The 459968-nt window shown below is 68.3% G+C and carries 417 protein-coding genes, 7 tRNA genes, 4 pseudogenes and 1 riboswitch (2 of these 429 only partly in view); of the genes and pseudogenes, 251 read left to right on the forward strand and 177 right to left on the reverse strand.

The window, feature by feature from the left end; all coding sequences use genetic code 11:
* The 3 genes in view from F5X71_RS02125 to F5X71_RS02135 are tightly spaced (each overlapping or abutting the next) and all read left to right on the forward strand, a layout consistent with a single transcriptional unit that may run on beyond the window.
* On the forward strand, positions 1-765 hold the 3' portion of the coding sequence (locus F5X71_RS02125; protein WP_167460416.1) for an ABC transporter permease. 162 nt of this gene lie to the left of the window's left edge; the window shows 765 of its 927 coding nt (coding positions 163-927); its start codon lies beyond the left edge, outside the window; it ends in the stop codon at positions 763-765.
* On the forward strand, positions 758-1735 hold the full coding sequence (locus tag F5X71_RS02130) for an ABC transporter permease (RefSeq protein WP_167460417.1): 978 nt from the start codon (positions 758-760) through the stop codon (positions 1733-1735). Before F5X71_RS02125 ends, F5X71_RS02130 begins: the two co-directional genes overlap by 8 nt.
* Positions 1732-3423, forward strand: coding sequence for a dipeptide ABC transporter ATP-binding protein (locus tag F5X71_RS02135; RefSeq protein WP_167460418.1), 1692 nt, complete (start codon positions 1732-1734; stop codon positions 3421-3423). Before F5X71_RS02130 ends, F5X71_RS02135 begins: the two co-directional genes overlap by 4 nt.
* A gap of 101 nt (positions 3424-3524) precedes the next feature.
* On the opposite strand, the gene F5X71_RS02140 is transcribed toward F5X71_RS02135, so the two are convergent.
* Positions 3525-4397, reverse strand: a complete 873-nt coding sequence (locus F5X71_RS02140) for an alpha/beta fold hydrolase (protein WP_167460419.1) — start codon at positions 4395-4397, stop codon at positions 3525-3527.
* Positions 4398-4478: 81 nt separating this feature from the next.
* On the opposite strand from F5X71_RS02140, the gene F5X71_RS02145 reads away from it, so the two are divergent.
* Both F5X71_RS02145 and F5X71_RS02150 read left to right on the forward strand, forming a co-directional pair.
* Positions 4479-4985: a MarR family transcriptional regulator gene (locus F5X71_RS02145; protein WP_167460420.1), complete on the forward strand. Its 507-nt coding sequence runs from the start codon at positions 4479-4481 to the stop codon at positions 4983-4985.
* Positions 4986-4996: 11 nt separating this feature from the next.
* A complete protein-coding gene (locus tag F5X71_RS02150; RefSeq protein WP_167460421.1) occupies positions 4997-5740 on the forward strand; it encodes an oxidoreductase in 744 nt (247 codons plus the stop codon).
* A gap of 547 nt (positions 5741-6287) precedes the next feature.
* Here the strand turns inward: F5X71_RS02150 and F5X71_RS02155 are convergent.
* Positions 6288-7094, reverse strand: a complete 807-nt coding sequence (locus tag F5X71_RS02155) for an HAD family hydrolase (RefSeq protein WP_167460422.1) — start codon at positions 7092-7094, stop codon at positions 6288-6290.
* Positions 7095-7474: 380 nt separating this feature from the next.
* Between F5X71_RS02155 and ssd the strand changes: the two genes are divergently transcribed.
* From ssd to F5X71_RS02185, 7 genes are all read left to right on the forward strand, one after another.
* On the forward strand, positions 7475-8581 hold the full coding sequence (gene ssd, locus F5X71_RS02160; RefSeq protein ID WP_167460423.1) for a septum site-determining protein Ssd: 1107 nt from the start codon (positions 7475-7477) through the stop codon (positions 8579-8581).
* Positions 8578-9759, forward strand: coding sequence for a TadA family conjugal transfer-associated ATPase (locus tag F5X71_RS02165; protein ID WP_167460424.1), 1182 nt, complete (start codon positions 8578-8580; stop codon positions 9757-9759). Before ssd ends, F5X71_RS02165 begins: the two co-directional genes overlap by 4 nt.
* A gap of 196 nt (positions 9760-9955) precedes the next feature.
* Positions 9956-10747 carry a type II secretion system F family protein gene (locus F5X71_RS02170; RefSeq protein ID WP_167460425.1) on the forward strand — a complete coding sequence of 264 codons (792 nt, stop codon included), beginning with the start codon at positions 9956-9958 and terminating at the stop codon, positions 10745-10747.
* A gap of 544 nt (positions 10748-11291) precedes the next feature.
* Positions 11292-11882, forward strand: coding sequence for a type II secretion system F family protein (locus F5X71_RS02175; protein WP_167466138.1), 591 nt, complete (start codon positions 11292-11294; stop codon positions 11880-11882).
* 868 nt (positions 11883-12750) lie between these two features.
* A complete protein-coding gene (locus tag F5X71_RS37370) occupies positions 12751-12882 on the forward strand; it encodes a hypothetical protein (RefSeq protein WP_275106767.1) in 132 nt (43 codons plus the stop codon).
* Positions 12883-12892: 10 nt separating this feature from the next.
* Complete coding sequence (locus F5X71_RS02180; protein ID WP_167460426.1) at positions 12893-14698, forward strand: recombinase family protein; 1806 nt, start codon at positions 12893-12895, stop codon at positions 14696-14698.
* 104 nt (positions 14699-14802) lie between these two features.
* A complete protein-coding gene (locus F5X71_RS02185) occupies positions 14803-15822 on the forward strand; it encodes an AAA family ATPase (RefSeq protein ID WP_167460427.1) in 1020 nt (339 codons plus the stop codon).
* Positions 15823-16367: 545 nt separating this feature from the next.
* On the opposite strand, the gene F5X71_RS02190 is transcribed toward F5X71_RS02185, so the two are convergent.
* From F5X71_RS02190 to F5X71_RS02215, 6 genes are all read right to left on the reverse strand, one after another.
* Positions 16368-16922, reverse strand: coding sequence for a recombinase family protein (locus F5X71_RS02190; protein WP_167460428.1), 555 nt, complete (start codon positions 16920-16922; stop codon positions 16368-16370).
* A gap of 1220 nt (positions 16923-18142) precedes the next feature.
* Entirely contained in the window at positions 18143-19093 is a 951-nt protein-coding gene (locus F5X71_RS02195; RefSeq protein ID WP_167460429.1) for a hypothetical protein, read from the reverse strand.
* A gap of 192 nt (positions 19094-19285) precedes the next feature.
* Positions 19286-19816 carry a hypothetical protein gene (locus tag F5X71_RS02200; protein ID WP_167460430.1) on the reverse strand — a complete coding sequence of 177 codons (531 nt, stop codon included), beginning with the start codon at positions 19814-19816 and terminating at the stop codon, positions 19286-19288.
* A gap of 224 nt (positions 19817-20040) precedes the next feature.
* Positions 20041-20283 carry a hypothetical protein gene (locus F5X71_RS02205; protein WP_167460431.1) on the reverse strand — a complete coding sequence of 81 codons (243 nt, stop codon included), beginning with the start codon at positions 20281-20283 and terminating at the stop codon, positions 20041-20043.
* Positions 20284-20346: 63 nt separating this feature from the next.
* A complete protein-coding gene (locus tag F5X71_RS02210) occupies positions 20347-20685 on the reverse strand; it encodes a hypothetical protein (RefSeq protein WP_238815684.1) in 339 nt (112 codons plus the stop codon).
* An 11-nt stretch (positions 20686-20696) separates the two neighbouring features.
* Complete coding sequence (locus F5X71_RS02215) at positions 20697-20903, reverse strand: hypothetical protein (protein WP_167460433.1); 207 nt, start codon at positions 20901-20903, stop codon at positions 20697-20699.
* 787 nt (positions 20904-21690) lie between these two features.
* Between F5X71_RS02215 and F5X71_RS02220 the strand changes: the two genes are divergently transcribed.
* From F5X71_RS02220 to F5X71_RS02235, 4 genes and pseudogenes are all read left to right on the forward strand, one after another.
* Positions 21691-22896, forward strand: coding sequence for a helix-turn-helix domain-containing protein (locus F5X71_RS02220; RefSeq protein WP_167460434.1), 1206 nt, complete (start codon positions 21691-21693; stop codon positions 22894-22896).
* 47 nt (positions 22897-22943) lie between these two features.
* Positions 22944-23075 (forward strand): annotated as a pseudogene (locus F5X71_RS02225) (DUF4244 domain-containing protein); the annotation flags it as partial.
* 17 nt (positions 23076-23092) lie between these two features.
* Positions 23093-23452 (forward strand): TadE family type IV pilus minor pilin, encoded by a 360-nt coding sequence (locus tag F5X71_RS02230; RefSeq protein WP_167460435.1) that lies wholly within the window; start codon positions 23093-23095, stop codon positions 23450-23452.
* A 435-nt stretch (positions 23453-23887) separates the two neighbouring features.
* Positions 23888-24277 carry an Rv3654c family TadE-like protein gene (locus F5X71_RS02235; protein WP_167460436.1) on the forward strand — a complete coding sequence of 130 codons (390 nt, stop codon included), beginning with the start codon at positions 23888-23890 and terminating at the stop codon, positions 24275-24277.
* Positions 24278-24587: 310 nt separating this feature from the next.
* Here F5X71_RS02235 and F5X71_RS02240 read toward each other — a convergent pair whose 3' ends face one another.
* Positions 24588-26960, reverse strand: a complete 2373-nt coding sequence (locus F5X71_RS02240) for a DEAD/DEAH box helicase (protein WP_167460437.1) — start codon at positions 26958-26960, stop codon at positions 24588-24590.
* 436 nt (positions 26961-27396) lie between these two features.
* Between F5X71_RS02240 and F5X71_RS02245 the strand changes: the two genes are divergently transcribed.
* The 3 genes from F5X71_RS02245 to F5X71_RS02255 all read left to right on the forward strand — a co-directional run bounded on the left by F5X71_RS02245 (position 27397) and on the right by F5X71_RS02255 (position 31385).
* Positions 27397-27603 (forward strand): cold-shock protein, encoded by a 207-nt coding sequence (locus tag F5X71_RS02245; RefSeq protein ID WP_011206895.1) that lies wholly within the window; start codon positions 27397-27399, stop codon positions 27601-27603.
* 321 nt (positions 27604-27924) lie between these two features.
* The gene (gene topA, locus F5X71_RS02250) at positions 27925-30822 is read left to right on the forward strand and encodes a type I DNA topoisomerase (RefSeq protein ID WP_167460438.1); all 2898 of its coding nucleotides are present in this window, start codon (positions 27925-27927) and stop codon (positions 30820-30822) included.
* Positions 30823-30920: 98 nt separating this feature from the next.
* Entirely contained in the window at positions 30921-31385 is a 465-nt protein-coding gene (locus F5X71_RS02255; RefSeq protein WP_167466140.1) for a DUF664 domain-containing protein, read from the forward strand.
* A gap of 4 nt (positions 31386-31389) precedes the next feature.
* Here the strand turns inward: F5X71_RS02255 and F5X71_RS02260 are convergent, their stop codons facing one another.
* Positions 31390-31935: a DJ-1/PfpI family protein gene (locus F5X71_RS02260; RefSeq protein WP_203218257.1), complete on the reverse strand. Its 546-nt coding sequence runs from the start codon at positions 31933-31935 to the stop codon at positions 31390-31392.
* 96 nt (positions 31936-32031) lie between these two features.
* Here F5X71_RS02260 and F5X71_RS02265 point away from each other — a divergent pair, with 96 nt between their 5' ends.
* The 3 genes from F5X71_RS02265 (at position 32032) to F5X71_RS02275 (ending at position 33742) form a co-directional block, all read left to right on the forward strand.
* Positions 32032-33237, forward strand: coding sequence for a DNA polymerase III subunit delta' (locus tag F5X71_RS02265; RefSeq protein ID WP_167460439.1), 1206 nt, complete (start codon positions 32032-32034; stop codon positions 33235-33237).
* An 80-nt stretch (positions 33238-33317) separates the two neighbouring features.
* Positions 33318-33393: transfer RNA gene (locus F5X71_RS02270), tRNA-Thr, on the forward strand.
* 22 nt (positions 33394-33415) lie between these two features.
* On the forward strand, positions 33416-33742 hold the full coding sequence (locus F5X71_RS02275) for a hypothetical protein (protein WP_174817001.1): 327 nt from the start codon (positions 33416-33418) through the stop codon (positions 33740-33742).
* Between the two features lie 225 nt (positions 33743-33967).
* On the opposite strand, the gene F5X71_RS02280 is transcribed toward F5X71_RS02275, so the two are convergent.
* The 5 genes from F5X71_RS02280 to F5X71_RS02300 all read right to left on the reverse strand — a co-directional run bounded on the left by F5X71_RS02280 (position 33968) and on the right by F5X71_RS02300 (position 38923).
* Complete coding sequence (locus F5X71_RS02280) at positions 33968-34921, reverse strand: ATP-binding protein (protein ID WP_167460440.1); 954 nt, start codon at positions 34919-34921, stop codon at positions 33968-33970.
* 490 nt (positions 34922-35411) lie between these two features.
* Positions 35412-36806 (reverse strand): hypothetical protein, encoded by a 1395-nt coding sequence (locus F5X71_RS02285; protein WP_167460441.1) that lies wholly within the window; start codon positions 36804-36806, stop codon positions 35412-35414.
* A 116-nt stretch (positions 36807-36922) separates the two neighbouring features.
* Positions 36923-37213, reverse strand: coding sequence for a putative quinol monooxygenase (locus F5X71_RS02290; RefSeq protein WP_167460442.1), 291 nt, complete (start codon positions 37211-37213; stop codon positions 36923-36925).
* Positions 37214-37348: 135 nt separating this feature from the next.
* A complete protein-coding gene (locus tag F5X71_RS02295) occupies positions 37349-38401 on the reverse strand; it encodes an alpha/beta fold hydrolase (protein ID WP_167460443.1) in 1053 nt (350 codons plus the stop codon).
* A 225-nt stretch (positions 38402-38626) separates the two neighbouring features.
* On the reverse strand, positions 38627-38923 hold the full coding sequence (locus F5X71_RS02300) for a hypothetical protein (protein WP_167460444.1): 297 nt from the start codon (positions 38921-38923) through the stop codon (positions 38627-38629).
* A gap of 166 nt (positions 38924-39089) precedes the next feature.
* On the opposite strand from F5X71_RS02300, the gene F5X71_RS02305 reads away from it, so the two are divergent.
* Together F5X71_RS02305 and F5X71_RS02310 are read left to right on the forward strand one after the other, a co-directional pair.
* Complete coding sequence (locus F5X71_RS02305; RefSeq protein ID WP_167460445.1) at positions 39090-39554, forward strand: DUF2752 domain-containing protein; 465 nt, start codon at positions 39090-39092, stop codon at positions 39552-39554.
* 54 nt (positions 39555-39608) lie between these two features.
* Positions 39609-39797 carry a hypothetical protein gene (locus F5X71_RS02310; protein WP_167460446.1) on the forward strand — a complete coding sequence of 63 codons (189 nt, stop codon included), beginning with the start codon at positions 39609-39611 and terminating at the stop codon, positions 39795-39797.
* Here F5X71_RS02310 and F5X71_RS02315 read toward each other — a convergent pair.
* From F5X71_RS02315 to F5X71_RS02325, 3 genes are all read right to left on the reverse strand, one after another.
* Positions 39794-41128, reverse strand: a complete 1335-nt coding sequence (locus F5X71_RS02315) for a M1 family metallopeptidase (protein ID WP_167460447.1) — start codon at positions 41126-41128, stop codon at positions 39794-39796. The genes F5X71_RS02310 and F5X71_RS02315 overlap by 4 nt on opposite strands.
* On the reverse strand, positions 41128-45045 hold the full coding sequence (locus F5X71_RS02320) for a Pls/PosA family non-ribosomal peptide synthetase (RefSeq protein WP_167460448.1): 3918 nt from the start codon (positions 45043-45045) through the stop codon (positions 41128-41130). Before F5X71_RS02320 ends, F5X71_RS02315 begins: the two co-directional genes overlap by 1 nt.
* A gap of 156 nt (positions 45046-45201) precedes the next feature.
* Positions 45202-45840, reverse strand: coding sequence for a LysE family translocator (locus F5X71_RS02325; protein ID WP_167460449.1), 639 nt, complete (start codon positions 45838-45840; stop codon positions 45202-45204).
* A 110-nt stretch (positions 45841-45950) separates the two neighbouring features.
* A riboswitch (SAM riboswitch) is annotated at positions 45951-46064 on the forward strand.
* A 47-nt stretch (positions 46065-46111) separates the two neighbouring features.
* Between F5X71_RS02325 and F5X71_RS02330 the strand changes: the two genes are divergently transcribed.
* Positions 46112-47431, forward strand: a complete 1320-nt coding sequence (locus F5X71_RS02330) for an aminotransferase class V-fold PLP-dependent enzyme (RefSeq protein ID WP_167460450.1) — start codon at positions 46112-46114, stop codon at positions 47429-47431.
* A gap of 164 nt (positions 47432-47595) precedes the next feature.
* On the opposite strand, the gene F5X71_RS02335 is transcribed toward F5X71_RS02330, so the two are convergent.
* The 3 genes from F5X71_RS02335 to F5X71_RS02345 form a co-directional block, all read right to left on the reverse strand.
* On the reverse strand, positions 47596-48144 hold the full coding sequence (locus tag F5X71_RS02335) for a flavin reductase family protein (RefSeq protein ID WP_167460451.1): 549 nt from the start codon (positions 48142-48144) through the stop codon (positions 47596-47598).
* A gap of 145 nt (positions 48145-48289) precedes the next feature.
* Positions 48290-48766 carry a YbaK/EbsC family protein gene (locus F5X71_RS02340; RefSeq protein WP_167460452.1) on the reverse strand — a complete coding sequence of 159 codons (477 nt, stop codon included), beginning with the start codon at positions 48764-48766 and terminating at the stop codon, positions 48290-48292.
* Between the two features lie 54 nt (positions 48767-48820).
* Positions 48821-49141 carry a 2-oxo-4-hydroxy-4-carboxy-5-ureidoimidazoline decarboxylase gene (locus tag F5X71_RS02345; RefSeq protein WP_167460453.1) on the reverse strand — a complete coding sequence of 107 codons (321 nt, stop codon included), beginning with the start codon at positions 49139-49141 and terminating at the stop codon, positions 48821-48823.
* A gap of 167 nt (positions 49142-49308) precedes the next feature.
* Here F5X71_RS02345 and F5X71_RS02350 point away from each other — a divergent pair, with 167 nt between their 5' ends.
* The 5 genes from F5X71_RS02350 (at position 49309) to F5X71_RS02370 (ending at position 54369) form a co-directional block, all read left to right on the forward strand.
* Entirely contained in the window at positions 49309-50130 is an 822-nt protein-coding gene (locus F5X71_RS02350) for a crotonase/enoyl-CoA hydratase family protein (RefSeq protein WP_167460454.1), read from the forward strand.
* Positions 50131-50217: 87 nt separating this feature from the next.
* Entirely contained in the window at positions 50218-50724 is a 507-nt protein-coding gene (locus tag F5X71_RS02355) for a MarR family winged helix-turn-helix transcriptional regulator (protein WP_174817002.1), read from the forward strand.
* Positions 50721-52430 (forward strand): MDR family MFS transporter, encoded by a 1710-nt coding sequence (locus F5X71_RS02360; RefSeq protein ID WP_167460455.1) that lies wholly within the window; start codon positions 50721-50723, stop codon positions 52428-52430. The genes F5X71_RS02355 and F5X71_RS02360 overlap by 4 nt, the downstream gene beginning before the upstream one ends.
* 62 nt (positions 52431-52492) lie before the next feature.
* On the forward strand, positions 52493-53737 hold the full coding sequence (locus F5X71_RS02365; protein ID WP_238815685.1) for a sensor histidine kinase: 1245 nt from the start codon (positions 52493-52495) through the stop codon (positions 53735-53737).
* On the forward strand, positions 53725-54369 hold the full coding sequence (locus tag F5X71_RS02370) for a response regulator (RefSeq protein ID WP_167460456.1): 645 nt from the start codon (positions 53725-53727) through the stop codon (positions 54367-54369). The genes F5X71_RS02365 and F5X71_RS02370 overlap by 13 nt, the downstream gene beginning before the upstream one ends.
* Before the next feature lie 85 nt (positions 54370-54454).
* Here F5X71_RS02370 and F5X71_RS02375 read toward each other — a convergent pair whose 3' ends face one another.
* Positions 54455-55969, reverse strand: a complete 1515-nt coding sequence (locus F5X71_RS02375) for an alpha/beta fold hydrolase (RefSeq protein WP_238815686.1) — start codon at positions 55967-55969, stop codon at positions 54455-54457.
* A 56-nt stretch (positions 55970-56025) separates the two neighbouring features.
* Positions 56026-57213, reverse strand: coding sequence for a serine hydrolase domain-containing protein (locus F5X71_RS02380; RefSeq protein ID WP_203218258.1), 1188 nt, complete (start codon positions 57211-57213; stop codon positions 56026-56028).
* A gap of 350 nt (positions 57214-57563) precedes the next feature.
* Between F5X71_RS02380 and F5X71_RS02385 the strand changes: the two genes are divergently transcribed.
* Positions 57564-60614 (forward strand): AfsR/SARP family transcriptional regulator, encoded by a 3051-nt coding sequence (locus F5X71_RS02385; protein ID WP_167460458.1) that lies wholly within the window; start codon positions 57564-57566, stop codon positions 60612-60614.
* A gap of 75 nt (positions 60615-60689) precedes the next feature.
* Here F5X71_RS02385 and F5X71_RS02390 read toward each other — a convergent pair whose 3' ends face one another.
* Entirely contained in the window at positions 60690-61181 is a 492-nt protein-coding gene (locus tag F5X71_RS02390) for an inorganic diphosphatase (protein ID WP_167460459.1), read from the reverse strand.
* Positions 61182-61339: 158 nt separating this feature from the next.
* Between F5X71_RS02390 and dacB the strand changes: the two genes are divergently transcribed.
* The 4 genes from dacB to hpt all read left to right on the forward strand — a co-directional run bounded on the left by dacB (position 61340) and on the right by hpt (position 65622).
* Positions 61340-62794, forward strand: coding sequence for a D-alanyl-D-alanine carboxypeptidase/D-alanyl-D-alanine endopeptidase (gene dacB, locus F5X71_RS02395; protein WP_428981441.1), 1455 nt, complete (start codon positions 61340-61342; stop codon positions 62792-62794).
* A gap of 12 nt (positions 62795-62806) precedes the next feature.
* On the forward strand, positions 62807-63937 hold the full coding sequence (locus F5X71_RS02400; RefSeq protein WP_238815687.1) for a zinc-dependent metalloprotease: 1131 nt from the start codon (positions 62807-62809) through the stop codon (positions 63935-63937).
* An 80-nt stretch (positions 63938-64017) separates the two neighbouring features.
* Positions 64018-65019 (forward strand): tRNA lysidine(34) synthetase TilS, encoded by a 1002-nt coding sequence (gene tilS / locus F5X71_RS02405; RefSeq protein WP_167460460.1) that lies wholly within the window; start codon positions 64018-64020, stop codon positions 65017-65019.
* Between the two features lie 51 nt (positions 65020-65070).
* The gene (hpt, locus tag F5X71_RS02410; RefSeq protein ID WP_167460461.1) at positions 65071-65622 is read left to right on the forward strand and encodes a hypoxanthine phosphoribosyltransferase; all 552 of its coding nucleotides are present in this window, start codon (positions 65071-65073) and stop codon (positions 65620-65622) included.
* Between the two features lie 10 nt (positions 65623-65632).
* Here the strand turns inward: hpt and F5X71_RS02415 are convergent, their stop codons facing one another.
* Genes F5X71_RS02415 through F5X71_RS02425 form a run of 3 tightly spaced genes read right to left on the reverse strand, consistent with a single transcriptional unit; the run spans position 65633 to position 71291 of the window.
* The gene (locus F5X71_RS02415) at positions 65633-66352 is read right to left on the reverse strand and encodes a cyclase family protein (RefSeq protein WP_167460462.1); all 720 of its coding nucleotides are present in this window, start codon (positions 66350-66352) and stop codon (positions 65633-65635) included.
* Complete coding sequence (locus tag F5X71_RS02420; RefSeq protein ID WP_167460463.1) at positions 66349-68712, reverse strand: protein kinase domain-containing protein; 2364 nt, start codon at positions 68710-68712, stop codon at positions 66349-66351. Before F5X71_RS02420 ends, F5X71_RS02415 begins: the two co-directional genes overlap by 4 nt.
* Positions 68709-71291 (reverse strand): serine/threonine-protein kinase, encoded by a 2583-nt coding sequence (locus tag F5X71_RS02425; protein ID WP_238815688.1) that lies wholly within the window; start codon positions 71289-71291, stop codon positions 68709-68711. The genes F5X71_RS02420 and F5X71_RS02425 overlap by 4 nt, the downstream gene beginning before the upstream one ends.
* Before the next feature lie 124 nt (positions 71292-71415).
* On the opposite strand from F5X71_RS02425, the gene F5X71_RS02430 reads away from it, so the two are divergent.
* Complete coding sequence (locus F5X71_RS02430) at positions 71416-72888, forward strand: amidase (RefSeq protein WP_167460464.1); 1473 nt, start codon at positions 71416-71418, stop codon at positions 72886-72888.
* Here F5X71_RS02430 and F5X71_RS02435 read toward each other — a convergent pair whose 3' ends face one another.
* The 3 genes from F5X71_RS02435 to F5X71_RS02445 form a co-directional block, all read right to left on the reverse strand.
* Positions 72889-73785 (reverse strand): LysR family transcriptional regulator, encoded by an 897-nt coding sequence (locus F5X71_RS02435; RefSeq protein WP_167460465.1) that lies wholly within the window; start codon positions 73783-73785, stop codon positions 72889-72891. It abuts the gene before it with no gap.
* A 425-nt stretch (positions 73786-74210) separates the two neighbouring features.
* On the reverse strand, positions 74211-75044 hold the full coding sequence (locus F5X71_RS02440; RefSeq protein WP_167460466.1) for an SDR family oxidoreductase: 834 nt from the start codon (positions 75042-75044) through the stop codon (positions 74211-74213).
* Positions 75041-76648, reverse strand: a complete 1608-nt coding sequence (locus F5X71_RS02445; RefSeq protein WP_167460467.1) for an aldehyde dehydrogenase family protein — start codon at positions 76646-76648, stop codon at positions 75041-75043. Before F5X71_RS02445 ends, F5X71_RS02440 begins: the two co-directional genes overlap by 4 nt.
* Positions 76649-76890: 242 nt before the next feature.
* Here F5X71_RS02445 and F5X71_RS02450 point away from each other — a divergent pair, with 242 nt between their 5' ends.
* Positions 76891-78213 carry a PucR family transcriptional regulator gene (locus F5X71_RS02450; RefSeq protein ID WP_238815689.1) on the forward strand — a complete coding sequence of 441 codons (1323 nt, stop codon included), beginning with the start codon at positions 76891-76893 and terminating at the stop codon, positions 78211-78213.
* Here F5X71_RS02450 and F5X71_RS02455 read toward each other — a convergent pair whose 3' ends face one another.
* Positions 78214-78474: a DUF2277 domain-containing protein gene (locus F5X71_RS02455; protein WP_167460468.1), complete on the reverse strand. Its 261-nt coding sequence runs from the start codon at positions 78472-78474 to the stop codon at positions 78214-78216.
* Positions 78475-78602: 128 nt separating this feature from the next.
* On the opposite strand from F5X71_RS02455, the gene F5X71_RS02460 reads away from it, so the two are divergent.
* Positions 78603-79439: a DUF1266 domain-containing protein gene (locus F5X71_RS02460; RefSeq protein ID WP_167460469.1), complete on the forward strand. Its 837-nt coding sequence runs from the start codon at positions 78603-78605 to the stop codon at positions 79437-79439.
* Between the two features lie 18 nt (positions 79440-79457).
* Here the strand turns inward: F5X71_RS02460 and F5X71_RS02465 are convergent, their stop codons facing one another.
* Positions 79458-80348 carry a hypothetical protein gene (locus F5X71_RS02465; RefSeq protein WP_238815690.1) on the reverse strand — a complete coding sequence of 297 codons (891 nt, stop codon included), beginning with the start codon at positions 80346-80348 and terminating at the stop codon, positions 79458-79460.
* Positions 80349-80687: 339 nt separating this feature from the next.
* On the opposite strand from F5X71_RS02465, the gene ftsH reads away from it, so the two are divergent.
* The 22 genes from ftsH (at position 80688) to F5X71_RS02570 (ending at position 102304) form a co-directional block, all read left to right on the forward strand.
* Complete coding sequence (gene ftsH, locus F5X71_RS02470) at positions 80688-83090, forward strand: ATP-dependent zinc metalloprotease FtsH (protein WP_167460471.1); 2403 nt, start codon at positions 80688-80690, stop codon at positions 83088-83090.
* A gap of 222 nt (positions 83091-83312) precedes the next feature.
* Positions 83313-83918 (forward strand): GTP cyclohydrolase I FolE, encoded by a 606-nt coding sequence (gene folE, locus F5X71_RS02475; RefSeq protein WP_174817213.1) that lies wholly within the window; start codon positions 83313-83315, stop codon positions 83916-83918.
* 85 nt (positions 83919-84003) lie between these two features.
* Complete coding sequence (folP, locus tag F5X71_RS02480; protein WP_167460473.1) at positions 84004-84882, forward strand: dihydropteroate synthase; 879 nt, start codon at positions 84004-84006, stop codon at positions 84880-84882.
* The gene (gene folB, locus F5X71_RS02485) at positions 84879-85316 is read left to right on the forward strand and encodes a dihydroneopterin aldolase (RefSeq protein ID WP_167460474.1); all 438 of its coding nucleotides are present in this window, start codon (positions 84879-84881) and stop codon (positions 85314-85316) included. The genes folP and folB overlap by 4 nt, the downstream gene beginning before the upstream one ends.
* Entirely contained in the window at positions 85313-85855 is a 543-nt protein-coding gene (gene folK, locus F5X71_RS02490; protein ID WP_167460475.1) for a 2-amino-4-hydroxy-6-hydroxymethyldihydropteridine diphosphokinase, read from the forward strand. Before folB ends, folK begins: the two co-directional genes overlap by 4 nt.
* Positions 85852-86328, forward strand: a complete 477-nt coding sequence (locus F5X71_RS02495) for a DUF3180 domain-containing protein (protein ID WP_167460476.1) — start codon at positions 85852-85854, stop codon at positions 86326-86328. Before folK ends, F5X71_RS02495 begins: the two co-directional genes overlap by 4 nt.
* 70 nt (positions 86329-86398) lie before the next feature.
* Positions 86399-87445 (forward strand): DUF6779 domain-containing protein, encoded by a 1047-nt coding sequence (locus F5X71_RS02500; protein WP_194250751.1) that lies wholly within the window; start codon positions 86399-86401, stop codon positions 87443-87445.
* 545 nt (positions 87446-87990) lie between these two features.
* Complete coding sequence (locus F5X71_RS02505; protein ID WP_167460477.1) at positions 87991-88935, forward strand: Rossmann-like and DUF2520 domain-containing protein; 945 nt, start codon at positions 87991-87993, stop codon at positions 88933-88935.
* Positions 88935-89864, forward strand: coding sequence for a pantoate--beta-alanine ligase (gene panC, locus F5X71_RS02510; RefSeq protein WP_167460478.1), 930 nt, complete (start codon positions 88935-88937; stop codon positions 89862-89864). The genes F5X71_RS02505 and panC overlap by 1 nt, the downstream gene beginning before the upstream one ends.
* Positions 89865-89889: 25 nt before the next feature.
* On the forward strand, positions 89890-90312 hold the full coding sequence (gene panD, locus F5X71_RS02515; RefSeq protein ID WP_167460479.1) for an aspartate 1-decarboxylase: 423 nt from the start codon (positions 89890-89892) through the stop codon (positions 90310-90312).
* Between the two features lie 18 nt (positions 90313-90330).
* The gene (locus tag F5X71_RS02520; RefSeq protein ID WP_167460480.1) at positions 90331-91128 is read left to right on the forward strand and encodes a type III pantothenate kinase; all 798 of its coding nucleotides are present in this window, start codon (positions 90331-90333) and stop codon (positions 91126-91128) included.
* A 182-nt stretch (positions 91129-91310) separates the two neighbouring features.
* Positions 91311-91934: a cysteine dioxygenase gene (locus F5X71_RS02525; RefSeq protein WP_167460481.1), complete on the forward strand. Its 624-nt coding sequence runs from the start codon at positions 91311-91313 to the stop codon at positions 91932-91934.
* 8 nt (positions 91935-91942) lie between these two features.
* Positions 91943-92365 carry a rhodanese-like domain-containing protein gene (locus F5X71_RS02530; protein WP_167466153.1) on the forward strand — a complete coding sequence of 141 codons (423 nt, stop codon included), beginning with the start codon at positions 91943-91945 and terminating at the stop codon, positions 92363-92365.
* 340 nt (positions 92366-92705) lie between these two features.
* The gene (gene lysS / locus F5X71_RS02535; protein WP_167466155.1) at positions 92706-94172 is read left to right on the forward strand and encodes a lysine--tRNA ligase; all 1467 of its coding nucleotides are present in this window, start codon (positions 92706-92708) and stop codon (positions 94170-94172) included.
* Between the two features lie 115 nt (positions 94173-94287).
* Positions 94288-94647: a histone-like nucleoid-structuring protein Lsr2 gene (locus F5X71_RS02540; RefSeq protein ID WP_167460482.1), complete on the forward strand. Its 360-nt coding sequence runs from the start codon at positions 94288-94290 to the stop codon at positions 94645-94647.
* A gap of 295 nt (positions 94648-94942) precedes the next feature.
* The gene (locus F5X71_RS02545; RefSeq protein WP_238815962.1) at positions 94943-95503 is read left to right on the forward strand and encodes an FHA domain-containing protein; all 561 of its coding nucleotides are present in this window, start codon (positions 94943-94945) and stop codon (positions 95501-95503) included.
* A gap of 129 nt (positions 95504-95632) precedes the next feature.
* Entirely contained in the window at positions 95633-96223 is a 591-nt protein-coding gene (locus F5X71_RS02550; RefSeq protein WP_167460484.1) for a DUF1772 domain-containing protein, read from the forward strand.
* A 77-nt stretch (positions 96224-96300) separates the two neighbouring features.
* Positions 96301-96726: a hypothetical protein gene (locus F5X71_RS36795; protein WP_238815691.1), complete on the forward strand. Its 426-nt coding sequence runs from the start codon at positions 96301-96303 to the stop codon at positions 96724-96726.
* Between the two features lie 14 nt (positions 96727-96740).
* On the forward strand, positions 96741-97679 hold the full coding sequence (locus tag F5X71_RS02555) for an esterase/lipase family protein (protein WP_167460485.1): 939 nt from the start codon (positions 96741-96743) through the stop codon (positions 97677-97679).
* A gap of 147 nt (positions 97680-97826) precedes the next feature.
* Positions 97827-98327, forward strand: a complete 501-nt coding sequence (locus tag F5X71_RS02560) for a hypothetical protein (RefSeq protein ID WP_167460486.1) — start codon at positions 97827-97829, stop codon at positions 98325-98327.
* On the forward strand, positions 98324-99505 hold the full coding sequence (locus tag F5X71_RS02565; RefSeq protein ID WP_167460487.1) for a DUF6545 domain-containing protein: 1182 nt from the start codon (positions 98324-98326) through the stop codon (positions 99503-99505). The genes F5X71_RS02560 and F5X71_RS02565 overlap by 4 nt, the downstream gene beginning before the upstream one ends.
* Positions 99506-99748: 243 nt before the next feature.
* Positions 99749-102304, forward strand: coding sequence for an ATP-dependent Clp protease ATP-binding subunit (locus F5X71_RS02570; RefSeq protein ID WP_167460488.1), 2556 nt, complete (start codon positions 99749-99751; stop codon positions 102302-102304).
* 73 nt (positions 102305-102377) lie between these two features.
* Here F5X71_RS02570 and F5X71_RS02575 read toward each other — a convergent pair whose 3' ends face one another.
* Entirely contained in the window at positions 102378-103169 is a 792-nt protein-coding gene (locus tag F5X71_RS02575; protein ID WP_167460489.1) for an LLM class flavin-dependent oxidoreductase, read from the reverse strand.
* A 241-nt stretch (positions 103170-103410) separates the two neighbouring features.
* On the opposite strand from F5X71_RS02575, the gene F5X71_RS02580 reads away from it, so the two are divergent.
* Positions 103411-104052: a vWA domain-containing protein gene (locus tag F5X71_RS02580; RefSeq protein WP_174817004.1), complete on the forward strand. Its 642-nt coding sequence runs from the start codon at positions 103411-103413 to the stop codon at positions 104050-104052.
* Between the two features lie 5 nt (positions 104053-104057).
* Here F5X71_RS02580 and F5X71_RS02585 read toward each other — a convergent pair whose 3' ends face one another.
* Together F5X71_RS02585 and F5X71_RS02590 are read right to left on the reverse strand one after the other, a co-directional pair.
* Positions 104058-104720 carry a response regulator transcription factor gene (locus F5X71_RS02585; protein ID WP_014981297.1) on the reverse strand — a complete coding sequence of 221 codons (663 nt, stop codon included), beginning with the start codon at positions 104718-104720 and terminating at the stop codon, positions 104058-104060.
* Positions 104717-106171, reverse strand: coding sequence for a sensor histidine kinase (locus F5X71_RS02590; RefSeq protein ID WP_238815692.1), 1455 nt, complete (start codon positions 106169-106171; stop codon positions 104717-104719). The genes F5X71_RS02585 and F5X71_RS02590 overlap by 4 nt, the downstream gene beginning before the upstream one ends.
* A 162-nt stretch (positions 106172-106333) precedes the next feature.
* Here F5X71_RS02590 and F5X71_RS02595 point away from each other — a divergent pair, with 162 nt between their 5' ends.
* Both F5X71_RS02595 and F5X71_RS02600 read left to right on the forward strand, forming a co-directional pair.
* Positions 106334-107227 (forward strand): ABC transporter ATP-binding protein, encoded by an 894-nt coding sequence (locus tag F5X71_RS02595; protein ID WP_167460490.1) that lies wholly within the window; start codon positions 106334-106336, stop codon positions 107225-107227.
* 2 nt (positions 107228-107229) lie between these two features.
* The gene (locus F5X71_RS02600) at positions 107230-108075 is read left to right on the forward strand and encodes an ABC transporter permease (RefSeq protein WP_167460491.1); all 846 of its coding nucleotides are present in this window, start codon (positions 107230-107232) and stop codon (positions 108073-108075) included.
* Between the two features lie 57 nt (positions 108076-108132).
* Here F5X71_RS02600 and F5X71_RS02605 read toward each other — a convergent pair whose 3' ends face one another.
* Positions 108133-108729, reverse strand: a complete 597-nt coding sequence (locus F5X71_RS02605; protein ID WP_167460492.1) for a TetR/AcrR family transcriptional regulator — start codon at positions 108727-108729, stop codon at positions 108133-108135.
* 141 nt (positions 108730-108870) lie between these two features.
* On the opposite strand from F5X71_RS02605, the gene F5X71_RS02610 reads away from it, so the two are divergent.
* From F5X71_RS02610 to F5X71_RS02620, 3 genes are all read left to right on the forward strand, one after another.
* A complete protein-coding gene (locus F5X71_RS02610) occupies positions 108871-109569 on the forward strand; it encodes an FMN-dependent NADH-azoreductase (protein ID WP_167460493.1) in 699 nt (232 codons plus the stop codon).
* Between the two features lies 1 nt (position 109570).
* Positions 109571-109891, forward strand: a complete 321-nt coding sequence (locus F5X71_RS02615; RefSeq protein ID WP_167460494.1) for a DMT family transporter — start codon at positions 109571-109573, stop codon at positions 109889-109891.
* Positions 109892-110066: 175 nt separating this feature from the next.
* Complete coding sequence (locus F5X71_RS02620) at positions 110067-110507, forward strand: OsmC family peroxiredoxin (protein ID WP_167460495.1); 441 nt, start codon at positions 110067-110069, stop codon at positions 110505-110507.
* A 63-nt stretch (positions 110508-110570) separates the two neighbouring features.
* Here F5X71_RS02620 and F5X71_RS02625 read toward each other — a convergent pair whose 3' ends face one another.
* The 4 genes from F5X71_RS02625 to mhuD form a co-directional block, all read right to left on the reverse strand.
* A complete protein-coding gene (locus F5X71_RS02625; RefSeq protein ID WP_167460496.1) occupies positions 110571-111032 on the reverse strand; it encodes a hypothetical protein in 462 nt (153 codons plus the stop codon).
* Positions 111033-111067: 35 nt separating this feature from the next.
* Positions 111068-111886 carry a CbtA family protein gene (locus F5X71_RS02630; RefSeq protein WP_167460497.1) on the reverse strand — a complete coding sequence of 273 codons (819 nt, stop codon included), beginning with the start codon at positions 111884-111886 and terminating at the stop codon, positions 111068-111070.
* Entirely contained in the window at positions 111877-112071 is a 195-nt protein-coding gene (locus tag F5X71_RS02635; RefSeq protein ID WP_167460498.1) for a CbtB domain-containing protein, read from the reverse strand. The genes F5X71_RS02630 and F5X71_RS02635 overlap by 10 nt, the downstream gene beginning before the upstream one ends.
* A gap of 286 nt (positions 112072-112357) precedes the next feature.
* Positions 112358-112672: a mycobilin-forming heme oxygenase MhuD gene (mhuD, locus tag F5X71_RS02640; RefSeq protein ID WP_167460499.1), complete on the reverse strand. Its 315-nt coding sequence runs from the start codon at positions 112670-112672 to the stop codon at positions 112358-112360.
* 73 nt (positions 112673-112745) lie between these two features.
* Between mhuD and F5X71_RS02645 the strand changes: the two genes are divergently transcribed.
* Complete coding sequence (locus F5X71_RS02645) at positions 112746-113501, forward strand: alpha/beta fold hydrolase (RefSeq protein ID WP_167460500.1); 756 nt, start codon at positions 112746-112748, stop codon at positions 113499-113501.
* A gap of 34 nt (positions 113502-113535) precedes the next feature.
* On the opposite strand, the gene F5X71_RS02650 is transcribed toward F5X71_RS02645, so the two are convergent.
* A complete protein-coding gene (locus F5X71_RS02650) occupies positions 113536-114426 on the reverse strand; it encodes an A/G-specific adenine glycosylase (RefSeq protein ID WP_167460501.1) in 891 nt (296 codons plus the stop codon).
* Between the two features lie 90 nt (positions 114427-114516).
* Between F5X71_RS02650 and F5X71_RS02655 the strand changes: the two genes are divergently transcribed.
* A complete protein-coding gene (locus tag F5X71_RS02655; protein WP_167460502.1) occupies positions 114517-115140 on the forward strand; it encodes a carbonic anhydrase in 624 nt (207 codons plus the stop codon).
* Between the two features lie 130 nt (positions 115141-115270).
* A complete protein-coding gene (locus F5X71_RS02660; RefSeq protein WP_167460503.1) occupies positions 115271-115951 on the forward strand; it encodes a BsuPI-related putative proteinase inhibitor in 681 nt (226 codons plus the stop codon).
* 37 nt (positions 115952-115988) lie between these two features.
* Here F5X71_RS02660 and radA read toward each other — a convergent pair whose 3' ends face one another.
* Together radA and F5X71_RS02670 are read right to left on the reverse strand one after the other, a co-directional pair.
* Positions 115989-117401 carry a DNA repair protein RadA gene (gene radA / locus F5X71_RS02665; protein ID WP_167460504.1) on the reverse strand — a complete coding sequence of 471 codons (1413 nt, stop codon included), beginning with the start codon at positions 117399-117401 and terminating at the stop codon, positions 115989-115991.
* 139 nt (positions 117402-117540) lie between these two features.
* Positions 117541-118254 (reverse strand): hypothetical protein, encoded by a 714-nt coding sequence (locus F5X71_RS02670; RefSeq protein WP_167460505.1) that lies wholly within the window; start codon positions 118252-118254, stop codon positions 117541-117543.
* 360 nt (positions 118255-118614) lie between these two features.
* Between F5X71_RS02670 and carD the strand changes: the two genes are divergently transcribed.
* The 6 genes from carD to F5X71_RS02700 all read left to right on the forward strand — a co-directional run bounded on the left by carD (position 118615) and on the right by F5X71_RS02700 (position 123190).
* Positions 118615-119103, forward strand: a complete 489-nt coding sequence (carD, locus tag F5X71_RS02675; protein ID WP_011206964.1) for an RNA polymerase-binding transcription factor CarD — start codon at positions 118615-118617, stop codon at positions 119101-119103.
* A gap of 2 nt (positions 119104-119105) precedes the next feature.
* Entirely contained in the window at positions 119106-119831 is a 726-nt protein-coding gene (gene ispD, locus F5X71_RS02680; protein WP_167460506.1) for a 2-C-methyl-D-erythritol 4-phosphate cytidylyltransferase, read from the forward strand.
* Positions 119832-119839: 8 nt separating this feature from the next.
* A complete protein-coding gene (gene ispF / locus F5X71_RS02685) occupies positions 119840-120307 on the forward strand; it encodes a 2-C-methyl-D-erythritol 2,4-cyclodiphosphate synthase (RefSeq protein WP_167466159.1) in 468 nt (155 codons plus the stop codon).
* A gap of 64 nt (positions 120308-120371) precedes the next feature.
* Positions 120372-121802 (forward strand): cysteine--tRNA ligase, encoded by a 1431-nt coding sequence (cysS, locus tag F5X71_RS02690; RefSeq protein ID WP_167460507.1) that lies wholly within the window; start codon positions 120372-120374, stop codon positions 121800-121802.
* The gene (gene rlmB, locus F5X71_RS02695) at positions 121802-122782 is read left to right on the forward strand and encodes a 23S rRNA (guanosine(2251)-2'-O)-methyltransferase RlmB (RefSeq protein WP_167460508.1); all 981 of its coding nucleotides are present in this window, start codon (positions 121802-121804) and stop codon (positions 122780-122782) included. Before cysS ends, rlmB begins: the two co-directional genes overlap by 1 nt.
* Positions 122783-122911: 129 nt before the next feature.
* Positions 122912-123190 (forward strand): DUF4190 domain-containing protein, encoded by a 279-nt coding sequence (locus tag F5X71_RS02700; protein ID WP_167460509.1) that lies wholly within the window; start codon positions 122912-122914, stop codon positions 123188-123190.
* A gap of 11 nt (positions 123191-123201) precedes the next feature.
* On the opposite strand, the gene F5X71_RS02705 is transcribed toward F5X71_RS02700, so the two are convergent.
* From F5X71_RS02705 to kstR, 7 genes are all read right to left on the reverse strand, one after another.
* Positions 123202-124011, reverse strand: a complete 810-nt coding sequence (locus F5X71_RS02705; RefSeq protein ID WP_167460510.1) for an enoyl-CoA hydratase/isomerase family protein — start codon at positions 124009-124011, stop codon at positions 123202-123204.
* A gap of 107 nt (positions 124012-124118) precedes the next feature.
* Positions 124119-125288, reverse strand: a complete 1170-nt coding sequence (locus F5X71_RS02710; RefSeq protein WP_167460511.1) for an acyl-CoA dehydrogenase family protein — start codon at positions 125286-125288, stop codon at positions 124119-124121.
* Between the two features lie 190 nt (positions 125289-125478).
* Positions 125479-126315 (reverse strand): metal ABC transporter permease, encoded by an 837-nt coding sequence (locus F5X71_RS02715; protein WP_428981475.1) that lies wholly within the window; start codon positions 126313-126315, stop codon positions 125479-125481.
* Between the two features lie 29 nt (positions 126316-126344).
* Complete coding sequence (locus F5X71_RS02720; protein ID WP_428981476.1) at positions 126345-127256, reverse strand: metal ABC transporter ATP-binding protein; 912 nt, start codon at positions 127254-127256, stop codon at positions 126345-126347.
* Between the two features lie 26 nt (positions 127257-127282).
* Positions 127283-128164, reverse strand: coding sequence for a metal ABC transporter solute-binding protein, Zn/Mn family (locus F5X71_RS02725; protein ID WP_167460513.1), 882 nt, complete (start codon positions 128162-128164; stop codon positions 127283-127285).
* A 178-nt stretch (positions 128165-128342) separates the two neighbouring features.
* Positions 128343-130913, reverse strand: coding sequence for a trehalose-phosphatase (gene otsB, locus F5X71_RS02730; protein WP_167460514.1), 2571 nt, complete (start codon positions 130911-130913; stop codon positions 128343-128345).
* 372 nt (positions 130914-131285) lie between these two features.
* On the reverse strand, positions 131286-131921 hold the full coding sequence (gene kstR / locus F5X71_RS02735) for a cholesterol catabolism transcriptional regulator KstR (protein ID WP_167460515.1): 636 nt from the start codon (positions 131919-131921) through the stop codon (positions 131286-131288).
* Positions 131922-132066: 145 nt separating this feature from the next.
* On the opposite strand from kstR, the gene F5X71_RS02740 reads away from it, so the two are divergent.
* From F5X71_RS02740 to F5X71_RS02765, 6 genes are all read left to right on the forward strand, one after another.
* Complete coding sequence (locus tag F5X71_RS02740; RefSeq protein WP_167460516.1) at positions 132067-134220, forward strand: acyl-CoA dehydrogenase; 2154 nt, start codon at positions 132067-132069, stop codon at positions 134218-134220.
* 78 nt (positions 134221-134298) lie between these two features.
* Positions 134299-135363: an acyl-CoA dehydrogenase family protein gene (locus tag F5X71_RS02745; protein WP_167460517.1), complete on the forward strand. Its 1065-nt coding sequence runs from the start codon at positions 134299-134301 to the stop codon at positions 135361-135363.
* Entirely contained in the window at positions 135348-136517 is a 1170-nt protein-coding gene (locus F5X71_RS02750) for an acyl-CoA dehydrogenase family protein (RefSeq protein ID WP_167460518.1), read from the forward strand. The genes F5X71_RS02745 and F5X71_RS02750 overlap by 16 nt, the downstream gene beginning before the upstream one ends.
* A gap of 32 nt (positions 136518-136549) precedes the next feature.
* Positions 136550-137488, forward strand: a complete 939-nt coding sequence (locus F5X71_RS02755) for a bifunctional MaoC family dehydratase N-terminal/OB-fold nucleic acid binding domain-containing protein (protein ID WP_167460519.1) — start codon at positions 136550-136552, stop codon at positions 137486-137488.
* The gene (locus F5X71_RS02760) at positions 137485-137901 is read left to right on the forward strand and encodes a MaoC family dehydratase (protein WP_167460520.1); all 417 of its coding nucleotides are present in this window, start codon (positions 137485-137487) and stop codon (positions 137899-137901) included. Before F5X71_RS02755 ends, F5X71_RS02760 begins: the two co-directional genes overlap by 4 nt.
* 56 nt (positions 137902-137957) lie before the next feature.
* Positions 137958-139130, forward strand: coding sequence for a lipid-transfer protein (locus F5X71_RS02765; RefSeq protein WP_167466161.1), 1173 nt, complete (start codon positions 137958-137960; stop codon positions 139128-139130).
* A gap of 44 nt (positions 139131-139174) precedes the next feature.
* Here F5X71_RS02765 and F5X71_RS02770 read toward each other — a convergent pair whose 3' ends face one another.
* Entirely contained in the window at positions 139175-140308 is a 1134-nt protein-coding gene (locus tag F5X71_RS02770; RefSeq protein WP_203218259.1) for an agmatine deiminase family protein, read from the reverse strand.
* Positions 140309-140428: 120 nt separating this feature from the next.
* On the opposite strand from F5X71_RS02770, the gene F5X71_RS02775 reads away from it, so the two are divergent.
* Positions 140429-141010, forward strand: a complete 582-nt coding sequence (locus tag F5X71_RS02775) for a TetR/AcrR family transcriptional regulator (protein ID WP_167460522.1) — start codon at positions 140429-140431, stop codon at positions 141008-141010.
* Positions 141007-141444: an NUDIX hydrolase gene (locus F5X71_RS02780; protein WP_167460523.1), complete on the forward strand. Its 438-nt coding sequence runs from the start codon at positions 141007-141009 to the stop codon at positions 141442-141444. Before F5X71_RS02775 ends, F5X71_RS02780 begins: the two co-directional genes overlap by 4 nt.
* On the opposite strand, the gene F5X71_RS02785 is transcribed toward F5X71_RS02780, so the two are convergent.
* Positions 141441-142034, reverse strand: a complete 594-nt coding sequence (locus tag F5X71_RS02785; protein ID WP_167460524.1) for a TetR/AcrR family transcriptional regulator — start codon at positions 142032-142034, stop codon at positions 141441-141443. The genes F5X71_RS02780 and F5X71_RS02785 overlap by 4 nt on opposite strands.
* An 80-nt stretch (positions 142035-142114) precedes the next feature.
* Here F5X71_RS02785 and zapE point away from each other — a divergent pair, with 80 nt between their 5' ends.
* The 6 genes from zapE (at position 142115) to F5X71_RS02815 (ending at position 147441) form a co-directional block, all read left to right on the forward strand.
* The gene (zapE, locus tag F5X71_RS02790) at positions 142115-143125 is read left to right on the forward strand and encodes a cell division protein ZapE (protein WP_167460525.1); all 1011 of its coding nucleotides are present in this window, start codon (positions 142115-142117) and stop codon (positions 143123-143125) included.
* A gap of 119 nt (positions 143126-143244) precedes the next feature.
* Positions 143245-144180, forward strand: coding sequence for a DUF4129 domain-containing protein (locus F5X71_RS02795; RefSeq protein WP_194250753.1), 936 nt, complete (start codon positions 143245-143247; stop codon positions 144178-144180).
* Between the two features lie 25 nt (positions 144181-144205).
* A complete protein-coding gene (locus F5X71_RS02800; protein WP_167460526.1) occupies positions 144206-144694 on the forward strand; it encodes a hypothetical protein in 489 nt (162 codons plus the stop codon).
* A gap of 29 nt (positions 144695-144723) precedes the next feature.
* The gene (locus F5X71_RS02805; RefSeq protein WP_167460527.1) at positions 144724-145686 is read left to right on the forward strand and encodes an AAA family ATPase; all 963 of its coding nucleotides are present in this window, start codon (positions 144724-144726) and stop codon (positions 145684-145686) included.
* A 37-nt stretch (positions 145687-145723) separates the two neighbouring features.
* On the forward strand, positions 145724-146998 hold the full coding sequence (locus tag F5X71_RS02810) for a DUF58 domain-containing protein (protein ID WP_167460528.1): 1275 nt from the start codon (positions 145724-145726) through the stop codon (positions 146996-146998).
* Positions 146995-147441: a hypothetical protein gene (locus F5X71_RS02815; protein WP_167460529.1), complete on the forward strand. Its 447-nt coding sequence runs from the start codon at positions 146995-146997 to the stop codon at positions 147439-147441. The genes F5X71_RS02810 and F5X71_RS02815 overlap by 4 nt, the downstream gene beginning before the upstream one ends.
* Before the next feature lie 42 nt (positions 147442-147483).
* Here F5X71_RS02815 and F5X71_RS02820 read toward each other — a convergent pair whose 3' ends face one another.
* The gene (locus tag F5X71_RS02820) at positions 147484-148347 is read right to left on the reverse strand and encodes a MaoC family dehydratase (protein ID WP_167460530.1); all 864 of its coding nucleotides are present in this window, start codon (positions 148345-148347) and stop codon (positions 147484-147486) included.
* 29 nt (positions 148348-148376) lie between these two features.
* A complete protein-coding gene (kstD, locus tag F5X71_RS02825; protein ID WP_167460531.1) occupies positions 148377-150086 on the reverse strand; it encodes a 3-oxosteroid 1-dehydrogenase in 1710 nt (569 codons plus the stop codon).
* A gap of 106 nt (positions 150087-150192) precedes the next feature.
* On the opposite strand from kstD, the gene F5X71_RS02830 reads away from it, so the two are divergent.
* Genes F5X71_RS02830 through dmpG form a run of 4 tightly spaced genes read left to right on the forward strand, consistent with a single transcriptional unit; the run spans position 150193 to position 154576 of the window.
* Positions 150193-151818 (forward strand): FAD-binding protein, encoded by a 1626-nt coding sequence (locus F5X71_RS02830; protein WP_167460532.1) that lies wholly within the window; start codon positions 150193-150195, stop codon positions 151816-151818.
* Between the two features lies 1 nt (position 151819).
* The gene (locus F5X71_RS02835; RefSeq protein ID WP_167460533.1) at positions 151820-152605 is read left to right on the forward strand and encodes a 2-keto-4-pentenoate hydratase; all 786 of its coding nucleotides are present in this window, start codon (positions 151820-151822) and stop codon (positions 152603-152605) included.
* A 10-nt stretch (positions 152606-152615) separates the two neighbouring features.
* On the forward strand, positions 152616-153527 hold the full coding sequence (locus F5X71_RS02840; RefSeq protein ID WP_167460534.1) for an acetaldehyde dehydrogenase (acetylating): 912 nt from the start codon (positions 152616-152618) through the stop codon (positions 153525-153527).
* A gap of 11 nt (positions 153528-153538) precedes the next feature.
* Positions 153539-154576: a 4-hydroxy-2-oxovalerate aldolase gene (gene dmpG / locus F5X71_RS02845; protein ID WP_167460535.1), complete on the forward strand. Its 1038-nt coding sequence runs from the start codon at positions 153539-153541 to the stop codon at positions 154574-154576.
* Positions 154577-154606: 30 nt separating this feature from the next.
* On the opposite strand, the gene F5X71_RS37375 is transcribed toward dmpG, so the two are convergent.
* The 5 genes from F5X71_RS37375 to hsaA all read right to left on the reverse strand — a co-directional run bounded on the left by F5X71_RS37375 (position 154607) and on the right by hsaA (position 158468).
* Positions 154607-154729 (reverse strand): hypothetical protein, encoded by a 123-nt coding sequence (locus tag F5X71_RS37375; protein ID WP_275106768.1) that lies wholly within the window; start codon positions 154727-154729, stop codon positions 154607-154609.
* A gap of 160 nt (positions 154730-154889) precedes the next feature.
* Positions 154890-155456 (reverse strand): 3-hydroxy-9,10-secoandrosta-1,3,5(10)-triene-9,17-dione monooxygenase reductase subunit, encoded by a 567-nt coding sequence (gene hsaB / locus F5X71_RS02855; RefSeq protein ID WP_167466163.1) that lies wholly within the window; start codon positions 155454-155456, stop codon positions 154890-154892.
* Positions 155457-155509: 53 nt separating this feature from the next.
* Positions 155510-156415: an iron-dependent extradiol dioxygenase HsaC gene (hsaC, locus tag F5X71_RS02860; RefSeq protein WP_167460536.1), complete on the reverse strand. Its 906-nt coding sequence runs from the start codon at positions 156413-156415 to the stop codon at positions 155510-155512.
* Positions 156415-157293: a 4,5:9,10-diseco-3-hydroxy-5,9,17-trioxoandrosta-1(10),2-diene-4-oate hydrolase gene (gene hsaD / locus F5X71_RS02865; protein WP_167460537.1), complete on the reverse strand. Its 879-nt coding sequence runs from the start codon at positions 157291-157293 to the stop codon at positions 156415-156417. The genes hsaC and hsaD overlap by 1 nt, the downstream gene beginning before the upstream one ends.
* Positions 157294-157304: 11 nt before the next feature.
* Positions 157305-158468, reverse strand: coding sequence for a 3-hydroxy-9,10-secoandrosta-1,3,5(10)-triene-9,17-dione monooxygenase oxygenase subunit (gene hsaA, locus F5X71_RS02870; protein ID WP_167460538.1), 1164 nt, complete (start codon positions 158466-158468; stop codon positions 157305-157307).
* Positions 158469-158665: 197 nt separating this feature from the next.
* Here hsaA and F5X71_RS02875 point away from each other — a divergent pair, with 197 nt between their 5' ends.
* On the forward strand, positions 158666-159880 hold the full coding sequence (locus F5X71_RS02875) for a Rieske 2Fe-2S domain-containing protein (RefSeq protein ID WP_167460539.1): 1215 nt from the start codon (positions 158666-158668) through the stop codon (positions 159878-159880).
* Positions 159880-160209, forward strand: coding sequence for a hypothetical protein (locus tag F5X71_RS02880; protein WP_167460540.1), 330 nt, complete (start codon positions 159880-159882; stop codon positions 160207-160209). Before F5X71_RS02875 ends, F5X71_RS02880 begins: the two co-directional genes overlap by 1 nt.
* Positions 160210-160277: 68 nt before the next feature.
* On the opposite strand, the gene F5X71_RS02885 is transcribed toward F5X71_RS02880, so the two are convergent.
* The 4 genes from F5X71_RS02885 to F5X71_RS02900 all read right to left on the reverse strand — a co-directional run bounded on the left by F5X71_RS02885 (position 160278) and on the right by F5X71_RS02900 (position 163323).
* Complete coding sequence (locus tag F5X71_RS02885; protein ID WP_167460541.1) at positions 160278-160688, reverse strand: cupin domain-containing protein; 411 nt, start codon at positions 160686-160688, stop codon at positions 160278-160280.
* A 67-nt stretch (positions 160689-160755) separates the two neighbouring features.
* Positions 160756-161508, reverse strand: coding sequence for a DUF427 domain-containing protein (locus F5X71_RS02890; protein ID WP_167460542.1), 753 nt, complete (start codon positions 161506-161508; stop codon positions 160756-160758).
* 97 nt (positions 161509-161605) lie between these two features.
* Positions 161606-162853, reverse strand: coding sequence for an MFS transporter (locus tag F5X71_RS02895; RefSeq protein ID WP_167460543.1), 1248 nt, complete (start codon positions 162851-162853; stop codon positions 161606-161608).
* Positions 162850-163323, reverse strand: coding sequence for a MarR family winged helix-turn-helix transcriptional regulator (locus F5X71_RS02900; protein ID WP_167460544.1), 474 nt, complete (start codon positions 163321-163323; stop codon positions 162850-162852). Before F5X71_RS02900 ends, F5X71_RS02895 begins: the two co-directional genes overlap by 4 nt.
* Positions 163324-163649: 326 nt before the next feature.
* On the opposite strand from F5X71_RS02900, the gene F5X71_RS02905 reads away from it, so the two are divergent.
* The gene (locus F5X71_RS02905; protein ID WP_167460545.1) at positions 163650-163895 is read left to right on the forward strand and encodes a hypothetical protein; all 246 of its coding nucleotides are present in this window, start codon (positions 163650-163652) and stop codon (positions 163893-163895) included.
* A gap of 3 nt (positions 163896-163898) precedes the next feature.
* On the opposite strand, the gene F5X71_RS02910 is transcribed toward F5X71_RS02905, so the two are convergent.
* The 5 genes from F5X71_RS02910 to F5X71_RS02930 are packed head-to-tail and all read right to left on the reverse strand — an operon-like array spanning position 163899 to position 169544.
* Positions 163899-164954 carry an acyl-CoA dehydrogenase family protein gene (locus F5X71_RS02910; RefSeq protein ID WP_167460546.1) on the reverse strand — a complete coding sequence of 352 codons (1056 nt, stop codon included), beginning with the start codon at positions 164952-164954 and terminating at the stop codon, positions 163899-163901.
* A complete protein-coding gene (locus F5X71_RS02915; RefSeq protein ID WP_167460547.1) occupies positions 164951-165973 on the reverse strand; it encodes an acyl-CoA dehydrogenase family protein in 1023 nt (340 codons plus the stop codon). The genes F5X71_RS02910 and F5X71_RS02915 overlap by 4 nt, the downstream gene beginning before the upstream one ends.
* Positions 165970-167112, reverse strand: a complete 1143-nt coding sequence (locus F5X71_RS02920; protein WP_167460548.1) for an acyl-CoA dehydrogenase family protein — start codon at positions 167110-167112, stop codon at positions 165970-165972. The genes F5X71_RS02915 and F5X71_RS02920 overlap by 4 nt, the downstream gene beginning before the upstream one ends.
* Entirely contained in the window at positions 167113-167991 is an 879-nt protein-coding gene (locus tag F5X71_RS02925) for an enoyl-CoA hydratase (RefSeq protein WP_167460549.1), read from the reverse strand. It abuts the gene before it with no gap.
* Positions 167991-169544 carry a FadD3 family acyl-CoA ligase gene (locus tag F5X71_RS02930; RefSeq protein WP_167460550.1) on the reverse strand — a complete coding sequence of 518 codons (1554 nt, stop codon included), beginning with the start codon at positions 169542-169544 and terminating at the stop codon, positions 167991-167993. The genes F5X71_RS02925 and F5X71_RS02930 overlap by 1 nt, the downstream gene beginning before the upstream one ends.
* A gap of 86 nt (positions 169545-169630) precedes the next feature.
* Between F5X71_RS02930 and F5X71_RS02935 the strand changes: the two genes are divergently transcribed.
* From F5X71_RS02935 to F5X71_RS02975, 9 genes are all read left to right on the forward strand, one after another.
* Positions 169631-170836 carry an acyl-CoA dehydrogenase family protein gene (locus F5X71_RS02935; RefSeq protein WP_275106791.1) on the forward strand — a complete coding sequence of 402 codons (1206 nt, stop codon included), beginning with the start codon at positions 169631-169633 and terminating at the stop codon, positions 170834-170836.
* A complete protein-coding gene (locus tag F5X71_RS02940; protein ID WP_167460552.1) occupies positions 170833-171627 on the forward strand; it encodes an SDR family oxidoreductase in 795 nt (264 codons plus the stop codon). Before F5X71_RS02935 ends, F5X71_RS02940 begins: the two co-directional genes overlap by 4 nt.
* A gap of 249 nt (positions 171628-171876) precedes the next feature.
* Positions 171877-172614, forward strand: a complete 738-nt coding sequence (locus F5X71_RS02945; protein ID WP_167460553.1) for a hypothetical protein — start codon at positions 171877-171879, stop codon at positions 172612-172614.
* Between the two features lie 82 nt (positions 172615-172696).
* A complete protein-coding gene (locus F5X71_RS02950; protein ID WP_167460554.1) occupies positions 172697-173311 on the forward strand; it encodes a TetR/AcrR family transcriptional regulator in 615 nt (204 codons plus the stop codon).
* 30 nt (positions 173312-173341) lie between these two features.
* Entirely contained in the window at positions 173342-174535 is a 1194-nt protein-coding gene (locus F5X71_RS02955) for an acetyl-CoA C-acetyltransferase (RefSeq protein ID WP_428981442.1), read from the forward strand.
* Positions 174536-174687: 152 nt separating this feature from the next.
* Positions 174688-175002 carry a WXG100 family type VII secretion target gene (locus F5X71_RS02960; RefSeq protein ID WP_167460555.1) on the forward strand — a complete coding sequence of 105 codons (315 nt, stop codon included), beginning with the start codon at positions 174688-174690 and terminating at the stop codon, positions 175000-175002.
* 12 nt (positions 175003-175014) lie between these two features.
* The gene (locus F5X71_RS02965; protein WP_167460556.1) at positions 175015-175317 is read left to right on the forward strand and encodes a WXG100 family type VII secretion target; all 303 of its coding nucleotides are present in this window, start codon (positions 175015-175017) and stop codon (positions 175315-175317) included.
* A gap of 177 nt (positions 175318-175494) precedes the next feature.
* Positions 175495-175797 carry a hypothetical protein gene (locus F5X71_RS02970; protein ID WP_238815694.1) on the forward strand — a complete coding sequence of 101 codons (303 nt, stop codon included), beginning with the start codon at positions 175495-175497 and terminating at the stop codon, positions 175795-175797.
* A 2-nt stretch (positions 175798-175799) separates the two neighbouring features.
* Positions 175800-176186, forward strand: a complete 387-nt coding sequence (locus F5X71_RS02975) for a DUF6188 family protein (RefSeq protein WP_238815965.1) — start codon at positions 175800-175802, stop codon at positions 176184-176186.
* Positions 176187-176225: 39 nt separating this feature from the next.
* On the opposite strand, the gene F5X71_RS02980 is transcribed toward F5X71_RS02975, so the two are convergent.
* The 5 genes from F5X71_RS02980 to F5X71_RS03000 all read right to left on the reverse strand — a co-directional run bounded on the left by F5X71_RS02980 (position 176226) and on the right by F5X71_RS03000 (position 180393).
* Complete coding sequence (locus tag F5X71_RS02980) at positions 176226-176555, reverse strand: YbjQ family protein (protein WP_203218320.1); 330 nt, start codon at positions 176553-176555, stop codon at positions 176226-176228.
* Between the two features lie 257 nt (positions 176556-176812).
* The gene (locus tag F5X71_RS02985; protein ID WP_167460560.1) at positions 176813-177883 is read right to left on the reverse strand and encodes an NAD(P)H-dependent flavin oxidoreductase; all 1071 of its coding nucleotides are present in this window, start codon (positions 177881-177883) and stop codon (positions 176813-176815) included.
* Positions 177884-177956: 73 nt separating this feature from the next.
* Positions 177957-178745 carry a CoA-transferase subunit beta gene (locus F5X71_RS02990; protein ID WP_167460561.1) on the reverse strand — a complete coding sequence of 263 codons (789 nt, stop codon included), beginning with the start codon at positions 178743-178745 and terminating at the stop codon, positions 177957-177959.
* Positions 178742-179614, reverse strand: a complete 873-nt coding sequence (locus tag F5X71_RS02995; protein WP_194250754.1) for a CoA transferase subunit A — start codon at positions 179612-179614, stop codon at positions 178742-178744. The genes F5X71_RS02990 and F5X71_RS02995 overlap by 4 nt, the downstream gene beginning before the upstream one ends.
* A 14-nt stretch (positions 179615-179628) precedes the next feature.
* The gene (locus F5X71_RS03000; RefSeq protein ID WP_167460562.1) at positions 179629-180393 is read right to left on the reverse strand and encodes an enoyl-CoA hydratase family protein; all 765 of its coding nucleotides are present in this window, start codon (positions 180391-180393) and stop codon (positions 179629-179631) included.
* Between the two features lie 82 nt (positions 180394-180475).
* Between F5X71_RS03000 and F5X71_RS03005 the strand changes: the two genes are divergently transcribed.
* The 5 genes from F5X71_RS03005 (at position 180476) to F5X71_RS03025 (ending at position 185033) form a co-directional block, all read left to right on the forward strand.
* Positions 180476-181267 carry an SDR family oxidoreductase gene (locus F5X71_RS03005; protein WP_167460563.1) on the forward strand — a complete coding sequence of 264 codons (792 nt, stop codon included), beginning with the start codon at positions 180476-180478 and terminating at the stop codon, positions 181265-181267.
* A gap of 32 nt (positions 181268-181299) precedes the next feature.
* Positions 181300-182211 carry an SDR family oxidoreductase gene (locus F5X71_RS03010; RefSeq protein WP_167460564.1) on the forward strand — a complete coding sequence of 304 codons (912 nt, stop codon included), beginning with the start codon at positions 181300-181302 and terminating at the stop codon, positions 182209-182211.
* A gap of 303 nt (positions 182212-182514) precedes the next feature.
* Positions 182515-183423, forward strand: a complete 909-nt coding sequence (locus F5X71_RS03015) for a hypothetical protein (protein ID WP_167460565.1) — start codon at positions 182515-182517, stop codon at positions 183421-183423.
* An 87-nt stretch (positions 183424-183510) separates the two neighbouring features.
* Positions 183511-184026 (forward strand): ImmA/IrrE family metallo-endopeptidase, encoded by a 516-nt coding sequence (locus tag F5X71_RS03020; protein ID WP_167460566.1) that lies wholly within the window; start codon positions 183511-183513, stop codon positions 184024-184026.
* A complete protein-coding gene (locus F5X71_RS03025; RefSeq protein ID WP_167460567.1) occupies positions 184023-185033 on the forward strand; it encodes a hypothetical protein in 1011 nt (336 codons plus the stop codon). Before F5X71_RS03020 ends, F5X71_RS03025 begins: the two co-directional genes overlap by 4 nt.
* Positions 185034-185356: 323 nt before the next feature.
* On the opposite strand, the gene F5X71_RS03030 is transcribed toward F5X71_RS03025, so the two are convergent.
* Both F5X71_RS03030 and F5X71_RS03035 read right to left on the reverse strand, forming a co-directional pair.
* A complete protein-coding gene (locus F5X71_RS03030; RefSeq protein WP_011207048.1) occupies positions 185357-185773 on the reverse strand; it encodes a helix-turn-helix domain-containing protein in 417 nt (138 codons plus the stop codon).
* A gap of 362 nt (positions 185774-186135) precedes the next feature.
* Positions 186136-187299: a steroid 3-ketoacyl-CoA thiolase gene (locus tag F5X71_RS03035; protein ID WP_167460568.1), complete on the reverse strand. Its 1164-nt coding sequence runs from the start codon at positions 187297-187299 to the stop codon at positions 186136-186138.
* Positions 187300-187396: 97 nt separating this feature from the next.
* Here F5X71_RS03035 and F5X71_RS03040 point away from each other — a divergent pair, with 97 nt between their 5' ends.
* Positions 187397-188698 (forward strand): cytochrome P450, encoded by a 1302-nt coding sequence (locus F5X71_RS03040; protein WP_428981443.1) that lies wholly within the window; start codon positions 187397-187399, stop codon positions 188696-188698.
* Between the two features lie 74 nt (positions 188699-188772).
* Here F5X71_RS03040 and F5X71_RS03045 read toward each other — a convergent pair whose 3' ends face one another.
* The 5 genes from F5X71_RS03045 to F5X71_RS03065 are packed head-to-tail and all read right to left on the reverse strand — an operon-like array spanning position 188773 to position 193267.
* Positions 188773-189192, reverse strand: a complete 420-nt coding sequence (locus tag F5X71_RS03045) for a nuclear transport factor 2 family protein (RefSeq protein ID WP_167460570.1) — start codon at positions 189190-189192, stop codon at positions 188773-188775.
* Positions 189189-190079, reverse strand: a complete 891-nt coding sequence (locus tag F5X71_RS03050; protein ID WP_167466167.1) for a TIGR03619 family F420-dependent LLM class oxidoreductase — start codon at positions 190077-190079, stop codon at positions 189189-189191. Before F5X71_RS03050 ends, F5X71_RS03045 begins: the two co-directional genes overlap by 4 nt.
* Before the next feature lie 5 nt (positions 190080-190084).
* A complete protein-coding gene (locus F5X71_RS03055) occupies positions 190085-191251 on the reverse strand; it encodes a thiolase domain-containing protein (protein ID WP_167460571.1) in 1167 nt (388 codons plus the stop codon).
* Positions 191248-192288 (reverse strand): thiolase domain-containing protein, encoded by a 1041-nt coding sequence (locus tag F5X71_RS03060; protein WP_428981444.1) that lies wholly within the window; start codon positions 192286-192288, stop codon positions 191248-191250. Before F5X71_RS03060 ends, F5X71_RS03055 begins: the two co-directional genes overlap by 4 nt.
* A 10-nt stretch (positions 192289-192298) precedes the next feature.
* On the reverse strand, positions 192299-193267 hold the full coding sequence (locus F5X71_RS03065) for a Zn-ribbon domain-containing OB-fold protein (protein WP_167460573.1): 969 nt from the start codon (positions 193265-193267) through the stop codon (positions 192299-192301).
* Positions 193268-193461: 194 nt separating this feature from the next.
* Between F5X71_RS03065 and F5X71_RS03070 the strand changes: the two genes are divergently transcribed.
* Both F5X71_RS03070 and F5X71_RS03075 read left to right on the forward strand, forming a co-directional pair.
* Entirely contained in the window at positions 193462-194499 is a 1038-nt protein-coding gene (locus F5X71_RS03070) for an LLM class F420-dependent oxidoreductase (protein WP_167460574.1), read from the forward strand.
* A gap of 21 nt (positions 194500-194520) precedes the next feature.
* On the forward strand, positions 194521-196119 hold the full coding sequence (locus F5X71_RS03075) for an acyl-CoA synthetase (RefSeq protein ID WP_203218260.1): 1599 nt from the start codon (positions 194521-194523) through the stop codon (positions 196117-196119).
* 99 nt (positions 196120-196218) lie between these two features.
* Here F5X71_RS03075 and F5X71_RS03080 read toward each other — a convergent pair whose 3' ends face one another.
* Positions 196219-197217: a sigma-70 family RNA polymerase sigma factor gene (locus F5X71_RS03080; RefSeq protein ID WP_167460576.1), complete on the reverse strand. Its 999-nt coding sequence runs from the start codon at positions 197215-197217 to the stop codon at positions 196219-196221.
* Positions 197218-197400: 183 nt separating this feature from the next.
* Here F5X71_RS03080 and F5X71_RS03085 point away from each other — a divergent pair, with 183 nt between their 5' ends.
* A complete protein-coding gene (locus F5X71_RS03085) occupies positions 197401-197817 on the forward strand; it encodes a VOC family protein (protein ID WP_167460577.1) in 417 nt (138 codons plus the stop codon).
* A 55-nt stretch (positions 197818-197872) separates the two neighbouring features.
* On the opposite strand, the gene F5X71_RS03090 is transcribed toward F5X71_RS03085, so the two are convergent.
* On the reverse strand, positions 197873-198655 hold the full coding sequence (locus F5X71_RS03090; RefSeq protein WP_167460578.1) for a crotonase/enoyl-CoA hydratase family protein: 783 nt from the start codon (positions 198653-198655) through the stop codon (positions 197873-197875).
* A gap of 60 nt (positions 198656-198715) precedes the next feature.
* On the opposite strand from F5X71_RS03090, the gene F5X71_RS03095 reads away from it, so the two are divergent.
* Entirely contained in the window at positions 198716-200365 is a 1650-nt protein-coding gene (locus F5X71_RS03095) for an acyl-CoA synthetase (protein ID WP_167460579.1), read from the forward strand.
* Between the two features lie 56 nt (positions 200366-200421).
* Here F5X71_RS03095 and F5X71_RS03100 read toward each other — a convergent pair whose 3' ends face one another.
* Positions 200422-201609, reverse strand: a complete 1188-nt coding sequence (locus F5X71_RS03100) for an FAD-dependent monooxygenase (RefSeq protein ID WP_167460580.1) — start codon at positions 201607-201609, stop codon at positions 200422-200424.
* A gap of 101 nt (positions 201610-201710) precedes the next feature.
* Between F5X71_RS03100 and F5X71_RS03105 the strand changes: the two genes are divergently transcribed.
* Positions 201711-202295 (forward strand): TetR/AcrR family transcriptional regulator, encoded by a 585-nt coding sequence (locus tag F5X71_RS03105; protein WP_167460581.1) that lies wholly within the window; start codon positions 201711-201713, stop codon positions 202293-202295.
* An 80-nt stretch (positions 202296-202375) separates the two neighbouring features.
* Here F5X71_RS03105 and F5X71_RS03110 read toward each other — a convergent pair whose 3' ends face one another.
* Both F5X71_RS03110 and F5X71_RS03115 read right to left on the reverse strand, forming a co-directional pair.
* Positions 202376-203476 (reverse strand): acyl-CoA dehydrogenase family protein, encoded by a 1101-nt coding sequence (locus tag F5X71_RS03110; RefSeq protein ID WP_167460582.1) that lies wholly within the window; start codon positions 203474-203476, stop codon positions 202376-202378.
* Positions 203477-203497: 21 nt separating this feature from the next.
* On the reverse strand, positions 203498-204691 hold the full coding sequence (locus F5X71_RS03115) for an acyl-CoA dehydrogenase family protein (RefSeq protein WP_167460583.1): 1194 nt from the start codon (positions 204689-204691) through the stop codon (positions 203498-203500).
* A 155-nt stretch (positions 204692-204846) separates the two neighbouring features.
* Here F5X71_RS03115 and F5X71_RS03120 point away from each other — a divergent pair, with 155 nt between their 5' ends.
* From F5X71_RS03120 to F5X71_RS03175, 12 genes are all read left to right on the forward strand, one after another.
* On the forward strand, positions 204847-205035 hold the full coding sequence (locus F5X71_RS03120) for a ferredoxin (RefSeq protein WP_167460584.1): 189 nt from the start codon (positions 204847-204849) through the stop codon (positions 205033-205035).
* Positions 205036-205080: 45 nt separating this feature from the next.
* The gene (locus F5X71_RS03125; RefSeq protein WP_167460585.1) at positions 205081-205986 is read left to right on the forward strand and encodes a 3-oxoacyl-ACP reductase; all 906 of its coding nucleotides are present in this window, start codon (positions 205081-205083) and stop codon (positions 205984-205986) included.
* A gap of 346 nt (positions 205987-206332) precedes the next feature.
* Complete coding sequence (locus tag F5X71_RS03130) at positions 206333-207097, forward strand: MlaE family ABC transporter permease (protein WP_167460586.1); 765 nt, start codon at positions 206333-206335, stop codon at positions 207095-207097.
* A gap of 4 nt (positions 207098-207101) precedes the next feature.
* Positions 207102-207953: an MlaE family ABC transporter permease gene (locus tag F5X71_RS03135; protein ID WP_014981415.1), complete on the forward strand. Its 852-nt coding sequence runs from the start codon at positions 207102-207104 to the stop codon at positions 207951-207953.
* A 4-nt stretch (positions 207954-207957) separates the two neighbouring features.
* Entirely contained in the window at positions 207958-209154 is a 1197-nt protein-coding gene (locus F5X71_RS03140; RefSeq protein ID WP_167460587.1) for an MCE family protein, read from the forward strand.
* A complete protein-coding gene (locus tag F5X71_RS03145; protein WP_167460588.1) occupies positions 209151-210176 on the forward strand; it encodes an MCE family protein in 1026 nt (341 codons plus the stop codon). The genes F5X71_RS03140 and F5X71_RS03145 overlap by 4 nt, the downstream gene beginning before the upstream one ends.
* Complete coding sequence (locus tag F5X71_RS03150; RefSeq protein ID WP_167460589.1) at positions 210173-211240, forward strand: MCE family protein; 1068 nt, start codon at positions 210173-210175, stop codon at positions 211238-211240. The genes F5X71_RS03145 and F5X71_RS03150 overlap by 4 nt, the downstream gene beginning before the upstream one ends.
* A complete protein-coding gene (locus F5X71_RS03155; protein WP_167460590.1) occupies positions 211237-212493 on the forward strand; it encodes an MCE family protein in 1257 nt (418 codons plus the stop codon). The genes F5X71_RS03150 and F5X71_RS03155 overlap by 4 nt, the downstream gene beginning before the upstream one ends.
* Positions 212490-213731 (forward strand): MCE family protein, encoded by a 1242-nt coding sequence (locus F5X71_RS03160; RefSeq protein ID WP_167460591.1) that lies wholly within the window; start codon positions 212490-212492, stop codon positions 213729-213731. Before F5X71_RS03155 ends, F5X71_RS03160 begins: the two co-directional genes overlap by 4 nt.
* Positions 213728-215155 (forward strand): MCE family protein, encoded by a 1428-nt coding sequence (locus tag F5X71_RS03165; RefSeq protein ID WP_167460592.1) that lies wholly within the window; start codon positions 213728-213730, stop codon positions 215153-215155. The genes F5X71_RS03160 and F5X71_RS03165 overlap by 4 nt, the downstream gene beginning before the upstream one ends.
* Positions 215156-215228: 73 nt before the next feature.
* Positions 215229-215999 carry a hypothetical protein gene (locus F5X71_RS03170; protein ID WP_167460593.1) on the forward strand — a complete coding sequence of 257 codons (771 nt, stop codon included), beginning with the start codon at positions 215229-215231 and terminating at the stop codon, positions 215997-215999.
* Positions 215996-216481 carry a h domain protein gene (locus tag F5X71_RS03175; protein ID WP_342803756.1) on the forward strand — a complete coding sequence of 162 codons (486 nt, stop codon included), beginning with the start codon at positions 215996-215998 and terminating at the stop codon, positions 216479-216481. Before F5X71_RS03170 ends, F5X71_RS03175 begins: the two co-directional genes overlap by 4 nt.
* Here F5X71_RS03175 and F5X71_RS03180 read toward each other — a convergent pair.
* The 4 genes from F5X71_RS03180 to F5X71_RS03195 form a co-directional block, all read right to left on the reverse strand.
* Positions 216468-217934 (reverse strand): sensor histidine kinase, encoded by a 1467-nt coding sequence (locus tag F5X71_RS03180; RefSeq protein ID WP_167460594.1) that lies wholly within the window; start codon positions 217932-217934, stop codon positions 216468-216470. The genes F5X71_RS03175 and F5X71_RS03180 overlap by 14 nt on opposite strands.
* Positions 217931-218668 carry a response regulator transcription factor gene (locus F5X71_RS03185; protein WP_167466168.1) on the reverse strand — a complete coding sequence of 246 codons (738 nt, stop codon included), beginning with the start codon at positions 218666-218668 and terminating at the stop codon, positions 217931-217933. The genes F5X71_RS03180 and F5X71_RS03185 overlap by 4 nt, the downstream gene beginning before the upstream one ends.
* 68 nt (positions 218669-218736) lie before the next feature.
* The gene (locus tag F5X71_RS03190; protein ID WP_167466170.1) at positions 218737-220290 is read right to left on the reverse strand and encodes an alpha,alpha-trehalose-phosphate synthase (UDP-forming); all 1554 of its coding nucleotides are present in this window, start codon (positions 220288-220290) and stop codon (positions 218737-218739) included.
* A gap of 89 nt (positions 220291-220379) precedes the next feature.
* Positions 220380-220550: a hypothetical protein gene (locus tag F5X71_RS03195; RefSeq protein ID WP_014981427.1), complete on the reverse strand. Its 171-nt coding sequence runs from the start codon at positions 220548-220550 to the stop codon at positions 220380-220382.
* A gap of 166 nt (positions 220551-220716) precedes the next feature.
* On the opposite strand from F5X71_RS03195, the gene F5X71_RS03200 reads away from it, so the two are divergent.
* From F5X71_RS03200 to F5X71_RS03215, 4 genes are all read left to right on the forward strand, one after another.
* Positions 220717-221550: an alpha/beta fold hydrolase gene (locus F5X71_RS03200; RefSeq protein ID WP_167460595.1), complete on the forward strand. Its 834-nt coding sequence runs from the start codon at positions 220717-220719 to the stop codon at positions 221548-221550.
* A 172-nt stretch (positions 221551-221722) separates the two neighbouring features.
* Positions 221723-221965: an MbtH family protein gene (locus F5X71_RS03205; protein WP_011207082.1), complete on the forward strand. Its 243-nt coding sequence runs from the start codon at positions 221723-221725 to the stop codon at positions 221963-221965.
* 120 nt (positions 221966-222085) lie between these two features.
* Positions 222086-222160, forward strand: a tRNA-Thr gene (locus F5X71_RS03210).
* Between the two features lie 249 nt (positions 222161-222409).
* Positions 222410-222751: a GNAT family N-acetyltransferase gene (locus tag F5X71_RS03215; protein ID WP_167460596.1), complete on the forward strand. Its 342-nt coding sequence runs from the start codon at positions 222410-222412 to the stop codon at positions 222749-222751.
* Positions 222752-223058: 307 nt separating this feature from the next.
* Here the strand turns inward: F5X71_RS03215 and F5X71_RS03220 are convergent, their stop codons facing one another.
* Positions 223059-223484, reverse strand: a complete 426-nt coding sequence (locus tag F5X71_RS03220; protein WP_167460597.1) for an HIT family protein — start codon at positions 223482-223484, stop codon at positions 223059-223061.
* Positions 223485-223596: 112 nt separating this feature from the next.
* Positions 223597-223974 carry a PH domain-containing protein gene (locus tag F5X71_RS03225; protein ID WP_167460598.1) on the reverse strand — a complete coding sequence of 126 codons (378 nt, stop codon included), beginning with the start codon at positions 223972-223974 and terminating at the stop codon, positions 223597-223599.
* A gap of 158 nt (positions 223975-224132) precedes the next feature.
* On the opposite strand from F5X71_RS03225, the gene purD reads away from it, so the two are divergent.
* Positions 224133-225425, forward strand: coding sequence for a phosphoribosylamine--glycine ligase (gene purD / locus F5X71_RS03230; RefSeq protein ID WP_167460599.1), 1293 nt, complete (start codon positions 224133-224135; stop codon positions 225423-225425).
* A gap of 43 nt (positions 225426-225468) precedes the next feature.
* Here the strand turns inward: purD and F5X71_RS03235 are convergent, their stop codons facing one another.
* Positions 225469-226458 (reverse strand): M23 family metallopeptidase, encoded by a 990-nt coding sequence (locus tag F5X71_RS03235; RefSeq protein ID WP_167460600.1) that lies wholly within the window; start codon positions 226456-226458, stop codon positions 225469-225471.
* A 138-nt stretch (positions 226459-226596) separates the two neighbouring features.
* On the opposite strand from F5X71_RS03235, the gene F5X71_RS03240 reads away from it, so the two are divergent.
* The 5 genes from F5X71_RS03240 to F5X71_RS03260 all read left to right on the forward strand — a co-directional run bounded on the left by F5X71_RS03240 (position 226597) and on the right by F5X71_RS03260 (position 231629).
* A complete protein-coding gene (locus F5X71_RS03240; RefSeq protein WP_167460601.1) occupies positions 226597-227760 on the forward strand; it encodes a pyridoxal phosphate-dependent aminotransferase in 1164 nt (387 codons plus the stop codon).
* 128 nt (positions 227761-227888) lie between these two features.
* Entirely contained in the window at positions 227889-228527 is a 639-nt protein-coding gene (locus F5X71_RS03245; protein ID WP_167460602.1) for a TetR/AcrR family transcriptional regulator, read from the forward strand.
* Positions 228528-228610: 83 nt separating this feature from the next.
* Complete coding sequence (gene purB, locus F5X71_RS03250) at positions 228611-230032, forward strand: adenylosuccinate lyase (RefSeq protein ID WP_167460603.1); 1422 nt, start codon at positions 228611-228613, stop codon at positions 230030-230032.
* Positions 230033-230126: 94 nt separating this feature from the next.
* Entirely contained in the window at positions 230127-230549 is a 423-nt protein-coding gene (locus F5X71_RS03255; RefSeq protein ID WP_167460604.1) for an HIT family protein, read from the forward strand.
* A gap of 120 nt (positions 230550-230669) precedes the next feature.
* Positions 230670-231629: an alpha/beta hydrolase gene (locus F5X71_RS03260; RefSeq protein ID WP_167460605.1), complete on the forward strand. Its 960-nt coding sequence runs from the start codon at positions 230670-230672 to the stop codon at positions 231627-231629.
* Positions 231630-231727: 98 nt separating this feature from the next.
* Here F5X71_RS03260 and F5X71_RS03265 read toward each other — a convergent pair whose 3' ends face one another.
* Positions 231728-232936 (reverse strand): sensor histidine kinase, encoded by a 1209-nt coding sequence (locus F5X71_RS03265; protein ID WP_167460606.1) that lies wholly within the window; start codon positions 232934-232936, stop codon positions 231728-231730.
* A gap of 178 nt (positions 232937-233114) precedes the next feature.
* Here F5X71_RS03265 and F5X71_RS03270 point away from each other — a divergent pair, with 178 nt between their 5' ends.
* A complete protein-coding gene (locus F5X71_RS03270) occupies positions 233115-233348 on the forward strand; it encodes a hypothetical protein (RefSeq protein WP_167460607.1) in 234 nt (77 codons plus the stop codon).
* 4 nt (positions 233349-233352) lie between these two features.
* Here F5X71_RS03270 and F5X71_RS03275 read toward each other — a convergent pair whose 3' ends face one another.
* Positions 233353-234402, reverse strand: coding sequence for a DUF2330 domain-containing protein (locus F5X71_RS03275; protein WP_167460608.1), 1050 nt, complete (start codon positions 234400-234402; stop codon positions 233353-233355).
* Between the two features lie 111 nt (positions 234403-234513).
* Positions 234514-235602 (reverse strand): alkene reductase, encoded by a 1089-nt coding sequence (locus F5X71_RS03280; RefSeq protein WP_167460609.1) that lies wholly within the window; start codon positions 235600-235602, stop codon positions 234514-234516.
* A gap of 46 nt (positions 235603-235648) precedes the next feature.
* On the opposite strand from F5X71_RS03280, the gene F5X71_RS03285 reads away from it, so the two are divergent.
* From F5X71_RS03285 to F5X71_RS03300, 4 genes are all read left to right on the forward strand, one after another.
* A complete protein-coding gene (locus tag F5X71_RS03285; protein WP_167460610.1) occupies positions 235649-236047 on the forward strand; it encodes a MerR family transcriptional regulator in 399 nt (132 codons plus the stop codon).
* Between the two features lie 86 nt (positions 236048-236133).
* Positions 236134-238308 (forward strand): S9 family peptidase, encoded by a 2175-nt coding sequence (locus F5X71_RS03290; RefSeq protein WP_167460611.1) that lies wholly within the window; start codon positions 236134-236136, stop codon positions 238306-238308.
* 170 nt (positions 238309-238478) lie between these two features.
* Positions 238479-239180: a DUF2334 domain-containing protein gene (locus tag F5X71_RS03295; protein ID WP_167460612.1), complete on the forward strand. Its 702-nt coding sequence runs from the start codon at positions 238479-238481 to the stop codon at positions 239178-239180.
* Between the two features lie 109 nt (positions 239181-239289).
* Positions 239290-240654 carry a dipeptidase gene (locus F5X71_RS03300; RefSeq protein ID WP_167460613.1) on the forward strand — a complete coding sequence of 455 codons (1365 nt, stop codon included), beginning with the start codon at positions 239290-239292 and terminating at the stop codon, positions 240652-240654.
* Here F5X71_RS03300 and F5X71_RS03305 read toward each other — a convergent pair.
* The gene (locus tag F5X71_RS03305; protein WP_167460614.1) at positions 240651-241295 is read right to left on the reverse strand and encodes an MBL fold metallo-hydrolase; all 645 of its coding nucleotides are present in this window, start codon (positions 241293-241295) and stop codon (positions 240651-240653) included. The genes F5X71_RS03300 and F5X71_RS03305 overlap by 4 nt on opposite strands.
* Positions 241296-241422: 127 nt before the next feature.
* Here F5X71_RS03305 and purS point away from each other — a divergent pair, with 127 nt between their 5' ends.
* Both purS and purQ read left to right on the forward strand, forming a co-directional pair.
* Positions 241423-241659, forward strand: coding sequence for a phosphoribosylformylglycinamidine synthase subunit PurS (gene purS / locus F5X71_RS03310; RefSeq protein WP_167460615.1), 237 nt, complete (start codon positions 241423-241425; stop codon positions 241657-241659).
* Positions 241656-242333: a phosphoribosylformylglycinamidine synthase subunit PurQ gene (gene purQ, locus F5X71_RS03315; RefSeq protein WP_167460616.1), complete on the forward strand. Its 678-nt coding sequence runs from the start codon at positions 241656-241658 to the stop codon at positions 242331-242333. Before purS ends, purQ begins: the two co-directional genes overlap by 4 nt.
* A 13-nt stretch (positions 242334-242346) precedes the next feature.
* On the opposite strand, the gene F5X71_RS03320 is transcribed toward purQ, so the two are convergent.
* On the reverse strand, positions 242347-243423 hold the full coding sequence (locus F5X71_RS03320; RefSeq protein ID WP_167460617.1) for a substrate-binding domain-containing protein: 1077 nt from the start codon (positions 243421-243423) through the stop codon (positions 242347-242349).
* Positions 243424-243475: 52 nt separating this feature from the next.
* Here F5X71_RS03320 and F5X71_RS03325 point away from each other — a divergent pair, with 52 nt between their 5' ends.
* Both F5X71_RS03325 and F5X71_RS37380 read left to right on the forward strand, forming a co-directional pair.
* Positions 243476-243907 (forward strand): MarR family winged helix-turn-helix transcriptional regulator, encoded by a 432-nt coding sequence (locus F5X71_RS03325; protein ID WP_167460618.1) that lies wholly within the window; start codon positions 243476-243478, stop codon positions 243905-243907.
* 1184 nt (positions 243908-245091) lie between these two features.
* Positions 245092-245220 (forward strand): hypothetical protein, encoded by a 129-nt coding sequence (locus F5X71_RS37380; protein ID WP_256656707.1) that lies wholly within the window; start codon positions 245092-245094, stop codon positions 245218-245220.
* Positions 245221-246035: 815 nt separating this feature from the next.
* Here the strand turns inward: F5X71_RS37380 and F5X71_RS03330 are convergent.
* Positions 246036-247031 (reverse strand): alpha/beta hydrolase, encoded by a 996-nt coding sequence (locus F5X71_RS03330; RefSeq protein ID WP_167466171.1) that lies wholly within the window; start codon positions 247029-247031, stop codon positions 246036-246038.
* A 417-nt stretch (positions 247032-247448) separates the two neighbouring features.
* Here F5X71_RS03330 and F5X71_RS03335 point away from each other — a divergent pair, with 417 nt between their 5' ends.
* Together F5X71_RS03335 and F5X71_RS03340 are read left to right on the forward strand one after the other, a co-directional pair.
* Positions 247449-247841, forward strand: coding sequence for a hemophore-related protein (locus F5X71_RS03335; protein ID WP_167460619.1), 393 nt, complete (start codon positions 247449-247451; stop codon positions 247839-247841).
* Positions 247842-248001: 160 nt separating this feature from the next.
* Positions 248002-249300 carry a M18 family aminopeptidase gene (locus F5X71_RS03340; protein WP_167460620.1) on the forward strand — a complete coding sequence of 433 codons (1299 nt, stop codon included), beginning with the start codon at positions 248002-248004 and terminating at the stop codon, positions 249298-249300.
* Here the strand turns inward: F5X71_RS03340 and F5X71_RS03345 are convergent.
* Positions 249249-250547: a glycosyltransferase 87 family protein gene (locus tag F5X71_RS03345; protein ID WP_167460621.1), complete on the reverse strand. Its 1299-nt coding sequence runs from the start codon at positions 250545-250547 to the stop codon at positions 249249-249251. The two genes, F5X71_RS03340 and F5X71_RS03345, sit on opposite strands and share 52 nt — an antisense overlap.
* A gap of 198 nt (positions 250548-250745) precedes the next feature.
* On the opposite strand from F5X71_RS03345, the gene purL reads away from it, so the two are divergent.
* A complete protein-coding gene (gene purL, locus F5X71_RS03350; protein ID WP_167460622.1) occupies positions 250746-253052 on the forward strand; it encodes a phosphoribosylformylglycinamidine synthase subunit PurL in 2307 nt (768 codons plus the stop codon).
* A gap of 83 nt (positions 253053-253135) precedes the next feature.
* Positions 253136-254830 (forward strand): alpha/beta hydrolase, encoded by a 1695-nt coding sequence (locus F5X71_RS03355; RefSeq protein ID WP_238815695.1) that lies wholly within the window; start codon positions 253136-253138, stop codon positions 254828-254830.
* Between the two features lie 65 nt (positions 254831-254895).
* On the opposite strand, the gene F5X71_RS03360 is transcribed toward F5X71_RS03355, so the two are convergent.
* Entirely contained in the window at positions 254896-255186 is a 291-nt protein-coding gene (locus F5X71_RS03360; RefSeq protein WP_014981461.1) for a YiaA/YiaB family inner membrane protein, read from the reverse strand.
* Between the two features lie 235 nt (positions 255187-255421).
* Here F5X71_RS03360 and F5X71_RS03365 point away from each other — a divergent pair, with 235 nt between their 5' ends.
* From F5X71_RS03365 to F5X71_RS03375, 3 genes are all read left to right on the forward strand, one after another.
* Complete coding sequence (locus tag F5X71_RS03365) at positions 255422-257161, forward strand: alpha/beta hydrolase (protein WP_167460623.1); 1740 nt, start codon at positions 255422-255424, stop codon at positions 257159-257161.
* Entirely contained in the window at positions 257158-257802 is a 645-nt protein-coding gene (locus tag F5X71_RS03370; RefSeq protein ID WP_167460624.1) for a CPBP family intramembrane glutamic endopeptidase, read from the forward strand. The genes F5X71_RS03365 and F5X71_RS03370 overlap by 4 nt, the downstream gene beginning before the upstream one ends.
* Positions 257803-257916: 114 nt before the next feature.
* On the forward strand, positions 257917-258309 hold the full coding sequence (locus F5X71_RS03375) for a sterol carrier family protein (RefSeq protein ID WP_167460625.1): 393 nt from the start codon (positions 257917-257919) through the stop codon (positions 258307-258309).
* A 179-nt stretch (positions 258310-258488) separates the two neighbouring features.
* Here the strand turns inward: F5X71_RS03375 and F5X71_RS03380 are convergent, their stop codons facing one another.
* Entirely contained in the window at positions 258489-259757 is a 1269-nt protein-coding gene (locus tag F5X71_RS03380; RefSeq protein ID WP_167466172.1) for a YhgE/Pip domain-containing protein, read from the reverse strand.
* A 234-nt stretch (positions 259758-259991) separates the two neighbouring features.
* Between F5X71_RS03380 and purF the strand changes: the two genes are divergently transcribed.
* The 6 genes from purF to purM all read left to right on the forward strand — a co-directional run bounded on the left by purF (position 259992) and on the right by purM (position 268903).
* The gene (purF, locus tag F5X71_RS03385) at positions 259992-261572 is read left to right on the forward strand and encodes an amidophosphoribosyltransferase (protein WP_167460626.1); all 1581 of its coding nucleotides are present in this window, start codon (positions 259992-259994) and stop codon (positions 261570-261572) included.
* 500 nt (positions 261573-262072) lie between these two features.
* Positions 262073-263689, forward strand: coding sequence for an ABC transporter substrate-binding protein (locus F5X71_RS03390; protein WP_238815696.1), 1617 nt, complete (start codon positions 262073-262075; stop codon positions 263687-263689).
* Between the two features lie 122 nt (positions 263690-263811).
* The gene (locus F5X71_RS03395; RefSeq protein WP_238815967.1) at positions 263812-264822 is read left to right on the forward strand and encodes an ABC transporter permease; all 1011 of its coding nucleotides are present in this window, start codon (positions 263812-263814) and stop codon (positions 264820-264822) included.
* A gap of 92 nt (positions 264823-264914) precedes the next feature.
* Positions 264915-265892 (forward strand): ABC transporter permease, encoded by a 978-nt coding sequence (locus F5X71_RS03400; RefSeq protein WP_238815968.1) that lies wholly within the window; start codon positions 264915-264917, stop codon positions 265890-265892.
* Complete coding sequence (locus tag F5X71_RS03405) at positions 265889-267601, forward strand: ABC transporter ATP-binding protein (RefSeq protein ID WP_167460630.1); 1713 nt, start codon at positions 265889-265891, stop codon at positions 267599-267601. Before F5X71_RS03400 ends, F5X71_RS03405 begins: the two co-directional genes overlap by 4 nt.
* A gap of 225 nt (positions 267602-267826) precedes the next feature.
* Entirely contained in the window at positions 267827-268903 is a 1077-nt protein-coding gene (purM, locus tag F5X71_RS03410) for a phosphoribosylformylglycinamidine cyclo-ligase (protein ID WP_167460631.1), read from the forward strand.
* A gap of 271 nt (positions 268904-269174) precedes the next feature.
* Here the strand turns inward: purM and F5X71_RS03415 are convergent, their stop codons facing one another.
* From F5X71_RS03415 to F5X71_RS03430, 4 genes are all read right to left on the reverse strand, one after another.
* Complete coding sequence (locus F5X71_RS03415; protein WP_014981474.1) at positions 269175-269381, reverse strand: DUF3073 domain-containing protein; 207 nt, start codon at positions 269379-269381, stop codon at positions 269175-269177.
* 176 nt (positions 269382-269557) lie between these two features.
* Entirely contained in the window at positions 269558-270511 is a 954-nt protein-coding gene (locus tag F5X71_RS03420; protein ID WP_167460632.1) for an asparaginase, read from the reverse strand.
* A complete protein-coding gene (locus F5X71_RS03425; RefSeq protein ID WP_167460633.1) occupies positions 270508-271239 on the reverse strand; it encodes an MOSC domain-containing protein in 732 nt (243 codons plus the stop codon). The genes F5X71_RS03420 and F5X71_RS03425 overlap by 4 nt, the downstream gene beginning before the upstream one ends.
* Positions 271240-271353: 114 nt before the next feature.
* Positions 271354-272466 (reverse strand): YgfZ/GcvT domain-containing protein, encoded by a 1113-nt coding sequence (locus F5X71_RS03430; protein ID WP_167460634.1) that lies wholly within the window; start codon positions 272464-272466, stop codon positions 271354-271356.
* Positions 272467-272648: 182 nt separating this feature from the next.
* Between F5X71_RS03430 and F5X71_RS03435 the strand changes: the two genes are divergently transcribed.
* The 6 genes from F5X71_RS03435 (at position 272649) to cydC (ending at position 279991) form a co-directional block, all read left to right on the forward strand.
* The gene (locus F5X71_RS03435; protein WP_167460635.1) at positions 272649-273569 is read left to right on the forward strand and encodes an aminodeoxychorismate lyase; all 921 of its coding nucleotides are present in this window, start codon (positions 272649-272651) and stop codon (positions 273567-273569) included.
* A gap of 210 nt (positions 273570-273779) precedes the next feature.
* Positions 273780-275279, forward strand: coding sequence for a cytochrome ubiquinol oxidase subunit I (locus tag F5X71_RS03440; protein ID WP_167460636.1), 1500 nt, complete (start codon positions 273780-273782; stop codon positions 275277-275279).
* Positions 275280-275288: 9 nt separating this feature from the next.
* Entirely contained in the window at positions 275289-276311 is a 1023-nt protein-coding gene (gene cydB / locus F5X71_RS03445) for a cytochrome d ubiquinol oxidase subunit II (protein ID WP_167460637.1), read from the forward strand.
* Positions 276312-276315: 4 nt separating this feature from the next.
* Entirely contained in the window at positions 276316-278124 is a 1809-nt protein-coding gene (locus tag F5X71_RS03450) for an ABC transporter ATP-binding protein/permease (RefSeq protein WP_167460638.1), read from the forward strand.
* The gene (locus tag F5X71_RS03455; protein ID WP_167460639.1) at positions 278121-278258 is read left to right on the forward strand and encodes a hypothetical protein; all 138 of its coding nucleotides are present in this window, start codon (positions 278121-278123) and stop codon (positions 278256-278258) included. Before F5X71_RS03450 ends, F5X71_RS03455 begins: the two co-directional genes overlap by 4 nt.
* Positions 278255-279991 (forward strand): thiol reductant ABC exporter subunit CydC, encoded by a 1737-nt coding sequence (gene cydC, locus F5X71_RS03460; protein ID WP_238815697.1) that lies wholly within the window; start codon positions 278255-278257, stop codon positions 279989-279991. Before F5X71_RS03455 ends, cydC begins: the two co-directional genes overlap by 4 nt.
* A gap of 359 nt (positions 279992-280350) precedes the next feature.
* Here the strand turns inward: cydC and F5X71_RS03465 are convergent, their stop codons facing one another.
* The 6 genes from F5X71_RS03465 to F5X71_RS03490 all read right to left on the reverse strand — a co-directional run bounded on the left by F5X71_RS03465 (position 280351) and on the right by F5X71_RS03490 (position 284478).
* Entirely contained in the window at positions 280351-281058 is a 708-nt protein-coding gene (locus F5X71_RS03465) for an FABP family protein (protein ID WP_167460640.1), read from the reverse strand.
* Positions 281059-281251: 193 nt separating this feature from the next.
* Entirely contained in the window at positions 281252-281557 is a 306-nt protein-coding gene (locus tag F5X71_RS03470) for a DUF1416 domain-containing protein (protein ID WP_014981486.1), read from the reverse strand.
* Positions 281558-281559: 2 nt separating this feature from the next.
* Positions 281560-282393: a sulfurtransferase gene (locus F5X71_RS03475; RefSeq protein WP_167460641.1), complete on the reverse strand. Its 834-nt coding sequence runs from the start codon at positions 282391-282393 to the stop codon at positions 281560-281562.
* Between the two features lie 29 nt (positions 282394-282422).
* Positions 282423-282941, reverse strand: a complete 519-nt coding sequence (locus F5X71_RS03480; protein ID WP_167460642.1) for a DUF4395 domain-containing protein — start codon at positions 282939-282941, stop codon at positions 282423-282425.
* 299 nt (positions 282942-283240) lie between these two features.
* On the reverse strand, positions 283241-283681 hold the full coding sequence (locus F5X71_RS03485) for a thioredoxin family protein (RefSeq protein ID WP_167460643.1): 441 nt from the start codon (positions 283679-283681) through the stop codon (positions 283241-283243).
* Entirely contained in the window at positions 283678-284478 is an 801-nt protein-coding gene (locus F5X71_RS03490; RefSeq protein WP_167460644.1) for an LmeA family phospholipid-binding protein, read from the reverse strand. The genes F5X71_RS03485 and F5X71_RS03490 overlap by 4 nt, the downstream gene beginning before the upstream one ends.
* A 194-nt stretch (positions 284479-284672) precedes the next feature.
* Between F5X71_RS03490 and F5X71_RS03495 the strand changes: the two genes are divergently transcribed.
* The 6 genes from F5X71_RS03495 (at position 284673) to pstB (ending at position 290703) form a co-directional block, all read left to right on the forward strand.
* Entirely contained in the window at positions 284673-285437 is a 765-nt protein-coding gene (locus F5X71_RS03495; RefSeq protein ID WP_167460645.1) for a winged helix-turn-helix transcriptional regulator, read from the forward strand.
* Positions 285438-285599: 162 nt separating this feature from the next.
* Positions 285600-286550, forward strand: a complete 951-nt coding sequence (gene mshD / locus F5X71_RS03500) for a mycothiol synthase (protein ID WP_167460646.1) — start codon at positions 285600-285602, stop codon at positions 286548-286550.
* A gap of 244 nt (positions 286551-286794) precedes the next feature.
* Positions 286795-287907: a phosphate ABC transporter substrate-binding protein PstS gene (gene pstS / locus F5X71_RS03505; protein WP_167460647.1), complete on the forward strand. Its 1113-nt coding sequence runs from the start codon at positions 286795-286797 to the stop codon at positions 287905-287907.
* Positions 287908-288036: 129 nt separating this feature from the next.
* Positions 288037-289008 carry a phosphate ABC transporter permease subunit PstC gene (gene pstC, locus F5X71_RS03510; protein WP_174817005.1) on the forward strand — a complete coding sequence of 324 codons (972 nt, stop codon included), beginning with the start codon at positions 288037-288039 and terminating at the stop codon, positions 289006-289008.
* Positions 289008-289907, forward strand: a complete 900-nt coding sequence (gene pstA / locus F5X71_RS03515; RefSeq protein WP_167460649.1) for a phosphate ABC transporter permease PstA — start codon at positions 289008-289010, stop codon at positions 289905-289907. Before pstC ends, pstA begins: the two co-directional genes overlap by 1 nt.
* 19 nt (positions 289908-289926) lie before the next feature.
* Positions 289927-290703, forward strand: coding sequence for a phosphate ABC transporter ATP-binding protein PstB (gene pstB, locus F5X71_RS03520; RefSeq protein ID WP_167460650.1), 777 nt, complete (start codon positions 289927-289929; stop codon positions 290701-290703).
* Between the two features lie 68 nt (positions 290704-290771).
* On the opposite strand, the gene phoU is transcribed toward pstB, so the two are convergent.
* From phoU to dusB, 3 genes are all read right to left on the reverse strand, one after another.
* Positions 290772-291434, reverse strand: coding sequence for a phosphate signaling complex protein PhoU (gene phoU, locus F5X71_RS03525; RefSeq protein WP_029901066.1), 663 nt, complete (start codon positions 291432-291434; stop codon positions 290772-290774).
* 102 nt (positions 291435-291536) lie between these two features.
* Entirely contained in the window at positions 291537-293756 is a 2220-nt protein-coding gene (locus F5X71_RS03530) for an LCP family protein (protein ID WP_167460651.1), read from the reverse strand.
* A gap of 231 nt (positions 293757-293987) precedes the next feature.
* The gene (gene dusB / locus F5X71_RS03535; RefSeq protein ID WP_167466175.1) at positions 293988-295130 is read right to left on the reverse strand and encodes a tRNA dihydrouridine synthase DusB; all 1143 of its coding nucleotides are present in this window, start codon (positions 295128-295130) and stop codon (positions 293988-293990) included.
* 466 nt (positions 295131-295596) lie between these two features.
* Here dusB and F5X71_RS03540 point away from each other — a divergent pair, with 466 nt between their 5' ends.
* Positions 295597-296628 (forward strand): AraC family transcriptional regulator, encoded by a 1032-nt coding sequence (locus tag F5X71_RS03540; protein ID WP_167460652.1) that lies wholly within the window; start codon positions 295597-295599, stop codon positions 296626-296628.
* 26 nt (positions 296629-296654) lie between these two features.
* Here the strand turns inward: F5X71_RS03540 and F5X71_RS03545 are convergent, their stop codons facing one another.
* The 4 genes from F5X71_RS03545 to F5X71_RS03560 all read right to left on the reverse strand — a co-directional run bounded on the left by F5X71_RS03545 (position 296655) and on the right by F5X71_RS03560 (position 300114).
* Positions 296655-297521, reverse strand: coding sequence for an SDR family oxidoreductase (locus tag F5X71_RS03545; RefSeq protein WP_167460653.1), 867 nt, complete (start codon positions 297519-297521; stop codon positions 296655-296657).
* Between the two features lie 512 nt (positions 297522-298033).
* Positions 298034-299002, reverse strand: coding sequence for an acyl-ACP desaturase (locus F5X71_RS03550; RefSeq protein WP_167460654.1), 969 nt, complete (start codon positions 299000-299002; stop codon positions 298034-298036).
* A gap of 282 nt (positions 299003-299284) precedes the next feature.
* Positions 299285-299869 carry a DUF937 domain-containing protein gene (locus tag F5X71_RS03555; protein ID WP_167460655.1) on the reverse strand — a complete coding sequence of 195 codons (585 nt, stop codon included), beginning with the start codon at positions 299867-299869 and terminating at the stop codon, positions 299285-299287.
* 172 nt (positions 299870-300041) lie between these two features.
* Positions 300042-300114 (reverse strand) — tRNA-Lys (locus tag F5X71_RS03560).
* 863 nt (positions 300115-300977) lie between these two features.
* Here F5X71_RS03560 and F5X71_RS03565 point away from each other — a divergent pair.
* From F5X71_RS03565 to F5X71_RS03585, 5 genes are all read left to right on the forward strand, one after another.
* On the forward strand, positions 300978-301643 hold the full coding sequence (locus F5X71_RS03565; protein ID WP_167466177.1) for a TetR/AcrR family transcriptional regulator: 666 nt from the start codon (positions 300978-300980) through the stop codon (positions 301641-301643).
* 95 nt (positions 301644-301738) lie between these two features.
* Positions 301739-301811: transfer RNA gene (locus F5X71_RS03570), tRNA-Glu, on the forward strand.
* A gap of 29 nt (positions 301812-301840) precedes the next feature.
* Positions 301841-301914: transfer RNA gene (locus F5X71_RS03575), tRNA-Asp, on the forward strand.
* A gap of 58 nt (positions 301915-301972) precedes the next feature.
* Positions 301973-302049, forward strand: a tRNA-Phe gene (locus tag F5X71_RS03580).
* 186 nt (positions 302050-302235) lie between these two features.
* Positions 302236-302511: a hypothetical protein gene (locus F5X71_RS03585; RefSeq protein WP_167460656.1), complete on the forward strand. Its 276-nt coding sequence runs from the start codon at positions 302236-302238 to the stop codon at positions 302509-302511.
* 581 nt (positions 302512-303092) lie between these two features.
* Here F5X71_RS03585 and F5X71_RS03590 read toward each other — a convergent pair.
* Together F5X71_RS03590 and F5X71_RS03595 are read right to left on the reverse strand one after the other, a co-directional pair.
* Entirely contained in the window at positions 303093-303749 is a 657-nt protein-coding gene (locus F5X71_RS03590) for an HAD family hydrolase (protein ID WP_167460657.1), read from the reverse strand.
* Positions 303750-303751: 2 nt separating this feature from the next.
* Positions 303752-304600 carry a GntR family transcriptional regulator gene (locus tag F5X71_RS03595; protein ID WP_167460658.1) on the reverse strand — a complete coding sequence of 283 codons (849 nt, stop codon included), beginning with the start codon at positions 304598-304600 and terminating at the stop codon, positions 303752-303754.
* A 119-nt stretch (positions 304601-304719) separates the two neighbouring features.
* Between F5X71_RS03595 and F5X71_RS03600 the strand changes: the two genes are divergently transcribed.
* From F5X71_RS03600 to F5X71_RS03660, 13 genes are read left to right on the forward strand one after another with little or no spacing between them, the layout of a single operon-like run.
* Positions 304720-305193, forward strand: a complete 474-nt coding sequence (locus F5X71_RS03600) for a hypothetical protein (RefSeq protein ID WP_167460659.1) — start codon at positions 304720-304722, stop codon at positions 305191-305193.
* Positions 305193-305987, forward strand: coding sequence for a DUF2637 domain-containing protein (locus tag F5X71_RS03605; protein ID WP_238815699.1), 795 nt, complete (start codon positions 305193-305195; stop codon positions 305985-305987). Before F5X71_RS03600 ends, F5X71_RS03605 begins: the two co-directional genes overlap by 1 nt.
* Positions 305988-306004: 17 nt before the next feature.
* The gene (locus F5X71_RS03610; protein WP_167460660.1) at positions 306005-306310 is read left to right on the forward strand and encodes a hypothetical protein; all 306 of its coding nucleotides are present in this window, start codon (positions 306005-306007) and stop codon (positions 306308-306310) included.
* Positions 306310-306732, forward strand: coding sequence for a hypothetical protein (locus F5X71_RS03615; protein ID WP_167460661.1), 423 nt, complete (start codon positions 306310-306312; stop codon positions 306730-306732). Before F5X71_RS03610 ends, F5X71_RS03615 begins: the two co-directional genes overlap by 1 nt.
* A 14-nt stretch (positions 306733-306746) precedes the next feature.
* The gene (locus F5X71_RS03620) at positions 306747-308063 is read left to right on the forward strand and encodes an FtsK/SpoIIIE domain-containing protein (RefSeq protein ID WP_238815700.1); all 1317 of its coding nucleotides are present in this window, start codon (positions 306747-306749) and stop codon (positions 308061-308063) included.
* An 11-nt stretch (positions 308064-308074) separates the two neighbouring features.
* On the forward strand, positions 308075-308386 hold the full coding sequence (locus F5X71_RS03625; RefSeq protein ID WP_167460663.1) for a hypothetical protein: 312 nt from the start codon (positions 308075-308077) through the stop codon (positions 308384-308386).
* A complete protein-coding gene (locus tag F5X71_RS03630) occupies positions 308383-308523 on the forward strand; it encodes a hypothetical protein (RefSeq protein ID WP_167460664.1) in 141 nt (46 codons plus the stop codon). The genes F5X71_RS03625 and F5X71_RS03630 overlap by 4 nt, the downstream gene beginning before the upstream one ends.
* The gene (locus F5X71_RS03635) at positions 308520-308660 is read left to right on the forward strand and encodes a hypothetical protein (RefSeq protein WP_167460665.1); all 141 of its coding nucleotides are present in this window, start codon (positions 308520-308522) and stop codon (positions 308658-308660) included. Before F5X71_RS03630 ends, F5X71_RS03635 begins: the two co-directional genes overlap by 4 nt.
* Positions 308660-308902 (forward strand): hypothetical protein, encoded by a 243-nt coding sequence (locus tag F5X71_RS03640; protein ID WP_167460666.1) that lies wholly within the window; start codon positions 308660-308662, stop codon positions 308900-308902. The genes F5X71_RS03635 and F5X71_RS03640 overlap by 1 nt, the downstream gene beginning before the upstream one ends.
* On the forward strand, positions 308899-309528 hold the full coding sequence (locus tag F5X71_RS03645) for a hypothetical protein (RefSeq protein WP_167460667.1): 630 nt from the start codon (positions 308899-308901) through the stop codon (positions 309526-309528). Before F5X71_RS03640 ends, F5X71_RS03645 begins: the two co-directional genes overlap by 4 nt.
* Entirely contained in the window at positions 309528-311210 is a 1683-nt protein-coding gene (locus F5X71_RS03650; protein ID WP_203218261.1) for a replication initiator, read from the forward strand. Before F5X71_RS03645 ends, F5X71_RS03650 begins: the two co-directional genes overlap by 1 nt.
* Before the next feature lie 13 nt (positions 311211-311223).
* Positions 311224-311442, forward strand: a complete 219-nt coding sequence (locus F5X71_RS03655) for an excisionase family DNA-binding protein (protein WP_174817006.1) — start codon at positions 311224-311226, stop codon at positions 311440-311442.
* Positions 311443-312564 carry a tyrosine-type recombinase/integrase gene (locus F5X71_RS03660; RefSeq protein WP_167460668.1) on the forward strand — a complete coding sequence of 374 codons (1122 nt, stop codon included), beginning with the start codon at positions 311443-311445 and terminating at the stop codon, positions 312562-312564. It begins immediately after the preceding gene.
* Between the two features lie 339 nt (positions 312565-312903).
* Here the strand turns inward: F5X71_RS03660 and F5X71_RS37660 are convergent, their stop codons facing one another.
* Positions 312904-313299, reverse strand: coding sequence for an HAD family hydrolase (locus tag F5X71_RS37660; RefSeq protein WP_428981445.1), 396 nt, complete (start codon positions 313297-313299; stop codon positions 312904-312906).
* A 164-nt stretch (positions 313300-313463) separates the two neighbouring features.
* On the opposite strand from F5X71_RS37660, the gene F5X71_RS03665 reads away from it, so the two are divergent.
* From F5X71_RS03665 to F5X71_RS03700, 8 genes are all read left to right on the forward strand, one after another.
* Entirely contained in the window at positions 313464-313865 is a 402-nt protein-coding gene (locus tag F5X71_RS03665) for a hypothetical protein (RefSeq protein WP_167460669.1), read from the forward strand.
* A gap of 241 nt (positions 313866-314106) precedes the next feature.
* Complete coding sequence (locus F5X71_RS03670) at positions 314107-314271, forward strand: hypothetical protein (protein ID WP_167460670.1); 165 nt, start codon at positions 314107-314109, stop codon at positions 314269-314271.
* 91 nt (positions 314272-314362) lie between these two features.
* Positions 314363-314680: an ArsR/SmtB family transcription factor gene (locus F5X71_RS03675; protein ID WP_167460671.1), complete on the forward strand. Its 318-nt coding sequence runs from the start codon at positions 314363-314365 to the stop codon at positions 314678-314680.
* Positions 314677-315168, forward strand: coding sequence for an SRPBCC family protein (locus F5X71_RS03680; protein ID WP_167460672.1), 492 nt, complete (start codon positions 314677-314679; stop codon positions 315166-315168). Before F5X71_RS03675 ends, F5X71_RS03680 begins: the two co-directional genes overlap by 4 nt.
* Before the next feature lie 147 nt (positions 315169-315315).
* Positions 315316-315528 carry a hypothetical protein gene (locus F5X71_RS03685; RefSeq protein ID WP_167460673.1) on the forward strand — a complete coding sequence of 71 codons (213 nt, stop codon included), beginning with the start codon at positions 315316-315318 and terminating at the stop codon, positions 315526-315528.
* Positions 315529-315631: 103 nt separating this feature from the next.
* Positions 315632-316297, forward strand: coding sequence for a GAP family protein (locus tag F5X71_RS03690; protein WP_167460674.1), 666 nt, complete (start codon positions 315632-315634; stop codon positions 316295-316297).
* A 70-nt stretch (positions 316298-316367) separates the two neighbouring features.
* Positions 316368-316535: a hypothetical protein gene (locus F5X71_RS03695; RefSeq protein ID WP_014981515.1), complete on the forward strand. Its 168-nt coding sequence runs from the start codon at positions 316368-316370 to the stop codon at positions 316533-316535.
* Between the two features lie 829 nt (positions 316536-317364).
* Positions 317365-318066: a polyprenol monophosphomannose synthase gene (locus F5X71_RS03700; RefSeq protein ID WP_167466182.1), complete on the forward strand. Its 702-nt coding sequence runs from the start codon at positions 317365-317367 to the stop codon at positions 318064-318066.
* Between the two features lie 63 nt (positions 318067-318129).
* On the opposite strand, the gene F5X71_RS03705 is transcribed toward F5X71_RS03700, so the two are convergent.
* The 3 genes from F5X71_RS03705 to F5X71_RS03715 all read right to left on the reverse strand — a co-directional run bounded on the left by F5X71_RS03705 (position 318130) and on the right by F5X71_RS03715 (position 322627).
* On the reverse strand, positions 318130-318570 hold the full coding sequence (locus F5X71_RS03705) for a DUF6069 family protein (RefSeq protein WP_167460675.1): 441 nt from the start codon (positions 318568-318570) through the stop codon (positions 318130-318132).
* A 152-nt stretch (positions 318571-318722) separates the two neighbouring features.
* A complete protein-coding gene (locus F5X71_RS03710) occupies positions 318723-320168 on the reverse strand; it encodes an HAD-IB family hydrolase (RefSeq protein ID WP_167460676.1) in 1446 nt (481 codons plus the stop codon).
* A complete protein-coding gene (locus tag F5X71_RS03715) occupies positions 320165-322627 on the reverse strand; it encodes a glycerol-3-phosphate 1-O-acyltransferase (RefSeq protein ID WP_167460677.1) in 2463 nt (820 codons plus the stop codon). The genes F5X71_RS03710 and F5X71_RS03715 overlap by 4 nt, the downstream gene beginning before the upstream one ends.
* 280 nt (positions 322628-322907) lie before the next feature.
* Between F5X71_RS03715 and F5X71_RS03720 the strand changes: the two genes are divergently transcribed.
* The gene (locus F5X71_RS03720; protein WP_167460678.1) at positions 322908-323672 is read left to right on the forward strand and encodes a DUF2127 domain-containing protein; all 765 of its coding nucleotides are present in this window, start codon (positions 322908-322910) and stop codon (positions 323670-323672) included.
* Positions 323673-323775: 103 nt separating this feature from the next.
* Positions 323776-325089 carry a nocobactin biosynthesis salicylate synthase NbtS gene (nbtS, locus tag F5X71_RS03725; protein WP_167460679.1) on the forward strand — a complete coding sequence of 438 codons (1314 nt, stop codon included), beginning with the start codon at positions 323776-323778 and terminating at the stop codon, positions 325087-325089.
* A gap of 50 nt (positions 325090-325139) precedes the next feature.
* On the opposite strand, the gene F5X71_RS03730 is transcribed toward nbtS, so the two are convergent.
* Positions 325140-326753 carry a (2,3-dihydroxybenzoyl)adenylate synthase gene (locus F5X71_RS03730; RefSeq protein ID WP_167460680.1) on the reverse strand — a complete coding sequence of 538 codons (1614 nt, stop codon included), beginning with the start codon at positions 326751-326753 and terminating at the stop codon, positions 325140-325142.
* Positions 326754-326914: 161 nt separating this feature from the next.
* Between F5X71_RS03730 and F5X71_RS03735 the strand changes: the two genes are divergently transcribed.
* From F5X71_RS03735 to F5X71_RS03755, 5 genes are all read left to right on the forward strand, one after another.
* A complete protein-coding gene (locus F5X71_RS03735; RefSeq protein WP_167460681.1) occupies positions 326915-327793 on the forward strand; it encodes an oxidoreductase in 879 nt (292 codons plus the stop codon).
* 164 nt (positions 327794-327957) lie between these two features.
* Positions 327958-328428, forward strand: coding sequence for a carboxymuconolactone decarboxylase family protein (locus F5X71_RS03740; RefSeq protein ID WP_167460682.1), 471 nt, complete (start codon positions 327958-327960; stop codon positions 328426-328428).
* Positions 328429-328688: 260 nt separating this feature from the next.
* Positions 328689-329753, forward strand: coding sequence for a 3-deoxy-7-phosphoheptulonate synthase (locus tag F5X71_RS03745; RefSeq protein WP_167466183.1), 1065 nt, complete (start codon positions 328689-328691; stop codon positions 329751-329753).
* A 117-nt stretch (positions 329754-329870) separates the two neighbouring features.
* Entirely contained in the window at positions 329871-330515 is a 645-nt protein-coding gene (locus F5X71_RS03750; RefSeq protein ID WP_167460683.1) for a LysE family translocator, read from the forward strand.
* A 63-nt stretch (positions 330516-330578) separates the two neighbouring features.
* Positions 330579-331271 (forward strand): trimeric intracellular cation channel family protein, encoded by a 693-nt coding sequence (locus tag F5X71_RS03755; protein ID WP_238815701.1) that lies wholly within the window; start codon positions 330579-330581, stop codon positions 331269-331271.
* Here F5X71_RS03755 and F5X71_RS03760 read toward each other — a convergent pair.
* The 3 genes from F5X71_RS03760 to sigJ all read right to left on the reverse strand — a co-directional run bounded on the left by F5X71_RS03760 (position 331264) and on the right by sigJ (position 334012).
* Complete coding sequence (locus F5X71_RS03760; protein WP_167460684.1) at positions 331264-331809, reverse strand: dihydrofolate reductase family protein; 546 nt, start codon at positions 331807-331809, stop codon at positions 331264-331266. The two genes, F5X71_RS03755 and F5X71_RS03760, sit on opposite strands and share 8 nt — an antisense overlap.
* A gap of 53 nt (positions 331810-331862) precedes the next feature.
* Positions 331863-333035 (reverse strand): pyridoxal phosphate-dependent aminotransferase, encoded by a 1173-nt coding sequence (locus F5X71_RS03765; protein ID WP_167460685.1) that lies wholly within the window; start codon positions 333033-333035, stop codon positions 331863-331865.
* 68 nt (positions 333036-333103) lie between these two features.
* Positions 333104-334012, reverse strand: coding sequence for an RNA polymerase sigma factor SigJ (gene sigJ / locus F5X71_RS03770; RefSeq protein WP_167460686.1), 909 nt, complete (start codon positions 334010-334012; stop codon positions 333104-333106).
* 107 nt (positions 334013-334119) lie between these two features.
* On the opposite strand from sigJ, the gene F5X71_RS03775 reads away from it, so the two are divergent.
* The 5 genes from F5X71_RS03775 (at position 334120) to F5X71_RS03795 (ending at position 339376) form a co-directional block, all read left to right on the forward strand.
* Positions 334120-334722 carry a GNAT family N-acetyltransferase gene (locus F5X71_RS03775; protein ID WP_167460687.1) on the forward strand — a complete coding sequence of 201 codons (603 nt, stop codon included), beginning with the start codon at positions 334120-334122 and terminating at the stop codon, positions 334720-334722.
* 98 nt (positions 334723-334820) lie between these two features.
* The gene (locus tag F5X71_RS03780; protein WP_167460688.1) at positions 334821-336479 is read left to right on the forward strand and encodes a DNA repair helicase XPB; all 1659 of its coding nucleotides are present in this window, start codon (positions 334821-334823) and stop codon (positions 336477-336479) included.
* A 41-nt stretch (positions 336480-336520) separates the two neighbouring features.
* Complete coding sequence (locus F5X71_RS03785; protein ID WP_167460689.1) at positions 336521-337189, forward strand: DUF3239 domain-containing protein; 669 nt, start codon at positions 336521-336523, stop codon at positions 337187-337189.
* Between the two features lie 67 nt (positions 337190-337256).
* Positions 337257-337895: a LysE family translocator gene (locus tag F5X71_RS03790; protein ID WP_167460690.1), complete on the forward strand. Its 639-nt coding sequence runs from the start codon at positions 337257-337259 to the stop codon at positions 337893-337895.
* 77 nt (positions 337896-337972) lie between these two features.
* Complete coding sequence (locus F5X71_RS03795) at positions 337973-339376, forward strand: M1 family metallopeptidase (protein ID WP_167460691.1); 1404 nt, start codon at positions 337973-337975, stop codon at positions 339374-339376.
* Between the two features lie 11 nt (positions 339377-339387).
* On the opposite strand, the gene F5X71_RS03800 is transcribed toward F5X71_RS03795, so the two are convergent.
* Positions 339388-340206, reverse strand: a complete 819-nt coding sequence (locus F5X71_RS03800; RefSeq protein ID WP_167460692.1) for a hypothetical protein — start codon at positions 340204-340206, stop codon at positions 339388-339390.
* A gap of 322 nt (positions 340207-340528) precedes the next feature.
* On the opposite strand from F5X71_RS03800, the gene F5X71_RS03805 reads away from it, so the two are divergent.
* Positions 340529-341038, forward strand: coding sequence for an LppU/SCO3897 family protein (locus F5X71_RS03805; RefSeq protein WP_238815702.1), 510 nt, complete (start codon positions 340529-340531; stop codon positions 341036-341038).
* A 9-nt stretch (positions 341039-341047) separates the two neighbouring features.
* Here F5X71_RS03805 and F5X71_RS03810 read toward each other — a convergent pair whose 3' ends face one another.
* Positions 341048-343342 (reverse strand): helicase-associated domain-containing protein, encoded by a 2295-nt coding sequence (locus tag F5X71_RS03810; RefSeq protein WP_167460693.1) that lies wholly within the window; start codon positions 343340-343342, stop codon positions 341048-341050.
* Between the two features lie 220 nt (positions 343343-343562).
* On the opposite strand from F5X71_RS03810, the gene F5X71_RS03815 reads away from it, so the two are divergent.
* A complete protein-coding gene (locus F5X71_RS03815) occupies positions 343563-343751 on the forward strand; it encodes a hypothetical protein (RefSeq protein ID WP_040731009.1) in 189 nt (62 codons plus the stop codon).
* A 74-nt stretch (positions 343752-343825) separates the two neighbouring features.
* On the opposite strand, the gene F5X71_RS03820 is transcribed toward F5X71_RS03815, so the two are convergent.
* Together F5X71_RS03820 and F5X71_RS03825 are read right to left on the reverse strand one after the other, a co-directional pair.
* On the reverse strand, positions 343826-344458 hold the full coding sequence (locus tag F5X71_RS03820; RefSeq protein WP_167460694.1) for a resuscitation-promoting factor Rpf1 domain-containing protein: 633 nt from the start codon (positions 344456-344458) through the stop codon (positions 343826-343828).
* 405 nt (positions 344459-344863) lie between these two features.
* Positions 344864-345094 (reverse strand): hypothetical protein, encoded by a 231-nt coding sequence (locus F5X71_RS03825; RefSeq protein WP_167460695.1) that lies wholly within the window; start codon positions 345092-345094, stop codon positions 344864-344866.
* Between the two features lie 203 nt (positions 345095-345297).
* Between F5X71_RS03825 and F5X71_RS03830 the strand changes: the two genes are divergently transcribed.
* Positions 345298-345720: a cold-shock protein gene (locus F5X71_RS03830; protein WP_174817219.1), complete on the forward strand. Its 423-nt coding sequence runs from the start codon at positions 345298-345300 to the stop codon at positions 345718-345720.
* A 225-nt stretch (positions 345721-345945) separates the two neighbouring features.
* Here F5X71_RS03830 and F5X71_RS03835 read toward each other — a convergent pair whose 3' ends face one another.
* The 3 genes from F5X71_RS03835 to F5X71_RS03845 form a co-directional block, all read right to left on the reverse strand.
* Positions 345946-346458 (reverse strand): DUF2771 domain-containing protein, encoded by a 513-nt coding sequence (locus F5X71_RS03835; RefSeq protein WP_167460697.1) that lies wholly within the window; start codon positions 346456-346458, stop codon positions 345946-345948.
* A 64-nt stretch (positions 346459-346522) separates the two neighbouring features.
* Complete coding sequence (locus F5X71_RS03840; protein WP_167460698.1) at positions 346523-348394, reverse strand: MFS transporter; 1872 nt, start codon at positions 348392-348394, stop codon at positions 346523-346525.
* A 157-nt stretch (positions 348395-348551) separates the two neighbouring features.
* Entirely contained in the window at positions 348552-349331 is a 780-nt protein-coding gene (locus tag F5X71_RS03845) for a glutaminyl-peptide cyclotransferase (protein WP_167460699.1), read from the reverse strand.
* A gap of 17 nt (positions 349332-349348) precedes the next feature.
* On the opposite strand from F5X71_RS03845, the gene F5X71_RS37665 reads away from it, so the two are divergent.
* Positions 349349-350911: a DUF3027 domain-containing protein gene (locus tag F5X71_RS37665; protein WP_167460700.1), complete on the forward strand. Its 1563-nt coding sequence runs from the start codon at positions 349349-349351 to the stop codon at positions 350909-350911.
* A 32-nt stretch (positions 350912-350943) separates the two neighbouring features.
* On the forward strand, positions 350944-353883 hold the full coding sequence (locus F5X71_RS03855; RefSeq protein WP_238815703.1) for a sacsin N-terminal ATP-binding-like domain-containing protein: 2940 nt from the start codon (positions 350944-350946) through the stop codon (positions 353881-353883).
* An 88-nt stretch (positions 353884-353971) separates the two neighbouring features.
* Here F5X71_RS03855 and F5X71_RS03860 read toward each other — a convergent pair whose 3' ends face one another.
* Positions 353972-354586 (reverse strand): TetR/AcrR family transcriptional regulator, encoded by a 615-nt coding sequence (locus tag F5X71_RS03860; RefSeq protein WP_238815704.1) that lies wholly within the window; start codon positions 354584-354586, stop codon positions 353972-353974.
* Positions 354587-354710: 124 nt separating this feature from the next.
* On the opposite strand from F5X71_RS03860, the gene F5X71_RS03865 reads away from it, so the two are divergent.
* The gene (locus F5X71_RS03865; protein WP_167460701.1) at positions 354711-356768 is read left to right on the forward strand and encodes a neutral/alkaline ceramidase; all 2058 of its coding nucleotides are present in this window, start codon (positions 354711-354713) and stop codon (positions 356766-356768) included.
* 4 nt (positions 356769-356772) lie between these two features.
* On the opposite strand, the gene F5X71_RS03870 is transcribed toward F5X71_RS03865, so the two are convergent.
* Positions 356773-357024: a DUF2530 domain-containing protein gene (locus F5X71_RS03870; RefSeq protein ID WP_167460702.1), complete on the reverse strand. Its 252-nt coding sequence runs from the start codon at positions 357022-357024 to the stop codon at positions 356773-356775.
* A 106-nt stretch (positions 357025-357130) separates the two neighbouring features.
* Between F5X71_RS03870 and F5X71_RS03875 the strand changes: the two genes are divergently transcribed.
* Positions 357131-357568, forward strand: a complete 438-nt coding sequence (locus tag F5X71_RS03875) for a MarR family winged helix-turn-helix transcriptional regulator (RefSeq protein WP_167460703.1) — start codon at positions 357131-357133, stop codon at positions 357566-357568.
* Between the two features lies 1 nt (position 357569).
* On the opposite strand, the gene F5X71_RS03880 is transcribed toward F5X71_RS03875, so the two are convergent.
* Entirely contained in the window at positions 357570-357983 is a 414-nt protein-coding gene (locus F5X71_RS03880; protein ID WP_203218262.1) for a YccF domain-containing protein, read from the reverse strand.
* Between the two features lie 77 nt (positions 357984-358060).
* Positions 358061-359266: a GNAT family N-acetyltransferase gene (locus F5X71_RS03885; protein ID WP_167460705.1), complete on the reverse strand. Its 1206-nt coding sequence runs from the start codon at positions 359264-359266 to the stop codon at positions 358061-358063.
* 160 nt (positions 359267-359426) lie between these two features.
* On the opposite strand from F5X71_RS03885, the gene F5X71_RS03890 reads away from it, so the two are divergent.
* Together F5X71_RS03890 and F5X71_RS03895 are read left to right on the forward strand one after the other, a co-directional pair.
* Positions 359427-360227 (forward strand): TrmH family RNA methyltransferase, encoded by an 801-nt coding sequence (locus tag F5X71_RS03890; protein WP_167460706.1) that lies wholly within the window; start codon positions 359427-359429, stop codon positions 360225-360227.
* Positions 360224-360508 carry a DUF2537 domain-containing protein gene (locus tag F5X71_RS03895; RefSeq protein WP_167460707.1) on the forward strand — a complete coding sequence of 95 codons (285 nt, stop codon included), beginning with the start codon at positions 360224-360226 and terminating at the stop codon, positions 360506-360508. The genes F5X71_RS03890 and F5X71_RS03895 overlap by 4 nt, the downstream gene beginning before the upstream one ends.
* On the opposite strand, the gene F5X71_RS03900 is transcribed toward F5X71_RS03895, so the two are convergent.
* From F5X71_RS03900 to serC, 3 genes are all read right to left on the reverse strand, one after another.
* Positions 360509-361252 carry a DUF6928 family protein gene (locus F5X71_RS03900; protein ID WP_167460708.1) on the reverse strand — a complete coding sequence of 248 codons (744 nt, stop codon included), beginning with the start codon at positions 361250-361252 and terminating at the stop codon, positions 360509-360511.
* A 344-nt stretch (positions 361253-361596) separates the two neighbouring features.
* A complete protein-coding gene (gene sepH, locus F5X71_RS03905; protein WP_167460709.1) occupies positions 361597-362673 on the reverse strand; it encodes a septation protein SepH in 1077 nt (358 codons plus the stop codon).
* A 211-nt stretch (positions 362674-362884) separates the two neighbouring features.
* Positions 362885-364009: a phosphoserine transaminase gene (gene serC, locus F5X71_RS03910; protein ID WP_167460710.1), complete on the reverse strand. Its 1125-nt coding sequence runs from the start codon at positions 364007-364009 to the stop codon at positions 362885-362887.
* A 180-nt stretch (positions 364010-364189) separates the two neighbouring features.
* Between serC and F5X71_RS03915 the strand changes: the two genes are divergently transcribed.
* Positions 364190-364870: a hypothetical protein gene (locus tag F5X71_RS03915; protein WP_167460711.1), complete on the forward strand. Its 681-nt coding sequence runs from the start codon at positions 364190-364192 to the stop codon at positions 364868-364870.
* Between the two features lie 4 nt (positions 364871-364874).
* On the opposite strand, the gene F5X71_RS03920 is transcribed toward F5X71_RS03915, so the two are convergent.
* Both F5X71_RS03920 and F5X71_RS03925 read right to left on the reverse strand, forming a co-directional pair.
* Positions 364875-365762, reverse strand: coding sequence for a polysaccharide deacetylase family protein (locus F5X71_RS03920; RefSeq protein ID WP_238815705.1), 888 nt, complete (start codon positions 365760-365762; stop codon positions 364875-364877).
* Positions 365763-365882: 120 nt separating this feature from the next.
* Positions 365883-367031 carry a citrate synthase 2 gene (locus tag F5X71_RS03925; RefSeq protein WP_167460712.1) on the reverse strand — a complete coding sequence of 383 codons (1149 nt, stop codon included), beginning with the start codon at positions 367029-367031 and terminating at the stop codon, positions 365883-365885.
* A 124-nt stretch (positions 367032-367155) separates the two neighbouring features.
* Between F5X71_RS03925 and pdxH the strand changes: the two genes are divergently transcribed.
* From pdxH to F5X71_RS03945, 4 genes are all read left to right on the forward strand, one after another.
* Positions 367156-367884: a pyridoxamine 5'-phosphate oxidase gene (gene pdxH, locus F5X71_RS03930; protein ID WP_167460713.1), complete on the forward strand. Its 729-nt coding sequence runs from the start codon at positions 367156-367158 to the stop codon at positions 367882-367884.
* 70 nt (positions 367885-367954) lie between these two features.
* Positions 367955-369235, forward strand: a complete 1281-nt coding sequence (locus F5X71_RS03935) for an MFS transporter (protein ID WP_167460714.1) — start codon at positions 367955-367957, stop codon at positions 369233-369235.
* Between the two features lie 249 nt (positions 369236-369484).
* A complete protein-coding gene (locus F5X71_RS03940) occupies positions 369485-370801 on the forward strand; it encodes a citrate synthase (RefSeq protein WP_167460715.1) in 1317 nt (438 codons plus the stop codon).
* A gap of 40 nt (positions 370802-370841) precedes the next feature.
* Positions 370842-371201, forward strand: a complete 360-nt coding sequence (locus tag F5X71_RS03945; RefSeq protein ID WP_167460716.1) for an FKBP-type peptidyl-prolyl cis-trans isomerase — start codon at positions 370842-370844, stop codon at positions 371199-371201.
* Between the two features lie 197 nt (positions 371202-371398).
* Here the strand turns inward: F5X71_RS03945 and F5X71_RS03950 are convergent, their stop codons facing one another.
* From F5X71_RS03950 to F5X71_RS03970, 5 genes are all read right to left on the reverse strand, one after another.
* A complete protein-coding gene (locus F5X71_RS03950) occupies positions 371399-372571 on the reverse strand; it encodes a hypothetical protein (RefSeq protein WP_167460717.1) in 1173 nt (390 codons plus the stop codon).
* A gap of 64 nt (positions 372572-372635) precedes the next feature.
* Positions 372636-374009 carry a sensor histidine kinase gene (locus F5X71_RS03955; RefSeq protein WP_174817008.1) on the reverse strand — a complete coding sequence of 458 codons (1374 nt, stop codon included), beginning with the start codon at positions 374007-374009 and terminating at the stop codon, positions 372636-372638.
* The gene (locus F5X71_RS03960; RefSeq protein ID WP_428981446.1) at positions 374006-374701 is read right to left on the reverse strand and encodes a response regulator transcription factor; all 696 of its coding nucleotides are present in this window, start codon (positions 374699-374701) and stop codon (positions 374006-374008) included. The genes F5X71_RS03955 and F5X71_RS03960 overlap by 4 nt, the downstream gene beginning before the upstream one ends.
* 55 nt (positions 374702-374756) lie before the next feature.
* A complete protein-coding gene (locus F5X71_RS03965; protein WP_167460719.1) occupies positions 374757-375143 on the reverse strand; it encodes a hemophore-related protein in 387 nt (128 codons plus the stop codon).
* Positions 375144-375286: 143 nt separating this feature from the next.
* Positions 375287-377323, reverse strand: coding sequence for an AMP-binding protein (locus tag F5X71_RS03970; protein ID WP_167460720.1), 2037 nt, complete (start codon positions 377321-377323; stop codon positions 375287-375289).
* Between the two features lie 316 nt (positions 377324-377639).
* On the opposite strand from F5X71_RS03970, the gene F5X71_RS03975 reads away from it, so the two are divergent.
* The 6 genes from F5X71_RS03975 (at position 377640) to F5X71_RS04000 (ending at position 385225) form a co-directional block, all read left to right on the forward strand.
* Positions 377640-381272, forward strand: a complete 3633-nt coding sequence (locus F5X71_RS03975; RefSeq protein ID WP_194250755.1) for a sensor histidine kinase — start codon at positions 377640-377642, stop codon at positions 381270-381272.
* Positions 381269-381682, forward strand: a complete 414-nt coding sequence (locus tag F5X71_RS03980; protein WP_011207200.1) for a roadblock/LC7 domain-containing protein — start codon at positions 381269-381271, stop codon at positions 381680-381682. Before F5X71_RS03975 ends, F5X71_RS03980 begins: the two co-directional genes overlap by 4 nt.
* 7 nt (positions 381683-381689) lie before the next feature.
* Complete coding sequence (locus F5X71_RS03985; protein WP_014981573.1) at positions 381690-382064, forward strand: DUF742 domain-containing protein; 375 nt, start codon at positions 381690-381692, stop codon at positions 382062-382064.
* Complete coding sequence (locus tag F5X71_RS03990; protein ID WP_014981574.1) at positions 382045-382647, forward strand: GTP-binding protein; 603 nt, start codon at positions 382045-382047, stop codon at positions 382645-382647. The genes F5X71_RS03985 and F5X71_RS03990 overlap by 20 nt, the downstream gene beginning before the upstream one ends.
* Positions 382648-382706: 59 nt before the next feature.
* A complete protein-coding gene (locus F5X71_RS03995) occupies positions 382707-384254 on the forward strand; it encodes a carboxyl transferase domain-containing protein (RefSeq protein ID WP_167460721.1) in 1548 nt (515 codons plus the stop codon).
* Between the two features lie 113 nt (positions 384255-384367).
* Positions 384368-385225: an aldo/keto reductase gene (locus tag F5X71_RS04000; protein WP_167460722.1), complete on the forward strand. Its 858-nt coding sequence runs from the start codon at positions 384368-384370 to the stop codon at positions 385223-385225.
* Positions 385226-385305: 80 nt separating this feature from the next.
* Here the strand turns inward: F5X71_RS04000 and F5X71_RS04005 are convergent, their stop codons facing one another.
* Positions 385306-386421: an NAD(P)-binding domain-containing protein gene (locus F5X71_RS04005; RefSeq protein WP_167460723.1), complete on the reverse strand. Its 1116-nt coding sequence runs from the start codon at positions 386419-386421 to the stop codon at positions 385306-385308.
* A 90-nt stretch (positions 386422-386511) separates the two neighbouring features.
* Here F5X71_RS04005 and F5X71_RS04010 point away from each other — a divergent pair, with 90 nt between their 5' ends.
* From F5X71_RS04010 to F5X71_RS04035, 6 genes are all read left to right on the forward strand, one after another.
* Positions 386512-387240, forward strand: coding sequence for an enoyl-CoA hydratase (locus tag F5X71_RS04010; RefSeq protein ID WP_167460724.1), 729 nt, complete (start codon positions 386512-386514; stop codon positions 387238-387240).
* Complete coding sequence (locus tag F5X71_RS04015) at positions 387240-388382, forward strand: MBL fold metallo-hydrolase (RefSeq protein WP_167460725.1); 1143 nt, start codon at positions 387240-387242, stop codon at positions 388380-388382. Before F5X71_RS04010 ends, F5X71_RS04015 begins: the two co-directional genes overlap by 1 nt.
* A gap of 38 nt (positions 388383-388420) precedes the next feature.
* A complete protein-coding gene (locus F5X71_RS04020) occupies positions 388421-388645 on the forward strand; it encodes an antitoxin (protein WP_167460726.1) in 225 nt (74 codons plus the stop codon).
* A 51-nt stretch (positions 388646-388696) separates the two neighbouring features.
* A complete protein-coding gene (locus tag F5X71_RS04025) occupies positions 388697-391006 on the forward strand; it encodes an ATP-dependent DNA ligase (RefSeq protein WP_167460727.1) in 2310 nt (769 codons plus the stop codon).
* A gap of 100 nt (positions 391007-391106) precedes the next feature.
* Complete coding sequence (locus F5X71_RS04030) at positions 391107-391286, forward strand: antitoxin (protein ID WP_167460728.1); 180 nt, start codon at positions 391107-391109, stop codon at positions 391284-391286.
* A gap of 99 nt (positions 391287-391385) precedes the next feature.
* Positions 391386-392684 (forward strand): lipase family protein, encoded by a 1299-nt coding sequence (locus F5X71_RS04035; RefSeq protein ID WP_167460729.1) that lies wholly within the window; start codon positions 391386-391388, stop codon positions 392682-392684.
* Positions 392685-392752: 68 nt separating this feature from the next.
* Here the strand turns inward: F5X71_RS04035 and F5X71_RS04040 are convergent, their stop codons facing one another.
* The 5 genes from F5X71_RS04040 to F5X71_RS04060 form a co-directional block, all read right to left on the reverse strand.
* Positions 392753-393373 (reverse strand): ammonium transporter, encoded by a 621-nt coding sequence (locus F5X71_RS04040; protein ID WP_342803757.1) that lies wholly within the window; start codon positions 393371-393373, stop codon positions 392753-392755.
* Positions 393374-393624: 251 nt separating this feature from the next.
* Positions 393625-394302 (reverse strand): DUF1345 domain-containing protein, encoded by a 678-nt coding sequence (locus F5X71_RS04045; RefSeq protein WP_167460731.1) that lies wholly within the window; start codon positions 394300-394302, stop codon positions 393625-393627.
* 55 nt (positions 394303-394357) lie between these two features.
* On the reverse strand, positions 394358-395098 hold the full coding sequence (locus F5X71_RS04050) for an energy-coupling factor transporter transmembrane component T family protein (RefSeq protein WP_167460732.1): 741 nt from the start codon (positions 395096-395098) through the stop codon (positions 394358-394360).
* 34 nt (positions 395099-395132) lie between these two features.
* Positions 395133-397262 carry an ABC transporter ATP-binding protein gene (locus F5X71_RS04055; protein WP_167460733.1) on the reverse strand — a complete coding sequence of 710 codons (2130 nt, stop codon included), beginning with the start codon at positions 397260-397262 and terminating at the stop codon, positions 395133-395135.
* 32 nt (positions 397263-397294) lie between these two features.
* On the reverse strand, positions 397295-398752 hold the full coding sequence (locus F5X71_RS04060; RefSeq protein ID WP_428981447.1) for a flavin-containing monooxygenase: 1458 nt from the start codon (positions 398750-398752) through the stop codon (positions 397295-397297).
* Between the two features lie 173 nt (positions 398753-398925).
* Between F5X71_RS04060 and F5X71_RS04065 the strand changes: the two genes are divergently transcribed.
* Positions 398926-399984, forward strand: a complete 1059-nt coding sequence (locus F5X71_RS04065) for an AraC family transcriptional regulator (protein WP_238815706.1) — start codon at positions 398926-398928, stop codon at positions 399982-399984.
* Positions 399985-400144: 160 nt separating this feature from the next.
* Here the strand turns inward: F5X71_RS04065 and F5X71_RS04070 are convergent, their stop codons facing one another.
* From F5X71_RS04070 to F5X71_RS04080, 3 genes are all read right to left on the reverse strand, one after another.
* On the reverse strand, positions 400145-400870 hold the full coding sequence (locus F5X71_RS04070) for a phosphodiesterase (RefSeq protein WP_238815707.1): 726 nt from the start codon (positions 400868-400870) through the stop codon (positions 400145-400147).
* Positions 400871-400944: 74 nt separating this feature from the next.
* Positions 400945-401724, reverse strand: a complete 780-nt coding sequence (locus F5X71_RS04075; protein ID WP_167460734.1) for a metallophosphoesterase — start codon at positions 401722-401724, stop codon at positions 400945-400947.
* A gap of 152 nt (positions 401725-401876) precedes the next feature.
* The gene (locus tag F5X71_RS04080; RefSeq protein WP_167460735.1) at positions 401877-402314 is read right to left on the reverse strand and encodes a MarR family winged helix-turn-helix transcriptional regulator; all 438 of its coding nucleotides are present in this window, start codon (positions 402312-402314) and stop codon (positions 401877-401879) included.
* Between the two features lie 86 nt (positions 402315-402400).
* Here F5X71_RS04080 and F5X71_RS04085 point away from each other — a divergent pair, with 86 nt between their 5' ends.
* Positions 402401-403048: a TIGR03086 family metal-binding protein gene (locus tag F5X71_RS04085; protein WP_167460736.1), complete on the forward strand. Its 648-nt coding sequence runs from the start codon at positions 402401-402403 to the stop codon at positions 403046-403048.
* Positions 403049-403076: 28 nt separating this feature from the next.
* Here F5X71_RS04085 and F5X71_RS04090 read toward each other — a convergent pair whose 3' ends face one another.
* From F5X71_RS04090 to F5X71_RS04105, 4 genes are all read right to left on the reverse strand, one after another.
* Positions 403077-403814 carry an RluA family pseudouridine synthase gene (locus tag F5X71_RS04090; RefSeq protein WP_167466199.1) on the reverse strand — a complete coding sequence of 246 codons (738 nt, stop codon included), beginning with the start codon at positions 403812-403814 and terminating at the stop codon, positions 403077-403079.
* Positions 403815-403868: 54 nt separating this feature from the next.
* The gene (locus tag F5X71_RS04095; RefSeq protein ID WP_167460737.1) at positions 403869-404876 is read right to left on the reverse strand and encodes an adenylate/guanylate cyclase domain-containing protein; all 1008 of its coding nucleotides are present in this window, start codon (positions 404874-404876) and stop codon (positions 403869-403871) included.
* Between the two features lie 141 nt (positions 404877-405017).
* On the reverse strand, positions 405018-406178 hold the full coding sequence (locus F5X71_RS04100) for an alpha/beta fold hydrolase (protein WP_167460738.1): 1161 nt from the start codon (positions 406176-406178) through the stop codon (positions 405018-405020).
* A 167-nt stretch (positions 406179-406345) separates the two neighbouring features.
* Entirely contained in the window at positions 406346-407119 is a 774-nt protein-coding gene (locus F5X71_RS04105) for a hypothetical protein (RefSeq protein ID WP_167460739.1), read from the reverse strand.
* Between the two features lie 44 nt (positions 407120-407163).
* Here F5X71_RS04105 and F5X71_RS04110 point away from each other — a divergent pair, with 44 nt between their 5' ends.
* Positions 407164-407328, forward strand: a complete 165-nt coding sequence (locus F5X71_RS04110; protein ID WP_428981448.1) for a hypothetical protein — start codon at positions 407164-407166, stop codon at positions 407326-407328.
* A 43-nt stretch (positions 407329-407371) separates the two neighbouring features.
* On the opposite strand, the gene F5X71_RS04115 is transcribed toward F5X71_RS04110, so the two are convergent.
* From F5X71_RS04115 to F5X71_RS04125, 3 genes are all read right to left on the reverse strand, one after another.
* The gene (locus F5X71_RS04115; RefSeq protein WP_167460740.1) at positions 407372-408733 is read right to left on the reverse strand and encodes a hypothetical protein; all 1362 of its coding nucleotides are present in this window, start codon (positions 408731-408733) and stop codon (positions 407372-407374) included.
* Between the two features lie 2 nt (positions 408734-408735).
* Positions 408736-409098: a PadR family transcriptional regulator gene (locus tag F5X71_RS04120; RefSeq protein WP_167460741.1), complete on the reverse strand. Its 363-nt coding sequence runs from the start codon at positions 409096-409098 to the stop codon at positions 408736-408738.
* Positions 409099-409208: 110 nt separating this feature from the next.
* Complete coding sequence (locus F5X71_RS04125; RefSeq protein WP_167460742.1) at positions 409209-409796, reverse strand: TetR/AcrR family transcriptional regulator; 588 nt, start codon at positions 409794-409796, stop codon at positions 409209-409211.
* Between the two features lie 203 nt (positions 409797-409999).
* Between F5X71_RS04125 and F5X71_RS04130 the strand changes: the two genes are divergently transcribed.
* Entirely contained in the window at positions 410000-411160 is a 1161-nt protein-coding gene (locus F5X71_RS04130; protein ID WP_167460743.1) for an acyl-CoA dehydrogenase family protein, read from the forward strand.
* 13 nt (positions 411161-411173) lie between these two features.
* Here F5X71_RS04130 and F5X71_RS04135 read toward each other — a convergent pair whose 3' ends face one another.
* Both F5X71_RS04135 and F5X71_RS04140 read right to left on the reverse strand, forming a co-directional pair.
* Entirely contained in the window at positions 411174-413087 is a 1914-nt protein-coding gene (locus F5X71_RS04135) for a M61 family metallopeptidase (RefSeq protein ID WP_167460744.1), read from the reverse strand.
* Between the two features lie 472 nt (positions 413088-413559).
* Positions 413560-414168 (reverse strand): DJ-1/PfpI family protein, encoded by a 609-nt coding sequence (locus tag F5X71_RS04140; RefSeq protein WP_167460745.1) that lies wholly within the window; start codon positions 414166-414168, stop codon positions 413560-413562.
* A 607-nt stretch (positions 414169-414775) separates the two neighbouring features.
* On the opposite strand from F5X71_RS04140, the gene F5X71_RS04145 reads away from it, so the two are divergent.
* Positions 414776-415575, forward strand: a protein-coding gene (locus tag F5X71_RS04145; RefSeq protein ID WP_167460746.1) for an IS5 family transposase whose coding sequence is annotated in 2 segments (ribosomal slippage) — positions 414776-415106 and positions 415106-415575 — 801 coding nt in all. Because the reading frame shifts where the segments join, the coding sequence is not laid out codon by codon here.
* A 947-nt stretch (positions 415576-416522) separates the two neighbouring features.
* Here F5X71_RS04145 and F5X71_RS37670 read toward each other — a convergent pair.
* The gene (locus F5X71_RS37670; RefSeq protein WP_428981477.1) at positions 416523-416729 is read right to left on the reverse strand and encodes a TrmO family methyltransferase domain-containing protein; all 207 of its coding nucleotides are present in this window, start codon (positions 416727-416729) and stop codon (positions 416523-416525) included.
* A 224-nt stretch (positions 416730-416953) separates the two neighbouring features.
* Between F5X71_RS37670 and F5X71_RS37575 the strand changes: the two are divergent.
* Positions 416954-419625, forward strand: a pseudogene (locus tag F5X71_RS37575) (Tn3 family transposase).
* 603 nt (positions 419626-420228) lie between these two features.
* Here the strand turns inward: F5X71_RS37575 and F5X71_RS36510 are convergent.
* The 7 genes and pseudogenes from F5X71_RS36510 to F5X71_RS04190 form a co-directional block, all read right to left on the reverse strand.
* Positions 420229-420705: pseudogene (locus tag F5X71_RS36510) on the reverse strand (IS21 family transposase); the annotation flags it as partial.
* Positions 420706-420844: 139 nt separating this feature from the next.
* Positions 420845-420917: transfer RNA gene (locus tag F5X71_RS04165), tRNA-Arg, on the reverse strand.
* Between the two features lie 134 nt (positions 420918-421051).
* Complete coding sequence (locus F5X71_RS37675; protein ID WP_167466200.1) at positions 421052-421921, reverse strand: SAM-dependent methyltransferase; 870 nt, start codon at positions 421919-421921, stop codon at positions 421052-421054.
* A gap of 180 nt (positions 421922-422101) precedes the next feature.
* A pseudogene (locus F5X71_RS37680) lies at positions 422102-422479 on the reverse strand (S41 family peptidase); the annotation flags it as partial.
* A 101-nt stretch (positions 422480-422580) separates the two neighbouring features.
* Positions 422581-423411: a DUF1542 domain-containing protein gene (locus F5X71_RS04180; RefSeq protein ID WP_167460747.1), complete on the reverse strand. Its 831-nt coding sequence runs from the start codon at positions 423409-423411 to the stop codon at positions 422581-422583.
* A 75-nt stretch (positions 423412-423486) separates the two neighbouring features.
* Positions 423487-424956, reverse strand: coding sequence for a flavin-containing monooxygenase (locus tag F5X71_RS04185; protein WP_167460748.1), 1470 nt, complete (start codon positions 424954-424956; stop codon positions 423487-423489).
* An 81-nt stretch (positions 424957-425037) separates the two neighbouring features.
* A complete protein-coding gene (locus F5X71_RS04190; RefSeq protein WP_167460749.1) occupies positions 425038-426180 on the reverse strand; it encodes an acyl-CoA dehydrogenase family protein in 1143 nt (380 codons plus the stop codon).
* A 40-nt stretch (positions 426181-426220) separates the two neighbouring features.
* On the opposite strand from F5X71_RS04190, the gene F5X71_RS04195 reads away from it, so the two are divergent.
* From F5X71_RS04195 to F5X71_RS04205, 3 genes are all read left to right on the forward strand, one after another.
* The gene (locus F5X71_RS04195) at positions 426221-427183 is read left to right on the forward strand and encodes an extracellular catalytic domain type 1 short-chain-length polyhydroxyalkanoate depolymerase (protein WP_167460750.1); all 963 of its coding nucleotides are present in this window, start codon (positions 426221-426223) and stop codon (positions 427181-427183) included.
* A 500-nt stretch (positions 427184-427683) separates the two neighbouring features.
* Positions 427684-428640, forward strand: a complete 957-nt coding sequence (locus F5X71_RS04200; protein ID WP_238815710.1) for a serine hydrolase domain-containing protein — start codon at positions 427684-427686, stop codon at positions 428638-428640.
* Positions 428634-430271 carry a long-chain fatty acid--CoA ligase gene (locus F5X71_RS04205; RefSeq protein WP_167460751.1) on the forward strand — a complete coding sequence of 546 codons (1638 nt, stop codon included), beginning with the start codon at positions 428634-428636 and terminating at the stop codon, positions 430269-430271. Before F5X71_RS04200 ends, F5X71_RS04205 begins: the two co-directional genes overlap by 7 nt.
* Before the next feature lie 69 nt (positions 430272-430340).
* Here F5X71_RS04205 and F5X71_RS04210 read toward each other — a convergent pair whose 3' ends face one another.
* Positions 430341-430733 (reverse strand): SCO5389 family protein, encoded by a 393-nt coding sequence (locus tag F5X71_RS04210; RefSeq protein ID WP_167460752.1) that lies wholly within the window; start codon positions 430731-430733, stop codon positions 430341-430343.
* Positions 430734-430796: 63 nt separating this feature from the next.
* A complete protein-coding gene (locus tag F5X71_RS04215; RefSeq protein WP_174817010.1) occupies positions 430797-431843 on the reverse strand; it encodes a nitronate monooxygenase in 1047 nt (348 codons plus the stop codon).
* A 251-nt stretch (positions 431844-432094) separates the two neighbouring features.
* Between F5X71_RS04215 and F5X71_RS04220 the strand changes: the two genes are divergently transcribed.
* From F5X71_RS04220 to F5X71_RS04240, 5 genes are all read left to right on the forward strand, one after another.
* A complete protein-coding gene (locus tag F5X71_RS04220) occupies positions 432095-432922 on the forward strand; it encodes a M23 family metallopeptidase (RefSeq protein ID WP_167460753.1) in 828 nt (275 codons plus the stop codon).
* A gap of 219 nt (positions 432923-433141) precedes the next feature.
* Positions 433142-434128, forward strand: a complete 987-nt coding sequence (locus F5X71_RS04225) for a LuxR C-terminal-related transcriptional regulator (RefSeq protein ID WP_167460754.1) — start codon at positions 433142-433144, stop codon at positions 434126-434128.
* A gap of 255 nt (positions 434129-434383) precedes the next feature.
* On the forward strand, positions 434384-441763 hold the full coding sequence (locus F5X71_RS04230) for a non-ribosomal peptide synthetase (protein WP_167460755.1): 7380 nt from the start codon (positions 434384-434386) through the stop codon (positions 441761-441763).
* Between the two features lie 183 nt (positions 441764-441946).
* Positions 441947-454177, forward strand: coding sequence for a non-ribosomal peptide synthetase (locus F5X71_RS04235; RefSeq protein WP_238815711.1), 12231 nt, complete (start codon positions 441947-441949; stop codon positions 454175-454177).
* Positions 454178-454453: 276 nt separating this feature from the next.
* A protein-coding gene (locus tag F5X71_RS04240; protein WP_428981449.1) for an amino acid adenylation domain-containing protein crosses the window boundary here: on the forward strand, positions 454454-459968 show its 5' portion. 11303 nt of this gene lie beyond the right edge of the window; 5515 of the gene's 16818 nt are visible here — the first part of the coding sequence; the start codon lies at positions 454454-454456; the stop codon falls past the right edge of the window.

A 459968-nucleotide genomic window follows, 5' to 3' on the forward strand; every position in this document is an offset into this window, starting at 1 on the left:
AGGTACCACCTCGACCAACCCTTCTTCATGCAGTACCTGCTGTACCTGAAGGGCATTCTCACCTTCGACTTCGGCACTGCCTTCTCCGGCAGGCCGGTCAGCGACGAACTGGCGCGTGCCTTTCCGATCACGATCAAACTCGCCTTCATGGCCGTGTTCATCGAGGCCGTCTTCGGCGTCGTGTTCGGCCTGATCGCCGGGCTGCGCAAGGGCAAGCTGTTCGACTCGACCATGCTCGTCGTCAGCCTGATGGTCATCGCCGTGCCGATCTTCGTGGTCGGCTTCCTCGCGCAGTTCCTGCTCGGCGTGAAGTGGGGCATAGCCCCGGTGACTGTCACCGGTAAGGCGAGCTTCAGCGAACTGCTCGTCCCAGCGTTCGTGCTCGGCTCGCTGTCGTTCGCCTATGTCCTGCGGCTGACCCGGAACTCGGTGGCGGAGAACATGACCGCCGACTTCGTGCGCACCGCGACCGCCAAGGGCCTGAGCCGGCGCCGCGTCGTCACCGTGCACATCCTGCGCAACTCGATGATCCCGGTGGTCACCTTCCTCGGCGCCGATCTCGGCGCGCTGATGGGCGGCGCCATCGTCACCGAGGGCATCTTCAACATCCCCGGCGTCGGCGGCACCATGTACCAGGCGATCACCCGCGGCGAGCCGCCGACGGTCGTCTCGTTCGTGACCGTGCTGATCATCATCTTCCTGGTCTCGAACCTGGTGGTAGACCTGCTGTACGCCGCACTCGACCCGAGGATCCGCTATGCCTGACCTCGAAAAAGGACAAGGAATCGACCTCGCCGAGAGCGCCGAGCGGGGCAGGCAGGTCTACTTCGTCGCACCGCCGGACGAGGTCGAGGTGCTGGCCACCGACATGGTCGTCGACGGTGGCTCGCCGACCAGCATCTGGTACGACGCGTGGCGGCAGCTGCGCCGCAACCCGATCTTCATCGTCGCGGCCCTGATGATCCTGTTCATCCTGGTCGTGGTGATCTGGCCGGGCTTGTTCACCAGCCAGGACCCGCGCTACTGCAACGGTGACTTCAGCATGGACCCGCGCGGTCCAGGCCATCCGTTCGGCTTCGACAAGCAGGGCTGTGACATCTACGCCCGAACCGTCTACGGCGCACGGGCTTCGGTGATGGCCGGGGTCGGCTCCACGATCATGTTCGTGCTGATCGGTGGCGTCCTCGGCGCGCTGTCCGGGTTCTACGGCGGGTTCTTCGACTCGATCGTCTCGCGCGTCTCGGAGATCTTCTACGCGATCCCGCTGATGCTCGCCGCGATCGTGATCATGCAGCTGCTCGACGACCGGACCATCTGGACCGTGATCCTCATCCTCGCCTCGTTCACCTGGCCGCAGGCGGCCCGCATCGCCCGCAGCGCGGTGATCCAGGCGAAGAACAGCGACTACGTCACGGCGGCAAAGGCATTGGGCGTCTCGCGAATACGCACGCTGATCCGCCATGTGCTGCCGAATGCGGCGGGCCCGCTGATCGTGGTGACGACGATCTGGCTCGGCGTCTTCATCGTCACCGAGGCGACGCTGTCCTACCTCGGTGTCGGCTTGCCGCGCACCATCGTGTCCTGGGGCTCCGATATCTCCTCCGGCCAGAAGGAGATTCGCACCTCGGCGATCCTGTTCTATCCCGCAACGGCTTTGGCGCTCACGGTGCTGAGCTTCATCATGCTGGGCGACGCGGTACGCGATGCCCTCGATCCGAAGGCGAGGAAGCGATGACCACCGGACCGCTACTCGATATCAAGGATCTGAACGTCTGCTTCACCTCCGAGGGCAAGAAGGTCCCCGCGGTGCGGGACGTCAACCTGCAGGTGTATCCCGGTCAGACCGTCGCGATCGTCGGCGAGTCCGGCTCGGGCAAGTCGACCACGGCGCACGCGATCATCGATCTGCTACCCGGCACCGGCAAGGTCACCTCCGGCTCGATCCTGTTCGACGGCAAGGATCTCGCGAAGGCCTCCAAGAAGGACGTCATCGCGGTCCGCGGCAACGGCATCGGCCTGGTGCCGCAGGATCCGATGTCCAATCTGAACCCCGTCTGGAAGATCGGCTTCCAGATCCGGGAAACGTTGGAGGCCAACGGCATCGCCAAGGGCAAGGCGGCTAAGCAGCGGGCGATCGAACTGCTCGAAGAGGCGGGCATGTCCGATGCCGGTCGCCGGGTGAACCAGTACCCGCACGAGTTCTCCGGCGGTATGCGCCAGCGCGCGCTCATCGCCATCGGCCTGGCCTGCCGGCCCAAGCTGCTCATCGCCGACGAGCCCACCTCGGCGCTGGATGTCACCGTGCAACGGCAGATCCTGGACCACCTCGACGGTCTCACCGCGGAGCTGGGCACCGCCGTGCTGCTGATCACCCACGACCTCGGCCTGGCCGCCGAGCGCGCGGAACATCTGGTCGTGATGTATCGCGGCCGGGTGGTGGAATCCGGTCCGGCACTGCAGATTCTGCGGGAGCCGCAGCATCTGTACACCAAGCGGCTGGTGAACTCCGCGCCCTCGCTCGCCTCGCAGCGACTGTCGTCGGTGAAGCAGCGCATCGAGATCCGGGAGCAGGCCGAGAAGGTCGCCGAGCAGATCGCGGCGGCCGACACCGAGATCGCCGTCGCCTCCGACGACGTGGTGGTGGTCGAGAACCTCACCAAGGTCTTCCAGATTCGCGGCAGCACGCCATGGAAGTCGACGGATTTCACCGCGGTGCAGGATGTCTCGTTCCGGCTGCGGCGCGGCACCACCACCGCCATCGTCGGTGAGTCCGGCTCCGGCAAATCCACTGTCGCGCAGATGATCCTCGGCCTGCTGGAGCCGACCTCGGGCAAGGTGGTGTTCGACGGCCAGGAGGTCGCGAAGCTGGACCGCAAGGGCGCCTTCGCCTTCCGGCGTCGCGTGCAGCCGATCTTCCAGGACCCGTACGGCTCGCTCGACCCGATGTACTCGATCTACCGCACCATCGAGGAGCCGTTGCGCACGCACGACATCGGCACCTCGAAGGAGCGCGAGGCAACGGTGCGCGACCTGCTCGACAAGGTTTCGCTGCCGGCCACGGTGATGCGGCGGTACCCGAACGAGCTGTCCGGCGGTCAGCGCCAACGCGTCGCGGTCGCCCGCGCGCTTGCGCTCTCGCCCGAGGTCGTGGTCTGCGACGAGGCGGTCTCGGCACTCGACGTGCTGGTGCAGGCCCAGATCCTGCGCCTGCTGAACGACCTGCAGGCCGAGCTGGGGCTGTCCTACGTGTTCATCACCCACGATCTGGCGGTGGTCCGCCAGATCGCCGATGACGTGCTCGTCATGCAGAGCGGCAAGGTGGTCGAGGCGGCCTCCACCCAGGAGGTCTTCGACTCGCCGCGCGAGGAATACACCCGTCGGTTGCTCGACGCGATTCCCGGCCGCGATCTGCTCGCCGGCTGAGAAACGTTGGCGGGCTGAGGAATCAGTCAGCGGCTCACCCTCGTGCAGGGTGAGCCGTTTCTCTTGCCGCAGGTGCCGAGTCGTGCGTGTGCGCCGGGCCTTCAGCCGCGCTCTGTGTGCGCGAGCACCGCGGGCACGACCGCATCCCACTGCCACGGAGGTGGCACCTGATGGCCGGTTTCCGGCATCGGCAGCAGGGCCGCACCGGGAATGGCGGCAGCCAAAGCCCTTCCGTGCTCCAGCGGGAACAGGGGGTCCTCGGTGCCGTGCAATACCAGTGTCGGCGCGGTGATGTCACCGAGCCGGTCCCGCCACGGTGCGCCCGCGTCAAGCAGGAACGGATTCGTCAGCTGCGCAGCGATATCGGCGGCTCGGTCGACCACGTGGGTCGCCAGCTCGGTGCGGTGCGCGGTGTCGAAGTCACGGCTCGCGGCCGCGAACGGGCGTTCGGACTCGACCAGGTACTCGATCACCGCCGCGCGATCCGACCAGTCGGGCACGGGACTCTCGGTCGAAAAGTACGCCAGCAGTTCGGGAGTCATCCCGGGCAGATCCGGGTTCTCGTGGCCGGGCCCGCCCGGGGTGGCAGCGGCGAGTATCAGCGTGCGCACCCGATCCGGGTGGTCCAGCGCGATGAGCTGGGCCGTAGCGGCGCCCTGGGACATGCCGAGGATGTGCGCGCGTTCGATGCCGAGCGCGTCTAGCAGGCCGACCGCGTCCGCGACCAGGGTGCGCAGGTCGTAATCGGGAGCGCCGGCCGCGACGGTGGTCGATTGTCCGGAATCCCTGGTGTCGTAACGGATTACCCGTAGCCCGCCCTCGACCAATCCGGCGATGAAGCCCGGTTCCCACGCGAGCATGGATTCGGCCGCGCCGTGGATCAGCAGCAACGGCGGCAACGCCGAATCGCCGAAACTCGCTGTGCACAGGCGGATTCCATTGACCTCGATGATCCGCTCGTTGCCCTGCGTCACTCGACCTCCGGTGTGTTACATGTAACGAGAACCGTAGCCCAAGGTTCGTTACATGTAAACAAGTCGCGGTATGCTCGGCGCATGACCGACTCTGTTCGTCGCTCGTCCGAGTCGGCACGTCGCCCGACGGAATCCGACCAGCGTCGTGCCGCCGACGCCGGGTGGGCCGCGTATCAGCGGATGCGGCTGCGGGTGGACACCGAGATCGCCCGGGATCTGGAGCGCGCCACCGGTCTTTCGCTGCCCGACTACGACGTGCTCGCCGCAGTAGCCGAGGTCGCCGCGACCGCGGCGTGCGTCCGGGTGCGCGGACTCGCTGCGCACCTGCGCTGGCCGCACAGCAGGCTGTCCCGGCAACTCGGCCGGATGCGGCGGCGCGAGCTGATCGCCCGCGAACCCTGCGAGCGCGACGGCCGCGGCGACGACGTGCTGCTCACTGCGGCTGGGCGGCGTGCCCTCGCCGCGGCCGCACCCGCACACCGTGCGTCGGTGCGGCGCCGCTTCGCCGACCTGCTGACCACCGCGCAGTTGCGGGCGCTGGTCGAGATCGAGGAGTCCATCGCCAGGGGCCCGGCCGACCGCAAGTAGCCTCGTATGCCGTGACCGATCCGCTTCAGCCCCTCGTCGATCTGCCCGGTGTGCGTGCCGCCGCCGACCGCGCGCGAGACGCGCTCGCCGCAGTGCACCGGCACAAGGCGAATCGACGCGGCTGGCCGACCACCGCCGCCGAGGCCGCGGTCCGGGCGGCCCGATCCTCTGCCGCCATCGACGGCGGCAGCACCGAACTCCCCGCGGACGGCAACGTCGCCGATCCCATCCTCGCGGGCTCGCTGCGCGTCGGTCAGGCGTTGGACGGCGACGCGTTGCGCAACCTCGTCGGCACCTGGCAACGCGCGCCACTGCAGGCCCTGGCCCGACTGCACCTGCTCGCCGCTGCCGACCTGGTCACCGAGGAAGAACTGCTCGGCAGGCCGCGCGCCGACGCGGGCGTCGCCGAGCGCCTCGACCTGCTCGCCCAGACCGTCATCGGTTCCCGCGCCCCCGCGCCGGTGCTCGCCGCCGTGGTGCACGGCGAACTTCTCGCCCTGCGACCGTTCGGCACCGCCGACGGCGTGGTCGCGCGCGCCGCCTCCCGGCTCGTCGCCGTGTCCAGTGGCCTGGACCCGCACAGTCTCGGCGTGCCGGAGGTTTTCTGGCTGCGCCGCCGCTCCGCCTACCTCGACGCGGCCGCCGGTTTCGGTACCGGCACCGCCGAAGCCGTCGGTAGCTGGGTCATTCTCTGCTGCGGGGCACTGGAAGACGGTGCTCGCGAAGCGACGTCGATCGCCGACTCCGCCGGCTAGTCGCGGGCGCCAACTGCACTGCGCGGATGGTCGCGGGTGTTGCCCCGCACATCAAAGCGGGCGGCGTGTCGTTTCCGACCTCACCGCCCGCGTAGCACGGACTACCCGGTTACCAAGCGTGCTGAGTGGGTTGTGTTCCTTACGGCCTCGGCGATAATCCGAACTCCGGCGGTTCATCCCCGCAACCTGTGCGAGGCCCTCGCCGACGAAGACCCGAATCTCGCAGGCCCACAACGCTTCTGCCCTTGTCGCGGCGCGCTCCGCGTGGGTGCCTGGTGTCCGTGCTGGGAAGGATGGCTGGGAGACTGGAACCTTCTCTTCCGGTCCTGCCTTGGCCTTCCGACCCTTCCGTAGTTACATTTCTACACCTGTGAGCACCCTCACATCAAGACCCTGACGGACATTCGATTAGCGGCGTGTCGGTCGGCGTTTCGTGGTTAAATGCCTGGTCGCGTCGAGTGGCGGGTGCGGACCGCACACTGCTCGGCAAGTGTCCCGCTTCTCCTCGAGCAGCACGACTCGCGCCGTCGCACCCGATGGCTAAAACTCAGCGCCGCTTGCGCAGTAGGCGGTAACTGATCGCGCCGGCGACGAGGGCGCTCAAGCCGACCGCCGCGGTGGCCGCAAGGGTGGTCGACGACGGCGCCTGAAAGCGTGCCCACAGCGAGACCGGGTTGGAGAACGTCAGGATGGGCCACCCCTTGGCGACCGCCTCGCGGCGCAGGTTGCGGTCCGGATTGACGGCGGTGGGATGGCCGACGGCGTCGAGCAGCGGCAGATCCGTGATCGAATCCGAATACGCGTAGCACCGGGCGAGGTCGTAACCCTCACTGGCGGCGAGCTTTTCGATCGCGGCGACCTTGCCCTCGCCGTAGCAGTAGAACTCCACCTCGCCGGTGTACTTGCCGTCCGCGACCACCATGCGTGTCGCCGCGGTGTGCGACGCGCCGAGCACCTCGGCGATCGGTCCGACGATCTCCTCGCCGGACGCCGAGACGATCACCACGTCGTGGCCCCGGATCTTGTGGTCGGCAATGAGATCGGCGGCCTCGGCGTAGATCAGCGGGTCGACCAGCTCGTGAAGTGTCTCGGCCACAATGGTTTTCACCTGTTCGACATCCCAGCCCGCGCACATGTTGGTCAGATGGGCGCGCATGCGCTCCATTTGGTCGTGGTCGGCGCCGGAGAGCATGAACAGGAAGTGGGCGTAGCTGCTTTCGAGCACGTCGCGGCGATTCAACAGACCCTGTGCGTAGAAAGGCTTGCTGAAGACGAACGTGCTCGACTTCGCGATGACAGTCTTGTCGAGATCGAAGAAGGCGGCGACGCGTCCGTTCGCGTGGGGTAAGTCCACCCGATCAGAATAGGCGGCCCGCCGCGCCCCGTCGCCGACGGAGGTCCTCGGGTCCGATCGATCGCCGCGAGCGGGGAGTTTGCTCAGCGAACGTGGAGCATGCGAGGCTCGCAAAGTTCTCCGACAACAGACTTGCGTTGTGGGCGGTGCTTGGGTGTAGTATTGCTGGCACCTGGACATGGTCCAGGCGCGTTCAGCCCGACCCCCCGGGGCTGAACCCGACGGCCCCAGCCTCCTCCCCCCCCGGCTGGGGCCGTCCTCTATTCAGGGGTAGGTCGAAGCCCCCGCTCGAGGCCGGAAAGTTCTCCACACCCCCGAGTTATCCACATTCGGCATAGTGCCTCTTCTCTCGGCTCTTCGATTCGGCCACGCTCAGCGGCATGAATCGTGAAGCGGCGCCGGACAACAGCCCGCCACCGGCACTCGTGCTTCTGCACGATCCCCGGCTGCGCGACGAGGTGCGCCGGGTCGCCGCGGCGGCCGAACGCACGCTCGACGAACGAGCGCTTCCGGTGGGCAGGCACGCCTGGGCGAGCGCGCCGCTGGTGATCCTGGACACAATCGCGGCCCGCGAGTCGGCCGAGGCGACCCACCTGCGTCGCGTCGGCGTCGTCCTGGTCACCGACGGCGAGCCGGAACTGTCCGACTGGCAGGCCGCGGCCGCCGTCGGCGCCGAGCGCGTCATCGCGCTGCCGGGTGCCGCGGTCGGACTTATCGAGAAGTTTGCTGAGTACGGCGAGCACCGTGCGGGAGACGGTGTCGTCGTCGCCGTGGCAGGGGCGGGCGGCGGTGCGGGCGCGTCCACACTCGCCGCGGCGACCGCACTGCGCGCGGCCGCCGAAGGGTTCCGTCGCGAGACGATCCTGGTCGACGGTGCACCCCTCGGCGGCGGGCTCGACCTGCTGCTCGGCATCGAGACGAGCACCGGTCTGCGCTGGCCGGATCTGGTCGTCGAGGACGGCAGGGTGGCCGCGGCCGCGCTGCATTCCGCGCTTCCGGCCGCCGCCCCCGGATTGGCGGTGCTGTCCTGCGGGCGCTGCGGTGCGGGCCGGTTGCCGCGCGAGATCGGCCCTGCTGCCGTCCGCGCGGTGCTCGAAGCGGGCCGCGCCGCAGGCGATTTGGTAGTTTGCGACATTTCCGGCGAACGGGGCCCGCACGCCGATCAGATGCTCGACTCCGCCGATCTCGTCGTCCTGTTGGTCCCCGCCAGATTGCGGGCGGTGGCCGCCGCCGAAGCCGTTTCCGCGCATATCGCACGTCGAAACCCGAACCAGGGCTTGGTGGTCCGCGGCCCGGCGCCGGGCGGGTTGCGCGGATCGGACGTCGCGGAGGCGCTCGATCTTCCCCTGCTTGCCGCCGTGCGCGCCCAATCCGGACTCGCCGGGCACGTGGAACGGCGCGGGCTCACGGTCGGGCGTGGTCCGCTGCGGGAAGCCGCCGACGCCGTGCTAGGCGTATTGAGCGCACCGGCTGGGCAGCGCCGATGAGTGCGCTGGTGACCTCGGAGTTGCTGGACCGGGTGCGGGAGCGGTTGTCCGGTGCGGCGGGCGAGCCGGACCCGGCGCAGATGGCCGCCGCGATTCGCGCCGAGGCCGGTGGCGTGCTCGGCGACACCGACCTGCTGCGCGCGCTGCGGATGTTGCAGACCGAGATGACCGGGGCCGGGCTGCTCGAACCGCTGCTGCACGATCCGCAGGTCGCCGACGTGCTGGTCACTGGGCCGGACGCGGTGTGGATAGACCGTGGCCACGGACTGGAGAAGACCTCGATCACCTTCCCTGACGAGGCGGCGGTGCGTCGGCTCGCGCAGCGGCTCGCGTTGTCGGCCGGTCGGCGCCTCGACGACGCACAACCCTGGGTGGACGGCAAAATGTCCGGAACCGGGGCAGCACTGGGGGATTCGTTCGGTGTCCGGCTGCACGCCGTGCTCGCGCCGGTGGCGCACGGCGGCACCTGCCTGTCCTTGCGCGTGCTGCGTCCCGCCACCCAGGGCCTGGACGCCTTGGCCGCCACCGGTGCCGTGCCCGCGGAGGCGAAGCGTCTCCTGGAACGCATCCTGCGTGCCCGCCTGGCCTTCCTGGTGGTCGGCGGCACCGGCGCGGGCAAGACCACGCTGCTGTCCGGCCTGCTCGCCAAAGTCAGTCCGAGCGAACGGATCATCTGCGTCGAGGACGCGGCCGAGCTCGCGCCGCCGCACCCGCACGTGGTGCGCCTGGTCGCCCGCACCGCCAACGTCGAGGGCGCGGGTGCGGTCACCGTCCGCGACCTGGTCCGGCAGGCATTGCGCATGCGCCCGGACCGCATTGTGGTCGGCGAGGTGCGCGGCGCCGAGGTGGTCGATCTATTGACCGCCCTGAACACCGGCCATGACGGCGGCGCGGGCACCGTGCACGCGAACTCACCCCAAGAGGTCCCCGCTCGCCTGGAAGCCCTTGCCGCCCTTGGCGGAATGGATCGCGCCGCCCTGCACAGCCAGCTCGCCGCAGCGGTCCAGATCGTGCTGCATGTCCACCGCAGACCCGACGGTTCCCGTGGACTCCGCGAAATAGGCCTGGTCCAGCGACACAAGAACGGCCGAGTCCGCATCACTCCCGCCTGGCACGCCACCGACACCGCCGTCGCTGCCGACGAACTCACGCAACTTCTCGAGGAAAGGCTGCGCTGATGGGTGGTGGGTTGAGTGCGACGCGACCGTCGCGGGTCCGTCACGCCGCTTCGTCCGGAATCGGTGTTGCCGGGGTTTCATGCCGACGTTCGTTGTGGGTCGGGGTGGGTGGTGCTCGTTTGAGCGCGGTTGTGGACTCACGCCAGTGTCCGTCGGTGTTCGGGGCGAGCGGTGCTTGTGGCCGGGCGGTCGTCCGATGATCGCGGGTTTGGTTTGCTTTGCTGCCGCGCTGCTCGTGGCGCCGGTGTCGGTGTCGCGCCGTCGATTCGCGCTGGTGTTCCTGGGGCAGGTGGACCGGGGCAGCTGGCAGCGCGGTCACATGGTGCGCGGCGCCGTGGTCGTCGGCGTGCTCGCCGCTCTGCTTCTCGGTCCTGGTCCGTTCCTTGCGGCGGCCATCGTGGCAGGCACCGTCGGCTTCCGGTGGCGGCGAGCGCGTCACGATCAGCGCAGGCACCTCGAGTGCACGCGTCTGTTGGACACTTTGGAGGCGGTCGTCGGGGAGCTGCGGGTCGGCGCGCATCCGAGCGCGGCCGCCGCACTCGCTGCCGCCGAAGCGCGCGGCGAATCCGCGAAAGCCTTCGCGGTCAGCGCGGGTCGCAGCAAGCTGGGCGGCTCCGCTGCTGAAGGTCTTCGACACGCTGATTCCATTGTCTCGGACGAACTCTCGCGTATCGCGGACGCCTGGCAGGTAGCCGAGTGGCATGGGCTCGCCCTCGCTGAACTCCTCTGCGCTGCCCGAACCGACCTGGCAGGCCGCATCCGGTTCCGTAGCCGAACCACCGCCGCGCTCGCTGGCGCCCGCGCCACCGCCACCGTCCTCGCCGGTCTGCCCCTGCTCGGCCTTGCTCTGGGCCAACTGATGGGCGCCGCACCCCTCCACATCCTCCTATCCACCTCAACCGGCACCCTCCTGCTCCCGCTAGGCGCGACCCTCGCCTGCACCGGCCTCCTGTGGACCGATGCCATCACCCGAAAGGCATTAGCATGAACCGTGTTTCGACGGTGCTTCCTCGCGTTGCCCGCGTGCAGGTCACGTGTTTGCGCGCGATGGTGTTGCCCAATGTCGCCCGTGAGCGGGCATCTGGCTCGTCCACGACGGGGCAGTCGTGTGCTGTCCGCGTACGAGTGTTGGGCTCGGGCGCAAGGGTGTTGCCGTGTTCTTCCTCTGCGCAGGCGTCGGGTCTGTACTCAACGCTGTTGTGCTGTAACGCTTTCACGCATTCAGTGAGCTTGCATTCGGGAATGTCTTCGCGTGTGGGACGTGCGCAAGTCGCTGGATTCTGGTCGAGATGTTTGGATGGAAACCCTTTTGCTGCAACAAATTCCCGGCGACGCCCGTTAGCTAGTAGTAGCTGTGTAACGAAATCGACTGGCGTGCGGACGGTCTCGGCCAGCTATGGTCGTTCGCGGAGAACGGCAACCGACTGTGAGGTGGGTCGGTGAGTCGATTCAATTGCGGTCCTGAGCTGTTCGCGTACTCGATCAGCAGTGGGGGAGGCGTGGCGAGCGGGGCGGGGTACCTCGTTACGCCGGTGCTGTTGCTGGCCATCGCGCTGGTTCTCTTGCCCGGACGGGTCGCGGTCAGTCGGCGGTGGCGGGCGCTTTGGCAGGGGGACGGGGCTAAGGATGCCTTACCTCCGTCACGGCAGAAGCTCGACCCTTTGGCGGCGGCGTCCGTGTTCGACCTGTTGGCGGCGTGCCTGCGCGCAGGTTTGCCGATGGCAGCGGCGGCTCGGGCGGTGGCGCCGGGCGCGCCGGAGCCGCTCGGTGCCGCCCTGCTCCGTGCCGCCGACCTGCTCGCCCTCGGCGCGGATGCCACCACCGCGTGGGAACGAGCCGCCGCGGACGGTGCCGGGCGTGCGGGTGGTGCGGAGATCGAGTCGTTGGCTCGAATGGCCAGGCGGTCGGCCCGCTCCGGCTCCTCGCTCGCCGTCGCGGTCGGCGAACTGGCCGAACAGCGCAGGGCCGCAGTGGAAGACGCGGCCGCCGCGCGCGCCGAGCGGGCCGGCGTGCTCATCGGCGGCCCGCTGGGCCTGTGCTTCCTCCCGGCCTTCGTCTGTCTCGGCATCGTCCCGGTCGTCATCGGACTGGCAGGTGCTGTGCTCGAAGGCGGCCTGCTGTGAACGCGCCACATGCGATGCCGAGTACATCCCCGCGGTCCAACTTGCGACGCGCTGGCTGCCACCGCGCCCAGCAGCGGCACCGAGCAGGCGGCGCCGCTGGGCTTGTGCTTCCTCCCGGCGTTCGTCCGTCTTGCCACCGTCCCGGTCGTCATCGGTTCGGCCGCGCGCGTGCTCGATGGCCCGCTGCGCACCTGCCGCATGCGGTACCGAGCGCGTGTGCGTGGTCCGACTTGCGACGCGAGGCTCGTCACCGTGCCCAGCAGCGGCACCGCGCAGGCAGACCCGTTGGGCCGGTGCTCCTTCCAGCGTGCGTCTGCCTGGTGCCGATCGTTGTCGGCTTGGTTGGTCGTGCACTCGACGGCGGCCTGCTGTGAACGCGCCGCCTGTAGTGCCGAGCGTGCTCGTGGTCCGACTTGCTATGCGAGGCCTGTCGCCGCGCCGAGCAGCAGCACCGCGCGGGCAGTCCCGCTGTGCCGGTGCTCCTTCCGGTGCTCGCTTGCCTGGGCCCTGTGTCGGTCGTCATCGGTTCGGCCGGGTGTGTGCTCGAGGGCGTCCTCCTGTGAACGCGCTGCCTGTGGTGCTGAGCGCGTTCGCGTGGTCCAACCGGCGGTGCGATCACGGCCGACGTGACCGTCAGCGGCAACGCGCGGGAATGGCTGTTCGTCCGCTCTGGGGGCCAGTTGTGGGAGCGGACTGGATCGGGGGAGGAGTGGTGTGGGCAGTCGAGCAATCGCGAGGGGAGTCGTGTGTATGAAGGCGTCGGTCTCGGGAGCTTGTCTGGGTAGTGGCGACGAGGGACAGGTTGACCGGCGGAAGGGAACGTGCCTGTGCGGATCGGCCGCACGGGTCGGAGTGAGAGGGGAGTCAGGTGCGAATCGGGCACGTATTGCACAGCACTGTCGACGGATCGAGCGCCGCTTATCGGGAGTTGCGGGCGCGGACGTTGCGTGCGGTGGTCGCCGAAGACGGCATGAGCACGGCCGAATACTCCGCTGTGTAGCTTTACATCCATGAGTTCGCAGGTAGTGGCCCTTAGGGCACTGATAGTAGTACGACTGTCCCGGTTGACTGACGAGTCCACCAGTCCGGAGCGCCAGCGCGCCGAGTGCGAAGCGCTTTGCGCTCAGCGTGGCTATGAAGTCGTCGGCGTGGCCGAAGATCTGGACGTGTCGGCGGGATCTACATCTCCGTTCGATCGTCCGCAGCTTAGCCAGTGGCTGAATGAGCCCCAGCGGTACGACGTGATCGTTTTCTATCGGGTCGACAGGTTGGTTCGGCGGATCATGCACCTTGCACGCATGATCGACTGGTCTCAGACCCACGGCGTCAACCTTGTCTCGGCGACCGAAAGCCACTTCGATCTGTCGAATCCGGTTGGTCGGGTGTTGGCGGTCATGGTGGCGTCGTTCGCGGAGATGGAGTTGGAAGCGATCAGCGAACGCAACTCGAACGCGTTCCGGCACAACGTCCGCGCGGGCAAGTGGCGCGGCGGCGTACCGCCTTGGGGCTATCTGCCGGAGCAGCAGGCCGACGGTACTTGGAAGCTGGTTCAAGACCCTGTTCAGGTGAAGGTGATTCGGGAGGTTGTCGATCGGGTGCTCTCGGGTGAGCCGATGCGGGCGATTGCACACAGCTTGACCTCTGACGGAGTCCTGACGACCAAGGATCGGTTCGCTGAGGTCCAAGGTCGGCCGGTCAGCGGCTACGAGTGGTCGCCTTCTCCGCTTAAGCGGTCTCTGTCTTCTCCAACACTGTTGGGGCAGCTCGTTACCCGCGAGATCGTGCTTGACGCGAACGGACAGCCGGTGCGAAAGAATAACGGTAAGAAGGAGTTTGGTCCCGAGACCGTTCTTCGATCTGAGGATGGCAGTCCGGTAGTTCGCGCTGAGCCGATCCTCACCAAACCCGAGTTCGATCGGCTACAGCAGGAATTGGCGAGCCGGGGGAACCGTAAGGAGCCGACGCAGCGGTCGAGTGGTCTTCTGCTGCGGGTGATCTATTGCGGGGCCTGCGGCAAGCCCGCGTACAAGTTGAAAGGCGGCAAAGGCAGGGCCGACCGATACCGTTGCGCCTCAGCGCAATACAAGGACCCCTGCGGCAATCTGACGATCACCATGGCAGAAGCCGATGAGGCAGCAACAAAGGCTCTTCTGATGATCGCGGGCGACTCGGAACGCATGGTTCGCACGTGGGAGCCGGGCGAGGATCACGCGGCCGAGCTTGCCGACGTGGACGAGCTTCTGACGGACTTGACTGGTCAGGTGGGTACCGGCCCCTACAAGCGAGGAACACCCCAGCGTGCGGCGCTGGATGCACGGATATCGGAGCTTGCGGAGCGACGTGAGGTGTTAGCGGCTATACCGTCGCGCCCATCGGGATGGACGTATCGAGGGACAGGTGAGATGTTGTCGGATTGGTGGGAGCGTCAGACGGTGATGGAACGCAACGTATTTCTACGGTCGAACAACGTCCGGGTCTGGTTCAAACGTGGCAAGGAGAACAACTCGTACGTCGACCTGGGAGATTTACGCGAGTTGACCAAGGATATGGTTCCCGGTCCGACCGTGAGCCGGACGATTTCCCGACTCGATTGGATGCGTGACCACGGAGTCGCCGGACACGTAACCAGCACCGATCCAGCGTGGCGACCCTCCGAGCCAGAGGCAGGCTACGTCTGGAAGGGCCTTGGCAACGGCGAGTGGTTCCTATGGCGTGAGGACGCGTGGGCAGCAGCGCTAGAGGAGTACGAGGCTGAAGAGAAGGCGGCCGAGCGCCGGGCCGACATTGCTTCGGACTTCCCCTATGGTGACGACTGAGACTCTCACAGAGCGAATCCCGGCCAGAGGTGGTCGCCTTGGCCGGGACGTCGGTACGGTGGCTGTGGTTGGTCGGTGTTGGGGTGAAGGGGTGGACAAGGGTTGTGACTGAGTACGTACTGTCCGCCGACGAACAAGAGCGGCTAGAGGTGCACCGCGCGGGCCACGCGAGGCAACGGTTTCCGACGTTCACACTCGCAGAGGCAGCAGCGGCGGTAGTCGAGCAAGGCGACTGGCTGGTACCGGACCTGATCGCATCTACCTCAACGCTGGTATTCGGTGAAGCCAAGATCGGTAAGTCCTGGCTGATCGCTCACCTTGTCGCGGCTCTGCTGAGCCGTGGTGAATTCCTAGGCGTCCAGGTTCCTGACGAAGAGTTCTCGGTAGGTATCTGCTACACCGACGATGCCGGACACCGCGAGTACGCGCAGCGGATCGGTACCGCTGTTGAAGGTGTCGACCATGCGGTGAAGCTGTACGGGCTACGGATCATGCAGCGTGACGACTGGGAGGCATTACACCGGGTCGTGACCGACGCCGGTCACAACGTGTTAATTATCGACAATCTGACTCAGATCCTTGATGGTTCGATCAACGACGATGACGTTATCCGGCGATGCTTCAACGGTATTCGCCGTTTCACGCAAGCCGGAATACCAGTTGTGATCGTCGGGCATTCGACCGACAAGCCAGGGCAGAACGGGAGGAAGTCCGATACGCCGTTGGGGTCGGCTGCCATCTCGCAGTCGGTTCGATGGTTGATGCAGATACGCCCAGCCAGGGGCAGGAACCTGAACGTGAAGACGTACGGCAATATCGACCACGGCCGGACGATGACGGTCCAACCGGATGATGGCGCACTGTTCACGGTCCTATCCAGCGATGAGAAAGCCGAGACCGTCAAGAAGGCACGGCAACGATCGGTAGAGACGATGGACAAAAACGCCGAGTATGCCCGATTCGTGATCGAGCAGTGTCAAGGCAAGGGTCGCAACGAAGCGGGCGATGCGTTGGCCGAGAAGTTCGGCGGAAGCGCTGGGACGTTTAAGAACTCGCTCACACGCGGACCGCTGTCGAAGCTGGTCACGCGAACCGGAACCCAGTGGCAAAGAGTGGAACGCTGACAGGTGGTCAGTGTTCCAGTCGGAGGATATTCATGCAGGTAGGAACGTTTTCGAGGTGGAACACCTTTCTATTCCGCCTCGCGAAGTAATCGCAGGTCAGACGGGGTGGAACGGTGGAACTGGAATCCCCTTATAGGTGGTTCGGTACCTCTCCACCCTTAACCCCACTCGGTTCGTTGTGTTCCTGCGACGGGAGAAATAGCAGCAGCTTTAAAATGCTGCTGCCTCACCTAGACGGTTGGAAAGAAAACCGGCCGAAGGTCGGGCTTACCTTCGGAGCCCTCCTAGGTCGAACAGTTGAAGACGGCCCTTTGTGGGGCCGTCCATCGGTAGATCAATCGGTGAACAGGTCGGGGCTTATAATTGGCCCCGACAGACCGTATTTCGACATCGGTTGAGGTCTAGGGAACTTCGTCCCGTCGACCTATCAATGTTGTAAGACGTCCGAGCGCCCGAAAGGCACCCCGAGTATGGGTTGATTGGTTCTGGTCGCCTAGGGACGAAAATAGCCCCCGTTTCGGCGGGGGCTTAACCGTGTCTACGGATTAGTTCTCGGACAGGTACCGGTACACGCTGGCGCGTGAGCAGCCGATCAGTTTCGCGATATCCGGGGCGGACATGCCCTTGGCCTTCAAGTCTCGGGCCTTCTTGGCGTCGGTGTCGGTGATGGTCCGGCGTCGACCACCTTTACGACCGTTGGCCGCCGCTGCTGCCAGTCCGGCGCGGGTTCGTTCGATCATCGTGTCTCGTTCGAGTTGAGCGAACGCAGCCATCACGGTAAGCATCGCTTTGCCCATCGGTCCGTCTGTGGTGAGTCCTTCGGTGAGGGAACGGAATCCGATACCACGGTCGGCGAGTTCCTGAATCAGCTGGAGTACGTGAACCGTGTTGCGGCCTAGCCGGTCGAGCTTCCACACCGTGAGCACGTCACCTTCGCGGAGATGATCCAGGCAAGCATCCAACTCGGGGCGTTGAGTCTTCGAGCCGGAGACGCCGTGGTCGGTGAAGATCCGTTGTGCACCTTCGGCGTTCAACGCATCGAGTTGCAGTTGCGGGTCTTGGTCGGTGGTGCTGACTCGTGCGTACCCGATGATCGCCATGATTCCCCGTTTGTCTCGTAATCCCGTCGTTCCGCCGGTTGTAAGACTAGGTAGTTATGAGACGGTTTGCAAGACAGTCGGCGGGAGTGTTTCTCGAGGACGGCCGACGAACGGCCGGACGTGAGTCTCAGTCTCATATAACGATCGTTTGTGAGACAGACCAGCCGCGTCGCTGATGCTGACGATCTGGTGTAGCGACCGCAGCGGGTCAATACCAACGTTGTCGGCCCCGCCAAAGTTAGGGGCGCACGGGAGGACGGCTCGGAGTACTGGAGCACTTCACCGTCCCGATCGAGCGGGCAATGAAGACGGCGGAGAACCAGAAACATACTGTGATCAGCAACTTCCTGCGATCCCAGAAAAACCCCTCCGTGGTGGGTGGGCTAGTGCCCCCTCGTGGTACCCGATGTCAGCTCTCAGGCAAACTGTCCAATCTCCCCCCGACCGAGGGACTTCGGAAGGATCTCGCCGGAGTAAACCCCAAGCTCGTAACCGTGGGCGTATGCCCCTCCCTGCCCCTTGGCGGCCTATCTCCAGTCATACCGGCCGATTTCACGCACAGGAGGGGGAGGGGGGTCCGTTGGTGGGCATCGGCCGCAGAGATGCGGGAGCGCGCCGTCTGGATGGCGTTGTGACCGCCCCTGAGTCGGGTCACTGCGTGTCGGCCGGATGGGCATCGTCTACGTCAGCGAGCCGTTAGTGCGTCTCTGCGGCAACGATTCATCGCACCCTGACCCGATGTCGGCAACCGTGCTGTTCGTCCGCTAGAGAGCCATCTAGGCCACCCCACCCGTATAACCCCATCCCCGGTCTCTACACCGGCTCGTTATGCGGCTCCCCGGTCCTGTACGGGTTTTGAGCTTTCGTTACCTGGGCCACAGACTTCTTGACGGCACCGGCGAAAGCCTGGTTGGTAACAGATCGATAGCCATACCGACGCCGGCTCGGGCATCACCGCAGCTCAGATCGATGCACCCGAAGTAGCTGAACCAGGCCGATCGCCTCCATCGGTTCGCGGTGCCGGGAACCACTCCGAAAATCCCCGGCACCGCTCGTACCCGAACAGTCACCCCGAAAGGGCAGAGGCGACCATCAAGGGATTCGCAGCCGGGCGCACCCCGGATGGCCTCCACCCTGGCAGGACAGCCGCTACTTCTGAGCTGTTGGCCACTGGTAGAACTGGACTGAGGTTGAATCTGCTTGAGATGGCCCGTGAGCCGTCACCGGCTGCGTTCTTGCCCTGGCGAGTCTCGTCCGTCCCTGCTGCGTCCCTGCGCCCTTGCCGCTTCCTCACGGGCAGTCTCGACCGCTCGTTCCGGCCCGTGTGCCTGCCCCAGGTTCATCAGCTTCGCGACGTGCGGCGGTATCTGAGCCAACTGGGCTTCGCGCGTCTCCCGTTGAATCCGAAGCTCGGTCAATCGCTTCTGCTCGGCCGCCTCGCGTTCCGGCGTGCTTTTCTCGGGTGTCTTCTCAGGTGATACTGGTTCGATCCTGAATTGTTTTTGAACGTCCCGTACCGCCGTCTCTGCGGCTTCACGGGCTACCCGGTCGCGTTCTGTCTCCGGCGCTTTAGGTTCCTTGGCGGTTGGTTTGACTGGTTCCCGCTGCATCAGTTGGCCGAGGGTTGGAAATTCTTTCGCCGCTTGCCTCGCGGCGGCTAATTCGGCGGCTTGCACCTGCTCGCGGTGTTGCTTCTCCTTGGCGATCCTGCGGATGTTCTCCAGCCGATGTTGAGCGCGTTCCTTACGTTCACGTAGACGCTGCTGCTCGGCACGCTCCCGCGCCCGTTCCGCTTTCTCCTTGGCCCGTTTCTGTTTCTCAAGACGTTTACCGATCGTGAGCGCTAGTCGTCGCTGTTCGCGGGTGACCTCTTGGACTTTGAATTGGTTTCCCCAACGGTCCTTCTTTTCTTGGAATTTTTCCAAAACCTCACGGTCGACCCGAGCACCTTGAACTATGGTCCAATTGATTTGATAACCCTGTTCAAGTAGGTGCTCTTCTTTTTCGAGCTGAGGCAGCGCCTTGTCTTTATCAACTCTGCCTGCCTTGTACTCGTTCCCCACGCGAAATGTTTTGCTCCCGACATCGTGAACCCGTGGGCCATCGGGCGTGACGTGCCGGACCTCCTTGTCGTAGCCTCGATCAGGGGTCTGACCTTGTAGCATGGCCATACCGTCACGGAACCGATTGCCTACGTCTCGAGAGCGTTTCCAGTATTCCCGCGCTTTGAGGTAGCCCTCACGGTCTCTAGCGTTGAGTCCTTGAAACCATTTACCGCCTACGTAGCGAGTATATTGGGCTTCTAGCCTGTCGTTCCATTCATATGCCATGGCTCCCCCTGAGCCCCCGTACCGCTTAGACGGTTATCTTTTGAGCCATTCGGCCATCGGAGGGCGACCGGCTTCTACCCACTTCTGATAGGTTTCGACGCTGTTGGAGAAAATCCCGGACAGATAGTTACCCCAACCGCGATGCACAGTCGCTGTACTCAGGTTGGCAACATCGAGGTAAGCGCCACCCCATTCATATCGGATGACGGGGCCGAAGTCCCGGTAGCGAGCGCCGCCCATGTCCTCGGCATTAAACCAACGGCCCTCGAAGTTTCTGCGGAACACTTCACCGATAAATCGGGTCAACTGATCCGCCACTTGACGGTTCTCCGCCTTGTCGACATCCTTGAAGTCCTGGAAATTATCCAGGATGAATCGCTCTACGCGGTCGAGTCCCTGAGCCGACCAAGGGTCGTCCGGCATATCCGGAACGGTTTCGTTCAGGAACGCATCCAATTGTGCGTTCATCTTCTCCGGTGCTACCCATTCGAGCCATTTCGGGTCGTGCTGGTCGCGTTCGATCTGTTCGAGTTCGGCTTTCGTGTACGGCCGGAAATCGCCCATGCTCTTACCCCTTCTGGTCATGGTCGGAACTGTTCAGTGTCTCGCTGCGCTGGTCACGGTACAAGCCGGTCACGACACAGACCTGCGGTCGCTGACCGGTACGGGCCGGTGCCCGCCCGGATACAACTTTCCGTCCTCGCGGTAGCGGCGATGCAGGAAGATCAGCAGGAACGCGGCGACAATGTACCCGGCATCCGCACGTCGCAGGGTCGACCGTGAACGCCTCACAGCACTACCGCCTGTTGGTCGGTGGCGCGGCGTTTGGCCGCCCGCAACCGTATCCACCTGATCACAGTCCATATCAGGCACATCAGCAGAGCGACCGAGAGGATTCGGGTATCGCCGTCGCTGTGACCGGTCGCGGCCATGAGCCACCACGCGAAAATGACACCGGTCAGCACCAGAACGAGGACTACCCCGAGTACACGGAGCTTCAACCGCGCTGGGGTCTCGCAGGCTTTCGTCATGAGCAATCTCCTTGTGCGCGTTGGTGGTTGGTTCGATCGGGCGTGCCCGGGTCGCGGTGCCGCTCACGCCGGGTCTTGACTGGTGGCGCTCCATCGCTGCGGGTTCAACGTCCATCGGTGATAGGTGCGCTCGGTGACGACACAGACCACGTCCATGACGCGGGTGAGTTCGTCCGGGATCACCGCGCCGTCGAAATGCGCTGCGCTGGGCACGATCACGGCGTGAGCCCTCACCCTTCGACCCGTCTCGATGAGTTCGGCTATCGGGTTCTCGGTCTTCGCGCTGAGCACTACGGTCTTGGCGAGGCTGTAACCGGAACGCTTTGCCGTAACACGTATTTGAGTTTCGTGCCATCCCTGCGCTACGCCTGACACGTCTTTGCGGAGGTAGCCGATCGCCACCGGCAGAAGGCTCACCGCTGCGCCCGATCAGTACCAGACTTGGCCCCGCCGTTGGCTGTCTTCGGGTCTGGGGCGAAGTATGCCGAGTCGTCCACTACGCGGATGCCGATGAACGGGCACAGCCCCGGCACTTTGCCGTCGTGATAGCCGATCCGCCCGGCGACCAACAGCACCAATTTCTGGCAGAACACCGAAGGGCAACGGACCTTGATCAGCACCCCGGAGCGATCCCGTTCACCGATCGTGCAATGCGAAAGCTTGATCCACGGACCTTGCCCGCAACTACAGCCACTGTCAGCCACGATGCACCGCCAACGATCGCGAATCGCGAACGCTCCCAGCACACGCACGGATCGCTTTGACCACTAGCAGTCCCGAGGGCCGGAATGTGCTGCGCGGTGGTTCGACCCAATCCCGTATCGCTTGGGCCGGTGAGGGCAACGCGACCGCCGCCCCGCACCGTGAGACGTGAACGTTGATACGCCACATCTCCGAGAACAGCCGGGTGTCGTCCTCCGGGATATCCGGCCGGACCAAGAACGTCCACCTGTTCGACCGTGGATGAGCAATGATCGGACCTACCTCACTACCCCACTGCTGGATGCGCCTGCGTACCTGCTGCCCCAGCGGCGCGGGCATCGTGACAGCACCGGTGCTACCCACCCTGAACGAGATCCAGCCGAGCGCGGGCGGGTCGATATGAGCGGGCAACCCGCACACCAGCCGGTAGTACTCACACCTGGTGAGTGCTGTGTCTCCAAAAGGTATGTGGTCCATCGTGATTCGGCCCCCTGTTGGCATCGAACGACGGTTAGGTATGCCCGGCCCCCGGTCAGTTAGGTGAGGCGGCTCGTCCGAGGGGTGAAGCCGCTTACCGGGCACCAATTCAGGTGACCACGGAACGTGTTCGTGTCAGACGACTACGCTGTTTCCAAACGCGCAGTTCCCAACTGAAAACACATGGGTGGATGTGCAGTGGACTCGGCATCGACACGATTGCTTGGGATGGAACCCGAACGGACAGGACGTGTACTCAGGCAGCTACGCCACGCGCGTGGGCTCAGCCTGCGAGACCTCGCGAGTCTGACCTTCTGCGACTACTCGCACCTGTCGAACATCGAGGCAGGCCGACGCTGGCCGAAAGATCGCGGATGGGCCGAACGCGTAGACCTCGCGCTCGACGCTGACGGAGTGCTCGTCGCAGCTTGGGATCAAGACCAACGTGACCACGCCCGCCGCAACGACACGATAAAGATGCTTGAACAAGCTCGACGCGACTCAGAGGCACTACTCGTTACTCCGGACGGCGCAGATCTCGACCAGGTACACGACGGCATCATTCACATCGCAAAGAACGCGCGCTTCGAGCCCTATGACAAGACGCTAGCTCGCGCCCTCGATATTCGCGCTGAGCTGATGCGACGTATCAGAGTGGGTGCATACAGTCCCGACGAGATACGAGACCTCTACGTCGCCCTGGGGAGGGTCTGCGGCGTCCTGTCGTACCTGACTCTCGATCTGGGGCAGGCCGATACGGCGCGGGTCCACGCTCAGGCGGCATTCCAACTCGGAGACCGTGCGAATCATGACCAGCTTCGAGCATGGGCGAGAGGGACGCAGGCCCTTGCGTTCAGGTTCACCAAGGATTTCGAACTGGCCGCATCCGCAGCTACAGATGGGTTGAAATACGTCGGCAGTTCCACCGGCACCACCGAACCGCGCCTACTCTGTGGCCTGGCCGCCTCAGTTGCCAACCTCGGGGACTCAGCGAGGGCGCTGGAACTTCTCGACACTGCCGAGCGTGCACGCGATTCGGCCGGGCCGGACGAGGTCCCGGGCCTGTTCACGTTCTCCCCCGCGAAACAGATCTACTACCGGGGCTTCTCACTGATGTGGGCCGACGACAAGCAAACGTTGGTGAAGTCTGCAAAGGCATCCGAGGACGCAATAGACGCGTGGCAGGTACAGCGCTCCCCCGGAGACGAGATGCTCAGCCAGATCTACCTTGCAACGGCGAACGCGCGTCTAGGCGATCTAGATGCCAGCATTGCGGCAGTGACGCCTGTCCTAGCCAACCCGATCAGCGCTCACTTCTCATGGGTTCGCAAGCGGCTCAACCAGCTAGACGAACTGCTCGGCAAGCACTTTTCAGACTCCGTGGTTGCGTCCGACATGCGGGAAACGTTGAGGGCGTACATCCACGCCGCGTAGCTCTGCTCGCGCGGGGAACCTGCACTCCCCTGGGGATGTAAAACTGGACGGCCGAGTACGCGATCGGCACCATCGCCGCCGCGGCGTTCGGAGCGGTCTTGTATGGCGTCGTGACCGGGGACAGCATCGTGAACGCGTTGACGCGGATCATCGATCGCGCACTCAACACGGCGGTGTAGCGAACCGAACCGGTCGGTTGAACTGTTGGGGCGCAAGTGATCTCGGCGACGACCGTGGCTCGGTCACGGTCGAGGCGGCGATCGCGCTCGCCACTGTGATCGTGGCGATCGTGCTGTGCATAGGCGCATTGCTCGCGGCGTCGGCGCAGGTGCGCTGTGTCGACGCCGCGCGCGAGGCGGCCCGGCTGGCGGCGCGCGGTGACGAGGCGAACGCCCACGCCGCCGCTCGCCGCGTCGCCCCGCCCGCCGCCGACATCTCCCTCCGCACCGAAGGGACGTACGTGATAGCCCGAGTCACCGCGCCCGCCCCTCTCCTGCCCCTACTCACCCTCCACGCCGACGCCGTCGCCACCCGCGAACCAGGTGCGGCCCAATGAGCGGGCACGGCAACTTGGTTCGTGGTCGCCGTTGCTACCCGCGAACCAGGTGCGGTCCGATGATCCGGTGTGGCCACCTTGTTCGTGGTTGCCGTGGGACCCGCGAACCAGGTGTGACCCAATGAGCGGATACGGCAACTTGGTTCGTGGTTGCTGCCGCCATCCGCGAAGCAGGTACGACCCGACGAACGGGGCACGCCAGTCGGTTCGTGGTTGCCGTCGCTACCTGCGAACCAGGTGCGGCCCAATGAACGGGCACGGCCGCCTGGTTCGGGTTGCCATGGGTATCCGCGAGCTGGAGGAGGGCCGACGGATGCGCAAGCGGACACGTGCGGTGCCGTCGCTCGTGAGCCACGCGCAGCCGGGCGAGCGAGCGAGCAAGTCTCGTGCGACGCCGCTGGTGACCTCGATACCCGCCGAACCGGGTTCGAGTCGATGAGCCGGGGCGGTCGGATCGCAGGGATATGCGCCTGCCTCGGGCGAGAGGAGAAAGGCGTGGCGACCGTGTTCGCCTGTCTGGTGTTGGCGGGTTTGGTCGCGGTGACGGTGTTGATCGCGCAGGTGGGTGTGGCAGTGGTCACCCGGCATCGGGCGCAGGCGGCCGCGGATCTCGCGGCGCTCGCGGCGGCGGCGCGTTTGGTTGAGGGGGTGGAGGTGGGGTGCGCCGAGGCGGCGGAGGTGGCCCGGCGGATGGGTGCTCGCGTGCGCGGATGCGACGTCGCCGCGTGGGATGCGACGGTGATTGTTGAACGGAATGTACCAATAGGTCTGTTAGGTGTGCGGACGGTGCGCGCGGTCGCACGAGCAGGGCCGGTTGTGAAGTGAGACAGAACTACGTGTGTGTTAGCTGTGAGAACGTTGTTGCGAGTAGCGGAAATCGGTAATTCCCCAGGCCAATTAATTTCATCAGGCACAATTCTCCGCAGGGGCGCGGATAAAGAATCAGACGAATGCGCGTGTACGCAGACGGCGATGTGGCAATAGTGTAGTTAACCTGAATTTATTCCTCTTTATTCGGCACTGGGTGGGCCCTGGTCGACGGCCCTCGCCCGGCTCTCGGGGGCGACCGTGCAGGTCAGATGGCTATCTGATCACGCATCGGGCTCGGCATCGTCACGAGGAAGGCTCGACCGCGTCACCGGACCGTGAGTTCGGCCAACACCGCGCTCAGCAGTCGCGCCGCACCGGCCTTGTCGAGGGGGTGGTTTCCGTTACCGCACTTGGGCGACTGGACGCACGACGGACACCCGGCGGCGCAGGCGCAGGCGTCGATGACGTCGAGGGTCGCGCGCAGCCAACGGTGCAGCTGCGCGAAACCTCGCTCGGCGAAGCCCGCACCACCCGGCTGGCCGTCGTAGACGAACACGGTCGGCAGGCCGGTATCGGGATGCTCGGCGATGGAGACGCCGCCGATGTCCCAGCGATCACACGTCGCGACCAGCGGCAACAGCCCGATCGCCGCGTGCTCGGCGGCATGCAGCGCACCGGGCGCCGCCGCGGGCTCGATGCCGGCGATGGTCAACAACTCCGGGCTCACCGTGTAGAGCACCGCCCTGGTCGGCAGCGTGTGCTCCGGCAGGTCGAGTTCGACCATGTCCAGGACCTCGCCCGTGACCAGGGTGCGTAGGTAGCCGATCACCTGACTGGTCACCCTGACCTTGGCCAACGCGGCCGTCACGTGACCGTGCCGGTGCTGGTCGGTGATCGCATCGATGGCGATGGAGGTGACCGAGCGGGCGCTGGTGGTCCAACCGGGTTCGGCGGCGTGGACGAACGCGACGCCGTCGTCGAGGTCGAGCTCGTCGACGACGTAGGACTCGCCTTGATGCAGATGAACGGCGCCCTGATGCAGGGTCGCCGGCGCCCGCCCCGCGTCGGCGGTGCCGAGCAGCCTGCCGGTTTCCCCGTCGACGATGGCCACCGGGCTGCCGATGCCGCCGCGCACGTCGACGGCGTCGTGCGGTTGCGTCTCCGCGGTGACGTACCAGCGCCCCCGGTCCGCGGAACCGTTCGCGACGCGGCGGCGGATCAATCCTTGCTCGGCGAGCTCGGTCAGTATTTCCCTGGCGCCGAACTCGTCCACCTCCGCGTCGGTCAGCGGTAGTTCGAGCGCGGCGCACAGCAACTGGGGACCGAGGACATACGGGTTGTGCGGGTCGGTGATGGTGGCCTCGACGGGCTTGTCCAGCAGCGCTTCCGGATGGTGCACGAGATAGGTGTCCAACGGGTCGTCCCTGGCGACGAGCACCACCAACGAACCTTGGGTGCGGCGCCCGGCTCGCCCGGCCTGCTGCCAGAACGACGCGACGGTGCCGGGAAAACCGCAGATCACCGCCGCGTCCAAGCCCGCGATGTCCACGCCGAGCTCGAGCGCGTTGGTGGTCGCCGCGCCGAGCAGCGCACCGTCGGACAGCGCCTGTTCCAGATCGCGCCGGTCCTCGGCCAGGTAGCCCGCGCGATAGGCGGCAACCCGTTCGGCCAGGCTCGGATCGACATCGAGCAGCAGCCTCCGGGCGTCCATCGCGGTGAGCTCCGCGGCGCGCCGAGAGCGGACGAAAGTGAGCGTCCGTGCGCCTTCTACCACCAGGTCGGCCATGATGCGGGCCGCCTCGGTGGTCGCGGCCCGCCGTACCGGGGCGCCGTTTTCCCCGGTCACCGCGGTGAGCAACGGTGGCTCCCACAGCGCGACGGTGCGCGGACCCTGCGGTGATCCGTCCTCGGTGACCGCGGCACAGGGCGCCCCGATCAGCCGGGCGGCGGCCGCCGCGGGCTCGGCCGTGGTCGCCGAGCACAGCACGAAGACGGGATCGGCGCCGTAGTGCGCCGCGATCCGGCGCAGCCTGCGCAGCACCAGCGCCACGTGCGAGCCGAAAACGCCCCGGTAGGCATGGCATTCGTCGACGACGACGTAGCGCAGCCTGCGCAGCACCCTGGCCCAGCGCTGATGCGAGCGCAGGATGCCGACGTGCAGCATGTCGGGATTGGTGAACACCCAGCGGGCGTTCGCCCGGACCCACTGCCTGATCTCGGCCGGCGTATCGCCGTCATAGGTCGCGGGATGGATATCGCGGAGCGGCCCGTCGTGGGTCAGCGTGCCGACGGCGCGCAGCTGGTCCGCGCCGAGTGCCTTGGTCGGGGCGAGGTAAAGGGCGGTGGCCCGTGGATCTTGCCGCAGTGTGGTCAGAACCGGCAGCTGGTAGCCCAGCGATTTGCCGGATGCTGTCCCGGTGCTGACGACCACGTGCGCGCCGCCGAAGGCGAGATCCGCGGTGCGGGTCTGATGACTCCACGGCGTGTCGATGCCCGTGTCGCGTAATGCGGCGACGACCTCGGGCGATGCCCAATCGGGCCAGGTGGTGACGGCCGCGGCACGCGCCGGGAGCTCGACCGCGTGGGTCAATCGGGAGTCCGAATCGCCCCCCGCGATCAGGACACGATTCAGCAACGATGTCCCGTAGCTGAGGCTCTCGTACCGGCTCGTTCGGGCGATAGGGGGTGTCGGATTCATGCGGCGTGCGCCACGAGACGCGAGGAAAGTGTGAAACGTGTGCGGGTAGGAACCCTCACCTGCCATTTCGATACCCAATAGCGACCTGGGTCACAGGCTGTTTGCCATACGTCGACTCGGTTATCGGGAGGCAAACGAACCTGAAGTCTGGATTCTGGCATTGTGTCCCTCACCTGCGCATTCGCAAGATCAACTTTTTTGCAAATTGTCGGTAACTCGACTGTTGAATTGCTCGAAGACATGGTTCACTGGTTCCTGGTCGCAAGCTTCTGTGTTCGAGGGACGGATCCAAAGTCCAAACCGTCAGCAGGATCGATGTTGCGAACGGTGTGCTTGGTGCTTTCCTGCAGGGGGAACCAACAGTACAGCGGTCGGAACGGACCCGGTGGACGAACCCAGTTGTCCGCCGTTCCGGTAAGAAAAGAGAAGGAACAGAATGGCACAGGGAACTGTGAAGTGGTTCAACGCGGAGAAGGGGTTCGGCTTCATCGCGCCCGAGGACGGCTCCGCTGACGTCTTCGTCCACTACTCCGAAATTCAGGGGTCGGGCTTCCGTACCCTCGAAGAGAACCAGAAGGTCGAGTTCGAGGTCGGCCAGGGCACCAAGGGCCCGCAGGCCACCGGAGTTCGCGCGCTCAGCTGAGCGACGCAATCCAACACTCGTCCCTCACCGCCGGTAACGGAGGTGGGGGACGAGCTATATCCGGGGTAGGGCACCACCCGCCGAGCTGGGGCGAAGTACCTTGTCAACACGCCGTGGCGTAGCCGCAGCGAAAAGACAGGCATACTGATTCGCAGTGACGCGCGTACGCTCTGTGGTTCAAGTTGCAAGTACTCGGCCGCACGTGGCGTCAAGGTATAAACGTGTCTGGTGGCGACGCCCAGCCGTCGTCGTCGCTTGCCCCAAACCCGTGTAAGCGCTGCAAGCGCCCCACGCGGGTCGACAGGAAAGGTGTATTCGCCGGTGGCAACACGAGACCGCGGTGCAGCCGACCAGGGCCGTCCCCTGCGTCGTCTCGTGATCGTCGAGTCCCCTACCAAAGCCCGAAAGATCGCGCCCTATCTCGGCCGGAACTACACGGTCGAGGCGTCGGTGGGCCATATTCGAGACCTACCGCGCGGTGCCGCGGACGTGCCCGCCAAGTACAAGGGCGAGTCCTGGGCGCGGCTCGGGGTGGACGTCGACCATGACTTCGAGGCCATCTATGTGGTGAGCCCCGATAAGAAGGCCAAGGTCGCGGAGCTGAAGAGCCTGCTCAAGGACGCCGACGAGCTCTATCTCGCCACCGACCCCGACCGCGAGGGCGAGGCCATCGCCTGGCACCTGCTGGAAACGCTGAAGCCCAAGGTCCCGGTCCGGCGCATGGTGTTCCACGAGATCACCGAACCCGCCATCCAGGCCGCCGCCGCGGACACCCGAGACCTCGACAACGACCTGGTCGACGCGCAGGAGACCCGCCGCATCCTGGACCGGCTCTACGGCTACGAAGTGAGCCCGGTGCTGTGGAAGAAGGTCATGCCGAAGCTGTCGGCGGGCCGGGTGCAGTCCGTCGCCACCAGGGTGATCGTGCAGCGCGAACGCGAGCGGATGGCGTTCCGCTCGGCCGAGTACTGGGACATCGCGGCGAAGCTCGACGCGGGCCCCGGTGAGGACGGCGACACCAGCAACCCGCGGACCTTCGGTGCGCGCCTGGTGAGCGTCGCCGGTGCGCGCGTCGCGACCGGTCGTGACTTCAACTCCGACGGCCAGCTGAAGTCCGCCTCCGGTGTCGTCGTGCTCGACGAGGCGCACGCGCGCCGCCTGGCCCAGGCGCTCGACGGCGTCGACATGGTCGTCTCCTCCGCCGAGGCCAAGCCGTACACCCGCAAGCCGTATCCGCCGTTCATGACCTCGACGCTGCAGCAGGAGGCGGGGCGCAAGCTGCGCTTCAACTCCGAGCGCACGATGCGGGTCGCGCAGCGGCTCTACGAAAACGGCTACATCACCTATATGCGTACCGACTCGACCACGCTGTCGGAGTCGGCGATCGCCGCGGCGCGCTCGCAGGCGACGCAGCTGTACGGCTCCGAATACGTGCATCCGACCCCGCGGCAGTACACCCGCAAGGTGAAGAACGCGCAGGAGGCACACGAGGCGATCCGCCCGGCGGGCGACACCTTCGCCACCCCGGGACAGCTGCACGCGCGCCTGGACAACGACGAGTTCCGGCTCTACGAGATGATCTGGCAGCGCACGGTCGCCTCGCAGATGGCCGATGCCAGGGGCACCACCCTGACGCTGCGCATCACCGGCGTCGCGGGCACCGGCGAGGAGTGTGTGTTCTCCGCGTCCGGTCGCACCATCACCTTCGCGGGCTTCCTGAAGGCCTACGTGGAGAGCGTGGACGAGGAGGCCGGCGGTCAGTCCGACGACGCCGAATCCCGGCTGCCCGCGCTCAGCGAGGGCCAGGGTGTGACGGCGGTCGAACTGAATCCCGATGGGCACAGCACGAATCCGCCCGCTCGATACACCGAGGCGTCGCTGATCAAGACGCTCGAAGAGCTGGGCATCGGCCGTCCGTCGACGTACTCCTCGATCATCAAGACCATCCTGGACCGCGGCTATGTGTACAAGCGCGGTAGCGCGCTGGTGCCGTCGTGGGTGGCCTTCGCCGTAATCGGTTTGCTGGAAGAGCATTTCGGCCGATTGGTCGACTTCGACTTCACCGCGGGCATGGAGGACGACCTCGATGCCATCGCGGGCGGTCGGGAACAGCGCGGCAGCTGGTTGTCCAACTTCTACTTCGGTGGTGACACCGGTGTGGAGGGTTCGGTTGCGCGCTCCGGCGGTCTGAAGAAGATGGTCGGCGAGCGCCTCGACGACATCGACGCGCGAGAAGTCAACTCTATCAAGCTGTTTGCCGATGAGGCGGGGCGTGACGTCGTGGTCCGGGTCGGCCGTTACGGGCCGTATCTGGAGCGGATGATCCCGAATCCCGATGACCCCGAAGGTGATTCGGTGTCACAACGGGCCAACCTGCCCGACGATCTGCCGCCGGACGAGCTGACTCCCGAGGTCGCCGAGAAGCTGTTCGCGACGCCGCAGGAAGGTCGCTCGCTTGGCATCGATCCGGTGACCGGGCACGAAATCGTCGCCAAGGAAGGACGTTTCGGTCCGTATGTGACCGAGGTGCTGCCCGAGCCCGCTGCGGACGAAACCGCGGCGCCCGCGAAGAAGACCGCGAAGAAGGCGGCCGCGCCCAAGCCGCGCACCGGATCGCTGTTCAAGTCCATGGACCTGGCCACCGTCACGCTCGACGACGCGCTCAAGCTGTTGTCGTTGCCGCGCGTGGTCGGCACCGACCCCGCCACCGGTGACGAGATCACCGCGCAGAACGGTCGATACGGCCCATACCTGAAGAAGGGCACCGACTCTCGCTCGCTCACCAGTGAGGACCAGATCTTCGATGTGACCCTCGAGGAGGCACTCAAGATCTATGCCGAGCCCAAACGCCGTGGGCGGCAAGCCTCGGCGGCGGCACCGCTGCGTGAGCTCGGCACCGACTCGGCCTCCGGTAAGCCGATGGTGATCAAGGACGGGCGCTTCGGCCCGTACGTCACCGACGGCGAGACCAACGCCACCCTGCGCAAGGGCGACGAGATCGAGTCGATCACCGCCGAGCGTGCGATGGAGTTGCTCGCCGACCGACGCGCGCGCGGACCTGTGAAGAAGGCGGCCAAGAAGTCGGCCGCGAAGAAGGCGCCTGCGAAGAAGACCGCGGCCAAGAAGACGGCGGTCAAGTCGACGACCACCAAGACGGTCGCCAAGAAGTCCGCCGCGAAGAAGGCGGCGACCAAGAAGACCGGCGTCGGGAATTCCTGAGTTCGCGGGTCGGATACTGGGCTGTAGTACGGTCTCGAGTGCACGACCCGCGAAAGGACGTACCCGTGGCCGATCAAGAACGCGAAGACCTGATCAGCATGCTCGCCGACCAGCGAGACCTGTTCCGGATCACCCTGCGCGGCATCGACGACGAGCAGGCGCGCAAGCGCACCACCGTCAGCGAACTGACCCTCGGCGGCCTGCTGCACCACCTGATCAGCTGTGAGCGGCACTGGGTCACGGTGCTGGTCGAACGGGACGAGAACGCCGCGATCGACCCCGCGCGGTTCGAGGGCGAGTACGTGATGGCCGAGGGCGAGACCGTCGCGGGCCTGCTCGCCGAGTGGGACGAGGTCGCGGCCGCCACGGCGGAGCTGATCCGCACGGTGGACAGCCTGGACACCTCGGTGCCGACGCCGACCGCGCCGTGGACACCCGAACGGGTCTGGTGGACCGTCCGCTACACGCTGCTGCACATCCTGCGGGAGATCGCGCACCACAGCGGGCACGCCGACATCATCCGCGAGGAACTCGACGGCGCGAACAGCACCTATTCCCGCTGAACCGCTATCCGCCCAGCACCCTGAGGAATTCGCGCATCCACGCCGGGTGATCCGGCCAGGCGCGACCGGTCACGATGTTCTCGTCGACGTAGGCCTCGCTATCGACGAACTTCGCGCCCGCCGCCTCGATATCCGGTGCCAGCGCCGGATACGCGCTGCACGAGCGTCCGGTCAAAACGCCTGCGGCGGCGAGGATCAGGGGCCCGTGACAGAGCGCGGCGATGGGTTTGCCCGCCTCCGCGAAGTGCCGGACCACTCGCTGACACTCCGGGTTGTTGCGCAGATACTCCGGCGCCCGGCCACCCGGCAGCACCAGCGCGTGGTAGCCGGCGGGGTCGACATCGGCGAACGCGACATCGGCCGGCCAACTGTGCCCTGGCTTCTCGGTGTATGTGTCGAATCCGTCGACGAAGTCGTGCACCACGAACTGGAGCTGCTTCACGGCCGGGGCCGCGATGTCCACCTCGTGGCCTGCTTCGAGCAGACGCTGATACGGGTACATGACCTCGAGGTCTTCGGCCGCATCGCCGGTGATCAAGAGAATTCGCACGGTGATCGCACCTCCCCCTCGAGGATCCGCCCCGGGTGGTCCGGGGGTCAATAGGGGAGGCGAACAGTGTCGGTGGGGGCGGCTAGGGTGTACGGCGTGGCAGGTGTCTTCGATCGGTTGGTCGGCCAGGATGCGGTCGAGTCCGAGCTGACGGCTGCCGCGATCGCGGCCCGCGCCGACGTGGTCGAGGGCGCGATGACGCACTCATGGCTGTTCACCGGCCCACCCGGATCGGGCAGATCCGTTGCGGCACTGTGCTTTGCGGCCGCGTTGCAGTGCACCGATCCCGGTTCGCCCGGCTGCGGCCGCTGCCACGCCTGCACGACGACGATGGCGGGCACCCACGGTGACGTGCGCCGCGTCATCCCCGAGGGGCTCAGCATCAGCACCAAAGAGATGCGCGAGATCGTGCAGGTCGCCTCGCGCAGGCCGAGCACCGGCCGCTGGCAGGTCGTCGTCATCGAAGACGCGGATCGGTTGACCGAGGCCGCGGGCAACGTCCTGCTGAAGGTGGTCGAAGAGCCGCCGGACCGCACGGTATTCCTGCTGTGCGCGCCGACCGTCGACCCCGAAGACATCTCGATCACCCTGCGCTCGCGCTGCAGGCACGTGCACCTGGTGACACCGTCGGTGCCCGCCATCGCGCAGGTGCTGCGTGAACGCGACAACCTCGACGAGAAGACCGCCAACTGGGCGGCCTCGATCAGCGGCGGCCACGTCGGCCGCGCCCGTCGCCTCGCCACCGACGGCGAGGCGCGCGCCCGTCGCCAACGCGCCCTGGCCCTGGTCGCCGCCGCCGCGAAACCCGGCGCCGCCTACGCCGCCGCCGACGAACTGGTCAAGGCCGCCGACGACGAAGCCAAACAGATGAGCGCCACCCGCGACGACCGGGAACGCGAAGAACTCGCGACCGCCCTCGGCGCGGGCGGCACCGGCAAGGGCGCGGCCGGCGCCACCCGCGGTTCCGCGGGCGTGCTGAAAGATCTGGAACGCCGCCAGAAGTCCCGCGCCACCCGCACCGGCCGCGACGCCCTCGACCGCGCCCTCATCGACGTGGCAGGCGTCTACCGCGACGCCCTTGCCGTCCGCTTCGGCGCCGCCCGCAACGGCTCCGGCGTGGCCCTCACCCACCCCGACATGTCCGACCAGATCCACGACCTGGCCCGGCGAGTCCGTCCCGAGGGTTTGCTGCGCTCCATCGACGCCGTCCTGGCCTGCCGCGAAGCCCTCGACCTCAACGTCAAACCCCGCTTCGCCCTGGCCGCCCTAGCCGCCGCCCTCATGGCCGCCCAAACCTCCTGACCCCTCGTCATCCGTCCCGATGACCACCCGTTTTCGCGATCCACCCCCGAAGACGATAGACTCGCCACGCCGAAAGGCACGCCGCCTTAGCTCAGTCGGTAGAGCGCTTCACTCGTAATGAAAAGGTCGGGGGTTCGATTCCCCCAGGCGGCTCCATAAACTTTCTCGTCGACCGGGCTTGGTCGCCTACGATTGCGGCGCGTCTCTCCTGAGCATCGAGCGGCCGGATCTCCCCGAGTACATGACGTGGGGTGAGCTGCAGTGTCTTCCTGAAGAGATCGCCGAGCAGGTCGAGCTGGGGGACGGTCGCGTGGGGTGGGTGCGGCGGGGGCCCGGCGAGCACCAGACCTTTGCGCGGCGGTTGACGAACTCTCTCGGACATTGCTCGCGGAAGGCCATGGCGGACAGTTCGGAGCGTTGCCGGGTGGTCAACTTCGAGACCGATGTCTTCCGGGGGTCCAGCGGCAAGTCGGACTTCCTGACGCCGGACTTCCTCGTTGCTTGAAATCGGCGTATCAGGATGTTCGTGGTGCCGACACCTTGCTTGTCGGCGAAGTGCTGTCGCCCTCCAATACGCAGACGGACATGGAGGCGAAGAAGGGACGGTCCCCTCCGTCATACGTGCGAACGGCTCGTACGCCTGCGGGTGGACCCGTAGCGGCCCACCCCGGCGATACGCGGCAACTCGCGGGATACGGGCCAGTTCTCATGCCCCGCAAGCGAAGCGACCTCAGGGCTGGGTGGCCAGTTGGGTGGGGTGGAGGATAAAGGTGGGGTCGATCTGGGTGAGGAGGTCGGGGCCGGCCCAGGCGTTGGCGTTGCGGATGTGGAAGTCGACGGCTTGCTGCTGGTAGGTGGCCCAGTCGCGGGTGCGGGCGTCGAGGGCGGAGCGGAGGGTGGCCAGGGCCGTGCGGTTGTCGGGCTCGAGGTCGGTGATGGGGCGGATGTCGCCGCGTTCGGCGGCGCGGACGTGTGCGGAACGGCCGGTCCAGCAGAGCAGGTTCTCGCCGACGTGTTCGCGGAGGAAGGCGAGGTCGTCGGCGTCGCAGATCTTGTTGCCGACGACGGCGATGTGGATGCCGAAATCCTTGGCGTAGTTGAGGTATTGGCGGTAGACGCCGACGCTGCGCAGGGTCGGTTCGCACACCAGCGCGGTCAGATCGAAGCGGGTGAACAGGCCGGAGGCGAACGAGTCGGCGCCCGCGGTCATGTCGACGACGACGTACTCGCCGGCTCCGTCGACCATGTGGTTGAGCAGCAGCTCGGCCGCGCCGACCTTAGAGTGGTAGCAGGCGACGCCGAGGTCTTCGTCGCTGAACGGCCCGGTCACCATCAGTCGGGCGCCGCCGACATCGCGCATGCACGCGGCGTAGATCGGGTTCTCCTCGACGACGCGCAGCAGCCGCGAGCCCGATCCCGGCGGGGTGGTCTTGATCATCGCGTCGGCGGACGGGATTCGCGGGTTGTCTCCGCGCAGGTAGTCCTTGATCAGCGGCAGGTGCGCGCCGAGGGTCGGCAGGGTCAGTGATTCTTCTTCACCGGCGCCGAGCGCGGCCGCCAGATGCTGGTTGATGTCGGCGTCGATCGCCAGGGTGGGCAACCCGAGCTCGACCAGATGCCGGATGAACAGCGAAGACAGGGTCGTCTTGCCGCTGCCACCCTTGCCGACGAAGGCGATCTTCACCGCCACACTCCTCTCGTGTTGGTAACGACATTCATATTCGTGCTGGCGGCGACAATGTACTCGACCGGCGGGTGTGCGCGGCGCGATGGTGTGCTCGAGGAGTCGAAAGTTGGTGCCCCGCACCGGTTTCGCTGACGACACGCAGGCGCGGTGAATACTCGGGCCCGAAGGAGCTGGAAAGCGCTCCGGCTCACATCTACTGCCAAGTGTCCGCGAACTCCTGACCCGCCCGGCGCGCACCGAGTTGGCGCGTGCGATGGAGTTGTGCGGTGGTGGCTGCGAACGTGCGGTGCGGGCGGGGCGCGTGGCGGCAGCGCGCACCGAGTTGGCGCGTGCGATGGAGTTGTGCGGCAGCGACCGCGAACGTGCGCGGGCGCGCAAGCGCGCCGCCCTGCGCGACTAGAACTTGGTCGGCTGATCACCAGGTAATGGTGGCGGCATCGGCCGAGAGGCCGCCGCCACCATAACCTGGTGATCGCTTGTCCAGGTTTCATCGGGCCTGTGTCGCGTCCAGCACGGCCAGGTAGGAGCCGGGGTTGGGGATGAGGTGGCGGCCGTTGTGCCGGACGTGCGGCCGGATGCGGCCGGAGGGGGTGGTGTGCGGAGCTTCGACGGTGATCGAGCTGGTGACCGGAAGGGCGAGGAATTGCGTGGCGAAGGGCATGAAATCGGTTATGTCCCAGAGTGTCCGGGATGACCAGGGGCCGTGGTCATGCTCCTGCGCGCAGGTGACCCGCCAGCCGGAGGAGTGCGGATCCTCGGTCTCCTCGCGGGTGAGCACGACGGCGGGCAATCGGTCGTGCACGCAGGACCCGACGGCCGCGACCTGCTGTTCGGTGGGGAAATCCAGGTGTTCGGTCAGGCCGAGGCTCGCCGCGACTTCCCGCTGATACCAGGTCTCGCGCAGCGTCAGTTCGACGTGCTCCTCCCAGACGTTCGTGTACACCTGCTCGTGCAGCCCGAGCAGGCCGTCGGCGCGTTCGACCACCCGCAGCGTGCGCCAGCCTGCGCGGATCGTCTGGCCGGGCACGAAACGTGTTCCCGTACTGAGGCAATGCTGGAGGTCGTCCAGAATCCAGTCCACCAGCACGTCATCGATATCCGGTATCGCCGGCTCGCTGAGCCGGGCGACGATCTCCGGATGCTGGTGCTGGTAACCGATGGTGGTGCGGTAGAGGCCGGGACCGGATTGGCCGATCGCGGAGCGCACGCGCAGATCCAGGTCCAGCGGTGTCGGTACCGGACCGAAGTGCGCGCCGCCGTGCGGGGTGCACAACTCGTCCTGATAGGTCACCTCGGCGAACAACCCGCCCGACTCCTCGACCATGTCGCGTTCGATGCGCAGTACGGTTCCCTGTGGTAGCCCGAGGAATTGGGTGACGAATGGAAATGCCACCGAGAGCTGATGCAGATCGAGATGCATCCAGTCCGCGTGCTCATGCTCCAGGCCGCAACGCACCGCCCAGCCGCCGGTTTGCGGCAGCCGGTCGAGGATGAGCAGCCCGGCGGAGTAGGCGCACGACTGTACGGTCGCGGCCTGCTCCTCATCGATGGACGTGAGATCAACGGGCAGACCGAGTTTCGAGCCCGCCGCATTCTGGTACCACAGATCGGTCATGGCCTGGTCGAGGTGTTCTTCCCAGAACTGCGCGACGACACGTTCTTCGCAGCCGAGCGTCCCGTCCTGTCGGTCGATGATCCGGATCAACCGCCATCCGATCGGGAAAAGCATTCCGGGGGAGAAGCTTTGGCCGTTCGCGACGGCATGCTCGAGCAGGTCGAGGATCCAGCCGATGACGTACGGGGTGGGCGGCCTCTCGGCGAATACCACGGTGAACTCGGGATGTCCGGCGGCGGCACACCCGGTGGTACGGAAGATCTGCACCTGCGCCGTTGTAGCACTCGGCGGGTGGTGCCCCCAGTTCCGGGGCGGCGCTCGCGGCAGCACGGCAGGCCGCCGAACGTGACCGGGCGGCGGTACGGAGTCGCAAGACCTGCGGGTCACCCGAACGGTGGCCGTGCCGACTCGACGGTGTATTCCATGACGTGGTCGGCGTCGAAGGGGATATCGGTCCGCGGTGGGTCGGCGATCGCGCGCCACGCGTCGAGATTCTCGCGGGTATCCCAGCGTTCGAAGATGTTCACCCGCGACGGATCGACCGGATCGGCGGTGATCGCGATATCGAGACAGCCACGGGCCGCGCGGCAGCGCCGGACCATGTCGTGGAATGCGGCGACATAGGTGTCGCGGTGGTCGGCAGCGACTTTCGCATGACCGGCGATGATCAACACTCGCGGACCTCTTCTCCCAGGGGTGACTACGCGTTCAGCGGTAAAGACGCCGTGGGGGCGAGGGATTCATCGACGTGGCGAGAATTGTTGCTCCTGGGCCGGGCGCCGTTGACCGGCCCAGGAGAACACTCGGGGTCAGCCCGCGGCGGCAGCCGGAACGTGGGCCTGCTGGGCGACGGCGGCGAGCACGGCGTTGAACCTGTCCGCCGCTTCGATATTGCCGAGATGTCCGGTGGGCCACGCGTGGTATCCGGCGAGGTGGCCGGCGCGGGACAGGTCGTCGGCGATGCGGCGCGACATCCGCTCCGGGAGCAGATGATCGTGCGTGCCCGCGATGACCGTGGTGGGTACGGCCAGGTGTGCCGCGCCGTCGCTGACGTCGATATCGGCCAGGGCGGCCGCGTGCCTGCCGCGGGTGAGCGGGCGACAGGAGCGCACGATGCCCAGCGAGAAGTTCACCTCGTCGGCGGTGGCGTGCTTGCACATCACGCGCGCCTTCAAGATGGCACTCGCCAGCGGGCCGCCGGGCAGCGGCACCGGGGAGGTCAGCACCGCCTCGGACAGGATGGTCGGCATCCGCACCGGGGCGCCGAGCAGGGTGACCGGCTTGTTCTGCACGACGAGCTGCTTGTTCAGCAGCGGCAGCAGATCGGTGTCGTAGCGGATGTTGCCGGAGGTGGTGTTCAACAGGATGGCCGCGGCGGCGCGGCGGCGGACCTGCTCGGGGTAGTGCGCGGCCCAGGCCTGAATCGTGATGCCGCCCATGCTGTGTCCGGCGAGTACGGCGCGCTGACCGGGACGCAGGACGGAGTCGAGGACCGCCGCCAGATCGTCGGCCAGGGTCTCCCGGCTCGGCATGCGCTTGCCGAGCTGGCTCTCGCCGTGCCCGCGCTGGTCGTAGCAGACCACCCGGTAGCGGTCGGCGAACGCGTTGATCTGCGGGTTCCAGTACTCGATGCTGCAGCTCCAGCCGTGGATCAGCACGATGACCTCGCCCTCGGCCGGGCCGTAGGCGTGCACCCGCAGCCGTGCGCCGTCGACGGTGGTCACGGGGATGACCTCGTGCGGGGCGGTGGGGGTGTTGAGGGACGCGGTGCGGAACGTGCGTGATCGCAATCCGGCACGATAAGCGGCGGTCAGCGCGCCATTTCGGGCGTCCGCCAGCGTCTTCATCGACTTCACCAGCATCGGGCACTCCTTTGTGTCTGCCGCCACAGTACAGTGCAAGCTCAGTGCTTGCTAGTGCAAGCGCGCTGCGGCGAAAATTCTGGCTCTACGGAGTAATACCCGTAAACCAGCGCAGTGACACTGTCTCTCTTCACAAATAAAGTTGCGTAAAAGAGGGTGTCCAGTGGCTCATCGCCGGACCGGCCCCGTGCCGTTAGCGCGTGAAAGTGGCGATCCCGTAACGGCTTACGCGAGCCGCGGATCGACCGGCGGGTACATCGCGGAGATGTCTTCCGGCAGCACGAGACAGACCTGATCGTCGGGCTGGAAGGCACTCGGCAGCCCGCCGTCGTCGGCGGGGACGAAAACCACCAGGGAGGAGCCGTCGCCGGGATCGATCTCCACCGCGACCGTCTCGGTGCGGTTGTCGTCGTCGAGATCGCGATGCCTGGCTGCCGACCATCGCCCCACATGCCCGAATTCGAGCCTGCGAGCGGCGCTCATCGCGCGGGTGTCGAGCCGGGCAGAACCAACGGCATGCACAGTGCGAAGTTTACTCTACCTGCGGAAACGGCAACGATATTCGATCTTGAAGCGGCCGGATCGTGATCGTCGCCCGCGGCGCGGACCGGTCGTTGTGCGGCTTGCGCCGGATCGGCGGCGCTCATCCGGTGGCGGCGGCCGTCGCGGGCCGGTTACGGTTGGTGCTGTGGAAAGTACGCACGTCGCACCGGAACCGGCGGCGCATGAGCCTGCCACACAGTCGTCCCGGTCCGGCTGGCGCGGCATCGGCGTCCCGGTGCTGGTGGCGGGGGTCGGCGTCGGCCTCGGCGTGCTGCTGCACCTGCGGGATCCGCATGTCGAGGGCTCGTACGGCGTCTGTCCGGTGTACGCGCTGACCGGCTACTGGTGCCCCGGCTGCGGCGGCATGCGGGCGATCCACAATCTCACCGACGGCAGCCTGGTCGACTCGTTGCACAGCAATCTGCTCGCGATCCCGCTGGTGCTGGCCTTCGTGCTGTGGGTTGGCGACTGGACGCGGCAGGCCTGGCGCGGGGAGAAGATGCGGCTGCCCGCGATCAATCGCGCCACGATGTGGACGTTCTTCGCGCTGCTCACCGCGTACACGGTGGTGCGAAATACCCCGTGGGGCACCTGGTTCACCCCGGTCTAGCGCTCCGGCGCGCCGTGCGTGGTTCGATCGCCCGGCGGCGGGCAAGCTGACACCATGAGTGATTCGCTGAAAGACCGGGTCCGCGCGAAACTGCTGCGCCAGCTGGCCGAAGACGGCGGCCCGGACCCCGAGCACGATGACCCACGCCAGGTCTCGGTCGAATCCGATCTCGAAGCGCTGAACAGCGTTCCCGACGACGACCCGCTCATCGAGGAGCTCGCGTCGCGCTACCTGGTGTTCTAGGCCGCGGACGGGGGCAGCTGCGGCAGCGGCTTACCGGCCAGCCAGCTGTCCCACAGCGGTCGCAGCGGCACCGGACTGTAATGCCCGGCCAGATCGGTGAATTCCTCGGTGGTGACCGAGCCGTGCCGATAACGAATGGTCCACTCGCGCAACAGATCGAAGAAGGCGGTGCTGCCCAGCTCCAAGCGCAGGGCGTGCAGGGCGAGGGCGCCGCGCTTGTAGACCCGATCGTCGAACATCCGCTGCGGACCCGGGTCGCCGACCACGATGTCCTGCGGTTGCCTGGCCAGGTTGTGCCGGGCCGCGCGGGCGAGCTGGTCGGCGGTGGGTCCGCCCGCCGCCTCCGACCAGATCCATTCGGCGTAACAGGCGAAGCCCTCGTGTAGCCAGATGTCGCGCCACTGCCGGATGGTCAGGCTGTTGCCGAACCACTGGTGCGCCAGCTCGTGCGCGACCAGTCGCTCGGCGCCGCGCCTGCCGTCGCAGTGGTTGGCGCCGAAGATCGAGATGCCCTGCGCCTCGATCGGAATCTCGAGCTCGTCGTCGGTGACGACCACGGTGTAGCCCTCGAACGGATACGGTCCGAACCGCTCGATGAACAGCTCCATCATCTGCGGCTGACGGGCGAAGTCGTGCTCGAAGGCGGCGCGCAGCCGCGGCGGCACCACGGCCTGCATCGGTACCGGGCTCCGCGCCGCGCCGACGCGGTGCTTCTGATACGGCCCGATCTGAATGGTGGCCAGGTAGCTCGACATCGGCTCCACCTGTTCGTACACCCAGGTGGTCTGGCTGGCCTTGGTCTGCTTGCGCAGCAGGGTGCCGTTGGCCAGCGCGTAGTACGGGGTGTCGGTGGTGATCGAAATCCGGTAGCTGGCTTTGGAACTCGGGTGGTCGTCGCACGGGAACCAGGACGCCGCGCCGTTGGGCTGGCTGGCGACCAGCGCGCCCTCGGTGAGCTCTTCCCAACCCACCTCGCCCCACGGTCCGCGCACCGGACGCGGCGTGCCCCCGTATTGGATGACCAGCGAGAGCACCCCGCCGGACGGAATCCGTTGCTGCGGTGTGACGGTCAGCTTGCCGCGCTGGTGCACGTATTTCGCGGCCTTGGCGCCGTTGACGAAGACCTTCGACACGGTGAGCGCCTGCGCGAGATCGAACGCGAAGCGCGGCTGCACGGCGGTGGTCACCGCGGTGATCGCGGCCCGGCCGGTCAGCCGGTTGCTCGCCACCTTGTAGGTCAGCTCCAGCTCGTACCGCGATACCCGATAGCCCCGATTTCCGTTCTGCGGCAAGTAGTCATCGATGGGCGCTGCGTAGAACTTGTCGGGCATCAGGTCGCGGCCCCCGGGTCGCCGCGAAACCAGGGCGCGATCGGATTGCCCCACCATCGCGTCGATGGCGGCACGGTGTCGCCGCGCATGACCAGCGAGGCGGGGCCGATGGTCGCGCCCTCGCCGATGGTGGAGGCGGGCAGGGCGACGCAGTGCGGTCCGAGGGTGGCACCGGCGCCGAGGGTGACGGTATCCATGGACATGATCCGGTCGTGGAAGAGATGGGTCTGCACGACGCACCCGCGCTCCACGGTCGCGCCGTCACCGAGTGTCACCAGGTCTGCCTCCGGTAGCCAATAGGACTCGCACCATACCCCGCGGCCGATGTCGGCCCCGAGGCCGCGCAGCCACAGATTCAGCACCGGGGTACCCGTGGCGGCGCGCGCGAACCATGGCGCCGCAACGGTTTCCACGAAGGTGTCGGAGACCTCGTTGCGCCACACGAACGAGCTCCACAGCGGATGTTCCTCGGTCCCGATTCGGCCGACCAGCGCCCACTTCGCGACCACCGAGCTCGCGCCCGCCACCGCGCCCGCGGCAAGCAGCACCACGCCGCTGAGCAGTGCGGCGGGCAGATGGCCGACGTCGCGCGCCAGCCAGGCGAGGGTGAACAGCACGCCGAGCCCGATCGCGAAGGTCACCAGCACCGGCAGGAGCCGACAGGTCTCGATGACCGCGCGGGCCACCCGTAGTCGCGGCGGCGGATCGAAAGTGCGTGCGGTGTCGCTGCTTTCCGGCGCGCGGCGCAGTCGCACCGGCGGGCTGCCAAGCCACGACGAGCCCGCCTTGGACTTGGACGGCGCCGCCGAAAGCACCGCGACCAGACCATTTTTCGGCACGCGCCGACCGGGGGCGGTCATGCCGGAATTGCCGAGGAAGGCGCGCTTGCCGACCTTGGCCTCGCCGATGCGCAGCCAGCCGCCGCCCAATTCGTAACTGGCGATCATGGTGTCGTCGGCCAGGAACGCGCCGTCGGCGACAACGGTGAACCTCGGCAGCAGCAGCACCGTCGAGGCCTCGACGTTCTTGCCGATCTTCGCGCCGAGCAGGCGCAGCCAGATCGGCGTGAGCAGGCTCGCGTACAGCGGGAACAGGAAGGTGCGTGCCGCGTCCAGCAGGCGTTCGGTGGACCACACCTGCCAGCCGGTCCTGCTGCGTACCGGGTGATAGCCCTCGCGCAGCCGGAAGCTGAGCAGCCGCACCAGGATGATGGTGATCGCGGCGTACACCGCGAGACTGAGCACCGTCGCCACCGGCAGGATCGCGAACGCCCGGCCCAAACCGCCCGCCAGCGTGCGAGTATCGCGAATGAACCAGGCGATGAACAACCCGCCCGCGCCGAGCCCGAGGATCGGCACCGCGGCCAGGGCCATCGAGGTGATACCGAAGATCGCCACCCAGTGTGCCGCCCGGTCCGGAGTGTGTGCGGGCCAGCGGTGCTGTGCCTTACCGAGTTTCACCGCGGGCGAGCCCGCCCACTCCTGCTCGGCCTTGACCTTGCCGGATACCGCGGAGCCCGGCGCGACCTCCGCGTTCTTGCCGATCCTGGTGCCGGGTAACAGGATCGATCGGGAGCCGACCACCGCGCCGGGGCCGACGACCACCGGCCCGATATGCACCACGTCGCCGTCGATCCAGTAGCCGGACAGGTCGACCTCGGGTTCCACGCTGCATCCGTCGCCCAGTTCGAGCATGCCGGTGACCGGCGGGATCGTGTGCAGGTCGACGCCCTTGCCGACCTTCGCGCCGAGCGCCCTGGCGAACGGCACCATCCATGGTGCGCCGGAGAGGTTTTCGGCCCCGCTGGCCTCGGCGAGGCGTACCGCGGCCCACAGCCGCAGGTGCACCGAGCCGCCGCGCGGATACTGTCCCGGCCGCACGCCGTGCAGCAGCATCCGCGCGCCCGCCACGCAGATCGCCATCCGGCCGAGCGGGGAGATGAACAGCAGGAACGCGACCAGTGTCCACCACCAGGACAGTTGCGGCAGCCAGGGCAGCGAACCGGACCAGGCGGCGATATTGCCGACGATCGCGAGCCAGGTGAGCCATTGCAGACCGGTCAACGTGGTGAGCGGGACGGTCGCGACCACCTGGATCGCCTGCGCGCGCAACGGCGTCGGGCGCACCACGCGCTCCTCGACCGCGACGGCGGGTGTGCTCTGCTCCAGCAGGTCGACGAGTGCGCCAAGGCGCGGGTGGTCGTACAGATCGGCGACGGTGATCTGCGGATACCGTTCCCGCAGCGCGGTCACCAACTGCGCGGCGGCCAGCGAGCCGCCGCCGAGGTCGAAGAAGTCGGCGTCGAGATCGACCACCTCGCCGCCGAGGATCGAATCCCACAGTCCGGCAACCCACTGCGCGGTGCCGGTGAGATCGTTGTGCTCGTCGTCGTCGGTGCTGTTCGGCAGCGGCCATGGCAGCGCGTTGCGATCGACCTTGCCCGAGGTGCGGGTCGGCAGTTCGGCGACCACCGCGAGCCGGGGCACCAGCGGAGCCGGAAGCTGTTCGGTGAGTTGGGCTCTGGCGGCTTTGAGGTCGAACTCGGGACCGGGGCCGGTGAGGTAGCCGACCAGGATCTTGTTGCCCGCCTTGGTGCTCCGGATCGCGGCGGCCGCGCCGGTGACACCGGGCAGATGCTGGAGCGCGTTGTCGATCTCGCCGAGCTCGATGCGGCGGCCGCCGAGTTTGATCTGATCGTCGGCGCGGCCGAGGAATACCAGGCCCGCACTGTCGTTGCGGACCAGGTCGCCGCTGCGGTAGGCGCGATCCCAGCCGACCGAGGGCAGCGGGGCGTACTTCTCGGCGTCCTTCGCGGGGTCGAGGTAGCGGGCCAGGCCGACGCCGCCGATCACCAGCTCGCCGGATTCGCCCTCGCCGACCGGGTTTCCGTTGGCATCGATCACCACCAGATCCCAGCCGTCCAGCGGCAGGCCGATCCGGATCGGCCACCCGCCGTCGAGCAACGCGGCACACGCGACCACCGTCGCCTCGGTGGGGCCGTAGGTGTTCCATACCTCGCGCTCCGAATGGCCTTTGCCAGCAAGGCGTTCCGCGAGTTCCGGCGGCACCGCCTCGCCGCCGAAGATCAACAGCCGGACCGCGTCGAGCGCCTCGGCCGGCCAGGTCGCGGCCAGGGTCGGCACGGTGGACACCACGCTGATCTCCCGCCGCACCAGCCACGGGCCGAGGTCGGCGCCGGTGCGCACCAGCTCGCGCGGTGCGGGCACCAGGCAGGCGCCGTTGCGCCAGGCCAGCCACATCTCCTCGCAGGACGCGTCGAAGGCGACGGACAGACCGGCCAGCACCCGGTCGCCGGGGCCGATCGGTGCGTCCCGTAGGAACAGGTTGGCCTCGGCGTCGACGAACGCGGCGGCGTTACGGTGGGTCACCGCAACGCCTTTCGGTGTTCCGGTGGATCCGGAGGTGAAGATGATCCACGCGTCGTCGCCCGGCGTCGGTAGCGTGCTTTGCTGCGGTGTGCGCGAATTGCCTTCGGCGGCACGGATTCCGGCGGCCGTCGTCGCGATGCCCGCCGCTGTGACGATCGCGGTGACCTGCGCCTCGCCGAAGACCAGCTGCGCGCGTTCGTCCGGGTCGTCGGCGTCCACCGGCACGTAGGCCGCGCCCGCGTACAGCACGGCGAGGATGGTGAGGTAGAGCTGCCGGGAGCCCGATGGCATCCGCACGCCGACCCGGTCGCCCGGTCGCACGCCCGCGGTGGCCAGCCTGGCCATGGTCTGCTCGATCTCGACGACCAGTTCGAGGTAGCTGAGCACCACCTCGCCGTCGTCGATGGCGGGCGCGTCCGGGTGCGCCAGCGCCGTCGCGGTCAGAATGTCGACGAGGGTCCGGGCCTGCGGCGTGTGCGTGCCGCGGAGCAAGGGGTCCACCGTCGCATCAACCTGTGGCTGGAGCATGACGCCCTGCCCACCTCCCATTCGACCTGCCTCGCGCTTCCTGGTCTTGTTGTGTCATAGCTGGGTTACCAGTGGGCAAACACCACGGTGACCAGCTGTCCACGGTACTCGGGGTTGTCCAGGTCTGCGGGGCGGCGGCGCTGTGACCGGGCGCGATCAGGCGGCGGAGGCGGCCGTCCCGATCCCGAGGGTCGCCAGGATCGCGGCGCTGACCTGTTCGAGCCGTTCCCGCACGCGCGGTCGGCGCAGCAGCGCGACCGCACGCGAGGCGGCCAGGGCCAGCAGCACCATCTCTACCGCGGCGATCGAGGACTCGACGGCGCCGAGCGCCAAGGTGTTGACGAAGCTGACCTCGGTGAGGAACTGGGGGAGCACGGCGAGATAGAACAGCCCGACCTTCGGGTTGAACAGGCATGAGACGAGGCCCGCGGTGAACGCCGAGCGAACTGACGCCCGGGCGCCCGTCACGGTCGGTGCGGCGTCGTCGCCGTGCGGGCAGGCCCGCCGCGCCCGTCGCTGCTCGACGAACGCGCGAATGCCCAAGTACACCAAGTAGATTCCGCCGATCACCTTGAGCGCGCGATAGGCGGTCGCGGACTGTTCCAGCAGGGCGGCGACCCCCGCCGCGACCACCACCGCCCACACGATGCCGCCCACCGCCGAGCCGATCGCGGCCGCGATCCCCGGTCGTGCGTCCACGATCGAGAAGCGCAGCACCAGGAACGAATCGGGGCCGGGGGTGATCGAGAGCAGGACGCACACGCCGATGAAGCTCAGCAGCAGAGAAGGCGACATTTCCTGAATCTGGTCCCCGCTCGCCGTCCGCGCAAGGCGTTTTCGGCGGCGCCCGCGCGTGTCCGATCGCGGGTTGACAGGGCGGGGCGGCATCTGCCAATCTCGGGATAGGTCATGAGTACCAGCGTTCAGCCCCGGCTTGCTGGTCGGCAACCCTCCTCCGCGGTGGGGTGCTCCGGGTGACGACCGGGCCGACGCCCAACCGGGCGCGGCAAGCGCGGACTCGATGAATCTTCCAGATCATGGGTCCCTGAGCCGATGGGATTTTGTGATGACCGCTGTTGTGGACCAGACCTGTTCCGCCCTCGCCCGGGTGTCCGGTGACGACCTGCGGGTGCCGCTCGTCCAGGGCGGAACCACCACCTACGCCAACTTCGACTACGCCGCGAGCGCGCCCGCGCTGGCCCAGGTCACCGACCGCGTGCAGCAGTTGCTGCCGTTCTACGCGAGCGTGCACCGCGGCGCGGGCTACGCCTCGCGCATCTCCACCGAGTGCTACGAGGCCGCCCGCGCCTCGGTGACCCGCTACCTCGACGCGGCCGACGACCAGGTCGTGGTGTTCACCCGCAACACCACCGACTCGCTGAACCTGCTCGCCTCCTGCGTGCCCGGTGACACCGTGGTGCTCGACATCGAGCATCACGCCAACTTCCTGCCGTGGACCCGGCACGGCCGCCGGGTGGTGCAGGCCGCGGCGACCGTCGAGGAGACCATCGGCAGGCTGGTCGCGGAGCTGTGCAGCAAGCCTGCCGCGCTGCTCGCGGTGACCGGCGCGTCCAATGTGACCGGCGAGGTGCTGCCGCTCGAGCGGCTCGCCACCGTCGCGCACCAGTGCGGCGCGCGCATCCTGGTCGACGCAGCCCAGCTGGCACCGCATCGTCGAATCAGCCTGCGCGACACCGGCATCGACTACATCGCCTGCTCCGGCCACAAGCTGTACGCCCCGTTCGGGGCTGGGGTGCTGGTCGGGCGCCGGGACTGGCTCGATCAGGCCGAGCCGTATCTGGCCGGTGGCGGCGCGGTCCGCGAGGTCAGCACCACCGGGGTCGAGTGGGCCGCCGCGCCGCAGCGGCACGAGGGCGGCTCGCCCAACGTGCTCGGCGCCGCCGCGCTCGCCGCCGCCTGTGACGCGCTCTGTGAGATCGACGCCGAAACCCTTGCCGCACACGAACACCGCCTCGCCGATCGGCTGCGGGACGGGCTCGCCGCGATTCCCGGCGTGCGCCTGCTGCGTATCTGGAACGACAGCCCCGACACCGTCGGCATCGTCGCCTTCACCCTGGACGGATTCGTCCCCGGTCACGTCGCCGCCTACCTGTCCGCCGAACACGGCATCGGTGTGCGCGACGGCCGCTTCTGCGCGCACCCCCTGCTCGCCCGGCTCGACCTCGACGGCGCCCTGCGCGCCAGCATCGGCCTCGGCACCACCCCGGCCCACGTCGACCGCCTGATCGACGCCGTCGCCACCCTCGTCCGCACCGGCCCGACCTGGGACTACGCCAGCACAAACGGCCTCTGGAACCCCACCCCCGAAACCCGCCCCTTGACCTCCCAGGCGCCCACCGGCGCCGCCCCCTGCCTCGTCGACTGACCGAACGACAAAGTTGGCAGCCGGGTTGTCCCTCCGGGTCTATAGCATCTACGGCATGGCTGACCGGAGCGAGTGGGCGGACCTGCGAGATCGTCGAGCGGTGCGCTTGACCGACCCGTTTCCGATGCAGATTTCGTTCGCCGAACTGGACGGAAGCTAGCGGTTCAGTCGGTGAGTTCGGTGGGGCGGTGGTAGTGGCCGTTGTAGTAGAGGAGGGGGGCGGCGGCGGGGGAGTCGTTGGTGTTGTCGTGGACTCGGGTGACCAGGCCCACTACGAGGGTGTGGTCACCTAGGGGAATCAGTTGGTGGATGGTGGCGCGGAGCCAGATGGGCGTGCCGTGCAGGACGGGCTCACCGGTGTCGAGGGTGGTCCACAGGGAACGGTCGGTGAAACGTTCGTCGGCGGTGCGGGCGAAGCGCTGGGCGATATGGCGCTGATGTTCGCCGAGGAAGTGGATGACCACGGAGCCCGCGTCCAACAGGGCGGTGAGGCTGGACGAGGTGTGCGCGATATTGAACGAGACGAGCGGCGGGGCCAGCGACAGCGAGGCGAAAGACGTCGCGGTGAAACCGATCGGCCCGCTCGGTGAATTGAGGGTGACCACGGTGACCCCCGCCGGATAGTGGCGCATCGAGGCGCGGAACTGCTCGGCGGTGATCCCGCTCAGATCATCGGGGATCTGGAAATCGACGGGTCGTTCTGCTTCGGTCACTCGAGCCAACCTACGCTTGCCCGTCTCTCCGCGTATCAAGGCCAGTCCTAGGTGCGGAAATAGGTGGAGTCGGCGACCGGCGGTCGTGCTCGTGCGAGTAAGCCCGTGCCCGGCGAGTTACCCATGTCCTCGCGTGATCGGTCATTCAGACGACCTCGATGGGCAGGCCCGCGGTGATCCGGACCAACTCGTGAAAAGAGGTGCGGAACACAGTGTTCGGGTGCCCGCCCGCGGCCCACACCTCCCGGTGCCGGGACAACGCGGAATCCACCCAGGTGGGCAGGTTGGTGGGATGGCCGACGGGGGCGACCCCGCCGATCGGCTGGCCGGTCACCTGCCGGACCAGCTCGGCGGGTGCCGCGGTGAGTGTGCCCTCCAGCCGTTTGCCGGTGGATTCCAGATCCACTTCGTGCGCGCCGGAAACCAGCAGCAGCACCGGATCCTCGTCCAGCAGGAATACCTTGGCGGTCGTGATGGCCCCCACATCCACCCCGAGTGCGCGCGCCGCGTCCGCGACAGTTGGCGTCGGTGCCGGCTGGGTCACGATGACACCGTGATGGCCTCGGGCGATGAGGGTGTCCGCGACTCGGCAGGCGATCGGTGGCAATGTCGACCTGCGCATGAAAACCAGAGTAGAGCGATTGCGAGTGGTGCGCCGGTCTACGCGGCGAATGCGTCAGTATTCCGGATATCCCTCGTTCGGCCCGAGCAGTTCCGCGATGCGTTCGTGCGTGCATCGGGCCAGTTCAGCGACGCTGTGCTCCGAGACCTGTTCGTGCGCAACCGCTTCGAATGCCCGATCCAGATCCTCCGGGGAGAGCGCGAGCAGGCCGAGATCCGCGGCGGCCAGCAACGCGTCCCGATCCGGGAAGGGTCTGGCGTCGGCGAGTTCGGTCGCCCAGGTGACATTGCCGCAACAGCCGAAAAGCGCGTGTATCGCACGGGCGCGGGGAAATTGGTTGAACCGGTCGAGACCGATTCCCTGATGCATCAGCATGATGGCCTCCGAGCCGTATGACGAGGTTCGTTGACTTACCTCCATGATCCGCGCCCGCTGACCTCGGACCTACTGCATACCAACAATTTTGCGCAGCCTTAACAAGATTTACCGCTTTGCGCGACGGCGGTGTATCCGGCGCGCGAACTCTGTAATACGCTGTACAAATGACTGACTGGCAGGCTTTTACCGTCGAGATCAAAGACTACGTCGCGCAGGTGACGCTGACCGGGCCCGGCAAGGGCAACGCGATGGGCCCCGATTTCTGGCGTGAGCTGCCGGAGATCTTCCAGGAGCTGGACGCGGATCCGCAGGTGCGCGCGATCGTGCTGACGGGTTCGGGCCCGCACTTCTCCTACGGCCTCGACCTGCCCGCGATGAGCGGCATGTTCGGTCCGCTGCTCGGCGATCGGGCGCTGGCGGCGCCGCGCACCGAGTTCCTGGTCGAGCTGCGCAAGATGCAGGGCGCGGTGACCGCGGTGGCGGACTGCCGCAAGCCGGTGATCGCGGCGATCTCCGGATGGTGCATCGGTGGCGGCCTCGACCTGATCGCCGCGGTGGACATCCGTTACGCGAGCGCCGAGGCGAAGTTCAGCCTGCGGGAGGCGAAGGTCGCGATCGTGGCCGACATCGGCTCGCTGCACCGGCTGCCCGGCATCATCTCCGAGGGCCACCTGCGCGAACTCGCGTACACCGGCAAGGATATCGACGCCGCGCGTGCGGAGAAGATCGGCCTGGTCAACGACGTGTTCGCGGATCAGGCAGCGGCGCTGGACGCGGCGCACGCCACCGCGCGCGAGATCGCCGCGAACCCGCCGCTGGTGGTGCAGGGCGTGAAGGACGTGCTGGACCAGCGCACCAAGAACGAGGTCGCCACCGGCCTGCGCTACGTGTCCGCGTGGAATTCCGCGTTTCTGCCGTCGGAGGACCTCACCGAGGCGATCAAGGCCGTATTCGAGAAGCGGGCGCCGCAGTTCAAGGGCGAGTAAAGAGCCGTCCATCGGTTGCCCTGTCCCGGAGTCGTCTGCATACTTGCATTGCGCAACTAGTTGATTGATGCAAGCAAAGGTGAGGGTGTGGACGATCAGACGATCGACACGATCGCGATGCAACTCACCCGCCTGCAGCGGATCCGGGACCGCACTGCGGCCCAGCTCGGCGCGTGGACCAAGGACGGGCTGGATCCGGCCGCGTTCGGCACGCTGATCCGGCTGTGTTGCGACGGGCCGATGCGCTCCGGCGAACTCGCGGCCGCCCTGCACTCCGACGCGTCGACGGTCAGCCGTCAGGTGGCTCAGCTCGTCGGCAGGCACCTGGTCGAGCGGCAGGCCGACCCGGCCGACGGCAGGGCGACCGTGCTGGTGGTCACCGAGCGCGGACGTGCCATCGCGGAGCAGATCCGCAGGCGCCGCAACGAGAACCTGACCAAGGTGATGGCGGACTGGGAACCGCGGAACCGGGCCGAGTTCGCCGAGCTGCTGCGGCAGTTCGTCGACGACTACGAGCGAACGCGCCCGGAGATGATCGCCGCAATGCGCCGCAACTGGGACGAGGCACTGACCGAGACGGAGAACGACAGATGACCACAGCAGCGCCGACCGAGGCAGCGCCCCCGGCCTTCACCCACCGCCAGATCCTGGTGATCCTGAGCGGGCTGATGCTCGGGATGCTGCTGGCCGCGCTCGATCAGACCATCGTCTCCACCGCCATCCGCACCATCGCCGACGATCTCAACGGTTACTCGATGCAGGCGTGGGCGACCACTGCCTATCTGATCACCGCGACGCTGGCGACCCCGCTGTACGGCAAGTTGTCGGACATGTTCGGGCGCAAGCAGTTCTTCATGCTCGCCATCGCGATCTTCATCGTCGGCTCCCTGCTGTGCACGATGTCCCAGTCGATGTATCAGCTCGCCGCCTTCCGCGCGGTGCAGGGCATCGGCGCGGGCGGGCTGATGTCGCTGGCGCTGACCATCCTCGGCGATATCGTCGGCCCGCGTGAACGCGCCAAGTACCAGGGGTACTTCCTGGCGGTGTTCGGCACCTCCAGCGTGATCGGCCCGGTGCTCGGCGGTGTGCTCGCCGGGCAGCAGACCATTCTCGGTGTCAGCGGCTGGCGCTGGGTGTTCCTGGTGAACGTGCCGATCGGCCTGGTCGCGCTGGCCGTGGTGTCGCGGGTGTTGAAACTGCCCAAGCGGCCCAAGTCGACCGACCGGGTGGACTGGTGGGGCGTGCTCGTGCTCGCGATCGGCCTGGCCCCGCTGCTGGTGGTCGCCGAGCAGGGCCGTGAATGGGGTTGGGGCAGCGGCCGTTCCATCGCCTGCTACGCGATCGGCGGGCTCGGCATCATCGGCTTCGTGCTGGTGGAGAAGAACCTGCGCGACGCGGCGCTGATCCCGCTGCGTATCTTCAAGAACGGCACTTTCGCTCTGGGGGTGGTGATCTCGTTCGTGGTCGGCGCGGGCATGTTCGGCGGTATCTCGCTGCTGCCGCAGTACCTGCAGGTGGTGCGCGGGGCCAGCCCGACGCTGGCCGGTCTGCAGATGCTGCCCATGGTGCTCGGCCTGATGACCGGTTCGGTCGTGTCCGGTCAGTTGATTTCGCGGACCGGTCGCTACCGCGCCTTCACCATCATCGGCGCCACCATGCTGACGCTCGGCTTGTTCCTGCTGCACTTCCTGACCGCCGTCAGCCCGCTGTGGCTCGCGATGATCTTCATGGCGTGCACCGGTTTCGGGCTTGGCAACCTGATGCAGCCGCTCACGCTGGCCTTGCAGAACGCGTTGCCGCCCAAGGACATGGGTGTGTCCACCGCGGCGGCCACCTTCTTCCGGCAGATCGGCGGCACCCTCGGTGTCGCGGTGTTCCTCTCTATCCTGTTCGCGCAGCTGACTCCGAGCATCTCGGACGAAATGCGCAGCGCCGCCGCCGATCCACAATTCCAGCACGCCGTGGTCGAGGGGGCCCGCAGCGGCAACCCGGCCGACGCGGCGCTGGCGAAAGGCTTGCTCGCGCAAGATACTTCCGCCGCCGGGCAGGTGCTGAAGGACAGCTCGATCATCCAGCAGCTGAGCCCCGAGCTGGCCCGGCCGTTCAAGGTCGGCTTCGCCGATTCGATGTCGACGGTGTTCCTCTCGGCGACCGGTGTCGCGTTGCTCGCGCTGATCCTGGTGCTGTTCTGGCGCGAGGTGCCGCTGCGGATGATGGGCGGCATCCAGGCCGCCAACGCCGAGGCGGCCGACGCCGAGGGCGGTGCGCGGCGACCGGGGAACGGTTCCGGCTCGGCGTGATCGGACGCGACCCGCTTCAGGGCGCTGTCACCAGCGCGATGCCGTTCTGACACCATGGCCAGGTGAAGGTGCTGCGCTCGGTGCGGGCGAGGATGCGGCTGCTCCCGGGTGCGATCGGGTACCTGGCGCTCGGCAGCGTGACCTCGCTCGCCGCGATGTTCGCGGTGATCGGCCTGCTCCTGGTGCTCGCGTTCTGCCTGATCGGCGTCGGCATTCCGGCCGTACCGGAGGCGATCCGGGTGGTCCGGCCGCTGGTCTCGTTCGAACGGCGCCGGGCCGGGAAACGACTTGGGGCGCCGATCGAGGAGGTCTATCAGCCCCTGGTAGGCGGGCTGCGGCAGCGGGTGCGCACCGCGTTCACCGATCCGGCGAACCGGCGCGATGCCGGCTGGCTGGTCACGCACGGGCTGACCGGCATCTACCTGGGGATATTCGCCGTCGCGCTGCCGATCTCGGTGCTCATGCAGCTGGTCACCCCGGCCCTGTGGCGGCACCTGCCGCCGGGGGAGTTGATGACCTTCGGTTTCGCGGTGGACTCGTGGCGCACGGCCTGGTTGAGCGGCCTGATCGCGCTGCCCATCTTCGGCGTGACGCTGCTGATCCCGATGGTGGCGCGGTGGCAGGCGCTGCTGGCCCGCGCGCTGCTCGGCCCGCAGGCCGGGGTGGTGCTCGCCGGTCGGGTCGCGGCGTTGACCGCGACCAGGGCGGCCGCGCTGGACGCGCACGGCGCGGAACTGCGCCGGATCGAACGCGACCTGCACGATGGTGCGCAGGCCCGGATCGCGGCGGTGATCATGCAGCTCGGGCTGGCCGACCAACTGCGCGAACAGGATTCGCGGGCGGCGGACGAACTGGTGCGCAAGGCGCAGGACACGGCCACCGCGGCGCTGGCGGAACTGCGCGAGGTGGTCCGCAACGTCTATCCGCCGGTGCTGGCCGATCGCGGGCTGGTCAGCGCGGTTTCGGCGCTCGCGGCGCGCAGCCCGATCCCGTGCGTGCTCGAGCTCGACGAGGTGGGCAGGAGGCCCGCGGCGGTGGAAGCGGCGGCCTATTTCGTCATCGCCGAGGCGCTCACCAACGCCACCAAACATTCTTGCGCCGAGGCCATTACGCTCGAGCTGGGCGGCACCGCGGAGCTGCTGCGGATCGAGGTCCGCGACGACGGCGTCGGTGCCGCCGTCGAGACCTACGGCGGTGGGCTGGCCGGTATCCGGCGCCGGGCCGAGGCGCTCGACGGGCGGATGGTGCTGACCAGCCCGGCGGGTGGCCCTACTGTATTGCGGGTGGAGTTGCCGTGCGGGTCATGATCGCCGAGGACGATGCCCTGCTGCGGGAGGGCCTCGTGCTCCTGCTGAGCACCGCGGGCATCGAAGTGGTCGCCGCGGTCGACAACGCCGAGGACTTCCTCACCGCGGTGGCAGCCGACCGGCCGGACGCGGTGGTGCTCGACATCCGGATGCCGCCGACCTTCACCGACGACGGGTTGCGCGCCGCGGTGCGCGCCCGCGAACTGCATCCCGGCCTGCCGGTGCTGGTCCTTTCGTCCTGGGTGGAGGACAGCTACGCCGCCGAACTGCTCGGCGACGGCCAGGGCGGCGTCGGCTATCTGCTGAAGGAGCGGGTCGGAAAGGTGGACCGGTTCCTGGACTCGCTGCGCCGGGTGGCCGCGGGCGGCACCGCGATGGATCCCGAGGTGATCTCCCAGCTGCTGGTGCGGCGCACAGCCGACGACCCGCTCGCCGCGCTCACCGCGCGGGAGCGGGAGGTGCTCGCGCTGATGGCCGAGGGGCACAACAACGCGACCATCGCCGAGCGGTTGGTGGTCAGCGAAGGCGCTGTGCACAAACACATTCGGAACATCTTCGCGAAGCTGGGACTGTCCACCGAGGACGTAGGGCACCGCCGTGTACTCGCGGTGCTGGCCTACCTGAACGCGTGACGGCTCGAGCCCGTGCGGGATTCACCGCACGCGTTCAACCGGTCCAGTGCCGAAGCCCGATCCGGGACGGACGTCGGCGCGGCGCCTAGTCCGCCTCGCAGGTGAGATCGGCAGCGGGCAGCGTGCCGTCGCGCAGGTAGGCGTTCACCGCGCCGTATACGCAGGTGTTGGGGAAGCGGCCGAAGATGTAGTGGATCGGCACGTCGCGCAGCGTGACGAAGACCGAGCCGGTCATCTTCTGGTGCAGCACCTGCGCGCCCTCGTAGGGGGTCCTGGTGTCGCCGGTGGAGTTCAGGATCAGGCTGGGCACCGAATTGTCCACCACCGTAGGCGCTTCCGCGGGCGGTGCCCAGAACGCGCACGAGGTGATGTTGTTGGCGAAGGCGCCGAACACCGGCTGCTCAGCTCGTGCCTGCTCGATGTTGCGCAGGTAGAACGCCGGGTCGCGGGGCGCGGGGACGTCGCCGCACAGCACCGCCATCTGCGGCGAACCGTCCTGCTTGCCCGGTACGAACATCATCTCGAGGCTTTCCCGCAGTGTGTCGTCGGGTTGCACGACCTGCCCGTCGGCCGCGTCGCGGAGCTGACGCACCTGGCCGGCCAGCAGCTCGTAGTTGCGCACGTCGTCCAGCGCGACGAACAGCAGGATAGGCAGGGTGTGGTCGTCGACGGTGAACTCGCCCAACCGAATCGGCTCCTGCGCCGAGCGCTGGATCAGCTCCACGATGGTGGCGCGCACCGCGGCCCTGTCGGAGCCGAAGTGGTACTCGCTGTCGTGCGCGGCGGCCCAGTCCGCCCACAGGTCGAGTGCCGCCTCGTTCACCGGGCCCATCGCCCGCATCATGCCGACCGAGCCATAGGTCTCCGGATTCGCCGCGCTGTCCAGCACGATCCGGTCGCTGCGCTGCGGGAACATCTGGGTGAACACCGCGCCGAGGTAGGTGCCGTACGAGGTGCCGAAGTAGCTGACCTTCTCGACGCCGAGCGCGCCACGGATCACGTCCATGTCGCGCGCGGTGTTGCGGGTGCTGATGTGCGGCAGCCTGGCGCCCTCGGTCGCCGCGCAGCGTGCCGCGAGATCCGCGTGTGTCGCAACGGATTCGGCATAGCCCGCGGCGTCGACGCCGGCCGACTCCAGGCCGAAGCCGCGTGGCCAGTGGCAGTCGATCGCCGCGGAACGCCCGATGCCGCGCGGGTCCATGCCGATGAGGTCGTACTGTGCGCGCACGTCGGGTGTCATGGCCGCGCCGACGCCGAGCATGAAGTCGAGGCCGGAACCGCCGGGCCCGCCCGGGTTGGACAGCATGACACCGCGCCGCCGCGCGGGCTCAGGAGAGGTGAGCCGGGAAATAGCCACCGTGGTCGTCGGCCCCTGCGGGTCGGCGTAGTTCAGCGGCACCGTGACGTCGGTGCACTGCGCGCCCGCCGGGTCGAGCTTCGGGTCGTCGCATGCTTTCCAGTCGAGCTGCTGGCTGTAGAAGCGCTCCAGCGCGGGGGGTTCGGCATTGGCGTCGGTGCTGGTGCAGCCGGTCGTCGCGGTGCAGAGCGCCAACCCCGCCGCGAGGCTCGCGACGGCGGCGCGGCTTCGGGTCCGGTTCACGGTCGATCCTCCGATATTGTTGGCCCGCAACCGAATCAGGTGCGGAAAGGTTCCGGTCATGGGGTGCAGAGCGCGGTATCGAGCACCGCCTCGATCAACTCGGACGACTCCTCGGAGGTGGGCAGCTGGTTCACCGCCACCGCGACGGCTCGGCCGTCGGCCGTTGCGCTGTTGCGCGTGCCGAAGCCGGGAATGCTGCCGCCGTGCCCCCAGACCTGCTCGCCGCACGATGTCGACTGATGGATCAGGCCGAGGCCGTAGCCGGCGCCGGGCATCCGGTCGAACGGCACCGTCTGCCGCATCTGCGCCAATTGCGCTGGTGGCAGCAGCTTGCCGGACAACAGTGCGAGGATGAAGGTGTTGAGGTCGGCGTTGGTCGCGACCATCGCGCCCGCCGCGCCGCCCCAGGACGGGTCCAGCTCCGTGAAGTCGATCTGCTTGCCGTCGCGGACGTGATAGCCACGCGGATGCGGATCGCGCAGCGTGCGCTCGCCCGTGGCCGGGAAGTAGGTGGACTTCAGGCCGAGCGGCGCGATGATCCGATCGTTGATCGCCGCGGCGAAGGTTCGTCCGGTGACCCGGTCGATCAGCATGCCGAGCAGCAGGTAATTGGTGTTGGTGTACACCGATTTCGCGCCGGGTTCGAAGTCCGGCGGCATGGTCAGCGCGTTGCGGACCAGCTCGGCGGCCTCGAAATGCTGTGTGCGAATGGCGTCTTCGTCCGGGTCGAGCTGGGCCGGGCCGTTCGAGTCGACGCTGGTGCCGTTGCCTCGGCCGAGATAGTCGGGCAGACCGCTGGTGTGCTGCATGAGCTGGCGCACCGTGACGCGATTGCCGTCGTTGCCGTTGCCCGCGACCACGCCGGGCAGATAGCGCTCGATCGGTGCGTCCAGCTCGACCTTGCCCTCGGCGACCAGCTGGAGCACCACGGTCGCGACGAAAGTCTTTGTATTGCTGCCGATCCGGACGAGTGCGTCGTCCTGGAACGGGGCGCCGGTGCCGAGGTCGCCGACGCCCGCGGTGTAGACCCGGTGCCCGCGTGGGTCGTCGATGACGACCTGGACGCCGGGAATCCCGCTGCGCACCACGCGATCCAGTGCGGCGGTCAGTGCGGGTGGCGCGGCGTCGGCGGGGGTCGGCGTGCGCACCGCGGATTGCCCGCCGCACGCGGCCGTCGCGAGCACCGCGCCCGCGACGAGTGCCGGCCAGAGCGCCCGGCCGCCATGGCGGCGAAATGGGTTCATGCGCAACGCTGTCCTCCTGTTCGGGCCGGGAGACATCGGTGCTCCGCGACGGTTCCGAGCCTAGGAATTCCGCGAGGTCGTGCCCATGGCGCGAACACCCGGATATCGGGTATCGCCCACGGGTGTCCGAGGGTGGTGCCAGCACTACCGACCCCCGCGATTCGGCCGGACATCAGCATCCGATCAGCTGTTCGTCACGAAAACCTCACGGAATTCTCGGTTTGATGCGGTATCCGTGGCGATGGATCATTGGTGGCTCATCGTCCGGTGCACGGATGAGGGTGCCGCAAACGTCGGACGATTGGTTACCTTCGAAGGCGGACGCCCGACGGTCGGAGAGAGAGGGCCGCATGCTGAAGTTCGCTGTGCTGGGTGAGGTGCGTGCGTGGCGCGATGACCTGGAGCTCGATCTCGGGTCCAAGCAACGCAGAGCCTTGCTCGCGGCGTTGCTGCTGCGCAGTGGACGGTCGGCTACGGTGCCCGAACTCATCGACGGCGTCTGGGGGGAACATCCGACGCCGAGCGCGATCGGCGCGCTGCGCAACCACATCCTGCATCTGCGCCGGGCGCTGGAGCCCGACCGCCCGTCCGGCGCGCCCGCGACGGTGCTCGTCGGGTTCGGCGGCGGCTACGCGTTGCGGCTCGACCCCGGCGCGGTCGACGTGGAGATGGTCGAGGATCTGCTGCTCGAGGTGCAGCAGGAGCGGATCGGCGCCGAGCAGCCGCACCCGGTGGAGGTGGTGCGCGAACGGCTCGATGCCGCACTGCGGCTGTGGTCGGGCACGCCGCTGGCCGGACTGCCCGGCCCCTACGCCGATCGGCAGCGCACGCAGCTGATCGAACGCCGAGTCGCGTTGCTGGAGCAGCGGATCGAGCTCGATCTGCGCCTCGGCCGCTACACCGAGGTGATCGCCGAACTCACCCCGCTGTGTGCCGAACACCCGATGCGCGAGCAGACCAGGGGACTGCTGATGACCGCGCTGTATCACGCGGGCCGCCAGGCCGAGGCGCTCGCGGTGTACGCCGAAACCCGCAAGGCGCTCATCGACCGGCTCGGCATCGAACCCGGACAGCAGCTGACCGACCTGCATCAGCGCATCCTGCGCGCGGACCTGACCCCGCCGCATCTGGCCCCGGCGCGCAACGCGGCGGCGGCGCGGCCGCAGCGCCGCGCGGTCACGCGCGTCGCGCAGCTGCCCGCCGATGTCGTCGACTTCACCGGACGGGCGGAGACCGTCCGGTCGATCAGTGAATGGCTGTCGCGCGCAAACAGTTCCGCGGTGCCGGTGTGTGTGATCGGCGGTATGGGCGGCATCGGCAAGAGCGCGCTCGCGGTGCACGTCGGGCATCTGGTGCGCGACCGGTTCCCGGACGGGCAGCTGCACGTCGACCTGCACGGTTTCGCCCAGGCGCGCGGTGGCCACCCCGCGGGGCGGGCCACCGCGGCCGCCGACGCACTCGGTGACTTCCTACGCGCGCTCGGGGTGCCCGAGGGCGAGATCGCGCCGACGCTGGCCGAGCGCTCCGGCCAGTTCCGCAGCTTCCTCGACGGCAAGCGGGTGCTCGTCGTGCTGGACAACGCGCACGACGTCGCTCAGGTCACGCCGTTGATTCCGGGTACACCCGGTTCGGCCGTGCTGATCACCAGTCGCTCGGCGATGCCCGAATTACCCTGTGTGGTCGGCACTCTCGGCGTGCGACTGGACGTGCTGGCGCGGGCGGAGGCCCGCACGCTGCTGGCGGGCATCGCGGGCCTGCGTCGGGTCGCCGCGGAGCCGGCCGCGGTGGACAGCGTGCTCGACGCGTGCGGCGGTCTGCCGCTCGCGGTCCGGATCGTCGGCGCGCGGCTCGCGGCCCGGCCGCAGTGGACCATCGGCACCCTCGCCGAACGGCTGGCCGACGAGCAGCAGCGGCTCGGCACGCTGCGCAGCGGTGACCTCGCGGTCGAGGCCGCCTTCCGGCTCAGCTACGACCAGCTCGATCGCGCGCAGGCCAGGGCGTTTCGCATGCTGGCCGCCCCGGAGGTGGCGCAGATCTCGCTGGACGGCGCGGCCGCGGTGCTCGGCGCGGATCGGATGCTCGTCGAGGAACTGTGCGAGTCGCTGGTCGATCTGAACCTGATGGAGACCAGCGCGCCGGGCCGCTACACCTATCACGACCTGCCGCGCCTGTTCGCCCGCGAATTGCACCAGGCCGCGACCGAACCGGCGGCCGACCCGTTGCTCCGCCTCCTGGACTTCTACCTGGCGAGCATGAAAAACCTGATGGTGGTGTGCAATCCGGGGACCACGCTGTCCGAGCACCTCGGTGCCACGGTCGCGCGGGGCATCTCGTTCGTGGACACGGTCGCCGCGCAGTACTGGCTCGATACCGAACGCCCGAATCTGATCTCGCTGTACGAGCAGGCCGCGCGGGTGGGCGGCGCGGCGTTACCCGCCGCCGCCGATATCGCCTGGGCCACCGCGGAATTGATCGACGGCGGCCCGCACGGCCAGGAGCTGTCGCGGGCGTTGGGCAAGCTGCTCGACGCGGCGCTGCGCGCGGGAGACCGGCGCGTCGAATGCCGGATCAGGGTGACCCTCGGTTCGATCTTCACCTACTCGCTCGGCACCCTGCGGCAGGGCCGCGACCATCAGCGCATCGCCCTGTCGCTAGGCGGCAGCGCGCCCAGCGACGTGCGGCTGGCCGCCTTCGCGGCACAGTTGCTGGCCTCCTCGACCAGGATGGGCACCGAGACGGCGGCCTCGATCGCGCACGGCGAGCGCGCGATCCGGCTGGCCCAGCGGGTCGGCGATCCGGCGGTCGAGTGCACCAGTCTGGTGCATATCGCCAAAACCCTCTCCGACGCAGGCGAATTCGTCGCGGCGCAGGAGCGGGCGACACAGGCCAAGACGCTGGCCGCGAAAATCGGCAACGCCGCGCTGGAGGCGATGGCGACCCACGAGCTGGGCGTGGCCCGCAGCTTTCAAGGCGAGCACCCGCAGGCGATCGAGCTGTGCGGCGAGGCGGTGCGTCTGGCCCAGCTCAGCGGCGTCGAGCTGCGGGAGGGCTGGGCGCTGGCGCGGCTGGCGCACGTGCACATGATGGCGGGCGAGCTGACCAAGGCGGAGCCGATCGCCGAGGCGGCGGTGCGCACGCTCAATCGCGCCATTGGGCCGCTGAGCCGGGCGCGGGTGCTGGTGATGCACGGGCTTATCCTGCAGGCGCTCGGCCGGACCCATCAGGCCTACTGCGTATATCGTTCGGCGGCAGAGACTTTCGCCTCGATCGAGGACGCGCACTTCACCCACGAACGGCTCGACGGTGCGGTGGAGGCGCCGATCCTGTCGCTGCTGCGCGAACATCTCGACGAGGTGATGGCCGAACGGGCACAGCGGCGTACTCGCGCCACCGGGGCCTGAGCCCGGCCGAACAATCCTGGGCCACAACGAGAAAGCGGGAAGCCGGGCGACCCGGCTTCCCGCTTCCTGTTCGGCTCAGTGGCCGCCCTGGTCCTTCAGCCGCCGCAGCGACGCCTCGACCTCGGCCTCGGCCTCGGCGCGGCCGACCCACTCCGAGCCCTTGACGTACTTGCCCGGCTCCAAGTCCTTGTACCGCTCGAAGAAGTGCTTGATCGCGGCCAGCTCGAACTCGGGCACATCCTTCAGATCCTGGATGTGCTCCCAGCGCGGGTCGCCCGCGGGCACGCACAGCACCTTGTCGTCGCCGCCCGCCTCGTCGACCATCTTGTACATCGCGACCGGGCGCACCTCGATGAGGCAGCCGGGGAACACCGACTCGGGCAGCAGGACCAGCGCGTCCAGCGGGTCACCGTCCTCGCCGAGGGTGTTCTCGATGTAGCCGTAGTCGGCGGGGTAGACCATGGACGTGTAGAGGTGCCGGTCGAGCCGGACCCGTCCGGTCTCGTGATCGACCTCGTACTTGTTCCGAGAGCCCTTGGGGATCTCGATGGTGACGTCGAACTCCACGCCATCTCCTTCGGTGCATCTATGAGCATGAGCAGCCGCGACTGCCGACTCGCCAGGTTGTTCAAGGGAACGGTTGCGCAACGAGGATAGTGTGGTCGGCGGGGACATGGGTGCGGCAGGCGGCTGCTGCGGAGATCAGTCGAGGAGAGCTGCGGTCAGTGGTTGGTAAGAACAGAGGCGGCCTGGCCAACCGGCGGCGCCGCAATCTCTGGATCGGTTTCGGGGTCACGCTTGCCGTATTGCTCGCCGCGGGAACGGGAGTTCTGCTCACGGTCAAGCCGTGGACCGACGAGTTCCGCCACGGTGGGCGCACCATCGCGGCCCCGCCCACGCCGGTCCGGCCCTTTCCTCGCGTCGCGCCCGCGCCGTCCAACGCGCCCGCGCCGAGCCCGGCCGGTATCGCGGCCGCGCTCGCGCCGGTCATCGGTAACCCGGATCTCGGCGTCTTCGCCGGACAGGTGACCGACGCCGACAGCGCGACGGTGCTCTGGAGCGGTGATCCCGGTAAGCCGATGATCCCGTCGTCCACCGCGAAGATCCTGACCACGGCCGCGGCGCTGCTCACCCTGCCCGCGGACCATCGGCTGACCACCAAGGTGGTGGCCGGCGCCGCGCCGAACGAGCTGGTGCTCGTCGGGGGCGGCGACCCGACGCTGACGGCCGAGCCGGAAGGCAAGGGCTACTACCCGAACAGCGCCAAGGTCGCCGACCTGGTGGCCCAGATCAAGAGCTCCGGCCGCGCGGTCGACACCATCGTGGTGGACACCTCGGCCTACACCGGGCCGTCCATGGCCAAGGGCTGGGATCCGATCGATATCGGGGACGGCTCGATCGCGCCGATGGAGTCGGTGATGATCGACGGCGGCCGGCTGCAGCCGCTGGTCGAGTACTCTCCGCGCACCCCGACGCCCGCGCTGGACGCCGGGCGCAGGCTGGCAGTCGAGCTCGGCCTCGATCCCGGCCGGGTCCGGATCGGCGCCGCCGCGCCGGGTGCCGCCGAGGTCGCGAGCGTGCGCTCGGCGCCGCTGCGGGACCGGCTGCGCGACATGATGGTCTACTCCGACAACATCCTCGCCGAGGCGGTCGGGCGCGAGATCTCGGTCGCCACCGGCGGCGAGGCCTCGTTCGCCGGCGCGGTCACCGCGGTGAACAACGCACTGGCCAAGGCGGGCTTCGACCTGACCGGCCTGGACATGCACGACAACAGCGGCCTCTCGGTCGACGACCGGATTCCGGCGCGGCTGCTGGACCGGATCGTCGCGACCGCCGCCAAGCCGAACGCGGGCAGCACGGTGCAGCCCGCTGGCACGATGGCCAGGCCCGAGAACGACCGGCTCGCCGCGACTTTGGCGCCGCTGCTCGACGACCTGCCGATCGCGGGCGCGACCGGCTCGCTGACCAGCCGCTATGTCGAGCAGAACCGCCAGGCCGCCGGGTTCGTCCGGGCCAAGACCGGAACTCTGTCGGTGTCCAGTGCGTTGGTCGGGTATGTGCTCGACGCCGACGGCCGGGTACTGACATTCGCGCTGATGTCGAACGACCGGCCGCCGGAGGTGAGCAGGCCTGCGCTCGACGCGATCGCGGGCACGCTACGCAACTGTGGATGCTCGTGACGGGTGGTTGACATGCACGCAGATGGTTCCGACCCGGCCGGTCCCGGCACGGCAGACGCGGTAGTGCCGACCGGCGCCGCCGTCGAGCAGCCGAAGGGGCGTTCGGGCTTCTCCGGCGCGGTCGACTGGCGCCTGGCCGCGAAGACCGGCGCCACCCTGGTGCCCGCCGGGCCGCGGACCTCCCGCTTCTCCGCCGAGCAGGTCGTGGCCGAGTTGGCCACCGCCTCCGAACGGGCCGAGGGGCCGGTCCGCGAGGTGAGCGGATTGCTCGACGACCAGCCGGTGCCCGCCGCCCGGATCGTGGACCGGCCCGGCTGGATCGCGGCCGCCGCCGCGTCCATGGGCCAGCTGACCGGCAGCGACGGCGGCGCCGCCGAACGCGGCATGTGGCAGGGCAAACCGGCGGGCGTGCAGGCGGGCGCGATGCTCGCGTTCCTGTCCACCGCGATCCTTGGCCAGTACGACCCGTTCACCGGCCCCGACGGCACCCTGCTGCTCGTCGCGCCGAACATCGTGGCGGTCGAGCGGGCGCTCGGTGTCTCACCGAGCGACTTCCGGCTCTGGGTCTGCCTGCACGAGGTGACCCACCGGGTGCAGTTCTCCTCGGCGCCCTGGCTGGCCGAGTACATGCGCAGCAATGTCGAGGTGCTCGGCGAGGTCGGCGACGAGCCGCTCAACGAGATGCTGTCGCGGCTGCTCGACGAGGTTCGCGACCGGCGCAAGGGCGGCACGCCCGCCGACCCCGCCACCCGAGGCGTGGTCGGGCTGCTGCGTGCCACCCAGGCCCCGCCGCAGCGCGAGGCGCTCGACCGGCTGCTCATGCTGGGCACCCTGTTGGAGGGGCACGCCGATCACGTGATGGACGCCGTCGGCCCCGCCGTGGTGCCGTCCGTCGGACAGATCCGCTCGGCCTTCGATCAGCGCCGCAAGCGCCCGAGCAACCCGATCCAGCGCATCATGCGCGCGCTGCTCGGCGTGGACGCCAAGGTCGCCCAGTACGTGCGCGGTAAGGCGTTCGTGGACGATGTCGTCGGGCGGGTCGGCATGGCGCAGTTCAACACCATCTGGACCGACGCCGAAACCCTGCCGCGCACAGACGAAATCGAGACACCCGAACACTGGGTGACGCGCGTGCTCGGCTAGTCCAGCCGCATCCGGTCCTGGACCGTCGAAACGCGGGTGCGGGCGATCGGGGCAGCCGCGTGAACCCGTAGGGTGCGCGTATGGGTCGCGCGGACGCCGGAACGGCGCAGCCGCGCCGCCTGCCCGAGACGGCGGCGGTGCTGGCGGTGCGACATGCCGTGCGCGCGTGGGCCGCGGCACGCGCGGTGTCCGAGGTGGCCGTGGCACTGTCCGGTGGCGCGGACTCGCTGGCGTTGACCGCCGCGGCCGTGGTCGAGCTGGACGCGGTCGACGCCCTCGTGGTCGATCATGGTTTGCAGCCCGGATCCGACGTGGTGGCCGCCGACGCGGCGGCGTGCGCGCTGGCCATCGGGTGCCGCTCCGCGCGGGTGCTCGCGGTCGAGGTCGGCGGCGCGGGCGGGCTGGAGGCGGCGGCGCGCGCGGCCAGGTACGCGGCCCTGACGCAGGCACGAGCCGGCTTGCCGGTGCTGCTCGGGCACACGCTCGACGATCAGGCCGAAACCGTGCTGCTCGGGTTGGCGCGCGGATCGGGCGGACGGTCCATTCAGGGAATGGCGGACTGGGCCGAGCCGTGGGGCAGGCCGCTGCTCGGTGTGCGCCGGACGACGACCAGGCAGCTGTGCGCCGACGCCGGGCTGATCCCGCACGAGGACCCGCACAACCAGGCGCCGGAGTTCACCCGGGTGCGGTTGCGCACCGAGGTGCTGCCGCTGCTGGAAGCGGTGCTCGGCGGCGGTGCGGCCGAGGCGCTCGCCCGCACCGCCGCCCAACTGCGCGAGGACGGCGCCGTGCTGGACGCGTTGGCAGGCGAGTTGCTGGACACCGCGAGTGATGGTGATGGCCTCGTCATCGAGACGCTCGCCACTGCGCCGCCCGCGCTGCGCCGCAGGGCGGTGCGGGCATGGTTGCTCGAAGGTGGTGCGAAAGCGCTGACCGGCAAGCATTTACACGCCGTCGACCAGCTGATCACGGACTGGCGCGGGCAGGGTGGGGTGGCCGTCGGCGGCGGAACCGGGGGTAGCAGGTTGGTCGCAGCGCGCGAACATGGCAGGCTGACACTGCGTCTGCGCAGCGGCCGATGACACATAATGGATCGGCCGTCCGGGAGCGAACACCAGAAGGGAACAGCTGACGTGTACGGGGACGACATCGCGTCGGTGCTGATCACCGAGGAACAGATCGCCACCAAGACCAAGGAGCTGGCCGAGCTCATCGCCAAGCGCTATCCGCCGGGCGCGCCCGAGGGCGACCTGCTGCTGGTCGGTGTGCTCAAGGGCGCGATCTTCTTCATGACCGACCTGGCCAAGGAGCTGTCGATCCCGACCCAGATGGAGTTCATGGCCGTATCGTCGTACGGCTCGTCCACCTCGTCCTCCGGTGTCGTGCGCATCATGAAGGACCTGGACAAGGACATCGCGGGCCGCAATGTGCTGATCGTCGAGGACATCATCGACTCGGGCCTGACGCTGTCGTGGCTCAAGCGCAACCTGTCCACCCGCAACCCGGCCTCGCTCGAGGTGGTCACGCTGCTACGCAAGCCGGATGCGTTACGCACCCACGTGGACGTCGCGCATGTCGGCTTCGACATCCCGAACGAATTCGTCGTCGGTTATGGCCTCGACTACGCCGAGCGCTACCGCGACCTGCCCTACATCGGCACCCTCGACCCCAAGGTCTACTCCTGACCCGGGCGATTCAGCCGTCCGGGAGTACCCCGAAAATCGTTGCGGGCGAGCCGGAGCCGCCGCGGTAGCGCGGCCCGCCCACCAGGATCCACGCACCGGTCGCCGGGAGCGCGGCGAGGTCGGCCAGGCACTCCAGGCTGATCCGATGCTCGCGGTACAGCAGCTTCGAGACCGCGTAGGTGTGATCCGTGCCCAGATCAGGGCCGAAGGTATCGATGCCGAGCGCGCCGCGCCGACCCAGCCTGCCGGTCCGGAGCAGCCATTCGACGGTCTCCGGCGCGAAACCCGGCTGGTGGCCCGCGCTTTCGCCGGTGCCGAGAAACTCGGGGGTGCCCCACTTGGCGTCCCATCCGGTCCACGCGATGATGGCCGCGCCGTCCGGAATGCGGCCGTGCCGGGCCTCCCACTGCTTCAGATCCGCGACCGAGATCGCGTAGTCCCGATCGCGGGCGCAGCGTTCGCGCATGTCGAGCCGCACCGCGGGCAGGAACAGGTCGTCCAGGTCCAGCTGGTCGGCGCTCAGTCCGTCGGGATCGAAGTGGATCGGCGCGCCCCAATGGGTTCCGGTGTGCTCGCCCTGCTGGATGTAGCGCAGGTAGTAGCCGTCGTTGGCGATCGTCGCCACGATGTCGGTGCGGAACTCCGGGTCGTCCGGGTACAGCGGCGTCGTGGCCGGGTCGTGCACATGCGACAGGCTTACCAGCCGCCCGAACGGCCGCGGCCTGGTCATCGCTTCCGCTGCGGGATGGCCCGCGCCAGGGCGAGCAGATCGGCCTCCAGCCAGCGGAACAACCGGTAGGTAACCACGAATGCCAGAATGCCACCCACGCTGAGCAGGCGCACCGGAACGATGACCAAGCCCAGATCCGCGGCGTCGACGAAGGTGGCCCCGGCCACCCCGAGCAGCGGGACCGAGGCCGCGACGCCGAGGTAGAAGTTCCCGCGCCGGGCGAGCTTTCGCAGCTGACGCTCGTCACCCGGCCCGACGCCGCCGCGCACCAGCAGCTGCGGATACACCACCCGCACCGCGAAGAGCATGGCCGGAAAGAACGGGTAAGCCAGCGCGATGGCGGCGCAAACCACCTGTGCGGCAAAGAAATGCAAGAAGGTGCCGGGCGGCAGCGATACGCCGCTCGCGGCGAGCGCCAGCGGCCAGGCGACGCCTGCGACGATCCACATCGCGAACGGCACCAGCACCGCCCAGTCGCCGAGCAGCAGCGTGTCGCGCCTGGCCTTGGCCAGCGTGCGCGCGGAATACTCACGGCCACGGGCCAATCGGAACGAGACGGTGAGCGGGCGGCGGCCGAGCGCGATGAGCAGGACGGCCGCGAGCGGGAACGAGATGAGGTTGTTGATCAGGCCGACGGTGAAGAACTTCTCCTGGTCGGCGGCCGCGAGCCGGTCGATGATCAGCGACTGGTTGAGCTGGATGTTGTACCAGCTGGCCAGCACGTTGGGCACGCCGACACACAGCGCCGCCACCGGGATGAGCCAGCCGCGGGTCCGGAAGCGCAGGCTGCTCGGCGGTGGGTCGACCAGGTCGCGGGCGCGGGCGTCGAGGCACAGATCCAGCTGCCCGGCCAGCTCGGCGCCGGTGCGCCAGCGGCGTTTCGGCTCGGGCCGCAGGCAGTCGAGCAGAACGCGGCGCAGCGACGGGGGCGTATCGGCGGGCAACTGGGCCAGCGCCGTTTCCGGGATGCCTGCTCTGCGGGCTTCGAGCATGCGCGCGATGGCTTCGGTGCGCGGCCGTGGCTGGTCGTCGAACGGGTGTGTGCCGGTGAGCAATTCCCACAGCAGCAGGCCGAGCGAGTAGAGGTCGCTGCGCGTGCCGGGCGCGGGGGCGGCCGGATCGAGCAGGCGGGCCAGCTGTTCGGGAGACTGGTAGCGCAGCGAATCATCCTCGAACTCGGTGTGATTCGGCACGGCGGCGGACGGGGCGGCGGCGCGCAGCGCGAAATCGGCGAGCTTCGGCACGCCCTCGGCGGTGAACAGCACATTCGCCGGTTTGATGTCGTGATGCAGCACGCCGAGATGCGCGGCGTGATCGAGCGCGTCGGCCAGCCGCCTGCCCACCCAGGCCACCGTTTCCGGCCAACTCAGCGTCGCGATCTCGGTGCGCACGCTCGAATCCGACGGCCGGATCTCGCCTTTCGCCGCCATCGCGGCGTCGACGGCGCGCAGCAGCAGTGCCCCGCCGTCGGACTCCGGACCGCGGCGGCGCTGCTCGAGCACCCCGAGCGCGGTCCCGCCGGGCAGATACTGCATGTAGACGAGCCGTGGCGCGGCCGCATCGGTAGCCGGAACCTCTGACCGGGGTTGTACGACCCAGGTCGCGGCGGCGGCCACGGTGTGGCTCGGATCCGGGCCGGGGCGGGTCGCGTCCAGCGCCGAGCCGAAATCCGTTGTCGTCCAGGCGTCGAACTCCGTCTCGGGCGCGTCGTCGGTGCGTAGCACCCGCTGGTCGAAGACGCGGACGATGTGCGCGTGATCGAGCTGAGCCATTGTCTGCGGCGCGCCCGCCCGGCCCGCCGAAAGCCGCACCGCGACAAGCCGTTGCATGGAGATCTGGCGGGCCAGGAAGACCCGGCCGAGCACGCCGGTGCCGAGATCGGTCAGCAGGTCGAAGTCGTCGATGCGCCGCCCGGGGGCGAGCTCGGCCAATGCGGCCAGCGCGGCGGCCGACTCCGGGGCGAGGAGATCCGCGGTGTCGTCGTCGATGTCGAACGCGCGCAGCCGCGCATGGATCTCCGCCGCGAACTCCGGGTACTCCGCGGCGAACGCCGCGACCGAGAGCGGCGCGTGCCTGCGCCGGGCCATGAACTCCGCGCACACCAGGCCCGCCAGCTCGGGGCTTTGCTCGACCTCAGGAAACTCCTTGCGGTACTCCGCGATTCGCTTGCCGAGTGTGGCGGCGCGGGTCCAGCGTTCGCGCAGATCGATCCGCAACAACTCGGTCAGGATCGCCAGCCGGGTCTGGGTGCCGTCGGGCACGTAGTCCGCGATCCGCGGCGGCGCGCGCCGATCGTCGCGCAGGCTGCGCTGCCACTCGGCGGCGAACCGTGCGACCGCGTCGACCTGCGAAGCCGTCACGTGCGCCGCTCCGTAGCGGCCGCGTCCGGCACCGCATCCGCGCAGGTCGGCACCGCACCCGAAGAGGTCGGCAGCGCGTCCGCCGAGTTCGGCGCCGCCGCACCGGAATCCGGTCCAGCGGACGCGGGCGCGACCACCCGCTCCAGCGCCCGCAGATCCGCCTCCAACGCGCGAAACAGCAGATAGGCCACCACGAACGCGATGATGCCGCCCACGCACAGCACCCGGACCGCGACGATCACCATCGGGATGTCGGCGGGTGGCAGGAACGTCACCCCGGCGACCGCGAGCAACGGCACCGACGCCGCGACCGCCAGGTATCCGTTGCAGCGGCGATCGAGCCCGCGCAGCCAGACCGCGTCTTCGGGGCTGATGTCACCGTGGCGAAGGAACAGCGGGTAGATGCAGCGCACCATGTAGAAGGTCAGCAGGAAGAACGGATACGCCACCGCGATCGCGCCGCACACCACCAGGGACGCGAGGAAGTGCACGATGGCCCGCGCGGGCAGGTCACCGGTCACCAGCTGCAACGAGATCGGAAAGCTCACCCCGGCCACCACCCAGAGCGAGAACACCACGGCCACCGCGCGATCCCCGAGCAACAGGGCGTCGCGTCTGGTCCGTCGCAACGTCTCGGGGTCGTACCGGCGTCCCTTCGCGAGGCCGTGCGGCACGGTGAGCAGGTAGCGCGAGAGGTAGAGCAGGATGGCGATGCCGACGGGGAAGACCACCGCGTTGACCACGCCGGTGATGATGCCGAAGCTGTGCTGGGCGTTCTCGTTGAGCCGGTTGATGATCAGGTGCTGGTTGTGCTGGATGTTGTACAGCGAGGCAAGCACATTCGGCAGTCCGACGGCCAGGGCAGCGACGAGCAACCGCCATGGCCGCAGGCGCAGCCGCCAACTTGCCGGCGCCGGATCGACCAACTCGCGCGCCCGCGCGTCCAGGCACAGCTCGAGCTGCCGGGCCAGCACCGCGCCGTTGGCCCAGCGCATGGTCCGTTCGGGGGCCAGGCAGGTCAGCAGCACCCTACGCAGCGCCGCCGGGCAATCGGCGGGAATCCCGGCCAGCGCCGCGGCTGACACGCCCGCGCTGCGCCGCTCCAGCATGGCCTCGAGCGTGGTGTCGTCGCCGTGCTCGCCCGCGGTGCTGTCGTCGAACGGCTTGGCGCCGGTGAGCAGTTCCCACAGCACCACGCCGAGGGAGTAGATGTCGGCGCGGGTGTCCAGATCCGCCGCGCCGCGGCCGAAGCCGGGATGGCAGGCCTCCAACTGCTCGGGCGACATATACGACAGCGAGCCGCCGAAATAGGCGACCGGACTGGTGCCTTCGACATTGCGGCTGAAGCTGATGTTGAAGTCGGCGAGCTTCGGTACCGCCTCCGCGGTCAGCAGCACGTTGGCCGGCTTCACGTCCCGGTGCAGCACGCCGTGCGCGGACGCGTAGTCCAGGGCCTCGGCCAGCCTGCGGCCCAGCCAGGCCACCGTCTCCGGCCAGCTGAGCGCGGCGATCTCGGCCCGCACGCTCGAATCCGTCGGCCGGATCTCGCCCTTCTCCTCCATCGCGGCGTCGACCGCGTCGAGCAGCAGTTGGCCGCTGCGTTCGGCGGGCGGGGTCGCGCGCACCCAGCGCAGCACGCCGAGCAACGTGCCGCCGGGGAGGAACTGCATGTAGAGCAGTCGCAGCCGGTGCGCGGCGCCGCCGCCGGAACCGAGCACCCGCTGATCGAAGACCCGCACGATGTAGTCGTGATCGAGCTGGGCCAGCGTCTGCGGTTCGGTGCCGTGGTCGGTGGAGATCTTCACCGCGACCAGCCGTTGCAGCGAGCGCTGCCTGGCCAGGAAGACCCGCGCGAACGCGCCGCTGCCCAGCCCGGTCAGCAGGTCGAAATCGTCGATCCGCTGGCCGATTTCGATCCGGTCGAGCGCGTTGTGGCGGCCGGGACCGGTGCCGATCGTGGTCGGCACCGCGGTCGCCGTTCCGGTCGGGTCCAAGGTCGCTCGGGTCACCTCTGAACTACGGGCGGGCCCGACGGTTCGGTTCAATCCGGCGTCGGCGATCGCGGTTCTGGTGCGGTCGAGCGCGGCGAGCGCGGAATCGTCCAGTATCGCGCGCCGCGTACTCTGCTCGACGTCGTCGGCGTTGAGCAGCGCGCGCAGTTCCGCTGCCTGCTCCGGATATTCGCGCAGACAATCTCGGGGATCCACTCGTTCCCCGCTGTGCCTGCGGATGACGAACTCCTCGTAGACAAGTCCGGCCGGGATACTTTTCGGTTGCAGTTCGGGAAATTCGCGGCAATATTCGGCGAGCCGTTTGCGCGGGCGCGGTTCGGCGGGTTCGGTCGTGTTCGGGTCGAGCGCGGCGCGGCGCAGCCAGCGATGCCGCAGGTCGACCCGGATGAGTTCGAGCAGCGCCGCGGTGCGCAGGGCGCTGGCGTCGGGCAGATACTCGCTGATCTCGGGCGGGTGTTTGCCCGCGGCGGCCTCCCATGCCGCGCAGAACGCTTCCACCGCGCCGAATTCGGCACGCAACGCGGGATCGCCATAACCGGAAGTACTTCTATCGGACTCGGCACTCATTCTGGACCTTAATTTTCCGCCACACCCGATGTCATCGTCCCCCGTGCAGTATTCGGAATGATAACTTGCGGCTGAACAGCGATCACCCGAATTCGACAACGATGCGACGGGGGACGACCAGCACATGTTCGAGAAGGCCACAGCGGTGGCGGACGGTTCGGTACAGAAATCAACACAGCGCCCCGCGGTGGAACGGCCGCGGGTCGGCCACGCCCCGGCGCCGCCCGCCGCGGCGGTCCCTGCCGAGGAGAGCACGGACCCGCGCCGCGGCCCGGCCGCGGCGATCGCGGCGGGCGTGCGGGACGGTTCGCTGACCGCGCGCGCGGTGGTCGAGGCCACCCTCACCAGGATCGTTGCCGAGCACCGGAACACCAATGCGTTCAGCGTCATTCGCACCGAGAAGGCCAGGACCGAGGCGAGCGCGCTGGAGCAGCGCGCCGACCTGGACGTGCTACCGCTGGCCGGGGTGCCGATCGCGATCAAACACAATGTCGCGGTGGCGGGGGAGACGATGCGGTGCGGTTCGGCCGCCACCGACGCCAGGCCGGTCGCCGACGACCACGCGGTGGTGCGCAGGTTGCGGGCCGCGGGCGCGGTGATCGTCGGGCTGACCACCGTGCCGGAGCTCGGCCTGTGGGCCACCACCGACACCACGGACCGGATCACCGGCAACCCGTGGAATGTCGCGCGCAGCGCGGGCGGGTCCTCCGGTGGCGCGGCCGCCGCCGTTGCCGCCGGGCTGGTGCCGATCGCGCACGGCAACGACGGATTCGGCTCGGTGCGCATTCCGGCCGCCTGCTGCGGTGTCTACGGATTCAAGCCGGGACATCACACGGTGCCCGCGCAGATCGGCGTCGACGACTGGTCGGGCATGGTCGAAAACGGTGTGCTCGCAACGACAGTCGGTGATGCCGCGCTGGCCTTGTCGGTCATGGCCGCGCGCCCGGACCTAGCCGAGGTGGAGCCGCCGGGCCGACTACGCATCGGCCTAGCCGTGGCTTCACCGCTTCGCCTGTTCCCGGTCGATCGGCAGTGGACCAACGCCGCCCGCACCGCCGCCTCGGTGGCCGCGGCGGCGGGCCATCTGGTCGAGCCGACCGCGTTGCCCTACGGCGACGCGTTGCTCTGGATCTTCTTGCGCTGGTTGGCCGTCGGCGCCCGGGACGCCGCCGCGCTACCCCATCCCGATCGACTACAGCCGCGCACCCGCCGCCATCTCGCACTCGGCCGCACCGTCACCCGACTACGCCTGGTCCGGCAGAGCCAGGTCGATCGGGTCGAGGCGCGCCTGCTCGAATTCTTCGAACGCTACGACGTGGTGATCACGCCCACGCTCGCCGGTCCGCCGCCCAAGGCGCGGGCCTGGCACCGCCGCGGCTGGCTGGCCAATGTCCTTGCCGCCGCGCGGTATTCGCCCTTCACCCCGCTGTGGAACCTGGTCGGCTGGCCCGCCGCCTCGCTTCCGATGGGGATGCACCCCGATGTCGGAACGCCGCTGGCGGCTCAGCTGGCCGGTCCGCCGGGCAGTGAATCCACCCTGTTGCGATTGTCCGCACAGCTGGAGGCCCAGCATCCGTGGCGGCGCACGATCAACTGATCAGGAGGCGCTGACGGCGGGTTGCTGCTGCTGCGCCGAGAACCCGCCGTCGACCGCGCGGCCCGCGAATTCGAGGATGGTCGGCCTGGTGTCGTCGGCCCGCCACGCGACGGCGAGTTCGCACGGCGCGAGGCCGGCCACCGGGCGGGCGGTCAGGCCGGGCCAGCGGTACATCGGCACGTTGTTCTCGGCGAGCAGGCAGACGCCGAGGCCCAGGCTCACGGCCTCGAGCTTGTCCTCCGGTGTCGCGGCCTCGGCGCCGATCTTGGGCTGCCGTCCGCTGCGCGCGTCGTTGCCGAGCCAGAAGTCCCGGACCGCGCCTGCCTCGGTGGGCAGCGCGACGAACGGCTCGTCGAGCAGATCGGTGAACTCGATCGTTTCCTGATCGGCCAGCGGGTGGTTCTCCGGCAGCAGCACCCAGCGCGGCTCGGTGCGCAGCACCTGCCAGCGGTAGCGGTTCGGGTCGGGCAGCGGCAGCCACACCAGCGCCAGGTCCGCCTGTCGTCCGGACAGGCCGCTGGACGGGTCGGTCCAGGACGCGGCGTGCAGTGCCAGCCGGTGGCCGCTCGCGCTCTCCAGATCGCTCAGCAGTCCGCGCCCCAGCGCGGATTGGATGCCGACGCGCAGCACCTCGCCCGCCTCCTGCAGCGAGACGTTGGTGACCTCCCACAGCTCCAGGATCTTGCGCGCGCCCTCGAGCAATTCTTTGCCCGCTACGGTCAGGGCGACACTGCGCTGGTTGCGGTCGAACAGGACTACGTCGAGCTGGCGTTCCAGCTGCCGGATCTGACGCGACAGGGTGGGTTGAGCGATGTGCAGCCGCTGAGCGGCGTTGGTGAAGTGCAGTTCCTCAGCGACGGCGACGAAATACCGCAGGTCGCGCAAATGCGGGTCCATAGCCCCTTGCTATCAGAATCAGTCCTGAATTTCTAGCCTTATCAAGCCAGAAAGTTCGGATACGGGTACCAAAACATTCGACAAGTTTGTTAGAGACAGCATATTGCCTGTGATGGTGTGGCGCACCATCGCCTCCGCGAATGATCGGCATACCGCCGCTCAGGTGGCGGCAATGCTCAATCGGTCACTAGACCAGCACGAATGACGGATTCCGCGCAACATCAAGCTCAGCTAAAGACCGACCGACCGGTTGCTGGCAATCCGCTGACGGCCTGCTTCTGGCCGTCATGGAGTCATTTGCAGCCTCTATGGTGATTTTAGTCACATTCTGGTTTGACCGACCGCTCAGGTGGGTTTGCCGGCATCGAAAAAACGCCGCGGCCCGGAGCGAGTCCGGGCCGCGGCGCTTCGGTCGCGGGTGGAGGTCAGACGCTGCGCGCCCGGTCCTCGTACGCCTTGCGCTGATCGGTGTCGACGTCGTCGAGGAACGCGCGACCCGAGCCCAGCGCCCTGGCCACGGCGTCGCCGACCGGGTCGGGCAGCACGCCGAACAGCTGAGCCAGGAAGCCTGCGACGGCGGTCACCCTGACCTTCGACTTGGGCGCCGCGATCAGTCCGACGATGGCGGCCGCGATCTCGTCCGGCTCGGCCGGGCGCAGCAGCTTCGGCGGGGTGACGCCCGAGCCGAGCTCGGTGTTGGTCAGCGTCGGCAGCACCGAGGAGAAACGCACCCCGGAGTCGCGGTACTCCTCGCGCAGCGTGTCGGTGAACCCGAGCACCGCGTGCTTGCTGGCGTTGTAGGTGGCCAGGCCGGGGATGTGGCTCTCGCCCGCGAGCGAGGCGATGTTGATGATGTGCCCGCTCTTGCGTGCGAGCATCCGGGTCAGGCCCAGCTTGGAGCCGAGGATGACACCGTAGACATTGATGTCGAGGATGCGGCGGGTGATCTGATCCGGCTCGTGCACCAGCCTGCCGGTCGGCATGATGCCCGCGTTGTTGATCAGCACGTCGATCGGTCCGACGGTGCGCTCGACCTCGTCGAGGAAGCTCTCGAACGAGGCCGGATCGGTCACGTCGAGCTTGCCGTAGAGCTCGAAATCGTGTGTGGTGCCCGACTCTTTCACCGTGCTCTCGTCGATGTCGCCGATCGCGATCTTGGCGCCGAGCGCCCGCAGCGCGGTGGCGGTAGCCAGGCCGATGCCACGGGCGCCGCCGGTGATCACGACGACTTTGCCGCGGATCTTCGAAGAGTCGCTCACTTGTTGCCTCCCTTGAGTTTCAGAACAGCCGGAATGTCTATGCGGCGCAGGCCGCGGGCACCGGCGGCGCGCATGGCGCCGACCGCGAACAGCAGCTTGGGCATCTGGTACGGGAACCAGAACAGCTCCTTCTGCTGCGTGGGCAGGATCGGCGTCGTAATCGCTTGCTGGCGACAGTATTTGCGGACACCGTCGGCGCCGCCCCAGCGCGCGCCGACACCGGACTGACCCCAGCCGCCCATCGGCAGCGCGAAGCTGAACAGATTGCTGAAGACGTCGTTGATGTTGACCGCGCCCGCGTTGAGCTGGCGGGCCACCCGCTCGCCCCGCTCCTTGTCCCCGGTCCACACCGAGGCGGACAGGCCGTAGATCGAATCATTCGCCAGCCGAATGGCTTCCGCCTCGTCGGCCACCTTCATCACCGGCAGCGTCGGGCCGAAGGTCTCCTCGGTGACACACGACATCGTGTGGTCGACGTCGACCAGCACGGTCGGCTCGAAGGCGGTGCCGAACCCGGCCCGCTTGCCGCCGGTGAGTACCTTCGCGCCTGCCGCGACGGCCTCCTCGACATGGCGTTGCACGATCGCCGCCTGGTTCTCGTTGGCCAGCGCGCCGACGTCGTGTCTGGACTCGCGATCGTCGATACCTTGGCGCAGCGCTTTGACATTCGCGGTCAGCTTGGCCACGAACTCGTCGTAGACCGGCGCCTCGACGTACACCCGCTCCACCGAGATGCACACCTGGCCCGAGTTGAACATGCCGCCGAAGGTGATGCCGTGCGCGGCGCGATCGAGATCGGCGTCGGCGAGCACGATGGCCGGGTCTTTGCCGCCGAGCTCGAGGCTGTACGGAACCATGCGCTCGGCACAGGCCACCGCGATCCGGCGGCCGGTCGCGGTGGAGCCGGTGAACTGGATGTAGTCGGCGTTGTCGACAACCGCGGCGCCGGTCGCGCCCGCGCCGGTGACCACGGCGAGCACCGGGGGCGCACCGATTTCGGCCCAGCCCCTTGCCAATTCGAGCGCGGACAGCGGCGTAACCTCGGACGGTTTCAAGATCACCGCGGCACCGGCGGCCAGCGCGGGGAACACATCGAGCGCGGGCATCGCGAGCGGGAAGTTCCACGGGGTGATCACCCCGACGACCGGGTACGGCTTGTACACGGTGGTCAGCTTCTTGACCCGGGCCAGCGGACTGTGCGGCGAGGGGTGGTCGTCGCCGAGGAACTTCGCCGCACGGCGCGCGTAATAGCCGACCAGGTCGGTCGCGAATGCCGGGTCGATCAGCGAATCCACCCGGGGCTTACCGGTTTCCGACTGCACCACATCGGCGATCCGCTCGGTGTTGTCGATCAGCCAGTCCTGCAGTTTCAGCAGCCATTGCTTGCGCCCGTCGGCGCCGATCGCCTCCCACTCCGGTTGATACAGGCGCAGCTCGCGGACCTTGGCCGCGACGTCGTCGGCGCTCACCACGGGGACCGTGCCGACCAGCGCACCGTTGCCGGGGTTGCGCACCTCGATGGTGGTGGGTGCGGGCTGTTTCGTGGTCGCCTTGCGCGCCTGCGCCTTTTTCGCCGTGCCGGCTGCGGGCGTGGTATCGGTCATCGTTTTTCTCCTCGTGGTCGTGCTGATCCGGGTGCACGCTGGGGGCCGTCGCCACCGCGCCCTGAGTGGGAACCACGGAGACGCCGCGCCCTGACGGAAACACGGAGCCGCCGCGCCCTGGGCGGGCACGTGTGAAAGACGCCACTGATATATGAGCGTGGCACAATCGACCTGGAGTTTCTTGGCTCTGTTTGTCAACTGGAACGAGCAATTTTGTGTCTGAAGTACAAAATGGCGGGCATGTGACCAGCGCATCATCGGGGCGGGCCGCGGCGGACCTCGAGGTGGTCCGCGACTGGCTCGCCGAATACGTCTACGAGACGATGCGTGCCGAGACGCTCGAACAGATCGTGACGCGCCTCGACAGCGCGATCGTCGCGCGGGTGCCCGAGCTCGCCGACCGGGACATGCGCCGTGACCTGGCCGCGAGCACGCGCGCGCACGCCAGGCTCATGCTCAGCGGAATCACCAGTGACACCTACGAATTCACGGTGCCGGAGGAGGCGCACGCGTTCGCCAGGACGATCGCGCGGCGCGGCTTCGAACTGCGCGTGCTGTTGCGGACCTACCACGTCGGGATGGAGGGCGTGCTCGACTACATGGCCGACGCGATCGATCAGCGGGAGACGCCGCAGGAGATCGAGCGCGCGGTGCTGTTGCGGATCTTCGAGCGCTCGACGAAATGGGTCAGCACCTCGGTCGAACTGCTCACCGAGACCTACATGGAGGAGCGGGAGCGGGTCATGCGGGCCGCGCTCAACCGGCGCACCGAGACGATCCGCGCGCTGCTCGCCGGCGCCGAGCTGGACGCCGAGCAGGCCTCGGTCCGGCTCGGTTACCGGCTCGGGCAGTGGCACGTGGCCTTCGTGCTGTGGACCGACGAGGGCGAATCAGGCAGCGGGGACGGCGAAGCCATCGGGGTGCTGGAGCGGGTCGCCGCCCGGATCGCGGCGGGTATCGGCAGCAGTCGGGTGCTCACGGTGGCCTCCGGCGCCAGCGGCATGTGGGCCTGGGCCGGGCTCGACGAGGCGCCGAATTCCGAGGGGGGACAGGCTAATCGAGGTGCGACGGGGGAGCCCGGTGGGTTCGAGCGGAGTGCGGCCGCACTGGTCGAGGCGCCCGTGCGGGTGGCGTTCGGCGTCCCGGCGGGACAGCTCGCCGGATTCCGGCAGAGTCATCGTGAGGCGGTGGCCGCCCGGCAGGTCGCCGAGCGCGGCCCGGCCCGCGGCGAACGCGTCATCGGCTATCGCGACGTGGAGATCGCGTATCTGGCCGGTGTCGACGAGACGGCCATGCGCGGACTGATCGCCAGGGAATTGCGGTCGCTGTCCGGCACGGACGCGAACGCGGCACGGCTGCGCGAGACGCTGCACGCCTACCTGAAGAGTCATCGCAGCCCGGAGGCCACGGCGAAACTGCTCGGAGTACACAAGAACACGGTGCGCTACCGGATCCAGCGGATCGAGGAACTGCTCGGTCATCCGATCGAACAGCGCAGTTCGGCGCTGGAACTGGCCTTGGACTGCGTGGCCGCCTACGGCACGGCCGCCCTGCCTACCGGATGATCACTCGGCCGCGTCGCCCGCGGCCACCCGCCGCAGCGGCGGCTCGGTCGGCGCGAGCGCGGGGCGATCGGGTAGGTCGGCAAGCAGCTGCGTGGTTGCCGCGGCGATGGCAGTGACGGCCTTGTCGACAGCTGCCTTGGTGGTGGTGCTCAGGCCGGACACACCACCGACCGTGCGCACGTACTGCAGTGCGGCAGCATAGATTTCCTGCTCGGTAGCGGCAGGCTCCAAGCCACGGAGGAGGGTGATGTTGCTACTCATGCGAGCACAGTAGCTCTCTGGCCCGGTATGCGGCAGGGCAAGAAAGTCCTCGGCCGAAATTCGAACGCGGGCAATTGGGCCGCGGCGAACCACACCACGCCGCAGGCACGGCCAATAGACTCGGGCTCATGCCTGCCCGCGGTGTACCCACGTTGACGACCTTCCCGTACGACGAACTGGATCAGCGCGAAGAGGACCATTGGTCCGGCGCGGCGGTCGCCGACGACGAATTACGAGCGCTCGCGCTCGGCGCGTTCTACTCGGCCCGCTGGGACGCCTTCCACGACGCGCTGCTGCTCGGCCCGGAGCGCGAGCATCCGCTCGGCGACCGCAGAGAGCTGGCCATCGACACGCTCACCGGCGCCTGGGGCATCACCGACGGCACCGAGGCGCAGGCCTCCATGGAGCAGCTGCTCGACGGGATGCACGCGCCGCTGTACGCGCTGGTCCACCCGCTGGTGATGGCCTCGATCAACGCCAGCGAGCGCGACCGCTTCGGCGAGCGGGCCGATCGGCACCGCGCCTTCCTGCGGCAGGTCGGGTCCTTCCGCGGCATGGACAACCCCGAGGCGCTGGTGCGCGACTACGACATCTGGTCGCAGGCGATCAAGATCGGGTTCACCGATCATCTCGCGCGCCCGCTGCCCAGCGATATCCACGCCTGGGATCTGGCCAGGGTGGTCGCGGTCGCGCGGATGGCCTTCACCGCAGGCTACCTCGACGCGGATCTGGCCTGGGACTATCTCGCGCGGGCGCTGCCCATCGCCCAGGCCAAATACCGCAACTGGCGCCAATTCGGCGACGCCTACCTGACCGGCTGGACCTACTGGCAGGCCTGCGAGGACCTGGCGGAACTGAAGAACGGCGGGGTCGACCGGCGGATGGAACTGCTGCGGCTGTGGATGCGTCCGACCAGCCCGTGGCGGCGCATCAGCCTGACCCCGACACCCGTCGCGCAACCCTGACCGGCGGACCCCCGGTCGCTACCCGCCGTCGGGTAGCGACCGGAGGATGCCGCGGCCGTAACGCTGGAACTGCGCGTCGTCCACCATGCCGAGCGAGTGCCGCTCGACCAGCAGTTCCCACTCCGAATACAGCTGTGCCACACCGGGATCGGCCGGGCCGGCGGCGCCGTCGGCGGAATCGCGGCGCACCGCGAAATTCACCGCGAGCGTGACGCGCTCGGTGTCGGCCCGGTCCGCGCCGGTGAAACGTAGCGTGACGTTGCCGTCGTGCACTTCCATGCCCGCCTCGCCGCGCGGCGCGCCGATCTCGCCCGCCGCGGCCGGCGTGCCATCGGTGTTACGTGCCCACAGCACCGCGGGAATCGGCAACTCGTGCGCGTAGCGGTTGCTCGCGCCGATCGAGATGAACAGCAGCCGTCCGGTCGTGGCGGCGAGCAGGCCGGGGCCGTTGCCCGCGGGCGGGTGCGCCACCGCGATGGCGGTCTCGAGTACGTATTCGTCCGGCGTGACGTAGCGGTGCAGCGCGGCGATGGCCGCCTTCGCCTCGCGATGCGGCGCCATCCTGCGCACCGCGCGCTCCACATCCGCCCGGGTCGGCCCGGACTTGCCCCAGGTGGGCGCGGGCGGATTGAGGTCGGGCGCGGCGACATCGATGCGCTGCGTGGCCAGGATCTGGCCGTTGATCCGGTCCACGATCTCGCTCGCCGCGGGCACGTCGTGCTCGGCGATGAGCACCGGTAGCGGCGTACGGTCCGCGGGCACCCCGGTCAGCACCGGTGTCGGATATCTCAGGTAGATCTCGATGACCACCGCGTCGTCGGCGCGCCGATTCAACCGGACCTTGAGCAGGTCCGAAACCGGTACGTCGAGTACCCGCTCACCATCGGATCCCGGACGCAGGACGATCAATCTTCCGCGTCCGTGACGGAGAATCGCCGTGGGTGTCCGTAGTTCGACTATGTCCATACCCCCTGCGCTCTTGTTGTGTCGTCGCTCACGATAGGCCGAACATGCCATGATTGTGACCACTTGGAGTAACACAGCCGGGGGACTTCGGGAACCACCGACGTCCCTTCGCCGTTTACCTCTTTAACTGCACCTGCAGCCGAACTGCGCGATGTATCGACTAGACCGTACGCGGTAACGTGGCATGTCCGCATCCGAACCCTCCCGGAGCCGGACGCGCCCGACGCATCGCTTGCACGAACCGGAGACACCGGAAAGGACTGGCCGGCCGGCCGACGCTCTATGAACCGCAAGACAGTGTTTCGCACCCTGGCCATAGTCTCGGGCATTCTGCTCGTGATCTATGCGTTCAGCTACTTCGGCAATGACACGCGCGGCTGGAAGAACGTCGACACATCCGTCGCTTTGAGCCAGCTGACCGACAAGAACAACGTCGAGAACGTCCAGATCGATGACCGCGAGCAGCAGCTGCGGATCGAGCTGAAGAACGGCAACGACGCGACCGGTGGGCAGAACAAGATCATTGCGAAGTACCCCGGCGGCAGCCAGACCGCCAGCCAGGTCTTCGACGCCGTGAAGGCCTCCGGCGCGCCCTACAACACCGTGGTCAAGCAGGAGAGCTGGCTCACCCAGATCCTGCTGTTCGTGCTGCCGATGATCATCCTGCTCGGTCTGTTCATCTTCGTGATGGCGCGCATGCAGGGCGGCGGTCGCGGCGGCATGATGGGCTTCGGCAAGTCGAAGGCTAAACAGCTGTCCAAGGACATGCCCAAGACCACGTTCGCGGACGTGGCCGGTGCCGACGAGGCGGTCGAAGAGCTCTACGAGATCAAGGACTTCCTGCAGAATCCGGTGCGCTACCAGGCGCTCGGCGCGAAGATCCCCAAGGGCGTGCTGCTGTACGGCCCGCCCGGCACCGGTAAGACGCTGCTCGCGCGTGCCGTCGCCGGTGAGGCGGGCGTGCCGTTCTTCACCATCTCCGGTTCGGACTTCGTCGAGATGTTCGTCGGTGTCGGCGCCTCCCGCGTGCGCGACCTGTTCGAGCAGGCCAAGCAGAACAGCCCCTGCATCATCTTCGTCGACGAGATCGACGCGGTCGGCCGCCAGCGCGGCGCCGGCCTCGGCGGCGGTCACGATGAACGTGAGCAGACCCTGAACCAGCTGCTCGTCGAGATGGACGGCTTCGGCGACCGCACCGGCGTCATCCTGATCGCCGCGACCAACCGGCCCGACATCCTGGACCCGGCGCTGCTGCGTCCCGGCCGTTTCGACCGGCAGATCCCGGTCGGCAACCCCGACCTGGCCGGTCGGCGCGCGATTCTGCGGGTGCACTCGCAGGGCAAGCCGATCTCGCCCGACGCCGACCTCGACGGCCTGGCCAAGCGCACGGTCGGCATGTCCGGCGCCGACCTGGCCAACGTCATCAACGAGGCCGCGCTGCTCACCGCGCGCGAGAACGGTGCCGTCATCACGGGCGAATCGCTCGAGGAGTCGGTGGACCGGGTGGTCGGCGGTCCGCGCCGCAAGAGCCGGATCATCAGCGAGCACGAGAAGAAGATCACCGCGTACCACGAGGGCGGGCACACCCTGGCCGCCTGGGCGATGCCCGACATCGAGCCCGTCTACAAGGTGACCATCCTGGCTCGCGGCCGCACCGGCGGACACGCCATGACGGTGCCCGAGGACGACAAGGGTCTGATGACCCGTTCGGAGATGATCGCCCGCCTGGTGATGGCGATGGGCGGCCGCGCGGCCGAGGAACTGGTGTTCCACGAGCCGACCACCGGCGCCTCCTCCGACATCGACCAGGCCACCAAGATCGCCCGCGCGATGGTCACCGAGTACGGCATGAGCGCGCGCCTCGGCGCGGTGCGCTACGGCCAGGAGGCGGGCGATCCGTTCCTCGGCCGTTCGATGGGCCAGAGCTCGGACTACTCGCACGAGGTCGCCGGCGCCATCGACGAAGAGGTGCGCAACCTGATCGAGGCCGCGCACACCGAGGCGTGGGCCATCCTCAACGAGTACCGCGACGTGCTCGACGTGCTGGCGACGGCGCTGCTCGAGCGGGAGACCCTGCACCGCAAGGAACTCGAGACGCTGCTGGCCACCGTGGAGAAGCGGCCGAGGATCACCGCGTTCAACGACTTCGGTGACCGCGTTCCGTCCAACAAGCCGCCGGTGAAGACCCCGGGCGAGCTGGCCATCGAGCGTGGCGAGCCGTGGCCGCCGCCGGAGCAGGTGCCCGCGCCGCTGCCCGCGGGCGCGGCCAGGGAAGGCCAGCCCGCCAACGGTTATCCGGAGGAGGGCGGCTACAACGCCCAGCCGCAGTACGGTGGCTACCCGGCACCGCCCGCGACCGGATACCCGCTGCCGCAGGCGCCCGCCCCGGGCTACCCGCAGCGCGGTGGCACGCACGGCTCACGTCCGGACTACGGCGCCCCGGCCGGTTGGTCGGCGCCCGGTTGGCCGCCGCGCGACGAGCAGCAGCCCGGCCAGCCGAGCGGCTGGACCGAACAGCCGCAGCGCGGTGGTCACCAGCAGTGGGCGCCCCAGGGCGGCCCGCAGGACGGCTACGACCGGCGCGGTAACTACGGCGAACGCCCCGGCTACGACGAGCAGGGCCGCCCGAACCAGAACGGTGAGGGCGAGAGCAACGAGTGGGATGGACCGAACGGTCGGCACTGACCCACGGGCGGCATCGCCCGGCCACCCGGCCGGGCGAGCTGTCGTCTCCGGGCCTGTCGCGCTCGTCGAGAGCGGTGCCGATTAGGCTCGATCACCGGGGTGCCGAATGATTGCCGGCATCCGAGATTTTGGAGGTGTCCTCGATTGTCGGCCAACAATCACCTCGGCGGTCCCGCGCTCGCCGGTGCGGACGGCACGGCCGGAAACGGGTCGGCCAACGGTGTGACCGGGGCCGAGCTGGTCGCGCTCGAGACAGGTAAACCGTTCGATCAGGCCAGAGCCGAGGCCGCGGTCCGGGAGTTGCTGATCGCCGTCGGCGAGGACCCCGATCGGCCGGGACTGCTCGACACTCCCGCCCGGGTCGCGCGCGCCTATCGCGAGATGTTCGCCGGACTCTACGTCGAGCCGGACGCGGTACTGAACACCACGTTCGACGAGGGGCATCAGGAGCTGGTGCTGGTTCGTGACATCCCCATGTACTCCACCTGTGAACATCACCTGGTCTCGTTCCACGGCGTCGCGCACGTCGGCTACATCCCCGGCAAGCACGGCCGGGTGACCGGCCTGTCCAAGCTCGCCAGGGTGGTCGACCTGTATGCCAAGCGGCCGCAGGTCCAGGAGCGACTGACCAGCCAGATCGCCGACGCCGTCATGCGCAAGCTGGACCCGCGCGGCGCGATCGTGGTGGTCGAGGCCGAGCATCTATGCATGGCGATGCGCGGGATCCGCAAGCCCGGCGCGAGCACCACCACCTCCGCGGTGCGCGGTCTGCTCCAGTCGAGTCCGTCGTCGCGTGCCGAGGCACTCGACCTCATCCTGCGGAAGTGAGCGACACCCGGATGATCGCGCGCGAGGGTCGGCGCCGCGGGGCGGTGCGCATCGCGACGTCGTGTCCGCGCCGCGGGGCGGCGTCATGAATTTCGCGCGCGACGGTCGCCGCTGCGTGGTGATGGGCGTCGTCAACGTCACCAGCGACTCGTTCTCCGACGGCGGGCGCTATCTGGATCCCGAGCTCGCGATCGCGCACGGCGTCGAGCTGTACGCGGCGGGCGCGGACATCATCGACGTCGGCGGCGAATCGACCCGGCCCGGCGCGATCCGGGTCGACCCGGAAACCGAAGCGGCGCGGGTGGTTCCGGTGATCCGCGGCCTGGTCGCCGCGGGCGTGCCGACCAGCGTCGACACCATGCGTGCCGGGGTGGCCGAGGCCGCGCTGGCCGCCGGTGTCTCGGTGGTGAACGACGTGTCCGGCGGTCGCGCCGACCCCGGCATGGTGAAAGTCGTTGCCGCGGCTGAGGTTCCGTGGATTCTCATGCACTGGCGCGCGGGCGCCGACTACCGGCACACCGGCCCGGCCGATCACTACGACGACGTGGTCGCCGAGGTGCGCGCCGAACTGCACGGCCAGGTCGAGCTCGCGGTCGCGGCGGGGGTCGACCCGGCCCGGCTGATCCTCGACCCCGGCCTCGGCTTCGCCAAGAACGCCGAGCACAACTGGGCCCTGCTCGCCGCGCTCCCGGAGCTGGTCGACGCCGGTCTGCCGGTGCTGATCGGCGCCTCGCGCAAGCGCTTCCTCGGCGCGCTGCTCGCCGATGCCTCGGGCCCGCGCCCGCCGGACGGCCGCGAGAGCGCCACGGCGACCATCTCGGCGCTGGCCGCCCTGCACGGGGCCTGGGGGGTGCGCGTGCACGACGTGCGCGCCTCGCTGGACGCCATCACCGTCACCGACGCCTGGCAGCGCGCGGCCGCGGCACGCGCGCACGGACCGAGCTCGCTAGGAGCGCAGCGATGAGTGGAACCCGGACCGGTGCCGAGCGTTCGGCGGCCCAGCAGGACATCTCGATCGGGCGCGGTGCGCACCGGATCGAACTGCGCGGCCTGCGCGCGTTCGGCTACCACGGCGTGTTCGAGCACGAGCGGCGCGACGGCCAGGAGTTCGTCGTCGACCTGACCGTGTGGCTGGATTTCGCGCGTGCCGTCGCCACCGACGACATCGCCGACACCGTGCACTACGGCGAACTGGCCGACAATGCCGTGCGCATCATCGAGGGTCCGCCCCGCAACCTCATCGAGACCGTGGTGTCCGAGATCGCCGATGACGTGATGACCGACCCGCGGGTCACCGCGGTCGAGGCGGTGGTGCACAAGCCGTCCGCGCCCATTGCGCACACCTTCGCCGACGTCCGGGTCGTCGCCACCCGGTACCGCGAGGAGCGGCGGGAATGAGCCGCGCCGTGCTGTCCATCGGTTCGAATCTGGGCGACCGGCTCGCCCACCTGCGCAGCGTGGTGCACGGCTTCGGGGATCGGGTCGTCGCGGTGTCGCCGGTCTACTCCACCGCGCCGTGGGGCGGCGTCGAGCAGGACGACTATCTCAATGCCGTTGTCGTGGTCGAGGATCCGGAGCTGGACTGTTCGGACTGGCTGCACCGTGGACAGGCGCTCGAGCAGGCGGCCGAGCGGGTCCGTGAGGTGCGGTGGGGGCCGCGGACCCTCGATGTCGATGTGGTCTGGTGCGCCGAGCGCCGCGGTGCCGAGCTGGTGCCGTGTTCGAGTGCCGACCCGGTGCTCACGCTGCCGCACCCGCAGGCGCACCGGCGCGCCTTTGTTCTGATGCCCTGGCTGGCGCTGGAACCGGCCGCCGCGCTCGAGGTGGACGGCACCACCAGAGCGGTCGCCGATCTACTCGCCGCGCTGCCCGCCGCCGACCGTGCGGGCGTGCACCGGACCGAGTTCGACCTGACCGCCGAGGGACCGGTCAGATGAAGCTGAAGCCGACGCGCGTCCTGGACCTGGTGGCGAACGTGGTGATCGCCGCGATCGTCGCGTGGATCGCGACGCGGATGGCCTACAACAGTTTTCCGCCGATCTCGATCTTCGCGGGCGCCTCGCTGTACCCGGTCGCCGCGATCGAGGCGGTGCTGGCGTTCGTGATCCGATCCAGGGTCAGCGCCAACGATCTCGGCAACGGCAGGAATCAGCTGCATCCGATCACCGCCGCCCGCGCGGTCGCGCTGGCCAAGGCCTCGTTGCAGGTGGGGTCGATCGCGGCTGGCGTGTGGCTCGGCTTCCTCTGCTGGGTCTTCCCGCAGCGCGGCACCCTCGGCGCGGCCGCCGCGGACAGCCCGGGCGCGATCGTCGGGATGCTGGCGGGGGTGGCTTTGGTTGCTGCGGCCCTGTGGCTTGAGTATTGCTGCCGGGCTCCCGAGGACCCGACCGACGATCCCGCAACTACTTAGCAAATATTATTGGCGGAATCACCGCGGCAGACTGTGGGCGCGGCGAGACGATCAAGCTACCCTGGCGTGCATGGTTTCACCCTCCCGTACCAGCACTTCCCGTCGCCGGCGGGAAGACGCGGGAAAATTGTTCATCGGCGTGTTGATCCTTCTCGGGCTGGTTGCCAGCGTTTTCCTGATCTTCAGTAACAGCCTGCAATATGTAAGGATCGGTCTGGTCGCGGCCCTGTGGGCGGCCGTCATCGGCGCGTTGGCCGCGACGAAGTACCGCAAGGAAGCCACGATCGACAAGGCCAAGGTGCGCGATCTGCAGACGGTCTACGAATTGCAGCTCGAGCGCGAGGTCACCGCGCGCCGCGAATTCGAACTCGGCCTCGAGGCCCGAGTGCGCGAGGAAGTCGGGGCGGACGCCGCCGAATTGGCCGCGCTGCGCGCCGAACTCACCGTGCTCCGGCAGAGCCTGCAGCGGCTTTTCGACGGTGATCTGCTGGTAGATCGTCCGGCGTTGCGGGCCGACGCCACCAGGATCCAGGAGCTGACCAGCGCGGTCGGCGACCCGGCGAACAATAGCTCCACGAATGCCGGCGTCTGGTCCTACGGTCCCGACCAGCAACCGCGCAGCAGCGTGACACCGGTGTTCACCCCCGATCATCCCGAGGCGCCCGCCTTCGCCAGTCCCTTCGACGATCCGGTCACCGCGGAGACCTCCGTGGTCTCCTACGACGACGAGAGCGACGCCGAGATCACCGACATCGACCACGGCGACCAGGATTCGGCACCCGCATCGTCCGGCTGGGGCCAGGATTCGGCGGCCGCATCGTCCGGCTGGGCCGACGCCTTCACCGAGGGCCCCGTCATCCAGCCCACCCCCGAACCCGACCCCGAGCCGGCCCCCGAGTCCAAGCCAACCCCGACCCCATGGCCGATCGCGTCTACACCGTCGACTCGCCCCTCCGCCTGGCCCACCACGTCCCCCTCCCCGGCAGGCACCGCCAGCTCCCGCCGACGCCGCCGCGCCGACCCCGACACCGACTCCGGCACCCCCGAACGCCGCCTCTCCGTCGCGGAAATCATGGCCAACCTCCAATCGGAGGAACAAAGCCGCGAAACCCACTAGCACCAGCCAGCCCCGCCCGCGAGCAAGTCGACTCCCCGCCGCGCCACAACGAAGTGAGCCGCCCCCACCCTGCCTAGCATCCGTACGGCAGAAATACGCCTGCGATCAATCCCCGCCCACGCGCGCAATGCTCACCAGGCGTCCGCCCCACAACGGCACACCCGTTCGCGGCCGCTTGTGTCTCACCGGTTGAAGCGCATGCGTCGAAGGTGCCATGACTCGGCCCCATGCCACCGGCGTCCATGAACTTTGCCGCCGACTTTCCCGCATAACGCCCCCGAGACGGAGCGAGTCTTACGAGCGACTCGGTTCGCGGCCGTCTCGTGGCTCAGCTGTCGAAGCGCATGCGCCGCAGGCGCGAGTCTCGACAGCTGAGCCACGAGACAAAAGGGGCCGCGAACCACGCCGCGCCCGCGCGGCCAACAACACTGCGTCGAACATCACTGGCTGGGGGCGTGGCGTCGGGAAACCCGGGGCCGATATTCTCGATGGCGAAACGTCCGGTACCCGCTCGGCGGGACTGGAACGACATCGAGAGGACAACGTTGACCTCGAGAAGCGTTAATTCTGACGGCGCGCCTTCGAGTTATGACCCTGCTCCCGCGCGTCTCACGGTAGGCATTGTTTCGGCGGGCCGGGTCGGCTCGGCGTTGGGTGTCGCGTTGGAGCGGGCCGGGCATGTGGTGTTCGGTGCCTGCGCTATTTCCGATGCTTCGGTGCATCGGGCGCGTACCCGGCTGCCGGATTCGGAGATTCTGCCGGTCGAGGATGTAGCCAAACGCAGCGAGTTGTTGCTGCTCGCGGTGCCCGATACCGAGTTGGCGGGTTTGGTGCGCGGTTTGGCCTCGGCGCGCGCGGTGCGGCCGGGCACGATTGTGGCGCATACCTCGGGTGCGAACGGGATCGCCGTGCTCGCTCCGCTGACGGACTCGGGTGCGCTGCCGCTGGCGATTCATCCCGCGATGACCTTCACCGGCCACGACGAGGACATTTCCCGGCTCGGCAATGCCTGTTTCGGTATCACGGCCGCTGATGAGATCGGCTATGCGATCGCGCAGGCGCTGGTGATCGAGATGGGCGGGGAGCCGGTGCGGGTGCCCGAGGAGCACCGCGCGCTGTATCACGCCGCGCTCGCGCACGGCAGTAATCACCTGGTCACGGTGATCGTGGACGCGGTGGCCGCGTTGCGGGTCGCGCTGTCCGGGCCGGGTCTGCTCGGGCAGCAGGTGGTCGACGATCAGCCGAACGGGCTGGCCGAGCGGTTGCTGGCCCCGTTGGCGTCGGCCGCGTTGGACAACGCGTTGCGCCGCGGCCAGTCCGCGTTGACCGGTCCGGTCGCGCGGGGCGACGCCGCGGCGGTGGCCGCGCATTTGCGCGCGCTGGAAGCCGTCGATCCGCGCTTGGCCGAGGGCTATCGCGCGTTGTCGCTGCGCACCGCCGAACGCGCAGGTACGAATCCCGCTGTCATCGAGCTGCTGAAGGGGCGCTGATGTTCGATCCGAAATTACGTGGCGCCTTCAAGCCGGGCGAGCTGACCGTGCACCACGATCCCGCCGTGATCACCCAGGTGTGCAACGCGCTGCGCGGGGTCGGCCGCACCGTCGCGCTGGTGCCGACGATGGGCGCGCTGCACGAGGGCCATCTGGAGATCGTGCGCCAGGCCAAGAAGACCAATCAGGTCGTGATCGTCTCGATCTTCGTCAATCCGCTGCAGTTCGGCGCGAACGAGGACCTGGACAAATACCCGCGCACCTTGGACGCCGATGTGGCGCTGTTGCGCGCCGAGGGTGTCGAGTTGGTGTTCGCGCCGAGCGTGTCCGACATGTATCCGGACGGCCCGCGCACCACCGTGCAGCCGGGGCCGATCGGCGCGGAGCTCGAAGGCGCCAGCAGGCCAACGCATTTCGCGGGCATGCTGACCGTGGTCGCGAAGTTGCTGCAGATCGCCAGGCCGACCGAGGTGTATTTCGGCGAGAAGGACTATCAGCAGTTGACGCTGATCCGCCAGCTGGTCCGGGACTTGAATTTCGACGTCCGGATCAAGCCGGTGGTGACCGTGCGCGAGCCGGACGGCCTGGCCATGTCCTCGCGGAACCGCTTTCTCGATGCGGCACAACGGGAATCGGCGCTGGCGCTGTCGGCCGCGCTGGCGGCGGGCAAGCATGCGGGCGGTCTCGGCGCCGATGCGGTGCTCGCCGCGGCCCGTCAGGTGCTCGACGCCGCGTCCGGCATCGAGGTCGACTATCTCGAATTGCGTTCGGCCAACCTGGAATCCGCCCCAGCGACCGGCAACGCCCGGCTGCTCGTCGCCGCCAGGGTCGGCCGGACCCGGCTGATCGACAATGTCGCCGTCACCCTCGGTGCCCCGATCGACGGCCACCCCAACGTTTCCGATACCCGCACCTCCCAGCCCGCCTGAGCCGCACCAACGAAAGGGCGACGCCATGCTGCGCACCATGATGAAGTCGAAGATCCACCGCGCCACGGTGACCCACGCCGACCTGCACTACGTCGGTTCGGTCACGGTCGACCAGGACCTGCTCGATGCCGCCGATCTGCTCGAGGGCGAGCAGGTCTGCATCGTCGACATCAATAACGGCGCCCGCCTGGAGACCTATGTCATCGCGGGTGAACGCGGTTCCGGCGTGATCGGAATCAACGGCGCCGCCGCCCATCTGGTGCACCCGGGCGATCTGGTCATTCTGATCGCCTATGGCCAGATGAATGAACAGGAAATCGCGGAATACGATCCGAAGGTCGTTTTCGTGGACGAGCGTAATCGTCAGGTCGAACTCGGTTCGGATCCCGCGCACGCGCCCGCGGGTTCGGGGCTGACCTCGCCGCGCTCGCTGTCCTTCGCCGGCTGAGCAACCGGCGGGCATCCGATGCTGCTGACGATCGACGTCCGCAATACCCATATTGTGCTCGGGCTTTTCTCGGGCAGCGGTGCGCATTCGAAACTGGTGCGGCACTGGCGGATCCACACCAATCCGTTACTGAGCGCCGATGAATTCGCCATGCAGGTGCGTGGCCTGGTCGGCGCGCAGCTGGACGAGGTGGTCGGAGTTTCCGCGCTGTCCACGGTGCCGCCGGTGCTGCGGGAACTACGCACGATGCTGACCCAGTATTGGGCGCACGTGCCGCACGTGCTGGTGGAACCCGGTGTGCGCACGGGTATTCCGCTGCTGGTGGACAACCCGAAAGAGGTGGGCGCGGACCGGATCGTGAACTGCCTGGCCGCCTATCAGCATTATTCGTCGCCGACGATCGTCGTCGATTTCGGCGCGGCCATCTGTGTCGATCTGGTCTCCGGTAAAGGTGAGTTCCTGGGCGGCATCATCGCGCCCGGCGTGGAGATTTCGATGGAGGCCGTTGTCGAGCGCACCGCTATGCGCCGGGTCGAGCTGGCCAGGCCGCGTTCGGTGGTCGGTAAGAACAGCATGGAATGCATGCAGTCCGCGGCGGTGTTCGGATTCGCCGGGATGGTCGACGGACTGGTGGACCGGATTCGCGACGAGTTCGAGGCCTTCGCAGGCGATGATGTGGCGGTGGTGGCGACCGGCCCGACCGCGCCGTTGATCGTTCCGGAATCGGAGACCATCGAAGATCACGACCCCTATCTCACGCTGACCGGCTTGCGCCTCGTATACGAGCGCAACCAACGCCGCAAGGGTGTGGGCTGAGTTTCGTGGTGTCGGGTTCGTCGCACCGACGCGGGCTTGGCGCGCCCGCGTCCGGTGCTGATACACTCACCGCTGTGTATTTCCGCGTGCGCACTCAGGAGTGTTGTCGAGGCTGACCTGGCCTCGACCGATCGAGGCTGACCACCCGCCCTCGACCGTTCACAACTCCTGGAGATTCGCTCATGCGTTCTTCTGTTCTTTCCCTTTCCTCCGCACGTGACGACTTTTCGGCTACCCCGCCGCTTGATCGTGCCGTGGCTTCCGCATTACCCACGCGCCTTCGTCCCGCCGACCTGTTGCGGTTGACCGACGAAGGCGCCGAAGACGTGCTGGCCGGTCGATACGACCACCTGTTGCCCGCCAATGGCGTCTGGCCTGCCGAGGAACGCTGGGCGGCCCGGCTGCTCGCCGATGACGAGGTCGATGTCTGGCTGATCAGCTGGACGCCGGGGAAATCCACCGAACTGCACGATCACGCCGGCTCGCTCGGCGCGTTGACCGTGCTCAGTGGCGCGCTTTCGGAATATCGCTGGAACGGCACCGAACTGCGCCGCCGCATTCTCACCGCGGGCGATCAGGCGTCGTTTCCGATCGGCTGGGTGCACGACGTGATGCGTGCCCCCGCCCAATCCGTGACCAGTGCCGCGGGAACCGCTGCGGCGGATCCCGCACTGCTCGAACCGACGCTCAGCGTGCACGCGTATTCACCGCCGCTCACCGCCATGTCCTATTACGAGGTCACCGGCCACGGCACCCTGCGGCGCTCCAGAACCGTTCTCACCGACCAGCCCGAAGGTGACATGTAATGGAACATTTGACTATCGATCAGATGCTCGAGCACGCCCGGGCGCAACTGACCCGGATCTATGCCTTCGAATTGCCGAAGGCGCTCGCCCGTGGCGCGATTCTGGTCGACATCAGGCCGCAGGCGCAGCGGGTGCGCGAGGGCGCCTTGCCCGGTGCGCTGGTGATCGAGCGGAATGTGCTGGAATGGCGGCTCGATCCGTCCAGTTCCGCGCGACTGGCATTGGCCACGGAGCACGAGATCGAATGGATCATCGTCTGCTCGGAGGGCTATACCTCGAGTCTTGCCGCGGCATCGCTACAGCAACTCGGGCTGCGCAGGGCCACCGACCTGGTCGGCGGTTTCCACGCGCTGAAGGCGGCGGGGCTGTTGCACATCGGAATGCGCGCGCCGCACTTCGCCCGCGAGGTCGCCGCGCTGGCCTCGCTGTAATTGCCAGTTATCCCTTCCAGCTCGAAAGATCCGGGCGGCCAAGGACTTTGGCTGCTCGCTGCAAACCGACGGCTATTTCGGGCGACGCGGTACCAGGCAAATCCGGCGGGCGAATCGGGCGGATCCGATAGCGTGGCGCGCGGTCGCGGCGCGGGTAGGCGGCCGGGGACTCGCGCGCCGCTCGTATCGTATCCGGCGGCGGGCGGGCGGCGCGCGAAAGGATTTCCGATGCACGCTAGGGTTGTTGGATGTGAGCACTGCCAACACTTCCCCCTCCAGCGATCCCGCATCGGATTCGCGGCCCGCCGCGGCGCCCGACGCCGACGACGCCCCCGAGCAGATCCGGATTCGTAAGGAGAAGCGGGAGCGGTTGCTCGCCGCGGGTGGTGACGCGTATCCCGTGGTGGTACCGCGCACGCATACCCTCGCCGAAATTCGCGCGGCATATCCCGATCTCGCCCCCGACACCCAGACCGGGCTGCAGGCCGGTGTCGCCGGACGCGTCATATTCATGCGAAATACCGGCAAACTGTGTTTTGCGACGCTGCAGGAGGGCGACGGCACCAAGCTGCAGGCGATGATCAGCCTCAACGGTGTCGGCGCCGACGCGCTCGCGGCCTGGAAGGCCGACGTCGACCTCGGTGACTTCGTTTTCGTGCACGGCGAGGTGATCTCCTCGCGAACCGGTGAATTGAGCGTCATGGCCGATTCCTGGTTCATGGCGGCCAAGGCGCTGCGGCCGTTGCCGGTGGCGCACAAGGAGATGAACGAGGAGTCGCGGGTCCGGCAGCGCTATGTCGACCTGATCGTGCGTCCCGAGGCCAGGGAAATGGCGCGTACCAGGATCGCGGTGGTGCGGGCGCTGCGTAACGCGCTGGAGCGCCGCGGTTTCCTCGAGGTGGAGACGCCGATGCTGCAGACGCTGCACGGCGGCGCGGCCGCGCGCCCGTTCGTCACCCATTCCAATGCGCTCGATATCGATCTCTACCTGCGTATCGCGCCGGAACTGTTCCTGAAGCGCTGCGTGGTCGGCGGGCTCGAGCAGGTCTTCGAGATCAACCGGAACTTCCGTAACGAGGGTTCGGACTCCACGCATTCCCCCGAGTTCGCGATGCTGGAAACGTACCAGGCGTACGGAACCTACGACGACTCCGCGCGGATGACCCGGGAATTGGTGCAGGAAGTCGCCCAGGAGGTGTTCGGCACCCAGGTGGTGACACTGGCCGACGGCACGGAATACGACCTGCGCGGTGAGTGGGCGACGGTCGAGATGTACCCGTCTCTCTCAGACGCCCTCGGCGTCTCCGTGACACCGGAAACGTCGATAGCCGAATTGCGCGCGCTTGCCGATCGGGTCGGTCTGGAAATTCCCGAGGACAAGGGCTATGGGCACGGCAAACTTGTCGAGGAACTGTGGGAACACCAGTACGGCGACAAGCTGTACGCGCCGACTTTCGTGCGTGACTTCCCGGTGGAGACATCACCGCTCACCAGGCAGCATCGATCCACCGCCGGTGTCACGGAGAAGTGGGATCTGTATGTCCGTGGCTTCGAGTTGGCTACTGGCTATTCGGAGTTGGTCGATCCGGTGATCCAGCGCGAGCGCTTCGTGGATCAAGCCAGGTTGGCCGCGCAAGGCGACGATGAGGCCATGGCGTTGGACGAGGACTTCCTTGCCGCGATGGAGCACGGGATGCCGCCGACGACCGGTACCGGTATGGGAATCGATCGACTCTTGATGGCGTTGACGGGTCTCGGAATCCGGGAAACAATACTGTTCCCAATTGTGCGACCGGTCACTCGCTGACGGGCTGATTGCAAAATCTCGGCCTCGTCTTGGAAATTTGGGAATTCGAGGTATTCTTGCCTCGGGTAATCGGCCTAGTATGCGGGTCGCACGATTTCGAGAGGACGTTCATCTCATGGCAAAGAAGGTCACCGTTAGCCTGATCGACGATGTCGATGGTGAGTCCATCGCGGACGAGACCATCGAGTTCGCGATCGACGGTGTGTCGTACGAGATCGACCTGTCCGCGGCAAATGCCGCGAAGCTGCGCGACGGGCTGGAGGAGTGGGTTTCGAGCGCTCGCCGGGTGAGTGGCAGGCGCCGGGTCAAGGCCGCCACCACCGCGACGGGCGCCCCGAAGAGCCGGGTCTCGATCGACCGGGAACAAAGCGCGGCAATTCGTGAATGGGCACGTCGGAATGGGCACAAGGTGTCCGCGCGGGGCCGTATCTCCGCCGACATCACCGACGCGTACAACAAGGCCGCCAAGGGTTAGTTTCGTATTTTTCACACCGCCGCCCCCGCGAATCGTGCGACGTCGGGGCGGCGGTCTTGTATTTAGCGGTTGCGGCCCGTCGCTCGTTCATAGGCAGTGGATATTGCCGCACCGCGGGGGACACGCTGTCCCACGCGGCGCGCGGCGCGATCTTGCTCGTAGTTCCAGGACGCGGCACCATGGATATCGTGCAACGGTCACTGGCGGTAGGGAGAGGCGAGGTATCGGCGCAGTGACTGGATTCGTCGGATCATTTTTGCGTTTCCAAGACGACACGGGCCGCCAGCAGGAGTTCATGCTGACCCCCGAGCGCGAACGCGTCACGATCGGCCGCTCCCCGCAGGCCGACCTGGCCCTGTCCTGGGACGCGGAGGTGTCCCGGTTGCACGCCGCGATCGAATATCTCGGCGCCCAGTGGACCATCGTGGACGACGGCCTTTCGCGCAACGGCACTTTCGTCAACGGCGACCGACTGGTCGGCAGGCGCAGGCTGATGGCGGGCGACGTGATCCGGGTCGGCACCTCCCGGGTGTCGTTCCACGATTTCGGCGGTGTCGCCGACGACATCACCCGGACCTCGACCGGTTCCACCCCGACCACCAGTCAGCTCACCGATACCCAGCGCTCGGTGCTGATCGCACTGTGCCGGCCCTACAAGAACGGCGCCGCCTTCGCCACGCCCGCCTCGAATCAGCAGATCGCCGAGGAGCTGTTCCTCAGCGTCGACGCGATCAAGACCCATCTGCGGGTGCTGTTCGGCAAATTCGGGGTGGAAGACCTGCCGCAGAACGCGAAGCGGGTCCGCCTGGCGTTTCTGGCGATTCAGAGCGGTCTGATCTCCGACCGCGACCTGTGAGCCTCCCGTAGACGATTGATTGGTCAGCCGAGCGTCTCGACCATGGAAAGCCCTTGACGAACCGGCTTGACTGAAAACCATGAACCGAGGCGATGAGGGCGTCGGTCAGGGTTTCGCACTGGAGGAAAAATGACCGCCACACGTCTGTTCGCCTTGGTGGTGGCCACGCTGGCCACCGGCCTGATCGCCGGCCTGTTCTACGGCTACGCGAACTCGGTGATGCCCGCGCTGAACCGCGCCGACGACCGCACGATGATCGATGTGATGCAGAAGATCAACGTGGTCATCATCAACCCGGTCTTCATGATCGGTTTCCTCGGCACCGTCGGCTTCTCGATCCTGGCGGCGCTGCTGCACCTGGGCAGAGAGCAGCGCGCCGTGCTGGTCTGGGTCGGTATCGGCTTGGTGCTCAACGTGATCGCGTTCGCGGTCACCTCCGGTCTGAACGTGCCATTGAACGACCAGCTCGCCGCAGCGGGTGACGTCGGCCAGATCGCCGACCTGGCCGCGGTCCGTGCCGATTTCGAAGCCGTCTGGGTCCGTTGCAACATCGTCCGCGCGGTGCTGCACACACTGGCCTTCCTGGCGCTCTGCGGCGCGCTGTTCGTCGCGGGCATCCAGCACGGCAAGGCGACCGCCGCGGTGGGCGCGGTGGCGACCGCCGCGCAGCCCGCGCCCGCGCAGTTCCCCGGCCACCCGGGCCTCGCGGCCCACCGCTAGTCCGCGGCCAACCGCCGCAACGAATTCGACGACCCCGTCATCCGCGCGACCTCGGGTCGGCCCGGGTGACGGGGTCGTTGCCGTACCGCGAATGGTTCGGCGGCAACGGCTTTGCGCGCCGGATCCATCGTTTCGCCAGAAGGGTGGAGCGGGCGATCTCGCCCGCGACGTCCTCGGCGGACGCGGCGGCACCGACCGGTCGCGTCCCACGCCAATTCGCCGCACGAGCTCGGGGCGAGCTGAACGGCGTACTGCGCCAGCGGGTCTCGGCTCGTCGCCGGCTCCGGCTGTCTGAATCGCACCATCCCTGCCTGCGCGAACGCCGTGCCGCAATCGAACGTCGGCGCCGAGCGATCGCCGTCGCCACGGAACTTTACCGGCGTTGCGGCGGCCTGACCGCAAGGATTCCGGTGGCGGCGGTGCTGGGTGGCCCGGCCGCCCGAAACTTTCCCGAGTCGGCCCGACTCAGACACTTCTGCGGTAATTTCTGGAACGCGTTCTAGTATTGGAGGCCATCGTGCGGCATGTTCCCGGCTTTTCGTTACTCATCGTCCTGCTCGCCGCGCTGTGCGCGGTCACCGCGAGCCCCGCCCGCGCCGACTATCCGGTCGATTACAACTTTTTCGCGGGGATTCCGAACGAGCTGCTGAATCCCGGCGGTTCGCTACCGGGTAGCAATGACTGGTCCTGTCGCCCGAGCGCCGCCCATCCCAACCCCGTCGTGCTGGCGCACGGCACCGGCGGTGGCGCGCAGACGAATTGGGGCGTGTACGCCCCGCTGCTGGCCAATCAGGGCTACTGCGTGTACGCGCTGACCTACGGGGCCTACGACCTGCCGTGGCCGATCTCCGCCGTCGGCGGGATGCGGCCGATCGAACAGAGCGGAGCGCAGTTGGCCGCCTTCGTCGATCGGGTGCTCGCCGCGACCGGCGCGCAGCGGGTCGACCTCATCGGGCACTCGCAGGGCAACCTCGTCGGCAACTACTACATCAAACGTCTCGGCGGTGCGGCCACGGTAGACAAGATGGTCGCCATCGCGCCGCCGTGGCTCGGCACGAACCTGCTCGCCGCCGGGGACATCGCGGCCTTCAGCAAGCGCCTTGGCGCGGGTCCGGCATTCGACGCCGTTGCCGGATCCCTGTGCCAGGCTTGCCGGCAGGTGCTGCACGGCTCGGACTTCCTGCTCGCGTTGAACGCCGACGGCGTCTACGACCCGAATGTCACCTACGTCAACATCGCGTCCAGCCTCGACGAGCTCGTCGTGCCGTACACCGTCGGACTGGTACCCGCGCCGAACGCCACGAATATCGTGGTGCAGGAAGGTTGTTCGCAGGACCTCTCCGAGCACGCGGGCATCGCGGGCAGCCCGCGCGCCGCGGCGTACGTGCTGAACGCGCTCGACCCGGCGCACCCCGTGCCGGTGCCGTGCGAGTTCATCCCGCCGTTCACCGGCTAGCCGCGGACTCGGCGGTCGGGTCGAGGCGGTGGGTGCCCATCGCGTCCGTTGGTTGCCCCGCACGGGTGCGGTAGCCTGACCGGACATGTCCATGCCTGGCCGCCGAGTTCGGGAGTTTCCTTGCGGCGCATAGGGTTCGCAGGTGGGATGAGGTTTCGGCCGCGTCGTGACCCGCACGCCGACGCGGTGCGCGAGCTGTTCGCGACGCTCACCGTGCCGCAGCCGTGGCGGCTGGCGGATTTCGTCGGGCAGATCGCGGCGCGGACCGGAACGCGCATACAGCTGGTGCCGCTGCGCGGCGTCGCCGCCGAAGACCTGCCGTGCGGGCTGCTGCTGGAGCGCGCCGAGGACGTGGTGATCGCCTACGACGCAACCATTTCCGACTATCACGGCGACCACATCGTGCTGCACGAGATCGGTCACCTGCTGCTCGGGCACCGCGACGGCAGGCCGAGCGGCGCACAGCACGCGAACATCCGGACGCTGTTTCCGAGCGTCGACCCGGCAACGGTGGTGCGGGTGCTCGCGCGCAGCGACTACGACGACGGCGCCGAACGTCAGGCGGAATTGTTCGCGTCGTTGATCATGTCCGAGGCCAGGTCGGCGCCCGCGGGCTCGCGGTTTCGCCGCGAACTGTTCGGCGAATGACCGACATGACATCGTCGTGGCCCACGGTGATCTCCGCGCCGCTGGTGTGCGGTATCTGGGTGCTGTGGGGTATCCGGATGGTCGGTTTCCACGCGACCGTCTACGCCCGTCGGGCGAATCTGTTGCTCGCGGGTCTCGCGGTCGCCGCGACCCTGCGCGAGCCGACGTGGCAGGGCTGGGTATACACGCTCTCCGGTGGATGCCTGTCGGTGGCCACGCAGTTCCAGCTCGCGATGGCCGTCATGATCGCGGTGGCGGGTGTGAACGTGCTCACGCTGCGCGCCGTGCTCGGCCGCGCGACCTCGCCCTACCTGGTGGTCGGCCTCGGGCTGAGCTGTGCGGTGACGACCATGATCAGCGGTGCGCACGCGCGGGCGGCCGGGGTGATGATCGAACAGGACGTCGGCTGGGGCGCGGTCGGTTACTGGGCGTCGTTGCTCCCGCTGACCTGGTGGATGGCGGTGCTGCTCGTCGAGGTGTGCCTGGTCGAGCTGCGCGGCCGTACCGACCCCCGTGACCTGGCATTGCTCGGGGCGGGACTGGTCTTTCTGGTGATCCTGTTCGCCGGGTTCACCTGTGCGCCCATCGCCGCCGTGTATCAGATCGCGGGCAGGCATACGGTTTTCGCGCGGATTCAGCAGGTCATCGACCGGGATGTGCTGCTGTGGCAGGCGGTGCTGTTCGCGGTGCTCGTCGCGATACCGGTGCTGCTGCGCGCGGCCGAATGGCTCGAACTCGACAATCACTCGCGCTCGCGCAAGCGGCTGCTCCCGCTGTGGGCCGACCTCACCGCGACCTGCCCGGAGGTGGTCTACACCGGTCCGGTGATCGGCAGCCGCCGTAGCCGGTTCCTGCTGCATCGAACCGTCATCGAGATCCGCGATTCGGTCAGGATTCTCGCCGGGTACGACGTGCCGCAGGAGCAGGCACACCGTGCGGTCGTCGCGGGTCTCGACCCTACGATGGTCTCGGCGGTGCGCCTCGCGCGCGCGTGCCGGGCGCGCCGTACTGGTGTAACGCGGTGCGGCCGGGGTATGTCGATGATCGCGTCGACAGGAGGCGTCGACGCTGAGATCGCCGAGTTGACCGCGCTCGCCGAGTGCTGGGCCCGCGCCCAGATCATCGCGGCCCGCTCGGAAGCCGTTGGGCAGTCCGGGATGTCCGAGTGCGGGACGTGATCTGTTCGCTGAGGGCAAAACCTTGAGGGAAACGAATCATGCAACGCTCACGTTATGAGTGAATGACCGTGCTGACGCTGGTCGCCAATAGGGTGGACTGGCGGCGGCAGTATCCCCCGGCAACTAGAGTGGAGTCGGGGGCCACGACCCCCGGGCTTCATGGCAGGCTGACGCCCACGGTTGTTACACAGCACACTGCGGCGTCTGTTGCCAGAATGTCGGAAGCAGGAGAGTGAGGGAGCGATGTTCGAGAGGTTCACCGACCGCGCGAGGCGTGTCGTTGTCCTGGCCCAGGAAGAGGCCCGGATGCTCAACCACAACTACATCGGCACCGAGCACATCCTGCTGGGGCTGATTCACGAGGGTGAGGGTGTCGCGGCCAAGTCGCTGGAATCGCTCGGCATTTCGCTGGAGGGCGTGCGCAGCCAGGTGGAGGAGATCATCGGTCAGGGCCAGCAGGCTCCGTCCGGCCACATCCCGTTCACCCCGCGGGCCAAGAAAGTCTTGGAGCTGAGCCTGCGCGAGGCGTTGCAGCTCGGCCACAACTACATCGGCACCGAGCACATCCTGCTCGGTCTCATCCGCGAGGGTGAGGGCGTCGCCGCGCAGGTGCTCGTGAAACTGGGCGCCGATCTCAACCGGGTGCGTCAGCAGGTCATCCAGCTGCTGTCCGGGTACCAGGGCAAGGAGCCGGTCGAGTCCGGTTCCCGCGGTGAGGCGGGCACGCCGTCCACCTCGCTGGTGCTCGACCAGTTCGGCCGCAACCTGACCCAGGCCGCGCTCGAGGGCAAGCTCGATCCCGTCATCGGCCGCTCGAAGGAAATCGAGCGCGTGATGCAGGTGCTGAGCCGCCGTACCAAGAACAACCCCGTCCTCATCGGCGAGCCCGGTGTCGGTAAGACCGCGGTCGTCGAGGGCCTGGCGCAGGCCATCGTCAACGGCGAGGTGCCGGAGACGCTGAAGGACAAGCAGCTCTACACCCTGGACCTGGGCTCGCTGGTCGCGGGCAGCCGCTACCGCGGTGACTTCGAAGAGCGCCTGAAGAAGGTGCTCAAGGAGATCAACACCCGCGGCGACATCATCCTGTTCATCGACGAGCTGCACACGCTCGTGGGTGCGGGTGCCGCCGAGGGCGCGATCGACGCGGCCTCGATCCTGAAGCCGAAGCTGGCCCGTGGCGAGCTGCAGACCATCGGCGCGACCACGCTCGACGAGTACCGCAAGTACATCGAGAAGGACGCCGCGCTGGAGCGCCGGTTCCAGCCGGTCCAGGTCGGCGAGCCGACGGTCGAGCACACCATCAACATCCTCAAGGGTCTGCGCGACCGCTACGAGGCGCACCACCGGGTGTCCATCACCGACGGCGCGCTGGTGGCCGCGGCGACGCTGGCCGACCGCTACATCAACGACCGGTTCCTGCCGGACAAGGCGATCGACCTGATCGACGAGGCCGGTGCGCGCATGCGCATCCGTCGTATGACCGCCCCGCCGGACCTGCGCGAATTCGACGACAAGATCGCCGACGCGCGCCGGGAGAAGGAGAGCGCGATCGACGCGCAGGACTTCGAGAAGGCGGCGCGGCTGCGCGACAAGGAAAAGCAGCTGGTGGCCAAGCGCGCCGAGCGGGAAAAGCAGTGGCGCTCCGGCGATCTCGACGTGGTCGCCGAGGTCGACGACGAGCAGATCGCGGAGGTGCTGGCCAACTGGACCGGCATCCCCGTCTTCAAGCTCACCGAGGAGGAGACCACCCGGCTGCTCCGCATGGAGGACGAGCTGCACAAGCGGATCATCGGCCAGGAAGACGCCGTCAAGGCCGTCTCCAAGGCGATCCGCCGCACGCGCGCCGGCCTGAAGGATCCGAAGCGTCCGTCCGGCTCGTTCATCTTCGCCGGTCCGTCCGGTGTCGGTAAGACCGAGCTGTCCAAGGCGCTGGCGAACTTCCTGTTCGGCGACGACGACGCGCTCATCCAGATCGATATGGGCGAGTTCCACGACCGCTTCACCGCGTCGCGGCTCTTCGGTGCCCCTCCCGGGTACGTCGGTTACGAAGAGGGCGGCCAGCTCACCGAGAAGGTGCGCCGCAAGCCGTTCTCCGTCGTGCTGTTCGACGAGATCGAGAAGGCACACCAGGAGATCTACAACACCCTGTTGCAGGTCCTCGAGGACGGTCGTCTCACCGACGGCCAGGGTCGCACGGTCGACTTCAAGAACACCGTGCTGATCTTCACCTCGAACCTGGGCACCTCCGACATCTCCAAGGCGGTCGGCCTGGGCTTCACCCAGTCCAACGCCGAGGGCTCGAACTACGAGCGGATGAAGCTCAAGGTCAACGACGAGCTGAAGAAGCACTTCCGCCCCGAGTTCCTCAACCGCATCGACGACGTCATCGTCTTCCACCAGCTCACGACCGATCAGATCGTGCAGATGGTGGACCTGATGATCGGCCGCGTCGCCAAGCAGTTGAAGAACAAGGATATGGAGATCGAGCTGACCGAGCAGGGCAAGGCGCTGCTGGCCAAGCGCGGTTTCGATCCCGTGCTCGGTGCCCGCCCGCTGCGTCGCACCATTCAGCGCGAGATCGAGGACCAGCTGTCGGAGAAGATCCTCTTCGGCGAGATCGGCGCGGGCCAGACCATCGTGGTCGACGTCGAGGGCTGGGACGGCGAAGGCTCCGGCGAGGACGCCAGGTTCACCTTCACCGGCAAGGCGAAGCTGACCAAGGGCGACAAGTCCGAGGAGAAGCCCGAAGTCGTGCTGACCGGCGCGACCGAAGGCCCCGCCGAAGCCGTCGGCGAGTAAGAACAACCGAAAGGCCCGCCTTCCGCAGGGAGGCGGGCCTTTTCGCGTCTCGGGCAAGCAGATCGGCGCGGCGCTAGGCCGACCAGTGCGCGAGCACCGGTGCGAAGGCGTCCGCGAGCTCACCGGGCACGATCACCTCATCGATGCCGTACTTTTCCCTGCGGCGCTCCAGCGTGTCGATGGCGGCGGCCGGGTCGGCGTCGAGCACACCCGCCGCACCCGCCGCGCGCAACGCGTCGGCGGTGTGGCCGAGACGGGTGCTGGTCCAGTAGGGGAGTCGGTCGCCGATGCCGATCAGTTGGTGGCTGAAGGCAATCGGGCGGTCGGTGTGGTCGCCGACGATGCGGACCATGTCGGCGAGCTCGGGCTCGGTGACCTGAGGTCCCGCCGCGAGCAGAATGCGGTCGGCGAATTCCGCTGCGGCGGCTAGCATTCGGGGCCCGCTGGCGGCGACGGTGACCGCAGGCGCCGGATCGACCGCGGCACGGACCGCGGCCACGGTGTCGGCCAGCTGCGCCCGCCGGGCGGCCGCCGAACCCCAAGGCATGCCGAGCCGTTCGGCCTCGGCCTGCGCGCCGGGGCGGCCGGAGCCGATGCCGAGCTCGAAGCGTCCGTCCGAAAGCAGTTGCAGCGTCGCGGTTTCCCGGATGGTAGCGGCGGCGTTGCGCAGCGGCCCGGCGAGCACGTTCGGGCGCAGCCGGACGGTATCGGTGACGGCGGCCGCGGCGGCCAGTGCCGGGAACGGCGACGGTGTGTCGAGGGTGTCCGGCAGCAGGATCGTCGCGTAGCCCTGCCGCTCGGCGGCCTGGACGGAGCGGACCCACTCGGCGCCGGAGCGGGGGACGAGGACGATGGCGAATGTCATGGGCACCAGCCTGCGCCGGGAGACCATACCGTGACATCGGCCGCGCGTAGCCGGTCGATATACGCCTGCGCGCGTACGTCGACACGGCCGATCCGGGCGCTGCCGCGGGTTTGCCACGGCGCTCGGACCCGGCTAGTACCGGCGATGCTCGAACGTTGCCGTGCGCCGCCGCGGCCGCACTCCGCCGCGCCAGATCGGCGTACGTTGGAGAGGGTTCGATACACCGACCGCGGGGGTGCCTATGACAAATCCAGATCTGACCCTGATCGCCGTACTGCTGGACCGTTCCGGTTCGATGCAGTCGATCAAAACCGATACCGAGGGCGGGTTCGCGGCGTTCCTCGAGCAGCAGCGCACGGTCCCGAAGACGATCGAGGTGACCCTGGCGCAGTTCGACACCGAGTACGAGTGCGTCTACGCGAACAAGCCGCTCGCCGAGGTCCCGCCGCTGCACCTGCAACCGCGCGGCATGACCGCCCTCTACGACGCGGTCGGCAAGCTGGTCACCGATATCGGCACCGAGCTGGCCCGGCGCCCGGAGGACGCACGGCCGGGCACGGTGATCGTGGTCGTGCTCACCGACGGCCACGAGAACTCCAGCCGGGAATGGTCGCACGCGGCGGTGAAGTCGCTGATTGTGCAGCAGCGCGAGGTATACAGCTGGGAGTTCCTGTTCCTCGGCGCCAATATGGACGCCGTCGAGATCGGCACCGGCATGGGCTTCGACCCCGGCTCTTCCATCACCTATGCGGCTGCGCCCCAGGGTGTTTCGGCCGTCTTCCGGTCCGCGTCGCGCTACTCCGCGCGGCTGCAGAGCGCGCCGGGCGCGGCCAGGAGCGGGTTCACCGACGCGGAGCGCCAGGAGGCGAACCCGGGCAACTGAGCGGCCTACTGCCAGCCCGGCCGCACCAGCCCGGATTCGTAGGCCATGACCACCAATTGGGTGCGGTCGCGGGCACCGAGCTTCATCAGGATCCGGCTGACGTGCGTGCGCGCGGTGGCGGGGCTCATGAACAGCCGCGCACCGATCTCGGCGTTGGTGAGCCCCTCCGCGACCAGCACCATCACCTCGCGCTCGCGCTCGGTGAGTTCGGAAAGCGTCGCGGGCGGTGGGGTTTTCGCGTGCGCGGAGAACTCGGCGATCAGCCGCCGGGTGACCCCGGGCGAGAGCAGCGCGTCCCCGGCCGCGACCACCCGCACCGCGCGGACCAGGTCGGCCGGTTCGGTGTGCTTCACCAGGAACCCGGTCGCGCCCGCGCGCATCGCCTCGAAGACATACTCGTCGAGCTCGAAGGTGGTCAGCACCACCACCCGCACCGCGGCGAGCTGCGGGTCCTCGGCGATCATGCGGGTCGCGGCGAGGCCGTCCAGGATCGGCATCCTGATGTCCATCAGCACCACGTCGGGGGTGAGGCTGCGGGTCATCCGCACGGCCTGTTCGCCGTTGTCCGCCTCGCCGACCACCTCGATCCCGTCCTGGGCGGCGAGCAGCGCGACGAAACCGCCGCGCACCAGCGCTTGATCGTCGGCGACCAGGACCCGGATGCTCATGATCGCGCCTCGCCCGCGCTGGGCTGTCCCGAACTCGGCTCGCCCGGCCGGATCGGCCGGACATTGTCGGGTCGCGCGGTGTCGTCGCGGTGCCGCGACGGTGCCGCTCGCTCGCTCGGTTCCATCGGCTGCAACGGCAACCGGGCCGCGACCCGGAACCCGCCGCTCGGGCGCGGGCCCGCGGTGAGCGCGCCGCCGAGCGCGTGGGTGCGCTCGCGCATGCCGAGGATGCCGTTGCCGCCGCCGGTGCCCGATTTCGGGGTGGCCGCGGCGGGGCGGGAATTGTCGACGGTGATGTCGACCGAGTGCGCCGCGTAGCGCACGGTCACCGAGGCCTGCGCGCCCGGCGCGTGCCGCACCACGTTCGTCAGCGACTCCTGGATGATCCGCGCGCCTGCCACGTCGATGACGCTCGGCAGCTGCTGCGGCGTTCCGATGATCTTGGTATCCACCGCCAACCCCGCGGCGCGCGCCCGCTGCAGCAGTGCGTCCAGGTCGCCGATGCTCGGCGCCGGGGCGCGCGGTGCCGCCGGGCGCGGTGGCGGAGTCTCCGATTCCCGGCTCGCACCGTCGGATTCGTGCTCCTCGGCCGGAACCCGCCCGCCACCACCGGTAGTACGGGTGTTCCAGCCGCGGCCCGGCCGCCGCCGATTCGGCGCCGGCTGCTCGGGTTCGGCGAATTCGACTGTCTCGGCCTCGGATTCGCCGGTGACCTCGCCGGTGCGAATCGAGTGCAGCAGCGTGTGCACCTCGGCGAGCGCGTCGCGGCTCGCCGTCTTGATCGCGTCGAGCGCGGACGCGGCCTGCTCGGGCTTCTTGTCGAACAGCTCGAGCGCCACTGACGATTGCACGTTGATCAGCGAAAGGCTGTGTGCCAGTACGTCGTGCAGTTCGCGAGCGATCGCAAGGCGCTGCTCGCTCGCGCGGCGCTCCCGCTGCGCCTGCTCGTCGCGGCGGGCGGCCTCGGCGCGCTGCCTGCGCGCGAGCAGGATGGCGTTGCGCTGCCGAATCCCCTCGACGGCGCACAGCAGCACGACCAGCCAGGCCATCAGCGCGAAGATCTGCCAGATGTTGGCGCCGTGCCCGAACAGTTCGGGCACCGGCCAGACCAGCACCAGATAGCCGAGCGGCACCAAGGGGTAGGTCCACCGGCGCGCTCCGGTGCTGCCTGCCGTGAGGAACGCGACGACCAGCGACAGGAAGATCGGCCCGTAGCCGTAGCCGAGCGCCAGGTAGGCCAGGCACGCGCCGAGCGCGACGAACAGCACCGGTAGCGGGTGGGCGCGGCGCTGGGTCAGCGCGACGGGTCCGGCGAGTAGTAGGGCGTAACCGATTGCGTCGAGCGAATTCTCGCCGATTCTCAGGTTCGCGAACGTGCCGCCGACGATCTGGAGCGCGGCGACGACGACCGCCACACCCCAATCCCAGCCCAGTGAGCTTCGACTCGTCATGCTTGTCCTCACCCGCAGCAGCCTATTCGGCTCGGGGGCGCAACGGCGTCCGCCTCGCTACGTATTGCTCGGCTACGGCAGCAGCGTAGTGCGGCTTACGTACCCGGGTCGTCGCCGCGCGACGGATGTGACCGGCCCCGACCACGGCGAATGCTCGACGGCATGAACGATTCGATCGTGGTCACCGACGGGCTGACCAAACGCTACGGCGAACACACCGCCGTCGACCGGGTGCGCATGCGGGTGGCCGCCGGCGAGATCTACGGGTTCCTCGGGCCGAACGGCGCGGGCAAGACGACCACGTTGCGCATGCTCGTCGGGCTGGTCCGGCCCAGTGCGGGCACCGCGACCGTGGCCGGGCACGCACCGGGCGACCCCGCGGTGGTGCGCCGGATCGGCGTGCTCATCGAGGGGCCGGGGTTCTATCCCTACCTCTCCGGCCGGGACAACCTGCGGGTGCTGGCGAAATACCGCGGCCTCGGCCGCGCCGAGATCGCCGACGCACTGGACCGTGTCGGTCTCGCCGAGCGGGCCGACGACAAATTCCGCACCTACTCCCTCGGCATGAAGCAGCGACTCGGCGTCGGCGCCGCCCTGCTCGGCAGGCCGGATCTGCTGATCCTGGACGAGCCGACGAACGGCCTCGATCCGCAGGGCATGGCCGAGATGCGGGAGCTGATCACGGCATTGGCCGGTGACGGGCACACCGTGCTGCTGTCGAGTCACATGCTCAGCGAGGTGCAGGAGATCTGTGATCGGGTCGGCGTCATCTCGCACGGCACGCTGCTCGCCGAGGCGACGGTGGCCGAATTGCGCGGCGCCTCTTCGCTGTTGCTGCGGGCCGAGCCGGTCGAGGTGGCGTTCGCGGCCGTGCGCGCCGCGGTCGGCGCGCGGTCGGCGATCCTGACCTCCGGCGGCATCCGGATCGAGGGGGTCGAGGGCACCGCACCCGCGGTGGCGCGCGCGGTGCTCGGCGCGGGAGCCGACCTGCTGGAGCTGCGCCGCGACGAAAAGTCCTTGGAAGAAGTGTTTTTCGAGATGACGAACGGACAGTGACCATGAAAGACCTGATTTCGAGCACGCGCGCCGAAGCGCTGCGCCTGCGGAAGTGGCCCGCGTTCTGGATCATCCTGGGCACCTGGATACTGCTGAATCTGACCTTCGCGTATCTGTTCAACTACCTCGCCTACACCTCGGGCGAATCGGGCCGGATGTCGAACGGCCTGCCGAGAGAGGTGCTGCTGCAACAGCTGCTGCCCGCCGCGGTGCCCGGCGTCTTCACCCAGGGTATGGCGATGTTCGGCGGCGCGTTGCTGCTCGTGCTCGGCGCGCTGAGCACCGGCAGCGGATTCGGCTGGGGGACTTGGAAAACGGCCTTCACCCAGGGGCCGTCGCGGGCCGGCGCGGTGGGTGGGCTGATAGTGAGCCTGCTGGTGGTTGTGCTCGCGCTGGTGCTCACCGCGTTCGTGGTCGACATCGGGGTGGCAGCACTGATCGGTGCGACGCAGGGGCAGTCGCTCGCGCTGCCTTCGCTGCGGGAGTCCGGCCTCGGCCTGCTCACCGGCGTCATGATTCTCTGGATGTGGACGCTGGCGGGCGCGCTGATCGGCGCGATCGCGCGCGGACCGGCGCTCGCGGTCGGCCTCGGGCTGGTGTGGGTGCTGGTGGTGGAGAACCTGCTGCGCGGGGTGGCAGGCATCTTCGCGCCGATCGCGGTGCTCACCGATCACCTGCCGGGGACCGCCGCCGGATCGCTGGCAGGCGCGATGCGGACGGTCGGGGCCGGGACACCGGGCGTCCTCGACATCCTGCCGCGCTCTGCGGCGCTGCTCGTGCTGACGGGCTATATCGCACTGTTCGTGGCGGGCACGGTGATCTTGCTGCGCCGCCGCGACCTGGTGTGACGGATCGAGCCGAAAGCCGTTGGCGGACAGTGCGCCGACGGCTTTCGCGCGGGCGCCTCAGCCGCCGAGCACCGCGTGGGCGAGCCGGGACAGCGCCTGTGCGATCTGTGCCGGGCTGAGACCGCGACCGCGCTGCTGGTGGTACACCTCCGCGGACAACGGCGCAAGCAGCGGGTCGATCAACGCGTCGGGTTCTCGAATTCCAGCCTCTCGCAACAATGCTCGCACGTGGGCGGACCAGAAGCCGTACGCGCCGGTCGCGAAGCGCGCCCCGCCGGTTTCCGCGCCGAGGACGAGATCGGCGTGCGCGTCCAGCATTTCGACCATCGCGGCATAGAACGCGGCCAGCCGATCGGCCGGAGGTGCGCCGGGGCCCAGCGGCGCTTCGCCCCCGATCAGCTGCTCCTGCAGCGCCCGTTCGTGCTCGTCGAGCAGGGCCACCGCGATCGAATTGCGGTCCGGGTACCGGCGATAGAGCGTGCCACGCCCGACGCCCGCCGCCTTGGCGATGTCGTCCATCGTCACCGTGCGCGGGTCGCGCGAGGCGAACAGCTCCGCCGCCGCGGCGAGCACCTTGGCCCGGTTGCGGGCGGCGTCCGCGCGCTCGGGCGGTGCGGCGGATCGACCGCTGAGCAGGTCTGGATGGCTGGTCATGATGCCGACTGTACTCGATTTCGGAAGAAGTGGACATGCTGTCCGCTTATGTCCTATGGTCGATCTCAGCGATAAGTGGACATATCGTCCACTTGCTGCCGGTGTGTCCGGCGGCTCGAGCGCGCAGAGTGAGGACCGAAAATGAGCAGCTTGTTGCACCTGGACGCGAGTGCACGCACCCGTTCGATCAGCCGGGAGCTCAGCGCGACGTTCGCCGCCGCGTGGCAGGCGCGGCACCCGGACGGTGCGTACCGCTACCGGGACCTGGCGGCCGAGCCGGTCCCGTTCATCGACGAGGCGTGGACCGAACTGTGCGATCTGGTGCTCGCACGGGCGGCCACCGCATCGACCGGTGCCGCCGTGACCGACGGCGAACAGCTGACGAGTGGACTGGATCTGCGCGGGCTCGGCGATCTGGTGCGGACCCCCGCGCAGGCCGCTGCCTGGGCGATCGTGCGGCCGCTGCTGGCCGAGGTGCTCGCGGCGGAGGTGGTCCTGATCGGCACCCCGATGTACAACTACTCGATTCCCGCCGTGCTCAAGGCCTGGCTGGATCAGGTGACCTTCCCGCGAATGTCGTTGGGGGACCGCCGTTTCGTGGTGACCACCGCGCGCGGTGGCAGCTACGTCCCCGGCGCGCCGAAGGCCGCCTACGACTATCAGGAGCGCTTCCTGCGCGACTTCTTCGCGGGCCATTTCGCGGTGCACGACACCGTGTTCGTCAACGCGGAACTGGCCAACGCGCGCCAGGATCCGGCGCTGGCACACCTGCGGGACAAGCACGACGAGTCCTACGCGCGGGCCATCGAGGCAGTGCGTGAGCTGGCAAAGGAGTACTGAGATGAACTGGGTCGTCCTCGGATTGGCCGGGCTGGTCGAGATCGTCTGGTCGCAGAGCATCAAACCGACGGAGAACTTCACCCGTCTGGTGCCGACGGTCGTGTGCTTCGTGCTCGGCGTCACCGCCGTCTACCTGCTCTCGCGGGCCATGCAGACGCTGCCGGTCGGCACCGCGTACGCCGTGTTCACCGGTATCGGCGCGGTCGGCGCCATCGGACTCGGCATCGTGGTGCACAAGGACCCGTTCAGCGCGGGCCGTGCGCTGGCGCTGGCGCTGATCATCGGCGGCATCGTGCTGGCCCGGGTCACCAACCCGGAGTGAGCGCAATGACGCGGCGCCGCAACCGATTTCATGGGACCCAGCACATTCGGTGCGCCGCCGCGACACCGCGGCCCTGCGCGGGTGGCACTCGAGTCCGAGCGCGAGACGTGGCGGGGCGGACTGGCTAGGCTCGGTGCCGCATCGGAATCGATCAGAAATCACCGAAAGGACCGTGATGCCTACACGTAGCGCGCGTACTGCCTGGACCGGCTCTCTGCAGGAAGGCTCGGGGCAGGTCGAGCTGACCAGCTCGGGCGTCGGCAAGTACGACGTGTCGTTCCCGAAGCGTTCCGCCGAGGACGCCGACGGCACGACCAGCCCGGAGGAGCTCATCGCGGCGGCGCACTCGTCCTGCTACGCGATGGCGCTCTCGGCGCAGATCGGCAACGCGGGCGGCACGCCGGAGAGCCTGGACGTCTCCGCCGACGTCACCCTCGGCCCCGACCCGGCAGGCGGCTTCCGGATCAGCGGCATCAAACTGACCGTGCGCGGCAAGGTCTCCGGCATCGACGCCGACGCGTTCGCCGCCGCGGCCGAGGCCGCCAAGGCAGGCTGCCCGGTGAGCAAGGCGCTGGCCGGCGTCGACCACATCACCCTGGACGCCGCCCTGGCTTGAGCCCGGTGCCGACTGCCCCGGTTCGGTGGACCCGAACCGGGGCAGTCGCGTGTCGGCGCGCGGTCATCCGGTGCGGCGTCGAAAGTAGCTGCGGGCGGCCGGGCGGTACATCGCGGGAATCGCGATCAGGACCGCCACCACGTGGATCGCGCGGAGCAGGCCGAGCGCCACCGACTCCGCGGTGAGATGGGCGAAGAGCTCGCCGAACTCGTCGGCGGACAACAGCGCCGCGAGCGGTTCGATGAGCAGCGATGCCAAACCGAGCACGCCGATGCCGATGGTCAGCGCCAGCCGTGCCCAGCGCGCCCCCGCCGACATCCGGAAGGCGACCAGCAGCACGACCGAGTAGATCGTCAGTCGCATCGCGAGCCCGGACGCCACGTTGGTGAGATCGGCGAAGTCGCGTTGCAAAACCGTTGCGGCGCGCAGGAGGCCCTCACCGACCCCGGCGAGCAGAGCGGTGGCAAAGCCGGCGAAGGCGACCTGTACGGCGCGCGGCGGGGCGGAAAAGGCAGTGTCGGTCATGCCACCGACCCTGCCCGGGGTTTTCCCGCCGCGGATCAGTCCGCGGTAGCGACCGGCACTCGTACCGGAGTATCAGCGCGCGTGGCGAATTCGGTGAGCGCGGCGAAGCCGAGGGCGAGGCAGGCCCACAGCGTTGCCGTCTCGGCGAGCGAGGCCACCCGGAACTGCCACAGCAGACTGGCCGGGAAGTCCGCCTTGACCTCGTTGATACCGGGCAACAGCACGTAGCCGATCGCGGTGATCAGGACGAATACCGCGAGGCCGCCGATCAGCCGCAGCGTGCCAGGTTGCGCGCGCAGCAGCTTGTAGACGTAGACCGCCGTGCCGACGGCGACGAAGCCGAGCACCACCGCGGCCACCCACAGTAGGGTGCGCTCGTTGATCGTGTCCGGATCACCTACCGCGGGCGGATTCGCCGGATATTTGAAGAACGGCACCGCCACGATCGCGGCCCAGCCGCCGAGCCCGAGACCGAGCGCGAGCCGCGGCCCGCTGAGCGTGCTGTAGCGCCGCGCGACGTGCGCGACCGCGGCGAAGATCGCGCCGAGTGCCAGCCCGGCCAGACCGAGTGCCAGGAACTGGCCGGCCTTCTGCCCGGTGCGGCTGACCAGGGGGTCTTCCTCGTCGCCGTGCGAATGTCCGCCCGAGGCCGCCGGTTCGGCGCCGTGTGAGTGCTCGGCGGGTGCCGCGGCGGCCTCCTCGATGGCGATGGCCGCGTCGACCTTCGGCTCACCGACGAAATAGCCGACGGTGGCGGCCAGCAGCCCGGCGATGAGCCCGGCCAGCAGGCCGCGCAGCAGCAGGGTTTTCAGTGAACCGGTCAGCGGAACAGCGGTGGCCGCGTTCAGTGGCACGGAAGCCCCAGCAGGTGGCGTCCATCGTGCATCAACTCATGCAGGAACATCCCGCTGCGCGAGATGACGCCCTGATCGAAACCGACCAGGTACAGCGTGAGCAGTGCGAGAAGAACGACACCTACCGTGACGAGCACGGTGGCCAGTGAATCGGTTGCCCGGCTCGGCGAATGCGCGATAGCCATGCGAGTCCTCCTTCGGGATGCGCCGGATCGGACATCGTCCGCCTGCGCTTTCCGCGTCCCGTCGAGTGGTCGGCGCGACGGTGCCGGTGTCTGGCTTTCCGGCACCCGATGACCCGGTGCGTGGAACACAGTGGCGCGACCGCTCCGGAATCACACCGGAATTACCGCAACACCCTCGCGTTTTGTCCTTCGAACTGTGACACCCGCGCACTACCGCCGTCAACACGACCGGCGCCGACCGCGCCCCGGCCTCGGGCGAGTCGTCAGGAGGTGAGCCGGGCTCGGCTCAGTCGGCGGGCTTGCCCGCGACGTCGAGCACCACCTCGAATTCCAGCAGCGACGCACCGGTGGAGACCGGCTTCTGCCGCTCGCCCGCGTGCGCCGCGCGGGCGGGGCCGTCCCGCCAGGCCGCGAACGACTCTTCCGAATCCCACTGGGTGACAACAAAATACCGGTTCTCGCCGGCGACCGGCCGGAGCAGCTGGAAGCCGAGGAAGCCGGGTGAGCCCTCGACCGCGTGCGCGCGGTGGGCGAACCGCTTCTCCAGCTCCGGGCCCGCGCCCTCGGGAATCTCGATCGCGTTGATCTTCACAACAGCCATGGCCTCGACAATACGACCCGCGCGCGGCCGCCGGGGACGAGCGGGTGCGCGGCCGCACGGCAGAATCGGGATCGTGTTGCACGACGAAGGTGGCGCCGGCGTCCCGATCCTGCTCTTGCACGGCTTGATGGGCAGTGCCCGGACCTGGCGCGACCAGCTGGACTGGTTGCGCGGCCACGGCCACGTGTACACCTTCGACGCCGCCGGGCACGGCAGGCCTGCCCCGCGCGAGCTGACCACCGAGGCCTTCGTCGCCGATCTGGCCGCGGCGACCGCGCCGATCACCGAACCGATGGTGGTGATCGGCCATTCGATGGGGGCACTGCACGGCTGGGTGTTCGCCGCGACCCACCCGGAGCGGGTGCGCGCGCTGGTGGTCGAGGACATCGCACCGGACTTCACCGGCCGCACCGCCGCGAACTGGGCCGCGATGATCGAGGCCTGGCCGCAACCGTTCCCGGACGAGGCGGCGGTGCTCGAGTTCTTCGGACCGGTGGCCGGGCAATACTTCCTGAACTCCTTCGACCACGGGCCGGACGGGTACCGGCTGCACGGTTCGGTGGCCACCTTCCGCGATATCTCGCAGGAGTGGGGCGGCCGCGACTTCTGGGCGCAGTGGCACGCGCTGCGGGTGCCCGCACTGCTGCTGGAGGGCGAGCACACCATCACCCCGCCGGGTCAGATGGCGCGGATGGCCGCAGCGCATCCCGACGCGCGGCACGTAGTCGTCGCGGGCGCAGCGCATCTCGTGCACGACGAGCAACCGGCGGTGTATCGCGCCGAGGTCGAGGGCTTCCTGTGCCGCGTGCTCGCGCGGCGGCCTGCCTGACCCGCCGCCGGATTCGGCGGGTGCGGACGAAAGCTCAGGCGCCGCCCTCGCCCGCCAGTGCGAACAGGCCGTCCGCGGTCTGCTCGACGAGACCGTCGACGAGCAGCGAGTCCAGGGCGCGGGCGCGCTGGCCCGGGTCGCGCGGCCAGGCCAGGTCGAGCCGGACCTGCTCGACCGGTCCGGTGGCGTCGCGCAGCACGTCGAGCAGGCGGCCGCGGGCCTGGCGATCGGTGCCCTCGTATTTCTGCGTGCGGCGGACCACCTCGGAGACCGGGCGGCCCGCGCGCACCCAGGCGCAACTCGGCAGCGGGCAACCGGCGCAGTCCGGGGTGCGGGCGGTGCACACCGTCGCTCCGAGTTCCATCAGCGCCGCCGAGAAGACCGCGGCCCGGTCGACCTCTCGCGGCAGCAGGGCCTCGGTCTCGGGCAGATCGCGCGAGGACGGGTTACCCGCCTCCGCGCGACCGTGCACGGCCCGCGCGACCACCCGCCGGACATTGGTGTCCACCACCGGAACTCGTTGCCCGTAGGCGAAACACGCCACCGCCCGCGCGGTGTAGGCGCCGATGCCGGGCAGGCCGAGCAGCACCTCGACGTCGGCGGGCACCACGTCACCGTGTTCGGCGGCGAGCACCCTGGCGCACTCGTGCAGCCGCAGCGCGCGCCGGGGATAGCCGAGCTTGCCCCACGCGCGCAGCACCTCGGCCTGGGTGCAGGCGGCCATCGCCGAGGGGACCGGCCAGCGCGCCACCCACTCCCGCCAGATCGGCTCGACCCGCACCACCGGGGTCTGCTGCAGCATGATCTCGCTCATCAGGATCTGCCAGGCCGTGACGCCCGCCCGGCGCCACGGCAGGTCCCGGGCGGTCTCCCGGTACCAATCCAGCAACACGTCCGCATCGATGCTGTTCGAGGCTTTCCTCACGGTTCCCGTCTAACTGTCGCTGGCCGGTATTAGCCGACCTGTAACCAAACGAACTCGCTGGTAACACAAGCGTTGTGCACAATGGTCGGTATGCCTGGTTCAAATCCGATCAGTGCCTGGAAGTCATTGCGAGAAGGCAACGATCGCTTCGTCTCCGGTTCGCTGCTGCATCCTAGTCAGGGGGCGGTGGATCGAGCCAAGCTCGTCAACGGCCAGCACCCCTCGGCGATCCTGTTCGGCTGCGGTGACTCCAGGGTCGCCGCCGAGCTGATCTTCGACCAGGGACTCGGCGACATGTTCGTGGTGCGTACCGCGGGCCACGTGGTCGACAGCTCCGTGCTCGGCTCGATCGAGTACGGCGTCCAGGTCTTGGACGTGCCGCTGATCGTGGTCCTCGGGCACGACAGCTGCGGCGCGGTGAAGGCCACCATCGATGCGCTCGACGGCGGCGAGGTGCCCGGCGGGTTCATCCGCAGCGTGGTCGAGCGGGTCACGCCGTCGATTCTGATCGGCCGCCGCGAAGGCCTGTCCACCGTCGACGAGATGGAGGCCAGGCACGTGGTCGAGACCAGCAGGCTGCTCATGCAGCGGTCGATGATCATCTCGCAGCGGGTCGCCACCGGCGAACTCGCGATCGCCTGTGTCACATACAAACTCGCCGACGGCAAGGTGAAGCTGCAGCGGGTGGTCGGCAACATCGGGGAACTCGCCTAGCGGAAGCGGTCGGGCGGAGCCACGTCGCCGCAGCGTGCGGGCCACAACGCACCCGGAACCAGGACGGGGTCCGGGCCGACACGCCGTGGCCCTGAGTCGTTGCGCCCGACCGTGCCCTTACCGTTGAGGCGTGCTGGAACCGAATGGACCGCTGCCACCGGAGATCTACTGGCGTCGTCGCGCGTTGGCGATCGGCGCCTTGGTCGTGGCGTTGGCGCTGGTGATCTGGCTGGTGCTGACCGTATCGCGCGGCGGCGACTCGCCGGGTGACACCAAGCCCGCCGCAGCGGGGTCGTCCACCTCGACACCGAGCAAGTCCGCCGATGCCTCGTCGAAGCCGTCCGGCAGCGCCGAATCCAGCGCGCCGCCGCCCTCGGCCAGTGCGGCGCCCGCGTCGAACGAGCCGGCCTCGGGTCAGTGTCCCGATCAGTCGCTGGCGATCAAGATCAGCGTGGATCAGCCGACGTATCGGGTCGGCGAGCAGCCGAACTTCCGGATGGTCATCACCAACATCTCCAGCGCGCAGTGCCAGCGGGACATGAACTCGGCGCAGATCCAGGCCTCGGTGCTGTCGTTGGACGGCCAGCGCCGGTTCTGGACGAGTTCGGATTGCTCCCCGGTCGACGAGTCGAACGCGCGCACGCTCAAGCCCGGCGAGCAGGCGCTGTTCACGGTGCGCTGGTCCGGCACGACCTCGCAGCAGGGCTGCGTCGGCGAGCGGGTGCCGGTGCCCGCGGGCGCCTATCAGGTGGTGGCTCAGTTCGGCTCGCTGCACAGCTCCCCGGAGCCGTTCAATCTGACGCCCGCCTAGACGCCGCAGGCCCGCCTGGTGCCGCGTCCAGGAGGCACTAGAAATCTGGCGCGGTCTCCTTGGTCTCCGGCTTCTCCCGCTTCTTTCGGGTGCCGGTGATCCGAATGGCCGCGCGCACGTCGGCCACCTCGTGGATCTTCATGCCGCCCCGCTTCAGTGGCGCGTAGCCGGGCGGCACCAGCGCGGTGGTGAAGCCGAGGCGCTCGGCCTCGGCCAGCCTGCGCTCCAAACCGGTCACCTTGCGCACCTCACCGGCCAGCCCGACCTCGCCAAGGATCACCCAGCCCGCCGGAATCGCCACCTCGGAGTTGGCGCTCGCGATGGCCAGCGCGATGGCCAGGTCGGCGGCCGGTTCCAGCAGTCGCATGCCACCGACGGTGGCCGCGTAGACATCGGACTTGCCGATGAACACCTTGCCCCGGCTCTGCAGCACGGCGAGCACCATGGCGACCCGGTTGTAATCGAGGCCGCTCACCGCGCGCCGCGGGTTCGGAATCTCGGTCTCCACGGTCAGGCCCTGCACCTCGGCGACCAGCGGCCGTTTGCCGTCCATCGCCACGGTCACCGCGGTGCCGGGCACCGAGTCGGTGCGATGGTGCAGGAACAGCCCGGACGGGTCGTCCACGCAGGCGATGCCGTCCTCGTGCAGCTCGAAGCAGCCGACCTCGTCCGCGCTGCCGAAGCGGTTCTTGATGCCGCGCACCATGCGCAGCGTCGAGTTCTTGTCGCCCTCGAACTGCAACACCACGTCGACCAGGTGTTCCAGCGTGCGCGGGCCCGCGACGTTGCCGTCCTTGGTGACGTGCCCGACCAGCAGCACCGCGATGCCGCTGGCCTTGGCCAGCGAGGTCAGTGCCGCGGTGACCGCGCGGACCTGGGTGACGCCGCCGATCACGCCGTCCACCTCCGGCGCGAGCATGGTCTGCACCGAGTCGACCACGAGCAGGGTGGGCCGCACCTGTTCCACGTGGCCGAGCAGCACCGACAGATCGGATTCCGCCGCGAGATAGACCCGTTCGTGCACCGCGCCGGTGCGGTCGGCGCGCAGCCGCACCTGCCCCGCCGACTCCTCCGCGGTGACATACAGCGAGCGCGCGTCGTGCTTGCGCGCCCAGCGGTGCGCGACCTCGAGCAGCAGCGTCGACTTGCCGACCCCCGGTTCACCGGACAGCAGCACCACAGAGCCGGGCACCACGCCCGAGCCGAGTACCCGGTCGAGCTCGCTCACGCCGGTCGGGAGGGCCTTGGTGACCTGTGAATCGATGCTGGAGATGGGCGCGGCGGCGGTACTCGGCAGCATCGCCCGGCGGGCGGGTGCGCCGGGGCCCGTCGCGGCGACGGCCACCTCGTCGACGGTGCCCCACGCGCCGCAGTCGGGGCATTTGCCCACCCACTTGGCGACCTCGTGGGAACAGGCGGAGCACCGGAACAGCGACTTGGTCTTGGCCACATGCGCACCTTACGGATCGTCTCCGACAACGGCGGCAGCCCACGCGCCGCGCCGGGCCTCCGGCCCGCTCGGCGAAATGCGAACGGCTGCCGCACCGTTGGGTGCGACAGCCGTGTCGTCATGGGGTCTGGACGGCTTTCTAGTGCCCGCCGCCCTTGTGCTCGGCCTCGGCCGGGCCGGACTTGTCCGACTCGTGCCGCTCGGTCACGGTGCCCGCGTCCACTGGCACCTGCACTTGCACGGTGCCGTTCTGCTTGAAGTTGAACGTGACGGTGTAGGTCAGGCCCGGGCCGATGTCCTTGGTCAGGCCGGTGATCTCGAGCAGGATCGGCTCGGCCGCGGGATCGGCGGTGGCGGGCTCGCCCGCACCGTGCGTGTCCGCCGGGGTGCTCGGCGCGGCCGAGGTGGTCGGCTTGTCCGTGGCGGGCGTCGCGTGCGCGTCGCCGGCCGGTGCGTCGTGCGCGGTCGGCGCGGCGGCGGCGACCACGGTCTGCTGCGGCGCGAGCTTGACTGTGGACTGCCCCGCGGCGGGGGTGATCTTCACCGTGCCCAGGTCGGTGCTGATGCTGGTCAGCTCGTCGGGCACGGACGGGCTGTTGTTGACGATGGACAGCGCGATGACTGCCTTGCCGCCCTTGGCGTTGGTGTATTCGGAGCCGTGCGCGGGGAACACGATGTGCACGTTGCGCAGCGCGATCTTGCCGATGTCCGCGTGGTTGCCGTTGATCGCGGCCACCTGGTCCGCGGTCTGTGAGATCTGACCCGCGCTACATCCGGTCAGCGCGATGGCCGCACCGGCGGCGAGTGCGGCAACCGGCACCATGCGACGGCGCACCTTTTGCAAGGCGGTCACAGCTTTCAGGGCAGTCACGGGTTGTCCCTCCATGTCGACCGGGCTCACTCCGCTAGGGAGAGTAATAACTAGGGAGCGTAGTAGTTCGTCCGGCGGACCGGGACCCGGGGCTCACGACTCGCGGGCCGTAGGTAACAACTCGGTCGAGTGCCGACCGGTTGCGGACGTGCTGCCAGCGACGTTCGCGGGAGGGTGCGGGCACAATGCGGGGAGTTAACCCGTTCTGGCACAACATAATGCACACCGACCCGGTCTTGTCAAGCCCCGAGGTTGCCTCGTTGTGGCCCTGACCTGCACGGTTGATCGCGCCGTTATCGAGTCGCATGTTAAACTGTGAACATCGAAAGGGGCACGGGACACATGATTTTTAAGGTCGGAGACACCGTCGTTTACCCCCACCACGGAGCGGCGCTGATCGAAGCTATAGAGACTCGCACCATCAAGGGTGAACAAAAAGAGTATCTGGTCCTGAAGGTCGCCCAGGGCGATCTGACTGTTCGGGTTCCCGCTGAGAACGCCGAATACGTCGGCGTACGTGACGTCGTCGGCCAGGAGGGTCTCGATCGAGTCTTCCAGGTTCTGCGCGCGCCGCACACCGAGGAGCCGACCAACTGGTCCCGCCGCTACAAGGCCAACCTGGAGAAGCTCGCCTCCGGCGATGTGAACAAGGTGGCCGAGGTCGTTCGTGACCTGTGGCGTCGGGAGCAGGATCGCGGGCTGTCCGCCGGCGAGAAGCGCATGCTCGCCAAGGCTCGTCAAATCCTCGTCGGTGAACTCGCCCTTGCCGAGGGCACCGATGACGGCAAGGCCGAGACGCTGCTCGACGAGGTCCTCGCCGCGGCTTCCTGACCGTGAACACATTCGACAACGGTGCTCGTCGGACCGACGGGACCGTCGTTGCTCTGGTGCCTGCCGCCGGTCGCGGCGTTCGTCTGGGTGAAGCCACGCCCAAGGCGTTCGTCCCGGTCGGCGGCAGCCCCATGGTCCGGCTGGCTGTCGAAGGCCTGCTGGCCTCCGGCGCGGTCGATCGGATCATCGTCATGGTTCCCGCCGAATTCGTCGAGAGCGCCGTTGCCCTGCTGCCGCCCTCGGATTCGGTACACGTGGTCGTCGGCGGCGCCGAACGCATCGACTCGGTGCGGGCAGGCCTCGCCGCCGCACCCGAGGCCGCCTACTACCTCGTGCACGACGCCGCCCGCGCGCTCACCCCGCCCGAGCTGATCGCCCGGGTCGCTGCCGAGTTGCGCGCCGGGCATCCAGCCGTCGTTCCCGCCGTGCCGGTCGCCGACACGATCAAGTCGGTGGACGCCGCGGGCGTGGTCACCGGAACACCCGATCGCGCGCGATTGCGCGCCATCCAGACTCCACAGGGTTTCGCGGCCGAGCTGTTGCGCTCGGCCTATCTGTCCGAGGACGCGCGGGCCACCGACGACGCCGGGCTGGTCGAGCTGCTCGGTACCGAGGTGCGCACCATCCCCGGCGACCCGCTGGCCTTCAAGATCACCACGCCGCTGGACCTCGTGCTCGCGCACGCCGTGCTGGACGGGGCGCCGCTGCGCGGGGCGGTCGCGCGGTGACCGCGGGCATGCGGGTCGGCATCGGCAGCGACGTGCACCCCATCGAGCCGGGCCGCCCCTGCTGGATGGCGGGCCTGCACTTCGAGGGTGACGACGGTTGCGCGGGACACTCCGACGGCGATGTCGCCGCGCACGCACTGTGTGACGCGCTGCTGTCCGCGGCCGGGCTCGGCGATGTCGGCGCGGTCTTCGGCACCGGCCGCCCGGAATGGGCGGGCGTCTCCGGCGCGGCCATGCTGAAGGAAGTGCGCAGGCTGCTCGACGAGGCCGGCTACGCGATCGTCAATGCGGCGGTGCAGGTGATCGGCAATCGGCCCAAGATCGGTCCGCGCCGTGCCGAGGCGCAACAGGTGCTCGGCGAATTGCTCGGTGCGCCGGTCTCGGTCTCCGGTACCACCACCGACGGACTCGGCCTCACCGGCCGCGACGAGGGCGTTGCCGCGATAGCTACCGCCCTGCTACAAGCCTGTCGCTGACCCCGCCCCGGCGGATCTGAGCCGGGTCCGTGTACAGGCTTATCTACAGCTAGGATCGAACGCCGTGACATTGCGCCTCTTTGACACCGACACGAGGACCACGCGCGAATTCGCGCCCCTGGTCCCTGGCCGTGCCTCGGTGTACCTGTGTGGCGCCACCGTGCAGGGCGAGCCGCACATCGGCCATGTGCGCAGCGGCGTCGCGTTCGACGTGCTGCGCCGCTGGCTGCTCGCGCACGACTACGACGTGTGGTTCATCCGCAATGTCACCGACATCGAGGACAAGATCCTGACCAAGGCCGCCGAGGCGGGCAGGCCGTGGTGGGAGTGGGCCGCGACCTACGAGCGCGCCTTCGACAACGCCTACGAGACCCTCGGCGTGCTGCCGCCCTCGGTGGAACCGCGTGCCACCGGCCACATCACGCAGATGGTCGAGATGATGCAGCGGCTCATCGAGCGCGGCCACGCCTACGCCTCCGAGGGCAACGTCTACTTCGACGTGCTGAGCTACCCCGAGTACGGCAGCCTGTCCGGGCACCGGCTCGACGACGTGCACCAGGGCGAGAGCGCGGGCGAGGGCAAGCGCGATCCGCGCGATTTCACCCTGTGGAAGGCCGCCAAGCCCGGCGAGCCGACCTGGCCGTCGCCGTGGGGCCCCGGCCGTCCCGGCTGGCATCTGGAATGCTCCGCGATGGCCGCGTTCTACCTCGGCCCCGAATTCGACATCCATTGCGGTGGAATGGATCTCGTCTTCCCGCACCACGAGAACGAGATCGCCCAGTCCAAGGCATCCGGCGACGGGTTCGCCAACTACTGGCTGCACAACGGCTGGGTGACCCTCGGCGGCGAGAAGATGTCCAAGTCGCTGGGCAACGTGCTCTCGGTGCCGAACGTGCTCAAGCAGGTGCGCGCCGTGGAGCTGCGGTTCTATCTCGGCAGCGCGCACTACCGCTCGATGCTGGAGTACTCGGACAAGGCGCTGCACGACGCGGCCCAGACCTATCAGCGCATCGAGGCGTTCGTGCATCGGGTCGCCGATCGTGCGGGCGACATCCCGGTGGGCAAGTGGACCGACGCGTTCGCCGCCGCCATCGACGACGATCTCGCGGTGCCGAAGGCGCTTGCCGAAATCCACCGGGTGGTGCACGAGGGCAACAAGGCGCTGGAGTCCGGCGCCGTGGACAGCGCGCGGGACCTGGCCGGACAGCTGCGCGCGATGCTCGGTATCCTTGGTGTCGACCCGTTGGATCCGCACTGGTTCACCCCGAGCGACTCGTCGGCGGCGATCGGCGCGCTCGACGTGCTGGTGCGCGCCGAGCTCGACCGCCGTCAGCAGGCGCGAGCAGAGAAGGATTGGGCGAGTGCCGACGCCGCCCGCGATCGATTGCAGGCAGCCGGAATCGAGGTCACCGACACACCGAACGGTCCCGAGTGGGCGCTTGCCGCTGCGCAGCACTTGCCGCCGGACGCGCAACAACCTGGAAAGGCCGACTGATGGCAGGCAATTCGCAGCGCCGTGGTGCGATCCGCAAGGGCGGCACGAAGAAGGGCGCCGTCGTCGGCTCCGGCGGTAAGCGCAGGCGCGGGCTGGAGGGTCGCGGCGCGACCCCGCCCGCCGAGGCACGCACCAAGCATCCCGCCGCCAAGCGGGCCGCCGCGGCGGCGAAGGCCGCGGCCGCGGGCCGTGGTGGTCCGCGCGGCGGTACGGGGCGTCCGGCCGGTCGCAAGAACGACGACGGTCCGGAGATGGTGCTCGGTCGCAACCCGGTGGTCGAATGCCTGCGCGCGGGCGTGCCCGCCGTCGCCCTCTACGTCGCGGTGGGCACCGAGAACGACGAGCGGCTCACCGAGAGCGTGAAACTGGCCGCCGACGCGGGCATCTCCATCCTGGAGGTGCCGCGCACCGATCTGGATCGGTTGAGCGCCAACGGAATGCATCAGGGGCTGGCCCTGCAGGTGCCGCCTTATCGCTACAGCCACCCCGACGATCTGCTCGCCGAGGTCCGCAATTCCGCGGAGCCGGCGCTGCTCGTCGCGCTGGACAACATCTCCGATCCGCGCAATCTCGGCGCCGTGATCCGCTCGGTCGCCGCGTTCGGCGGCCATGGCGTGCTGATCCCGCAGCGGCGCAGCGCCAGCGTCACCGCGGTCGCGTGGCGCACCAGTGCGGGCGCCGCGGCTCGGCTGCCCGTCGCCCGTGCCACGAATCTGACTCGTACGCTGAAGGATTGGGCCGCCCAGGGCATCCAGGTGGTTGGTCTGGACGCGGGCGGCGACACCACCCTCGACGATTTCGACGGCCGCGAGCCGACCGTCGTCGTGGTCGGCTCGGAAGGCAAGGGCCTGTCCCGGCTGGTCCGGGAGAACTGCGACGCCATCCTCGGCATCCCGATGGCGGGCCCGGTCGAGTCGCTGAACGCCTCGGTGGCAGCGGGTGTCGTGCTGGCCGAGATCGCCCGGCAGCGTCGCGCCTGACGGGTGCGCCGGCACCGTTGATCGGCGGGCCGGCACCGGCTCGCGCCTGCCGCACCACGAAACACCCGGTGGCGCACCGCAACCGGTAATAGCCGCGCAGTCGCGGGGGAGCCCCGTAGAATTCGGCTCGTGGTGATACCCAATCAGCCGATCGGCAACCCGGTCGAGCATCCGAACGCGACGGCGGTGCTCGCCCTCGGGGCGGCCAGCGTGCTCTGCTGCGGCGTGCTCGGCCCGGTGGCGTGGGCGATGGGCAAGCGCGCACTGGATCAGATCGAGGCGTCGAACGGCGGCTACGGCGGTCGGGTTCAGGTGATGGTCGGGTACGTGCTCGGGATCATCGGCACCATTCTGATGATCTGCTTCGCGGTCCTCTATCTGCTGATCCTGCTGGGCGGCAACGCCTGATCGATCCTCGATCAGTCCAGGCTCGGGCGCTCGCGCTCGTTCTGCTCGTCCCAGGCGGGCCACTCCGTGCTGATGCTGCCGGACCATTGCGGCTGCCGGCGTTCCTTGAACGCCGCCATCGCCTCGTCACCGTCGATGCTCTTGCCGACGTGCTGGTTGAGATCGGACTCCAGCCGCCCGACCACCGCCGGGCTCATGCCGAGCCCCTCCCACAGCAGCCGCTTGGACATCGCCACCGGCAGCGGGGCGGAACCGCCGGCGATATCGTGCGCCACGGCCAGCGCCATCGGCAGCACCTCACCGCCGGGCAGGCAGGCGTTGGTCAGGCCGAGCGCCTTGGCCTCGTCGCCGTCGAAGGTGCGCCCGGTCAGCATGATGTCCGCGGCGTTGGCCATGCCGATCAAGCGGGGCAGCGTCCAGTGCGCGTAACCGTCGGCGAGCACGCCGCGGCGCACCTGGTTGAGCCCGTAGACCGCGTCGCGCGCCATGTACCGCAGATCGCACTGCAGGGCGAGGGCGAGCCCGAGGCCGACGGCGTGGCCATTCACCGCGGCGATCACCGGCTTACGGACCCGCCAGGGCGGCGGATCGATGGTCGCGCTGACATCGCCGACCCGACTCGACAGATCCGCACCCGCGCAGAACGCGGGCGGGGTGCCGGTGATCACCACGGCACGGATGGCATCCTCGGCGTCGCATCGCTGTAGCGCGGCGCTCAGTTCCTCGGTCATCGCCGGGGTGAAGGCATTCTGCTGCGCGGGTCGATTGAGCGTGAGCACGGCGATGCCGCCGGAGACATCGACGAGCAAGTCCGAACTCATGCCAGCGATGTTAGCTCTGTTCAATTTGGCGGGCAGGTCGATTCCCGGCTACTGGACCCGGCCCCTGGCGCACAAGTCCGCTCCGGCGCCCGCGGACCAACGAGGCACTAGCGCAGCACCTTGCGACCGATGGCGTACTTGTGGACCTCGGTCGGGCCGTCGTAGAGCCGGAAGGCGCGGATGTCCCGGAAGATCATCTCGACCACCGTCTCGTCGCTGATGCCGATGCCGCCGAGCACCTGCACGCACCGGTCGGCGACCTTGAAAAGCTCTTCGGAGACGAACGATTTCGCGATCGAGCTCTCGTGCCGCGCCTTCTCGCCCTGATCCATCAGCCAGCAGGCGTGCCAGATGGTGAGCCTGCACTGGTGCAGCGCTACCTCGTTGTCCGCCAACATGAACGACACGCCCTCGTGCTCGCCGATCGGCTTGCCGAACGCGGTGCGGGTGCGCGCGTGCTCGACCGCGATGCTCTGCGCGCGTTCGGCCGCGCCCAGCCAGCGCATGCAGTGCGTGAGCCGGGCCGGGGCCAGCCGCAGCTGGGCGTAGCGCAGTGCCTGACCGGCCTCGCCGAGCAGCGCCGATTTCGGCAGCGTGAGGTTGTCGAAGCGGACGACGCCGTGCCCGGCGACGTAGTTGCGGTCCATCGTGTTCATGGTGCGCTCGATGACGATGCCCGGCTGGTCGCCGTCGGTGAGGAACAGCGTCGGGCCCGCGGGCAGGTGCGGGTTCTCGGCGAGCCGGGCCATGATGATCCACGTCTTCGCGCCGTTGGCCCCGGTGATCAGCCATTTGCGGCCGTTGACGGTGAAGTTCTCGCCGTCGAAGCTCGCCGTGGTGGCCAGCTGTGCCGGGTCCGAGCCCGCGCCGTCCGGCTCGGTCATCGCGAACACCGACCGCTGGTGCCCGGCGATCACCGGCGCCAGGTAGCGCTCGACCTGCTCCGGATTCGCGACCTTGGACAGCAGGAACATGTTGCCCTCGTCCGGTGCCGCGCAGTTCATCGCGATCGGCCCGAGCGTCGACCAGCCCGACGCCTCGTAGATCACCGCCTGCTCGATGTGGCTGAGCCCGCGGCCGCCGAGCGCCTCGGGCGCCTGCACGGTGAGCAGCTTCTCGGCCCGTGCGAGCTCGACCAGTTCCTGGCGCAGTTCGTCGGTCGGTCCGTGCGCGGTCAGCCGGGGATCGCGCTCGTACGGAACGATCTTGTCGATGACGAACTGGCGGACCCGATCGCGTTCGGCGGCGAGTTCGGCGGGAATCGAGAAGTCGATCATCGTTGGTCACCAATCGTTCGGGGGTGCGTGCGTCCGAGCATACGAAACCCAGCTAGAGCGACTGAAGGCAGCCGCCCTCAATGGATGGGCGGCCGCCCGCAGGGGCCGTCACCCGAACGTAGGCACTGCGTGCCACACCCGCGTAGAGATCTCCGGCCATCTTTCGGTGCGGCGCCGCGACGCCGGGCGCTCAGCGGACGCGGGCCAGCTTGCGGCGGCGGGTGCCGACCACCCGGCAGATCACGTAGATCAGGAACGAGAGCGTGGTGACGAACGTCGACACCGGGACGCCGGGCGCCAGCGACAGCAGGATCCCGCCCACCGCCGCGATCTCGGCGAAGACCACGGCCAGCACGGTCGCGCGGACCGGGTCCGCGGTCAGTTGCGCCGCCGCTGCGGCGGGGGTGATCAGCAGGGCGAGCACCAGCAGCGCCCCCACGATCTGCACGCCGAAGGCCGCGGTGATGCCGAGCAGGACCGCGAAGACGATGGACAGCGCGCGGACCGGCACGCCGCGGGCGATCGCGACCTCCGGGTCCGAGCTGGCGAACAGCAGCGGGCGGTAGACGATCGCGAGCACCGCGAGCACGCCGATGGTGGACGCGCCGAGCAGTCCGAGCCCGCCGTTGCCCACGCTGACGACCTGCCCGGTCAGCAGCGAGAACTTCGATCCGGCGCGGTCGGGACCGAGCCACAGGAACAGCACGGACAGGCCGAGCCCGAACGAGAGCACCACCGCGATCACCGAATCGCGTTCGCGCGCACGGGTACCGAGCAGGCCGAACAGCACCGCCGCCACCACCGAACCGGCGATCGCACCGACCCCGACCCCGATCCCGGCCAGCAGCGCCGCCGCCGCGCCGGTCAGTGACAGCTCGCTGGTGCCGTGCACCGCGAACGACATCTGCCTGCTGATGATCAGCGGACCGATCACCCCGGACAGCAGCCCGAGCAGCGCCGCGGCGAGCACCGCCTGCTGCACGAAGTCGTAGGAGAGCAGGTTGACGGTGGTGCCGAAGTCGAACATCTTCGACAAGACACCGGACAGCTTGTCGGTCACGCGCGTACCTCGGCGTCCGGCGCGGAAACCGCTTGCCCCGCACCGTTATCGGCGCCTGCCTCGCCGTGGCAGTGCGCGCCCGCGGTGCCGAGCGCGTCCATCGTGTCCCCGGTGCCGACGACCACCAGCCGCCCGCGCACCCGCAGCACGTCCACCTCTGTTTGATACAGCTCCGAGAGCACATCCGAGGTCATCACCTCGTCCGGCGTGCCGATCCGGAACTTGCCGTCCACCAGGTACAGGACCCGATCGACCAGCGGCAGAATGGGATTGATCTCGTGGGTGACGAAAAGCACCGCGGTGTCATGGCCGCGGCGGCGTTCGTCGATCAGCTCCGCGACCAGTCGCTGATTGGCCAGATCCAGGCTGAGCAGCGGTTCGTCGCACAGCAGTACCTTCGGGTCGCCGACCAAGGCCTGGGCCACCCGCAGTCGTTGCTGTTCGCCGCCGGACATCGATTCCAGCGGCGCGTGCGCGAACTTCTCCGCGCCGACGTCGGCGATCGCGGCGGCGACCTTGCGCCTGCGCTCGGCGCGCGAGCGCAGCCCGAGGCCCCAGCGGTGTCCGTCCACGCCGAGCCCGACCAGGTCGACCCCGCGCAACTGCACCCCGGCGTCGATCGTCTTCTGTTGCGGCACATAGCCGATATCGGGATTGCCGGTGCGCGCGGGCGCGCCCGCGATCGCGGCGGTGCCCGCGCTGAGGCCGAGCTGCCCGAGCAGCACCTTCAGCAACGAGGTCTTGCCCGATCCGTTGGGGCCGAGGACGGCGACGAACTCACCGGCCGCCACGTCCAGATCAAGGTTCTGCCAGAGCGTGCGATCGCCGAACGACAGGCGGGCGCCGTCGAGCCGGACCGCCGAGACGTCGTTCGCGGTTGCCCGCGCCGATTCGGTGTGTTCGGTCAGCGCGGCTCCCTGGTGCATGGCGGTGGTCAACGCAGCGCCGCGGCGAGTGCTTCGGCGTTGCTGGTCTGCCACTGAATGTAATCCACTCCGCTCGGCAGGGTTTCGGTCACCTCGATGACGGGTATACTGGCGGACTCGGCGATCGAGCGTAGCTCCTCGGTGATCTTGTCCTGGGTCTGCACGTTGTAGACGAGTGCGCGAACCTGCTTGCCGGTCAACAGTTCCCGGGTGGCCGCGACCGCGGCGGGCGCCGGATCGGTCTCCTGCTCGATCGCCTCTTGGAACTCGTGCGGGGTCCGATCCTCGACACCGGCCGCCAGCAGCAGGTAGTGCGCGAGCGGCTCGGTCTGCAGCACAGGCGTTTTCGGGTGCGCGGCGGCGATGCCGGTGGCGGTCGCGGTGATCGCGGCGAGCTTGTCCTTGAACGCGGTGGCGCGCTCGGTGTAGCCCGGCGCGTGGTCGGGGTCGAGCGCGCCCAGCTCGGCGGCGATCTTGTCGGCGACCAGCCCGACGGTTCGCAGGTCGTAGAAGACGTGCTCGTTCTTGTCGCTCTGGTCGGCCCGCAGCGCGAAGGCGTCGACCGTGCGCTTGCTCTTGCCCGCAACGGCCTTGGCCGCGAACTCGTCATAGCCGCCGCCGTTGTAGACGACCAGATCGGCGTCGCTCAGTTTCGCCGATTCGACCGCGGCGGTCTCGTGCGAGTGCGGATCCGCGGTGGGGTCGCTGATCAGCGACTCGACCTTCGCGTCCGGTCCGGCGATCGCGGCGGCGATGTTGCCCCAGGCGTTGGTGGAGGCGATGACCGACGGCAGGCCCGAATCCTCGGTGCTCCCGCAGGCGGTGAGCGCGACCGCGGTGCTCACGCCCACGGCGATACCTGCGAGTCGGCGGGCGAGTCGGGTCTTCACGCGGTACTCCTGGAACGCATAACAGCTGGTGAAGCACTCGAGCGGGTGAGACAGCGCAGCTTAATGGAAATGGTTTCTGTTTCACTTTAGCAACTGCGCGGCGGCGACACGAGCCGGGCCCGTCGACCACCGCGATACCGCGGCGGCCGACGGGCCCGGAACACCCACGAAGGAGGGGTTAAACGAGGGCCTCCACCGGTTGGCCGAGCAGCTGCGCACACCGCAGCAGACCGAGGTGGCTGTAGGCCTGCGGGTGATTACCGAGCGAACGCTCGGCAACCGGATCGTATTCCTCGCTCAGCAGTCCGGTCGGACCTGCCACATCGACGAGCTGGGCGAACAGCGCCTCGGCGTCCGAGCGCTTGCCGATCAGCAGGTACGCCTCGACCAGCCAGGCCGCGCAGAGGTGGAACCCGCCCTCGCCGCCGGGCAGCCCGTCGTCGTGGTGGTAGCGGTACACCGTCGAGCCGCTGCGCAATTCGGCCTCGGTCGCGACCACGGTCGCGGCGAAGCGCGGGTCGGACGGATCGATCAGGCCGCTCAACCCGATGTGCAGGGTGGCCGCGTCCAGATCGGTGCCGTCGTAAGCGGCGGTGTAGGACTGGACCTCGTCGTTCCAGCCCTTCGCCTTCACCTCGTCGGCGATGGTCTCGCGCAGCACCGCCCAGGCCGGGTCGACCTCGCGGTCGAACTTCTGGGCCAGCGTCAGCGCGCGATCGATGGTCATCCAGCCCATCACCTTGGAGTACACGTGATGGCGCGGGTTGCCGCGAATCTCCCAGATGCCGTGGTCGGGCTCCTGCCAGCGGCGCTGCACCGCGGAAACCATGGCGCGCACCAGTTCCCAGTCCGCGTCGGGCAGCGCGTCGGCCGGATCGGTGATGCCCTTGAGCTCGCGCGCGTGCGCCAGGCTCGCGATGAGATCGACGATCGGCCCGAACACGTCGAGCTGCACCTGCATGTTGGCCGCGTTGCCGACGCGCACCGGACGCGAGCCCGCGTACCCCGGCAACTGGTCGATCACGGCTTCCGGCGGCAGCGTCTCGCCGTACAACGTGTACAGCGGGTGCAGCCGCTCCGGGCCGGGCAGCGTCTCAAGCACGCGGTGCACCCAGTCGAGGAATTCCTCTGCCTCACCGAGCGAGCCGAGGGAGACCAGTGCCTGCGCGGTCAGCGAGGCGTCGCGCAGCCAGCAGTAGCGGTAGTCCCAGTTGCGCACGCCGCCGATCTCCTCCGGCAGCGACGTGGTCGCCGCGGCCAGGATGGAACCCGACGGCGCGTGCACCAGCCCGCGCAGCGTCAGTGCCGAGCGCTTCATCAGATCCGGCTTCAGCGACGGCAGATCCAGCGTGGCGGCCCACTGCGCCCAGTAGCTTTCCGCGATCCGCCTGCGTTCCAGCTCCGCGGTGTGCGCTGGGCCGAGATCGGAGGTGCCGCAGCGCATCTCGAGCACGATCGGGCCCTGCGACGGATCGATCACGGCGCGTGCGGAGTCGTGCGTGCCGTCGCTGGTGATCTGCCATTGCAGACCGGGGGAGCGCAGCACCATCGGATCGTTGGTGCCGAGCACCCGCAGCCCGTTCGCGTCCGCCTCGATGCTCACCGGCACCTGGCCGAATTCCGGCCGCGGCGCGAAGGTCACCACGGCGCGCGCGTCGCCGGTGATCACCCTGGTGAGGTCGGTCCTGGTCGGCGCCACGTCGTGCGGCAGGTAGTCCACCACTTGCAAACTCGCCCAGCGGGTTTCGACGGTCATCGTGCTGTCGATGTAGCGCTGCGAGAGCGGCAGGCCGGGGCGCTCCGGCGCGATGGTGAAGTGGCCGGCCTGCGGGCCGCCGAGCAGATGGGCGAACACCGCCGCCGAATCCGGTTCGGGGTGACAGAACCAGGTGACCGTGGCATCGGGGGTGAGCAGCGCCACCGAGCGCGGGCTGGCCAGCATCGTCAGTCGCTCGATGCGCGGCGCGCTCGCGCCGGCCAGCCAGGTGCGCCGCTCCTCGAGCAGGAACGCCAGCGCGCAGGACACGTCCTCGGTGCTGTCGACCCGGTACTTGGCCTGGCTCTCGCCCTCGCCGACCTTGATCCCGAGATCGGGGCCGGAGAGCACGCGGAAGGCCTTCTCATCGGTCACGTCGTCACCGAAGAACACCGCGGCCGACGCACCGTGCTGGTGGCGGATGGTGTCGAGGGCGGTGCCCTTGTCGGTCTGCACCACGGCCAGCTCGATGACGGCCTTGCCCTCGGTCACCTGCACGCCGAACCAGCAGGCGGGGCCCTGTCTGACCTGAGTCAGCGCCCGGTGCCCGATCTCCGGGCTCGCGTTGCGCACGTGCAGCGCGACGCTGGCCGGCTTGATCTCGACCGTGACGCCCGGGTTCTCGGCGGCGAGCTGGGTCAGCGCCGTCTGCACCTCTTGCAGTAGGTGCTTGGCGTCGTTGTCGATCGCGTGGACGAAGCCCACGTCGAATTCCGAGCCGTGGCTACCGATCAGCTGCACTTCGACCGGCAGGCGCGAGAGCGCCGCGAGGTCGCGCAGTGCACGGCCGGAAATGACCGCGGCGGTCGTACCGGTGAGCCCGGCGAGCGCGCGTAAAGCGCTCACCGATTCCCGGTGCGGAAACGCCTTGGCCGGGTCGGACACGATGGGCGCAAGCGTCCCGTCGTAGTCCGATGCGACCAAGAGTCGTGGCACGCGCGCGACCGTCGACAGTGCACGACGAAGTTCCAGTGGCAAATCCTGTGCGCTCACGCATCCAACCTAGTGATCGGAGGAGTTTTTTCAGGGGCGGGCAGAACAATACTGGGTTGAATTCGCCGCACCGACGCCCGCCGCTATGCGTGCGTTGTGTCTGATTTTCCGCGTGTTCGGCCGATCTCGCTCGTCGCCGTCCGAATTCGGGGCCCGACGGCGGCGATCGATGACCGTGACGCATGGGTCGCGCTCACGCGAACGCGCCGCGGTGCGGCCGCGGCGCCCGCAAAACTCGCGCTAACGCGCGGCGAACCCGGGGCCGCGCGCGCCGCCGCCGGGTTTGCGGCAACCGGCCGCTACCGATTGTGATCTTCCGCACGCGGCGGTGGCCGGACCGGAATTTCGCCGGAAACGCCGGGATGGAAGCGGTCAGGAATTCTCGCCGAGCAGCAGATCGACGGTGAGCTCGAGGCGCTCGGTCACGTCGGTCGCCGAGGCGCGTCTGGTCAGCCAGGCCACCAGGTTCGACAGCCAGACATCGCTGATCACCCTGGCGATGGCGAGCTGACGGTCGGTGGGTTCGCCGTCGTTCATGGCGCGGGCGAACAACCGGTCCATCACCTTGCCGACCCGATCGACCTCGGCGGCCGCGGACGCGTCGGCGAACATGAACGCGCGCGTCATCGCCTCGGTGAGCAGCGGGTCGCGCTGCATCATCCGGGTGATCTGGGTGAGCAGCAGGTGCATGCGCTCCTGTGGTGACTGCCCGGCAAGCGGCTTGCGCTTGCTCTCGATCTGCTCGAACTCGCGCGAGAGCGCCGAGACCAGCAGGTGCACCTTCGAGGGGAAATACCGGTACAGCGTCCCGACTGCGACATCGGCGCGTTCGGCCACCGCGCGCATCTGCACCGCGTCGTATCCGCCCTTGGAGGCCAGTGCCAGCGTCGCGTCCAGGATCCGCTTGCGGCGTTCCCGCTGCGCGGCCGAACTCAGCTCGTCCTCACTCAGCGTGGCGACCGGTGCCGGGCTGGAGGCGGTCGGCTGCGATCGGGAGGGGCTGGCCATCGATAGGGGTCCTTTCCGGAAACAACATTTCGGTACTGGCCTGGGCGGCGGGTCGGGCCACGCGGTCGTCTCTTGACTTCCGCACAGCTAGGATATTAGAACATGTTCTAGGTGTGGGAGTCACGCCGGGAAGGCGGTACGGAGTGTGACCATCGCCACCACTGACGAGCATAAAGCCGTCCAGGAGTCGATGCGCGGATGGGCCGGATCGGCACGTCCGATTGCAACAATGCGGACCGATCCGAGCGCCTTCTGGCACGGATATTGGCCCGGTCTCGTCGAGCTCGGCATCTTCCGGGTCGCCGTCGCCGAGGACGCGGGCGGCGCCGGTGGCTCGGTGGCCGACCTGGCCGTGCTGATCGAGCAGGCCGCGCACGATCTGGTCGGCGGGCCGGTGCTGAGCACGGCGCTGGCCAATCTGATCACCGCGGGGCGGATCGACGAGCGGCGGCCGTGCGGCGTCGCGCTGGACGTCATCACCGGTGCCCAGGTCACTGTACCCGCAGCCGAGGACGGATTGTCGCTCACCGGCTCCTGGGACTCGGTACTCGGCGGCGCACCGGAAACCGCGGTGCTGCTTCCGGTTTCGACGCCGAACGGCAAGCGCTGGGTGCTGGTCGGGCCGGACGCCGACGGCCTGCGCGTCGAACCGCTCGCGCCGCTGGATCTGAGCACCCCGCTGGCCCAGGTGCATTGCGTCGATGTGCGGGTTGCGGCCGAGCGGGTGTTCACCCCGCGCCACGCGGTCGAGGATCTGCTCGTGGTGCTTGCCGCCGCCGAACTGGCCGGGCTGGCCGGATGGTGCCTGACGACCGCGGTCGAATACGCCAAGGTGCGTGCGCAATTCGGCCGCAAGATCGGCTCGTTCCAGGCGGTCAAGCACATCTGCGCCTGGATGCTCTGCCGGACCGAGCTGATCCGCGCGGTGGCCGCCGACGCGGCCGCCGCGGTGGACGAGGGCGGCGCTGAGCTGCCGATCGCGGCCGCCATCGCCGCCGCGATCGCCTTGGACGCCGCGGTCGAGACCGCCAAGGACTGTATCCAGGTGCTCGGCGGCATCGGCTTCACCTGGGAGCACGACGCGCATCTGTATCTGCGCCGCGCGGTCGCCCTACGGCAGCTGCTCGGCGGTTCGGCGCACTGGCGGGCCAGGGTGACCGAGCTGACCCGCGCCGGGCACCGGCGCACCACCGGGGCCGACCGGGTGCTCGCCGCCGAGGGGGTGTGCGCCGTAGACGACGCACGCGTCGACGAACTGGCCGCCGAGGTGGCCAGGATCGCGGGGCTGCCCGCAGCGCGGCAACGGGAAGCCATGGTCGAGGCGGGCCTTGTGATGCCGCACTGGCCCAAACCGTATGGGCGCGGGGCGGATCCGATGACCGGACTGCTGATCTCGGAAGAACTGCGGCGGGCCGGGCTCGTCGCGCCGGACCTGGCGATCGGCGGCTGGGCGGTGCCGACACTGCTGCAGCACGGCAGCGCCGAGCAGATCGAACGGTTCGCCTGGCCGACCCTGCGTGGCGAGGTCGTCTGGTGTCAGCTGTTCAGCGAGCCCGAGGCAGGCTCCGACCTCGCCGCACTGCGCACCACCGCGAAGAAGGTGGACGGCGGCTGGGTGCTGCGCGGCCAGAAGGTCTGGACCTCGTTGGGCGACAAGGCCAATTGGGGCATCTGCCTGGCCCGCACCGACCCGGACGCGCCGAAGCACCGGGGCATCAGCTACTTCCTGGTGGACATGCGCAGTGCCGGTGTCGAGGTGCGCCCGCTGGTGCAGATCACCGGCGAGGCGCGGTTCACCGAGGTGTTCCTCGACGACGTGTTCGTCCCCGACGACGCGCTCGTCGGCGCGCTGAACAACGGCTGGAAGATCGCCCGCTCGACGCTGTCGACCGAGCGGGTGGCCATGGGCGGCAACGGCATCGGCCCCGCACTCGAGGAGCTGCTCGCGAAGCTGCCCGCCACCGGCCCCGGTGCGGAGCTGACCAACGATCGGCTCGGCGGATTCGTCGCCGAGGCGATCGCCGGGCTGCTGCTCGAGCAGCGGGCCGCGGTCGCGATGCTCGCGGGCGGTGATCCCGGCGCGCAGAGCAGCGTGCGCAAACTCGTCGGCGTCCGGCATCGGCAGGCGGTCGCGGAATTCGCGGCCGAGACGGCAGGTCCCACCGGCGCACACGACTCAGAGGTGGTAAAAGAATTCCTGCTCACACGCTGTTTATCGATCGCAGGTGGCACCGAACAGATCTTGCTGACCGTGGCCGGTGAGCGGATTCTCGGGCTTCCTCGCGACGCTGACGGCTAGACGACGAGGCTTGCCAGTCGCCCGGCCATGACCCTCGCGGAATCGCGGAGCGACACGGAATTCAATGGGAGTAAATGCGTGGACTTCACCAGGGACGAAGGTCAGGACGCGGTGGCCGAGGTCGTCGTGAGTTTGTTGGAGCGCGAGCCGGCCCGCGATATCGCGCTGTGGCCGAGTCTGGTCGAGAGCGGGCTGCTCTCGGTGGCGCTGCCGGAACGGTTCGGCGGCGACGGCATGGGGCTGCCCGAGGTATCGGTGCTGCTGAGCGAGCTGGCGACCGACGCGGTCGCGGTGCCCGCCCTGCCGACGCTGGGTTTCGGGGTGCTTCCGCTGCTGTCGCTGCTGCCCGACGCGCTCGCCGAGCGGGTGTTTCCCGAGGTGGCGCAGGGCGCGGTGCTCACCGCCGCGCTCAGCGAGCCTGCCGCGCCGTTCGCGGTCAAGCCGGAGACCGCGGCGGTCGTCGAGGGCGGTGCGGTGCGGATCACCGGTCACAAGGTCGCCGTGCCGTACGCGGAGCAGGCGCGCTGGCTGCTTGTGCCGACCAATTCCGGTATCGCCCTTGTCGATTCGGCGGCCGACGGGGTGACTCGGGTGCCATCGCCCGCCTCGGGCGGCATCCCGGAGTGCACCGTGCGGTTCGATCGGGTGGCGATCCCGGCGGAGCAGCTGCTGCCCGGCGACCTCGTCGCGCTGCATCGACTTGCCGTCGCCTCGATCGGCGCCGTCGCGGACGGGCTGCTGAAGGGCGCGCTGGTGCGCACCGCCGAACATCTACGCACCCGCCGGCAATTCGGCAGGCCGCTGGCCGAGTTCCAGGCCGTCGCGCAGCAGATCGCCGATCTCTACGTGGTGTCGCGCACGCTGCACGTCGCCGCCGTATCCGCGAATTGGGCGCTGGCACAGGATGATTCCAGCCCCGAGCATCAGGAACGGATCGACGACGATCTCGACGTGCTCGCCTACAGCGTCGCCGCGGATCTGCCCGCCGCTATGCAGAAGTGTCATCACCTACACGGCGGGCTCGGGGTGGATATCACCCACCCGATGCACCGCTACTACTCACAAGCCAAGGACATCGCTCGCTGGCTCGGCGGCGCGTCGTTCCGACTCGATCGATTGGGGGCCAGATGTTCATCGACCTGACCACCGAGCAACGCCGGCTGCGCGACGAATTGCGTTCGTACTTCGCCGATCTCGTCACACCCGACGAGGAGGCGGCGATGTCGGTGAACCGCCACGGCGACGCCTACCGTGCCGTGGTCCGCCGGATGGGTCGCGACGGCTGGCTTGGTGTCGGCTGGCCGAAGCAGTACGGCGGACAGGGTTTCGGCCCGCTCGAACAGCAGATCTTCTACAACGAGGCGGTGCGCGCCGATGTGCCGTTGCCGCTGGTCACGCTGCTGACCGTGGGCCCGACCCTGCAGCAGTTCGGCACCGAGGCCCAGAAGAGCAAGTTTCTGCCCGGAATCCTTTCCGGCGACATCCATTTCGCGATCGGCTACTCCGAGCCGGAGGCGGGCACCGACCTGGCCTCGCTGCGCACCGCGGCGGTGCGCGACGACTCGGGCGACTGGATCGTCAACGGGCAGAAGATCTTCACCACCGGCGCGCACGAGGCCGACTACATCTGGCTGGCCTGCCGCACCGGTTCGGTCGAGTCGCGACACCGCGGCATCACCATCCTGATCGCGGATACCACCGACCCCGGCTATTCGTGGACGCCGATCATCACCTGCGACGGCGCGCACCACACCAACGCCACCTACTTCGACGACGTGCGGGTGCCCGCCGAGATGCTGGTCGGCGAGGAGAACAAGGGCTGGCGGCTGATCACGACGCAGCTCAATCACGAGCGGGTCGGCCTCGGCCCGTCCGGCAAGATCGAACAGCTCTACGACCGGGTGCGGGCCTGGGCGCAGCCGCGCGGCGTGCTCGCCGAGACCGAGGTGCGGCGCTCGCTCGGCCGCATCCGTGCCATGGTCCGGTTGAACGAGCTGTTGAACTGGCAGGTGGCCGCGTCCTCCGCAGGAGCCGACCCCGACCCCAACGGGGTGATCGCCGACGCGTCGGCGACGAAGGTCTTCTCCACCGAATCCTTGCAGGAGGCGGGTCGGCTCGCCGAGGAGATCGTCGGGCGCTTCGGCGATCCGGCCGACCCCACCACCGCGGAACTGCTCACCTGGCTGGACCGGCGGACCAAACAGAACCTGGTCGTGACCTTCGGTGGCGGCGTCAACGAGGTGATGCGCGAGCTGGTCGCCACGGCCGGGCTGAACCTGCCGCGAGTACCCAGATAGCCAGAGCTACAGCTAGTCGATAGGAGCAGCGCGTGCCGGAAACCACCAGTCCGGAAGCGATAGTCGCCGCAGCCGAACGGATCAAGGCGGAGGGGGACTGCGCGCGCCGCCTCGCGCGCGACCCGGTGAACCAGCCGATGATCAACAACTGGGTCGAGGCGCTCGGCGACACCAATCCGATCTACGTGGACGAGGCCGCGGCCAAGGCGGCCGGGCATCCCGGCATCGTCGCCCCACCGGCCATGGCGCAGGTGTGGACGATGTTCGGGCTCAACGGCTTGCGGCCCGACGACGATCCGATGGGCAAGATGGTCACGCTGCTCGACGCGGCGGGCTTCACCTCCGTCGTCGCCACCGACTGTCAGCAGACCTACCACCGGTATCTCAATGTCGGCGAACAGGTGGCGGTGACCAGCAGGCTCTCCGACATCCGCGGTCCCAAGCGCACCGCGCTGGGAGATGGGTGGTTCGTCACCTTCCTGACCAGCTGGCACGTCGGTGACGAACTGGTCGCCGAAATGTTGTTCCGGCTGCTGAAATTCGCGCCGGGCACCGGTGCCGCGGCGCAGGCGCCCGCGGGTGCCCGGGTCAAGCCCCTGGTCTCCTGGGACACCGAATTCTTCTGGGAGGGCACCAAATCCGGCGAGCTGCGGATCCAGCGGCTGCCCGACGGATCGCTGCGGCATCCGCCGATCCCGGCCCTGTGGAAGGACAAGTCCGAGCAGACCGACTACGTGGTCGCCTCGGGGCAGGGCACCGTTTTCAGTTATGTCGTGCACCACGCGCCGAAAGTCCCTGGGCGGAAACTGCCGTTCGTGGTCGCGCTGGTCGAATTGGCGGAAGGAGTGCGGATGCTCGGCGAACTGCGCGGCATCGAACCCGAGGCGGTCGAGGTCGGGTTGCCGGTCCGGGTGGAGTTCGAGCGCCTCGACGACGACACCGCGCTGCCGTTCTGGCAGGTGATCGCATGACGAGGACCGCGGAACCGACCTCGGTGCGGGTCGGCACGGCGCTGCCGGAGCTGGTCATCGAGGCCGATCCCACTTTCGTGATCAGTACCGCGTTGGCCACCAGGGACTTTCAGGATGTGCATCACGACAGGGACAAGGCGCGCGCCCGTGGTTCCAAGGACATCTTCGTCAACATCCTCACCGACACCGGCATCGTGCAGCGCTTCGTCACCGACTGGGCCGGGACGCGCGCGGTGCTGAAGTCGATCTCGCTGCGCCTCGGGGTGCCGCTGTACGCGGGGGACACGCTGACCCTGTCCGGCACGGTGTCGGCCATCGACGGCGACGACGTCCACATCGACGTGGTTGGCCGGGACAGCCTCGGCGACCACGTGACAGCGCAGGTCGTGCTCGCATACCGGAGGAACGCCTGATGACCGAGCCTGTCCACCCGTCGCCCGACCACCACCGCTCGACGAATCGCTCCGCGCTGCCTGGCATCTCCGGCCGCGCGGCCATCGTCGGCATCGGCGCGACCGACTTCTCCAAGGATTCCGGACGCAGCGAATTGCGCCTGGCCGCCGAGGCGGTCAACGCCGCGCTGGCCGACGCGGGCCTGACCCCCGGCGACGTCGACGGCCTGACCACCTTCACCATGGACACCAACACCCAGGCCGCGGTGGCGAGAGCGGTCGGCATCCCGCAGCTGAAGTTCTTCAGCCACATCGGCTATGGCGGCGGCGCGGCGTGCGCGACGATCCAGCAGGCGGCCATGGCGGTGGCCACCGGCGTCGCCGACGTGGTGGTGGCCTATCGGGCGTTCAACGAGCGGTCGGTGTCGCGGTTCGGTCAGTTCTCCACCGCGCTGGCGACCGCGCCGACCTCCTCCGGCATCGACGCGGGCTGGTCCTACCCGCAGGGACTCGGCACGCCCGCCGCGCAGGTGGCCATGGTCGCCCGGCGCTACATCCACGTATACGGCGCCACCAGCGCGGATTTCGGCCGCGTCGCGGTGGCCGACCGCAAGCATGCCGCGGTGAACCCGGCCGCCTTCTTCTACGGGAAGCCGATTTCCCTGGCGGACCACCAGAATTCGCGCTGGATCGCCGAGCCGCTGCACCTGCTCGACTGCTGCCAGGAGTCCGACGGCGGGGTGGCGATCGTGGTGACCAGTGTCGAGCGGGCCCGTGACCTACCGCAGCGTCCCGCCGTGATCGCCGCCGCGGCCCAGGGGTGCGGCGCCGACCAGTACGTCATGACCAGCTACTACCGTGACGCCATGGACGGCCTGCCGGAAATGGGTCTGGTCGGTGACCAGCTCTGGGCACAGAGCGGTCTGCGGCCCGAGGACATGCAGGCCGCGATCCTCTACGACCACTTCACCCCGTTCGTGCTCATGCAGCTGGAGGAACTCGGGTTCTGCGGGCGCGGCGAGGCCAAGGATTTCATCGCCGACGGCGCCATCGAGGTCGGCGGCAGGCTGCCGCTGAACACCCACGGCGGCCAGCTCGGTGAGGCCTACATCCACGGCATGAACGGCATCGCCGAGGCGGTCCGCCAGATTCGCGGCACCTCGGTGAACCCGGTGGCCGACCTGACGAACATCCTGGTCACCGCGGGCACCGGCGTGCCGACGTCGGGTCTGGTGCTCAGCGCCGACTGATTTCGCCGCCGTTGGCCCCGGAACTGCCACGGGGCCAACGGATATCAGTGCGCCGGCGGGCCCGGCTGATCGTGCGTCGAGCAGTGGATCCCGCCGCCGCCCGCGGCGATCGCGTCGATCGGCACCGAGACGACGTCGCGGCCGGGCAAATGATCGCGCAGGATGCCCCGTGCGCGGTCGTCGGCGGCGCGATCGCCGAACTCGGGCAGGAACACCGCGCCGTTGGCGATGTAGAAGTTCGCGTAGCTGGAGACGAATTCCGCCCCATCGCCGGTGATCCGGTCGGGATCGGGCTGGGGCAGCTCGACCACCTCGATGGCGCGCCCGCGCGCATCGGTCGCGCTCGTCAGCACGCGCCGGGCCTGATCGCTGGAACGGGACCAGGAGTCGGCGGGCGCGCCCGGAAAAGGCTTGTCCAACAGCACGACTCCCGGCGCGACGTAGCGGACCAGGCAGTCGACGTGCGCGTCGGTGATGTCCGCGCCGCGCACGCCGTCGAACCAGATCACCTTCTCGACGCCGAGGGTCTGCTTCAGTTCGGCCTCGAGCTGGTCGCGGCTCTTGCCCGGGTTGCGGTTGTCGTTGACGATCGAGCTCTCGGTGACCAGCAGCGTGCCATGGCCGTCGGTCTCCAACGCGCCGCCCTCGGCGACGAACGGCGCGGAGTGAGCGGGAATGCCGTAGCGCGCGAGCAGGTTTCGGCCGAGCGGACCGTCGTTGGGGTGCGGCTGCTTGTTGCCCCACCCGTTGAAGTGCAGGTCGACGCCGACCACCTTGCCCGCCTGCTCGACGAAGACCGGCACGGTGTCGCGGGCCCACAGGTCGTCCACCTCCAGCGCGATCACCTCGACGCCGCCGCCGCACTGCCGCTGCGCGTCCTGCGCCTGGTCGGCCCTGGCCAGCATGACCACGTACTCGTACTCGGCGATCTCGCGGGCCAGCCCGGCGATGTCCGCGCGCACGTCGCCGAGGTAGCGACCCCAGATCGCGGACTGTGCGGGCCAGGACATGAACGTGCGCGCGTGGCTCTCCCATTCCGCGCCGAAACGTCCGCCGGGACCGGCGGGTTCCGGGGTGGCCGACGCGGTCGCGGCAGGCTCGGTGGACCCGCACGCCGACATACCCGCGGCCAGCAGGCCCGCGCCCGCGAGGACGCTGAAGACGGAACGGCGAGACATGGGGTTCTCCATAACGGGCTCCGGTAATCGGTGTTCGAGGTGATCGGTGATCGAGAGCGTGCGCGCTGACCGAAATCCTGACTAAATTTTTAGTCAGGATTGCACTGTACCATTGACCCCATGTCTCGTCGTGATTCGATCTTGGAGTCGGCCGCGCGCGTGGTCGCGCAGCGCGGAATCCGTGGCCTGCGGGTCGAGGAGCTGGCCGAGGCCGCCGGCGTCTCCACCTCGCTGATCTACTACCACTTCAAGGACAGAGCGGGCCTGCTCGCACAGACCCTGGACTTCATCAGCGCCAGGGCCGAGCGCTACACCGACGCCGAACTCGACGTCGCCGCCGACCCGATCGGCCACCTCGAACAGGTGCTGTTGCTGGAGCTGCAGGATCAGCAGGTGGTGGTGGAGAACAGCACCGCGTGGGGTGAGTACCGCTCGGCCGCCATCTTTCAACCCGAACTGCGTGAGCAGCTCGGGGCGGCGACGATGCGCTGGAACGGCTACCTCGGCGAGGTCATCCGCACGGCACAGGATCGTGGCCTCGTCGGCGCCGAGGTCGTGCCGGGCGATGCGGCCGAGCGGCTCACCGCGCTGGTCGAAGGGGTGAGCATGCGCTGGCTCAGCGGCGCGCTCGAACTCGGGCGCGCGCGAGCCTTGGTCCGCGACGCCATCGCGCTCGAACTCGGCCGGGTCGGCGTCGCGTGAGTACCCGGCACATCGTCGACGCGCACGTCCTGCTCCGCCGCGACAACCAGCTGCTGCTCAGCAAGCGGCGCGGCCCCGACGAGTTCGACGGTCGCTGGCATCTCCCGGCGGGCAAGGTCGAGGTGGGTGAGTCGGTGACCGCGGCGGCGGTCCGCGAGGCGCACGAGGAGATCGGCGTCCACATCGACCCGGCCGACCTGCGCCACATCCACACCGCGCACGTCATCGGCAGCGGTCACGAGCCGCGCCTCGGGGTGTTCTTCGAGGTCCGTACCTGGCGCGGCGAGCCGGTCAATCGCGAACCGGAGAAATGCTACGAACTGCGCTGGTTCTCCCTCGACGACCTCCCCGCCGACATCATTGCCTACCCCACCGCCGGCATCGACGCCTTGACCAGCGGCGTCACCTACAGTGAGCGCGGGTGGGGCGGTTAGGTAGCGCCGCCGACGCCGCGAAAGAACGCCGAGAGCAGGCCTGTCAGCTGGCGGATGCTTTCGGGGCTGCCCGGCGCGAGATCGGCGCGCAGGCCGGCGAACCGGTCGAAGATCGCGCCTTCGAGCACCGCGATGAAGTCGGCCGCCGCGGCGCCCGGGTCGGCAACGCGCAAGGCGGCGAACAGGTTTCGGGCGCGCTCGGCGGAAAAGAGGCTGCGGGCCAGTCGCGCGCGCAGATCGGCATCCGCCAGTAGTTCGAGGATCAACGCGTGCCGGACGATCAGATGGTTGCGGCGTTCGGTGAGTAATCGGTCCAGCCAGCCCGCGATGTCCGCCGCGATGGCGTCGGGCGCGAGCGGGCCGGGCGGCGCGAGCTGGGCGGCGGCGAAGTCCGCGCGGGATCGGGCGGTGATGCGTTCGACGATCGCCTCGATGAGCGTGCGTTTGGTCCGGTAGTAGTACGAGCTCGACCCGGCGGGCAACTGTAGCGCGGTATCGATGGCGCGGTGGGTGAGTGCCCGAATCCCTTGGGTGGCAATCAGGTCGATGGCGGCATCGACGATCAATGTGCGGCGGTCGGCTGTGGACATGGTCACCTTTCTCGCGTCGCTCGCGTCGGCACTCTACAAATGTAGAGGATGATATCGACTTCTGGCGATCGGGGGTTCCCATGCGTGCTGTGCACGCCGTTGTGCTCGACGCGGATCAGGAGCGAGCGGCGCGGCGGCTGGCCGAGCTGATCGATCGGCGCGGGCGGCCGGTCCGGGGGCATCGGGGGATCTACCTGTATGGCAGGCCTGGACGGGGCAAGACGATGGTGATGGATCGCTGCTTCGCCGCAGTGGCCCCGCGGCACAAGCGCCGCTTCCACTTTCACGAGTTCTTCGCGCGATTGCACGCGGCGGTGCACACGGGCGGCTCGATCGACAAGGCTGTCGCGGCGCTGCTCGGCGGCGCGCGGCTGGTCTGCTTCGACGAGTTCCATGTGCACGACATCGGCGACGCGATGCTCATCGCGCGCCTGCTCGACGCGCTGTTCGCCCGCCGGGTGGTGCTGGTGGTCACCTCGAACTACCCACCGGCGGGACTGCTGCCCAATCCGCTGTTCCACGACAAGTTCTTGCCGACCATCGCCCGGATCGCCGCACAGTTGGATGTCATTTCGCTCGACGGTCCTGTGGACTACCGCACCCTTGCCGACCGTGGGGTCGTCGGTGCGCGCTCCGGTTTCGCCGCGGGTCACTACCGGATCGAGTGCGCCGCCGCGCGATTCCCGCTCGAGGGCGCATGCGCGGTGCCGATCGGCACTCGCTCGATTCGGGCCCGGTCGGCCGACGGTGACGCACTCGTCGTCGAATTCGCCGCGCTCTGTGGCACGCCCACCGCGGCGTCGGACTATGTCGAACTGGCGCAACGCTTTCGGCGCTGGGCCATCGTGGATGTCCCGCGTTTGGCCGAGGTCGCGCCGGACTGGGTAATGCGATTCGTCAATGTGGTAGACGTGCTCTACGACGCGGATCTGGAGCTCGGAATCTCGGCGCGGGCACCATTGCCGGAGTTGGTTGCCGGTGTACCCGACATTCCCGACATTTCCCGGCTCATCAGCCGACTTTGTGAACTTTCCCAATTGGCGGCACCTCCCGTCGGAGAGTTGCGCAATGTAGCGGCGACCCGGCCCTGAGCAGCGAGATTCATTGATAAAGAGGATGAATTCCAAAGTATTCGATTCCATCCCGAGCGGACCGCTCGGCATGTAACTATGTGGCTGTTTTGTGCAGTACTCACGTTTGGTGGTAATCAGTGGCCGGGGCGCGATCGCCGATATTGCGCGTGATCGTGCTGATCACGTTGCTGGCGTCTGCCGCGTTCACGTTACGTGGATATCTGCCCGGGGTGGCGGAATCCCGCGATCAGCCAGGGCCGCCCTCGGCGCTGTCGGTGGCCCTGATGCCGGTTCTGCTCACCGTGTCCATGGTCATCCTGGTCGCCGGGGTGATAGCGAGTCAGCATCGACTACCGCTGGCCATGCCCGAACCCGAGCGCGAGCGCACCCGGCGCCGTGGCGGTCTCGGCCGGGTCGGGCTGCTCGTGCTTGCCGGTCTCGCTGTGCTCGCGCTCGTCCTCACGGCCGCCTCCGCGATCTTTTTCGCCGGGTTCGGCGGTGAGGAGTCCGCGTCACCCGGCCCCGCCCAGGCGCCGAACCCGGGCCAGGCGCCGGATGAATTCCCCACCAGCGCACCCGATCCCGGTGTCGCACCGACCGGAACCGCGCTGCTGCTGACCGTGATCGCGGCGATCGCGCTGGTCGTGGTCGCGCTCACCGGGCTCGGCGTGGTCGCCGTCGCCTCCCGGCGCGGGCCTGCACCCGCCCCGCCGCCGCTGGTCGCCGTGCCGCCGACCGCGGTGGACTCGTTGGCCAGGGCGGCCGAAATGGGTCTGGCCGCGATGAACGTGCCGGGCCAGGACCCGCGCACCGCGATCATCGCCTGCTACGTCGCGATGGAACGCGGGCTCGCCTTCGATCGCGCTGCCGCACCGCTGGTTTCGGACACCCCGATGGAGGTGCTGGCCCGCGCGTTCGAGCGCGGCGCGCTGCACGACGCCTCCGCCAGGGAATTGGTCGCCCTGTTCGAGGAGGCCAGGTTCAGCCCGCACGCGATGCTCGAGTGGCAGCGCATGCGCGCCGAACAGCTGCTGCGGATCGTGCTCGCCGATCTACAGGGCGAGCAGGCATGAGAAAGCGGGAGGCAGTTTGAATCGAATGGCCGTCGTCCTGGGCACCGCGGTCGTGATCGCCGTGATCGAGCTGGTCACCTTCGAGAAGGCGCGCCCCGTCCTGCTGTTCGCCGTCGCGATCCCGGTCGCGCTCGCGCTGGCCTGGCTGGTCTGGTCGCTGCTGGATCGCGGGGAGCCGCGCACCGATGACGAGATCGACGAGATCGAGAACGGGCCCGCCGAGATGCTGCGGCGTTGGCACGCCAGGGCGCAGATGCTCGCCGATCGAGCCGATGGCACCCGAGCGGACTGGGACCGGCACCTACGGCCCTTGCTGGCCAAGGAGTTCGAGCTGTCCAGTGGACAGCGGGTGGCGAAGAACCGCCGCGCCACCGAGGCCGCCGGGATCCATCTGTTCGGCCCCGACCTGTGGCGCTGGGTGGACCCGGCCAACTCGGCATTGCGTGATCAGACCACAAGGGCACCGGGCCGGGCGGCACTGGACGAGATCCTGAGCCGCCTGCAGAGAATGTGAAATGGGTTGAGGCAAGTGCGGGTACACAGATGACAATGCCGATGGATGTCACGGTCCAGCGCAGCGACGCCGTGCTCAGGGAGATCTCCCGGGTGGTGGTCGGCAAGCGGGACGAGATGCGACTGATCCTGATCGCGGTGCTGGCCGGCGGCCACGTGCTGATCGAGGATCTGCCGGGCCTCGGCAAGACGTTGATCGCCAGATCGTTCGCCGCCGCGCTCGGCTTGCAGTTCACCAGGGTGCAGTTCACTCCCGACCTGCTACCGGCGGACCTGCTCGGCTCGACGATCTACGACATGACCTCCGGCCGCTTCACCTTCCGGCGCGGTCCGGTGTTCACGAATGTGCTGCTCGCCGACGAGATCAACCGCACCCCGCCCAAGACCCAAGCCGCGCTGCTGGAGTCGATGGCCGAGGGGCAGGTCAGCATCGACGGCGAAACCTTCCAGCTGCCGAAGCCCTTCATCGTGCTCGCGACCGACAACCCGATCGAGTACGAGGGCACCTACCCGCTGCCGGAGGCCCAGCTCGACCGGTTCGCGATCCAGCTGCGGCTCGGCTATCTCTCCGAACACGATGAGACACAGATGATCCGGCGCAGACTGGAGCGCGGGGCCACCGCGCCGCAGGTCGGCCAGGTGGTGGACGCGAACGGTCTGCTCGAGATGCGCCAATCCGTCGAATACGTCACGGTGCATCCGGATGTGGTGAGCTACGTGGTCGCGCTGGCCGCGGCCACCCGTGGTCATCCCCAGGTCGAGGTGGGGGCGAGCCCGCGGGCCGAGCTCGATCTGGTGCAGATGTCGCGGGCCAGGGCGCTGCTGCTCGGGCGCGACTACGTGATCCCGGAAGACGTGAAGGCGCTGGCGATTCCGGCCATGGCGCACCGCATCACGCTGCGGCCGGAGATGTGGGTGCGCCGGATTCGCGGCGAGGACGTGATCACCGAGCTGTTACGCCGCCTCCCGGTGCCTCGCGCCACCGTGACATGAGGCAGCCGAGGGTGCCGAGCCGATCCGAGGCGCGGTCATGAGACATCGCGACGCCAGTACCGCGGTCGATGCCGAACTTCAGTGGCGCCCCGCGCCGCTGGTCTTCATGCTGGCGATCTGCGCGGCCGTAGCGCTGGTGCTCGCCGTGGTGTTCGGCCGTTGGCAGCTGGTCGTTTTCGCCGCCCCGCTGCTCGGGGTGCTCGCCACCGCGCCGTGGCAGCAGAGCGACACCAGGATCCAGGTCGACGGCGGCGGCACGCTGCGGTGCTTCGAATCCGAAGAGGTGGTGCTGACCGTCGCCGCCTTCGTCGAGCGGGGCCACGCGCTGCTGCGCCTGACGCCGGGACGCACCGACGCGCTCGGCATCGACGTCGAGCAGTCCAGTGATTCCGGTGCAGCCCCCGCCGGGCTGCGGCTGGCGCTCTCGGCGGACCGCTGGGGCCGCTATCCGGTGTCCGTGCGGGTGTCGGCGCTGAGCCCGGCCGGTCTCGCGGTGGCGACCGCGGTGCTGCCCGCCGGTCAGCTGTTCGTCTATCCGATCACCGATCCGCAGCGGATGCGCTTGCCGCGCACCGAACTTCCCGAACGGCTCGGCACCCATCTGACCCGCAGGTACGGCCCTGGCGTCGAGTACGCCGACATCCGTGCCTATGCCCCCGGCGACCAACTGCGCATCGTGAACTGGCCGGTGAGCGCCCGGCGCGGCAGGCTGTACGTCACCGAGCGACTGACCAACCGCTCCGCGGATGTCGTTGTGCTGGTGGACACCTCGCAACAGGCGCCGGGCCCGGCGACGGATTCACTCGAACTGTCGGTCCGCGGCGCGGCGCAGGTGGTGCAGTCCACCCTGCAGGCGGGCGACCGCACCGCCGTGGTGTGCCTGGGGCAGGCGCCGCGCTGGCTGCGGCCCGATATCGGGCGCAGGCAGTTCTATCGGGTGGTGGACACCGTGCTCGGTGTCGGCGAGGAGCACATCCCCACCACCGGCACGCTGGCCCCGCACGCGGCGGTGCCGCTCGGCGCGATCGTGGTCGCCTTCTCCACGCTGCTGGACACCCAGTTCGCGCTGGCGCTGATCGACCTGCGCAAGCGAGGACACGTCGTGGTTGTCGTGGATGTCTTGCGCGGCACGCCGTTTCGCGACGATCTCGACCCGACGCTGGCCAAGATGTGGCAGCTCGAGCGCGCGTCGATGTATCGCGACATGGGCACCGTCGGTGTCGACATCGTGGCCTGGCCCGCCGACACCCGGCTCGATCAGATCATGCGGATGCTCCCGGAGCACCGCAGGACAGTGCGGGTGCGCCGATGACCCGATTCCTCGCCGTGCTCTCCGGCATCCTGCTGGTCGTCTCGGTCGCGCTGCCGCAACCGCTCGCCGCAATGCCCGCGCTGGTCCTGGTCGTGCTCGGCTGGTGGCTGCGTCCGTGCGCGGTGGCCGCCGTGCTGGTGGCGGTCGGCGTGCTCGTCGTCGCCGACACCGGCGTACTCGGCGCGGCGGCAACGGGTTTGGTGGCTACCGCCTACCTGTTGAACGCCGCGACCGTCACCGCGCCGCACGGCGTGGTGCCGACCACGATGCCCTCGGTGGCGGGCGCGGTCGGCTTCACCGCCGTGGCGGTCGGCGCGGCGCTGATCCCGCTCCGGGTGCCGTGGGCGCCGCTCGCCGCGCCGGTGCTGGTGGTCCTGCTGTACGCCATGGTGGTGCAGGGCGCCGCGATCCGCCGCGCGCGCACCGGGGCACCGGCGCCCTGATGCCCGCACCCGGAGATGACCGGGTACGGGTTTCGGGGTCGCTCAGCCGCGCAGGCGCAGCCGCACGTCGCTGAGCACGGGCGCGTCTTCGCGTTCGACGACCGTTGCGGCGATGATCAATTCGCCGTCCCCACGCCAGATCCGGGTGCGGATGGTCTCGCCCGGATACAGCACACCCGCGAAGCGGGCCCGGAATCCGCTCACCCGCTCCACCGCGGACCCGAGCGCGGTGTCGGTAGCGGTCTTGCAGACGATGCCGTAGGTGCACAGGCCGTGCAGGATCGGCGCGGGAAACCCGGCGGCACGGGCGAATTCGGGATCCGAATGCAGCGGGTTGCGATCGCCGCACATCCGATAGAGCAACGCCTGCTGCGGCAGCGTCGGCACGGTCACGTCGAAATCCGGGGCGGTATCGGGCAGTTCGGTTTTCGTGCTCGGCCCGCGCTCGCCGCCGAAACCGCCCTCGCCCTTGGCGAAGATGGACGAGCGCGCGGTCCACAGCGGCTCGCCGTCGGACCCGAGCACCAACTGCTCCTGCACGACCACCGCGGCCGAGCCCTTGTCCCAGAGCTCGGTGATGCGCCCCTTGCTCGTCGCCTTGCCCGCCGCGGGGATGGGGCCGTGCAGGTCCACCTCCTGATGGCCGTGCACCACCTTGGCCAGGTCGATGTCGATGCCGGGGAAGCTGACCCGGGGCGGCTCGGTCTCGTGCAGGGTCGGCGCGACGGTCGCGAACGTCGGCAGCACCTGGGGTGCGCGGTCGTCCAGGTAGCGCAGTTCGGCCGGGTCGGTCCAGCGCGTGCCCGCGCCGAGGCCGAGCTGGTACAGCTGTACGTCGGACGGGGACCAGGCGAACTCGCGGCTCGGAAGTTCGGCTCCGAGTGCGACTTTCGGATCGATGGGCATCAGTTCTCCTCGTGGCGCCGCGGCACGGATCAGGCCTCGGCGCCGGTCTGCGCGGGTTGTTCGGACTTCTTGGCCACGATGTCGAGCACCGCGAGATAGCCGTAGGTGATGGCGGGGCCGATGGTCGCGCCGGGCCCGGCGTAGGTGTGGCCCATCACCGGGGTCGAGCAGTTGCCCGAGGCATACAGTCCGGCGATCGCGGTGCCGTCCTCGCGCAGCACCCGGCCCGCGGTATCGGCGACCAGGCCGCCCTTGGTGCCCAGGTCGCCGGGCACGATCTTGGCGGCATAGAACGGGCCTTGCACCAGGGCGGCCAGGCACGGGTTCGGCTTCACCGTCGGATCGCCGTAGTAGCGGTCGTAGTGGCTGTCGCCGCGGCCGAAGTCGATGTCCTTGCCGGTCTCGGCGAAGGTGTTGAACCGGGCGACCGTCGCCGCGAGATCGCTCGACGGCACACCGATCCTGGTGGCCAGCTCCTCGATCGTGTCCGCCTTGACGATGTTGTCGTTCTCCAGCCAGCGCGACGGAAAGCGCTGGCCGGGCTGCAATCCGGCGAAGATGTAGCGGTTGCGGTACCGCTGGTCGAAGACGAGCCAGGCCGGGATGTTCGCACCAGGACCCTCGCCCTGCCCGTACTTGCCGCCGTACATGGTGTGCACGGCCTCGACGTAGGGCGCGGACTCGTTGCCGAAGCGCTTGCCCGCGCTGTTGACCATGATGGTGCCGGGCAGGTTGCGTTCGGCCAGTGCGAACCACGGCCGTCCGCCCTTGAAGATCGTCGGGCCCCACCAGGCGTCCTCCATGAAGCCGACATCGCCGCCAACGGCCATGCCCGCGACGATGCCGTCGCCGGTGTTGGCGGCCGCGCCGGTGGTCCACTCGGTGGTGATCGGCTGGCGCTGATACTTGGTGCGCAGTTCGGCGTTGTGCTCGAAACCGCCGCTGCCGAGCACGACGCCGTAGCGCGCGCCGATGGTGACCGGCTTGCCCTCGTGCTCGGCCTCGACGCCGGTGACCACGCCGTCCCGCACCACGAGCCCGGTCATCGGGGTGTTGAGCAGCACGGGTACCTGCGCGTCGAGCAGACCCTTGCGCATGGCGGCGATGATCGCCTGTCCCATGCCGAGGATGTGCTTGCCGGTGAGCTTGGCCCAGTACGTGCGCGCGCCCACCCGCATGGCGCGCAGCATGCCCTTGGGATGCCTGCGGATCAGGTTGAGCCGGACGAAGTCGGCCTGCATGACGACCACATTCAGCGGCGCCTTCGCGTACGGCGGTTCCAGGTTGGCCAGTTCCGGGCCGAGCACCTTGGCATTGAACGGGGTGGGCTCGCAGGAGCGGCCCTCGCCGAGGCCACCGGGCGCCTCGGGGTAGTAGTCGGAGTAGCCGGGCACCCACTTCATCTTCAGCGGGGTGTGGTCGAGGACGAAGTCGAATGCCTCCGCGCCCCGATCGATATAGGTGTCGATGCGCTCCTTCGGCACCACGTTCCCGATGATGCTGTGCAGGTAGTCGCGGGCCACCTCGCGGTCGTCGGGCCGGCCGGACGCGAGCAGCGCCTTGTTGCCGGGGATCCAGACGCCACCGCCGGAGCGCGCGGTCGACCCGCCGTAGTGCGCGGCCTTCTCGATGAGTACCACGCTGAGCCCGTGGTGGGCGGCGGTCAGGGCGGCGGTCATGCCCGCGGCGCCGCTGCCGACCACGACCACGTCGTATTCCCGATCAATCATGTAGAACACGTTATAGAGTGGTCGTGCAGTTGGTCTATATTTATGTGGCAGAAGACCCACTCGGCGTCCAATATGTCGAGGAAACTCGTTTCAGTTTTAGGCCGGAGTGAAGTACATGGGGTTCGATTGGGACCTGGTAGCCGACGTGGTCGTCGTCGGCTTCGGCGCGGCCGGAGCCGCGGCCGCGCTGGAGGCCGCCGCCGACGGTGCGCAAGTGCTGGCACTGGACCGTTTCGCGGGCGGTGGCGCCTCGGCACTGTCCGGCGGCATCATCTACGCGGGCGGCGGGACATCGGTGCAGCAGGCGGCCGGTGTGGCCGACACACCGGAGGCGATGCTCGCCTACCTGGAGCGCGAGGTCGGCGACGCGGTGTCGCCGGAGACCCTGCGCCGGTTCGTCGCGCAGAGCCCGGCGATGATCGAGTGGTTGCGCGGGCATGGCGTTCCGTTCGAGGCGTCGCTGTGCCCGTACAAGACGTCCTACCCGAACGACAGCTACTACCTGTACTACTCGGGCAGCGAGATCTCCGGTGCGTTCCGGGACATCCCGGCGGCGCAGCGCGGGCATCGAGTCAAGGGCAAGGGTACCTCCGGCAAGCAGCTGACGGGGCCGCTCTCGGCCGCGGCGTCCCGGCTCGGTGTCCGGGTCGAAACCCTGACGCAGGCAACAAGACTGATCCTCGACGACGCGGGCACGGTGATCGGCGTGCAATGTCGCACGCTGCGTGACGCGCCGGGCCGGGTGCGCGACCGCTACACCCGGATGGCGCGGATCGCGGCCAAGCCCGGCATCTACTACCCGCCGCTGCGTGCGGCACTGGAACGGCGGCTGCTGCGGCTCGATCGCCGGTACGGCAGCACGATTCGCGTGCTCGCCCGGCGCGGTGTGGTGCTCAGCGCCGGTGGCTTCATCGCGAACCGGGCGATGGTGCGCGAATACGCGCCCGCGTACCGCGGCGGACTCGCGCTCGGCACCACCGGCGACGACGGCAGCGGCATCCTGCTCGCCCAGCAGGCGGGCGCGGCCACCGACCGGATGGGCAACGTCTCGGCGTGGCGATTCCTGTTGCCGCCCAGCGTGTTCACCGGCGCGCTGCTGGTCGACGCGGCCGGGCGCCGGGTGATCGACGAGACCAGATACGGCGCGGCGGTGGGGCAGGCGCTCATCGCCGAGCACGACGGCAAAGGCTGGCTGCTCGCCGACGACGCGCTGATGCGGACCGCGATCGCTCAGATCGGCAAGCAGGGCGCATGGTTCCAGCGTGCCCAATTCGAGGCGATGCGGCGCGGCGCGATCCGCGGTGCGACGCTGGAAACCGTTGCCGCCGAGGCGGGGATCGACGCCGCGGGCTTGCGCGCCACGGTCGCCGCGCACAACGCCGCGATCGAGCTGGGCGCACCCGACCCGGTCGGCAAGCCCGCCGAGTTCACCGAACCGGTCCGCACCGGGCCGTACTGGCTGTTGGATGTGGGCATCAAACCGAGCCTGACCAATCCGTGCCCGATGCTCACGCTCGGCGGCGTTGTCGTGGACGAGCACACCGGCGCGGTCAAATCGACTGCCGGAACGGATATTCCGGGTCTCTACGCGGCCGGACGGACTGCGGTCGGGATCTGCTCGCAGTCCTATGTCAGCGGATTGTCGCTGGCCGACTGCATCTTCTCCGGACGACGCGCAGGCGGGGCCGCCGCGGGCGTGCACGTCCCGGCGTCCGATCAAGCAACAGCGGAAGGAAACTAGCGTGCTGTCCGACGCGGTACGAACCGAACTCGCCGACGAACTCGAGCGGGCCGAACGCGACCGGGTGCCGATCGACCCGCTGGTCAGCCGGTATCCGGACATCGACGTGGTCGACGCCTATGAGATCCAGCTGATCAACATCCGGCGCAGGCTCGACACCGGGGCACGGGTGGTCGGCCACAAGGTCGGCCTCTCGTCCGAGGCGATGCAGCAGATGATGGGCGTCGACGAACCCGACTACGGCCACCTGCTCGCGGAAATGGAAGTCTACGAGGACGTTCCGGTCGAGGCGGGCCGCTATCTGTTCCCGAGGGTCGAGGTCGAGGTCGGCTTCGTGCTCGGGGCCGACCTGCCCGGTGCGGACTGCACCGAGGCCGACGTGCTCGCCGCGACCGTCGCGTTCGCACCCGCCATCGAGCTGATCGACTCGCGGATCAAGGACTGGAACATCGGGCTGATGGACACCATCTCCGACAACGCGTCCTCCGCGGGCTACGTGCTCGGCCCGCAGCGGGTCGCGCCGCAGGACATCGACATCAAGACCATCGACGCGGTGCTCACCCGCAACGGCGAGACGGTGGCCGAGGGGCGCAGCGATGCCGTGCTCGGCGATCCGGTGATCGCCGTGGCGTGGCTGGCACGAAAGGTGGCGAGCTTCGGGGTCCGGCTGAAAGCAGGCGACATCGTGCTGCCCGGATCATGCACCCGCGCCATCGATGCCAGGCCGGGCGACGCATTCCATGCCGAGTTCGCCGGGCTCGGTTCTGTCCGTTTGCAATTCATTTAGGAGGCCAGTGGTGTCCGAGACTGGGACCGTCACCGCCGCGATCGTCGGGTCCGGCAACATCAGTACCGATCTGCTCTACAAGCTGCTGCGCTCGACCACCATCGAGCCGCGGTGGATGATCGGAATCGACCCGGACAGTGAGGGTTTGAAGCGAGCGAGGGGACTCGGCCTGGAAACCTCGGCCGACGGCGTCGACTGGCTGCTCGGGCAGTCCGAACTGCCCGAGCTGATCTTCGAGGCCACCTCCGCCTACGTGCACCGTGCGGCCGCTCCGCGCTACGCCGAGGCCGGTATCCGCGCGGTGGATCTCACCCCCGCCGCCGTCGGCCCGGCGGTGGTGCCGCCGGTGAACCTCGGCGCGAATCTGGACGCGCCCAATGTCAACATGATCACCTGCGGTGGCCAGGCCACCATTCCGATCGTCGCGGCCGTTTCCCGGGTGGTGCCGGTGCCCTACGCCGAGATCGTCGCGTCGGTGTCCTCGGTGTCCGCCGGTCCTGGCACCCGGGCCAATATCGACGAGTTCACCAAGACCACCAGTCGCGGGGTCGAGACCATCGGCGGCGCGCAGCGCGGCAAGGCCATCATCATCCTGAACCCGGCAGAGCCGCCGATGATCATGCGCGACACCATCTTCTGTGCCATCCCCGAGGATGCCGACACCGCGGCGGTCACCGAATCGATCCAGCGCATGGTCGCCGACATCCAGCAGTACGTGCCCGGCTACCGGCTGCTCAACGACCCGCAATTCGATCCGCCCTCGGTGGTTTCCGGTGGTATGGCGAAGGTTTCGGTGTTCGTCGAGGTCGAAGGCGCGGGCGACTTCCTGCCGCCCTACGCGGGCAACCTCGACATCATGACCGCCGCCGCGACCAGGGTCGGCGAGGTACTGGCCGGCCAAGTCCTCGCGGCCCGGGTGTAAGGAGCGAAAACATGGGCTACTCAGCAGAACTCGATATCCGCGTCACCGACACCTCGCTGCGTGACGGCTCGCATCACAAGCGGCACCAGTTCACCGCCACAGAGGTCCGCGACATCGTCGCCGCCCTGGACGGCGCCGGCGTGCCGGTCATCGAGGTTACCCACGGTGACGGTCTCGGCGGCTCGTCGTTCAACTACGGCTTCTCCAAAACGCCTGAGCAGGAACTGATCACGATCGCCGCCGAGACGGCGAAGCAGGCCAAGATCGCGGTCCTGATGCTGCCCGGCGTCGGGGTCAAGGAAGACATCAAGATCTCCCAGGACAACGGGGCATCGATCTGCCGGATCGCCACCCACTGCACCGAGGCCGACGTCTCCATCCAGCATTTCGGGCTGGCCAGGGAGCTCGGCCTGGAAACCGTCGGGTTCCTGATGATGTCGCACTCGCAGCCGCCGGAGGTGCTGGCCAAGCAGGCGCGCATCATGGCCGACGCGGGGTGCCAGTGCGTCTACGTCGTGGACTCCGCCGGCGCGCTGGTCCTGGATCAGGTCACCGACCGGGTCGCCGCGCTCGTCGCCGAACTCGGCAACGACGCCCAGGTCGGCTTCCACGGTCACGAGAACCTCGACCTCGCCGTCGCCAACTCGATCTACGCGATCCGTGCGGGTGCCACTCAGATCGACGGCAGCGCGCGGCGTTTCGGCGCGGGCGCGGGTAATACGCCGGTCGAGGCGCTGGTCGGGGTGTGCGACAAGCTCGACATCAGCACCGGCATCGACTTCTTCGCGATCGCCGACGCCGCCGAAGACGTGGTGCGTCCAGCCATGCCGCAGGAGTGCCTGCTCGACCGCTCCTCGCTGATGATGGGCTACGCGGGCGTCTACTCCAGCTTCCTCAAGCACGCCGAGCGCCAGGCCGAACGCTACGGCGTCTCCGCCGCGGAGATGCTCGTGCGGGCCGGCAAGCGGAAACTGGTTGGCGGCCAAGAAGATCAGCTGATCGACATCGCTCTAGAGTTGCAGCGCGAGCAGACAGCCGTCTCCGCCTGACCCGTGCGCAACGGGCCGCGGCCGGTGCGACTAACCTGCCGCGGCCTTTCCGCATGCGGCGGCCCGGCGACCGTCCGCCTGCGCGGCCGCGATCGCGGCGAACCCCGCGGCCCGCATCCGCCCGGCCTCGATCAACGCGTCCGCTTTCCCCACATTGATCCGCGACCAGGGACTCTTCGCCTGTCGCGCTCCAATCCTCCCCACATAGGTGCTTACCAAATGAGCACTTAAAGATCGGCGGACTACTTTTTCGAGCGCGGCGTACTCGAACACCGTGTCGTGGGGGCTGCGGGTGGCGCGAGGGTGCGCGGACTTACAGCCAGGTGTCGAGGGTGGTGGTGGTCAGGAAGTGTTCGAGGTCGGCGCGCCAGGGGGCCGGGGTGGTCTTGTCGGGTTCGATGGCGGTGTACTGGCCGCGGTAGAAGAGCAGGGGGCGGCCGACGGCGGTGGCCTCGGCGAGGGCTTGGACCCGGCCGATGACGATGTAGTGGTCGCCGCCGTCGACGACGCGGTCCACCGTGCATTCGATGGTGGCCAGCGCGTCGTCGAGGACGGGGAGGGTGCGCTCGGAGGTGTGCCATGCTGCCCCCGCGAACTTGTCCGGTTCGCGGGAACCGAAGCGGGCGCACAATTCTCGCTGTTCTTCGGCCAGGACGTTCACGCAGAAGCTACCGGAGCGTTCGATGGCCGCCCACGAGCGTGAGGTCTTGGTCGGGCAGAACAGGACCAGGGGCGGGTCGAGGGAGAGGGCGGCGAAGGATTGGCAGGCGAAGCCGATCGGCGCCCCGGCCTCGTCGAAGGTGGTGATCACGGTGATGCCGGTGCAGAACTGACCGAGCACGTTCCGGAATTGCCTGCCGTCGATCTCGGATGCGGTCATCGTCGCCTCGTCCTCTGTTCTGCCCGCCGCGCCTGCTGCCGTCCCCTCGCTCATTACTGCGGACGCTGCCCCACCGTGAAGTCGTGGCCCCACAGGCTCACGGCGGTGGATTCCCTGGCGATCCAGTCGGTGTCGTCGACTTCGAGTCCCTCGCACCCGAATTCGACATCGAAGCCGCCGGGTGTCTTCATGTAGAACGAGAGCATCTTGTCGTTGACGTGCCTGCCCAGCGTCGCCGACATGCGAACCTTCTTGCGCAGCGCGCGATCCAGGCACAGGCCGACATCGTCGGCGTTCTCGACCTCGAGCATCAGATGCACGATGCCGCTCGGGGTGGGCATGGGCAGGAAGGCGAGCGAGTGGTGGCGCGGGTTGCAGCCGAAGAAGCGCAGCCAGGCGGGTTCGCCGTCGGCCGGGCGGCCCACCATCTGCGGGGGCAGGCGCATCGAGTCGCGCAACCGGAAGCCGAGCACGTCACGGTAGAACTCGAGCGCGGCCTTGTCGTCCTTGGTGCTGAGCACCACGTGGCCGAGGCCCTGCTCCTCGGTGACGAACCGGTGCCCGTACGGGCTGACTACGCGCCGATGTTCCAGTGCCGCACCGTGAAACGCCTCGAGGGTGTTGCCGGACGGGTCGTCGAACCGGATCAGCTCGTAGACCCTGCGGTCGGCCAGCTCGGCGGCGGTGCCTTCCTTGTATGGCACGCCCGCGCCCTCGAGCCGCGTGCGGATGTCTTGCAGCTCTTCGGCATTGGCGGTCTCCCAGCCGGAGATCCGCAGCCGGTCCTGTTCGCCCGGCGAGATCACCAACCGGGCCGGGAACTCGTCCATGCGCAGATACAGCGCCTCCGGGTTCGCGCCCTTGCCTTCGACCATGCCGAGCACTTTGAGTCCGTATTCGCGCCAGGCGGCCATGTCGGTCGCCTCGATGCGCAGATACGCCAGTGATCGAATCCCCATCACTTCTCCTTGGAACCGGCCAGGAAATCGATGGCCAGCCGGTTGAATTCGTGGAACTTCTCCAACTGTGCCCAGTGTCCACAGCCGCCGAACACGTGCAACTGCGCCCGGGGGATCACCTTGGTCGCGATGAGCGCGCCGTCGAGCGGGTTCACCCGATCTTCCCTGCCCCAGATGAGCAGGACGGGCTGCCGCAGTTTGTAGGCGTCGCGCCAGAGCATGCCCTTCTCGAAGTCCGCACCGGAGAACGACTTTCCCATCGCGCGGGTCGCGGCCAGCGATTCCGGTGTGCTCGCCGCGGCGAAACGCTCGTCGATCAGTTCATCGGTGATCAGCGACTGGTCGAAGACCATGATGCGCAGGAACGCCTCCAGGTTTTCCCTGGTCGGCTCGTAGCTGAACTTGCCGAGCAGCTTCACGCCCTCGGTGGGGTCAGGCGCGAACAGATTGTTGCTCAACCCACCCGGCCCCATCAGCACCAGTTTCCCGGCGCGCTCCGGATAGTCGAGCGCGAAGCGCACCGAGGTGCCGCCGCCGAGCGAATTGCCGAGCAGATGCACCCGCGCGGTGATCTCCAGATGGTCGAGCAGATCCTTCAGCGCCGAGGCGCTGTGCACGAAGTACTGCGGATGCTCGGTGGGCTTGTCCGAGCGCCCGTAGCCGGGCTGATCCACCGCGATGACGTGAAAGTGCTCGGCGAGCACCGCGATATTGCGGGCGAAGTTCGACCAGGCGGACGCGCCGGGCCCACCGCCGTGCAGCAGCACGATCGTCGGGCCGTTGCCGACGCCCGCCTCGTGGTAGTGCAGCGTCAGGTCCGGTCGTACCTGGGCGTAGCGGGAGGTCGATTCGGCGGTCAGTTCCGCGGTTGAGGTCAAGGCGTCAGCTCCTACACCATGCCGTCGGTGACGGGCAGTCCGAATTCGTGGGTGCCGTACATCAGGTAGGCCCGCTCGGGATCGTTCGCCGCGTGTACCCGGCCCGCGTGTGCGTCACGCCAGAAGCGTTGCAGCGGTGTTCCGTTCGCCAGCGCGGTGGCGCCGGAGCTCTCGAAGAGCTTGTCGATCGCGGCGATCGAGCGTCCGGTGGCCCGCACCTGGTCGCGGCGCGCCCGCACCCGCAGGTCGAACGGCACCTCCTGGCCGGCGGCGAGCAGCGCGTATTCGTCGGCGACATTGCCCGACAGCTGCCGCCATGCGGCGTCGATATCGCTGGCGGCCTCGGCGATGCGCACCTTGGCGAACGGATCGTCCTTGGCCTTCTCGCCCGCGTAGGCCGCGCGCACCCGCTTGCCCTGATGCTCGACGTGCGCCTCGTACGCGCCGTAGGCCATGCCGACGATCGGCGTGGAGATGGTCGTGGGATGGATGGTGCCCCAGGGCATCTTGTACACCGGGTCCGTGTTCTGTTCCAGGCCGGGCGATTTCATCTCGCTCATCGCGCGGAAGCTGAGGAAGCGGTGCGAAGGGATGAAAACATCCTTCACCACAACGGTATTCGAGCCCGTGCCGCGCAGGCCGACTACGTTCCAGACGTCGTCGATGCGGTAGTCGTCGCGGGGGATGAGGAAGCTGCCGAAATCGACCGGCTTGCCGTCCTTGATCACCGGACCGCCGAGCACCGCCCAGGTCGCGTGGTCGCAGCCAGAGGACCAGGCCCACGCGCCGTTGACGAGGTAGCCGCCCTCGGTGACCACGCCGGCGCCCATCGGTGCGTAGGACGAGGAGATGCGCACCTCGGTGTCCTCGCCCCAGACGTCTTCCTGGGCCTGCTGTGCGAACAGTGCGAGGTGCCAATTGTGTACGCCCACAATGCCTGCCACCCAGCCGGTGGAGCCGCAGGCGCTGGCGATCCTGCGCACCGTGTCGTAGAAGACGACCGGGTCGGCCGCGTACCCGCCCCACTGCTTGGGCTGCAGCAGCCGGAAGAAACCGGTCTCCTGCAGGGCCTTGATGGATTCGTCGGGGATGCGCCGCAGGTCCTCGGCCTCTTGCGCGCGCTCGCGCAATGTCGGCAACAGCGCGTCGACCCGTTCGGTCACTTCTTGCGTCATCTCGGGACCTGCTCCTGCCTGGTCGATTGATAACCGGTAGTCATTTGCTTCTGAGACTAGAACAGGTTCCTATTTATGTCGAGAACGGGTGTCGATCCCGCCGGAATGATGGACATGTGCAGGAAGTGACCCGAATCGCTGGCATGGAACGCGACATTTTTGTAACGTGTTCTAGTACAGAAGGAGGAGGAATCGCGATGGCAGTTACCCCACAGGGGGGCGGTGCGAAGGTCCGGGAGCTAGACGTCGGCACCGCACCGTCCCGGTATGCGCGGGGTTGGCATTGCCTCGGCCTGGCCAAGACGTACCGCGACGGAAAGCCGCACGCGGTCAACGTTTTCGGTACCAAGCTGGTGATCTGGGCCGACAGCAACGATGAACTGCGCGTGCTCGATGCCTACTGCAGGCACATGGGTGGCGACTTGAGCATGGGCGAGGTCAAGGGTGACGACATCGCCTGCCCGTTCCACGACTGGCGCTGGTCCGGCACGAACGGCAAGTGCACCGCGATCCCGTACGGCCGGCGGGTGCCGCCGCTGGCGCGGACCCGCAAATGGACCACGCTGGAACGCAACGGCCAGCTGTTCGTCTGGCACGACGTCGAGGGCAATCAGCCGCCGCCGGAGGTGACGATCCCGCACATCGAGGGCCCCTACACCGACGCGGACGGCAACCCGACCGAGCAGCTCGACAGCGGGTGGACCGACTGGACCTGGAACTCGATGCTGATCGAGGGCGCCAACTGCCGCGAGATCATCGACAACGTGGTCGACATGGCGCACTTCTTCTACATCCACTTCGCCTTCCCGACCTACTTCAAGAACGTCTTCGAGGGGCATATCGCCACGCAGTTCCTGGAGACCAAGGGCAGGCCGGACATCGGGATGGCGTCCAAGTACGGCGGCGACACCCTGCTCAAGTCCGAGGCCTCGTACTTCGGGCCGTCCTACATGATCAATCCGCTGGTCAACATCTACAGCGGGTACGAGGTCAAGAGCGTCCTGATCAACTGCCACTACCCGGTCACCCAGGATTCGTTCGTCCTGCAGTGGGGCATCACGCTGCAGAAGCCGCAGGGCGTCGAGGGCGAGATGGCCGACCGACTGGCCGCGAAGATGACCGAGGGCATCAGCGTCGGCTTCCTGCAGGACGTGGAGATCTGGAAGCACAAGTCCAAGGTCGACAACCCGCTGCTGTGCGAGGAAGACGGCCCGGTGTACCAGCTGCGTCGCTGGTACGACCAGTTCTATGTGGACGCGGCCGACGTCACCGAGAAGATGACCCAGCGCTTCGAGTTCGAGGTGGATACCACCAAGGCGAACGAGGCGTGGGAGGCCGAGGTCGCGGAGAACCTGCGACGCAAGCGCGAGGCCGACGAGGCCGCGGGCACGCAGGCGGAGGCCGGGGTCTGATGGCCCGCTGGGCGAAAGCACCCGACTTCGCCGATCAGCCCGCTCGGCAGGCCGAAGTGCGCGCCCAGACGGTGGTCGACAAGCAGCGCTATCTGGAGCAGGGCCTGACACCGCTGCGGTGTCAGGCCTGCCAGAGTCAGGTGCTGGTGCGCAAGAGCAGCGCGCACCAGACCTCGGTCCAGTGGACCGAACCACCGCAGACGCACTGCCCGGTTTTCGCCGAGCTGTCCAAGAACGGGGCGCGACCCGGTCGTCCCGACACCTGTGCCCAGCTGGAGAAGACCATCAAGTGGGCCGTCGACGAGGGTGTGCTCGAGGTGCCGGACTAGGCCATCGCGGGTCCGTACCTAGTCCGTACGCCGGAACCTGCTACACCGCAGCGCATTTCACCGCTGGGTCAGTCCATTCGGAAGTCGGCGAAGTCGAAGCCGGGCGAAACGATGCAGCTGACCAGGACGTATTCGTCGCTCGCGGGGCGCGCGGCCTGGGTGACCCCACCGGGTACGACGGCCTGCAGCACCTGTCCGCGCTCCACCTCCGGTCCGAGGATGATCTCCTCGCCGCCGATGCTCAGCGCTAGCGGACCGCCGCGGTGCCACAACCACAGCTCGTCCGAGCGCACGGTATGCGGGGCGGACCGCTCTCCGGGGAGCAGCAGGAAGTGGATCGCGGTCGCGCTGGCCCGGCTGCCCGGATAGCCGTCCGGTGTGAATTCCACCGCACTGCGCCATGTTTCGCGGAACCAGCCGCCTTCGGGGTGCGGCGCGAGGTCGAGTGTGGCAGCCAGTTCGGGTCGGGTTTCGGTCACCACTCGACTATGCCTGATCGCGGCGGCCGGTGTGGGTTCGAAGTGTGTCGCGCACCCGGCCGTCGGCTCAGCTGAACGGACTGCGCGGGCGTTGTTGGAGTTCGCCGTCGAGGTAGATGTCGACCTTCTCGTTGTAGAAGCAGAGCAGGCCCGCGACCTTCTGACTCTCGGGCAGCGGAGTGCGGTAACCCCAGACGTAGTCCTGGTATTCGCGCTCGCCGATGCGGACGCTCCAGTAGTCGGCGGTGCCCTTGTACGGACAGCTGGTGTGCGTGTCCGAGGGGTGCAGCAGGTCCATCCTGACGTCGGTCATCGGGAGGTAATACCGTGCGGGCAAGCCGGTTTCGAAGAGAATATGCGGCGAATGCGACTCGGCGACGGTGACCCCGTCGATCACCACGCGCACATGCCGGGAACTGCCGAGAATGTCGACCCGGGTGTACGGGTTGCGCGGATGGACGTAGATCGGCTCGTCCTCCTCGAACCACTCGTCCATCGCGTTCCATTCCAGCCGCACCAGCTCGTTCAGCTCGGGCAGCGGGGAATCGTGGTAGCGCAGGGCGGCCGCCTGAGCCGTGGTGCCGTCGACCACCACGTCGTACTCCGTCGCTTCGCCGCGGCTGGGGGAGTGGTGGGTCTTGCCGGTCGGCTCGAGCTTCGCGCGCAGATCGGCGACCGGCAGGTAGTACGTCGGATAATGCGGGCTCTCCCAGACCAGCACCGGATGCGCCGTGTCGGCGACCACGTGTCCGCCGAGGAACGCCCGCACCCGCTTCTGGCTCGTCTCGATTCTCACCCGGCCGCGCTGCGTATCGCCCATACCACCCGAGGGTACGCGCGCAGCGATGCCGGGCAAGGTCGTCGACACACCGGCCGTCCGGCCCGCTGGACCCGAGCGGCCGGGCGAGCGTGAAACCTCAGTCGCCGACCGTGATCGCCTCGGCTTCGGCGATGCTGTGTGGTGCGGGATCGTGCTCGTCGATGTGGGCGAGCGCCGCGCGACCGGTGAGCAGGACGAGCACCGCGGCGGCGGTACAGGCCGCGCCGACCCAGAACGGCAGCGCCACGCTGTGCTCGCCGAGCTTGCCTGCCAGGTAGGGCGCGGCCGCGCCGCCTGCGAAGCGCACGAAGCTGTAGGCCGCCGAGGCGGTCGACCGCTCGACCGGCGCGGAGATCATCACGGCCTCGGTGATCAGGGTGTTGTTCACGCCGAGGAACACACCCGCCAGCACGGTCCCGGCGATCAGCACCGGCTTGTGCTCGGCGAAGGCCGCCATCACCGCGAGATCGGCGGCGAACAGTCCGAGCGACAGACCCATCATCGGCAGCGAACCGAACCGGTGCTGCAGCCGTGGCGCCAGGAAGACCGAAGCCAGCGCGAGCAGCACGCCCCAGCCGCAGAAGATGAAGCCGATCGCGTAGGTGCCCATGTCCAGCGGGAACGGGGTGTAGGCGAGCAAGGTGAAGAAGCCGAAGTTGTAGAGCAGCGCGGTGAGGCTGACGGTCAGCAGCCCGCGGTGCCGCAGCGCGCGGAACGGCGCGGCGATCGAGGTGTGGTGGGTCGGCTTCGGTCCATCGGGCAGCAGCGTCACGATGCTGATCAGCGCCACGGCCATCAGCACCGAGACACCGAAAAACGGTCCACGCCAGCTGATTCCACCGAGCACGCCGCCGAGCAGCGGTCCGGTGGCGATACCGATGCCCAGCGCGGCCTCGTAGAGGATGATCGCGCGGGCGACGCCACCGCTGGCCGCGCCGACGATGGTGGCCAGCGCGGTGGCGATGAACAGGGCGTTGCCGAGCCCCCAGCCGGCGCGGAAGCCGACGATCTGGGTGACGGTGCTGGACATCCCGGCCAGGGCCGCGAACACGATGATGATGGCCAGGCCGGCCAGCAGTGTCTTCTTCGCGCCGAACCGGCTCGACACCACGCCGGTGATCAGCATGGCCACGCCCGTCACCAGCATGTAGCTGGTGAACAGCAGCGACACCTGCGCGGGCGAGGCGTGTAACTGCTCGCCGATCGGCTTCAGGATGGGGTCGACCAGCCCGATGCCCATGAACGCGATGACGCTCGCGAAGGCAACGGCCCAAACGGCTTTCGGCTGCCGGGTCTGCTCGGTGGGGTCCGCGTTCGTGGCGCGGTCTACTGCCAAAGTACTCATCGATGTTCCCTCGAGATCGGATGATGCTGTCGCGTAGCCGTTTTCAGGGCCTCCAACAGTTCGTTGAGATCGGTGTCCAGCCGCGCGAGCCGCGCGGTGTCGAAGCCTTCGAGCCGGGTGGTGAGTGCGGTCGCGAAGGCCTGACGCGCCTGGGTGAGCCGAGTGCGTCCGGCCGGGGTGAGCTCGACGACGACGGCCCTGGAATCGTCCGGGTCTCTGCGCCTGGTCGCGAATCCGTCCGCGACCAGGCGCCCGATCAGCGTCGTTGCCGCCGGTTGCGAACATCGATCGATCCTGGCGAACTCGCTCACCCGCACCGCACCGTGCTCATCGAGCACGGCGAGCGCGCGCAGTACGGCTCGCGGCAGGTCGTCGCCGCTGATCACCCCGGCCAGCCGGGTGAGCCTGCCCGCGGTAACGAGTAGATCGACGACGATGTCATCCGCTGTGGGTTCCTGAGCATGCTGCACCAGGATATTATTACATAAGCTAACTATATAAGTCTCGTTAACCCGATCACGCGGGAAAAATTGCAGGTCACCGTCACTGCAATCGACGGAGCTAGGCGTCGGGTGCTTCCCAACGGTAGCTTTCATGATGTCCCCCGGGAGGAGCCCTACCGTATGACGTACCGGCTCCGAGCCGACCCGGCGCACATCGAAGCGGTGACGGCAAAGCTGGCGGGCCTCGACGAGTTCGTCGTCGAGTCGCTGCGTGAGATCGACGAGCGAATCGCGGCCGTTCAGCACAACTGGTCCGGCACACCGTGCGCGATAGCGGCGCAGGAGACTGAGCTATGCCTGAAGAGATCTACGGCAAGATCTTCTATGGTCCCGATGAGGCGGAGCCGCTGCCGCCGGACGAGATTGCTCGGTTGAAAGAGCGGTTTGCCGCCTTCAACCAGAAGCGCGATGCGGTGCCTGAAGAGGACCGCATTCATCTGCGGGACAGGTTCGGTGATGACGCCCTCGGCACCGAGGGCGATCAGCAGTATTGGGCTGAGGTCGAGGAGCGGAAGAAGCGGGGGGAGTATTGGGGGTAGGGGTTAGGCGGGTTGGGGGAGGGGGCGGCGGGGGGTGCCGAAGAGGTGGGCGTCGCCGTGGGCGCGTTTGAAGAAGAGGTGGGCGTCGTGTTCCCAGGTGATGGCGATGCCGCCGTGTAGTTGCACGGTTTCGGCGACGATGGTGCTGAGGGCATCGCAGCAGTGCAGGCGGGCGACCCAGACGTCTTCGGCGGCGCCGGGCGCCTGCTCGGTGACCGCGAGGGTGGCGGCCAGCGCGGCGGACTTGGCGGATTCCAGGAGCACGTACATATCGGCCATCCGGTGTTTGAGCGCCTGGAAGCTGCCGATGGCGCGGCCGAACTGGACCCGGGACTTGGTGTAGTCGACGGTCAGCTCCAGGCAGCGTTCGGCGGCGCCGACCTGCTCGGCCGCGACTGCGGCCCAAGCGATTTCGCGCAATCGCGTACGGAGCGCGACAGGATCGCCGGTGTCGAGGCGGCGGGCCGCCACATCGGTGAAGGTGATGCTGCTCAGCTTGCGGGTCGGGTCCATGGTCGGCACCGTCGGTCGGGAAACGCCCGCGGTGTCGGCCGGTACCTCGAAGAGCCCTTGGTCGGTGACCACGACCAGAGTGTCGGCGGCAATCCCGTCGAGAACGTAATGCGCTGTGCCGGTGAGCTTTCCGCCGGACTCGCGGACTCCCGGTTCGTCCCAGCCGTTTTCGCCGGCCCAGCAGAGCGCCAGAGTCCGCGTGCCCGCCGCCACCTCCGGCAGCAGCCGCGCGGCCGCCTCGGTGTCCTCGGACAGCAGCACGGCCTGCGCGCCGAGCACGGCGGAACCGAGCATCGGCACCCCGGCCAGCGTGCGCCCGAGTTCGCCCACCACCAGCAGGGATTCGACCAGGCTCGCGCCGAACCCGCCGTACTCCTCCGGAATGGCCAGTGCAGCGACCCCGATCTGCTCGCACAGCAGCCGCCACAGCGCCGGGTCGTAACCGAGTTCGGTACCCATGGCCGCGCGCACGGCCGCGGACCCGGCGTGTTTGGTGAGCAACGCGCGCACCGAAGCGGTGAATTCCTGTAGTTCGGTGTTCGTCATGCCGTCCCTCGCTGGGCCGTCCGTTCGGCGCGCAGCGCGCCTGCGATCCGGCCGCGGTGCAGATCCGTTGTGCCCCATGCGGAGCGCAGCGCGGTGACCCTGGTGAGCCACAGTGAAAGGTCGTATTCGGCGGTGTAGCCGATCGCGCCGTGCACCTGCAGGGCCGCCCTGGCCGCCTGATAGGCCGCGTCACCGCAGGCGATCACGGCCGCGGAGACGTCGCGGCCCCGGGTGGGCGCCGCCATGGTGAGCGCGGCGCGGTAGAGCAGCGGCTCGGCCAGGTCGAGCCCGATCAGCACGTCGGCGAGTTTCTGTTTGACGGCTTGGAATTCGCCGATCGGTTTGCCGAATTGCTTGCGCTGCTTGGCATATCCGGTGGTGGCGTCGAGCAGGGACCGGCCTGCGCCGAGCAACTGGGCCGCGCAGGCCAGCGCGCCGGTGTCGAACGCGGTGGCTACGGCCGCGCGCACGGCATCGCCCTCGGCGACCGGTTCGTCGGCGGCGACGGTGAACAGCCTGCGAGCCGGATCGATCGAGCGGATGGCGCCGGTGCGGTGCGCGGTGGACAGCCGTGCGTCGTCGGCGATCAGGACCAAATCGGCGGTGTCGGCGTCCAGCGCGACGCTGCTCTGCCGCTGCCCGGCGAACGCGATCGTGCCCAGCGCGCTGCCTTCGGCGCAGCCGGGTAGCCAGCGCTCAGCCGGTGCCCGGTCCGGAAGTGCCTGCAGAAGCGCGGGTATGGCCGCCGCCGTTTCGATCAGCGGGCCCGGCGCGGCGGCGCGGCCGAGTTCGATGAACGCCACGACCAGATCGATCGGCTCGGCCCCGACGCCGCCGTGCGCGTCCTCGATGGCCAGGCCGAGCACGCCGGCCCCGGCCAGCTGCCGGATGAGCGCCTGCCCCGGGCGCGGGTCACCGGCCGCCCAGCTGCGGACCGCCGCAGGTGTGCGTCCGGTGTCGAGCAGCTTGCGTACGCTGCTGCCGAAGTCGAGTTGCTCGGGACTGAGCGCGAATCTCATCGGCTGCTTCCTCTCGGTAGTCCGAGCAGCCGCTCGGCGATGATGTTGCGCTGAATCTCGTTGGTGCCCGCGTAGATCGGGCCCGAGAGCGAGAACAGATAGCCGTCGGTCCACGGTCCATGACGTTCGGCGGCGGCGCCGAGCACGTCGAGTCCGGTCTCGTGCATGGCGATATCGAGCTCGGACCAGAACACCTTGGTGATCGAGGATTCCGCGCCCAGCTTGCCGCCCTCGTTGAGCCGGGTCACCGTGCCGAAGGTGTGCAGGCGGTATGCCTCGCTGCCGATCCAGGCGTCCACCACGGCATCGCGCTGCGCGGTGTTGGCCTGGTCGCCGTGGTCGAGCCAGAGGTCGATCAGCCGTTGCGCGGTGGCGCTGAAGCGTCCCGGGCTGCGCAGCGACAGCCCGCGCTCGTTGCTGGAGGTGCTCATCGCGACCCGCCAGCCTTCACCGGGCGCGCCGATCACGTCCCGGTCGGGCACGAACACCTCGTCGAGGAAGATCTCGGCGAAGCCGGGTTCGCCGTCCAGCTGGGGGATCGGACGGACCGAAACCCCGTCGGCGGTCAGCGGGAACATGACGTAGGTGAGTCCCTTGTGCCGCTCGGCCTCCGGGTCGCTGCGGAACAGGCCGAAGGCCCAATCCGCGTAGGACGCACGGGAACTCCAGGTCTTCTGGCCGCTGAGCAGCCAGCCGCCGCTGGTGCGGCGCGCGGTCGAGCGGATGCCCGCGAGGTCGCTGCCCGCCTCCGGCTCGGACCAGGCCTGCGCCCAGATGTCGTCACCGCGCGCCATCCGCGGCATGATCCGGTCCAGCTGTTCGGTGGTGCCGTGCTCGAAAAGCGTTGGCGCCAGCAGGAAGATGCCGTTCTGGCTGACCCGGCCCGGTGCGCCCGCCGCGTAGTACTCCTGCTCGAACAGCACCCACTCCAGCAGCGACGCGTCGCGGCCGCCGTACTCCCTCGGCCACGCGACCACGGAGAGCCTGGCCTCGGCGAGGGTGCGTTCCCACGCCCGGTGCGCCTCGAAGCCCGTCTTGGTGTCCATCGAGGGCAGCGGCTGCGCGGGTTTGTGTGCGGCCAGGAAGTCGCGGACCTCGGTCTGGAATTCCTGTGTCGCCGTGTCGATGTCGAGGTCCACCTATGTCGCCCCGTTCTCGCCGGTCGCGGTGGCCTTCATCGACTTGGCGTTCATGCCGCCGAGCGAATCGGCGCCGACCTCGGCGTTGTGCGCGTGCGCGAAGTGGTGCAGGCCGAACACCGAGTCCATGCCCGCCCGCATCCCCATCAGGTCCTCGGCCTGATTGACCGCCTTCTTGGTGAGTGCGAGGCCGAATCGCGGCATGGCGGCGATCTTTTCGGCCAACGCGAACGTCTCGGCCGCCAGCTCGGCACGCGGCACGACCCGGTTCACCATGCCCCATTCCTTGGCCTGCGCCGCGCCGAAGCGGTCGCCGGTGAACAGGAACTCCTTCGCCGCGCGCGGTCCCATCACCCAGGGGTGGGCGAAGTACTCGACGCCAGGAATGCCCATCCGCACCACGGGATCGGAGAAGAACGCGTCGTCGGCGGCGACGATCAGATCGCAGACCCAGGCCAGCATCAGCCCGCCGGCGATGCACGCGCCCTGCACCATCGCGATGGTCGGCTTGGGGATTTCGCGCCAGCGCCTGCACATCCCGAGATAGACCTCGAGCTCGCGCGCGAAACGCTGGTCGCCGCCGACCTTGTCGACGTGGTCCCACCACAGCGCGGCCTTGTTCGGGTAGTGCACGTGGTGGTCGCGGCCCGGTGTGCCGATGTCGTGTCCGGCGCTGAAGTGTTTTCCGTTGCCCGCCAACACGATCACTCCGACCTCCGGGTCCTCGACGGCACGCTCGAAGGCGGCGTCGATGGCGTAGGTCATCACCGAGTTCTGTGCGTTGCGGTAGTCGGGCCGGTTCAGCGTCACGATCGCTACGCGACCACGCACCTCGTAGGTGACGACTTCCCCCTCGTCTGGGACGGCCGGTTCCGACATCACGAAATCTCCTCACGTAGTTGACGCTTGAGCACTTTCCCGGCGGCGCTGTAGGGCAGCTGGTCGCGGAATTCGACGAACCGCGGCACCTTGAAATTGGCCAGCACGGTGCGGGCATGGGTGAGCACCTGATCGGCGGTGAGTGTCGCGCCCGCCTTGCGGACCACGTACGCCTTGCCCACCTCGCCCATTCGGGTGTCCGGCACCCCGACGACCGCGGACTCGGCCACGCCCGCCAAGCGCGCGAGCGCCTGCTCGACCTCCGCCGGATACACATTGAATCCGCCGCTGATGTACATGTCCTTGAGCCGGTCGGTGATCTTCAGATAGCCGCGCTCGTCGACGGTACCGATGTCACCGGTGTGCAGCCAGCCGTCGGAATCGATGGTGGCCGCGGTGTTTTCGGGATCGTCGAGGTAGCCGAGCATCACGTTCGGCCCGCGCAGCAGCACCTCGCCGTTGTCGGCGAGCCGCAGCTCGAAACCGGCGATCGGCCTGCCGCAGGTGCCCGCGATGGTGGCCGCGTCGTCGTCGGTGCGGCACATGGTGCCGAAGCCGGCGGCCTCGGACAGTCCGTAGGCGGTGAGCACGATGTCGAAGTCGAGTTCGTCGCGCATGCGCTCGATGAGCACCACCGGCACGGTCGCCGCGCCGGTGACCGCGATCCGCAGTGAGGACAGGTCGAAGTCGCCGCGCTCGGGATGGTCGAGGATGGTCTGATAGATCGTCGGCGGGCCGGGGAGCACGGTGATCCGCTCCTCGCTGACCAACCGCAAGGTGATCGGCACATCGAAGACCACCTGCGGCACGATCGCGGCCCCGGTGACCAGGCAAGCCAGGATGCCCGCCTTGTAGCCGAAGTTGTGGAAGAACGGATTCACCACGAGATACCGGTCGTCACTGCGCAGGGTCGTGCATTCGGCCCAGGCCCGGACCACCGCGAGGGCCTGCCGGTGCGCCACGAGCGTGCCCTTGCTGCGTCCGGTGGTGCCGGAGGTGAACAGGATGTCGGAGATGTCGTCGGGCCGGACCGCCGAGGCGCGTTCCTCGGCCGTTGCGCGGGTGACCCGCTCCGCGATCCCGACCAGATCCGACCAGTCGAGCGCGGTGGGATCGTCCGTCGTCGTACCCGGCTCGACCGGGATGACCACCACCGTCTCGATGTCGAGATCCGGTGCGGTGGAACGTAGTTCGGCGAGGCGGTCGCGGCCGAGGAAGGTTCCGGCGATGAACAGCGCCCGCGCGTGCACCCGGGCCAGCACGTCGGCGGCCTCCTCGGCGACGTAGCGGGTGTTCAACGGCACCAGCGCCGCGCCCGCGTAGTGCGCGCCGAGCGCGGCGACCACCCAGTGATAGGTGTTCGGCGCCCACATCGCGACCCGGTCGCCGGATCGCACACCGCGCGCGATGAGCGCCCGTGCCACGTCCTGGACCGCGGCGTGCAGTTGTGTCCAGTCCAGCCGGACCGCGCCGTCGGCGAGCGCGGGTGCGGCGCCGAATGTGCGCGCGGCCTGCCGCAGCGCCTGCGGTGTCGTCTGTGCAGGGGTTGTCACGGTTGTCCTTACCGTTCGTGCAGGGCTCTTATGTGCGCACCCTACAAAGCAAGTGCTTGGTAGGTTATCCTACCGGCGTGGGTGCGATCCAGACCTCAGAATCCGACACCGCCGGTTCGGGCGGGCGGTTTTCCGCGACCGCAGACCAGCGATTCGCCGCCGACGTGCGTGAATGGCTCGCGGACAACCTGCAGGGTGAATTCCGTGAGCTGCGGGGTCTCGGCGGGCCGGGCCGCGAGCACGAGGCGTTCGACGAGCGCCTCGCCTGGGACCGGCATCTGGCCGCCGCGGGCTGGACCTGCCTGGGCTGGCCGACGGAATACGGCGGCCGGGCCGCCAGCGTGCGCCAGCAGGTGATCTTCCACGAGGAATACGCGAAAGCGAATGCGCCGGCGCGGGTTTCGCACGTCGGCGAGGAGCTGCTCGGCCCGACCGTGCTCGCCTTCGGCACCCAGGCGCAGCGTGCGCGCTTCCTGCCCGGCATCCGCACGGTGTCCGAGCTGTGGTGTCAGGGGTACTCGGAACCGGGAGCGGGCTCGGACCTGGCCGCGATCACCACCTCGGCCCGCCGCGACGGCGACGAGTGGTCGATCAACGGACAGAAGATCTGGACGTCACTGGCCCACGTCGCCGACTGGTGCTTCGTGATCGCCAGGACCGAACCCGGCTCCACCCGTCATCACGGCCTGTCCTACCTGCTTGTTCCGATGCGGCAGCCGGGCATCGATGTGCGTCCGATCATCCAGTTGACCGGTACCTCGGAGTTCAACGAGGTCTTCTTCGACGACGCCCGTACCGCGGCGGATCTGGTCGTCGGCGAACCGGGCGAGGGCTGGCGGATCGCCATGGGCACGCTGACCTTCGAGCGCGGTATCTCCACCCTGGGCCAGCAGATCCGCTTCGCCAGGGAGCTCGCCGACGTCGAGGCGTTGGCCCGGCGCACCGGCGCCGCCGACGATCCGTTGATCGCCGAACGGATCGACCGGGCCTGGGTCGGTCTGCGGGTGCTGCGCGCGCACGCCATTCGCACCATGCAGGGCGAGGGTGTCACCGACGGCGGACAGGCCTCGGTCGCGAAACTGTTGTGGGCCAACTGGCATCGCGGACTCGGCGAACTGGCGATGGCCGTGCTCGGCCCCGCGGGTCTGGTCGCCGACGCGGACGATCTGAACGAATGGCAGCGGCTGTATCTGTTCACCCGCGCCGACACCATCTACGGAGGTTCGAACGAAGTGCAGCGCAACATCATCGCCGAGCGGGTGCTCGGCCTACCGCGTGAGGCACGAGGATGAGCGAGTTGTCCGTGCCGCCGTCGCCGATCCCCGGGCACGGCCTGCTCGCCGGACGCGCCGCCGTCGTCACCGCGGCGGCGGGCACCGGTATCGGGTCGGCCACCGCGCGCAGACTGCTCGCCGAGGGCGCCGACGTGGTCGTCTCGGATTGGCACGAGCGACGGCTGGCCGAGACGGCGGCCGAGCTCGCGGGCGAGTTCCCGGATCGCAAGGTCGCCTCGATCGCCTGTGACGTGCAGAGCACCGAACAGGTGAACGCATTGGTGCGCGGGGCGGTCGAGGCCATCGGCCGGATCGACATCATGGTCAACAACGCCGGTCTCGGCGGCGAGACGCCGGTCGTCGACATGACCGACGAGCAGTGGGATCGGGTCCTCGACATCACCCTCAACGGCACGTTCCGCTGCACGCGCGCCGCGCTCGGCTACTTCCGTGCCGCCGGGCACGGGGGCGTGATCGTCAACAACGCGAGCGTGCTCGGTTGGCGGGCGCAGCGCGGCCAGGCGCACTATGCCGCGGCGAAGGCGGGCGTGATGGCATTGACCCGGTGCAGCGCCGTCGAGGCCGCCGAGCTCGGGGTCCGGATCAACGCGGTGGCGCCGAGCATCGCCAGGCACGCCTTCCTGGACAAGGTCAGCTCGACCGAACTGCTGGACCAGCTGTCCGAGCGCGAGGCGTTCGGCCGGGCCGCCGAGCCGTGGGAGGTCGCCGCCACCATCGCCATGCTCGCCAGCGACTACACCACCTACCTGACCGGCGAGGTGGTGTCGGTCAGCAGCCAACGGGCTTGAGCGGGTTCGGGTTTGCGGTCCTCGCGCTGGTGCGGGGCTGGTAGCCGACCGGTGGCCCGAGCGTCGCGGCGGCCCGATCGGGACGGACTGGACGGGCTGTCGAACCCGCGCACGCGGCGCCGCGGGCCCGCAACGGCGCACCTCGGGCAAATGGGCAGCTGATCAGCTAGAAAAGGCGACGCCAGATGTCGCCGGGTTGTGCCATGCTGGTTGAGATCGGAACCCGCACTCTCCAAAGGGGCGATGGCTATGGGCCTTGATAGCCCAGCTGCCCGCGAACAACTGGAACTCGAATTGGTGCGCGAAGTGGTGCTGGCTCGGCGCAAGCTGGACAGCACGGTGCTCGCCGCACTCACCCTCGGCGCCGAGTTGCTCGAGCACACCTCCGAACGTGCGACCGCGATGCGTGCCGCGCGGATTCTCGAGCAGTTCGCGATCGACGAGGTCGCGGTCGCGCGCGATCCGCGCGGCGCGTTACGTGCCGACCTGGCCCGAGATCACGAGCGAGCCAAACAGATCGGACTCGAACCCGACGATCCGTCGGCCGAGCAGTCCGAACAGGATCGGCGCAGGCAGCAGCAGGCCGCACTGCTCTGCGAGGTGCGCGCCGATCTGCTCGACGTGGTGGCCAAGTGCCGCAAGTTCCGGCTCGACCGCGTCGCCTTCGACGAGGAGATCGCGCAGGGCCTGTGCGCGGCCACCGACAAGCTGGTGATCGGTGCCGATATGGACACCTATCAGGCGTGGCAGCGCGGCATGGTGCTGAAGTTGATCGAGGAGCCGGTGGCCTCGGGCCCGCCGCGGGTGATGGCGACGGTCGACGCCGGGCCGGGCCGCGGCCAGCTCACCGTCGAATGGGACAGCTGCGAGAGACGGTTGGCGCTGGTCGCGCGCATGGCCAGAGCCGGGGTGGCGCCGGTGGTCATCTGCGATCGGCTACTCGCGGATCTATCGGTGTCCTCGCCGCTGCGTTATTCGGTCCGCTGAGCGGGCCCGCGCGGTAGTCCGGAGTCGCGATCGGCCGCCTACCCGCGTGCCGGTCTGTACCAAGCAAACGCTTGGTTGTATTATGGCCGATGTGACGGCACCCGACGCTTCGAAATCAGCACGGCGCAATGAACTGCTCACACTGGCGGCCGAACTGTTCGCCGAACGTGGACTGCGCGCCACCACCGTGCGCGATATCGCCGACGCGGCCGGGATTCTATCCGGGAGCCTCTATCACCATTTCGACTCCAAGGAATCGATGGTGGACGAGATCCTGCGCGGCTTCCTGGACGACCTGTTCGGGCACTACCGTGAGATCGTCGCCGCCGGGCTCAGCTCGCGAGACACCTTGGAAGCCTTGGTGATCGCGTCCTACCAGTCCTTCGACCGGCATCACGCCGCGGTGGCGATCTATCAGGCCGAGGCGAAGCGACTGCGCACCGCCGAACGGTTCACCTACATCGCCGACTACAACCGCGAATTCCGCGAACTCTGGCACCGCGTGCTGACCAACGGCGTGCAGGACGGCAGCTTCCGGCCCGAGATCGACGTGGAACTGGCTTACCGGTTCCTGCGCGACACGGTGTGGGTCGCGGTGCGGTGGTATCAGCCGGGTGGCCCGATCACCGTCGACAACCTCGCCAAGCAGTATCTGACCATCGTGCTCGACGGGCTGACCGCCGCCGAAAACGGCTAGGCCCCAAGCACATCACGTAGGAGTTCACCGATGTCCGCACCCTCCGCTCCCCGCCGCCCCTACACCCCGCTGCGGGACGCCTACGTGATCGATGCGGTGCGCACGCCGGTCGGCAAGCGCGGCGGCGCCCTGGCCGCCGTGCACCCGGCCGACCTCGGCGCGGCCGCGCTGCGTGGCCTGCTGGATCGCAACTCGATCGACCCCGGCAACGTCGACGACGTGATCGTCGGCTGTGTCGACAACATCGGCCCGCAGGCGGGCAATGTCGGGCGCACCGCGTGGCTGGCCGCCGGGTATCCGGAAGAGGTCCCCGGCGTCACCGTCGACCGGCAGTGCGGATCCAGCCAGCAGGCCATCAATTTCGGCGCGCAGGCCATCATGAGCGGTACCGCCGAGGTGATCGTCGCGGGCGGGCTGCAGAACATGAGCGCCATCCCGATCTCGGCCGCCATGCTGGCAGGCAAGGAGTACGGCTTCGATTCGCCGTTCGTCGGCGCCGCGGGCTGGGACCACCGCTACGGCACTGCCGAGGTCACCCAGTTCCGTGCCGCCCAGCTGATCGCCGAGAAGTGGAACATCACCCGCGAAGACATGGAGCGCTGGGCGCTGCGCAGCCACGAGCGGGCCCGCGACGCGATCAAGAACGGCCGGTTCGACCGCGAGATCGTGCCGGTCGGTGACTTCTGGATCGACCAGGGGCCGCGCGAGACCACGCTGGAGAAGATGGCGTCGCTGCCGCCGCTGGCAGAGGGCAGCCCGTTGACCGCGGCCGTCGCCAGCCAGATCTCCGACGGCGCCAGCGCCACCCTGCTCGCCTCCGAGTGGGCCGTCGAGGCCTACGGTTTGCGCCCGCGCGCCCGGATCCATCACGTCAGCGCGCGCGGCGCCGACCCCATCTTCATGCTCACCGCGCCGATCCCCGCGACGAAGTGGGCGCTGGAAAAGAGCGGCCTCAGCATCGAGGACATCGACGTCATCGAGATCAACGAAGCCTTCGCCCCTGTCGTGCTGGCCTGGCTGAAGGAAACCGGCGCCGACCCCGACCGGGTCAACGTCAACGGCGGCGCCATCGCCCTCGGCCACCCCCTTGGCGCCACCGGCGCCAAACTCTTCGCCACCCTGCTCAACGAACTCGAACGCCGCAACGGCCGCTACGGCCTACTCACCATCTGCGAAGGCGGCGGCACCGCCAACGCAACCATCATCGAACGCCTAACCCCATAGCTGGTACTCCGGTCCAGTCCGTGCTGCGGTCGACGCGCCCGCCACGGGCTCCTTCCCGCAAAGCTTGATGGAACCGATCGATCGACTGCTACGTCCAAGTCTTTGACAGGTCAATCGGAGGAGTAGCTGTCACCCGAAGCGAGGAGGGAGCGATGGTGTCGAAGTCCTCGGAGTTCTCGGTAGTTCCTGCCGAGGTAACTGACGCGGGTAGGTTCGTGCAGTTGACTGCGGAGTCGTTGGTGAACGGGCTGCGCTCGCTGGACACTGATATCGAAGTGTTGCTCGAATCGTGGGAAGGCACCTCCGCTGACGCTTACGGTGCGGGATGGACCGAGGCCAAGCGTGGTGCGGATACAGTGCTGGAGGCGCTTACCGTAATGGCGGAGATGCTCGGCGTAACCACTCAGGCGCTGCATAATCACGACCAGACGCGCGCAGAACAAACCAGTTCGCTCGAGCTGCCCTAGAGAAGGGGTCTCGTGGACAACACACAGCCCTTTCAAGTGAGCTTGGTTGAGCTGGAGCAGATTACGGCTCGACTCGGCGGGTTCATCGGCTTTTTGTCGGATAGTTTGGCGGGGCTGCAGCAACGGATCGACACGGTGCAGCAGAGTTGGAACGGGTCTGCCGCAGATGCGCAGGCGGAGGCGTTTCGACTGTGGATAACAGGCGCGACGGACGTGACCGAGGGAATCGCGGCCATGAAACAGGCGGCCGTGGATGCCCATGACCGATACAGTTCCGCAGCAGCCGCGAATCTTCGAATGCTCGGCAGAGGGTAGTAGATACCGTGACCGAGTTCAACGTCGATCCGCTTGTCTACGTCAGCTCCGCGTCCAATCTACATACCGCAGCCGTTGACTTTCACGCTGATTTCCAAGCCCAGATGGCAGCTCTGCAGAGCACCCGGGATATGGGCGGCAGCGTCGGGGAGTGTTCGTGGCAAGCTGCAACGCATCATGGATATCGCGAAAAGGGCGGTCAAGCTGGGTGCTCCAGAGCGGCCCAGTCATATACCCAAGGATTGGGAAGCGCGTCTAGCTGATAACGGAAAAGGCTGGGTGTGGCAGAAGCCGGGTTCCGCATTCAACCAGAACACCTTTCGGGACGCGCTGCCGGACAAGAATTATCCGAATGGATATGTGCGCTTCTACAATGATCAGGGCCAACCCATAAAATTGGATGGAAAGCCGGGTGGTAACGCGGAAACGCATATCCCCAAGAATCCGGATGGTACGTATCCGAAACCGAAGGGCTGGTGAAGATGGAACTGCAACTGGGAATCACGGGCCAACGGGTGGCGGAAGTGGTCGTGGGGTTCACGATCACAATACGGTTCGGCGAACCCGTTGAATTCGAACTGCAGATCGAGGGGGATCCTAGGTTTCGTACTACGACTGGAAATCTGTTGAGTGTCACCGCCGAGAATTATGCGGATATCGATGCGGACCTGGAGTCACTTGTCGGTTCTGCTGTGACCAGGGCTGTCGCCAGCGAGGCCGACGGGCTGAGTCTCGAATTCGATTCCGGGGCTGCGCTGCATGTTCCTGTACATGCGAAGTATGAGGCCTGGGGGATTGTGGGGATCGATGGGTCGAGGGTCATCAGTCTGCCGGGTGGCGAACTCGCCGTGTGGTCTGCGCGTGCGTAACCTCGGTCGGCCCGGTGGATACGGGGGACCGAGGGTCGGTCAGGGTTTGTCGGCGGGTTCTAGGAGGACGGCGGTGCCGTAGGCGGCTACTTCGCTCATGGTGTTGGCGATCTCGTTGCAGTCGAAGCGCATGGCGAGGATGCCGTTGGCGCCGAAAGACATGGCGTGCTGGCACATTCGCATGATCGCCTCGTGGCGGGAGTGGTAGAGCAGCTGGGTGTACTCGGTGATCTCGCCGCCGCCGAGCGAACGGAAACCGGCGGCGAGGTTCGAGCCGAGGCCGCGGCTGCGCACGGTCAGGCCCGCGACCTCGCCGAACACCCGCGCGACCCGGTGGCCCGGCACGTCGTTCATCGTGGAGACGAGGATCGGAAACTGCGGGCCCGGCTGCTGTGGCGGCTGCTGCTGGTATCCCGGCGGCGGCTGCTGGAACCCGGGCTGCTGCTGCGGGTAGTGCGGTTGCTGCGGCGGCATCGGCTGGTTCATGAGCGGGATCGTACGGCCGGCGCCGCGAACACGGAAGTTTGCCCGCCCGGCCGATCCCCGGCACGCCGGGATCGCGCACCGGGCATTGACCACGCGAAATGCCCCGGATCCCGGCGGGAACGGGGCATTCGCGTGGGTGCTCAGAGGTGCTTCTGCAACGCCTCGATCCGGTCGGCCGCGTCGGTGACGATCCGATCGATCAGCTCCGCGCAGGTGGGCAGGTCCTCGATGATGCCGGTGACCTGGCCGGCGGCGAGCACACCAGCCTCGGTGTTGCCCTCGACCAGCCCGGCGCGCAACAGCATCGGCGTATTGGCCGCCATGACGACCTGAGACCAGCTGAGATCCTTGGTCTTTCGCATCGCAAGCCCGTCACGCACCAGGGTGGGCCAGCTCATACCGGTCATGCTCTTGAACTTCGCCGCGTTCGCGACCGCCGCGGCCAGCCCGCGCACACGACCCGAATGTTCCAGGCGCCGCACCAGTTCGGTGTTCAGCACCCGGTGCGGCATGCCGTCGACCTTGGTGGAGACTACGGTGTCCTGCAGCTGCCGGGACAGGTACTCCCGCTTGACCGCGTCCGGCACGGTGCTCTCCTGGGTGAGCAGGAACCTGGTGCCCATCGCGACGCCCGCCGCACCATAGGACAGTGCGGCGGCCAGCCCGCGGCCGTCGAAGAATCCACCGGCGGCGACTACCGGGATGTCGACCGCGTCCAGCACCGAGGGCAGCAGCAGCGTGGTGGCCACCGGCCCGGTGTGCCCGCCGCCCTCGCCGCCCTGCACGATGACCGCGTCCGCGCCCCACGCGGCGACCTTCACCGCGTGCTTGGCCGCGCCGATCGACGGAATCACCACCACCCCGGCGGCTTTCAGCTCGGCGATGAGCTCCTGCTTGGGCGCAAGCGCGAACGACGCGACGGCGACCTTTTCCCGGATCAGCAGGCTGATGCGTTCGGGCGCGTCCGCGGCGTCGGCGCGGATGTTCACACCGAACGGTTTGTCGGTGTGCGCCTTAGTTTTCGCGATCGCCGCCTCGAGCTCCGGATAGGTCATGGTGGCGGAGGCGAGGATGCCCAACCCGCCCGCTTCGGCGGTGGCCGCGACCAGGCTCGGGCCAGCCACCCAGCCCATGCCGGTCTGCACCACGGGATGCTCGATGCCGACCAGTTCGGTCAGCGCCGTGCACAACCGCGGGGTGGCCGCGCTCATGGCTGCACCTCGCTGGCGCTCGGTTCCGTCATGCGCGATGCGCGCCGTGTCATGATCCGCTCTCTTCGTTCGCTCATGCGGGCACCTCGGTCTCGCGAAGCTTCTTGGGATCGAGCACATCCCGGATCAACCGCAGCTCCTCGTCGGTCGGCAACCGCGTTTCGCCCGCGTCGGCGAGCCCGGCGATCTCGAACCCGGTGTTCTCGGCGACCTCGGCGACGGTGACGCCGGGATGCAGACTCCGCGCCCGCATGGTGTGGTCCGGGCCGGCGAAGTCGAAGACACCGAGGTTGGTCACCACCCGGTGCAGGTGGTGGAACCGGAACGCCGGATTCGACGGGTCGATCTTGTCGTAGCCGACGCCGGAGACGATGTCGACGCGGTCGGTGAAGACCCGGCTCGTGTGCCGGGAAACCCAGTAGCTGGTCGCGTGATTGATGGTGTTGCCCGGCGCGCCACGTACCCCGAACATCTGCCGGGTCGGCCGCTGCAGCGCGCCGAACGCGGACAGATTCTGGTTGCCGAACCGATCGATCTGATTGGCGCCCATCACCACGTGCCGCCGCCCGGAGGCCACCACGTCGAAGACCTTGCGGAACGGAATCCACCCCTCGATCGGCGCCTTGCCGCCGATGGGCGGGGTCTCGGCGAGGAACAGGGCCTCACCGTCGGAGATGAGCAGATCGGGTTCGGTGGTGAGCCGCGCCAGCCTGGCGCCGAGGATCGACATGGGCGACATCGGGCTGGCCATGATTTCGCCCGCGCCGCTGAAGATTTCGGCGCAGGCGACCGCGCACACCTCGGCGCGGGTGATGGTCTCGGCGGCCGCGCCGCCGACGGCATCGCCTTGTGCTGCGGTCATTTCTGGGCCTCCTCGGCGAACTCGCGGACGGCGGCCTGGTACTCGTCTTCGGAAACCGCCAGGTACTTGTCGACGAACTGCTGCCACGCCTGCGGGCTCTTCGCCGACTGCGCGTAGTGCTTCTGGAACTTCTCGTCGCGCCCGTAGCTGTCGCCCGCCAGCGTGAAGTGCGCGCCGCCGGGGGCCTCGACCACCCCGTCCACCATCATCCGGTTGAGCAGCAGTGCTTGCAGCGGCACGGTTTTCACCAGTTCGTCGGTCTCGACGATGCGCTCCACCGAGACGTAGCGGCGCTCGGCCGCCAGGCAGTACAGATCGTCGAAGTACGGCTCGACGCCGGTGTAGGCGGCGTTGCCGTGCTTGTCGCCGAGGTTCAGGTGCACCAGTGCCGCATCGAGATTCAGCGCGGGCATGGCGATCAACGTCTCGGCGTCGGCGTACGGCGAAGTGACCGTGCGCAATTCGCCGTCCCAGAAGTCGGGCACGTCCGAGCCGAGGCCGGCTCGGATCGGCAGGAACGGCAGCCGGGCGGCCGCGGCCTCCAGCCCGCACTTGAGCATGCCCTCGTCCATTTCGCGGGCGACCAGCGCACCGCTGGTGCGTGCGTGCGCGAACCACGGATCGTAGAACGGCGGCGAATCCAGCGATACGAACCCGTAGTAGGCCTTGCGCACCTTTCCGGCCGAGCACAGCAGGCCGAGGTCGGGCCCGCCGTAGCTGACCACGGTGAGGTCGGTGAGCTCCGAGCGCAGGATGGCGCGCACCAGCGCCATCGGCTTGCGCCGCGAACCCCAGCCACCGATGCCGATGGTCATTCCGCTGCGCAACTCGCCGACGATCTCGTCGAGCGACATTCGCTTGTCTCGCATGACTTCTGAACTCCCTATTTCTCGGCCTTGCGCGCGGCCAGGTCGTCGTCGAACCGGGCGCGGATCTCATCGGCGACACCGGCGAGGTTGAGCTCGAAGGTGAAGCCCTGCTCGTAGCGGTAGCTGCGGTGCACGTCCTGGCCGTCGATGCCGTTGAGCGCGCGCTTGGCCGCCCGGATCACCCGGCCGTCCTTGGCGGCGATGTTCTTGGCGAGTTCCATTGCCGCGGCATCGAGTTCGGCCCGCGGCACCACCTGATACACCGAGCCGTAGTGCTGCAGCTGCTGGGCGGTGATGGTGCTCGCCGTGTAGAACAGGGCGCGCATCAGATGCTGGGGCACCAGCCGGGACAGGTGCGTGGCCGCGCCGAGCGCGCCGCGGTCCACCTCGGGCAGGCCGAAAGTGGCGTCGTCGGAAGCGATCACGACATCGGCGTTGCCGACCAGGCCGATGCCGCCGCCGAGGCAGAAGCCCTGCACCACCGCGATCACCGGCACCGGGCAGTCGTAGACCGCCGCGAACGCCTCGAAACAACCATGATTCGCGTCGATCAGCGCCTGATGGCCTGGCTTGCTCTGGATCTCCTTGATGTCGACGCCCGCGTTGAAACCGCGATTGTCCGCGCGCAGCACCACCACTCGGGTCTCGGGATCGCGGCCCGCCGTGCGCAGTGCGTCGGCGATGGCGAACCAGCCGTCCGTCGGTATCGCGTTGACCGGCGGGTAGTCGACCGTGACCACGGTGATGCCGGTTGATTCGGAGTGACGGTTGATCCCCATCGCCTATCCCATCGTGAGTAGCTCGGCTTGTGAATAATCCAACCCAGTGGCAAAGCAAGCAGTTGCTTGGTAGGTTAGCACGGTGGCACTCGAAATCGATCTGATCGATCGCGTCGTCCTGGTGACCGGTGGCGTGCGCGGCGTAGGCGCGGGGGTGAGCCGGACGTTCCTCGCGGCGGGCGCGACCGTGGTCGCCTGTGCCCGTCGCCCGGCCGAGGTCCCGATCGAGGTGGACGGCCGCGCCATCGAGTTCCTGCCCTGTGATGTGCGCGACGCGGACGCGGTGCGCGCGCTGATCGATACGATCGTCGAGCGGCACGGCCGCCTCGACCACCTGGTGAACAACGCGGGCGGTGCGCCCTTCGCCCTCGCCGACACGGCGAGCAAGAACTTCCACGCCAAGATCGTCGAGCTGAATCTGCTCGCGCCGCTGCTGGTCGCCCAGGCCGCGAACGCGGTGATGCAGCGGCAGCCCGGCGGCGGCTCGATCGTGAACATCTCGAGCGTCAGCGGGCACCGCCCGTCGCCGGGCACCGCGGCCTACGGCGCGGCCAAGGCGGGCATGGACAGCTTGACCGCGTCGCTCGCGGTCGAGTGGGCCCCCAAGGTGCGGGTCAACTCGCTCGTCGTCGGACCGGTCGTCACCGAACTGAGCCAACTGCACTACGGCGACCAGGACGGTATCGACGCGGTGGGGGAGACGATCCCGCTCGGCCGGATGGCCGAGCCGGACGATATCGGCCGCTGCGCCGTCTTCCTGGCCTCGGAGCTGGCGGGCTACGTCAGCGGGGCCAGGCTGCTCGTGCACGGCGGCGGCGAGCGCCCGGCGTTCCTGGCCGCGTCCACCGCCGACGTCGGCACACAGCAGTCCTGAACACATCGGACCCACACGAAGAGGACACAGGTATGGACACCGAGCAGATCTGCGCAGGGCGCACCGTCATCGTGACCGGTGCGGGTCGTGGCATCGGCCGGGCGCACGCGCTCGCCTTCGCCGCCGCCGGGGCGCGGGTGGTGGTCAACGATCTCGGCTCGGCGCTCGACGGCGCGGCGACAGGGGAGAGCCCGGCCGAACAGGTCGTCGCCGAGATCGAGGCGATGGGCGGCGCTGCCGTGGCCAACGGCGACGACGTCGCCGATTGGCAGGGCGCGCAACGCCTTATCCGTCAGGCCGTTGACACCTTCGGCGGGCTGGACGTGCTGGTCAACAACGCCGGGTTCGTGCGCGACCGGATGCTGGTCAATCTCGGTGAAGAGGAATGGGACGCGGTCATTCGCGTGCACCTCAAGGGCCACTTCGTCACCATGCGGCACGCGATCGAGTACTGGCGCGGCGAGTCGAAGGCCGGTCGCCCGGTCGACGGCCGCATAATCAACACCAGCTCCGGCGCCGGCCTGCAGGGCAGTGTCGGCCAGGGCAACTACGGCGCGGCCAAGGCGGGTATCGCCGGTCTCACACTCACCGCCGCCGCGGAGTTCGCGCGCTACGGGGTCACTGTGAATTCCATCGCACCGGCGGCGCGCACCCGGATGACCGAAACGGTGTTTGCCGAGACCATGGCCAGGCCTGACGCCGGCTTCGACGCGATGGCTCCGGAGAACATTTCGCCGCTGGTCGTCTGGCTCGGCAGCGCGCGGTCGAAGGGCGTCACAGGCCGCATGTTCGAGGTCGAAGGCGGTAAAGTGGCCTTGGCAGAGGGGTGGCGGCACGGCGTCGCGGTGGACCGCGGTGCCCGGTGGGATCCGGCCGAGCTCGGCCCCGTGGTGGCCGACCTGATTGCCAAGGGGATGCCGCCGGAACCGGTGTACGGGGCCTGATCTGGCACCACCCTTCTTTCTGCGCCGGTAACGATAGGGGTTTACTATGGCCCCCGTCCGTTGAAAATCCCGTGTGAGCGTCGCGACCGGGAAGTTCTGCGCTTTGCAATTGAGGGGAAGGCTCGACGCATGGCCGTTGGTCGCACGTTACGTGTGCTTGCAGTAGCGGGGACCGTGGCCGGTTTCGCGCTGCTGGGCCCGGTAGCGGCCGAGGCACAGCCGTCGACTGGGGGCTGTCCCCAGTGCGCCGCCGACCCCACTCCGCCGCCGTACGACAGCGGTGGCCCCTGGTATCCCCTGTCCGTGCCCGGACAGCCCAGCGACGTCAGCGCGGTGCCTACCAATCCCGCTATCGGGACCGGCTCGGCGACCGGCTCCGCCGCGGCGGGTGGTTCGGCCGCCGCCGGTTCCGCGGCGGCGGGTGGTTCCGCGGCCGCGGGTTCCGCGGGCGCCGCCACCGGGTCCGCGGGTCTCGGCATTCTGCTCGGTTCCGGCTCGGCGGGTCTCGGCGTGACCCTCGGCAGCGGCTCGGCCGGCCTCGGCGTTGTGCTCGGTTCCGGATCGGCCGCGCTCGCCGGGACCGGTTCGGCAGGCCTCGGCGCCGCCGCAACGGGTTCTGCCGCAGTCGGTTCCGCCGGTGTCGGCGTCGGCACGACCGGTTCCGCCGCGGTGGGCTCGGCCGGTGTCGGTTCTGCCGCGGTGGGTTCGGCGGGTGTCGGCTCCGCGGGTGTCGGTTCGGCAGGCGTGGGTTCTGCCGCGACGGGTTCTGCCGCAGTCGGTTCCGCCGCGGTGGGTTCTGCCGCGGTCGGTTCCGCGACGCCGCTGCTCCTGCTGCTGATCCCGATTCCGCCGCCGCCCGCTCCTCCGGTGCTGCCCCCGATCGCGGTGCCGCCGGTGCCCTCGCCCGCGGTGCCAGCCATTCCGCTGCCCGTGCTCGCGCCGGTTCCGGCCGCGGCGCCCGCCGCCGTGCCGCCGCCCGCCCCGCCCGCACCCGCGGCCCCGCCGCAGGCCGCGCCCGCCAAGCCCAACCCCGACGTGCGCCCCACGAGCGCCAACGACGGCCTCCCGAAGCCGAAGCTGCTCTCGGTGGTCGGCGGCCTGATCGCCCTCGGCCTCGCCGGTGCGGGCTCGGGCGCCGTCAGCTTCCAGGGCGCCGCGGCCGCACAGGCCCGCGTCGACGCCGCCCGTGCCATGTTCTTCCCGAGGCCGTGAGGGGGTGGGCATGAGTGAGCGGAGCGAGCGAATCGTGTCACAGCGTGCGGCACGCATGCCGGAACCGAGCGTCAGCGAGGTGCGGGCATGAGTGAATCGAAGACGCAGAGTACTTCGCGGTCGTACCGGCGGGTGGCCGCGGCCGTGGACGCGGTGTGCGCGGTCGCGGCGGACTCCGACGCCACCACGCTGGACGAGGTGGTGCTCGCCATCGCGAGCGAGCGGCGGCGGGAAATCGAAATCGCCAGTGCGAATTTGGGGCCGGGGGTGTGCGGTCAGCGCCGGTTCTATCCCGATCGGGACGTGATCGTGCTCGCCGAGTCGCTACCGAGCCGCGAGCACACGCTCGCGCATGAGCTCGGCCACATCGTGTTCGATCACGAGGGTGCGCCTGCCCCCGAGGTGACACTCGAGGCGAGCGACGATCTGATCGCGTACATGCTGAGTCAGCGGGCACACCAGCAGATCGTCGACGACGGCGCGGACGAGCTCGCCGAGTGGGAGGCGGAGACGTTCGCCGCCATGCTGATGACCCGGCTGCGGGTATTCAACAGCCGAGGCGCAGGCGTCTCGGTCCTTCGATTCGATGAGGCGCTGGGATGACCCTCTGGTTGACGGCACTGCTGGTCTGGATGGCGGCAGGGGCCAGGGTGGGGCGTGTGCTGGTGAAGCCGGCCACGACGGCCCGGGTGGCCATCGTGATCGCCGTGGCCGCCGTCGCGCTGGCCGCGACCGTGGCGGTGCCGGAGATCGCGGTGGCGATCGACAACCTGGTGCCCGGCGGCGTGCACGCGGGCTGGCTTTCCGACGGCGTCGTGGTGTCGGCGTGGATCGCCTTCGTGACGGCCACCTCGGTGGTGGCCTCCGCGGCGTGGCCGGTGGTGTCGCGGCGCAACCTGCGCCAGGTCGCGCTGGTGATCTACAGCCTCGGTCTGTCCACGGTGGCCGCGACCATCGCGTGGTCGTTCACCTTCGGCTGGGAGGTGGTCGCGTTCGGCGCGGTGTTCATCGTCATCACCGGGCTGCGCAACCTCGACTGGACCACGCTCGGTCGCGGCATCGCGATCTACACCACGGGCACCGCGATCGTGGCAGTGCTTGCGGTACTTCAGGTTCGGCGCGCGTTCAACGATGTGCCCCGGGTCGCACCGGGCAATCCGACCTGGGCCTGGCCCGCGTGGGAGGCGGCGAGTCTGCTCATCGCGTTCGGCGCGGTCTGGATCGTCGTGGAGCTGTGGGTGCGAGCGCGGGTGCTGCTGCGCCAGATTCGGCTGCTGCATCGGATCATGGTCGGCCGCTTCCCCGAGGTCGTCGCGCACGACCAGACCGGAACCTCCACTCAGCTGCGGGCTTCGGACCAAGTGGCGCAGATCATGGACGCGCTCTACCTCCAGTCCGGCGGCGGCGTCGTGCTCGCCGCGGTGGCCCCGCCGCCGCGGTCGATCACGGAGCGGGCGGGCACTGTGGCGGAGTGGGCGAGAAACCCTTTGGGCGACGTGACAATCGATGCACGGTGGATTGCTCCGCCGGAGGGGATTAGTCCGCGCGGTTGGGTCCAAGCCATCGCCCGGGCATATGACGCGACAACCTTGGAGCACGCCCGAAATTGAGCTAGGCGGTCTGTTCCGCCGGTATTCGGCGCATCCGTAGACACCCGGGGATCGGCGTTGCGGCCCCCGGGTCGAGTTCTGCCCGGTGCACGATGACTTTCCGAGGCTTGCACGAAATCAGGCGCCCGAGATAACCGGCGCATCAGTCTGTTCCGAGATAGTCGAATGCGGATCGCACGCGCGTGTGATCAGATACCGCAAGCACCCTTGACGCGGCAAGCCCCTATTACCGTGGGCGCGCCATCGTGCATTGTCCAGCGTGTCAACGCATAACACAGCACAGTGCGACCCGTCGGGCCGCACTGTGCTTCGTGCAAGTGAACCTATTCGGTTCCATCCGGAGGAATTTCGGGCAAGCCTTCACTTGCCCGCAACTTCTCCGCCATGGAGGTGAGGAGGTTCTGTGATTCTTCGGACAGGTCGAACGCCCTACTCGACAGCCGTCGCAGTCCGTAGCCCTGCAGCTGGGACAGCAACTCCAGATCGTGATCGATCTTGGCGGCATAGATGTCGTTGAAGAAGTAGTCCGGCTTGACCTTGAAGAACTTCGCCAGGGCGGCCACCGTCTCATCGGACGGGTTCGTCCGTTGTCCCGACCGCAACTGCGACAGGTACGGTTTCGAGATCGGATGTCCGGAGGCCGTCAGCGCAGCCGCAACCTCCGCGTTGGTGTGCGGCTTACGCCCCGGGGGATGCACGGTTTCGAACAGCTTGTTCAGCCGCGCCGCGAAATCAGCCATTGTGAGCCGCCCAATTCCCTTCGCTGTACTAACAGTCGTTATCTCGGATACGTATCATTGATATTAGCGGCTCAGTAACTGAAAACCTACGCCTGATTCCGGATTTCCTTGAAGCTTCTAGGTGCCGGTCGGGCGAAGGTACTGGGACCGTTGCGTTTGCGGGTCACCCCAACGGCTCTCGAGAAGCCGAGGTACGGGCCGGTTCTGGCCCGTCCTGGAGGTCTTCCCCGCGCCATCCATGATAGCGGAAAGATAGCTGACGTCTCATCTAGTTGACGAAGCTCACTCATGTGTGGCGTACGACACGTTTTCGGGCCTGGGGGATGAACGTTCAACCATCCCGTTTCGCGGCGCTGAACGCCCTATAGACGCTCGATGATCGTGCCTGTCGCCAATGCGCCACCGGCACACATCAGCACCATCGCGGTACCCCGGCCGGTTCGCTCCAGTTCATGCAAAGCCGTTGTGATGAGCCGGGATCCGGTCGAGCCGACCGGATGGCCCAGCGCGATCGCGCCGCCGTTGACGTTGACCCGATCCAGGTCCGGCTGGTGCACCGAGGCCCACGACAGTGCGACCGAGGCGAAGGCCTCGTTGATCTCGAACAGGTCGATGTCGCCGATGCTCATGCCCGAGCGCTCCAGCAGGCGCGAGCAGGCCTGCACCGGACCGTCGAGGTGGAACTCGGGCTCGGCGCCGACCAGCGCCTGGGTGCGGATTCGCGCCCGCGGCCGCAGTCCGGCCCGCTGGGCCGCCTGCTCGTCCATCAGCAGCACCGCGGCCGCGCCGTCGGAGATCTGGGACGAGCTGCCCGCGGTGTGCACGCCGCCCTCGAGCACCGGCTTCAACTTGGCCAGTCCTTCGACCGTGGTCTCGCGCAGTCCCTGGTCGCGGGATACGTCCAGCTTCTCGCCGGTCGGGTTGCCCTGCTTGTCCACCGCGGGCGCGGTGACGGTGAGCACCTCGCGGTCGAAGCGGCCCTCGGCCCAGGCCTGCGCGGCCAGGCGCTGGGAGCGGGCGCCGAACTCGTCGACGTCGGCGCGGGTGATGCCGCGCCGCTTGGCGATCCGCTCGGCCGCTTCGAACTGGTTCGGCAGGTCGATGCTCCACGAGGCTGGCCTGCGCGCGCCCGCGTGCTCGCCGACGTTGGCGCCCAGCGGAACTCGGCTCATCGCCTCGACCCCGCAGGCGATGCCGACGTCGATGGCGCCCGTGGCGATGAGTCCGGCGATGAGGTGATTGGCCTGCTGGGCCGAACCGCACTGGGCGTCGACGGTGGTCGCGCCGACCTGCCACGGCAGCCCCGCGTGCAGCCAGGCGACGCGGGTCACGTTGTTGGACTGTTCGCCGGCCTGGGTTACGCAGCCGCCGATCACCTGCTCGACCTGGGTCGGGTCCAGGTGGGCGCGTTCGAGAAGCCCGCGCTGGGCGAGGCCGAGCAGTTCGGCCGCGTGCAGGCCGGACAGCCAGCCGCCGCGCTTGCCGATGGGGGTGCGAGCGGCCTCGACGATGACGGGTGTGCCCATGTCCAACCTTTCGTATGGGACAGAAACTGTAACGAGTTCAGGAGTGTTTCTGGCGGTTCTGTCCGGTTTCTTTCCTGATACTGCCGCCTATGCTTCAATGATTATAGAACGTGTTTCAGTTTGTCGAAGGAGACATCTGGTGGTAGACCCTCGGAATGTCCGGCCGAATCTGCCGGACGGATTCGACGTCACAGATCCCGGCATCTACGCCGAACGAGTCCCGGTCGAGGAATTCGCCGAACTGCGCCGAACCGCCCCGATCTGGTGGAACCCGCAGCCCGCCGAGGTCAGTGGCTTTCACGACGAGGGCTTCTGGGTGGTCAGCAAGCACGCCGACGTCAAAGAGGTGTCCCGCCGCAGCGAGGTGTTCTCCACCTACGAGAACACCGCGATCCCGCGCTTCAACGACGACATCACCCGCGAGCAGATCGAGTTGCAGCGCTTCGTGCTGATCAACAAGGACGCGCCCGAGCACACCAAGCTGCGCAAGATCATCTCCCGCGGCTTCACCCCGCGCGCGATAAACGGTCTGCGCGCGGAACTTTCGGCGCGGGCCGAGTCGATCGTCAAGGCCGCGGCCGAGTCCGGCAGCGGCGACTTCGTCACCCAGATCGCGTGTGAGCTGCCGTTGCAGGCGATCGCCGAGCTGATCGGTGTGCCCCAGGAGGACCGGATGAAGGTCTTCACCTGGTCCAACGACATGACCGGCTACGACGACCCGGACAACGACGCGGACCCCGTGCTGGCCTCGGCCGAAATCCTCGGCTACGCCTATCAAATGGCGGCCGCGCGCAAGGAGTGCCCGGCCAACGACCTGGTCACCACGTTGATCGAGGCCGACGTCGACGGCGACAAGCTCAGCGAGGAAGAGTTCGGCTTCTTCGTCATCATGCTGGCCGTGGCAGGCAACGAGACCACCCGCAACGCCATCACGCACGGCATGAACGCCTTCATGGAGCACCCGGATCAATGGGAGCTGTTCAAGAAGGAACGTCCGGCCACGGCCGCGGACGAGATCATCCGGTGGGCCACGCCGGTCACGTCCTTCCAGCGGACCGCGCTGGAAGACACCGAGCTCGGCGGCGTGCGGATCAAGAAGGGTGAGCGGGTCGTCATGCTGTACCGCTCGGCCAACTTCGACGAGGACGTGTTCGACGAGCCGGAGAAGTTCGACATCCTGCGAAAGGACAACCAGCACTTGTCCTTCGGTGGCACCGGAGCACACTTCTGTATCGGTGCGAACCTGGCCCGGCTCGAGGTCGACCTGATCTTCAACGCCATCGCCGACCATCTGCCCGACATCACCAAGCTCGGCGACCCGAGGCGGCTGCGTTCCGGCTGGCTCAACGGGATCAAGGAGTTCCCGGTGGACTACAAGACCTGCCCGGTCGCGCACTGACAAGCCGACCCCGCGCAACAACGAAGGCCCTCGTCCCGGAATCACTCCGGGCCGAGGGCCTTTTCGTCGTTCGATCAGCCGAGCTTCTTCGCGGTCGCCACGGCGCGGTCGACCTCCCAGAACGCGCGCAGCGCGGCGATCTTGCCGGACTCGTCCACCCGGTAGGTGAACACGCCGTCGGCGTCGATCTGATGGCCGCCGAGCGTGCTGCGGATGGTCCCGGTGAACGCGACCTCGTTGCCGCAGGCGAACGAGTCGCCGAAGCGGAACTCGATCGAGGTCGTCTGCGCGATCGCCTTGTCCCAGAACGCCGCGATCGCCTCGGTACCGCGATGACCCTTGCCCTCGGGGTCGAAACCGGAAGGGCCGATGGGGTCTTCGACGATGCCGTCCTCGGCGAACAGCGCGACCCAGGCCGCCTTGTCCCTGGCGCGCACCGCGGCCTGCGACGCGAGCCCGGCAATGCGGGCGGGGTGGTCGGTGGTGTCCGTCATGCCGATACCTCCGCGACGATCGGGGATTCGATGTTCGCCGCGGCGAACCGGCGCAGCGCGTCCTGTTTGGCGGCGAGCTCGCCGTCGAAGCCGATCCCGTCCATCAGCCACGGCACCACGATCGCGTCGGTGACGCCCGCGTCGGCCAGGTCCTGGTAGCCCGAGCGGCCGAAGCGGTCGACGCACACCGCCTGGATCTCGAACGGCTCGCTGCCACGGTCGAATTCGGCGCGCAGGGCGTCGAGCTTGCCGATGGTCGCGCGCAGCTCGGCGTAGGTCATCATCGCCGAGGCCCAGCCGTCGCCGACCCGGGCCGCGCGGCGCAGCGCCGCCTCGGTGTGCCCGCCGATGTAGAACGGCACCGGCTCGCTCGGGGCCGGGCTGACCTGCAACGGATCGAAATCGAAGAATTCGCCGTGGTATTCGACCATGCCGCCGCCCAGCACCAACTTGATGACCTCGATCATCTCGTCGACCCTGGCGCCGCGGCGCGCGTAGGGCACGCCGCACCACTCGAATTCCTCCGGCGCCCAGCCGATGCCGACGCCGAAACCGAACCGGTTGCCCGACATGGCCGCCACCGAGCCGACCTGACGGGCCAGCAGCAGCGGATTGCGCGAGCCGAGCTTGAGCACGTTGGTGTAGAACCGGATCCGGCTGGTCGCCACGGCCATCGCGGTCGCGCCGATCAGCGGGTCGACCCATGGGGTCTCCGGTCCCCAGAACCTGCTGCCGTCGGCGGTGTAGGGGTATTTCGCCGCCGCGGACTTCATGTAGAACAGCGAGTCGGGCAGCGCGATTGACGAGAACCCGCACTCCTCAGCGGTTTTCGCCAGTTCCGGCAGCTGCTCCAGTGGGCTCAGCGCGATGCCGAGGGTGAACTTCAGTGGGTTCATCGCCGCTCCGACCCGACGACCCAGAGCGAGAAGTACTGGGAGCCACCGCCATAGGCATGGCCCATCGCCTTACGTGCCCCTTCGACCTGATACGCGCCGGCTCGGCCCATGACCTGCTTGGCTGCCTCGGCGAAGCGGATGAGCCCGGACGCGCCGATCGGGTTGGAGGAGAGCACGCCGCCGGACGGATTGATCGGCAGGATCCCGCCGATCTCGGTCTCGCCCTTGTCGGTGAGCTTCCAGCCGTCGCCCTGCGGTACGAAGCCCAGGTTCTCCAGCCACATCGGCTCGAACCAGGAGAACGGCACGTAGATCTCCGCGACGTCGATCTCGTTGAGCGGGTCGGTGATTCCGGCCGCCTTCCACAGCGCGGCCGCCGCGTCCTGACCGGCCTGCGGGTTGACCTGGTCGCGCCCGGCGAAGGTGGTCGGCTCGGTCCGCATCGCGGTGCCGTGCACCCAGGCCACCTTCTTGCCCGTCGCCTCCACCGCGGTCGCCGCTTCCTCGTCGCCGATAACGATGGCGCAGGCGCCGTCCGAGGACGGGCAGGTCTCGTCGAAACGGATGGGGTCCCAGAGCATTTGCGAGGCCAGCACCGATTCCAGCGTGATATCGGGCTGTTTCAGGTGCGCGAGCGGGTTCTTGGCGCCGTTGCGGCGGTCCTTCACCGCGACCATCGCGCCGATATGGCTCGGCGCGTTCGAGCGCCGGATGTAGGAGCGCACATGCGGGGCGAAGTAGCCGCCCGCGCCGGCGCCGACCGGCATGGTGAACGGCACCGGAATCGACAGTGCCCACATGGCATTGGATTCCGACTGCTTCTCCCAGGCGACCGCCAGCACGCGTTTGTGCACGCCCGCCTGCACCAGGTTGGCGGCGACCACACCGGTGGACCCGCCGACCGAGCCCGCGGTATGCACGCGCAGCAGTGGTTTTCCGGTGGCGCCCAACGCATCCGCGAGATACAGCTCGGGCATCATGACGCCCTCGAACAGATCCGGCGCTTTACCGACGACGACCGCATCGATATCGGCGATGGTCAGGCCCGAGTCGACCAGTGCGCGGTCGATGGCCTCGCGGCACATGCCCGCCATCGATACATCGGTTCTTTTCGTCACGTGATGGGTTTGGCCGGTGCCGAGCACCGCAGCGGGATTGGTCATCGGCTCGCCTCCGAATCCAGGACTGTCACGAGGTTCTGCTGCAGCGCGGGGCCGCTGGTGGCGTGGGCGAGTGCCCGATTCGCGGTGCCGTGCATGATCGCCTCGGCCGCGAAGCCGATGCGCTCTAGCCCGGCGGCGAACATCGGGTTCGCGGCGAGCGCGCCCCCGGACGGATTCACCTTGGTGCCGTTTCGCAAGCCGATCGCCTCGGTGAGGATCAGCTGCTGGTGGCTGAAGGGCGCGTGCAGCTCCGCGATATCGAAGCCGCCGGTGTCGCCGCCGGTAACCGCCTGGGCCGCAGCGGTGGTGGAGGGGGAGACGGTCAGGTCGCGGGCGCCGAGATTCTGCGTGTCGACGCGATGGGCTATGCCGGTGATCCAGGCGGGCCGCTCGCAGAGTTCGCGGGCGCGGTCGCCGACGGCGAGCACGATGGCCGCCGCGCCGTCGGTGATCGGGGCGATGTCGTGGGCGCGCAGTGGATCGGCGACATATGGTGTGCCGAGCAGGCTTTCGACGTCGCCGTCACTGCCCGCGGCGACCGCGGCCATGTCCTGTTCGGTCCAGCGGCCTGCGTCCAGGCCGGCTCTGGCCTGCAAGCCCGCGATCGACCAGGCGTCCGGCCACAGCGGCGTCACCAGGTACGGGTCGAGCTGCATGGTGAGCACCTGGCGCAGCGTGCTGGCCGACGACTTGCCGAAGCCGTACACCAGCGCGGTGTCGGCCTGACCCGAGCGCAGCTTCACCCAGGCCTCGTACAGTGCCCATGCCGCGTCCATCTCGACGTGGGACTCGTTGATCGGCGGTACCGCGCCGATCGCGTCGATCGCCGAGATGAACGAAAAGGCGCGCCCGGCAAGGTAATCCGAGGAGCCCGAGCACCAGAAGCCGATATCGGACTTGGTGATGCCGAGCCGGTGGTAGAGCTGCTGGAAGCAGGGCACCAGCATCTCGACGCCATTGGTGGTGCCGAAGGTTTCCGGCACGTGCGGCGCGTGGGCGAAACCCACGACCGCGATATCCGTTCCGTGGTCAGTCAACGTGGGCCTCTCAGAGGTGGTGCTTGTAGGTCTCGTAGTCGGCATCCGGCTCGCCGGTGGGGCGGAAATGGTCCACGTTCTCCAGCCCGAAGCCCCATTCCTCGCGCGGCTTCCACACCGCCTCCACCCGCATCCCCATCCGCACTTCGCCTGCCTCGCAACCGAGTACGAGGTGCAGCACCGGGATGTCGGCACCGTCCAGCAGCACGTAGGCCGCGACATACGGCGGTTTGATCCGCTGCCCGAGGAACGGCACGTTCACGATGCAGAACGTGGTGACGGTGCCGCGGTCGGGCAGCTCGACCGTCTCGTCGGTCGGCCTGCCGTCGGTCGGATTCGCGCCGCGCGGCGGGAAATACACCTTGCCCGTGGCGTCGGTGCGCCCGCCGAGCAGCTTGCCCTCCGCGAGCCCGCGCAGGTAGACGGTTTCCTGCGGCGACGCGGTGTGCTTGTAGGCGAGGTCGACCGGAGTGGTGATGACCGAGATCGGATCGGCGTCCCCGGTGGCCGCCGTGCTCGCCTGCGGCTCTTCGCCCGGCACGAAGCAGGCGATGTCGTGGATGCTGCCGCTGGTCTCGGCCGCCCATCGGATCGCCACCCGCATGCCGGTCCGGATGTCCTGCGGCGACGCGACATCGACGGCGTGCAACAGGCTGGTGTCCGCGCCGTCCAGCCGGATCAACGCCCAGGCGAACGGCCGATCGAACGGCTGGCCGGGCAGCGGCTCGCGCACCCAGGTCCACGATTCGACGGTGCCGACCGCGGCCACGTCGACGAACTCGGTGAGCGGTTCGGCGCTGACCGGATCGTACTCGGGCGGCGGCACCAGCACCCGGCCGTCCGTACCGCGCACCCCGACGATCCTGTGATCGCGCAGTCCGGTCAGGAACGCGCCGATCGTCGGTCCGACGGACCGCGTGTAGTCGAATCGCACCCGTAGCGGCGCGCTGAGCACATCGGGCGTCGGCTCGTCCGCCACCAGGCCACCGCCCCTCGCGGAGTCACTTCGCGACGAAGTGTTCAATTTCGCCCCTCTCTCATCCGCGATTACGCCGGATGCGGTATTCCCCTGAGTCACAATGTCGAGTAGAACAGGTTCTTATTCTGCTGGCAAGATGCGGTGTAGGCGCCGGGCCGGGCACGCGGCCCGACGGTCGGTCGAAAGGGTCGAACATGAAGTTCGGATTGCAACTCGGGTACTGGATGGCGCAGCCGCCGCAGGACGCGGGCGAATTGGTGCTGGCGGCCGAGGCGGCCGGATTCGATGCCGTATTCGCCGCGGAATCGTGGGGCTCGGACGCCTTCGGCCCGCTGACTTGGTGGGGCTCGGCCACCCGCCGAGTCCGGCTCGGCACGTCCGTCGTGCAGATGTCCGCGCGCACCCCGGCCGCGACCGCGATGCACGCGCTGACCCTCGACCACCTCAGCGGCGGCCGCGCCGTGCTCGGGCTCGGCGTATCCGGGCCGCAGGTCGTGGAGGGCTGGTACGGCCAGTCGTTCGCCAAGCCCTTGCAGCGCACCCGCGAATACGTCGGGATCATTCGGCGCATTCTCGAGCGGCAGGCGCCGGTGACCAACGACGGGCCGAACTACCCGTTGCCCTACGCCGGTCCCGGATCGACCGGTCTCGGCAAGCCGCTCAAGCCGATCGTGCACCCGCTACGTGCGGATCTGCCGATCTGGCTCGGTGCGGAAGGTCCGAAGAACGTCGCGCTCACGGCGGAGATCGCCGACGGCTGGCTCGCGATCTACTACGCGCCGCGGCTGGCGAACATGTACAACGACTGGCTCGACGAGGGCTTCGCCAGGGCGGGCGCGCGCCGGTCCCGGGACGAGTTCGAGATCGCCGCGAGCTGCCAGGTGGTGATCACCGATGACGCCGCGAGCGAGCTCGAACGCATGCGCTGGGTCATGTCGCTCTACATCGGCGGCATGGGTGCGCCGGAGCAGAATTTCCACGCCCAGGTCTATCGCCGGATGGGCTACGAACGCGAGGTCGACGAGATCGGCAGGCTGTTCCAGGCCGGTAAAAAGGCCGAGGCGGCCGCTGTCGTGCCGGACGAAATGATTCTCGACACCGCGATCATCGGCGACGAAGCGCATGTGCGTTCGCAATTGAAGGTGTGGGAGGCCGCCGGCGTCACCATGATGCTCGTGTCCGCGGCCGATGCCGCGCAATTACGTCGCCTCGCCCCCCTTGTCGATATGTAGAACACGTTCTAGATTCAAAAGATGCAGCCTTCACCCGCCCCGTCGGCTCCGCCCCCTCAGCAACCCCCTGTGCAAGAGTCGGTGAAAATTCTCGGTTTGTGGAACATCGCCGAGGCCGAACCCGACCGCATCGCCATGGTCGACCCGGCGGGCCGGGAGGTGACGTACCGCGAATTGGCCACCCTCGCTGACCGATACGCCACCGGCCTACGCGGGCTCGGCCTGGAAACCGGCGACGTGCTGGTCAGCATGGTGCACAACTGCACGGAGGCGATCGCCGCCTACTTCGCGGCGTATCAGGCCGGGCTCTACATCGTCGCGGTGAACTGGCACCTCACCGGCCCCGAGGTCGCCTACATCCTGCAGGACAGCGAGGCGAAGGCGTTCCTGGCCAGTGACCGCTTCGCCGCCACCGCGACCGCCGCCGCCGACGAGGCGAAATTGCCTGCCACCGCGCGCTTTTCGGTCGGCGAGATCGAGGGCTTCCGCTCGGTGGCCTGGCTCGGCGCGGCCGACACCGGGCGGCCGTCGGACCGCAGCACCGGTGCGCCGATGCTCTACACCTCCGGCACCACCGGGCGGCCCAAGGGTGTGCGCCGCCCGCTCACCGGCGCCGACCCTGACGTCGTGCCGCCGCACACCACCGCGTTCTTCGGGTTGTTCGAGCTCGCCCCCTACGACGATCACGTGCACATCTGCGGCTCGCCGCTCTATCACACGGCCGTGCTGAACTTCGCGACCATCTCGATCCAGTTGGGGCACAAGCTCGTACTGATGGACCGGTGGGACGCGGAGGAGATGCTGCGGCTCATCGACCGGTACCGGGTGACGCACAGCCACATGGTGCCCACCCAGTTCCATCGGCTGCTTGCGCTGCCCGAGGCCGTGCGCGCCAAATACGATGTCTCCTCGCTGCGCAGCATGGTGCACGGCGCCGCGCCGTGCCCGCAGGAGACCAAGCGGCAGATGCTCGAATGGTGGGGTCCGACGGTCACCGAGTACTACGCGGCCACCGAGGGCGGCGGCACGGTGATCAACGGCGCCGACTGGTTGCGCAAGCCCGGTTCGGTCGGCAAGGCCTGGCCCTGGTCGGTGATCAAGGTGCTCAGCGAGGAGGACGGCACCGAGGTGCCCGCCGGTGAGCCGGGTCTGGTCTACATGCGTATGGGCGCCTCGAGTTTCGAATACCACCACGACAAGGCCAAGACCGAGGATGCGCGCGTCGGCGATCTGTTCACCGTCGGCGACATCGGCCACCTCGACGAGGACGGCTATCTCTACCTGCACGACCGTCGTTCGGACCTGATCCTGTCCGGCGGGGTGAACATCTATCCCGCCGAGATCGAGAACGTGCTCGTCACCCACCCCAAGGTCGCCGACGTCGCCGTGTTCGGCATTCCGCACCCGGACTGGGGCGCCGAGGTCAAAGCGGTGATCCAGCCCGTCGCCGGCATCGAGGGCGGCGAAGCCCTCACCGCCGAGCTCTTGTCCTTCGCCGCAACACAACTCGCGAAATACAAGATGCCGAAGTCCATCGACTACCTGCCCGAACTGCCGCGCGACCCCAACGGCAAGCTCTACAAGCGCAAGCTGCGCGACCGGTACGTATCCGCCCCCTGACGGCCCCACACCCCCGCGCGTATTTGCCGACGGTTCGGTGCGTGGCCCGGCAGGCCGTGGCGCGGCGCGCGTAAACGTGCGCCGCGCCGGCAACCGGCCCTATGCCTCTTCGCGGAGTTCTGGGGCGAGTCCGAAAAGGGGGAACAGCTTTTCGGTGTCGAGGAAGAAGTTCAGGCCGGAGATGGTGTCGCCGTCCAGTTCCAGGACGGTGATCGACCAGGGGAGCCAGACGCCCGGTTGGTCGCTCGGCTTGTAGTGGCCGAAGGCGGGGTGGCCGTTGGCGCCCTCGAGCCGGATCATCCGGGAGTCGCGGCAGCCGCTGCCGTGGCCGAGCATGAACGCGGCCACGTTCTCCGGGCCGGAGATCCACAGCTCGATCGGCGGCATGGACAGCGCCACATCGGTTTTGAGCAGCGTGGTCAGGGTGTCCATGTCGTAGGCCTCGAAGGCCTTGACGAAGTTGTCGACGAGCTTGCGCTGGTCTTCGTTGGACTCGTCGTAGTTGTCCGAGGTGCTCGGCTGCACCTTCGACATGGTCGCCCTGGCGCGCTGGAGCGCGCTGTTGACCGACGCGGGCGACATGGTGAGCGCCTCGGCGGTCTCGTTGGCGGAGAACCGCAGCACCTCGCGCATGATCAGGATGGCGCGCTGGGTGGCGGGCAGGTGCTGGCAGGCCGCGACGAAGGCCAGCCGCAGTGTGTCCTTGGCCGAGGCGTGGTCGGCCGGGTCGGCGCCGAACGCGAGGGCGTTCGGGATCGGCTCGATCCAGACGTAGTCCGGCTGTGGCGCGGGTAGTGGCGAGTCCGGGCGCGACGGGCCGGAAAGATCCATCGGCCTGGCGCGCCGCTGTGGACCGTCGAGCATGTCCAGGCAGACGTTGGTGGTGATCCGATACAGCCAGGAGCGCACACTCGCACGACCCTCGAACGATTCGTAGGACTTCCACGCGCGGGTGAAGGTTTCCTGGACCGCGTCTTCGGCCTCGAAGGACGAGCCGAGCATGCGGTAGGCATAAGCGCACAATTCCCGGCGATGCTTCTCGAAGGATTCGAGGACGTCGGGATCGAGGCCGGCGGATTTGCCGGACAGGTCGTTCATGATGGTCAGCCTGCCACAGGCCACCGACACATCCCAGACCCGAAAGCGCGCTACCTGCGCTGTCGGGCGGCGACGGCGGCGGTGCGGCCGGTCACATCGCCCCGCTCGGCGATGAATTCGGGGCCCGTGCGCCGTCTCCATTGATGCGCAAGAAATAGGCGGACTACGAAAAGGGACCGACACATGAGCAGCCGGATGATTTTTCTCAACTTCCCCGTCGCCGATCTGGATCGGTCGAAGAAGTTCTACGAGTGTCTCGGCTGGAAGGTCAATCAGGAGTTCACCGACGACAATGCGGCCTGCATCGTGGTCGACGACAACATCTGCGTCATGTTGCTGACCAAACAGTTCTTCACCACGTTCGGCAGGCGTCCGGTCGCCGACACCACCGAGCAGCTCGGCGCCTCCTACAGTTTGGCGCTGACCAGTATCGCCGAGGTGGACTCCTACATCGGCGCGGCGCTGGCCGCGGGCGGCACCGAGGAGGTCAACGCGGACAAGCAGGCGCAGGAGGAGCAGTTCGGCATGTACAGCCGCACGTTCATCGACCCCGACGGGCACCAGTGGGAGCCGTTCTGGATGGACTATCCGGCGGTCTGAAGCGCGTCGACCGCTCGCCCCCGGTCACCGAAAAGTGCCGGGGGGCGTGGTCTTTTCAGCTACCGGTGAAGGTCGGCGTGCGCTTCTGCGCGAAGGCCTTCGGGCCCTCCTTGGCATCGGCGGACTTGAACACCGCCATGCCGAGTTCGGCGTCGATCCGGAACGCCTCCTCCTCGTGCATGCCCTCGGTCTCCCGGATGGTGCGCAGGATGGCCTGCACCGCGAGCGGGCCGTTCGCGGCGATCTGGGCCGCGAGCTCGAGCGCCTTGTCCAGCGCGCCGCCGTCGGGGACCACGTGCCCGATCAGCCCGATCTGCTTCGCTTCGGCCGCGGTGACGTGCCTGCCGGTCAGCAGGATGTCGGCGGCGACGGTGTAGGGGATCTGGCGGACCAGTCGCACGGCCGAGCCGCCGAGCGGGAACAATCCCCAACGGGCCTCGGACACACCGAATTTCGCGCTCTCGCCGGCCACCCGGATGTCGGTGCCCTGCAGGATCTCGGTGCCGCCGGCGATGGCGGGGCCCTCGACCGCGGCGATCAACGGTTTGCTGAGCCTGCGGCCCTTCAGCAGCGCCTCGATCTTCGACAGGTCCCAACCACCGCCCGCGAAGGAATCGCCGGGGTGCTGCGCGGTCATCGCCTTCAGGTCCGCGCCCGCGCAGAACGCACCGCCCGCGCCGGTCAGAATCGCGACCCGGATGTCCGGATCGTTGTCCACCTGGTCCCAGGCGTCGCGCATGATCGCCATCATTTCGGCCGAGAGCGCGTTGCGCGCCTCGGGGCGATTCATCGTGACGATCAGGACGTGATCACGTTTCTCGACGAGACAGTGTGGCATCGGCGAATCTCCTGACTTTCGAGCCTTGCCAGGAACAGTAACACGTTCTATTTTAGGGCTGTGAGCTACAACATAGCGGACCTTGTCGAACACACCATCGACCTGATGCCCGACCGCGTCGCGCTCGCGGACGACAGCCGTGAGGTCACCTACGCCCAGCTGGAGGAGCGCGCCAACAAACTGGCTCACTACCTGCTCGAACATGGCGTTCAGCCGGGCGACAAGGTGGGCATCTACTCGCGCAACACGATCGAGGCGGTCGAGGCCATGGTCGCGGTGTTCAAGGCGCGGGCGGTGATGGTCAACGTGAACTTCCGTTATGTCGAGAACGAGTTGCAATATATCTTCGACAATTCGGACATGGTCGCGCTGATTCACGAGCGTCGCTACAGCGACCGAGTGGCCGGGGTACTCCCGAAAACCCCGCTGCTGAAGACGGTGATCGTTGTCGACGACGATACGACCGCGACCACCGCGACCGCAGTGGATTCGGTCGAATACGAAGCCGCGCTTGCTGCCTCGTCGGGGGAGCGTGACTTCGGCGAACGCTCCGGCGACGACATCTTCATGCTCTACACCGGCGGCACCACGGGCCTGCCCAAGGGCGTGATGTGGCGGCACGAGGACTGGTGGCGGGTGCTCGGTGGCGGCATCAACTTCCTCAACGGTGAATACGTCCAGGACGAGTGGCATCAGTCCAAGCAGGGCGCGGGCAACCCGCAGATGGTGCGGTTCCCGATTCCGCCGATGATCCACGGTGGCTCACAGACGGCGACCTTCCACAGCCTGTTCGACGGGGGGAAGGCCGTGATGATCCCGGAGTTCACCGGGCACGGCGTGTGGCAGCACATCGACCGGCACAAGATCAATCTCATCTTCATCACCGGTGACGCGATGGCCAGGCCGATGGTCGACGCACTGCTCGAGGGGAACCCGGAAACCGGTGCGCCCTATGATCTTTCGAGCCTGTACGTGATCGCCAGCAGCGCCGCGCTGTTCTCGCCGACGCTCAAGGACAAGTTCCTCGAACTGCTGCCCAACCGGATGATCACCGATTCCATCGGTTCCTCGGAGACCGGGTTCGGCGGGCTGTCGGTTATCGCCAAGGGCGCCAACCACACCGGCGGGCCGCGGGTGAAGATCGACGCCGCCACCGAGGTGCTCGACGAGCACGGCAATCCGGTGGTGCCCGGCTCCGGGCAGGTCGGGCTCATCGCGCGTAAGGGGCACATCCCGGTCGGCTACTACAAGGACGAGGCCAAGACCGCGGCAACGTTCAAGGTGTTCAACGGGATTCGCTACTCGATCCCCGGCGACTACGCCAGGGTCGAGGAGGACGGCACGGTCACCATGCTCGGCCGCGGCTCGGTCAGCATCAATAGCGGCGGCGAGAAGATCTACCCCGAAGAGGTCGAGGGGGCGCTGAAGTGTCACCCCGAGGTGTTCGACGCCCTCGTCGTCGGTGTCGAGGACGAACGCTGGGGTCAGCGCGTGGTCGCCGTCGTGCAGTGCCGCGGTGACAAGCGGCCAACCCTCGAGGAGTTGCGTCCGGTCCTCACCCAGGAGATCGCCCCCTACAAGCTGCCGCGCAGCCTGTGGTTCGTCGACCAGATCAAGCGCAATCCGGCGGGCAAGCCCGACTACCGCTGGGCCAAGGCGCAAACCGAGGAACGCCCCGCCGACGAGCACGCTCAGGCGAGCAGCAAGTAGGCATCAACGCACCGGGGCCGTCGCGAATGTCGCGACGGCCCTTCGTGTTCGCGTGGTCAGCGGTAGGTGAGCTCGGCGAGGCGATGCACGAGGGCGGTGCGTACCGCGGGGACTCGGGTGAGCGTCGCGATGGCCAGGTTGCGCAGCGCGCGGGCGAGCGGCGCGGTGAGCGTGGCCATCCGGGTCATCCGATCGGTGAACGCGACCACGTCGAGAGCGACCGGGCGCCTGGTGGTTTCGTAGGTGTCGAGCAGGGTGTCCGGCTCGCCAGCCAGCACGCGGACGAGCAGCCCGCCCAGCATGGCGGCGTCTTGGATGCCGGTGTTCATGCCCTGACCGCCCGCGGGGCTGTGCACGTGGGCGGCGTCGCCCGCCACCAGGATCCGGCCCGCGCGGTAGCGATCGGCGACCCGGTGGTGCACCCGGAAGCGCGAGCTCCACAGCACCTCGTGCACGTGGATGTCGCCGCCGGGGCCCCGCGCGTCGAGGATGGATTGGATGTCGGCGCGGCTCGGGTGTTCCGGGGCGGTGTCGAGGGTGGCGACCACGCGGTACCGATTCGGCTCGGTGGCGTCGGGCAGCGGCGCGACCACCGTGACGCCCTCCGGCGAAAGGTGCAGTGCCACTTCGTCACGGGCGATCGGCCAGTCCATCCGGACATCGGCAAGGACGAAGGAGGCGGGGTAGCTGTCGCCGGTGAAGCCGATGCCCGCTTGTTCGCGGACGACGCTGTGCATGCCGTCGGCGCCGACCACGTAGTCGGCCCGGATGCTGCCCGTGTTGCCCGCCGCGTCGGTGTATTCCACTGTGACACCGTCGTTCTCGTCGCGGACCCGGGTCAGTTGACAGGGGCGGTGCACGTCGCCGCCCGCCTTGCGCAGGCGGGCGAGCAGCACGGCCTCGGTGGTGTCCTGCGGTGTCATCAGCGTGTAGGGGTACTGCGTCGGGAGCTTGTCGAAGCACAGGGTGGCCAGCGTGCGTGCGCCGTCGTGCAGCGTGAAGCGGGGCACCACAAGGCCTTTGGTGATCAGCTCCTCGGCAACGCCGAGTTCGTGCAGCACCTCCAGGGTCCTGGCGTGGATGACGGCCGCGCGCGAGGTGTTGGCCCCCTCGGCGAGCCGATCCAGCAGCACGAAGTCGACGCCGGCGTCGGCCAGGGTGATCGCCGTGGTGAGCCCGGCGGGTCCGGCGCCGACGACTACGACGGAAGTGGTGGCGGGAAGCGGGTGCTGGATGGTGTTCATCGGGACTCCTGAAGTCAACAACTGTAGGCCAACGCCTGTTGGCATAACCGTAGCGCCGGTCGGGCTAGGAAGTCAACAGTTGTTGGCCTACACTTGTTGGCATGACGATCGACCCTGATCAGCTGCCCGCCCGGCGCTCCGACGCGACCCGCGCCGCGATCCTGGACGCCGCCCGCGCCCGCTTTGCCGCGGAAGGTTTCGGCAAGGCCACCATTCGCGCCATCGCGGCCGACGCCGCCATCGACCCGTCCATGGTGATGCGCTATTTCGGCAGCAAGGACGGGCTCTTCGCCGCCGCCGTCGACATCGACCTTGTGCTGCCGGATCTGTCCGCGGCCGACCCCGGCACGCTCGGGGAACTGCTGCTGCGCCGCTTTCTCGCGCTCTGGGAGGAGCCGCCCGGCAACGCGGTCTTGCTGACGCTGCTGCGCTCGTCGATCACCGACGAGGCCGTCACCGCGCGTTTCCGCGAGGTTTTCGCCCAGCAGGTGCTGCCCGCCGTGCAGCGCTTCGGCGAGCCCGCCGACGCCCCGCGGCGTAGCGGTCTCGTCGTGACCCAGTTGCTCGGTCTGGCGCTGTGCCGCTACATCCTGCGCATCCCGCCCGTGGTCGCCGCCTCACGCGAACAGCTGATCGCCGACGTCGCACCGACGCTGCAGCGCTATCTGAGCTCGACGCCACGCTGAGAGCCGCCGCGGCCGCGCTGGGTCCGCGCGAAACGAGCAAGGCCCGCCGCCGTACCGGCGGGCCTTGCGGGATGGTCGGATCAAGCGGGGTCGGCCAGGAGGGCGCCGAGCGCGCGCAGGTGGTCGGTGCCTGCGCCCAAGGCGAATTCGTGGTGCTTGGCGGCGGTGAAGTAGTTGTGCACGATGTGGTCGCGGTCGATGCCGACCCCGCCGTGGACGTGCACGACGGTGTGCGCCACGCGGTGACCCGCGTCGGCGGCCCAGAACTTGGCGGTGTGCACGGCCTCGGCGCTCGGCAGACCCTCGGCGAGCTGCCAGGCCGCCTGGGTGACCGCGAGCCGCAGACCCTGGACGTCGATGTAGGCGTCGGCGAGCCGCTGTGCCACGGCCTGGAAGCTGCCCACCGCCTTGCCGAATTGCTCACGCTCGCGGGCGTATTCGGCGACCAGTTCGAGCGCGCGCTCCACGGTGCCGAGCTGCAGCGCGCTCAGGCCCAGCCAGGCGCGGGTCAGCAGCCAGTCCAGGATCTCGGCGCCCTGCTCGACCGTGCCGACCAATTCGGCGGGGGTGTCGGTGAATTCGACGAGGTACTCGGGGCTGCGGTCGACGACCTGCTGCGCGGTCACCGTCGCCGCGCCTGGCTCGACCAGGAACACCGCGGGCACGCCGGAGGCGGTGGCCGAGACCAGGATGCGCTCGGCGCGGTCGGCGACCGGCACCGTGGTCTTGACGCCGGTGAGTCGCCAGCCGCCGTCCGCCTCGGCCGCGACCGTATTCGGCCTGGTCAGATCCCAGTTGTGCTCTTCGGTCAGTGCCGCGGTCAGGATGATCTGGCCCGCGCCCGCCCGGGTCGCCCGATCCTGTTGCGCCGCATCGCCGAAGCGGGCCAGTGCGCCCGCGCCGACCACGATCGACCACAGATAGGGCACCGCGGCGAGGGACTTGCCGAGCTCGCGCAGCACGGCCGTCTGTTCGAGCACGCCGAAGTCGCCGCCGCCGACCGATTCCGGCAGCGCCGCCGCGAGCACGCCGGTGTCGGCGAGCGAGTTCCACAGCGTCGCGTCGAATCGTTCGTCGGCCCTGTCGAGTTCGCGCAGCCGGTCGGCGGTGACGAGCTTGCCGCACACCTCGGCGGTCAGCCGGGTCAGATCGAGTTGGGCTTCGGTGGGTGTGAAATCCATGTCGGCTCTCTGCTTTCCGGATCAGCGCGCGGCGGCGGGTTGCTCGAGGGCGGTCATCGCGATGATGTCGCGCTGCACCTCGTTGGTGCCGCCGCCGAAGGTCAGGATCAGCGCGGCACGGTGCATCCGCTCGAGCCGTCCGCGCAGTTCGGCACCGGGGGAGTCCTGCCGCAGATAGGCCTGCGGGCCGAGCACCTCCATGAGCAGCCGGTAGGCCTCGGTGGCCAGTTCGGTGCCGTACACCTTGCAGGTGGAGGCGTCCCACGGCCGGGGCGCGGCGTCGCCGCCCGCGTCGGCGCGGCTGGCGATCTCCCAGTTCAGCAGCTTCAGGTATTCCACCTTCGCGTGCACCCGGGCCAGATTGACCTGCACCCACTCCTGGTCGATGACCCGGGAGCCGTTGCCCGCCTTGGTGTTACGGGCCCACTCGACGGTCTGGCGCACCGCGAGCGCGAGCGGCCCTGCCGAGGTCAGCGCGACCCGCTCGTGGTTGAGCTGGTTGGTGATCAGCGCCCAGCCGCCGTTCTCCTGGCCGACGAGCGCGCTCGCGGGCACCCGGACGTCCTGGTAGTAGGTCGCGCTGGTGTCCGGGCCCGCCATGGTGTGCACCGGGGTCCAGGAAAGGCCCTCGGCGGTGGTCGGCACGATGAGCATGCTGATGCCCTTGTGCTTCTTGACGTTCGGATCGGTGCGCACCGCGAGCCAGACGTAGTCGGCGTAGGCGATCAGGCTGGTCCACATCTTCTGGCCGTTGATCACGTAGTCGTCGCCGTCGCGCACCGCGGAGGTGCGCAGGCTGGCCAGGTCGGTGCCCGCGCCCGGCTCGGAATAGCCGATGGCGAAGTGCAGTTCACCGGCCGCGATTTTGGGCAGGAAGAACCGCTTCTGCTCCTCGCTGCCGTAGTGCATGATCGTCGGCGCGACCGAGTTGATGGTCAGGAACGGCACGGGCGCGCCCGCGATCGCGGCCTCGTCGGTAAAGATCAGCTGATCCATCGTCGGCCGGTCCTGGCCGCCGTACTCCTTCGGCCAGGCCAGCGTCAGCCAGCCGTCGCGGCCCATCTCCCGCACGACGTCGCGATAGACGGTGCCCTGGCCGTACTCGCCGGTCTGCGCGCTGAGCGCGGCCCTGCGCTCGGGGGTGATGAGTCGCGCGAAGTAGTCGCGCAGCTCCGCGCGGAGCTCCTCCTGCTGCGGCGTGTACGCAATGCGCATGGCAAATACCTCATGCCTTCTCGATGTGGGTTCACCCGATCATTGCATATCGACTGAAACATGTTCCAGTATTGCTACCGAATCCGGTCGATAGCGCCACCCGTGGCCGCGCCGGCTTGTTAGGGTTCGCCCAGGATCGCGGTAAAGGAGTTCTCATGAAGGTAAGCGTCGATCTGGATCAGTGCGAAGCGAACGGAATCTGTGTCGGAATCGCCCCCGACGTGTTCGAACTCGATGACGAAGACCAGTTGCACATCCTGACGGCCGACGTGCCCGCCGAGCGTCTCGCCGACGTCGAGGACGCGGTGGCGCAATGCCCGAAAGCGGCACTGCGACTCCAGTGAAACGGTCCCTTGCCTTAGGTTGGAACACGTTCTAGGGTCGGGCTCGTGGACGATGTAGATGTGAGCCTGGCCGGACGAGTGGCGATCGTGACCGGAGCGGGTGCCGGGCTGGGGCGGGCGGAGGCGCTCGCGCTGGCCGGCGCCGGAGCCTCGGTGGTGATCAACGACCTGGCCGAGTCGGATGCGGTGGCCGACACCATGTCCGAGCTGCGCGCGCTCGGCGCCAAGGCGGAATTCGTCGCGGGCAGCATCGCCGAGCGGGCGACCGCGGACGCGCTGATCCGCACCGCCGACGAGGCGTTCGGCGGGGTGGACATCGTGGTGAACAACGCCGGTATCACCAAGGACCGAATGCTGTTCAACATGTCCGACGAGGACTTCGACGCGGTCGTCGCGGTGCACCTGCGCGGCCATTTTCTGTTGTCCCGCAACGCCGCGGCCTATTGGCGCGGCAAGTCCAAGGCGGCGGGCGCGCCGGTCTACGGCAGGCTGATCAACACTTCGTCCGAGGCGGGGTTGCTCGGGCCGGAGGGTCAGGCCAACTACGGTGCCGCAAAGGCCGGCATCACCGCGTTGACGCTGTCGGCGGCGCGGGCGCTGTCGCGCTTCGGGGTGCGCGCCAACGCGATCGCGCCGCGGGCGCGGACCGCGATGACCGAAGCGGTGTTCACCGCGGCGCCCGAGGGCGCGGTCGATCCGCTCTCGCCCGATCATGTGGCCCGGCTCGTCGCCTATCTCGCGTCGCCGGCCGCCGACGCGGTGAACGGACAGCTGTTCGTGGTCTACGGCGCGATGGTCGCGCTGATGGCCGCGCCGGTCGTCGAGCAGCGCTTCGACGCCGCCGACGGGCAGTGGTCGCTCGGTGATCTCGCGACCACCCTGGCCGGCTATTTCGCCGAACGTCCTGCCGGGCAGAGCTTCTCGGCCTCGGCGCTACTCGATCTCGGCTGAATCCGGTCCGCCCCTGCCGCCTCCGGCGCGAAACATGCGCAACGAGGTCTGGAATCTGCGAGATCCACTCGAGATGAACTGCTGAACAACTGACCAACTGTTGATCAAGGGTCCGGCGCTTGGTAGACATTGGGTGATGAGATGTGCCCCGCCGCACAAAGGTGGGATCAATCACTCTGACACCCGTTCCAGATTTATATGCCGATGCAGCTAAAAAGTGCAGTTCAAAAGTGACAAATATCTTCCGGCAACGTTGTGAACGTGTTCTAATCAATGAGGCGGTGCGGCCTCGGTGAAGAATCGTGCCGTGAGCGAGTCCGCAGGTTCTGAGCAAGGAGGTTCGAAGATGAACGAGGTCCTTGCCGTGCCATTGCGGGCGGTGGGCGGGTTCTTCGAACTGACGGCCGAAGTCGCTCGAGCGAGTGTGCGCAGGCCATTTCAATGGCGCGAGTTCATCGACCAGTCCTGGTTCATCGCGCGCGTCTCGATCGTGCCGACACTGTTGGTCGCGATTCCATTCACCGTTTTGGTGAGCTTCACGCTGAACATCCTGTTGCGCGAGATCGGCGCGGCCGACCTCAGCGGCGCGGGCGCGGCATTCGGTGCGGTGACCCAGGTCGGCCCGATCGTCACGGTGCTGATCGTGGCCGGCGCCGGCGCCACCGCGATCTGCGCCGACCTGGGCGCCCGCACGATTCGCGAGGAAATCGACGCGATGCGGGTGCTCGGGATCGACCCGGTGCAGCGGCTGGTGGTGCCGCGGGTGCTCGCCTCGATGTTCGTCGCGTTGATGCTCAACAGCCTGGTCTGCACGATCGGTATCGTCGGCGGATTTCTCTTCTCCGTCTATTTGCAGGACGTGAACCCCGGCGCCTTCGTCAACGGCATCACGCTGCTGACCCATTTGCCCGAATTGATCATCTCGGAGGTGAAGGCCGGATTGTTCGGGCTGATCGCCGGGCTGGTCGCCTGTTATCTGGGTCTGAATGTCAAAGGTGGTCCCAAGAGTGTCGGTGATGCGGTGAATCAGACCGTCGTCTTCGCCTTTATGGCTTTGTTCGTCGTGAACGTGGTGGTCACCGCGGTAGGCATCAAGTTCACGGCGCGGTGACCGCATGGCCTTCGTGATCGAGTCCCGCTTCCCGCGTACCGTTCGACGGGTGCGTCGGATGTCGGACTCGCTCGATTCTGTCGGAAAACAGGCTGTGTTCTACGCGCAGGCGCTGGGGGCAATTCCGCGCGCGCTCACGCACTATCGCACCGAGACCATTCGGCTGATCGCCGAAATCAGTATGGGCAGCGGAGCTTTGGCGGTGATCGGCGGCACCGTGGTGATCGTCGGGTTCCTCACCCTGTTCGCCGGCGGCACCATCGCGGTGCAGGGCTACAGCTCGCTCGGCAACATCGGCGTCGAGGCGCTCACCGGATTCTTCGCGGCCTTCATCAACGTCCGCATCGCCGCGCCCGTGATCTCCGGCATCGGGCTGGCCGCCACCATCGGCGCGGGCTCGACCGCGCAGCTGGGCGCGATGCGGGTGGCCGAGGAGATCGACGCGCTCGAGTCCATGGCGATCCGGCCGGTGCCGTACCTGGTCGGCACGCGGGTGCTGGCCGGGATGATCGCGATCGTGCCGCTGTACGCGCTCGCGGTGATCGCGTCGTTCCTGGCCAGCCGGTTCGCCACCGTGGTCATCTACGGGCAGTCGGCGGGCGTGTACGACCACTACTTCTCCACCTTCCTGATCCCGAGCGACATCCTCTGGTCGTTCGCGCAGGCGATCTTCATGGCGCTCGCGGTCATGCTCATCCATACCTACTACGGCTACAACGCCGCGGGCGGCCCGGTCGGGGTCGGCGTCGCGGTCGGTAATGCGGTGCGGACCTCACTGGTCGCGGTGGTCACGGTGACGCTGTTGATCTCGTTGGCCATCTATGGCACCTCCGGCAACTTCCACCTCTCCGGATAGCGACATGGCGGATTCGACAAAACTGCGAAACGCGCTCGGCCTCAAGCTCGCCGGCGCCGCGATGGTGCTGGCGATGGTGGCGATCGTCGCGATCGCGCTGCTGATGTTCGTCGGCGGGTTCACCCCGACGGCCACCGTCCTGGTCGACGCGCCGCGCAGCGGCCTGGTGCTGGACCCGGACGCCAAGGTGAAAGTGCGCGGGGTCGAGATCGGCCGGGTGGTCGCGATCGACCAGACCGCCGCGGGCGCGACGCTGAAACTGGCGCTCGATCCCGATCAGCTGAAGCTGGTGCCGGACAACGCGGGCGTCGACATCCGCTCCACCACCGTGTTCGGCGCGAAGTACGTGAATTTCACGGTGCCCGAACAGCCTTCGGCGACGCCGCTGCGGCCCGGCGCGCGCGTGCGCGTCGAGCACGTGACCGTGGAGTTCAACACGCTGTTCCAGCACCTGTCCGACGTGCTGGCCAAGGTCGAGCCGGAGAAGCTGAACGCGACGCTGTCCGCGCTCGGCACCGCGCTGCAGGGCCGGGGCGAGAAGCTCGGCGACTTGCTCGCCCGCAGTGACGCCTACCTGCGCGACATCAACCCGTATCTGCCCACCCTGCAACAGGATCTGGCGCAGACCGGTCAGGTCACCGACCTGTACGCGGACACGGTGCCGGATCTGCTGCGCACGGTCGACAACGCCACCGTCACCAGCCGAGCGCTGGTCGACGAGCAGCAGAGCCTGGACGAGGTGCTGGCCAACCTGATCGGTCTGGCCGACACCACAGGGTCGGTGCTGAAGGAGAACGAGGGCAATCTCGGTACCGCACTGGATCTGCTGCGGCCGACCACTCGATTGCTCTTCGAGTACAACCCCGCCCTCGGCTGCATCATCAATGGGCTCGGCCCGATGATGCCGTTGGCGGAGAGGGTGTTCGGCGGCGTGCTGCCCGGCATCGGCATGAACACCAACTTCATGTTCGGCGCCAAGCCCTACACCTATCCGGACGATCTGCCGAAGGTGAACGCGACCGGCGGCCCGCACTGCGAAGGCGTAGTCGACCGGGTGCCGGGCAGCCACGCGGACTACGTCGTCACCGACACGAATCAGGGAGCTCCGTACGTGCCGAACACGGGTTTCGTGAAGCCCAACGAGGCGCCGCGGGTGTTCCAGCTGCTGTTCGCCGGGTTACCGGGGGTGGACCGGCTGTGAGGAACACCGCGACGACCGTCAAACTGGCCATCTTCACGTTGGTGATGGCACTGGTTTTCGCCGGGCTGACCGTGGTGTTCAGCCAGATGCGGTTCGCAAGGGAGTACGGCTACCACGCCGTGTTCACCAGCTCCTCGGGAATGCTGCCCGGTGCCAAGGTGCGCATCGCCGGGGTGCCGGTCGGCTCGGTCTCCTCGGTGCAGGTCGGCAAGGACAACCTGGCGCACGTCGAGTTCGATGTCGACCGCAAGTACCGCCTGCTCACCAGCACCCGGGCCACCATCCGCTACGAAAACCTGGTCGGTGACCGGTATCTGGAGTTGCTGGAGGGCCCCGGTACGACCGATGTGCTGCGCGACGGCGGCACCATCGGCACGGACCGGACGGCGCCCGCGCTCGATCTGGACATGCTGCTCGGCGGGTTCCGCCCGCTGCTGCGCGGCCTCGATCCCGCGCAGGTGAACGACCTGACCAGCGCGCTGTTGCAGATCTTCCAGGGGCAGGGCGGCACGCTGGTGTCGCTGCTGAACAGCGGCGGCGACTTCGCCAAGACCCTGGCCGATCGGGACGAGCTGATCGGCAACGTGATCAACAACCTCAACACGGTGCTGCGAACCATCGATGAGCGCGGCGATCAGTTCGCCACCACGCTCGACGAATTGCAGCGTCTGGTCAGCGGTTTGGCCGCCGAGCGCGATCCGATCGGCGACGCGCTGCCCCGGATCGCCGGGGCCACCAGGGATCTCACCGGTCTGCTCGAGCAGGCCCGGCCGGATCTGCGCGCCACCATCGAGCAGACCGGGCGCCTGGCAGGCAATCTCGACGACGGCTCCGACACCATCCAGTGGGTGCTCGACCGGTTGCCCGACACCTACAAGAAGCTGATCCGCATCGGCGCCTACGGTTCGTTCCTGCAGCTCTACGTGTGCGGGACCAACCTGCTCGTGGACGGGCCCGACGGGCAGCCGCTCCAGGTGAACCTGCCGGGCAAGCAGACGACCGGAAGGTGCGCGCCGGAATGAACGAGCAGCGATCCCGTGTCGTCACCATCGGCATCGTCGGTCTGGTGGTCGCGGTGTGTGTGGCCCTGTCGGTACTGCAGTTCGACCGGCTGCCGTTCATTCGCGGCGGCGCGACCTACACCGCGTACTTCACCGACGCGGGCGGGCTCCTGCCGGGCGACCCGGTGCAGGTGGCGGGCGTGCGCACCGGCCGGGTCGACGGCGTGGCGCTCGACGGCGCGAAGGTGCTGGTCCGTTTCACCCTCGACGAGTCGATCGTGCTGGGGGAGAAGACTTCCGCGGCGATCAAGACCAACACGGTGCTCGGCCGCAAGTCGCTGGAGTTGACGCCGGCGGGCGCGGGCTCGCTGCGCCGCGACGACACGATTCCGTTGGACCGCACCACGTCGCCGTACTCGCTCAACGACGCACTCGGCGACCTCGGCCGCACCGTGCGGGGCCTGGACATGGACCGGGTGGACAAGACCCTGGACACGCTCTCGGCCACCTTCGCCGACACCCCGGCTCCGCTGCGCGCGGCGCTGGACGGCGTTACGGCGTTGTCGCGCAGCATCAATGCCCGTGACCAGGCGCTGTCGGACCTGCTGGTGCGGGCGCAGAGCGTGACCAAGATCCTGTCCGACCGCAGCGATCAGATCAACGCGCTGCTGCTGGACGGCAACAACCTGCTCGGCGAGCTGGACCGGCGCCGCGGTGCGATCGCACAGCTCATCGTCTACGTGAACGAGGTGGCCAAGCAGCTGTCCGGGCTGGTGAACGACAACGAGGCGCAGCTGAAACCGGCACTGGACAAGCTGAATTCGGTGCTCGCCCTGTTGCAGCGCAACCGGCAGAACCTGTCTGACGCCCTGGACAGCCTCGGCCCCTACGCCGCGGCGCTCGGTGAGCAGGTCGGCAACGGGCCGTGGTTCAACGCCTACGTCGTCAACGCCACCAGTACCGAATTGCAGCCGCTGGTGGACGCGCTGGTCTGGCCGGAACACCTGCCCGAGGATCTGCGCAACATCTTCACCCACCCGGCACCGCCCTCGATCGGCCCGGCGATTCAGGAGCCACCGCGATGAAACTGCTGGACAGCGCGAAGAAGGTGCCCCGCTGGGCGCTGGCGGTTGCGGCGGCCGTGGTGGTCGCGCTCGTGGCGCTCGGCGCGTACACCGGCCTCACCCGGATCGGCACGACCAGCATCACCGCGTATTTCCCGTCGACCTCGGGTCTCTACCAGGGTGACGAGGTCCGGGTGCTCGGGGTCAGGGTCGGCCGGATCGATGCGATCGAGCCGGGCAAAGATCAGGTGAAGGTGCGGTTGACCATCGATCGCGGGATCGACCTGCCCGCCGACGCACGCGCGGTGATCATTTCGCCGTCGCTGGTATCGGCGCGGTTCATCCAGCTGGCACCCGCCTACACCGGCGGCCCGAAAATGGCCGACGGCGCGCGGATTCCGATCGAGCACACCGCGGTGCCGGTGGAGTGGGACGACATCAAGGCCGAACTCTCCAAGCTGGCAACCACTCTGGGGCCGGTCGGGGACGACTCACAGGGCTCGTTCGGGCGCTTCGTCAACACCGCCGCAGACAATCTGGACGGCAACGGGCAGAAGCTGCGCGACACCCTGCGCGAGCTGTCCGCCACGCTGAACACGCTTTCCGACGGCCGCACCGACCTGTTCGGCACCATTCGGAACCTGCAGAAGTTCGTCGATGTGCTCTCGGCGAGCAACGAACAGATCGTGCAGTTCGGCGGCAGGCTGGCCTCGGTCTCCTCGGTGCTGGCCGGCGCGTCCACCGAACTCGGTGCGGGACTGGACAATCTGGATACCGCGCTGGCCGATGTGAAGCGCTTCCTCGAGGGCAGCGGCGCCGAACTCACCGAGGGCGTGCAGCGTCTCGCCGATGTCACGCAGATCCTGGTGGACAAGCGCCCCGAGCTGGAACGGGTATTGCACTCGGGCCCGACGGCGCTGGTGAACTTCTATCAGATCTACAAGCCCGCGCAGGGCACGCTGACCGGCGCGGTGGCACTGAACAATCCCGCCGACCCGCTCGGCTTCCTCTGCGGCTCGGTGCGCGCCCTGGAGCACAACGACTCCGATCGTTCCGCCGACCTGTGCGCGCAATACCTTGCGCCGGTGATCAGCTCGCTGGCCATGAACTACGCGCCGATCCTGCTGAATCCGGCCACCGGCGTGCACGCGTTCCCGGAGCAGCTGAAGTTCAGCCCGCCGAGCTTGGCGGGCGAGGCGCCCGCGCCCGGCCCGCCGCCGATCACCGTGCCGGACGGCATTGCCGGGCTGGCGATTCCGGGAGGAGGACGATGAGAAGACCTCGCCGGATGATCACACTCGTGCTCGGCCTCGCGGTGGCACTGGGTGTTTCGGGATGTGAGTGGGACGGATTGAACTCGCTGCCGATGCCGGGCACCGAGGGCACCATGGACGGCGCGTACCAGGTGCGCATCCAGATGCCGAATGTCACGACGCTGACCCGCAATTCGCCGGTGCGCGTCGACGACGTCACGGTCGGAACGGTGTCGAACATCGAGGTGGAGGGCTGGCACGCGCTGGTCACCGTCACGCTCAATCCCGATGTGCGACTACCCGCCAACGCGGTCGCGAAGATCGGCCAGACCAGCCTGCTCGGCAGCAACCACATCGAGTTGGCCGCACCCACCGACACCGCGGCGCAGGGCACGCTGAAAGGCGGCGACGTGATCCCGCTGGATCGGGCCGGTGCCTACCCGACCACCGAGCAGGTGCTCTCCTCGCTGTCGGTGGTGCTCAACGGCGGCGGCATCTCGCAGTTGGAAACGATTACCCGCGAACTGAATTCCGCGCTGAGCGGGCGCGAGAACGACATCCGCGACCTGCTGCCGCAACTGAACACGCTGACCACCGGACTGGACAGGCAGCGCAACGACATCATCGCCGCGATGAGCGGGCTGGATCGGCTCGGCGGTCAGCTTGCCGCGCAGCGCGACCTGGTGGCCAGGGCCATCGAGCGGATCCATCCCGCGCTCACCGTGCTCGCCGACCGCACCGCGAACATCGCCGCCGCCGTCGCGGCCCTCGGCGACCTCAGCGACGTCACCGATCGCATCATCGCCACCAGCGGCGACAACCTGAAGGCCAACCTGCGCAGTCTGGCGCCGGTGCTCGAGACGCTGGCCGATACCGGAGTCAACCTGGTCGAGGCGTTGAAGATCATCCCCACCTTCCCGTTCCCGATGAAGAACCTGGACAAGGCGATCAAGGGCGACTACTTGAACCTGTTCATCACGGTGGACCTGACGGGGAAGCGGTTGGACAACAACTGGCTGATCGGCACGCCGCTCGGCGGCCGCTTCGGCGGCGTCGAGGGCGTGGTCGGCAGCTTCGCCCCCGACACCGCGACCCAGGGCGCCAATCCGGCGCTCGGGCCGCTGACGCCGCCGCCCGCCGACGGGCAGCCCGCGCCCGCGCTGCCCGGCCTGCCGCCCATTCCCGGTCTGCCCGCCATTCCCGGACTGACCGTGCCGCTGCCGGGAAACACCGCACCGCAAGGGGGTCCGGGCCGATGACGCTGACCCGATTCGTCCGCGCCCAGCTGACGATCTTCGCCATCCTGACGGTGATCGGCCTGGTGGTGATGGGCGGGGTGTATGTGAAGGTGCCCGCGATGCTCGGCATCGGCCGCTACGACGTCGTCGTGCAGCTGGCGGCGACCGGCGGGCTCTACCCGACCGCCAACGTGGCCTATCGCGGCACGAATGTCGGTGTGGTGCGCGAGGTTCGGCTGACCTCGAGCGGCGTCGATGCGCACCTGTCCATCGACAGCGACTACAAGGTGCCCGCCGACGTGAACGCCTGGGTGCGCAGCGTCTCGGCGATCGGTGAGCAGTACGTCGACCTGATCCCGCCGGACAAGCCGGTCGGCGGAAACCTGGCCGACGGCGCGGTGATCCCGGTCGGCCGGACCAAGCTGCCGCAGGACGTCGGCACCCTGCTCGACCAGTCCGACCGGCTGCTGTCCAGCGTGGCCGACACCCGGCTGCGACAGGTGATCGACGAGGCGTTCAAGGCGTTCAACGGGGCCGGTCCGGATCTGCAGCGATTCATCGACTCGGCCTCGCTGCTGGTGCAGGAGGCGCAGAACAACGCGGAGCCGACGAAGAAGCTGCTCGACCAGATCGGCCCGCTGCTGGACACCCAGATCCAGTCCGACGCGGCCATCCGATCCTGGACCAGCGACCTCGCCACGGTGACCGATCAGCTGCGCGCGCACGATGTTTCGCTGCGCAACGTGCTGCACGAGGGGCCATCGGCCATGCAGCGGGTGAACGCGCAGTTCGAATCGCTGCGCCCCACCCTGCCGCTGCTGCTGAACAACCTGGTCAGCGTCGGACAGGTCGGCGTCACGTATCACGCTGGGCTGGAACAACTCCTGGTGGTGTTCCCGCCCCTGATCGCGGCGCTGAAGACGATCATCCGCGGGCCCGCCGAATACGGCGCGATGGTCGACTTCATGGCCGTGATCAACGATCCGCCCGCGTGCACGACCGGCTTCCTGCCCGCGAACGAGCGGCGCTCGCCGAGCGAGCTGGACTCGATCCCGTCGCCACCGGGCCTGTATTGCAAAGTGCCGCAGGACTCGCCGATCGCGGTGCGCGGTATCCGCAACACCCCGTGCGCCGAGTTCCCCGGTGTGCGCGCGCCTACGCCGGAGCTGTGCCGGACCGGATTCGTCCCGGAGGGCAACAACCCGCCGTTCGGCCCGTCCCAGCCGGTGGCGCCCGCCGCCGCGCCGCCCGCGCCGGAGCCGGGGCAGACCGCGCCCGCCGCGTACGGCATCGGCACCCCCGCGGCCGCGAGATCCTATGACCCGTCCACCGGGCAGTACATCGGCCCGGATGGACGCACGTACCGGCAAGGCGATATCGGACCGAGCGGTTCGGGCACGGTACCGTCGAGCTGGCAGGCGATGCTCGAGGAGCAGCAACAATGATCGAACGCAGTGAGCGAATCATGTGGCAGCGCGCTTCGCGCATGGCGGAGCCGAACATCGGTGAGGTCCAATCATGAGTGATGGCAACGGAGATCGGCAGCGCGCGCGGCGGCGTGCGGTGCGCTCGGTGGGTCCGCCTGCCGCGGAATCGGTGACGTCCGGTGTGACCGCGGTGCCGGTCGAGGCCGGAACGACGGCGGACCCCGCGCCGGTCGCGCTCGACAAGGCGACCGCCGCTGAGCCGGTCGCGCTCGGCAAGGCGGCGAGCGTCGAAGCCGCCGCCGTGATCACCGAGCCGAAGGTCAGCGCGGTCGAGTTCGGCGTGCCGCCGGTGGACGCGGCCGAGCCGAGATCCGGCATCGGCGTTGGGCGCGTGCTCGCCTGGGCGGCCGCGGCACTTCTGGTGCTCGCGCTGGTGGTCGGCGCCGGACTGTCGGTGGTCAAGGTCCGTTCGATCGATGCGCGTGACGAGCGGCGCACCGAGTTCGTGCAGACCGCGCGCCAGGCCGCCCTGAATCTGACCACCATCCGGGCCGACTCGGCCAAACAGGACATCGATCGGATACTCGCGGTGGCCTCGGGTCAGTTCAAGAGCGAATTCGATGGTCGGGTCGACCCGTTCCTGAATGTCGTGCAGCAAGCCAAGATCGTCTCCAACGGTGAGGTCGTCGAGGCCGCGCTGGAAAGCGACGACGTGGATTCGGCGCAGGTGCTGGTGGCGGTCAAACAGACGTTGACCAACGCGGGCCAGGAGGGGCCGCAGACGCGGCTCTACCGCTTCCGGATCACCGTGAGCCGCGGTGATGCCGGGTTGACCGCGTCCAAGGTGGAGTTCGTCGGATGAGTATGCGTGGCAAGATCCTGCTGATCGGATCCGCTCTGATCGCCGTCGTGGCACTGATCGTGCTCGGCGTCAACGGATTCCGGATCTGGAACGACGACCAGGCGGAGCGGGCGCGCGAGGACGCGGTCGCCGCCGCCGATCGATCGGTGTCGGCGATGTTCACCTACGACTATCAAACGGTGGACAAGGAGCTGCCCAAGGCGGCCGACAATCTCTCGCCGAAGTTCCGCGACGACTATCTGAAGCTGATCACCCAGGCGATCGCTCCCGGCGCCAAGGAGAAGCAGCTCACGGTGCACGCCACCACGCAGGCGGCCGGCGTCGTCTCGGCGGACAGGTCCGAGGTGGTCGTGCTGCTGTTCCTCAATCAGGTGACCACCAGCAAGGATTCGCCGCAGGGCACGACCACCGGTAGCCGGGTCAAGGCGACGGTGCAGAAGAACGGCGACCGCTGGCTGGTCGACCAGGTCACGCCGGTCTGAGACCGCGCGGCAGCCGCACCGTGAACGTGGTGCCGATGCCTTCGGCGCTCTGCACGCGCACCGTGCCGCCGTGCGCGGTGACCAGTGCCTGCACGATGGACAGCCCGAGGCCGGTGCCGCCGCTGCTGCGGGTGCGCGAACCGTCGATGCGGTAGAAGCGTTCGAAGATGTGCTCGGCCTCCTCGGGCGGCAGGCCGGGGCCCGTGTCGGCGACCTCGAGCACGATGTCGTCGGCGGTCGGGGTGAGCCGGACCGCGATCGCCGCCTCCGCCGGGGTGTGCGTGAGCGCGTTGTTGAGCAGATTCGCCAGCACCTGCCGCAGCCGCGCCGCGTCCCCGACGACCTCCAGAGTGCCCTCGCCGGACTGGATTTCGAGCTCGATGCGCCGCCCCGGGCCCGCCGGATCGGCCGCGGCGGCCAGCGCGCGGGCGCCGTGCACGGCATCGCTTGCCACCGCGAGCAGATCCACCACACCCTGTTCCAGCGGGCGTTGCGCGTCCAGTCTGGCCAGCATGAGCAGGTCCTCGACCAGCAGGCCCATTCGCTGCGATTCCCGTTCGATGCGGTCCATGAACAGGTCGGGCTCGGCCGTCGCGCCCTGCCGGTAGAGCTCGGCGAAGCCGCGAATGGTGGTGAGCGGGGTGCGCAGTTCGTGGCTGGCGTCGGCGATGAACTGGCGCATCTTCGCCTCGGAGTGCCGCGCGGCCGCCTCGGAGGCCTCGGTCTTGGCGAAGGCCTGCTGGATCTGCGCGAGCATGCCGTTCAGCGACCGGGACAGACTGTCGACCTCGGTGTTGGTGCCGCGCACCGGAACTCGCCGATACAGGTCACCGCGGGCGATGGCGGCCGCGGTGTTCTCCACCCGGCGCAGCGGGCGCAGGCTGCGCCGGATGACGAAGTACGCGACCAGCGCCAGCGCGGCGAGCACGGTCAGCCCGACCACCAGTTGCAGCACCACCAGCCGATGCACGGTGTCGTTGTTCTGGGTGAGCGGCAGCGCCACGGTCGTGGTGCCGTCGGGCGCGCGCAGGGTCAGCGTGCGCCATTGGACCGGACCACCACCGGCCGAGCCCACGGTGCTCGGGCCGTCGCTCGGATCCTGCGGCAGCGCGGGTTCGCCGTCGATACCGAACGCCCTGACGAAGAACGTCCGGCCATCGATGCTGGTGGAACGCACGAAGAACTGGCTCGGCGCGTGCCTCGGGTCCGGCGGCAGCACCGGCGGCGGTGGCATCCGTGCCCGGCGCGACCACTCGAGCACGCCCTCGCGCAGCTGCTGGTCGGTGCGGTTGGTCAGCGACTGCTCCAGCCCGGAGGTGACCATCGTGCCCGAGATGAGCAGGCCCAGTCCCGCGGTCAGCACCAGCACCACCATCAGGGTCACCCGTAGCGGGACCGCCGAGAGCGCGGCGGTGGCCTTGGCGCGAATCGTGCCGATCCGCCCCCGGCTCATTTCCCGGCCGACCGGCTGCGGCTCGGTGCGCGCATCACGTAGCCGACGCCGCGCAAGGTGTGGATGAGCCGCTCGGAGCCGGTGTCGACCTTCTTGCGCAGATACGACACATAGGTCTCGACCACGCCGACCTCACCGCCGAAGTCGTAGCGCCACACGTGATCCAGGATGCGCGGCTTGCTCAGCACGGTGCCCGCGTTGACCATGAAGTAGCGCAGCAGCGTGAATTCGGTGGGCGACAACGCGACCGGTTCGCCCGCCTTCCACACCTCGTGCGTGTCGTCGTCGAGCTCGATGTCCTCGAACCGGAGCCGGGAGTTCTCGCGCTGGGGGGCGGTGTGCCCGGCCCGGCGCAGGATCACCCGCAGCCGCGCGACGACCTCCTCCAAACTGAATGGCTTGGTGACGTAGTCGTCGGCGCCGAGGGTGAGTCCGGTGATCTTGTCCTGCATCTCGTCGCGGGCGGTCAGGAACAGCACGGGGGCGTCGATGCCGTCGGCGCGCAGCCTGCGCAACAGGCCGAACCCGTCCATGCCCGGCATCATCACGTCGACGATCAGCGCCTGCGGTCGGAAGGTGCGCGCCTTGTCCAGCGTCTGCGCGCCGTCGGCCGCCGTGTCCACCTCGAAGCCCTGGTAGCGCAGGCTGACGGCGAGCAGCTCGACGATCATCGGCTCGTCGTCGACCACCAGCACCCTGGCCTCGGGTGCCTGCTGCGCGGGCGCACCACTCATAGGCTTCATGGTCCGTCATCCTCCTGCGAAGTTGCTGGACCAAACCTGGGCGATTCCTGTGAACGAGATCAGCGGGTGGGTTGGCGTTCCTCCGGATAGACGTCGTCGTCGGAGAGCAGCGCGCTGCCCGCGACCTGGTCCTGGGCCAGGGCCTCGAGGAAGGCGCGAGCCCAGCGGTCCACGTCGTGCGCGAGCACCTGACGGCGCAGCGAACGCATCCGGCGGCGCTTGGTGTCGCGGTCGTCCTCGACCGCGGAAACGATGGCGTCCTTCACGCTGTCCAGGTCGTGCGGATTGCACAGGTAGGCCTGGCGCAATTCGGCTGCCGCGCCGGTGAATTCGCTGAGCACCAGCGCGCCGTTGAGCCCGCTGTGGCAGGCGACGTACTCCTTGGCGACCAGGTTCATGCCGTCGCGCAGCGGCGTGACCAGCATGACGTCGGCCGCCACGAAGAAGGCGATCAGCTCGTCGCGGGGGATGGGCCGGTGCAGGTAGTGCACCACCGGGTAGCCGACCCTGGCGAACTCGCCGTTGATCCGGCCGACCTGGCGCTCGATGTCACCGCGCATCTGGATGTAGCTCTCGACGCGCTCACGGCTCGGCGTGGCCAGCTGCACCATCACCGTCTCCGCCGGATCGATCCGCTGCTCGAGCAGCAGCTCCTCCAGCGCGTTGAGCCGGATGTCGATGCCCTTGGTGTAGTCCAGCCGGTCGACACCGAGCAGGATGGTCTTCGGATTGCCTAGCTCGGCACGGATTTTCGCGGCCCGCTCGCGGATCGAACGGCGCCGGGAATGCTCGTCGAGCTCGGCCGAGGAGATCGAGATCGGGAACGCGCCAACCCGCACCGTGCGGAAACCGACCTGCACGACGCCCAGCTTGGAGCGCACGCCGACGGTGCCGCGCGAGGTCGGTTGACCCGCCAGCCTGCGCGCCAGATACAGGAAGTTCTGGGCGCCGCCGGGCAGATGGAAACCGATCAGGTCCGCGCCGAGCAGACCCTCCACGATCTCGGTGCGCCACGGCATCTGCATGAACAGCTCGACCGGCGGGAACGGGATATGCAGGAAGAAACCGATGGTCAGGTCGGGCCGCAGCATGCGCAGCATCTTCGGCACCAGCTGCAACTGGTAGTCCTGCACCCAGACGGTGGCGCCCTCCGCGGCCACCTTGGCGGTGGCCTCGGCGAAGCGCCGGTTCACCGTGACGTAGGCGGCCCACCACTTGCGGTCGTAGACCGGCCGCACGATCACATCGTGATACAGCGGCCAGAGCGTGCCGTTGGAGAAGCCCTCGTAGTAGTCGGCGACCTCCTCGGCCGAGAGCGGGACCGGATGCAGTTCCAGGCCGTCCTCGATGATCGGATCGACCTCCGCGTCCGGCACCCCCGCCCAGCCGACCCACGCGCCTTTGTTGTTGCGTAACACCGGTTCCAGCGCGGTGACCAGCCCGCCGGGGCTACGTTTCCACCGGCTCGTCCCGTCCGGCAGCCGTTCCAGGTCGACCGGAAGCCGATTGGCGACAACCACGAAACCCGAACCGGATTCGGCCGGGCCGAGCTGGGCTTTCGAGTTGTCGTCTGCGGTGTCTAGGGCGGGTTCGGAGCCGTCGGACGAAGTCATCTGGTGCACTCACGCATCCTTTGCGCGTCGCTGGGTCCCACAAGTTCTGGGTGGCTCGACGTCGCCGTTGGCGTCGAAGTAGAACGGGGCTATTCGACCCGGGAGCTGGGACCGATGCCGAGCATCGACAGCAGCATCCGGCATTCGTCGGCGTCCTCCGCGTAGGCGGCGACGACGCGCTGAGCCTGTCGCGCGGTCTCGTCGGCCAGTGGTTCCAGATCGTCGTCCGCGATGTCGTTCGCGCTGCCCTTCGCGGCCATCTTCAAGTCCTCCCGGTTCACTACGCTCGTACGTGCGAATAGTCAATGGTATCTGGCGCCGCCAGGTGCGGGTGGTACCCGCGTCACACCGGCCCACGGCCGGGTGTGCCGCCTCCGCTCGCCCCTATACCGTGGGGGACAGCAGCAACTCCACGAAAGGGTCGACATGCCGCTGGCCACGGTGAACGGAATTTCCCTCAACTACCAGGTCAAAGGTGACCGTGCGCGGGGTACCGATGTCAAGGGGTCGGGGCCGCTTGTGGTCATGATCATGGGCACCGGCAGCCCAGGGCGGGTGTGGGAGCTGCACCAGGTGCCCGCACTCGTCGCCGCCGGATACCGGGTGTGCACCTTCGACAACCGCGGCATCGCCCCCACCTACGAGGCGGCCGACGGCATGACCATCGATCAGCTCGTCGCCGACACCGCCGGGCTGATCGAGCTACTGGACGAGGGCCCGGCACTGGTCGTCGGCACCTCGATGGGCGCGCGGGTGGCCCAGGAGTTGGCGCTCGCCCGGCCCGAACTCGTGCGCAAGGCCGTCTTCATGGCAGGCCACGGGCGGCTCGACCAGTTCCAGAAGACCCTCTCGCTCGGCGAGCACGAACTCGACGCCGGCGGGGTGCGGCTGCCCGCGAAATACGAGGCCGCGGTGACCGCGGTGATGAACCTCTCGCCCGCGACGATGGCCGAACCGAACGCCGCCCGCGACTGGCTCGACCTGTTCGAGTTCACCGGCGGTCCGGTGACCCCGGGCATCCGGGCCCAGCGCCGGATGGACCACGACTTCGACCGGGTGCAGGCCTACCGCGCGATCACGGTGCCGTGCCTGGCGGTCGGTTTCGCCGACGACCGGATGATCCCGCCCTACCTGTCCAGGGAGATTGCCGACGTGATCCCCGGTGCCCGGTACCAAGAAGTCCCCGATGCGGGCCACTTCGGCTACTTGGAGCGGCCGGAAACGGTCAACAAGATCCTGCTCGATTTTTTCGCGAGCTGAGTTCTGCCTGCCAGAGGTAACCCCCCCAGGCGTAACGTCAGCCTTGCTAGTGTCGAAACTACGCTCGGGACTCTAACGGTGCGGACGTCCGTGGAACCTCGGTTCATCGGGCCTGTGCCGGGGTGAACCACGAGCGGTCCCGTACATAGCGCCAGTATCCAGTGAGGTGAAATTGAGCACCAACCCCTTCGATGACGAAGACGGCCGCTTCTTCGTCCTGGTCAACGACGAAGAGCAGCACTCCCTGTGGCCCGCCTTCGCGGAGGTCCCGGCCGGATGGCGTGTTGTGTTCGGTGAGGACAGCCGAGCCGCCTGCGTCGAGTACGTCGAGAAGAACTGGACGGACATGCGTCCGAAGAGCCTGCGTGACGCGATGGCCGCCGACGATGCGGCCCGCCAGGGCGCCCAGTCCTGATCCGCGGTATCTGATACTGCGCCGGGACATTTGAACGATCGCCGTCTGCGTGACACCGCAATGCCGGTGTCGCGCGGACGGCGTGCCCGGTTATGATGACAACCGCTTTCGAGCGGACCCGCCTCCTTAGCTCAGTGGTAGAGCACTCGCCTTGTAAGCGAAAGGTCGTCAGTTCAATCCTGACAGGGGGCTCCAGTCGAGCGCGTCGGTGTCGGTGTCGGTGCGCTCGTTCGTGTGTAGAGGCCCTGTCGTTTGTGTAAGCGAAAGGTCATCAGTTCAATCCTGACAGGGGCTCAAGCGTCCCTGACCTGCATGAACAGCAGGCCAGGGATTTCTTTTAGGCGGGAGCTGGCCAAGGCGGTGGCCCGAGGCCGAAGGTTCGTGCGCCGGTGACACCGATTTCGACCGGCCTCACCGAGGAATACGATGTGTCGCGGTTCGACTGTGGCAAGGACGATCGCGCCGACGTCGGTCAATCGCGCCGAGGACGGCATTCCGGGCAAGCTGGCGGCTGGAATGCGGACGGTGCCTGCCTTCCTGCTGGCCAAGTTCGCCCTCGATGTATCCCTGCACGGTCAGGGATATGGGGCAGATCTGCTGGTCGACGCCATCTCGAAGCTGATGGGAGCCGCACAGGTGTCGGGCGGGCGGCTGATCGTTGTCGACGCGATCGATGAGTCGGCGTTCGACTTCTATCGGAAGTACAACTTCGTACCCGTCGGCAACACACCTGGCCGTCTGGTCATGAAGATGTCAACGGCGTTGGCGGCCTTCGGTATCGGCTGATAGCGGAGTAACGCAGGTAGCCATGCGTTGCCGGTGGGCCGGGCGCCCGCCGGTGGCGGGAGTTGTCGGTGGGGGGTGGTAGTTGTGGGGGCGGTTGGGGTTGATGGTTTGTGGACGGAGGGGAAGGGATGCGGCCCAGTACGAGTCAGTTGGTCAATGACATCTGTGATGAGTTGGAGCGGATGCCGGAGGGGTACGGGTTGCCGTTGTGGCCGCCGCGCGCGGAGCTGGGGACAGCGAAAAGGGCGGCCGGACAACCTGGTTCGGTGTCGGGCCGCCCTGGGCTCGCGCATCGGGTGCGGCGTGCTCAGTCGGGGACGTTCGCTCCGTAGCCGAGGTCGCGCAGCGCCTGCTTGATCCTGGTCTGGGCGTCGTCCAAGGATTCGGGCGACGGATTGGTGTCCGCGCCGGAGATGTCGAAGTCGCCCATGGTGAACGCCGGGAAGACGTGGACATGCAGGTGCGGCACCTCCAGTCCGGCGATGAGCAGGCCGGCGCGCGGGGCGTCCCAGGCCTGCCGCACCGCCTGCCCGATCTTCTGGGCGACGCCGGTCAATCGGGCGAACGTCTCGGTGTCGACGTCCTGCCACTGATCGATCTCGTTGCGGGGCACCACGAGGGTGTGCCCTGGCGTGACCGGGGCAATGGTGAGGAAGCCGACGAATTCGTCGTCCTCCCAGACGAATCGACCTGGAAGCTGACCGGCGATGATCGCGCTGAAGACAGAAGCCATACAGCGCAGACTAGGCCCTGTCGGACAGGTCCGGCCGGATGCCTCCGCGGCGAGCTGGACCGCGGAGGCACCGGATGGGACTCATCAGGGGCTGGCCCGGGGCCGGTGCGGACTACACCGACACGAAATGCGACAGGATGCCCTGCACCTCGTAGATGTCGACCTGGCGGTTGAACCGCTTCTGCACCGGATCGGGATTGCCGGAGATCCAGATGGCGAGCTCGGCATCGAGGTCGAAGGTGCCCGCGGTCTCCACCGCGAAGTGCGTGATCGCCCGGTAGGGAATGCTGTGATAGCTCACTTTGCGTCCGGTCATGCCCTGCTTGTCGACCAGGATCAGGCGGCGGTTGGTGAACAGGATGGCGTCGCGGACCAACAGGTAGGCCGCGTAGACCTGTTCCCCCTCGCCCATCAGCTTCGCGTATTCCTGTTGTGCCCGACCGGGATCGATCCGCCCGGCGTTGCCCATGATTCCGTCGATCAAGCCCATCGTCGTCATCCTCCGCGTGATCCGGGTGTGGCAGGCTCGCGGCGGTATGCCGGAACCGTCCCTTTCCATGATGCGCGTCGCGAACCCGATATTCGATGGTCGCCTGCCGTTCATGAGCCGAGGCGTGGCCTGCTGCGGCTTCACCTAAGCTGTCTGCCGTGCGCGTACTCGTCATCGGTTCCGGAGCCCGTGAACATGCCCTCGTCCTTGCGCTGCGCAGGGACCCCGCGGTGACGGCGCTCGTCGCCGCGCCGGGCAACGCGGGCATCGCGCAGCACGCGGAGCTCAGGCCGGTCGATCCGTGCTCGGCGGAGGCCGTGGTTGCGCTGGCCACCGACATCGAGGCCGACCTGGTGGTGATCGGTCCCGAGGTGCCGCTGGTGCTCGGTGTGGCCGACGCGGTCCGGGCGGCGGGCATCGCCTGCTTCGGCCCGTCGGCGGCGGCCGCGCGGATCGAGGGCTCCAAGGCCTTCGCCAAGGACGTGATGGCGGCGGCCGGGGTGCGCACCGCGCACAGCGAGATCGTGGACAATCCCGCCGACCTCGATGCCGCGCTGGACCGCTTCGGCCCGATCTGGGTGGTGAAGGACGACGGCCTCGCCGCGGGCAAGGGTGTCGTGGTCACCGCCGATCGGTCGGCGGCCCGCGATCACGGCGCCGAACTGCTCGAGCAGGGACATCCGGTGCTGCTGGAATCGTTCCTGGACGGTCCGGAGGTTTCGCTGTTCTGCCTGGTCGACGGCGAGACCGTGGTGCCGCTGCTGCCTGCGCAGGACCACAAGCGGGTCGGTGACGGCGACACCGGCCCGAACACCGGCGGCATGGGCGCCTACACCCCGCTGCCGTGGCTGGCCGTGGACGCGGTCACGGCGATCGTCGAGGATGTCGTGAAACCCGTTGCCGCCGAACTGGTTCGCCGGGACAGCGGATTCTCCGGGCTGCTGTACGCCGGTCTGGCGATGGGGGCCGCCGGGCCCGCCGTCGTCGAATTCAACTGCCGCTTCGGCGATCCCGAGACCCAGGCGGTGCTCGCCCTGCTGGAAAGCCCGCTCGCGGAACTGCTGAATGCCACCGCCACCGGCACGCTGGCCCAGGTCGCGCCGCCGCGCTGGCGCGCAGGTTCGGCGATCACCGTGGTCGTCGCGGCCGAGAACTACCCTGGCCGCCCGCGCATCGGCGATGTGATCTCCGGGGCAGGCGAGGGCGCCCCCGACGACACGGCGGCGGTGCTGCACGCGGGCACCGCGTTGCGGGAGGACGGCGCGCTGATCTCGGCGGGCGGGCGGGTGCTCAACGTGGTCGGCGTCGGCGCCGATCTCGCCGAGGCACGCGCCAACGCCTACGCGCGCATCACCTCGATCAAGCTGCCCGGCAGCCACTACCGCACCGATATCGGCCTCGCCGCGGTGGAGAACCGCATCACGGTGCCCGACCGCGCCGCCGCGAAATAAGCCGGACGCGCGGTCGGTCCGCGCGGAACCGGCCGCCGCTGGCTCAGCCGAAATTGAGCCCGTGCGTGGCCAGCCACTGGCGCGGATCGACGTGCTGCCCGCCGACGATCACCTCGAAGTGCAGGTGCGGACCGGTCGAGTCGCCGCGGTTGCCCATGCGGGCGATCTGCATACCCGCGGGGACGCGCTCGCCTCGGGAGACGAAGAAGTCGTACATGTGGCCGTACACGGTGATCGAGCCGTCGTCGTGCCGGATGCGTACCCACAGCCCGAATCCTTCGGCCGGGCCCGCGTCGATGACCGTGCCGTTGGCGACCGCGTAGATCGGGGTGCCGATCGGACCCGCGATGTCGATGCCGTTGTGGAAGGTGCCCCAGCGCGAACCGAATCCGGAGGTGAACACCCCGCGCGCGGGCATGACGAAGCCGCCGATGCCGGGCAGTACCGCGCCGGGCCTCGGGGTGGTGCCGCCCGCCATCCACGGTTGGTATTCACCGGCCGCCGCTGCGGCGGCCTCGGCCTTGGCACGTTCCAGGGTGGCGCGCGCGGCGGCCGCCACCACCGCCTGCTCGCGCAGGCGTTCACCGTTGGCGATGGCGTTGAGGTAGCGGCGCACCGAGGGTGGGGTGGTCTGCATCTGTAGCGGGTAGGCCACGGCCACGCGCTGGACGTGGTCCGCCTCGGGCACCCGGTCGGTGATCGTGCCGGTGTAGGCGGTGTCCCCCGCGGCGAACACGGCGGTGACCACGAGCCCGGTGAGCAGCACGCGATGCTTGCGCAGCAGGGCGCGCAGCTTGTCCGGGTCGGGACGGCGCCGCGCCCACAGCTCGGGCAACTCGGCCCGGCGTCGCCACAGTTCCCGCGGGTCGGGGCGGTGTCGCAGCAGTTCGCTTCGGCGCACGCGATCGAGCAGCGCGCGGCCGCCCTGGCCGGGCTTATCCCGCATCCGGGCACGCCAATCCGGCGGAATGACCACGATGCCGCCCGCTCCGCGCACCCGGTCGCGGCCGGCTCGTCGCGCATTCTCGAGCATCAGAGCGACCATAACCCTGGTCGCGGCCGCGCGCAGGACCGCAACACGCAGGGGCGGGTTACGGCGGAGTCTGCGCGACGAGACGAAAGCGCGGCAGCCGCGCGCTGCCGTCGGGGGACACCGTCTACCGTCTTGCGGGTGTCCAGAGAATCTCGCCGGTCGACCATTCCACCTTTCTACGTGATGGATGTCTGGAAAGCTGCGGCGCAACGGGCCAGAACGCACGGCGACGTGCTGGTGCTCGCCGCTGGACAGCCCTCGACGCCCGCGCCGGCGCCGGTGCTGCGCGCGACGGGCGCCGCGATCGAATCCGAACTGCTCGGCTACACCGAGACCTTCGGCATCCTCCCGTTGCGCGAGGTGATCGCCGCGCACCACACCGAGATCTACGGCTACCCCGTCGACCCGGACGAGGTCGTGGTCACCACCGGATCGTCGGGCGCGTTCTCCCTGATCTTCCTGGCCGCCTTCGATCCGGGCGACACCGTGGTGGTGGCCAGGCCCGGCTATCCGGCCTACCGCAACACCCTCACCGCGCTCGGCTGTCGCGTGGTGGAACTGGACTGCGGCGCGGAAACCCGGTTCCAACCGACCGTCGCCATGCTGGAGGCCTTGCCCGAACCGCCGGCGGGGCTGGTCGTCGCGAGTCCGGCGAACCCGACCGGCACCATGATCGCGCCCGCCGAACTCGCCGCGTTGGCGCGCTGGTGCGAGGAGCGCGGGACCCTGCTCATCTCCGACGAGATCTATCACGGCATCACCTATGCGGGCGCGGACACCGCGACCTCGTCGGCATGGGAGACCTCGCGCGAAGCGATCGTCATCGGGTCGGTGTCCAAGTACTTCTCGATGACGGGCTGGCGGCTCGGCTGGATGCTCGCCCCGGCCGGATTGCGCCCGGCGCTGCAGCGGCTGGCCTCCAACCTGACCGTGTGCCCGCCGGCGATCTCGCAGTACGCGGCGCTGCACGCGTTCGGCGCGGAAGCCAAGGCCGAGCTCGACGGTCACGTGCGCCGGTACGCGATCAACCGGCAGTTGCTGTTGGACGGACTGCCGACGCTGGGCATCACCGATCTGGCGCCTGCCGACGGCGCGTTCTACGCCTACGCCGACATCGGTCACCTCACCGACGACGCCCGCGGCTGGTGTGCCGACGTGCTCGAGCACACCGGGGTAGCGCTGGCACCGGGCCTCGACTTCGACACGGTGCACGGAAACCGGACAGTTCGGTTCTCCTTCGCGGGCGCCACCGCGGACATCGAGGCTGCGCTGCTGCGTCTAGGGCGCTATCTCGCTGTTTGATCATCTTGTACGGCAACAACTTTCCGCAGTTCGGCACCGTGACCGCGCGGATGCGGTAAAACATCGATGGTTGCTTTTCCTCGCTGATTTCCCCTGGAAGAACTGATGACGACTGGCACGATGGCACGGTGATCACCGCGACGACCCCGAAAGGCGAACGGCGTCGCCAGGCTTTGGTAGCCGCGGCCGCCGAGTTGTTGCTCGAAGGCGGATTCGAGGCAGTGCGGCACCGTTCGGTCGCGACCCGTGCCGACCTTCCGTTGGCGTCGACCACCTACTACTTCGAATCGCTGGAAGATCTGATCGCGCGCGCGGTCGAGTTCAGCGGCAACGTGGAACTCGACGCCATGCGCCGCCGGGTCGGCGAGGTGAGCCACCGCCGCCGCGGCGCCGAGGCGACCGTCGATCTGGTGCTCGATCTGCTGGTCGGCGCCGACGGGCACGACGAGGGCGCGCGCGGGCAGCTGATCGCCCGCTATGAGCGTTCGGTCGCCTCGGCCCGGCACCCCGAACTGCGCGAGGTCCAGTTGCGGTTGCGTGCCCAGCTCGACGAGTTGCTCGCCGACGTGCTGCGCCGCTCCGACCGGCTGGTCCGGCCCGAGCAACTACGCAGGCTGGTCGCGGTGGTGGACGGCGCCGTCGTCGCGGCGCTCACCGAACTCGACCCCGAACCCCGTCGAATGGCGCGCGGGGCCCTGCTCGAGGTGATCGACATCGTCGCTCCGGCGACGCCCCAGCAAGCGGACCGTTTCCGCACATTAGACTGACGTGACGTGAGCGAGCGTAGCGAGGGAACCATAGACACAGCGCCCGGCGGCGCGACGGAGCCGAGCGTTAGCGAGGCGCAGTCGTGAGCCTCGTCCCTAACGTCCTTGCTACCCGATACGCCAGCCCCGAACTGGTGCGGCTGTGGTCGCCCGAACACAAGATCGTGCTCGAGCGGCGGCTCTGGCTGGAGGTGCTGCGGGCGCAGTCCGAACTCGGAATCGAGCTTCCCGCAGGCGTTCTCGCGGACTACGAGCGCGTGCTCGAGCAGGTCGATCTGGCCTCGATCGCCGAACGGGAGCGGGTCACCCGCCACGACGTGAAGGCGCGCATCGAGGAGTTCAACGCGCTGGCCGGGCACGAGCACGTGCACAAGGGCATGACCAGCCGCGACCTCACCGAGAACGTGGAGCAGCTGCAGATCCGGCTCTCGCTCGAGCACGTGTACGCCCACGGCGTCGCGGTCGCGGCCCGGCTGGCCGAGCGGGCCGCCGAATACCAGACGCTGGTGATGGCGGGACGCTCGCACAACGTCGCCGCGCAGGCCACGACGCTGGGCAAGCGATTCGCCTCGGCCGCCGACGAGCTGCTCATCGCCCTCACCCGGGTGCGCGAGCTGATCGACCGGTATCCGCTGCGCGGGATCAAGGGGCCGATGGGCACCGCCCAGGACATGCTCGACCTGCTCGGCGGCGACCCGGCGAAGCTGTCCCGATTGGAGCAGCAGGTCGCACGGCATCTGGGCTTCGCGAACGTACTCACCAGCGTCGGCCAGGTGTATCCGCGCTCGCTCGATCACGACGTGCTCTCCGCGCTGGTCCAGGTGGGTGCGGGTCCGTCGTCGTTCGCGCACACCATTCGGCTGATGGCCGGGCACGAGCTGGTGACCGAGGGGTTCCAGCCGGGCCAGGTGGGCAGTTCGGCGATGCCGCACAAGATGAACACCCGCTCGTGTGAACGCGTGAACGGCCTGCAGGTGGTGTTGCGCGGGTACGCGTCGATGGCCGCCGAACTGGCCGGCGCGCAGTGGAACGAAGGCGACGTGTTCTGTTCGGTGGTGCGCCGCGTCGCGCTGCCCGACGCGTTCTTCGCGATCGACGGCATGATGGAGACCTTCCTCACCGTGCTCACCGAGTTCGGCGCGTACCCGGCCGTGGTCGCCCGCGAACTCGACCGCTACCTGCCGTTCCTCGCGACCACGCGGATTCTCATGGCGGCCGTCCGTACCGGCGTCGGCCGCGAGACCGCGCACGAGGTCATCAAGGAGCACGCCGTCGCCGTCGCCCTCGCCATGCGCGAGCAGGGCCGCGAACCCGACCTGCTCGACCGTCTGGCCGCCGACGAGCGTCTCCCGCTCGACCGCGCCGCCCTCGACGCCGCCCTGGCCGACAAGTCCGCCTTCATCGGCGCCGCCGAGGCCCAGGTCTCCGACGTCATCGCCGCCGTCCAAAAACTGGTCGACGCCAACCCCGCAGCCGCCCAGTACGCCCCCTCCCCGATCCTCTAGCCCCACCCCCGATGTCCTAGGCGTCAGCGCCTGCGGGAGCGCGGCACCCGACTGCCCGACGATGGCCGATTCGTCGCGGGGTTAGGGTGCTGCGGTGGATCCGTACACGATATTTGGGGACATTGTGGCTGGGCGGGCGCCGGCGAGTCGGGTGTTCGAGGACGATGATGTGTTGGCGTTCATGGATATTCGGCCGATGACGCCGGGGCACGTGCTGGTGGTGCCGAAGGTGGCGGCGCGGAGTCTGGCCGAGCTGGATCCGGTGGTGGGCGGCAAGCTGTTTCAGGTGGGGCAGCGGGTGGCGGCCGCGTTGCGGGCCAGCGAGGTCGGCTGCGACGGGGTGAATTTCTTTCTGGCCGACGGGGTTACGGCGGGGCAGGAGGTGTTCCACGTGCACCTGCACGTGATCCCGCGGACCCTGGAGGACGGTTTCGGATTGCGCGGCCGCCCGACCAGTCCGCCGCGGGCCGATCTGGACTACCTGGCCGGGTCGATCCGCGGGGCGCTCGAACGCTGAGCCGCCCGGCTTACATACTGGGCAGTTTGCTGAATAGACGCTCGAACCAAGATCGCTTCCGTCTCGTCGTGCCGTGGGATACCTTGAAGGTCATTGTCTTGCGGTGATGGAGGTGGGGACGTGCGGCGAACATCGGTTGCTGTGGCAGTGCTGACCTTGGCGCTGGGCCTGGCGGTACCCGCCTTGGTCGGCTCCACGAGAGCGGCGGCGGCGCAGATCGTGCGCATCGACCGGCTGACCCCCACCCGTTCGGCGCTGTTCATCGATTCCCCCGCGATGAGCCGCACCATTCAGGTGCAGGTGCTGCATCCGGCCGGCGGCGGCGCCCGCCCGACCTACTACCTGCTGGACGGTCTCGATCCCGGCACGACCCAGAGCACCTGGACCAACGCCACCGACGCCGAGCGCTTCTTCGCGGGCTCGCGGGTCAACGTAGTGCTGCCGGTCGGCGGTCAAGCCAGCTACTACACCGACTGGCAGCAGGACGACCCCCGCTTCGGCCGCTACCGGTGGGAGACGTTCCTGACCGAGGAGCTGCCGCCGCTGATCGATACGGCGTTCCACGGCAACGGCGTCAACGCGATCGGCGGGCTCTCGATGGGCGGTAACGCGGCCTTCATCCTCGCCGCCCGCAAGCCGTGGCTGTATCGCGCGGTCGCGGGGTACAGCGCCTGCCCCGATACGGGTTTGGCGATGGGCGCTGTGATGTTCTCGATCGCCAACCGCGGCGGGAATCCGCTGAACATGTGGGGCCCGCCCGGCAGCCCGGCGTGGGCCGAACACGATCCGGCGCTGCTGGCGGAGCACCTGCGCGGCAAGACGATCTACCTCTCCTCCGGCACCGGTATCCCCGGCCCGCACGAGCTGGAGATCAAACCGCAACTCGCGGAGAACATTTTCCTCGGTGGCCCGGTCGAGGTCGGCGCGAACACCTGTGTGATCGCGTTCGAGCAACGCTTGCGCGCGTTGGGAATTCCGGCCCGGGTCGACTACAGCCCCACCGGAACCCACTCGTGGTCGTACTGGCAGGACACCCTGCACGCGTCGTGGCCGACCATCGCACCCGCCATCGGCGCCTGACCGGTTCTGCTGCGAGACAACGGGTTCGACTCGGTGCCGGCCGCCCGCACCGGATCACCGCCGAAGGTGTGGCTCGCCCTTGACGACGTGGATCGGCATCACCGTCGATCGCCGGTAGGCGCGGCGGCAGGCCAGGGCAGCACCGCGCGCAGCCGGAAGCCGCCGGCCTGGTCGGGCCCGTAATCAAGGGTGCCGCCGACCAATTCGGCGCGCTCGGTGAGTCCGAGCAGGCCGTACCCGGAGGACGGGATCGACAGCCCCGGCCCGCGGGCGGCGGAGTTGCGGACGATCAAGGTCAGGTCGGCGCCGGGACCGCCGTCGATGCGCACGCGCACCGGGGCACCGGGGGAGTGCTTGCGCGCGTTGGTCAATCCCTCCTGGGCAATGCGATACGTGGTTCGTGCGCTGGTCGCGGGCAGCTCGGCGGTGGTGGTGTCGGTGAGCGTGACGTCCATGCCGAGCGCACGGGCTTCGGTGACGAGTCGCGCCAGGTCGGCCGAGGTCGGCTGGGGCGGTTCCGGGGTGTCGTCGGCCGTGGCGGTGTCCGCGCGCAGCACGCCGAGCACCTCGCGCAACTCCTGCAGGGCCAGATGAGCGTTCTCGGCAATGGTTTTCGCCGTCGCGGCGGTCTGCTCCCTGGTCAGATCGGTGCGGAAGCCGAGCGCGCCCGCGTGCATCGCCACGACCGAGATCCGGTGCGCCAGTACGTCGTGCATCTCCCGTGCGATGCGATTGCGTTCCAGCAGGCGCGCCTCGGCGGCGCGGGCATGCTGCTCACGTTCGGCGGTTTCGGCGCGGGAACGCAGCGACCACAACAGATCTCGCCGGGCGCCTACCGCGATGCCGATCGCGACGATGGTGGCGACGGTCGCCGTGAGCACCATCGCGCCGTACCAGGTCGGCGGGTCGGCCTGCTGTTTCGGATAGAAGAGGTTGTCGGTGAACAGGCCGGTGCCGATGCAGACGATCGATATCGCGATCGTCTCGGGATAGCGCCTGCGGGTGGCCAGCGAGCACAGCACGAGCGCGACCGCTCCGTTCGCCGCCACCGAGACGGTGGCCAGCACCAGCACGATCGCCGCGATGGTGACCGGGTATCTGCGCCGCAACAGCGTGAGCAGGACGCAGACCACGCCGAGCGCCGGGTCGGCCACGTGGAACCAGGCCAGCTGCATCGTGTCGAGCGGGGCCATCTCGCCCTGGACGGTGCTCCAAGCCAGTATGCCGATCAGCGTCACCACCACCAGCCGCCAAGCCTGCGACCACCACCGCAACGGTGACGCCGACGGCGGAACAACGCTGGTCATGACGCGACTTTAGGCGGCGGGCCGGGGCGCGCGCATCGCTCTGCAGGGCGAATCACGAACGACCAAAGGATGAATCGAGGACCGACCGATGGCCGATGCGGGCAACCGGGTGGGTGGCCGACCATGGGGACCGGTGCCGGACGCGGTCCGGCCCGGACAACGGTGAAGGGATCTCGTGGTGGCCAAGAACGTGTGGATCGGCTTGCAGATCGTCGGCATGGTCGTGCTGATCGCATCGGCGCAAGCGGCCATCCGGCTTCTGGTCGATCACCGGAAATCGCAGCTGTGGGGCCTGTTCGACTGGGTGCCGGGCGGCTGGGGCGGCGAGCTGGCCGCCCTGCTGGTGCTGGCGGCGGCCAGTGCGGTCCTCGTGGGCCGGGCGCAGGGCAGGGCCAAGGTGCTGGACTGCTGATCCGCTAGTTCGGTTGGCGGCGCAGCGTGCGGAACAGCGCGAACACCACCAGGGCCGCGGCCGCCACCGCGGGCGCGAGCACGACCGGACCGGCGGGCAGGCCGAGGAATTCCACGGATTCGACGACGGTGAGCCGCCCGCGGACCTCGTCGTCGGTGGGCGCGGTGGCGAAGGTGAAGTCGGTCGAACCGGTCGAGGGGTCCGGGATCGCGACCGACAGCTTCGTCAGATAGTTCCGTCCGCCCTCGGCCATGCCCGTGAACGTCGGGCTCGCGGTGTCGGCGAGCCGTCCGGCGAACTCGACCTCGACGCTCTGCGCGGTGGCGGCGGCATCCGAGCGTGTCATGCGGTGGGCGCTCAGCAGGTACAGCCGCACCCGCTGCGGTGTGTCCGCGGGACCGGAGATGCGCATGGGGTAGACGGGATGTTCGGTCGCGAAGCTCAACCGGATCGGATCGATCCGTCCGGTCAGCGAGGACGGCCCCGTCGGTGAAGCGGGCCGGGTGAGCCGGATCGCGACGAAGGACCAGCCGTCCCTCCCGTAGGCGTCCAGGGTCGTATTCGTCTCCGGCCGCAGCGTGTAGCCGGTCGCGGCCAGCCACGTTCGCAGGTCGGCGAGTTGGGTGCCGGTGAAATGGAACGTCTCGAACGGCCCCGTCGGTTGGTCCGGCTCCGTCTCGTGCGGCCTGTCGGCGGCGCCGGTCGGCGGATCGGCGGCGAACCACCGTCGCTCGGTGACGATCTGCGGCAGGGTCAGCCGGTTCAAGTCGACGAAGGTGTTCCCGGCGACCGGTTCCATGGTGGCCCGGCTCGGCGTCGGCACGACGAGTACCGCATTGTCGGTGTCCGCCAACAGATTCAGGTCCAGCACGAGGGTCTCGCGCCGGCCGTCCCAGCCGAGCAGCGCGGCTTCCTCGGCGATCTGCGCCTGCCGTCCCGCCGGTACCGCGAGCGCCGCGGGGGCTGCCGCCGCCGGGCTCGCCGCGCCGAGTCCCGCCACCGCGGACAGTATCGTCGCGGCGACAGCCACTCGGCAGGCAACGGCGATACGCATACGCGCAACCCTACGACACGGCGCGGACACGCCGATTCGACCGGGCGACACGCCGTTTCATTCTCGCGGCGCGCCGATACGGCTGAGCGTACCGACGATGTCGGTCGACGCTCAGGCGCTGTGCGCCACGCTCGCGGCATAGGGCGGATAGTCGCTGTAACCCGCCGCGGTGCGGCCGTAGAGCAGTTCCTCGCGCACCGTGGCGAGCGGCAGGTCGTGCGTAATGCGGTGCACCAGATCGGGATTGGCGATGAACGCGCGACCGAACGACACCAGGTCGGCGAGCCCGCGCGCGAGGACATCCTCCGCGCCCGCGGCCGAGGTGGGTGCGCGGTTCTCGCCGATGTTGGCGATGAGGGTGCCGTGCCAGCGCGGCCGCAGGTCGGTCAGCGCCGGATAGTCGTCGTTGTCGATCAGGTGCAGGTAGGCCAGGTCGCGCCGGTCGAGCTCGGTGACCAGCGCGCGATAGAGCGGCCCTGGATCGGCCTCGACCATGTTGAACTGCGGATTGCCCGGGGAGAGCCGGATCCCGGTGCGGTGCGCGCCGATCTCGCCCGCCACCGCGTCGACGATGGCCAGCGGCACCCGCATGCGATTGGCGTGCGAGCCGCCGAACTCGTCGGTGCGCAGGTTGGTGTTGTCGGCCAGGAACTGGTGGATGAGATAGCTGTTGGCGCCGTGGATTTCGACGCCGTCGAAGCCCGCCTCGATCGCGTTGCGGGCGGCGACGGCGTGCTGTTCGATCGCGGCGGTGATTCCGGCACGGTCGTAGGCGGCGGGGGTGATGGGGTCGGCCTTGCCGCCCGCGATCAGGTGCACCCGGTCCGCGTCGAGCACGGCCGACGGTCCCGCCGGCCAGGAGCCATCGATGCGGGCGAGCGGATGCCCCTTGCGACCACCATGCATGAGCTGGGCGAAGATCCGCCCGCCCGCGGCGTGCACGGCCGAGGTGACCTCCCGCCAGGCCGCCACGTGCCGGTCCGTCTGCAGCCCCGGTGACCACGCCTCGCTCTGGCCGGTCGAGTGCGGCCACAGGCCCTCGGTGACGATCAGCCCGGCGGTCGCGCGCTGGGCGTAGTAGTCGACGACGTCCTGGGTCGGCGCGCCGTCGGGTTGCGAGCGCAGCCGGGTCATCGGGGCCATGACGATGCGGTTGGGAGTGACGAGTTTCGGAGTGCGGTATTCGGTCAGCAGCCTCATGCCTGTACCGTAAAACCTGACATCAATGTCAGGTCAAGGAGCGATTGTGCGCATCGGAGAATTGGCCGAGCAGACCGGCGTCAGCGTCCGGTCGCTGCGGTACTACGAGACCAAGGGGCTGCTCGCCGCCGACCGGACCTCCGGTGGACAGCGTGAGTACCCGCCCGCGGCCGTCGAGCGCGTGCGCCGCATTCAGGAGATGTTCGCGGCCGGACTGCACAGCGACACCATCGGCGAACTGCTGCCGTGCATCAACGACGTGGACGGCACTCCCAACGCGTCGGCCACTCCGTTGCTGTTGGAGCGGCTCACCGAGGAACGCCGCCGGATCGAGCAGGCGTTGCGCGATCTGCAGAGCACCCAGCAGGTCCTCGACGGCGTCATCCATGCCGCGGCCGACCACGCCGCAGCGCCGCGGCGCGCCGGGAGAACATCGGACCTCTGACCGGAAGGCCGGAGTGTGCCCGCTGATCAGCGGGGAGTTCGGGTCCTGCCGGGACCGCGGGGCCGCGCGCCACTACGGTGGAGCGCATGGCTCTCGACAGTGGTACCGGAACGATCTCAGACCTGGGCGGGGTGGCCGCGCCGATCGCGAAGACGGTGCCCACCGAACGCGTGCACCACGGCGACGTGTTCGTCGACGAGTACGAATGGCTGCGGGACAAGGACAATCCCGAGGTCATCTCCTACCTCGAAGCCGAGAACGCCTACACCGAGGCGCAGACCGCGCATCTGGCCGGGTTGCGCGAGCGCCTCTTCGACGAGATCAAGTCGCGCACCCAGGAGACCGATCTCTCGGTGCCGACCCGGATGGGCGACTACTGGTACTACTCGCGCAGTTTCGAGGGCAAGCAGTACGGCGTGCACTGCCGGTGTGCGATCGCCGCGGACGCCGACGGCATCGACGCGTGGACCCCGCCGCGGCTGGAGGCCGGCGTCGAGGTGCCGGGCGAGCAGATCTTGCTGGACAGCAACGTGCTCGCCGAGGGCCACGACTTCTTCGCGCTCGGCGCGTACTCGATCAGCCACGACGGCAACCTGCTCGCCTACTCCGTGGACACCAACGGCGACGAGCGATATGTGCTGCGCTTCAAGGATTTGCGCACCGGCGAGCTGCTGCCCGACGAGGTCGCTGAGACAGCGCCCGGCGCGACCTGGTCGCTGGACGGCACGCACGTCTTCTATCAAACGGTCGACGAGTCGTGGCGGCCCGACACCGTGTGGCGGCACCGGCTCGGCACCGCGCCCGACGCCGACGTCAAGGTGTTCCACGAGCCGGACGAGCGGTACTGGGTGAGCGTGGTCTCGACCCGCTCGGAGAAGTTCCTGATGATCTGGGTCGGCTCCAAGATCACCACCGAGGGCTGGGTGCTCGAGTCCGACAACCCCGAGGGCGAGTTCCGGGTGATCCTGCCCCGCCGCGAGGGGGTCGAGTACTCGGCCGAGCACGCGGTGGTGGCCGGCGAGGACCGTTTCCTGATCCTGCACAACGACGTCGTGGACGGGGTGAAGGCGGAGAACTTCGTGCTCGCCGACGCCCCGGTGGCCGACCCGTCGAATCAGACCCTGCTGATCGGGCACCGTGACGACGTGCGGCTCGAGGACATCGACGCGTTCGCCGATCATCTGGTGCTGAGCTACCGGCGCGAGGCGCTGACCCGGGTGGCGGTCTGGCCGCTCACCGCGCAGGGCTACGGCGAGCGCAAGGAACTCGACTTCGACCTCGAGCTGTTCTCTGTCGGCGCGGGCGCCAATCCCGAATGGGCGCAACCGACCTTGCGCATCGGGCTGAGCTCGTTCATCACGCCGGTGCAGGTGTTCGACTACGTGCCTGCCACCGGCGAGCTGCTGCTGCGCAAGGAGCAGCCGGTGCTCGGCGGCTACGACGCGAACGACTATGAGCAGCACCGTGCGTGGGCCGTGGCCGCGGACGGTACTCGGATCCCGATCTCGCTGGTCTACAAGCGCGGCGTCCCGCTCGACGCGCCGAAGCCGTTGCTGCTCTACGGGTACGGCTCCTACGAGGCGAGCATGGACCCGTCCTTCTCGGTCTCGCGCCTGTCGCTGCTGGATCGCGGCATGGTGTTCGCGGTCGCGCATGTGCGGGGTGGCGGCGAGATGGGCAGGCTTTGGTACGAGCACGGCAAGACCCTGACCAAGAAGAACACCTTCACCGATTTCGTCTCGTGCGCACAGCATTTGATCGACACCGGCGTCACCGCGGCGGATCGGCTGATCGCCGACGGCGGTAGCGCGGGCGGCCTGCTGATGGGTGCGGTGGCGAACCTGGCGCCGGAGTTGTTCGCGGGCATCCTGGCCAACGTCCCGTTCGTCGACCCGCTCACCTCGATCCTGGATCCGTCGTTGCCACTCACCGTCATCGAATGGGACGAGTGGGGTAATCCGTTGGCGGACAAGGACGTCTACGACTACATGAAGTCCTACGCGCCCTACGAGAACATCGAGGCCAAGAACTACCCGGCCATTCTCGCCATCACCAGCATCAACGACACCAGGGTGCTCTACGTGGAACCGGCCAAGTGGGTGGCCAAGCTCAGGGCCACCAAGACCGGCGACGCCCAGCTGCTGCTCAAGACGGAGATGAGCGCGGGCCACGGCGGTGTCAGCGGCCGGTACGAGAAGTGGAAGGAAGTCGCCTTCGAGTACGCGTGGGTGCTGGACCGGGTCGGTCTCGCCGACGCGTGAGCCGACGCGGTGCGCTCGCCGGAGCGCACCGCACCGCGGTCCGCCGAATCGCACGCACCGTAGGTTGCCGGAATACACCGCACCGTGGGTCGCGACCTGGCCCGATGCTGTTCGTCGCGCGGTCACCGGGCCTGCACGCCGTGGACATCTGCCGCGGGCATCGTGGGTGCATGAACGCTGAGCTGATCGTCTCGATCTCCGGTATCAGGGACACCACCCGGGACGCGGCGATCGAGTTCGCCGCCGCGATGGACCAGCGCGGCGTGCCGCTGTCGCTGCTCGTGGCGCCCCGGCTGAAGGGCAAGTACCGCCTGGTCGATGATCCCGCGACGCAGGCCTGGCTGCGTGGGCGCCGGGCCCGCGGCGACGCCATCGTGCTGCACGGCTACGACCAGGCGGCAACGAAGCGCCGCAGGGCCGAATTCGCGACGTTGCCTCGGCACGAGGCGAAGTTGCGGCTCACCGCGGCGGACCGGGTGCTCGAGCAGGTGGAGCTGCGCACCCGACTGTTCGCCGCCCCGCGCTGGGATGCCTCGGCCGGTGCCGTCGAGGCGCTGCCCGAGGTCGGCTTCCGGGTCGCCCTCGGCCTGACCTCGCTGCTCGATCTGGAAACCAACGTGGCGCAGAAGGCGCGGGTGTACGGCATCGGCGAGGGCTTTCGCGCCGAGCCGTGGTGGTGTCGCGCGCTGGTGATGGGCGCCGCGCGCACCGCACGTCGCGGCGGGCTACTGCGCCTTGCGGTCTCGGCCGCGCAGCTGCAGCGCTCCGGCCCGCGGCAGGCAATGCTGGACGCCGTCGATCTCGCGCTGTTCCACGGCGCGGCGGGCGCGGTCTATCGGTGGGAGTCGCCCGCGATCGCGCGTGCGGCCTGACACACCGCACGCCGCGCTCGGTGCGCGGTGCCGGGCGATCATCGACACGAATCGGTAGTCGCGCGATATTTCCCTCGGCGCGCTGGTGCGTTCGTGCCAGAGTGGACGGGTGACCGACGACTCTCGAATCGCCGAACTGCGCGCGGCCGTTGCCGCGCTGATGCCACAGGCGAAAACCGATCTGACACAACTGGTCTCGTTCCAATCGGTGGCCGATCCCAGGCAGTTCCCGCCGGCGGAGTGCGACCGTGCCGCCCAGTGGGTGGCCGACGCGTTCGCGGCCGTGGGACTGACCAGGGTGGGCCTGCACGAGACACCGGACGGCAGCAAGGCGGTGATCGCCTCGCGCCCCGCACCCGATGGCGCGCCGACCGTGCTGCTGTACTGCCACTACGACGTCCAGCCGCCGCTGGACAGCGCCGCTTGGGACTCGCCGGTCTGGGAGCTCACCGAGCGCGACGGCCGCTGGTACGGCCGTGGCAGCGCCGACTGCAAGGGCAACATCGTCATGCACTTGACCGCGTTGCGCGCGGTGGGGGCCGAACTGCCGCTCGGTATCACGGTGGTCGCCGAGGGCTCCGAGGAGCAGGGCACCGGCGGGCTGGAGCGGTTCGTCGAGGCCAACCCGGACCTGCTGCGTGCCGACGCGATCGTGATCGGTGACTGCGGCAACTTCGCGGCGGGCGTGCCGACACTGACCGAGACGTTGCGCGGCAACGTCAATGTCGTGGTGACCGTCGAAACCCTCTCGGGGCCGCTGCATTCCGGCATGTACGGCGGCGCGGCGCCGGACGCGCTCGCGGCGCTGATCCACCTGCTCGCCTCGCTGCGCGACGAGCACGGCAACACCACCGTCGCGGGTCTGACGAACGACCAGAGCTGGACCGGCGTGCAGTATCCGGAGGACCAGTTCCGCAGCGACGCCGGCCTTTTGCCCGGTGTCGAACGCACCGGTGACGGCACGGTCTCCGACATGCTGTGGGCCCGGCCCGCGTTGACCGTGCTCGGCATCGACGCGCCGCCCGTGGTCGGGTCGGCCGCCGCCGTCCAGCCCGCCGCCCGCGCCCGGCTCAACCTGCGCATCCCGCCCGGCACCGATCCGGATCAGGCGCACAAGGCGCTCGTCGCGCACCTCGAGGCGAACACCCCATGGCACGCGAAGCTCACCATCGAGCTGGAAGGCGTCGGCGGCGCGTTCCGGTCGAACAGCGGCGGGCCTGCGCGCGAGGCGATGGCGGCGGCGCTGGCGGCCTCCTACGGCCGTGCCACGACGACCCAGGGGCAGGGTGGGTCGATACCGCTGTGCAACGTCTTCGCCGAGACCTACCCGGACGCCGAGATCATGCTGCTCGGCGTCGAGGAGCCGAAGGCGCTGATCCACGCGCCCAACGAGAGCGTCGACCCCGGCGAGATCGAGCACATGGCGTTGGCCGAGGCGTTGTTCCTGCTCGACTACGCCGCGCGGGCGCGTTAGAACTCGCGCTGGTCTTCGGGCTCGATCACGGTGAATTCTGTTTCGGCAGGCCCCATTTCGGACAGCCTGCCGAAATAGATGCCCTGCGCGGCCTGCTCGATGATGCCGTAGTGGATGGGCAGCGCGGTGCGCGGCCGGACCGCACGCAGGTAGTCCACCGCCTCGCTGATCCGCATCCACGGTGCGGCGGCGGGCAGCGCGAGCACGCCGACGGGGACCGGCGGCACCCACAGCGAGTCACCCGGATGCACCAGCTGCGCCGGATCGTCCGGAGTGCCCAGCTGGTAGACGGTGTTGTCGACCACGGGCAGCTCCGGATGGATCACCGCGTGCCTGCCGCCGCCACCGGTGATCCGCAGCTCGCCGAGGGTGAGCACGTTGCCCGCGTGCACCGCCTGCCACGGCTCGCCGCGCTGCTGTGCGGTCTGCGGATCGGCGAACAGCCGCGCGCCCGGATTGGCCTCGATCAGCGCCTCGATCCGGTTCGGGTCGATGTGGTCGGGGTGCTGGTGGGTGATCGCGATCGCGTCCAGGCCGGTGAGGCCCTCGAAGCCGTGCGAGAAGGTGCCGGGATCGAAAAGCACCCGCTTGCCGTGCAGCTCGACGAGTAGGCAGGAGTGGCCGAAGTGAGCTATGCGCATGGCGCCATGTTATGCGCGGTGCGGCGCGCGGACGGTGCCCGCGATTTGGCCGACCCCGGAGATGCCGCGGGCAACCAGCACAACTACGCTGCTGAGGTAACCCCCCACCCCACTTGAGGAGCAACGCGTGGCACGAGTCGTGGTCGAGGTGATGCCGAAGGCCGAGATCCTGGACCCCCAGGGACAGGCCATCGTCGGTGCACTCCCGCGCCTGGGATTCGAGGGCATCTCGGATGTACGGCAGGGCAAGCGATTCGAGCTCGACGTCGACGACAATGTCGGCGACGCGGAGCTGGCGCAGATCGCCGAATCGCTGCTGTGCAACACGGTGATCGAGGAGTGGAAGGTGGTTCGCCTGCCATGACGGCGCGCATCGGAGTCATCACCTTTCCGGGCACGCTCGATGATGTCGACGCGGCCCGCGCGGTGCGGCTGGCCGGCGCCGAGGCGGTCAGCCTCTGGCATGCCGACGCCGATCTGAAGCAGGTCGACGCGGTCGTCGTGCCCGGCGGCTTCTCCTACGGTGACTACCTGCGGGCCGGCGCGATCGCCCGGTTCGCCCCGGTGATGGGCGAGGTCGTGCGTGCGGCCCGGTCCGGCCTGCCGGTGCTGGGAATCTGCAACGGTTTTCAGGTGCTGTGCGAGGCCGGTCTGCTGCCCGGCGCGCTGACCCGCAACGAAGGCCTGCACTTCATCTGCCGTGACGAGTGGTTGCGGGTGGAGTCGGCGTCGACCGTGTGGACCTCGCGCTACGAGGTGGGTGCCCAGATCTTGATTCCGCTCAAGTCGGGCGAGGGCCGCTACCAGGCCTCCACCGCCGTGCTCGACGAGCTGGAGGGCGAGGGCCGGGTGGTCTTCCGTTACGCGGGCGACAACCCGAACGGGTCGCAGCGCGGCATCGCGGGCATCGCCTCGGCGGACGGCCGCATCGTCGGCCTGATGCCGCACCCCGAGCACGCGACCGAGCCGCTCACCGGCCCGAGCGACGACGGGCTCGGCCTGTTCCTCTCGGTGCTGGACACCCTCGTCTCGGCCTGATCGGCCGCAGCGTTCAGGTGATCCGGTCGACGATGTCGAATTCGACGCCGTCGGCACGGGCGATATAGCCGTGCTGGATCGCCTGATTGCCTTGAAAGGCGCGCTGGCCGCCCGGGGTGTCCAGAATGATCCCGTGGTCCAGCGCGCCGAGGACTTCCGGCACGCGCAACGTGCCGACCGCGTGCGCGAGGCCGGCGAGCGTGTGAATGGCCTCGTAGGTCATATTGCTGAAACTGGTCAGCGCGGGGGCGAATTCGCCGTGGCGCCTGCGATAGCGGGCCACCCGGTCGCGCCCGTCGGGTGAATGCTCGTCGATGAAGAAGCTCGACGCTACATAGAAGTTGTGATTGGCGGCCGCACCGGCCGCCAGCAAGACGTTCTCGTCGGCCGCCGGACTGATCCGCAATTGCGATGCCGCGCGCCCGGTCGCCGCGAACTGCCGGTTGAATCGGGACACGTCGGCGCCGACCATCAGGATCATCACGCCCTGGGCCCGATCGAGCGCGGGATGGGAGAGGAAGTCGCCGAAATCGGGCGAGCCGAGCGGCACGAACCGCTCGAGCACGATGGCCTCGGGGTCGGCCAGGCTGTTGCGGATCGCCTTGGCCGATTCGCGCGGCCAGATGTAGTCGTTGCCGATGATGGCCCAGCGGTGAATGCCGTGCTCGCGGGCCAGCCAGCGCACGGCGGGCAGTGTCTGTCCCGCCGGGTGCTCGCCGAGCATCAGCACACCGGGCAGCTCGTCCGCCAGCCCCTCGTGCCCGGTGGCGAACAGATAGGGCACCCGGCTCGCGGTCGCCCGCGCCACCGCGAGGCGCACCGCGGAGGTGTGCCAGCCGGTGATCGCGTCCACCATCCCGGTCGCGAGCAGCGCCGAGACCTCACTGGCCACCTCGTGCGGCGGCCTGCCGCCATCGATATTCGTAGTACGAATTTCGCGCCCGAGAATTCCTGTGCCCCGGTTGATTTCGTCGACCGCCAGCGAAATCGCCGCGTCGCACGAGGGGGCCACGATACCGCCCGGACCCTGCATCGGAACGATGTTCAGGATCTCGATAGTGCCCTCTGGGCTCTCGCCGAACGCTGACATTCGGTACTCTTCTTCTCGTTCGAGCGAAATTCATGGCAGGCAGGAAATAACAATGACGACCATTGTAAGCGGATATTCGACGCTGCATGGTGCGCTGCGTGCCGCAGAACGCGGTTGGCTGCGTCACTTGGACGCAGCGCTGTGTGCCAGGCAGCTCACGGCCGATCAGTGGTCGATGCTGTCGAATCTCTCCAGCGAGACCGGCATCACGATGAGCGAGCTTGCGGCCAGGTCACAGCTGGCGCCGTCCTCGGCGACCAGGCACGCGGACTACCTGGCCGAGCGCGGTCTCATCTTCCGGCTCGCGGCACAGGACGACCGCAGGCGGATCCTGATCGGGCTCAGCAGGCTCGGCACGGAACTCGTCGCGTCGGTGCGCGCCGAAGAGGCACGCGCGGAACAAGAACTGCGCGCGCGGATCGGTGCGCGCCGTTACGCGGACCTCATGCGCCTGCTGGAACTCGTTTCCGTCAACCCGGGGTAAGCGCGTATTCATCCGATGTCTGCCCTGAACGTCCGATCTGTCCGTGAAGGTGTGTTCGTCCGCGCGTCAAACGATTCCGGCCGGAATCAATAGCGAGTCTCGGGCAATTCGAACCGAAGCGCCGATTGTTCGGTGGGCATGTAAGTGACCGTTCATTGCGTCCGCGTAATACTCGCGGCCGCACGCGCGCCCCGCGGCATCGCCGCGGGGCCCACCGGCCTCCTGGCGCCATCGGTGCGGGCCGGGCGACTAACTTCATCCTTCTTTCCTTTTTTTGTTGCCACGGCAGACGGCGGGGTCGAGCCGTCGCCTCGCGCTGCCGTCTGCCGGATTGGGTTGTGCGGGTTGAGTATTGATTTGGTCGGACGACCGACCAAATAATTAACGAGTAGGCATATTCGATTTAAAAGAAGTCCGGAGCGCGGCGACTTCGTTTAATTTGCCGACACGCCGGGTCGGATCGTCACGTGCCACGTGACAGTTGGCATGATCACGTGCGCTAAGTCATCCATGGATCGACCTACAAACAGGAGGAACAATGCTGCTGCCCGTGGTTGGAAGTATGGCCGGTGCCGCTATTGCCGCGCTGACCGTCATCCTCGGCATCATCATCGCGGTCATCTAGCACTCCGTTCAGACCGAGTTCGTGAAACTGCCTCCGGTGTGAGGCGACCTCGGCTAAGTTCCTTGAAATGTCGAGGTAGTTCGACATCTGAAATCCGCAGCGGCACTCCGTCGCTGTGTGATCACTAGCTCTACCGACAACAGGAGGAACTATGCTTCTGCCCGTGGTTGGAAGTATGGCCGGTGCTGCCATTGCGGCTCTTACCGTGATCCTCGGGATCATCATCGCGGTCATCTAGCTTCCACAGCTGGCTGAGCTCTCCCCGCCTCTTCCCCGAGGCGATCCTCGGCTGATTTCCGCTACGGCCGAGATGGTTTGACATTCTGAAATCGAGAGTGGCATGATCGCCGCTGCTCGATTAAATGGTTCAACCGACAAACAGGAGGAACAATGCTTCTGCCCGGTGTTGGTAGTTTTCTGGGTGCGGCTGTCGCGGCCCTGGGTGTGATTCTGGGTATCATCGTCGCGGTCGTCTAGTCAGCGCCTTCGGCACTGCTAGCTGAGATCGCCACCGCCTCTCGTCCGAGGCGCCCTCGATCCGAATTCTGTGTGATCGAGGATGTTCGACAATCAATGGATCGACCGACAAACAGGAGAAACAATGCTTCTGCCCGGTGTTGGTAGTTTCTTGGGTGCTGCTGTGGCGGCCCTGGGCGTGATTCTCGGCATCATCGTCGCCGTCATCTAGTTGGCGCCGCCCGGCTTCATCGTGCCGGGCTTCATGAGGAATCGGACTACTTCCAGCTGGAGTCTCCGAGCCTGTTGAAATCTGCATCGCCTCGACTCCGAGGCGCCCTCGGTGAACATTCGAATCGTCGAGGTAGTTCGACAGACTGCATGCCACACAGTTGGCATCATCTCTACTTTCCGACAGTGATCGACCGACAAACAGGAGGAACAATGCTTCTGCCCGGTGTTGGTAGTTTCTTGGGTGCAGCCGTGGCGGCCCTGGGCGTGATTCTGGGAATCATCGTCGCCGTCGTGTAGTTGCGACCTCTGACTGGGCACCGATCCAGTCAGCACAGAACGAAATCGTGCCGGACGACTGCAGCGTCCGGCACGCTTCTTTTTCTGCAGACAAGTGCGTTGGATCGCATTCGATCGATGTGCCGGCCGGGATGGTCTCGATGGCGTAGCTCAGGTCATCCGGCGGTACGGGGGAGTCATCTCTTTCGCGGCTACCGGGGACGTCGCCGCGGTCCGCAGTCGGCCTGCCGTGTGCCGGGGGCGGTTCCTCGCCCGGCGGTGCGCACGTGCCCGAGCACGACTCGGCCGCTATGCATCGAAGCCCGCTGTGTACATCGAAGCCCGCTGTGTATATCGAAGCCCGCTGTGTCTCGGGGCATGCGAGGTCTCGGCACCTGCTGTGTCTCGCGACCCGCTATGGTCTTGAACCTGGCCTGCCCCGAAACCTGTTGTCCCGCAAACGAAACGGAGGACCGGGCGGCCCGTGTGCAGGCCGGACCCGGTCCTCCGCTTCGTCGAGCCGGTGGACGTCGGGAACTACTCCTTGACGCCCATGCCGCGTGCGAGGGTCGGCCAGGACAGCTTCAGCTCGTCCTCCCAGTAGCCCCACGAATGCGTGCCGGTCGGGTGGATGGTGAAGGTGGCCGGAATGCCAAGGGAATCCAGCTTCGTCTTCAGATTCTGGGTGCAGTGCGCGGTGGCCGCCTCGATCATTCCGCCGATGATGATCTGATTGGCCAGACCGCTCGGGCCGGGCTGTGTATGCGGCCCGTTCAGGGTGTCGTAACGGCCCGGCAGGCCATTGCCCGAGGAGATGTACAGTTCGGTGCCGCGCAGGCCCTCAGCGTTGACGTAGGGGTCATTGGCGATCCAGTCCTCGGAACCGGTGGGTCCCCACATGTTCTCGTGGTTGGCGCCGCCGTATCCGTCGACGACGAATTTCACGAATCGCGAACCGAGCGGGTCGCTGGTCTGCGCGCATCCGCTGTATGCGGCGGCCACGTTGTAGAGGCCCGGCTTCGCGATGGGAAGTGCGAGCACGGTGGTGGCGGAGGTCGAGATCCCCGCGATGCCGTTGACGCCATTCGTGCCGAGTGCCGCATCGATGATCGGGGGCAGTTCTTCGGTCAGGTAGGTCTTCCATTTGTTGCGCCCGAGTACCGGATCGTCCTTGATCCAGTCGGTGTAGTAACTGAACATTCCGCCGATCGGGAGGATCAGGTTCACGTCCTTGTCCGCCATGAACGCGCGGGCATCGCTTTGCGCCTGCCACGAGGCGATGTCGATACCGCCGCCCGCGCCGCTCAGCAGATACAGGCTCGGTCGCGGTTTCGAGGTATCGGCCGGGCGCTGGATTTCGACCGGAAAGGTCTTGTCCATCGCCGCAGAATAAACCTGGAGTCGGATATTGCGGTCGTCGATGGTCTCCGTGTCGGTTATCCGAGAGCCGTCCGGCGCGGTAACCGAAGTGGTCACGAGTTTCGCATCGGTGGCTGGGTCGGCCGTTGCCGCCGATATACCCAGTGTGGTCATGGCGCAGGCGAGCAGTCCGGTCGCCGCGAGGGAGGCTACGGAACGTGATCTGCGGGAGTTGTGTGCTTCTGCGTTTACGCTCCAATTCATAGGACAAGCTTTTAGCACGCCGCTCGGATCGCACATGCGGCGACACGAACCAATGTCCGAATTACGTAGAATCATCGACAAACTGGTCAGTTGTCACAGGTGTCGTTTTCCGAAGCCGTCAAGGGGCGCAACGTTCTTCGTCGCACGGTCGGTCACCGCGTCGCCGCCGTGGAAATCCCGGGTGCAATTCGGCATGTCCGGCCGCGAATTCGTGGACTTATCCGGGGCGGATCGGACGCACTTGGTACTTCGCCGAAGTCCTTGGGTACCATCTGCGCCGGGGTATTCAGCCCCGACATCCGATCGAGCTCTCCGAAGGGTGAATTCATGAAGATGCTCAACCCGCGTTACGCCTTCGCTTCTCTCGTCATCACCGGTATCGCCGCCGGCGCTTCGCTGTTCGGCACCGGAATTGCCACGGCGGATATGATCAACGATCTCGCTCCGCTGCTGAGCTCGGAATGCACCTTCAAGCAGATCGACGCCGCGATTCATCAGGACGCGCCGGAGATGGCCGCGAAGCTCGACGCCTCGCCGGTGCAGAAGATGGCCCTGGAGGCGGCTTACAGCGTGCCGACCGACGTGCGCGTGGAGACGTTCCAGAAGTTCACCGAGCAGAAGAAGGACGGGGTCGAGACCCCGCTCGATTCCATGAGCCCGGACCTGGGCGACAGGATGACCAAGATCAGCACCTCCTGCAAGACGTTCCCGCAGGCGTAGTTTCGCGCCAGCACCACTTGGGCACGCGCGCTGTTCGACGGACAGTGGGTGGGCAGGTCGGCGTTCGCGCCTCGGCGAGGACGCCACCGGCCCCGCTCACGATCGGCGCTGTGCCCCGGAACTAGATCAACACCGCGCACCCGTGCCTAGGATCGAAAGCATGCCCGTTTCCGCAACTGCTGCCACGGCCACCGGGTTGTGCGCGTTTGTCGACGAATCGCCCTCGCCCTTCCACGTCTGCCGCACGGTGGCAACCGAGCTGGAGGCCAATGGCTTCACCAGGCTCGCCGAGGCCGATCCGTGGCCCGCGGGCGGGCCGGGTAAGCACTTCGTGGTGCGCGGTGGCTCGCTGATCGCCTGGGCCGCGACCGAGGGCACGGCGGGGACGCCGTTCCGGGTGGTCGGCGCGCACACCGACAGCCCGAACCTGCGGGTCAAGCAGCACCCGGATCTGGCATCGGCGGGCTGGCAACTGGTCGGCCTCGAGCCGTACGGCGGTGCCTGGCTGAATTCCTGGCTGGATCGCGAACTCGGCATCTCAGGGCGGCTGAGCGTGCGCGACGGAGATGCGGTGCGCGAGAAGCTGGTTCGCATCGACGATCCGATCCTGCGGGTGCCGCAGCTGGCCATTCACCTGTCCGACGACCGCAAGGGCGTCGCGCTGGATCCGCAGCGGCACGTGAACGCGGTGTGGGGCGTCGGCCGGGAGCCGCGCTCCTTCGTCGAATTCGTCGCCGAGCGGGCCGATCTCGACCCCGCGCAGGTGCTCGGCTGGGAGCTGATGACCCACGATCTGGCGCCGAGCCGGATCGTCGGGCGCGACCAGGATCTGGTCTCCGCGCCGCGGCTGGACAATCAGGGCACCTGCTATGCGGGCCTGCAGGCCTTTCTCGCCGCGGTCGCCGCGCCGGGCGCCGCGATTCCGGTACTCGTCATGTTCGACCACGAGGAGGTCGGCAGTCAGTCCGATCGCGGCGCCCAGTCCGATCTGCTGCCGCGGGTGCTGGAGCGGATCGTGCTCGCCCGCGGCGGCGACCGCACCGAATACCTTGCCGCGCTGGCTGGTTCGGTGGTGGCCTCCGGTGACATGGCGCACGCGACGCACCCGAACTACCCGGAGCGGCACGAGCCCGCGCACCGGATCGAGGTGAACGGCGGACCGGTGCTCAAGGTCAACCAGAACCTGCGCTACGCCACCGACGCGGCGGGCGCGGGCGCGTTCGCGCTGGCCTGCGCGCAGGCTGGAGTTCCGTTGCAGCGCTACGTGCATCGCGCCGATCTACCCTGCGGTTCGACGATCGGCCCGATGACGGCCGCTGGCACCGGCATGACGACGGTCGACGTCGGCGCGCCCCAGCTGGCCATGCACTCCGCGCGGGAAATGATGGGCGCCGCCGATGTCGGGGCCTACGCGGCGGCGCTGGCCGCCTTCCTCACGCCCGCGGCCACCGGGCGGTAGGTCAGTACCGCGACGACGAAGACGGCGAGGGTGGCCAGCACATAGCTGCTGCCGATGAGCTGCTGCCACCACGCCCAGTCGAGTTCCTTGTCGTCGGAGTGCGGCAGCAGCCACTGCGGTCCGATCAGGAACATGACCGTCAGCACGCCGACGCAGCCGAGGAACACCGGCGAGCGCTTGCCGCGCACGATCAGTTCGGCGGTCACCACCGCGGCGGGCGCGATCCACACCCAGTGGTGCGACCAGGACACCGGCGAAACCAGCAGTACCGCAGCCGCGTTCACCAGCAGTGCGGCCACCGTGGCGCCCGCATCGATCAGCCTGCGCATCCAGATCGCGGCCAGGCCGACCGCGACCAGCGACAGTGCGATCCACAGCACGGTGGCCACCGAGTCGGGCACGCCGAGCCGGAACGTCATGCCCTTGATCGATTGGTTGCCCGCGAAGTAGGGCGGCCCGATCCGGCCGGTGTCGGCCAGGGTGTGGAACCAGTACTCGGTCGAATCGCTGGGGAACAACAGGAATCCGACGCCCACCGCCGCGATCGCCGAGACGATCAGCGTGCCCGCCGCCTTCCAGTCCTTGCGCAGCAGGAAATACAGCAGGTACCCGCCGGGGATGAGCTTCACCGACACCGCGATGCCGATCAGCATGCCGCGCGGCCAGAACGGCTTGCGCACCAGGCAATCCAGCGCGACGGCGGCCATCAGCACCAGGTTGATCTGACCGAAACCGAAGGTCTGGCGGATCGGTTCGAAGGTCTGCAGCACCGCGACCGCGCCGATCACCAGGGTGCACATGGTGATCGTGGACAGCCCTGGCCGGATTCGCGCGAGCACCAGCCACAGCGTGATGGCCAGGCTCGCCAGCGAACTCGTCAGCACGACCACCTCGGCGACCGACAGCGGGATCAGCGCGAGCGGGGCGAAGAACAGCGCGGCGAGCGGGGGATAGGTGAACGGCAGTCCGATCCCGGCGACCGGCGGCATCGGGCCGTAGAGTTCGCCGTCGTCCAGCCACACCTTGGCGCCGTTGCGGTACACCTGTAGGTCGATGTAGCCGTACCACCAGTGCGCGGCCAGCGACAGCGCCGCGGATGCGGCGAACAGGCCGATGGCCAACAGTAGCCAGCGCACCCGGGCAGTCGGCTCGGTGCCGGTGGCGGCCTGCCCGTCGTGCTCGGCGACCGGCTCGGCCTTCGCGACAACCGGCGCGGCGGAATCCGCGGTCCCCGATCGTTCGTTCACGGGGCAAGAGTAACTGTGTGGGACGGTGTGACCCGCGTCGGCGCGCATGGTCCGCCCGTCGCCGTGTGACCTGCCGCACAGGAATGCGGCGAACCGGGCGTGAGGTGTATGCGGCCCGGTGCCCACGAACGGTGACGGCTAAACTTCCAGGCGAATCCCCAGCTTCGCGCTCCCGGCCCGAAAGGACCCTGGTACCCCGTGACTTCGCAGGTCGACACCGTCGGCGCCGCCGCAGCAACTCCCGATGTGCCGCAACCCTATAAAGAGCTGGGTCTCAAGGACGACGAGTACGCCCGGATCAAGGACATTCTCGGTCGCAGGCCGACCGACGCCGAGCTGGCGATGTACTCGGTGATGTGGAGCGAGCACTGCTCCTACAAGTCGTCCAAGGTGCACCTGCGCTACTTCGGGCAGACCACCACCGAGCAGATGCGGGCCTCGATGCTGGCAGGCATCGGCGAGAACGCGGGTGTGGTCGACGTCGGCGACGGCTGGGCGGTCACCTTCAAGGTCGAAAGCCATAATCACCCGTCCTACGTCGAGCCCTACCAGGGTGCGGCGACCGGTGTCGGCGGCATCGTGCGCGACATCATGGCGATGGGCGCGCGCCCGATCGCGGTGATGGATCAGCTGCGCTTCGGCGCCGCGGACGCGGCCGACACCCGGCGCGTGGTCGACGGTGTGGTGCGCGGGATCGGCGGCTACGGCAACTCGCTCGGCCTGCCGAACGTCGGCGGCGAGACCGTGTTCGATCCGTCCTACCAGGGCAATCCGCTGGTGAACGCGCTGTGCGCCGGCGTGATGCGGGTCGAGGACCTGCACCTGGCCTTCGCCTCCGGCACCGGCAACAAGATCATCCTGTTCGGCGCGCGCACCGGCCTCGACGGCATCGGCGGCGTCTCCGTGCTCGCCTCGGACACCTTCTCCGGTGACGAGTCGGGCACCGGGCGCAAGAAGCTGCCGAGCGTGCAGGTGGGCGACCCGTTCACCGAGAAGGTGCTCATCGAGTGCTGTCTCGAGCTGTACGCGGCCAAGCTGGTGGTCGGCATCCAGGACCTCGGCGGCGCCGGATTGTCCTGCGCCACCTCTGAACTGGCGGCCGCGGGCGACGGCGGCATGCACATCGAGCTGGACCGGGTGCCGATGCGCGCCACCGGCATGACCCCGGCCGAGGTGCTCTCCAGCGAATCGCAGGAGCGCATGTGCGCGGTGGTGACTCCGGAGAACGTGGACGCGTTCATGGCCGTGTGCCGCAAGTGGGACACCCTGGCCACGGTGATCGGCGAGGTCACCGACGGTGACCGGTTGGTCGTCACCTGGCACGGCGAGACCGTGGTCGACGTCCCGCCGCGCACTGTCGCGCACGAGGGCCCGGTGTACGAGCGGCCGGTGCGGCGCCCGGACGAGCAGGACGCGCTGACCGCCGACCGCACCGACAAGCTGGCCCGCCCGAAGACCGGCGACGAACTGCGTGCCACGCTGCTGCGGATGCTGGCCAGCCCGCAGCTGTGCAGCCGCAAGTGGATCACCGAACAGTACGACCGCTACGTGCGCGGCAACACCGTGCTCGCCGAGCACGCCGACGCGGGCGTCATCCGGATCGACGAGGAGACCGGGCGCGGTATCGCGCTGGCCACCGACGCCTCCGGCCGCTACACCAAGCTGGATCCGTACACCGGCGCGCAGCTCGCGCTGGCCGAGGCGTTCCGCAATGTCGCCACCACCGGCGCGACCCCCAAGGCCGTCACCAACTGCCTCAACTTCGGTTCGCCGGAGGACCCCGGCGTGATGTGGCAGTTCCAGCAGGCCGTGCGCGGTCTTGCGGACGGCTGTGTGGCACTTGGCATTCCGGTGACCGGCGGCAACGTGAGCTTCTACAACCAGACCGGCCAGACGGCCATCCTGCCGACCCCGGTGGTCGGCGTGCTCGGCGTGATCGACGACGTGCACCGGCGCATCCCGACCGGGCTCGGCCTGGAGCCGGGGGAGACGCTGATCCTGCTCGGCGAGACCCACGACGAGTTCGACGGCTCGATCTGGTCCCAGGTGGTGCACGATCACCTGGGCGGTGTGCCGCCGAAGGTCGACTTCGCGCGCGAGCAGCTGCTCGCCGAGGTGCTCACCGCGGGTTCGCGTGACGGCATGATCAGTGCCGCGCACGATCTTTCGGAGGGCGGGCTGATCCAGGCCGTCGTCGAGGCCGCGCTGGCCGGCGAAACCGGTTGCCGCATCCTGCTGCCCGAGGACGCCGATCCGTTCGTCGCGTTGTTCTCCGAATCGGCGGGCCGGGTGCTCGTCGCCGTGCCGCGCTCGGAAGAGACCAGGTTCACCAAGATGTGCACCGCCCGCGAACTGCCGTGGGTGCGCATCGGCGTGGTCGACCAGGGTGCGGATTCGGTTGAGGTACAGGGGCAGTTCAGCGTCCCCATGGACGAGCTGCGGGCCGCGCACGAGGGCACGCTGCCGAAGTTGTTCGGGGCTGCTCCGCCTCTCCGGGATTCTTAGGCCAGATTCAGGTGCGGGGTGCGGAGCGCCGGCGGCAGGCGGACGGGGATCGGCGGAGTCAGCCGGTCCCCGGCGAGTTACCCATGTTCGTGCGAAATCAGTTGCCGTTTTCTCTCTTCGGGCTCGTCGTCGCGACGCTGTTCTTCGCGCTGTCGCTGACTCCGTCGCTGCTGCCGCGGGATTGGCTGTTCGAGGGGCTCGTCGGCGGGATCAACGCGGCCATCGGCTATGGCTTCGGTTGTCTGCTGGAATTGATGTACCGCAGCTGGATTCGCCCACGGCTGCCCGTCAGGGTGACCACGGTGCTCGCGGACCTGCCCGGCTGGCTGCCCGCGGTGGCGAAGGTGACGGTGCTGGTCGGCTGCCTCGTCGTCGCGGTGCTCATGCTGGTGCAATCGGCGCGCTGGCAGCGCGAGATCACCCAGCTGATGGGCATGGACGACGTCACGACCAGTGGCTTCCTGCGCACCGGCGCGTTGAGCGCCGCGGTGATCGCGCTGGTCATCGGGGTGTTCCGCGCCGTTCGCCTGCTGGTGCGCCTGGTCGCGGCCGAGCTGAGCAAGCGGGTGCACGTCCCGCGCCGGCTGGCCATGCCGCTCGGTTTCCTGATCGTCACCGTCGTGGCCGTCACCCTGTTCAACGGCGTACTGGCGAAAGCCTTCTTCTCCGTGGCGAATTCGGCGTTCAGCGTGCGCAACAGCCACACCTCGCCGAACGCCACCCAACCGCGGCTGCCCGAAAGATCGGGCAGCCCCGCCTCATTGGCCAAGTGGGAGACCCTCGGTTCGGAGGGCCGCTGGTTCGTCTCCTACGTGCCGAGCGCCGCGGACATCGAGCGGGTCACCGGCAAACCCGCCAGGGAGCCGATCCGCGTCTACACCGGCCTGGAGTCGGCGGACGGACCGCAGGCGCAGGCCGAGCTGGCCGTCGCCGAGCTCGAGCGCACCGGTGCCTTCGACCGCAAGGTCCTGGTCGTGGTGACCACGACCGGCACCGGCTGGGTCGACTCGACCAGCGCCGAGTCCGTGGAGATGATGTACGGCGGCGACAGCGCGATCGTCGCCACCCAGTACTCGTATCTGCCCAGCGTGCTGTCCTTCCTTTCGGACCGGGACAAGGCGACGCAGATGGGAAAGCTGGTGTTCGACAAGGTCTATGAGCACTGGTCGGCGCGGCCGGAACAGGCGCGGCCGAAGCTGCTCGTCTACGGGGAGAGTCTCGGCTCGCAGGGCGCCGAGGGCGCGTTCTCCGGCCTCGCGGATCTGCGCAACCGCACCGACGGCGTGCTCTGGGTCGGGCCGCCGAACTCGAATCGGCTGTGGCGTGAGTTCGTCACGCGCCGCGACCCCGGTTCCCCCGAAGTGCTGCCGACCTACGCCGACGGCCTCGTGGTGCGCTTCGCCGACGGTCGCGGTGACCTGTGGCAGCCGTCGAGCACCTGGCTCCCGCCGCGGGTCGCCTACCTGCAGCACGCGTCCGACCCGGTGGTGTGGTGGTCGCCGGATCTGCTGTTCACCGAACCGGATTGGTTGCGCGAGCCGCGCGGCGCGGACGTGTCGCCGACGATGGCGTGGTATCCGATCGTCACGTTCTGGCAGGTCGCGGCCGACCTGCCCAATGCCCAAGGCGTCGAGGACGGACACGGGCATCGGTACGGCACGCTGGTGCTCGATGCCTGGGCCGCGATCGCGCAGCCGCCGGACTGGACCGCCGATCTCTCGGATCGGATCCGAAACTACTTGGCGGAGTCGGCCGTTCGGGAACGCTCGCTCAAGTGAGCAGCCGCCGCGCGTGCCTGGGCGGGCCAGGACCCCTCGTCACCGGGCCCGCCCAGGAGCGGTGATCAGGCGATGGTGTTGAACGGATCGTGCTCGGCGAGCAGCTTTTCCATTCGTGCCTGATCGATGCGACCGTGTACGGTCGCGGCTTCGTGCTGGTCGCGCACCACCTTCGCCAGGGTGAAGGTGCTGGTGACCAGGAACAGCAGGCTCATCGCCAGGAAGCTGCGCTGCCAGATGTCCAGCGGCAGATACAGAATGCCCGCGCCTGCCCCGAAAAAGCTGACGCCGAACGCGATCGCGGCCTGTGCGACGAAGGCCGAGGTGGTCTTCGGCTGTGCGTTGGGAGTGCTCATACCGAGAATTCTGGCGATACGCGCACCCGCACAACCGCGTACAACTACTCGAGGGCCCTGGGTAGTTGCCGACCCGCCGATGCGCGAGATGACGGGCGCGATAGCGAGTGTGATCTGTGTCGATCCGCCCGATGGCGGCCTGGCCAACGCCGCAAGGCGCAACCGGACCGCCATACTGTTGCGGTGATGATCGTTATGGCACCGCTCGCGACCGAACCGCGCCCGCGCTGAGTTCGTGCTCGAGACCGCCTCCACCCTGACGAAGCTGCGTGCGCGCGGCGTCGTCGTCGTGCGGCGCGCCGAAGACATCATCGACCTGAACTATGTCGGGCTGGTGTTCGCGACGCTGTTCTTCGCGTTGTCGGTGACGCCGTCGCTGGTGCCGCGGGACTGGTTGTTCCAGGGACTGATCAGTGGGCTGAACGCGGCGATCGGTTACGGCGTCGGCTGCGTGCTCGAGTGGTTGTTCCGACTGTGGGTGCGGCCGCGGCTGGCGAAGTTCGTCCCGCCGCCGCCCACCTGGGTGCGCTACGCCGTGAAGTCCGCGATCCTGTTCACCGCGGCGTTGAGCGCGGCGCTGATGCTGGTGCAATCGGCGCGCTGGCAGCGCGAGATCACCGCGCTGATGAACATGGAAGGCACCACGACCCCGGCCTATCTGCGCACCGGCCTGTTGAGCATGGCGGTCGGCGCCGCGGTGGTGGCCGGATACCGGACCGTGCGCGTGACCATCCTGTTCCTGGCCCGACTGCTCAACCGGTGGGTTCGGGTGCCGCGCGAGCTGGCGCCTGCGGCCGGGTTCCTGGTGCTCGTCGTGCTGACCGTGACGATCTTCAACGGTGTGGCCTCGCGGGCGTTCTTCGCCGTGGCCAACTCGGCGTTCAGCGTGCGCAACGACCACACCTCGCAGTACGCCATCCAGCCGACCCAGCCGGAACGTTCCGGCAGCCCCGCGTCCCTGGCGAAATGGGAGACCCTCGGCTTCGAGGGCCGGTGGTTCGTCTCGCACGGACCGACCGCGAGCAAGATCAGCGAGGTGACCGGAAAGCCCGCGCGCGAGCCGATCCGGGCCTACGTCGGGTTGGAGTCGGCCAGTGATGGGCAGGAGCCCGCCGAGCTCGCTGCCGCCGAACTCGAGCGGACCGGCGCGTTCGACCGCAAGGTGCTCGTGGTGGTGACGACCACCGGCACCGGCTGGGTGAACGCGATGGCGGCCGGGGCGATCGAGTACATGTACGGCGGCGACAGCGCGATCATCGCCACGCAGTACTCGTATCTGCCGAGCGTGCTGTCGTTCCTCGCCGACCGCGGCAAGGCCGCGACCGCCGGAAAGCAGTTGTTCGACGCGGTGTATCGGCATTGGAGCGCGCGGCCGCAGCAGCAGCGGCCCAAGCTGCTGGTCTACGGCGAAAGCCTGGGCTCGCAGGGTTCCGAGGCCGCCTTCGACGGCCTCGCCGACCTGCGTACGAAGGTGGACGGTGCGCTGTGGGTGGGGCCGCCGAACTCGAATCGGCTGTGGGAGCAGTTCGTTTCGCGCCGCGATCCCGGGTCGCGGGCGGTCGAGCCGGTCTACGCCGACGGGCTGGTTGTCCGATTCGCCTCCGACAGCGCCGATCTCGCGCGCCCGTCGACCGAGTGGCGGCCACCGCGGATCGCGTACCTGCAACACGCCTCGGACCCGATCGTCTGGTGGTCGACCGATCTCATCTTCTCGCAACCGGATTGGTTGTCCGAGCCGCGCGGCTCGGACGTCTCCTCGCAGATGCGCTGGTGGCCCTTCGTCACGTTCTGGCAGGTCGCCGCCGATCTCACCAATGCCCAGGGGGTCACCGACGGGCACGGGCACCGCTACGGCAGCCTCGTGCTGGACGGCTGGGCGGCCATCGCGGCACCACCGGACTGGACCGCGGAGCTCTCGGATCGGATCAGGACACAGATCGAGGCCGCCGAGGATTTCGAACGGAAGATCAAGTGAGTCGGTTACCGAAAGCTGTTGCCGCCATCGGCATCCCATTGGCGTGGAGCAATCTCGTACGGCCCGGACTCGGCCTCGGGCCGCGCGGGCGCAGCGCGGCCAACGCCGGGTTCGCGACGGCGTACGCGCTCGCCTTCGGGGGTGCGCCTAATTGGCTCTCCACGAAGGGTTTTCGCTACGGGGCGGTGTCGGCAGCGCTGGTTGCCGCCGGTTACGGTGCGGCCCTTGCCGTGCCGTCAGCGCGCAAGGGGCTGGCGGCGGCCGCCGATCGCGCGCCCGATGTCCCGATCGCCGAGTGGGTGGGCGTGCACATCCCGATCGGCACGGTGTACAGCGAGGAGCTGGTCTTCCGCGGCACGCTGGAACCGGTGCTGGACCATGCTTTCGGTCCGGCCGCCGCAACCGTGATCGGCTCGGCGACCTTCGGTCTCTGGCATATCCATCCGGCCCGCGCTACGGGTGACAGCGTGCCGCTCACCGTCGCCGTCACCGCCGCGGGCGGTCTCGTCTTCGGCTGGCTCCGTCGCCGCACCGCGAGTGCCACCGCCCCCGCCCTGCTGCACCTGGCCACCAACGTCGGCGGTGCTCTCGCCCCGCAATGCGCCCGGCACCAGTCCCGTTGGCGTGCGCACGCGCACTAGTTGCTCTGCCGCACACGGGTTTGTCAGCAAATGTGCGCGCGGCGTGCGAACCAGTGCGCGGCGTGCGAATTAGTGCGCGGGAGGTGGCGGTAGTCGGTCGGTAGTCTCGGTGGGGTGGCACGACAATCGGTGAGTCCGGGCGAGCTCCGGTCGGCGGTGGACGCGGTGAGCGCGTGGTTGCGTGACGAGACGGTGGCGGCTCCCGCCCGCACCGAGCTGGCCGCGGCGGTCCGCGCCAGCGCCCGTGCCCTCGCCGCCTCCGCGCCCGGCCATTCGGTGGAGGTGCGGGTGCCCCCGTTCGTCGCTGTGCAATGCGTCGAGGGCCCACGCCACACCCGGGGCACACCCCCGAACGTTGTCGAAACCGATCCGCGCACCTGGTTGTTGCTGGCCACCGGCCTGCTGGAATTCGAAGCCGCCGTCGCCGCGGGCACGCTCACCGCCTCCGGCAATCGCGCCGCCGAGGTGGCCCACTGGCTGCCCGTCACCAAGCCCGCCGTCGACTGATCCGCCGTCTGATCGGCGTCAGGCACCGGTGCCGCGTCGAGGAACCTCGGCACGTTTCCCGACGCCCGCAGGCCGCGTTGTCGCCGAGACAACTCCGGTATCAGCTCCTCCCGACTTGCCGGGCGAGGAACTGAACGGTGGATGGAACCGGTGCGGACTTAGACACCGGCCGGTCCGGGTCACGCTTCGACGCGGTTGGTGCGGTGCAGGCCCTTCCGGTCGTAGAAGCGGGTGATCGCGGCGCCGAAGGCCAGGCCGATGGCGAGGCCGAGCACGGCCATCCAGACTCCGCGTGAGAGGCCCGCCTCGAAATTCGCGTCGAAGTACAGGATGGCGCGGATGCCGAGGAAGACCTGGTGCATCGGCTCGAAGGAGGCGAGCCAGCCGAAGTACTGCGGGGTCGCTTCGATCGGGACGGTACCGCCGGAGGAGGGCAGGCCGAGGATGATGAACAGGATCAGGTTCACCAGCAGGCCCGCCGAGCCGATCGCGGCCAGCATGGACAGGCCGGTGGCGCCGACGGCGATGATCGCGAGCGCGCTGTAGAGGAACAGCGCCAGCGGATGATCGATCGGCATGTTCAGGATCTTGCCGACGATCAGGAACACCGCCGAGACGATGTTCGCGGTCACCACCAGCACGCCCCACTTGATCAGCAGGGTGCGGAAGCGGGAGATCGGTGTCGGGGGATAGTGCACGTACCAGGGGCCGTATTCGGTGGGCACGAAGCCGAGCTGAGCGTCGATCATCGTGTGGATGACCATCGCGCCGACCACGCCGGCCAGCAGCAACAGCAGGGCGTAGAAGAACGCGGACAGGCCTTGGCCGGTGCCGTCGGGCAACGGACGGTACTGCTGCACAACGACCTTCACCGGATCGGCGATCGCGAGCCGGGTCGCGCCGGACAGCTCGGGCGCGGGCGGAGCACCGGGCTGCGGCTTCAGCTGCTCGTTCACCTGATCGGTGAGCTGCTTGCCGACCTGCTTGTTCACCTCGGTCAGCGCCTGATTGCCGACGCGCAACACGATCTGGGTGCCGAACGCGCCGGTGCGCGGGTTGGTCTGCAGCGTGATGATCGGGCGCTCCACGTCGCCGGGGATCACGCTGCCGATGCCGAGATTGCCGAGCTGCTTGCTGAAGTCGCCGGGGATCACGATCGCGCCGTAGACCGCACCGGACTTCAGCTGCCGCTCGGCCTCGCTGATGCCGAGCACGCGCAGATCGACCTTGTCCGCGGGCACGCCGGTGCGCAGCGCCTCGGTGATCTGGTCACCGAAGTTCACCTGTTGCTGACCGTCGGCCTTCTTGATGACATCGCCCACATCCTGATTCACCAGGGCGATCGGGAAGTCGTGCAGATTCTCTTCCGGATCGACGACGTAATCCAGATACATGATGCCGAGCAGAGCGGTCAGCAAGGTCAGCACCGAGATGGGAAACAGCACCATGCGGGCCCATGGCCGGCGCTTGTTTCCCGTTCCCGCCGTGTTCGATCCCGCTCCGCCGCCGGTGTCCGCGCTGTCGGTAGTCGTCACGGCTGGCACGGTAACAGTTGCCGGGGTGCGCGCGCCGCGTGCTGCGCCGCACTCGATTGCTGTCCGGATGCGGTGGCGAGTGATCGCGAACGGGGTTTCACCCGTAGAATGAGATCGCCCCCAGCCCGCCCGAACAGGGAGCAAACGGTGACCAACGCCGAACTGCCGGTCGTAAGCACATCCGCCACCCCCGATCAGGACGAGAACGAGCCACGCGAAGAGTGTGGTGTGTTCGGTGTCTGGGCGCCGAGCGAGGACGTGGCCAAGCTCACGTACTACGGCCTCTACGCCCTGCAGCACCGCGGTCAGGAGGCTGCGGGCATCGCGGTCTCGGACGGCTCACAGATCCTGGTCTTCAAGGATCTGGGGTTGGTCAGCCAGGTCTTCGACGAGCAGACGCTGGCCGCCATGCCAGGCCACATCGCCGTCGGGCACTGCCGCTACTCCACCACCGGCGGGGTGACCTGGGAGAACGCGCAGCCGATCTTCCGCACCACCGCGGTCGGCTCCGGACTTGCCCTGGGCCACAACGGCAATCTGGTGAACACCGCCGAATTGGCGGGCCGGGCAAGGGAACTCGGGCTCATCGGCGCGACGGTGGCCAACGGCCGCCCGCAGCCGATGGCCGCGACCTCCGACTCCGACGTGATCACCGCGCTGCTCGCGCACGCCGCCGCCGACTCGAGCATCGAGCAGGCGGCGATGGAACTGCTGCCGACCTTGCGCGGCGCGTTCTGCCTGACCTTCATGGACGAGCACACCCTCTACGCCGCGCGTGACCCGCACGGCGTGCGCCCGCTGTGCCTTGGCAGGCTCGACCGTGGCTGGGTCGTTGCCAGCGAGACCGCGGCGCTCGACATCGTCGGCGCGGCGTTCGTCCGGGAGATCGAACCCGGCGAACTGCTGGCGATCGATGCCGACGGCGTGCGCTCGATGCGCTTCGCCAATCCCGAGCCCAAGGGCTGTGTCTTCGAGTACGTGTACCTGGCCAGGCCGGACAGCACCATCTCCGGTCGTTCGGTGCACGCCACCCGGGTCGAGATCGGGCGGCGGCTGGCCGCCGAACATCCGGTCGAGGCCGACCTGGTCATTCCGGTGCCGGAGTCGGGTACGCCCGCGGCGGTCGGTTACGCGCAGGGCTCCGGCGTGCCCTACGGCCAGGGCCTGATGAAGAACGCCTACGTCGGGCGCACGTTCATCCAGCCGAGCCAGACCATCCGCCAGCTCGGCATCCGGCTCAAGCTCAATCCGCTGCGCGAGGTGATCCGCGGTAAGCGCCTCATCGTGGTGGACGACTCGATCGTGCGCGGCAACACCCAGCGCGCGCTGATCCGCATGCTGCGCGAGGCGGGCGCGCTCGAGATCCACGTCCGGATCGCCTCGCCGCCGGTGAAGTGGCCGTGCTTCTACGGCATCGACTTCGCCTCGCCCGCGGAGTTGATCGCGAACGGTTCCGGCGCGGAGGGCAGCTTCGACGAGATGGTGGAGGGCGTGCGCCGGTCGATCGGCGCCGACACCCTCGGCTACATCTCCACCGAGGGCATGATCGCCGCGACCGAGCAGCCGCGGTCGCGGTTGTGCTGCGCCTGCTTCGACGGCGACTACCCGATTCCGCTGCCCACCGAGGCGGCCATCGGCAAGAACGTGCTGGAGGGCATGCTCACCGGCCAGTCCGAGGCGGCCCTGCTGGCCGACAACGCCAACGCCAGCGCGCTGAGCCGGCCGTAGGCACCGATTACCGTTCGCGAGGCGAGTCACCCGGGGTGGCTCGCCTCGTTGCTTTCTCGGGTGCGCAGTGTCCCTGATGCTCTGTTCAGGCGAGTGCCGGTAACTCCGACATCGCGTGGCCGGTTTCCGCGGCCGATCTATTTGTCGTGTCGATCGTCCGCAGGCGTGCTGAGGTGCGCGCTTGCCGGATCGCGGAGTTTCGGCGAGTCGATTTCGCGCGCCGCTTGATTTCGGGCGTTTTGTCCTTGATTGAACAATGGCCTCTTCGAGACGCGAAATCGGACGTTCTAGCCAGAACCTCGACATTCGTCCGGTGGTCTGGCCCCTGTGATGCACTATTTGCAACGCCGGCTCACGCCCCGGCAATCTTTTCTGTGAAAACGCAACGTGCCGGAAATGGTTCGTGGGTACGGTGCCCGTCAGATCGGATGTTCAATTGTGTCCGCACCGGGCCTGCGATCCAGGACAACGCGGTGTGGCGCTCGAGAAGTGGGGCCCTGATGTTGGTTTCGAAAACACCTGGGGGCCGGACCCGGACGCGAACTATCGCGGCCGTCGGCCTGGCGACGCTGGTTGCGTCTGCCTTGGCCGGCTGCGGTTCCGGCCGGACCGGTGATGGTGGTGACGGTGGTGGCTTGCTTGCCGGCACTACGGACAAAATCTTCTCGCTCGACCCGGCGGCCGCCTATGACAACGGCTCCCTGGTCGCGGAAACGCAGTTCTACCAGTACGTACTGAACTTCGCGCCCGGCGATGCGACGCCGAAGCCGGACGCCGCGGAGAAGTGCGAGTTCACCAGCCCGACGGTGTACAGCTGCACCATGAAGCCGGGCCTCAAGTTCGCCAACGGCAACCCACTGACCGCGAAGAGCGTCAAGTTCTCCTTCGACCGGATGATCAAGATCAATGATCCGAACGGTCCCGCGTCGCTGCTCGGCAATCTCGAGAAGACCGACGCCCCCGACGACCGCACGGTCAACTTCACCCTGAAGGTCCCCAACGACCAGACCTTCCCCGCGGTGCTGCCGACCCAGGCAGGCCCGATCGTCGACGAGAAGGTGTACGCGGCCGACAAGGTGATGGCCGACGAGGAAGTCGTCGCGGCCAAGGGCTACTCCGGCCCGTACACCATCGCCAGCTACGACAAGAACAAGCTGGTCGAGTACAAGGCGAACCCGGACTACAACGGCATCCTCGGCACGCCGAAGTCCAAGACGGTCTCGACCAAGTACTACGCCACCACCGACAACATGAAGCTCGACCTGCAGAACGGGTCGCTCGACGTCGCGTACCGGTCGCTGACCCCCACCGACATCGAGTCGCTGCGCGGCGACAGCAAGGTCACCGTGCACGAGGGTCCCGGTGGCGAGCTGCGCTACATCGTGTTCAACATGAACACCATGCCGGGCGGCACGCCGGAGCAGAAGCTGGCCGTGCGCAAGGCGCTCGCGTCCACCGTCGACCGCGCCGCGCTGGCCAAGGGCGTCTACAAGAACACCTACCTGCCCGCGTACTCGTCTGTGCCGCAGGGGGTTCCGGGTGCGACCGAGCCGTTCAAGGACATCTACGGCGCCGACCCGAGCAAGGAGAAGGCGGCGAAGTTCCTCGCCGACGCCGGTGTCGCCACCCCGGTCGAGCTGAACCTGCAATACAACCCAGACCACTACGGTCAGAGCAGCTCCGAGGAATACGCGGCGATCAAGTCGCAGCTCGAGGCCAGCGGCCTGTTCCGGGTCAACCTGCAGTCCACCGAGTGGGTGAGCTACCAGCGTGAGCGCGCCCGCGACTCGTACCCGCTCTACCAGTTCGGCTGGTTCCCGGACTTCCCGGACCCGGACAACTACCTGACCCCGTTCTTCGGTCCGAACAACTTCCTGCAGTCGCATTTCGAGGACCCGAGCATCTCGGCGCAGCTGACCGCGGAGACCACGGAGAACGACAAGACCAAGCGCATGGAGATCTTGAAGAACCTGCAGCGTGACCTCGCGCAGAACCACCTGCCGATCGTTCCGCTCTTGTCCGGCAAGCAGATTGCCGTCGCGGGCAAGAACGTGCAGGGTGTCGAGCAGACGCTCGACGCGTCCTTCAAGTTCCGTTACACGGTGCTGAGCAAGTGACATCCGGCAAAGCCGGGCCCGGGACGATAGCTGCTCCAGAAACGAAGCCAGCGCCGGCCCGGGCCCGGCGCTTCGGCGTGCCCCGAAAAGGGAAGGGCGGGAGTGATTCTCGCCAGCTCGCGCTGCTCCGCTACCTGGGCGTGCGCCTGCTGCTGATTCCGGTGACCGCGTGGATCCTTTCCACGCTGGTCTTCTTCCTCATGCGCGTGGCCGGTGATCCGATCAGCGCGGCCATGGGTGGCCGCATGACGCAGGACCAGATCGAGGCACGCAAGGAGGCGGCCGGGCTGAACCGGCCGATCCTGACCCAGTACTGGGAGTACATCTCCGGTCTGTTCCGCGGCGATTTCGGCCGCTCCCAAGACAATCGGCAGATCAGCGAGGTGATCACCACCTACGGCGCCGCCTCGCTCGAGCTGATGTTCTGGGCGCTGATCGTCGCGTTCGCGATCGGCATCCCGCTCGGCCGCTACGCCGCGACGCACCGTGATTCGTTGTCCGACACCGGGCTTCGCCTGTTCGCCATCCTGGCCTACGCGGCGCCGGTGTTCTTCGTCGGCCTGCTGCTCAAGCTGGTGTTCGCGGTCAAGCTCGGCTGGCTGCCGGTGGCGGGCCGGGCGAGCACCAACGTGGAGCTGCAACTGCAGCACGTCTCACCGAAGACCAACATCATGCTGGTCGACGGCATCCTGTACGGCGACGTGGGATACATCGGCGACGTACTGAAACACGCTGTGCTGCCCGCGATCGCGCTCGGCCTGCTCACCGCGGGCATCTTCCTGCGCCTGGTGCGGATCAACCTGATCCAGACGCTGCGCTCGGACTACGTGGACGCCGCACGCGCACGCGGCCTGTCTCGGCGCGTGGTCACCGGACGGCACGCGTTCCGCAACGCGATGATTCCGATCGTCACCGTGATGGGCATGCAGATCGCGATGATGCTCGGCGGCGCGGTGCTCACCGAGACCACCTTCGAGTGGAAGGGGCTGGGCTACCAGCTCGCGACCTACCTCTCGGCCCGTGACTTCGTCGCGGTACAGGGCATCGTCGCGTTCATCGCGATCTTCATCGCCCTGATGAGCTTCCTGGTGGATGCCCTTGTGGCACTGATCGACCCGAGGGTGAGGTTCTGATGACCGCACCGGAATTGCTGAACGAGCCGGTGGTGACCCCGCCGGTCCCGCCATCGGTGCGCCGTCGCCTACCCGGCCTGCGGCTGTTCTCGATGACCGCGGGGCTGCAACGCGCGACGTTGATCCTCGGCCTCGCGCTGGTCGCGGTCTTCGTGCTCGCGGCCATCTTCGCACCGCTCATCGCGCCCTACGGGTTCGCGCAAAACGCTGCCGACGGTGTGGATTTCGTCCGGCAGCAGGCGCCGTCGGCCGACCACTGGTTCGGCACCTCGGTGCGCGGTGAGGACGTGTTCTCCCGGGTGATCTGGGGTGCGCGCACCGCGCTGTTCGTGATCGTGATCTCGCTGGTGCTCTCGCTGTTCATCGGCGTGCCGCTCGGCCTGCTCTCGGGTTACCTCGGTCGCTGGTTCGACCGGGTGCTCGTGCTCTTCATGGACGCGATGTACGCCTTCCCGACGCTGCTGCTTGCGATCGTGGTGTCCATCGTGGTCGCGGGCGGACGCTCGACCAGCTTCGGCGGCGTGCTGTCCGCGGCGGTGGCGATCACGGCCGTCTTCGTGCCGCAATACTTCCGCGTGGTGCGCAACGCGACCGTCGCGGTGAAGAACGAGCCCTACGTCGACGCGGCCCGGGTGACCGGGGCCTCGACGGCGCGAATCCTGTTCCGGCACATCTTCGCCAACGTCACCCAGTCGTTGCCGGTGATCGTGACCCTGAACGGGTCCGAGGCCATCCTCACCCTGGCCGGCCTCGGCTTCCTCGGGTTCGGCATCGAGCCGACCCAGGCCGCCGAGTGGGGCTACGACCTGAACAAGGCGCTGTCGGACGTGTCCAACGGCATCTGGTGGACCGGCATCTTCCCCGGTTTCGCCATCGTGCTCGTCGTGCTCGGCATGACCCTGGTCGGCGAGAGCCTCAACGAGGTGCTCAACCCGATCCTGCGGACCCGTCGCGCCGTCTCGGCGGCCCCCGGCGACGCGATCACCGCCGCGGCCGAGCCCGGCGCCGCCCCGCAGACGAATGCCGCCGAGCCTGCCGAGAACGGCGCCGCCGGGAAGGAGACGTCATGAACAAGTCGGCACCGGTGGTCGAGCGGGATCGTCCCGCGCTGTCCATCGAATCGCTGTCGGTCACCTTTGCCACCGACGCCGGGCCCGTGTACGCGGTCTCCGACGTGTCCTACGAGGTGTACCCGGGCGAGGTCCTCGCGATCGTCGGCGAGTCCGGGTCGGGTAAATCGGTGAGCTCGCGCACCGCGATGGGTCTGCTGCCGCTGACCGCTCGGGTGCGCGGCCTGGTGAACCTCGGTACCCAGACCATCACCTCGATGAACGAACGCCAGCTGACCGCCCTGCGCGGCGGCGCGATCTCGATGGTGTTCCAGGAGCCGGGCCTCGCGCTCGATCCGCTGTTCACCGTCGGCTTCCAGATCGGCGAGGCGCTGCGCGCGCATTCGAACATGAGCAAGAAGGACGCGAAGGCGCGCGCGATCGAACTGCTCCGCATGGTCGGCCTGCCCGACCCGGAGCATCGGGTGGACTACTACCCGCATCAGCTCTCAGGCGGCCAGAAGCAGCGCGTGGTGATCGCCATCGCCATCGCCTGCGAGCCGAAGGTGATCATCGCCGACGAGCCGACCACCGCGCTCGACGTGACCGTGCAGGCCGAGATCCTCGAGCTGCTGCGCGACCTACGCGACCGGATCGGCAGCGCCATCGTGTTGATCACGCACAACATGGGCGTGGTCGCCGATCTGGCCGACCGGGTCGTGGTGATGCGCAACGGCAAGGTCGTCGAGCAGGCGCCGGTGGACGAGCTGTTCGCCAGCCCGAAGGCGGACTACACCAGGGCACTGCTCGCGGCCGTCCCGCACCTCGGCACCGAACAGTTGGCGCACGGACCGGCCAAGGAGGTCGACTCGACCGCCGAGCCGGTGCTCGAGGTGTGCGATCTGGTGGTCGAATTCCCCGGCTCGTTCGGGCGGCCGCCGTTCCGCGCGGTCGACGACGTGAACCTGTGCATCGCCCCCGGCGAAACCCTCGGCCTGGTAGGCGAATCCGGTTCCGGCAAGTCGACCATCGGCCGCTGTGTCGCCGCGCTGCAACGACCCAGCTCGGGTGTGGTGAAGGTGCGCGGGCAGGACATCGCCGGGTTGTCCGGGCGCAAGCTGCGCCCGATCCGGCGGCGGTTCGGGTTCGTCTTCCAGGACCCGGCCAGCTCGCTGAATCCCCGGCTCACCGTCGGCGAGTGCGTCGCCGAGCCGCTGATCGTGCACCAGGCGGGCAGCTCGGCCGAGATCAAGGCGCGGGTGCGCAAGCTGCTCGACGACGTCCAGCTGCCCGCGGGCACCGAACGCCGGTACCCGCACGAGCTGTCCGGCGGCCAGCGGCAGCGCGCGAGCCTGGCCAGGGCCCTGGTGCTGGATCCGGATCTGCTCGTCGCCGACGAACCGACCAGCGCGCTGGACGTTTCGGTGCAGGCCGCGGTGCTCGAGCTGTTCGGGCAGCTGCAGCGGGAATGCGGTTGGGCCTGTCTGTTCATCAGCCACGATCTGGCGGTGGTCGATCAGCTCGCCGACCGGATCGTGGTGCTGCGCAACGGCGCCGTGGTGGAGCAGGGTGACCGGGATCGCATTCTGCGTGCGCCGCAGCAGGAGTACACCCAACGCCTGGTCGCGGCGGTGCCGGTGCCCGACCCGGTGGAGCAGCGGCGCAGGCGGGCAGCCAATGCCGGTCTGTTCGCCACCGAGGTCGACGACGTCGAGGTGCAGACGGGATAATCTGGCGAGTGATTTCCCACCCATCCGGGTGACTCGCCGGATATCCGGCGACAGCGCCGCGGGCCGCGACCACCGGCAAGGTTGTCAAGACCCGCGGCGCGGTCAAGCGGTAAAAGACGCCGAGAGACGGGCAGCACGAAGCAATACCGGTGCTGGGCTGTTATTCGTCTCCGGTAGCGTGAGCAGGCATCTATCCGCCGATTCGGTTTGGAGCTTTCCCCGAAAATGACTGAACAGACCCCCAGTGGTGGTGCCTCATACGCCGCGGCAGGCGTGGACATCGAGGCAGGTGACCGCGCAGTCGAGTTGTTCGGGCCATTGGCGAAGAAGGCGAGCCGACCCGAGGTGCAGGGCGGCCTCGGCGGATTCGCCGGGCTGTTCGCACTGAAGGGCGGCTACCGCGAACCGTTGCTCGCCGCGTCCACCGACGGGGTCGGTACCAAGATCGCGGTCGCGCAGGCGATGGACAAGCACGACACCGTCGGCCTTGACCTGGTCGCGATGGTCGTCGACGACCTCGTGGTGTGCGGCGCCGAACCGCTGTTCCTGCAGGACTACATCGCCATCGGCAAGGTCGTCCCGGAGAAGGTCGCCGAGCTGGTCTCCGGCATCGCCGAGGGCTGCGTGCGCGCCGGTTGCGCACTGCTGGGCGGCGAGACCGCCGAACATCCCGGCCTGATGGATGCCGACGACTACGACCTGTCCGCGACCGGTGTCGGCGTGGTCGAGGCCGACGCGGTGCTCGGGCCGGACCGGGTGCGCCCCGGCGACGTGGTGATCGCCATGGGCTCCTCCGGCCTGCACTCCAACGGCTACAGCCTGGCCCGCAAGGTGCTGCTCGACATCGACCGCATGTCGCTCACCGGCCACGTCGAGGAGTTCGGCCGGACCCTCGGCGAAGAACTGCTCGAGCCGACCCAGATCTACGCCAAGGACTGCCTTGCCCTGATCGCCGAAACCGATGTGCGCACCTTCGCCCACGTCACCGGCGGTGGCCTGGCCGCCAACCTCGGCCGGGTGCTGCCCGCCGGCATGGTCGCCGAACTTGATCGCGGCACCTGGAACCCCGCGCCGGTGTTCAAGATGATCGCCCAGCGCGGCCGGGTCGAGCGGGCCGAGATGGAGAAGACGTTCAACATGGGCGTCGGCATGGTCGCCGTCGTCGCACCCGAGGACGTCGACCGCGCGCTGGCCGTGCTCACCGCCCGCCACATCGAATGCTGGACCCTCGGTACCGTCAAGAAGGCCAAGGACTCCGACGCCCTGCGCGCCGTCCTGGTCGGCGAGCACCCGCGCTTCTGAGGTTCACCCGTCACTGCCCGGTTCGCAGCGGTCACGCCGTCGCGAACCGGGCAGTTTCTTTGTCTGCCTTGCCGATTCGCGGGTGTTGTCGAACCAGCCGCGCTCGGGAAACGTCCAGCCGTCGAGCGGGATCGCGAAATCAACACAGCGTCCCGCATCGCGAGGATGCGGGACGCCGGTGTGATGTAAGGCTTTTCGGCGGAGGCCGTCGACACTTGGCAACGGCTGAAGGGGGAGGCACGCGACCTCCCCCTTCATGCGTTGCTTCGAGTCAGCGGCGCCAGTCGTCGTAGTCGTCCTCTTCCCAACGGGTAGAGGACTCGTCCGCGTTGTGCTCATCGGACAGCACACCACTCCGTTGGGAGTTGGGGCTGCCCGAAAGCTCGCGCTGAAGGCTCGCGAAGTCGCTCGGCGGGCTGCTGTACTTCAGCTCGCGTGCGACCTTGGTCTGCTTTGCCTTAGCCCGGCCACGGCCCATGGCTGACCCCCTCGCGTCACTGCGGGGCGGCCTGGGGTTTGGTTGGCGGCCCCGTTCGAATTAATACTCTTCCTGACAGACACTTTAGCGTGTGTCCGGCGGTCTCGCTTCCAGGAGTGCCTGAAGAACTCCCGAAGAGGTTCCGTTTGCCCGGTTGTCGCCCTTGACCGGGGCGGCTACAGCACTCCCGGAATCGCTCGGATCACGCCGACGCGGGCGCCGCCGCCGAGCACCGCGGGGGCCGCCAACTCGGCGTGCGCGTCGGTCCAATCCACCCCGATTCGATGCAAAATGGCCAGCGTCAGGGGCATTCGAGCGCGGTCGTGGCCGTCGTCGATCTTGTAGGCGAAGGCGGTGCCGTCGGGTAGCGCGCCCGCGTGCACACCGTCCGCGCCGATCTTGCAGACGAGTCCGGGGGTGGCCTGCATAGCTAACAAATCGGGTGCGTTCGTGCCCGAAATCACTCGCGGATGGGCGCGGATGGCGTCGGCGACGCGCCGCTCGGGCGCGTCGGGCGCGGCGGTGGCCATGGTCGCGAACACCCGGGCCAGGTTCACCAGCGAGACCGGGATGATCGGCAGACCGCAGCCGTCGATGCCGAGATCGGTCTCGGGCTCGCCGGTCAGGTCGGCGACGGTGGCGATGACCGCCTGCTGCAGCGGATGCGCGACATCGAGGTACCCCTCGGTCGGCCAGCCGTTGATCGCGCAGGTCGCCAGCATCGCGGCGTGTTTGCCGGAGCAGTTCATGTAGATCCGGCGCGGTTCCTGTGGCCCGGACAGCACGGCGGCGCGCGCCTTGTCGTCGACCGGCAGGTCCGGCGGGCATTCGAGGGCCTTCTCGTCGAAGCCGAACCGGTCGAGCAGCCTGCGCACCAGCGCGACGTGATCGGGCTCGCCGTAGTGCGATGCGGTCGCGATGGCCAGCTCGGCGTCGTCGAGCGGCTCGAAACCGTGGCGCAGCAGGGTGATCGCCTGCATCGGCTTGTTGGTGGAGCGCGGGAAGATCGGCAGATGCACCTCGCCGAGGGCCAGGGTCGGCTCGCCCGCGGGATCGAGGATGACGGCCGAGCCGCGGTGCACGCACTCCCGAAAACCGGAGCGGACTACTTCGACCAGATCCACACTCACAGCTGCGCTCCCGTGTCGAGTTCGACGGCGTGCCGGTCGGCGACGCCGGTATCGGTGGCCAGGCTCGCTCGGCGCCGTTCGGCGTTCGCGTGCCTGCGCGTATGGCGCTCGATCTGCATGCGTACGTCGTCGGAGATGGTCGGTTCCGCGGCGAGCAGGATGGCGAGCAACTCCGGATCGTGGCCGGTGAACAGGTCGCGGACGGTGACGCCGTGCTCGGGCACGTGCCGCACGGTCACCGTGTCGCCCGCGCCGATCGTGCCCTCGGTGAGCACTCGGAAATAGGCGCCGGTGTCGCTGCGCAGCGTGAACCGCTTGACCCACTGGGCTTGCCCGCTCCAGTGCTGGAACGTCGCGCACGGCACCCGCGGCGCGCTCACCTCGAGCAAGGTGTCGCCGATGCTCAGGCGGGCGCCGAACACCGCGTCGCTGATCGGCAACCCGGATATGCGCAGGTTCTCGCCGAACCAGCCGACGGGCAACTCCCGGCCGAGTTCGCCTGCCCAACGCCGGGCGTCCTCGTCGGCGTAGGCGTAGACCGCCTGGTGCACGCCGCCGTGGTGGTCGGTATCGCAGACGTGGTCGCCGTCGAGGCCGAGCGCGCGCACGGGCACCCGGCCCGGCCGGGGCCGCTTGTCGATGGCGGAACGGCCGACCCGGGTCGGCACCTCGATCTCGGCATGCACCACGCACACCGCGAGCACCTCACCGGTATCACCGGATCGCATGGGCAGCCCTTTCGTGGTGTGGTGGCAGGACGGTCGGGGCGGACGCGGCGCCGCCGAGCAGGCGCGCGGGCACGTGCCTTGCGCCCGTTCGGAATTCGATGATCATCGCTCGGTTCAGCGGCCGCGCAGCCGATCGACGGCGAGCCTGCCCGCCTGCGGTGCGTCGTCGGCGGGCACCGAATCGGGGTCGATGGACGCGGCGGTCGGACCGGCCGTGAGCTGGGCATCCACCGGGATCGTGCGTTTGATCAGCGCGAGCGCGATCGGGCCGAGTTCGTAGTGGTCGATCACCGTGCCCAACCGGCCGACGGCCCGGCCGCCCGCGGTGACGTCGTCGCCAGGCGCCGGCCGCTCGTCGGCGGAACCGTCGAGATGCAGCAGCACCAGATGGCGCGGCGGCTTGCCGAGATTGTGCACCCGCGCCACGGTCTCCTGACCGCGGTAGCAGCCCTTGTCCAGGTGGACCGCACCGTGCTCGGCGACGCCGCCGATCCAGCGGGCCTCGTGCGGGATGGTGCGCTCGTCGGTGTCGAGGCCCAGGCGTGGGCGCACGGCGGCGACCCGCAGCGCCTCGAAGGCCCACATACCGGCGGGCGCGGCGCCTGCCTCGGTGAGCAGCCGCCACCGGTCGGCCAGTTCCGCGCGGGGGATCAGCAGGTCGAACGAGTCGGCGCTCGGCCACGGCATCCGGCGCACGAAGCCACCGCCGGGCAGCGCGACGGCCTCGTAGACGCCGGGCACGGTGGTGATGCCGAGCGCCGCGAGCACCTCGGGCGCCTGCGGGCCGAGCAGACTCAGCACCGCGTGCTCGGACTCGACCGGTTGCGCGTCGGCCCAGAAGACCATCTTGCGCAGAAACTCCAGCAGGGCCGGGCCGCGGTCGCCCTCGGTGTCGATCCACACCGTGCCGTCGAGTTCGGTGAGCACGAAGTGGTTGAGCACCCGGCCGTTGAGGTCGAGGTCGAGGCTCTCCGCGGACTGTCCTTCGGTGAGGGCCGCGATGTGCTGGCTGGTGATGGTGTGCAGCCAGGTCAGGCGCTCGGCGCCGGCGATGCTCAGCACGAATCGGTGCGAGCGATCGACGACCGCGGCCCGCCGCACGGCGGTGCGCTGTTCACCGAGCGGGTCACCGTAGTGCCATGCCACCGCGGCATCAGGCGAGCCGGGTGCTCCCGCGACGGCTCCCGCGGTAGTGAGGACAGGGCTGGGCGCAACGACCACGGACACGTTTCCACTGTAGGCGGGCGCGGCCGCGGGTGCCTGAACCGGGGCTCGCGGACGGCGTTCCCGGTGGCTCGCGCGCGTCGGGTCGGCGGCGCGCTGAGGGCTCCGCACGACCCGCGGTAAAAGATGCGTCGAACTCTGCCGTGACCTCAGCGCGACCAACCAACACCGCCTAGTCTCGACGCATGGTAGATCGGGTTCTTGTCTCACTCGACGGCGCGGTCCGGGACGCGGACGCGCCGTTGGTGTATGCGGACGATATCGGCCTCCTGCGAGGCGACGGTATTTTCGAAACGGTGCTGGTGCGCGCGGGCAATCCTTGCGCGATCGAATTCCATCTAGGCAGGCTGCGCCGCTCGGCGCAGGCGCTCGATCTGCCGGAGCCGGAGCTCGGCCGGTGGCGCGCGGCGGTGGAGCGGGCCGCCAAGGAGTGGGGCGCCGACCGCGAGGGTGTGATGCGGCTGGTGCTCACCAGGGGGCGCGACTCGGAGCTGTCCGGGGTGGCGGAAAAGGTGACCTCCGGCGATCTCGCGGCCGCGGTGCCCGTGCCGACGGCTTACGTGCTGGTACTACCCGTGCCCGATCGGGTACAGAAGGCGCGTACCGAAGGCGTTGCGGTGGTGACCCTCTCGCGGGGCATCTCGATCGACCTCGCGCAGGCCGCGCCGTGGCAGTTGCTCGGCGCGAAGACGCTCTCCTACGCCTCCAATATGGCGGCGCTGCGTTTCGCGGCCAGGATGGGCGCCGACGACGTGATCTTCACCAGCACCGAGAACCGGGTGCTGGAGGGTCCGCGCTCGTCGGTGGTGATCGCGCGGGACAAGCAACTGCTCACCCCGCCCGCGAAAAACGGTGTGCTGCCGGGCGTCACCCAGCGCGCGCTGTTCGCCGAGGCGGAGAAGGCCGGTTGGGAGTGCACCTACAAGTCACTGTTCACCGCGGATCTGCTGACCTGTGACAGCATCTGGTTGCTCTCCAGCATCTCGCTGGCGGCGCGGGTGAATTCGCTGGACGGACTGCGGATGTCGGCGCCGGACAACGCCGCCGAGATCATCGAACTGGTGGATCGCGGCATCGAGCGAGCGGGTGCCATCGGCGACTGGTGAGGACCACCTCGTGGCGTTCGGTTGACTGCCCGCAACCGGCGCCGAGGGGTGATCTGCGTCTAACCGCGGCGCGGTCCGGCGTGCCCGAGCTCGGAAAATGCCTGCTCGCGGCCGAAAGTCCCGGTGTGTCGTGGCCTACGCCGCATTGCTCGATCCTGCCTCCGGCGTAGTCTTACTACGACATGTCGTAGACCGGCAGGAGGTTCAAAGGTGAACGCGCTGGACATCTCGCGATGGCAGTTCGGCATCACGACCGTCTACCACTTCCTGCTGGTGCCGCTGACCATCGGCCTCGCGCCGCTGGTCGCCGCCATGCAGACCGCGTGGGTGATCACCGGCAAGGAGCACTGGCTCCGGCTGACCAAATTCTTCGGCAAGCTGTTCCTGATCAACTTCGCCCTCGGCGTCGCCACCGGCATCGTGCAGGAATTCCAGTTCGGCATGAACTGGAGCGAATACTCCCGCTTCGTCGGCGACGTGTTCGGCGCACCGCTCGCGCTGGAGGGCCTGGTCGCCTTCTTCATGGAATCGACCTTCCTCGGCCTGTGGATCTTCGGCTGGTCCCGGCTACCGAAACTCGCGCACCTCGCCGCGATCTGGATGGTCGCCATCGGCGTGAACGCCTCGGCGTATTTCATCGTCGCCGCCAACTCGTTCATGCAGCATCCGGTCGGGGCGCGGTTCAACCCGGAGACCGGCCGCGCCGAATTGGAGAGCATCGTCGCGGTGCTCACCAACAACACACTGCTGGCGGCCTTTCCGCACGTGGTCGCCGGATCCTTCGCCACAGCGGGCACTTTCGTCGCCGGTATCGCGGGCTGGTGGATGGTGCGCAAGGCGCGCACCGGAGACGCCGCCGAAATCGCCGAGGCCCGCGGCATGTGGCGGCCCGCCGCGCTGGTCGGCATCTGGGTGATGCTGATATCGCTCGGCGCCCTCTTCATCACCGGTGACACGCAGGGCAAGCTGATGTTCGAGCAGCAGCCGATGAAGATGGCCTCGGCGGAATCGTTGTGCCACACCGCGACCGACCCGGACTTCTCCATTCTCACGGTCGGCACGCACAACAACTGCGACAGCGTCGTCCACGTGCTCGAGGTGCCCGGCGTGCTGCCCTACCTCGCCAAAGGCAAGTTCAGCGATGTCACCCTGCCCGGTGTCGTCGACCTGCAGCAGGAGTACAACGCGAAGTTCGGAGTCGGCGACTACCGGCCCAACCTGTTCGTCACCTACTGGTCCTTCCGCGCCATGATCGGCCTCGCCGCCGGCTCGGCCCTGCTGGCACTGGCAGGCCTGTGGCTCACCCGGCGCGGCCGGGTGCCGAACCAGCGCTGGTTCGGCTGGCTCAGCCTGCTCGCCATTCCGACACCGTTCCTGGCCAACAGCGCGGGCTGGGTGTTCACCGAGATGGGCAGGCAGCCATGGGTTGTCGCGCCCAATCCGACCGGCGACCCGAACCTGCGGCTGACCGTGCAGCAGGGCGTGTCCGATCATTCGCCAGGTGTGGTGCTGTTCTCGCTGATCACCTTCACGCTGCTGTACGGCGCGCTCGCCGTGGTCTGGTTCTACCTGATGCGGCGTTACGTGGTGCACGGACCGGATCGGCCCGCCGCGAGCCCGCCCACCGGCTCGGGGCCGGACAAACCCGCCGGACCGGCCGGTGGCTCCGGCGAAGAGCCTGCCGTCGAACAACTTTCGTTCGCCTACTAGGAGCCGACGATGAGTCTGCAAGAGTTCTGGTTCGTGCTGATCGGGGTGCTGTTCACCGGGTACTTCGTGCTGGAGGGCTTCGACTTCGGCGTCGGCATGCTGATGCCGATCCTCGGCAAGGGCTCCGATACCCGAAGGCGGGTGGTGCTCAATACGATCGGGCCGGTGTGGGACGGCAACGAGGTCTGGGTGATCACCGCGGGCGGCGCGATGTTCGCCGCGTTCCCCGAGTGGTACGCCAGCCTGTTCTCCGGCTTCTACCTGGCGCTGCTGTTGCTGCTGGTGGCCTTGATCCTGCGGATCTGCGCGATCGAGTACCGCGGCAAGATCGACGACCCGCGCTGGCGGGCGCGCTGTGACCTCGGCATCGGAATCGGTTCCTGGATACCGGCATTCGCGTGGGGCTGGGTCTTCGCGAACGTGGTGCGCGGCGTGCCGTTGAACGAGAAGAAGCAGTTCGCGGGCTCGGTATGGGACCTGCTCGGTCCCTACGCACTGCTCGGCGGACTCACCACCGGACTGCTGTTCGCGTTGCACGGCGCGGTCTTCCTCGGCTTGAAGACCGGCGGCGAGGTGCGCAGCGATGCCCAGCGCACCGCCAAGCTCTTGCTGGCGCCCGCCGCCGCGGTGGTCGGTGGCTTCGGTGTGTGGACCCAGCTGGCCTACGGCACCGGGTGGACGTGGATCGCGTTGGGGCTTGCCGTGTTCGGCCTCGTCGCCGCGTCCGTCGCGGTATACGCGGACCGGGACGGCTGGGCCTTCACCGGCACCGCCGTCACCGTGGCGGCGGCCACGGCGCTGCTGTTCGGGTCGCTGTTCCCGAACGTGCTGCCCTCCACCATCGATGCCGCGTTCGACCTGACCATCCACAACGCGTCGTCCACGCCGTACACGCTGAAGGTGATGAGCTGGGCGGCAGTCGTGGTCACACCGGTGGTACTGCTCTACCAAGGTTGGACGTACTGGGTGTTCCGCAAGCGGATCACCGTCGACCACATCCCCGCGCCCATCGGGCTTTCCTTGAAGGACTGAGCTCATGGCTCGACCGCCTGTCGACCCGCGCCTGTGGCGGTACGCCCGCTCGGCTCGCCGCTACCTGGTGCTGAGTGTGCTGCTGTCGCTGGCGATCACCGGATCGATCGTCGTCGCGGCGGTCCTGCTCGCCCGGGTGCTGGCCGGGGTGATCACCGAGCCCGGCCAGCGCACGCTCGGCGCGTGGGGCACCGAAATGCTGCTGCTCGCAGTCGTAATCGGTATCCGCGTGCTCGCCACCTGGTGGCAGGCGCGCCTCGGCCACCGGGCCGGCGCCGGGGTGGTCGCGGAGCTCGAGACCGCGGTGCTGATCGCGGGCGCGCGACTGCCGCCCCGCGAACTCGAAACCCGCCGAACAGAACTCGCGGTGGTCGTCGGCACCGGGTTGTCCGGGTTGCGCGGCTACCTCACCGGATACCTGCCCGCGCTGCTGCTCGCAGTGCTCGTGCCACCGATCGTGCTGGCGGTCATCGCGGTGCACGACCCGATCTCGGGTTTGATCGTGGTCGTCACCCTGCCGCTCATCCCGATCTTCATGATCCTCATCGGTCTGCTGACCAAGGGGCGTGCCGAAGCGACCCTGGCCGCGACCACCCGTCTGTCCGGCCAGCTACTCGACCTGTTCGCCGGGATGCCCACGCTGCGGGCGCTGGGGCGCGAAACCGGTTCCGGGGGAACTGGTTCGGGGGAGGTGAAGCTGGACGCCGCCCAGCTGCGCCGGACCACGATGGCGCCGAGGGTGCGCGAGTTGGGAGACGCGTTGCGGCAGCGCACGATGCGCGCGCTGCGCATCGCCTTCCTCTCGTCGATGGTGCTGGAAATGCTCGCGACCCTCAGCGTCGCCTTGATCGCCGTCTCCATCGGCCTACGCCTGGTCTTCGGCGAAATGAGCCTCTACGCCGGCCTGGTCGCCCTGATCCTGGCTCCCGAGGTCTACCTCCCCCTCCGCACGGTCGGCGAACGTTTCCACGCCGCCCAAGACGGCATGGCCGCCGCCGACCGCGCCTTCGCCGTCCTCGAATCGAAGAACCCGGCAACCGATTCCGGGGAAGCGGCCGACTCAGCGGACGCAGCGAGGACTCGTGGCGATGCGGGTAGTGGGCAGGTTGGGGCTGGGGTTGTGGAGGTGCGGGGGTTAGCGGTGGGGACGCGTGGGGGGTTTGCGCCGGAGGGGTTGTCCGGGGTGTTTCGGCCGGGGGCGGTGACGGTGCTCGCCGGGCCCAATGGAAGTGGGAAATCTACGGCGGTGCAGGCGATTTTGGGCTTGATCGGGCCGGATCGGGGGGTGGTGACGGTCGATGGGGTGGATGTGCGGGAACTGGATTCGGCGTGGTGGTGGGGGCGGGTCGCTTGGCTGCCGCAGCGGCCCGTGTTGGTGCCCGGCACGCTGCGGGACAACCTCGAATTGTTCGGGGCACAGGCGGGGGCGCCGGTGGCGCACGGGGCGGCGAGGGTGCTGAGTGACCTCGAATCGGCATGTTTCGCAACAGGTTTCGATTCGGTGCTCGATGGGCTGCCGGACCGCTGGGACACCCTCGTCGGATTGGGTGGTGTGGGTCTCTCCCTCGGCCAGCGCCAACGGCTCGCGCTCACCAGAGTTCTTGCCGCGGATCGTCAGGTCCTGCTGCTCGACGAGCCCACCGCGCATCTCGACGCCGACAGCGAAGCCGCCGTCCTCGCGGCACTGCGCGAACGGGCACGCGCGGGCGCCACGGTCATCGTGGTCGGGCACCGGCCTACGATCCTGGCCGCCGCCGACCATGTCGTAATGGTCCGCGCGTCCACCGAAGCATTGACGGCGGCCGGGGGATGAGCAACGTGCGGCAGCGTCGCATCACGACCGGGATGACGGGCGTGCGCCGCCACGGCCTGTGGATCTTCGTGCTCGCGAACATGACCGGGGAAAACCAGGCAGCAGAGGACTTCTCGAAGGAGGGGTGGGGATGAAGGTCTCGCTGATGGAGGACTTGCGCCGGATGTGGGCCTTGCTGGAGTTGTCGCGGTGGCGCGTCATGGTCGCGGTGGGATGGGGTGTCCTGGCGCTCGGGAGCGGACTCGCATTGGCGGCATTGGCGGCCTGGTTGATCGCGCGGGCGTGGCAGATGCCGCCGGTGCTGGACCTGAGCATCGCGGTGGTCACCGTACGGGCACTGGGCATTTCGCGGGGGCTGTGCCGGTATCTGGAGCGGCTGGCCACCCACGATGTGGCGTTGCGGGCCATGACGACGGCGCGCACGACGGTGTATCGCACGCTGGCGCGATCGGATTTCTGGCTGCACCGGCCCACTCGGTCGAAAGAGGGTGCGGCCCAAGGACCGAACGCCACGGCGCTGCGTCGCGGTGACCTGCTCGTCCGCACGGGCAGCGATATCGACGATCTCGGCGCGGTGGTGGTGCGGGTCTTCGTCCCGGTCGCGGTGGCCGTTGTCCTTTCGCTCGTCGCGATCGGACTGCTCGCTGCCATCTCGGTGGCCGCAGCGGTCATTTTGGCTGCGGCACTGGCGCTTTCCGGCGGACTCGCGCCCTGGCTGTCGGCGCAGGCCGCCCGTGCCGCGGAACGTGCGGTGCGCGCGGACCGGGCCGAGTTCACCGCCCGATCACTGACCGTGCTCGAGCACGCGGCGGAACTGCGCGTCGCGGGCCGCCTCGATGCCGCGCTAGCCGCCGCGGCCGAAGCCTCGGCGCGAGCGGTCGCCGCCGAGGACAAAGCGGCGGCACGCAGCGCCTGGTCCGCGGCGGCCACGCCGCTCGCGATCGGGGCGAGTGTGCTCGGCGCCTTGCTGATCGGCATCACCGTCTACGGACCCGATGGCGGTGCGCCGGGCGCGATGACACCGATGGCGCTCACCATCCTGGTCCTGCTCCCGCTCTCGGCCTTCGAAGCGGTCGGCCCGCTCCCCGCCGCCGCCCAGGCATTGACCACGGCCCGCGCCGCCCTGCAGCGCCTGACCCAGCTCGACGGCATGTCCGCTGGGCATGCCGGCAAGGGCGGCGGCGCAGCGGAAGCCGAGCACGCGTCGGCGACCAGCGATCTGACCGCCGCGGCACCGCATTCCTTGTCGGCGCAGTCACTTTCGGAGCTCCCGGCCGGGCGTCGGATCGCCGTGGTCGGTCCGAGCGGCGCGGGCAAGACCACGCTGCTCATGCGGTGGGCCGGGCTGTTCGCTGTCGCGCGTCCCGGCGTCACCTTCTTCGCGGAGGACGCGCACCTGTTCGGCACGTCGGTGCTGGAGAACCTGCGCGTCGGTTGCGGCGACCTCACCGCAGCGGACGCGGAAAAGGCCTTGCGCACAGTGGGTCTCGGTGACTGGCTGGACGACCTCGCCGACGGCGTGCACACCGATCTGATCGGCGGCGCCGCGGCGGTGTCCGGCGGTCAGCGGCGCCGTATCCTGCTCGCCCGCGCGCTCGTGACGCCCGCGCGGGTGCTGCTGCTCGACGAACCCACCGAGCACCTGGAAGCCGAGGCGGGCGCGCAGCTGCTGCGCGAGCTGCTCGACGTCGAGAGCGGACTGGTCGAGCCCGACCGAACTGTGGTCGTCGTCACACATCAGCTCCCGGTGGACCACCGCGCCGACGTCATCGTCCAGGTGGACGCATCAGGCCAGGTGACGACGCATTTTCCGGACCGCACCGGCCCCGTGTGCGCCCACGGAGAAATTCCGTTGCCGACCCGCTGACACCTCGCTAAATTCGTTCTTACACAAGGAAGGAGGTGGTTCGAAGAATGTATGTTCATAGGACTCGTGAGGTGGCTGTCCGCTAGCGCCACCGCTGCAACGGTCTCCGTTCGCGCGAGCGCTGAGCGAATACCAGGCAGCCACCCGGCCCCCGAGCCCCCGGTCTTGTCCGATCGGGATCGCGCAGGTGTTTACACCCGCGATATGGCTCGGGGGTCGTTCCTATTTACCGGGCAGAAAGACGCCCACACGCCACTCCGGCAAGATCCTGGACGATTGATCACCAGGCAACTGTGGCGGCAAAGCGCGAGAAGGCTCCGCCACCATTGCCTGGTGATCAATCGTCCAGGGAGAAAGCGCTAGCCGATGTAGCGCTGCAGGCGAGCGGAGAGGCGGGGCTCCAGCGGCCCGTCGGCTACGACGCGCTCCTCGACGTAGGCCAGATCGCCGCCCTCGACGATGCCGTAGAGGCGCTTGGCGCCGCCGACCACGATGCCGGACTGGCTGCGGATGACCACATCGGTGGCCAGCTCCCAGGATGACTGGGTGAGGGCTTGACCGTAGAAGAGCTCGACGATGCCGGTGCTGTGGGTCAGCAGCAGCTCGATGACCTCGTCGTTGCCGTCGATGCCGACCCGCCAGAAGCCGCTCTCGCGCAGGTCGGGGCCCGAGTAGTTGCCATCGGTGTCGATCACCCAGGAGCGCGAATCCCAAGCCAGGTAGTCGCCACCGTCGTGGGAGACGATGATCTGCTGGCCGAAGCGGTAGTCGCCACGCTCGGGGTGGTTGCCTTCGCCCTCGCCGCGCCACACGCCGACCATGGGCAGCAGCGCGAGCATGGAGGAGCTCAGGTCGGGCCCGAGGCGCAGGTTCGCGGTGTCCTCGGGCAGCGGCAGGTCGGGCAGGCCGGGGATGTTACGCACGCCGGTGGACTTGGCGCGCTCGGCCGCCTCGGACACGGCGGCATCACCGCTGCGGCGGGGAGCCGAATCCGCCGAACCGTTGCCGTTCAGTTGTTCACTCGCTCGCTCGGCTGGATCGGAACCCTCGCTCGCGAGCTCGCTCATGACTCGGTGAACAGCCGGTAGAAGACGTAGAGGCCGAACCATCCGATGAGGACGGCGACAGCCACCAGCAGAATCTCGAAGAAGAGGACCACATTTGGAGTCTAACGACTCGCTGGAGCCGGGACACAAACGACCCCGGTGGTTCTCCTCATAGTGCGGGGGACCACCGGGGTCGTTTGCTGCGTACGGTTTCTTACTTGGCGACCGCGACGTCGACCGGATGGATTCCGGCGCCGTCGGGGCGGATCTCCGCGGAGCCGTTACCGGCCGAGGAGAGCGCGCGCACGGTCCACGCGCCGGGCGCGGCGAAGAAGCGGAAGTCGCCGGTGCCGGAGGCGACGACCTCGGCGGTGAAATCACCGTTGCCGTCGAGCAGGCGCACGAACGCGCCGCCCACCGGCTGACCGTCGGTGCTCAGGACGCGGCCGGTGATGACCGTCTCCTTCTCCACATCGACACCGGCGGGGATGGCCTGGCCCTGGGTAGGTGCTGCACACATATTTACGCTCCCAACTCGATCGGTGCACCGACGAGGGAGCCGTATTCGGTCCAGCTCCCGTCGTAGTTCTTGACATTGCTGTGGCCGAGCAGCTCCTGCAGCACGAACCAGGTGTGCGAGGAACGCTCGCCGATGCGGCAGTAGGCGATGGTCTCCTTCTCGCCGTCGAGCCCGGCCTCCTTGTAGATCTCGGTGAGCTCGGCCTCGGACTTGAAGGTGCCGTCCTCGTTCGCGGCCTTGCTCCACGGCACGTTGATCGCGCCGGGGATGTGGCCGGGACGCTGGCTCTGTTCCTGCGGCAGGTGCGCGGGGGCCAGGATCTTGCCGGAGAACTCGTCGGGCGAACGGACGTCGACCAGGTTCTTGGTGCCGATGGCCGCGATGACCTCGTCGCGGAAGGCGCGGATCGAGACGTCGGGGGCGGCGGCCTTGTACTGGGTGGCCGGGCGGCTGACGCCCGCGGTGGACAGCGGACGACCGTCGAGTTCCCACTTCTTGCGACCACCGTCGAGCAGCTTGACGTTGTTGTGGCCGTACAGCTTGAAGTACCAGTAGGCGTACGCGGCGAACCAGTTGTTGTTGCCGCCGTACAGGATGACCGTGTCGTCGTTCGAGATGCCGCGCGCCGAGAGCAGATCGGAGAACTGCTCCTGGTTCACGAAGTCGCGACGAACCTGATCCTGCAGGTCCTTCTTCCAGTCGAGCCGGACAGCACCCTCGATGTGGCCACCGTCGTAGGCGGAGGTGTCCTCGTCGACCTCGACGAAGACGACGCCGGGGGCGTTGAGGTTCTCTTCGGCCCAGTCCACGGAGACCAGGACATCGGAGCGAGCCATGTTGTTCCTTTCAGAGATGACTTGCAGGGTCAGTTCGGTGCCGGGGACCCGGGACCACCGCCGGTCGGTGCGGCTATCCGGCGGAAACGGGCGACCAGCGGGTAGATCTGGCAACCCAGGCAGATCCCGAACGCCGCGTTCAGGAACGCCGCGAACAGGGCGAAGCCGGCGAACACCGCGCCGACGACTGTGGAGCCGAGCGCGAAGCCCAGCAGGCCGGCGGCCGCGAACACCAGGCCGAGCAGCTGCGCGAATTTCAGCGGCGGCACCGGCTCGGTTTCGGTGGTCGGGGCCAGGCGCGGCGCGACGAATTTCGCGTAGACGCGCCCGTACGGGTGCTTACCCGGACCGTAGGCGGCGCCGATCGCGAAGACGACGGCCTGAATGGCGATCAGCACCGCGGCCGCGACGGGGGAGAAGATGGCGGCGATCAGCACCAGGACAAGGACGGCGGTGGTGACCCACGCGGCGAAACGCGGTCCGCGAACATCGACCTGTCCGTGGGGAATTGGCTGCTTCTCGGAAGTATTACGAATTTCGGTGGACATTGTGCGTACTCCTGCGCTGGATGCGACTGATGGCTGAAAATTGGCCAGTTCGCCGGGGGATCAAGAGATCACTCGCGCGGCGGACGAAGGTCGGCGTCAGGAAATCCGGAAAAGCCGACCGCTCAGCGGCACAGGCAGCAACAACCACCGAGGCGGCACAGATCAACCGTGCGGCGTCGGGTGAGCATCAGCTCGTGGTTGGAAAGCACGAAAGCAGTTTACCCAATTAGGCGGGAGAATTGGACCCCGGGTTCGTCACAGTGGTCCGGGGAACCTGTCGAGGCACCTGTGCGGGACGTTCAGGCGGCGACGGTCAACGGCTCGAGCGCGGAGCGAAGATCGCTCACCTTCGGCACGCCGGAGATCCGAAAGCGTTCGCGCCCTTCGCTATCGAAGACGAACGTGGTCGGCAGCGAGAGCACGTTGAGTTCCTTGGCGAGCATCGGGTCGGCGTCGATGTCGATCTCGATGTCCAGTGGCGGCTGCTCCGACGTGGCCAGCTGTCCGGTCACATCGGCGACCACCCGGCGTACCGCGGCGCAGGGGCCGCACCACTCGGCCGAGAAATGCAGCACGGCGGGGCCCGCGCCGGTCACGCCTGCGGCGGCGAGCAGATCGGCCCGCGCCGAGCCGTTCTCGATGACGTCCGCCGCGCGGATCCGGCCGTCGCGGCGGCGCAGCAGCAGGCCAACCGCCAACGCGGCGAGCAACATCACTGCCAGAATTGTGATTTCGATCATGGTCGCTGCAATCGGTCTAGGTCGATCGTGACATTCACACCCGTGCCCTGGACGACGATCCAGCCACCGTCGGCACGGACTTTCGCGGGCTGGACACCGAACGGCAATTCTTTGATGTCGATAGTACGGGTGAAGCGCGCGAGCACCGCCGGTCGATCGGCCTCCGGGAGCATCGCCACCGGGATGGTCGAGGTATTGGTGTCCTTGCACGATCCGGTCGCGGTGACCCGCACCTGCGTGCCGTCGAGCACCAATTCGGCACGCACCGCGACGTTTTCACCACCGAACCGTACGCCGGGAAATTCGGGCAAAGTGCCTGTGAGGCAAAGCACACCGTCGGTCGCGGTCATTCCGGTGCCGCCGGTGCCCCCGGTGCCGTCGGATTTGTCCGCGGGCGGGCCCTTCACCTGCAGGTCGGGAATGCCGAACAGCTGACCGAGCTCGGTGGGCCCGATGCGCATCGAACTGTCCACCCGCTCCACCGGAACATTGCGCAGGCTGCCGTCGACCAGGTCGCGCAGCGGGATGCGCATCCCGGTCAGCGTCGCCTCCATCTCGAACTCGCCGCGAATGTCGGGGCGCTTGCCGCTGGCCCTGATCACGACGTCGTCGTAGCGGCCGTTGACCGACTGAGCGAGGAAGGAGACGCCACTGATGGCTACCGAGGGCTCGGCGGCGAGGTCGGCGCCCTGGCGCAGCGCGCGCGAGACCCGGTACTCCGAATAGGCCGCGACGCTGAAATCAGTGACCACTGCCAGTCCCGCGAGAATCAGCAGCCCGATGATGAGCTTGCGCATTGATGAACCTTAACGGGGACGCTTCCGACGGTGCGTTTCCGGTATCAGACATATCTCACGGGGTGCGTCGGTAACCCGGATGGCGAGGTCATCGGGGTTCACACGCTAATCTTGCATCCGATTACCTGTGATCAGCGACGTGGCCCCGGCAATGCGGCTGTAGTCCTCGGAGCTATGAGATGGGAGGAGAGCTTGTGGAGCTGCTCCTGCTGACCTCCGACCCCGATCCCGAGTCGGTGTTGCCTTCGCTGGCGTTGCTGGCGCACAACGTGCGCCCGGCGCCCACCGAGGTGTCCTCCCTACTCGAAGCGGGTACGGCGGATGTCGCACTGGTCGACGCCCGCACCGATCTGGCGGCGGCGCGCGGGCTGTGCCGGTTGCTCGGCAGCACCGGGTCCTCTGTTCCCGTCGTCGCGGTGCTCACCGAGGGCGGGCTGGTCGCGGTGAACGCGGACTGGGGCCTGGACGACATCCTGCTGCCCGGTACCGGCCCCGCCGAACTCGATGCCAGGCTGCGGCTGCTGGTCGGGCGCAACGGCGGCGTGGCGAGCCCGGAGAACACCGGCAAGATCACCCTCGGTGAGCTGGTGATCGACGAGGGCACCTACACCGCGCGCCTGCGCGGGCGCCCGCTCGACCTGACCTACAAGGAGTTCGAGCTGCTGAAGTACCTCGCGCAGCACGCGGGCCGGGTGTTCACCCGGGCGCAGCTGCTGCAGGAGGTCTGGGGCTACGACTTCTTCGGCGGCACCCGCACCGTGGACGTGCACGTGCGGCGGCTGCGCGCCAAGCTCGGCAGCGAGTACGAGTCGCTCATCGGCACGGTGCGCAACGTCGGCTACAAGGCGGTGCGTCCGTCGCGGTCCGCGACCAAGGGCGAGCCCACCTCGTTCCCGGACGACGAGCCGGACGGTACCGACGACTCGCCGCTCGCGCCGGTCAACGGCTCGGCGCAGTGAAGCCGACGGACCGTTGATTCGGAACACCGGTGCGTCATCCGGTGTCGGCGCGGTGTTTGCGCCGATGACCGGCTCCGCGCCGCCGGTCGCGAAATGTTCGTCGCGCTCGCGGTGTTGAGCTGAGGCAATGACGTTGTCCGAGTGTGGGAATGGGGACCGAGTGTGAGCGAGCGCCGGCAGACGGACCGAGGAACGGGTGTCGCGACGGCCCAGTGGGCGGATCGGGTCGACACCGACACCGCCGCGGCGGTCCGGCGAATCCTGCACCGCGCGAGCGCTGCCGACGGTGTCGCCCCGGTCTCCGAACAGGCGGTCCTGTCACTGACCGCGGCCGAGGACGCGACGGCGCGCCATCTCGTCGCCACCCGGGATGGTGTGTCCGTCGGCTACGCGAATCTTGTTGCGGCACATGGCGAACATCCGGCAATGGCTGAGGTCGCGGTGGATCCGGACGCGCGCGGGCACGGCGTCGGGTCCGAACTGGTCGCGGCCGCGCTCGCCGAGGGCGGGTCCGGCACCCGGGTGTGGGCGCACGGGAATCTGCCCGCCGCACAGGCCGTCGCGGCCCGGCTCGGCCTGGCCACCGCGCGCGAGCTGTGGCAGATGCGACGGGCCCTGGCAACGCCGGAGCTACCGGAGTTGCCCGAGCGCGCCGACGTGACCCTGCGAACCTACGCCGGCCCCGCCGACGACGCCGAACTGTTGCGGGTGAACAACGCCGCCTTCGCCTGGCATCCGGAGCAGGGCGGCTGGACCGAACGCGACATCGCCGCACGACGTGCCGAGTCGTGGTTCGATCCCGCGGGCCTGTTCCTCGCGACCGACCCGGCCGAACCCGCGCGGCTGCTCGGATTCCATTGGACCAAGGTGCATTACGACGAGAATCCGCCGGTGGGCGAGGTGTACGTGGTCGGCATCGACCCGGCCGCGCAGGGGCGCGGGCTCGGTCGTCTGCTGACCCTCGCGGGGTTGCGTCACCTGCGCGATCGCGGCCTTGCCGAGGTGTTGCTCTACACCGAGGCGGACAACACTGCCGCGGTGCACACCTACACCCGGTTGGGGTTCGCGCCTGCCCACGTCGACGTGGCCTATTCGGCGGCGTCGGCTGAATAGCGGAAGGCGGGCCGGGAGCGCGCGAGTAAAACTGGGGCTAATGTCACACATAACGCCCTAATCGCGCTTGGCTGTTCACTCGCCGTTCACTCAGGTCGGTCCAACTGTCAACCACGTGACTTTACGTTGAGTGATGGGCAGCTTACGGCTGCCTGGTGCGCAGGTTCCCCGCGAACAGCACCCACATCACCCGTCCGGGGCCAGGTGAGGGGCCGGACGAGTAGGACGCCTTTCCGGAGGAATAGTGAATCTCAAGCGCAGCAGCGCCCTCGTTGGTGTGCTCGCGGTCAGCGTCATGGGCCTGGCGGCGTGTGGCAGCGATGACAACACGTCGAGCGGCAACGGTCCGACGGCCAGGACCGACATCGCCTGCGGCGGCAAGAAGGCACTCAAGGCGAGCGGTTCGTCGGCGCAGAAGAACGCTATGGAACGTTTCATCGCCGCCTACGAGGCCAACTGCGACGGACAGACCCTGAACTACACCTCGAGCGGCTCCGGCGCGGGTGTCAACGAATTCCTCGGCAGCCAAACCGATTTCGCCGGCTCCGACTCCCCGCTCAGCGCCAAGAAGGACGAGCCGGCCAAGGCGCAGGAGCGCTGCGGCGCCCCCGCGTGGAACCTGCCGACCGTGTTCGGCCCGATCGCGGTGACCTACAACATCGACGGCGTGAGCGACCTGGTGCTCGACGGCCCGACCGCCGCCAAGATCTTCAACGGCGCGGTCACCACCTGGGACGCCCCCGAGATCAAGGCGCTCAACCCGAGCGCGAAGCTGCCCGGCGAGAAGATCGCCGTGATCTTCCGGTCCGACGAGTCGGGCACCACCGACAACTTCCAGCTCTATCTCGACGCCGCCGCCGACGGCGCGTGGGGCAAGGGCGCGGGCAAGGCGTTCGCCGGCGGCGTCGGTGAGGGCGCGAAGGGCAACGAGGGCACCTCGGCCGCCATCAAGGCGACCAAGAACTCGATCACCTACAACGAGTGGTCGTTCGCGAAGTCGCAGAACCTGTCCATCGCGCGGATCATCACCTCGGCGAGCAAGGATCCGGTCGAGCTGACCGCCGCGTCCGCGGGCAAGGCCATCGACAGCGTGAAGATCAAGGGAGACGGCAACGACCTGGTTCTCGACACCAGCTCGTTCTACAAGCCGACCGCGGCGGGCGCCTACCCGATCATCCTGCCCACCTATGAAATCGTGTGCTCGAAGTACGCGGACGCGAGCACTGCCGAGGCGGTCAAGGCATTCCTGACCTCGGCGACCACCAACGGCCAGAAGGGACTCGACGAGGCTGGTTATGTTCCGATCCCCGAACAATTCAAGACGCGGCTGACCACCGCGATCAACGCCATCTCGTAATCGCAGTGCCTACCCACCCCGCCGGCTGCGCCGGCTGACCGCCCCGGAGAAATGTCCGTGCACCCTGAGGTGACCGCAGCGGGCTCGTCGGATTCGACGGGCCCGCGGGCGGCCGGAGACAAAGCCCCCATGCCGAGTGAACCGAGCATCGAACCAGCCGCAAAGGTTCGACCAGCCCACAGCCATCGGGCCGAGACCATCTTCCGGTCTCTGGCCACGGCATCGGGCGCTGTCATCGTCGCCGCCATCGCGCTGATCGCGCTGTTCCTGTTGATCCGCGCGGTGCCCTCGGTTGTGGCGAACGACGCGAACTTCTTCACCAGCACCGAGTTCAACACCAGCAACGCCGACCACCTACGGTTCGGCATCCGCGACCTGTTCATGGTCACGGTGCTGAGCTCGATCTTCGCGCTGGTGATCGCGGTGCCGATCGGTGTCGGCATCGCGCTGTTCCTCACCCACTACGCGCCCAAGGCCCTGTCTCGGCCCTTCGCCATGCTGGTCGATCTGCTGGCCGCGGTCCCCTCGATCGTGTTCGGTCTCTGGGGCTTCCTGGTGCTCGCCCCGCGACTCGAGCCGGTGCAGACCTTCCTGAACGACAAGCTCGGCTGGTTGTTCCTGTTCTCCGACGGCAACGTCTCGATCGCCGGCGGCGGCACCATCTTCACCGCGGGTGTGGTGCTCGCGGTGATGATCCTGCCGATCATCACCTCGGTCTCGCGTGAGGTCTTCAACCTCACCCCGGCCGCGCACATCGAGGCCGCGCACGCGCTCGGCGCCACCAAGTGGGAGATGGTGCGGATGACGGTGCTGCCCTACGGCCGCAGCGGTGTGATCGCGGGCTCCATGCTCGGGCTCGGCCGCGCGCTCGGCGAGACGATCGCGGTGCTGGTGGTCCTGCGCACCTCGGCGCAGGCCGGGCACTGGTCGGTGTTCGACGGCGGCTACACCTTCGCGTCGAAGATCGCTTCCGCCGCTTCGGAATTCAGCTCGCCGCTGCCGACGGGCGCCTACATCGCGGCGGGCTTCGTGCTGTTCGCGCTGACCTTCGTTGTCAACGCGCTCGCGCGGCTGGTCGCAGGCGGAAGGGTGAACGGATAATGACCGCAACGCTCGACAAGCCCATCAAACCGCCGACGTTCCGCGACATCAGCACCGGGCGCCGGATCAAGAACCACATCGCGACCGGCGTTGTCTGGTTGTGCTTCGCGCTCGCGCTCGTCCCGCTGGCCTGGGTGCTCATCATGGTGGTGAGCAAGGGCTTCGAGTCGATCCTGTCGATCGACTGGTGGCAGAAGTCGCAGAAGGGCATCCTGCCGGACCAGACCGGCGGCGGTGTGTACCACGCCATCTACGGCACCATCGTGCAGTCCGCGATCGCCGCGGTGATCGCGGTGCCGCTCGGCATCATGGCCGCCATCTACCTGGTCGAGTACGGCCGCGGCCTGCTGGCCAAGACCACGACCTTCATGGTGGACATCCTCGCGGGCGTGCCATCGATCGTCGCGGCGCTGTTCATCTTCGCGCTCTGGATCGCGACCCTCGGCGCACCGCAGAGCTCGTTCGCGGTGTCGCTGGCGCTGGTGCTGCTGATGCTGCCGGTCGTGGTGCGCAGCACCGAGGAAATGCTGAAGCTGGTGCCGGACGAGCTCAGGGAGGCGTCCTACGCGCTCGGCGTGCCCAAGTGGAAGACCATCGCCAGGATCGTGGTGCCGACCGCGCTGCCCGGCATGATCAGCGGCATCCTGCTCGCCCTCGCCCGCGTGATGGGCGAGACCGCGCCGGTGCTGGTGCTGGTCGGCTACAGCAAGTCGATCAACACCAACCTCTTCGACGGCAACATGGCGTCGCTGCCGCTGCTGATCTACCAGGAGCTGGCGAACCCGGAGGCGGCGGGCCGGGCCAGGGTGTGGGGCGCGGCGCTGACGTTGATCCTGCTCATCGCGCTGCTGTACGCGGCCGCTGCGGTCGCCAACAAGTTGCTCACGCGGAACCGATAGAAGCGAACGGATAACTGAGATGGCCAAGCGGATCGACGTCAAAGACCTGAACATCTTCTACGGCAAGTTCCACGCGGTCGCCGACGTGGACCTGACCGTGCTGCCGCGCAGTGTCACCGCCTTCATCGGCCCGTCGGGTTGCGGCAAGTCCACCGTGCTGCGCTCGCTCAACCGCATGCACGAGGTGACGCCCAACGCGCGCGTCGAGGGCGCGGTGCTGCTCGACGGCGAGGACATCTACGGCTCGCAGGTCGACCCGGTCGGTGTGCGGCGCACCATCGGCATGGTGTTCCAGCGCCCGAATCCGTTCCCCACCATGTCGATTCGTGACAACGTGGTGGCCGGGCTGAAGCTGCAGGGCGTGCGCAACAAGAACGAACTGGACGAGGTCGCCGAGCGCTCCCTGCGCGGCGCGAACCTCTGGAACGAGGTCAAGGACCGGCTCGACAAGCCGGGCGGCGGCCTGTCCGGTGGTCAGCAGCAGCGCCTCTGCATCGCGCGCGCGATCGCGGTCTCGCCCGACGTGCTGCTGATGGACGAGCCCTGTTCGGCCCTCGATCCGATCTCCACGCTCGCGATCGAGGACCTGATCACCGAGCTGAAAAAAGAGTTCACCATCGTCATCGTCACGCACAACATGCAGCAGGCCGCCCGCGTGAGCGACCAAACCGGCTTCTTCAACCTCGAAGCCCAAGGCAAGCCCGGCCGCCTGATCGAAATCGACGACACCGAGAAGATCTTCTCCAACCCCGGCCAAAAAGCCACCGAAGACTACATCTCCGGCCGCTTCGGCTGACCAACCCCACAACCGATTACGGCCCGCACCTCTCGGTGTGGGCCGTAATTAGTTGTGGCGCAAGGGGGTCAGGATTCTGCGTCGGGGTCAGGGGGGAGGACGCCGGTGACCAGGAAGATGACGCGGCGGCCGATTTCGACGGCGTGGTCGGCGAAGCGCTCGTAGTAGCGGCCGAGCAGGGTCACGTCGACCGCGGCGGCGACACCGTATTTCCAGTCGCGGTCCATCAGCAGCGTGAACAGGTGACGGTGCAGGTCGTCCATCGCCTCGTCGTCCTCGTTGAGCTGCGCGGCGCGCTCCGGGTCGCGGGTCTCGAGCACCTCTTTGGCGCCTGCGCCCATGTTGACCGCGATGCGGCCCATCTCGGCGAAGTATCCGTTGACCGCCTCGGGCAGCGCGTGATTGGGGTGGCGGCGCCTGGCCACCTTCGCCACGTGCAGTGCCAGCGCGCCCATTCGGTTGACATCGGCCACGATCTGGATCGCGCTCACCACTTGGCGCAGGTCGCCCGCGACGGGCGCCTGCAGGGCCAGCAGCGCGAACGCGCGCTCCTCGGCGTCCTGGATCAGCTCGGCGATCCGGTCGGACTCGGTGATCACCTGCTCTGCCAGAGCGAGGTCGGCCTGGAGCAGTGACTGGGTGGCCCGGTCCATGGCCGAGCCGGCCAGACCGGCCATCTCGCCCAGCAGCTGGGCGAGATCGGCCATTTGCTCGTTGTAGATGACACGCATGAAATCTGACATTAGTTCCCGGCGCTGTCCAAGTCACGAACGGTGGGTGAATGCCCGGTGCCGATGCCCGGCGTCGGTGTTACCGCAGGTAGCGCCCGACCGCTACTTACAGGTCTCGTCCGCGGCGTTCACGTGTTCCAGGTCGGCGGGCAACGTGACCGGCGTCGCAGGGGCGACGCTGACCGTCACGTCCGGGATGGGGTCGCCGACCGGTGTCGGCGCCTTGATCGTCCCGGTGAAATCGCCGCCGAGCACCACCTCGATGATGCCGCCGAGATCGGTCGCCGGCTCGAGCAGCGCACCGGGGATGGTGCTGGCCACCGTCGCGGCCGCGGCCTCCTGCCCGGCGCCGAAGCGGATCTTGGAGGTGAGCTCGTTGCCGCCGGAGTAGTTGCCGGTGTTGTAGATCTGGAAGCCCTGGTTGCCGAGTTTGGTGGCGGCCCGCTGTGCGGCGCCGGAGACCCCGGAGCCATTGGATACCAGCAGCGAGGCGGTGCTCGGATCGACCGCGGTGAGCTTCGGCGGCGACGGCGGCGGGGTCGGGATCGACCCGGGGGCGGGGGTCACCTTCTTCTCACCGGGCAGCGGCTGGTCGTCGCGGATCGCCTTGAAGATCGCCTTGATGTCCTGCTCGCGCGGAATCTCGTTGCCGTAGGAGGTGGTGCCCGCGGTGGGGATGGTCAGGAAGGTGACCGTGCCCGCGTCCAGCTTCTGCAGCGAGCGGCCGAGGGTGAGCAGATCCGACGGCTGCACCTTGTCGACCCAGGTGTGCTTGGTGAACGCCTGGATGAAGCTGTTCAGCTTGCCCGGATCGAAAAGCACCTTGCTCGACAGCGCGCCGCGCAGCAGCGACGCCATGAAGCGCTGCTGCCGATTGATCCGGTCGTAGTCGCTGCGTTCTTCGCCGTAGACGTGCCTGGCGCGCACGTAGTTGAGCGCCGTCTGCCCGGTGACCACCTGCTTACCGGGATTTTCCAGCACCGTGCCGAGCACCTCGTCCTTGATCGGCTTCGGCGCGCACACCTCGACGCCGCCGATGGTGTCGACCATGGCCTCGAAGCCGGCGAAGTCGATCGCGATGAAGTGATTGATCGCGCTGCCCGTCATGCGCTGGATCGTGGTGAACAGGCACTTGGGCCCGCCGAGCGCGTAGACCGCGTTGAGCTTGTCACCGATCACCGAGGGATAGACCTCGCTGGTGTACTGGACCTTGTCGTTGTCCCAGCCGTTGCACTGCGGCCGGGTGACGTCCAGGTCACGGGGGAACGAGACCACCACGACGCGCGAGCGATTCTTGGGGATGTTCACCAGCATGACGGTGTCGGCGCGCGAGCCCTCGGCGTCGTCGAGCGTGCCCGCGCCGACCTGACCGTTCACCCCCGCCCTGGTATCGGTGCCGACGAGCAGGTAGTTCTCGTCGCCGAGCTGGGCGTTGGAGTCGACGACGTCCTCGGTGTTGTCGTCGATCGCCGAGATCTGGGTGAAGCTGTTGCCGGTGGAGCGCAGGTAGCTCCAGCCGCCGCCGGTGGTGAGCAGGCACAGCACCGCCGACACCACCAGGGTGCTGCGCCCGACGGCGCGCAGCCGCTTGTTGCGGCGCTGCTTGCTGGCCGCGAGCCGCGACAGCGGTGCGGCGCCGACCGATTTGGGTGGTGCGGCACCGTCCTCGTCGGTCTTCTTGCGCTTGGCCTTCGCGGGCTCGTCGAGCGGCGGCAGGATGTCGGTGACCTCTTCGGCGGTCTCCGGCTTCGGCCGCGCCTTGGGCACGACGCGGGTCTCCTCGGCTGGGCCGCGCCGGTTCGGGGTACGCGCCGGGGGCACGCCCGCGATGTCCTGGGCGACCGGGGTGCCGCCGGTGCGCGGCGGTACCGGATCGGCGCTGCGGCGGGCCGGTGGCTCGGCCGGGCGACGGGGCGGCTCGCCCGGTCTGCGGGTCGGGGCGGAGGGTGGCGGCACGACCTGTCTGCGGCCGGTGGTGTCCGGCGAGCGCGGCGGCTCCGGCCGACGCTGTGGTTCGGCGGGCCGGTGTGGTGGCTCGGCCTGGCGGTGCAGCGTCGGGTCCGCGGGCGGCGTGCGCCGGGTGTCCTGGCTCGGCGCGACGGGGGCCTGCGCGCGCCTGCGTCCGGTGCGCTCGTTGTCGACCTTCTCGACAAGATCCTGCACGGTGAGCGGGGCCGCACCGGGGTCGGCGGCGGCTTCGGTATGACGCGATCGCCGCGCCGTCCGTGCCCCATCGCGCTCGGTGTTCTCCGCCGTGGGATAGCGCTCCCACGGGGCGCGATCTCCGGGCCGTGGCGAACGCCCGTGCCGATCGTCACCCACCAACGAACCTCGCTTTTCGTCTACGTCGCCGCCTCGGGCCGTACTCGACCGGCTTGACCGATTCCGCAATGATAACGATTCCGCCACGGCCGGCCACCCGAGTGTGGAACAGGTTCCGCGTCGGAGGTCTCACGATATAGCCCGACCGGCCGGTCTTCGTCTACTTCCGTTGTGTCTCTTCGTTTGTCCGCCGCGGGACACACGTGGCCTGTCGTCCCTGTTCAGCCGGAGTCAGCCACCGCTGTGCATCAGGTCGGCGCCGTGCGGTACCGCGGGATCCTCCGGGTCGTCCAACCAGCCATGGGGCAGCGCGACTTTGCCGGGGGAACCCTGTCTGCCGCGCGGGCCCTCGGCGTCCTTCGGGAACGGGGCCGTCGGATCGAGCTGGCCCACAAGGTCTTCCAGCTCGGTGAGCCGCGACACCGTGGCGAACGCGCGGCGCAGCTCGGCGCCGACCGGGAAGCCCATCAGATACCAGGCCATGTGCTTGCGCAGGTCGCGCATCGCCTTGTCCTCGCCGAGATGCTCGGAGAGCAGCGCACCGTGCCGGTACAGCACCTCGCCGACCCGGCCCAGGTTCGGCGGCTCGGGCAGCGCCTCGCCGCGCAGGGCGGCCTGCAACTCGGCGAACAACCACGGGCGGCCGAGGCAGCCGCGCCCGACTACCACGCCGTCGCAGCCGGTTTCGTCCATCATGCGCATGGCGTCGGCGGCGGAGAAGATATCGCCGTTGCCGAGCACCGGAATGCTGGTGACCGCTTCCTTCAGCCGGGCGATCGCCGTCCAGTCCGCCTGGCCGGAATAGCGCTGCGCGGCGGTTCTGGCGTGCAGCGCAACCGCTTTCGCGCCCTCGGCCTCGGCGATGCGCCCGGCGTCGAGGTAGGTCTTGTGCTCGTCGTCGATGCCGACGCGGAACTTCACCGTCACCGGCACGCCCGCCGGTTCGGCGGCGCGCACCATGGCCCGCACGATCTGGCTGAACAGGGCGCGCTTGTACGGCAGTGCCGCGCCGCCGCCGAGCCGGGTGACCTTGGGCACCGGGCAACCGAAATTCATGTCGATGTGATCGGCCCAGCCCTCGCCGACGATGATCCGCACGGCCTCGCTGAGCGTGGCCGGGTCGACGCCGTAGAGCTGCATCGAGCGCGGTGACTCGTCCGCGTCGAACGACATCATCTCCAGCGTCTTCTCGTTGCGCTCGACCACCGCCCGCGCGGTGATCATCTCGCAGACATAGATCGAGGTCGGGCTACCGAATTCGCGGCACAGCTTGCGGAACGCCAGATTCGTGATGCCCGCCATCGGCGCGAGCACCACCGCCGGATCGACCGGATACGGCCCGATCCGCAGTGCGCCCGTCGCTGCGGTAGTCATCGTCACGCCGTCCAGTGTCTCATTTCCGCACGTGAGCGGCCTGGTCGGGTCGTTTCCGCTGCTCGGGTCGGGTGCATGGGGTCGGCGCCGACACCGGGCGCGATGCCGCGGCGGTCGGCAGCAGCACCTGCGCGCCCCGCGCGGGTGCGGCTCGCGACGCGTCCGTTCAGTGGACCCACGTCTTTCCTTGCAGCGGTCGAGTGCCGCCGCCGGGCCGATGTTGTTGGTGTGCGCGAGAATTCGGCGGCCCCGTCCTGGATGGCGAACTCGCCGCTGGCGGAGCGGGTTTCGCGGGCGCGGCGATCCCGGCCCATGTCCGGCCTACCCGGTCGATGTCGTTGCTCCTCACCACGCTCGGGACCGGTGGAGACGGCTGGAATGACCATGCGGTGCTTGTTCCGTGACCGCCCCGCTTACCGCATCCGTCCTGGTAGGTTCGCCTCGACCGGTAACGGAGGAGGTGTGGGTGACCGCAAGGACGGTGCCGATCGACTTCGTGCGCGCCGCCGTCGCCACCGCGGCCCGGCAAGGGGTGGATATCGAGCAACTGCTGGCCGGCGTCGGGGTGGCACCGGAGTTGCTCGGGCAGGACCGCGCCAGGGTGACGGTCGATCAGATGGCTGCGACGGTGCGCGCGCTCTGGCGGATCAGCGACGACGAATTGTTCGGCCTCGGCCCGGCGCCGCTGCCGCGCGGGGCCATCCGGCTGGTCGGCTTCGGGCTGATCGGCTGCGCCGACCTCGGTGCGGCGATCGAGCGGTTCTTCGAGTACCGGCGCCTGCTGCCGGGGCTGCCGCCGATGGCGGTGCACACCACCGGCACGAGCACCCGCTTCACCCTCGACACCCGAGACCTGGTCGAGGGCAACGAGTTACTGACCGTATTCCTGCTCGCCGGGGTGCACCGGATGATCGCCTGGGGCATCGATCGTCGAGTTCCGTTGCGGCAGGTCGAGTTTCCCTATCCACGCCCGCGCAACCTCGACGACTACGCGCTGGTCTTCGACGCGCCACTGGTTTTCGACGCCCCGACCGCGGCCATCACCTTCGCCAGTGACCTGCTCGCCGCGCCGATCACCCGCACCGAGGCCGAGCTGATCGCCTGGACCCGCAACGCGCCGACCGATGTGCTTTCGCGCCGTGAGTACGGCAGTTCGCCTGCCGAGCAGGTGCGCAAGATCCTCGCCCGCGGCCTGCGCGGCCACCCCGGCTCGGGTGAGCGCTGGCCGAGCGCGGACGAGGTGGCCAAGCGCCTGGCCATGAGCCCGCAGACGGTGCGCCGCAAGCTCGCCGAGGAGGGCACCTCGATCACCCAGATCCGCGAGGACATCCTGCGCGACGCCGCGGTCGCCGGCCTGGTGCGCGGCGAGGAGACGGTGGAGGCACTCTCGGCCCGGCTCGGCTTCTCCGAACCCAGCGCGTTCCGGCGCGCGTTCCGCCGCTGGACCGGGAGTCCGCCGGGTTCCTATCGCGGTGCGCCGCCGGATACCGACCACTGAGCGGCGGTTGCTGCGCGCGACCGACGCTACTGTTCGCGCAGGCGACGGTGGTAGCGCTCGCGGACCTCCGGGTCGGGCTGCGCGTAAGCCGTTGTCGCCCCGGTGATCCGCGCGACGAACAGTTGCGCACGATAGGGCAGCAACTGCGCGGTCTTGATGATCGCGGCCAGCCTGCGCGGCACGGTGACCAACGGCTTCCGCTTCGTCACGGTGCGCACGATCGCCTGCGCGACGTCGGCGGGATCCACCGTGGTCATCGGCTCGATCCAAGTCGGCATGTTCGCCCCGGCGGACAGTTCGGTGCGCACGATGCCGGGCAGCACCGCCGAGACGTGCACGCCGTGCTCCTTCATCTCCAAGTGCAGCGCCGAGGTGAATCCGACCACGGCGTGCTTGGTCGCGCAGTAGGTGGCCAGGCCGGGAAAGCCCTGGGTGCCCGCCAGCGAGGCGATGTTGATGAGATGGCCGCTGCCGCGTGCCAGGAACCGCTGGGTGGCCAGCCGGGAGCCGTGGATCACCCCGCGCAGGTTGATGTCGACGATCCGGTCCGTCATCGCCTCGTCCTCGTCGGCGAACAGCCCGGTCGGCATGATGCCCGCGTTGTTGACGAGCACGTCGAGCGGGCCGAGCTCCTGCTCGAGCGCGTCGAGGAACGCGGCGAACGACGCGCGGTCGGTGACGTTCAACGGCAGGCCGACGATGGTGGCGCCCGGATCGGCGCCGAGTTCGGCGGCGGTCTTGGCGACCAGTTCCACGTCGATATCGCCGATCGCCACCGCGGCGCCCGCGTCGAGAAACGCCGCCGCGGTGGCCCGGCCGATACCGCGCGCCCCGCCGGTGATCGCGACAACCGTTCCGGCTAGCGAAACCTCGCTCTTCGGTGCACTGGTCATGTTCTCGGCCTTCCTCTTTCGTGATCGTCGAGCACGCACCGGCCTGCGCACACACGGTCGACGGTGCGGCGCGCTGTTCTCAGTGTCGGCCTTCGCGGGCGAGCCGTCGGCGGATTCGGCCGATCGCGGTGCGCGGTGCCCGCCGGAGCACGGCATGCGGTGCCGATGGCCGCCGGGCGAAAACAGCGCGGGCCGACGGGGATATCACCGGTCGGAAATGCGGCGGCCGATGCCCTTTTCCCGAATTGGCCGCCGGTGCGGTACCGCGAATACCACCGGTACTAACACGTGGGATTCGGATGCGGGCATTGCGACAACGCGAATGGGTGCGGGTGTCGGGCGGGCCGCGGAAACCGCGAGGTATGTGCGCCGCCGGGAGTATTTCCCGCATCGGCGCGGGGAATGTTCGACGCAATAAACCTTCGAAACTCGATAATGCGGTGCGCGAAGTTAGCCGGATATAAGCACGCCGCCGCCCGGAATCCGGGCGGCGGCGTGCGGTCGTGCTGGGATCAGCTTGCGGTGCTTGCCATCTGGCGTTCGGCCTTCGCGGCCTCGCGGGCCAGCATGCGGTCGCGCTGTTCCTCGAACTTCAGCACGTCCTTGCCGAGCTTGTCCAAGAACAGGGCGAGGCGATCGCGGACCGCCTCGCCACGCGCGGTGAAGTCGGTGCGGTCGAAGATGTTCCACTTCTTCAGCACCGGCTGCACCACCTCTTCGAGGTGCTGGCGCAGGTCGTAGATGCCGTGCTTGGCCATCAGGACGCCGTTGCGGCGGAAGTTCGGCATGCCGGCGCCGGGCATCTGGAAGTTCTCCAGGATCAACGTGATTGCCTCGATCGCCTGATCCGGCGTCAGGTCAAGGGCGGCGCCGCACATGTTGCGGTAGAAGATCATGTGCAGGTTCTCGTCGGCCGCGACGCGCTGCAGCATGCGGTCGGCGATCGGGTCGTCACACACCTTGCCGGTGTTGCGGTGGCTCACCCGGGTGGCCAGCTCCTGGAAGGTCACGTACGCGACCGAGTGCAGGAAGCCCGCGTCGGCATCGGCGGGGGAGGCGAAGCCGTTGGTCATGTGGATCATGCGCGCCTCTTCGAGCGCGACCGGGTCGACACCGCGGGTGACCACCAGGTAGTCCCGCATCACGATGCCGTGCCGGTTCTCCTCGGCGGTCCACCGACCGACCCAGGTGCCCCACGCGCCGTCCTGTGAAAAGTTCTCCGCGATCTCGCGGTGGTACGATGGAAGGTTGTCTTCGGTCAGCAGATTGGTGATCATGGCCGCCTTCGCGACCTCGCTCAGCCGGGACTGTTCCGGATCCCAGTCGATGCCCCCGAGTGCGGCGAAATTGCGGCCTTCATCCCACGGGACGTAGTCGTGCGGATGCCATTCCTTTGCCAGGGAGAGGTGCCGGTTGACGTTCTCTTCGGCAACCGGCTCCAACTCCGTCAGAAGCTCGAGTTGAGTCAGATCCCTTGCCATGTATGAACCCTTCAGTCTGTGCGTCCGGTCGTGCAGGTCATCCCCCCAAGGTAGACCGATGCCGTGCGGCCATACCTTACGGCACCGTAGGTGTGATGCGAAACGCATCCGAATGCCTGTCGATGCCCCGTGATGCACGCCATACGCCATCGTCGGCGTCCCGTGTCCACCTTCGAGTGTATGGCGTCGGCCCGCAGCGAGGGGATTATCGCCGCGGGCCGACCGGTGTTAGCGCGGCGTGCTGCATCGCACACGCCGCCGTGTCGTCGATGATCCGGGTGATCAGCGCTTTCCGCCGAACAGGCCGCCGAGCACGTTGCCGAGCGCCCCGCCCGCGTTCTTCGCCAGTGCTTCGCCGATAGCGCCGCCGATGCCACCGCTCTTGCCGCTGCCGCCGAGCAGGCCGCCGAGAATGTCGCCGATGCCGCCGCCCGCCTGGGTCTGCTGCGGCGCCGCCGCGCCACCGCCGGACATCTGCTTGGCCAGATAGGCGAGCACGATCGGGGCCAGGATCGGCATCAGCTTCGCGATCAGGTCGTTGCCGCCGGTGCCCTCGGTCGCGCCGAGCGCGCTGATCACCGTGTTCTTCTCGGTGCCGAAGACGTTCTCGACGATCTTCGAGCCGTCGTTCACATCGACCTTGTCGATGTCGACCGCGCCCTCGCCCTCGACGAGTCCGCCGTGGTTGTCCAGCGCGTCCACCAGTGAGGCGGCGCCTTCGGGTTTGGTCGCGTTCGCCTGCAATCCGCCGAGCAGCGTCGGCAGTGCCGCGGCGACCGCCGCGGTCGCGGTGCTCTGATCGACGCCGAGCTTCTCGGCGATCTGGGCGATAGGTACCTGGGAGAGCAAATCATCGAAGGAAGTCATCGGCTCCGCCTTGTCGAGGGATGACCCGGGATTGTCCGGGACGCGCTCACAGTAAGGGAATGCTTCGATCGAGTGTGCGGTATCCGGCTCCGCGCGCGTTGCCCGGGGGCCGTGCCCGTGCCGGCCCTTGGAACGAGAACGGGCGCCCGGTAGAGACCGGGCGCCCGGGGTGTGCCCCCAGTAGGGCTCGAACCTACGACCTGCGGATTAAAAGTCCGTAGCTCTACCAACTGAGCTATAGGGGCGCGGTGGGCAGTGTAGTAGGCGCGGCGCGGATGGCCCAAATGGGGGAGCGAGGGGTGCGTCGCGGGTGTGCGAGGCTGTGCGATCGCGGGTGCGGGGTGGGGTAGGCGACCGGAAAGCGAGAGCCGTTGTGGCGCCGAGTAACGCGCGGAGCCCGGCGCGCGATCTCGCCGGTAAACATTTGACACCCAACTTTGTTCATTGCGCCACCGATTGGCTACCATCCAATCATGTTGGCTGGCAAGGTCTTTGGATTTGTAGGGGGTGCGTACCCCGAGCCCGTAGGGGTCCGCCCGGCGGGTGAGCGGGTGGGATGCGGGTGTCGGCCCGGGTGTGGGCCTGCCGGTCGACTCGGGTGAACATCGCTGCGACGCTGGCGAATTGGGCGCCCGTGCGACGCCCCGCACTTGGTTGCGCAATGTTTGCTGTAACAGTAAACCTGGGTAGTCGGTTACCTGACTCGTCGGTTTGCCGCGTGTCGGATGGGGTTTCCGGGTACGGTGACAACTTGATGAATTCCGGAAGAATCACCGGCCTGTTCGGGGATTCGGAATTCGACTTATCGCTGATGTGCCCGAACGTGTCGCGACCGGTCCGGCCGATCGTGGCTTCCCTGGAGACGACGCCGCAGGAGGCAGATCCGAGACATAGAAATGCCCGGGTGCGCACCCCCTGCAGCGCACCCGGGCAGGAAAACTATACCAGCTGGTGTGTTTCAGGTTTTTCGCAAGTTTTCGTACCGAAAGTTTGAAACTGGGCGAAAACCCGGTTTGAAGTATTGATAAAACTCATAACTTCGCGCCAAGGGCCCGTTCCTTTGGGGGTGGCTGTTTGGCGGCGAGTAGGCTTCGGAGGCGTTTCGAGCATGGCACGGCAGCAAGAGCGGGCCCGCCGGACACGTGCGGCGATTATCAGGTCCGCCGCCGTTGAGTTCGGGAAGAGCGGCTATGCCGCTGCATCGCTCAACCGCATATTGGAAGGGTCGCGTGCCACCAAGGGCGCCATGTACTTCCATTTCGATTCCAAGGAAGATCTCGCGCGTGCCGTCCTGGAGACGGCGGTCGAGCGCTACCGCGCCTCGGCCGAGCGTTGGCTCGCGCGAACGGATCTCGGACCCCTCGACATCCTGCACGGCATGATCGACGAGATGGCATTGCGGCTCGAGCACGACATCATCGTGCAGGCCGAATACCGATTGATCATCGAACCCGACTTCTATCGGGACGTGCAGACCGGTGGCGGGCGCATCCTCGGACGCGCCACCCGCGCGCTCGCCGTGCGCGCCATCGACCAAGGGCAACTGCGCGCGGGCGCGGACGCCGACCGCTTCACCCGCACCCTCGTCGCCGCACTGGCAGGCCAGCGCTACCTGGTCGACGCCCACGGCACGGGGATCGACCTGCGGACCCGATTCGAGGAAGCGCTCGAGGTCGTCATCGAGTCCATGGCCACCCCCGAATGGGCTGAGAAGTTCCGCAGCGACGGCTGGCGCACCCAAGCCCGCCTCGAAGAGCTCAGTTTGGGGCTTTGACCAGCCGGTTTGGTTAACGAGTCCGGTCTGTCATAAGCTAACCGGGCTCCCAACGGACAGCCGTTGAAGCCGGTTCCGGAGAAATCCGGAGGCGAGCCCCCTTCGTCTAGCGGCCTAGGACGCCGCCCTTTCAAGGCGGTAGCGCGGGTTCGAATCCCGTAGGGGGTACGGTCTTCGGATCGTTGGAAGCACAGCAAGGCCCTGTGGCGCAGTTGGTTAGCGCGCCGCCCTGTCACGGCGGAGGTCGCGGGTTCGAGTCCCGTCAGGGTCGCAAGTGAGCGCCGGAGCAATCCGGCGTTTCGCGTATGGCATTCAACTCGGGTGCCTGCGGCCAGGTAGCTCAGTTGGTACGAGCGTCCGCCTGAAAAGCGGAAGGTCGCCGGTTCGATCCCGGCCCTGGCCACCAAATCCCCTCACCAGAACCCCTGGTAGAGGGGATTTTTGCGTTCGTACCCGGGCCGGGCATCGTCCACTCGTTGACCTTGGTTGACCGCCGAGAACCGGGGCTTGGTGCACGCGGGGGGCACGGAGCTTGACGGCCGAATGTCGTGAGATGCGACACGGTTGTCGTAGGCGGTGAAAGACTGGGCGGATGGAGACAGAGGCGGTTGGTGTAACCGACGTTGTCGAGGGAGACATCATTCGGGATCCTCTGGGCGCGGATGTCTGGCGGCAGGTCGTGCGCATCGGTGAACCCGTTTCGGAGGTCAAACCAGACGGGTCGGGTGAGTACTGGACGGCGTACTACTTCGAGGGACCGATCGTGAAACCGATCCTCGACTACGACCCTGTGGGAAACGTCGTCGCGGGGTGGGATCGTTTCACCTTTCGCGACGATCAGCGGGTAGTTCGCCTCCGGAAGACGTAGTGACGCACGAGGTTGCCGACTGGTCTTCCCCTGCTTCCTCATACTGGCCATCCCTGAGCGGAGGGAGGTCGTGTCAAGGGCGCTCTTTCCCTTGACTCGGCCGAGCGAGGTCAGACAATTGGGCCATGAGGAGGCAGGGACTGCGCGACCGGTGGAGCCACCATCTCACCGCGGCTTCCCGGCATTCTCGTCATCCTCGGGGCGGGACCACAGCCAGTCACCCCGTCCGATGCCGGCCGATTCGCTTCGGAGTGCGGAGGTAGGTCGGGTACGGCTCCCGGCGTGCTCAGCACTATCCGGTTATTGCCTAAAGCGACCAGGAGTGTCCTGGAGTGACGTTGTGGGCGCATGCAGGCCCGCCGACGCGGTCGACGCGCCCAGGCGGCGCCTTTTCAGCCTGGCTGCGCGTCGTAGCGCGGCGGCGGGCGCGCATGCGCCCGCCGCAGGCGCTCTTGACTCTCAATGGCGGAATTCGGCAGCAACCGTTGTTCGTACGGTGCGTGCTGTTGTGACCGGAACGGGCTACCCGATCGGTTCCGGAGCAGACATCGTCGGGGCCGCTAGCGGGGCTCGGCTGCAGGTCACACGAGAGCGTTGCGGACTTCAGCCATGTTGGCGATCAGCGCATCTGGGCTGTACGGGCGGAAGCGATCAGCTTTCCCCGGCTTGTTCGCGAGTGCGATGACAGGGATTCGAGCCGCTCTTCCAGCTTCGATGTCGGAGAGCGAATCACCAACGAACACGCAGTTGTCGGAGATTGCGTGCAGTTCGCGTGTTGCGACGTTGAGCAGGTGAGGACTCGGTTTCAGCTGCGTGTAGTTGTTGGGCGTGCGACCGTAGACTCCCGCGATCGAGCTTCGAAGGCCATGCGCGGAGAGGTACGCATTGATCGCAACGACAGAGTTGTTGCTCACGACGGCGATCGTCCATCCATTGGCGTGGAGGTCGTGAATGAGGGCGGGGGTGTGCTCGGTGGGCTTGGCCGACGTGACAGCATCCAGCTCGAGTTCGGTGAACCTACGCTCAATGCTGCTGGCCTGCGCAAGATTCCGGGACGCCGCATAGCGGAGGACCTCAAAGGGGTCGTGAGCGGCTGCGATGTCGGCACGAGCCGACGAATCTATGAGGGTTGCAAGTTCCTGCGCTACGGCGCGATCCGTGACGCCAGCGAAGACGGCACAGATCGGTCCGTCGAAGTCCAGCAGGAGGCACGAACGATCACGTAGGAGTTCGGTCAAGCTCATGACGGTCGGTAGTCCCGTGCGACGGAAGTCCAGATGCTGTCGAACCAGATCTGGGACTGCTCGACGAACTGGCTGTCATTCGAGTCGGGGTCGGCGTCCTGGCCGTGCTCGAACAGGGTCGCGTCTTTGCCCATGAGATCCCAGACGGCGACCGATTCTCCGTCAAGTTCCAGTCGGTGTTCGCGGACTGGGTAGTAGCCGAAGAAGGCTTGCTCGCCGTTGAGGATGTAGAGCTTGAACAGGGGCACCGCAGGATACGAGCGGACCTGCGCGGTGGCGCTGGTAACGAGTCCAAGTGAGGCAAGTTCGTGGACGGAGTCCACGATTGCGGTGGTATGACGCTCCATGATGCGCGTTGCACGGCGGCGGAACGCCGGGCTATCGGTGAGGTCATCGGTCCGTGCTGGCAATGACCAAGGCATCGACGCGTCCGGCACCAACAGCCGCACTGTAAGCGACTCAGGCCGGAGCCGACCCTCCCGGATACGGTCGAGCGGCTCCGCAATGGCACCGTGCAGTGTCTCCCCCGAGAACCCCGCGAAGTCGATAGTGACGGTGGTTGCTTCGAATGCGCGCTCAATGTGTCGTCGGAGCCCTACCGGGCGTTCTGTGCGCTCGCGAACGTAGACGCCACTCCCCTTCCTGGACACCACGAGCGACTCTTCGCGAAGTATCCGAATCGCCTGCTCAACAGTCGCTTTCGCGACGCCGTAGCGCTCAACAAGCTGCGGTCCAGATGGGAGCTTCTCGCCGGGCGCGAGTTTCCTGGTGAGGATGGCCGCACGCAGCACGTTCGCGATTTGCTGCGAAGCGGGCCGAGGGTCGTCGGGATCGATGGCGTCCATGCGCTCAGGATAGTCGATCTGCCTAGGCAACCCAGGAACCTCTTGACCTACCTAGGGAGCATGCGTAGATTGAAGATACCTAGGGAGGCTGGGTAGCTTTCAATCGACAAGGAGCAGCAATGGCGATCAAGAGGGGTCACAAGTTCGAGATTCCGTTCCGGACGGCGTTTCCGCAGGGTCTGGTGTTGCTGGGCGAGATCTCGCAGGTGACGAAGTACAACCCGAATCCGAACGCGACACCGGAGCCGATGTTCGATTACGACCCGAAGACGGGGGAGGGTTCGGGGTTGCCGTTGTGGAAGGCGACGGTCACTGACCCGCACGAGGACAAGGCGAAGCGGGCGTCGTTCGAGGTCATCTTCGTGGCACAGGTGCAGCCAGTTCCGGCTACCGAGGAGATCGTTCCTGGTACCGGGATGCGGATGATCGAGCTGGAGGGCGTCAGCGCTGAGCCGAAGGTGATGGGTCAGGGCGAGTTCAAGTATCAGGGCTACACCTTCCGTGCGACCGGCATCAAGGGCGATACCTCCGGCGCCAAGCAGGCCCCGAACGATCCGGGTGCTTCCCGGCCCGCCGGTTCTAAGGCGGCGTGATGAAGACGGCGGACCAGTCGGCGGGAATGCGGTGGGCGCGCTGGTCTGCCGTGGTCATCATCACGGTCATCGGGGTAGCCGCGTTCGTGCTCAGCTTCGCTGCGTTGCGTGATCTGGCGATTCTGGCCAACACTCCGAAGCGGTGGGCGTGGCTGTTCCCGGTGATCGTGGACGGCACGATCATTCAGGCGACCGTTGGCGCGCTGGTGCTGGCGAAGTCCCCGGAACGTCGTTGGTTCCTGTGGGTGCTGGGCACCGGTGCGATGGTCTCGATCGCGGGCAACTCGCTTCATGCGGTCGCGGCCGGCCGAATTCTGCCGGGTTGGGCTGCGGCGTTGGTGGCGGCGATCGCCCCGATTTCGCTGCTGGTCGACACGCATGGGTTGGCGGTGTTGTTCCGTGCCGCCCAACAGGATTCGGCCCCTGAGCCGGTCCCGGTGCCTGATCCCGTACCGGTGAAGCCCCCGGCTGTTGCTCTGGTTCCCGCGTCAGTTCCTGCTCGCCGTAAGAAGGCGTCCACGCGTCGTGATCCGGACAAGGTTGCCCGAGCGGTGGCGATGCACGCTGAGGGTAAGAAGTTCGCTGAAATCGGTAGGGCGCTGGGCATTTCGGCCCAGACGGCGGCCAAGTACGCCAAGTCCGCTCCGGTCCCTGCCGCACAGCCGATGGCGGCCCCGGCCCCGGTTTCGACCCCTGTTTCTGCGCCTGTGGTGGCCGGTGTGCGGCCGGTGCCGGTGCGTTCCATTCATCCCGTGCGGCCGGTGCAGCAAGCGCTGCCGATCACGGTTTCTTAGACAAGGAGTTGGTTTCGATGGCTGAGAACAACGGTGCGGTGGTGTCGCTGGCGTTGCGTCAGCGGTGGACGGCCGGGATCGTGTTGCTCGCCGGTGTGGTGGCCTTGCCCCTGGCGCTGCTGCTGACGGTGGGTCGTGAACCGGGCGGGACGGTGGCCACGGTCGCCCCTCGCGCGGATGGGTGCGTGATGTTCTGCGAAGACGCCCCGAAAGCGTCGTTCCGGGACGGCAACTGTGCTGAAGCGCCTCCGGGTATCAACTTCACGCCCTGGACGTGCGCGCCCCTGTCCACTGCTGCGGCGGCTCCGAAGGCGGTGCGGTGATGTCGGGGCAGGAGATGGTCAAGGCCGAGGGCTATTGGGTGCCGCGTAATCCGGCGTGCCGTATCGGGTTCCACATCAGCGGTACCCGTATCAAGGGCTACGGCGCACCCGGAGTCCGTTTCGTCACCGACCCATACGACGAGTTCGCGGGCCTGGTGGTGTTCACCCTGGGCGGGCATCACACCAAGGGCCGGATGCCGTTTCTGGCGATGAGCACCGACACCGCCGAGGAGCTGGTGCAGCTGCTGGCCGCTGCGGTGCGTGACGGGCGGATCGCCCAGGGTGCCGGGTTGGAGCCGATCGCGTTCCGTGACATCACCTTCGACGGCTGCACCTGCGCCGAGTGTGACGATGAAGTGGCCGCGCTGCTGGAGGCCGAGTACGACCCTGATCCTGAACCGGGTCCGGGGTGGTCACGATGAGCGCGGTGTTGGGGGTGCTCGCCGTGGCGGGGTCGGTAGCGGTGCCTGCGGGCTTGATCTGGCTGGCGCGCCGGGATCTGCCGAGCGTGAAGAAGCCCAAGCCCCAGACGGTGGCACAGATCGTGGACGACGCTGAGCCTGAGTTGCGTACGGCTGTTGGGATTTTGGCTGATCCGTTGCAGACGAACCTGATGCTTGCCTCGCTGAAACTCGGGTCGGCCGAGGCTGGCTTCCCTCATGTCGAACGCTACGACTACACCCGTTACGGGCTCTCGGTCGACGTGGTGATGCTCGGTGGCCAGTCACTCACGAACTGGTCGAACGACGAGGTATTGAACCAGTTCGCCACGTATTTGGCGGTGCCGAAGGTGACCGTGATGTCTCCGGCTCCGTCGTGGGTTCGTCTCCAGGTGAGGGTGTACGACACTCTCGTCGCCCCGGCAATGACGCCGGAGGTGATCCCCAATGGTGTGGATCTGGAGGCGGTCCCGACTGGTGTCACCGAGGACGGGGATACGTGGCGGCTGCGGGTGCTCTACCGGCACATCCTCATCGCCGGTGGCACCGACTCGGGCAAGGGCAGCGTGCTGTGGTCGATCGTGGCCGGCATCGGTCCAGCCATCAAGGCGGGCCTGGTGGACGTGCTGCTCGGTGACCCGAAAGGCGGCATGGAATTCGGGCGTGGTGAGGGCCGGTTGTGGACCGATTTCCAGTGGACCGCCGAAGGCATCCTGGCCATGCTCACCGGGGCCGAGAAGGACATGCAGGAACGAGCGGCACGCTTCCGCGAAGCCGGTATCCGCAAGTTCGTTCCCACCACCGATGAGCCGCTGAAGGTGGTGATCATCGATGAGTACGCGGCCATGTCCGCCTTCGCCACACCCGAACAGGTGCGAGAAGGATTGCGGCTGATCGGGCTGATCCTGACCCAAGGGCGTGCGGTCGGCTACAGCGTGATCGTGGCCGTGCAGGACCCGTCGAAAGAGACGATGCCCAACCGGCAATTGTTCCCCATCCGGATCGGGCTGCGCCTGGACGAGCCGACGCAGAACGAGATGATCCACGGCAAGAGCGCCCGTGACCGGGGTGCACGGTGTGACGAGATTTCCGAACACACTCCCGGTGTCGCCTACGTCGGCCTGGACGGCACCAAGAGCTTTGTGCGGGTGCGGGCGTTCTGGATTCGGGACGAAGACGCTGACGCGATCGTGGAAGCGTTCTCCCCGGCACCGGTAATTACCGGCCCCACTGAGGATTACAGCGGCTTCGACCCTGACGACCTCGGCGACGACGAAGAGGACAACGGGGATGCTGCGGGGGTGGCGGCATGAAGCGAGGATTCGTGACCGAGACACACGTGGTCATCTACTGCGACATGTGCGGGGACGTCTACACCGAAAACACTGGTGAATCCATCTGTTTCGATTCGACCCAGCAAGCGGTGTCGTATCTGCAACACCGCTCGGCCGGTGTCGGCTGGGTCTATGACGGTGACCGGGTGTGGTGCGACGGCTGCATGGCCGCTGATCACTGCGACCGCACCGGACATCAGTACCCCGAGCACTGGCAGATGACCGCACGCCTGCTCGGTGTGTCCACCCGTTCGCGCGCCTGCATGGTGTGCGGCATACCTGAAATCGAGGCCCTGTCATGACTTTTCACGACTACGCCGACACCACCGACGAATACGACCGCGACGAATTCGACTCCGTCGTGCGCTTGCGTTCGGCCCGCCAACTCATCGATGACCGTTCCGTCCCGGCCTGGGACACCGAGGAGTGGGCGGCATGAGCACCGAAGAAGCCCTGGAGTGCTGCGGGATGCCGATGTCGGTGGAGGCGGCCCCGTGGGACTGGCAAACGTTTACGTCGCTGGTGTTGCGCTGCTACGGGTGCGGGCACTGCGAACCCTTCGATGAGGAGCTGTGATGAGCCCCAGGACTCGTCGTGAGTGGGCGTTGCTGGTCGGTCGGGAAGTACGGCCGTTGCTCAAGGCCCGCAACATCACCGACGCCACCATGTACGCCTGCAACCTGAGCGCCCGCAACCGCGCCAAAGCCGTTGTCGTCTACCGCGATTCAGACACCCAAGCCTGGCGGCGCTGGATCGATGACAAGCTCGTCCCCGTCCAGCTCGCGTTCGATCTACCCGGCAGAAAGACCCGATCATGACCACGAAAACCACCGCTACGCATACCGATGCGCGCGAACAACTCTTCGAGGCCCTGTGCCTGCTGGTCTGGCAGCTGCTCAAAGCCGTGGCCGTGATCGTGTGGTGGGCGCTGCTGTTCCCGATGGTCTCGCTCCCGATCGGTGCTGCGGTCGCCGCCGGCCTTTTCCTCGGCTGGGTCGTCGGGGGTCTGGTCGCGGTGGGGTGGTTCGCGGGGATGGTGGCGTGGCGACTGTGGAGTCCACGAACCTTCGAGCGGGCCATCACTGCCCGGGCACGGACCCGGTTCCTGTCCTGGTGGCGTTACCGGTCCCGCTGGACCCGGCTTCTGGCCGCGTGCAAGCTCACCACCCCCAGCGACGGGTCGACGTTCGTTCCCCGGCTTCTCTCGGTCCAGATCGGCGCGTCCACTGATCGGGTGCGGGTGCGGATGCTGCACGGGCACTGCCCCGCCGATTGGGAATCCCGCGCCGACAACCTGGCCCATGCCTTTAGTGCCTTGGACTGCCAAGTCCGCATCGCCGGTCCCGGCCTGGTGGAACTGCGGTTCCGCCGTGCCGATTCCCTCGCTGACCCGTTCGCGCTGCCCCCGGTCGACGGCGGTCGCTGGAGCAAGGAGACCATCTGATGAACACCGCCGAGAGTGTGAAGACGGGAGGGACTGCGGCCCAGCGCCGTGCCCTACCCAACCTGTTCGAGGTGGCCCAGGCCGCCGCCGAACAGTACGAGGTCTGCAAACGCCCGATCGCGATGCGCGTCGAAGACCCCAAGACGGGCACTGTCACCTACGAAGGGTCACCGTGTAAGTCCACCATCGAGTCGGTGTGCCCGGCCTGCGCGAAAGCGAATCGGCTGCTGCGGATCGCTCAGTGCCGTGAAGGGTGGCACGCGGCAACCGAACTCGTTCCGGACAAGACCGACCCGACCGCAGTTCAGGTTGAATTGCTCACCGCGCGAGCGGATCTGGTGACCCAGTACCGGGCGGCGGTCGCTGAGGCGGATGAGGAGCTGGCGGCTGGGATCGTGGAGGTGATCCGCGACCTCGACGCACAGCTGCGCGAAACCGGCCTGCGTGGGCGTCTCCCGGCCCTGGACGCCACCGGCAAGGATCGGCGTCGACGCTCCACCAGGCGGCGTCAGGACGTGCCGGACCTGCCTCGCAGGAAGGTGTCCAAGCGCACGGTCGGTGAGCCGATCGGCGGCCACCTGTCCTCGATGTTCGTCACCCTCACCATGCCCGGCTACGGCAAGATCCGCCGCGACGGCGCGACCGATGCCAACGGTCAGGTCTGCTCGGATGGTTCCCCGGTCGACTTCGACAGCTACGACTACACCCGTGGCGCGCGCGACATCGTGTTCTTCTCCAAGCTGGTCGACCGCTGGATTCAGAACTTGCGTCGCGCGGTCGGCTACGAGGTGCAGTACTTCGCGACCGTGGAACCGCAGCGCCGTGGTGCACCCCACCTGCACATCCTGATCCGGGGCGCGATCTCGCGGGAGTTGTTGAAGCTGGTCACGGCAGCCACCTATCACCAGGTGTGGTGGCCGCACTTCAACCGCGAGAACCGTGTCTACGGCGGTGCTCATCAGCCCGTGTGGGATGCCAAGCGGGCCACCTTCATCGACCCCGAAACCCATGCGCCACTGACCTATTGGGATGACGCGTTGGACACCCTCGACCAGGTCGACGACCTCGAACCCGCGCACGTGGTGCGTTTCGGTGCCCAGATGGACCGCAAACAGATCAAGGGCGTCATCGCGGAGAAGGCCGGACGCACCATCGGCTACGTCACCAAATACCTGACCAAGTCCATCAGCGAAATCGTCGAAGCCCACACGGACCGTGCGGCCGAGCACTACGACCGCTTGCATGCCGAGCTTCAGTCGGTGCCGTGCTCGCCTCGCTGCGCGGTGTGGCTTGAATACGGCATCGTCCCCCAGGGCGCCAGCGACAAGACCGTACCGGGCCGCTGCAAGGGCAAAGCACACCGCCGAGACACCCTCGGCCTGCCCGGTCGACGCGTCCTCGTCTCCCGGCGCTGGTCGGGCAAGACCGTCCTCGACCACAAGCAGGACCGGGTCGATTTTGTTCGGCAACTGCTCGCCGACGCCGGCATTGACAAGCCCGACACGAGCCACTACCGGGTGACTCCCGTCGAACCTGGCGACAAGTCCCGGCCCCTGCGTGAGCACCTGATCATGGGCGCGATCGCGCGGCGAACCACCTGGCGAGCGGAATACCTGCGCGCTCAACTCGCGGCAGGCCCACCAGAGCCCCCAGAAACTTCGGCAATTCGGCAAGCGGCGTAGGAGGCGAGCAGCGATGGATATCGGTTCGGGATACGTGGATGTGCCGGGCGCAGCTGCCTACCTGGGCACAGGTGAGAGATTCATACGTCGGTTGGTCGCGGAACGTCGGATTGTGTTCTACAAGGTGGGGACTCATGTGCGGTTCAAGATCACAGACTTGGAGGCTTACGTGCAAGCCGGTCGGGTAGAGCCGATCGCGGTGCGCTGGAGCGGCGGCAGGGTGGTGGCGTAGATGGCTCGCAGACGTTTCGGCAAAGTTCGCAAGCTGCCCTCTGGGCGGTACCAGGCATCGTTCATCGGACCGGACGGGCAACGCCAGAACGCACCGAACACCTTCCGCACCAAGACCGACGCTGATCGCTGGCTAGTGAAGGCCGAAGCGGATATCAGTAAGGGCACCTGGCTCGACGAGCAACTCGGCTTACAGATTTTCCACGAGTACGCCACCGCCTACTTGAAAGAGAACCCGGACGTTGGTCGGCGGTGGGAAGAAACCTGCCTTCGGAACATGCGCCTGCACATGGCGGAAATTCGCGATAAGCCGTTGATCGCGATTACTGCACCGGTGGTGCGTAGCTGGTACGCGAATGCGATGGCAGGCACCGGAGGCAAGACCTCGATCCGGCAGTCGTACCGATTCCTGCGCGCGGTAATGAACCAGGCCAAGAGGGACCGGGCGATTCTGGTGAACCCTTGCATGATCAAGGGCGCAGGCTCGGACGGTGCCAAGGAACGCGGTATCGCGACGCCAGCGGAAGTGGCGGACCTGGTCGACAACATCACACCTCGCTACCGGGCGGCAGTCTTGATCGCAGCATGGTGCGGCCTGCGTCGTGGCGAAATCATCGGGCTGGCAGTCAAAGATGTGGACCTGGAGGCGAACGTGCTCTGGGTGCGGCGGAACCGGGTCGAGATGCTGGAGTCCGACGAAGCCTTCGACAAGGATCCGAAGACCGATGCGGGCAAGCGGCCGGTCGAGATCCCGCCACATCTCCACCCCTACCTTGTCGACCACAAGGACAAGTGGGCGGGCAAGGAGTGGATGTTCATGGGCCGCGATGGGCAGAGGATGCGCGGCAATGCGGCCTATCAGGCATTCGTCCGTGCCCGGAACAAGGTCGGCGTCGATGTGAGCTTCCACGACCTGCGGCATACCGGCCAGACACTGGCTGCGGCGACCGGTGCGACACTGGCGGACCTCAAGAAGCGGATGGGGCACGCCTCGAATGCCGCTGCGCTTCGGTATCTGCACGCGGTCGATGGCAGAGATAGGGAGATCGCCGACGCCCTGAGCAAGCTCGCCGCCCGGGGAAATGCGGTAGGGCTGCCTCGATCCATCGTCGTCAAGCACTGAAAGGGCCAGGAAATGCTAGGGCACGCTGGGGGCACGGACCGTGAAAATTGCTATCTGAGCTGCGGTTTTGTGCCTGACTGAAAAGCGGAAGGTCGCCGGTTCGATCCCGGCCCTGGCCACTCGGAAACGAGGGAACCCTGCGTGCGGAGAGCGCACGCGTTGGTTCCCTCGTCTTTTTGTTTGTGGGGTGCAACCCCACACCCGCCCGGAGGGCTTCGCCCCCGGACCCCCGGCTGCCGTAGTTGATGCCCGGCTGCCGTAGATGAGCTGTGGTTGGTTTCGCCTCCGTTGTTAGCGGTTCCTGGGTAGTTCGTGGTTGCGATGGTGGGTTGGTGGAGGTCAACCCTTGCGCCACCTTTCGGCTTTGCGCGGCTCTGTTGACCGTGAGCGAGCTGGTTGATGGCGGTGTCTGGTTGGCGGGCGGTGTGGCTGGTGCTTGGCGCGGCCGTAGATGAGCCGTGGTCGGTGCCGTGGGCTGGAAGTGGCTGCGTTCCATCGGATCCGGGCAGTGGGCGCGTGAGCGCGTGAGCGCGCAACTTTCTCTGGTCGGTTCGCGAAGGCGACTACAGGGATTTGGGCTGCGTGCGCCGCTTCGATGTCGGAGACGGAGTAGCCGATGAAGACGCTGATGTCACCGCGGGCGTTCAGGTCATTCATGGCGCTGCACAGAAGGTGCGGATCGGGCTTCAGCCGGGTTGGGGTCGTGGGCGTGCGACCGGGGTTCCGACCACACATCTGCGGAGCCCGTGGGCGGTGGCAGGTGTCGATGGCGGAGATGGAGCTATTGCTGACGACACCAATCGCTCGCCCCTCCGCGATGGGGGAGTATGGGGGTGCGGGTTGGGCTGCTTGGTTGTTTTCGAGGTTTTCCGGGATCTGCTTTCCACTACTCAGGAGGAATGAGATCGATGGTGACTATTCGGAACTTTTTGTGGGTTGTGGGGGTTGGGGCCGGGCTGGTGGTTGGGGTGGGGCCGGCTTCGGCGGCGGCGGACAGTATCGAACTGAGGGGGGTGGGGCCGGGGAATGTGGGGGTTGATTACAGCTGTGCGGCTTCATCCAGGGTGGTGGAGATCGGGGTGATGGTGGGGGAACCGCAGGCCGAACAGGCGGCGGCCGCGGGGTCGGAGAGGCGTGTCGTCTGTGACGGGACGCCGCAGTCGGCGGTGGTTGTGGTGGCAGGCGTGGATGGTGCGGCCGAGCCGATCAAGAGGGGCACGACGGTGCAGGTGCGGATCGCGTTGGTCGATGCCGACGGGGCGGTGGTGGTCGGGCAAGCCAAGTTGGTCGAGTTGGCGTAGTGACGCGGCTGGTCGGTTGATCACCAGGTAATGGTGGCGGCATCGGTCGAGAGGCTCCCGCCACCATTACCTGGTGATCGGTTGTCCAGTACGTGGAATCCGGCGTCGCCGAGGGGATTACGTGCGAGGCGGGGGGTGCCGGTCGGTGGGGAGGTTCTCTGTGGAGTGAAGGGCGAGGTCATGGGGGTGTGGCCGGACGGTGTCTAGGATCGGGGGCACTGGCCGGAGGTTTCGGAGGGGCGTGACCATGGTGGGCAACATCGTGATCTTCGTGGTGGTCGTCGGGGTTCTGCTGGTGGTCTGCGGGCTGATTCTGTGGTCGGTGCGGGCGGGATCGGTGCGGATCGAAGTGGTGCCGCGGAATCCGCCGGAAGAGTCTGCCGATCCGGACAACGAAAGCCGCTGAGCGCGCGCATAGTTCGAGGCTCCCGGCGAAGTTTGGTTCGAGGCCCCTAATATTCCTTGACAGTTATATAACTAGTGAAGACTATGAAGGGGTGACCGCGGCGACTGTCTTCCAGGTGCTGGCCGAACCCAATCGGCTGGCGATTCTCGAGGTGCTGCGGACGGGGGAGTCGCCGGTGGGGGCGCTGGTCGCGGAGCTGGGGCTCAGTCAGCCCGCGGTTTCGAAGCATCTGCGGGTGCTCAAGGAGGCGGGGCTGGTGGAGGTGCGGGTGGCCGCGCAGCGTCGCCTGTACCGGATCAGGCCGGAACCGCTTGTGGAACTGGACGATTGGCTGGCCCCGTATCGCCGGATGTGGCACACCCACCTCGATCTACTCGAAGAACACCTCGACCGGAGGAGACGGACATGACCCAGGCGCGGTTGCGGACCGAGGGCGAGCGCCCCGCGGTGCGATTGGAACGGGAGTTGGTCGACCCGCCCGCGGTGGTGTGGCAGGCGCTGACCGACCGGGAACAGCTGCGCGCCTGGTTTCCGTGCGACGTGCGGGTGACCGGTGGCGTGTGGCGGGTCGGCGCGACGATCGGCTTCGATTTCGGCGACGAGAGCGGGATGACCCTCGACGGCGAGGTGCTCGCGGTCGACGAACCGAAACTCCTGGAGTTCTCCTGGGGCGAGGAACGCCTGCGGTTCGAGTTGGCGCCGCACGGGAGCGGCACGCGCCTTGTCCTCGTCAACGAACTGGCGCCGGACGCGGCGGCCCGTAACGCCGCGGGCTGGGACGCCTGCCTCGATCAGCTCGCCGGCCTGGACCCCGGCGACTGGAAGCCGCGCTTCGAGGCGTACGCCGCGGTGTTCGAGCCGCTGGTCGGCCCGCAATCCGGCCCGCTGATCGCCTGACCGCTGCCCGGTTCGCCATGGGCCCGAGGCTCTGTGGCGGGACAACTCGGGACTGTCCGGCCCCGATGTGATCTTCCTAACCTGGGCGCACACGGTGACGCGCGTTGCGCCGCCACTGGAGGGAAGAAGGTATCGGTGAAACGGATAGTGACGAATTGTGTTGCGGCGAGCGCGATCACGCTCGGCACGCTGGCCGGGGCCGGTTATGCCACTGCCGAACCGGGGCTGGCTCTGGAGCCTGCGACCGACGCGGTGCCCGAGGCACAACCCATCGATGGCGTCAGTTCGGGCTCGGCGCGATTGCTGACCAGTCTGTCCGCACGCCTGTCCTGCGATATCGGCCCGCCGATGTGCCCCTGACGGGCACGCGCGGGACATGCGGTGGCACAACGACTCCCGCATGTCCCGCGCGGCTTTGTCGCCCGACCGCCACTCGCCCGAGCTCCCGTAGGCTGGGTCCGTCATGGTGCCCTTCTTACTCGCGCTCGCGGGCTTCGCGCTGCTGGACTCGCTGGATGTGCTGCTGGTGGGGGTGACCACGGCGGTGGTGGCCGACAGCCGGTTGGGCAGGCGGTCCCCGGTGCCGGGCGGATTGAGTTTTCTCGCGGGCGTTTTCGTGGTCACCACGGCGTTCGGCATCTGTACCGTGCTCGGTCTCACATTCTTGACGGAGCTGGTGTCGTTCGAACTCACACCGGCCCTGCGATATTGGGGCGAGCTGGCGCTGGGTGTGGCGCTCATCGCACTCAGCCGGATGCCGGTCGCGCAGCGCCGCGAGCCGCCCGCATGGGCGTCGGCACTGCGTCGAAGACCGTGGCTGTTCGGCTTCGTGGGGATGGCGATCGGCCTGGCGCAGGCGCCTACCGCGGTGCCGTATCTAGCCGGTCTGGCCATGCTTTCGGCGCGCCAACCTCCCCTGTGGCCGCTGCTGGTGCTTGCCTACTGTGCGCTCGCATTGCTGCCACCGCTGCTGGTGCTGTCGCTGTCGCTGCGTCGAACGCCCCGGGCGCGTCGGGTCTACCGCGCGATCGTGCGCGTGCTGACCCGATACGTCCCGCGCACGCTGCGGGTGCTTTTCGTGATCTTCGGCGGTGTGCTGCTGGTCGATGCCCTCGTGCATCTGTGGTGAGGCCGCGCACACGCCGGGACCGATCTCGGAAAGCCCGTTACCGGAGCGAAGAGAGTGACATGCTGGGGTCATGGCTGAGCGCTGGTACTACTGCTTGAAGCACAAGCGGGCCGAGAAGGGCCGGCAGTGCTGGTTCCAGGATCGGATGGGTCCGTATCCGGATCAGGCGACCGCGGAACGGGCGCTGGAGATCGTCAAGGCACGCAACGCGCAGGCGGACGCGAGCGACGGCGACTGACCCGAGCTCCGAACCGCCGCCGGGCGCGAGCACGGCCCAGCCGGACGCGCGGTCGTCGCCGATACCGGTGTCGACTCGGCCGTGCCGGGAAGCGAGCCGAATCGCAGAGGTATCAGGTCGGCGGCGCATCAGGACCGCCGCAGCATAGGAACGGCGACGGCACCAGGACTGCGGCGGCATGGGATCGGCGGCAGCATCCGGCCTGCGGCAGCATCGGATCGGCGGCGGTACCAGGACTGCCGCGGCCTCCGAACTGCTGTGGCCTCCGGACCGCCTGTGGCCTCCGGACCGCCTGCGGCGTCCGGACTGTTGCGGGGTCCGGACTGTTGCGGGCTCCGGACTGTTGCGGGCTCCGGACTGTTGCGGGCTCCGGACTGTTGCGGGCTCCGGACTGTTGCGGGCTCCAGACTGTTGCGGGCTCCAGACTGTTGCGGGCTCCAGACTGTTGCGGCCTTCGGACCGCCCGCGGGCTCCGAACTGTTGCGGGCTCCAGACCGCTGCGGGCTCCGAACTGCTGCGGCCTCCGGACCGCTACGGCACCCGAACCACGGCGGCACCAGCTGGCTCGCTGGCACCCCTAGTCCGGTGCGCGGCAAGTGATCCCGGCCGCGCCTGCTCGCGGCGGCAGGGAGAACGCCGGGTGAATGTGATCTTGTGACCTGGCCATACGGACGCGAAGTCCTGGCGTCCAGGTATATCCACTCAGGTCCGCTTCAGCACGATCAAGTACGGTTTTCCTCGAATCAGACGAGTGCTCGGTGGTCCTGACGTGGGCTGCGAGCCGGACCAGGATCAGCAGGGAGGGCGACCCTTGAGGGTTACCGTTGTTGTGCCGACCTACAACGAGCGGGAGAATCTGCCGGTTGCGGTGGAGCGGTTGACCGCGCTGCCGGTACCCGACCTGCACGTGCTCGTGGTCGACGACAATTCACCGGACGGCACCGGTGAGGTCGCCGACAAGCTGGCCGTCGAGCTGCCGAATGTGGTGGGCGTGCTGCACCGGACCGAGAAGGACGGCCTCGGCCGGGCCTACATCGCGGGCATCACCCGCGCGCTCGACGAAGGCGCCGACGTGGTCATCCAGATGGACGCCGACCTCTCGCATCCGGCCGAGGTGATTCCGGCCATGCTGGAGAAGCTGGCGAGCACCGACGCGGGCGTCGTGCTCGGTTCGCGCTATGTGCCCGGCGGTTCGACCGCCGAGGAGTGGAAGTGGTACCGCAAGGCGCTCTCGGCCTGGGCCAACTTCTACGTGAACCTGATCCTGCGCCTGCACGTGAAGGACGCCACCGCGGGCTTCAAGGCATGGAAGGCCGACACCCTGCGCGCGATCGAGGTCGGCACGATCCGCAGCAACGGGTACTCCTTCCAGGTCGAGATGAACTACCGGACGGTCAAGAAAGGCATCGCGATCGCGGAGGTGCCGATCCGTTTCGAGGAGCGCACCCTCGGCGCGTCGAAGATGAGCCTGAAGGTTCAGCTCGAATCGGCGCTGATGCCGTGGAAGCTGCTGTTCGGTCGCGCGGTCTGAACCGCGAATACCCGCAGGGCCCCGCATCCGATGGATGTGGGGCCCTGCGGTTATTCGGGGGACTCAGCGCTGTGTCAGTCCCCGGCGCATCGCCTCCAGACCGAGCACGAGGACCGGGGCGAGCACGACGTGCATCATCGAGAGCGCGATGGTGGACACGGTGTCGAAGGTCGCTGAGACGGTGAGGCCGATGGTCGCGATGGCGAGCACGCCGCCGACCACCTGGGCCACCCGCAGCACGCCGACCCGGACGTAGGACGCAAGCGCGGCCAGCGTCATGCCGATGAGCAGTGGCACCGCGGAGGAGATGACCACCGCGCCGACGCCGACATGGTTGGTGACGCCCTGTTCGACAACGTCGAACGAGCCACCGGCGGCCAGGCCGAGCGCCCAGACGACGAGGTTGACCGCGACGGCGGTGGCGACGCTGCCCAGGATCGCGGTCGGGCGGCTGACGGCCGGGATACGCAGGGCCGCGGTGGTGGTGGTCTGCATGATGGCCATGATGTTCTCCTCATCCGAAGCTGTGCTGGTGTCGAGAACAATGATTAAACCTCAACAATTGTTAAGGTCAACTCGCTCGGATGTGGGTTGCGCCATGCCGTTTCGGGGTGGATCGGCGGAATGCGGTGTGGTGCGGCGATGTTCGCGCGTGCTCAATCCGGCTGCGGCCAGTCCTTCAGCAGGTCGACGTAGCGTTGCCGCACCGCCGCCACCTTCGCGTCCAGGTCCTCGGGATCCCAATCGCCGACATCGATGGGTTCGAGGATCGCGACATCGACGATGCCCCGGCGCGCGACCATCGCGTTGCGCCTGCAGATCTCGCCCGCATTGCGGATGACGATCGGGATGATCGGCACGCCCGCCTGGATCGCGATATGGAACGCGCCCTTCTTGAACGGGCCGACCTCCGGTGTGTAGGACCGGGTGCCCTCGGGTGCGATCGCGATCGACAATCCGCCGCGCAGCGTCTCGACCACCGGGGCGAGGGCGGCCTTGGCCGCGCTCGTGCTGGAGCGGTCGATGAAAGTCACACCGACGAAACGCATCAGCGGTCCGAAGATCGGGTTGCGGGTCAGCTCCTTCTTGCCGATGCCGGTGACGCCGCCGCCGAGCACCTCGGGGACGATGATGATGTCGAACTGGCTCTGATGGTTGAACAGGAACACCGCGGGCCGCGGCGCGCGGGCGTGCTCGGCGCCGAGCACCCGCAGCTGAACACCGGTGACGCTCAAGGTGTTACCGGCGGCGTGTGCCATCAGGCTGTCGGCCATCCGCTGCCGGTCCCTGGTGCCCCACTCGGTCGCGACGCCGTAGCACGCGCCGCCGAGCAGGCCGGCGAAACCCGCCGCGGTGCGCAGGTAGTCGCCCGCCCGCGCGGCCTGTCGCGGGACGAAGTGCAGTGCGGACCAGTTCTGCTCGGTGGCCGTCGCGGTGAGTTGCGGGTCCGGGTTCACCGCCGCCGGGTGCCCGACCAGCGCCAGCAGCGGGAGGTCGGCGCCGCTGTCCGCGTAGCCGTAGCTGTGCGCCAAATCGAGGCCGTTCGCGTGGGCGAACTCGCGTACCGCCTGCGCTTTGCCGTTGCGCCACAGCGTCTTTCCATCGGCATACCCGGTGAGGACGCCGTCCTGGGTGGCCATGGGCGTGCACAGCACGTGCTCGATCCCGAGCGCCGCCGCCGCGTCCGCCACCTGGAAGCGGGTCAGCGAACTGGCGAGCACCACGGTGTGGCCCGCGTCCCGGTGGGTGCGAATCAGTTGCCACGCTTCGGGATACAGGTACTCGTAAGTGGTCCCGTGGAACAGTTCGGTGCCGAGCTCGTCGAGTTCGGCCTCGGTGCGGCCCGCCAGCACGTCGGCGAGCTGGTGCAGCCACCGCCCGTACGCGCCGTCGGTGGTGCTGTTGCGGATGCCGCGCAGCAGCACGCCCGCGACATCGCGGCGGCGGGACAATCGCCGAAACACCCCGGGCGCCGGGAGTCCGGCGATGACGGTGCCGCCGAAATCGAAGATCGCGGCGATCCGCGCGCCCTGTGGACCGGACCGGATCGCGGCCAGCCGCGCCGCCAGGCCGGCCTCTGGACCATCGGTGCCAGCGCTCACCGCAGCACCCGATTCGACGGGTCGAGGGCGGCGGCTTGGGAGATGCGGGCGCCGATGGTGCGCAGGCGTTCGGCGAATTCCACTCGGCGCTCGGTCAATTCGGCTCTGGTCTTGGCCGAGTCGTCCGACACGCGTTCGAGCAGGCCGTAGTTGTCCGCGAGTTTCAGTGCGCTGGTGAACAGTTCGGTGGACACCGATTCCGGGCTGTGCAGCCGCTGCTGCAGCATCATCTGCTTGCCGACCGCGACGCATTCGGCGATGAGCTGCTTGCGGTCGATCTCGGTCTCCGGATCCCGCGCGGCCAACCGCTCGGCTACCACCAGTTGCGCGTCGAAGAACGAACGAAGCACGCGGTGCGCCATCATGAATCCGGAGTCGGTGAGCTTGGTCATCACCTCGGAACCGAGGGTGTTCTCCCTGGTGTGACTGTGCCACTGGGGATCGAGCAGCAGCATCTCGGCGGTCATCTGCTCGGCGAACTCGGCGCGCTCGGGGAAGAAGAACTCGAATTTCAGCAGGTCGCGCAGGCGGAAGGCCTCGTCCCATCCGGTCGTCAGCTGGTCGGCGCCGTCGCTGTCGAGCGCGGCCAGGATGGACAGCTCGAGGATGGCCCGGTGGACGAACCAGTGCACCGCGCTGTTGCGGTAGAACGCGGCTTCCAGGTGCGCGCCCGCCTCGATCGAGTACACCGGCTCCAGTCCGCCGCGGTACACGGTGACCACCTTGGCCAGCGAGAGTTGTTCCAGCACAACGGCAAGGCCCTGGTCGTCGCGCAGCGCGGCGAGTTCACCGTGTGGCAGGCCGCGCTTCTCGATGTAACCGAGCACGGGCGCGAGCACCGTGCGCACCTCGCCGAGGGTGAGCGCGCGCTCGTGCACGCCGAGCAGCGCCAGGGTGACCAGCGCGTTGACCGTCACCGGGGTGACCGCGTTGATGCCGACGGCGATCTCGAACGCCAACCGCTGCACGGCTTTGCGCTCCAGTTCGGCGATCTCAGGGGTGTCCGGCACGCCCTGCCCGAGTTCGGTGTGCCCGATCGGCGCGGGCTCGGTGCGATGCAGCGGAATGGTCAGCGGCGGCGTGGTGAGCGGATCGCCGTGCGCGGCAAGCCGATCCCGGGCCGAGAGCGGTTCGCCGAAGCGCACATACACGTGCCCGGCCGAATGCTGCTGGCTGCGCACGTACCGGGCCAGCCAGGTGAGCCCCTCTGGCTTCTTCTTGCCGCCGACCTGCTCGGTGGCGATGGCGCCCAGCTCGTTGAGTCGCTCGTAGGTGATCGAGACCGGCACCAGCATGACGTCCTCGACCCGATGTGAACGCACCGCCGAGGCAAGGTAATTCAGCAGCCCGTAACGCGGTGGCCGCAGCTTGCCGGTGCGGGTGCGCCCGCCCTCGAAGTACCACTCCAGGTTGAATCGTTTGGCGAGCAGGTAGGCGAAGTACTCTTCGACCACCGCCTTGTACACCTCGTCGTCGCCGAAACTGCGGCGGATGAACACGGTTCCGGTGCGGCGGGCGATCGGGCCCATCGGCCAGAAGCTGAGGTTGGCTCCGCCGATCACATGGTTGGGCGGGAAGTCGTTGCGGGCCAGCACATCACCGAGCACGAACGCGTCGACGTAGGACCGGTGCGAGGGCAGGAACACCAGCGGGAAGCGCCGATTCAGGTCGCGCAGACCGGCCAGGCCGGAATCGTCGGAGTCGACCTTCCAGGTCGAGGCGTGGATGGGCCGCATCGCCTGGGTGAACAGGTCGGAGACCAATCTGCTTTGCGCGGCGACGAGTTCGTTCAGCGCCTTTTCCGCCCGGCGATACACCTCGTGCGGGCTCGCGCCGATCTGGTCGGCGATGAGTTCGAGCCTGCGCAGGAAGTCGGGGGAGTCGAGGATCTCCTCGGCGACCAGCCGGGGCACCTTGTAGCGGTCGCCGATGATGGTGCGTTCGGCCCGCTCCAAAGCGACCACGGCGGCGCGCACGATGGCGCGGGCGAACGGTTCCGCCGTGCCCTTCGCGAACAGGGCCGCCGCTTCGGGATTGTTCGCGCGCAACTCGCTGAGTAGCGCGGGCGCTCCGGTGAGCACCACGTGCCGGTTCGGCTGGCCGACCAGTTTGCGCTGGGCGAGCCGGTTCGGCTTGCGCGGATTGGTGAGCAATGCCATGTCGGCGAAGGTGATCCGGCGCACGCCGTCGCGTTCGGGGGGCAGCCAGAGCACGCGCACCGGAACGACGAGGGGATCGTCGTGCCTGCCGACCAGCCGGGCCGCGATCGCGCCCGCGTCCAGATCCAGCTGGGTGACCGGCGCGGTGCTGCCGAATTCGCCGGCGATGCCGCCGTTGCCGAGCCAGTTCCCGATCAGCTCGCGCTCCACCGCGGAGGCCGCGTCGACCAGGGCCACCACCGATTCCGGCGCCGATCCCGGCTGGATATCCGCGGGCGATCCGCCACGGTGCTCGATCATGACCCGGTCCCTCCGACGAAGATCCTGTTCCGTCTCCGCGCCCTCCGGTGCCATCGCGGTCGCGTCGGCGGTCAGCGCGGATTCGGCTCGGCCCGTTCCGGCGAGCTTCCCGTACTCATGCGGTGCTGACGTGTTGCGTCGGGGCAGGATCACTATGTGCGTTGGACTGGATCATAGGTCGCGGCGGGGCCGCGGGGTCGCAGGTTCGTTTCCATTGCAACTAGATCGACTTGCCGCGCCGATCCGAGGTCGGGTGCGCATGCCGAATTAGGCTGCGCGGATGGACTGGGCGTTGCGCGCGTGCGGCTGGCACGGTCACTACACCTACCAGCCGGAGGAGCCGGAGCTGGCCGCGCGGCTGCGGGTGGACACCGTGGCCGGGGTGGCGTGGCGCTGCCTGCGCTGTGGCACGTTTGTGCCGGGTGACCCGGTGGGGTCCGGGCCCGCCGAGCACGCGCCGGAGGTGCCGCGCGGACGGCTGCTGCGCGACCGCTGGTTGATGCGCGTGCTGGCGATCGAACGGCTGCTGCGCGGGCTGGTGCTGGTGGCCGCCGCGTTCGGGGTGCTGAAGTTCCGGTCCTCGCGCGAGACGATGCGCGCGGCCTTCGATCGGGACCTGCCGCTGCTGCGCCCGCTGGCCGACCAACTCGGCTGGGATATCGACCGTTCGAAGCTGGTGCGCTTGATCGATGAGGCGTTCTCGCTGTCGAACACGACCCTGCTGTGGGTAGCGCTCGGCGTCTTCGCCTACGCCGGGCTGCAGGTGATCGAGGCGAGCGGCCTGTGGCTGATGAAGCGCTGGGGTGAGTATTTCGCGGTTGTCGCGACGAGTCTGTTTCTGCCGCTGGAGATCTACGAGTTGACCGAGAAGGTGACCGTGCTGCGGGTCGGCGCCCTGCTGATCAACGTTGTCGCGGTGATCTGGCTGCTCTACTCGAAGCGGCTGTTCGGGTTGCGCGGCGGTGGTGCCGCCTATCACGCCGAGCACAGTGCAGAGAGTTTGCTGAGCGTCGAGCGCTCGGCCCTGGCAGTACCGTCGAACTAGGCTTCCGTGGGTTTTCGGCTGTGTTCGCCAGCACAGCTCTTCTTGAATCAGGTAATGCTAACCTTACCTCCAAGTCAGCCAGTTTTGAGCTTTTGGAGGATCGTTGTCGACCACGGACGAACGCTTGCGGGTGGAGTATGTAACCGATCCGGCGGCAGCGATGTCCCGACTGGCGGGGGCTGATCGGTTCGGTGAGTACGTCATGTACGAGAGCCCGGGCGAATGGGTCTTCGCCGCCGATCCGATCGGTGGCATCGAATTGGATGTCGAAGAGCTGCGGGTCACCTGGGACGGGAAGACGACCACCAGCAAGTGGGAGGGCAGCCCCGCCACCGTCATCGATCGGGCGCTGCGTGAGCTCCCGTTGGCCGGGCGCAACGCCTACGGCTGGATCGGATTCGAGTTCTGCGCATGGGCGTTCGCCGCGACCGAACACCTCGATCCGCGGACGACGGTGGCGCACTTGATGGTTCCCCGGATCGAGGTCCGGGTCGGCGCCTCGGGCGTCCGGGTCTCCGGCGCCACCCCGACCGAGACCGGCGACATCCACAGCCTGATCGCCGAGTCGCAGGAATCCGAACTGCCGCAGGCGCATCCCGCCGATGTCCGGATCGACCCGACCGGGTATCGGGACCGGGTGGCCGAGGCGGTCGGCGAGATCCAGGCGGGCCGGTACCAGAAGGTGATCCTGTCCAGGAAGGTCGATCTGCCGTTCGTGGTGGACGTGCCTGCGACCTACCGGCTCGGCCGGGCGAACAACACCCCCGCGCGCTCGTTCCTGCTGCGCCTCGGCGGCCTCGAGGCGGCGGGCTTCAGCCCGGAACTGGTCGCCTCGGTCGACGAGAACCGGGTGGTGACCACGGAACCGCTGGCGGGCACCCGCGCCTTCGGCCGCGGCGAGGCCGTCGATATGGCGGCCCGTGCCGACCTGGTCAGCGACCCGAAAGAGATCGTGGAGCACGCCATTTCGGTGCGCACGTCGTTCGCGGAGATCGCCGAGGTGGCCGACCCGGGTACCCCGGCGGTCTCCGATTTCATGGTGGTGCGCGAGCGCGGCAGCGTGCAGCATCTCGCGTCCACGGTGCGCGGCCGCCTGGCCGCCGACCGGAGCAGCTGGGACGCACTCGAGGTGCTGTTCCCCTCGGTCACCGCCTCGGGCATTCCCAAGCGGGAGGGCATCGATTCGGTGTTCCGGCTCGATCACGACCCGCGTGGCCTGTATTCCGGTGCGGTGGTGACGGTTTCGCCCACCGGTGCGCTGGAGGCGACGCTGGTGCTGCGCGCGGTCTACCAGAACACCGAGGGCGCCTGGCTGCGCGCCGGTGCCGGCATCGTCGGGCAATCGCGCCCGGACCGGGAGTTCGAGGAGACCTGCGAAAAGCTCGGCAGCATCGCGCCCTACGTGGTGCGCGCCTGACAGTGTGACGGGCAGTACGCCGAAAGGTGCACTGCCCGTTTTCTGTTCGCTCATCCTTCGCGGGCGCGCAGCACCTTTTTGTCGATCTTGCCGACGGCGGTGACGGGCAGGCTGTCGGCGCGACGGAGCACGTCGGGCAGTTTGTAGGTGGCCAGCCCGCGCTCGATCAGGAAGGTCTTGATCTCGACCAGCGTCGGCATGTCGCCGTCGACGACGAGGACGGCGCAGACCTTTTCGCCGAGCGTGGGATCGGGCAGGCCGACCGCGGCGGCGTGCCGCACCGCCGGGTACGCGAGCAGGTGCTCCTCGAGTTCGTCGCAGGAGATGTTCTCGCCGCCGCGATTGATCACGTCCTTGATCCGGCCGGACACGATCAGATGGCCGCTCGGCAGCCTGCGCACCAGATCGCCGCTGCGGTAGTAGCCGTCGGGGGTGAAGGCGCGGGCGTTGTGCTCGGGCGCACGGTAGTAGCCGCGAATCGTGTAGGGGCCCTTGGTCAACAGCTCGCCCTCCGCGCCCGGCGGCACATCGTTGCCGTCGGCGTCGACCACCCGGATCTCGTCGTCGGGTGAGAGCGCTCGGCCCTGCGTGGTGCACAGCAGTTCGGTGTCGTCGTCGAGCCGGGTGTAGTTGAGCAGGCCCTCGGCCATGCCGAAGACCTGTTGCAGGGTGGCGCCCAGCGCGGGGGTCACCTCGCGCGCGTTGACCTCGGCCAGCTTCGCGCCGCCGACCTGGAGCAGGCGCAGCGAACTCAGGTCGGCCTCCTCCCATTCGGTTGCGGCACACCACAGTTGGGCCAGCGGCGGCACCACGGCGGTGACCGTCACCCGGTGCCGTTCGATCGCCGCGAATGCGCTCTCCGGGCTGGGGTCGGTGATGAAGCTCACCGCGCCGCCGACGCTCACGGTGCCGAGGATGCCGGGGCAGGCGAGTGGAAAGTTGTGTGCGGCAGGCAAGGTGGCCAGGTAGACGTCGTCCGCGGTGAGCTCGCAGATCGCGGCGCTCGCGGTGGCGTTGTAGGCGTAGTCGTCATGGGTGCGCGCGATGAGCTTCGGCAGACCCGTTGTCCCGCCGGAGACGAGCATCAGCGCGATATCGCTCGGATCGATCGGCGGCAGTGTCTCGCCCCCGCGGGGCACCGAGGCCAGGTCGGTTCCGGCGCCGGGCTCGCCGACCACGAGCACATGCCGCAGCGTCGGTACCGCGGCCCGTACCGACTCGGCCAGCTCGCGATAGTCGAAGTCGCCGAGCCGGTCGACGATGATGTAGGCGACGGCCTCGGAAAGCGCTGCCAGATGCTCGATTTCGGCCCTGCGGTGGGCGGGCAGCGTCAGCACCGGAATGATGCCAGCGCGCAGCGCGCCGAAGAGCACGGTCAGGAATTCGGGCACGTTCGGCAGTTGCACCACCACCCGGTCGCCCGGCGCGATGCCCAGTGCCAGCAGGCCGTGCGCCATCCGGTCGGCTTCGGCGTCGAGCCAGGCGTAGCTGCGCGTCTGTTCGGCGTCGAGCAGCGCGGGCCGGTGCGGATGCCGCTTCGCGGTGTCGCGCAGCAGATCGGCCAGCGGGCGCCCGGTCCAGTATCCGGCTGCTCGGTAGGCGTCGGCGGCCTCGTCGGGGAAGCCGACATAGCCATCGCGATGCGTGGTGGATGTCGAAGTCACGGTCTTGCCTCACAGATGATTCGAGCCGAGCGCGGTGCGCGAAGCCCGGCAGATATAGGTTAGGCAACCCTATCTCACTCGGTTCGGCACGGCTACGACGGCTATGACCGCTGGTCGCGCGGCCGGGAGGAAGGTCGCGTGTCCGTTTAGACTCGGTCGCTATGAGCAGGTGGGACACCTCGAACATGCCCGACCAGACCGGACGCACCTTCATCGTGACCGGCGCGAACAGCGGGTTGGGGGCCGTCACCGCGCGTGCGCTCGCCCGGGCCGGGGCGCGGGTGGTGCTGGCCTGCCGCAACGTGGCCAAAGGGGAGCGTGTGGCCGCGGACCTGGGGGAGCGCGCGGTCGTGCGCAGGCTGGATCTCGCGGACCTGGCCTCGATCCGCGAGTTCGCCGCGGCCAGCGAGGGGGCCGACGTGCTGATCAACAACGCCGGGGTGATGGCGCTGCCCGAGCTGCGCACCGCCGACGGCTTCGAAATGCAGGTGGGCACAAACCATCTCGGGCACTTCGCGCTGACCGGGCTGCTGCTGCCCAAGATCTCGCAGCGGGTGGTCACCGTGGCCAGCGGTGCGCACGTGATCGGCAAGATCGACCTCGACGACCTGAACTGGGAACGCCGCAGGTACCAGCGCTGGCAGGCCTACGGCCAGGCGAAGCTGGCCAACCTGCTGTTCGCCTTCGAGTTGCAGCGCAGGCTCACCGCCGCGGGCTCCTCGACGATCTCGGTCGCCGCGCATCCCGGCTACGCCTCGACCGAATTGCAGTCGCACACCGAGTCGATCCAGGACCGAGTGATGTGGCTGGGCAACCGGCTGCTCGCGCAAAGTGCCGAAATGGGCGCGCTGCCAACGCTGTACGTGGCGACCACGCCGGTGGCGCCGGGCAGCTACTACGGCCCGACCGGCCTCGGCGGACTGCGCGGCTACCCCGGAGTCTCTGGCTCGTCGCGGGCGGCTCGTGACGAAGCCGTCGCGCGCGGGCTGTGGGAGTTGTCGGAGAAGCTGACCGGCGTCAGCTACGACTTCGGCGGGTAGCGCCTTCGGTTCCCCAGTGCGCCGCGGGCTGGACGCGCCGCGAGTAGCGAGGTGGCGGTGAGTGGTCCACATCACTCACACGGCGATGTCACACCTCGCGTCGCTGCGCCGTCGTCTCTGTAGCACCGTCCCGCACGGCAGGAACCAGAAAGAAGGCAGACATCATGAGCGCTCGTTTCAACCTCTTCGGCAACCGCGTCGCGGCCAGCTTCGTCAAGCGGCTCACCACCGCGGGCCGGGTGATCAACGAATCCACGCTGCCCGCAACGACTTACGAGCTGGTCAAGATCCGGGCCAGCCAGATCAACGGTTGCGGCTACTGCACCGACATGCACACCAAGGACGCCGCGCACGCCGGGGAGACCTCGGTGCGGCTCAACCTGGTCGCCGCCTGGCCGGAGGCCACCGTCTTCACCGAGGCCGAGCGCGCCGCGCTGGCGCTCACCGAAGAGGCCACTCGGATCGGGGACGGGCGCGGCGTCAGCGACGAGGTGTGGCAGGAGGTGGCCAAGCACTACGACGAGGACCAGATCGCCGCGCTCATCGCCGCCATCGCGATGATCAACGCCTGGAATCGGATGAACGTCATCGCCCGCACCCCCGCGGGCGACTACACCCCGGGTCAATGGGGGTGAACTCCCGACCTGGTACAGTCGCCGACGTGCAGCGCGTGTATTTCTGGTTTAGCAAGCCGGCCCTGGGTGGGCTGGTCTGCGGCAACCACATGCGCTGACGACATTCCACCCCGAGCCGGATATGGACCGGCTCGACGGGGTTTCACGTCCGTGGGTCGGCCTGAGAAAAGGAACCCACGACCATGACCCGAGCTGCCGCCATAGATTCACGGCACGCCCTCTCCTCGACCGAGCAGCACGCCTCGTCGAATCGCACCGCGATGCACGCGGACCTGGATGACCAGCGCACCATGAGCGTCAGCCCGCTGCGCTCGCCCGCCGAGGTCCGTCGCGTGCACCCGATCACCGACGAGCTGGCCGACACCGTCCGCAAGGGCCGTGCCGCCACCGTCGACGTGCTCAACGGCGCCGACGATCGCCTCATGGTGATCGTCGGCCCCTGCTCGGTGCACGATCCCGCCGCGGCGCTGGACTACGCGCACAGGCTGGCCGCCAAGGCCGCCGAACTCGACGATCGGCTGCACGTGGTGATGCGGGTGTACTTCGAGAAGCCGCGCACCACGCTCGGCTGGAAGGGCCTGATCAACGATCCGCACCTGGACGGCTCCTTCGACGTCAACACCGGTCTCGGCATCGGCCGCAAACTGCTCGTCGACATCACCGCCCTCGGGCTGCCGGTGGCGTGCGAGTTCCTCGACCCGATCACCCCGCAGTACATCGCGGACCTGGTCTCCTACGGCGCCATCGGCGCGCGCACCGCGGCCAGCCAGGTGCACCGGCAGTTGAGCAGCGCGCTGTCCATGCCGGTCGGCATCAAGAACGGCACCGACGGCGACGTGCAGGTCGCGGTCGACGGCGTGCGCGCCGCGGCGGCCAGCCACGTGTTCCCCGGCACCGACCTCCACGGCCGAGCGGCGCTGATCCAGACCACTGGTAACCCGGACTGCCACGTGATTCTGCGCGGTGGCAGCAGCGGCCCGAACTACGACGCCGCCTCGGTGACCGAGGCCTGTCTGCGGTTGGAGAAGGCGGCGCTGCCGCAGCGGCTTGTCGTCGACGCCAGCCACGGCAACAGCAACAAGGACCACAACAAGCAGGTCGACGTGGTGACCGATATCGCGCAGCGGCTGGCCGCCGGGGAACCCGGCGTGGTCGGGGTGATGCTGGAGAGCTTCCTCGTCGCGGGCAGGCAGGACCTCACCCTCGGACGCTCCGACGAGCTCACCTACGGGCAGTCCATCACCGACGCCTGCCTGGATTGGGAAACCACCGCGGGCCAGCTCGAGCGGCTCGCCGACGCGGTCGCGGAGCGCCGTAAGCGCTGACGGCCGTGCCGGATTCGGCTGCCCGTCCGCCGCGGAGGGGCAGCCGGCGGTCGGTGGGTCCAGCAACCGAAAAGTGGACCGCGACGCGCGGTCCGCGGCTCGGCGAGAATCGGCGGTGTGATCGAGATGGCGGCGGTGCTCGGGGTGGCGACGGTGGCGTTGGGCATGGTGCTGACGCCGGGGCCGAACATGATGTATCTGGTGTCGCGCACGGTGGCGCAGGGCAGGCGGGCCGGGCTGGTGTCGCTCGGCGGCGTCGCCGCGGGATTCGGGGTGTATCTGATCGCGGCGGTTGCCGGGATCACCGCGGTGTTCGCGGTGGTGCCCGGCCTCTACCTGGCGGTGAAGCTGGCCGGTGCGGCCTATCTGCTCTGGCTGGCCTGGCAGGCGTTGCGGCCCGGCGGCACCTCGGTGTTCGCGCCCGCGGCGCTGCCCGCGGATCCGGCTCGGCGGCTGTTCACCATGGGCTTGGTCACCAACCTGCTGAATCCGAAGATCGCGATCATGTACATGGCGTTGATCCCGCAGTTCGTGGTGCCCGGCCACGGCCAAGTCTGGTTGCAGAGCCTGTGCCTCGGCGCGGTGCAGATCGCGGTGGCGCTGACGGTGAACGGCATGATCGTGCTCGGCGCGGGCGGCATCGCGACCTTTCTGACCGGTCGCCCGCTGTGGCTGCGGGTGCAGCGCTACCTGATGGGAACGATGCTCGGCGTCATCGCCGTCTTCGTCGCCACCGACCGCGCCCGACCCACTCCGGCCTGACCTGCTCATTCGGTCGCTCGTGGTGCGCGACCGAACGGGGCGGGGTGTGGCACGGTGAGCGGCATGGTGGAATTCGGTGCGGGGGGTGTGGCGCTGGCCGGGTATTTCGGGTCGGCGGTCGGTGCGGTGCAGCATGTCGGGGAGTTGTTCGGGGTCTTCGCGTTCGCGAGTTCGGGCGCGCTGCTCGCGGTGCGCCGGGATTTCGACATATTCGGCATCGTCGTGCTGGCCTGCAGCACGGCGCTCGGCGGCGGTGTCATCCGGGATCTGCTGATCGGGCGCACCCCGCCCGCGGCCTTCGTGGATCTGAGCTATCTGTGGACCGCGCTGCTCGCCGCGCTGGTGATCTTCTTCTGGCATCCGTCGCGGCGGCTGACCAAGGGCCCGCTCGAGGTGGCCGACGCGTTCGGTCTCGGATTGTTCTGTGTGACAGGCACCGTCGTCGCCTACACCGCGGGCGCGGGCGCGCCATCGGCCGCACTGCTCGGCCTGGTCACCGCGATCGGCGGGGGTGTCATCCGCGATCTGCTCGGCGGGCAGACGCCGAATGTGCTTCGGCCCGACCAGATCTACGCCGTGCCGGCGCTGCTCGGCGCGGTCTGCACCGCGGTGCTGCTGCATTTCGATCTCTACCGCGCGTGGACCGGTGCGCTGGCGGCCTTGGGCGCCATCGGGTTTCGTCTGCTCGCACTGCGTTTCCACTGGCATGCGCCGCAGGCGCGCCGGCGACCGGAACCACGCGGTCAGATCACTTGAGCCGGTACGTCAGCTGCGCGAACTGCCCGAACCGGGTGACATCGACCAGTTCGAGCCGATCGGAGTGGATGCGCCGGGGCAGCAGCGGCGCCCCCGCGCCGAGGGTGACCGGCGCGATGCCCGCGATGATCTCGTCGAGCAGACCCGCGTCGGCGAACTGGCCTGCCAGCTCACCGCCGCCGAGCACCCAGATGTTGCGATCGCCCGCGTCGGCGAGCATGTCCCTGTGCACCGGCTCGACCGCACCGGACACGAAACGCAGGTTCGCGCCGGGGATGACGGGCAGCTCGCGGTGAGTGAAGACCCAGCACGGCCGATCGCCGTAGGACTTGTGCCAGTTCTCGGGTTCGTCGTTGGCCAGAATCCATTCGTACGTGGTCGCGCCCATGCACATCGCACCGATGCCGTCGATGAATTCGGCGACATTGTTTTCGGCCATCTCGTCGGCCGCCGCGACGGTGAACAGCCAGTCGAGCGAGTTGTGCTCGTCCGCGAGATAGCCGTCGAGGGTCGTTGCCGTGAAGTATTGCGTCACCATGCGACCTACCCTGCCAGCGAACCCTGACAGGGTATGTCAAGTTTTCCGAGTGGTCAGCGAATGCCGGCGCGGAGCCGGCGGACGCCCTCGTCGATCGTCTCGTCGCGCTTGCAGAAGGTGAAGCGCACCAGGTGATTCCATGCGGCGGCGGCATCGGCGAACACGCTGAGCGGCACCGCGGCGACCCCGAGACGCTTGGGCAGCTCGCGGCAGAAGGCCAGGCCGTCGGCCGAGCCGAGCGGGGTGATGTCGCCGCAGACGAAATAGCCGCCCGCGCTGTAGGTCACGGCGAACCCGGTGTCGGCGAGCGCGGCGGAGAGGCGAACCCGCTTCTCGGACAGGTCGTCTCGCAGACCTGCCACCCAGTCCAGCTCGTTGTTCAACGCGTGGGCGATCGCGGGCTGGAACGGGCCGCCGCCGACGAAGGTCAGGAACTGCTTGGCGGCCAGCACGCCGTCGATCAATTCCTTGGGGCCGCACGCCCAGCCGATCTTCCAGCCCGTGACGTTGAAGGTCTTCGCGGCACTGGACACCACGACGGTGCGCTCGGCCATGCCGGGCAGCGTGGCCAGGCTGATGTGCTCGGCGCCGTCGAACACCAGATGCTCGTAAACCTCGTCGGTGAGCACCAGAAGGTCGTGCTCGCAGGCGATTTCGGCGATCGCCAGCAGATCGGCCCGGCCGAGCACGGTGCCGGTCGGGTTGTGCGGTGAATTGACCACCAGCATCCTGGTCGCCGGAGTGACGGCGGCGCGCAGGCTGTCCAGGTCGAGCACAAAGCGGTCACCGTCGGCGACCAGGTGCGCGGTCCGGCGCTGGGCGCCCGCCAGCGCGACGGCCGCGGCGTAGGAGTCGTAGTACGGTTCGATCAGCACCACTTCCGCGCCCGGCTCGACCAGCCCGAGGATCGCGGCGGCGATCGCCTCGGTAGCGCCGACGGTCACCAGCACCTCGCTGTCGGGGTCGTACTCGGTGCCGTAGCGACGGGCCCGATCGGCCGCGATGGCGCGGCGCAGCTCCGGCCTGCCCCGGCCCGGCGGGTACTGGTTGAGGCCGTCGGCGATGGACTGCCTGGCCACCTCGAGCATGCCGGCGGGCCCGTCGGTGTCCGGGAAGCCCTGCCCGAGATTGACCGCGTCGTGGCGCACCGCGAGCTCGGTCATCTCGGCGAAGATCGTGGCGGCGAACGGGCGCAGGCGGGCAACGGTGGCAGGTTGCGGAGGCATATTCGCAGCGTAGTGAATTCGGTGCGGGCCAGGGCCGCCGGAGGACGGCCGGGCGGTAGGGGATTGCCTCAGCTCAGCCGCACGCCGGTGAGTTTCGCCGGATTCGCGAGGTCGTAGGTGCCCCAGACCAGTCCGTCGCGGATAGTGAATCCGATCACGCGCGCCGGGCGGTCGGTGTCGGCCGCGGTGAACGCCACGCCGAGCTGACCGTTCACGGAAACGAGCTCGGTGGTGAACAGCGGGTCCACCGCGTCGCGCGAGACGCCGTACTTGTGCACGATGCCGAGGGCGAAGCGCGCGATCCGGTCCGCGCCCCGCAGCATGTTGATCGCGGTGGACGTGGTGCCGTTCGCGTCGCCGATCATGATCGAATCCGGGTGCAGCGCAGCGGCAACCGCGCGCACGTCGCCCGAACCCAACGCGTCGAGGAAGCGGTGCACGGCCGCCTCGTGCTCGGCGTCGGGTACCGGCGGCGGGGTGTTCGCCACGGCCTTGCGCGCGCGGGCGGCGAGCTGGCGGGCCGCCTCCGGCGACACCTCCAGCAGCTCGGCGATCTCGCCGAACGGCACCGAAAGGCCTTCGTGCAGTACGAAAGCCACGCGTTGCGGTGGCGTCAGGTGGTCGAGCACGACCAGGGCGGCGAGGCGATAGTCCTGATTGCGGACCACGACCTCGAGCGGGTCGGGCGCGCTGGACCGGGTACGCGCGCTCACCACGGGCTCCGGCAGCCATTGCCCCACATAGCTTTCCCGGCGCACGGCCGCGCTGCGCAGGCGGTCCAGGCAGATTCGGCTCACCACCGTGGTCAACCAGGCGCGCAGGTCGTCGATCTCGGATTGGTGCGCCCCCGCCAGACGCAGCCAGCTCTCCTGCACCGCGTCCTCGGCGTCGCCGACGCTGCCCGTCAGCCGATACGCGACCGAGAGCAGATGCGCTCGATGTGATTCGAACTGTCCGGCAAGCAGAGCGGCAACCATCGAGACGATTCTACGATCTGTCCTAGACGGCTTTTACGTCGGTGTCGGCGAGGCGACGCGCGAGAAACCCGATGAACTGTCGGTGCTGTTCATGACAACATGACTCGATGGACCCACAGGTGCTGACGAACGGAACAGTGTGGCTGTCGACCCCAACGGGCGCGGACATCGACGCCATCACCGAGTGCTGTCAGCATCCGTCTATCGGCGAGTGGGTGACCATCCCGGTGCCCTACACCCGCGACAACGCCAAGACCTTCGTCGAGGACATCGTCGGGCCGGGTTGGGCGGGTAAAAGCCCCACCTGGGCGGTGCGCGAGCACGCGGACGGTCCCGTTGTCGGCATGATCGGCCTCGGCGAGCGCGACGAATCCAGTGCCGAGATCGGTTACTGGCTGGCGCCGCGGGTCCGTTCGCGCGGACTGATGACCCAGTCCGTCGCCCTGGTCTGCGACTTCGGCTTCCGCCCTGACCGCCTCGGCCTGCAACGAATCAGCTGGCGCGCGTTCGTCGGCAACTACCCCTCGGCCGCCGTCGTCCGCCGCAACGGCTTCCACTACGAGGGCCTCTCGCGCCTTGGCAGCCTGCAACGCGGCCGCCGCCGCGACCACTGGCGCGCCGCCCGCCTCAACACCGACCCCACCACCCCCTCCCCCCACTGGCCCCCCGAATTCCAGCGGTCGTTCGAGCCCTCCTCCGGCCCCAACTGACCCGCTCGCGCGGGCAATGCCCGTGGTCAGGGGTACCGGCGGTGTGGGGGTGTCGGGGGGTTCGGGGAGAATGGGGGGAATCGAGGCGAGGAGGGGCTGTGACGGACGGTCCGCTGATTGTGCAGAGTGATAAGACGCTGCTGCTGGAGGTCGACCACGAGTTGGCCGATGCGGCGCGGCAGGCCATCGCGCCGTTCGCCGAGCTGGAGCGGGCGCCCGAGCACGTGCACACCTATCGGGTGACGCCATTGGCGCTGTGGAACGCGCGGGCGGCGGGGCACGACGCCGAGCAGGTGGTGGACGCGCTGGTGAGCTTCTCCCGGTACGCGGTGCCGCAACCGCTGCTGGTGGACGTGGTGGACACCATGGCCAGGTACGGGCGGCTGCAGCTGGTCAAGCATCCGGCGCACGGGTTGACGCTGGTCAGCCTGGACCGCGCGGTGCTCGAAGAGGTGCTGCGGCACAAGAAGATCGCTCCGATGCTCGGGGCCAGGCTCGACGACGACACGGTGATCGTGCACGCCTCCGAGCGCGGCCGGATCAAGCAGATGCTGTTGAAGATCGGCTGGCCCGCCGAGGACCTGGCCGGTTACGTCGACGGCGAGGCCCACCCGATCGAGCTGGACTACGGCGAGCACGAGTGGCAGCTGCGCGACTACCAGGAGCTGGCCGCCGACTCGTTCTGGGCGGGTGGCTCCGGCGTCGTCGTGCTGCCGTGCGGCGCGGGCAAGACCATGGTCGGCGCTGCCGCGATGGCCAAGGCGAAGGCGACCACGTTGATCCTGGTCACCAATACCGTGGCCGGTCGGCAGTGGCGGCGTGAGCTGCTGGCCCGCACCTCGCTCACCGAGGACGAGATCGGCGAGTACTCGGGTGAGCGCAAGGAGATCCGCCCCGTCACCATCGCGACCTATCAGGTGATCACCCGGCGGACCAAGGGCGAGTACAAGCACCTGGAGCTCTTCGACAGCCGCGACTGGGGCCTGGTCATCTACGACGAGGTGCATCTGCTGCCCGCCCCGGTGTTCCGGATGACCGCCGACCTGCAGTCGCGCCGGCGCCTCGGCCTCACCGCGACCCTGGTGCGCGAGGACGGCCGCGAGGGCGACGTCTTCTCGCTGATCGGCCCGAAGCGCTACGACGCGCCGTGGAAGGACATCGAGGCGCAGGGCTGGATCGCGCCCGCCGACTGCGTCGAGGTGCGGGTGACGCTCACCGACGCCGAGCGAATGGCCTACGCCACCGCGGAGCCGGAGGAGCGCTACAAATTGTGCTCGACCGCACACACGAAAATTCCGGTGGTGCAGTCGATCCTGGCCAAGCACGTGGACGCGCCGACGCTGGTGATCGGTGCGTATCTGGACCAGCTCGACGAATTGGGCGCCGCGCTGCAGGCGCCGGTGATCCAGGGTTCGACGAAAACCAAAGAGCGGGAAGAGCTTTTCGAGGCGTTCCGGCAGGGCGAGATCCCGGTGCTTGTGGTGAGCAAGGTGGCGAACTTCTCCATCGACCTGCCGGAAGCCTCGGTCGCGGTGCAGGTTTCGGGCACGTTCGGTTCGCGGCAGGAGGAGGCGCAGCGCCTCGGGCGTTTGCTGCGGCCGAAACACGATGGCGGCCAAGCCCATTTCTACTCGGTGGTGGCCAGGGACACCCTCGATGCCGAATACGCCGCGCATCGTCAGCGTTTTCTCGCCGAACAGGGGTATGCCTACCGCATCACCGACGCGGATGACCTGCTCGGTCCGGCCATCGGATAAGCGGAGGCAACTCCTCCGAAAACTGTGCTAGGAATAGGGACGTGCGACGCTTCGAATTCCCGGTCGACCGCAAACATGCCCATGCGGTCAACGAAGTGTTCGCCGACCAGCGTCGACTGCGCGTCATGGCGATCGCGGCGGCGGTCATCGCGACCACCGGTGCGGCCTATCTGATCTGGCTCGACCACCCGTGGGCGTACCTTCTCGCGGTCGCCTTCGTGCTCGGCGCGGTGGTGTCGATCTGGGTCGCGATATGGGCATCGCGCCACGCCAGCATGGACAAGCTGTACGCCGACGGCGAGCTGGTGGCCGCGGTGATCTCGGAGACCAACCCGTCCGGGGTGGTGTTGCTGGCGCTGGTCGATGTCGCCAAGCCCGGTGCCGCCGATTCGCACTACGCGCTGGTGACCCGGAAGGTTCGCACGTTGCCGGGGCATCCGGCGAAGGCTGGGGAGCGGGTGCCCGCGGTCGCGGTGCGCACCGATCGGGCGCCGCGTCAGGTCGGGGAGCGCTGGCAGTCGGTCAGCGCTATGCCGATCGCCTGGGGCACCACCGACGAAACCGTCATCGAGCGGGCCAGGAGCGCGATCAGTGACGTCGAATGGCGGCTGCTCACCGACAACCTGGCGCTCGCCGACAAGGTGCGCCGGGCGCCGGCCAAGCGCCTGCTGCTGGATCCGCACCAGCTGCCCGACGACCTCGGTTCCTGACCGGCGGCCGCCGAGTCCGGTTGCGATCTCCCTTAATTCGGGTTGCGGCAGCGCATAGACTCCGAAGATGGTTCCCCTGTCCAACCTGCTGGCGTTTCTGGCCGCGGCGGTCGTTCTCATCATCGTGCCCGGCCCCGGGGTGCTGTTCACCATCGGTCGGGCGCTGACCCTCGGCAGGCGCGCGGCACTGCTCTCGGTGCTCGGGCACTGCCTCGGCGTGTTCTTCGTGCTGCTGCTGGTCGCGGTGGGCCTAGGCACGCTGCTCATGGCCTCGGCCTTCGCGCTCGCGGCGATCAAGTTCGCCGGTGCGCTGTATCTGATCTACATCGGTATCCAGGCGATCCGCGAGCGCAAGTCGCTGCGCGCCGCGCTGGGCGCCGAGGTTCCCGCCACGCCGACGACGAAGGTGGTGCGGCAGAGCATGCTGGTCGGGCTGACCAACCCGAAGGCCATCGTCTTCTTCGCGGCGATCCTGCCGCATTTCGCCGATCCCGCGGCAGGTTCGTTGCAGCTGCAGTTCCTGATACTGGGCTCTTTGTTCCTGGTCATCGCGGCGATATCGGACAGCGCATGGGCGCTGCTCGCGGCCTCCGCGCGGTCGTGGTTCGCCCGCTCGCCGCGTAGGTTGGAAGCGGTCGGCGGCGCGGGCGGCGTGATGATCGTCGGCCTCGGCGCGTCGGTGGCACTGACGGGCAGCGCCGACTGAACCGATTACCATCCACCGAGGCTCGGTACGCCCGTACCGAAAAAATGCCCGGCGGCAGAAAAAGGGGTGGTGTGCGTATGAGGTTCGCCGGCTTGGTGGGTGCCGCGGTTGCCGCGGCGCTGGTCACCGTCTCGGTTCCGGCTACGGCCGATCCGCTCGCCGATCCGACGGTCGGTGCGCCCGGCCTCGGTGATCCGTACTACCCGCTGGACGGCAACGGCGGCTACGACGTCCAGCACTACGACGTCACCATCGACTACGACCCGCCGAGTCATCACCTCGCCGGATCCACCCGGATCGACGCCGTCGCCACCCAGGTGTTGCGCGTGTTCAACCTGGATTTCGCGGGCCCCGCGGTGCGCACGGTGTCGGTGAACAACCTGTCCGCCGCGTTCGACCGCAACGGCGAGCACGAACTCACCGTGACGCCGCCGGTGCCGTTGCTGCCCGGTGTGCCGTTCACGGTGACGGTGGACTACGCGGGCGTCGCCGAGAACACCGAGGGCAACGGCTGGACCTACGCGCCGAGCGGCGGCGCGTTCGCCGCGGGCGAGCCGCACTCCGCCGCTACCTGGTACCCGCTCAACGACACTCCGCTGGACAAGGCGACCTTCGCGGTGCGCGCGACGGTCCCGGCCGAGTGGGAGGTGATCGCCAACGGCGTGCGCACCCAGGACGAGGTGCGGGGCGACCGGCGCACCGTCGGCTGGGCGGTGAGCCAACCGGTGCTCGGTTATCTGACCACGATCGCGATCGACAAGTTCAGCTTCCTGGAGCAGCGTCGTGCCAACGGCACCCCGTTGATCAGTGCCTTCGCCCCGAACGCCGAACGCAACCGGGAGTCCGAGCGGCGTCTGCCGGAGATCCTCGACTTCATCGAAAGCCTTTACGGCCCTTACCCGTTCGAGACGTCGGGCGGCATCTACGTGGACGCCGACATCGCGTTCTCGCTGGAGACCCAGACCAGGCCGATCTACGCGCCGTGGACCGACCTGCCGACCGTGGTGCACGAGATCGCGCACCAGTGGTGGGGCGATTCGGTGTCGGTGCGCCAGTGGTCCGACATCTGCCTCAACGAATGCTTCGCCAGCTACACCGCCGACTATCTGTGGCCGGAGCAGCAGGAGGGCAAGGACGTCGACGCGATGTATCGCCAGACCGTGCAGAACTACCTGGGCAACAACGAGTTCTGGCAGATCCCGCTGGCGAACCCCGGCGTCGGCAACGAATTCACCTCGGTCTACTACCGCGGCCCGCTGTTCCTGCACGCGCTGCGCAGACAACTGGGGGACGCCGTATTCTTCGCCGCGATAAAGGAATTCAACGCCGCGCATGTTTACGGAAACGCGTCGATGCCGGAGTTCCGCCGGTTCGTGCAGTCCAAGTCGCCGACGGATCTGACCGGCTTCTTCGCGGCCTGGCTCGACCAGGCCGCACCGCCCGCGCAGGAGTACCTCTACCCGGGCAGCTTGCGCGGCTGAGCTCCGCCGCGTCAGTCCTCGACGCGCTCGCCGGCCCGCGCCACCCACCGCTCGACGCGGTCGAGTTGGCGCCGGGCCGAACGCAATTCGTCCTGGGCGGTGCGTTCGGCGGTGCGGCAGAACTGCCGCTGTTGCTCGGCGTGGGCGAGCGCGTCCTTCAGCTCGCCGATCCTGGCCTCGATCTCGCCCAGTCGATCGGTCGCCTGCTCGGCCGCCTCGGTCGCGGAAGCCATTGTCGCGCGGGCGGATTCGAGTGCGGACAGTGCGTCGTCGAGCTCGTGGCGGGCGTCGTCGTCGGACGTGCTCTGCGGCTGCGGCGCGGCCGGGGGATCGTCGACCGCGACCAGCGCGGGGCCGGACGGCCCGAATCCCGAGTAGGTCGCCGCGGTGGCCAGTGTGCCGGTGCGCACCCGTTCGGCCACCTCTGGATCGGCCAGGGCCGCGGTCAGGGTCTGGCCGATCTCCCGGAGCATGTTCTCGCTCACCTTGTGGCCGTGCGCGGCGGCCAGGGCGCCCGCCTTTTTCGCCAGTGCGTTGACCGCCTGCTGGCGTTGCCCGGTGAGGGTGCGCAACTCGGCGCCGGAGAGTTGCTGCTGGGCGGTGCGCAACGCCGCACCGAGTCGCAGCAGCGCCTCGACCTCCGTCGGCGCCTCGCGGGCCAGCAGGTTCGCCGTCCACGCGGTGACCGTCGGCTTGCGTAGCTTGCCGATCGCGGCGGCGAGTTCCTTGTCACCGGCGTCCTTGGCCGCTTTGACCTGGGCGGTGCGCGCCGGCACGAACTCGGCGGGGGCGAGTCCGTACAGGTCGACGGCGATGTCGTCCAGGGTCATACTGATCAAGCGTAACGACTTGCTCGCACGAAGCGAAAGAGACCACGTATCGGACGAGTGTCCACTTTGTGGTCAGCGCGAAAGGCATTGCTAGTGAATTACTTTGGACTCCAAATGCTCGGCCGTCTGCTACCGAGCATCCTCGGCTACTCGCTGCTCGGGCTGTGGGGCGCGCACTGGTGAGCCGAGGCGGGTGCCGAAGGAAGATCACCCGTTGAGCTGATGCGGGCGTACTGGGCGTCCGGGTATTCTCACCGCGTTCGCGACCGGCGTGAATGTGTTCGGTGAGAGAGGTTTTCAGGTGAAGTTCCCAGGATCGAGGTTGTTGGCGCGTGTGGTGCTCGCCCTCGTAGCGGTGGCCGCGGTGGTGGTCACGGTGGTCGGCTGTGCCGCGGCCAAGGAGGCGAGCAAGTCCGACACGGCCAACGCCAAGGTCGGTGACTGCATCAACGTCATCGCAGGCTCGTCCACCGATGCCAAGACCGAGCCGATCGACTGCTCGTCGGAGAAGGCCGTATACAAGGTCGCCCAGTCCACGGACAAGAAGACCGAGTGCGCGACGGACTACACCTCCTACGAGGAGACGCTGGCCGGGGGCACCACCGCGTTCCTGTGCCTGGCACCCAATTTCAAGCAGGGCGCCTGCTACAACGAGAGCGCGAGCACCGGGTACAAGCATGTGGGCTGCACGTCCAGCGAGGCGAACTTCCAGGTGGTGCAGCGGATCGACGGCGAGGCCGACGAACTGCTGTGTGGCGCGGACGCGACCAGCTTCCGGCTGATCTCCGAGGCGCCGAAGATCACCTTCTGCCTGGCGAAGCCGAAGGTCTGAGCACTTCGCTCATTCGATGAGGGCGACGGATGCGATCCGGTGCAGCGTGAAGTGCCGGATCGCCCCCGTCACCGGGTCCACCGCGTCCAACTGACCGTTGCCGACCTTCACCGGCTCGACCACCCGCTGCGTCGCGACGCCCTGCGCGTCCACGTAGCCGATATTGACCGGCCGCCGCACCCGCGCCGCAAGTTGCAGCAGCGCGAGCGTCGCGGCCGTATTGGTCCTGGTGCCGTCGGTGCGCACCGCCTGCGCCGATCGGGCGCTGGTGGCCCGCTCGGCCGCCCGCAGTTCCGTGACGAGCAACTCCAGCTGTTCGGTGCTCGGCGGCGTAGGCCGCCACGGCTGCCTGGCATTGGGCCGGATGGAGATCCGGGCGCCCCGCTGGCGCAGATCCACGATGACGCCCGCGGAATCCTCGCCCGCAGGCGCGAAACCGGCCGCGCGCAACTGTTCCAGCACCTCGCCCAGCGGTGCCTGCGCGATGGCGACCGTCGGCGCGATCGCGCGCAGCACCAGCGTGTCCGCCACCGGTGCGGCCAGTACCTGGGCGAGCAGGGCCGGGTCGTCGCTGCGCACGAACGACTGCGCCATGCCGGCCCTGAGCTGGCCGTGCCTGCGCGCCACATCATCGATCAGGTAGGTCAGTGCCTGCGGGACCGGCGTGCGTGAGTGCTTGGTGAACAGCGCGTGCAGCTCCGCCGCGGTCAACCCGGCGTCGAGCGCCCGCCGCACCGACGTCTCACTGATCCGGTAAACCGTTGCCGCGCCCGCGGATTCGACGTCGGCGACCAACGCGACCCGATGCTGCAACTCGGCGATCAGCGGGCCGGGCGCGATCACCGTGAGATCTGCCTGGACCAGCACGTGGTCGACCGGGGCGGGCAGTGCCGCCTCCATCTCCGCCTCGGCGTCGGCCGCGCTGCTCGGTTCACCGTGCAGCAGCGCCCGCGCCGCGGAACCGAGCGCGTCGCGGCCGACGAAGCCCAGCGCGGCCGCCTCCGCGAGCGTGTGCTCCACCGCCTCGACGCGGAAGTGCCTGCGCCAGCGCGGTTGCCGCCACGCGAGCACCCGGCCGATATCGGCGGGTGTCAGCGCACTGCCGGACGGATACTCGGCGAGTAGGCCGAGGATGGCATGCCGGTCACGCGGCGCGTGCGGGTTGCGCAGCTCCAGCGCGAGCGCCGCGAGCGGCTTGTCGTTGGCGTCGCGCATGCCGATCATCCATGGCATCCGGTCCAATTCGAGCCACGCGATGGCCAGGGCCGCCCAGCGCCGGGCGAGCGGGGCCTCCAGCCACGCCTCGACGGCGGGGGTCGGCGCCCAGAAATCGTCGGTCGAATCGAGCTCGGGAGGCGGGTCCGGCAAACCCTTTTCGATCAGTTTCGCCGCGGCCAGCAGTTCGACCAGCAAACCGGCGCGCGGCTCGTCGATACCGGTCTGCTTGGCGATGCGGCGCAATTCGCGCACCCCGAGCCCGCCCGCGCGCAAGGCGGGTGCGGGCGCCTGCCCGAGCGCGTCGATGATCGCGGCGCAGTGCCGCAGCAACTCGCCCACCTCGCCCGCGGCCACCGCGTTCACCTCGGCGGGTGTGTGTTTCTTCGTCTTCGGCTTGGGCGGGGTCAACGCGTGCGGGTGCGTCACCGGCTCGTTGCGCAGCACCTGGCCGACCGTGACCGGCAATTCCACTGTCTCGTCGTCGATCCGGTGCACCAGTCTGCGGGCGAGTAGCTGCTGGATCGGCCGATCCGCCGGGGTGCCCGGCGCGGCGTCCTTCGTGCGGCCCCGCGGGCCGGTGGTGGCCAGCTTGTCCAGCAGGGCCCGTGCGGGGGCGGTGAGCTCGGGCAACGCCGCGCGCACCTCGGGTTCGGTGAGCGCGTCGGGGATCTCGGTGGTGCTCCCGATCGGCCAGGGCAGCGCCTCGACCGCCGCCGTGACCAGATGCAACTCGTCGCCGGCGAGCCAGACCAGCGCGCGATCGGTCAATCTGGCCAGCGACGCGTCGATCGCCGCGGCGCTCACGCGTTCGTTCAGCTGCACGTGCAACTCGGCGCGCCGCAGCGGCGCGCCGTTGCTCTCGGTGCGCGTCACCCCGTGCACGGCAAGGGTTTCCAGCATCGCGAAGTCGAGGGTGTCCAGGTCATCGGTGGCGCGCAGCACCGAGGCGCGCTGCTCGGCGCGCGCCGCGAGCACCGCCATCGAGGACGGCAGCGGCACGGCCAGGTCCGGCCGGAGTTCGAGCAGCGTCACCAGCTGGGCGTCACTGCGTGCACCGAGCCACCCGGCAAGGGAGGTCGAGGTCATCCGATCCAGCGTACGGCTTAGGCGAATCGTGCGCCGGTGCGGAGTCACTAGTGCCGCACTAGCGCATCGGGTCGAAAACGAATAAGTGGTTTCGGGGGTACATCGGTAACTCGTCGGGTACCGGCTGACTTTCGCCTCGCACGCCCGCCGGTCGCCAGTGTGGCAGATGTAGCACCTAGGCCAGGCCTGAAGTCGCGGAGAGGCGGGCTAGCATAGGTCCGTGGTGAACAAATCGAAGAAACCGTATGTCGACAACGGTTGGCCCAAGGTCGCCGAGGGTGACCATGCGGTCACCGAACTTTCGTCGACCCGTTCCGGTGGGCTCTCGCCGTACGGTGAGGACACCGAGTTCCCGGTTCCGGCGGATCAGCTGCCCTACATGCACCCGAACACGGTGATCAACCGCTGATCTCCGGACGGGAAAGTCCGCAGATACGAAGAAGGGCCCCACATCCGAGGATGGGGCCCTTCTTCATGCGTAGGTCAGGACGGGAGCAGTCCCTTGTTGGCCTCGTAGAAGTTCACGATGTTGGGATCGAGCTTGGTGCCGCTGGCCTTGGCGGCGTTGAAGAAGTCGAAGGCTTCCTTGGGAACCTGGATGCCCTGACCCTGCACGACCGCGAGGGCGCGGTCGACCGCGTTGAAGACTTCCTGAGTGCTGTCCGGCGCGGCCTGAGCGGCCTGCGGCGCGGGCTCGGGGTTCCAGCGCGGGGACTCGGTGGTGGCGGGCACGGAGCGCGGCGTGGGGGCGCTGCTGAGGCCGAGGTTGGCCGAGCAGCTGGGCCAGGCACCCCAACCCTGCGAGGCGAGCACCTTCTCGGCGACCGCGATCTGCTGTTCGCGGGTGGCCTGGTTGGCAGTGGCCGCGTATTCGCCGCCGCCGTGGGCCTTCCAGGTGCTCGGCGAGAACTGAAGTCCGCCTTGGAAACCGTTGCCCGTATTGATGCCCCAGTTACCGCCGGCCTCACACTGTGCGAGGCGATCCCAGTCGGAGTCGGGTGCCGCGCTGGCGTTGCCTGCGAGGGCCACACCTGCGGTGCCCATGATCGCGCCGGTCACGGCGACCTTGGCTACCGTGCGACCGGTCGAGCTTGGCTTGCGATGGCGTCCACTCATATCGGGTTCGTCTTCCTCTCGACGCACCTGCGAGGTCATCGATCGGGCTGGACTGAGAGGTCGTCATGCCCGCCCTCGCCCCTACGTTTCCGTCGGGGGTCCGGTACCCGCGGGGCGAGGTTCGGTGCGGCGGGCCGGTGGTAGCCGGTTGTCCCGGCTGCGTTAGACCGTACGTCGATCCCGGAGAAAAATCACCATTTGGTAACCGGCGTGTACGAGCGGGTCTCGGTGCGGTATCAGAGCGGGGGAATGACCTTCTTCGCAGCTAGACGCAGTGCCGTCCGGCCCGTGTCCGGCCGTCACCACTCCGTGACCTTCTCGTTATGTGACGAGGATCACATCTGAGATTCGGTAACGAAAGGCTCGGGTAACCGGTTCGTACCTCGGCGGCCGGATGCGGTCGGGTCAGCGCGCCCGGCGCCCGGCACGCAGCGCGTACACCACCGCGAGCAGCAATCCGAGCGGCAAGAGCATCGCGCTGAAGTAGAGCCACAGCCCCGGCTTCGAGTCCGACAGCACCGGGATGAGGAAGATCGCGAAGATCGCCAGCAATCCCAGCGCGAACAGGCTCAGCGCGACCTGTAGCAACCAGTCACCCGGCTTGCGCGACGGGGGCGGAACGGAAGGGTTCGTCACCGCACGACCGTAAAACTGATGTGCTTGCGTTATTCGCACCGGGGTAGACTCGTAGGCACTCGCGTCCCGCATCCCTGCAGGGCGCGTTCTTTTCGCAAAGAGAAAAGAACCTGCTCGTGGCGCTGTGCCACAGCGGGTTCCATAGACCAAAAGCACTCGGGCCGTCGGGGTCCGAGTTTTCGATCGATGAACGGGTGAGCGCAGTGCCGACCGGCAGGGTGAAGTGGTACGACGTCGAAAAGGGCTTCGGCTTCCTTTCCCAAGACGAGGGGGAGGACGTCTACGTCCGCTCCTCCGCGCTGCCCGACGGTGTCGAAGGACTCAAGCCCGGACAGCGCGTCGAATTCGGCATGGCCGCGGGACGTCGCGGCCCGCAAGCCCTCAGCCTGAAGCTGCTCGAGGCACCGCCCTCGGTCCGGCAGGGCCAAGAACGCGAACGCGCGCGCAAAGAACCCGCCGCGCGCCGGCACACCCCCGACGAGCTGCACGGCATGGTTGAAGACATGATCACCCTGCTCGAGGCGACGGTGCAGCCGGACCTGCGTAAAGGCAAGTACCCGGATCGCAAGACGGCACAACGGATCTCCGAAGTCGTCCGCGCCGTTGCCCGCGAGCTCGACAGCTAGCGTTGTTGGCCGCGCGGGCGCGGCGTGGTTCGCGGCCCCTTCAGTCTCGTGGCTCAGCTGTCGAGACTCGCGCCTTCGGCGCATGCGCTTCGACAGCTGAGCCACGAGACGGCCGCGAACCGGGTCGCTCGTAAGACTCGCTCCGTTGTGGGGGCGTCTTGCGGGGAGGGGGCGCTTTAGCGGGCGCTCGTAAACCCGTCCCGCGCTGGGGTATTGCGTGCGCGGTTAGGGGGCGGTGCTGATGGACCAGGCGGCGTGGGGGAGGTAGAACTCTTTGCCGGTGTCCTTGTCCCTGGCGAGGATGGGGAGTTGGAGTTCCAGGCCGACGAGGGTGAGGTCGGGTTCGGGGCGGGACTCGATGGTGACGGCCATGGCGCCGCGGGGGTAGTTGGTGTGGCTGATGACGCGGTCGACTCGTTCGCCGTTGGGTAAGGCGTAGACGACCTGAGCCAGCCAGGGGGCGTCGGCGATCTGCTTCGGCAGCGACAACTGCAGCGGGTAGTTCGGCGGCACGAGCAGTTGCACGGTCTCGCCGTAGCGGCAATCTTCCATCTGCACCGAGCAATACACGTACGGCTCGACGGTGACCGTCTTGCCGTGCGCGTACGCGGTGATCACCGGATCCTTCTCCGCCGCGTTGCGCACCAGCACGACGAGCGCGCCGACGAAGGCGACGGTGACGACGAGCAAGCCCGCGGCGAGCAGGGCCAGGACGGTGCGGGTGCTCGGCCGCTTCACGCCGCCGCCTCGCCGCCGCGCCTACCGGCCGTCGGCACCGCCGCTTGGTCGAAGGTTCGCTCGCTCACTGGCTGGGATCTCCTATCCCTCGTTGGAACTGTGTCGTCTCGCCCCCGGCGGTTCCCGGCTTGCGGTACGGGTTCGAAGTCTGTGGCATCGGCCGGGTCGCGGGAACTTCCTGCTCCGCGTGTTGCGGACGATTTCCGCCGAGGCCGGGCAGCAGCGAATGGCCACGGTAGCTGACAAAGGTCTGCACCAGACCGACCACGAGCACCGCGGTGATCACCGCGAAGCCCTTCCAGTAGTCGGTCGGCAGCAGCACGCCCGCCGCACCGCCGACCACCCAGCTGAGCTGCAACACGGTCTCCGAGCGGCCGAAACCGGACGCGATCGACTCCGGCGGCAGATCGTCCTGGATCAGCGCGTCCAGCGAGACCTTCGCCAGCGCGCTCGTGCCCGCCGCGACCAGGGTGGCCAGCGCCGCGCCGAGCAGGTTGTCGGTGAACGTCGCGAACAGCGCGACCAGCGCGCAGGCCGCGGTGCAGCCGAGCACGATCAGCGACGGCCTGCCCAGTTTGATCCTGGCGCCGGTCGCGTTGCCCGCGAAGTTGCCGATCGCGGCGGCGGCGCCGACCACGCCGAGCATCGCGGCCTGCTGCACCGGCCGGTGCTCGGTGGCCTTGGCGACGAAGGCGATATAGAAGGTGAGGAACCCGGTCAGCACGCGGATCGCGCTGTTGCCCCACAGGCCGGTCACCACCGAACGACCCAGTGGCTGCCTGCGTTTGCGCGGCGGCACCGCCGATTCCTTGTCCGGCGAGAGCACCTCGGTGTGCTCGTCGGAGCCGTGATAGCTCAGCGTCGCTGGCACCTCGCCCTCGGTGACCTCCACCCAGGACGGGATGCGCAGGCTCAGATAGGTTCCGGCGCAGGCGATCAACGTGGCGAAGATCAGCGCGCCGTTGGAACCGGCGGCCATGGCGGCGATGCCCGCGATCGCGCCCGCGCCGATGGTGCCACCGACCAGGCCGAACACGGTGAGCCGAGAGTTGGTGCGCACCAGGTCGATCTCGGGCGGTAGCACGCGTGGCGTCACCGCGCTCTTGAGCACCGAGAACGATTTACTGCCGACCATCATGCACAGGGCGAGCGGATACAGTGCCCAGCTGTCGAATTCGAGCACCAGCACCACCGCGACGACGGCGCGCAAGGCGAACGAGGTGGCCAGCGCCAGCCTGCGACCGTGCTGCAGCCGGTCGAGCATCGGTCCGATCAGCGGCGCGATCACCGCGAACGGCGCGATCGTGATCAATAGGTACAGCGCGACTTTCGTCTTGCTCTCGGCGGTGGCGCTGGCGAAGAACAGCGTGTTGGCGAGCGCGACCGCGACCGCCGCGTCGAGCGCGAAGTTCGCCATGGTCGCGTAGGTCAGCGCGGTCAGGCCGGACTTGTCGGCGCCGTCGGCCTTGGCCGCGCGCTGGAAGGTGGCGATGCCCTTCTCGGTGAGTTCGCGCCCGCGCATCGCGGCGACCCTGGTGACCGTCAGCTTGCGCGGCACCCGCTGGGGGCCGGGTGCGGTGGGCGCGTCGGCGGCGTCCGGCTGTTCCGGGATGGGCTTGGTCGGCGGCGGTGCCGCGGGGAGTTCCGGCTCGGGCCCGTGCGGAGGTTGCGGGCGATTCGGGAAGACGCGGCGGGGCGCGCGGCCGTGCGGGTCCTGGGGGTCGGACAGCTCTCGCGGCGGCGTGGCCGGATGCCGCCGCGTCTCGGCCTGCGATCCGCCGAACCGGTCCGGGTCCAACGGCGGTAACGGGCCGCGCCGCGACGGTGCGTTCGGCGGGGGATACCGGTCGAACCCGGGATGCCGCTCGATCGGCGGATACTCCCCACCGTCCCACCGATCACGGTCGGGACCGGAAGGTTCGCGGGGAGTAGTCACGTCCTCAATTCTGTCGTACTTCGCTGCTGGGCGTTCACCCGCGCTCGAAGGCGTCGGCCGAAGGTGACCTTTGTCGCGTCGCAGACGACGATGCATACCCACGGGCTGCCCGATCCGGCGCAGCACATGCGAAGTCCTGGTGAAGTCGTCGCCGATCTCACGCGGGCACGAAACGGACCTCGAACGTCGACGGCCACTTCTTGCCCGCGAGCAGGAACCGGTCGGTGCCGGGAATCTGGGCGATCCCGTTCAGCGCGTCGCTGCCGGTGAGTACCCGGGCCGCGGCCGGGTACAGACCGCTCGCGTCGATGCGCGCGAGCACCTGTCCGGAGTCGGGGTCGATGCGCAGGATGGTGTCGGTCGGCCAGTCGTTGGCGTAGACCGAACCGTCCTCGGCGCACTCGAGTTCGTTGAGCCGTGCGTTCTGCCTGCTGGTCAGCCGGACCGAGCCGGTCGGCGCGAAGGTGACCGGATCGCGGAAGGTCAGCGTGTCGGTGCCGTCGCTCATCACCAGCCTGCCGTTTCCGGCACACAGACCCCAGCCCTCGCCCTCGTAGGGCACGCGGGTACGTTCGACCAGCGTGCGCGGATCCCTGGCGAAGGCGGTGTGCTGCTGCCAGGTCAGCTGCCAGAGGGTGTCCGCGGCGACGGTGAGGCCCTCGCCGAAGAACGGCGCGGGCAGGTCGGCTCTGGCCAGCTGCTCGCCGGTGCGCAGGTCCGTCGCGCGCACAGTCGACTCGCCCGAGAGTCCGGTGCCTTCGTAGAGCACGTTGCCGTCGATCTCGAGGCCCTGGGTGAAAGCGGTCCGGTCATGCGGTCGGACGGCCACGACCTCGATCTTCAGCTCGGGCGCGGCGTCCTGCGCGGCGCCACAGCCACTGAAGATGACCAGACCGACCAGCAGAGCGACAGCCAACGAACGCCGATTGCGTTTCATACGGCAAAATGTAGGCGGTGAGCGCAGTTTCTGTTTCTGAGTCCGGTGTCCGGCCGATTCTGGCCGACGCTGTCGATCTGGCCCGCCGTGCGCTCCTGGAGTTGGAACCAGCGGGCGTCGGGGCGCACCTCGGCGTCGCTGCCGAGGACGAGAGCGCGGCGACCCACCGCTTCGAAGCCACCCTGCCCGGCTATCGCGGCTGGCAGTGGGCGGTCGTGGTGGCGGCCCCGCCGCAGGCCGAGTACGCGACGGTGAGCGAGTCGGCGCTGCTGCCCGGCCCCGACGCGTTGGTCGCCCCCGACTTCGTGCCGTGGGATCAGCGCATCCGCCCCGGCGACCTCGCCCCCGGCGATCTGCTGGCCCCGCAGCCGAACGATCCGCGCCTGGTGCCCGGCTACGTCGCCAACGGTGACCCGGTGGTCGACGAGGTCGCGCTCGAGATCGGCCTCGGCCGCACCCAGGTGATGAGTCTCGAAGGGCGCGCCGACGCGGCCGAGCGCTGGCACGCCGAGTACGGCCCCGATACCGAGATGGCCAAGGCCGCACCCTCCACCTGTGGGCTGTGCGGCTTCTACCTCCCGCTCGCCGGTTCCCTGCGTGCCGCCTTCGGCGTCTGCGGCAACGCGATGGGCGCCGACGGCCGGGTCGTGCACGCCGCCTACGGCTGCGGCGCGCACTCCGACACCGTCGCCCCCACCGGCGGCGGATCGCCGCTCTACGAGGCCTACGACGACGCCGCCGTCGAGTTGATCCCGAACGATTCACTCAGGGGCGCCGAGGCCGGGACCGAACCGGCCGACGCCGGTGCAGGGGCGGCGGCTGATGATGCGTCCGCCATCACGGCGACCGCGCAAGCCGGTGCGGTGGCTGCCGAATCCGCTGACGCGACGACCGCCGCTACCGGGGTTACCGAATCGGCGAAGTCCGGTGTCGCGGCCGCGGAATCGGGCGATTCGACGACCGCTGACGGTACCGCCGCGGGCGCACCGACCGACGCGACCGCTGCCGTGACCGTCGAGGTCGCCACGGTCCCACCGGTCGCGGACGCCGAACCCGCTGATCGGTCCGCCATTTCAGCCGAGGGCGAAGCCGCCGCCGCGGAGTCGGCCGGTGCCTACGCCGAATCCGCCGGTGCGGAGACCGGTTCGGCCGGCGTAGCGGAATCCGTTCCCGCCACGCGGGACGCCGCCGAGACGCCGGTCGCCGACGGACACGCCACGCCCACTGCGGCACCCGCCGCGGAGGCTGACGAGGCACCGTCCCCGGCCGCCGAGGCTGCGCCCGGGACGGCGGGTGCCGAATCCGCTGCGGCGAGTGCCGGATCGGATGCCTCCGGTGCAGAGTCGGTTGCTGCGGCTGCGGAGCGCGGCGTGGCCGATGACGCTTCCGAGGCGGTCGACAGTACAGCTGCGGGTCCTGAGCCGGATGTGGCCGGCGTCGAATCTGCCGCCGCTGACGCGGGTGCTGATCGGGCTGTCGGGCCGGAGGGCGAGAGTCATTCTGCCGAGGGCGGTTTCGACGCGCCGGGTGCGGACGCGGCGGCCGCGGGTGGGGCGGACGAGTCATCGCGACAGGGCTGAGCGGGGCGGCCGACCCGTTCGGCACTGCCGCGTTGCGGGCGGGTGTGCTTGCCGCATGGCGTGATTCGCCGACCCGGTTGCGTGAAGACGCGTCGAGCGAGGCGGATCTGGTCCGTGCCGGGTATCGCGACCGGCTGCTGACCGAGCTGGCGCAGAACGCCGCGGACGCCGCAGCCAAGGCCGGTGTGCCGGGACGGCTACGCGTTCGGCTGCTCGGGTCGGCCCTGCATATTGCCAATACCGGTGCGCCGCTGGATATCTCGGGCGTGCACGCGCTCACCGCGCTGCGCGCGTCGGGGAAGTCCGGCGCGGCCGATGTCGGCCGGTTCGGTGTCGGCTTCACGGCGGTGCTCGCGGTGAGCGACGAGATCGAGCTGCGCTCCACCACCGGCTCGCTCGTCTTCTCCCGCGAACGAACCCGGACCGCGTTGCGCTCGGACGAGCTAGCCGGTACCGCGGATCAATTGTCCAGGGCCGCAGGCGAATCCGATGCAGACGGCCTGGCGCCGCCGGTGCTGCGGCTCGCCTGGCCGGGCGCGGCGCAGCCCGCGGACGGCTTCGATACCGAGGTGGTGCTCGCACTGCGCCCCGAGGTGGACGCCGCCGCCTTGCTCGCGGCGATGCACGCGGAAGCCGTCGATCTGCTGCTGGAACTCCCCGCGCTGCACAGCATCACCGTCGCTGACGCGGAGTTCACCAGCCGCACGACCGATCTCGGCGATGGTCGGCACGAGGTGCGGGTAACCGGTCCGGGCGACGAGCACCGGGTCTGGTGGTCTTACCGCACCGCCCGCGCCCGCTGGCTGCTGCCGATCCGCAACGGCAGGCCCGTCCCCGCAGCCCCCGATGTGCTGCGCGCACCGACCCGCTCCGATGAGGAACTGTCGTTGCCCGCGCTGCTGATCGCGGATATCGCCATGCAACCGGATCGCCGCAGGCTGCTGCCCGGTGCCCGGCTCGCGGAATTGGCCACCGGTTATGCCGATTTCGCCCGCGCCCTGCCGCCGCGCGACCGACTGGTGCTCGTCCCCAGTCCCGCGTTCGCCCGCAGCGAGGCCGACGGACTGCTCCGCGAGGCGGTTGTCCGTGAACTCCAGACCACCGCCTGGCTTCCGGTTGTCCCCACGCGCGCGGACACCGCGGATCCCGGGGAATTCGGCCCGCTGGGCGCACAACCTCCGAGTCCCACAACGACTCTCGACGCGGCGGAGACCGAGCCGACGGCGAACACGGACCTGCTCGAGCTACTCGCGCGAGATGGCCTCGCCGGAGATGACGGAACCACGTCGCGCCCGGCAGTGCCGAGCGCCACCGCCGCTGTCGCGGTGCCGACGCGGGCGAGCGTGTTCACCGGGCTCACGGCGGAATTGGCGGACCTGCTCGATGATGTGGTCGGGCCCTTGGTGATTCCCGAGTTGTCGGGACGCGCGCATTCCGAGGCGTTGGGTGTGCTCGATGTGCATCGGCTCGGCCTGGCCCGCCTCGCGGAGTTGTCCGGCGGGCTGCAGCGGGCACCTCGGTGGTGGTACTCGCTGTACGACGCGCTCGAGCCGTTCGTGGCCGATCCGCTCGCCGCCGAGGAGCTCGGGGCGCTCGCGGTGCCCCTTGCCGACGGTCGCCTGGTCACCGGGCCGCGCACGACGGTGCTCGACGACCAGCTCGAGGCGGCGATCCCGGTGCACTGGGCCAGGCTGGTGCATCCGGCGGCCACCCATCCGCTGCTGTCGCGGCTCGGCGCGCGCTCGGCCACCGTCGAGGATCTGTTGCGTGAGCCGGATCTGCGTGCCGAGCTGGAAGATCATCCCGACGACCCGGACACCGTCGACGCCGTGCTGCGCCTGGCCGCGTACGCCGACGCCGACGCCGCGGCCCTGCCGGCCTGGCTCGGTCTGCTCGAATTGCCCGACGCGCAGGGCGTGTCGCGTCCCGCGGACGAACTGTTGCTGCCCGACGCGCCGCTGCACGAGCTGCTGGTGGCGGATTCGCCGTTCCACACGATCGACGCGGCCATGGTGGAACACTATGGCGCGCAAGCCTTGCGGGCGGTGCGCGTCGGCTGGGACTTCAGCCTGGTCGTCGAGTCCGATCCCACCGGACCCGACCACGATCTGGACGACGAGGACAGTTGGTGGGCGACCCTGGCGGAGGAGCCGCGCGAGCTGGCCGCGGTCCGTGACCTGGACCTGATCGACGATGACGCGTGGCCGGAAGCGTTGTGGCAGTTGGCGTCCGCGCCGCGCACCCGGCGCCTGCTCACCGACCACGATGGGTACACCGCGTGGTGGCTGCGGACGCACGCCAGGATCGCGGGCACCCCGCTCGGCCTGCTCCGGCACCCCGAGGACACCGAGTTCGACGGCCTGCTGCCGACTTTCGCCGTGCCCGGCCTCGCGCAAGACGCGGCCGCGATCCGCGCGCTGCTGGCCGACCCCGCGGTGATCACCCTCGAATTGGCCGCGGCACTGCTCGACGCCCTCGCCGATCCGGCGAATACACCCACCCCCGAGGTCGTTTCGCGGACTCATGCGCGCCTGGCCGCGGCGGTGGCCGCCGAGCGGATCGAGCTCGCCGAGCTCGACCTGCCCGAGCGGGTGCGCGCACTGTCCGGTGCGGTCATCGATCCGGCCGACGCGTTGGTGCTCGATCAACCGTGGTTCGGTCTCGCGCTGCCACCGGAGCGGCTCGTGGTCGGTGCCGCCGAGACCGCGCCCGCGCTGGCCACGCTGCTCGAGCTGCCGCTGGTCTCGGAGTCGGTCACCGCCGAGGTGGTGAGCACCGGCAGGCCGAGCACGTGGTCCGCGGAGCCGCTGGGAGTCGTCTTGCGCCAAGTCTTTTCGCTGCCGCCACAGGACGGCGAGCTGGTGCTGCACGACGAACTGACCGTGCGGCTGCACGGCGCGATCGAGCGCACGACGACGGTCCCGTGGTGGCGCGATGGCACCACCGTGCACGTCACCGCGCCGCGGCCGTAGTTCTCGCCATCGGCACCTGTTCCCGCACCCGGTGACACACCGGATGCGGGCCGCAGATGGGGTGAGAACTACTGCACCGCAGCAGATTTCAGGACGCGTACTCCGCGATCATCTGGCTCAGCAGATCCAGTTGGGCGCGGACGGCCTCGCTGTCGTTGTCCACCAGCCAGCGCAGCACGACCCCGTCGATCACGTTGAGGGTGAACCGGCTCAGTGACGTCAGCGGTACCGACCAGGTGTTGGCGGTCGCGTCGCGGGCGTGCTCGAGGATGTCGGCGACGGTGGAGTCGTTGAAGTTGTACTGCTCACGGGCGATGGCGAGTTTGGCGGGAGTTTGCTCGCCTTCGCGCAGTGCGTAAGTTGTTGTTTCGTAAGTGAGTAGCTGACGTTCCGGTGTTGCTTCAATGTTGAGCCACATGAGTTCGAGGCCCGCGCGGATCAATTTTTGAAGCGCTTCTTTTCCACTTCCGACGTCTTGCCACACCGTTTCATTGGCGTCGACGGAATCGCGTAATTCCATCGACAACGCCTTGACCAGCTCGGTCATCAGCGCGTCCTTGTTTTCGAAACAGTAATGGACCACACCAAGCGAGACGCCCGCCGCCTGGGCGACATCGCGGGTGGTCACGCCCGCAACGCCCTTTTTCTCGGCAAGACCGATCGCGGCCTCGATAAGGTGGGCCCGTCTTTCTTCGACGCTCAATCGGGAGGACACCTCAGGGAGTTAAGCGCCCGAGGCGCGTGCAGTCAATTCGCTGGTCGAAAAATCTGGACTGGACGAGTGACCAGTTGTGTGGTTCGCTGCCATCAGATCGAAGGAGACGTGTATGCCGCTGTCGCGCAGAACCGTTCTTGCCCGAACCGTAGTCGGTTCGGCGACGCTGGCCGCCGCCGCGGCCGCGCCTGTGCTGTCCGGGAACTCGGGCGCGCGCGCCGCCGCCGCGCCCGGCTCGGGCGGTTACGAGATCGGTGTCGGTCTCTCCGACATCACCGGCCCGGCCGCAGAATGCGGAATGATGGGCTATTCCCAGTTCGAGCAGCAGACCGCGGGCATCCACCTGCGGCCGCGGGCCCGCGCATTCATCATCGGGGCGGACGGACGGCGAATCGTGTTCGTCGTGGCCGAGAACGGCATGATTTTCCAGTCCGTGCACCGTGGCGTCCTCGCCGAACTCGCCCGCCGCTTCGGCGATCAATACACCGAACAGAACGTGGTGCTCACCTCGACGCATTCGCACTCGACCTGTGGCGGGTCCAGCAACGATTACGCGTACAACCTGTCCATCATGGGTTTTCAGCAGCAGGTGTACGACGCCGAAGTGGACGGCATCGTCGAGGCGATCGCGGCCGCGCACGCGGATCTAGGCCCCGGCTCGCTGGCGCTGGGACGCGGGGAGTTGCACGATGCCAGCGTCAATCGGTCGAGGGTGGCCTGGGAACTCAATCCGATTGCCGACAAACAACATTTCCCGGCGGCGATCGATCCGGCGGTCACGGCGTTGTCGCTGGTCAAGGGCGGTCGACAGGTCGGCACGATCACCTGGTTCGCCACTCACAACACCTCGATGACCAACCAGAACCGGCTGATCAGCGCGGACAACAAGGGTTACGCGGCCTTCTCCTACGAGCACATCGAGCACGGGGTCCGCTACCTCGACGGTGACCCGGGTTTCGTCGCCGCCTTCGCGCAGACCAACGCGGGCGACATGTCGCCGAACCTGAACCTGCGCCCCGGCTCCGGCCCGACCGAGGACGAGTTCGACAACACCCGCATCATCGGCGAGCGGCAGTACCGCGCCTCGAAAGACGCACTGGCCCAGGCCGCGTCGACCAGCGGCCCGGTCGACGCGCTGCTCTGCTACATCGACCTGGCCGATATCGCGGTCGACGGCCGCTTCACCCCGGACGGGCAGCCCAGGCATACCGCGCCCGCCGCGGCGGGCGTCTCGCTGATCGCGGGCAGTGTCGAGGACGGTCCAGGGCTCCCCGGCGGTCCCATCCCGGAGGGCGTGCGCAATCCGTTCCTGCAGGCGCTCGGCGACCCGAACGCCCCGGCGCCCGCCTGGCTCGCGGACGCACAGGCGCCCAAGGCGATCGCCGCTCCGCTCGGACTGCTGCCGCCGGTGGCGTGGGTGCCGAACGTGTTGCCGATCCAGCTCGTTCGCATCGGTGAGCTCTACTTGGCCGCCGCCGGTGGGGAATTCACCATCACCGCCGGACTGCGGATACGCCGTGCGGTGGCCGATGCGCTCGGCGTGCCGCTGGAACAGGTGCTCATGCAGGGCTACGCGAACGCCTACCACGAATACGTCACCACCCCCGAGGAATACGACGCGCAGCAGTACGAGGGCGCCTCGACGCTGTTCGGTCGCTACACCCTGTGTGCCTACCAACAGGAATTCACCAGGCTGGCAACGGCGTTCGCGGCTAGGCAGCAGGTGCCGCGCGGGCCTGCCCCGCGCGACGTGTCCAATCTGCAACCGAACTTCCAACCCGCTCCCGGACCGGACGCCACCCCGCCGGGCCGGGCCTTCGGCGACGTATTGACCCAGCCCGCAGCGGCTTACGCCGCGGGCACGCAGGTCGTCGCCGAATTCGTCTCGGCCCACCCGAAACACAACCCGCGCCGCAACGGCACCTTCCTCGAGGTGCAGCGACGCAATGCGGCAGGCGAATGGACACGGGTGGCCAACGAGGGCGAGTGGGCGGTGAAATTCCACTGGAGCAAGCGCGGTGCCGCGGCGTCGGTCGCGCGGTTCACCTGGGACATCCCGACCGACGTCACGCCGGGACGCTACCGGTTGCGGCACTACGCCGACAGCCTGAGCCCCGATGGCGCGCTGCGCCCGTTCATGGGTACCAGCAATGAGTTCGAGGTGGGCTGACGGGTCAGAGGCCCGTCTGCGCGCCCTTGTCGCCACGGCGGGCGCCGCGCCGCTGGATCAGGAAGATGCCGAGCGCGAGCCCGCCGACCACCAGCCCCATCAGGCAGACCGGCAGCACCGAGGCCCACCGATCGCCACCGGCCCACACCACGATCGTGGCGATCAGCCAGAGCGCGCAACCCACCGCGAGCACGGGCCGCGGGTCGGTCAGCCGCGGCGGGATCTGCGGCACGTTCTGAGTCACGTCTGCCAGCATACGGCGGCCGCCTGAGCGGGTCGCGCACCGCCGATGAGGCTGCGGCTGTGCGCGTACCGGCGAGAACGCCGGTCCCTCGGCCACCGGTCCCGTATCGTTCACCTCTGTGACAACGCCATCCGATGTTCGGACCCTCGCCGGTGAACTCTCGCTGGCGGTGGTCCGGCTGACGCGTCATCTGCGTGGTCGACGTGCCGACGCCCAGATTTCGCTGACCCAGCTGTCCGCCCTCGCGACCCTTTCACGGGACGGTGCGATGACCCCGGGTGCGCTTGCCGCGAAGGAGCGCGTCCAGCCGCCGTCGATGACGCGGGTCATCGCCTCGCTCACCGATCTCGGTCTGGTCGAGCGCAAGCCGCACCCCACCGACGGCCGCCAGATTATCGTCTCGCTGTCCGAGGCCGGCCGGGCGTTGATCGCCGACGAGACCAACGCCAGGGAAGTCTGGATGACCGAGCAGCTTTCGGGCCTGACCGACGATCAGATCGTGGTGCTTACCCGTGCGGTCGGCATCATGAAGCAGATCGTCGACGAGTCCGAATAGCTCAGCGCGCGCCGAACGGTTGATCGCTGTCGACGATGTCGCGCCCGAGCGGGAACAGCGACAGCGGGATGAGCTTGAGGTTGGCCCAGCCGAACGGGATTCCGATGATCGAGACGAACAGCGGGATGCTGGTCAACAGGTGGCCGAGTGCGAGCCACCAGCCCGCGACGATGAACCAGATGATGTTGCCGATCAGCGATCCGGCGCCCGCGCCGGGCTTCTCCACCGTGGTGCGGCCGAACGGCCACAGGGCATAGGCGGCGATCCGGAACGACGCGATGCCCCAGGGGATCGTGATGATCAGGATGCAGCAGATGATGCCGGCCACGATGTAGCCCATCGCCATCCAGAAACCGACGAACACCAACCAGAGGATGTTGAGGACGAGCTGAATCGGCTTCACGCCCACCAGCATGCCAGTACTCGGCCCGGAGCACACGTGCTCGCCTCGGGCGGCGGTCGGGCATGGCCGCCGCCCAGGCGAACTCGAGCCTAGAAGAACCAGCCGAGCACCGCGTCGCGGTCGGTGCCGAAGGCCTCCTGCACGGCCGCCAGGACGGCGGGGTCTTTGGTCTGTAGCCGATTGGCTGCGGCGAAGTCCCGGGCCGGGTAGGCGCCGAGATACATGCCGGCGAGCACGTCGATGCCGAGTTCGACGTCCGGGGTGCGGGTGGTCGGCCCGCACTCCGCGATACCGTCGCGCACGCGCAGGGCGAAGCTGCCGCCCGCGTCGCGGAACGGATCATGCACCGCCAGAACGAGATCCAGGTCCCGCTGATAGGTGCGCGCGGACAGTGCCGCGGGCACGTCCATGAGCCGCAACCACAGTCCGTCCGCGCGTCCCGTCGTGCGCACCAGGCGCGGATCGGTCAGTAGGTAGGGCAGCGGATCATGGTCGCCCAGTACGGCTTTCACCTGCTGTGCCAGATCGAGACCGAGCAGCGCGCGCCACAGCGCGGCATGCGCCTCGGCGGTGACCGCCCGCAACTCCAGCACGTCCACGGTGCGCTCGGATGCGGTGAAGTGATTGCGATACAGCGCGTAACCGTCCGGATGGGTGAACGCGAAAAGCTCTGAGCCACCGTTGCGGACGAGCTCCGGATCGGCGAACCGCATGGCCCAGGACGCCTCCGGGCGCACCTGCGCGCCGGGGGTGAGCCTGCGCCAGCGGTCGTACACGGTTTTGACGTGCTCGGTGACCGCGGCGGCCGCGGCGAGCCGCACGCCGCCCGGATCGGGTGTGGTGGGCCGAAATTCGGCGAAGCGCCGGTCGATGCTGATCGCGTTGTCTCGCACCGTCGGCCCGTAGCCGAACCGGCCGTAGATGCCGCCCTCGCTGGCGGTGAACAGCGTGAGCGCGAGCCCGGCCGCCTCGGTGCGCCGATGCTGTTCGGTGTACATCGCACGCAGGATGCCGCGCCGCCGATGCGTCGGCGCCACGCCGACGGCGGCGATCCCGCAGCCGTCGACGGTGCGCTCGCCCGGCACGGTCACCGTCATCCGCCGGGACTTCACATGTCCGACCACCTGGCCGTCGTCCACCGCGACGATCGCGTCCTGCGGCGGGAACAGTTGCTTGCTGTATTCGTGGAGGTCCGCGGGCCCGTAGGCGCCGAACGAGGTCGCCACCAGCGTGTCGATCGCGCTCAGGTCGTCCTCGGTGGCGGAACGGATCGTGATGCCGTCAGTCAACGTCATCATTGCACCCTCCCACGCGCCGAGCGGGCCACGCATGCGATTTTCGAGCGCACGGCAGCGGCGGCGGACACATGCGCCGAATCTCGCCTGCCGCGCTCGAACTAGCGGGGATCGGACACCGGACGCGCCGCGGGGGAGCGCGGGCGGGCAGGATGTAGCCGTGGCCGATGTGATCGATATCGACGACCCCGCCGATCCGCGGGTGGACGACTTCCGTGACCTCAACTCCGCCGATCGCCGACCCGACCTGCCCGGTCGGCGCGGATTGGTGATCGCCGAAGGGGTAGTGGTGGTCCAGCGGATGCTGGCCTCGCGGTTCACCCCGACGGCGTTGTTCGGGGTGGAGAAGCGGCGCGCGGAACTCGCCGACGATCTGGGCGACGTCGCCGTACCGTACTACCGGACCTCGGCGGAGGTGATGGCCGAGGTGGTCGGGTTCCATCTCAACCGCGGCGTGCTCGCGGTCGCCCCCCGACCGGCGCCGCTGAGCCTGGACGAGGTCACCGCGCACGCGCGCACCGTCGCGGTGCTCGAGGGCGTCAACGATCACGAGAATCTCGGTTCCATGTTCCGCAACGCCGCCGGGCTCGGGGCGGAGGCGATCCTGTTCGGCGATCGGTGTGCCGACCCGCTGTACCGGCGCGCGGTGCGGGTGTCCATGGGGCATGTGCTCCGGGTGCCCTTCGCCGCCGTACCCGATTGGCCTGCTGGTCTGGATATACTGCGGCACAAAGGTTTCCAGATCATCGCGCTCACCCCCGACGCGAACGCGATGACGCTGGCCACCGCGATGACAGGGGAGCGCGTGGCACTGCTGCTCGGCGCCGAGGGCCCAGGACTGACCGAGGAGGCGATGCGCGCCACCGACGTGCGTGCCCGCATTCCGATGTCGCCCGGCACCGATTCGCTCAATGTCGCCACGGCCGCGGCGATGGCCTTCTACGAACGGGTGCGGACGTGACCTATCCGCCCACCCAGAGCCCGGCGCCGTGGGGTGCCGGGCTGACCGTCACCGTCATGGTCGCGCTGCTGAGCGCGACCGCGGTGTACGCGTTCGGGCGGGCGCTGGCCGAGGTGCACCCGCTGCTCGCGGTCGCGGTGAACCTGGTCGCGGCGGGCGGCGCCGCGCCGACCGCATGGCGCTGGCGCGACGCCCCGGTGACCAGGTGGGTGGTGCTCGGCGGGGTGGCGGGGGTAGCGCTCGGCTGGCTCGCGCTGCTGCTGGCCGGCCTGGCGAGCTGATCAGGACACGCGGTCGGAGCCGCGTAGCCAGCCGAACAGCCCGCGCTTGGGGCGCACGGTTTCGGGCTCCTCCGCCGGCGGCACCAGGGTGGCCGGGTCGGGCGCCTGTCCCTTCGGGTACAGCGTGAACCCGCACACCGCCACGTCACCGGGCACCAGCGCGCCTTCGGCCGCCGGTGCGCGGTAGTGGAAGCCGAGCCATTCGTTGTTCGCGGCGTCGGCGAAATCGGGTGGGTCGAAGGGCAGGGTCTGCGGGTCGGGCAACTCACCGGCTTGCCAGCGCACCGGGTGCTCGCCCGCCCAGTACGGGCGTTCCCAGACCAGCGGCAGCCCCTCGTCCTCGAGAATATTGACCCGGCTCGAGCTGAACGCCCTGCGGAATTCGCCACGCTCCCAATGCGCGAACGCGCCCCACCCGTGCGCGGTGTCGAAGGAGACCAGGTAGGTGTGTTCCGAGGCAAGCGGGCGCACCAGCAGTTCGGGGAGTTCGGTCGGGTGGATGCGTGCCGCCTGCGCCGAGCACACCACGGTCACCCCGGGGTAGCACCCGATGTACACCTCGTCGAGGTCTGGGCCCGCGCAGCCTGCCAGCGTGCCGACCATGATCGGCAACACGTCACGATCGCTGTGCAACTGTTTGGCAAGCGCCAGTGCGGCATCGGGATCCGGGTCATGATTGGCTCGCAGTACCGTCAACGGATCCGATGCGTCGACGTACCAGAGCGACGAAGCTTTCGATAGCATTTCCGGCACCTCCCGATGGTTGCACGAATCAGCTCCGCGAACTTCGAGCAACGCACTGCGGTGTCGAACAATTCACCGTGTCGGTGTCTCGTTCGATGCCTGGCACGCCGTCGATCACACATTGAAAATCTACCTGGCGTGCCCGGTCGGGGAGCGCCCTTCGGTCTCGGAACACGCCAGCGTGCCGCGAAATATGTTGCTACGCCGGGCCCAGCAAACCGGCGTGCGCCTCAGCAAACCGAGGTCGGCAGACCCGGGGGCCGGTTTTCACACCGCGCGAAGCGGACTCGACAGATCGTCGGAATGGGAGCCTGGCCACCGACGCGACCGGGAGCGGCGGTCGGTCAGTGACCCGAGCTGCGCACGCCGAGCAGCACGTCCTCCCAGGACGGCATGGGCGCCTTGCCGCGCTTGGTGCGGGCGGTCTTGGCCGGCGCCTTGGCGGGCTTGGCCGGCGCGTCTTCGGCAGGGGGCTTGGCAGCGGCCGGTGTCTTCGATGCGGCGGGCGCGGCAGGGGCGGTGTCCGCGGTGCTGTCGGCGGCCGGCGCGGCGGTGCTCGGCGCAGGGGTGCTCGGCGCTGTACCGGCGGTGGGCGTCGTGGTGCTCGCGGCGGTGGGGGTGCTGGTCGCGCCCGCGGTGATCGCGGGGGTGCTGCTGCCACCGGCCGCGACGGCACGCTGCTCGAAGTATTCGTCCAGCGTCGGCTGGGCCTGCTGCCGTGCGGCCGGACGGCTCGGCGGCGCCGCCGGGGTCGGCCGCGGGTCGGCGACCGGCTCGGGCTGCGGTTCCGGGGCCTCGGGCTCGGCGGGCAGGATCGTCGCGAGACCGCGTAGCGCGCGGCCGAAGTCGGGATCGATCAGGTCTGAGGCCGGGTCGTCGAGCGGGGAGACCGAGCCGCCGTGCGCGTCGGGCTGGTAGCGCCAGTGCGCGGCGATCTCGGAACGTCCGTTCTGCCACTGCAATTGGGCGACCCAGAAGCCCTTCTCGTCCTTCCAGGCATCCCACTCCGCGCCCTCGATGTTGTGGCCACGCTCGGTGAACGCCGCGGTGACGACGTCGATGAGGGTTTCCACGGCGGGGCCGTCGGGACGCACGGGGTGTGCCTTCTGGGCGAGTTCGGCGGCGCGGGCGCGTTCGAGCAGCACCGGGTAGGCGAACCGTTCGACGCGGCTGGCCGGCATGCCGGACTCGGCGGTGACCTGCTCCACGGAGGCGCCGGCGCGGATACGGGCCTGGATATCGCGAGGACGCATAGTTGCTTCCATTTCGATCTCTATCTGGCCGAATCGGGCAAGGTCTCCGCGCGCGGCGGCTCGTAGCTTGTCGTCGGCGGGCAGCCGGTATTTCGCGCCGGACTCGGTGTCGATACACACGATGTGCGTGGAGTCGGGCGTCACCCCGATCACTCGAAGTTCACGCACCGTTACCTCCTTACCGCGTCGACTCGCGACACCGCCCACTTTCCGAAACAGTAGTGCACTTCTGGGATCCGTGGGGCGAGACACGCGGGGCGGAAATCTCCGCGGAGACCTCCGCACCCCGCTAATCTGCTCTGTTCGAGTTGAAGCTTCGCGCTCAACGGCGTGTCATGTGTGGCGCGTCACGTGCGTGGAGTGCGCCGAAATCGCTGTGTCAGCCCAGATTCTGCACGACCCAGTCGATGCTACGGGTGAGCTGGCTGATGTCTTCCGGGTCGATCGCCGGGAACATGCCGACGCGCAGCTGGTTGCGGCCCAGCTTGCGGTAGGGCTCGGTGTCGACGATTCCGTTGGCACGCAGCACCTTCGCCACCGCGGCCGCGTCCACCGCGTCGGTGAAGTCGATGGTGCCGACGACCTGCGAACGGTGCGCCGGGTCGGTGACGTACGGCGTGGCGAACTCGCTCGACTCGGCCCAGCTGTACAGCCGCGACGAGGAATCCAGCGTCCGCTTGACCGCCCAGTCCAGGCCGCCGTTGCCGTTGATCCACTCGATCTGGTCGGCGAACAGCAGCAGCGTGGCCAGCGCCGGGGTGTTGTAGGTCTGGTCCTTGGTGCTGTTGTCGATGGCGACGGGCAGCGAGAGGAACTCCGGGGTCCAGCGACCCGAGGCCTTGATCTCCTCGACCCGGGCCAGCGCCGCCGGGCTCATCAGCGCGACCCACAGGCCACCGTCGGCGGCGAAGCACTTCTGCGGCGCGAAGTAGTAGACGTCGGCGTCGGCGATGTTCACCGGCAGGCCACCCGCGCCCGAGGTCGCGTCGATCGCGATCAGCGCGTGCTCCGAGCCCGCCGGGCGCTGCACCGGGATGGCGACACCGGTCGAGGTCTCGTTGTGCGCCCAGCCGATCAGGTCCGCCGACGGGTCCGACACCGGCTCGGGGGCGCTGCCCGGCTCGGACGAGACCACGATGGGATCGCCGATGAACGGGTTGCCCTTGGCGACCGAGGCGAACTTCGAGCTGAACTCACCGTTGGTGAGGTGCAGCGAGCGCTCCCGGATCAGACCGAACGCGGCGGCATCCCAGAAGGCCGTTGTGCCGCCGTTGCCGAGCACCACCTCGTAGCCGTCGGGCAGGGCGAACAGTTCGCGCAGTCCCGAACGGACCCGCGCGACCACATCTTTCACCGGCTTCTGCCGATGGCTCGTTCCGAACACCGAGGCGCCGACGCTCACCAGAGACTGCAACTGCTCCGGTCGCACCTTGGAGGGGCCGCAACCGAACCGTCCGTCGGCGGGCTTGAGGTCGTCGGGAATCGTCGGGAACGCAGTGGTCATGCCGAACAGGGTAAAGCGTGTCGGACCAGCACCGGCAGTGCGGGTGGGCAGCTGTGCTCGAAGCCACCGACGGCGGCGGGCCGCGCCGGGTTGGTGGCATTGCCGGATTTGTCCGCGGCGGGCGCGAGTTGCGGTGGTATTGCTGTGGCGCCGGGCACACTCCAGCTAACCTTTGCGCCCATGAACATGGCGTCGGTGAGCTCGGGGTGGCGACTGCGCGGTCGCCGGTCACGCACCTTCGGATTGCGGATCGGCGCGATCTCGGACGCGGCGCGGCGGGAGTTGCTGCTGCGCGGGACGCTCGGCTCGGCAACGGTTTTGGGGGTGCGGCCCAGTTCGAAGGCGGCAGAGCCGGATTCGCACGCAGCGGCGCGGGGTGAGCAGGGGCACGTGTTCTGGGTCCGGGTACTGGTGGACGGCATGGCGCCGTACGAGACCAGAGTGCGCCAGCGGGTTTCGGCGGACGATCTCGAATGGATGCAGCCGGGAGATGTGTTGTGCTGCCGGATAGATCCGGGCGATCCGGACCGATTGGTGCTGTACGTACCGGATTTCGCGGAGACGGGCCGGGCGGGCATCGCCAAGATCCTCGCCGACGGACGCCGCGCCGACGCGACGGTGCTGGCGGCGACCCCGGTCGCGGCCGACTACTCCGGCCGCGACGACCCGGTGCTGCGGCTCGATCTCGAGCTGCGCGCCTGGGACGAGCCGACGCCGTGGCTGGTGCGCCTCGTGCAGCCGGTGCCGCTGACCGCGATCGGTCTGGTGGATCTGGGCCAGCATCTCGAGGTCGCCTTCTTCACCGTCGATCACGGCGAGTCCGTCGCCGTCGACTGGGCCGCCTCGCTGGGCGAGGACTAGGCCGTCAAGGCAAGTGGACGAAGGTGAAACCCATCGCGCGGACCCGTGGCAACGCCGCGATCATGCCCGCGGCGGTGCCCGAGCGCGGCCGGTGCATGTGCGCGAGCGAAATCGCCCCGGGCGCCGCGGCATTCATCGCGTTCGCGACCCGGTCGGCGGCGGCGGTGGCGCCGTAGTCGACGTTGATGCTGAAACCGATGGGGGTTTCGCCGAGGTCGCGCACGATCCGCACCGCGACGTCGTCGTAGTGCGCGGTGCCCGCGCGGAAGAACCGGGGCGGACGCCCGAGCAGGCCGGACAGCCGCTCATGGTTGGCCGAGACCTCCTCGGCCGCCTCCAGCGCCGAGCCGGTGCCCGCGATGCCGTAGGCCGCGCGACCGTTCACCGAGAGCGGTTTGTGCGCGACGCCGTGGTTCGCCAACTCGAACAGCGGGTTCGCGGCCAGCTGCGCGGCCCGTCCCTGGTTGGCGTCGATCCAGCGCTTGTTCAGAAACAGCGTGGCCGGAATCTGCTGGGCGACCAGGAAATCGAGCAGCGCCTGATCGATGTCGTTGTTCCCCGGTCCGCCGCAGGCGTCGAAAGTCAACGCCATCTGCTTGCCGGTCGGGGTGAAAGTGCTGGTGATGCCCGGCATCTGGGTGCCCCACTGCTGCGGCGGAGTGCCCGCGTAGCGGGCGGCGATGATGCTCGGCGAGTTGGCGGGCGGTGGAACGGCTTTGTCGACGACAGGACGAGCGCCGGTGGCCGTCGCCGTGGGGGCGGCGGGCTCGGGCGAACTCGGGGCCGCGGTGGTATCGCGCTCGGTGGTGAAGCATCCGGTGCCGACGACACCCGCGGTCATCGCGATGCCCAGACCGAGCATGCGCCGTCGCGACATCCCTTCTTCCGGCATCCGCAGCTCTCTCCTCGACGTCACGGGGATGCTAATCGAGCCGAACGCCCCACCGAGGTAGGGCATCCGGCTCGTGTCGAGATCATCCCGGTCGCGCGGGCCGAGGCCGGGAGCGCGGGATCACGCGTGTCGGACCGAGCCCCAGCCGGAGACTTCCTCGGGGCGGCGCGGCCCGGGGCCGGTGTAGATGGCAGCGGGACGCACCAGCTTGCCGAGCTGCTTCTGCTCGAGAATGTGCGCACACCAGCCCGCGGTGCGGCCACAGGTGAACATGGCGGGCATCATGTGCGCGGGCACCTCGGCGAAGTCCAGGATCACCGCGGCCCAGAACTCCACGTTCGTCTCGATGGCGCGGTCCGGGCGACGCTCACGCAGCTCGGCCAGCGCGGCCTGCTCCAGCGCGGCGGCCACCTCGTAGCGCGGGGCGCCGAGCCGCTTCGCGGTGGCGCGCAGCACGCGGGCGCGCGGGTCCTCGGCCCGGTAGACCCGGTGCCCGAAGCCCATCAGCTTTTCCTTGCGATCCAGGATGCCCTTGACCAGAGCCCTTGCGTCCCCGGACTTCTCCACGCCTTCGATCATCGGCAGCACGCGCGCGGGCGCCCCGCCGTGCAGCGGACCCGACATCGCGCCGATCGCGCCGGACAGCGAGGCGGCGACATCGGCGCCGGTGGAGGCGATCACCCGGGCGGTGAAGGTGGAGGCGTTCATGCCGTGCTCGGCCGCCGAGACCCAGTAGGCGTCGATCGCCTCGGTGTGCTTCGGGTCCGGGTCGCCCTTCCATCGGGTCATGAAGCGCTCGGTGACCGTGGCGCACTCGTCGATCTTCTGCTGCGGCACCGCGGGCTGGTAGATGCCGCGCGCGGACTGCGCGACATAGGACAGCGCCATCACCGAGGCACGGGCCAGGTTGTCCCGCGCGGTCTCGTCGTCGATGTCGAGCAGCGGCTGGTAACCCCAGATCGGCGCGAGCATCGCCAGGCCGGCCTGCACGTCGACCCGGACGTCACCGGTGTGCACGGGCAGTGGGAAGGGCTCGGCGGGCGGCAGACCGCGGCCGAACTCACCATCCACCAGCAGGGCCCACACGTCACCGAAGGTCACCCTGCCCTCGACCAGATCCTCGATATCGACGCCCCGGTAGCGCAGCGCACCACCGTCCTTATCGGGTTCGGCGATATCGGTGGTGAAAGCCACCACGCCCTCCAGGCCGCTGACGAAATCACTGGGTACGGCGGTCTGCCCAGTAGGCACCGCGGGGGTGGTGGTCATGGTGTGACTTCTCCTTGCACTTCGGGCCGCATGATGCTCGTCGATGAGGGGTAGCGAGGCTCGCCGAGTACATGCCGATCACTAAAACCTTAGCTCGTTGCTACTGCGGAGTAACGTCTGCCCCATGCGTGACCTGGACAATTCATCTGGCGGACAGGAAGCGGCCGAATTCCGGCCCACCCCCGATCTCGCGGCGATGCGGGTCGACTACGGCGGTGCTCCGTTCGGCAGTGGCGAAGACATCGATCTGGACGAAACCTGGCTGGCCGGCGGCTGGGAACCGTTGCTGCGCCACTGGATAGAGCAAGCCACCGCGGTGGGTGTCGCCGAGCCCAATGCCATGGTGCTGGCCACCGTGTCACTGGCGAGCGGGACGCCGCGACCTGTCGCGCGGACGGTCCTGTGCAAGGGACTTTCGCCCGAAGGTGTGACTTTTTACACGAACTACGACTCGGCCAAGGGCAGCCAGCTCGCCGCGGTCCCGTTCGCCGCCGCCACCTTCGTCTGGCCCGCGCTCGGTAGACAGGTGCACGTGCGCGGCGCGATCGAGCGGGTAGGCGCCGAGACCACCGGGGTGTACTGGCGCTCGCGGCCGCGCGACTCCCAGCTCGGCGCGTGGGCCTCGCATCAGTCCAAGCCCATCGGTTCCCGGGCCGAACTGGACCGGATCATGGCCGAGACGGTCGAGCGGTTCGCCGACGTCGACGAGATCCCGGTGCCGCCGCACTGGGGTGGGTTCCTGCTGCGACCCGACGAGGTGGAATTCTGGCAGGGCCGCCACGGCAGGCTGCACAATCGCATCCGGGTGCTGGTGCAGGACGGGAAGATGACCGTCGACCGGCTACAGCCGTGATTTATTCCCGTCGCACGGGTGATCAATATCCGCTCGTGGCAACGGGGTAGGACTCGCTACGCTGCGGCCGGTGAAACTGCTCGCCGACACCGCGCCCCTGCGCCACAGTGACTTCCGGCGGTTGTGGACCTCCGGCATCGTCACCGTGATCGGTGCCCAGCTGTCCATCGTCGCCGTGCCGCAGCAGATCTTCCAGATCACCGGCAGCTCCGGATACGTCGGCCTGGCCGGGCTGTTCGGCCTGGTCCCGTTGATCGTGTTCGGCCTGTGGGGCGGCGCGCTGGCCGACGTGATGGACCGGCGCAAACTGATGCTCATCACCAACACCGGCACCGGGCTCACCGCGCTGGCCTTCTGGGCCCAAGCCGCCGCGGGCCTGGACAGCGTATGGGTGGTGCTCGGCCTGTTCGCGGTGCAGCAGGCATTCTTCGCGGTGAACCAGCCGACGCGCAGCGCGACCATCCCGCGGCTGCTGCCCGAAGACCAACTGGCCGCGGCGAATTCGCTCAGCATGACGGTGATGCAGTTCGGCGCGATCGCCGGTCCGGTGCTCGCCGGTGTGCTGATCCCGGTCATCGGGCTGGCCACGCTGTACCTCATCGACGCCGTCTTCCTGCTCGCCACGCTGTGGGCGGTCTGGCGGCTGCCCGCGCTGCCGCCCACCGGAACGGTGCGTAAAGCCGGGTTCCGCACGGTCCTGGACGGTTTCGGTTATCTGGCGACCCAGCGGGTGCTGCTCGCCTCCTTCGCCGTCGACGTGATCGCGATGGTGTTCGGCATGCCGCGTGCGCTGTTCCCGCAGATCGCGCACGACACCTTCGGCGACCCGAGCACCGGCGGAGTCGCGCTCGGGCTGCTGTTCGCGTCCATGTCGGCGGGTGCGGTGCTCGGCGGGGTGTTCTCCGGCTGGATTCCGCGGATCCGGCGCCAAGGCTTTGCGGTCATCGTCTGCATCGCCCTGTGGGGTCTGGCCATGGTCGGGTTCGGCCTCGCCGTCGGGTTCACCGGACACGGCCTCGGTCTCGGCATCGGGCTGTGGATCGCGCTGCTCTGCTCGGCCTTCGGCGGTGCGGTGGACATGGTCTCGGCCGCGCTGCGGGTCACCATGCTGCAGCAGGTGGCGACCGACGAGATGCGCGGCAGGCTGCAGGGCGTGTTCATAGTGGTTGTCGCGGGTGGCCCCAGGATCGGTGATGTTGCCCACGGTTTCGCGGCCGCCGGTCTGGGTACCGCTGTAGCTGCCGCCGGCGGCGGCGTGCTGGTGGTGGTCGGCGTGGTGATCGCGGCGCTGGTTTTTCCGGCATTCGTCCGATACCGGGTGGGCCGCGCACCTGCCGAGACAGTGGCATGAACTGGCCTGCGAATTCCTGGCAACTGTGGTGCGATTGCCGTGCCGACCTCACTTGACCAGGCGGTCGGCGGTGAGGGAACGCCCCGAGCGAACCCTCAGCACAGCCGCGTGAGCGCGTGGCTGTGTGGTGAGCCGCCGCAGGACTACCCTCCGTGGTTGTCCGGGTCGGTGAACGTCTAGCGTTGAGACAAGTGCATCGTGCGCCGACCGCGACGATGCCTACGGTTCTAGCCTGAGAGGGATCCTTCCGTGCCCGCTGAGAACATCATCAACGTCGACGAAGACGCCAAGCCGGTACTCACCTATCCCGGCGGGGAATTCCCGATGACGGTCACCAAGGCCGCCGAGGGCAACGACGGGATCGAGCTGGGAAAGCTGCTCGCCAGCACCGGGTACGTCACCTACGACCCGGGTTTCATGAACACCGCCCCGACCAAGTCGGCCATCACCTACATCGACGGTGAGGCGGGCATCCTGCGCTACCGCGGGTACCCGATCGACCAGCTCGCCGCGTCCTCGACCTTCATCGAAGTGAGCTACCTGCTGATCTACGGTGAGCTGCCGTCGCAGGCCCAGCTGGAAGACTTCACCGACCGCATCCGCAGGCACACCCTGCTGCACGAGGACCTGAAGCGCTTCTTCGACGGTTTCCCGCGCAACGCGCACCCGATGCCGGTGCTGTCGTCCGCGGTGAACGCGCTGTCGGCGTACTACCAGGACTCGCTGGACCCGCGCGACCCCGAACAGGTCGAGCTGTCCACCATCCGCCTGCTGGCCAAGCTGCCCACTATCGCGGCCTACTCGTACAAGAAGTCGGTCGGCCAGCCGTTCCTCTACCCGGACAACTCGCTGAGCCTGGTGGAGAACTTCCTGCGGATGACCTTCGGCTTCCCGGCCGAGCCCTACGAGGTCGACCCCGAGGTCGCCGCGGCGCTGGACATGCTGCTCATCCTGCACGCCGACCACGAGCAGAACTGCTCCACCTCGACCGTGCGCCTGGTCGGTTCCTCCGACGCCAACCTGTTCACCTCGGTGTCCGGCGGCATCAACGCGCTATGGGGGCCGCTGCACGGCGGCGCGAACCAGGCCGTGCTCGAGATGCTCGACGGCATCAAGGCCGAGGGCGGCGACGTGCGGGAATTCATCCGCAAGGTCAAGAACAAGGAAGACGGCGTGAAGCTGATGGGCTTCGGGCACCGCGTCTACCGCAACTACGACCCGCGCGCCGCGATCGCCAAGAAGCACGCCGACGCGATCCTCAACAAGCTCGGCAACGACGAGCTGTTCGACATCGCCCAGGCACTGGAAGAAGCCGCGCTCACCGACGACTACTTCGTCGAGCGGCGCCTGTACCCGAACGTCGACTTCTACACCGGCGTCATCTACAAGGCCATGGGCTTCCCCACCCGGATGTTCACCGTGCTGTTCGCCATGGGCAGGCTGCCCGGCTGGATCGCGCACTGGCGCGAAATGCACAGCGAGCCGCTGAAGATCGGCCGTCCGCGCCAGATCTACACCGGCTACGGTGCGCGCGACTACCGCGAAATCACCAATCGTCAGCAGTAGCAAGTAAACCCACCATCACCTATCGAAGGGGATTATCCGAATGACCAAGCCGGAGATCGAGTTCCAGGGCGGCCCCGCGCCTTCCGAGCTGGTGATCAAGGACATCATCGAGGGAGAGGGCAAGGAGGCCGTCGCCGGCGGTAACGTCGAGGTGCACTACGTCGGCGTGACGTTCGACACCGGTGAAGAATTCGACTCCTCCTGGAACCGCGGCGAATCCCTCACCTTCCCGCTGCGCGGCCTGATCCAGGGCTGGCAAGACGGCATCCCCGGCATGAAGGTCGGCGGCCGCAGGCAGCTCACCATCCCGCCCGCCCTGGCCTACGGCGCCGCGGGCGCCGGACACCCGCTCGCGGGCAAGACCCTGGTCTTCGTGATCGACCTGCTGGACGCTAGCTAGTCGGCCGCGTGGCCGCGAACGGGTCGCTCGTAAGACTCGTTCCGTGGTGGGGCGTTGGAGAGTTGGTGTTGTGCCTGAGGGGGCTTCGGGCTTGTGATCGATCGCTGCGGCGGGCGTGACCAGTCGCAGGTAGACCGTTCTCTGGTCGGCTTCGGTGGCTCGTATTCCGTATCAACGGATACGAGCCACTGTCGTTTCTACTGCCGGACGATCTCCACCGGGTCCGTCAGGGCGAGGGCGATGGCGGACTGCTGGGTGCTGCTGCGTTGGGGGAGGGCGGCGACGGCTTTGTCGGTCTGGGTGCCGAGGTTGTTGACGATGGTCTGGAGCTGGGTGACGCCTGCGGTGAGTTGGCTGATGGCGCTGACCAATTGGGCGCCGCCCTCGTCGGCCAGCTTGGGTAGGCCCTCGGCCAGTTTGGCGCCCTCGTTCAATTGTGCGCTGGCACTGGTCAATCGGTCGACGACGATGCGGAGCAGGGTGCCGAGGTCGGTGTTCGGGTCAACAGCGCCGCCGACCAGTGTGCCGAGGCCGGTCAGCTGTGTGCCCGCCTGACCCGAAATGCTCTGCAGCCCTTCCAGTTTCTTGATGATGTCGGCCAGCGCCGGATCGTTGGCGAAGGGCAGCGCGCGCAGCAGCGGGATGATCTGATCCAGGCCGGAGTTCACCGTGTTCGCGGTCTGCTCCACCTGCGCGATCGTGATGCCGGTCGAGTCCAGCGCGGTGGCGAGCTCGTTCGCCTGTTTGGCGGCGCCGTCCACGGTCGAATTCAACAGCGCGATGGCCGAGGTGAGTTGCGCGGAGCCCTCTTTGGCGAAATCGAGGAAGCCGAGCAGCTGGTCCGCGCCCGAGCTGAACTGCTCGGCGCCCGACGCCGCGGCGTTCACCCCGGCCTTGAGCAGCTGGCTGGTGAACTGCACCTGTGTCATCTGGGAACGCGCCTGCGCGACTGCGGACAGCGCGGCGTCGACGCCGAGCGCGCCGACCCGATGGGTCACCTCGGTCACCGCGCCGTCCACCAGATCATGGTCGGCGTTCTTGTGCGTGGCCACGGTGACCTTGGCCCGCTGCGGCTGCGCACCGGCCAGGGTGGCCATGGACTCGGTGAGGTCGGCCGGCAGGGTGATCACCGCCGCGTAGTCGTCGGTACTGGCCTCGTCCGGTTGCACGGCGGTCCACTCGTAGCCGCCCGCGTCCTCGAGCGCTTTGACTACCTTCGCGCCTGTGGGGCCGGTGTCGGCGTTGACGAGCGCGATGCCGGTCGGGCCGCGCCCGAGGCTGCCGCACGCGGTGATGACACCGGCGCCGAGCGCGCCAGCGCTGACAAGAGCAACGGCGAGGAGGCCCCAGCGGGCGCGTTTTCCGATCACAGCCCGACCCTAGAACCCGGACTCATCCCGGCCCATGGCGGTTCTATGAGAGTTCGCTAAGGGCTCAGTTCGCCCCGCGCTCGGGCAGATCCAGCACCAGGCGGACGCCGCCGAGCGTGCCGTCGTCGAAATAGGCGCGGCCACCGTGCAACTGGGCCTGCTGCGCGACCAGGGCCAGGCCCAGCCCGGAACCGCCCTTGCTGGCCTGGCTGCCCCGGAAGAATCGATCGAACACGGCCTGGCGCTCGTGCGCCGGGATGCCGCGGCCGTTGTCGTCGATGCCGATGACGATGTGACCGTCCGGCGTGCGATGCGCGGTGACCAGCGCCTCGGTGGCGCGGCCGTGTTTGACCGAGTTGGCCAGCGCGTTGTCCACCGCGAGGCGCAGCCCGGCGGGCAGGCCGCGGGTCACCAGCTCCGCGTCGCTGTCGATGCGGACGGTGAGGCCGGGGAAGTGCCGCATGGCGTCGTGCGCGGCTTGATCGCACAGATCACCCACGTCGGTGGCGACGTGGTCGCGTTCGTTGGTGAGGTCGCCGGTGGCCAGCCGCTCCAGGGCGGCGAGCGTGGTCTCCACCCGGCCCTGGCTGCGCTGCAGGTCGCCGAGGATCTCCGCGCGCTGCGCCTCGTCCAGATCCAGGGTGCGCAGCACCTCGAGATCGGTGCGCATGGCGGTGAGCGGGGTGCGCAGCTCGTGCGCGGAGACCGCGGCGAAATCCCGCGCGGTCTCGAGCGCGGCGGCGGTCGCCGATTGCGCCTGGTCGACCCGCTCCAGCATGGTGTTCACCGCGTTCGCCAGCTTCTCCGCCTCGCGCACGCCCGAGCCGTCCACCGGCGTCTGCGGATTGTGCGGGTCGGGCAGGCCGCTGCGCGCGTCGACCTGCCTGGTAAGCCGCACGATCGGGCGCACCGCGCGCCCGGCGAGCAGCCAGCCGAGCGCGGCCGCCGCGGCGATCGCCAGCAGCGCGCCGGCCAGCACCCAGCGCCGCTGTTCCGCGGTCGCCTCGGCCGCCGACGCGGCGGGTATGCCGATCGAGACCACCCGATCGGCGGGCTGGTTCTCGCTGGTCGACAGGATGCGGTAGGGCGTGCCCGCGACCTCGATGGTGCGCGAACCCGGTGTCAGATCGGGCAATTGGGTCGGCGTGCTCGCGGTGACGGCCCCGCTGTCGCGCACGGTGACCGCGATGTCGTTGTTCAATCCGGGCAGCAGGTTGACGAAGCGGGTCGCGATGACCGGCTCGACCAGCACGATGCGCGCGGCGATCGCGAGCTGCTGATCGGACTGCTGCACGTTGTTGCGCTCGATGGCGCGGATACTGATCACGCTGATCACCGAGACGATCACGATCGCACCGGCCGCCGCGGCGCCAGCCACCCGGGTGCGCAACGAAAACGACCGCAGCCGACGGGTTTTGGGCGCCGCGGTCTCGGTCATTTGGGTGCCCGGAGCACGAAGCCGACCCCGCGGATGGTGTGCAGCAGCCGGGGCGCGCCGTCCACCTCGAGCTTGCGCCGCAGATAACCGACGAACACGTCGACTACGTTGGTGTCGGCGGCGAAGTCGTAGCCCCACACCAGTTCCAGCAGCCGTTCCCGGCTCAGCACCACGCCGACATTGCGGGCCAGGGTGGACAGCAGCTCGAATTCCCTTTTGGTGAGCTCGATTTCGTTCCCGTGCAGCACGGCGCGGTACCCGGCGATGTCGACCTCCAGCGGCCCGACGGTGATCGCGCCCGGCGTCGCGGCCGGTGGTGTGTCGGTGCGCCTGCGCAGCAGCGCCCTGATCCGCGCGACGAGCTCGGCGAGCACGAACGGCTTGACCAGATAGTCGTCCGCACCGGACTCCAGCCCCGAGATCCGTTCGTCCACCGAGGCTCTGGCGCTGAGCACACAGATCGGCACCTCGTTGCCCATCGCGCGCAGCGCGGTCACCACCCCGGCGCCGTCGAGCACCGGCATGTTCATATCGAGCACGATCGCGTCGGGCGCGTGCTCGCTCACGCTGCGCAGGGCCTGCGCTCCGTCACGCGCGACGAGCACGTGGAACCCGGACAGTCGCAGCCCGCGTTCGACCGACGCGAGCACGTCCTCGTCGTCGTCGACGACGAGGACCTTCGGCGTGCTCACGAGCTCACTCGTTCGGTACGCATCCGGCAAGGGAACCATGCATGCCGGACATTCTCTAGTAGTTGTGGCAGGCCGCGGCGACCTGGCGGATGGTCTCGGCGAGTCCGGCCGCGCGCGGATCGTTCTCGGCCTGCGCGGCGGCGTCCGGGTTCTCGGCGATCGCCCGCTGCAGCTCGGCGCGGCGCTGCTCGACCGGCTGGTCGAACTTGCGCTGCAGCTCGGCCTTCTGCGTCGGGTTCGAGTCGAGGATCGAGGCGAGTTGGGGCGCCTTGTCGTGCAGCGCGGCGTCGACCTGGGCGAAGGAACAGTCCGATTCGAGCAGCGGCCCGGCCAGCGTCATCGGATCGGCGGCGGCGATCGCGGGACTGAGGAACAGGGCCACGGTGGCCAGTCCGCCCGCGGCGAACGCGGCGACGGCGGGACGGCCAACGGAACGCTTCATGAGTGCCTCCAGAGCATCGAGGGGGTTGCTTGCAGCGCCCTCGACGCTAGGCCGTCACACTGGCCCCAGTGTGAACGTTCCTTAAGGAATCTCTGAGTAGCGGCCAATCATCAAGGCGGAATGGCCTTTTCGTGCATTGGTGATCAGGCGGGCGAGCCGACGTCGGGCGTGGCGAGCGTGGCCTGGCCGGACCCGAGCGCGGGGTCTTCCAGCGGCCGGGCCGCCCGGATCTGGGCTTCCAGCGCGTCGAGCACCGCGGGGTCCTCGATGGTGGAGGGCACCTCGTATTGCTCACCGGAGGTGATCTGGCGGATCGTCTTGCGCAGGATCTTGCCGGAACGGGTCTTCGGCAGCGCGGTCACGATGACGGCGTCGTGCAGGGTGGCGATCGCGCCGATCTGGGTGCGCACCCGCTCGACCAGTTCGTCGCGCAGCTGCGCCGGGTCCACCTCGACACCGGACTTGAGCACCACGTAGGCGAGCGGCCGGTGCCCTTTCAGTTCGTCGGGCAGGCCGATCACCGCGCACTCGGCGACGGCCTGGTGGCCCGCGATGGCCGCCTCGATGCTGCCCGCCGAGAGCCGGTGCCCGGCCATGTTGATCACGTCGTCGCTGCGGCCGAGCACATAGAGATAGCCGTCGTCGTCGAAGTACCCGGAGTCGCCGGTGAGGTAGTGGCCGGGATAGGCGGATAGATAGGAGCGCTTGTAGCGCTCGTCGTCGTGCCATAGGCCGGTCAGCGTGCCGGGCGGCAGTGGTAGCCCGATCACGATGTTGCCCTCGGTGTTCGGCGCCACCGGGTTGCCCTCGGAGTCGAGCACGCGCAGCCGGTAACCGGGCACCGGCACCGACGCCGAGCCCGCCTTGATCGGAAGTTGTTGCAGGCCGAGCAGGTTCGCGCAGATCGGCCAGCCGGTCTCGGTCTGCCACCAGTGATCGACCACGGGGCAGTCCGTTCGTCCGGCGAGCAGTACTTCCTCGGCCCAGGCGTAGGTGGCGGGATCGAGGCGCTCACCGGCGCAGAACAGCGCGCGCAGCGACGACAGGTCGTTGCGATGCGCCAGCGCGGCATCCGGGTCGGCCTTGCGGATGGCGCGCAGGGCGGTCGGGGCCGTGAACAGTACGCGAACATTGTGCTCGGCGACGACCCGCCAGTACGCGCCCGCGTCGGGGGTGCCGACCGGCTTGCCCTCGTAGAGCAGCGTGGTCGCGCCGACCAGCAGTGGCGCGTAGACGATGTAGGAGTGGCCGACGACCCAGCCGACGTCGGAGGCCGTCCACATCACCTGGCCGGGGCCGATGTCGTAGATGTTGCGCATGGACCAGGCCAGGGCAACCGCGTGTCCGCCGTTGTCGCGCACCACACCTTTGGGCTTACCGGTGGTGCCCGAGGTGTAGAGGATGTAGAGCGGATCGGTCGCGGCGACCGAGACCGGGTCGGCCGGTGTCGCACCACGGACAGCGTCGTCCCAATCGAGCCATTGCGCGGCGACGGTCTGGCTGGAACTCGGTAGTGATTCCGTGGCGGCCTGCGGGGCGGGGAAGTTGATGGTCCGGAACTGCTCGCGCTGCTTCACGATCACGGTGCGCGGCGCGGTCGTTTCGGCGAGGTCCAAGGCCTGCAACACAATCGGTGGATATTCGAGCCGTTTGCCCGGTTCCAGACCGCCGGAGGCTGTGATGATCAACACCGGCTCGGCGTCGTCGATGCGGGCGGCGAGCTCGGGCGCGGCGAAGCCGCCGAACACCACCGAGTGCACCGCGCCGATGCGCGCGCAGGCGAGCATCGCGATCACGGCTTCCGGGATCATCGGCAGGTAGATCACCACTCGATCGCCTGCGGCGACGCCGATTCGGCGCATCGCGCCCGCGAACTCGGCTACCTTTTCCAGCAGCTCGGCGTAGGTGAAAACGCCTCTGGCGCCGGTCATAGCGGAGTCGTATATTAAGGCGGGCTGATCCGCGAGGCCCCCCTCGCCCCGCACATGCCGGTCGAGGGCGTTGAAGGAGGTGTTGAGGCGAGCGTCGGGGAACCATCTGGCCACCGGTCGCGCGGTGGTGTCGACGATCTGGGTCGGCGGTACGTCCCAGTCGATCGCTTCAGCCGCACCAGCCCAGAACTCGGCGGGATCGACCAAGCTGGTCTGATAGACCGGTCGGTACTCGTGCCGCACGTTCAAACCCGTGACTCCCTAGCCTCGCCTCGATGCCCGCCTCGATAGATCTGGTTGATTGTGGCAGACTTCACGCGACGCCCGGGATGGTGTTGTGACCATTGGTTTTGCCTGGAACGGGCTGGTCAAGGGGCGCAGCCTGACTCGGAGTCACCCAAGAAGTTATTGATCCGTTAGAATCTGATGTCACTTATTTGGGCCGTCGTAGACGCAATTTCTCGGCCAGCCGCAGTTCTCGGCCAGCTCCGCCTGTCGAGCCAGTATGCGTGTGGAGGTTCGCTGATGGCGCGTGGTTGGGGCCAGTTTGGAAAGTGAGTGGGAGATGCGTGACGCCGCTAGGTCCGGCAGAAGGCGCTGGGCGCTCGGCAACTGGGACCTGCGCTGGAAGGTAACGGCAGTCCTGGCCGTTCCGCTGGCGGTCGCGGTGGGGCTCGGCGTGTCCAGGATTTCATCAGAGTTCGCGGATTCGAGCAGGCTTGCCGGGGTCGCGGAGAACGTCGGGGCGATCCCCGCGGTCACCGCGCTGAGTGCGCAGACGGCGACGACCGTCGGTTCGCAGATGATCGCCGTGGCGCCGAATGTCTCGGTGGTGACCGATCAGAACCTCGCCGATCTCGACAAGGCGATCGCCAACGCGGAGAAGTCCGCCGACCGGCTCAACGGTGTCGCCGGCGCCCGCGCGGCGCTGGACAGCATGCTCACCCAGGCCAAAGCGGTTCGTGCGCAGGGTAAGAACGTCAGCACCACGCCTGCCTCCGATGCCATCGGCCTGATAGACCGGGTCCGTAACGACAGCGTGCGGATCGTCGAGACGACGGTCGGCCAGGTCAGCGACACCGCGGTCGACACGGCGAAGCTGCGGCTGGTCGACTCGCTCAACACCCGCGCCACGCTGGTCGGCGAGGTCGCCGCCTTCCCCGAGGTGCTGCGCAATCCGACCGCGGGCGTGCAGGGCTTCCTCACCGCGGCCAACACCGAGCGTTCGCTGCTCAGCGTGCTGTCGCACCGATTCCCCGACGGCGACACCTCGATCGCCGACCTGCGCGCCGGCATCGACACCAGGGTCGCGCTGCTGAGCAGCCCGGAGTCGCAGGCGGGCCGGATTCCGGTCGGTGATCTGAAGAAGTCGCTCACCGACAGCCTCGCGGTCTACGAGCTCGTGGTGAGCAAGGCGACCAAGGACATCGACAGCGCGATGAACTCGCTGGTGTCCACCGCCCAGCGCGACGCGTGGACCTATACCGCGGTCGTGGTCGCGACCATCCTCGCCGCGCTGCTGCTCGCGGTGTTCGTCGCGCGCTCGATGATCGTGCCGCTGCACCGGCTGCGCCTTGCCGCGCTGCGGGTCGCCGAAAGCGATCTGCCGCACGAGGTTTCCCAGCTCCGTAACGGCGCGTCACCGGAAGAGGTGCCGCTGGAACCGATGCCGGTGCGCAGCACCGAGGAGATCGGCCAGCTGGCCCGCGCCGTCGACGATATCCACGGCCAGGCGCTGCGCCTGGCCAGCGACCAGGCGCAGATGCGTTCGCAGGTCAACGACATGTTCGAGACGCTGGCCCGCCGCTCCAAGTCGCTCGTCGACCATCAGCTCAGCCTGATCGAGGCGATGGAGTACGACGAGAAGGACCCGCGCCTGCTGGAGAATCTGTTCCGGCTGGACCACCTCGCCGCGCGCATGCGGCGAAACGGTGACAACCTGCTCATTCTCGCCGGCACCCGGCAGCGCCGCGCCAAGTCCGCGCCGGTCGAGATCGCCGACGTGCTGCGCGCCGCGATCTCCGAGGTCGAGGACTACGAGCGCGTGAAACTGGGTGCCACACCTCGTGGTTCGCTGGTCGAGCCCGCCGCCTCGGACATGGCCCACCTGTTCGCCGAGCTGCTGGACAACGCGCTGCGCGCCTCCCCGCCGGAGACCGACGTGAAGTTCACCTTCGCGCAGGCGCACGACCAGGGCATGCTCATCGAGGTGGCCGACCGCGGTATCGGTATGCCGCCCGCGGAGATGGCCGACATCAACCGGCGGCTCGAGCAGACCGCGGAGCCCGGTCCCGACACCGCCCGCCACATGGGTCTTTTCGTGGTCGGCAGGCTCGCCGAGCGGCACGGTCTGACCGTGCGGCTGCGGCCGACCTTCGACACCGCGCGCGATCCCGGTGTCACGGTGACCGTGCACGTCCCGGGCGGGCTGATCGTCGCGGGCAAGCCGATCACGGCGCAGCCCGTCACCCCGTCGCCGCAGACGCCGGAGCGGACGCGGCCCGCCGGTCCTTCGTCGATGCAGATGCGCGCGATCACCCGCACCCCCGGCGGCAATGTCATGGTCACGGTGGATCCGGGAGTGAGCGGGCCGATCCCGGTCAGCAAGCCGAACACCGCGCCGAGCGGGCCGGTCCCGGCCGCGGGCGGGCTGCCGCAGCGGCAGCCGGGCAGCAATATGGCCGCGGCACAGGGGAATGCGTCGGGCCCGACCCTGCGGCCCGCGCCGGGGCAGCAGTCCAGTGGTCCGCAGCGGGGCAAGCTGGCCGCCGCGAACCTACCCAAGCGCAATCTCAACCCGGGCGGTCCGCCGCGGCCGCCGAGCGCCCCCGCCGAACCGACCGTGACGGGTCTGCCGCCGCGCGACCCGAATTCGGGCGAGCTGCCGAAGCGGCAGCCGGGTACCAACGGCGTGCCGCAGCCGAGCATCAGCGGGCTCGCCCAGCCGCCGAGCGGTCTGCCGCAGCGCCAGCGCGGCGAGAACGGTCTGCCGCAACGCGAGGGCGGCACCGGTGGCCTGCCCCAGCGCGAGCCGAATGCCGGTGGCCTGCCGCCCCGTCAGGGGCCGAACGGCCTGCCGCAGCGGGAGGGGCTACCCCCGCGCGATCCGAACGCGGGTGGGCTGCCACAGCGCCAGTCGGGCGCGCCGACGGGCCTGCCGCAACGCGAGGCGGGCGCCAACGGCCTGCCGCGGCGGGAGCCGGGTGCGGGCGGGCTGCCACAGCGCGACAGTGCGTCCGGTGGTCTGCCCCAGCGCGAGCCGGGTGCGGGCGGCGCGTCGCAACGTGAGGCCGGTGCGAGTGGCTTGCCGCAGCGCGAGCCGGGCTCGGGCCTGCCGCAACGTGATCCGAGTGCGGGTGGGCTGCCCCAGCGCGAAAGCGCCGCCGGTGGCCTGCCGCAACGTGAGCCGAGCTCCGGTCTGCCGCAGCGCGATCCCAGCGCAGGTGGTCTGCCGCAGCGTGATCCGAGCTCCAGCGGCCTACCGCAGCGTGATCCGAGCGGGGGCAGTGTGCCGCAACGTGATTCCAACGCCGGTGGACTACCGTCCCGGCACGCCGCGTCAGCGAGCCTGCCGCAGCGCGAGACGCCGACCGGTCTGCCGCAGCGGCAACCGGGCTCGCAGGTGCCGCCGAACCTACCGCAGCGCGACGCGAGCGGGGACGCGCTGCCGCAGCGCGAATCCTCGCCAGGCATCGGCCTTTCGCCGCGCGGCCGCGGTGTCGAGGAACCGGCGGGCGAAGCGGACGCGACCAGCGCCGATCCGGGCAGGCACAGCTACCGGGCCAACCCGGGACGCACGGCTTCGTTCTTCCAGACGCGGCTGCAGCCCGCGGTCGACACCGGTGATTCGGTGATGGGCGGGACACCAATTTTCGCGGAAATGATGTCCGCGTGGCTGTCAGACCCCAATATGGATCGATCCCAAGTGGCCGCTTCCTTCGAATCACCGGGTGATGAAGGGTGGCAGGCGGCCCGTCGGGCGAGCGAGGCACAAGCAGAAAAGAAGACGGCGGCCGGGTTGCCGCAACGCAATCCGGGCGGAAGGCTGGTCCCGGGCGCCGTCAACGGAGCGGTGGAACGGGCACCGAGCCGTGATCCAGAAACAATCAGGTCCAGCTTGAGTCGTCACCAGCAGGGCGTCCGGGATGGCCGCGCAATGAGAGCAATGAACCTAACCGGAGATAAAGGAGACCGATGAACCCCGATCTAGGTGGTACGAATCGTCAGCTGGATTGGCTGGTTTCGAACTTCGCCAACGAGGTTCCTGGCGTAGCCCATGCCGTCCTGGTCTCGGCTGACGGCCTACTGATGGCCGCGAGCGCTCAGCTGCCCGTCGACCGCGCCGAGCAGCTCTCGGCCGTTACCGCCGGACTGGCCAGCCTCTCGGTCGGTGTTTCGAATCTGTTCGAAGGCGGCACTGTGTTGCAGTCCGTCGTCGAGATGGAGCACGGCTACCTGCTACTCATGGCAGTCGGCGACGGCTCGTACCTTGCGGTGCTGACCAACACGTCATGCGATATCGGTCAGGTCGGGTACGAGATGGCGCTGTTGGTCGAGCGTGTGGGCCAGACGGTTCAGGCCACGCCACGCGTCACGATGGGTTCCTGATGGTGGGATGGACATAGAAGATCACCGCGTGGGGAGCGCCGAGCCGAGCCTCGTCCGCCCATACTCGTTGACCGCAGGCCGAACGAGGCCCGCGGTCGAGTTGGCGTTGGAGGCGCTCGTCGCATCGCATCCGGTCGCCCTGGAGCGGCAGTTCGAACTGACCAACATCGAGACGTCAATCGTGGAGTTGTGCAGAGAATCGCCGTCCGTTGCCGAGGTAGCTGCCCGACTGGGTATCCCCATCGGGGTGGCACGCGTGCTGGTTGCCGACCTGATCGAGGCCGGGCATGTGCGCGTTTCGGCGACTTTGAAAGACGATTCCAGCGACGATGAACGTCGCGAGCTGATCGAAAGGGTTCTCAGTGGACTCCGGCGTATTTGATTCGACGGCGCAGGTCGACACCCGTACCAGCAAGCCGACGTCGGCGAAGATCGTGGTCGCGGGTGGCTTCGGTGTCGGAAAGACCACGATGGTCGGTGCGGTTTCGGAGATCGTTCCGCTGCGCACCGAGGCATTGGTGACCAATGCCAGTACCGGAATCGACAACCTGACCGGCATTCCGATGAAGTCGACCACCACCGTGGCGATGGACTTCGGCCGGATCAGCCTCGCCGACGACCTGGTGCTATACCTGTTCGGCACGCCGGGCCAGTACCGATTCTGGTTCATGTGGGACGACCTGATCCGCGGCGCGATCGGCGCCGTGGTGCTGGTCGACACCCGCAGGCTCGAGGACAGCTTCGCGGCTGTCGACTACTTCGAAGCGCGCGGCCTGCCTTTCCTGGTGGCGCTCAACGAATTCGACGACGCGCCGCGTTACCCGATCGAGGACATCCGGCAGGCCCTCGCGGTGCCCGCCGATGTGCCGATCCTGTCCATCGATGCCCGGCGTCGCGAGCCGGCCAAGCAGGCCTTGGTCGCGCTCACCGAGTACGCCCTGCGCAAGGTGATGCAGGGCTACTGAGCCTGAGCGCTCGCGCGGCGTCGCCGCTACCCCGGTGCCGGCTGGTTTAGTCTCACCCGGTGCGGATTTCGGCGCGTGAGCTGCTCGGACAATTGCTCGACCCCGCCTCGTTCGTCAGTTGGGATCGGCCACCCGTCACGGTGGCCGCATACCCGCGGTACCGCGAGGACCTGCGGCAGGCAGCAGTCGCGGCGGGCACCGATGAATCGGTGCTCACCGGCGAAGGGATGCTGCGCGGCCGTCGAGTGGCCGTAATCGCCTGCGAGTTCGGCTTTCTGGCCGGTTCGATCGGTGTCGCCGCGGCGGAGCGGATCGTGTCCGCCGTCGAGCGCGCCACCGAACTCGGGTTGCCGCTCATCGCCTCGCCGACCTCCGGTGGCACCCGAATGCAGGAGGGCACTGTCGCTTTCGTGCAGATGGTGAAGATCGCAGGCGCGGTCGCCGCGCACAAGTCGGCAGGTCATCCGTACCTGGTGTACCTGCGCGACCCCACCATGGGCGGGGTCTTTGCCTCGTGGGGTTCGTTGGGCCACATGACGTTTGCCGAGCCCGGCGCCATGATCGGGTTCCTCGGGCCGCGGGTGTACCGGGCGCTGTACGGTCAGCCGTTTCCGGAAGGTGTGCAGACCGCCGAAAACCTTTACCGCAGAGGCGTTATCGATGGTGCGGTGACCGTCACGGTGTTCCGGCGGATCGCGCATCGGGCGTTGAGTGTGTTCAGCGGGGCGCCGACGCCGGAAACCAGCGCGGTCGGGCGAGATCGGGACGACGCAGTGGATGCCGCGGGGCCGGAACGGTCCGCGGCGGCGAAAACCGATGGCGCGGAACCGGTGTCGGCGGCGTGGGAGTCGGTACTGATCTCGCGCAGGCCGGATCGCCCCGGCATCCGCGATCTGCTGCGACAGGTGACGCAGCGGGTTCCGTTGAGCGGCACCGGTCAGGGCGAGTCGGATCGCACGGTCGTGCACGCGCTGGCCCGGTTCCGTGGTCAGCCGTGTGTCGTATTCGGCCACGACCGCACCGGACAGCTCGGGGAGTACGCCATGGGGCCGGCGGCGTTGCGCGAGGCCCGGCGCGCCATGGCGCTTGCCGAAGAGTTGCGGTTGCCGCTCGTGTTGGTCATCGACACGGTCGGCGCGGCGATGTCGAAGGAGGCCGAGGAGCGCGGCTTGGCGCCCGAGATCGCGCGCTGCCTGGCCGATCTCGTGACGTTGGACACGCCGACGGTCTCGGTGCTGCTCGGTCAGGGCACCGGCGGCGGCGCGCTGGCGCTGCTGCCCGCCGATCGGGTCCTGGCCGCCACCCACGGCTGGCTGGCGCCGCTACCGCCGGAGGGGGCCAGCGCCATCGTCCACCGCGACACCGCCCATGCCGCGGAACTCGCCAGCGCCCAACGCATTCGCGCCGCCGACCTGCGCGCCGACGGCGTGGTCGACCGCATCGTCCCCGAATTCCCCGACGCCGCCGACGAACCGGTCGACTTCGCCCGCCGCATGGTCGCCGCCATCGCCACCGAACTGATCCACCTCCGCACCCGGTCATCCGCCGACCTGCGCGCCACCCGCCGGCACCGCTACCGCCGCCTCGGCCTACCCGGGTCGGCGTAGCCGAGTCGCGCACGTCACTGCGTGGGGGAATCAGGGGGTTGAGCAGCAAACATGGAGACAACACGCCTGGGGGGAGCGTTGACGGCTCGCCGCAGCACTTCTACCGTCGCAGGGTGACCTTCAGAAGCGAGACCTCCGCCGTTCCCTCGATCGTCCTCAACGACGGGAACGTGATCCCGCAGCTCGGTTTCGGCGTCTTCCAGGTGCCTGACGAGGAGGTTTCCCGGGTCGTCACCGCTGCGCTCGAGGCGGGTTACCGCAGCATCGACACCGCCGCGGTCTACGACAACGAGGAGGGAACCGGCCGCGCGATCCGGGAATTCGGCCTGCCGCGCGACGAGATCTACGTCACGAGCAAGGTGTGGAACTCCGAGCAGGGCTTCGATTCCACTCTGCGCGCGTTCGACGCCAGCATGGCCCGGCTCGGGCTGGACTACCTCGACCTGTACCTGGTGCACTGGCCGGTGCCCGCGGCCGACCGCTACGTGGACACCTTCCGCGCGTTACAGGCGCTGAAGTCACAGGGACGGGTGCGCTCGATCGGCGTCTCGAACTTCACCGTGGCGCACCTGGAGCGGCTCATCGCCGAGGCGGGCGAGATTCCGGCGGTGAACCAGATCGAACTGCATCCCCGCATGGCCCAGCCTGAGCTGCGCGGATTCCATGCCGCCAACGCGATCGCCACCGAGGCGTGGGGGCCACTCGGCCAGGGCGCCATGCTCGACGATCCGACCATCGCCTCGATCGCCGAAGCCGTCGGGCGCACCCCCGCGCAGGTGATCATCCGCTGGCACCTGCAGCTCGGCAACATCGTCATCCCCAAGTCGGCAACGCCGTCGCGCATCGCGCAGAACTTCGACGTGTTCAACTTCGAGCTCTCGCGCGAGCACGTGGACGCCATCAACGCGCTCAACACCGACACCAGGGTCGGCGGCGACCCCGACACCTTCAACCTCGGTCTCGACGACTGAGCGCTCCCGGCGAGTAAGCCTGCCGCCGCTGGAGGTCACCCGGCGGGCGGGAACGGTCGCCGTGCCATTCGAGCGACCGATCAGTCGGCTCTGCTTCCGATACCTAGATGACGCGTCAGCTCGGCGGCCGCGGCGCGTCCCGCGCGGTTGGCGCCGATGGTGCTCGCGGACGGGCCGTAGCCGATCAGATGTATGCGCGGATCCTTCGCGACCTGGGTGGCCAGCCGCCCGGTCATGGTGATGCCGCCGCCGGGCCCGCGCAGGCGCAGCGGCGCCAGATGGTCCAGGGCACTACGGAATCCGGTCGCCCAGAGGATGACGTCCGCACGCTGGAAGGTCCCGTCGGCCCAGCGCACCCCGTCCGGCTCGATGTGATCGAACATCGGCAGCCGACGCAGCGCACCCCGCGCCCGCGCCGCGCGCAGCCGCTCGTCGAGTCGCAGGCCGGTCACCGAGACGACCGAGCCCGGCGGTAGCCCGCGCCGCACCCGATCCTCCACCTTGGCGACCGCGGCGCGCCCGGCCTCCGGGCCGAACGATTCCTCGCGGAAGATCGGCTCCGTGCGCGTGACCCAGGTGGTCGAGGTGACCTGCGAGATCTCGTCGAGCAACTGCACGGCCGAGACGCCGCCGCCGACCACGACCACGTGCTTGTCCGCGAATTCGGCCGCGGTGCGGTAGTCGCGGGTGTGCAGCTGGCGGCCCGCGAACGTTTCGGCGCCGCGATAGCGCGGGATGAACGGATGCTCCCAGGTGCCGGTGCCGTTGATCAGCCCGCGCACTCGAAGGGTGCCCGCGGTCCCGGTCTCGGCGTTGAGCACCGGGCCGTGCTCGGCGGGGCTGCCGTCCTCGCTGCGATCGCAGACCACGGTGACCGAGACCTGCCTGCGCACGCGCAGGTCGAAGCGCTTCTCGTAGAGCTCGTAGTAGTGCGGCACCGCGGTGGCCGCGGGGGCGGATTCCGAGCCGGGCGGCAATGTCTCGGCGAACGACATGCCCGGGAGATCGTGCACCCGGTTGACCGTGGTCAGGGTCAGCGACGGCCAGCGGAATTGCCAGGCGCCGCCCGGTCCGGGGGAGTGGTCGACGATGAGAAAGTCCTGCTCGGGGCGTAGCCCGAGGCGCTGGAGGTGATAACCGGCCGACAGCCCCGCCTGACCAGCGCCGATCACCAGGATATCGAAGTCTGTCGGCACAGCCGATGATCGTATCGGCTTCAACGATGTGCGCCGCTCACTGTGGCAAAGTGAATGTAACCAGACGGATCGCTCAGTTGGGGAGGTCGCATGCTCGGAGTTAGCCGAGACGGTGACGTAGTGACCATCGAACTTCAGCGCGAGGAGCGGCGTAACGCGCTGAACCTCGAACTCATCACGCTGCTGCGCGAAGCCGTCCTCGCCGCCGTCGCCGACGACGCGCGGGTGCTCGTCCTGACCGGACGCGGTCCCATCTTCAGTGCGGGCGCCGACCTGTCCGGGGTCTACTCGCAGGAATTCCTCGGCGGCCTGATGGACATGCTGCACACCATCGAGTCGGTGCCGATCCCGGTGATCTCGGCGATCAACGGCGGCGCGCTCGGCGCGGGCGTGCAGCTGGCGCTGGCCTCGGATCTGCGGGTGATCTCGCCGGACGCCTACATCGCGATTCCGGCGGCCAAACTCGGCATCTCGGTCGACCGCTGGACGATCACCAGGCTGGCCTCGCTGATCGGCGGCGGCCCCGCCCGGACCATCCTGCTCGGCGCGGAGTCGGTGACCGCGGCCGACGCCTACACCTTCGGCTTCGCCAACCGGCTCGGATCGCTCGCCGACGCGCAGTCCTGGGCCAAGCAGATCGCCGCGCTGGCCCCGCTGTCGCTGCGGCACATGAAGCTGGTGCTCAACGACGACGGCACCAGGGCGCCGGAGAACGCGCAGCAGCGCGCCGCCCTGGAGGCGGCCTGGAGCAGCGCCGACGCCCAGGAGGGGCGCCTGGCCAGGCAAGAGAAACGTGCCGCGAAATTTGTGGGGCGATGATGAGTATTCGCAAACTTGCCGGTTGGACGGTATGTGCGCTCGGCATCACCTGGGTGGTGCGCGCCGCGTGGGGCATTCCCTCCGCGATCGGCGCCTCGATCTCGGCCATTCAGCCGTACGCGCGGGGCGCGACCACCTACCGCGATCGCCAGTTCCACAACACCGAGCCCAGTAGCCAGATCGCGGCGGGAGCGGCTCCGTCCCTGCTGTTTTCGGCGCTGACCAAGCGCAACGCGGGCCGCCCGAACGGCGTGATCCCGTTGCAGACACCGCAGTTGCCCGCGGCGGCCGCCGATCTGGCCGTCACCTGGTACGGGCACGCCACCGCGCTCGTCGAGGTGGACGGCTATCGGGTGCTCACCGATCCGGTGTGGAGCGAACGGGTTTCACCGTCGGCGTTGGTCGGGCCGAGCCGGATGCACCCGGTGCCGACGCCGCTGTCGGAGCTGCCCGCGGTAGACGCGGTGCTCATCTCGCACGACCACTACGACCACCTGGACAAGGACACCGTCCGCGAGCTGGTGCTGCGCCAGACCGCGCCGTTCCTGGTGCCGATCGGCATCGGCGCGCATCTGCGGCACTGGGGCGTGCCCGAGCATCGCATTGTCGAATTGGATTGGGGCGGTTCGGTTTCGATGTCCGCGCTGGGGCGCGCGCACGCGGCCGCCGACCTGACGATCACCTGCACCGAGGCGCGGCACTTCTCCGGTCGCGGTCTGGTCCGCAACACCACGCTGTGGGCGTCGTGGTCGATCGTCGGTCCGACCCGGCGGGCGTACTTCGGCGGGGACACCGGCTACACCAAGGCCTTCGCGGACGCCGGTGCCGCACTCGGTCCGTTCGATCTGACGCTGCTGCCGATCGGCGCCTACGACGAGCGGTGGCGCGACGTGCACATGAATCCGGAGGAGGCGGTGCGCGCGCACGCCGATCTGTGCGTCGGCAACGCGGGCTACGGCATGCTGGTGCCGATTCACTGGGCGACCTTCAATCTGGCCTTTCACGGGTGGTCCGAGCCGGTGCGCCGGATGGTCGCGGCCGCGGCGCGGGCCGGCACCACCACGGCGGTTCCGATGCCTGGTCAGCGGGTCGATCCCAATGGGGCACCGGCACGTGCGGCGTGGTGGGAAGATGTGGGTTGAACACTCGTGCTAGTGGGCTACGGAAAGGATCGAACGCTATGAGCTTCGCCGATACTCTGAAGGGCCTGGTCGGCAAGGGCAAGGACGCGGCGGCCAAGAACGCCGACAAGATCAACGAAGCGATCGACAAGGGCGGTGACTTCATCGACCAGAAGACGCAGGGCAAGTACTCGGACAAGATCGAGAAGGGCAAGGAGGCCGCCAAGAAGGTGGTCCCGCCGGAGCAGCCGGGTACCCCCGAGCAGCCGGGTCAGCAGGGCTGATGAGCGGCGGGGGCCCGGTTCGTGTCGGTCCCCGCCGCTAAAATCGTCGATATGGCCGCCCGCCGGAACTTCGGTGGTATCGAGGTTGAGCTGAGCAACCTCGACAAAGTGCTGTATCCGGCCACCGGCACCACCAAAGGCGAAGTGATCGCCTACTATTCGGCGATCGCGCCCGCCATGCTGCCGCATATCGCCGGGCGCGCCGTCACCAGGAAACGCTGGCCCAACGGCGTCGACGAGCCCTCCTTCTTCGAGAAGAACCTGCCCTCCCACGCCCCGTCCTGGATCGAGCGGCGTACCGTCCGGCACTCCGATCGCACCGTCACCTATCCGCTGATCGAATCCGAGGCGGGGATGGCCTGGCTCGGCCAGCAGGCGGCGCTGGAAGTCCATGTGCCGCAATGGCGTTTCGACGGTGACGCGCCGGGCCCGGCCACCCGGCTGGTGTTCGACCTGGATCCTGGACCGGGCGTCGGGCTGGCCGAATGCGCGCGGGTCGCGCTCGCGGTGCGCGACATGGTCGAGGACATCGGCCTGCACGCGTTCCCGGTAACCAGCGGTAGCAAGGGAATTCATCTCTACGTACCGCTGGACCGGGAGTTGCGCGGCAGCGGCGCGTCGACCGTGGCCAAACAGGTCGCGACGAACCTGGAGAAGCTGCATCCCGATCTGGTGACCGCCACCATGTCGAAATCCGTACGCGGGGGCAAGGTTTTCCTCGACTGGAGCCAGAACAACCCGTCCAAGACCACGATCGCGCCGTACTCGCTGCGCGGACGCGAGCATCCGACGGTGGCGGCCCCGCGCGGCTGGCACGAGCTCGAGCGCCGCAAGAAGCTACGGCACCTGCGTTTCGACGAGGTGCTGGCCCGCTATCAGTCCGATGGTGATCTGCTCGCGGAGCTGGACCCGGCACTGCCGCACCGCAATACGGCCTCGGCCGAATCGGGCCCCGATGCCCTGGCGAAGTACCGATCGATGCGCGACCCGGCGCGCACCCCCGAGCCGGTCCCGGCCGAGCGGCCGGTCCCGGGGGCGGACAGTCGCTTCGTCGTGCAGGAACACCATGCGCGGCGGCTGCATTGGGACGTGCGGCTGGAACGGGGCGGGGTGTTGGTGTGCTGGGCGGTGCCCAAGGGCCCGCCCACCTCGTCGAAGCAGAACCGCCTCGCCGTGCACACCGAGGATCATCCGCTGGAGTACCTGGATTTCCACGGCACGATCCCGAAGGGGCAGTACGGCGGGGGCGAGATGACGATCTGGGACTCGGGCACCTACGTCACCGAGAAGTGGCGCGACGACGAGGTGATCGTCCGTTTCCACGGCGAACGCCTCAACGGACGCTATGCGCTCATCCAGACCAACGGCAACCAGTGGCTGATGCACCTGATGCGCGAGCAGCACCCGGACGAGCCGGAGTCGAACGGCGCGGACGCGGCGCCGACGGGACGGATCATCCGGGTGCCGAGCGGGCCGTCGCCGTTTCCACGCGGCCTCGCGCCGATGCTCGCGACACCGGGGGACGTCGCGGACCTGAAGGCCGACGAGTGGTGTTTCGAAACCAAATGGGACGGCTTCCGGCTGATCGCCGAGATGGCCTCCGGCACGCTGACTTTGCGCAGCAGGCAGGGCAATGTGGTGACGGCGCGCTATCCGGGCATCGCACCGCTGGCCGAGGAACTGGCCGGGCACGAGGTGGTGCTCGACGGTGAGGCGGTGGTGTTCGACGACCACGGCGTCGCCAATCTCGGACTGCTGCAGGCCGATGCCGCGCGGGCGGTGTTCGTGGCCTTCGACGTCCTGTATCTGGACGGTACTTCCCTTGTCCGGAAACGATATTCGGACCGGCGCCGGGTGCTGGAGGCGCTCGCGGGGACCGCGCCGTCGCTGCGGGTGCCGCCGCGGTTGGACGGGCCCGGGGAGACCGCCGTGCGCTACAGCCAGGACAGCGGCATGGAGGGCGTGGTCGCCAAGCGCAAGGATTCGGTGTACCTGCCCGGTAAGCGCGGGCATTCCTGGGTGAAGCAACGCAATTGGCGCATCCAGGAGGTGGTGGTCGGCGGCTGGCGGCGCAGCGAAGCGCGCGAGTTCAAGTCGCTGCTCGTCGGGATTCCGTACGAGGGCAGGCTGATCTACGTCGGCCGGGTCGGTACCGGCTTCAACGACGACGACCTGCGGGAGCTGGCCGCGCGGCTCGGCAAGCTGGAGCGCAAGACGAGCCCGTTCGACAACGACCTGCTCGCCGAGGAACGTAAGGAGGCGGTGTGGGTGACGCCGAAGCTGCGCGGCTCGGTGCGGTTCATGAACTGGACCGAGACGGGCAGGCTGTGGCACCCGGCGTGGCTGGGACCGCAGGACTGACGATGTGATCGTTTTCGCGCTCGTCGTGCCGCGGCGGTGCGGGTTCGCCTGGGTAGGGTGGGTGCCCGGTTGAACTCAGCGCGACTACGAGGAGTGCACGGTGGACTTCAAGAACCTGGCAAGCAAGGCGCTCGACCTGGCCCAGCAGAATGCCGACAAGGTGGAGACCGTCATCGACAAGGCGGGCGACGTCGTCGACCAGAAGACCGGCGGCAAGTTCGCCGGCCAGGTGGACTCCGCGCAGGAGGCCGCGAAGAAGGCGTTGCGCAAGCAGGACTGAGCCGGCCGAATATGTCGGTCGGGCAACGAATTAGGGGTTTCGGCGAAACATCCGGCGAGTGCCGGTCGGGACGGGCGTGGGCAAGGTAGGTTGCCTGCCATGGCGACTCCGGGTGGGATCGGTAGCGGGGCAAGGTTCGTCGGCGCGGCAGCATCCACCCGGACGCGCAGATCGGTGCGCGTCGGCCTGGTCAGACTCGGATTAGCGGCCGCGGTCGCGCTGCTGACGGCGACGCCGCTCGGTGCGCCGGGGACGGCGCGTGCCCAGATCCCGCCGCCGGACGCGGACCCCTTCTACGCGGCCCCCGCCGACCTCGCCGCCTACGCCGACGGCGCGATCGTGGACTCCCGCCAGACCGCGTTGTTCGGTCTGCCGCTGCCGGTTTCGACCTGGCAGGTGAAGTATCGGAGCACCGACGCCGAGGGCAACCCGATCGCGGACATCGCCACCGTCATGGTGCCGACGCGGCCGTGGCCCGGCCCTGGACCGCGGCCGCTGCTGTCGTATCAGATCGCCGAGGACAGTCTCGGCACGCGCTGCGCGCCGTCCTACGCGCTGCGCGGCGGTGGCGATCTCGGCGGCGCGCAAGCCCTGATCGACACCCCGTTCATGGCCGATGCGCTGCGCCGCGGCTGGGCGGTGGTGACCAGTGACCACGAGGGACCGCAGGCCCGGTTCCTGGACGGGGTCAACTCGGGCCACGGTGTGCTGGACGGCATCCGGGCCGCACGCGCACTGCCCGCGGCCGGTCTCGGGCCGCAGACGCCGGTCACGGCGTGGGGATATTCGGGTGGGGCGTTCGCGACGCTGTGGGCGGCGCAGTTGCAGCCGCGCTACGCGCCCGACATCCGGTTCGCCGGCATCGCCGCGGGTGGCCTGCCGTCGAACTGGCCCGCCATCGCCGAGCACGTGGACGGTACCGGCCAGGCCGGGCTGGCCGTGCTCATCCTGCTCGCGGCGATCACCGATCAGCCGAGCGCCGGTGTGGCCGACCTGCTCAACGACCGCGGCCGCGCGATGCTGGCCGCCGACGGCAACGCGTGCGGTCCGGATCTGGTGACGAAGTACGTCGGGGCACGGGTCGACGACTACGCCGCGGTACCGGACCTGCTGTCGCATCCCACCTTTCGCGCCGCCACGGCAGGCCAGGAGCTGGGCGAGCCCGCTCCGGTCGTGCCGATGTACCTGTACCACAGCACCACCGACGACGTGATCCCCCCGGCAGGTTTCACCGATCTGGTGGGCCGCTACTGCGCGCAGGGTGCCGACGTCACCTTCCACGATTCGCCACTGCCCGGCCACAACCCGGCCGCGGTGGGCGAAGCGTTCGGCGCTATGGACTACCTCGCCGCCCGCGTGGCAGGCGTCCCGGTGTCACCCGGCTGCCACCCGCGCTAGCCCGCCGCCGCGCAAAACGAAGCGGCGCGCACCGGCACTCGGCCGGTGCGCGCCGCTTCGGGTGCGCGTCAGTTCTTGGGGCTGCCGTCGTTCATCCACTTGGTGGTGCCCGGCGGGGCGGTCAGGGTGCTGATCAGGTCGATGCCCGCGATGATCAGCGTGGGCCCACCGGCGATGATGGTGCCGATGATGCCACCGACCGCCGCGCCCGCCAGCACGCTGGCGATCACCGTCGGGCCGCCGAGAATGCCGGTCAGGCCGACCAGCGCGCCGATCGCGGTGCCGATGAAACCACCGACCGCGGTGGCGATGCCGAACTGCGACAGGAACGCGTCCTGGGCGCGCTGATTCTCATACGGCGAGGCGATCTCCGTCGCGGGCACCGGACGGGCCTTCGACGCGTCCTTCACCACGGTTAGCTCCAGGGTCCGGCCCGCATCGTTGATCGCGTGCGGTAGCGGATATTCCATGCCGTCCTGCCGGAAGGCCAGCGGCATGGTCACGACGGTATTGCCTGCCTCGTCCTTCACCGCGACCGCGGCGCCGGAGACTTCGAACGATCCGCCGGTGAGCGTGGTGATGATCTTGTCGCCCACCAGGTTCGACGTGTAGCCGATATCGTTGGCCGCCGCGGCGGGTGCCGCGTACGAGGTGCCCGCGCCGACGGCGACCGCCGCGACGAGAGGCATGGCAGCCGCAGTGATCTTGCGGAGAATCATTCGGGTGTTCCCATCTTCATCAGGTTTCGAGCATTGGAGAACGCCGCGCACGCCGAATTTCCTTCCCCCACTGCGGTGCGCGGACCACCATGTGATGCAAACAACAGCTACTCCACAGATAACTGTACCGCCCCGAACGCGATCGGCCCGAAAAATAGGGGGTGTTCTTCCGGTTTAAAATTCGCGAGTTATGTTATAGCCGTTGGCTATTCACGTAGAACTCAGCGCAGAACGTTGACCGCACGGGCGATGACCAGCGCCGCGAGTACGAGCGAGATCGCCGACTGCGCCATCATCATCGCCTTCGCCCAGCGCGTCATCGGCATCACGTCGGTCGGGCTGAAGGCCGTGGCGTTCGTGAAAGACAGATACAGGTAGTCCATGAACTGGGGCTCCCAATCCGGGTCGGTCAGTTCCGGGTTCTGCATCTGAACAAACAAGAAGTCCGGCAATGGTTTTCGTGCGTATGCCCGAGCTGCCGGACCACCCCGATCGAACTCCCAGTAGCCGAGTCCGAACACCACGACGTTGGTCAGCCAGATCGCGGCCCCGGAGCCGAGCAACCGCGCTGGATCGTCGCTGAGCGTCCCGTCGATCAATCCCATGACCAGGTGATATGCCGAATATGCGGTGGCGATCGCGAGCAGGCCGACCAGTATCAGCCCGCCGAGTCGCAGCCAGTTCTCCGCTTTGTCCCGCCGCAGCGGGTCGGCGACCGCCAGCACGACCGCCAGCAAACCCTCCAGTACGGGCAGCAACCAGCCGGGCTCCGGCAAGAACCGGTCCGGTAGCGCGATCTGTAATCCGATCATGGCCAGCACGGCCACCGACGTCGCGAGCCGGGATTCCCCGGTGGTCCTGCGCTGCCAAGCCGGTATCGCGTCGTCGCCGTCGCTCATCCGGTCAGTATCGCCCGCCGGCCGGCCGTGTTCCGGGAGGCGAGGCGGTCGCGGCCTAGAGCAACGCGAGACCGAGGGCGAACGCGCCGCCGCACACCGCGAACACGATCGTCAGTGCGATGGCGTCGCGTCGTCCCGGTGCGCTTGGGTGGGCGGCGAGCTCGCCGGTGCCGCCGCGCGCCGAGATCGCTTCGCCGAGTTCGCCTGCGCGCCGGGTGGATACGGCCATGGCGGCGGTGAGGATGTCGATCAGCACGTTCTCGGTGGCCAGATAGAGCGCGCCCTCTTTGGGCCGGAGCTTGCGCGCGGCGCGCAGCACCCGGATCTCGTCCATCAGCAGCGGCAGACCACGCAGGGTGAGCGCGACGACCACGGCCCATTCGTCCACGGGCACACGGAGTTTGCGCAGCGGCGCGCCGAGCTTGGCCAGCGCGGGCGCGATATCGCTCATCGGCGTCGTCCAGGCCACCAGGAAGGACGCGGCCACCATGATCAGGCCGAAGATCGTCACCTGGGCGTAGCGCAGCAGAGCCTGACCGCCGACCGGCAGGTTGATCAGTGCGCCTGCGACCAACAGTGCCCAGAACCACCAGGGCAGCCGGGGCAGGGTGCCGAGGGGCAGCCGGGCCACCACCCCGATGAATATCAGGAAGGCGATCAGGATGCCGAGCACCGGCCAGGTCGGCAAGACCATCAGCAGCAGGCTGATCACGAAGGTCGCGATCATCTTGGTGCCCGCCCAGAGCCGGTGCACCGGACTCTGCACCGGCACCTGCCGAAACAGCACGAGGCTCATCGGCGCACCTCGCCGGGTGTCGTGGCGTGGTCCATCATCGACCTCCGTGCTCGAGGCCCCACGCCGCGTCGCCGGGTCGGGTCGCGGGCGAGGCGGGGTGCGGATCGGATTGGGGTGCGGCGGTTTTCGGCGCCGGTGCGACCTCGGTCGCCGACTCGGCGGCGAGCAGCCGCCCGGCCCGCAGGTGCACCGTGCGGTCGCACACCGCGGCCATATCCGCGACGTCGTGCGAGATGACGATCAGGGTCAGGCCGGAATCGCGCAGCCGCGCAAGCAGTTCCACGATATCGGCGCGACCCTCGGGATCGAGTCCGGCCAGCGGCTCGTCCAGCACCACCACCTGCGGGTGGCTGGCCACGATCGCCGCGAGCACCACCCGCTTGGCCTGGCCGCCGCTGAGCTCCTCGATGGACCTGGCCGCCAGCGAGCGATCCAGGCCGACGGCGTCCAGCGCGCGCCCGACCGCGCCGGAGCCGGTCGCTCGCCCGCCCCAGTCCGCGATCTCCGCGCCGACCGTCTGCTTCTGCAACTGCAACCGCGAATGCTGGAACGCCAGCTCCACCCGGCCGATCTGCTTGGTGATCGACTTGCCCGCGAGTTCGCAACGGCCGGAGCTGGGTTCGATCAGCCCGGCCATGATCCACGCGAGGGTGGACTTGCCGGATCCGTTGCCGCCGACCACGAGCAGCGCCTCGCCGCGTCGCACCGTGAGATCGACCGAATCCAGCGCCGCTGCCTCCCACGGCGTGCCGCGGTTGTAAGTGTGTCGGACGCCGCGCAATTCGAGCAGGGTCTCGCCCATCGGCCTGCGCCGGGCGTCGCGGGCCGGCCGGGGCCAGGCGGGCAGGCTGTCCACCGCGCGGCCGTCGGCCAGATGCACAACCCGGTCGGCCGCGTCGGCGTCGGCCTCGTGGTGGGTCACCAGCACCACGGCCATGCCGTGTCGTTTCGGCAGTGCGGCAAGCAGTTCCACGAGTTCGCGGCGGCCGTCGGGATCGATCATCGAGGTCGCTTCGTCGGCGATGAGCAGCGCTGGCTTGCGCGCCAGCGCCGCGGCGACCGCGAGCCGCTGCTGCTGCCCGCCGGACAGGGTCGCGGTCTCCTTCGCGCCCATTCCCGCCAAGCCGACCTCGCCGAGCAACGCCTCGACGTCCACCTCGGCGGCGAGATCCGGTGGCAGGCCCCACACCACGTCGTCGGCGACGAGCACACCGAGGGTCTGGCTCTCCGGTCGCTGCATCACCAGCGCGGTGCCACCGGGGTGGCCGAGCCCGGCCGAGCCCGGCCGTTCGACCGTCCCGGAGGTGGGCGGTAGGCCGGCGAGCAGGCGGGTCAGCGTCGACTTGCCAGAGCCGTTGTGCCCGACCACTGCGACGAACTCGCCGACGTCGACGGTCAGGTCGATATCGCGCAGCGCGTCGCGATGAGCCTGCGGGTAGCGGAACCCGGCGCCCCGCAAGCTCACCGGCAGCGGTCCGATCGGCCGGTCGTCGGGCGGTGCGTCGAGCCGGTCGGTGCCGGGCAGCCAGGCCAGCCGGTCCAGCACCGAGCCGAGCACGAACCAGGAGAACATCGTGGTGGTCACGATGCCGAGCGCGGCGCCGCCCCCGACCCACAGCCACCACCAGCGCAGCACCGAATCGGTGAGGTCGGCCGCGGCCCGGCCGAGCGGTTCCAGCTGGGGCTGGCGCGCCGCGAGATCCTGGATGCCGCGCGAGGCGTTGCGGATGTTGTCGAACAGCAGATTGCGCGTCGCGGTGACCACCTGGAGAAAGCCGACCGAGAAGGCGGCCCAGGCCAGCCCGGCCAGCACCGAGAGCCCGAACACCGTCGCGAAGCCGCCGCCGCGGCGCTTCTGGACGCCGATGATGCCCGCGACCGTCGAGGTCATCAGCAGGCCGATGGTGGCGAGCAGGCCCGTCGCGACGAAGGTGACCATGGTGGCCGCGATCGCGGCGGTGAGCAGCGCGCGCAGCCGGAAGCGGTGCGCGATCATGCCCATCGGCACCGCCGCGACCAGATTCAACGCGGCGGCCATCGGGATCACCGAGCCGACGGTGACCAATCCCACGGTCGCGCCGCCGAGCACCGCACCGGTGGCCAGCTCGATCGGACGCAACGGCCCGTGTTCGGCCGGTTTGTCAGTTCTCGGCAGTCCACTCACGGCACAAGTCTGCCACCCCGCGCCGGGTCGGCTCAGTCCGCGGAGGTGAGGGTGTAGTCGGCCGGGTTCAGGGTGCGGAGGCGTCGGCGGTAGCTGGTCTGCGAGCCGGGCCAATTGTTGGTGATGCGGCCCGCCGCGTTGCGATACCAGCTCGAGCAGAAGTTCCACGGCGTGCGGGCCAGCCGTCGCTGGAGCGCGTCGTTGAACCGTTGCTCCCGCTCGGCGCGCACCTCGAGCCGCCGTCCGTCACCGAGCAGCGCGACCGCCTGCCGGATATAGCGGGCCTGGGATTCGATCATGTAGATGATCGAGCCGACCCCGAGGTTGGTGTTCGGGCCGTAGATCAGGAACAGGTTGGGGAACTCCGGCACGGCGATGCCGTAGTAGGCGTGCGCCCCGTCGGCCCAGACGTCGGCCAGCTTGCGGCCCGCGCGCCCGTAGATGTCCATCGGCCAGAGGAATTCGGTGCCCTTGAAGCCGGTGCCGTAGATGATCACGTCCGCCGGATGCACGGTGCCGTCGGCGGTGCGCACGCCCTGCGGCACCACCTCGGTGATGGCGGTGGTCTCCACGCGCACGTTCGGCTGGGTCAGGGCGGGGTAGTAGTCGTTGGAGAACAGCCCGCGCTTGCAGCCGATCGGGTAGTCGGGGGTGAGCTCGGCGCGCAACTGTGGATCGGTCACCTGCTTGTGCAGATGGCGTTCGGCGATCCGCGCCACCAACCGTGCGATGGCCGGGAACTCCACCAGGCCGAGCGAGACGAACTCGGCGATCGCCCACCAGCCGAACCGCTCGACCAGCAGCGCACCGGGCAGGCGGGCGAACAGCTTGTGCTGGATCGGCGAGTAGTCGGTGTCGAACTTGGGGAGTACCCAGGCCGGTGTGCGCTGGAACAGGGTCAGCTCGGCCACCCGGGGCTGGATCTCGGGGATGTACTGGATGGCGCTGGCCCCGGTGCCGATGCAGGCGACCCGCTTGCCGGTCAACTCCACGGTGTGCTCCCACTGCGCGGAATGGAACGCCGCGCCCGCGAACGTGTCGAGTCCCGCGATATCCGGCAGGGCGGGCCGGGACAGCTGGCCGACCGCGGGGATCAGCACGTCCGCGGTGTGTGCGGCGCCGTCGGCGGTGTGCACCGTCCAACGCGCGGTGGCGTCGTCGAACTCGGCGTCGCTCACCTCGGTGCCGAAGCGGATCGCGTCGAGCACGCCGTTGCGTTCGGCGACCCCACGCAGGTAGTCGTGAATGGCGCGGCGCCCCGAATACCGCTGCGGCCAGTCCGGCTTCGGCTCGAAAGAGAACGAGTACAGCGGGGACGGCACGTCGCACGCGGCGCCGGGATAAGTGTTCTCCCGCCACACCCCACCGAGATCGGCGGCCCGCTCCAGCACGGTGACATCATGAAACCCGTTGCGGCGCAACTCGATCGCCATCCCTATGCCACCGAACCCCGCACCGATGATCAACACCGACGGCCGCCGACCCATCATGTGACCCTCCGCACAATCGAAGCTCCCTCCACTCTAGGACCCCACCACCCATCCAATCGAGAAATTCGGCCACATAGGACGCGGGCCGCTTGGAGCGCTTGCGAGTCACGAATGTGCGAGGCTGCTTGGAGCGCTTGCGAGTCACGAATGTGCGAGGCCGCATACTGTGCGCTGTGGAGCGGGTGCAGGATCCGGGAATCCGTGACTGGAACTTTCCGCGCGGGATAGCCAGCGTGGCGCTGATGGTCGCCTACGCGGGGGAGTGCGGCGTGCCTGTCGGGCGCATGCTGGCGGGGACCGGTCTCACCGAACCGTTGCTGCGCGACCCGGACGCGCAGATCGCCGCGCATGTGGAGCTCGCGGTGATCCGTAATCTGGTCCGCGAGCTCGCCGACCGGCCCGCGGTGGGGGTGGAGGTGGGCCGCCGCTATCGGATCACAACCTTCGGCATCTTCGGTTTCGCGTGCGTCAGCAGCCCGACCCTCGGTGAGGCGATCTCGTTCGCGCTGCGGTATCTGGAGCTGAGTTTCACCTTCTGCCTGCCGGTCGCCGAGTGGCGCGAGGGTGAGTTCGTGGCCTGGGTGCACGACGAGTTGATTCCCGCCGACGTGCGTCAGTTCCTGGTGGAGCGCGACGTCACCGCCATGCATCAGGTGATGAGCGATCTGCTCGGCAGGCAGCTGCCGCTGGCCAGGGCCGAATTCCGGTTCCAGGAACCGGCGTACGCCGACCGGATCGAAGCGGTGACGGTGGTGCGGCCGCGGTTCGGGCAGCCACGCAATCTGTTCGCCATCGACCCGGCGGTGCTGGATCAGCCGCTGCCCCAGGCGAACGAGCAGACCTGGGCCATGTGCCTGGCCCAGTGCCGTGATCTGGTGCACCGCAGGCGCGCCCGTACCGGCATCGCCGCCGAGGTGCGCGCGCTGCTGGTGCCCGGCGGTCTGGAGGGTTTCGCCGCGCCGCCCGGAATCGATTCCGTCGCGCGCGATCTCAACATCAGTACGCGCACCCTGCGCCGTCATCTGGACGCGGCGGGCACCAGCTACCGTGCCCTGCTCGACGAGGTGCGTCGCGCGCTGGCCGAGGAAATGCTGACTACCACACCGCTTTCGGTGAGCGATGTGGCGATCCGGCTCGGCTACGCCGAATCGTCCACCTTCATCTACGCCTTCAAACGCTGGACCGGTTCGACCCCGGCCGCCTACCGCCGCGAACGCGCACTACGCCGCTGACCCCAAGAGCGCGCCCCGCCGCCGCCCCGTGAGCGCGCGCGGCACCGCTGCCCCTTGAGGCGCGCGGCACCGCTGCCCCTTGAGGCGCGCTACGCCGCTGACCGTGAGCGCGCGCTGCGCTGCTGGCCGGTGCGGGTGCGCTGGGTCGGCGTGCGTCGCGTCAGGACTCTTCGCCGCGGCCGGTGCGGCTGCCCGCGTAGGCGAATTCGCGGATCTTGCCGACGGCGCGCGGGAGCAGGTCCACACCGTCCGGGGTGTTGAGCATCGGATCGTAGAAGTCCGTTCGATGCTCGTGCGGTTCGGCCGGGCGCAGGGTCAGTTCGGCGAGCCGGAAGGTCGGCGTCGCGAGCCCGCTCGCCGTGAGCTCGAACGATATGGCGTTGTCGCGCAGGTGCTCCCGCAGCTCGGCCAGCGAGGCCGAGGTGGGCTGGTCTCGGTCGGGTTCGGCGAAAAACCAGGTGGGCGCGGAGTTTCCGACCCGGTACGGCATCAAGCTGCCGTATCTGGCGTGCGCCCAGCCACGGGCGGGTGTGATGGCGAACCGGCCGAGCGTGCCGCGCCCGGTGGTCGCCAGCGCGAAATCCCATGGCCGGTCTTGGCGGTCGAGCACGCGGAAGGCGAAGCCGAGCACATCGGGCAGCCCGCCCGGGAGGCCGACGCCTTTGGAAAGTCGTGCGATGACGGCGCGATCCCCTTCGCCGAACAAGGTGGCGAATTCGCCTTCGGCACGCAGGCGACCCGACAGTGCCAGACCGTTCGGATGAAAAACCCTGGCTCGCCGCAGCCGAGCGCCCGCGGCGAAGGCGGTCCGCACCGCCGACGCGGCAAACCCATCAGCCGCGGGCCGGTCATCGCGCATCGAATCGCTCTGTGCTGCCGTTGCCATCGGAGTTTCCTTCTGCTCGAGGGACACTGCTATCCCTCGACTGCCCGGCCTCGGCGTGGCTAAACGAACGGTGCTCAGCTCGGTGGCACGTCGGCCCGGCCGCCCATCGGCACGCTGCGGAAATGCGTTGTCAGTCCGTGTGTTTCGTCGATGATGTGCAGAGCGACCGCAGGGTCCGGCGCGTAGTCCATCACGTGGTCCGGCGGGTCGAGTTCCCATTCGCCGCCGAGCACAGACGCGGTGCTCGGCGCGACGAGCAGCGGCCGGCCCGCGAATGTCGTGGTGGCCGAGGAATGGGCGTGACCGGTGAGCACGGCGATGACGCGGTCGTCGCCCGCGACGAGCTCGGCAAGCTTTTCCGGTGCCGCCAAGGCGATCTCGTCGACGATCGGGCTGAACAGGTGGGCGGGCGGATGATGCAGTGCGATCAGTACGGGCTTATCCCCGGGTGCCGCCGCGAGCGTGTCGCGCAGCCAGGCGTAGGTGTCCTCGCTCAGCAGGCCGCTCGGTTCGCCGGGAATGCTCGAATCCAGCAGGGCGACGGTTAGATCGCCGATCCGCCGGGTCTGATTGATCGGTTCGGTCGAGGCGGGTTCGCCGAGCAGGACACTGCGGAAGTTCGCGCGATCATCGTGGTTGCCCGGGATGGCGTACACCGGAATGTCGAGGTCGAAGGCCCGCCTGGCCTGCTCGTACTGTTCGGGTTTGCCCGCGTCGGTGACGTCGCCGGTCACCAGGATCACGTCGGGCCTGCGGCGCAGCCCGGTGAGGTAGGCCAGCACTCGATCGACCCGCGCGGCGTTACGGTCGCTGAGATCGAAATGAGTGTCGCTGACCTGGGCCACCAAGATCATCGGCGTTCGCTTTCTCTGTGGGATCGCTCCGTTGCGTCAGAGTGTGCCCGCCTCCCGCGCGCGACACGATACAAGGCTAGTTGACCTGCGCGTTAGCCGTCGCCATGAGCCTTGCCACCAGCACAAACGTGCGCGGTGGTCTGTGTTGACGGTCATACCGTTTCCTCGGTGACCAGGGCGGCCAGCCGTTGCAGCGAGCGCAGGAACACCCGGCGGTCGGCCGCGGGCAGGTGGTCGAGCAAGCGTTGCTCCTGCTCCTGGATATCGCGCTGGGCGCGCTCGCGCAGGGTGTGGCCCGCGGCGGTGAGCGAGACCAGATTGACCCGCCGGTCCGCCGGATCCGGTTCGCGCCGAATGAGTTCGCGCCGCTGCAACTCGTCGAGCACGCCGATGATGCGGGTCTTGTCCGCGCCGATCGCCTTGGCCAGCGCGGCCTGGGTGTAGACGGGTTCCGTGTCGAGTCCGAGCAGGACGGCGTAGCCCCACATCGACAGCTCGTGGCGGGCCAGCACCGGCTGTTCCGCGGCCAGCAGCGCGCGGCCGAGCGGCGCGATCATGGCGGCGAGGTCGGGTCGGCGGGCTTCGGGCATGGCTAGAAAATACTGCTTGCTAGATAATAAGCTCGTGCATACGATATGCTCGTGCTTATTAATTGGGAACTCTGAGGAGGGGCGAGATGTCCATTGATCCGGACACCGGTACGGCATCGCGCACTCTCGACGCCCTGATGCGCGAGGTCGACCTGGTCGCCTTGGACGCGCGAGCGGTGCGTACCAGCGTCGACCTGGTCGATCGGGCGACCGCAGCTGATCTCACCAGGCCGACGCCGTGCGCCGACTGGACCCTGCACGGTCTGTTGACGCACATGATCGCGCAGCATCACGGTTTCGCCGCGGCGGTGCGCGGTGACAGCGATCCGACGGTCTGGAAGACCCGCGCGCTCGGCGGCGACCCGGTGGCGAGCTACCGGGCCGCCGCGACGGAGGTCGGCACCGCGTTCGCCGAACCGGACGTGTTCGACCGGAAGATTCTGCTGGCCGAGTTCAGCGGCGAGTTCCAGTTCTCCGGCGCGCAGGCGGTGAGCTTCCACTTCATCGACTACGTCGTGCACTCCTGGGACGTGGCAAGGACTTTGGATCTACCGGTGCACTTCGACGCCGACCTGCTCGATGCTGCCCACGTCGTGGCCGCGGCCGTCCCCGGCGGTGCGACCCGGCTGGCGCCCGGCGCGGCCTTCGGTCCCGAGGTGCCCTGGTCCACCGGGGACTGTCTGGACCAGATCGTCGCGATGCTCGGTCGTTCCCCGCGCTGGCCCGACGACTGATTCCCGCTATGCCCGTAGGGCCGGTGGCTCAGCGCAGGAGCCGGTCGACCTCGTCGGCGGTCGCCGCCACCGGAAGCCAGAAGCCGGCGTCCGGCGGTGCTTCGAGGGCGAGCTCCGGCGGGGTGCGCCAGGAGGCCGACAGGCCGAGCCGCCAGGAATGCAGGTAGGTGCGCTCGTGGGTGCCCGACTTGTCGAAGAGGGGGTCGCCGACGATGGGGTGCCCGATCCAGGCCAGCTGCACCCGGATCTGATGGCGGCGGCCGGTGATCGGGCGCAGCGCGAGCACCGTGTGCTCCGCGCGGCGCAGCACCGTGGTGAATCGCGTGGTTGACGGGTAGGACTTGGTGTCGAGCAGGTCGGCGTCGTCGACGAACCAGCGGTCGCCGTCGCGCTGAATGCGCTCGCGCGGTGCGGCGATCCGCACCCGGTTCTTGCGCCCGACACTGAGCGGCAGTTCCAGGACCCCGGTCTCGGGCAGCCCCGCCGACTCGACGATCGCCAGATACGCCTTGTCCGCGGTCTGCTTGTTGAACTGCCTGGTCAACTCGCCGTGGGCACCGAGCTCCTTGGCGAACAAGATCAAGCCGGAGGTCACCTTGTCGATCCGGTGCACCGGGTAGAGCGTCTCGCCCGCCGCGGCCGCCAGCTCGACGAGATCGGTGTCGTGCCGCTCGCCGGTGACCGAGATGCCTGCAGGCTTGTGCAACGCCAGGATCGCGTCGTCCTCCGCGACGAGGCAGCGGGCGCGCAGCTCGGACCAGTCCATTTCCACCGGGATGAGGATACGGCCGTGTGATCGCCGGATCGTTGCGTGCCCGGCTCAGCTCTGCTTCTCGTTGCGCCGCAACACATGTGGGCGCAGCCGGTTGAACCCGCGCACCCGCACGCTGCGCAGATTCTTGACGACGAACTCCGGTTCGCCGTCGAGCGCGGCGGCGGCTTCGTCGTCGATCAACACCGTGCCCGGTCGCGCGACGCCGGTGAGCCGGGAGGCGATGTTGACGACCGAGCCGTACAGATCGCCGAAGCGCTGCAGCACCGGCCCGTACGCCACCGCGACGCGCAGCTCCGGGGTGCCGCCGACCATCATGGTCGACTCCTGGATGGCCAGCGCGATCCGGGCCGCGTCGGCGGCGTTGGTCGCGGCGAACATCACCTCGTCGCCGACGTTCTTCACCACCCAGCCGCCGTTCTCGGTGATCGCGGCGGTCGTGGTCGATTCGAACGATTCCAGCAGCAGCGAGAGTTCGTCGGGATGCAGGTGCCTGGTCAGCCGGGTGTAGCCGACCATGTCGGCGAAGCCGACGGCCAGCTCGCGCACGGTTTCCCCGGCGGAGGTGCCGGGGTCGAGTGAGCGCGAGAGCGCCGCGGCGAGGTGGCGGCGCCAGGCGTAGCCGTTGAGCTGTTCGAGCGTGGCGATGGTGCCCTCGGTCGCGCGGCGGACGGTCTCGGCGGGGTCGGCGTCCGGGTCGGCGGCGGCGAGGCGGGCGCCGATCTCGGCGAGCACCAGGTCGACCTGCCACTCGGCCAACCTGGCCATGCCCTGGCCGAGGGTGCGCGCGGTCGCCGCCTGCTGGCGGGCGTCGGCGGAGGACAGCACGTCGAGGGCGCGAAAATTCCGCACGGCCGCGATATCGGCGTCGGTGTAGTCGACGGCGTCGTCGTCGAGCCCGGTGGGGAAGCCGAGCGCGGTCCACAGCCGCTTGGTCAGCGCGGTGGTGCTGTCCGACTGTTCGGCGACCTGGGTGCGGGTGTACTGCCGTGGGCCGTCGAGGAGATAGGCCTCGACAACCGTCTGCACCAGCTCGGACTTCTCGGTGGGCACCATGTCCGTACCTTACGACGGGCCGGGCCGCGGCCGGTGTGAACACCGTCGCAATTGGGTGACCTCACAGCCGCCGGTCACCGTCTTCGGTCACCTCGGCTGATTCCGCCGCGTTGCCCGCCGTTCGTGACGGGCCGCCGCGACCTACGCCGGGGTCGCCTTGATCTGCGCCAGGAAAGCGTCGATGGCCGACCACATCTGGGGATTCAGCTGGGTATGCGTCCCCGTGCCGGTGACCGTGCGGAAGTCGGTCCCACTGGCGGCGAGTTGGGCGGCGAGTGCGCCGTGCAAGGGCGAGAAGACCATTGTGTCGGTGACATTGACCAGCAGCAGGATCGGGGCGTCGTAGCCGGCCGTCGGCACCGTCAGGTAGGAATCGTAGGCAGCGCGAAGGGTGCTGTCGGACAACGACTTCGACAGCAGCTGCCCGATGCCGAGACCGTCCACCCTGGCCTCGATCTCCGGCTTGCACATGGTGGCGATCTCGTCGATCACGGTGCGGCCCAGTGGCGTCAGGAACTGATCCACGTCGACGTCTGGGCGCGCCGCGCGCAGGCCGGCCAGGATGCTGGCGAAGAAGCCGAGCGTCGACTCGGTGTCGGGAACCGCCGGAATGCCCGGTCCCGCAACGGGAAGCAGCTTCTCGACATCGGACTCCGGATCGATCGCGACGGTGCCGCGGAAATCGAGGTCGGGCGCGTAGGTCGATTGCAGGTGACCGGTGCCGAGCGCGGCCTGTCCCCCTTGCGAGAGGCCGAGTACCGACCAGGTCTTCGACAGCTCCGGGCGGGCCGTGCGAGCGGCGCGCAGCAGGTCGAGGGTGGCGGTGGCCTCGGTGCGCACCTCCAGGTACGGATGCGGGCCGGTGTCGAACAAGCCGAGGCCGAGATAGTCGGGCGCCACGACCGCGAAGCCCTGCCCGACGAGATGCCGCATGATGTCGTCTTCTTCTTCGTGCCAGTGCGAGGCGGGCGCGGTGCCGGGATCGGATTCGCCGCCGCAGCCCTGCCCGAGTCCGGTGGTGCCGTGGTCGAACGCGACGATCGGCCAGCCGCCCGCGGGCGGGGTGCCCTGCGGGACGAACAGCGCGCCGCTGGCCCGCCGCGGGGTGCCGTCGGAGCTCGTCATCCAGTAGGTGATGACCGACCCGTCGGCCATCCCGTGCCATCCGTCGGCCTGAGGTGTGGCATTGATCAGCATCCCCGGAGCTTCCGCGCTCGCCGGGGTGGCTTGCAGGGCGAGCGAGATGCAGGCCGTCGCCGTTGCCACGGCGACGGAACTTTTCCAACCACGAACAACACGCATCGAAAGCCCTCTCCACCGTATTGGACGAACGTCCAGTTGAAGACCAGGGTAAATCGGATGTGTATCTACCACATCGTGTGGTGGCGAACTGTAAGCAAACGCACGTTACCTGAGTGTGAGTGGTGAATGCCCGGTTTGTGCCGGATGTCGAGACGTGACCGCCGACGTCAGGTCTGCTGCCGCGCGCGCTCGATCAGCGCCCGCGCTTGTCGTCGGTGCTCGACCGCCGAACGGCCGAGTGCGGTCGCGATTGCCGCGAGATAGTGGGCGACGGGTTCCAGAGTGACAAGGCCGCTGCCCGCGCCCGCGAATTCGGTTGTGGCGGGAAGTAATCGGTCGTAGCACCGGCGCAGCACCGCTTCCTCCCGCAGGCCGATCGCGGCGTGCACGGTGAGGCAGGTGCGCAGTTCGTACAGTAGGTCGTGTGGTGGTTCGGGGGTCGCCCGCAACGCCGTGGCGGCTTCTTCGTGAAGGTCGCTCTGCAGCAGGGATATCGGGCGTATCCAAGGTTCGTACGGCCCGTACTGCTCGCTGGGATCGGTCCCGAGCGGCAGCCCGTGGCGCAGTCGCACGCAGAAGAGTGCGAGGGGGAGTAGTCCCTGCTCGACGCCGGGCATGCCGCTGCCACTGAGGGTTTGCGCCGCGGCACGGTAAGCGGCCTCGGCGGCCACCGGAGTCCCGGTGAGTGCGGTGCGCAGCGCGGCGAACCACTCGGTGAACACCCCGACCATCGGTAGTTCGTATTCGGCGGCCAAACGGTCGGCGGCGGCCGCGTGCTCGGCGGCAGCACGGAGATCGGCTGTCGCACAACTGGATTGGATGGCGATGAGGTGGCCAAGCACCGCGAAGGAGATCAAGCCGTGCGCACCGCCGAGCGCGATGAGCTCGTCCCCGACCCGCCCGCGTGCCGCGCTGAGCCCGGCGTGCTGGAACGTGTGCATGAAACGACCGTTGAGCGCGAACGCCAGCAGCGCCGGATCATCGAGTGCTGCAACAGGATTGGGGCGCGTCTCTCGGCTTCGACGCCGAAGCACTGTGGCGCGCTTGGGCTCCCGACCTGACGCACACCACCGTGAGCTGCGGCCACTTCATGGCCGAGGAGGCACCGGCCACCGTCACCGCCGCGCTGCGCGCGTTGCTGGCCAGATGAACTCGGGGCGAGGTCCGCGTATCCGGCGCGGACCTCGCCCGGCTTACATGAAATCGAAAAGCGGCGGGAACACCAGCACCACGACCCACGCCCAGACCAGGTACACCTCCAGGTATCTCGTCTGCCAGCGCTCGAGTCGCGCGAACGGCTGTTTGCACCGCAGGAACCCGAACAGCAACCACGCCGACCAGGCCAGGTTGGTCAACAGGATGATGTTCTCGCCGAGCGCGGCGATCTTGTTGGGTGTGGAGCCGTACTCGGTGATCCGGCCGGTGATGGCCGCGAGCACCAGCACGTCGATGAGCAACGCGCTGACCACGAGGGCCAGTTGCAGCTTGTCGAACAACCCGGGAGCGGCCTCCGGATCGCGGGCGGAGATGGCGTAGAGCAGCAACCCCAGCACGACGACCAGCAGCAGATCGAACAGGATCAGCACATCGCGGTCCACGTCGATCCCGGTGCTGCTCAGGCCGATTCCGACCAGCAGCGCCAACAGTGCCACCGTGAACAGCGGGGTGAACACTCTGGTGAGCACTGGTGCCATGTTCTCGACCACGCTCTGCTTGGCCTCCACCAACCACGCCGCGACGACCACCGCGGCCATCGCGCCGCACGGCATCAACCACATCGAGACGAAGTCCTCGGCGTCGACCCCGATGGCGTTGAACGTGCCGACGGTGAAGGCGGTCAGCACGCCGCCGCCCAACGCGATGAGCACGAAGTAGACGAACCACTCGCCGGTGAACCGGATGAAATCCATGCGCCTGCGGTCCGAGCGCCATGCGCCGCCCACGTACGCGATGCCGGTCACCAGCCACAGCGCAAGCGGCAGGTGAATGGCGGTGAGTACCAACGATTGTGACGAACTGTCGAGCGGATAGGCGTTCGCGGCCACCGCGCCGAGCACGAACACCAGCGCCAGGACCGCGATGACGCGCGGATCGAGCCTACGCCGGATCGCGAAATACGTTGCCAGCGGCGCGAGCCCGAACAGGGCGATGTTCCTGGCGTAGAGCTCCGGATGCTCGTCGAAGCCAGCGCCGAACAGTGCGGGCGCCTTGATGGCGACCGCGGCCGCCGCCGCACACCCCACCATGGTGAGCAGTGTCGTGCGGTTGCCAGTAGCGGTCGGCGCGTCCGAATCCGGCGTCAGCACAAGCTGTTTCCACAGGCGTCCCGAGTGCTCGCGGGCGAATTCCCGGGACAGCTCGTCTTGACGGCCCATCCGCTTCACCGCGACGAGGAACCCCTCGTCCGGTTTCAGACCGAGGCCGGTCAGCTCCGTGATCGTGCTGCGCAGATGGTCTTCCAGCTCGTCGGTGTCGGTGGTGGCCACCGCGCGTCTGCGCCGCATGTAGCCGCGCCACTGGGCGATCTGTGCCTCGAGTTCGGCGTTGTCGTCCATGGCTACCCCTGCGCCGGGCGCGGGATCATCGGTCCCTGGGTCAGCTGCCAGATCCCGTCGAGGGCCTCGACCACCGCGGCCCACTGCCGCCGATGCTGGGCCAGTTCCCGGCGACCCTGTTCAGTAATGCGGTAATACTTGCGCTGTCGACCACCTTCGGGCGTCTCCCAGAACGATTCGATGTGCGCGATCCGCTCCAGGCGATGCAGCAGGGGATATAACAACCCGTCACTCCATTCCAGCTGCCCGCCGGACAGCTCGCTGATCTGCTTCAGAATCGCGTATCCGTAGCTCTCCTGCTGCGCCAAAATGCCAAGTACCAGCGGCGTAGCCGAGGCCGCAACCAAGTCCTTCGGGATGTGCACGTGGCCTCACCTCCTAACCCTAGATCTGCTAGGGATAGTAGCTCTAGGTATGACGTCGCGCCAGGAACCGCCCAGGCGCGGCGTGGGGAATGGGCGTCAGGCCAGAGCGGTCAGTCTTGGACCGTGATCGACAGCTGGGGTTTGGCGGTGTCGCCCGGTGCCGCGACCTGGTCCCAGACCGCATCGATCAGTGGCGCGAGCAGCAGTTCGCCGAGTTGGCGCACGAGAATGGCGATCACCTGGGTGGATTCGCGTCGCCGGGTAGAGGCCAGGCCCGCCTCGCGCAGCGAAACCACCTCGGAGCGAACGAGTTCCACCAGTCGTTCCAGGAATTGCAACTGGGCAGGCTCGGGTTCGAGGATGGCGCGGCGCAGATAGTTCACGACGGCGGGATTCTCCCGCAGCATCTCGCGCACGGCCTCGTCGCGCGCCGAGGCCACCTCGGCGGGCGTGCCGGTGCCGGGAATCGAGTGCACCGCCTGGTAGAAGTACTCGCCGACCAGCTGATCCACCGCGTCGCGCAGTCCGGCCTTGGTCTTGAAATGGTGCTGCACCAGCCCGAGGGTGACGCCGGCTTCGGCCGCGATGGCACGCAGCGAGACCCGCGATTCGCCGTACTGGGCGAACAGATCCATGGCCGCGTTGCGGATGCGCGCCTTCGCGGTCAGGTCGTCGTTGGTGGCCCGTGGATTCAGCATCAGCTCTCGGTTCGTCGAATGTCCGCAGATCTTACGTCGGGTTTTGGTCGGTGCTGCCCGCTCGACCATGGGCCGAGGGGCCATGTGAACTCGGTCACCGACATAGATATGAGTACAACCGACATGATTACGATACAAATGTATCGTGCCGGGCCGGCTGTCGAGTAGACGCACCTCCCTCCACCGGAAAGTAGAGAACAACGATGTCCGTACTCTTCCCCGACTATCGCCCCACCTGGGAAACCGATCAGCATCGTGAGCTGCGCAAGCACGCCGCCGAGTTCTTCCGCAAGGAGATCGTGCCGAACCGTGAGCGCTGGACCGAGCAGCACATGGTCGATCGCGAGTTCTGGAACCAGGCGGGTGCGGCCGGCCTGCTCGGGCTGGACCTGCCGGAGGAATTCGGCGGCGCGGGCGGGGATTTCGGCTTGCAGGCCGTGGTGCAGGAGGAATTGGTCTACGCGCACGACAACGGCTTCGGCTTCTCGGTGCACTCGCCGATCGTGTCGCACTACATCCACACCTACGGCAACGACGAACAGCGGCAGAAGTGGCTGCCCGGCATCATCAGCGGCGAACTCGTGCTGGCCATCGCGATGACCGAACCCGGCACCGGCTCGGACCTGCAATCCGTGCGCACCACCGCGATTCGCGAGGGCGACCACTACGTCATCAACGGCTCGAAGACCTTCATCTCCAATGGCACTCACTGCGACCTGCTGGTGATCATCGCCAAGACCGATCCGTCGCAGGGGGCGGCAGGCGTCTCGCTCATCGTCGCCGAAACCAAGGATCTGCCCGGCTTCGAACGCGGCCGCGTGCTCGCGAAAATGGGCCAGCACGCCCAGGACACCAGGGAGCTGTTCTTCTCCGATATGCGGGTCCCGGTCGCGAATCTCCTTGGCGCGCAAGAGGGACTGGGCTTCTACCAGCTGATGGAGCAGCTCGCCCGCGAGCGCCTGATCATCGCCAGCCTCTGTTCGGCACTGGCCGAGGCCGCTGTGCTGGAGGCGCTGCGTTATTCGAAGGAGCGCGAGGCGTTCGGGCGGCCCATCGGCAAGTTCCAGCACAACGCCTTCACCCTCGCCGAGTGCAAGACCGAGGCGCTGGCCATCAAAACCCTTGTCGACCACGCCATTCAGCAGTACGTCGACGGCAAGAACGACCCGGCCACCGCATCCATGGCCAAGCTGTTCGCGGCCGAGACCTGCGACAAGGTCGTCGACCGCTGCCTGCAACTGTTCGGTGGGTACGGCTACATGATGGAGTACCCCATCGCCGCGATGTACACCGGTTCACGGGTGAACCGGATCTACGGCGGCACCAGCGAGATCATGAAGGAGATCATCTCGCGCTCCCTGTGAGCGTCGCGCGCAGTCAGTTACGTGCGGCCAGGATCTGGGTGAGGTAGTCCGGGGTGCCCTCGATGCGTTGCAGGTGCGGGAAGCGCAGACCGTCGTGATAGTCCAGTTCGATGGTCTTGGTCTGATCGAAGTCCTTCACCTGCAACCGGATCGGGGCGGGGTCGGCCTTGGCCTTCTCGATCGCGGCCTCCATCGACTCCCTGGAATAGGGGGCGTCGTTGACCGAAACCACCGTCATCCCGGTGCCGACCTTCGCCTTGAACGCTGGTCCGTCCCAACGCACGTCGGTGACCTTGCCCGCGCCGGACACGTTGAGGCCGATCGAGTAGGTGTAGTTGACCGCGCCATCGGCATTCTTCATTTGAGCGGTGAGGTACGCGCCAGGGTTGTTGTCGTAGACCAACTTCCACCCCGTCTTCTCGACGCTCGCGGCGAACGATTCCTTACCGTCGAGGCGGTCGCGCAGATACTTCGCCCAATCGTCGGCGACGACACCGTTGAGCGTCGAGACGACTTCGTCGAAGTCGTAGGTGTTCTGGGACATCCACTTGCTGTCGTCGACACCGAAGAACGCGCGCGCGAAATCATCGAGCGACTTCGTGTTTCCCGACAGTTCGCGGATGCGCGCGTCCACGCCGAGCCACACCAGTTGTCCGCCCTGGTAGTAGTCCTCGCTGAGCTGCCACGACCGATACGGCTTCGTGCGCCGCTGGGCGATGATGGGATCGTTCGTCGTGTCCTGTACGTTGCGCCAGCCGAGTCCCGGCCGGTTGTCGGTGTAGGTGGCGACCACCGAAGCCAGCGCGTCGCGCGAGACCTCCGCGGGCCGCAGGCCGGCCCGCCCGGTGAGCACGTTGCCCCAGTACTGCGTCTGTCCCTCGTAGACCCACAGCAGGCTGTCCTGCATCGGGACGTTGTAGTTGGGGGTCCACAGGTCTGCCGGGCGCCGGAACTTGCCGTTCCAGGAGTGGGTGTACTCGTGACCGAGCAGATCGGCGCTGCCGACCTCGGGGGTCCATCCGGTGAAATAGTCTGTGGGCTGGCCGTTCTCGCTGGAGCGCTGGTGTTCCAACCCATTGGAGCTGAGCTGATCCGACAGCGACAGCAGGAAGTCGTAGTGGTCGTAGTGCTGCGAGCCGTACAGCTTCACCGCCTGCTGCACCAGCGCCTTGTGCAGCTCGATGTGCTCGGGCTTGGCCGCGAGCTGCTCGGGCGCGTCCGCGAAAACCTGCAGTCGCACCGGCGGATTCGCGCCGGGGGCCAGGTCGAACTCCTTGTGATAGCGCCCCGCGTACACGGGCGAGTCGACGAGGATGTCCAACGGAACGGTCTTGTAAGTCACGGTGTCGCCGTCTTTGCTCGCGACATCCAGCGCGGTTCCGGCCTCGAAGCCGGGCGGGTAGGTCACGCTCGCGTTGAAGGGAATCTCGCTGGCGGGAACACCGGCCGGATAGAGAACCACGGCATTCCACTGCAAATTCAACATATTCGGCGTCATCACCACGCGACCCTGGGTGGTATCGGTGGGGGTGAGGTACTGGAAGTTCGCGTCGATCGTGTCCACGTCGTCGGGCACCGTGACCTTGAACGAATACACGTTCGCCGGATCGCGCTTCCACTCCAGCGCCTTCCCCGTGGAGGAGAAGGTGAGGCCACCGATCTTGTCGATCGGTCCGGCCGGAGAGTGGTTGCCCGGCAACCACTGTGGGAAAAGCAGATCTATCTCGCCCGAGTGCACGGGAATCGTCTGTTTCACCTGAATGATGCGTTGCGGCAGATTGGTCATGTCGACCGCCACCGAGATCGCCTGCTGCTCCGTCGGAGCTTCAGTGGACCTGTCCCGCAGGCCGAAATACAGCGAACCTGCCAGCACGATGAGAACCACGACGCCGACAGCGCCGATAATACGAATCCTAGACAACTGCACTCCCCGAGTCGCACAGACGATTTTGTCGACGCTTACGATGCGGCCGCCACGACCGCCTGCCCATCCTCCTCCGGCGTCAACGCCTCACTGGCCTGCCTCGGGTCGGCGCACGTCCCTCAGCCGCTGAACTGATGATTCATCCTACGAGTGCTGACACCGCGGCGTGCGGGTAGCGAGTGTGGCCTACGTCATACCTGCCACCCGGTATGCACCGAGCGCCTCGACCATCCGGATGCGCCGTAGTCCGCTGGCAGACACCAGTTTTGGTGCTCGAGGGGCGAGCCTGCGTGTGTTGATCTCGGTGTCGTCGCTACCAGCTCCTGGCGGGCTGTTGCGGGATCGACACCGTTATGGCGGTCCGCATCGACGCCGGTTCTACTCAGTCCGCAACCCTGCCGAGCTCTCACGGATGATGCAGGGGGTCGAGCCGCGTCGGTGAATTCGCAGCTCCCGCAACGGGTCTGATCGGGTGTCAGTGTATCGCGAACTCGTCCGCGTTGATGGTGCGCATGGCTCGTTCGACGGTCTCGCGGTTTTCGCCGACCGGCGCCACGTAGTCGATGACATCACGGGCGGCGTCTGCGCCGAGGGTTCGGGTGATGATCCAGGTGGCGAGGTATTGGGAGGCCAGGCAACCGCCTGCCGTGGCGATGTTTCCCTCGGCGTGGAACGCTGTGTCCAGCACGGTGACGCCGCGGGCTTCGACAAAGGATCGGCTCGTCCGGTCGGTGCACACCGGCATGCCGCCCAGGAGACCGAGACGCGCCAGCACCAGCGCGCCGGAGCACTGCGAGCCGATCAGCTGTCGCGTGGGATCGAGCGGCAACATAGAGATCAGCCGGTCGTCGGCGACCACGTCACGGGTCTTGACGCCACTTCCGATGAGCACCGCGTCGGCCTCGGCAACGAACGACATCGGGCGTTGCCCGGTCACTTCCACGCCGTTCATCGACGTGACAACGGGCGTCGGCGTCGTGATGAAAGACTGCAAGCCGTCCCGGCGGCACCGGTTGATCAGCGCCGCGGCGATAAAGCTGTCGAGCTCATTGAACCCGTCGAAGGTGACCACCGCTACCTGCATCGCAACTCCCTGCTCCTAAGGCATCCCGTCTGCAGTCTCCCTCGCCCGCCGCTCCGAAATCCACTGCCAATCAACAAAAACTGGCCCCTTCGCAAGATCTCCAACAACCTTGCCCAACGCCCGATTTCGCGGGTGACAATTGCCCGCCCCACATGCATGCGAACGACCCTTGAGCGATTCCCAAACTTTCACCGCAGTCAGCAATTTCCCGCGCGCGGGGCAAGAAATTGATCGACATATCGGATTAACGCGGTGCGAGCCACGCCCCCGTCGGAGATGACCGGTGCCGACATTCAGCCGAACAACCAAGGGATCGAGGACAGGCAAGCGAACCCCGGTGGAAACCAATGCGCCAGAGTCCATCGGTGTGACGATGAAACTCCAGTGTGCGGAACGGCATTGACCTGGGGTTTTCGGATGGGCGGTTGGTGATCGAAGCGGCCTATCAGTTATAGGCGGGCGTGACATCGTCTTGCTGGGCCGTTTGCCGTCGTGCGATCTCGTGGAAGATGTTGGCCCTGTTGCCGGGCGAGTGTCTCCGCCTAAGAGCTCCTAACAGGTTCCTTCGAGTGGCGTTGGGTTATGTTGCAGTGCAGGATGTTTCGCTGTGGCAGCACCATGGATCGTGGATGACGAGTTGTGGGCAGTAATCGAACCGCTACTCCCGGTGAAGCCGACCGGGGCGCCGGGACCGCCACGGATGGACTCCCGTCTGGTGCTGCAGGGGATCTTGTTCGTGCTGATCACCGGGATCGGATGGGAGGACCTGCCCCAGGAGTTGGGGTTCGGGTCCGGGATGACCTGTTGGCGCAGGTTGCGGGACTGGCAAGCGGCCGGGGTGTTCGAGCAGATCCATCAGGCCGTGCTCGCCCGCGCCCATGCCGCCAGGCTGATCGACTTCGACCGGGTCATGGTCGACGGCTCGCACGTGCGGGCGAAAAAAGGGGCGCTGCAACAGGTCCGAGCCCGGTCGACCGCGCCAAGACCGGGACCAAGCACCACATCCTGACCTGCGCGAACGGATTCCCGCTCGCGTTGACGTTGTCTGCGGCCAACGTCAACGATCACCTGATGTTGCCCACACTGCTCGATCGGGTTCGCCCCCTGCGTGGGCGTGCGGGCCGACCTCGGCGCCGGATCACCACCCTGATCGCCGACAAGGGATACGACTATCCCAGCGTGTATTCCGAACTGCGGCAACGACATATCACCGGCTACATCGCCCGCCGCGGCACCCGCGACAAGGTCACCGCCGGGCGCTGGATCGTTGAGCAAACTTTCGCCCTGCTGCACCAGTACCGGCGACTGGCCATCCGATGGGAACGCCGCACCGACATCCACCACGGATTCCTCGACCTCGCCGCAGCACTGATCTGCTGGCGACGACTCAGCAATCGAACCCGATAGGAGCTCTAAGCTCCGTCAGCGAAGATGATTTCGAAGTCTGCTTCTGGCCCGTTTATTCGTCGAGGCTGGCGCTACGACCGAACTCGTGCCAACCTCGACCAGCACGCCAACTACATTTTCACCGCCTACATGACTTCAGGCACATGGCAATTCAATGCACTGACAGGCCGATTATGTGACAGTTCTTTGAACAGTGGACGGAGCGGGTCGACCTGGCGTCCGCCACCGAGCAGGACACTGTCCAGCAACCGATGCGTATCCTGCGCCAGCGGATAAACGCCCACCGCCATCTCTGAACCATGAGGCGGTGGCTCAGGCTTGTTCGCGACGCGGGCTAAGGCTGCGGCAGCTCAGGGCACCTATAGGGGATACTCGTCTCGGAGGTCCGGGGTATAGCGGAGATCGCAACAAACCGATCCTGCGGGCGCAGGTACACTGCGATTCACACCCTCGGGAGGGCACTTAATCTCGGGCATAATCGCATGCCAGGAAATCTCGTTGCAGCCAGGCACAAACCCGGTTGCGGCTGATTGCCCACACAGAACTGAGATCGCTATCGCAGCGCCAGCGAGCGATGCGGCGGCAGAATTTCCGATCGACATCACCATGCTCCTTCACGCGTAGGAGAAAGTGGCTGACCAGCGCACGGTAGATCCATGAAGTCATCGCCGACCGTGCGGTATGCGAAACAATACCAGAACGCACGCGCCCCGAGTCCGATCCGCGCGGTAGAGGTGCCGGAATGACCTGGCACGCTCACAACTGTTCGGAAAACGATCGTTACGAACAGCTCCTGCCGCTACTGGTTTCGGTCCGGTATAGCGCAGAGAACCGTAAACCGTACGTTGGTGTGCAGCCGCGCCCGCAGCGCCCCTAATCGTTCTGCGTTGTTGTCCTCTCAGCACCTGTGACGAGTCGCCGCCAGTTAGATGCTCAGAAGTAGTTCTTCAGCATCTCGGTCGACTATTCGGCCTGTCGCACGTCCCGCGTGGACCGAACTCTTCGGACCACGGCTTAATGTCCAGCACTGGCGTGCCGTCTACTGCGTCAAATTCGGCTATGTGAAGGTCTCGGCCGTCCACGCGTAGCAGGCGCGTGCGGGATACCCCGAGCCAATTGACCCGTCGCATGTTCCGGTGCCCGAAGATGCCCACCTTCGGCCAGTCCGGGTTGTCACGAGCGCTACGTGCTCCGAAGTGCAAGTCGGTCTGGTCGGTCAGGTGAAAGGGGTTCCGGTAGTAACCGTGCGGAAACAACGAAAATGGCCTGACCAGCGGTGATGGCTGGGTTTCTGTTCGTGCTGCGGGGCAAGGCGATTGGTGCTTGGCTTGGCTGCCGATGAGATTGGTCGGTGTGCTGGAGGTCGGGTTTCGTGGTGATGCAGGTGTTCGCGGCCGAGGAGTTGGCGCGGCTGCGGGAGTTCCCGGAGATCAGCCGCGAGGAGCTGTTCCGGTTCTTCACACTCACCCCGGCCGATATCGCGTTCCTGACGCCGGGCCGCGGGCGTGGCCCGGCGGAGCGACTCGGTTTGGCGGTGGCGTTGTGCACGCTTCCCTGGCTGGGGTTCGTGCCGGACAAGGTGGCCGCCGCGCCGCCGGTGGCGGTGGCCCGGCTGGCACAGCAATTGGAGGTCGATGTGTCGATGTGTCGATGATCCGCGCGTATGGGAAGCGGGCGCAGACACGTACCGAGCATCTGCGGTTGGCGGCTCAATATTTGGGGTGGCGCGTAGCGAGCGCGATGGAGTTGAAGGACCTCGATGAGTTCTTGCTGGCGCGGGCGATGGAGCACGATTCGCCGACGCTGCAGTTCCGGTTGGGATGTTAGTATCTGCTCTCGGCGCGGGTGATTCGGCCCAGCCCCGACACCGTGGTCCGCCGCGTGGTGCACGCACGTGAACAGGCGCAACGCGAGACCTACGACCGGCTCGCGCACGAGCTGACTGCGCAGCGGTGCGCGGAGTTGGATGGTTTGTTGGTCACCGATGCCTCGATCCGGATGTCGCGGTTGCGGTGGCTGTCCACAGGTCCGGTGGAGGCGTCGGCGGCCGCTGTGCGCAACGAGGTCGAGAAGCTGGGGTTCGTCCGCGGCTTGGGCGCGGACACTCTTGATCTGTCGGTGCTGCCGGCGGAGCGCCGCCGGTTCCTGGCCACGCTGGGCCGCCGTCTGACCGGGCAAGCGTTGGAACGTCGAGATCCGCAGCGCCGGTATCCGATCTTGTTGACGGTGCTGGCGCAGTCGGCCGCCGATGTGCTCGATGAGGTGGTGGCGCTGTTCGATCAGGCGCTATCGGGGAAGTTCAGCGCCGCGGAAAACCGGATGCGTGAAGACCTGGCCGACCGCGCCAAGACCGGGGAAGACCGGCAAGCACTGCTCGATGACCTCCTCGCCATCCTCATCGACCCGCAGATCCCCGACGAGGAGGTTGGCGCGTTGATCCGGGGCGAGAGCATCGGGTTGGAGCGGTTGCGGGCCGCGATTGCGCAGGCCCAGCCGCGGCTGCCGCGCGATCACGGGCATCTGGCCGCTCTCGATGGTTCGTATTCGTATCTGAGGAAGTTCACTCCGGCGGTGTTGTCGGCGGTTCGGTTCTCCGGCGGTACGGCAGCGACGGAGTTGCTGATCGCGATGAACATGCTGCGCGAGTTGAACGCGACCGGCCGACGCAAGGTATTCGACGACGCGCCGACGGGGTTCGTGCCCACCAAGTGGCGCGGCTATCTCGACGAGGCCCGCAAGACCGGCAAAACCGTTGCCTATCGTCACTTTTGGGAGCTGTGCGTGTTGCTGGGGTTGCGGGACGGGCTGCGTACCGGGGACGTGTTCGTGCCCGGCTCACGCCGCTACGCCGATCCGGCCGCCTACCTGCTCACCCCCGACCAGTGGGAGCCGCAGCGGGCCGAGTTCTGCCGCTTGGTCGGCAAACCGGCCGATCCGGCGGCCGCGTTGGCGGTGCTCACCGACGAGTGGTTTACGGCGGTCGGTGAGCTGGAGCAGATGCTCGCCGTCGGTGACGGGCCGGTGCGCTTGGACGAGGCCGGTGATCTGGTGATCTCCCCGCTGACTGCCACTGACAGCCGCTGTCGGCACCGGAACTCTGTCCTCCTCGGACGGGCAGCGGTTCCCGACGCGCGGCAAATCGACTACTGCCCGCGCGGTCAATCACTTCTTCGCTGAGGAGGGCCTGTCGACCTATACCCATGTGACCGATCAGCACACCACCTACGGCACCAAGGTGATCGTCACCACCCGCCGCGAAGCCCACTATGTCCTGGACGAAATCCTCGGTAACGTAACAGATCTGCCGATCACCGAGCATGCGACCGATACTCACGGGGTTACCCTGGTGAACTTCGCGCTGTTCGATTTGCTGGGGATGCAGTTGTCCCCGCGTATCCGGGACCTGGGCAAGATCACCTTGTACCGGCCGGTGCCGCGCGCTGGCGCCGAAGCGCGGTTCCCGCACGCCGGAGGTCTGCTGACACGGAAGTTGAATCTGGACCTGATCGCCGAGCATTACGACGACCTGTTGCGGCTGGCCGGGTCGCTGAAGTTCGGGCACGCCACCGCGTCCCTGCTGGTCGGCAAGCTGACCGCGTCCGGGCGTCAGAACGCCCTGGCCGCAGCGTTGAAAGAATACGGGGCGATGCGCCGCACCCTCTACGCCTGCCGGTACCTGACTACCGGCGCAAGATCTCGCGCCAGCTCAACAAGGGCGAATCCATCCACGCCCTCAAACGCGGCCTCATCTACGCCCACGACGGAGCTTTCCGTGCCCGTCACCTGGAAGCCCAGACCGAGCAGGCATGGTGTCTGACCCTGGTCACGAACGCCCTAATCACCTGGACCACCGAGTATTACGGGCTCGCGGTGGAGCAGATGCGTCGTCAGGGCCGCCGCATCGACGCTGATGTGCTGGCCCACGTCTCGCCCGCGCACAGCGAGAACATCAACTTCTTCGGCGCGATCGAGGTCGATATCGACGCCGAACTCGCTGCCCTCGGACCCACCGGCTACCGACCGCTACGAGTCCGTGACACCCTATTCTGACGCCCGCGATTGCCAAGGTTCACCAACTCCGCGGCATGCTGGTTGACTAACTCGGAAGTAGATAATGTTGGCACCGATTAATGATTCAACCCTCCTTTGGGTCTTCTATTTCATCATAATCGTTCATGTGTTCGATTCGGTGAAGCATCTATGGGCTTCGAGGAGTCGGGCGGTAGCTCAGGCCAATTCCGCCCCGAGCGGTCCGACCGATGCGGTTCACGCGAAGAGGATTCACCGACTTACCGCCCTCCGGTCGTTCATTGTTTGCCTAGTTTGCCTTCCGTGGGTGGCATATTTGAATTACATAATCAGCGAGGAGGGTCGTCGAATACCGCTTCCCGTCCTGATTTTCATGTCTATTTATGTTGTGTTCGGCCTAGGTGTCATCAAGCCACTTTGGAGCAAGTTTATAGAAGAGAAATAGACTTCCTGGGGCTCGGCCAGGAATCCGCGGCGGCCTCGTAACGCCGTGACTATCTGAGGCTGCGCTCAGGTGCGGTTGCGTCACCTCGGCGAGTGCATACACCTGCCGCTGGGTAACGCCGAGCTGTTCGGCGGCCAGGTCCCGTGGTTTCAGGGACGCCCGCGCATGTGCTGGATGGTGTCGAACCACAACCCGAGCCGGCCGTAATCGATCTGGGCTTCGCTCCCGGGATCGACCGTGACACGCGGCACCGTCACCCTCGATCGGGTGACCTCGTCTGCGAAATGTGTTGCTACCCAACGCCGCACCGATGACTCCGAAGCCGCCAGGCCGTGTTCGTCACGCAACCTTTGCGCGATCGTGACGATCGTGACCGACGCGGTCAACCAATCCCTTATCCGGTCGCGGTGGGGTTCGATCTCCGGCCATGTCGTAGCCCGGGCCGCAGGATCGACCAACTGCGGGAACCACACCGCGATCCGCTGCGCCCACTGCTCGGGCGTCGGCACGGCACCCACACCCGGCTCGATGCCCTCCGCGAGGGCCGGGGCGACATACTTTCTGATCGTTTTCCGGTCCAGCCCAAGGGATTCCGATAACTGCACCTGCGACCGGCCCGCGAACCAATGAACGAACAACTCGACCAAATCGCGCATCACCAAAGTCCTCCTCGCCATCAGCGACTGGCGGCGTTTTGGCGAGGTGGGGCTCGAACGACGTTACGGTTCTCTAGGGGATCGAACCTGCGACAATGAAAAATTACCCTCCGCCTGCGGAAATGTAGGTGGAAGGTTGTGCCCCCGGCAGGATTCGAACCTGCGACACCCGCTTTAGGAGAGCGGTGCTCTATCCCCTGAGCTACGAGGGCTGGCCGGGATGGCTCCCGGACGCTTCGGGAGTCTACCGGGTGGGGGTGGGAGACGCCGCATCCGCGGTCGGGTGGGGCGAGGGGGAACTGGTGGCGGCGTTGTGCGAGTGGGGTGTGACGACGGTTCCTCCTGATCATGAAGGTTTGACTCCGACGGCGATGATGTAGTCGGCCCAGGGGCCCCAGAGGGCGAGACCTGGGCGGCTGAAGGCGAGGCGGAGGGCGGGGTTGACCCGGCGCATGTCGGGGTCGCGGAGGCGCTTGCTGAGGTAGTCGGCGAGTGGGGTGTAGACGTGGCGGCGGATGGAGTAGGTGACGACGTCGGTGAAGCCCGCGGCGCGCAGGGCGCGGCGGTAGCGGTGGATGTCGAAGACATCGCGGTCGCCGAGGTTCATGACGGTGGCGCGGGGCACGATGTCGGCGGTGACGAGCGTGCCGCCGGGGCGCAGGACGCGGTGGGCTTCGTCGAAGAACCTGGTGTACGAGGGGAAGTGGAACGCCGATTCGAGGGCGGTGACTTTGGTGCACGACTCGTCGTCGCGGGGAAGGTCGACCGCGGAGCCGTATTCGTACCGGATGCGGTGCGCCAGGCCGAGTTCGGCGGCTCGCCTGCTCGCGATCTCGATCTGTTCGACCGCGATGTTCATGCCGATGATCTGTTTCGGGCCGAATTCGCGCGCCCACAGGAAGTCCTGGTCGCCGTAGCCGAAGCCGACGTCGAGCTGGATGTCGTCGGGGCCGAGCCCGGCCTCGCGCCCGACCAGGCGCGCCAGGTCGCGGCTTGCTTCGTCGAGGGTGGCCGGATTGTCGCGCCAGTAGCCGAGATTGATGAACAGCGAGTCCTCGCCGAACAGGTTCTGCGGGCCGACCACGTCGTACACCCGGCCCACCCGCTGGCCGGACGGGAGCAGCGGCACCTTCGCCCACTCGTAGCATTCGCGGGCCCAGCGCAGCGATCGGGTGCCGAGGTCCTCGACCGGAATGTCGGCGGTGGTCAGCGTCATGGGGCCTCCCGAGTGTCGTCGGTGGATGCCGACACCTGACAGTCTGAGACAGTTGGTGGGAGTCGTCAACAGGCCGACGTGGGATCGGCCCAGCCGACGCAGTGCGCGATCGAAGGCGGAGTCGCGGTTCTGCGTGAACTCCTCCTCGGTGAAGACGGGCTCGCTCAGCTCAGGTGGAATGCCGACGCCGTCGAACGCGCGGCCGTCGGAGGTCGGGAATTGCTCGTTGGGCAGGCCGAACCACCACTGCGCGTACCTGGCGCCTGGCAGCTTGCGCCGCGTGACGTCGGAGCAGACGCCCTGGGCAGGCTGGTCGATTCTCGTTGTGCGCGAAGGGAATTCGAGCATCGCCTGGGTGAAGGTCGCGCTCGCGCTGACGGTGGAGCCGGCGGTGAGGAGGGTGATCGGGCGGGTGAAGGCGTTGCGCGCGGGTGCCACGCGCAGTGGCTGCGGCCCGGGCGTGCGTGTCTTCTTCGTGTAGGCGAATACGGGTGATCGCTGAGGCTGGAGGCCGAGGCTGTCGGAGCCACCGCCGTTGAGGCACGGATCGAGGACCAATCCGCGTAGCCGAGCGAGCCGTTGCGGGGTGAAGATCGCTTCGCGGCGGCCCGGCGCAACCGTGCAGGCAGTGTCAGTGGGTGTGAGCAGCTCTGCCGGTGTCAGAACCCGCCGTCGAATCCGCCACCATCGAATCCACCCCAGTCGAACCCGCCGCCGTCGAATCCGCCGTCGAATCCGCCTGCGTCGCCGCCGTATTCGGCCCCGGCGTCATAGTCGGCGTCCTGGTATCCGCCCTGGTCGAGGTTGCCGCCGGCCGCCAACCCGTCCTGGTATCCGTCCCCATACCCACTCTCGAATCCCTGTGCGCCGTAACCGATTCCCGACATCCCGGAGAACAGTGACGAGAACAGCAGTGCCGATCCGAGGCCCCACGCCCCGCCGACCAGCGCGGGCTTCCACCACGGCTCGGAGTACCAGCCCGCGGGGACCGGTCGGCCGGCGACCTTGCCGCCGGGAAAGTAGTTGGGCGTCGCCGCGGACGGGTTGGGCGAGGCCGCGATCTCCCGGCCTTCGTGTTCGATGACCCGGTTCTCGCTGACTTTGCCTGCCGCGTCCTGCCCGTCGAGGGTGGGGATGGCCGGGCCGGGGTCCATGCCCATCGCGCTGCGCGCGGCCTGGGTGTAGTACAACCCCTCCAGTGCCGTCTGCTTCGCCAGCCGCGCCTGTGCGGGCGTGCGCGCTTGATCGAGTTGCGACCCGGCGGCGAGATGCCGCTCGGACGCATCGACGAGTGCCTGTTTCGCGGCATCGTTGGTGCCGCTCAGGTTGTAGATCTGCCCGCCGAGCCGTTCGTTGACCTGGCGGGCGTCGGCCAGCGCGTCGGCGAGCGCGGTCGCCGCCCGTTGTTTGCTCTGCCGGGCCTGGACGAGGATCAGCGCGCCCACCGCCACGATCACCACGGCGATCAGTAGCCAAAACACGGTGCGCACCTCTTCCGTAGCCGGTCCCGAATACCGTCCAGTTTACTGGGCGATTGCTGAGATCCGGCTGAGCGGCGATCGCCGCTAGCGCACCGCCGTGGCCTGTGCCTCGTCGTAGTCGGCTAGGTCGAAAGTCCTTGTCTTCCAGCGATACAGCACGGTGGCGCCGGGCCAGTTGTTGGTGATCCGGCCTGCCGCGTTGCGATACCAGCTGGAACAGAAGTTCCAGGGCGTGTCCTTCAGCCGCCGTTGCAACCAGTCGTCCCAGTCCTGCTCGGTGCTCGCGCGCGCCGCGAGATACCGGCCGGGCCGGTCGGTGAGGTATGCCACCACCTGGCGGATGTAGCGGGCCTGGGATTCGAGCATGTAGATGATCGAGCCGGAGCCGACGTTGGTGTTCGGCCCGTACATCATGAACAGATTCGGGAAGTGCGGCACGGACAGTCCGAGGAAGGCGCGTGCGCCCGCGTCGCCCCAGACGTCGGTCAGCTTGCGCCCGCCTACACCGTAGATGTTCATCGGCGCCAGGAACTCGGTTCCCTTGAAGCCGGTGCCGAAGATGATGACATCGACCTCGTGCTCGACGCCGTCGGCGGTCCGGATGCCGGTCGGCGTGATCGCCTCGATCGCGGTGGTCTCCACCGTGACGTTCGGTTCGGCCAGCGCGGGAAAGTATTCGTTGGAGAACAGGCCGCGCTTGCAGCCCGCCGCGTAATCGGGGGTCAGCTTCGCGCGCAGCTCGGGGTCGGGGACCTGCCGTTCCCGGTGCCGATCGGCCAGCGCGATCACCGGTGTCTTCATGCCGGGGATGTCGGTCAGCGCCAGCGCCAGGACCTCGAACAGCGACCAGATCGCGAACCGCTCGGCCAGCCGGGTCGGCGGCAGGTACTTGAACATCGCCTTGTGCGCGCCGCTGTACTCGGTGTCGAACTTGGGCAGCACCCACGCCGCCGAACGCTGGAACAGCGTGAGGTGCGCCGCGGCGGGCTGAATGCGCGGAATGTATTGGATCGCACTGGCTCCCGTGCCGATGCAGGCGATCCGTTTGCCGGTCAGATCGACGCTGTGGTCCCACAGTGCCGAATGGAACGCGGGACCGGCGAAGGTATCGATGCCCGGAATGTTGGGCATCGCGGGCCGGGAGAGCTGGCCGACGGCGGGCACGAAGACATCCGCGGTGTACTCCTCGCCCGCGGCCGTGCTGATCCGCCACTGGCCGCTCGACTCGTCGAACTCGGCGTCGGTCACCTCGGTGCCGAAACGGATGAACCGGGTCAGCTCGTATTTCTCGGCGACACCACGCATGTACGCATGGATGTCGCGCTGCTCGGAGAAGCGGCGCGGCCAATCCGATTTCGGCTCGAACGACCACGAGTACAGCGGCGACGGCACATCACAGGCGGCGCCCGGATACGTGTTCTCCCGCCAGACGCCGCCCAGATCCGCGGCCCGTTCCAGGATGGTGAAGCTGTCCACCCCGGCCCGCCGCAGCTCCAGAGCCAGGCCGAGCCCCGCGAACCCGGCCCCGATGATGATGATGGACGGCGTCTTCATATCCCGAGCGTATGACCCGAACCCGCAGGTCCGAAGAGATCCCCGGTCAAGGAATCAACATTTTCGGCCACGTTTGCGGGATCAGCTGCCCGCGAGTTGGCGGGCGATGACCAGGCGCTGGATCTGGTTGGTGCCTTCGAAGATCTGCATGACCTTGGCTTCGCGCATGTAGCGCTCGACGGGGAAGTCCTGGGTGTAGCCGTAGCCGCCGAAGACCTGGACGGCGTCGGTGGTGACCTTCATGGCGGCGTCGGTGGCGACCAGTTTCGCGACGCTGGCCTGCCTGGAGTAGGGGAGTCCGGCGTCGCGGCGGCGGGCCGCGTCGAGGTAGGTGGCGCGGGCCGAGTCGACGGCGGCGGCCATGTCGGCGAGCACGAAGCCGAGGCCCTGATGGTCGATGATGTGGCGGCCGAAGGCTTCCCGTTCCTTGGCGTAGGCGACCGCGTCGTCGAGCGCGCGTTGCGCCAAACCCGTTGCCACGGCGGCGATGCCGAGCCGTCCGGAATCCAGTGCGCTGAAGGCGATCGAAAGTCCTTGTCCCTCTTCGCCGATCAGGCGCTCTGCAGGGAGGAAGGCGTCGTCGTATGCGGCGGTGGTGGTCGGCACGGCGCGCAGACCCATCTTCTCCTCGGGCTTGCCGAAGCTCAGGCCCTCGGTGTCGCGCGGCACCAGGAAGCACGAGATGCCGCGCGATCCTTCGCCGGTCCGTGCGAACAGGGTGTAGAAATCGGCCTTGCCGCCGTTGGTGATCCAGGCCTTCGCGCCGTTGATCCGGTAGCCGCCATCGACTTTCGTGGCGCGGCAGCGCAGCGCGGCCGCGTCGGAGCCGGCGTGCGGCTCGGAAAGGCTGTAGGCGCCGATGGTTTCGCCGGACAGCATGTGCGCCAGCCACTGCTGTTGCTGTGCTTCGGTGCCGAAGGTGAACAGCGGATGGCAGGACAGACTGTGCACGCTCACCGCAACGGCGACCGCGGCCCAGCGGGCCGCGAGTTCCTCCAGCACTTGCAGATACACCTCGTAGGGCTGGGCACCGCCACCGAACTGCTCGGGATACGGCAGACTGAGCAGACCGGCCGCGCCGAGTGCGGGAAAGACGCCGTCGGGAAACGTTCCCGTCTTCTCGCACTCGACCACTCGAGGCTCGAGCACCTTGTCGGCGATATCGCGGGTCAGCTCGAGCAGGTCCCGAGCCTCGGACGTCGGCAGCATTCGATCCACTGGCATGCCCACTACGCTAACGCCAGATCGGCCGGAAGGAACTCCGATGGTGCGCGGTGCTCGACGCGGCACGCTGTCGCTCGTACTGGGTGCCCTGCTCGCGCTGGGGATGCCGTTCCTGGTCGCCGGAGCTCCGGCCGCACCGGCCGCGCCCGCGGAGCGGAGCTTCACCACCGCGGCGGGCACGCGTGACTACTACCTGCACGTGCCACCGGGGGATACGGCGGGCAAGCCGCTGATGATCTACCTGCACGGCTGCACCGATCCGCGCGGCCAGCTGGTCGACACCGGGTTCTCATTGACCCGGCTGGCGGACGAACTCGGGTTCGTGCTGGCCTACCCGGTCCAGACCGCGGCGGCCAACGAGCGGTACTGCTGGAACTGGTTCGATCCGGCGAATCAAGCGCGGGGACAGGGCGAATCGTCGATCATCGCTGACCTCACCACCGCGCTCGTCGCGGAGTTCGGGCTGGATCGCGCGCGGGTGTACGTCGGCGGCTACTCCGCGGGCGGCGCGATGTCCACGGTGCTGGCGGCCGGCTATCCGGACCGCTACGCCGCGATCGCGCCGATGGCGGGCGGGCCCTACGGCATCGACCTGACGACGTTCGCCGCAGATCTGAGCGGCACCTCGATCGTCGACGCGATGGGTCCGCGCGCCCGGCCGGTGCCCGGATTCTTCCTGCAGGACTTGGCCGATCAAACCAGCCTGTATCCGATCGGGCGGGCCAACCTGACGCAGTGGCTCGGCGCCTACGAACGAGCGGGCGACGTGGCGGTGCCCGCGGTGCCGAGCGTGGTCACCGCGACCGCGGCTCCGGTGCCGACCACGATCGAGCGCTACGTCGCGGGGGAATGCCTGCTCGCGGAATTCCACACGCCGATCGGGCCCGACCACATCGGCGGAGGTTTGCTGATGCAGTCTTCCCGCGGTCTCGACCTGCAGCGAAGCCTGATGAGTTTCCTGCTGGCGCACCGGCTCGGTGGTCCGCGTCAGGCGTGCGGCTGAGCAAAACCGCAGGAAACGGGCATAGTCGACCGGTCGGCCCGCGATGCACGTGCAGATGAACGCACATCGCGGTGGCGGGTACTCGCCTGCGCGTCAAGCTCATTCATGCAGGTCACAGGCGTTGTCGCCGGAGTGCGGACGGCGGCTCGTCGAGACAGATTGTCTCGGTAGGGTGTTATTCGGCCGGTCGCCTGGCGCACCAGCGCCATAGCGACTAAACAGTTATCGGTTCGACAGGGGACGGACCGGCATGTCGGCGGCCACGCAGGGGGTGTCGCCGCCATTCCGGTCCGGTGGGGGCAATCTCACCCGTGGGCTCGCCGCTCGTGCACGCCTACCCCGCGCACGCCGGCTGAGCGCCGCCGTGACCTGCCGACAGTGCGGGCGGGCGCCGTCGGATTCGTCTCCCGAGCACATTCCTGATGAGGGCTGCCCTCCGACGTTTACTCTTGGGTAGCATGCGCGATGTGATGCGGCTCATGGTCGGAATTGGGTGAACCATGCTGACGCGTGTCCGGAACCTGCCGAAACTGCCTGACCTGCTCCATCGGAGTCGGACCCCGGACGAACTCGAGTCGGTGGCGACCATCGGCGCGGAGGCCGACCCCGGTGATCTCGGCCTGCCGCCCGACTGCTCGGAGCGGATCTGGCGGCGGATGCGGCTGGTCTACCGCAGCGGCGTGCATCCGGCCATCCAGGTCTGTGTGCGCAGGCACGGCACGGTCGTGTTCGATCGGGCACACGGCAACGGACCCGACGACGCGCCGGAAACACCCAAGGTGCTCGCCACGCCGAGCACGCCGTTCGTCACCTATTCGGCATCGGAGGGCGTCACCGCGTTCGTCGTGCACTTGCTTGTAGAACGCGGCCTGATCGACCTGCCCGCGCCGGTGTGCCGCGACATCCCCGAATACGGTTGCCACGGTAAGGAATCCATCACCATCGGGCAGGTGCTCGCACATCGTTCCGGGGTGGCGAACCTGCCGCGCGAGGCGCTGACGGCCGAGCCCGTCGAAATCGGCAACGACCCCGCCTATCTCGGGCTCGTCGCACCGTCGGCGAACGTGGTCAGCACCGCGAACGAGCTCTCCCGCTGCTACGAGATCTTCCGCCGCGGTGGCGAACTCGACGGTGTCCGGGTGCTGCGCCCGGAAACGATCGCGGCGGCGCTGGCTCCGCAATCACGGATCGAGCCCGACCTCTCGCTCGGCATGAACTTCGGCTTCGGGTACGGCCCGATGCTCGGCGGGCGGGTGGTGAGCCTGTACGGGCCCGATACCCGGCGCAGGTCGCGTCCAACTGATCTCGCGAGGACATGGGTAGCTCGCCGGGGACGGACTAATTCCAAAGACAACACGACCGCCGGCCGCCGACGTAACTACCGTGGCGCTCGAATCCGGCCTGAATTCGCGGAGAGGCGGAACAGGTCACTGAAGAAGAAGGAGTTCCGATGTTGAGCACTATGCAGGACGAGCCTTTGTCGCTGGCGACGTTGCTGCGCTACGCATCGACGTTTGTCGGCGAGTCGACCGTGTCCACCTGGACCGGTACGGGCGTGCGCACCATGACCTATCGCGAACTCGGCGCGCAGGCGGCGCGGCTGGCCAACGCGCTGCGCGGGCTCGGCATCGGCATCGGCGATCGCGTCGGCACCTTCATGTGGAACAACAACGAGCACATGGTCGCCTACATCGCGGCGCCCGCGATGGGCGCGGTGCTGCACGCGCTCAACATCCGGTTGTTCCCCGACCAGCTCGTCTTCGTGGCCAATCACGCCGAGGACAAGGTGGTGCTCGTCGACGGCACCCTGGTGCCGATGTTCGCCCAGTATCTGCCGAACCTGAAGACAGTGCGCCACGTCATCGTGGTGAACGGCGACGCGTCGACGCTGGCCGCCCCGGACGGCGTGCAGGTGCACTCCTACACCGAACTCCTTGCCGGACAACCCGATACCTACGACTTCCCGGTGATCGACGAACGCTCCGCCGCCGCGATGTGTTACACCTCGGGCACCACCGGCGACCCGAAGGGCGTGGTCTACTCGCATCGTTCCAACTGGCTGCATGCCATGCAGGTGTGCTCGCCGAGCGGAATGGGCTTCTCCGGCAACGACACCGTGCTCGCCATCGTGCCGCTGTTCCACGCCAACGCCTGGGGCATTCCGTACGCGGCGCTGATGTCGGGCGCGAATGTGCTGATGCCCGACCGCTTCCTGCAACCGGGCCCGCTGCTGGAGATGATGGCCGACCAGCGGCCGACCTTCGCCGCCGCGGTGCCGACCATCTGGGGCGGGGTGCTGGCCGGTCTCGCCGCGCACCCGCAGGACATCACGCACCTGCGCACCGCTGTGGTCGGCGGCTCGGCCGTGCCGCCGTCGATGATGCGGGCGTTCGAGGAGAAGCACGGCGTGAAGATCCTGCACGCCTGGGGCATGACCGAGACCTCACCGCTCGGCAGCGTCGCGCACCCGCCGAGCGGCGCGACCGGCGAGCAGGCGTGGGAATACCGCTACACCCAGGGCAGGTTCCCGGCCAGCGTGCAGGCCAGGCTGGTCGGCGACGACGGCTCGGTACTGCCCAACGACGGCGTGGCGCTGGGCGAGGTGGAGGTTCGCGGCCCGTGGATCACCGGCTCGTACTACTCGCCGGACGGCGCGGTGATCGACCCGGACAAGTTCGACGACGGCTGGCTGCGCACCGGTGATGTCGGCCGGATCGGACCGGACGGCTATCTCACCCTGGTCGACCGCTCCAAGGACGTGATCAAGTCGGGCGGCGAATGGATTTCGTCGGTCGACCTGGAGAACGCCGTGATGGGCCACCCCGCGGTGGCCGAGGCGGCCGTGATCGGTGTGCCGGACGAGAAGTGGGACGAACGTCCCCTGGTCGCCATCGTGCTGGCCGAGGGGGCCGAGGTGAAGGCGGACGAACTGCGCGAGTTCCTGGCCGGCAAGTTCGCGAAATGGCAACTGCCGGAACGCTGGACGTTCATCGCGGAGGTGCCGAAGACCAGCGTCGGCAAGTTCGACAAGAAGCGCTTGCGCGCGCAGTACGCCGACGGCGACCTGACGGTCACCACCCTGTCCTGAGCGCCGCGCACACTGCGGCCCGGTGCGGCGCGAAATCGCTTGCCGCACCGGGCTGTTGTGCGGGACGGATCAGCAGTTACGCAGCTCCGGGCTCTGATTGAGCAGCTGGGCCCTGGTGCCGATGAACGTGCTGTAGGTCTCGCCGCCGACCGCGGCGATCGGGAAGGCCGCCACCCGGTGGCAGTTCTGGAAGGCGAGTTTCACCCCGAAGTGTCGTTCCAGGCCGCCGCGGATCGCGTCGGACGCCATGGCGCGCAGCAGCTGGCCGCGAGCCACCTCGTCCGGCGGTGGGACCACGTTGTCGGCGAATTCGGCTGTGCCGCTGTGCAGTTCGCCTGCAACGCGGCTGACTACTTCCCAAGCGTATGGCAGTGAGTTGCGGACGCATTCGACGAAATCGGCGTCGTCGACTTCGCCGCGTTCGGCGCGTTCGAGCAGGGCGGCGGGGACATCGAGGGACATAGCGCTCTCCTCCGAGGGTGGATGGCTTGTGCGATGCGTCTCGATTCTAATCGAAAGTCGTTGTCAACAATCCTGGATTCGCTGCGAAAGTGCTGCTTTCAGTGCGGTTTTCGTATCGGCAGCCAGGGTCCTGACCAGTTCGCCTGCCGGTAGCTCGGCGGTCAGTGAGTGGGTCTGCCCCGCCCACAGGTTCACCTTGTCCTGGTTGCCCGCCGTGCGGGCGGCGGCCCGCAAAGGCGCGGTGGCGTAATGGATCTCCGGGTACGCGACGGGGGCGGTCGCGGTGTGCTCGGTCATGAACCGGTTGCGCAGGCCACGCGCCCGGCGGCCGGTGAATGCTCGGGTGAGCATCGTCGGGGTAGGCGTCTCGAGCGCGGCCCGGTGCACCGGATTGGTGCCCGCCTCCGGACAGCGCAGGAACGCCGTGCCCAGTTGCGCGGCGGCCGCGCCCGCGGCGAGTGCTGCGGCGATGCCGGCGCCCGTGCTGATGCCGCCGGTGGCCACCAGCGGCCGGTCGGTCGACGCGCGCAGTAGTTGCAGCAGGGCGAGCAGGCCGAGTGGATCGGTGGCGTCGTCGGCGACCCGATCGACGAAGGTGGCGCGGTGCCCGCCCGCCTCCGCCCCCTGTGCGACGAGCACGTCCACGCCGCGCTCGACGGCGATCGCGGCCTCCGCGGGCGAAGTGATGCTCACCCAGACCTCGGAGCCCGCGTCGTGCAGCCGGGCGATCTCCGCGGCGGTGGGGCAGCCGAAGGTGCACGAGACAACCGCGACCGGGTCGGCGACGAGCAGGTCGAGCTTGGCGTCCCACCCGTCGGTGTCGTACTTGGCGGTGCCGACCTCGTCGTCGCGGCCGAGCTCGGCGAGATAGTCGGCGAACTCGGCGGCGGGGGTCGCGGGGCCGGGCACGAAGAGGTTCACGCCGAAGGGGGCGTCGGTGGCGGCGCGGGTCGCGGCGATCCGGGCGGCGGTATCGGCGGCGCCGAGGTATCCGGCGGCCAGGAAGCCGAAAGCGCCGACGTTGGTGACGGCGGCGGTCAGCTCGGGCGTCGACGGTCCGCCTGCCATCGGAGCGAGCACGATCGGGATGGTCAAGTCGTCGATGATCACGGCTCCAGTGTTGCCTACTGGCCGTGCGACCCGTTGTTTACCTGCGTCTTTCGAGCAGAAGGTTGCGGAATGGTCACGCCGGGGTAGAGTTCCCGTCACAACGGATGCCAAACCGTTACATCGCAAGCTTGACCGGATCGTTACCGAACCGGCGGCCCGCGAACCGGCCCGGCTCCGCTGAACCACTGTTCTTCGGACGCAAGGACGCAGCTGTGTCGCACCACCGGGTAGGCCCCAGTTCCATTACCGTCATGAGCCTCATCGGCGATGATATTTCGGGTCGGCCGACGCGGCATCGCGCCGAGTCGACCACGGCCGATCGCGTGAAGGTCGCCGCCGGTGTCGCGGTCGCCACGGGTGCCCTGATCGGCACCGTGAGCCAGGTCGCCCCCGCGGTCGCCAGCCCGCTGCTGCCCGGCGCGCACGACAGTGACGAAGCCGACGCGCCGATCGTGGTGAAGGGCACCGGCATGCTGCCGGTCACGCAGGCCAAGGCCGCCACCCCCGCGCCAGAGGCGCCCGCCCCCGCCGCGCCGGTCGCCGACCAGATCGCCGCCCCCATCGCGGGCGCCCCGTTCGGCCTGCAGAACCTGCCGCCGGAGATCGCCGGTCCGCTGGCGCAGGCCGAGCAGATCCTCAAGGGCGTACAGCAGCAGGTCGCGCCCGCTCCGCAGGCCGCGGTTCGCCCGGTCGCCGGTGAGATCAGCTCCGGATTCGGTAGCCGCTGGGGCGCATTCCACTACGGCCTCGACTTCGCCGATAACCTCGGCGCACCGATCCACTCGGTCAGCAACGGCACCGTGATCGAGGCGGGCCCCGCCTCCGGTTTCGGTCTGTGGGTGCGCGTGCAGCAGGACGACGGCACCACCGCGGTGTACGGCCACGTGAACGAGATGCTCGTGCGCGAGGGGCAGCGGGTCAACGCCGGTGACGTGATCGCCACCGTCGGTAACCGCGGCCAGTCCACCGGACCGCACCTGCACCTGGAGATCTGGGACCAGGGTGGCAGCAAGATCGATCCGATGCCATATCTCGCGGCCAAGGGTGTGCCGTTGCAGTGGGGACCTTCGGCCCACTGATTCCGCTGTCCGGCTTGATATTCCAGCGCTTCCCCCGGCTATTGGCGTGCAGTGTTCCCCACGAAACCCAATCGGTCATTAGGCTCGATTCGTGATCGAGCGAACGTGGGGCACAGCACGTCCGGTCGCGGTGACACCGGGGCCCGCGAGGTTCGGCCGTGAGCGAGCGTGGCAACGTACTTCGCGCACAGCGGAACCGAGCGTCGGCGAGGTGTGGTCGTGACTGAGTTGGGCGACATCTTCGAACCCGGGTCTGCGCACGGGCGCACCTACGCCGTGCTGGTGCATCATCCGCGGTCGAGTCTGGCCGACATCGCGCAGTATCTCGGCGTCGCCGAGGATGTCGCCGCGGCTTCACTGGATGTGCTGTGCGAGTTGCGCGCCGCCGTGCGGGTGTCCGCTGCGGATGGCGAACCGGTGGTCTGGGACGCCCATGCCCCGGAGTCGTTGTCGGAGGCCGAGGCTCGCCGCAGGCAGCAGCAGATCAACCAGATGCACACGGCCGCCGCACGGCTCAGCGAGACGTTCCGTTCGGTGCGCCGCTCGCCGCGCAGCAACGGCGCCGTGGTGCCGGTGTTCGAACGACTGGAAATGCTGGCCGATTTCGAGGAGATGCAGACCAGCGCGCGCACCTGCGTCAAGCTCGTCGAGCGCGGGCCCTATCTCAGCGATCTCGACCGCGAGCGACAGTTGTTCCAGCTCAAGCGCAGTCGGCTCGGTGACGGGATCCGCTACCAAACCCTCTATCAGGACACCATTTACCAGGACCCCGAGCGCCTGCGGCACGCGTTGTCCACCAATGCCAGTGGGGCACAGGCGCGCACGTTGCCCGAGCCGCCGTTCAAACTCATCATCAGCGACGACGAACGCGCTAGCCTGGTGCTGCACGTCGACGAACGTCGCCCGGACCCCATGGGATTGCGGATCACCGGCTCACCCGCGCTGGACCTGCTGGTCAAAACGTTCGATGTGCTGTGGTCGCTGGCCGCTCCGATCTCGGTGAACCCGACGGCGGAGGCCCTCGACGAACGAGATCGCGCGATCCTGACCCTGATGGGTCTCGGTGCCACCGACGACACCATCGCGCGCAGGCTCGGCATGTCGCGGCGTACCGTGGTGCGCCGGACCGCGCGACTGCTCGAGCGGCTCGGCGCGAGTACCCGCTTCCAGGCCGGTGTGCAGGCGACCCGGCGCGGGTGGCTGTGAACTAATTCACCGATCCGGGAACCCCTGCAACAAGACCGGTCGGATACCGATATAAATCCTGGCATCCGGCAAGACAGCGCTTCCATGGGCGCGCGGACCGCCGCCAGAGCGGGCCGTATCAATCCAAGACAGCACGCGTGGGCACCGATCAGTCCCTTATATGATTGCTCGGAACCGCGCTGGCCCCGGACGATACGCCCTCGACATCTGGGCAGGGCCGGGTCCTAGCTCGACGCGAGAGGTGAATGCACTCGAATGGAAACTGCCCGTCGTTCCGCTCGTGGTAGCCGTCGCCGCAGGTCGGGCAGCCCGCTGTTCGGGCAGTTGCTGACCGCCGCCGTCGAATCCGCGGCCACCGAGGTCGCCATCCGATTCAACCCGTCGGGCCTGCCCGACGACGATCGCCAGCTCACCTACGGCCAGCTCGACGCCCAGTCGTCGCGGCTGGCCAGGGAACTGATCGAGCGCGGCGTCGGACCGGGCGACGTGGTCGCCATCGGCATCGCCCGCAGCTTGGAATCGGTGGTCGCCGTGTGGGCGATCGCGAAAACGGGCGCGGCATTCGTTCCGGTCGATCCTGCCTACCCGACCGACCGGATCAACCACATCCTGGCCGACTCCGGCGCTTCGGTCGGCCTGACCACCTCGGCGCATCGCCCGGTGCTCGGCACCGGCGTCTATTGGATCGAGCTGGACGACCCGGTGCAGTCGGCCCGCATCGCGGCCCGCCCCGAACACCCGATCTCCTACACCGACCGGGTGCGCCCGCTCGACGAGCGGCACCCGGCCTACGTCATCTACACCTCCGGCTCGACCGGTCGCCCCAAGGGCGTCGTGGTCACCCACAGCGGCCTGGCCGGTCTGGTCGCGGCCGAGCGCGACCACTACGACGTCACCGCCGACTCGCGGGTGCTGCACGTGTGCTCGCCGAACTTCGACGTCTCGGTGCTGGAGCTGCTGCTCGCGTTCTCCTCGGGGGCGACGCTGGTGATCGCGCCGCCGTCGGTGTTCGGCGGCTACGAGCTCGCGGATCTGCTTCGGCGCGAACGGGTCACGCACATGCTGATCACGCCGGGTGCGCTGGAGTCGGTCGATCCGGCCGACCTGGACGACCTGCGCGTCGTCGTGGTGGCCGGCGACAAGTTCGGCCCTGAGCTGCTCAACCGCTGGGCGGGCGAGCGCGAGTTCTACAACGGCTACGGTCCCACCGAGGCCACTATCCTCGCCACGAGCACGCCGCGGCTGGCCCCGGACGAGCTCATCACCATCGGCACCGCGATCCCGGGAGTCGGTGCGTTCGTACTGGATTCGCGGCTGCGCCCGGTGCCCGCCGGTGTGGTCGGCGAGCTCTACCTCTCCGGGCCCGCGCTCGCGCAGGGCTACCTCGGTCGCCCCGGCCTCACCGCGGAACGCTTCGTGGCCAGTCCGTTCGGCGCCGACACCGGCAACCCCGGCGGGCGGCTGTACCGCACCGGTGACCTGGTGCGCCGCGCCGAGGACGGCGGGTCCATCGAGTATCTGGGTCGTTCCGACTTCCAGGTCAAGATTCGTGGCTTCCGTATCGAATTGGGCGAGATCGACAACGCGCTGACCGCGCACCCGGACATCGACTACGCGGCGACGCTCGGCAAGACGCTGCCGTCGGGTGCGACCGCGCTGGTGTCCTACGTGCTGCCGCGCCCTGGAACCACCGTCGACACCGGACAACTCGCCGAGTTCCTCGGCGAATCCCTGGCCGCGTACATGATTCCGGCCGCCATCATGGTGCTCGACGAGATCCCGCTGACCCCGGTCGGCAAGCTGGATCGCGCGGCGCTGCCCGCACCGGTGTTCGCCGCCAAGGCTTTTCGCGCGCCGTCCACGCCGGTCGAGGAGATCGTCGCCGACGTGTTCGCGGCCCTGCTCATGGGGGGCGACGAGGGACGCGTCGGCGCGGACGACGACTTCTTCGAACTCGGCGGCAATTCACTGCTCGCCGCACAGGCCGCGGCCCGGATCGGGTCGGCGCTGAACGTGCGGGTGCCGGTGCAGTTGCTGTTCGAGGCCACGACCGTGGCCGCCCTCGCCGAACGGGTCGAGCGGCACGCGGGCTCGACCGCAGGCCAGGCATTGCACGCGCGGCAACGACCGGCCCGGGTGCCGCTGTCCTATGCGCAGCAGCGGATGTGGTTCCTGAACCGGTTCGACCCGGCCAGCGCCGTCAACAACATCCCGGCCGCCGTGCGGCTTTCGGGCCGACTCGACCTCGACGCGTTGCGCGCGGCCGTGCGCGACCTCGCCGAGCGGCACGAGGTGCTGCGCACGCGGTACCCGGATGTCGACGGCGAGGGCTACCAGCAGGTGCTGCCGATCGGCGACCCGCAGGCCGTCCCGGAGTTCGTGGTCGAGCAGGCCACCGAGGACCGGCTGCCCGAGCTCGTCGCCGCCGCGGTGACCGCCGGATTCGACGTGACCGCCGCGCCGCCGGTGCGGGTGCGGGTGCTCGTGCTCGGGGAGACCGAGCACGTGCTGGTCTGCGTGGTGCATCACATCGCGGGCGACGGCTTCTCGATGGCGCCGCTGACCCGCGACCTGATGGCCGCCTACCTGGACCGGATGCGCGGGGGCGCGCCGGAATGGCCGCCGCTCGAGGTGCAGTACGCCGACTACGCGCTCTGGCAGCGCGAGGTGCTCGGCGCCGAGGACGATCCGGAATCGGTGCTGGCCCAGCAGATCGCCTATTGGCGGGCCGAATTGGCCGCGCTGCCAGAACAACTGGAGCTGCCCGCCGATCGCCCGCGTCCCGCGGTGGCGTCCAACCACGGCGCCACGCTCGCCTTCGAGATCGACGGCTCGGTGCACGCCGCGCTGAGCCGGCTTGCGCACAGCCATAATTCGACCCTGTTCATGGTGGTGCACGCGGCGCTCGCCGTGCTGCTCGCGCGTCTGTCCGGTACCAGGGATATCGCCGTCGGCACGCCGGTGGCGGGCCGTGGTGAGGCCGCGCTCGACGACTTGATCGGCATGTTCGTCAATACCCTTGTGCTGCGCACGGATATCGATTCCGGCGCGAGCTTCGAGGAGCTGTTGCGTGCGGTACGCCAGACCGATGTCGAGGCGTTCGGCCACGCCGACGTGCCGTTCGAGCGGTTGGTGGAACTGCTGGATCCGGCGCGCTCGGCGGCCAGGCATCCGCTGTTCCAGGTGATGCTGACCTTCCAGAACCTGGCCAGGACCGAGCTCGAACTGCCCGGCCTCTCGGTGGCCGCGATCGATCTCGCGATGCCGCTGGCCAAGTTCGATCTGCAACTCGCGCTGGTCGAGCGGATCGATCGGCACGGTGCGCCGGAAGGGATCTCGGCGGCCTTCACCTATGCCACCGACCTGTTCGACGAGGCGACCGTGCAGGACTTCGCCGATCGCTTCGGCCGGATCCTGGCCGCGGTCGCGAGCGACGCCACGGTGACCGTCGGTGACATCGACGTGCTCGCCCCCGGCGAACGCGAACTGGTGCTGCACGAGTGGAACAGCCCCGGTGTCGCGGTGCCCGAGGTGACGCTGGTCGACCTCATCGGCGCGCAGGCCCGCGGCCGCGCGGACGCGAGCGCGATCCGTTTCGGCGACACCACTTCGGCCCACCCGTCGCCCGACCACCACTCCCCAACGAGTCGCTCCGCGACGCTTACTTATGGTGAGCTGCAACGTCGGGCGAACCAGGTGGCGCGGGCACTGATCGCGCGCGGCGCGGGCCCGGAATCGCTGGTGGCCGTTGCCGTTCCGCGCACCGAACAGCTGCCGGTCGCGTTGCTCGGTGTGCTCGTCGCGGGTGCGGGTTATCTGCCGATCGACACGACCTACCCCACGCAGCGGCTGGAGTTCATGCTCGGCGACGCCGCGCCCGCCTGCATTCTGACCACCGCGAGCGAGCTGGAATCCGTTCCCGCGGGCGATATTCCGGTCGTCCTGCTGGAGGAGATCGGCGAGTTCGCCGACGCCCCGGTCCGCGCGAGCGAGCGGCGCGCGCCGCTGCGCCCGGACAACCTGGCCTACGTCATCTACACCTCCGGTTCGACGGGTGTGCCGAAGGGCGTCGGTGTCTCGCACCGCAATGTGGTGCAGTTGTTCGCGAACACGCAGATGATGTTCGAGTTCGACGAGACCGACGTGTGGACGCTGTTCCACTCGTTCGCCTTCGACTTCTCGGTCTGGGAGCTGTGGTGCGCGCTGGCCAACGGCGGCACCGTCGTCGTGGTCGACTACCTCACGTCTCGGTCGCCGGAACTGTTCCGCGAGTTGCTGATTCGCGAACGGGTCACCGTGCTCAACCAGACCCCGTCGGCGTTCTATCAGCTGGCCGAGGCCGACCGGGCCGCCGAACCCGCCGAGCTCGCGCTGCGCTATGTGGTGTTCGGTGGTGAGGCACTGGACCTGCGCCAGTTGCAGCGCTGGTACGAGCGCTACGCGGTGGACGCGCCGTGGCTGGTCAACATGTACGGCATCACCGAGACCACGGTGCACGTGTCGTTCCTGTCCCTGGACGAGCAGATGGCCGAGAACGCGGCCAGCGTCATCGGGCGCGCGCTGCCGGGTCTGGACGCCTACGTGCTCGACGATCGGGTGCATCCGGCGCCGGTGGGTGTCGCGGGCGAGATCTATGTCGCGGGCGCGCAGCTGACCCGTGGTTACCTGGGTCGCCCCGGCCTGGCCGCGAGCAGGTTCGTGGCTAATCCGTTCGGCGCGCCGGGTTCTCGGATGTACCGCTCCGGCGACATCGGCCGCTGGGTCGGCTTCGGTGGACAGGCGACGCTCGAGTACGCGGGCCGCGGCGACCAGCAGGTGCAGTTGCGCGGGTTCCGCATCGAGCTCGGCGAGATCGAGTCGGCGCTGCTGCGCTGCCCCGGCGTCAGCCAGGCGGTGGTTCTGGTCCGCGCGGACGAGCACGCGGGCGACCGGCTCATCGGTTACGTGGTGCCCGATACCGGGGCGCGGGTCGACTCGTTCGAACTGCGTGACCAGGTGTCGGAATTCCTGACCGGCTACATGGTCCCCGACGCGCTCGTCGTGCTGGACGCGCTGCCGCTGACCCCGAACGGCAAGCTGGACCGCAACGCCCTGCCCGCACCGGAATTCGCGAGCGCAGCGGCGTTCCGCGCGCCGAGTTCGCCGGTCGAGCAGGCGGTCGCCGAGGTGTTCGCCGGATTGCTCGGCGCACCGGAGATCGGCCTGGACGACGACTTCTTCGGGCTGGGCGGCAACTCGCTGCTCGCCACCAGGGTAGTCGCCCGGATCAACGAGGCGTTGGATGCGAATCTCGTTGTGCGGGAGCTGTTCGAGGCGCCCACCGTGGCCGCGCTGGCCGCGCGCGTGGTGCCGGGCGCGGCCAAGGCCGCGGGCGCGCGCCCGCCGCTGGCCCGGGTGCAGCGCGGCGACCGGGTGCCGCTTTCGCTTGCCCAGCAACGGATGTGGGTGCTCAACCAGTTCGATCCGGAATCGCCCGCCTACAACATCCCGATGGCGATCCGGCTCAGCGGCGTGCTCGACGTGCCCGCGCTGCGCAATGCCGTCGCGGATGTGCTGGAGCGGCACGAGGCCCTGCGCACCCGTTACCCGGCCGATCCGTCGGGCGTGGCCTACCAGGAGATCGTCTCGGTCGGCGAGGCGTTGCCCGGCGGCCTCGAGGTCGTCGAGACCGCCGACCCGATCGCCAGGATCACCGCGCTGCTTTCGGCCGGATTCGATGTGACACAGCAGGTTCCGGTGCGCGCGTTGCTGCTCGCGGTCGGGCCGGACGAGCACCTGCTCGCGCTGGTCGTGCACCACATCTCCGCCGACGGCGCCTCGATCGCGCCGCTCGCCCGGGACATGGTGACCGCCTACCTCGCCAGGGTCGGCGGCAATTCGCCGCGCTGGTCCCCGCTGGAGGTGCAGTACGCCGACTTCGCGCTGTGGCAGCGCGCGGTCGTCGGCACCGACGAGGACCCGGAATCGATCGCGGCGCAGCAGTTGGCGTACTGGCGCAGGCAACTCGACGGGCTGACCGGCGAGCTGGCGCTGCCGCTGGATCGCCCGCGTCCCGCGGTGCCATCGATGCGCGGCGCCTCGACCGGCTTCGCCGTGTCGCCCGAGGTGCACGCCGCGCTGGTTCGCATTGCGCGCGAACACAATTCGACGCTGTTCATGGTCGTGCACGCGGCGCTCGCGGTGCTGCTCGCCCGGCAGTCGAACAGCACCGACATCGCCATCGGCACGCCGATCGCCGGCCGCGGTGAGCGGGCGCTGGACGAGTTGGTCGGCATGTTCGTCAACACGCTAACGCTGCGCACGGCGGTCGAGTCGCGGTCGAGCTTCAGCGAGCTGGTCGACCGGGCCAGGGAGACCGACCTGGCGGCCTTCGCCAACGCCGACATCCCGTTCGAGCGCATCGTCGAGGTGGTCGTGCCCGGTCACGCGACCGTGTACAACCCGCTGTTCGGCGTCGTGCTGTCGTTCCAGAACAACGAGCAGCCGACGCTGGAGCTGCCCGGCCTGACCATCGCCGGTCTGGACAGCGGTGAGATCGCGGCGAAGTTCGACCTGCAGGTCAACGTCGACCCGCGGCATCGCCCCGACGGCACGCCGGACGAGCTGATCACCGCGATCACCTATGCCACAGACCTTTTCGACGAATCGACGGTGCAGGCGCTGTGCCGCAGGCTGGAGCGGATCCTGACCGCGGTGGTCGCCGACCCGCAGGTGCGCGTCGGCGATATCGACCTGCTCGACGAGCAGGAGCGCGAACGGGTGCGTTCGGCGGCCGAGGCGGTGCCGGAGTTCCGGGCCGAGAGCGCGCCCGCCACCACCGGCACCGCGCTGACCCAGGCACTGACCGCCGTGGTGGAGGACGATCCGGACGGACCCGCGCTGGTCTCCGGTGAGGATGCGGTCTCCTATGCCGAACTCGATGCCAGGTCCTCGCGCCTGGCCCGGGTGCTGGCGGCGCGCGGCTGCGGACCCGGCGACGGCGTCGCCGTCCGGCTCGACCGCGGTGTTGACGCGGTCGTCGCGATGTGGGCCGTGCTCAAGGCCGGTGCCGCGGTCGTCGCGCTGGCCTCGGTCGAGGACCCGACGCCGGCCCAGTTGGTCGTCAAGGTCGGCCTCACCGACGCCCAGGTGCACGGGTCCGGCGAGATCGATTGGCTGGTGCTGAGCGACCGCGCGGTGGCCGCGCAGATCGCGGCGGAGTCCCCGCGACCGGTGACCTACGCGCATCGCACCAGGGTGCTGCGTGGCACCGACCCGGCCTTCGTCGGCGCGCGCACGATCGACTACGACGCGCTGGCCGGCGCGGTGGACCGTTTGCGCACCGACACCGAGCTGACCTTCGAGTCGCGGACCTGTCTGCTCGGCGGGCCCGCGGAACTCACGGTGCTCGAGGCGGTGGCCGCCGGTTCGGCCGGTGCCGCGATCGTGCTCACCCCGACCGCCGGTGCGCCGACCGACGTCCTCGCCGACGAGTGGGTCAGCCACCTGCTGACCGACGCCGCGGGGCTCGATACGCTTGACCCGGCGGCCCTGGAGGATCTGCGGGCCGTGGTGCTCGCCGATGGGTCCGACCCGGGCGGGGCGTGGTCAGCGGTGACCGTGCTAGCCCTCGGCGATCTTCTGAAAGTCGGGTAGCAGACCGACGGGTATGGGGTGCAAGCCCCAAAAAACATGACTATGGTCACTTTGATCGGGTTGTCCGAGCGGGCAGCCGAGCGTGGTGTGGCTTCACATGTTCGACAGGCAGGATGAGCAGAGTTTCATGGTTCGCGTAGTGGGGGACGTCAAGGAAAAAGAGGCACTCCTGTTGGTGCGAGCATGACGCGCCCAACTCGTGTCCGCCCCGCCAGAACCCGACGGCCGCGGGTCATCACGCTGCCCCAGCTGATGGCGACGGCCGCCGAGGCGAACCCGGACGGCATCGCGCTGACCTACGCGGACGCCACAGCGACACTGTCGCAACTGAGCTACGCGGAGCTCGACGAGCGCTCGACGCGTTTGGCGCGGCTGCTCATCGACCGGGGGATCGGGCCGGAGGATCTCGTCGCCATCGGCATTCCCCGCTCGATCGACTCGGTGACCGCCGTCTGGGCGGTGGCCAAGTCCGGTGCCGGTTTCGTCCCGGTGGATCCGAACTATCCGGCCGACCGGATCGACCACATGGTCAAGGACTCCGGCGCCGTGTTCGGCCTGACCACGCGCGCGGCCGCGACCCAGCTGCCGGGCCAGGTCGAGTGGCTGGCCATCGATGACGAGTCCTGCCTGCGCTCGCTCGAGCGGTACTCCACCGAGCCGGTCACCAACGCCGACCGGGTGCGCCAGCTGCGCGCCGAACACCCGGCCTGGGTGATCTACACCTCCGGATCCACCGGAACGCCGAAGGGTGTGGTCGCCACCCAGGCGGGCATCGCCGGGTTCTGCGAGGAGCAGCGCGCGCACTACGGCGTCACGCACAGCGCACGCACCCTGCACTTTTCGTCGCCCTCGTTCGACGCGTCGATGCTGGAGCTGCTGCTCGCGCTCGGCGGCGCGGCGACCATGGTGGTCGTGGCGCCCTCGGTGTACGGCGGTGACGACCTCGCCGAACTGCTGCGCCGGGAACGGGTGACGCACGCGTTCATCACCCCCGCGGCGCTGGCCTCGATCGACCCGGCCGGGCTCGACGAGCTGGGCGTCGTCGCGATCGGCGGCGAGGCTTGGCCGCCGGATCTGTTGCGGCGTTGGCTGCTTCCGGTCACCGGCGGCATGCGCCAGCTGTTCAACGTCTACGGTCCCACCGAGACCACGATCGTGGTGAACATCGGTGCGCCGCTGGTGCTGGACGCACCGCTGACCATCGGCGGGCCGATCCGCGGCGTCACCGAATACGTGCTGGACGACCGGCTGACGCCGGTGCCGGACGGTGTCGTCGGCGAGCTGTACATCGCCGGCGCACAGGTGGCGCGCGGCTACCACCAGCGGCCCGCGCTCAGCGCGAGCCGCTTCGTGGCCAATCCGTTCGACCCCAGCGGGGCGCGGCTCTACCGCACCGGCGATCTGGTCCGCTGGGTGGCCGACGGCAGACTGGAGTACGCGGGCCGCAACGACTTCCAAGTGAAGGTGCGCGGATTCCGGATCGAGCTCGGCGAGATCGACGCGGTGCTGGCCGCGCACGACAGCATCGACTTCGCGGTCACCCTCGGCTATCAGCTGGAGAACGGGACCACGATTCTCGCCTCCTACGTGCTGGCGACGCCCGGCGCCGAGGTGCGGATCGACGAGCTCGTCGCGCTCGCCGAGCGCAGCCTGCCTGCCCACATGGTGCCCACCTCGATCACGGTGCTCGACGAGATCCCGCTGACCCCGGTCGGCAAGCTGGACCGACGCGCCCTGCCCGCACCGCAGTTGCAGACCAAGGAGTTCCGGGCGCCCAGCGGGCAGTGGGAACAGTTGGTGGCCGACGTATTTGGTGAACTGCTGGACAGCGACGTCCCGGTCGGCGCCGACGACGACTTCTTCGAACTCGGCGGCAATTCGCTGATCGCGACCAAGGTGGTGGCGCGCCTCGGCGCGCAGATCGGCGCCAGGGTGCCGGCCAGGACGGTGTTCGAAGCGCCGACGGTCGCCGCGCTCGCGGCCCGGCTCGCTCCGCTCGCGGGCGCGGGCGGACGTAGGGCGCTGGCCAGAATGCCACGACCGGAACACATTCCGCTGTCGCTGGCGCAGCAGCGGATGTGGTTCCTGAACCAGTTCGACACGGCGTCGGCGGCGAACAACATTCCGTTCGCGATCCGATTGACCGGCGCGCTGGACGTGGCGGCGCTGCGTGCCGCGGTGGCCGATCTGGTCGAGCGGCACGAGACCCTGCGCACGGTCTACCCCGCACTGGACGGCACCGGCCATCAGGTGATTCTGCCTGCGGCGCAGGCGACTCCGGAGCTGGCGGTGACCCACGTCGGCGCCGCCGAGCTACCTGGCAGGCTGGCCGAGTTCGCGGTGGCGGGCTTCGATGTCGCGGCCGAGGTGCCACTGCGCATGGCGCTGTTCGAGGTGGGCGCCGACGACTTCGTGCTCGCGGTCGTGGTTCACCACATCGCGGCCGACGGCACCTCGATGGCGCCGATGGCGCGCGACCTGACCATGGCCTACTTCGCCCGCAGCGCGGGCAACGCCCCCGAATTGGCGCCGCTGCCGGTGCAATACGCCGATTACGCGCTGTGGCAGCGCGCCATGCTCGGCGACGAGAACGACCCGGCTTCGGTGGCAGCCGAACAGATCGGGTACTGGCGCGACGCGCTGGCGGGCCTGCCCGGCCGGCTCGAATTGCCCACGGACCGCCCACGTCCCGCGCTGGCCTCCGGACGGGGCGGTGTGCACCTGTTCGAGGTGGACGCACAGATCCGCGCCGGACTGGACGCGATCGCACAGGACACCGGCGCCTCGCTGTTCATGGTGGTGCACGCGGCGTTCGCGGCGCTGCTGGCCCGGCTGTCCGGCGCAGCGGACATCGCGGTCGGCACCCCGGTCGCCGGGCGCGGCGAAGCCGAATTGGACGGCCTGATCGGCATGTTCGTCAACATGCTCGTGCTGCGCACCGAGATCGATCCCGGCGCGTCGTTCCGCGAACTGGTCGAGCACGCGAAGACGGTGGACCTCGCGGCGTTCTCCCATGTCGAGCTGCCGTTCGAGCGGTTGGTCGAGGTGCTCGATCCGGTGCGCTCGCAGGCGCATCATCCGCTGTTCCAGGTGGCGCTGTTCTTCCAGAACATGGACAAGCCCGCGTTGGAACTACCCGGGCTGTCCGCGACGGCGCTCGAACTGGACGGCGCGGCAGCCAAATTCGATCTACAGCTGACCATCACCCCGCACGAGGGCGCGGACGCCGGCCTGTCGGCGATGTTCACCTACGCGACCGACCTGTTCGACGAGGCGACCATCGCCCGCTTCGCCGCCCGGCTGCGCAGGCTGCTGCGCGCGCTGACGGCCGACCCGGACCGTCCCGTCGGCGACGCGGACCTGCTGTCGCTGGTCGAGCGGGACCGAATCCTGTTCGAGTGGAACGAGACCCGGCAGCGGATCGCACCGGAACTGCTGCTCGACGGCTATCGGCGCGCGGTCGGCGCGCATCCGAACGCGATCGCGGTGGCTTATGAGGGCACCGCCCTCACGTATCGCGAGTTCGACGAGCGCGTCAATCAACTCGCCCGGCTGCTGATCACCCGGGGCGTCGGCGCGGAATCGCTGGTCGGCTTGGCGATTCGGCGTTCGCTCGACCTCGTGGTCGGCATGTACGCGATCGTGACGGCCGGTGGGGCGTACGTGCCGCTGGATCCGGATCACCCGGCCGAGCGGATCGCGCACATCCTCGACACGGCCCAACCCGTCTGTGTCGTCACGACTTCCGCCGACGCGGCGGCACTGCCCGACGGCGTCGCCACGGTCGCCGTCGACACCGTCGACCTCGCGCCGTTCCCCGGCACCCCGGTCGAGACGGGGGAGTTGCTGCGCCCGGTGTCGCCGCTCAACCCCGCGTACGTCATCTTCACCTCCGGCTCGACCGGGCGGCCCAAGGGCGTCGCCGTCTCGCACGCGGCGATCGTCAACCAGCTCGAGTGGATGCTCGCCGAGTACCCGCTGAGCGGCGACGACGTCTATTTCCAGAAGACGGCGACGACGTTCGACGTATCGCTGTGGGGCTACTTCATGCCGCTGCGGGCAGGCGCGAAACTTGTCGTCGCGACGCCGGACGGCCACCGCGACCCGGCCTACGTCGCGGAAACCATTGCCGCGCAGTCGGTGACGGTCACCGACTTCGTGCCGTCGATGCTGACGATGTTCGCGGCGCACACCGCGAAGGGCGCGTGCCCGACGCTGTCGCAGATCTTCGTGATCGGCGAGGCGCTGCCGCCGGAGACGGTGAACGCGGTCTTCGCGGTGACCGACGCCGACGTGCACAACCTCTACGGCCCCACCGAGGCCGCGGTCTCGGTGACCTACTGGCCGGCCGATGGTTCCGACACCGGTTCGGTGCCGATCGGCCTGCCGCAGTGGAACACCCGGGTCTACGTGCTCGACGCGCGGCTGCGTCCGGTGCCCGAGGGCGTGGCCGGTGAGCTCTACCTGGCCGGTGATCAGCTGGCCCGCGGCTATGTCGGTCGGCCGGATCTGACCGCGGATCGGTTCGTGGCCAATCCGTTCGGCACCGGTCAGCGCATGTATCGCACCGGCGATCTGGTGATGTGGCGCAAGGCCTCCGGTGCGGAGACCGACGACGAGATGGTGCTGGACTACCTCGGTCGCACCGACTTCCAGGTCAAGTTCCGTGGTCAGCGGATCGAGTTGGGCGAGATCGAGACCGCTTTGCTGGCGCAACCGTCGGTGAGTCAGGCGGTCGCGCTGGTCAGTCAGTCGACGCTGGGTGACCAGTTGGTCGCCTACGCGGTGGCGGTGCCAGGGGAGAGTATCGATCCGCAGGAGCTGCGCACCGCGGTCGCGGAAACCCTTCCGGCCTATATGGTTCCGGCCGCGGTCGTGGTGCTCGACGAGTTCCCGCTGAATCCGTCCGGCAAGCTCGACCGTAAGGCGCTGCCGGAGCCGATGTTCACCGCGCGGGAGTTCCGTGCGCCCGCCACCGCGGTCGAGGAGATCGTGGCGGGCGTGTTCGGCGAGGTGCTCGGGTTGTCCCGGGTTGGTGCCGATGACGATTTCTTCGCTCTCGGCGGCAATTCGCTGGTCGCGACCCAGGTCGTCGCGCGGCTCGGCGCCGCGGTGGACGCCCGTGTTCCGGTGCGGACGCTGTTCGAAGCGCCGACCGTGGCAGGCCTTGCCGCCGTGGTCGATTCGCAGGTGCACGGCAGGCCCGGGGTCGCGCTCGGCAGTATCGAGCGACCGGAGGAGTTGCCGCTGTCGCTGGCGCAGCGGCGGATGTGGTTCCTGAACCGCTTCGATCAGTCCGATGACGAGTCGGCTGGCTCCGCCGCCTACAACCTGCCGTTCGCATTGCGGCTCACCGGCGCACTGGATGTCACCGCGCTCGGCGCCGCCCTCGACGACGTGGTGGGCAGGCACGAGGTGCTGCGCACGGTGTACCCGGAGACTCCGGCGGGCCCGGTGCAGGTGGTGTTGCCGCCGAGCAGTGCCGTGCTGGATGTCACGCCGCAGGTACTGAGCGAGACCGAGGTGGCCAGCGCGGTCTACGCGCTGGCCGCGCGACCGTTCGACGTGACCGACGAGGTCCCGGTCCGGGTGGCGCTCTACCGGATCGACGGCACGACCGATACCTACGTGCTCGCGGTGGTGGTGCATCACATCGCGGCGGACGGCTCGTCGATGGGTCCGCTGGTGCGGGATGTGATGGTTGCCTATGCCGCGCGGACCGCGGGTGAGGCGCCGGGTTGGGCGCCGTTGCCGGTGCAGTATGCCGACTATGCGCTGTGGCAGCGTGCTGTGCTTGGTGATGAGTCGGATGTGGATTCGATTGCCGCGCAGCAGATCGGTTTTTGGCGCACGCAGTTGGCGGGGTTGCCGGATTTGTTGGAGTTGCCGACGGATCGGCCGCGTCCGGCGGTCGCGTCGATGGCGGGTGCGCGGGTCGATGTGCGGGTCGATGCGGCTACGCATGCGGGTTTGGTGGAGCTTGGCCGGGCACATGGCGCGACGTTGTTCATGGTGGTGCACACCGCTTTGGCGGTGCTGCTCGCCCGGTTGTCGGGTGCGGCGGACATCGCCATCGGTACGCCGGTGGCGGGTCGTGGCGAGCGTGAACTCGATGATCTGATCGGGATGTTCGTCAACACCGTGGTGTTCCGGACCCGCTACGAGTCCGACGAGTCGTTCGTCGAATTGCTCGGCAGGCAGCGCGAATCCGATCTGCAGGCGTTCGCGCATGCGGATGTTCCGTTCGAGCGGTTGGTGGAGGTGCTGAATCCGCCGCGTTCGACGGCGCATCATCCGCTGTTCCAGGTGGGCCTGTCGTTCCAGAACATCGCGCGTACCGCGCTGGAACTGCCCGGCCTCACGGTCGAGGGGCTGGACGCGGATCTCGCGGTCTCGCAGTTCGATCTGCATCTGATCGTGGGCGACAGTTACGACGAGTCCGGTGTGCCCGCCGGTATGGGCGGCTTCTTCACCTATGCCACTGATCTTTTCGACGCCGCGACCGTGCAGGGCTTCGCCGAGCGATTGAACCGCATCCTGGCCGCGGTCGTCGCGGACGCGACCGCTCCGGTCGGTGACATCGAGCTACTCGACGCGGCCGAGCGCGATACGGTGCTGGCCCGGTGGAACGCCACCGAGGCGCAGGTCGATACGGCAGCCACCTTGGCGTCGTTGCTCGATGCCGCGGTGGCGGCGGACCCGCGCGCGGTCGCGCTGGTGGCCGATCTGCCCGACGGCGGTCGCGAGAAGGTCACCTACGGTGAGTTGGATGCGCGGGTGAATCGTCTTGCGCGGTATTTGATTTCTGTTGGTGTGGGTCCGGAGTCGCGGGTCGGGTTGGCGTTGCGGCGTTCGGTGGATTTGGTCGTGGCGATGTATGCGGTGGCGAAGTCCGGTGGTGTGTATGTGCCGGTGGATCCGGATCATGCTGCTGAGCGCACGGGTTACATTTTGGAGACGGCTGCTCCGGTGTGTGTGTTGACCAATGCCGAGGCGGGGTTTGTTACTGGTGTCGCGCCTGTGGTGTGTGTTGATGAGCTGGATTTGGCGGGTTTTGCTTCGGCGCCGGTTGGTGATGTGGATCGGGTTGCGCCGTTGCGTCCGGAGAATTCGGCGTATGTGATTTTCACGTCGGGTTCGACGGGTCGTCCTAAGGGTGTTGCGGTTTCGCATGCGGCGATTGCGAATCAGTTGCGGTGGAAGGTGACCGAGTTCGGTTTGGATGCTGCTGATGCGGTTTTGTTGAAGACTGCGGCGACGTTCGATCTTTCGGTGTGGGAGTTTTGGTCGGCTGTGGTGTGTGGTGGTCGTTTGGTGATCGCTGCGCCGGATGGTCATCAGGATCCGGGGTATTTGAATGAGTTGATGGCGCGGGAGTGGGTGACCACGCTGCATGTGGTGCCGTCGATGCTCGACGCGCTCACTGCGGGTGAGTTCCCGAACTCGCTGTGGCGGGTGCTGGCGATTGGTGAGGCGTTGCCGGGTGCGTTGGCGCAGCGGTTCGTGCGTGATTATCCGCGGGTGGAGCTGTTCAACCTCTACGGCCCGACCGAGACGGCAGTGTCCATCACCAGCCACCGGGTCGGTCGCAACGACCAGGTCTCGGTGCCCGTCGGCGGGCCGCAATGGAACAGCCACGTCTTCGTGCTGGATGGCCGGTTGCGTCCGGTGCCGGTGGGTGTTTCGGGTGAGTTGTATCTGGCTGGTGCGCAGTTGGCGCGTGGCTATTTCGGTCGTGCGGATTTGACCGCGGATCGGTTCGTGGCGAATCCGTTCGAGCACGGCGTGCGGATGTATCGCACGGGTGACCTCGTGGCGTGGAACAGTTCCGGTGAACTCGAGTACCGGGGCCGCACGGACTTCCAGGTGAAGATTCGTGGTTTCCGGATCGAGCTCGGTGAGATCGAAGCCGCGCTGTTGGCGTTGCCGGGGATCGCCCAGACCGCGGTCATCGCCAAGTCCGATCCCAAGACCGGTGATCGCCTGGTGGCGTATCTGGTTGCCGCGGGTGGGGATGTCGATGTGGCGCAGGTGAAGTCGGCGCTGTCGACCGAGTTGCCGTCGTATATGGTGCCGTCGGCGTTTGTGGTGCTCGATGCGCTTCCGTTGAATGTGAATGGGAAGTTGGATCGGAAGGCGTTGCCGGAGCCGGAGTTCGAGGCTCGGGTGTTTCGTGCGCCGTCGACGCCGATCGAGGAGATCGTGGCGTCGGTGTTCGCCGAGGTGCTCGGGGTGGAGCGGGTCGGTGCGGATGACGACTTCTTCGGTCTGGGTGGTAATTCGCTGTTGGCGACGCAGGTCGCGGCGCGTATCGGTGCGGCGCTGGACGCGCGGGTGCCCGTTCGTCTCCTGTTCGAGGCGTCCACCGTCGCGGGGCTCGCGGCCAAGCTCGCCCAGCATGCGGGTAGCGGCGGTCGCAAGGCGCTCGCCGCCGGGCCACGGCCGGAACAGATCCCGCTGTCGCTGGCGCAGCAGCGCATGTGGTTCCTCAACCAGTTCGATACCGCCTCCTCGGTGTACAACATCCCGGTCGCCATCCGGCTCACCGGCGACCTCGATGTCGCCGCGCTGGGCGCGGCGGTGACGGATCTGGTTGCCCGCCACGAGATCCTGCGCACCACCTACCCGCAGTCCGGCCTCGGCCCGGTGCAGGCGATCGCCGCGGCGCCACAGGCACCGATGGACCTCGCGGCGGTGCGGATCGAGGGCGCCGAGGTGGCCGACGCGGTCTATCGCGTCGTCGCCACCGGCTTCGATGTCACCACCGAGGTGCCGTTCCGTGCCGAGCTGTTCCAGCTCGACGAGGCCGACCATGTGCTGGTCTTCGTGGCCCATCACATCAGCGCCGACGGCTGGTCGATGGGCCCGCTGACCCGTGACCTGATGCTGGCCTACGCCGCTCGTACCGGCGGCGCGGCGCCCAGCTGGGCTCCGCTGCCGGTCCAGTACGCGGACTACAGCCTCTGGCAGCGCGAGGTGCTCGGTGCCGAGGACGATCCGAAGAGCGTGATCGCGCAGCAGGCCGACTTCTGGCGCACCACGCTGGCGGGCCTGCCCGACGAACTGGCGCTGCCCACCGACCGGCCGCGGCCCGCGGTCGCGTCCTATCGCGGGGCGACGCTGGACTTCGAGCTCGACGCCGAGCTGCATGCCGCACTGGAACAGGTTGCCCAGCAGCACAATTCGACGCTGTTCATGGTGGTGCACGCGGCGCTGGCGGTGCTGCTCGCGCGGTTGTCCGCGAGCACCGACATCGCGATCGGCACACCGGTCGCCGGGCGCGGCGAGGCCGAACTCGACGATCTGATCGGCATGTTCGTCAACACGCTGGTGCTGCGCAACGAGATCACGCCCGGCGCGAGCTTCGCCGCGGTGCTCGCGGCGGTTCGCGATACCGATGTCGCGGCCTTCGGCCACGCGGACCTGCCGTTCGAGCGGCTGGTCGAGTTGCTCGATCCGGTCCGCTCGGCGGCCAGGCATCCGCTGTTCCAGGTCATGCTGGTGTTCCAGAACCTCGGCGAGACCTCGCTCGAGCTACCCGGGCTGACCATCGCGGGCATCGATCCGCAGGTCACCCCCGCCAAGTTCGATCTGCAGCTCACCGTCGCGGAACGACCGCAGCGGCAAGGCATATCGGCGGTGCTCACCTATGCGACCGACCTGTTCGACGCGGCGACCGCGCAGAACTTCGCCGATCGCCTGCGGCGCATCCTGACCGCCGTCGCCGCCGACGCGTCGGCGGCGGTCGGCGACATCGACGTGCTGGCGGCCGGCGAGCGCGAACTGGTGCTGGCGGAGTGGAATTCGCCGGGAGCCTGGGTGCCCGGCGCCACGCTGCCCGATCTGATCGCCGAGCAGGCGTGGCGGCGTCCGGACGCGATCGCCCTGCGTTTCGGCGATCGATCCGTAACATTCGGGGCGCTGCAGGCGCGGGCGAACCAGATCGCCAGGGCGCTCATCGCGCAGGGTGCCGGGCCGGAAGCACTGGTGGCCGTTGCCATGTCACGCACCGAGGAGCTGCCGATCGCGCTGCTCGGCGTGCTCGCGACCGGTGCCGCGTACCTGCCGATCGACACCGCATACCCGGCGCAGCGGCTGGAGTTCATGCTCACCGATGCCGCGCCGGTCTGCGTGCTGACCACGGCGGGGGAGCGCGACGCGCTGCCCGCGACGGAACTGCCGGTGGTATTGCTCGACGAGACGACGTCGTTCGCCGACACGCCGATCCTGGCGGCCGAGCGGCGCGGGCCGCTGCGGCCGGACAATCTGGCCTACGTCATCTACACCTCCGGTTCGACGGGTGTGCCCAAGGGCGTCGGCGTCGCGCACCGCAATGTGGTCGAGCTGTTCGCCAACACCCAGCCGCTGTTCCGTTTCGACGACAACGACGTGTGGACGCTGTTCCACTCGTTCGCGTTCGACTTCTCGGTCTGGGAGTTGTGGTGCGCACTGGCGCACGGTGGTTCGGTCGTGGTGGTCGACTACCTGACCTCCCGGTCGCCGGAGCAGTTCCGCGAGTTGCTGATTCGCGAGCGGGTGACGGTGCTGAACCAGACACCGTCGGCCTTCTACCAATTGGTCGAGGCCGACCGGGCCGCCGAACCCGCCGGGTTCGCGCTGCGGTATGTGATCTTCGGCGGCGAGGCGCTCGATCTGCGCAAATTGCGGCGCTGGTACGAACGCCACGGCGCGGCAACGCGTTTGGTGAACATGTACGGCATCACCGAGACCACGGTGCACGTGTCGTTCCTGCCGCTCGACGCCGCCGATGTGCGTGATCCGGCCAGCGTGATCGGCCGGGCCATTCCCGGCCTGGACGCCTACGTGCTCGATCCGCGATTGCATCCGGCGCCGCTGGAGGTGCCCGGCGAGATCCACGTCGTCGGTGCGCAACTGTCGCGCGGTTACCTCGGCAGGCCGGGCCTGACCGCGACCCGCTTCGTCGCGAATCCGTACGGCGCGCCCGGTTCTCGGATGTACCGCACCGGCGATGTCGGCCGGTGGCGTGATCGCGGCGACAAGGCGCAACTCGAGTACGCCGGGCGCAGTGACCAGCAGGTGCAGCTGCGCGGCTTCCGCATCGAACTCGGCGAGATCGAGGCGGCGTTGCTGCGGTGCGACGGTGTGCGGCAAGCGGTTACGGTGGTGCGCTCGGATGCGCACGGGGAGCGGCTGATCGGCTACGTGGTCGGTGCCGAACCAGGATCGATTGATCCGGTGACCGTGCGTTCCCTGGTCGCTCAGTTCCTGACCGGTTACATGGTGCCGGACGCGATCGTGGTGCTCGACGCGCTGCCGCTCACGCCGAACGGAAAACTGGACCGAAAGGCGCTGCCCGCACCGGAATTCACCGGCGCCGCCGAATATCGGGCGCCGCAGTCGGCACTCGAGCAGACCGTGGCCGAGGTGTTCGGCGAACTGCTCGGCACCCAGGCGGTCGGTCTCGACGACGACTTCTTCGGCCTCGGCGGAAATTCGTTGCTCGCCGCGCAGGCGGTCGGCCGGTTGCGCGAAGCCACCGGCGCATCGGTGAGCGTGCAGTGGTTCTTCACCGACGCCACGGTGGCCGGGCTGGCCGCGCGGATCGACGCGGGCGTGGCGGGGGAGATCGACGCCAACGCCGCGCTGAACGTGCTGCTGCCGATCCGTACCGGCGGCACCGAGACGCCGCTGTTCTGCCTGCATCCGATGTACGGCCTGGCCTGGACCTATGTCGGGTTCACCCGATACCTGCCCGCCGCGCAGCCGATCTACGGCGTGCAGTCTCCCGCGCTGTCCGAGGAAGGCGCACTGCCGGATTCGATCGCCGCGCTCGCGCGGCGCTATGTGACCGAGATCAGGGCGGTACAGCCGGAGGGGCCGTACCGGCTGCTCGGCTGGTCGCTCGGCGGTGTGCTGGCCCATGCCATCGCGACCGAATTGCAGGCCGCGGGACAGCGGGTCGAGTTGCTGGCCATGATGGACAGCCACCCGAATCCCGATGTCGTCGGCTTCCGCACCGCGTTGCGCGGCGCGCTCACCGAGCTCGGGTTCGGCGCCGACCTCGTCGCGGCCCAGGGCGACGTCTACGACCTGAGCGATCAGGCGTTGGCCGCGCTGCACGCGATGATCCCGCCGGAGCTGGTCGCCATCACCCCGGAGCGGTTGCGCAGCATCTACCGCAGCGCGGTCCGCTCGGCCGAGCTCATCGCCGAGCACCGACCCGGCGTGTTCCACGGCACACTGCAGTACTTCAGTGCCGCGGTCAGCGATCCCACCGATGTGCTTCGCGCCACTGCGGGCGACTGGACCGAATTTGTCTCCGGAGCGGTGATCGATCGGCCGGTCGCGGTGACGCACGCGCTCATGACGTCGCCGGAAGCACTCGCCGAGATAGGTCCTCAGCTGGCCGTTCTCCTCGGGCGACAGGGGTGATGCCACCCTGTCGACGCGCTCGGCACCATTCGCGCGTCGACAGGGAATAATCGTTCCGGGCGCTCGTTTCCCGTGGTTCGTCGCTACCCTTTTCCCGGGGTCGCACCGGGCTGTGTTCGGCGTGGGCCGGTTCCGTCGGTAACGATGGGCGGGCACGTGTTCGATGATCATGGGGGCGGGGGCCAGCTAGGCGGATATGCGGCGACAACAGGCAGGGTGAGGCATCTTCATGGTTCGGTCGGTCGGGCAGCGAAGTGACGAGACCCGTGCAGCGGTGTGCGCATGACCCGGCCGGCACGCGTACGACCGACGCGGACCAGGCGCCCGCGCGTCACCACCCTGCCGCAGCTGCTGGCGACCGCCGTCGAGGCCAACCCCAGCGGCATCGGTGTCAGCTACGCCGACGCCACCGGCACGCTCGCCGAACTGAGCTATGCCGAGCTCGATGAGCGGTCCACCCGGCTGGCCCGGCTGCTGATCGGGCGGGGCATCGGCCCAGAGGACCTGGTCGCCGTCGGCATTCCCCGCTCGATCGATTCCGTGGTCGCGGTCTGGGCCGTGGCCAAGACCGGCGCTGGATTCGTGCCGGTCGATCCGAACTATCCGGCGGACCGGGTCGAGCACATGGTCGCCGACTCCGGCGCCGTCTTCGGCCTGACCATCGCGGACGTGCGCGCTGACCTGCCCGACCGGGTCGACTGGCTGAGCATCGATACCGACGAATGCGCCAGGTCGCTGGAGGAGTTCCCGGTCGATCCGGTGACCTATGTCGACCGGGTGCGCCCGCTGCGCGCCGAACATCCCGCCTACGTCATCTATACCTCCGGCTCCACGGGCAAGCCGAAGGGCGTGGTCGTCACGCAGGCCGGTCTGTCGAGCTTCTGCGACGAGCAGCGCGAGCGATACCAGGTGGGCAGTGCCTCGCGGACACTGCATTTCGCCTCGCCGTCGTTCGACGCCTCGGTGCTGGAATTGCTGCTCGCGGTGGGTGGTGCGGCCACGATGGTGATAGTCGCGCCGACGGTCTTCGGCGGCGAGGAACTGGCCGCCCTGTTGCGCCGCACCGGGGTGACGCACGCGTTCATCACCCCTGCCGCGCTGGCCTCGGTGGACCCCGCGGGTCTCGACGCGTTGCGCGTCGTGGTCGCCGGCGGCGAGGCCTGCCCACCGGAGCTGGTGCGGCGCTGGGTGATTCCGGTGTCCGGCGGGCGGCCCCGGGAGTTCTTCAACGGGTACGGGCCCACCGAGACCACCATCATGACCAACATCAGCGCGCCGTTGGCACCGGACGCACCGGTCGCCATCGGTGGTCCGATCCGGGCGGTCACCGAGTACGTCCTCGACGAACGGCTGGTGCCGGTACCCGAGGGAACCGTCGGTGAGCTGTACATCTCCGGCGCGCAATTGGCGCGCGGATACCACGATCGCGCGGGCTTGACCGCCGCCCGGTTCGTCGCGAACCCGTTCGACGCCAACGGCTCCCGGCTGTATCGCACCGGCGACCTGGTGGTCTGGAACGCGAACGACGAGCTGGAATACCGGGGCCGCAACGATTTCCAGGTGAAGATCCGCGGCTTCCGGATCGAACTCGGCGAGATCGACGCCGTGCTCGCCGCGCACGAGACGGTGGACTTCGCGGTCACCGTCGGGCACGACCTGGACAGCGGCGCCACGATTCTCGTCTCCTACGTGCACGCCGCGCCCGGAAAGGCCGCGGACGCAGCCGAATTGGCCGCCTTCGCCGAGCAGAGCCTGCCCGCGCACATGGTGCCGACGGTCGTCATGGTGCTCGACACCATTCCGCTCACCCCGGTCGGCAAGCTGGACCGGGCCGCGCTGCCCGCACCGCGCTTGCAGACCAAGGTGTTCCGCGCTCCCGTCGGCCCGCTGGAAGAGCTGGTCGCCGATGTCTTCGCCGAGGTGCTCGGTCCCGGCGCGCCGGTCGGCGCCGACGACGACTTCTTCGAGCTCGGCGGCAATTCGCTGATCGCGACGCAGGTGGCGGCCCGGCTCGGCACCGCGCTCGCGGCGCGGGTGCCTGCCCGGCTGATCTTCGAAACCCCCACGGTGGCAGGCCTGGCCGAGCGGCTCGAGCCGTTGAAGGGCGCCGAGGATCGGCGTGCGCTGGCCCCGATGGAACGGCCGGAACGTATTCCGCTGTCGCTGGCGCAGCAGCGGATGTGGTTCCTGAACCAGTTCGATCCGGCCTCGGCGGCGAACAACATTCCGTTCGCCATCCGGTTGACCGGTGCACTGGACCTGGCCGCGCTGCAGGCCGCGATCACCGACGTGATCGAGCGGCACGAGACGCTGCGCACCGTCTACCCGGCCATCGACGGCACCGGCTACCAGGTGATTCTGCCCGTCGCGGAGGCGGCTCCGGATCTGGCGCCCAAGCCGCTGGCCGAACACGAACTCCCCGACTGGCTGCGTGAGTTCGCCCTGCGCGGCTTCGACGTCGCCGCGGCGGTACCGCTGCGGATCGCGTTGGCCGAGCTCTCGGCGAGCGAGCACGTGGTCGTTGTTGTGGTGCACCACATCGCCGCAGACGGCGCCTCGGTCGCGCCGTTCCTGCGAGATCTGCTCGGCGCGTTCCTGTCCCGGCGCAACGGCGCACCGCCCGCGCTGCCGCCGCTGCCGGTGCAGTACGCCGATTACACGCTGTGGCAGCGCGAGGTGCTCGGCGACGAGCACGATCCGGATTCGGTGGCCGCCGCGCAGATCGCCTACTGGCGCAATGCGTTGGCGGGTATCCCGGACCGTATCGACCTGCCCGCTGACCGGCCCCGCCCGCTCGTCGCGTCCGGCGCGGGCGCGGAGTACACCTTCGAGGTGGGCGCCGAACTGCATCGCGGACTCACCGAACTCGCCCAGCGCGCGGGCGCTTCGGAATTCATGGTGCTGCACACCGCCTTCGCGGCGCTGCTCGCCCGGCTCAGCGGCACCGCCGACATCACCATCGGCACGCCCGTGGCAGGCCGTGGCGAGCGAGAGCTCGACGGGCTCATCGGTATGTTCGTCAACACCCTGGTGTTGCGCACGCCCATTGATCTCGGCGCCTCGTTCACCGAGCTGCTCGCCGCGACGAAAGAGACCGACCTCGCGGCGTTCTCGCACGCCGAGCTGCCGTTCGAGCGGTTGGTCGAGGTGCTCGATCCGGTGCGCTCGCAGGCGCATCATCCGCTGTTCCAGGTGGCGCTGTTCTTCCAGAACATGAACAAGGCGCAGGTCGAGCTGCCCGGATTGTCCGCGCAGGCGGTCGAATTCGACGGCGCGGTGGCGAAGTTCGATCTGCAGCTGACCGTGGTGCCCAAGGCGGAGTCGGGCTTCTCGGCGCTGTTCACCTACGCCACCGACCTGTTCGACGCGGCGACGGTCGCGCAGTTCGCGCTGCGGCTGGAGCGGCTGCTGGCCGCGGTCGTGGCGGCCCCGGAACGCGCGGTCGGCGACATCGATCTGCTCGAGCCCGCCGAGCGCGAGCGAATCCTCTACGGGTGGAACGACACCAGGCGTCCGGTCGCTCCCGAGCTGCTGCTCGACGGCTACCGGCGCACCGTCGCGGCGCGTGCGTCCGCTACCGCGCTGGTCTACGAGGGCCAGACGCTGTCGTACCGCGAGTTCGACGAGCGCGTAAACCGCCTCGCCCGGCTGCTGATCGACCGTGGCATCGGTCCGGAATCCCTGGTGGGGCTGGCGATTCGGCGTTCGATCGACCTGGTGGTCGGCATGTACGCGATCGTGACCGCCGGCGGCGCGTACGTGCCGCTGGATCCGGACCATCCGGCCGAGCGGATCGCGCACATCCTCGACACCGCGCAGCCCGCCTGCGTGCTGACCACAGCGGCGGACGCGATCCAGGTGCCCGACGGCATCGAGGTGTTGCGCCTGGATGAGATCGATACCGTGGCCTTCGACGGCGCGCCGGTGCGTGCCGACGAATTGCGGCGCAGGCTCCTGCCGCAGCATCCCGCCTACGTCATCTTCACCTCCGGCTCGACCGGGCGGCCCAAGGGCGTCGCCGTCTCGCACGCGGCGATCAACAACCAGATCGACTGGATGCTGGCGGAGTACCCGCTCGGCCCCGACGATGTGTACCTGCAGAAGACGGCGACGACGTTCGACGTGTCGCTGTGGGGCTTCTTCATGCCGCTGCGGGCGGGGGCGACACTGGTCGTCGCCGCCCACGACGGCCACCGCGATCCCGGCTACGTCGCGGAAACCATTGCCGCGCAACGGGTCACCGTGACCGACTTCGTTCCTTCGATGCTCACCGTCTTCGCCGCGCACGCGGCGGCCGACGCGGGCCCGACGTTGCGCGAGGCCTTCGTGATCGGCGAGGCGCTGCCGCCGGAGACCGTCACGGCATTCGGCGCGGTGTCGCGGGCCCGGCTGCACAATCTCTATGGACCGACCGAGGCCGCGGTCTCGGTGACCTACTGGCCCGCCGACGGCTCGGATACGCGCTCGGTGCCGATCGGCCTGCCGCAGTGGAACACTCAGGTGTACGTGCTCGATGCCCGGCTGCGTCCGGTGCCTGCGGGCGTGCCCGGCGAGCTCTACCTCGCCGGTGATCAGCTGGCCCGCGGCTATGTCCGGCGGCCGGATCTGACCGCGGATCGCTTCCTGGCCAACCCGTTCGGCTTCGGCGAACGCATGTATCGCACCGGCGATCTGGTGGTGTGGCGCGCGGCCACCGCTGAGCGGCCGCATCGGCTGGACTACCTCGGTCGCACCGACTTCCAGGTCAAGTTCCGTGGTCAGCGAATCGAGTTGGGCGAGATCGAGACCGCTTTGCTGACGCAACCGTCGGTGAGTCAGGCGGTCGCGCTGGTCAGTCAGTCGACGCTGGGTGACCAACTGGTCGCCTACGTGGTGCCCGCGCCGGATTCGACCGTCGACCAGGCCGCGCTGCTGGTCGCGGTGGCGGAAACCCTTCCGGCCTATATGGTTCCGGCCGCGGTCGTGGTGCTCGACGAGTTCCCGCTGAATCCGTCCGGCAAGCTCGACCGCAAGGCGCTGCCCGAGCCCAGCTTCGCCGCCCGCGAATTCCGCGCGCCCGCGACGCCGGTCGAGGAGATCGTCGCCGAGGTGTTCGGCGAGGTGCTCGGGCTGAGCCGGGTCGGTGCCGATGACGATTTCTTCGCTCTCGGCGGCAATTCGCTGGTCGCGACCCAGGTCGTCGCGCGGCTCGGCGCCGCGGTGGACGCCCGTGTTCCGGTGCGGACGCTGTTCGAGACACCGACGGTGCAGGCGCTGGCCGCCGCGATCGAATCGCGGACCCATGCGGCCCGCGGTATCAGGCTGGGCAGCATTGCCCGGCCCGCCGAGTTGCCGCTGTCGCTGGCGCAGCGGCGGATGTGGTTCCTGAACCGCTTCGATCAGTCCGATGACGAGTCGGCTGGCTCCGCCGCCTACAACCTGCCGTTCGCATTGCGGCTCACCGGCGCACTGGATGTCACCGCGCTCGGCGCCGCCCTCGACGACGTGGTGGGCAGGCACGAGGTGCTGCGCACGGTGTACCCGGCGACCCCCGAGGGCCCGGTGCAGGTGGTGCTGCCCGCGAGTCGGGTGGCGCTCGAGGTGACCCCGCGGCCGGTGTCCGTCGCGGACGTGCCCGCCGAGGTGTACGCGCTGGCGTCGACCCCGTTTGACGTCACCGACGAGGTGCCGCTGCGGGTGCGGCTGCTCGAGCTCACCGACAGCACCGACGAATCCGACTACGTGCTCGCGGTGGTGGTGCATCACATCGCGGCGGACGGCTCGTCGATGGGTCCGCTGGTGCGGGATGTGA

The sequence above is a fragment of the Nocardia brasiliensis genome (genome assembly GCF_011801125.1).
Taxonomy (GTDB): Bacteria; Actinomycetota; Actinomycetes; order Mycobacteriales; family Mycobacteriaceae; genus Nocardia; species Nocardia brasiliensis_C.

Excerpts from the sequence above, each read along its gene's own strand:
- F5X71_RS02130 (WP_167460417.1), top strand. The coding sequence starts at position 758 with ATGCCTGACCTCGAAAAAGGACAAGGAATCGACCTCGCCGAGAGCGCC.
- F5X71_RS02135 (WP_167460418.1), top strand. The coding sequence starts at position 1,732 with ATGACCACCGGACCGCTACTCGATATCAAGGATCTGAACGTCTGCTTC.
- F5X71_RS02145 (WP_167460420.1), top strand. The coding sequence starts at position 4,479 with ATGACCGACTCTGTTCGTCGCTCGTCCGAGTCGGCACGTCGCCCGACG.
- ssd (WP_167460423.1), top strand. The coding sequence starts at position 7,475 with ATGAATCGTGAAGCGGCGCCGGACAACAGCCCGCCACCGGCACTCGTG.
- F5X71_RS02165 (WP_167460424.1), top strand. The coding sequence starts at position 8,578 with ATGAGTGCGCTGGTGACCTCGGAGTTGCTGGACCGGGTGCGGGAGCGG.
- F5X71_RS02170 (WP_167460425.1), top strand. The coding sequence starts at position 9,956 with ATGATCGCGGGTTTGGTTTGCTTTGCTGCCGCGCTGCTCGTGGCGCCG.
- F5X71_RS02180 (WP_167460426.1), top strand. The coding sequence starts at position 12,893 with ATGAGTTCGCAGGTAGTGGCCCTTAGGGCACTGATAGTAGTACGACTG.
- F5X71_RS02190 (WP_167460428.1), bottom strand. The coding sequence starts at position 16,922 with ATGGCGATCATCGGGTACGCACGAGTCAGCACCACCGACCAAGACCCG.
- F5X71_RS02195 (WP_167460429.1), bottom strand. The coding sequence starts at position 19,093 with ATGGCCATGCTACAAGGTCAGACCCCTGATCGAGGCTACGACAAGGAG.
- F5X71_RS02200 (WP_167460430.1), bottom strand. The coding sequence starts at position 19,816 with ATGGGCGATTTCCGGCCGTACACGAAAGCCGAACTCGAACAGATCGAA.
- F5X71_RS02205 (WP_167460431.1), bottom strand. The coding sequence starts at position 20,283 with ATGACGAAAGCCTGCGAGACCCCAGCGCGGTTGAAGCTCCGTGTACTC.
- F5X71_RS02220 (WP_167460434.1), top strand. The coding sequence starts at position 21,691 with ATGGAACCCGAACGGACAGGACGTGTACTCAGGCAGCTACGCCACGCG.
- F5X71_RS02235 (WP_167460436.1), top strand. The coding sequence starts at position 23,888 with ATGAGCCGGGGCGGTCGGATCGCAGGGATATGCGCCTGCCTCGGGCGA.
- F5X71_RS02240 (WP_167460437.1), bottom strand. The coding sequence starts at position 26,960 with ATGAATCCGACACCCCCTATCGCCCGAACGAGCCGGTACGAGAGCCTC.
- F5X71_RS02245 (WP_011206895.1), top strand. The coding sequence starts at position 27,397 with ATGGCACAGGGAACTGTGAAGTGGTTCAACGCGGAGAAGGGGTTCGGC.
- F5X71_RS02255 (WP_167466140.1), top strand. The coding sequence starts at position 30,921 with ATGCTCGCCGACCAGCGAGACCTGTTCCGGATCACCCTGCGCGGCATC.
- F5X71_RS02295 (WP_167460443.1), bottom strand. The coding sequence starts at position 38,401 with ATGCTGGTGAAGTCGATGAAGACGCTGGCGGACGCCCGAAATGGCGCG.
- F5X71_RS02310 (WP_167460446.1), top strand. The coding sequence starts at position 39,609 with ATGAGTGATTCGCTGAAAGACCGGGTCCGCGCGAAACTGCTGCGCCAG.
- F5X71_RS02315 (WP_167460447.1), bottom strand. The coding sequence starts at position 41,128 with ATGCCCGACAAGTTCTACGCAGCGCCCATCGATGACTACTTGCCGCAG.
- F5X71_RS02320 (WP_167460448.1), bottom strand. The coding sequence starts at position 45,045 with ATGCTCCAGCCACAGGTTGATGCGACGGTGGACCCCTTGCTCCGCGGC.
- F5X71_RS02325 (WP_167460449.1), bottom strand. The coding sequence starts at position 45,840 with ATGTCGCCTTCTCTGCTGCTGAGCTTCATCGGCGTGTGCGTCCTGCTC.
- F5X71_RS02330 (WP_167460450.1), top strand. The coding sequence starts at position 46,112 with ATGACCGCTGTTGTGGACCAGACCTGTTCCGCCCTCGCCCGGGTGTCC.
- F5X71_RS02340 (WP_167460452.1), bottom strand. The coding sequence starts at position 48,766 with ATGCGCAGGTCGACATTGCCACCGATCGCCTGCCGAGTCGCGGACACC.
- F5X71_RS02345 (WP_167460453.1), bottom strand. The coding sequence starts at position 49,141 with ATGCTGATGCATCAGGGAATCGGTCTCGACCGGTTCAACCAATTTCCC.
- F5X71_RS02350 (WP_167460454.1), top strand. The coding sequence starts at position 49,309 with ATGACTGACTGGCAGGCTTTTACCGTCGAGATCAAAGACTACGTCGCG.
- F5X71_RS02360 (WP_167460455.1), top strand. The coding sequence starts at position 50,721 with ATGACCACAGCAGCGCCGACCGAGGCAGCGCCCCCGGCCTTCACCCAC.
- F5X71_RS02380 (WP_203218258.1), bottom strand. The coding sequence starts at position 57,213 with ATGAACCCATTTCGCCGCCATGGCGGCCGGGCGCTCTGGCCGGCACTC.
- F5X71_RS02385 (WP_167460458.1), top strand. The coding sequence starts at position 57,564 with ATGCTGAAGTTCGCTGTGCTGGGTGAGGTGCGTGCGTGGCGCGATGAC.
- F5X71_RS02400 (WP_238815687.1), top strand. The coding sequence starts at position 62,807 with ATGCACGCAGATGGTTCCGACCCGGCCGGTCCCGGCACGGCAGACGCG.
- tilS (WP_167460460.1), top strand. The coding sequence starts at position 64,018 with ATGGGTCGCGCGGACGCCGGAACGGCGCAGCCGCGCCGCCTGCCCGAG.
- F5X71_RS02415 (WP_167460462.1), bottom strand. The coding sequence starts at position 66,352 with ATGACCAGGCCGCGGCCGTTCGGGCGGCTGGTAAGCCTGTCGCATGTG.
- F5X71_RS02425 (WP_238815688.1), bottom strand. The coding sequence starts at position 71,291 with ATGAGTGCCGAGTCCGATAGAAGTACTTCCGGTTATGGCGATCCCGCG.
- F5X71_RS02430 (WP_167460464.1), top strand. The coding sequence starts at position 71,416 with ATGTTCGAGAAGGCCACAGCGGTGGCGGACGGTTCGGTACAGAAATCA.
- F5X71_RS02435 (WP_167460465.1), bottom strand. The coding sequence starts at position 73,785 with ATGGACCCGCATTTGCGCGACCTGCGGTATTTCGTCGCCGTCGCTGAG.
- F5X71_RS02445 (WP_167460467.1), bottom strand. The coding sequence starts at position 76,648 with ATGACCGATACCACGCCCGCAGCCGGCACGGCGAAAAAGGCGCAGGCG.
- F5X71_RS02455 (WP_167460468.1), bottom strand. The coding sequence starts at position 78,474 with ATGAGTAGCAACATCACCCTCCTCCGTGGCTTGGAGCCTGCCGCTACC.
- F5X71_RS02460 (WP_167460469.1), top strand. The coding sequence starts at position 78,603 with ATGCCTGCCCGCGGTGTACCCACGTTGACGACCTTCCCGTACGACGAA.
- ftsH (WP_167460471.1), top strand. The coding sequence starts at position 80,688 with ATGAACCGCAAGACAGTGTTTCGCACCCTGGCCATAGTCTCGGGCATT.
- folP (WP_167460473.1), top strand. The coding sequence starts at position 84,004 with ATGAATTTCGCGCGCGACGGTCGCCGCTGCGTGGTGATGGGCGTCGTC.
- folB (WP_167460474.1), top strand. The coding sequence starts at position 84,879 with ATGAGTGGAACCCGGACCGGTGCCGAGCGTTCGGCGGCCCAGCAGGAC.
- folK (WP_167460475.1), top strand. The coding sequence starts at position 85,313 with ATGAGCCGCGCCGTGCTGTCCATCGGTTCGAATCTGGGCGACCGGCTC.
- F5X71_RS02495 (WP_167460476.1), top strand. The coding sequence starts at position 85,852 with ATGAAGCTGAAGCCGACGCGCGTCCTGGACCTGGTGGCGAACGTGGTG.
- F5X71_RS02500 (WP_194250751.1), top strand. The coding sequence starts at position 86,399 with ATGGTTTCACCCTCCCGTACCAGCACTTCCCGTCGCCGGCGGGAAGAC.
- panC (WP_167460478.1), top strand. The coding sequence starts at position 88,935 with ATGTTCGATCCGAAATTACGTGGCGCCTTCAAGCCGGGCGAGCTGACC.
- panD (WP_167460479.1), top strand. The coding sequence starts at position 89,890 with ATGCTGCGCACCATGATGAAGTCGAAGATCCACCGCGCCACGGTGACC.
- F5X71_RS02520 (WP_167460480.1), top strand. The coding sequence starts at position 90,331 with ATGCTGCTGACGATCGACGTCCGCAATACCCATATTGTGCTCGGGCTT.
- F5X71_RS02525 (WP_167460481.1), top strand. The coding sequence starts at position 91,311 with ATGCGTTCTTCTGTTCTTTCCCTTTCCTCCGCACGTGACGACTTTTCG.
- F5X71_RS02540 (WP_167460482.1), top strand. The coding sequence starts at position 94,288 with ATGGCAAAGAAGGTCACCGTTAGCCTGATCGACGATGTCGATGGTGAG.
- F5X71_RS02545 (WP_238815962.1), top strand. The coding sequence starts at position 94,943 with ATGCTGACCCCCGAGCGCGAACGCGTCACGATCGGCCGCTCCCCGCAG.
- F5X71_RS02550 (WP_167460484.1), top strand. The coding sequence starts at position 95,633 with ATGACCGCCACACGTCTGTTCGCCTTGGTGGTGGCCACGCTGGCCACC.
- F5X71_RS02560 (WP_167460486.1), top strand. The coding sequence starts at position 97,827 with ATGAGGTTTCGGCCGCGTCGTGACCCGCACGCCGACGCGGTGCGCGAG.
- F5X71_RS02565 (WP_167460487.1), top strand. The coding sequence starts at position 98,324 with ATGACCGACATGACATCGTCGTGGCCCACGGTGATCTCCGCGCCGCTG.
- F5X71_RS02570 (WP_167460488.1), top strand. The coding sequence starts at position 99,749 with ATGTTCGAGAGGTTCACCGACCGCGCGAGGCGTGTCGTTGTCCTGGCC.
- F5X71_RS02575 (WP_167460489.1), bottom strand. The coding sequence starts at position 103,169 with ATGACATTCGCCATCGTCCTCGTCCCCCGCTCCGGCGCCGAGTGGGTC.
- F5X71_RS02580 (WP_174817004.1), top strand. The coding sequence starts at position 103,411 with ATGACAAATCCAGATCTGACCCTGATCGCCGTACTGCTGGACCGTTCC.
- F5X71_RS02585 (WP_014981297.1), bottom strand. The coding sequence starts at position 104,720 with ATGAGCATCCGGGTCCTGGTCGCCGACGATCAAGCGCTGGTGCGCGGC.
- F5X71_RS02590 (WP_238815692.1), bottom strand. The coding sequence starts at position 106,171 with ATGACGAGTCGAAGCTCACTGGGCTGGGATTGGGGTGTGGCGGTCGTC.
- F5X71_RS02595 (WP_167460490.1), top strand. The coding sequence starts at position 106,334 with ATGAACGATTCGATCGTGGTCACCGACGGGCTGACCAAACGCTACGGC.
- F5X71_RS02600 (WP_167460491.1), top strand. The coding sequence starts at position 107,230 with ATGAAAGACCTGATTTCGAGCACGCGCGCCGAAGCGCTGCGCCTGCGG.
- F5X71_RS02605 (WP_167460492.1), bottom strand. The coding sequence starts at position 108,729 with ATGACCAGCCATCCAGACCTGCTCAGCGGTCGATCCGCCGCACCGCCC.
- F5X71_RS02610 (WP_167460493.1), top strand. The coding sequence starts at position 108,871 with ATGAGCAGCTTGTTGCACCTGGACGCGAGTGCACGCACCCGTTCGATC.
- F5X71_RS02615 (WP_167460494.1), top strand. The coding sequence starts at position 109,571 with ATGAACTGGGTCGTCCTCGGATTGGCCGGGCTGGTCGAGATCGTCTGG.
- F5X71_RS02620 (WP_167460495.1), top strand. The coding sequence starts at position 110,067 with ATGCCTACACGTAGCGCGCGTACTGCCTGGACCGGCTCTCTGCAGGAA.
- F5X71_RS02625 (WP_167460496.1), bottom strand. The coding sequence starts at position 111,032 with ATGACCGACACTGCCTTTTCCGCCCCGCCGCGCGCCGTACAGGTCGCC.
- F5X71_RS02635 (WP_167460498.1), bottom strand. The coding sequence starts at position 112,071 with ATGGCTATCGCGCATTCGCCGAGCCGGGCAACCGATTCACTGGCCACC.
- mhuD (WP_167460499.1), bottom strand. The coding sequence starts at position 112,672 with ATGGCTGTTGTGAAGATCAACGCGATCGAGATTCCCGAGGGCGCGGGC.
- F5X71_RS02655 (WP_167460502.1), top strand. The coding sequence starts at position 114,517 with ATGCCTGGTTCAAATCCGATCAGTGCCTGGAAGTCATTGCGAGAAGGC.
- carD (WP_011206964.1), top strand. The coding sequence starts at position 118,615 with ATGATTTTTAAGGTCGGAGACACCGTCGTTTACCCCCACCACGGAGCG.
- ispF (WP_167466159.1), top strand. The coding sequence starts at position 119,840 with ATGCGGGTCGGCATCGGCAGCGACGTGCACCCCATCGAGCCGGGCCGC.
- rlmB (WP_167460508.1), top strand. The coding sequence starts at position 121,802 with ATGGCAGGCAATTCGCAGCGCCGTGGTGCGATCCGCAAGGGCGGCACG.
- F5X71_RS02705 (WP_167460510.1), bottom strand. The coding sequence starts at position 124,011 with ATGAGTTCGGACTTGCTCGTCGATGTCTCCGGCGGCATCGCCGTGCTC.
- F5X71_RS02710 (WP_167460511.1), bottom strand. The coding sequence starts at position 125,288 with ATGATCGACTTCTCGATTCCCGCCGAACTCGCCGCCGAACGCGATCGG.
- F5X71_RS02715 (WP_428981475.1), bottom strand. The coding sequence starts at position 126,315 with ATGTTCGACTTCGGCACCACCGTCAACCTGCTCTCCTACGACTTCGTG.
- kstR (WP_167460515.1), bottom strand. The coding sequence starts at position 131,921 with ATGGCCAGCCCCTCCCGATCGCAGCCGACCGCCTCCAGCCCGGCACCG.
- F5X71_RS02750 (WP_167460518.1), top strand. The coding sequence starts at position 135,348 with ATGTTCATCGACCTGACCACCGAGCAACGCCGGCTGCGCGACGAATTG.
- F5X71_RS02760 (WP_167460520.1), top strand. The coding sequence starts at position 137,485 with ATGACGAGGACCGCGGAACCGACCTCGGTGCGGGTCGGCACGGCGCTG.
- F5X71_RS02770 (WP_203218259.1), bottom strand. The coding sequence starts at position 140,308 with ATGTCTCGCCGTTCCGTCTTCAGCGTCCTCGCGGGCGCGGGCCTGCTG.
- F5X71_RS02775 (WP_167460522.1), top strand. The coding sequence starts at position 140,429 with ATGTCTCGTCGTGATTCGATCTTGGAGTCGGCCGCGCGCGTGGTCGCG.
- F5X71_RS02785 (WP_167460524.1), bottom strand. The coding sequence starts at position 142,034 with ATGTCCACAGCCGACCGCCGCACATTGATCGTCGATGCCGCCATCGAC.
- zapE (WP_167460525.1), top strand. The coding sequence starts at position 142,115 with ATGCGTGCTGTGCACGCCGTTGTGCTCGACGCGGATCAGGAGCGAGCG.
- F5X71_RS02800 (WP_167460526.1), top strand. The coding sequence starts at position 144,206 with ATGGCCGTCGTCCTGGGCACCGCGGTCGTGATCGCCGTGATCGAGCTG.
- F5X71_RS02805 (WP_167460527.1), top strand. The coding sequence starts at position 144,724 with ATGACAATGCCGATGGATGTCACGGTCCAGCGCAGCGACGCCGTGCTC.
- F5X71_RS02810 (WP_167460528.1), top strand. The coding sequence starts at position 145,724 with ATGAGACATCGCGACGCCAGTACCGCGGTCGATGCCGAACTTCAGTGG.
- F5X71_RS02815 (WP_167460529.1), top strand. The coding sequence starts at position 146,995 with ATGACCCGATTCCTCGCCGTGCTCTCCGGCATCCTGCTGGTCGTCTCG.
- F5X71_RS02820 (WP_167460530.1), bottom strand. The coding sequence starts at position 148,347 with ATGCCCATCGATCCGAAAGTCGCACTCGGAGCCGAACTTCCGAGCCGC.
- F5X71_RS02830 (WP_167460532.1), top strand. The coding sequence starts at position 150,193 with ATGGGGTTCGATTGGGACCTGGTAGCCGACGTGGTCGTCGTCGGCTTC.
- dmpG (WP_167460535.1), top strand. The coding sequence starts at position 153,539 with ATGGGCTACTCAGCAGAACTCGATATCCGCGTCACCGACACCTCGCTG.
- hsaB (WP_167466163.1), bottom strand. The coding sequence starts at position 155,456 with ATGACCGCATCCGAGATCGACGGCAGGCAATTCCGGAACGTGCTCGGT.
- hsaC (WP_167460536.1), bottom strand. The coding sequence starts at position 156,415 with ATGGGGATTCGATCACTGGCGTATCTGCGCATCGAGGCGACCGACATG.
- hsaA (WP_167460538.1), bottom strand. The coding sequence starts at position 158,468 with ATGACGCAAGAAGTGACCGAACGGGTCGACGCGCTGTTGCCGACATTG.
- F5X71_RS02875 (WP_167460539.1), top strand. The coding sequence starts at position 158,666 with ATGGCAGTTACCCCACAGGGGGGCGGTGCGAAGGTCCGGGAGCTAGAC.
- F5X71_RS02880 (WP_167460540.1), top strand. The coding sequence starts at position 159,880 with ATGGCCCGCTGGGCGAAAGCACCCGACTTCGCCGATCAGCCCGCTCGG.
- F5X71_RS02890 (WP_167460542.1), bottom strand. The coding sequence starts at position 161,508 with ATGGGCGATACGCAGCGCGGCCGGGTGAGAATCGAGACGAGCCAGAAG.
- F5X71_RS02895 (WP_167460543.1), bottom strand. The coding sequence starts at position 162,853 with ATGAGTACTTTGGCAGTAGACCGCGCCACGAACGCGGACCCCACCGAG.
- F5X71_RS02905 (WP_167460545.1), top strand. The coding sequence starts at position 163,650 with ATGCCTGAAGAGATCTACGGCAAGATCTTCTATGGTCCCGATGAGGCG.
- F5X71_RS02910 (WP_167460546.1), bottom strand. The coding sequence starts at position 164,954 with ATGACGAACACCGAACTACAGGAATTCACCGCTTCGGTGCGCGCGTTG.
- F5X71_RS02915 (WP_167460547.1), bottom strand. The coding sequence starts at position 165,973 with ATGAGATTCGCGCTCAGTCCCGAGCAACTCGACTTCGGCAGCAGCGTA.
- F5X71_RS02925 (WP_167460549.1), bottom strand. The coding sequence starts at position 167,991 with ATGTCGGAACCGGCCGTCCCAGACGAGGGGGAAGTCGTCACCTACGAG.
- F5X71_RS02940 (WP_167460552.1), top strand. The coding sequence starts at position 170,833 with ATGAGCGAGTTGTCCGTGCCGCCGTCGCCGATCCCCGGGCACGGCCTG.
- F5X71_RS02945 (WP_167460553.1), top strand. The coding sequence starts at position 171,877 with ATGGGCCTTGATAGCCCAGCTGCCCGCGAACAACTGGAACTCGAATTG.
- F5X71_RS02950 (WP_167460554.1), top strand. The coding sequence starts at position 172,697 with ATGGCCGATGTGACGGCACCCGACGCTTCGAAATCAGCACGGCGCAAT.
- F5X71_RS02955 (WP_428981442.1), top strand. The coding sequence starts at position 173,342 with ATGTCCGCACCCTCCGCTCCCCGCCGCCCCTACACCCCGCTGCGGGAC.
- F5X71_RS02960 (WP_167460555.1), top strand. The coding sequence starts at position 174,688 with ATGGTGTCGAAGTCCTCGGAGTTCTCGGTAGTTCCTGCCGAGGTAACT.
- F5X71_RS02970 (WP_238815694.1), top strand. The coding sequence starts at position 175,495 with ATGGATATCGCGAAAAGGGCGGTCAAGCTGGGTGCTCCAGAGCGGCCC.
- F5X71_RS02975 (WP_238815965.1), top strand. The coding sequence starts at position 175,800 with ATGGAACTGCAACTGGGAATCACGGGCCAACGGGTGGCGGAAGTGGTC.
- F5X71_RS02985 (WP_167460560.1), bottom strand. The coding sequence starts at position 177,883 with ATGAGCGCGGCCACCCCGCGGTTGTGCACGGCGCTGACCGAACTGGTC.
- F5X71_RS02990 (WP_167460561.1), bottom strand. The coding sequence starts at position 178,745 with ATGACCGCAGCACAAGGCGATGCCGTCGGCGGCGCGGCCGCCGAGACC.
- F5X71_RS02995 (WP_194250754.1), bottom strand. The coding sequence starts at position 179,614 with ATGCGAGACAAGCGAATGTCGCTCGACGAGATCGTCGGCGAGTTGCGC.
- F5X71_RS03000 (WP_167460562.1), bottom strand. The coding sequence starts at position 180,393 with ATGGGGATCAACCGTCACTCCGAATCAACCGGCATCACCGTGGTCACG.
- F5X71_RS03010 (WP_167460564.1), top strand. The coding sequence starts at position 181,300 with ATGGACACCGAGCAGATCTGCGCAGGGCGCACCGTCATCGTGACCGGT.
- F5X71_RS03020 (WP_167460566.1), top strand. The coding sequence starts at position 183,511 with ATGAGTGAATCGAAGACGCAGAGTACTTCGCGGTCGTACCGGCGGGTG.
- F5X71_RS03025 (WP_167460567.1), top strand. The coding sequence starts at position 184,023 with ATGACCCTCTGGTTGACGGCACTGCTGGTCTGGATGGCGGCAGGGGCC.
- F5X71_RS03030 (WP_011207048.1), bottom strand. The coding sequence starts at position 185,773 with ATGGCTGATTTCGCGGCGCGGCTGAACAAGCTGTTCGAAACCGTGCAT.
- F5X71_RS03035 (WP_167460568.1), bottom strand. The coding sequence starts at position 187,299 with ATGGGCACACCCGTCATCGTCGAGGCCGCTCGCACCCCCATCGGCAAG.
- F5X71_RS03040 (WP_428981443.1), top strand. The coding sequence starts at position 187,397 with ATGATTATAGAACGTGTTTCAGTTTGTCGAAGGAGACATCTGGTGGTA.
- F5X71_RS03045 (WP_167460570.1), bottom strand. The coding sequence starts at position 189,192 with ATGACGGACACCACCGACCACCCCGCCCGCATTGCCGGGCTCGCGTCG.
- F5X71_RS03055 (WP_167460571.1), bottom strand. The coding sequence starts at position 191,251 with ATGACCAATCCCGCTGCGGTGCTCGGCACCGGCCAAACCCATCACGTG.
- F5X71_RS03070 (WP_167460574.1), top strand. The coding sequence starts at position 193,462 with ATGAAGTTCGGATTGCAACTCGGGTACTGGATGGCGCAGCCGCCGCAG.
- F5X71_RS03075 (WP_203218260.1), top strand. The coding sequence starts at position 194,521 with ATGCAGCCTTCACCCGCCCCGTCGGCTCCGCCCCCTCAGCAACCCCCT.
- F5X71_RS03080 (WP_167460576.1), bottom strand. The coding sequence starts at position 197,217 with ATGAACGACCTGTCCGGCAAATCCGCCGGCCTCGATCCCGACGTCCTC.
- F5X71_RS03085 (WP_167460577.1), top strand. The coding sequence starts at position 197,401 with ATGAGCAGCCGGATGATTTTTCTCAACTTCCCCGTCGCCGATCTGGAT.
- F5X71_RS03090 (WP_167460578.1), bottom strand. The coding sequence starts at position 198,655 with ATGCCACACTGTCTCGTCGAGAAACGTGATCACGTCCTGATCGTCACG.
- F5X71_RS03100 (WP_167460580.1), bottom strand. The coding sequence starts at position 201,609 with ATGAACACCATCCAGCACCCGCTTCCCGCCACCACTTCCGTCGTAGTC.
- F5X71_RS03105 (WP_167460581.1), top strand. The coding sequence starts at position 201,711 with ATGACGATCGACCCTGATCAGCTGCCCGCCCGGCGCTCCGACGCGACC.
- F5X71_RS03110 (WP_167460582.1), bottom strand. The coding sequence starts at position 203,476 with ATGGATTTCACACCCACCGAAGCCCAACTCGATCTGACCCGGCTGACC.
- F5X71_RS03115 (WP_167460583.1), bottom strand. The coding sequence starts at position 204,691 with ATGCGCATTGCGTACACGCCGCAGCAGGAGGAGCTCCGCGCGGAGCTG.
- F5X71_RS03120 (WP_167460584.1), top strand. The coding sequence starts at position 204,847 with ATGAAGGTAAGCGTCGATCTGGATCAGTGCGAAGCGAACGGAATCTGT.
- F5X71_RS03130 (WP_167460586.1), top strand. The coding sequence starts at position 206,333 with ATGAACGAGGTCCTTGCCGTGCCATTGCGGGCGGTGGGCGGGTTCTTC.
- F5X71_RS03135 (WP_014981415.1), top strand. The coding sequence starts at position 207,102 with ATGGCCTTCGTGATCGAGTCCCGCTTCCCGCGTACCGTTCGACGGGTG.
- F5X71_RS03140 (WP_167460587.1), top strand. The coding sequence starts at position 207,958 with ATGGCGGATTCGACAAAACTGCGAAACGCGCTCGGCCTCAAGCTCGCC.
- F5X71_RS03150 (WP_167460589.1), top strand. The coding sequence starts at position 210,173 with ATGAACGAGCAGCGATCCCGTGTCGTCACCATCGGCATCGTCGGTCTG.
- F5X71_RS03155 (WP_167460590.1), top strand. The coding sequence starts at position 211,237 with ATGAAACTGCTGGACAGCGCGAAGAAGGTGCCCCGCTGGGCGCTGGCG.
- F5X71_RS03160 (WP_167460591.1), top strand. The coding sequence starts at position 212,490 with ATGAGAAGACCTCGCCGGATGATCACACTCGTGCTCGGCCTCGCGGTG.
- F5X71_RS03165 (WP_167460592.1), top strand. The coding sequence starts at position 213,728 with ATGACGCTGACCCGATTCGTCCGCGCCCAGCTGACGATCTTCGCCATC.
- F5X71_RS03170 (WP_167460593.1), top strand. The coding sequence starts at position 215,229 with ATGAGTGATGGCAACGGAGATCGGCAGCGCGCGCGGCGGCGTGCGGTG.
- F5X71_RS03175 (WP_342803756.1), top strand. The coding sequence starts at position 215,996 with ATGAGTATGCGTGGCAAGATCCTGCTGATCGGATCCGCTCTGATCGCC.
- F5X71_RS03180 (WP_167460594.1), bottom strand. The coding sequence starts at position 217,934 with ATGAGCCGGGGGCGGATCGGCACGATTCGCGCCAAGGCCACCGCCGCG.
- F5X71_RS03185 (WP_167466168.1), bottom strand. The coding sequence starts at position 218,668 with ATGAGTGGTGCGCCCGCGCAGCAGGCACCCGAGGCCAGGGTGCTGGTG.
- F5X71_RS03190 (WP_167466170.1), bottom strand. The coding sequence starts at position 220,290 with ATGACTTCGTCCGACGGCTCCGAACCCGCCCTAGACACCGCAGACGAC.
- F5X71_RS03195 (WP_014981427.1), bottom strand. The coding sequence starts at position 220,550 with ATGGCCGCGAAGGGCAGCGCGAACGACATCGCGGACGACGATCTGGAA.
- F5X71_RS03200 (WP_167460595.1), top strand. The coding sequence starts at position 220,717 with ATGCCGCTGGCCACGGTGAACGGAATTTCCCTCAACTACCAGGTCAAA.
- F5X71_RS03220 (WP_167460597.1), bottom strand. The coding sequence starts at position 223,484 with ATGGCTTCTGTCTTCAGCGCGATCATCGCCGGTCAGCTTCCAGGTCGA.
- F5X71_RS03225 (WP_167460598.1), bottom strand. The coding sequence starts at position 223,974 with ATGGGCTTGATCGACGGAATCATGGGCAACGCCGGGCGGATCGATCCC.
- F5X71_RS03235 (WP_167460600.1), bottom strand. The coding sequence starts at position 226,458 with ATGCTCGAGAATGCGCGACGAGCCGGCCGCGACCGGGTGCGCGGAGCG.
- F5X71_RS03265 (WP_167460606.1), bottom strand. The coding sequence starts at position 232,936 with ATGACCAGCGTTGTTCCGCCGTCGGCGTCACCGTTGCGGTGGTGGTCG.
- F5X71_RS03275 (WP_167460608.1), bottom strand. The coding sequence starts at position 234,402 with ATGCGTATCGCCGTTGCCTGCCGAGTGGCTGTCGCCGCGACGATACTG.
- F5X71_RS03280 (WP_167460609.1), bottom strand. The coding sequence starts at position 235,602 with ATGAGGCTGCTGACCGAATACCGCACTCCGAAACTCGTCACTCCCAAC.
- F5X71_RS03290 (WP_167460611.1), top strand. The coding sequence starts at position 236,134 with ATGGCTCTCGACAGTGGTACCGGAACGATCTCAGACCTGGGCGGGGTG.
- F5X71_RS03295 (WP_167460612.1), top strand. The coding sequence starts at position 238,479 with ATGAACGCTGAGCTGATCGTCTCGATCTCCGGTATCAGGGACACCACC.
- F5X71_RS03305 (WP_167460614.1), bottom strand. The coding sequence starts at position 241,295 with ATGCGCATAGCTCACTTCGGCCACTCCTGCCTACTCGTCGAGCTGCAC.
- purQ (WP_167460616.1), top strand. The coding sequence starts at position 241,656 with ATGACGGCGCGCATCGGAGTCATCACCTTTCCGGGCACGCTCGATGAT.
- F5X71_RS03320 (WP_167460617.1), bottom strand. The coding sequence starts at position 243,423 with ATGTCAGCGTTCGGCGAGAGCCCAGAGGGCACTATCGAGATCCTGAAC.
- F5X71_RS03325 (WP_167460618.1), top strand. The coding sequence starts at position 243,476 with ATGACGACCATTGTAAGCGGATATTCGACGCTGCATGGTGCGCTGCGT.
- F5X71_RS37380 (WP_256656707.1), top strand. The coding sequence starts at position 245,092 with ATGTTCGACAATCAATGGATCGACCGACAAACAGGAGAAACAATGCTT.
- F5X71_RS03330 (WP_167466171.1), bottom strand. The coding sequence starts at position 247,031 with ATGACCACACTGGGTATATCGGCGGCAACGGCCGACCCAGCCACCGAT.
- F5X71_RS03335 (WP_167460619.1), top strand. The coding sequence starts at position 247,449 with ATGAAGATGCTCAACCCGCGTTACGCCTTCGCTTCTCTCGTCATCACC.
- F5X71_RS03340 (WP_167460620.1), top strand. The coding sequence starts at position 248,002 with ATGCCCGTTTCCGCAACTGCTGCCACGGCCACCGGGTTGTGCGCGTTT.
- F5X71_RS03355 (WP_238815695.1), top strand. The coding sequence starts at position 253,136 with ATGTTCGTGCGAAATCAGTTGCCGTTTTCTCTCTTCGGGCTCGTCGTC.
- F5X71_RS03360 (WP_014981461.1), bottom strand. The coding sequence starts at position 255,186 with ATGAGCACTCCCAACGCACAGCCGAAGACCACCTCGGCCTTCGTCGCA.
- F5X71_RS03380 (WP_167466172.1), bottom strand. The coding sequence starts at position 259,757 with ATGGTGCTGTTTCCCATCTCGGTGCTGACCTTGCTGACCGCTCTGCTC.
- F5X71_RS03390 (WP_238815696.1), top strand. The coding sequence starts at position 262,073 with ATGTTGGTTTCGAAAACACCTGGGGGCCGGACCCGGACGCGAACTATC.
- F5X71_RS03400 (WP_238815968.1), top strand. The coding sequence starts at position 264,915 with ATGACCGCGGGGCTGCAACGCGCGACGTTGATCCTCGGCCTCGCGCTG.
- F5X71_RS03405 (WP_167460630.1), top strand. The coding sequence starts at position 265,889 with ATGAACAAGTCGGCACCGGTGGTCGAGCGGGATCGTCCCGCGCTGTCC.
- purM (WP_167460631.1), top strand. The coding sequence starts at position 267,827 with ATGACTGAACAGACCCCCAGTGGTGGTGCCTCATACGCCGCGGCAGGC.
- F5X71_RS03415 (WP_014981474.1), bottom strand. The coding sequence starts at position 269,381 with ATGGGCCGTGGCCGGGCTAAGGCAAAGCAGACCAAGGTCGCACGCGAG.
- F5X71_RS03425 (WP_167460633.1), bottom strand. The coding sequence starts at position 271,239 with ATGCGATCCGGTGATACCGGTGAGGTGCTCGCGGTGTGCGTGGTGCAT.
- F5X71_RS03435 (WP_167460635.1), top strand. The coding sequence starts at position 272,649 with ATGGTAGATCGGGTTCTTGTCTCACTCGACGGCGCGGTCCGGGACGCG.
- cydB (WP_167460637.1), top strand. The coding sequence starts at position 275,289 with ATGAGTCTGCAAGAGTTCTGGTTCGTGCTGATCGGGGTGCTGTTCACC.
- F5X71_RS03450 (WP_167460638.1), top strand. The coding sequence starts at position 276,316 with ATGGCTCGACCGCCTGTCGACCCGCGCCTGTGGCGGTACGCCCGCTCG.
- F5X71_RS03455 (WP_167460639.1), top strand. The coding sequence starts at position 278,121 with ATGAGCAACGTGCGGCAGCGTCGCATCACGACCGGGATGACGGGCGTG.
- cydC (WP_238815697.1), top strand. The coding sequence starts at position 278,255 with ATGAAGGTCTCGCTGATGGAGGACTTGCGCCGGATGTGGGCCTTGCTG.
- F5X71_RS03465 (WP_167460640.1), bottom strand. The coding sequence starts at position 281,058 with ATGAGCGAGCTCGCGAGCGAGGGTTCCGATCCAGCCGAGCGAGCGAGT.
- F5X71_RS03470 (WP_014981486.1), bottom strand. The coding sequence starts at position 281,557 with ATGTGTGCAGCACCTACCCAGGGCCAGGCCATCCCCGCCGGTGTCGAT.
- F5X71_RS03475 (WP_167460641.1), bottom strand. The coding sequence starts at position 282,393 with ATGGCTCGCTCCGATGTCCTGGTCTCCGTGGACTGGGCCGAAGAGAAC.
- F5X71_RS03480 (WP_167460642.1), bottom strand. The coding sequence starts at position 282,941 with ATGTCCACCGAAATTCGTAATACTTCCGAGAAGCAGCCAATTCCCCAC.
- F5X71_RS03485 (WP_167460643.1), bottom strand. The coding sequence starts at position 283,681 with ATGATCGAAATCACAATTCTGGCAGTGATGTTGCTCGCCGCGTTGGCG.
- F5X71_RS03490 (WP_167460644.1), bottom strand. The coding sequence starts at position 284,478 with ATGCGCAAGCTCATCATCGGGCTGCTGATTCTCGCGGGACTGGCAGTG.
- pstC (WP_174817005.1), top strand. The coding sequence starts at position 288,037 with ATGCCGAGTGAACCGAGCATCGAACCAGCCGCAAAGGTTCGACCAGCC.
- pstA (WP_167460649.1), top strand. The coding sequence starts at position 289,008 with ATGACCGCAACGCTCGACAAGCCCATCAAACCGCCGACGTTCCGCGAC.
- pstB (WP_167460650.1), top strand. The coding sequence starts at position 289,927 with ATGGCCAAGCGGATCGACGTCAAAGACCTGAACATCTTCTACGGCAAG.
- phoU (WP_029901066.1), bottom strand. The coding sequence starts at position 291,434 with ATGCGTGTCATCTACAACGAGCAAATGGCCGATCTCGCCCAGCTGCTG.
- dusB (WP_167466175.1), bottom strand. The coding sequence starts at position 295,130 with ATGACTACCGCAGCGACGGGCGCACTGCGGATCGGGCCGTATCCGGTC.
- F5X71_RS03545 (WP_167460653.1), bottom strand. The coding sequence starts at position 297,521 with ATGACCAGTGCACCGAAGAGCGAGGTTTCGCTAGCCGGAACGGTTGTC.
- F5X71_RS03550 (WP_167460654.1), bottom strand. The coding sequence starts at position 299,002 with ATGGCAAGGGATCTGACTCAACTCGAGCTTCTGACGGAGTTGGAGCCG.
- F5X71_RS03555 (WP_167460655.1), bottom strand. The coding sequence starts at position 299,869 with ATGACTTCCTTCGATGATTTGCTCTCCCAGGTACCTATCGCCCAGATC.
- F5X71_RS03565 (WP_167466177.1), top strand. The coding sequence starts at position 300,978 with ATGGCACGGCAGCAAGAGCGGGCCCGCCGGACACGTGCGGCGATTATC.
- F5X71_RS03585 (WP_167460656.1), top strand. The coding sequence starts at position 302,236 with ATGGAGACAGAGGCGGTTGGTGTAACCGACGTTGTCGAGGGAGACATC.
- F5X71_RS03595 (WP_167460658.1), bottom strand. The coding sequence starts at position 304,600 with ATGGACGCCATCGATCCCGACGACCCTCGGCCCGCTTCGCAGCAAATC.
- F5X71_RS03600 (WP_167460659.1), top strand. The coding sequence starts at position 304,720 with ATGGCGATCAAGAGGGGTCACAAGTTCGAGATTCCGTTCCGGACGGCG.
- F5X71_RS03605 (WP_238815699.1), top strand. The coding sequence starts at position 305,193 with ATGAAGACGGCGGACCAGTCGGCGGGAATGCGGTGGGCGCGCTGGTCT.
- F5X71_RS03610 (WP_167460660.1), top strand. The coding sequence starts at position 306,005 with ATGGCTGAGAACAACGGTGCGGTGGTGTCGCTGGCGTTGCGTCAGCGG.
- F5X71_RS03615 (WP_167460661.1), top strand. The coding sequence starts at position 306,310 with ATGTCGGGGCAGGAGATGGTCAAGGCCGAGGGCTATTGGGTGCCGCGT.
- F5X71_RS03630 (WP_167460664.1), top strand. The coding sequence starts at position 308,383 with ATGACTTTTCACGACTACGCCGACACCACCGACGAATACGACCGCGAC.
- F5X71_RS03635 (WP_167460665.1), top strand. The coding sequence starts at position 308,520 with ATGAGCACCGAAGAAGCCCTGGAGTGCTGCGGGATGCCGATGTCGGTG.
- F5X71_RS03640 (WP_167460666.1), top strand. The coding sequence starts at position 308,660 with ATGAGCCCCAGGACTCGTCGTGAGTGGGCGTTGCTGGTCGGTCGGGAA.
- F5X71_RS03645 (WP_167460667.1), top strand. The coding sequence starts at position 308,899 with ATGACCACGAAAACCACCGCTACGCATACCGATGCGCGCGAACAACTC.
- F5X71_RS03650 (WP_203218261.1), top strand. The coding sequence starts at position 309,528 with ATGAACACCGCCGAGAGTGTGAAGACGGGAGGGACTGCGGCCCAGCGC.
- F5X71_RS03655 (WP_174817006.1), top strand. The coding sequence starts at position 311,224 with ATGGATATCGGTTCGGGATACGTGGATGTGCCGGGCGCAGCTGCCTAC.
- F5X71_RS03660 (WP_167460668.1), top strand. The coding sequence starts at position 311,443 with ATGGCTCGCAGACGTTTCGGCAAAGTTCGCAAGCTGCCCTCTGGGCGG.
- F5X71_RS37660 (WP_428981445.1), bottom strand. The coding sequence starts at position 313,299 with ATGTGTGGTCGGAACCCCGGTCGCACGCCCACGACCCCAACCCGGCTG.
- F5X71_RS03665 (WP_167460669.1), top strand. The coding sequence starts at position 313,464 with ATGAGATCGATGGTGACTATTCGGAACTTTTTGTGGGTTGTGGGGGTT.
- F5X71_RS03680 (WP_167460672.1), top strand. The coding sequence starts at position 314,677 with ATGACCCAGGCGCGGTTGCGGACCGAGGGCGAGCGCCCCGCGGTGCGA.
- F5X71_RS03690 (WP_167460674.1), top strand. The coding sequence starts at position 315,632 with ATGGTGCCCTTCTTACTCGCGCTCGCGGGCTTCGCGCTGCTGGACTCG.
- F5X71_RS03695 (WP_014981515.1), top strand. The coding sequence starts at position 316,368 with ATGGCTGAGCGCTGGTACTACTGCTTGAAGCACAAGCGGGCCGAGAAG.
- F5X71_RS03705 (WP_167460675.1), bottom strand. The coding sequence starts at position 318,570 with ATGGCCATCATGCAGACCACCACCACCGCGGCCCTGCGTATCCCGGCC.
- F5X71_RS03715 (WP_167460677.1), bottom strand. The coding sequence starts at position 322,627 with ATGATCGAGCACCGTGGCGGATCGCCCGCGGATATCCAGCCGGGATCG.
- F5X71_RS03720 (WP_167460678.1), top strand. The coding sequence starts at position 322,908 with ATGGACTGGGCGTTGCGCGCGTGCGGCTGGCACGGTCACTACACCTAC.
- F5X71_RS03735 (WP_167460681.1), top strand. The coding sequence starts at position 326,915 with ATGAGCAGGTGGGACACCTCGAACATGCCCGACCAGACCGGACGCACC.
- F5X71_RS03740 (WP_167460682.1), top strand. The coding sequence starts at position 327,958 with ATGAGCGCTCGTTTCAACCTCTTCGGCAACCGCGTCGCGGCCAGCTTC.
- F5X71_RS03745 (WP_167466183.1), top strand. The coding sequence starts at position 328,689 with ATGCACGCGGACCTGGATGACCAGCGCACCATGAGCGTCAGCCCGCTG.
- F5X71_RS03755 (WP_238815701.1), top strand. The coding sequence starts at position 330,579 with ATGGTGGAATTCGGTGCGGGGGGTGTGGCGCTGGCCGGGTATTTCGGG.
- F5X71_RS03760 (WP_167460684.1), bottom strand. The coding sequence starts at position 331,809 with ATGGTGACGCAATACTTCACGGCAACGACCCTCGACGGCTATCTCGCG.
- F5X71_RS03765 (WP_167460685.1), bottom strand. The coding sequence starts at position 333,035 with ATGCCTCCGCAACCTGCCACCGTTGCCCGCCTGCGCCCGTTCGCCGCC.
- sigJ (WP_167460686.1), bottom strand. The coding sequence starts at position 334,012 with ATGGTTGCCGCTCTGCTTGCCGGACAGTTCGAATCACATCGAGCGCAT.
- F5X71_RS03775 (WP_167460687.1), top strand. The coding sequence starts at position 334,120 with ATGGACCCACAGGTGCTGACGAACGGAACAGTGTGGCTGTCGACCCCA.
- F5X71_RS03790 (WP_167460690.1), top strand. The coding sequence starts at position 337,257 with ATGGTTCCCCTGTCCAACCTGCTGGCGTTTCTGGCCGCGGCGGTCGTT.
- F5X71_RS03795 (WP_167460691.1), top strand. The coding sequence starts at position 337,973 with ATGAGGTTCGCCGGCTTGGTGGGTGCCGCGGTTGCCGCGGCGCTGGTC.
- F5X71_RS03800 (WP_167460692.1), bottom strand. The coding sequence starts at position 340,206 with ATGACCCTGGACGACATCGCCGTCGACCTGTACGGACTCGCCCCCGCC.
- F5X71_RS03810 (WP_167460693.1), bottom strand. The coding sequence starts at position 343,342 with ATGACCTCGACCTCCCTTGCCGGGTGGCTCGGTGCACGCAGTGACGCC.
- F5X71_RS03820 (WP_167460694.1), bottom strand. The coding sequence starts at position 344,458 with ATGAGTGGACGCCATCGCAAGCCAAGCTCGACCGGTCGCACGGTAGCC.
- F5X71_RS03845 (WP_167460699.1), bottom strand. The coding sequence starts at position 349,331 with ATGAAACGCAATCGGCGTTCGTTGGCTGTCGCTCTGCTGGTCGGTCTG.
- F5X71_RS03865 (WP_167460701.1), top strand. The coding sequence starts at position 354,711 with ATGCCGCTGTCGCGCAGAACCGTTCTTGCCCGAACCGTAGTCGGTTCG.
- F5X71_RS03870 (WP_167460702.1), bottom strand. The coding sequence starts at position 357,024 with ATGCTGGCAGACGTGACTCAGAACGTGCCGCAGATCCCGCCGCGGCTG.
- F5X71_RS03880 (WP_203218262.1), bottom strand. The coding sequence starts at position 357,983 with ATGCTGGTGGGCGTGAAGCCGATTCAGCTCGTCCTCAACATCCTCTGG.
- F5X71_RS03885 (WP_167460705.1), bottom strand. The coding sequence starts at position 359,266 with ATGACGTTGACTGACGGCATCACGATCCGTTCCGCCACCGAGGACGAC.
- F5X71_RS03900 (WP_167460708.1), bottom strand. The coding sequence starts at position 361,252 with ATGCTATCGAAAGCTTCGTCGCTCTGGTACGTCGACGCATCGGATCCG.
- serC (WP_167460710.1), bottom strand. The coding sequence starts at position 364,009 with ATGACCACTGCGTTCCCGACGATTCCCGACGACCTCAAGCCCGCCGAC.
- F5X71_RS03915 (WP_167460711.1), top strand. The coding sequence starts at position 364,190 with ATGAACATGGCGTCGGTGAGCTCGGGGTGGCGACTGCGCGGTCGCCGG.
- F5X71_RS03920 (WP_238815705.1), bottom strand. The coding sequence starts at position 365,762 with ATGCCGGAAGAAGGGATGTCGCGACGGCGCATGCTCGGTCTGGGCATC.
- F5X71_RS03925 (WP_167460712.1), bottom strand. The coding sequence starts at position 367,031 with ATGACCACCACCCCCGCGGTGCCTACTGGGCAGACCGCCGTACCCAGT.
- pdxH (WP_167460713.1), top strand. The coding sequence starts at position 367,156 with ATGCGTGACCTGGACAATTCATCTGGCGGACAGGAAGCGGCCGAATTC.
- F5X71_RS03945 (WP_167460716.1), top strand. The coding sequence starts at position 370,842 with ATGACCAAGCCGGAGATCGAGTTCCAGGGCGGCCCCGCGCCTTCCGAG.
- F5X71_RS03955 (WP_174817008.1), bottom strand. The coding sequence starts at position 374,009 with ATGACCGAGACCGCGGCGCCCAAAACCCGTCGGCTGCGGTCGTTTTCG.
- F5X71_RS03965 (WP_167460719.1), bottom strand. The coding sequence starts at position 375,143 with ATGAAGCGTTCCGTTGGCCGTCCCGCCGTCGCCGCGTTCGCCGCGGGC.
- F5X71_RS03975 (WP_194250755.1), top strand. The coding sequence starts at position 377,640 with ATGCGTGACGCCGCTAGGTCCGGCAGAAGGCGCTGGGCGCTCGGCAAC.
- F5X71_RS03980 (WP_011207200.1), top strand. The coding sequence starts at position 381,269 with ATGAACCCCGATCTAGGTGGTACGAATCGTCAGCTGGATTGGCTGGTT.
- F5X71_RS03985 (WP_014981573.1), top strand. The coding sequence starts at position 381,690 with ATGGACATAGAAGATCACCGCGTGGGGAGCGCCGAGCCGAGCCTCGTC.
- F5X71_RS04010 (WP_167460724.1), top strand. The coding sequence starts at position 386,512 with ATGCTCGGAGTTAGCCGAGACGGTGACGTAGTGACCATCGAACTTCAG.
- F5X71_RS04015 (WP_167460725.1), top strand. The coding sequence starts at position 387,240 with ATGAGTATTCGCAAACTTGCCGGTTGGACGGTATGTGCGCTCGGCATC.
- F5X71_RS04020 (WP_167460726.1), top strand. The coding sequence starts at position 388,421 with ATGAGCTTCGCCGATACTCTGAAGGGCCTGGTCGGCAAGGGCAAGGAC.
- F5X71_RS04025 (WP_167460727.1), top strand. The coding sequence starts at position 388,697 with ATGGCCGCCCGCCGGAACTTCGGTGGTATCGAGGTTGAGCTGAGCAAC.
- F5X71_RS04035 (WP_167460729.1), top strand. The coding sequence starts at position 391,386 with ATGGCGACTCCGGGTGGGATCGGTAGCGGGGCAAGGTTCGTCGGCGCG.
- F5X71_RS04040 (WP_342803757.1), bottom strand. The coding sequence starts at position 393,373 with ATGCCTCTCGTCGCGGCGGTCGCCGTCGGCGCGGGCACCTCGTACGCG.
- F5X71_RS04045 (WP_167460731.1), bottom strand. The coding sequence starts at position 394,302 with ATGAGCGACGGCGACGACGCGATACCGGCTTGGCAGCGCAGGACCACC.
- F5X71_RS04050 (WP_167460732.1), bottom strand. The coding sequence starts at position 395,098 with ATGAGCCTCGTGCTGTTTCGGCAGGTGCCGGTGCAGAGTCCGGTGCAC.
- F5X71_RS04060 (WP_428981447.1), bottom strand. The coding sequence starts at position 398,752 with ATGATGGGTCGGCGGCCGTCGGTGTTGATCATCGGTGCGGGGTTCGGT.
- F5X71_RS04070 (WP_238815707.1), bottom strand. The coding sequence starts at position 400,870 with ATGGCAACGGCAGCACAGAGCGATTCGATGCGCGATGACCGGCCCGCG.
- F5X71_RS04075 (WP_167460734.1), bottom strand. The coding sequence starts at position 401,724 with ATGATCTTGGTGGCCCAGGTCAGCGACACTCATTTCGATCTCAGCGAC.
- F5X71_RS04080 (WP_167460735.1), bottom strand. The coding sequence starts at position 402,314 with ATGCCCGAAGCCCGCCGACCCGACCTCGCCGCCATGATCGCGCCGCTC.
- F5X71_RS04085 (WP_167460736.1), top strand. The coding sequence starts at position 402,401 with ATGTCCATTGATCCGGACACCGGTACGGCATCGCGCACTCTCGACGCC.
- F5X71_RS04090 (WP_167466199.1), bottom strand. The coding sequence starts at position 403,814 with ATGGACTGGTCCGAGCTGCGCGCCCGCTGCCTCGTCGCGGAGGACGAC.
- F5X71_RS04095 (WP_167460737.1), bottom strand. The coding sequence starts at position 404,876 with ATGGTGCCCACCGAGAAGTCCGAGCTGGTGCAGACGGTTGTCGAGGCC.
- F5X71_RS04100 (WP_167460738.1), bottom strand. The coding sequence starts at position 406,178 with ATGCGTGTTGTTCGTGGTTGGAAAAGTTCCGTCGCCGTGGCAACGGCG.
- F5X71_RS04105 (WP_167460739.1), bottom strand. The coding sequence starts at position 407,119 with ATGCACACGTTCCAGCACGCCGGGCTCAGCGCGGCACGCGGGCGGGTC.
- F5X71_RS04115 (WP_167460740.1), bottom strand. The coding sequence starts at position 408,733 with ATGGACGACAACGCCGAACTCGAGGCACAGATCGCCCAGTGGCGCGGC.
- F5X71_RS04125 (WP_167460742.1), bottom strand. The coding sequence starts at position 409,796 with ATGCTGAATCCACGGGCCACCAACGACGACCTGACCGCGAAGGCGCGC.
- F5X71_RS04130 (WP_167460743.1), top strand. The coding sequence starts at position 410,000 with ATGTCCGTACTCTTCCCCGACTATCGCCCCACCTGGGAAACCGATCAG.
- F5X71_RS04140 (WP_167460745.1), bottom strand. The coding sequence starts at position 414,168 with ATGCAGGTAGCGGTGGTCACCTTCGACGGGTTCAATGAGCTCGACAGC.
- F5X71_RS37675 (WP_167466200.1), bottom strand. The coding sequence starts at position 421,921 with ATGACGCTGACCACCGCCGACATTCCGGTCGAGGACCTCGGCACCCGA.
- F5X71_RS04185 (WP_167460748.1), bottom strand. The coding sequence starts at position 424,956 with ATGAAGACGCCGTCCATCATCATCATCGGGGCCGGGTTCGCGGGGCTC.
- F5X71_RS04190 (WP_167460749.1), bottom strand. The coding sequence starts at position 426,180 with ATGCCAGTGGATCGAATGCTGCCGACGTCCGAGGCTCGGGACCTGCTC.
- F5X71_RS04195 (WP_167460750.1), top strand. The coding sequence starts at position 426,221 with ATGGTGCGCGGTGCTCGACGCGGCACGCTGTCGCTCGTACTGGGTGCC.
- F5X71_RS04200 (WP_238815710.1), top strand. The coding sequence starts at position 427,684 with ATGCTGACGCGTGTCCGGAACCTGCCGAAACTGCCTGACCTGCTCCAT.
- F5X71_RS04205 (WP_167460751.1), top strand. The coding sequence starts at position 428,634 with ATGTTGAGCACTATGCAGGACGAGCCTTTGTCGCTGGCGACGTTGCTG.
- F5X71_RS04210 (WP_167460752.1), bottom strand. The coding sequence starts at position 430,733 with ATGTCCCTCGATGTCCCCGCCGCCCTGCTCGAACGCGCCGAACGCGGC.
- F5X71_RS04220 (WP_167460753.1), top strand. The coding sequence starts at position 432,095 with ATGAGCCTCATCGGCGATGATATTTCGGGTCGGCCGACGCGGCATCGC.
- F5X71_RS04230 (WP_167460755.1), top strand. The coding sequence starts at position 434,384 with ATGGAAACTGCCCGTCGTTCCGCTCGTGGTAGCCGTCGCCGCAGGTCG.
- F5X71_RS04235 (WP_238815711.1), top strand. The coding sequence starts at position 441,947 with ATGACGCGCCCAACTCGTGTCCGCCCCGCCAGAACCCGACGGCCGCGG.